Below are 369123 nucleotides of genomic sequence, written 5' to 3'. Positions count from 1 at the left end.
AACTCGGCCTAAAGCATGTCAGGACAAGACCTTATACGCCGAAGACCAACGGCAAGGCCGAGCGCTTCATCCAGACGACACTCAGGGAGTGGGCATACGCTTTCGCCTGTCCAACATCACAACAACGCGCCGCAGAGCTGCCGGTGTGGCTGCATCGCTACAATTAGCACCGCCCCCAGGGCAGCCTAAAGTCCAAAACGCCGATCAGTCGCCTCGCTCTAACCCAGGACAACCTGTTGAGGCTCCACAACTAGATCACGCGTTTTTGAGTTCTACGATAGGTGGTCGATCCGTTCCGAGATGTAGCCGCCTCAGTGGCACCAAAAAGCCCGTCGCCTACGCTCATTAGCTGCGCAGCTTTTCGTTGGAACCAAACTCCGTCCAATCGCGTTGCTGGCTACCGGGGACTTTCGTATGGCCGAAAACGAGCAAAAGCTTAGCGAGCGCGCGCACGCACAGAAGGAATTCAGGGTGCACTTTCTCACGCGAGAAACGGGCATCACCGAAGCCCAAGCCCGCGACCTCATCGACATGATCGGCAATGAGCCTAATTCGCTCATTCGCGAGGCCCGCCTCCTTAAGAGGACCTAGCCGGCGTCCAACTTAAGCAAGTTTTCCGTATGAAGCGAGGGAGGCGCACGGATGCTAGGAAGCGATTATCATGCTTTCGCCCGCACGCGCTTGTGAGTTCAATTCCCTTCAGGGATGTAGCCGTCCCGAAAGCCCGTCGCTTGCGCTCGCACCTGCGGCCATCCCGGTCACGCCTTCCGCGCTTCCTTCGCGCTGCCTGCGGTGGCCGGGTCGCTTGGGGTGGATACGGTGAGGCAGGAGAGACCGTAACTGTTCGTCCAGCTTCGGACATACTCAGCGATCGTATATCCGGCGGCATATTCACAACCGATCTGCACAAGTCCGGCCAGCGGACAACAGCAACGCGGCCGCCAACGTCCCCTGCTCTTGACCCACGACATGGTTGGCCTGAGATTGCGGGCGACAAGATCACTTTCGTGGGACCAAGCTATGCTGAACTTGGAAGACCTCTACCGGATCTTGAGGACCGGGCACGTGCAGGCGCAGGGGATCGTGGATACTGTCCCTGTTCCTCTGCTGGTCCTGGACAGCGCGCTTTGCATCCAGAGCGCCAACCGTGCCTTCTTCCGAACCTTCAAAGTCGAGCGCTATGAAACCATAGGCAAGCACATCTACGATCTGGGAGATGGTCAGTGGGATATTGCCGAACTGCGTCTCCTGCTCACCGACGTGATCCCGAAAACCAGGGCGATTATCGAGTACAAGGTGGAGCACGATTTCCCCGGCGTCGGGCCGCGGACCATGCTGGTCACCGCCCACACCGTGTTCAGCCCCGACGATGTCAGCACCACCATGTTGCTGTCATTCGTCGATGCCACGGAGAGAACGCACAGAGAGGCCGAGTTTGAGGTTCGCTTCGGCGAGCTTCGGCACCGAATGAAGAATTTGCTTGGTCTGGTACGGGCGCTCGCTAACCAGACCAGGACCGAAGGCGTCTCGGGGGAGGAGTATCGCGATGCCTTTCTAGGCAGGTTGACCGCCATTATCGACGCCAATGAGCAGGGGTTCATAGGCGGTGGTGATGGCAACCTTGAGAAGCTGGTAGTGCGCACGCTCGAACCGTTTGCAGCAAGCCCCGACGCCATAACTATCGACCCCGGACCGCCAGTTCCTTTGGACCCCAAGCAACTGATGTCCCTGGGGCTTGCCCTGCATGAGCTGGCGACAAACGCTCTCAAATATGGGGCGCTGTCGAAGGCGAGCGGACAGGTCCACGTGCGCTGGGTCGTCGAGGAAGCGGGTGGCCGGCTGCTGCGGCTCATCTGGTCGGAAAGCGGTGGCCCCGGCGTGAGCCCGCCCGTCTCCACGGGCTACGGAACTCAACTCATCCAATTCGCTGTCGCATACGATCTGGGAGGCAAGGTGGAACCAACCTATGCGACGACGGGTTTCAAGGTGGAGATGGCCATTCCGCTCACGGGGACAACGCAACAAAGATTGAAGGCCGGTGGAAAAGACGGTCCTGATCGTGGAAGATGAATACCTGATCGCGATGGACCTCAAATTCATGCTTGAGCGTCGTGGGTGGCGCGTTATAGGCCCGGTTGCCACGGTCGCAGAAGCATCCAGCCTATTGGAAGTTGAATTGCCGTCCGTTGCACTGCTTGACGTAAATCTGGGCAACGAGCTGGTCACGCCGCTGGCTGAAGAGTTGAGCAGCCTCGATGTCCCGTTCGCGCTGGCGAGCGCCTACGACAGGCCAGAGCTTGTCGGCGGGGCAGTTCTGGGGGATGCGCCTAACGTCGGAAAGCCAACCGCAGAGGCGCGTCTCTTAATCGTGTTGGCGAAATTGCTGGAAGACTGACAGGCGAGGCTCCCCGGGTCCCTAGCCCTTGGCGGGATCTGGAGAGAGTGCATTGACTGCTGCCTAGATCGGTGTGCGCCTGCGCAGCCAATGCAAACCCCGACAGGAGCGAGGCGTTATGCGACAGGGAAAATCACGGTTATTGTCGTGCCCGCGGCGGAGCTCTCTTGCTGGAGGTTACCCCCCATCTGCCGGGCGAGCGCCTGGATCAATTTCTGTCCCGACCCGCCAGGCCGGGGGTTCTGGATGCCACGACCGTTGTCGGCAACGGTCAGGCGTGCCTCGCCGTAGCCTATCCCGGACTCAAGCTTGACATCGATACGCCCGCCCTCCGCCCCGAACGCATGCTTGACTGAGTTCATCGCGGCTTCATTCAAGATAAGACCGAGCGGCACCGCGCGTTCAATCGAGAGCTCGACCTCGTCGGCCGCGATCTCGATCGTGGCAATTTCCACCTGCGCCTGCAGCGAAGCGCAGAGCGCCCTCAGATAACCGGCGACGTCCACCGTTCGGAGGTCCTGTCCCGGTGCCAGTTGGTCGTGAGCAAGCGAAATGGCATTAACCCGGTTAGCCACGTGTTCCAGGGCCCGGTGCACTTCCGGCCTTTCAAGGCGCCGCTTCTGGATGGCTATCGAGGCCAGGATCAGCTGAAAGTTGTTCTTTACGCGGTGCTGCATCTCCCGGAGCAGCACCTCGCGTTGTTGCGCCTGGACCAGAGCCGTGGTGGCTTCCACGTTGCTTCGGTCCAAATCTGGCCGCCGCATCGCTGAAGCAATGAGGGCGGCGGCAGCGGTCATGAATTCGACAGTGTCTTCGCTGAAGTCGCGTGCGACCGAGGAATCCACCTCCAGCACACCCCAGGCGGCGCCCTTGATGAGGATCGGCACATTCGCTAGTGATGAGATGCCGTGCTCTTTCAGCACATCGGAAAAGACATATTCCCCCCCTTGCTGAGCGGCCGTGCCATCGACAATCACCAAAGGCTCGGCTGTCTGATAAGTTCGGCCGGGCGGCGATCGCAGATCCGCCGAAAAAACAGCGTTCCGCACAGTCCCTTCCTTCCACCCGAAGCCGGCCTCCATGAAGAGGTCCGCGGTGCGCGGTCGGTAGCGAAGGATCTTTGTGTGGTCTATTTCAACAGCCCGGGCTACCTGCACACAGGCCTGATCGAGGAAGCGGCCGAGCGGAGTTTCCTCGCCAGCTACGCGGCCAAGGTCGACGAGAATGCGGACATGTCGGCGCAACTTGGCTAGCTCGGTGGCGGGGTCCAATGATGAAGTCCTCTCGAGCAGGGTTGAATACCAACGTGTGAGCCTGCGAATTGCTCCGATCTCGCGCCTTGGCCAGCAAAGTGACGCAGATGAGTTGGGAGCGCTCTGCGTATGCGATCAGAACAACGAGTTGCTGCCTGGCCGAAATTCGCGGGGTTCCTCGGTGAAGTCAGCCTTCGCCTGCCTTTAGGCGAGATCAGAGCTTGTATGACCGACATGCTGAAAGGTTTCGGCTGCCGTCAGCCGCACGAAAGCCTCTCATGCAAGAACCCAGGGCAGCAAGCGATGAGCTATCGCGCTTTGTGTCTCGAGTGTGCCGGCGTCTGTCGCGGACGTCCGCCTGGGGCGCTGGTGGCTGGTCGAGCATGGGGCATCCGGGCCGGATCGAAGAGGTTCTTACTGTGATGCCGACGGGCTTCACGTGCCTGACGACCGGCGCAACGCGATGTGCACAGCGCGCTGATCGCAATGAACGCGGCTGGCAGGTGGTTGGGCCTCTGCCGACGGTCCAGGATGTGCTCGTGCAGCTGAGACCGAAACGACTCAGGTGCAGTCGGGGTGAACTGGTGACCGGGTCGCAGAAGCGTGAAAGGCGTGGCTTCCCTTTCGCGGTGGGTAGTGCCTATGACGTCCCGGAGCGGGTCTGCGGCAAGGTTCTGGCGGCGCACCCAACGCCGGCAGACCGGCGCGAGGCGGTGCCGGGGGAGTTGACGGGAGCCTCATGCGCTGCAGAGGCAATGAGCGCAGGCGCCATTCGGGAAGTGGAATTTCACTAACCGCGCGGCCGTCATTCATCAAGAGTTGGTCGCAGTCGGCCTAAGTGAGCTCAAAACAGAAATCGCAGATCAGGTCCGCAACTTTTACCGCCTCGAAGTCGGTCATGTGCGCCGCTGTCTCAACCGCGATCGCGACCATGTCGTCCTGATCAACGGCCAGCAGGTCCAAGATCCTAGCAAACTTGAGCTTCAGTTCCGGGTCGCCCGCGAACTCGTCGAGCGTCACGTTGAGGATGCTCTCGTTCGCTTCGATCAGCCGCGTCTGAATGCCATCCGATGACGCCGCCAGTGCCCTTACGGCTGCGAAGAAATGCCCTCGCGCGTTTGAATATTTTTCCACCATCGGTCACCGCCGGTCGTGATTGAGGATTGGGTTCGTCGCCGTCCCCGTCGGATGTTCCACTTTGCTCGGCCTGACAGCCTTCTGGCCAGCCGCGTGCCCCCCTGCGGTTAGGCGCCCTGCGGTCAGGCGGCAACGCGCCGCTTTGCCGATGCACGTTTAGCTTTTGGCAAAGCGGCGGGGGCGGCAGCTTCTTTGGCCAGCCGAGCCAGTTTGAGCTGCTGCGTCTTTGACTCGCGATCTGCGGTCTCTTTGTCCATGATCTTTCGTGCGGCTTGTGTGGTCGCGTCGCCCTTGCTCTCCCTAGCTGTCGGCTTCGGCTTGAACACGGCTTCCGCAATTGCATTGCGCATCATAAGTTCCTTAAACGAAAAAAGGCCGGGGCGGGCCCGACCTTTCCAGAACGCCTCGACGGCCAGTGCCAGTACATCCGTGGTCAAGGGCCAGAAGCGGTATCCTTTAGGCGGCCCGAAGATTCTCGGCCGCGCTCTTGCCATTGCGGCGGTCCTGCACCACTTCGAAGCTCAGCTTCTGACCTTCTACGATTGTGCGCATACCGGCACGCTCAACAGCTGAGATATGGACAAACACGTCCGCGCCGCCCGTTTCAGGAGCAATAAAGCCGAAGCCCTTGGTCGAATTGAAGAACTTTACGGTTCCAGTGTTCATAGCGATTTCCTTTCAAATCGGCATAGAAAATTCGCGTCTGGCGACACGCCAAACGTCATATTAGTCGAGATTTGAGAGGAAGATCGTTGGGCGCCGGAGCGCAGAAACAAGTTCAACAGCAAACATCGATTGCAGATACATAGGCTTGAATTACCGCCAACGCAAGCCTCTCATCTCATTCCGGACATTCCCGGGCTTTTGGTTCTCTCGCCGCCAAAGCCGGGGCTGACCTAATCTGCTACGGCCTCCTGATGAACGATCGCATCCAGCATCGCCTGATAGAGGCTGCCGCTCTTCGTCGATCTGGCTGCTGCTGATGCCAAGGGCCTTCGCGACGGAGAATAGCTCCTGGATTGCCATCGCCGATGGACATACATCGCTGCTGATCAGATCCGACTGATGTTGGCCGGCGACCGGTGAGGAACTTGGGGCCGAGCGTGCTAATGACCCCCAATAAGCAGCCAACTAACCAAAGACCAAGGAACGTCCCGGACGCGTGCCGTGCCCCTCTGGCGCGCAAGCCTTAAATAGGGGGTCTTGCCTGCACGGTTTGCGGCGGAGTCCAACAACGCGCGCAAGCGCAAATGGATGACTTTCCTTCCTATCTGATTGACTTGGCATACTTTGAGGCCGGCGAGCCGATTCAGGACCTCTCCTGAGCCTCAATGCCGACGCTTAAGAAATCTCGCCTCCCGCAATAATGACGGCCAATCGGTGCCGATCAGCCGGATGAGTTCACGGGCCTGTTCATCCGTAATACCTGTCTCGACCCCCAATCGACGTACGAGTATCGCGATGTCAGCCATGCGGTGAGGATCTAGATTGTCATCCTGCCGGCTCATACCCGAGATTCCTTTTGGAAGATAACCGCCCTGAAACCTCGATGTTTCGCCCGAGCTGATGCTTGACAGAAAAAGTGCCTGTACGCATATCCTGCACCGGCCGAGATGCGTCATGGGGCATTGGGGCGATGAGATGCGGCACAACGGCTTCGCCACTCCGGAACAACTTGCGATCCTTACGGAGGCACTCAAGGAACTTGGTGGCCATCTGCCGCTGGACAGCCCGGAGCGCGACACCTTGGCAGCAGAGATCATGATGCTGTTTGAAAGCGGTGTCGAAACGCTGGAAGAGCTAAAAGCGGCGCTATCGAGCCATAAAAACAGCCCGCGGGTTTGAGCCAGATACGAATCAGTTGAACTAGGGCCTCGTGCAACGCAGTTTGCTGACGTTCATGGCCCCTGGCGCGTCGACCACCTCGAGCCCCCCGCCCTGGTCGGCGGTCGTCTTGTTCTTCCAGAGTAACACGCCATCCGAGAGCCTTCCGGCGTTCCTTAGTAGACGATTGTCTTCCGCGACGAGAGTGGGAAAGGCATGCATATGACCTGGTTCGCAGCTTCGTCGGCGTCGAAGCTGCGCCCTAACTGCTCGCCGCTGTGCTTGTATGACAGAAAAAAACCCGCCAAACCGACTTGATGCTGCGAGTCAGGCGTCGATCCCGTTCCGGGCATTTAGTGGTTGTATGTGGGACTGGGGTGCGGAACGATCTGGGAGGGAACAGCCTCTTCCGTCGCGTGCGATAAAAGCCCGCACGTCGGGGGACACGCGGGCTAACCGGTCGACTCAACCGCTCTTGCCGAGCTGCTCAGCCGCTTTGGAAACAAATTCGGACTGTTGTCGTTAAGAAGTAGGTTGCTGGGAGACTACCGCATGCCGCGTTACTTTTTCCATGTCGATAACGGTGAGTTCATTCCAGACCAGGCAGGAATCGATTTGCCCGACTTAAACGCAGCGCGGCGAGAGGCCGTTCGAGCGGCCGGGCAAATGATAGACGACTCGCAGCAATCGTTCTGGGAACACATGACCCCTTGGAACATGCACGTGACGGATGACGATAGTCGACTGCTGTTCACGCTTCAGTTTGGTGCTAAGGTTCCATCCGGCGAAGCGAGATACATCCCTCGGCCCGATCAGGATTGACCACTGACCGCTTCCGCTCCAGTTTCGTCCTGAGCTCGCCCAAAAGCCTGCTTGGCTTTGGTCGATCTGAACTCGCGACGGACCCGAGAAGCAAAGGAATTGCTACACAGCGCTCTTGCGCTTTCAAAAGAAATTCAAGCAGACGGCTGGGTGGCGGAAACCCAAAACGCGCTTCGTCATAATCTGACCCCAGAGAACCATGTCTGGGAAACGATGACAGACGACTGTTCGCTTCTGTCAAGCAGTAAAGTCCGCTGTTGGCACGCATTCCAGACTCGTCCAAGCCGCTCGTCTACGTCTGCTTCAGAGCAGCGTGGCTCTTCACGATTTGGCTGACACTAAGCGCAAAGCTACCGCCCGTCAGGTGCTAACGCGGCTGGTTTGGCATTCAAATGGAGAAGGTTGGTTCCGGGTTCATGTCCCTCTACCACCTCACATACTGTACAGCCCGGAGACATAGGTAACGTATTGTACCTAAGACATGGGTGACGATCTCGTGTTTGTCGATGGTCTGCAAGGTCCTCTGTTCCAGATCGATATAGCCGAGATCATAGTGCATGAAGGAGACGCGCCAAATGCCCTTCGTCCACTTCCTTTGATGCCGAGCTTTTGGCCTGCCAGCACATGATGCGCTTGCGATGCATGCAGATGCGACCGCAGTGGGTAACGAGAACATCGCGGTCATGGAATGGTAGTGCACCTCGTTACCCATGTGTCCGGTACGTTCGTCACCTATGTCTCGGGTCGTTCCTCCTCGCGCGTCATCGTTGTCGGCTTAATCGGACGCGGCTTCGCTACTGCCCGGACTTGTGGGAAAGCCGATCCAACGCATCTCGAAGCGCGGTGGTGGCACCGCCACGCTCGTCGGCGGACATCAGCCCCGGTTCAAGTTCCAGCCTGAAGTGCGGCAGCTCGGTTCGAACAACGCGACAAGCGCCCGCTAGATGGGCCTTAATGACGCGGTAGGCGGCAACCGGATAGGCGATCCCCTTGACTTGGACGTGCCCCATCTCCTCACAATCGATCGTGTCCTTCACTTGCGCAAACGTCTCGTAGGAAATGAGGATGGTCCCCGGTGCCGCCTCTTGTTCCAGGCGTGAGGCGAGATTCACGGCGCCGCCAATTATCGTGTAGTCCATCCGGTCCTCGCTGCCGAAGTTACCGACGGTGCAGTAGTCGGTATGGATGCCGATGCGGCAGCGCAGCGGTGTTTCGATCCCCATGTCCCGCCAGACTTCCGCAAGCTCGCTGATCCGCTTTTGCATGGCGAGCGCCATCTGTACGCAAGCCAGCGCATCCTGCTTGACGCCGCGCGTCTCAGGATCGCCGAAAAACATCAGGATCGCGTCGCCGACGTACTTGTCGATCGTGGCACCATGATCCGTCGCGATTTTCGACATTTCCGTCAGGTAGTGATTGAGGAGCTGGGTGAGATCCTCGGATTCCATCTTGTCGGTGGTCTCGGTAAAACCGGCAATATCGGAGAAGCATATGGTCAGCTTCTTACGCTGGCTGGCGATTCTCACGTCTTGGCGGCCGCTGAATATCGAGCTGTACACTTGGGGCGCCAGATATTTGGCCAGCTTGCTGGAAAGCGCTTCCAGGGCAGCGGACTTCTCGGCGAGGTTCTCCTCCCTTTGCTTCAGCTCGGTGATGTCCGAATAGACGGCGACCGTGCCGCCGGCGCTGATCCGCCGCTCGCTTATCATGATCCATCGGCCGTCGCCCCGCCGCTGCACCCATGGTTCGGCAGGGTTACGGTGCCGCCACAGGCGCTCCGCAACCCACTCATCGACCCGACCCTCGGCATCCCTGATGTAGCCACGCTCCGCGGATCGGCGAATGATGTCCTCGAATGCCGTGCCTGGGGTTAGCTCTGCCTCCAGGCCGGCGTAGAGCAGTTCGCGGTAGCGGCTGTTGCTAAGGACAAGCCGATCCTCTTTGTCATAGAGAGCGAAACCTTCGGAAATGCTTTCGATGGCATCGACTAGCCGCTGACGCGCTTCCGCAACGTCGCGCAGGTTCTTTTCCTCGACCTCGACAGCGGTATCCCGAAAGAGGCTCAGCGCCTCGGCCATGCGCCCGATTTCGTCGCTGCCCGCGGCCGGCAGCGGCGCACGAAGATCGCCGCCCGCGATCGCGAGCATGCCCTGACTCACCGCTCCCAGCCGGGCGAGAAGGCTGCGGTCGACATAGAGCCAGACGACCAGAACCGAACTCAACAGGCTGAGAAGGGCAGAGCCGAGGACAACTCCGGTGCCGTAGCGCTGGACGAGCGCGGCTTCGCGACCGGAGGCAGCGATCTCGCGGTCCGCTGCGGCGACAAGACGGTCGACGGCTGCGGTGAGACTGCGCGACAGCCGATTGTTTTCGGCCAGAAGCTTTTCGCCCTGCGCGAGGACCGCAAGCTCCTCCTCCCGTGCCTTCGGGATGCTGCTCTCACCATCGGTCAGTGCCTCCAACTCGCCCACCCGCAGCCGAAAACGGGCTTGCAGCTTTTCGTCGATCTCCGAGGAAGCCGTTTCCAGAGCGGCGAGCGAGCGGTGCAGCGGAAAGAGAATCAACGCCAGGTCGCCCCGCGTCGGCGCGGTCGCGGCCTTCACCAGCGCGTCGTTGACCGCCGAGATATCCAGCAGCGCCTTCTGCTGGGGGATGTAAGCCGCAATCGCGTGGGCCATCTCGGCCATTGCCGCTGCGCGTCGATCAGGCGAAAGCGACGTATCGGCCGCGACCGCCCGCCATTGCGGGAGCCTGGAGTCCATCACCAGGATGCCGGTGGCCAGAAGCCGTTGGCTTCCGGTCGTCGTCGCGGCGAGGCGGTTCAGGAGCTCCTCCTTGCGGGCGACCACATCGAGGCGGGCGACAACAAGAGAGTCGAGCTCCTTCAGGTTGCGCCTCAGGACAACCGCAGCTTCCTCGATCTCAGCTAAAGGCACTGTGCCCAACCTAGCATCCCTGAGATCCGTGCGCAGGGCCTCGAGGCGGGACATCTCGAGCGCGACGGCCGCCGAGACCTCGCTGTGCTGAGCCCTGCTTGTCGCCGCCAGCACCGATGGCGCGGCAGCAGCGACCCGCTCGGCCTGGCGCGACAGCTGAAGGGAGGCCAGTGCGGACGGCACCCGATCCGTGGTGATTCGGTCGACGACGTCGCCGACTTGGAGAAAGGCATAAAGCGCCGCCGCGGTTGCCAGCACCGCAAGGCCACTGATCCCGAAAAAGGCGAGCAACAGCCGACCGCGTATGCCGAGGCGTTCAAGCATCGTGGTGAGTCGGAACAATCCAGCCACACTGGTCTGCATCAGACTAGACGTCTCAGGCGGCACGCCGGCGTTCGGCGAACCTATTCAACCGGCACGTACTCCCCGCCCCGCCAGACGTACCAAACCCAGCTCTGCCTCGTGAGGTCGCCCTTGTCGTCGAAATCGACCCTGCCAATGACGGTGTCGAATTGCTGTTCGCGCAGTGCCGCTATGACCGCCTTTGGCGCCAGCGAACCTGCCTTCGCCACCGCCTGGGCCCAGACCTGGACCGCGCAGTAGCTCAACAGCGTGTAGCCCGCGGGCTCGAAGTTCTCCGCACGGAACTGCTCCACGATCGCGGCCGCACCGGCATTTCGCCGCGGGTCCGCCGGGAAGGTGAACAGGGTCCCCTCCGCCGCTGAGCCTGCGATCAGGGCGAATTCCTCAGTAGCCAAAGCATCTCCAGATATGAGCTGAAGCGTGTAGTCCCGGTCGTCTGCAGCGCGAGCGATCAGCGCAACGTCGGCATGATACCCACCCACATACAAGACCGAAATGCCGGCGGTTTGCAACGCGGCGACCTCGGCTGAATAGTCGTCCTTCCCAGGCGTGTATGCGTCGTAAACGGCTTCAGTCACGCCCCGTTTGTTCAGCTGCTTCCTGGTCTCGTCGGCGAGACCCTTCCCATAGGTCGAATTGTCATGAAAGATTGCAATCTTCTTGTCGCCCCAGTGATCGGCAAGGTAGTTGGCGGCGATGAGACCCTGCGCGTCGTCGCGGCCAATGGTGCGGAAGACATTGCCACGGCCCTGTTCGGTCAGCTGCGGATTGGTCGAGCCTGGGGATATTTGGACGACGGCCGCCTCCTCGTACACTTTTGATGCGGGGATCGAGGCCCCGGAGCAATAATGCCCGACGACGAGCACCACCCCGTCAGCCACCAGCTTCTGGGCGGCCGCGACCGCCTGCTCGGGATCGCAGAAATCGTCGACCGAGATGAGCCTTACCTTCTGGCCGAGCACGCCGCCCGCCGCGTTGAGGTCGGCCACCGCCATTTCCGCGCCGCGCTGCCCCTGCTCGCCGATCCAGGCAAGCCGTCCTGTCATCGCAGCCGAGACCCCGATCAGCACTTCAGCCCTCGCGGAACTGAACACGGCCGCCAGAACTACGATCGCTAGGGCGATGATACGGTGCATGTTTGCACCCCCTGTGGTTAGTAGCTTACGCTAATCCAGTCACACCCGACAGCCCTTCGGTAGCGCGAGTGCCTCGGATGTGACGCGAAGATAGCATCCCGGCGCATCGGCCTAGCGCTGAACCGTCGGGCATGAGCGCTGGGCCATTCAAGCCTATCCTCAAGTCTTATTGCCTGCCTCTAGTTCGCCCCGATCTTGACAGAGCGTGCTGCCATCCGATGCTGTCATCCGCTTTCGACGTCCGAAGCTCGATGATCCAGGACAATGCTCCCGTGAGCGTTGTGGTGCCGATGGCCAATGCCAGGCAAACCATCGGCGCGACGCTTGCCGGCATTCGCCATCGCCGGCTATGTTTTGGGACCTCTTGTTCTACCTTCGAAGCAGGCACGGGTAAGACGGCGTGGTGCATAATCCTCTGGTTTCAATCGTGGTTCCTGCGCACAACGCCGAGGCAACGCTGGCGCGCGCACTCGATTGCCTTCTCGATCAGGAAACAGCGGATTGGGAGGCGATCATCGTCGACGACGCCTCCACGGACCGCACCCCCGCGATCATCGCCGGTTATGTGGAGCACGATGCCCGATTTCGCACATTGAGCTCTTGCGCATATAGCGCCGCCGGCGCGCGCAATAGCGGGATTTCGATAGCGCGCGGCCAATGGCTCATGTTTCTGGATGCGGACGATTGGGTGGATGCCAGCTTCCTGGCGAAGATGCTGGCCGCTCTGAAAACCGCTCCCGATGCGGTGGCCGCCTATTGCGGTTCTCGGCGCGTGATGCCCGACGGCGAACTCGCACCGTCGAGCATCTCAACAGAGGTTGCGAGCCAGCCGTTCGAAACTTTCGCGCGCCGGTGCGCCGTGCGCACTCACGCACTGCTGGTCGACCGGAAGACAATTGTCGAGTTGGGCGGTTTCGATGTGTCGCTGCGCACCTGTGAGGACTGGGATCTGTGGCAGCGCCTTGCACGTATGGGCAAACGTTGGGTGATGGTCGACGAGCCCCTCGCTTTTTATCGAGTCGGCCCCAACTCGCTCTCCGGCAATTCGACCCAGATGCTGGTCGATGCGGAAATCGTGATCGCCCGCGGCTTTTCTCCTGATCCCAGGGTCGAACACCCGGCATCGGCTCACGCCAACGGAGCGATCGACGCGAACGGCCGCACGGCTGCCGAAGCACTCGCGTGGTTCGCGCTGTGGAACGCCGCATCGGATTGCGGCTGCGGCGCCCGCCCGATCAACCCGCGGTTCCTGCGCGCGCTCCCGGCAGCACGCAAACGGGCGCGCGAGATCGCCAAGGTGGTCTTCGACGGTATTATGGCAGGAAGCCTGTCCGTCCCAGCGCAATTGGCGGCCAGGTGGGACAGGTTCGGCGATTCCATCACCGAGTTGATCATCGAACTCGGCAAGGTCTGGAACGATCCCGCAGCGGGTCGCCGCGTCCAGTATCACCTTGAGCAAATGCTTCTCGACTCCGACGATCTCGCCGCGCCGCGCAGACTGGCGCGGACACTGGGAATTCGCGTTGACGCTCGAAATCCGATCTCGATCGAATTGCCGGACGGGATCGATCAAATCTATGCCTATCTGATGATGGATGGCCGGATCGGGGCTCGCGTGCAGTTCGGCGCGCTCGGAAAAGTGACAAGGCTTCATTGGATTGAATTGGCCTCGCAGAGCGGGGTTGCCGACAAGTCAAACCTGTCTGCAGCCGAGGCACCGTTGTCCATGGCGGGGCATCCATCTGATCCGGACAGCCACTTCGGCAAACTCGCGCGATTGGCCGCGGAAGCGCAGGAGCTGGTTCGGTCGAGCGCCGAACCTGCAGAGCCACTTGCAGCATTGCGCCGCAAACCGGCCGCGGACCACGAGACTGATCGCACGTCGTTCTGGAATCGCCGTTTCGCGACCGAGGATCCCTGGAACTATCGTTCGCCCTATGAGCAGGAAAAGTATGAGCGGCAGCTCGAAATTCTGCCTGCCGGTTCCATCGGACGGGCGCTTGAGCTGGCCTGCGCAGAGGGCCACTTCACGCGGCAGCTGGCGCCCCGAGTCGGCCATTTGACCGCCACTGACATCTCCAGCGTAGCCGTCGAGCGGGCGCGCGCGCGATGCAGCGATCAGCCGAATGTTGACTTCGGCGTACTGGATTTCTCCGCGGAAACGCTTCCGGGAGAGATGGATCTGATCGTCTGTTCGGAAGTGCTCTACTACCTGGATGATCTCGCCGAGTTGCGGCGCATCGCCAAGAAATTTGTCGAGGCGTTGGCGCCTGGCGGCAGTCTGATCAGCGCACACGCATTCGTGCTCCGAGACAATGTCGAGAGGACGGGCTTCGACTGGAACACATTCGGTGCGCAAGCGATCTCGCAGACGCTGGCAGCGACCGAAGGCCTCGTGCTCGAGCAATCGATCCAGACCGAGCTCTATCGCATAGACCGCTTCCGCCGCCTGTCATCAGGTGACGTGGCTACGGAACCGGTGATTGATCATGTGCCAATCCGCGCGCCCATCGGTATTGGAGTCGCGCGAAATATCGTCTGGGGCGGGGCACGGGCCTTGCGCCGCGACGTCGCACGCAGCGAGCGGCGGCAGTGTCTCCCTGTCCTCATGTATCACGGCGTCTCCGATGATGGTCCGGCCGCCCTCGCCCGTTTTCGGCTCACGCCCGCCGCATTCGAAGGCCAGATGAAATGGCTGCGCGCCAATGGCTTTCACGCGATCACGTCCGAGCAGCTGGAATGGTTCATCGCCAACCGTCAACTTTTCGCTGGCCGCCCGGTGCTCATCACCTTCGATGACGGCTTCCAGAATTTTGCCAACCATGCCTGGCCGATCCTGCGCGCGAACGACCTGACCGCGGAAGTGTTCCTGGTGACGGACCTAGTGGGTGAAAGCGCACGGTGGGACGCCGACAGTGGTTCGCCGACCCAGCTTCTGGACGCCGGGACGGTGCGACGTCTCGCCGGCGAAGGTGCGTTCTTCGGAAGCCATCTGGCAACGCATCGCGCGATCGATGGTCTGTCGAGTTTTGACTTGGCCGCCGAGCTCCTGCGCTCCCGGATGTTCGTCGAACGGTGGACCGGTCGGCCGACCACGGCGTTCGCGGCACCCTTTTCTGTTACCGACCGACGGCTTGGCCGGCTGGCCAAGGAGTGCGGCTATCGGATCGGCTTCGGCGGCAAACACGGGCCGGCGGACCTCGATTGCGATCCCATCGACCTTCCGCGCATCGAGATTCGCGGCGATCGCTCGCTCGATGACTTTGTTGCCCGTATCGAGGCCGTGCTCGCATGAACGGTGAACAAACCGCTTCTGCTTTTTTGTCGGTGTCCGCCGACTACCTTGGTCGCAAGTCTATTGGGCGACCTGGGACACGGCTGACATCAGCTCCTGCGGGTTCGGCGCCCCAAACATATGTCGCCCACCCTCTGGGACCTCCGTGAAGCTCCAGCGGACGACCCCCTGCCGGTCCAGCAGGAACTGACCGATCAGTTGTCCGTGTCCCGTTGCCATCATCTGCTCGTCGGCCTCGGTCACTTCGTAATGGTCCTTCTTGTCGAGGAATTCGCTGGCCGCAAAAGGATCCATGGGAGCGGGCAACTCGCCTGGTATGTCGACCCGCATATCCTTTGCCGCTGCCATCGAGACCTTGTACGGCCAGTTCGTCTCGTCTTGGGTGAATTCGAGATTGGGCAGTCCAAAGGCACGATGTGAAGCGCGTTCGGGGTCGGAGGCCGCAAGCAGGTTCGGCATCGGGTGGTAGCGGAAATAGAGGCGCGCCCGTTCGATCGGCGTGTTGACCACCGTCAGGCTCCCCACGCCCTTTTCGCGCAGTTCGGGATCAAGCCGCGCCTGGGCGGCGATATGGCGCCGGCAGAACGCACAATGCAGACCTCGAAATAGGCCGACCAGCACCGGTTTTTGCCCACGAAAGTCGTCAAGCGCGATCTTGCCTTCCTGGGTAATGGCGTCGAGCACCACGTTCGGCGCACGGTCGCCCGGTTGAAGCGGTACCAAGTCAATACGCGCGGACATTTTTCAACCTCCCACCCGGCTAGTCGAGAAAAGGCAGCACCACAAGCGCTTCCGGGTCGAGCCCGTGCTGGGCGCATATTCCCTGCGCCAGGGAAAAGTAGCGTTCGGCCTCGGCCAGATTGTCGAGGTCGAGATTGAGCGTTGCGAGACCATCATAGCACGGAAACAGCAGTTGGGGCTCACTCGTTTCGCGCGCTACGTCCAGCGCTTCGTGGAAAAAGCCAACCGCCAGTTCCGGACGACCGTTGCACTGGTGGATCTGCCCAAGCACGATCAACGGCACCGGCAGGTGCTCGCGCTGGTCGAGCGCCCGGTCGATCTCGATGGCCTTCTCGGCAGCAGGCACGCCCTCCGTTGGGCAGCGATCCGTGAAAGTACAACAAGCAACCGCCAAATTGGCGAGGAGGCGTGCCTGAAAACCCAAATCACCAATATGGCGCGCCACTTCAAGACCGCGCCGACAGACCTTGATGGCCTGTGCCGGATCGATGGTCGTGTAGAGCACGCCGAGATTGGTGTAGCCGCGGCAGGCCGCGCCCAGCAGACCGGCGTCCTCGGCCAATTCAATGCTGCGCTCTATCTGGCGCACCGCTTCAAGGTTTCGCCCAAGGCGAGCCAGCGCGACAGCCTTGGTGTTGAGTGCCTCGGCGGTCACAAGAATGGCGTCGCGCCCTTCCTCGGAGACATGCTCCGTTGTCAGAGTGCGTACGCCATCCAGCGCCGCGTCTGCCCATTTTGCTGCGAGAGCGTGTTCTCCGCTACGGAACGCCTGTCGGCCACGTTCTTGCCACAGCTGCGCCTGCTCGATCGGGGCATCCGCTCCATCGAGGAGCGCTGCGGCTTCAGCGTAGCGGGATTCTGCGTTGTCCCGCTTGCCGACGTCCCAGAGCAGCCGACCGATCTTGCGCAAAACTCGCGCCGAAGCGACACGATTGCCTGACTCGCGATATGCCTGCAGCACCGTTTCGTAGTGCTGGTGCGCGATCTCGCGGCGGCCTACCGGGCCGCTCAAATCGGCAATGCGCTCCGCGATTGCCAGTTTGAGCGGTGTTTGCCCGATCGCGCCCAACGCCGTCAGTGCTCGCTCGTAGAAACGAAGGGCGTCGTCGTTGGCGTAGATCATGCGAGCGCGATCGCCTGCCGCCTGCAAGTAGTGCGCGCCCTTCTCCCGCTCGGCGCTTTGTGCGAAATGATGACCGAGCACGGTCAAATCCTCGAGCCGCTCCGGCTTGTCGCCGCACAATTGCTCCAAGGCGGCACCGACCCGCCCATGAATGTCGGTCCGGCGTTGCAACAGCAGATTCTGGTAGATCACGTCCTGCAGCAACGTTTGCGTAAAGCGGTAGCTTTGCGACGAGACGGAGCCTGATCCGGCGACTTCCTCGATGATTTCGGCATCGCAAAGCAGTTCGCAGCCGGCTTCCAGCCGGCCGGGATCGGCTGTCACGGCTTTCAGGAGGGTCGCGTCGAAGCGCGGGCCGATCACCGCGGCCTCTTGGGCCAACCGGCGCACCTCCTGGGGCAGCCGGTCGACCCGGGCAAGCAGCATTGCCTGGATAGTGGCGGGAATGCCGGTTGCGACTTCGCCTGCTGCAGTCCGCCATCGCTGGCCCTCGCGCACCAGCACACCGCGATCGATAAGGCCGCGAACGATCTCCTCTACAAAAAGGGGGTTGCCGCCGGCGCGCTCGAGGATCTGGTCGAGAAGCCCGCCTGCGGACTTTACCCAGCCGTCGCCGAAAAGCGCCGCCAGCAGTTCGCGTCCGTCATCACCGTTCAGCGGCGAAAGCCTGAGCGCTGTGTGACTGACCCGGCTTGAGTCGAGCTGGTCATTGTCCGGAGCCGGACGATGCGTGACCAGCAACATCAACCGCGTGCGTTCCAACCTGTCCATCACGAAACGCAGTGCCTCGAGCGACACAGCGTCGGCCCAGTGCAGATCTTCGACGACAATCAACAGCGGCGACAACGCAAGCCGCCGTTCGATGATCGTGCGGACTGCGTAGAAAATTTGCCGCCGCAACTGCTCGGGCTCGACATGCTGCAAGGTGGCATCGGGGTCGCCAAGGCCAAGCACGTGGTAGAGCAAAGGCATCAGCCGCTTCGCCTCCTCGCCCTGCAGGCCGAGGTCGGTCAGCAAGCCCGCGAGCTTTGCCCGCATCTCGTCCCCGTTGTCGTTTTGCATCATTCCGGCAGCGCTGCGCACGACTGCGCCCAAGGCGCCAAATGATTGTTCGCCCAGCGGTGAGCACGTGGCCTGCCGCACGGCGACGTTGCGAAAACGATCCTCGTCGCCGACGCGGGCGACGAACTCCTTCACCAGCCGCGATTTCCCGATACCGGCTTCTCCGACGAGGCGAACAAGTTGGGCCGAGCCGCCGCACGCCTGGTCAAGGCTGGCGAGCATTCTATGGAGTTCCGCACCACGACCTATGATCGGCGCGCTGAGGCCGAGCGCCTCGAGCCCACGCGCTGCACGCGGCAACGCAAGCGGTGCGTCCAGTCGATGGACGAGCACACTGCCTGCCTTGCCGCGAAGCACCACATCACCCAGCGGCTCGAAAGAGAAGGCATGCCGGGTCAGCCTGTGAGTGAGTTCGCCTACCAGCACCTCACCCGGTGCGGCCAGCGACTGCAAACGTTGCGCCGTATTCACTGTATCGCCGGTCACCGAATAGGATTTGGCGGTGCCGATGCCCAATCCGCCAGTGACGACCGGGCCGGTATTTATGCCGATGTGGAGCAACAGAGGCGAGCCGGAATGGGGAGCGCTTTCGCCGAGCCGCGTCGTCCGGGCCATCATGTCGAGAGCGGCGCGAAGCGCACGTTCCGGATCGTCCTCATGCGCGACCGGCGCACCGAACAAGGCAAGCAGTGCATCGCCGATGAATTTGTCGACGAAACCGCCAAAGTTTCGCACGGCTACCGTCAATTCCTTGAACAGTTGGTTCTGCAGCGCTTGCATCACCTCGGGGTCGAGTTGCTCGCTGAGTGTCGTGAAGCCGCAAAGGTCGGCGAACAGGACCGTTACCGTCCTGCGATCGGCGTCAGAGACGGGATGCAACCCTTCATCTTCGCTTTCGATGTTCGCAAGCAGCGACGGAGTTCGAGAAGGCGGCACAACGGTCCGGCTTGATGTCGGAGCAGGCCGTTCGACGGCTTTTGCCGTCGCACCGACGCTTGCCCCACATTTCGGACAGAACTCGAAATCAGGTGCGCACAGGTAGCCGCAACCGGCGCATGGCACGGGCTGGCGCCTGCCACACTTCGGACAGAAAGCGAAACCGCCCTCAACCTCGAAACCGCAGCCCGAGCAGTCCATCGAGCAAGACCTCACTGGAGCCATGACGGCGTGACCTCGCCACGCACTTCACGGCCGGGGTATTCAGACAAGAATGAACCGATAGCCGTCGGCCAGCAAGCGGCAGCGAAAATCGGGCATCGAGCGATCGGTCTAGGCCCGACGGCAGAGCGCTGCCGGTTTCGGCGGCTGCGTGGCCGTCGTCCACGAAAATTCCCTCTTACCCTCCGTGTTCCTGCTATCATGGAGACGAGGACGCGTGCCCATGAGCGAGAATCGGAAGCTAGCCGCAATCCTGGCTGCAGATGTGGTCGGATACAGCCGACTCGCGAGCGCGGACGAAGACCGTACCTTGGCGAGGTTGCGGGCACTGCGCAGCGATCTTATCGATCCGATCATCGCAGTCCACAACGGGCGGGTGATTAAGCGCACGGGCGATGGAGCGCTGGTCGAGTTCCGCAGCGTGGTGGATGCCGTGCGCTGCGCCGTTGAGGTTCAGAACGGCATGGTCGAGCGCAATGCCGGCGTGCCGCAGGACCGCCGCATCGAGTTCAGGATCGGCATCCATCTGGGCGATGTGGTCGAAGAGAGCGACGGCGACCTCATGGGCGACGGCGTCAACATCGCCTCGCGTTTGGAGGGCGTCGCGGCGCCCGGCGCCATCTGCCTGTCCGAGGATGCCTATCGCCAGGTCAAGGCGAGGCTCGACCTCTCGGTCAGCGATCTCGGCAGCACGCAGCTCAAGAACATCGCCGAGCCGATCCGGGTCTATTCGCTGCAAGTCGGCAGCCCCGGGACCAAGGCGGCCGCGACCCCGGAAACCACTGCGAGCCGGCCCGCGACGGCAGCGCCGCCGAAATTGTCGATCGCCGTCCTGCCGTTCGCCAACATGAGCGGTGACGCCGAACAGGATTACTTCGCCGACGGCATCTCTGAAGACATCATCACGGCGCTGTCCAAACTGTCGCAACTCTTCGTCATCGCGCGCAATTCGGCGTTCACCTTCAAGGGCCAGAACGTCCATGTGCAGGAGGTAGGCTCGAAGCTCGGCGTGCGGCATGTACTTGAGGGCAGCGTACGCAAGTCGGGGAACAGAGTGCGCATCACCGCGCAGCTCATCGATGCAACCTCGGGCGGCCATCTTTGGGCGGAGCGGTTCGATCGCGACCTGACCGACATATTTGCCGTGCAGGACGACGTGACGCAGCAGATCGTCGGGGCGTTGGCGCTCAATCTGACTGAGGGCGACCGTCAGCGGCTGGCGCCCGAGTATGCGCGCAACACGGAGGCGTATGACTATTTCCTGCGGGGCCGGGAGCTGTGGCACCGGCTGACGAAGGAGACGAACGTCGCAGCCCGCGACCTCTTGCAACGTGCCATCGAACTGGACCCGAAGTTTGCCTCTGCCCACGCCTTCCTCGCCCTCACGCACGGGTTGGATTACCTGAACAGGTGGAGTGCGTCGCCGCCGGAATCGATGGCGCAAGCGGAAGAGGCTGCAACACGAGCGGTAACGCTGGATGACAGCGATCCCTGGGCGCACTGGGCGCTGGCTATCGTCAAGCTGTATACACGACGGCACGATGAGGCCATCAACGAGGCCGAGCACGCGATAGCCCTCAATCCGAACTTCGCCGAAGGGCACGTGATCCTCGGCGAGGCGCTGCACTATTCGGGCAGATCCGAGGAGGCGCTCGAGAGCTACGCCCGGGGCAAGAGCCTGAATCCATACTTTCCGGATGTGCTTCTGCATTTCCAGGCTTTGGCATCGTTTCAACTCGGACGGTACGAAGAGGCCGTTGACCTCTTGCTGCAACGGCTGGCTCGCAACGCTGTCACCGACGTCTCGCGCGCGCTTCTGGCCGCCAGCTACGGCCATCTGGGCCGTTTCACCGAGGCCCGCGAGGCATGGCAGGAGGTGCTTCGCGTCAATCCCGACTATTCGCTGGACTACCGACGCAAAGTCTTGCCCTACAAGAACCCTGCCGATTTCGAACTCGTCGTGGACGGGCTCCGCAAGGCCGGTATCGTGCAATGACAGCGAGGTCATGTCGGGGCCTAGCCCTGAACTGCAGCCGATCGCGATGGACCCTCCGCGAATAAAACCTGATGCGAAGCTCAGGTCGCCTTGATCTCTGCCTGGCCGATCTTGCGCCATCGGGCGTCTTCTCGAACCAGTTTTAGGTCGTCGGTCGTCTCGGCAAATGTCCGCAAACGATACTGCCGGAGCAGGTCCGGGAAGAGCGCTCCTTCCAGCAGGCCGGCAAGCTGCTCGCGGACCGAGATCTTTTCATCGATGACCCGCACGCCCCAGGCATTTTCCCGCACCTGCAGCTCCTGAGCCAGATCGCGCTCTTCCGGCGCGTTTTCGTCCAGCGCGGCCAGCAGGATCGAGTGGAAAAGCGCGACATAGCCAATCTGTCTCAGGCCGCCCACAACCCGCACGCGCGGCAATATGGCAAGAACCAGGAACGTCATGAACAAGTTCGGCAGCAGCACGCCTTCCAGCAGCGCCTGCTTGAGATGTACTCGCTCGAACGGGATGGAAAGACCATGCGGCCTGTCGGGCTCGATCAGGTGGCCGTCCTCGAGGACGAGCTTGCGCACGCGCTCGTCGCGGATGCCCCAGAAATAGGCCGTGGCATTGGGCAGGAATCTGCCAAATGGGCTCGATGCGGTCTCTTGCAAGGCACGTTCGAGACGCTGGCGTCTTGCGGGTTCAAGGAGCAGCCTGGAAACAAGGCTTCGGTCATATTGCAGATGCCGAGCCATGGCGGCCGCGGCGAGCCGATCATCGATGAAAACCGGCTGGGCCATGCCGGAACAGTCCCAACTGGCGACCAGATCCTCGTTGAGGGCTGTCACCGCGTCGGCCGCGGTTGCAAACATCTTGTCCCGGCTGGCAAGCAGTGTGCCCAGCCAGCGGCTGGCATCCGTTTCATCGCCCACCGCTTCGAGCGCGCGCTTGTTGAGGAAGACGGGACCGGCCACGCAGGCGCTTTTGCGGCACAGCTTGTGCCGCCCCATGCCAAACAGGTTGACCTTGTCGTCGCCGACATCGAGCCATCCCGGCCCTTCCCGGCCGATTGTCTCCATGGTCATCGTCGTTCCCATGAAGCAGAAGAAGGCCGAGAGCCCGCTTTCGACCGCGCCGAGCCAGGCAAGCAGGAGGGCGTCGAAGGTGATCCGGTCCATCAGAAGCAGACAGTGCAGGCCGGACTGAATCACCGGTCTGTGCTCGAACGCTTCGAGGGCCTTGCCGACCTCTTCAGGCTGCATGATCGCACCAAGACGCTGCTGCAGCACGTCGCGCAGGATCGAGCGGGCAGCGATCGCCGGGCCCGATGCAGGCCTCGCCACCGGCCGCCACAGATGGCGGGCGTAGTCGGAAACCGGTGCATTCCATTTCTGCTCGATGTCACGCACGACTTCCGGGCAGAGCAGCGACAGCACAGCCAGGATTTCTATCGGAGGCGTGGGGGTTGGGTCAGCCACGGCGGTCATTGTCCCGTCTAGCCGCTCAGAACCGCAGCCGGGCCATGCTGAGGAGGTCGTGGTACTGCCCGTCGGTAAAACCGGCCCTCACATGCCGACCTTCGACCTCGAAGCCGTGGCTCGCATAGAGACGGATGGCCGGTTCGTTGTCGGCATAGACGGTCAATTCGACCCGCTTCAGAGCGCGCCAGTTGTCGGCCACGTCGAGCAGCGCGCCGAGTATGGCAGAGCCGATGCCCTTGCCGACAAAGGCATCGTCAAGACCGATATTGATCTCGCCGATATGCGAACGGCGCGGCGAACCCTGCACGACCAGGCTGCCATGGCCGACGACCTTGCCCTCCACCTCCGCAACGATCCAGGTGGTTTCCTGGCCGGACTTGGCGATGCGCCGCTCCACCTGGTCCACCCTTTCGAAGGGCATCCTGAGCGTGCCCCAGCGAAAGCCCGGCATATTGAAGATGGCGCAAAGCGTCTCCGCATCGCTTAGCCGAACGGGTCGGAGCTGCGGCTGGATTTTCTCCGAGGATGGCGAGGTTCTGCTGGTCATAACGTTCCCGGCGAAGGCCAATCGGCACGGTAGGATGCACCCTACGTCACCTGAAAATCCAGCCGTCCCTGCAACCTATGATGCCGAGTGCGAGCTAAAATACCGAGTGGCGGCGGAGAGTTTGAAGACGCCGCTGATGCCGATCCAGCCGAAAAGGGCGAGCCAGCACAATGTCCCGGTCGCCGTCCAGTCGATCCGATGCACGGCAGCGTCGGTGATGACGAGTCCAAGAATGGCAAGCAGGCCGATCAGCAACTGCGCCAAGCCCAGCACCAGCAGTTCCTCGCGCGGCGCGCTTCTCCAGACGACATATATGCCGCCTGCCCCCGCGAGGAAGATGGCGCTGTAGACCTGAGCGTGGAAGCCATCGACCGGCCATGGCCAGAAACTGCCGAACGTCAGAGGGAACAGCAACAGGCCGACGCCATAGAGCCCAAGGACTGCCGATTCCACCGGCATGTAGCCGCGCCATGCGGGCTTTAAGGTCACGCCTTTTGCAGAAGGACGGGCCCTGGCCCGCCATAGGAACAGCCCGGATACCGCGGCCGAACCAAGATAGACCAGAAACCACAGCCAAGGCGCTTTGCGCGCGAAGTTGAAATGGCCGAGATTGATGAACGACGCCACCGACACGATGACGGTGAAGATGAGGGCCATGACGAGCACGAGCCTGCCAGGCGACCAGCGATTCCAGTACAGCAGCGCCGCCATCACGACCATTTCGGCGGTGTAGAAGCCACCAAGGAAGCGGGCATTGAACGGGGTGACGGCCCATGGCCAGCGCGGCTTGACCAGCACGGGCGCGAAAAACAGGCCGGCGCCTACGGCCAGGACGACAATGACCACCAAGGAAAAGAGGCGCAGAGTGGCGGGAAACGGCGGATTGTCGGATGTCGGCATGAGAGAGCCCGCATAGATAATTGCCCATGGATCATCATAATGCCGCTTGCGGCCGGCGAAAATCCGCCAAACGGAATTGAGCTATCGGCCGGCTTGTCTATTCGAATGGCCGTGGGGTTCGTTTCGAAGTAAAATGGCGCAGTCGGACCATGAGCGGTCCGGTCAACACGGTTCGGCGGCGCACTTCTTCCGGAGCCTGCACGATGAACGAAACTCAGGATCTGTTCTCGCTTCTGCGGCAATCGACCGATGTCGATCCGCGGGCAATCGCTGCGATCAAGCGAACCATCGCGGAGGGCAAGGACCGCGAGCTTTGCCGCATCAATGCTCTAGCCTTCGCCAGCAAGCATGGCCTCGACGAGGAACGCGCCATAAGTGCCTTTCTGCATGCGGCGCGGGTGGGCCTCTTCGACATTTCCTGGAATGTTCTATGCCCCGGCTGTGGCGGCGTGCTCGACAGCAACGCCACGCTGAAAACCCTGCAGAAGGACGAATATACCTGCGCGCTGTGCTCGGAGGGCTATTCACCGACCCTCGACGAGATGGTCGAGGTGACATTCACGGTCAGTCCTCGCGTGCGCAAGATTGCCGCCCACAATCCACACGAACTGCCGTTGGTGGAATATTTCCGCCAGATCTACTGGGCGTCCGGCGTCGATCTGCCGGAAGAGGATTTCGCCAAGACGATGGAAGCGTTCTCGCTGGAGGATATCGAGCTTGCGCCCGGTGAAAAGGCTGTTCTGCCCGTACAGCTTCCGTCCGAATTCATCATCGTCTTCGAGCCGGTCACCCATTCAGTGCAGTTCATCGACGTCAAGGGCGAACCGACAAGAGAGCGCCGAAGCCTCTCTTTGGTCTTCGACCGCGAGCATGTCCAGAACCAGACGCTGGAGATGCAACCCGGCCCGTTGCGCATTTCGCTCGAGAACAGGACCGACACCCGCGTGCTGCCGACGGTCTTCATCGCCGGCCAGGAATTGCATGACCTCCTGGGCAAACGCCGGCCCTTCCTAACAGCCAAGCGCCTGCTCACCAACCAGACGTTCCGCGATCTCTATCGCACGGATACGCTCGACATCGACCAGCGCCTGAAGATCACTAGCCTCACCTTCCTGTTCACAGACCTGCGCGGATCGACCGAGCTTTACGAGCGGGTGGGTGATCTTTCAGCCTTCGATCTCGTGCGCGTGCATTTTCAGGTTCTGCACGAGATCGTCGCGTCGGAGGCAGGCGCGGTGGTGAAGACGATCGGCGATGCGGTAATGGCGACCTTCGCGACGCCGGATCGTGCGATTGCCGCGGCCCTCAGGATGCGCGACGCCATGCGTGCGCTCAATGAGAAGAGCGGGCGCGAGGATCTGCTGCTCAAGATCGGAGTCCATGCCGGCCCGTGCATTGCCGTGTCTATGAACGAGCGACAGGACTATTTCGGCCAGACGGTCAACATTGCTTCGCGGGTCCAGAACCTTGCCAACGCACAGGCGATCTTCGCCACGCGCGCGGTGGTCGACGACAATCTCACTGCCGATCTGTTGCACAGGAACGCGCTGACGCCCGTGCCCCACGAGGTCTCGCTGCGCGGCATCGAGCGGGAGATAGCGGTATACACGATCCCCTGAACCTGGGCCGTTTCGGCCTCAGACGCGCCTGCAGACAAAATAGCGATCGACGGGTACCGAAGGCGGCAGTGGAAGGCGTTGCAACTGCGGGTGATCGAGCGGCGTGCCGCTGACCGCAATGCCGCCGACGCGAAGCAAGCGCGCGGTCAGTCCGGGAAGCCAGGTAGAGGTCACTGCATCGCGATCTTCATAGCCGGTGCCGATGTCGGCATGAACAAGCGCGGCGTCGATGCCAATGAACCTGCTCGCCGTCTCGCGTATTTCGCCGAGCACAAGGTTTTCAGCTTCGGGAATCGAGCTGGCGTGTGCGGCAAGTGCGCGGTCGAAAGCCACGATCCGTCGGCCGGGCAGACGCTCGCGCAGATGGTGGAACGTCCGGCCATTGCCGAGCCCGAGTTCAAGGATGGGACCCTCAATCTTTGCCACCTCCGCGCAGACCTGATCGAGAATATCGCGCTGTGCGGTCAGCCTGCGGATGAAACTTTCGAGGCGACTCATATCCGTTTGTGTGTTCCTGAACTCGCTCAAGAGACCGGCAATGCCCGCGACCAGAATGAAACCCGGGAGCAAGTTGTTAGTCCGATCCGGCGTCGCCGCATATAGAGGCGAAGGGTCAACACAGCAACAACCGAACAGGGCCGCCGACGACCGGGCGGAGTCTGCGGCTTGGCGAGCGGCGCTAAATCAAAAACATAGAGCATGATGTCGTCCGAAAACCGCTGCACACTTTTCGGCATCATGCTCTAGCGATGTCACTTGTAGGGGTCTGCAGCGTCCCGCAAGCCGTCGCCGAGGAAGTTGAACGCCAGAATGACGAGAATGACGGGGAGGATCGGCAAAAGTAGCCATGGATAAAATGCGATCACGCTGACGCTGCGCGCCTCGGTGAGCAGGATGCCCCAACTGGTTATCGGCGCCCGCAGGCCGAGCCCGAGGAAGCTCAGCGCCGTCTCGCCCAGGATCATGCCGGGTATGGAGATCGTCGCCGTCGCGATCAGATGCGACATGAAGCCGGGAATGAGGTGCCGCCGGATAATGCGGCCGCTGCTGGCGCCCATCAATTGCGCGGCCAGAACGTAATCCTCCTCGCGCAACGCTAAAAGCTTTGAACGCACGGCCCGCGCCAATCCAGTCCAGTCGAGCAGCCCGAGGATCACGGTGATGCCGAAATAGATCAGGATCGGACTCCAGGTTATCGGCATGATCGCCGCCAGGGAAAGCCACAGCGGAATGCTGGGGATCGATTGCAGAACTTCGATTATCCGTTGAACGATCAGGTCGAAGATGCCGCCGTGATAGCCGGCCAGTCCGCCGATGACTATGCCGAGCAGGAAGCTGAAACTGATGCCGACGAGGCCAATCGTCAGTGAAATGCGTGCACCATAGATGATGCGCGAGAGCACATCGCGCCCCAGCCTGTCAGTGCCGGCCAGAAAGAGCTGGCCGTTTTCGGCAGGGCAGACAAAATGCCTGTCACCTTCGATCAGGCCCCAGAACCGGTAGCTGTCGCCCTTGCAGAAGAAACGGATCCGCTGAACATCGTCCTGTTTGTCGATGTAGTTCCGCTTGAGCGTGTCCATATCCAGCGTCATCTGGCGGCCATAGACGAACGGCCCGACGAACTGGCCGTTGTGGAACAGGTGCACCCGCTGCGGCGGCGCATAGATGTAGTCCATGTTGCGCGTGTGCAGATTGTAGGGCGCCAGGAACTCGCAGATCAGTATCCCGCAATAGAGCACCGCCAGGAATATGCCGGATACAAGAGCAAGCCGGTGCCGTCGGAATTTCCACCACATCAGCCGCAACTGCGACGCCTGAAAGACCTTCGACTGCTCCGGCGTCATCGCCTCGACCGACTGCAGGTCAAAGGGCGCGATGGAAACGTAGTGTTGCAGCGGAGCACCCGGAGCGGGGAGCGGCGATTGCGTGTTCATTTGGTACTGCCGCCCTGCAAACGAATTCGCGGATCAAGCAGTGCCAGCGCCAGATCGGAAATCAGCACGCCGATGACCGTCAGGAAGGCGAGGAACATCAGGAACGACCCGGCCAGGTACATGTCCTGGCTTTGCAGCGCCTTGATCAGCATCGGCCCGGTCGTTTCCAAAGACAGCACGATCGCCGTGATTTCGGCGCCGGATATGATGGCCGGCAGGATAGAGCCGATGTCTGAGATGAAGAAATTGAGTGCCATGCGCAGCGGATATTTGACCAGGGTCTTGAAGGGATGAAGGCCCTTGGCGCGCGCCGTCACGACATATTGCTTGTGAAGCTCATCGAGCAGATTGGCGCGCAGCCGCCGGATCATGCTTGCCGTGCCCCCGGTGCCGATAATCAAGACCGGGATCCAGAGATGGGCGAGGATCGACTTCGCCTTGGCCCAGCTCATCGGCTCGCCGAGATATTGCTGGTCCATGAGATGGCCGACGGACGTGCCGAACCAGATGTTGGCGAAATACATCAGGATCAGCGCCAGCATGAAGTTCGGGATTGCAAGGCCGAGAAGGCCGAAGAAGGTCAGGCCGTAGTCGCCCCAGCTGTATTGATGCGTGGCGGAGTACATGCCGATCGGAAAGGCGATGAGCCAGGTGAAGAGGATCGTGACGAAGGAAACCAGCACGGTCAGCCACATTCGGTCCCCGATCACGTCGCGAACCGGCAGCTCATATTCGAAGGAATAGCCGAAATCGCCGTGCAGCATCCCGCCGACCCAGTAGAAGTAGCGAATGACCGGCGGCTTGTCGAAACCATAGTCCTTCCGCATCATCTCGATGCGATCGGAATCCACCGCTTCGCCCTGAGCCCGAAGCTCGGCAACATAGCTGTCGAAATAGTCGCCTGGGGGAAGTTCGATGATCGTGAACACAAGCGCCGATATGATCAGCAGCGTTGGAACCATTACGGCGAGGCGCCAGACAATATATCGAAGCACGCTCAGGACTCTCCAAGCCAGAATGTATCCGGCATGTAGACACCGAAATAGGCGGTCGGGTCGTAGCCGTAGAGCGCCTTGTCAGGCAGATTGCGCAGCCGCGAGGATGCCAGAACCGGCTGATATGTTCCGTTCACCGTGCCGATCGAAAACACCTGATCGGTGTAGATCGACAGCATTGAATTCCAGATTTCAGCGCGCTCCGTGGCTTCGGTCGATGCGTTCCAGCGCTTGAGTAAGGTCATCAACTCGACCACAGGCGGAAGATCGGGCGCCTCGCCGAGCCTGCCATGAGACAAGTAGTGAGCACCCCAGAGCGGCCATTGCAGTTGGTCGTCAATGGTGGGGGCCAACTGGTACGGGTTCATGTCGGCGGTCGGCACCCCATTGTCGATGCCCGACCACATCGACATCATGATCTGGCCGCCAAGCGCGCGACTGCGGAAGATGTCGCGCTGCGAAGTCCGGATGAACAGGGCGATACCGATTTGGCGCCAGTGATCAGTGATGAGCTCGAGCGCATCGGTTTCCAGCGTGCTTTCGCCGGCCGTTTCCACCACGATTTGCGCCGGGCGTCCATCGGGAAGTATCCGCAGGCCGTCATCGTCACGCGTTTGAAGCCCAACCTCGTCGAGCAGGGCATTGGCCTGATCAGGATCGTGGGTGACCCAGGCTTTCGCGAATTCGGGCCGGTAGAGCGGGCTCTCCGGCAGGACCGTATCGGCACTTTCCTGCGCCAGTCCATAGAACACGGCCATATTGATCTCGCGCCTGTGCACAGCGAGCGAAAGTGCACGACGCACGCGCACGTCGCGAAAAAGGCCACGCCAGACCTGGTCGGCACAATTCAGATTGGGCAGCAGTGCCAGTCGCGAACCCTGTGTGCGTTTCCAGAGATGCATCTTGACGGGGTAGCGTTTCTCCGCGTCCTTCAGGAAGGAGTAATCGCTGAAATCAATTCCCATGCATTGCAGGTCGCTCTCGCCCGCGCCGGTCTTGGCGGAAATGATCGCCGACGAGCTGACATTCATGACAATCCGGTCAACATAGGGCAGTTGCCGGCCATTCTCGTCTATGCGATGAAAGAACGGATTCCGCTCGAAGACGAACTGCTCAGCCGGCGGTTTGGTTCGGTTCCGCCAGGGATCGAGCGTCGGCAGTTCCGGGTTCTCCGGGCGATACTGCCGCGACATGCGGATATGCAGGAGCGTCCATTTCTTGGCCCTGTTCTCCTCCATCAGGCCGGCGAGCCGAAATGGATCCTGGTATTTCTTGTGGAACTGCTTGAGATAGGCGGCAGGCAGAACAAGCGATAGCGGCGAAGCAGCTGCGAGCTTGGGCAGGAAGTCGGGATTTGGCGCATCCCAACTATAACGGACCGTCAACGCATCGACGATCTCGAAGCGTGGCGGCTTGCCGTCGGCCAGCAGGGCCGGGGCGAGCCCGCCTTGCGAAAGTTCATCGTTCAGCCAGACATCTTCCCAGCAATAGCGAAAATCCTCCGGCGTCAGCAGGCTACCGTCAGACCATTTATGTCCTTCCCGTATCTTGAAAGTGAAGACGCGATCGTCTGCTACGTCGAAACTTTCAAGAATGTCGGGTTGCAAGTTAAGCTTTTCGTCATAGCCGACCAGGCGAGCATATCCGTAGATCGTCATCATCCGGATATCTTTCTGACTGCCGATGATCGTGCGCAGCGTGCCGCCATACTGGCCGGGCTGCCGCCCTATCGCAGCGAGATTCAACACGCGCGGGCTCTTGGGCAAGCGCTCGGAGAGCACCGGCAGCGCCAGGGCCTTCAGCAGCGGCTGAAGAAATTCCGGCTCCAGATCGCCTGCGCGCAACGTGCTCGGCACAAACGCCGAAGCCATCAGTCCAAGGACGGTGCGCCGGCTGATCAATGGCGTAGCTCGCTGACATCGGCCGAACGTCGGGCCAGCACGAGGTGGCCGTCACCAAGATCGAGCGGCGACAGTTCATCCGCGTCGCCGTCGTCCCGGAATTGCGGTCCCCATGCCCTGGTGTCGGAAGCGCCGCTGAGCTTCAGCGTCTTGAAATCCATCGGCCTGTCGAGATCGGGGAAAGGTACCGCGGCGACGAGTGAGCGTGTGTAGGGGTGGATCGGTTTCCTCAGCAGAGTCTCGCGCGGCGCAAGCTCGACGATACGTCCGCCGCACATCACCGCGATGCGGTCTGCCATGTAGTCCACCACCGCCAGGTTGTGCGATATGAACAGGTAGGTCAGGCCCAGTTCCTTCTGCAGGTCCTTCAGAAGGTTCAGGATCTGCGCCTGGACGGAGACATCGAGCGCCGAAACCGGCTCGTCGCAGATCAGCAGTTCGGGGCCCAGCGCCAACGCGCGCGCGATGCCGATACGCTGACGCTGCCCGCCGGAGAAACTGTGCGGATAACGCTTGATGAAGCGCGGATCGAGCCCGATCGCCTGCATCAAGCTCTTGACCGTGGCGAGTCGGGACGCGGCATCGCCGCGTTGATGGATCTCCAGCGGCTCGCTCAGGATGTTCTCCACCGTCATGCGAGGTGACAGCGATGAAACTGGATCCTGGAAGACCATCTGGATTTTCGCGCGCAGCATGCGCAGGGCGTCTCCCTCGCCTTGCAAGACGTCGATCGCTCCATCGCGGCCGTTGAACGTCACAGAGCCGCCGCTAGGGGTGATAGCCCGCATAAGGATCTTGCTGACCGTGGTTTTGCCGGAGCCGCTTTCGCCGACCAGCCCCAGGCACTCACCCCGCCTGATATCGAAGCTCACGCCGTCCACGGCACGAACGGTGGTTTGATGATCCCCGCCGAACAACCCGGACTTGCGGATTGTGAAGGTCTTTTTCAGATCCCTGACCGACAGCAGGATATCGTCAGGCCCCTTCGACGGCAGCGCCGTCTGCTTGCCGAGCAGGTTCTCGACGTTCACCGGCACCTCGCGCAGCGCCTTTAGCCTCTCGCCAGGCTTCAGGTCGAAATGCGGAACGGCTGCCATCAGGCCCTTCAGGTAAGGGTGACCTGGTCGGCGGAATATCGCCTCGACAGGTCCCGCTTCCATGATCTCGCCATGGTACATGACCACCACCTCGTCGGCGACATTGGCGACCACGCCGAGGTCGTGGGTGATCAGTAGCATCGCCATGTTCAGCTTGGTCTGAAGCCCGCGCAGCAAATGTAGGATTTGCGCCTGGATGGTGACGTCCAACGCCGTCGTCGGCTCGTCGGCGATCAACAGAGCGGGCCGGCAGATAAGCGCCATGGCGATCATGGCGCGCTGACGCAATCCTCCTGAAAGCTCGAAGGGATACATATCATAGGCGCGCTTGGCATTCGGAAAGCCGACAAGACCGAGCATTTCCTCGGTCCGCGCCTTGCGCTCCGCTCGAGCCATGGGGGTATGAATCTGCAAGGATTCGCTGACCTGGTTGCCGATCGTGTGCAGCGGCGACAGCGATGTCATCGGCTCCTGAAAGATCTTGCCGATGCGGCTGCCCCTCAATGCCCGGATTTCGGGTCCGTCACGCGGCATCTTCAGGATATCCTGCGTCGTGCCGGGCCTTTCAGGATCGGAGAACAGGATACGGCCGCGAACATGGGCCGATGCCGGCAAAATGCCCATCACTGCCTGGCTGAGAACCGATTTTCCGGAGCCGGACTCGCCCACAAGCGCGGTAACCTTGCCGGGCAGGACGCGAAGATTTGCGCGCCTGACGGCATGCAACGGTCCCCCGATGATGGCAAAAGAGATGCCAACATCCTCGATCCGCAGCAGATCAACACCCGAATTCATTCCACACCAGCCCCAATCTGGCAGGTTCGGAAAGCGAGACTAGCGCATTGCCAGCCTAGAGCAACTTGGATTCGGAACGGTCGCCAGCGGCGGAACCGGCGACTGGACTGTCTACCTGACGCCTTCGGATCAGATCATGGCGATTACTGGAGCTTGCTCGGGTCGCCCGCCGACAGCCGCGCGGCATCGCGGTGAAGCAACATGACCTGCTCGGCGTCCGATCTTCGGTCATAAATCGGCTCCAGCGCAGCGTCTTCATCGACTGCCAGAGCACCCGACAGATCGGGTGAAAGCACCGTCAGCTTCTGCTTGATGCCAGCCAGTTCCTCGCTGCCGAGCGTCAGCCAGTTGCTGGCGCCGCAATAGCTGGCGAAGTCCTTGCTGGCGAGAACGCTGTGCGGATATTTCTTGGTCAATATCTGGAGACGCTGGACCTCGTTTACAGCCGAGCCGAAGACAGAGAATGTGAGCCGGTCGGTAAGCCCGACATTGCCGAACATCACATTGCCGACATGTAGACCGATACCAAATTTTATGTCGGCTAACCCCTTTTCCTTCCTGCGCAGATTGAGATCCGTCATGCGCGCTGTGGCGCTGCGCGCTGCCGCCAGGGCAGCCTGGCAGGCGATTTCGGACTGCGAGCGGTGCCTTTCGCAAGGGTAGACGGCGATGAAGCCATCCCCGATGAAACTCATGATCTGCCCACCCTTGCGATTGAAAGGTGCAGCAACGGCGTCGAAAAACTGATTCAGCGTATCGATATAGATTTCACGGCCTGACGTTTCTGCAAGCCGTGACGACCCACGCATGTCGCCCATGACCAGCGCGGCCCGGATTGTATCGCCCTCGCCGCGCTTGATCTGACCGTCAAGCACGCGCCTGCCGGCGTCGCCACCAAGATAAGTGGTCATCATGTTGTCGGCGAGCTTGGTGAGCACCGCCATCTTGGTTGCCATAGCGAGATGGTTCTGGATGCGCAGCAGCGCCGAAATCATGCTGTCGCTGAAGCCTGCGGCACCGTCGGTAGACCAGGATCCCATCATGCCCTGACTGGTGTTGCCGTTGAAGGAATGCACGAAAGCCATATAGTCGGTGACGCCCATAAGCCTGAGATCATCGAAAACAGGAAACTCCGACGGCAGCGACGGGTCGAGCCGGCGTCGAAGATGGTCGAGCTTGTTGCTGAGCAGATGGTAGTAGGGGCTCGTCAGGAATCTGTCAGACGGCGCTCCGGGCTCATTGCGGAAGCTTTCTACTTCTAAGCCCCGGCCGCGAACCCAGGTGAAGCCAAGCGCATCATAAAGCGGATGAAGCATCGAAAAGCTCAAATGCACCCGCTTCAGCGGCAGGCCGGCAGCAGCCAGCCGTTCGCAAAAGCCTTTTACCAGTGTTTCCAGGTCGTTGCCGGCAAGCACCGACTGGTTCAGCCAATCGGCTACCTTATCCATGAGAATGGTGGAAATTTCCGCTTGCGTTGTGCTCATGCTATCTCGAAACCCCTCGAAGACGAGGCATTGTCCTTTGATCCGCCCACAACACAGTCCGCCAACGACCCACAGAAGAAGATCCTCGAAGTCAATGAAGCCGCTCCGGTGGCAAAAGCCGGCGAAGAACTTCTCGACTGGCTGTTCTTGCGGGCGAGCGGCAGGCGTAACTGTCTATCGCCTCGGGCATTATGTGTCGACGCTGCCGGCCGAGTGCAACCACGATCCTGACATCGAGACCGCCGTCAGGCCTTCACCACCGTCTCTCGGGCTAGCCCGAGGCGACCAAAAACGTTGCGCGTGTCGACGATCAGAAGGGCGTGATCGGCGATCGCCTGATAGTCGATCGCGTCGTGGTCGGTTGCAACGACGACCGCATCGAAACTCTTCAATGCTCCCTCGCTCAATTCGACAGACCGACGCCCCTTGATCGCCATATGCTCCCGTGTCGTCGGTATTTCTCTAACGTGCGGATCGTGGAATTCCGCCTTGCCGCCCCATTCCTCGATGAGTTCAATGAGCCGCAATGAAGGGCTCTCGCGGATGTCCGGCACATTCTTCTTATAGGCGAGCCCAATGATGAGAATGCGCGAGCGGCTGAGCGCCTTGCCGCAATGCCGGTCCAGCGCCCTCGCCAGTTCATCGACCACATGACGCGGCATAGCCGTGTTGATCTCTGCCGCCAGTTCGATGAAGCGGGTCGGCAGTTCGTATTCGCGCGCCTTCCACGTCAGGTAGAACGGATCGATCGGGACGCAGTGCCCGCCAAGTCCGGGCCCAGGATAGAAAGGCATGTACCCGAAGGGCTTGCTCTTTGCCGCCTCGATCACCTCCCAGATGTCGATGCCCATCGCCCCGAGCACGACCTTCAACTCGTTGACCAGGGCTATGTTGACCGAGCGGAAGATGTTTTCCGTCAGCTTGACCGCCTCGGCCGTCGCTGTGGTGGAAACCGGAACGACGGTCTTGACCACGCCCTGGTAGAAGGCCTTCACGAGCGCCGCCGCTTCAATGCCGTCGCCTGCCACGACCTTGGGGATCGTCGCGACTTCAAAGCTGCGGTTGCCGGGATCCTCGCGTTCGGGCGAGAAGCCGAGGAAGAAGTCTATCTTCGACTGCAGGCCGGTTTGTTCCAGGATGGGCTTGATCACGTCGTCGGTGGTGCCGGGATAGGTGGTCGACTCCAGCACGACCAGTTGGCCGAGACGCAGATGCTTCGCGATGGTGCCTGCCGTGTTCCTGACAAAGGAGAGGTCCGGCTCGCGGTTTTTCGTCAGCGGCGTCGGAACGCAGATGATGATGACATCGCAGGCGGCCAGTTCGGCAAAATCCGCAGTGGCGCGAAACCGTCCGCTCGCCACCTCGACGGCAAGGGCAGTGGACGTCACCGCCTCAATGTAGGATTGGCCGCTGTTCAGCTTCTCGACCTTCTGGGCTTCGATGTCGAAGCCGAAAACCGGGAAGCCGGCGCGTGCTACCGCGACCGCGAGGGGCAATCCGACATACCCCAGTCCGATCACCCCGACTTGCGCGGTGCGCATCGAAATCCGGTTCAGCAGACGGTCATATGTCGATGGTGAGGCGTCCAAAAATCTGTTTTCCTCAATGTGGACAGACTGCCCGCTTCCACGGCGAGGCTCACGTGGGCCCAACAACCCGAGGCATATTGCGGAAAGTGGATCTCCGCAAGCCGTCGTTAGGCCGACACCTTCGCCTTCAGGCTTGCGGCAGCCATCGCATAGCCGCCGGCGGCGCCGTCGATGAAATGAACGTGATCGCGCTGCAGCGGCGAAGCGACGAGGCACGTCATCAAGGCCGATTGCTGGCGGTGCAGGCCATAGTTGCAAATGCCCGCCTCTTCCGCCTGCTGCAGCCGGTTCTCGATCCGTTGCAACAAATCCGCATCAACGTCGATGGTCATCTTCAAGCCGTCATCGAACTTCCGGAAATCCGAATTGCTGGCCACGTCGCGTTTGTAGATCTTCGGATCGAACCTCCCGATCGTCCAGCCATATCGATCGGTGACAGCCGCAAGCGTCAGCAGGAACACTATCCACAGCTTCGACAACCACCGCCTTCCCGCCGGCGCGACGGCCCGGGCCTCGAGATCGAGGCCGGCTGACGAAAAACCGTAGGCCGGCCCGTTCACCGGCACCGGATGGCCATCGCGCTCCTGTCGGCCGACAAGGGCGATGATGTCGGAAGCCAGCACCTGAAAACCGCGCGTATCGCGCGAGGCCCCCGGAATGGCTATGATCGAGACGATTTCGCCATGCCGGGCTTCGATCGGGCTCCAGCGGCAGGAGAGACCGGTCAGATCCGGCCGCGCGTTGGCCGGCGCAGGATCGATCAGGTAGCGCCCCGCTTTCATCTCGGCTTCCGCCCAACTGCCGCCGCCGCCGGCGAACATGGCATAGAACACCGCTTCGGAGGCCCGGAACCTCGCCACCCGAACGTCGAGGCCTTGCGCTCTTATATCCTCTATCGGCACGATTGCGGCACGCAGGGTCAGAGCCAACTCGTCCGCCACCCATCTCTGGACAGCCGCCAGCGTGTTGCGCGTGATCTCCAGCGCCGAGCTCGGAAACGCCACGAGCGCGCCGTCGCCGCCGAAGACAAAGGGAAGATCTTGCCGACCGAGCGCATTGAGCAGCGCCGAAATGACGCTGGCGCCGGCCATATTGACGGTTTTATAGCGCCCAGCCCCGATCGCCTTGGTCGAGCCGACGATGTCGGCGGTGGCCAGCGCCCAGCCATCCGGGAGTGGCCGATAGTTGTCGATATCGGCAACGCTTTCGAACTTTGCGAACACCGGCAAGGAAGCGACGAACCGGTCGGACGCTGCAGCTGTTTCCATGAGCATGGGATAGCACATTCCGCTGCTTGAAGGTGAAAGTCGATCATGCTTCGAAATTGACTTGCGCAGGCTTTCCAATGATAGGGTCCGGCGATGCGAATTGCCTTCTACGCGCCGCTGAAGTCGCCCAATCATGCCGTTGCCTCTGGCGACCGTCAGATGGCACGGATGTTGATCAAGGCGCTGCAGCATGGAGGGCATCGTGTCGAACTGGCATCCGAATTGCGCTTCTATCTACGCGAACCGGAGGCGAAAAGTTTCGATGCGCTCAAGGTCGAGGCCCGAGAGGAAGTCGCGCGGCTGACAGAGCTTTGGGAGCGTGACGGCAAGCCCGACCTCTGGTTCTCCTATCATCCCTATTACAAGGCGCCCGACCTGATCGGGCCCGAGCTGGCGTCGGCCTTTGCCATCCCCTATGTGACCGCGGAAGCCTCCTATTCGAGGCGACGCAACGTCGGTTTGTGGGCCGATATGCAAGCTTTGGTGGCGCGAGCCGTCGAACAGGCGGCGCTGAACATCTGCTTCACGCAAAGGGATCGCCGGGGACTGACAGACGCTCTTCCAGACGCCGTTTTCGGCATGCTTTCGCCCTTCATCGACACATCGGTATTCCGGGAAGTGCCGGCGCGTGGTTGTCCGACGCGTCTCGTTGCCGTCGCCATGATGCGACCGGGCGACAAGGTCGATAGCTATCGCATGCTGGCGCAAGCCCTCGCTCCGATCGGCCACCTGCCCTGGACCATGTCGGTCGTCGGGGACGGGCCTGCCCGTGACGAGGTCAAAGCGCAATTCGCCGGCCTTCCCGCCGACCGGATCGAATGGCTTGGCGCGATCGAGCCAACCGCCGTGCCAGATGTCCTTTACAGTGGAGGGATTTACGTCTGGCCGGGTTGCGGCGAAGCTTATGGCCTTGCCTATCTTGAAGCACAGGCCGCCGGCCTTCCGGTGGTGGCTCAGGACATCGCCGGCGTGCCGGAGGTCGTGCGGGATGGCCAGACCGGATTTCTCACCCCGCCGGGCGATGTGGCGGCGTTCACGTCTGCCATCGAAAGGCTTCTGGTCCGTGACGACGAAAGAACCGTCATGGCCGGCGAAGCTAGACGTTTCATCCTCGAAGAACGCTCCCTCGGCACTGCAGCGGCGCGTCTTTCCGAACTTCTTGCGAAGATCGCGGTTGCATGACATTCGATCAGATCTGGCAGCCCTTGGTGGAAGAACTGGCGTGCTGGCAACGGGCGGACCGTAAGGCGGAGTTCTGGTTGCGCGACGATGACGCTGTGGATCCGACGCCGGCACTTGATCGGCTGCTCGCCCTCACCCGTGAATTCGCGGTTCCGGTCACTCTGGCCGTCATTCCGGCGCTGACAGATGAGAAACTTGTCATCCGGCTTGACGAGGCGCCGCACGCCACGGTCGCCATCCATGGCTGGGCGCACCGAAATTATGCGCCGGAGGACCAGAAAAGGCAGGAACTCGGCGCGCATCGGCCACGCGAGGCGGTGCTCGATGATATGGCTCGCGGGCTGTCGCGCCTAACCGGGCTGCACGGCGCCCGTGCCGTTCCGATGCTGGTCCCACCCTGGAACAGAATCGACCCCGGCTTGCTATCGGACCTTGGATCGATAGGATTTGCGGCATTGTCAGTCTTTGGGCCGCCGAAGCCGGCCTCAGTGCCGGTCATCAACAGCAATGTCGACATCATGGATTGGCATGGCACGCGCGGCTGTCGCGATCATGGGCGCTTGGTTCAGGCCATGATTGCGCAATTGCAGCATGCATTCGACAGTGGCGAACCGATCGGCCTGCTCACCCACCATCTCGTACATGATGAATCGGCCTGGCTTTTTCTCGAACGGCTGTTCACGGTCGCCGCACAGACCAAAGCCTGCGCATGGCTTCCGATCAGGACATTGATCGGGCGTAGCGGCGGGACTGAAAAATAGCTCAGCGCTTTCTGTGCAATGAGACTGGAAATTTGAGCGTCTGGCCGTCCCGCGCGGCAAAAGCCCCGGCAAACCTGTCTTTGGCCAGTTTCTCGATCTCGTCCAGTTCCTCGTCGGTGCGTGTCGGATCGTGGTGAAACAGCCCAAGCCCCCGGGCACCGGCTGCCTCACAGAGTTTGACGCCCTGCTGCCACGTCGAGTGCCCGTTGCCACGGCGATCTTCCATTTCGTCCTCGGTGTAGGTGCAATCGTAGATGACGAGGTCGGCGTCTTCGATCAGGTCGAGCACCGCCTGATCGAGCTTATCCGGCTCGTGCTCAGTATCTGTGATCACCGCGACGATATGGCCGCCCCACTCGACCCGGTAGCCTATGCAGCCTCCCGGATGGTTGAGACTGCCGGTTCGGACCACCACTCCTTCGCGCGGCCGTAGCACGTCTCCGGATACGAAATCGCGGCAGTCGATGCTTGCCTTGCAGATGTCGAGCTTCGCCGGAAACCACGGCGGCCGCATGAATTCATCGACCATCTGACGGGTCGTCATGCGTCCTGCAAGATGGCCAGACCAAAGCCTAACCTTGACGCTCCGGTCATAGATCGGCTTGAAAGCCGGCAGCCCGATGATGTGATCGTAATGGCAATGGGTGAAAAACAGCTCGAAATCGGTCACGCCCGAGGCCCGAAGCGCCCTGCCGGCAAGCCCTAGGCCAGAGCCGGCGTCGAACAGAAGGATATGCTTGCCGCATCGCATCTCAATGCAGCTCGTGTTGCCCCCATAGCGAGAGAATTCTGGTCCCGATACCGAAATGCTGCCGCGCACGCCCCAAAACCTGACCAGGAAATCCATGCTGCTCCTTCGCCCGTCGTGGCCAAACAACTGCTGCTAGGCGTTTCGTGCGTCGATCAGGTCCGCGGTCGTATGGCTTAGACGATCGGCAAGAACCCGCAATATCTCGATGGTCATTTCCGGGAACTCCTTCATAAGCCTCAGGAAATGATCCTTGCTGATTTTCAAGGCTTCCAGCGGACTTGCCGCTCTGACGGTGGCAGTGCGGGAGCTGTTGCACAAAATGGCGATCTCGCCAACGATCGAATTTGGCAGCAGTTCGGCAACTTTTATCGGCCCGCTGTCGGAATCGACCAGAACATCCGCCCTGCCTGAAAGGATGACATAGGCGGCGTCTCCCTCGTCGCCCTGCCGGAAAAGGATCTGGCCGGCGCTGTAGCTCACACGATCGGATGTGAACGCAAGCAGCTTGAGCTTTGTCGGTTCGATGCCGGAGAACAAGGGAACGCGTTGCAGCATTCCAACTTCATCCTTGAGCAGCATTGTCGCAAACCTTCTCAAAATTCGCGTTTGCCAGGCGCCGTATCCCGTGGCCTTGCAACCAATTCCCACCGACAGAACGATCCCATCTCAATGCCCCTTGGTCTAAGACAGCAGTTCCTTGAAGATACCCTTCCCTGCCAAAAGTGTCTCGAGCGTTCCGTCTTCCACCAATTTACCCGAGTCGAAGACGATAACGCGATCGAACATCATCCCCATTGCCGGATTCGTCACGACCCACACAATTGCCGGCGAATGGCCGTCGCACCTGGCTTCGTCGAGCACGTTTCGCAGCACCTTGTCCTGCACACGCTGGTCCAGCGCCGACAACGGCCGGTTGAGAATGAGAAAATCGGGACGCTTGAGCAAGGCCCGGGCAACATCGAGCTTCTGTCGCTGTCCAGCGGTCAGCCGCCTGCCGCCGGCGCCGACGTTGAAGTCCAGGCCAACATCCAGCAGTTCGGCATAAAGCCCCAGTTCGTCGAGAATGTCATAGACGATGGAGCGGATGCGATCCGGCGCGTCGGGATGGTTGTTGCCCACACGCCCGAACAGGACATTGTCCATGACGCTGGCCGCGGCAATGTATCTGGCAGGATCATACCGTTCGATCGCATTTTGCAGCTCGGAAGGCAGGGTTTCATAGAACCGGTTGCGTGCAGCGACGATCTTGCTCATCAGATCCTCGCTCAGCAGGCCGAAGCGGTGCCGGGGCTCGATATAGGCAAAGCTCAGTGTAACGATCATGGCGCGATCGTTCTCCGAAACTGCCTCGTAGGGACGGTTCTTGAGCCGTTGTAACAAGGTTTCGTAGGCGGGTATCTCTTCGGCGCCCATGAAGGCGAGCTGCTGGAAGAACTGATGATCGGGCGGCAGGTCGGCAAACAGCTCGATCGCCTGTTCGGCGATCTCCATGCCCATTTCGAAAAGCGTGCGGTCGAGGCCGGCTTGCCTCAGCACAGACGCAAAATAGGGATTGGCCGCTAGAGCCTTGTCGGCCAATTCGGGGCCGGCGGCGGCGCCGAAGAGCAGGTTTTGGCCGATCGATGCTTCCTTGTTATAGGCGCCTGGTTCGAAAGGAACCACCAGTCCGCTCAGCCCTTCCTGTTCCAGCCTGGTTCGCAGCGCCGCACGCAGTTCGACGATGCGCCTGGCGAGTTCCGTGTGACGCGTCAGGTCAGCCGAGGAACGCAAGCCAAGATCCAGAATGTCGCGCGACAGAAGAACCGCGTCGAGCACCCGGCGCACCGCCTCGAAGAGGTCGTGCGGGCCGGTGGCGCCGGCGGAAGCATAGTCGATCCAGTCGCTCCGGATATCGAGGTCCGAATTGCCCGACCGCCGCGCCTCGTGAACGTTCCAGCGCTGCTGGTCTGCCGCAGCACCCTCATAAGGCACTGATGTCAGCGGCGCATGCTTCAAACCGTAGAGCAGGTTATCGCGAAGGCTTGCATGGAACAGGAAGACATCCGACGAGGCGTAGGACATGCGCCGGCCGGTCACCGCTTCGGGAAGTTCAAACAGGTCCTCGGCGCCCGAAGCGATCTTTCCGCTGTCCGGCCAGTTCAGCCGCGCGAAGGCTTCTGCAAGCGCCTCCGCTCCACCTGTTGCGGTGCTGACCAGCGCCACCGTCTCGCCCGGCTTGACCTGGAGCGAGATCCGGTCGAGGAGCATTCCACCGCCATCGTCCGCTATGGAGAGATTGATCGCCGACAGGGGGTTGGTCATCGGACCGGGAGCGTCGATCGTCAACGCTCCAATTCTCGGCGCAATGAGACCCTCGACGGTGAATTGTTCAACGACCTGCTGGTATTTAACCTGGACATCCTGGCGAGCCTGATCCCAGTCGATCAGTTCCTTCATCGGTCCGGGCAGATCCTTGTAGGCGCTGATCACGGCCACCAGCTGACCGACGTCCAGCCGTCCCTTGATGACCAGATAACCGCCGATCATGTAGAACAGAAAGGGCGTGAGCTGCGCCAGAAAATTGTTGAGGAACTTCACCATGAACTTCCATTGGTAAAGATCGAAGCGGATCTTGAAGATGAGACCGAGCCGGGCAGCTATGTCGGCGCGCTCGTAGTTTGATGTGTCGTGGACGTGAACCGCGCCGATGCCGTCGACGATTTCGCCTACCCGGCCCGAGAGCGCGCGCGCCGTCAACTGCCGTTCGCGCCCGAGCACGATCAGCCGCCGTCGCATGCGCGGGATGAGCACGATCTGGATCACCACGATCACGACCGCAATCGTTCCGAGCCAGAAGTTCTGCACCATGATGAACAGCATGGCCGTCAGCGCCTGACCGCCAAGCAGCACCGGCTGCAGGAAGGCATCGCCGATGAAGCCACCCAGCGGCTCCACCTCGTCCTTCACCATGGTCGCCACTTCGGCGGATTTCACGCGTTTGAAGTAAATCGGTGGAAACCGCAGCACGCGATCGACCAGATCGAAACGGATACGCCGCAGCATGCGTTCGCCGAGGCGGCCTTTGTATGTGTTGATGTAGAGTTTGAACAGGCCGTTGATGATGACTAGCAAAAGGAAAACAATGCTCAGCGCAAACAGCGTCTCCGTGCGGTCGAGCTGAAAACCGGAGAAGAACTGCACCTCTCCAATGAACGGCAGGTTATAGTGTAGCCTCATGAACGGCTGGGTCGCGCCGGGTTCGCCGAAACCCTTACCTTGGATCGGACCGTTGACGATCAGCTTCGGCAGGTCGAAGGATATGAAATAGGGGATCATCGAAAGCACGACGATCAACAATATCCAGACCTGCTGCCTCTTGGTGTGGGTCCAGATATAGCGGGCTAGACTGGGTTCCATCCGACCGTGGACCGTTCAATTGGAGGGTTGCAGGACATGGAAGCACCTGCTGGCTGATGGCGCATCGGAAATTTCTTCGTCGCCAACGACATGCTCGGAGCCACAGTGCACGGAGATCGTCCTGCCCTCAACGATGAAAGGAAGCTGCGAGGCGGCGCGATCCAGTTCAGGCGCATGGTCGATGGCCGCGACATCGGCATTGCCGATCAGCGAAGAAAGCAGCTGGCCAAACGATTCACGGCTTGCGTGGGGTTTTGGCGAACAGCCGCCAAAGCTGCGCTGCTGATGCTGGCGGAACGCCGGTGGTCCGGACTGATGCGACAGCCCCTCTCCGGCACCGGGCAATGGCGAAGCGGCGTGCAGCATGATCAACGTCCGCGAACCAACCAGCCTTGCGGGAGGCAAGATTGCGTTGTGTCCCCCGAAATCCCAACATACAAGACGAATATGATGGATGTCACGCAACCTCGCAATGCGGGCATGGACGGGCACGAACAGGCCTTGGACCTCACGCGGGGAATTGCCGCCTATGTCAACCACCCTCTCGTTGCAGGGCTGGCGCGCGTCATCGCCAAGCATCCGCAGGCCGATATCGCCAACGCCTTCAACCACAAGCAGGTCGCCTGCAAGATGTGGGCGCTCGACAGGCTGTTCGACAGCTGCGGCGGCCGGTTCGGGCGCATATGGGTTCTGGGTGGATGGTACGGCGTATTGCCGGCAATGCTTTTCAACGACGCTCGCTTCGACATCGGGGCGATTCATAGCATCGACATCGATCCCGAAGTCGCGCCGGTCGCCCGCACCCTCAACCGGGAAGCCGGCGACCGGTTCCGGGCACTGACGGCAGATATGTACGCGATAGACTATGCTGCCGCGCAGCCCGACCTGGTGGTCAATACGAGCTGCGAACACATAGTCGATCTGCGCGCCTGGCTTGCCCTGCTTCCGAGCGGCACGAATGTATTGCTGCAGTCGAACGATTATTTCAGCGAGCCGACGCACATCAACTGCGTGGCTTCACTGGCAGCCTTCGAGGCAATGGCGGCGCTACGGGAAATGCGGTTCTCCGGCGAACTGCCGACAAAGAACTATACGCGCTTTATGCTGATTGGAACTGTTTAGCGCATTTCGCTCGAAAGGAGCGTGGCGGCTCTCGGATAACGACATCGCGCGAATCTCACCGGGGCGACGCGCCTTAGCTAGAGTTCCGTTTTCAGGGACCATGTTCGATATCGCTCGCACAGGATTTGCGCCGAGCGACGCGCGCCTTCCAGATCGAGACGATGCGCGGATGGCCTCGGTCCTGCAAGCGCCTGTTCGATCGCTTGCGCCAAACCTTCAGGCGTTAGGTCCCTTTCCTTCAGGACCGTTGCAAGACCGAGTTCTTCGAGCATCAGGGCGCGAACCGTCTGTTCGGTTTCCGCGCCGGCTGCAAATGGAACAAGCAGCGAGCGACAACCCGCGCGCAGGACATCGCACACCGTGTTGTACCCCGCCTGGGAGACTGACAGGCCGGCGCCGGTCAGCAGGCTGGCGAAATCCTCGCGGAACCGGAAGATGGACAGGCCGGGCGTGGCATCGCGTGCGATCGCGTCGAATTCGCCTTTCGGCAAGTTTGGACCGGTGATCAAACACCATTTCCAAGCGCTGTTGGCATGCCGCGCCGCTGCGATAGTGGCATTGACGAGGCTCTTTCCGGCAGCCCCGCCGCCAACCGACACCAGAACGTCGAAGCGCTCGGAGGCCGCGGGCGGCGGCGGCGCGGCAACGAGCCCAGTGTAGGCAACCTTGGCCCTGATCGCCCCAGCCAGTGGAAATGTCCTGTCGATGGTTGCGAAAGCCGGATCGCCGTGGACCATGACAAGGTCGAAATGCCTGTTGATGAGATCGACCGTCTCCTCGTTTCGGCCCGGCTTGACGCGCTCCTGAAGGATATCGCGGACGGACGTCGCCAGGAGCGGTCTGGGCGATGTCGCCTCGATGGCCTCGATCAGCGGCAGGAGTTCGAAACGCATCTGCCGGCGTCCAAATGGAAACGCCTCGACAATGACGATATCGGGCTCGCAATCCCGATAGGCCTGCAGCAGCATCTCCGAACGGCATTTCTTGAAAGCGTCGTCGATGGGTTTGCCCTGCAGGTCGACAAGTCCGGAAAATCCTTCATCGCCGGAGGTGACAGGTGGCAGGGATACAGATTTTACACTCAGTCCTGGAAACCCAGCGATCGGCGCTCCGCCCGTCACCACGACTACGTCAAACCCGTCATCGACCAGAGCCGACGCAATGCGGCTGGCCCGCGCGAGATGGCCGATACCGAGGAGGTGCTGGACATAGAAGAAGGCGCGCAGTCGCTTCATTCGGCGACCCGCCACTCCCGCTCGAACAGTTCCTTGAGCTGCCCAATGCTTGTCATATGATCGAAATTGGCGCGCACGCGCCACTCTGCGGCGTCACCGAGGCGGGCGCGCAGCACGGGATCACGGATAAGGCGCTCCAGCGCCTGTGCCAGGGCAACTGGGTTTTCTGTCGGGACCAGCAGACCGGTTTCATCCGGAGATAAAAGCTCCGGCACGCCGGAAATATCGGTCGAGACGCAGGCAAGCCGCTGGCTGGCCGCCTCAACCAGAACATTCGGCAGACCGTCCCGGTCGCCATTTGCGGTGATCTTGCAGGCTAGGGCGAAGATGTCGGCGCGGCGGTAGTGCTCAAGCACCTCCTCCTGAGCAAGCGCGCCTTTCCAAGAGACGCGACCATCCAGGCCGAGCTTTTGCGCCAGCGCCTTGAGCCGTTCTAGTTCCTCGCCGCCGCCGATATGCTCGAAACGCCACGCCAAATCACCAGGCAGGAGGGCAAGCGCCTCCAGCAAGGTATCGTAACCTTTCTTTTCAACGGCGCGCCCGACACTCAGAACGATAACCGGTTGGTCCGGCGCCGAGCCGTCATGCTGTTTGCGCGCCTCGCCGAAGCTGCCGAAGCGATCAAGATCGAGCCCATGATAGCTCAGATGTAAAGACGAGTTGCCGTTAGCGAGTTTTTTCAGACGGTCGAAGCCGGTTTTCGTGCAGGTGACAGTCCATCGTGCCGAGGAAAGCTTGCCGGCCAGATCCCAGTCAGCCGAAGTCCAGATGTCCTTGGCATGGGCCGAGCAGCTCCAGGGCAGACCGCGAAGCTGGCTGGCATAGCGTGTCACCGATGCCGGTGTGTGCGCGAAATGCGCATGCAGCCAGCCCGCATCTTCCGGCCATTCGGCCGCCAGCACGAGCGCTTGCCCGAAGCGGCGCAAGCGATTGCGCGTAAAGTCGCGGGGGATATCGGTAGCCAGCGATCCGAGCGCGCGCCAGAAGCCCGGCCGCAGCAGACAAGCCAACAGCGAGCGAGCCACGCGCAGCGGTTCTTCATGCAGATATTCCGGCAGATAATGGACGGGCGCTCTGATCTCGTTATGCACGGGATGGCGTTTTGCGTCGGTCGGCCGCCTTAGCGCGACGAGTACCAGGTCGAACCCCGCTCGCTCCAACCCGAGCAGTTCCTGCGCGATGAAGGTTTCCGACAGCCGCGGATAACCCTTCAGAACCACGACGATCTTGCGATTGCGCAACTCAGTTGATGCCTTCAATGACCGAAAGGTGATGTCCGGCACGCCGCTCGAGCAGTTCCGCAACGATTGCGGAAATATGAGGCAGCCCTTCCAGCGTCAGGTGCGGATTGCTCTGCGATGGGCGGGGCCGATCAGGCAGCACCTTCAGCGTATCGGCAAACCGCTGGGAATCCTCGGCTTCTTCCGGCGAAAGCATCTTGATGAGACCGAGTTCGGCTGCTCGCCGTGCGCGGATCAGTTGCTCCTCGCGCGGCTTGACGCGCGGCACGATCAGCGCCGGCTTGTCGAAAGAGAGTATCTCGCAATAGGTGTTGTAACCGCCCATCGCCACTACCGCCTTGGCGCCGGCAATCAGCTCTTCCATGCGGTTGTCGAATTCGATGATCTTGATATACGGGATCTTGGACCCCTTCTTGAGAAATTTGTTGCGCTTGCGCGCCGGCATGTAGGGCCCAAGCACGATCAGCGCCCTATGCTGCAATTGCGGATCCTGCTCATAGGCATCGATGACGTTGTGGATCAGTTCGGCGCCGTCGCCGCCGCCACCGGTCGTAACCAGGATATAGTCGCCCTCGGGGCGGTGGCCGGGTAACTCGTTCTTCTGCAGGCTCCGTTGCAGGAAACCGACGAACTTCATCTTTGCCCTGATAGCCGGCGGCACATCCAGGCCGGTCAACGGATCGTAAAAATCCGGCGGACCGTAGGCCCAGACCTTGTCGTAGAACAGGCCTATCTTGCGCATCACATCCCTGCGTTCCCACTCTGCTTCCAGCAGATGCGGCGCATCCATCACCTCGCGCAGGCCAAGCACCAGCGTGGTGCCTCGCGTCTTGAGATAGGACAGCGTGTCCTCGATCTCACCGCGCAGCCCGAGCGGTTCCTTGTCGACGATGAAGATATCCGGCCGAAACGTCTCGGCTGTGTGGCGAATGATCGACTGGCGCATTCTTAGCGTCTCATGCAGATCGATATCCTTTTCCAGCGAGGTGTATTCGCCGTTGCGCAACTTGATGACGCTCGGGATCTTCACGAAGTCGACGCGGGCGCGGTAGTCGAAGGCGCCGGCGATCGGCGCACCCGAAATGATAAGCACCTGAAGTCCGTGGAAATCCTCGACCAGCGAATGCGCGATCGTCCGGCAGCGCTGCAAGTGGCCGAGCCCGAACGTGTCGTGGCTGTACATGAGAATTCGAGCATCTGGTACGTGCTGGGTCATTGTCGAACCTCTTTTAGAATTCTCGCCTGAGGACCACGCGGCCCCCGCAGGATTCGAACCCATTTCTCGCGGGTCTATCGACCTGTTTTGAACATGAGGGAGCAATTTTTTCAAATTGTATTACCCAAGAGGGTTCATATGCTGATCAGCGTCTGCTCAGCTGCCATGCACATTAGATGCGATGCCCAGCCTATTTGCCTTGTCGACCTCGTGCGCTGTAGATAGATCACGGCGGATACATGCACTTGTCCCCAGACACATCGCGGGCTGGCCGAAGTGCTTGCTTTCAGAAACGCGGCCAGGGCGATGGCGCTCCTCCCTCGTGGCCGACGCGGCTAAGCCGCCCAAGAACGGGCTGAAGATCTTCGAAGACAGCGCGCCGACACAAACCACAATCGATGCCCCCGGATGCGGGCGCTCTTGCGCCGCCCACGCAGAACATCGCCTTGTCCCTCAGCCAGACGAATTCGGTAACAGCATTGTATTGGCGGTATCCCCACCTCCGACCCGATGCGCGAGCGGTCAACCCGCGCGGCCTACCCGAGCGCAGGACCTAACGTCGACGATTGTGCCTTCGAGCGTCGCCGGAGCGAAAGAGCCATGTCCTACTCAAATTGAGGTATGACTCCGCGGGGACAGCCTTTCAAGCATGTGCTAATAAAAGCGTTTCGGGGAGGATGCCATGCCGTCCTTGAGGTGGGCTGCAATTGTTGCGCTTGCCGCGACTCTCATCAATGCGACACCGACCATAGGCGCCGAAGCAGTGGGCAAGGCAGTCGTGATCAAGACTGCCGTTACCGGCGCAACCGGACCACTGGTGGTCAGCGCACCCGTTCATCGGGACGAACGTATCAGGACATCCAATACCGGGCTTGGCCAATTCGTGTTCCTGGATGGCACCAAGCTGGCGGTGGGGTGGGGTTCTTCCGTCGTCCTCGACAAATACGTCTTCAACGATGATAATTCGGTGAAGAAGCTCACCATCCGCGCTGCCAAGGGTACGTTTCGCTGGATCAGCGGGAGCTCGCCTTCGTCCGCCTACCAGATTGTGACGCCTGCAGGCACAATAGGCGTACGGGGAACAGCATTCGATGTCCACATCGCGCCCAACGGCAAAACCGCCGTCGTGCTCCTGAAGGGGTCGGCCCGATTCTGCAGCGGCGGCGGATGCAGGGAACTGAAGCGGCGCTGCGATTGTGTGGTGGCGACGCCATCAGGCGCGATGACCGACGTTATCAAGGTCAATCGATCTGTGCTCACCACACTCGGCACCTCGCGGGCATTGCCGTTTCTGACCGGCAACCAGCAGCTCTCCGGAGGCTTTGACGCAATCGGCGGAAGTTGCGGGCTTGCGGCTGCCATTCAGCAGGAGCATACGGCGCGGCCGCAGCAGCGCAACTCACCGGCGCCACCCAGTCCGGGCACGCCCAATTCGCCGAGCCCCCCGGAGCCGCCATCGCGGGGCGACAACATAGGTGACGGCAACAACGGCCATGGAAATGATCCGGGTAAGCACGATCCCAGCAATCCCGGAAAATCCAAGGGGCCTGGGGGCAAGGGCGGTGGCAACGGCAACGGCAAGAGCAGCGGATAGCCGCTCCTTTTCCCGGTGCGTCCGGTATCGGACTTCGCCAACCGGTCTGGGCTAACTCGCCTCTACGTCGGGGTGGACGAAATTATTTCCTTGAACAGCGGCGAGTCGAGCGGTCGACCGCCCTGTATGAATGCAGGTCAGGAACCGGAGCCGAATTGTTGCTCCGCGTAGCCGGCATTCACTTCCACCGCCGCTCCCGCCCGTTTGCCAGCAAAATCATCCGTTCTGCGCGCTATCCGGCCATAGAAGTCCTGCAAGCCTGCCGGCAGGCCCGCGGTTTTGGCTTTGGCCGCCGCGATGATCTTTCGGCTGCCTGGCAAGCGCGATTGCAACGCCTCGACGAGCTTGCCGTGGAGAAGCCGCAATTCCGCAAAATCCGGCGACGACGCAACATTTTCATCGCCGACGACGGCATTGATTCTCGTCCTCGAGCTCTTTCCCTTGAGCTCCAGCGATCCCGCGTCGAGCAAGGCCCAGCCTTGCAGCGATCTTACTGTGTCGTCTGACGCGAGGATATCGAAACTCACCGTCTTGCACGCTGTCTCGATACGCGCTGCGATGTTCACCGCGTCGCCAACGGCCGAATAGTTGAAACGCGACTCCGCGCCCATGTTTCCGACACAGGCGACGCCGGTATGGATTCCGATACCGATGCGAACCGTCTGCTCGGCCCCGAATCCGAATGCATCGCTTTCGTTGAGGCGGGCAATCGTCTCGCGCATGGCCAATGCCGCGCGAGCGGCTTTGCGAGGATGATCGGTGACGTCGACCGGGGCATTCCAAAAGGCCATGATCGAATCGCCGATGAACTTGTCGAGCGTGCCTTCATTGGCGGTGACATGGCGGCTGAGAGCATCGAGAAGCGTGTTCAAAAACCGCACGACGGCGGTGGGCGGCAGTCTTTCGCTGATCTCGGTGAAGTTTCGCACATCGACAAACATCACGGTCAGCTCTCGGTCGTCGCCGCCAAGACGAAGCGCGTCGCGCGTGTGCTCGATCCGGTAGAGAAGCGATGGCGACAAATACTGGCCGAAGGCCCGCCGGATCGCGCGCCGCTCCCGATCAGTCACCAGGAAGCGGAAGGAAGTTGTCGCGAAATGCGTGATCGTGCCCATGAGGATCGGCGCAAACGGGTCGAACAGCAGTCCCGCAAGTGAAAAGGCAAGCCATGATGCGACGAGCGCCAGGCCCGTGATCGCCAGGCCGCAGGCGAGCGCAATCGCGGGGCTTACGAAAATCGTGAGAATCACCAGAAGGCTGCCCAGCATCGCGATCGACGCGATTTCCAGCCCGTTTGCCCAATCGGGCCGAGACAGATAGTGGCCGGACAGTACCTGTTCAACGATCTGCGCGTGGATCGAGACGCCCGGCACGTTCTCACCGAGCGCCGTGACCCGAATGTCCTGCAGCCCGGCGGCCGAAGTGCCGACAAACACGATGCTGCCTTCGATCGCGGCCCTCGTTTCGGACGAGACGCTGCCGGGTGCAACCACGTCCTTCGCCGAAACATAGCGTTCGGCCCTGTCGGGACTGACATAGAGCCAGAGTTCGCCGGCCGAGGTCACCGGGATAACGAAGTCGCCGATCTTGACGGAGGTCATTATGCCCTGCCGATCCGGCGCGCCGGCAATGAGGTAGGTGGAGGCGCCCTGCGCTACCCTTATGGCTTCGAGGGCAAGATCCGGATAAAGCTGCTCGCCATCAGTCAGAAAGAGTGGGGCTGCCCTCACCACCGCCGTCGATCTGCCCGGATTGAGGCTGATATGTCCGATGCCGGCTGCATTGGCCTCGAGCTGCGGCCGCAGCGGCGTGGCTGCCCTGATAAGGGGAGGAGCAGCGACCGGGCTCTCGCCCGTAAAGGCAATGCCAGCCTTGATTTGCGGCCGATAGTTCCCTTCGTTGGAGATGCCGTAACCCAGGATAACTGGCTTGCCGGCGATCGATCGGGCGAAGATTTCGTCGTTGTCGGGCAGGCGGTCGAGCAGGGCCGGATCGATGCCCGGCACATCGCGGACGACGCTGCGAGGCGACAGACGATCCGGCTCGGCGAAAAGCATGTCGAATGCTATGGCTGCCGCACCAAGCTCCGTCAGTTTCTCGACCAGAGCCGCCATGCGATCCCTGGGCCACGGCCACTGCCCGAACTGCTGCAATGAGGCCTCGTCGATGTCGACCACGCGGACGGGCATCGACTCGAAACTGCGAGGTGCCAGCCTCTGATATTGGTCGAACGTCGCTTCGCGGGCGAGTCTCAACGGCTGCGGGTCGCTCGCCCGGACGATGGTAAGCGCCGCCACCAGCGACAAACCCAGGATGACGCCGGCCAGCTGGGCGCGTGTCATGACATCCGCACCAGTAACTGTGCCGCGTATCCTGCCTGCATGGCCCCGTTCCGGGAGGCAGCTTTCGAGCCTCGAAGCTAGGCTGCATTGTTCCCGGCAAATGTGCAATCGCCAACCTTACGCCCAACGGAGTAGCGCGGTTCCAGCGCTGGCGATTTGCGTAGCGAGGAAGTACTCAATCGGCTCCAACCCTAGACAGTCGAGGGCCAAGGGCGCTAGCGGAGACCGCCGGCCATTTTCAAGCTCTCCGGCAAGTTTCGCAACCACAGCATGGCGGCCGCCCCGAGAAGCGGGCCCGGCACCAGCAGCAGGAACGCCCAGCGCCAGCCGCCGATGAACTCAGCGAAGCGCGGCGTCAGCCAGATGGCGAGCACCGTCAGCGCAAAGCCGGCGCCAAGCTGCACCGACAGCGCCGTGCCGACGAATCGGCGGTCGCCGAGCTCGGTCACTGCGGCGGAGAATTGCGCCGAATCGCCGATCACCGAAATACCCCAGACGACGGCGACCACCATGAAGAGCCAAAGCGGCCCAGCAAACAGGAAGCCCATTAGCATAGCGCAGCTTCCCGAGACGATCATCATGCCGGCGGTGGTCGCAGTTCTGCCAATGCGGTCCGACAGATAGCCACCCAACAGGCAGCCAAGGATGCCGGAGGCGACGACGAAGAAGGTCGAAAGCGAGGCGGCAGCGGCCGATCCGATCGCCTGCGCCTCGAATGCCGCGCGCGTATAGGCAAGCAGCCATGCCCACATGGCGTAGAGTTCCCACATATGGCCGAGATAGCCGAGATTGGCCAAGAGCAGCGGCCGCTCGCGAAACACCTGCCCGATGCGCGATGGCTCGAACACCGCCTTGCCAAAAGGATAGGGCCCTTCCCTTGCGAACAAGAGAAACAGCAGCGCGCCGATCGTCGTTGCTAGACTGGCGGCCGCGACCACCGGCCGCCAGTCGAGCGCGGTCAGGACAGCGCGAAAGAGATGCGGCAGCGCTGAGCCGATGGTGAGCGCGCCTATGACTGCGCCGAGCGCCAGCCCCCGGTCGCGCGTGAACCAGGTGGCGACCAGCTTCAGCGCCGGCGGATAGACGCCGGCAAGTGCTGCGCCGGTGACAATACGCGCGGCGATCACGCCGCCCGGCCCGGGATTAAGCAGCAGGCTCGCATTGGCGAGCGCAGCGACAAAAGCGGGGGCCGCCATCAGCCGGCTGAGCCGCACCAAATCGGGAAGGTTGACCAGGCTCGCCGCCAGCGCACCGATCACGAAGCCGACCTGAACGCCGTTGGTCAGCCAGGCCTCCCCGCCGGCGCCGAGCGCAAGCTCCTGCTTCAGTTCGGGCAGGATGGCGGTGGCCGAAAACCAGGTCGTCAGCGACAGAACGACCGCCAGGCAAAGCAGTGACAGCACGCGCCAGCGGCCGCCGTCGGCCGCCATGCCAACCGGGCTGCCGCTCACCGCGCTCATGCGCCCTGCAGCGGCACGGTCAACACGGCCGCCGCGCCGGTGAAACAAAGCTCGCCCTGGCCGTTGCGCGGGCTGGTCTCGATCTTGCAGATCGGTTTGTTGGGGCGCAACTCCTTGACCTCCACACGTCCGGTGATCTCCTCGTCAACGCCGACCGCCTTGACGTACTTCCAGGCGACTTCGAGAAATACCGTCCCCGGCCCGGGCAAATTCCTCCGCGATCAGAGCATTGAGAATACCAGAAGTGATGCCGCCGTGGACGAAGAGCTTGCCGAACACCGATTTCTCGGCCAGCGCGCCGGCATCATGCAGCGGATTGCGATCGCCGGTAATGTCGGTGAACGCTTCGATCCCTATGCCAGCCCGAACCGTTCGACGGCCCGCATGATGCCGCGCAGTTCGGCGAGGCCCTTCAGCCTGCCGATCAGCGAATAACCGGGGTTGATCCTGGTCTTGCCGATGTCGTCGGCGAGCAGATGTCCGTGATCAGGCCGCATCGGAATGCGCCAGTCGGCGCGGCCTTCCTGCCGACGGCGCGCTTCCTCCTGCATCAGGGCGAGGATGACATGCGCCATGTCGGTGCCGCCCTCGAGATGCTCGGCCTCATAGAAGGAGCCGTCGTCCTCGATGGTGACGTTGCGCAGATGGACGAAATGGATGCGGCCGGCGAACTCCTTGACCATGGCGACGATGTCGTTGTCGGCGCGCGTGCCGTAGGAGCCTGTGCAGAAGGTCAGCCCGTTTGCCGGGCTGTCCTCGGCATTGAGGATGAACCGCGCATCTTCGGCCGTCGAAACGATGCGCGGCAGGCCGTAGAGCGAGAAGGGCGGATCGTCGGGATGGATGCACATGCGCACCCCTTCCTGTTCGGCGACCGGAATGACCTCGCGCAGGAACCAGGCAAGGTGGTCTCGCAATTCCTTCGGCCCGATCGAATCGTATTCGGCCAAGGCCTCGCGAAAGCTGTCGCGGTTGTAGCTGCGCTCGGTGGCGGGCAGTCCGGCGATGAGGTTGCGCTCGATCCGGTCGATTTTCTCTTCGCCGAGCTCGTTCAATCGCGCTTCCGCTTCGGCGATGCGCGCGGCGCTGTAGCCGGTCTCGGCATTCCGGCGCTTCAGCACGAACAGGTCGTAGGCCGCGAAATCGATGGCGTCGAAACGCAATGCATAACCCGTCGTCGGAAGCCGATAGGCGAGATCCGTGCGGGTCCAGTCGACCACGGGCATGAAATTGTAGCAGATCGTCGCGATGCCGGCCTTGGCCAGCGCGCGGATCGTATCCTTGTAGAAGCCGACATAGCGGAGCCGTTCCGGCGAGCCGATCTTGATCGAGTTGTGGACGGGAATGCTCTCGACGACCGACCAGGTCAGCCCCGCCGCCTCGATGATCCGCTTGCGCTCCACGATGTTTTCCAGCGGCCAGGCGCGGCCGTCATAGATGTCGTGCAGCGCCGAGACGACGCCGGTCGCCCCGGCCTGCTTGACGTGATCGAGCGTCACCGGATCGTCTGGGCCATACCAACGCCAGCACTGTTCCATTTGCTGCCTTCCTTTGAGAGAGAAGCGGCAACTTATTGTTGGACCACGATGAGAGTCAACCGACTATATCGGCTTCTCGGAAGCTATTCGGCCGACAGTTAAGACCGAAAAACTGATCGAGACAGCGCAAACTCGATTGTTTTCCCGAAATCTTACGATATCCTGGTCCAACAATTTAGGAGATCGTCATTGGAAAACTCTCAGGCCGTGCGCGAGAACGCCCGCCGCCGCGCTGGCGGCAGCTCGGCGGTCGACGCCGCGGCCGGGCGGATCCTGGATCTCATCCGCGCGCGGCAGCTGAGTGTCGGCGACGTGCTGCCGACGGAGCGCGAGCTCAGCGAGATCACCGGCGCCAGCCGCAACACCGTTCGCGAGGCTTTGCGCGCCATCCGGACCTACGGGCTGATCGAACCGAAACCCCGCGTCGGGGCGGTGCTCGCCGACGGGCAGAGCATCGCCATCCAGAATTTCTTTGCCGCGCATATGGATGTCTCACGCTCCTCCTTCGCCGACATTCAGGGCTTCAGGCGCATCATCGAAGTCGGCATCGGCGATCACATCGTGCTCAACGCCACCAACGAGCAGCTCGAAGCGCTCGACGCGGTCAACGCGCGGATCGTCGAGAGCCGCACGATCGAGGAGGCCGCCGAGAATGATTTCGACTTCCACATGGCGCTGATCGGGTTGGCGGACAACAGCATGCTGTCGGACATGTATTCCTTCCTTTCCCCGGTGATCCTGCGGATCATGACCATCGGCAAGGAAATACGCCCGGTCCTGGCCGACACCCGCGCCGCGCATGGCGAGATCATCGCCGCCCTGCGCTCGCGCGACAGGGTGGCCTACGCCTACCTGATGAGCCGCCATCTCGATTTCGCCCTGCGATTCCTGCCGGAAGAGCCGGCTTCCGACACGTGACTGAAGGAGTTCCCGCAATGAAGGATTTTGTTGGCAAGGTCGCCCTGGTGACCGGGACGACGGGAATCGGTCTGGCAACCGCCAGGCGCCTGGCCGCAGGCGGTGCTGCGATCATCGCCTGCGGCATCGACCGCTCGGCCAATGCGGCAATGAGAGCCGAGCTGGAAAGCTCCGAAGCCGGCGCGCTGGTCGTCGACACCGACGTCTCCGTGGCCGACCAGGTCCGCGACGCCGTCACTGCCGGGGTCGCACGGTTCGGCGGCCTCGACGTGATCGTCAATTCGGCGGCCGTCCATCCCTACGGAACCGCGACGACGACCGCGTGGGAAACGTGGAATAGGGCGATGACGGTCAATGTCGGCTCGATCTATCTCACGGCGCATTTCGGCATCCCCGAAATGCTCCGCCGCGGTGGCGGCGCGATCGTCAATGTCGCCTCGGTCCAGGGTTTCGCCTGTCAGCAGAACGTCGCCGCCTATGCCACGACCAAGGGCGCCATCCACACGCTGACGCGTTCGCTGGCGCTGGACTACGCGGCGGCCGGCATCCGGGTCAATTCGGTCAGCCCGGGCTCGATCCGCACACCCATCCTGGAGAAGGCCGCGCGCGGCGAAAACGGCAGCGATGCCGATGTCGAGGAAGCCTATAGGCGCTTCGGCGCGGCGCACCCGCTTGGCCGCATCGGCGAACCGGAGGAAGTGGCCGAACTCATCGCCTTTCTGTGCTCCTCCAAGGCGAGCTTCTGCACCGGCGCGGATTACAAAATAGACGGCGGCCTGACCGCCGGCATCGGCGTGAAATAGAGCCATGAAGATCAGGCTTGGCCTTTACCGGAGTAGCTGATGCCGGACAATTTCCGCTTTGCCGGTCAGGCCGGCGTCACGCATGTCGTTGTCACCTCACCAACTATTTTCGTGGCCGCTACCGTCATCCAGGATAGATCAGACGCTCATCGGCATGCCAATGTGGTCGCATCGGTGACGATCGTACCGCATTCGTTTCGAAAAAACGCAGCTTCAAATCACCCAAAAGCGATCTGAAGTCGAGACCAAAAGAATTCAACTAATTTGTATTTCGATTCAAATTTTCCATATTAACTAACTATTAACGTGTCGCTTAACTTTTTGATTTTTTTACGTATGGTGCCATGAAGGAGATAGTTTGAAATCCCGGAGAGTACGGCGACTTCTCCTATGCGAAAAGTTTTAGAAAGTTCAAAAAGAGATTTTGAACAAGACAGCGTTACGACCCGCGGATCGGATCCGCTTCACTCCAGCCAACGTTGACGTCCGCGAACCATGAGACCTCTCGTTTTCCTCGGTTGCAGCAACAGCCTTCGATCGGACGTCCAAGCGTGACCGCCGTGACAGCGCTGGGAGCAGCCCCTTCCCGGCAGGACCTGCCTGCATTGCCGACGGTGCAGCTTGGCGGGCTGCCTGTCACCGTGATCGACCGGCAGGGCGCCGCGCGCCTGATGCTCGCGGCGGCGCGGCAGCACCGCCATGGCAGCCGTCCCTACTACTTCACCTCCGCCAACGGCGAGGTCATCGCCCAGGCTCGCGCGAAGTCCGAGATCGCCGCCCTCTTCCGCGAAGCCGACCAGATCTTTGCCGACGGCCAGCCGCTTGTGCTCGCCTCGCGCCTTTTGTGCCGCACGCGGTTGCCGGAACGGGTGGCCACCACCGACCTGTTCCACGATGTGGCAAAGCTCGCCGAGAACGAGGCCGCGACCTTCTACCTGCTTGGATCGACGGAGGCCGGGAACGCCAAGGCCGTGGCCGCCATCAAAGCCAGCTATCCGCGCCTGCGCATCGTCGGCCACAGCCACGGCTACCTCACCGGCGAAGCGCTCGAGAAAAAACTCGAAGAGATCGACGCGCTTGCACCGGACATATTGTGGCTCGGCCTCGGCGTGCCGCGCGAGCAGATCTTTGTCCGCGATTTTGGCTCGCGGCTCTCGAATGTCGGCGTGATCAAGACTTCCGGAGGGCTGTTCGACCATATTGCCGGCAAGGTCCGGCGCGCCCCGCTCTGGGTCCAGAAGGCGGGATTCGAATGGCTGTGGCGCATGTTGATGGAGCCGCGCCGGCTGTTCTGGCGCTACTTCACCACCAATCCTCGTGCCCTCTACGCCCTATTGAGGTATTCCCAATGACAGCCGAACATTCGCTTCGTCCGCTGCCGGAGGGAACCGAGACTGAGATCGCTGTCGTCGGCGGCGGGCTCTCCGGGACACTTGCCGCGACTCTCCTCGGCCGGTCGGGCTACGGTGTCACGCTGATCGACCGACACCCCGTTTTTCCGCGCGAGTTCCGTGTCGAGAAGATCGCCGGCGACCAGATCGACAAGCTGCGCCGGATCGGCCTCCTCGACAGTCTTTCCACGGCGGCCGCGGCATTCGACGAGATCGTCAACGTGCGCAAGGGGCGAGTGCTCGACCGCACGCGCGCCCGCCACTACGGCATTTTTTACGACGACCTCGTCGCGGCGATGCGGGCAGAACTGCCCAAGACGGTGCGTTTCGTTGCCGGCAGGGTGAGCGCCGTGGAGGCCGGGCCAGAGCGGCAGCGTGTATCGATCATCGGGCAGCCGGATGTGACGGCTCGCCTGCTTGTGCTTGCCACCGGCATGGGCGACATCCTGCGGCGCGACGTCGGCATCGAGCGCCGGTTCGTCCACCAGCGCCAATCGCTGACTTTCGGCTTCAATGTCCGGCCGGCGGGAGCAAGCGCGTTCAAGCATCCGGCACTGACCTACTACGGCGAACGCGTTTCGGACGGCATCGACTACCTGAACTTCTTCCCGGCCGGCGGCGTCACCCGCGCCAACCTCTTTGTTTTCCGCGAGCATACCGACCCGTGGGTCAAGGCGCTGCGCGACCGCCCGCGCGAAACGCTCATCGAAACGCTTCCCGGACTCCTCAAGACCTTCGGCGATTTCGAGGTCATCGACCGCGTCTCGAGCTGGCTCACCGACATCACCGTCGCCGAAAATTGCAAGCGCGACGGCGTCGTCCTGATCGGAGACGCCTATCAGACATCATGTCCGGCCGCCGGAACAGGCGTCAGCCGCCTCCTCACCGATGTGGAGCGCCTGTGCATGGTGCACGTGCCGCAATGGATGGCCTCGCCCGGCATGGCGGCAGCGAAGATCGCCACCTTCTATGATGATCCTATGAAGCAGGCGATGGATGAACGGGGGCTCGAGCTAGCCAATTTCCGCCGCAGCCTGACCATCGACACCGACCTGCGCTGGCGCGCCCGCCGGCAGGTTCATTTCAGCCGTCGCCGCATCCTGCACGAGATCGACAAGTTCAGCCCGAGCTTTGCAGCGCGGCTGCGCGGTCTCAGGCAGCCGAGGGTGGAAGCCGTCACCTGATTGCGGATCAGGCGGCGCATTTCGTTCAAAGTACGATTCGGCATAGGCGTGCGCGACCGCCTGACGCAAGCGTAAGGCGTCGGAACCCGACCGTTTCAATCAGGACGACTCGGCGGCCTCGTCGGCAGCCGGCGGCACGATGACAGCCGAAGGCTTGGCCGTCTTGACATGCGCGGCCTCCAGGATATGCCGCGCCAGCGCCTTTGCCGCCGGCAATTTCTCCACCGTCAGATGCGCCGCATAGCCGAGCGGACTTCCTGCACGGTAGATTTGCCACATCGGTGAAGGCCGGCCGCCGAAGACGCGCTTGTAGGGCTCGTCGCCGATGGTGAAATCGAGGTGGTGATCGCCCCGCTCGATGCAGTCGCGGGCGATCTGCTCGAACATCAGGCTGCCGATGGACTGCTTCCGGTAGCCGGCCTCGTCGAAGCCGCCGAGGATGACCAGGAGCGAGCCGCGGTGCTCGAGCCCGAGCGCGCCGGCGATCGGCTGGCCGTTCATCCAGATTGCATAGGTGCGGGCGAAGCCGCCGCATCCTTCATTGGCCACGGCCAGGTAGAAATCGAAATAGGAAGGCAGCTGTAAAAGGTCGGCGGGACCGTTGCTGCCGTCGAAGCGTTTGCCGCGATAGAGCTTGAGGGCATCGAATGTCGTGCGGACCGCGGCCGGGCCGTCAACGCATTCGAAGCGCGCCTCTCCCATGCGGTTGAGCTGCCGGGATTTCTTGTCCAGCTCCTTGCGATAGGACTGGTCCAGCCGCTGCTCGCGCCAGCTGGCGAATGTCGGCTCCAGCTTGCTGGAATAGGCGCTCATGCCCATGCTGTCGCGCTTGTCGACGCCAAGCAGGCGCTCCATCGCCAAGGAGCGGTCCGCCAGCTTGCCGATGCGCAGGAGATCGTATGGCCGCAGATGCTTGCGGATGGCGGCGACGGTGCGGGCGTCGGCAAGGATGCGGGAGAAGGTCTCCTCGTCGGCGACGGGCGAGACATAGTCCGAAACCCGCATATCCGCGAATTCCACGACCTTCAGCAGCGTGTAGCGGCGCCTCACCAGCGGCAGGACCATCGCGAGCCTTCCGCTCGCACGCACGCGAACGACGATGATCAGTGGCGTGGCGGCGCCTTGGCGCACGAGCCTCTCATAAAGTTGCGCGAGCCAAATCGGATGCTGAAAAGCGGTTGCCGCCGAGCTGGCGAAGAGCTCAGCGTACTCGCTCGAGCGGAAATCGAACGCATCCTCGGCAGTGACTTCAAACATGTGATCCGAACCGGCAGGGACAGCGGTCTATCGACGACGTCTTACGTTCCAGGTCAAGACCGACCGCCGCGATTGTTCGAATCTTGGTATATGCCGAAACCGCTAATGTTGCGTTGCATTGCCGGCCGGGCGGAGACCACAACCGCTTCGGGATCGCAAGTCGAACATCATGCCAAAAAAAGTAGGAATCCGATTTTGCGTGTAACGCCGATGTAAGTATTTTCGGCCAGTCTCTCGTTCCTCATTGTTGGAAATCCGAGCAGGACATAGCCGCGCAAGACATGCTGGCGATCGAGGTCATCGTTCCGCAATCGGCGCCCCGCCATTGGCAGCAGCTCGCCCTAGAGCGTCTGGAGGCGGACGGCCACGATGTCGCGGTGGCGCATCAGCCCGGGCCGGCAACCTGGCCGGCCGCGGCAAAGGCCGCCTTCCAGTTCGAGCAACGTCTTTTCCGCCGGCGCGGCCCCCTTCTCGGCTCCGCGGTGCAAGCAATCCCGGCACGGCCCGGCAGCCGCCCGGCCGTGTTGAGGCTCGATCTTGCCGGCGATGCCGCCTTGTCGAATGTTCCCACCATCGGTCTTCGCTTCGACGGATCCAGCGCCGATCTCTCGGCTGCAATTGCCGTCGCGGCCGGCAGGCTCCCGGTGATCGAGGCCGTGCTCGACGGAAAGACCGTGGTCGGCCGGGCGCGGCCCATGATCGACAAGCGCGAATCGACCGCACTCGGCACCGACGACGTGTTCGCCCGCACCATCACTCTGGTTCAGTCGGTCACCCGCGCGTTCGCGTCGGACCGGCTGCCACGAGAGGCAGTTGCTGAAATCCATGGTCGTGGCGAGCGAGGCCGGTTCACATCCGCCTATCTCGGCGCGGCGCTGCCGCGGCTCGGCCGGGAAGCGCTTCGGCGCGCGCGCTTCCGCCACGCGCATTGGCGTGTCGGCTATCGCTTTACCGATGCGCCGGGTGTCGCCGATACCGGCAAGCTCGGCACCGGCTGGTCGGTGCTGCCGGACCCGGGCGATCATTTCTATGCCGACCCGTTCCCCTTCTGGTGGCAGGGTCAGCCCTTCGTGTTCGCCGAGGACTATCCGCACGCGACCGGGAAGGCGGTCATTTCCGTTGTCCCGTTCGATGCAGACGGCGTGCCCGGTGAGCCTCGGGTCGTGCTGGAGGAGGCCCACCACCTCTCCTACCCGCAAGTATTCGAGCGCGACGGCGCGATCTGGATGCTGCCGGAGGCGAGCGCCAGCGGCAAGCTCACGCTCTACCGCGCCTCGGGCTTCCCGGACAGCTGGCTTGCCGAGACCGTGCTGGTCGAAGGCGAGATTTCCGATGCCACCTTGTTCGAGCATGAAGGCATGCTCTGGCTGTTCGCCACGGATCGTGACGGCCATGGAAGCACTTCCGACACGCTGGTGATTTTCTCCGCCCTCGCGCTTGCCGGTCCATGGCGGCCGCATCCGGCGAACCCGATCCTGATCGACCACCGCATGGCCCGCCCCGGCGGAGCCTTCGTCCGCAACCGCGACGGCCGCATGCTTCTTCCGGTCCAGGACGGGACGCTGGGTTACGGCGGCGGACTGGGCCTTTCGGAGCTGCTGGAGCTCAACCAGCAGACGATGCGGCTGTCGCCGCCGCTGCCGATCGATGCGACCGGCGACTTTCCCTATCCGAAAATCCACACGCTCAACCGGGCGGGGCGCCTGGAAGTGATCGACGGGATCGCCGCCGTGCGCAAGCGGTCAGGCAAGCAGTAGCGCCTCGTAGCCCGCGCACATCCTGGCCGGCGAATACTTGTCCCGCAGCCGCCGTCCCGCCTCCGAAAGCCTGGCCTTGGCTTCCGGCCGCGCAAACAGATCGCCAAGGCCCCTGGCCATGCCGGCGGCATCGGCCTCGACGAACAGCGCGGCCGGAGAGCCATCCTCCGCGGTCAGCACCTCGCGCAAGACGTCGAGGTTGCTTGCAACGACCGGCAGCCCGGAAATGGCTGCTTCGACGCAGGCGAGGCCAAAGGTCTCCGTCATCGAGGCAAACGCGTAGGCGTCACCGGCCGCGAGGAACTCGAAAATGCGCGCCGGCGGAACCTCGCCGACGAGATGCAGGCGGTCAGCAACGCCGCGGCTCTCGGCAAAGGCGACGAGCGCCTCGCGCTCCGGCCCCGCGCCTGCCAGCGCGACATGGACATCGGGCAGTCGATCGAGCGCGCCGACAAGCGCGATCTGGTTCTTCATCCGCGTCAGTCGGCCGGATGATACGGCCAGCCAAACGTCCTGCGGCAGGCCGAAGGCGGCGCGCGCCGCTGCCTTGTCGAATTCCTCGCCCGGCGCGGGTACGCCGTGATCGATGCGACGCATACGCCGCCGGTAGGAGCACGGATAGCGATCGAACTGCGCTTGCGTCCAACCGGAATTGACGACATTCGCCTGGTAAAGGCCGACCGTGCCCATCAGCTTGTCGATCTGGGAGAGCAGCCCCATGACGCCCTTGCTTTGCGGGACGCCGCTTTGGTTTGCGACGATGTGCCTGACGCCGGCCAGCCGGGCGCCGATCGTGCCGAAGATGTTGCCATAGTGTTGGTAAGTGATGACTGCGTCGGGACGGGCCGCGCGCAGATATCGCGCCAGGCCGATAGTCGCCCGGATCTGCCCGGGCAATCCGCGCGGTCGATCCGTCAGGACGAAATCCGCGTTGGGATCGCGGTCGTAGGCTTCGGTCTTGCGATACATGAAGACGGTGCGCACCTCGTGCCCGCGCGCCCGCAATCCCTCGCCCACCATATCGGAGATGCGCTGCGCCCCCGCTGCCTCCGCCTGGGTCTGCACTTGGACGATCTTCACGTGCGCCCCTTCAGGAGGGCATGAGGCACCAGCCCGATCCTGTCCAGGGACAAGCCGAGGATCGACGGGTTGATGCCGATTCTGCGCCGGGCGATCAATACCCCTAAGGCCGTCCATGCGATGACGGTTCCGGCAATGCTGAGTGCCGCGCCTATGGACCCGAGGTAGTAAGTTGCCACGGCCGTCACGCAAAGTCCGACAATGTTGACGACGACCAGCACCTTGAAGAGCGCATGCTGCAGACCCGTCAACTGCAACAGGACTTCGATCGGGCCGCAGGCGGTGCCGAACGTCGCCCCTATGCCGAAGATGACGAGCGTCGCCCTCATGGTCGGCGTCGCATAGGCCGGATTGAAGATCGACAGGATGAAGTCGCCGAATATCCAGAAGGACGCCAGCACGCACAGCGCAATGGCCGAGCCGCCGAGCGCGGCGAGGCTGGTGATGCGTTGAACGTGAGCCCTGTCGCCGCTGTAGAAGGCAGCCGATATCTGCGGCGCCAGCGCCTGGTTGATGCCGTTAAGGGCAAGGGTCACGAAGCGCGTGGTCCGGTCCGCCACGAAGATCGCGCCTGCCGACTCTGGCCCCAGGATCATCGCCACGAGCAGGGTGCTGACCTGGCCAAGCGCGGGCGGCAGCGAGGTGACGCCCCACAGGCCAAGCGTCACCGTCTTGAATTCCTGCTTTTGCCCTTCCGTGAGACCGCCGCGATCTGACCGCGCCGTGTCGCGCACCAGCACGATTGTTTGCGGGACGACCGAGAGGATGAGCAGCAGTGCCGTCAGATATGTCGCCGCGATCGCATCGATCTTCACTTGCATGAAGTGCAGCGCCGCAACGGCGGCGATTGTCGCCGCGCGCCAAATGATGTCTCGCGGCAGCAGGCCGGATATCAGCGCGTTTTTGGCCCTGAAAGCGCCCGAGGTAAACTCCGACCAGCCGAGCGAGAACGACAGCACAGCCGCCGCCACGCATAGCGGCAGCCATTCCGGCGTTCCCCTGCCGATGAAGGGCAGGAATCCCACCACGATGATCAGCAGGCTGGTACCGACAAGCCCGGCCAGTGCCACGAGAATGGCGCGTGCCATCAGCCCGTGAGCCGAGCCGAGATCGCCCAGCCCGGCATATTGAGGCCAGAACCTGAGCACGGTGCTCTGCTGGCCCACCGAAGCGAAGAAAGAAACCAGGCTCGCGCCGGCGTAAGTGGCACTGTAAAGGCCGAACTCGCGTTCGTTCGTCACCATCGCCACGGCCACGAACATCAGGAAGGACAGGCCCGCGCTGGCAAGCTTGATGATGCCGGCCACGGCGCCGCTCTTGGCAAGCGCCGTGACCGACATGCGCATGTCGGTCGCCGGGCTGGCCGCTGCCCCCGAGGCGGCCTCGCGGTTCCCTGTATTGTCCTTCAACCTCGCCTCCTGAGACGATCGGCGATGGGCTACCCCGCACCTACGACGACGCTCAAAACCCGATCCTGCATAAGCAAAATGCCGCAACCGCGCCAGCGCGAACGCTTCGCATGGTTACCGGCATCGCCAGCGCCGAGCCCATCGTCACGCCGCCACCCTTAACGGATGGCTAACGATAATCCTTAATAATGTGGAGACGAGTGAGGTCGTGAAATCGCGGCTCTCGACGAGGAAAATCGATGAAGCCAGCCAGGATCGACGAGCGCACTCTTCCGCCGCTGTTCGACATAGGTGCCGTGTGGGCCATTCTTTGGGCGCGTCGCGTGATGGTGCTTGCCATCGCCGGCGCGGCAGTGCTGCTGGCGCTCTCCTATCTTGCGGTGACCAAACCAAGCTATACCGCAACGGCCTCGATCCTGATCGACCCTCGCGACACGCGCGCGACCAATTTCAACAACGTGCTTCCGGGGATCGGCTCCGACAGCGCCGCCATCGCCAGCCAGGTCTTCGTCATCCAGTCGCCTGACCTCCTCGGCGCCGTCTTCCAAAGCCAGAAGCTCGACAGCGATTCGGAATTCGCCGGCGGCGGCCTGACTTCGCGTCTGCTGTCGCTGTTCGGAGCCGGCGCAAGCGCGCCGCAGGACGCCGCCTTCAAGCGCTTCCAGAGCAAGGTATCTGTAGAGCGCGAAGGGCTGACCTACGTCATCAATGTCAGCTTCACGTCACCGTCGCCGGAAAAGGCCGCGCGCATCGCCAATGCCATCGTCGATCAGTACCGGGCAGGCCTGGTGGGAGAACGCGAGACCGCCAACAGCGACGTGAATACGCTGCTCACGGACAGGATCTCCGGCCTGCAGAAGGACGTCAGCGACGCCGAGCGGGCGGTCGAGGATTTCAAGACGAAATACAATATCGTGAATTCGACGGATGGCGGCACGCTGCAGTCGCAGCTCGATCAGTTGACGACGCAGCTGATCGCCGCCCAGGGCGACGCCGACCAGGCCAAGGACCGGTACAATCAGGCGCTGGCTGCGGGCAGTTCGCCGGCCGGACTCGCCAAGCTTGCGGATATTCTTACCTCCACCTCGGCCATCAAGTTGCGCGACGACTACAACCAGCGCGCCACCGAGCTTGCCAGCCTGCAAACCATGTACGGGCCGCGTCACCCGACCATCGGACGGCTGCAATCCGAGTTGGAGCGGTTGAAGCGGCTGATGGCCGCCGAGGCGGATCGCATAAGGCAGCAGTTGAAGGCCAGCTATGATCTTGCCGTGCAAAATGTCGGCAAGCTGCAGGACAAGCTCGAAGCCCTGCGCCAGCAGTCGACGAACTCGAACATCGCGCAGGTGCAGCTGCGGCAGCTGGAATCCAAGGCCCAGGCGGCGCGCGCCGTGCTCGACGACTATCTCAAGCGTGCGCAGGAAACGTCGCAGATGCAGGGCGTGCAGACTTCCGAAGCGCGCAAAATCGGCGTGGCCTCGCCGCCTGTCCAGCCAACATGGCCGAAGCCCGTCCTGCTTCTCTTGGTGAGCGCCGTTCTGGGACTCCTCGCCGGATGCGGCCTCGCTCTGACGCTTGGTCCGGTCCCGCAGCCGCAAGAGGACCCGCAGGCGCCGAAGGACGCCGTGCCGGAGCCGGCCGTGGACCGTAAGGACGGCGCGCCGGTCAGCCCCCGGCCATTGCCGATGCCAGCCAATTTCGGCGAGTACCGTCTGCCCGGCGTCGCCGGCGGGACCGCCTATTCAAACATCAAGGCGATCAGGAAACAGCTCTTCCAGACCGGAAACGAAACGCTTTCGCTCGCCGTCCTGAAGATCATGCGGCAGATGGTCTTGCACCTGAACGACCACGGCAAACCGTTCGTCATCCTCGTGTCTTCGATCCACAGCAGTTTCGAGGCAAGGATTGCGGGCGCGATGCTGGGCATCGGCATGCAACGGGCCGATCAGAATGTGCTGATGGTGGAAATTGGCGATCATCTGTCCAGCGCGACGACAGACGGCGCCGGATTGTTCATCGATGGCGCGACCGGTCTGCAGACGGTCGTGTGCAGCTCAGTGGCGGAAAAAAGTCCTGGCGTTGCCGATCGCAACTCGTTCCGTGGCATTCTGGCCGAAGCCGGGAGCGCGTTCGATTTCGTGCTGGTGATCGCGCCTTCGCTCAATGAGAACGGCTGGAATCCGGAGCTCTTCGCCAAAGCCGATCTTGCGCTTCTGGCGCTTAGCCCCTCCGAGCAGCCTTCGGAAGCCGCCAGGCTGCTCGCGCAAAAATTCGACGCCGGCCAGATCGGCCGCAGTGCCACTCTTGTCGTCGCGCCGGACGGCGCGCGGCCGGCCGGGGCGATCGACAGTCCGCGAGCGGCCGGCGAGCAGCGCCGCAGCGCCGCTGCCCGGGGCTAGACCGTGGAGGCGGTGCATCGATGACATCGCCGCCCAAGGTATCGAGGCGACAGGCGCTGGCCTTTGCCGCCGGAGCCGTTTTCGCCGCTTCCCCTCTGCCACAATCCGCTGCGCTGGCGACGGCCGGCCACGTTCCATCGCGCGGCTTCAACCTTCCCGGATGGCTCGACCGAAACGATGGGCTTGCTCCCGCCACTGCCACGCTTGAGAAGCTTCGCCAATCAGGCTTCGAAACGATCCGGCTGCCGGTCAACGGCGATCTCGTCTCCAGCGGCGACCCGGCAACGCTTCGCCGCATCCAGAACGGGATCAGGGATCTTGTCGGGCTGGGCTTTTCGGTCCTTCTCGACATGCATCCTTCTGGCGAGCTCGTAGCGGCTTTTCGAAACGATCCCGAGGTGGCTGCGGGACGAGTGCTTCAGGCCTGGATGGCGTTGCGTGTCGTCGTTGCCGACCTGCCTGCGGAGTGGGTCTATCCCGAGCTGCTGAACGAGCCACCCATGGAACGGAGCGCCTGGCTGGCGCTGCGGGAACGGATCGCCGCAGCGCTGCGGGCGAAATGTCCGCGCCACACGCTGGTCTGGGGACCGTCACGGTTTCAGGGGATCTGGGAAATCGCCGGCACGCCGCCGCTCGCCGACGACAACCAGATTGCCGCCGTTCACTATTACGCCCCCATGGCCTTTACCCACCAGTGCGAGAACTGGGATGCCTCGCCGCTCGCCCGCATCGCGGACTTGCCCTTTCCCATAAGCAAGGAAATGGCCCAGGCGAGCCGGCTTATCTCCAGACTGCGGTCGGCCGGCGACGAGGAAGCCGCCAACCTCGTTGAAGAGGAATTGTCGGCGCCTTGGACGGGGGCGCGGATCGCCCAGGATTTTGCCGATCTGGCGCGCTGGTCCACGACCAATGGCTGCCCGGTCATGCTGAACGAATTCGGTGTGCTCAATTTCTGCGTGGATGCCGAAAGCCGCGCCTCCTGGGTACGCGCCGTGCGCAAGGCGGCTGAAGCGCACCATGTGGCATGGACCTATTGGGAGCTCGATCAGGGTTTCGGCTTCATCAGGAGCAGGCAGAGCGTCGAAGGATTCGACGGCTCGATGATTGCCGCGCTCCTTGGAGGTTAAGCCGGAAATGGACGACAGGCGCCATCTACGCTTGCTGGGACAAGCGACGGGCGGAGTGGATCAGCGATGAGCACGACGCAGGTCTCTTCGCCCGTAGGACTGGGATTGCCGGGCGGCAGGGATACGCCCGAAACCTTGCTGCATGTCGGCACGGCCCTGCTTGTCGTTGCGCTCGCCGTCTCCGCATTTGCCGTGTGGACGCCGTTCGGGATTGGCGCGACCTTCGTGCTGACGCTGATCGTTTCGAACGCGATGCCTTCGGGCGTTCCGGTGCTGATCATCTGCGCCTTTCTCTTCCAGAACCTCGTGGTCGCCTGGTTCACCCCCTACATTCCCGACAACGACACGTTCGACGCGCTGCGCGGCACGAATTTCATCATCCTGATGACCGCGTTCGGCATTTTCCTGGCCGCCTCATTTCAGGACCGCGTCCGCGCTTTGACCGAGTTGCGACCGTGGCTGCTGCTGAGCATGGTCCTGTGCGGAACGATTTGTTTCTATTTCGCTCTCGGCGTCGTGCATGGCGGCCCCAAGGACGCGGTCGTCTATTTTCGCAACACGATCACGCCGCTCGCCTGCTTCCACGTCGCGGTCCTGGCTGCCAGCCTTTATCCCGTCGATCTGCGCAAGAGCATGCTCTGGCTCGGCGCCGGCGCGATCATCTATGGCTACGCGGAACTGACCTTCACCATGGATTTCCTCGGTCTCTTCCACGGCGACCAATATGTCGAGCGCAGCATATCGCGGCAGGTCGAGACCGGCGTGTGGGAAAAAGCACTCCAGGAAACCGGTTTCGTCTACCGCGGGATCGAGGACGTGATGACCACGACCTTCTTCAACACGCCGCTGTTCAACGACATCCTGCCAAGCGTCTTCCGCATCGGCGGCCCGAACTTCCATCCGATCAGCTATGCTTACGCCTTGAGCATCATTTCGGCCTGGCTCCTCTTCAAAGGCCGATGGGTGCTGCCTCTCGCGGCTCTGCCGCTGCTGCTCGTCATCGGCTCCAAGGGCGCGACCTTCATGCTTTTCGTCGCAATTGCCGTGCGGCTGATCTACAGCCCCTCCCGCGCCGGTCTGGCGCTCATGGCCGCGATGGCCCTGGCCGTGGTCTGGACGACGGCGGCGATCGGCTATGGCGCCACGCATGGCGACTATCACGTCCTCGGTCTGATTGCCGGCATGCGCGATTTCCTGGCCGATCCGCTAGGCCAGGGCTTGGGCCTCGGCGGCAACCTGTCGAGCACCAGCATCAATCTCAACTGGCAAACCGCCCAGGCCGAAGGCGCCGCCTCCGTACCGGTCGAGAGCGCGGTCGGCGTCATGCTTTACCAGATGGGCGTGGGGAGCCTCGTCTTCTTCGGCTTCCTGGCGGCGCTGGCCGTGGCATTGCGACGGCAGCTTATCCGAACCGGCGATCCGGATTTCCTGTTCGGCTTTGTCGGCATCGTCACCATATCGGCCAATGCCGTATTGCAGGAGGAGGCGTTCTACTCCCCTCTTGCCCTCGCCTTCTGTCTGCTGCTCGTGGGCGTCTCGCTGGGAACACGCTGGCGCGTGGCCGCGTCGGCAAGAGCTGGTTTGCCGGTCTGATTGAGCCTTCTCCGCAATTCCTTCAGGAGCCGAACAGCACCATCTCGGTGAATGTCAGGCTCCCGGAGGCGATCGATTATCAACGAATTACACCGTCACCCGCCGCGACCCTGGCGCTGGAGCGCAGATGCACTCGGCCGCGAGGAACCGCCGAAGCGCTCGCTATGCTTCACGCTGCCGGCGAGCCCGTTCTGCCAACGGGCAAAATTTCTGCCCGACCCGCTTGTGTCGCAATCTCATATGTGAATATAGTATTTATGAAAGAAGATTGGGAGGGTCGATCGCGTCCAGCTCCGGCCTTGCCGGGGCGGGGGGCCTATTCTCCGGCAGTGGAACCAACAGAGCAATGACCAGCTTCCCGCCCACCGTCGGCGTCGCTTCGACCTGCCCTCCCGACATGCCGGCTGATCACGCCTTGCTGCCGGTATGGAACGCCGAAAACTGGTTCTATGAGGATTGGCCGGTCGGCCAGAAAATCCGCTCGCTCCGGCGCACCATGGCCGAAGGCGACAGTCATCTCTTCAACACCCTGGTGCTCGACATCCACCCTTACGTGCAGGACCAGATGTTCGCCGAGCGCGAAGGTATCTTCGGCAAGCGCCTCGTTGCGGGCGCGTTCGTTTTCTCGGCCGGGCTGGGTTTAGTCGCCACCAACTGCGTCAATGCCTTTTCCTACGGCTATGACAAGCTCCGCTTCATCAAGCCGGTCTTCATCGGCGACACCATCTATTCGATCCGCACCAACATGGAAAAGAAGCCCCGCTACAAGGACATGGGGCTGATCCGCGCCAGCTATGAAGTGTTCAAGGGCGAAGGCGATCTGGTGCTCTACTGCGAGCATCTGCAGACGGTAAAATACAAGAACCCGGCCGACTTCGCCGGCAAGACGGAGAAGCAATGATGGCCGCGGACCTGCCGCTGTCCGGCCTTGTCGTCGTCGACATGAGCCAGTTCCTGTCGGGGCCTTACTGCTCGCTGAGGCTCCTCGACCTCGGTGCCCGCGTCATCAAGATCGAGCGGCCCGATGGTGGCGACCTGTCGCGCCGGCTCTATCTCAGCGACACCGAGATCGGCGGTGATTCCACCATCTTCCACGCCATCAACCGGGCCAAGGAAAGCTTTGCCGTCGACCTGAAGAACGAGGACGATTTGAAAGCGCTGCGCGGGCTGCTCGCCAGGGCCGACGTGCTGATCCAGAACTTCCGCCCCGGCGTCATCGAGCGGCTCGGCCTCGATTACGAGCAGGTGCGCGCGCTCAGTCCGCGCCTGGTCTATGCCTCGATCAGCGGCTATGGCGAGGAAGGCCCGTGGGTGAAGCGTCCGGGCCAGGACCTGCTTGCCCAGGCGCGTTCCGGCGTCATGTGGCTGAACGGCGACGAAGATCAGGGTCCGGTGCCGTTCGGCCTGGCGATCGCCGACATGCTGGCGGGCGCGGCCTGCGCGCAAGGCATTCTTGCAGCACTGGTCCGGCGCGGCATCACCGGCGCAGGCGGCCATGTCGAGACCAGTCTGTTCGAGGCGCTGATCGACCTCCAGTTCGAGGTACTGACAACGCATCTCAATGACGGCCGGCGGCTGCCGCGCCGCTCGTCCTTCCATAGCGCCCACGCCTATCTGGCCGCGCCCTATGGCGTCTATCCGGCCAAGGACGGTTTCCTGGCGATCGCCATGACGCCGATCCCGAAGCTTGCCGACCTGCTCGAGATCGAGGCGCTGGCGCCCTATCGCGACCAGCCGGCGACCTGGTTCACGGCGCGCGACGAGATCAAGGCGATCATCGCGCAACGCATCGCGCAGAAGTCGGTCGACGAATGGCTGGCGATCCTCGAGCCCGCCGACATCTGGTGCGCAAAGGTGCTGAACTGGAAAGAGGTGCTGGAAAGCGACGGCTTCAAGGCGCTCGACCTGCTGCAGACCGTGACGCGCGAGGACGGTGTTTCGATCGACACCACGAGGTCACCGCTCAGGATCGACGGCATGCGCGCCAAAGTCGAGCAGGCGGCGCCGCGCGTCGGCGAGCACAGCGCAAAACTCCGCAAGGAGTTCGGCCTATGACGACACTCAAGGGCATGACCTGGAACCATCCGCGCGGCTACGATCCGATGGTCGCCTGCTCCAGGCTGTGGCACGAAAAGACCGGCGTCTCCGTCGAATGGGAAAAGCGCTCGCTGCAGGATTTCGAGTCCTTCTCTGTCGAAGAACTCGCCCGTGCCTACGACCTGATCGTCATCGATCATCCGCATGTCGGCCAGATCACCGCCGAGAAGTGCCTCGCCCCGCTTGACGTGCCCGGTCGCGAGGCGGAGCGCGAAGCGCTGGCGAAGGCAAGCGTCGGCCGATCCTATCCGAGCTACACCTGGCAAGGCCGGCAATGGGCCTTTCCGGTCGATGCCGCAACGCAGGTGCAGGCCTGGCGGCCGGATTTGATAGACGCCGCTCCGAAGATCTGGACCGAAGTGCTGGAACTTGCCCAGCAGGGCCACGTGCTTTTGCCGCTCAGGCCGCCGCACTCGCTGATGTGCTTCTTCACGCTAGCTGCCGATCTCGGCCGGCCATGTGCCGTCGAAGGCCCGGGTGATCTGCTCGATCCCGAGACTGGCGAGACCGTCTTCGAAATGCTGCGTGAGATCGCAGCAGCTGTCGATCCCGAGTGCCTGACGATGGATCCGATCGCGGTGTTCGAAACGATGGCCGAGGCCGGCTCGCGCATCGCCTGTGCGCCGCTGATCTACGGCTACGTGCCTTATGCGACTGCAGGCTTCCGGCCGAACCGGCTCTTCTTTTGCGACATGCCGACTGTGGGCGGCAACGGCCCGGTCGGCTCCGCGCTCGGCGGCACGGGCATCGCCGTATCGGCCTTTTCCGCTGCCGGCAAGGAAGCGATCGACTTCGCCTACTGGATCGCCAGCGGCGACGTGCAGCGCGGTCCCTATGCCGCCGCGGGCGGCCAGCCCGGCCATGCCGCCGCCTGGGAGGACGCAGCCGTCAATGCCGCGACGGGCGACTTCTATCGCGGCACGCGGGCGACGCTGGAAGGCGCCTGGGTGCGCCCGCGCCACGACGGCTACATGGCGTTTCAGCAGGCGGCGTCCGACCGCCTCAACGAGGGCCTTGCCGGCCGGCAGGACGCACGCCGCGTCGTCGCCGACATCAATCGCCTGCTCCGGGAGAGTTTCGCGTCGGCCGTCGCCGGCTAGTGCCTGTCCCCCAAACGCGCAGCGGTGCCCAGCTCACAGCCGCCAGAGTTTCTTCGCGTTGCCGGAGAGCAGTTTGGCGCGCTCGGTTTCGCCCACGCCGGCAAGGAGCGCGTGCGTCGCCGCCACCCAGCCGAGCAGCCCGCCGCCTAGCGTGCAGACCGGCCAGTCGCTACCCCACACCACGCGATCCCAGCCGAAGCTGCCGATCGTGTGCTCGACATAGGGCCGCAGCGTCTCGGCGGTCCAGCTCGCCGGATCGGCATAGGCGACGACGCCGGAGATCTTGCCGACGACATTGGGGCGCCGGGCGATCTCGGCGATCTGCTCGCGCCAGGGATGCTCGGCCTTGCCCTTGATGTCGGGCACACCGCAATGATCGAGGACGAATTGCACGTCTGGCGCCAGATCGACCAGCGCGATCGCCTGGCTCATCTGGCTCGGCAGCACGCAGAGATCGAAGGTCAGTCCGCTGCCGGCGATGCGCCTGATATTCTCGCGGAACAGCGCGCCCTCGGAGACGTCGTCGGGCATGACATGCAGCACGCGGCGGAATCCTTTGACGAATGGATCGGCCTTCATCTTGTCCAGCCAGGCGGCGAAGCCAGGTTCTTCCGGCCGGCACGACACGATCGCGCCCCGCACCAGGCTGCCCCGCTTCTTCGACAGTCCTTCGACGTGGGCTGTTTCGGCCTCGATATCGGCCGGGTCGACATCGACCTCCATATGGAGCGCCAATTCTATACCCGCACGGCGCGCTTCGGTGGCGTATTCATCGTGAGAAAAATCGCGGTCGAGGGCCGGCACGCCGGACAGCCAGGGATAGCGCAGCGCCGCCTTGTCGATGAGATGCAGGTGGGTGTCGACGATCATGGCTTCCTCCCTTGTCGCGCTATGCACGTGGCCCGAATTGCGCAGCGGCTTTCAAACGAGATGCTTCAAACATGGATCGATCATCTCACGGGAGAATTTATCATTCAAATAAGAATTACTGCTTTGACCTTACATCCGATCCGGCGAGTTGCGACAGACGGGCGGCGGCGGACTGGAGCAGCGTGATGGTCCTGGTGATATCGGGCGCTGCCGGCGCATTGACCAGAGTGATATAGGGTATGGTGAGCGCGGCGATGCCGTGCCCGTCGGGACCGAGCACCGGCGCCGACAGATTGTAGACCCCGGCCGTCTGCAGCGAAGCCATCATCTCGTAGCCACGATCGCGCACCTGGTCGAGGCGGGCGAAGAAGTCGGGCGACAACTTCATCTCCTCGTTGCTGCGCAAATGCTCGGCGATCATCATCTCGCGCTCTTCCGGCGAGCGGAAGGCCAGCAGCACATGTCCCGAGCCGGTGTCGAACAGGCTGATATGCGAGCCGACGCGGATCGAGATACCCCAGTATCGCGGGGCTTCCTGCTGGGCGATGACCACGGCGCTGCCGCGGTCGAACACAACGAGCTGGTTTGCCTGCCAAGAGGTCTCGGCCAGCTCGCGCATGATCGAGGTGGCGTAGGACACCAGCCTGCGCACCGGCGCATGCAGCTGGCCAAGCCCGAAGAGCTTTAGCGTCAGCGAATAGCGGTCGCCGTCTGGCCGGGTGACGTAGCCGCGTTTCACCAGACGGTCGAGCATTCGGTAAAACTCGTTCGGGCTGCGGTCGAGCTGCTTGGCGATCTCGGCCTGGGTCAGGCCGCCATCGACGCTGGCGAGCAGTTCCAGAATGTCCAGCCCCTTGTCCAGAGCCGGCGCGCGATAGCGGTCTTCCTCGTCGTCCTGCACCCGATGCCCTCTGGTGAATTGTGATCTTCATATACGCAACCCTCCGTCCACTGGGAAGAAGTTTTGGCTTGACGACTTATGAATAATTTGTTTGCATATGAATGAAGCATGGAGCTTCAGCCACGACGGCCAACGGCCGTTCCAGGGAGGATATTCATGAACAAACTGCTTTCCGGCGTCGCCGCCGGCGCATTGCTCATGGCATCGGGTGCGGTCTTCGCGGCCGACTTGCCGGGCAAGTTCACCGGCGTCACGATCGACGCCAAGCTGATCGGCGGCCAGCAATACGAAAAACTCTACGAGCGCATCGGCGAGTGGGAGAAGGCGACCGGCGCGAAGGTCAACGTCATCTCCAAGAAGAACCACTTCGATCTCGACAAGGAGATCAAGTCGGACATCGCCTCCAACTCGATCACCTGGTGCGTCGGCTCCAACCACACCTCGTTCGCGCCGCAATATCCGGGCATCTACACCGATCTCGCCAAGCTGCTGCCGAAGGAGGAGATCGACGCCTTCGTCCCGGCCAACATCGCCGCCGGCACGCTCGACGGCAAACTGGTCATGCTGCCGCGTGCGCAGTTCGACGTCTCGGCGCTCTACTACCAGAAGAGCCTCTACCAGGACGAGGCCAAGAAGAAGGCCTACAAGGAGAAGTACGGCGAGGATCTCGTGCCACCGGACACATTCGACGAGATGGCCCAGCAGGCGGTATTCTTCGCCAGCCCGCCCGACTTCTACGGCACGCAATATGCCGGCAAGGAAGAGGCGATCAACGGCCGCTTCTACGAGATGCTGATCGCCGACGGCGGCGAATATCTCGACAAGGACGGTAAGCCGGCCTTCAACTCCGAGGCCGGCGTCAAGGCTCTCGACTGGTTCGTCAAGCTCTACAAGGCCAAGGCCGTGCCCGCCGGCACGACCAACTATTTGTGGGACGATCTCGGCCAGGGGTTCGCGTCCGGCACGGTGGCGATCAACCTCGACTGGCCGGGCTGGGCCGGCTTCTTCAACGACCCGAAGTCGTCCAAGGTCGCCGGCAATGTCGGCGTCAAGGTGCAGCCGAAGGGCTCGTCCGGCAAGCGCTCCGGCTGGTCCGGCGCGCATGGCTTCTCGGTGACCGAAAACTGCGCCAACAAGGAGGCTGCCGCCTCGCTCGTCTGGTGGCTGACCAACGAGGACAGCCAGAAGCTGGAAGCCGCGGCCGGCCCGCTGCCCACCCGCACCAAGGTGTGGGAATGGGACCTCGAGCAGGCGAAGTCCGATCCTTACAAAACCGAAGTGCTGCAGGCCTTCCAGGAAGCCGCCAAGAACGCCTTCCCGGTGCCGCAGACGCCGGAATGGATCGAGATCTCCAACGCGGTCTATCCCGAACTTCAGGCCGCCATTCTCGGCGACAAGACCTCCAAGCAGGCGCTCGACGACGCTGCCGCCAAGGCGACGCAGATCCTCGAGGACGCCGGCAAGCTCTAAGGACTATCCTCCCAGCGGCGCCGGTCTTCGCGACCGGCGCCGCTTTGACCGAAGCGGCCGCCCTGCGCTTGGAATCCCCGGCCGTGCAAATTATTCTGGGACACTGCATGACGGCCAAGCGGCTTTCCGCGCCAACGCTTCTTCTGCTGCCGGCCGTGCTCGTTCTGGCGGCGGTGGTGGTCGTGCCGCTCTGCCTGTCATTCTATTCGAGCTTCACGCCGTTCAGGCTGACGCGGCCGGAAACCTTCTTCACCTTCATCGGCCTGCGCAACTATCGCAACATTCTGTCCGACGCGAATTTCTGGTGGGCCTTCGGCCGCACCGTGCTCCTCCTCACCATCGCGCTCAATCTCGAAATGCTGCTCGGGCTCGGCCTCGCGCTGCTGGTCGAGAAGGCGAGCCGCGGCCAGCGGCTGCTGCGCACCATCATGATGTTCCCGATGATGTTCTCGCCGATCCTCGTCGGCTTCCAGTTCAAGTTCATGTTCAACGACAACATCGGCGTGGTGAACAACGCGCTGCAGTCGCTGGGCATCACGCAGGACGCCATTCCCTGGCTGATCGAAGGCCATCTCGCCTTCATCGCCATTTCGATCGCCGAGATCTGGTCGTCGACCTCGATCTTCGCGATCCTGATTCTCGCCGGCCTGCTCGCCATGCCGCAGGAGCCGGTCGAGGCGGCGCGTGTCGACGGCTGCACGCCGTGGCAAACCTTCCGCTATGTGACCTGGCCCTTCATCATGCCCTTCGCCTATATCGCCATGACCATCCGCTCGCTCGACGTTGCGCGCGCCTACGACATCGTCAAGATCATGACCGATGGCGGCCCGGCCGGCCGCACGGAACTGTTGTGGACCCTGGTCGCCCGCACCGCATACAGCGACGCGCGCATGGGCGTGGCCAATGCGATGGCCTATTTTTCGATCCTGCTGTCGATCGTCTTCACCGTCTATTTCTTTAAGAAGCTCGCCGCGGCCCGCACCCAGATCGGCGCGGAGTGGTGAGAATGGACGCCAACGCATCCGCCCGCCTGAAGCGCCGCGTGGGCGTCGCCGCCCACGGCATCGGCCTGTTCCTCGCCATGCTTTTGATCTGCCTGCCCGGCATCTGGATCGTGCTGTCCTCGCTGCGGCCGACGGTCGAGATCCTCGCCAAGCCGCCGGTCTGGATCCCGCAGCAGGTCTCGCTCGATGCCTACGTCGCCATGTTCAGCGGTGTCGGCAAGGGCGGCATTCCCGTCCTCGACTATTTCCGCAATTCGCTGATCATCTCGGTGACCTCGACCGTCATTGCCATCGCCATCGGCATGGCCGGCGGCTATGCCTTCGCGCGCTACCGCTTCCGCGGCAAGTCGGCGATGTTCCTTGGCCTGATGCTGACCCGCACCGTGCCCGGCATCGCGCTGTCGCTGCCGCTGTTTTTCGTCTACGCCCGGCTCGACATCATCGACACGCATTTCGGCCTGATCCTCGCCTATGTCGCGCTCAACGTGCCCTTCACCATCTGGCTGATCGACGGCTTCTTCCGCCAAGTGCCAAAGGATCTCGCCGAGGCCGCGCAGATCGACGGCTGCACGCGCTGGCAGGCCTTCTGGCAGGTCGAGTTCCCGCTCGCCGGACCAGGCATCGCCTCCGCCGGCATCTTTGCCTTCCTCACCTCCTGGAACGAGTTCGCGCTCGCTTCGCAGCTGACACGCTCGATCAATTCCAAGACGCTGCCCGTTGGGCTGCTCGACTACACGGCCGAATTCACCATTGACTGGCGCGGCATGTGCGCGCTGGCCGTGGTGATGATCATTCCGGCGCTTCTGCTTACCTTCATCGTCCAGAAACACCTCGTCGGCGGCCTTACCTCCGGCGCGGTGAAAGGTTGATCCGATGGCGATTGTCTCGCTCAAGAAACTGACCAAGCGTTACGGCAACATGGAGATCGTGCACGCCATCGACCTCGATGTCGCCGACCGCGAGTTCATCGCGCTGGTCGGGCCGTCCGGCTGCGGCAAGTCGACCACGCTGCGCATGATCGCCGGGCTGGAAGACATCTCCGGCGGCACGATCGAGATCGGCGACCGCATCGTCAACGACCTGCCGCCGCGTTCGCGCAACATCTCCATGGTGTTCCAATCCTACGCGCTTTATCCGCATATGACGGTGCGCGAAAATCTCGGCTTCTCGCTGAAGATCGCCGGCGCGCCGAAAGAGGAGATGGACCGTCGCGTCGCCGAGGCCTCGGCCATTCTCGGCCTCGATGCGCTGCTCGAGCGCCGCCCCTCCCAGCTTTCCGGCGGCCAGCGCCAGCGCGTCGCCATGGGCCGCGCCATCGTACGCGATCCGGACGTCTTCCTGTTCGACGAGCCGCTCTCGAATCTTGACGCCAAGCTCCGCACCCAGATGCGCACCGAGATCAAGAAGCTGCACGCCAAGGTGAAATCCACGGTCATCTACGTCACCCACGACCAGGTCGAGGCGATGACGCTCGCCGACCGCATCGTCATCATGCGCGACGGCAACATCGAGCAGGTCGGCACGCCGGACGAGGTCTTCCAACGGCCGGCGACGCGCTTCGTGGCGGGCTTCATCGGCTCGCCGCCGATGAACCTGCAGGAGGCGATCGTGGACGGCGGCAAGATCGTCTTTTCCGGCGGCCAGAGCCTGCCGTTGCCCGGCCGCTTCAAGGCCAAGGTGAACGCCGGCGACAAGGTCGTGTTCGGCCTGCGTCCCGATGACCTCTACCCCGTGGGCCACGGCCTGCATTCGGGCGATGCCGCTGACGTCCACGAGATCGAGCTGCCGGTGACGGTGACCGAGCCGCTCGGCAACGAGACGCTGGTGTTCGCCGAGTTCGACCGCCGCGACTGGGTTTCGCGCATGCTGAACCCCCGGCGCTTGAGGGCGGGCGACCGCGTCGCCATGCACTTCGACCTGTCGCAGGCGCATCTCTTTTCCGCGGAAACCGGCAAATCCTTGAGGCCCTGACGATGGCGAAGATCGAGAAAGTCGAGCTTGCAATGGTCGATCTGGTGCCGAAGGTGAAGCGCACCGACGCCATCCAGAGTTTTGTCAGCCAGGAGACGCCGATCGTCACCATCACCGATGCCGACGGTGCGGTCGGCATGGGCTACAGCTACACGATCGGCACCGGCGGCTCTTCGGTGATGCGGCTTCTGGCCGACCACCTCGCGCCGCGCCTGATCGGTGAGGATGGTGACCGGATCGAGGCGATCTGGCACGACCTCGAATTCGCCACGCACGCCACCACCATCGGCGCCATCACGGCCATCGCGCTCGCCGCCATCGACACTGCGCTCTGGGACCTTCGGGCGAAGAAGCAGAAGCTGCCGCTCTGGAAGCTCGCCGGCGGCGCCAAGGACCGCTGCCGGCTTTACACCACCGAAGGCGGCTGGCTGCACATCGAGACTGAAGCGCTTGTCGGAGATGCGCTGGCCGCCAAGGCGAAAGGCTTCACCGGCTCGAAGGTCAAGATCGGCAAGCCGCACGGCGCCGAGGACTTCGCCCGGTTGTCGGCCGTGCGCAAGGCCGTCGGCGACGGCTATGAGATCATGGCCGACTGCAACCAGGGTTTTACCGTCGACGAAGCCATCCGCCGCGCCGAGCGGCTGCGAGATCTCGATCTCGCCTGGATCGAGGAGCCGCTGCCGGCCGACGACGTAGACGGCCATGTGCGGCTGTCGAATTCGACCGCGACGCCGGTGGCGGTCGGGGAATCACTCTATTCCATCCGCCATTTCCGCGAATATATGCAGAAGGGCGGATGCAACATCGTCCAGGTCGATGTCGGCCGCATCGGCGGCATCACGCCCTGGCTGAAGGTGGCGCATATGGCGGAAGCCTTCGACATGCCGATCTGCCCGCATTTCCTGATGGAACTGCATGTCAGCCTCGCCTGTGCGGTGCCGAACGGCAAATATGTCGAATATATTCCGCAGCTGGATGAATTGACGGGCAAGAAGATGGTGATCGAAAACGGCCACGCGCTGGCGCCGGACGAGCCGGGCCTCGGCATCGACTGGGATTTCGATGCGATCAAGGCCCTGAGCATCGCCGATTTCAGCGTCACCGTCACGCAACGGAGGAACTGAGAATGCAGCGAATGGGCATGGTGCTTGGCCTGAAGCCGGAGAAGGTCGAGGAATATGTGCGCCTGCACGCCGCCGTCTGGCCGGACGTGCTCACGATGATCTCCGCCTGCAACATCAGGAACTACTCGATTTACCTCAAGCGGCCGGAGAACCTGCTGTTCTCCTATTTCGAGTATCACGGCACCGATTATGCCGCCGACATGGCCAAGATGGCCGCCGACCCGAAGACGCAGGAATGGTGGGCCGTCTGCATGCCGTGCCAGGAGCCTTTGCCGACCAGGCAGGAGGGCGAATGGTGGGCGACGATGGATGAAGTCTTCCACCATGACTGATGCCTTCGATCCCGCCTCGCTGGCGCAGTCCTGGCCAAGGCCTGCAAAGCCGCGTCCGATCGTCACCTTTGGCGCCGGCTCGATCGTCGGCGACGCGCACTTTCCGGCCTACCGCAAGGCTGGTTTTCCAGTGGCGGGTCTCTACGATCCGGACCAGGCCAAGGCTCGGAAACTGGCCGAACAATGGGGCGTGACGGCATTCGGCTCGGTGGACGAGGCGGCCGCCGTCAAGGATGCGATCTTCGATCTCGCAACGCCGCCCGGCCGGCACGCCGAGGTGCTCAAGGCTCTGCCCGACGACGCGGTCGCATTGATCCAGAAGCCGATGGGCAACTACCTTGGCGAGGCAACCGAGATCCTTGAAATCTGCCGCGCCAAGAAGCTCAAGGCTGCAGTGAATTTCCAGCTTCGCTTCGCGCCGATGATGCTGGCGCTGAAGGACGCGATCGCCAAGGGCTGGCTTGGCGAGGTCGTCGACTTCGATGCCTTGCTGGCGCTCGCAACGCCGTGGCAGCTCTGGGAATTCCTCCTCACGGCGCCGCGTGTCGAGATCGCCATGCATTCGATCCACTATCTCGACCTGATCCGGCAGCTGCTCGGCGACCCGAAGGGCGTGCATGCCAAGACGCTCGGCCATCCCAGTCACAAGGTCGCGCAGACTCGTACCAGCGCCATCCTCGACTATGGCGACACGGTTCGCTGCGCGCTCTCGATCAACCACGACCATAAGTTCGGACGGCGGCACCAGGCCTGCGAGTTCCGCATCTGCGGCACCGAGGGCGCTGCCTACGTCAAGCTTGGCCTCAATCTCGACTATCCGCGCGGCGAGCCCGACGTGCTGGAGATCTACCCTAAAGGTGGCTCCGATTGGGTCGGGGTGCCGCTCACCGGCGAATGGTTCCCCGACGCCTTTGTCGGGCGCATGGCCAATGTGCAGCGCTTCGCCTCCGGGGAAGATAAAGAGCTGGTCAGTTCAGTCGAAGATGCCTGGAACACCATGGCGCTGGTGGAAGCCGCCTATCGTTCAAGCGCCGCGCCGGCGACGCCGATCACCGCAAAACCGTAAGGAACGGCATGGAACAGGTCACCTATTTCGAGGACTACGAGATCGGCTCGTCGCGGCTGACCAGCGGCCGCACCATCACTGAGACGGACTTCGTCGTCCATGCCGGCCACACCGGCGATTTCTTTCCGCACCACATGGACGCCGAGTTCATGAAGACGACGCCCTTCGGCCAGCGCATCGCGCATGGCACGCTGGTGTTCTCGGTTGGCGTCGGCCTGACCGCGAGCGTCATCAACCCAGTCGCCTTCTCCTACGGTTATGACAGGCTGCGTTTCATCAAGCCCGTCTTCATCGGCGACACGATCCGCACGCGCACGACGATTGCGGCGAAGGAAGGCGATCCGAAGCGGCCGGACTCGGGGCGCGTCATCGAACGCGTCGAGGTTTTGAACCAGCGCGACGAAGTCGTACTCGCTGCCGATCACATCTATATCGTCGAGCGGCGCCCCCGGCTCGGCTGAACGACGGAGACAAAAGCAACATGGCTGATCTCACAGGCAAGGTGGTGGTCGTAACAGCCGCTGCGCAAGGCATCGGACGGGCTAGCGCGATGGCTTTCGCCAAGGCGGGCGCGATCGTCCACGCCACCGACATCAACGAAGCGGCGCTGGCCGAGCTTGGCGGCCAGAAAGGCATCGTGAGCCGCCGGCTCGACGTGCTGAACGACGAGGCCGTGAAGGCCGCCTTCGCCGAAATCGGCCGTGTCGATGTGCTGTTCAACTGCGCCGGCTTCGTCCACTCCGGCTCTATCCTCGAGATGAAGGACGAGGACCTCGACTTCGCCTTCAACCTCAATGTGCGCGCCATGATCCGCACCATCCGCGCTGTGCTGCCCGGCATGCTGGAGCGCGGCGATGGGGCGATCATCAACATGTCCTCGGTCGCCGGCGCGCCGAAAGGCGTGCCGAACCGCTTCGCCTATGGCGTGACCAAGGCGGCCGTGATCGGGCTGACCAAGTCGATCGCCGCCGACTATGTCGGTAAAGGCATCCGCTGCAACGCGATCTGCCCCGGTACGGTCGAGAGCCCCTCGCTCGAAGGCCGCATGCGCGCCCAGGGCGACTATGAAGCCGCCCGCGCGGCGTTCATCGCCCGCCAGCCGATGGGAAGGCTGGGCACGGCGGAGGAGATCGCCGATCTTGCCGTCTATCTCGCCGGCGCCACCTATACCACCGGACAGGCCTATAATATCGACGGCGGCTGGTCGATCTGATGAGGCACCGAGCATGACCCGCATTAGAGATCTTCGCGTCTTCGATTTGCGCTTCCCGACGTCGCAGAGTCTCGACGGCTCGGATGCGATGAATCCGGACCCCGATTATTCGGCCGCCTACGTCATCCTCGACACCGATAGCGACGGGCTTAGCGGCCACGGGCTCACATTCACCATCGGCCGCGGCAACGAGATCTGCTGCGCGGCGATCGAGGCATTGCGCCATCTTGTCGTCGGCCTCGACCTCGACTGGGTCAAGCAGGATCCCGGACGCTTCTGGCATCACGTGACCGGCGACAGCCAATTGCGCTGGATCGGTCCAGACAAGGGCGCCATGCACCTTGCCGTCGGTGCGGTGGTCAATGCAGTCTGGGACCTGTGGGCCAAGGAAGCCGGCAAGCCGGTCTGGCGGCTGGTCGCCGAGATGAGCCCGGAAGAGATCGTGCGCATCGTCGACTTCCGCTATCTCACCGACGCGATCACGCCGGCCGAGGCGCTGGAGATCCTGAGGAAGGCCGAGGCCGGCAAGGCCGAGCGCATCGCCACCCTCGAACGCGAAGGCTATGCCTGCTACACCACATCGGCCGGCTGGCTCGGCTATCCGGACGACAAGCTCCGGCGCCTCTGCCAGGAAGCCGTCGACGAAGGGTTCAATCACATCAAGTTGAAGGTCGGCCGCGACCGCGCCGACGACATCCGCCGCCTCAGGATCGCCCGCGAGGTGATCGGCCCGGATCGCTACCTGATGATCGACGCCAACCAGGTCTGGGAGGTCGACCAGGCGATCGACTGGCTGGGCGATCTTGCCTTCGCCAAGCCCTTCTTCATCGAAGAGCCGACCAGCCCGGACGATGTCGCCGGCCATGCCAAGATCCGCAAGGCGGTGGCGCCGATCAAGGTTGCGACCGGCGAGATGTGCCAGAACCGCATCATGTTCAAGCAGTTCATCGCCGGCGGCGCGATCGATATCGTGCAGATCGATTCCTGCCGCATGGGCGGCCTGAACGAGGTGCTGGCGGTGCTTTTGATCGCCGCCAAGTTCGGCCTGCCGGTCTGGCCGCATGCCGGCGGCGTCGGACTATGCGAATATGTCCAGCATCTGTCGATGATCGACTATATCGCGGTCTCGGCCACCAAGCAGGACCGGGTGATCGAATATGTCGATCACCTGCACGAGCATTTCCTCGAGCCCTGCGTCATCGAGAATGCGGCCTACATGCCGCCGACGGCGCCGGGCTTCTCGATCGAGATGAAGCTGGACTCCATTGCCGCCTACCAATTCCACGATTGAATGCCAGCCGTGACGCAGGCTGCCTTGGCGGCGTTACCGCGTCGCCTCTATCTGGCGCGCTTCAGTCAACCTCGACGGCAAGCACCGCGGCACAATCGCCGGCCTTGACAAGGCCGGGGAAATGACGCGCGGCCAAGAGTCCCGACATCCTGGCCTTGATCTCCTGGGGCGCGGTGCCGGTGCGACCGGTCGAATGGATGCGCGCGACGACCTGGCCTTCCTCCACCTTCTCGCCGAGGTCGATCATGGTCTCGATCATGCCCTCGTCTTCGGCAAACGCAAAGCAGTCGCCCGAGGGCATGTCGAGCCATTGAGTTCGAGTTTTCTCGACCGCACCATCAACGATGCCGGCATGGCGCAGCACATTGAGGATGCCGCGGCGGGCGATGCGCACCGTCTCGGCCCGGGCCGTGCCGCCACCGCCGAGCTCGGTGGTGACGAAGACCTTGCCCATCTGCTCGGCCGCGGTGTCATACATGCCGACGGTGTCGATCTCGGTCATACGCACCGAGAACGGTGCCGAGAAAGCCTCGACCGCGGCGAAGGCCTTCTTTTCCTGCTCCTTGTCCGGCAGCGTATGCGCCGCGCAGAAAGGCACGAAGTCCAGCGTCTTTCCGCCGGAGTGGAAGTCGAACACGATGTCCGCCCGCGGCAGCAATTTGCGCTGGAAATAGTCGGCGACCTTTTCCGTCACGGTACCGTCCGGCCGGCCGGGAAAGCTGCGGTTCATGTTGCCCTTGTCGATCGGCGAGGTGCGGCTGCCGGCGCGGAACGCCGGATAGTTCATCGCCGGCACGATGATCACCGTGCCGGTGACGTCCTTCGGGTCGAGCGTGCGAGCGAGTTCGTAGAGCGCCAGCGGGCCTTCATATTCGTCGCCGTGATTTCCCCCGGTAAGCAGCGCCGTCTGCCCGTTGCCGTTGCGGACGACACAGATCGGAATGGTCACCGAGCCCCAGGCGGAATCGTCGCGGCTGTATGGCAGGCGCAGGAAGCCGTGCTGGACACCGTCGCGCTCGAAGTCGACGGTCGGCGTGATCGGCGATGGAGGCAGAGCTGACATCGGGCTCAATCCTTCACGAACAGCTTGCGCGGCACATTGGCCAGGCACTCGACGCCGGTCGCGGTGATCAGGATCGATTCGGTGATCTCAAGCCCCATCGTCTCGAGCCACAGACCCGTCATGAAATGGAAAGTCATCCCGGGCTTGAGCTCGGTACGATCGCCGGGACGCAGGCTCATGGTGCGCTCGCCCCAGTCCGGCGGATAGGAAAGACCGATCGAGTAGCCGGTGCGGTTGTCCTTGACGATGCCGTACTTCTTCAGCACGGCGAAGAAGGCGTTGGCGATGTCCTCGCAGGCATTGCCCGGTTTGGCGGCCGCAAGGCCCGCCTCCATGCCCTCGAGCGTCGCCTTCTCGGCGTCGAGGAAGGCTTGCGTCGGCTTGCCGAGGAAGACGGTGCGCGACAGCGGGCAGTGGTAGCGGTTGTAGCAGCCGGCGATCTCGAAGAAGGTGCCCTCGCCCGCCTTCATCGGCTGGTCGTCCCAGGTGAGATGCGGCGCCGAGGCGTCGGCACCCGACGGCAAGAGCGGCACGATCGCCGGATAGTCGCCGCCGATACCCTCGACGCCGCGCGTGCCGGCGTCATAGATCTCGGCGACCAGATCGCATTTGCGCATGCCGACCTCGATCTTGTCGACGATGCGCTGATGCATGGCCTCGACGATGCGGGCGGCCTTGCGCATGTAGTCGATCTCGGTCGGGCTCTTCTCGGCGCGCTGCCAGTTGACCAGCGCGGTGGCGTCGACGAAGCGGGCGTTGGGCAGGTGCTTCTGCAGCGAGGCGAAGGCAGCCGCCGAGAACCAATAATTGTCCATCTCGGCGCCGATGGTCAGCTTGTCCCAGCGGCGATCGGCAAGCACGCTGGCGAGATAGTCCATCGGGTGCCGCTCGGTCGACTGCACATAGTGGTCGGCGTAGCCGATGATGTTGTCGTGCGCGAGATAGGCGGTGCGCTTGGCGCCGTTGGCGTCCTGGCCGCGGCCATACCAGACCGGCTCGCCCGAAGGCGGCACGATGACCGCCTGATGCACATAGAAGGACCAGCCGTCATAGCCGGTCAGCCAAGCCATGTTGGAGGGATCGCTGACGATCAGCAGGTCGACGCCCTTGGCCTCCATGGCTTTCCGCGTGTTGGCGAGGCGATCGGCAAATTCGCTTCGCGAGAATTTAAGATTAGGCTGCATTGTTCTTGGTCCTCGTTTGTTGGGCCTCGCGGCCATATTCAGCTCTCGAAAATCGTTCCCGCCTTCGCAGCCCGCGCGCGGTCGCGGGCTAAAGTGGCGATCGCAGTGTCCTGCACGCCGGTACCGGTGAGATCGGCGATGGTGATGTCGCCGGCCGAGCGTCGGCCGTGCTTTTTCCCAGCGATGACATGGCCGAGTTCGGTGACTTCCGCGTCGGCCGCCATCACCCCTGCCTCGATGGCATGGTGAAGCTCGCCCAACCGCCGCGTCTGCTTCGCGCTGTCGGCGACATAGAGATCTGCCAGGCGAAGGATCGCCGGCGCGATCTCGTTCTTGTGCTCGGCATCCGAGCCCATGGCCGTGATGTGCTGGCCGGCCGAGACGAACCCGGCTTTGATCAGCGGCTCGGTCGAAGGCGTGGTGGTGACGATGATGTCGGCGCCGGCTGCCGCCCTCGCCGCATCCGGCTCGGCACGCACCATGATGCCCAGTCTCTCGCGCAAGCGAGCAGCAGTCGCCTCGGCCTTGGCGGCGTCGCGCGCCCAGACGCGCGCCTCCGCGATCGGCCTGACGAGGCGCAGCGCTTCCAATTGCAGACCGGCCTGCAAACCGGCGCCGAAGATCGCGGCTACGGTCGAGTCTTCGCGCGACAGATGCTTGGCCGCGACCGCGCCGGCTGCGGCGGTGCGGAGATCGGTCAGATAGCCATTGTCGAGCAGCAGCGCCTCGACCACACCGGTCTTGGCCGAAAGCAGCACCATCATGCCGCCGCCGCTCGGCAGGCCGAGCTTCGGATTGTCGAAGAAGCCGGAACTTATCTTGACGGCGAAGCCATCTATGCCGGGCACGTAGGCGGACTTCACGTCGACCTCGCCGCGATGCTCGGGAATGTCGAGCCTCAAGATTGGCGGCATCGCCACCGGCATTGTCGCCAAAGCCCGAAAGGCGTTCTCGACGCAGGCGACCGCATCGAGATCGAGCGTCACGATGTTGCGCAGGTCTGTTTCGGTGAGGATGGTCATGCGGCTCATGTGGGGCGCTCCGCAAAGGTGTCAGTTGCGAAGGAAGGCGTTCCGGCACACCCCCCTCTGGCCTGCCGGCCATCTCCCCCGCAAGGGGGGAGATCAGCCTTCACCCCTGCCTTCGCCAATCTTGAGCGCCGCAAGAAAAGCGGCGGCATCGACACAGCCAATCTCCCCCCTTGCGGGGGAGATGTCCGACAGGACAGAGGGGGGTGTGAAGGGTCTCGGCGCAAAGGAATTTTCATGCGGCGCGCTCCGTGCGTAACGGCACCTCGCCACAGACGATCTTTCGGTGCAGCGCCATGTCGATGTTGCGGCCAGACAGGATGGCCACCACCGGTCCTTTCGCAGTGACCTTCCCAGCAAGCAGCGCGCCGATGCCGACGGCGCCTGCGCCTTCGACGATCTCGCGCTCCTGTTCATAGGCATGGCGGATGCCGGCGGCGATCTCGTCCTCGGAGAGCAGGATGACGTCGTCGAGCAGGCCACGGCACATGGCAAAGGTCAGCCGGTTGTCGAGGCCGATGCCGCCGCCGAGCGAGTCCGCAAGCGTCGGCAATTCCTCGACCTGCACGGGGCGACCGGCATCGAGGCTCACCTTCATCGCAGCACCGCGCGCCATCGAGACGCCGATGACCGTGGTGGCCGGGCTCACACCCTTGACCGCCGCGGCAACACCGGCCGCCAATCCGCCGCCGGAGAGCGGCACCATCACGGCCACTGCCTCCGGAACCTGCTCCATGATCTCCAGCCCCAGCGTGCCTTGCCCGGCGATGATGTCGGGATGGTCGAAGGGCGGCAGCATGACGAGCCCCTCCTCCGCGACCAGCCTGTCGACCTCCTGCTGGGCATCGTCCTGGCTGTTGCCGACGATGCGGATCTCTGCCCCGAGCCGGCGGATGGCGTCGAGCTTGTTTTCGGGCACCAACTTGGACATGCAGATGACCGCGCGCATGCCCTCGAGCTTCGCCGCATAGCCGAGCGCGCGGCCGTGATTGCCGGTCGACGCCGCTACGACGCCGCGCGATCTTTCCTCCGGGCTCAGCGCGGCGATCGCGTTGGACGCGCCGCGCAGCTTGAACGCGCCGGTTGTCTGATGGTGCTCCAGCTTGAGGTGAACGGGATGGCCCGTGCGATCCGAGAGGCTTTGCGACAGCATAGCCGGCGTCCGCTCGACCTTGCCGGCAATATTTTCCCGCGCGGTGCGAATTTGCTCAAGCGTGACTGGCATTTCGATCACTGACATTTCGATCACTGAGCCCACGGCTTCGTCATCAGCCGGCCAAACTCCGGCCGCGCCATGGCGTCGCCGCAAAGCCGCAGGCAGTTCCAGGCGCTCGCCTGGTTGCTGGTGATGACCGGGCGGCCGATTGCCTCCTCCATGCCTGGAACGGCCAGCGCCGCACGCAGCGCGGTGCACGAAACGAACAGTGCGTCGGCCTGGGCGTGGGTGACTTTGCGTGCCAGCTCAACGAGAGCGCTCGGCTTGATACGAGCCATCTCGCGGTCGTCCTCGAAGCCGAGGCAGGTGACGCTCTCGATGTCGAAGCCGTGCGCGCCGAAATAATCGGCCATCGGCCGGCTGGTCTCGACGGTGTAAGGCGTGAGAATGCTGATCCGCTTCACGCCAAAAGCGTTGAGGCCGCGTACGCCAGCCATCGGCGGCGTGACCACGGGAACATTCGGCTTGGCCGCCTGGATCGCCTGCTCGATCTCAGCGTCGCCGATCACCACCGAAGCAGACGTGCAGGAATAGCAGACCGCATCGAGCGGCTCGTCCGGCAGGATCAGTGCCGCGCCCGCCGACAGCGAGGGCTGCATCTTGCGCAAATTCTCGGGCGTCGTCGGATTGGCGTAAGGGATGCGCGCGACATACACGCCGATCCGCTCGCTCGCCACCATGCGGCGGAAGTCGACCTCGCTGGTATGATCGGTGGCCAAAGCAATCAGCCCGACGCGCTTTTCGAGCGGACGCGCATCGAGGGCGGGCCGCGTCGATGCCTGCTCGATTTCGGGCAACGGTTTCATGACTTTCATCTCTCGATCCTGCCGTAACGACGCTCCAGCCAGCGCAGGAGCATTACGGAGCAAAGGCTGATGACGAGGAAGAAGGCGCCGACCAGCGTCATCGGCTCGATGTAGCGGTAATAGGTATTGGCGACACTCTTGGCTTGGTTCATCAGCTCCAGCACCGTGATTGCCGAAAGCAGCGGCGTCTCCTTGAACATGGCGATGAAGTAGTTGGCCAAGGCCGGGATCATCGGCGGGATCGCCTGCGGCAGGATGACATGCGTCCAGGTGTGGCGGCCGTTGAGATTGCAGGCCTTGGCGGCCTCCCACTGGCCGCGCGGCACATTGTCGATGCCGGCGCGATAGACCTCGGCCGTGTATGTGCCGTAGTGCAGTCCAAGCCCGATGACGCCCGCCACCAAGGGCGGCAGCAGGATGCCGATATCGGGCAGCACGTAGAAGATGAAATAGAGCTGCACCAGAAGCGGCGTGCCACGGATGAATTCGGCGAACCAGCCGACGCTGCGCGACACGCTGCGGTTCGGCGAGCGCCGCGCCAGCGCGATCGCCAGACCGACGATCCCGGCCAGGACCGAGCCGAGCACGGTCGCCAGGATCGTGATCTTCACCCCCTGGATCAGGGTCGGCATGATCTCCCAGACGAAGTTCCAATCCCATTCCATCACACACGCACTCCGTCGAGGCCGCGCGCCATGCGGCGCTCCAGCGAGCGCACGCCCCAGGAGATGATCAGCGCGAGCACGAAATAGATGACGAGAACGGAGAGGAAGGGCATCAGCGTGCTGCCGGTCTGCGAGCGCACCACCTGCGCCTGGAAGGTGAGATCGGCGAGCGAGATCAGCGATACGACCGAAGTCGCCTTGAGCAGCTCGATCGCGTTGTTGCCAAAGGTCGGCAGCATGATGAGCAGCGCCTGCGGCAGGATGACGTGGCGCATGCCTTGCCAGCGGCCGAGATTGAGGGCCGTGCAGGCCTCATATTGCTCACGGCCGATCGACAGGATGGCACCGCGCACAACTTCCGCCGCATAGGCCCCGACATTGAGCCCCAAGGCCAGCACGCCGGCTTGCAAGGGCGTCAGCGACAGACCGGCGAAGGGCAGCACGAAATAGGCCCAGAACAGCTGCACGAAGATCGAGGTGCCGCGAAAGAACTCGATATAGGTCGTGGCAATCGCGCGAACGATGAAGAAGCGCGACACGCGTCCCATGCCGGCGAGAAAGGCCATGACCAGCGCGAGCACCGACCCCATCAGCGTCAGCTCGATGGTGACAAGCGCTCCCTGCAATATCAGGCCGAGATAGCCGGACCACTGGGTCATGAAATTCGAAATTTCCAATTTGCCGTGAGGCGGCGGTGAGAGCCCCCTTCTCCCGTTGACGGGAGGTTGAGGGGCGGTTCGTGCAGCGGACGAAAAGCCAATTGCTTGGCTTTTCGAGCGACGAAAGCCGGCAGGCAGATGAGGGCAGCGCTAACCTTGAAATGCTGGCGCCCCCGCTCATCCGGCCCTTCGGGCCACCTTCTCCGCTTAAGCGGGGAGAAGGCAACGAGTACTACTTCGCCGCGCAGAGCTTCTCGCGCGTCGTCGACATCGCCGCCTTGGCGGAGAAGCCGTAGGGCTCGATGATCTTGGCGAACTCGCCGGACTTCTTCATCTTGGCGAGCTCGACGTCATAGGCATCGCGCAGCGCCTCGTCGCCCTTCTTGAAGGCGGCGCCGTCGCAATAGACCGGCGCGCCCTGCACCGGCGCGATCACTTCGAGGTTCGGATCGTTGGCCTTTTTGATGAGGTCGTTGATCGACAGAACCGGCAGCGAATAGGCATCGATGCGGCCGTCCTGCACCATCTTCAGACCGCTCTGGCCGTCCGGCACGACGATGACGCGGTCGCGCGGCACGCCGGCATTGAGCGCCAGCTTCTCTTCGGTGCCGCCGCCCGGCGCGCCGATGGTGGCCGACGTATCCTTGGCGACGTCCTCATAGCTCTTGAAGCCCTTCGGGTTGCCCTTCTTCACCAGCATCGCTTCGGCATCGCACAGCACCGGCTCGGAATAGGCGACCGCCGCGCAGCGCTCGGGCTTCATGAACAGGCCGGCGGTGACGACATCGAAGCGGCCGGCCTGCAGGCCGGGGATCATGGCGCCATATTCGGAGATGGAGGCGACGATATCGTTGACGCCGAGGCGCTTGAAGATCTCGCGCGCTACGTCGGGTGCGGCGCCCGAGACCTTGCCGTCCGCGGCCACCGCTGTGTAGGGCGGCTCATTGGCAATGGCGACGCGGGCGAAGCCCTGCTGCTTGAGCTGCTCGAGCTTTGCGTCGTCTGCCGAACGCGCGCCGGAGGCGAGCAGCATGGTGCTCACGGCGAGACCGGCGACGCCAGCCAGGATGCCAAGTTTCTTCATCGTTCCCAACTCCTTGTTTCTCTTCTTGCTTTGCTCGGTTCGGGGTGGCGTCCTTGCCACCCGTTTCTGGCTTTCGGGACGGCTTCGCCGCCCTGGCATGGCGGTCAGACGCGATGTCCGGCCGCGATGATCTTCTTCAGGAAGCCCTGCGTGCGTTCCTGCTTGGGATGGCGGAAAATGTCATCGGGCTTGCCCTCCTCGACAATCCTGCCGCGATCGAAGAACAGCACGCGATCGGCGAAGTCGTGGGCAAAGCCCATCTCATGAGTGACGAGCAGCATCGTCATGTCGGTTTCGGCGGCGAGCTTGCGCATGACGTTGAGCACCTCCTCGACCAGCTCGGGGTCGAGCGCCGAGGTGACCTCGTCGAACAGCATGATCTTGGGCGACAGCGCCAGCGCCCGGGCGATCGCGACGCGCTGCTTTTGGCCGCCGGAAAGCTGTGCCGGCATGCTCTTCGCCTTATCGGCGAGGCCCACCATGTCGAGCAGTTCCATCGCCCGTTTTTCGGCGGCGGCTCGCGCCACGCCCTTGGTCAGGATTGGCGCCAGCGTGACGTTGTCCATGACGCATTTGTGCGGGAACAGATTGAAGAGCTGGAAGACCATGCCGATCTTCTGGCGCATCTTGGCCAAGTGCCGCTCGTCGGCCGGCACCAGCTGACCATTGCGCTCCATGTGATAGAGCTGCTCGCCGTCAATTTGGATATGGCCGCCGTCGATCTTTTCCAGCGTCATCAGGATGCGCAGGATCGTCGTCTTGCCCGATCCGGATGGGCCGATCAGCGCCAGCTTCTCGCCTGGCATGACTTGCATCGACAGGCCGTCCAGCACCTTGAAGGCGCCGAAGCTCTTCGAAATGGCGTCGACCTTGATGATGGGCGCGGGCAATCCGTTTCCCCGTTCTGAAGCGGCTGATGCCCCTAACGATGCGAAACGCGCTAAATCATGTCAATTAGGAAAATAATATCATGACAATTTTTCGAGCACCGCGCAATTTCAGGGCAATTGGCGCTCCGCTTAGTGTCTCAGATAGCGAGCAGAAGATGCTCCGGCTCGCCAAGCAGGAGCTTGGCGACAACGCTCAAGCCCGCGCGCAGTTCCCCTTCGGTAGTCGAGCCGAGCGAGATGCGCACAGCCGGATGCCACGGCGTGTCGGCGATGCGGAACGACGTGCCCGGCGCGATCGCCACGCCGCGCAGGCGCGCCTGCGCAACGAAGCTCTCCTCGGCGCGGTCGCCCGGCAATTCGAGCCACAGATGCAGCCCATCGCGATGGGAGCGATAGTCGACACCCGCCAGCATTTCGGCTGCGATTTCCTGCCGGCGTCTCAGCGCCCCGCGCTGCCAGTTGACCAGCTCAAAAGCCGTGCCGTCGTTCACCCACCGCGTCGCGATTTCCGCCACCATCGGGGTCGCCATCCAGTTCGAGACGAGATGGCGGTTGGCGACGGCGGCGACATAGCGGTCGGGCACGGCGAGATAGCCGATGCGCAGGCCGGGAACCGTGATTTTGGTGAAGGAGGTGACGTAGAGCGTCCGCTCGGGCGCGAAGGCGGCAACCGCCGGAGGCCGGCCTTCCACAAGCGGCCCGAGCACGTCGTTCTCGATGATGGCGATGTCATGCTTGCGCGCGACCGCGGCGATCTGCTCGCGCCGGCTGGCATCCATCAAGGTAGCCGTCGGGTTGATGACCGAAGGCTGGACGAAAACGGCGCGAATGTCGGAGAGACGGCAGGCCTCGTCCAACGCTTCCGGGACCAGGCCGTTGCCGTCGATCGGCAGGCCCTCGAGGTTGAAGCCGAGATAGCGGGCGAGCGGCACCAGCGTGTGGTGGCCGATTGCCTCGGTGGCGACCGTCGAGCCGGGCGGTGCGACGCTCATCAGCGCCACCGTCATGCCGGCGGTGGCGCCGTTGGTGAGGCTGATGTTCTGCGGTGACGCATCGAGGCCGCAGAGCTTCAGCCATTCGACCGCCACCGTGCGGTGACGCGGGAAAACCATGTTCGGCCGGAACGACAGCGCCGAGCTCGACGGCAGGTTCTCGGCCAGCCACCCCAACGCCTGCTTCAGCTTCTCCAGATGCATCGGCTCGCAGACCGGCTTCAGGATCGAGAGGTCGATGACCTCGCCCAGCCGTTCCGGAAGGTAGGGCGGCTCCGGCTCGCGGCGCTGGGTCTGCACGAAGCTGCCACGCCCGACCTCGCCGGCAATCAGACCGCGGCGGATCAGTTCCTCATAGGCGCGGCTGACCGTCTGGACCGAAAGTTTCAGGTCGTCGGCAAGCCGCCGGTGCGTCGGCAGTCGCTCGCCATTGGCGAGCTTTCCGTCATGGATGGCGCGGGCGAACTGGTCGGCCAGCGAGAGGTAGGCCGGGCGGCGGATAAGCGCAGGATCTGGCTGCCATAATGTCATGACTTATTAGAGATCGAAATCAGTGCAATTGACAATCGAAATAATGCACCGTCATGGTGTCCGGGACAAAAAGCGGAGCCGGCATGGCGGCAGCGAAACTCGATCCGATCGACCTCAAGATCCTCGACGCCATCCAGCGCGACGGGCGCATCACCAAGCTTGCGCTGGCCGACAAGGTCGGCCTGTCGCCGACGCCTTGCTGGATGCGGCTGCGCAAGCTGGAGAAGGCCGGCATCGTTTCCGGCTACCATGCGGCGATCGCCATGCGCGCGATCGCGCCGGTGGCGACCGTACTGATGGAGGTGACGTTGGCCAGCCACCGCCAAGCCGATTTCGACCGTTTCGAGCGGGTCATCCGCGACATACCCGAGATCGTCGCCTGCTGGTCGGTCGGCGGCGGCGTCGACTATGTGCTGAAAGTGATGGCGCGCGACATCGACGCCTATCAGCGGCTGGTCGACGCCCTGCTGGAACGCGAGATCGGCATCGACCGCTACTTCACCTACATCGTCACCAAGACGGTGAAGGAGGAGACTGTGGTGCCTGTCGCCGACCTGTTGCCAGGCTGAGGCCGGAGAGATCGTCTGGCCCTGCGGGCGATGGGAGACAATCTCTCTCCTAGCGGCTGCCGAAAAAGCCTCTCTGTCTCGGTCGCGCGGCTAATCTCTCCGCATCGCCTTGGCACCGGGAGACAAACGATGTCCGCGCATTTTGCACGCCCATACCGCCACGAAGCACTGGATCGTCTTGCCGATCGCCGGCTGCTGCGCGATCTCGGCTATGTCGGCGGCCATTGGACGGCCGGCGACTCGGCCGCGAGCTTCGAAGTCACCGATCCGGGCACCGGCGCCACGGTCGCCTTCGTTGCCGCGCTCGGCGCAAGCCAAACGACTGAGGCTGTCGACGCCGCAGCGCGTGCCCTACCGGCCTGGCGCTCGGCGCTGCCGCAGGAGCGCTCCAGAATTTTGCGAGAATGGTTCGAACTGATCATCGCCGCCAAGCACGACCTGGCGCTGCTGATGACGCTCGAACAGGGCAAGCCGCTGAAGGAATCGCTGGGCGAGATCGACTACGCCGCCTCCTTCGTCGAGTGGTATGCCGAGGAAGCAAAGCGACTCAACGCCGAAAGCGTCACCAGCCATCTGCCGGATGCTCAGATGACGCTACGCCGCGAGCCGCTCGGTGTCGTCGGCGTCGTCACCCCGTGGAATTTTCCGTCGGCCATGCTCACCCGCAAGGCCGCGGCGGCGCTTGCCGCCGGCTGCACCGTGGTGGCTCATCCGTCCTCCGAAACGCCGCTCTCGGCGCTGGCCCTGGCCGAGCTCGGCGAGCGCGCCGGCCTGCCGGCCGGCGTCTTCAACGTCGTCACCGGCGATGCGCGGACGATTGTCGGCGCGATGTGCGCCGACGCCAGGGTGCGCGCCATGAGCTTCACCGGCTCGACCGAAGTCGGCCGGCTGATTGCCGCGCAGAGCGCGCCGACGATGAAGCGTCTGGTCATGGAGCTCGGCGGCCATGCGCCGCTGATCGTCTTCGACGATGCCGATGTCGAAAAGGCCGTGACGATCGCGCTCGACGCCAAATTCGCCACCTCCGGCCAGGATTGTCTTGCCGCTAACCGCATCTACGTGCAGCGCCACATCTATGACCGCTTCTGCGCCGCCTTCGGCCGTCGCATCGAGCGGCTGCGCATCGGCAACGGGCTTTCACCCGACGCCGATATCGGCCCGCTTATGCATGAGCGCGCCGTCAAGAAGGTGGAGGAGCAGGTCGCCGACGCGCTGGCTCGCGGCGCGCGCTGCCTCGCCGGCGGCAAGCGCCACACGGCGGGGCCGCTGTTCTACCAGCCGACGCTGCTTGTCGATGTGCCGGAGGAGGCACTCATCATGCATCAGGAAACCTTCGGCCCGGTCGCCGCCGTCACCCCGTTCGACGACGAAGCGGAAGTCATCGCCCGCGCCAATGCTACCGAATATGGCCTCGTCGCCTATGTCGTGACCGAGAACGGGGCGCGGCAGGCGCGAATGGGTCGTGCGCTGGAATACGGTATGGTCGCGATCAACCGGGTGAAGATCACGGGCGCGCCGATCCCGTTCGGCGGCGTGAAGCAGTCCGGCATCGGCCGCGAAGGCTCGCGCCATGGCCTCGAAGCCTTCACCGATCTGAAATACCTTTGTCTGGACGTCGCCTAGCGCACACCGGAAGAATCCCCTGCAAGGAGAAAAAAATGCTCGAACAGTCAAACGAACTTTCGGCCTGGGATCGCGACCACTTTTTCCATCCCTCGACGCATATGGGCACGCATGCGCGGGGCGAGTCCCCGGCTCGCATCATGGCCGGCGGCGAAGGGGTAACGATCTGGGATAACACCGGCAAGAAGAGCATCGATGCCTTTGCCGGCCTCTATTGCGTCAATGTCGGCTATGGCCGCCAGAAGATCGCCGATGCCATTGCCGGTCAGGCCAAGAACCTCGCCTATTACCACGCCTATGTCGGGCACGGCACCGAGGCTTCGATTACGCTCGCCAAGATGATCATCGACCGCGCGCCGAAGGGCATGTCGAGGGTCTATTTCGGCCTCTCGGGTTCCGACGCCAACGAGACCAACATCAAGCTGATCTGGTATTACAACAACGTTCTCGGCCGGCCGGAGAAAAAGAAGATCATCTCGCGCTGGCGCGGCTATCACGGCTCCGGCGTCATGACCGGATCGCTGACCGGGCTCGAGCTGTTCCACAACGCCTTCGACCTGCCGCGCGCGCCGATCATGCACACCGAGGCCCCCTATTATTTCCGCCGCGCCGACCGCTCGATGAGCGAGGAGCAGTTTTCGCAATATTGCGCCGACAAGCTGGAGGAGATGATCCTTGCCGAGGGCCCGGACACGGTCGCGGCCTTCATCGGCGAGCCGATCCTCGGCACCGGCGGCATCGTGCCGCCTCCCGCCGGCTATTGGGAGAAGATCCAGGCCGTGCTCAACAGGTACGATGTGCTGCTTGTCGCCGACGAGGTGGTGACGGGCTTCGGCCGTCTCGGCACCATGTTCGGCTCCGACCATTACGGCATCAAGCCGGACCTGATCACCATCGCCAAGGGCCTGACCTCGGCCTACGCGCCGCTTTCCGGCGTCATTGTCTCCGACAAGGTCTGGCAGGTGCTGGTCAAGGGCTCCGACAAGCTGGGCTCGCTGGGCCACGGCTGGACCTATTCGGCGCATCCCATCTGCGTCGCCGCGGGCGTCGCCAATCTCGAACTGATCGACGAGATGGACCTGGTGCGGAATGCCGGCGAGACCGGCGCTTATTTCCGCGCCGAGCTGGCCAAGGCCGTTGGTGGCCACAGAAATGTCGGCGAGGTGCGTGGCGACGGCATGCTGGCTGCGGTAGAGTTCGTGAAGGATCGCGACGATCGCGTCCTCTTCGATCCGGCGCTCAAAGTGGGCCCGCAGATCGCCACGGCGCTTGCCGCGAGCGGCGTCATTGGCCGCGCAATGCCGCAGGGCGACATCCTCGGCTTCGCGCCGCCGCTTTGCCTGACGCGCGAGGAGGCCGACACCATCGTCGCCAAGACCGCCGACGCCGTGAACAGCGTGCTCGCAGCTCTCTGATTTTTTGTCGTTGGCGCTGCCCCTCATCCGCCTGCCGGCACCTTCTCCCCGTAAAGGACGGGGAGAAGGGACAAGCTCCGGCGTTGGCGGACCCCTCTCCCCGTCTTTCACGGGGAGAGGCTAAGGGTGAGGGGCAGCGCCAACCTGCACAGTTGGAAGTAACATCTATGAAGCCCCATCCCACCGTCCCAGCCACGATGGCCGCCGTGCAGCTCACCGGCCACGGCGGCCTGGAAAAACTCGTCTACCGCACCGACGTGAAGGTGCCATCGCCGGCTGCCGGCGAAGTGCTGGTCAAGGTCAGCGCCTGCGGCATGAACAACACCGATGTCTGGGTGCGCCAGGGCGCCTATGGCACCGAGGAGGATCCAGCCGCCGTGTCGACCTGGCGCCGGCAGGGCAACACGCTGACCTTTCCGCGCATCCAGGGCACCGATACGGTGGGCACCATCGTCGCCGTGGGTGAGGGCGTACCCTCCGAGCGCATCGGCGAACGCGTCATGGTCGACTTCTCCATCTATAACCGTGACGACGATTCGCTTGCCGATATCGACTATATGGGCCATGGCCGCGACGGCGGCTATGCCGAATACCAGGCGCTGCCGGCGGAGAACGCGCATGCTGTCGATACCGATCTGAGCGATGTCGAACTCGCCACCTTCTGCTGCGCCTATCTCACCGGCGAGCAGATGCTGGAGCGTGCGGCGCTGAAGGCCGGTGAACGGGTGCTCGTCACCGGCGCCTCCGGCGGCGTCGGTTCGGGCATCGTTCAACTGGCGCGGGCGCGCGGCGCCATTCCCTATGCCGTGGTCGGCAAGGGCAAGGAACAGGCCGTGCTCGACATCGGCGCCGAGAAGGTGATCACGCGCGGCGTGGCCGACCTGCCGGCCGCCGTCAACGAAGCGACCGGGGGCCAGCCCATCGACGTGGTCGCCGATCTGGTCGGCGGCGCCATCTTCAACGACCTGCTGCGCATCCTGCGGCCCGAGGGACGCTACACCACTGCAGGCGCCATCGCTGGGCCGGTGGTGCAGTTGGACCTGCGCACCATGTATCTGAAGCAGCTTCAGTTGCACGGCTCGAGCCAGGGCACCAGGGGCGATTTCCGCCGCATCGTGCGCTACATCGAGGAGAAGAAAATCCGCCCGCTGGTCGGCGGCGTCTACAAGCTGTCGGACTTCCACCGCGCCCAGACCGACTTCATGGCCAAGGACTTCGTCGGCAAGCTGGTGGTGGTGCCGGACGCGATGGCGGACACGAACAAGTAGCGACTGATGGCGGCGGCCGACGGTTGAGCTTCGCGGTCAGCCCTTGCGTTCCTGCAGGATGTTGCCGCCATCCACGACGAGGACGGTGCCGTTGACATAGCTGCCGCCGTCGGACGCCAGGAACAGGACAGCGGCGGCGACCTCTTGCGGTGTGCCGGCGCGTCCAAGCGGCGTGTTTTGCGCGGCGAGGAGTTCTTCCGGCGTCGAGGCGCCCGTCGCGATCCAGCCCGGCGCCACGGCGTTCACGGTGACGCCGCTCCGGCCGACCTCCAGTGCAAGCGCGTGCGTCAGCCCGACCATGCCTGCCTTGGCGGCGGAATAAGCGGCCTCGCCTTCGTTGGAGACGTAAGGACCGGTGACCGAGGCCATGTTCACCACGCGTCCATGGCCGCGCTCTACCATGCCGGCCAGAAATGCGCGTGTGGCAAGAAATGTGGTCTTCAGGCTGACATCGATGCCGCGGTCCCAGTCGCTCTCGCTCAGATCGAGAAATCGCCGCTGCAGCGCCGGCTGGGCGACCGTTCCCATCCCGGCATTGTTGACGAGGATATCGATCTCGCCGACCTCCGAGCAGAGCCGCTCGACATCCGCTGCACGCGTCAGGTCGGCCACCACCGCGCGGACGTCGAGCCCGTCCGCCCGCAGCTCTTCAGCGCGCTGCTCGACACGCTGCGACGAGGCGGTGATCGCGACCGCAAGCCCGGCATCGCCAAGCGCGCGTGCCACGGCGACGCCGATGCCGTCGGCAGCGCCCGCGCCGGTCACCAGCGCCGTGCGGGATTTGCGAAACATGGTCATGGACCCTCCCAGGCGATGACGCCGATGCCGCGAGTCAGTATCCGGCGCTGATGCCGAAATCGATCGAAAGCGCCGCCCCGGTGATCGGCGCCGAGCCGGGCTGGCAAAGATAGTGGATGAAGGAGGCGATCTCTTCCACGCCGATGAACCGTGCTCTTTCCCCTTGCGGGTAGTGCCCAAGGAGCCGGCGCTTGTAGCCATCCGGGTCATCTCCGCCATAGGTCCTTGCCTGATACTCGATCATCGGCGTCGCCGTGTCGCCGGGGCAGACGGCGTTGACCCTGATGCCGTGCGGCGCAAGCTCCAGGGCGAGAGCCTTGGTCAGCAGCACCAGCCCGCCTTTGGAGGCGCAATAGACGGCCGCGCCGTTGTTGCCGACGATGCCCGCATCGGAGGCGATGTTGATGATAACGCCCTGCGCCGCCGACAGGTGCGGAATGGCGGCCGAGATCAGGAAGAAGGCGCCTTTGAGATTGACGTCCAGCACCAGGTCCCATTGCTCTTCCTGGACCTCGCTTGCCGCTCCCTCGAGCCAGACGCCGGCGGCGTTGACGAGAATGTCTACGCCGCCTCCCCATTCGCGGGCCTTGTCCACAACCTCTCGGCAGGCAGCGACGGAACGGATATCGAGCGGCAGACCGATCGCGTTCGCACCGGTCGCGGCAATTTTTGATACGGCCTCGTCGAGTTTCGCGCCGGGAAGATCGGCCAGCACGATCCGCTCACCGTCGGCCGCAAGGCGCAGTCCCGTCGCAAGACCCATTCCCCCGGCGCCGCCCGCGATCAGGACAGTTCTTCCAGCCATTCGATAACCTCCGCTGTGCGATGATCATTGCGGCGAGACACAGTCCGGCATCCGAACCACGTCGAAGAGACATCTCCCATGCGCCACGCCGGACAATTAATGATCACAGGACCGAAGCCATCCGCTTCGCGATCACCCCAGCTCCAGCGTCGTGATGCCGAAAACCTTGGACGGCGCATTGCCTGGTTTGCCGCCCCGGTACATGCGGGTCGTCGTGAAACCGGGGACCATGCCGACAGCCTGAAGCACGGCGGTGAAGCCGATCTGGGTGGCCGGCACGCCGATATGCAGTCCTTCGCCCGCCGTCCTGACCGCCAGTTCCGCGATCAAAGACAGGGCTGTGTCCATGTCGTCCGCGAACAGCGGACCGACCTTGCAGCCTTCGCGGCATCGGCGCACCAGGCCGTAGCCGGCAAGGCCGGTCGAGCCGGTGGACATCAGTGCGATCCGGGGCGGCCGAAGCCATTCCCGCAGGAAGGCCTCGCGCGGCGACGGGAAGCACTGGCGGTCATAGGCCAGGATCTCGGCTGTGGCGGCGGCCGCAACGGGCCGGATATCGCTGCCGCCGGTCAGTCCGGCCGGACGGCCGCTGAAGCGCACAGTCTCATAGGCTGGCACGAAGCCTTTGCGCTGGTAGTTGGCCCGCTGCTCTGCCACGCCGTCGAGACCAACGATGCGGTCGCCGAGCCGAGCCATGCCGGCATCCCAGACCGCCTTGCCATGGCCCGCGCCGCGCCGGTCGGGTCGGCAGATATAGAGGCCGATGAAGGCGAACTCGGCGCCATAGGCGACGGCCGAGATGCCGGCCACCATCTCGCCGACGAAAGCGCCGATGAACCCTTCCGGATCGGCGGCCCTGAGCGCGGCGGCATCGTCGATGCCCGGATTCCAGCCCTCCCCCGCCGCCCACTCGACGAGCGTTTCCACCTCGCTGGCGGTCAGCGTCCGGATCGTTCTCGGCATGGCTTCACTCGGCGGCGGCCTGAGGCAACGGATTTCAAGCCGCTACGATAGGTCCCCGCCAGCAGGTTGCAAAGACCGGTTTTGGACATTGCCGACCTGGCCACGTCACGAAGCCAAGGCTCGATGCTCCTTCGCCGATTCGGCGAAGAGGTCGCCCGTCGAACGCAAAACCGATCGATCGGGGCGGGTTTTTCGAATCGATGCGAAGGGTTAGCAAGAAACGCACCGAAACATCGCCGCTGTTCCAATGGGCAACTGGACACGACCATCGAAGGCTGGGAAATCTTCATTGGTCGTTGCTTGGAATCGAATGGAGTGCCGCAGGAATGCCGCTGAGCGCCGAAGAAATCGCCAGTCATCCGGCAGCTCTGCGCGGTGTCCAGGAGCAGTCGCGCGCGCTCATCCATATCTACGAAACCAGCCCGCGCCTTGCCGCCGTTTTTGCCACCCAGCAGCGCTGGCTGCTCGGCCATGTCGGGCTTGCGCTGCATTTCAGGCGCAACCCCAATGACCGCCGCACCGAAATGACCCTAGCGCGTTTCATCGAGGTCGTGCGCCGTAATTCAGTCGCCAGCCGCAACACCGCCGAAGCGTTCGTCAAGGAAATGCTCCATTACAACGTCGCCGAATATATTTCGTCGCGTGGCGATGGCCGCGCTCATCCCTTGCGGGTGACCGCGGCCACCATCGAGACCTTCACCGGCTGGATCCACGCCCATTTGCGAACGCTCGACCGCATCGATGGCGGAGCCCGGCTGACCACTTTCCTCGAACACCCCCATATGCTGGCCAAGCTGCAGCCATTAATCTGCGACGGATTGCTCGCGTCCATTCCGGTGCGGGAACCCGAGCAAACCTTCTCGTTGTTCATCTGGCTGAACAATGGCGGCATCGTCATGGATTGGCTGATGTCGGGTATCGATCCGGAGGACGCCAACCTCAAGAAGATTCCGACCAGCGTCATTTCGATCAGCGAATTCGCGCATTGGCTGAAGCTGTCGCGCACGCATCTGGCTCGCAAGCTCCGCGACGCCGAGGCGCTCGGCAGCATCGGTTGGGTCGGCCAGCGCGGACATTCCGTCATGTGGGTCTCGCGGCAGTTCTTCGACGAATACATGGCCGTTCAAGCAGCCAAGCTCGCCGTCGTCGACGCAGCCTTCGAGGCGTGTTTTTCCGGCGCGGGCGAAGGCTGAGCGCCGCGGCGCCTGCTCCGAGCTTGCCGAGACGGCGCGCAAAGAGACGCGCCGTTGAGCCGCTTCGACCATGACGCGTCAGAGCAATTCCAGGAAAGTCGGAACGGTATTCCGTCCGGAAATTGCGTCAAAGCGAAGAGATAGGGCGGTTTGCCGTTTCCGTGACCCGGTGAACCGCCGCATGTCCTCAGTCGATGTCGAACGACACGCCTTGCGCCAAGGGCAGGGCCTTGGAGAAGTTCACCGTGTTGGTGGCGCGCCGCATATAGGCCTTCCAGGCGTCCGAGCCGCTCTCGCGGCCGCCGCCGGTTTCCTTCTCGCCGCCGAACGCGCCGCCGATCTCGGCGCCCGACGTGCCGATATTGACATTGGCGATGCCGCAGTCCGAACCGTCGACGCCGAGAAAGCGCTCCGATTCCTGCAGGTCGCGGGTGAAGATCGAGGACGACAGGCCGGCGCCGACCGCATTGTGCAGGTCCAGCGCCTCGTCGAAATCGGAATATTTCATCACATAGAGGATCGGCGCGAAGGTCTCTTCCGTCACCGGCGACACCTGCTTCGGCATTTCGACCAGCGCCGGATGCACATAGTAGGCATCGGGGTGGCCGTTCTCGAACCGCGTGCCGCCGGTCACCTTGCCGCCATGCGCTTCCGCTTCCTTCAGCGCCTTCTGCATATTGTCGAAGGCGGCCCTGTCGATCAGCGGACCGACCAGCGCCGAGGTCTCCAGCGGATTGCCGACCGAAACGCTCTGATAGGCCTTCTTCAGGCGCGGTAGCAGTGCGTCATAGACGCTCTCATGCACGAACAGGCGCCTGAGCGTCGTGCAGCGCTGGCCGGCGGTGCCCATGGCGCCGAAGGCAATGGCCCGCAGCGCCATGTCGAGATCGGCGGTCGGGCAGACGATGCCGGCATTGTTGCCGCCGAGCTCAAGCACCGCGCGTGCAAAACGCTTGGCCAGCCGCGGACCGACCTCGCGGCCCATGCGGGTCGAGCCCGTGGCCGAGACCAGCGGGACCTTCGGATGGTCGACCAGCACCTCGCCGACGGCGCGGTCGCCGATCAGCACCTGGAGCAGGCCTTCCGGCGCATCTGCGCCGAAGCGCCTGGCGGCGCGCTTGAAGATCGCCTCGCAGGCAAGCGCCGTCAGCGGCGTCTTTTCCGACGGCTTCCACACCACTGCGTCACCGCACACGAGTGCAAGTGCCGCGTTCCACGACCACACCGCGACGGGGAAGTTGAAGGCCGAGATCACGCCGACGACGCCGAGCGGATGCCAGGTTTCCATCATGCGGTGTCCAGGGCGCTCGGTGGCGATGGTCAGGCCGTAGAGCTGGCGGGAAAGACCGACCGCGAAATCGCAGATGTCGATCATCTCCTGCACTTCGCCGAGACCCTCGGACGGGATCTTGCCGACCTCGATCGACACCAGCCGGCCGAGCTCCGCCTTGTGCGCCCGCAACTCCTCGCCGAGCAGGCGCACCAGCTCGCCCCGCTTCGGCCCCGGCACCAGCCGCCAAGCCTGGAAGGCCCTGTGCGCGGCATCGATGGCCTTGCCGGCATCGACGGCCGAGATCGACTTCAGTGCCGCGATCTGCTCGCCCGTCACCGGGCTGCGCACGATGAGGTCGCCGCTGGAAAGCGTATCCTTGGCGACGCCCAGTTTCTCCAGAAGTGAGGCCGTTTCCTTCGCTATCGTCATGTTTGTTCCTTTTCAGATCTCGCCTGGATATGGCGAGCGTCGAGGCCTTGCGCTACGTCTTGTCGGTGCCCTGATGCACGACGGCGCTTTCATGGCGTGGCATTACTCGTTTCAGGGAAAAACCGCCACCCCGGGATGGTCCAACCCCGGCGCGCAAAATTGGGCCAGCAGCGAAAGTAGGATCAGCGCGCCTTCTTGGCCTGCGACTTCTCGGTGCTTTCCTTGATCAGCCGATCGATATGCATGCGGATATGAGCGGCTTCGGCGGCGGTATTGGCAAGCGCGATCGCGCGGTCGAAAGCCACGCGTGCCTCCTCGCCACGTCCGAGCTGCATCAGCAGGCCGCCTTTCAGGCCGAAGAAGTGGAAATAGCCCGCCAGCCGGTCCTCCAGCGGCTCGATCATCGCCAGCGCCGCTTCCGGGCCGCGCACCTTGCTCACCGCGACCGCGCGGTTCAGCGTCACCACCGGCGACGGCTGCATCTGCTCGAGCAGGCCGTAGAGCAGATCGATCTCGGTCCAGTCCGTATCCTCGGGTGTCGCCGCCCGCGCATGGAGCGCCGCGATCGCCGCCTGCACCTGGTATGGGCCGGGCTTGCGATGCCGCAGCGCCTTGTCGACCAGCGCCAGGCCCTCGTCGATCATCTTGCGGCTCCACAGCGACCGGTCCTGATCCTCGAGCAGCACGATCTCGCCATGCGCGTCGAAGCGCGCCGGCGCGCGCGCATGCTGGAGAAGCAGCAGCGCTGTCAGCCCCATGATCTCCGGTTCCTGCTGAAACAGCCTGAGCAGCAGCCTGGCGAGCCGGATCGCCTCCTCGCAGAACGGCGCGCGGGCCGGCGCCTCGCCGCCATTGGTCGAGTAGCCTTCGTTGAAGATCAGATAGATCATGGCCGCGACCGCCGCGAGCCGCTCCGAGCGGTCGACCGCGCCCGGCGTCTCGAACGGCACGCCGGCGTCGGCGATGCGCGCCTTGGCGCGGGTTATGCGCTGCTCCATAGCGCTCTCGCCGACGAGAAACGCGCGCGCGATCTGCTTGACGCTCAAGCCGGAGACGATGCGCAGCGCGACCGCGATCTGCTGCGTCGCCGGCAGGTCGGGGTGGCAGCAGATGAACAGGAGCCGCAGGATGTCGTCGCGATAATGCGCGCCGTCCAGCCGCTCGGCCATATCGCCTTCGGCATCCTCGAGATCGGAGATCTGGTCCTCTTCCGGCATCGGCGCCTGCTTGGCGCGCTTGCGCACCGCGTCGATGCCACTGTTGCGGCCGACGAAGATCAGCCAGGCCGCCGGATCGCGCGGCGGCCCGTTTTTCGGCCAGTTCTTCAGTGCCCTCAGGCACGCATCCTGGAAAGCTTCTTCCGCGGCGTCGAGGTCGCGGAAATAGCGCAGCAGCGCGCCCATCGCCTGCGGACGGGCGGTGCTGATCGCGTTGCTGATCCAGGCAAGTTCGGTCATGCGGGAACCTTTGTCGGATTGAAGACCGAGATCGGCCTGATCTCGTAGGAACCACCGCTCGGATTGACCTCGGAGAGTTCGCGGGCGAACTCGACGGCTTCGTCCAGGTGATTGCATTCCAGTGTGTAGAAGCCGAGGAACTGCTCCTTGGTCTCGGCGAACGGGCCGTCGAGCACCACCGATTCGCCCTTGACCTTGCGAAGCGTCGTCGCGGCTGTGGTCGGCAGCAGGCGCGCCACCGGCCCCAGCCGGCCTGCCCTGGCGTATTTGTCCTGTACGTTGAGGAGCTTTGCCATAACCTCCTCGTCCTGTTCCTTGCTCCAGGAGCAGACGACGTCTTCGGAGGCATAGCAGAGAATGGCATAGAGCATGGTGCGTCCTTTCCGTATCAAAGGACGAAACAGTAGGACCCTTCCCGACACAAGGTCGACAAAAAAATTCGTAGGGCGATCGAGGGTTTACGCTGTCATCCCGGTGGTCAGGCTTCGCACGTCTGCAGCCATCTCAGCACCAGCGTCTCCTCCTCGTCGAGGCCCGGTATAAGGCGCTTTCTTTTGTTGGCTTCGGCCATTTCGCCGAGCAGCTTCCCTTCGGCCCAGGCCTCGAAGACGAGCGGGTGGATATAGCACCGGCGGCAGACGGCTCGCGTGTTGCCGAGTCGTTCGGCGACCTTGTCGACGATACTGTTCATCACCCTCTTTTTCTGGGTCATGCTCTCGGGCAACTCCGCCTGCGCGAACAGGGATGCCGCATGGATGGTACCGCCCCAGGTGCGAAAATGCTTGGAGCTGAACTCCGGGCGAGATGCCTCGCGAATATAGCGGTTGACGTCCTCCGACCGCAGTGGCCGGCGGGTCCCCTCGTCGTCCAGATACTGAAACAGCTTCTGGCCAGGCAGATCCTGCGCGCCGCGCACGATTTTGGCGATGCGTCGGTCGACCAGCTTTAGCTTCCATTCCTTGCCGGACTTGCCCATGAAGGAGAAGCGCAGGCTGGAACCGGTGATTTCGACATGGCGGTCGCGCAGCGTGGTCAGGCCGAAACTCTTGTTGTCGCGGGCATAGGCGGCATTGCCGACACGGATCATGGTGTTGTCGAGCAGCCAGACGACAGACGCGACAACGCGCTCCAGCGGCAGTCCAAGACGGCGCAGGTCGGCATCGACCTGGCGCCTCAAGGCGGGCAGGCTTTCCGCGAAAGCAACGAGGCTGGAGTATTTGACGCCGTCCCGTTCCTCGGTCCACTGCGGATGATAGCGGTACTGCTTGCGTCCGCGCTGATCCCGGCCGGTCGCCTGGATATGGCCGTTCGGGTCGGGCGAGATCCATACATCGGTCCACGCCGGCGGAATGACGATCGCCTTGATGCGGTCAAGCATCGCCGCGCTGACAGCGCTCCCGTTCGGGCCGACATAGGAAAATCCCTTGCCTCTTCTCAGGCGCCGGATCCCCGGATCGGCATCGCTGACATAACTGAGCGCGGCGCGCTCGGCGGAACTCTGCGCGCCGTTCCCTTGTATTTCCACACCACCCGCCAGGCGGCCGAAGGACGATTGTGCTCGTTGCAGCATGATGGCTCCACGGATCTGGTCCGTAGATAAGACGCGCGACAGCGGCTGGTTCCGCCGTTCCCAGGGAGCGTGATTCACCCCTGCCGGTCGGCGGACACCTCAGCCATCCAAAGCCCGCCGTCGTCGACATGGGCGGGAAAGTAGTCTCGCCCGGCCGGTATCGCTTCCAGAACCGCTCCCGACTCATCGGCCAGATAGTCGTAGCCGATCTGCTGCAAACGCTGCTCCGGATCGAGATGTTTGTAGAGGTCGCGACGTGCCGCGCGCCGTTTCGGCTCGATCATCTTCAAATGATAAAGATTAAGGCCGCTGTCCCGAAGCTTGAAGCGTAAATCTTCGGGGAACCAGGCCCCATGCAGCCCTTGCGACGGGCTCAGATCCGGGTGGTAGGCGGGGAAAAGCCTGTGCTGCACCTTCTGGCCCCAGACGCCGTCGACGCGATAGCTAGTCGGCGTATACATCTCCCTCAAGCGAAATCCCCAGGCAGTGCGCCTGGACCCGCTGGTCAATTGGCCGAGCCGGCGGGCGACGGCATCTTCCAGCCTTTCGTCCGGGTCCATTGCCAGAACCCAATCGGCACCCGCCTCATGGGACGCGGCAATAAGCGCGCGCCGCCTCTGCGGTTCATTGCTGAAAACCGCATCCGCCGCCCGATCGTCATAGGCGATCCAGCCATCGACGATTGCATCGAGATTGGCGAGGAGGTCTGGCACCAGATGTGCGTCGTAGCGATAGCTGAAAATGGCGACGATCCTTTGCCGCGACCAAAGCCATCGACCGCGCCGACGGCGCGGCTGCTTCATCTCGATGGTGATCATGGCCGCGTGCCTGTCCTATCGCCATACCTTACGCCGACGGCTGCCCCCAGCGATTTTACGAACAATGCCGCCCATACGATCGGCAGCGATAACATCGCGAAACGTCTATCCTCTTCGGCCAGGCCTTCTTTTGCGAACTTGCCGACATTGCGCCGGTCCCGAAACACCCCTTTGAAAGTGCGCAATGGCTTTCGGTGTCCAGCGGATTTGAGGTAGGCCCCATACCGGTATCCGCGCAGATACTGGTCGGCCATCACTCGGATCAGCCGTGTCTCGTTGCGATGGACGGTAAGCACCGCCGGCTCCCATAGCGGCACAACCGCCTTTGGCAGCCTTTCCAGGAATTCCGTGTCTTCTCCCGACGCCATTTGTTCGTCGAATAGGCCATACCGTTCGAATAATTTTCGGTCGAAAGAAACGCCGTAGCGAAGTGCTTTATGGGCGGGAAGACCTGGCAGACGCCGCATGTAGGTGACGAGATGGGCCGCACACGCGACCAGATTGCGCGGATGACTGTTGACGATGGCGCTTGCCACGGCCGCGACGCCTTCCCGGTGATGGCGCAGCCGGACCTCGGCCCATCGCGGGCAGGCCAGACAATCATCCGCGAGAAAGGCGATGAACGGAGCTTTCGTCCCCACTATGCCGCGATTTCTCGCGGCGCCGACAAAGAGCCTTTCTTCGCATTCGATGACTGGCACTTCGAGGCCGGCATTGGCCAGAAGCGCCTGGGCATTCCCGCCGCCCGAATTCACGACCACCACCTCGAGCGGAATGTTCTGGCCGAGCACCGACCTTACCGCCGCGACCAGATCGGTCGGAGCCCGAAAACCTATCACCACGACTGCAAGTTCCGGCTCGTCGGCCATCAGGCACTTTGCAACTGGACGCGATGAGCCGGGAACCGGCGCCGCGCCGCGATTTTGAGCCGGTAGCGCATGCAGCGCCAGGTGTCGGTGGAAACCTTGGGGGCGGCTTCGGCAACCGCCAGGAATTTTGCCGCCGTTTCGAGATCGCCGCGGGCATAGTGAACGCGGGCGATCTTGAGCGCCACAAGCCCTTCCCTCGCTTTCAAGGACGATTTCGCAATGCCGCAGTCGGCGAGTTCGCGCAGCGCCTGGCGCCATTCGAGGAAGCGCCGCGCAGGCTTAATCGCGAAGCGGTCATCCGAACGGTCCGACGATACGAAGTAGATCATGATCGGTTGTGTCACGACCGCGAGCGATGCCTTGCTCATCACCCGCGCCCAGAACAACGTGTCCTCGTCGTAGGCAAGCCCGGTCGGGAAGCGCGTGTCGCCGACCGTACGCCGCGACACCAGCGCGCTGCCGACGGCAATCGACCGTATCCTGCCTTCCAGATAGGCGGAGGCATTGGCGAGCCCGGCACCCATGTAGCCGGCCGGCGTTTTAAACTGTCGGTCCCGGCCATCGGTCCGCCGGCGGTAGGCGCCCACCACCATGTCGGCGCCTGGCTTGGTCCTTGTCTTGGACAGCAGCGTCCGCAACCCGCCCTCGATATGCAGATCGTCGGCGTCGATCATGTAGATCCAGGGAAAGCGTGCCTCGGTGAGCGCAAGATTGCGGGAGCCGCCCGCGTCCAGACAATCCGACCGGATGACCCGCAACGGCAGGGCGAGCCGCGAGGCTGCGTCCGCGGCCACGGCCGCCGTGTTGTCCGTCGAGGAATCGTCGACCAATATCACTTCGCCGATGATCTCGGCTTCCGAGCGCAAGGTTGCCAACGTGTCGGCAACGGTTGCCGACGCGTTGTGTGCTGGAATGATGATGCTGACCGATGTCAACAATTGAACTCCGCGCAAGTGCCCGGCGGGCCGATCCACGATCCGGCGGCACGATAACGGCGGGATCGCGATTTGAGAAGCAGCCGCACGACCGATCGTACGCCTTCAGGCAGCGACCGGGATAACGTCGACCGCTTGCTCGCCGACCTGCCCGCCGGTGGTTTTCAGGACGCCGACGATCGGCGCCACGTCGGAATAGTCGCGGCCGTACCCGACCGTGATATGGTCGTTGCTCGCCCGCATGCCGTTGGTGGGATCGAATTCCTGCCAGCCGGCATCGCGCCCGCACCAGGCCTTGACCCAGGCATGCATGGCGTCGGCGCCTTCGAGCCTGGGCTTGCCTTTGGGCGGGATCGTGCGCAGGAAGCCGCTGACATAGCCGGCGGGGATGCCAAGCCCACGCAGCCCGGCGATCATGATATGTGAAAAATCCTGGCAGACTCCGCGTTTCAGGGCAAAGGCATCGCTGGCGCGCGTCTCCACGCTGGTTGCCTTGCCGTCATAGGTGAAATCGCGGTGGATGCGATTGCAGAGGTCGACCGTCGTGGCGATCGCCGAACCGGCGAGGCTTTCCCGCGCATAGGCCGTGATCGCCGTTTCGATGCCGGCGTGGTCACTGGCGGCGAGGAAATGATGTGGGGCGTTGGCGGACAGCGAACGTACGGCGTCGAGTTCCGCCCTCAAGCCGGGAATGTCGGGCGAGACGTCGAGGCCGGGTTCCGGCCGCGACACCGACACACGAGCGCTCATCTTGACGTGGAGCTCTTCATGCGCGTCGCGAACCGCGATCGCAGTGACGCTGTTGCCGAAGAAATCGCAAAAATCCGCCCGCTCGGCCGGATTTGGCTGGAAAGACAGCGAGGCGGCGATAACCCGCTGCACGCCGGCAAGCGTCTGCGGCAGCACGCGCAGCTGGTGCCTGCCGCCGCCGGCTGCGGCCGCATAGCCGTAATGAAGATGAAGCCTGATGTCGTAGAGCATCTAACCGAAATAGGCCTTGGCGAGACTGTTGTAGAGGTCGCTGATCTGGTTGGCGAGATCGTCCAGCACCTTCGCGGTCATGTCCTGGGGCTCCATGACGGCGAGCGCCGTGTTGAGCTGCAGGATTTCTTTCGCCGCGGGCGACATGTGTCCCTCGCCGCCGACGGAAGGCAGCATGCCGATCTCGGCCTTGAGCCGCTCGAGCTGGAACAGGATGGAGCGCGGGTTGAGCGGATCGAGCGCCAGGAGGTCGATAACCGTGCGCCGGCCTGCCTGCACCGGATATTGCCGGCGGTGGGTCATGACGCTGTCGCCGATCTCCAGCATCATGTCGAGCGCGCCGTCGGGCGCGCCTGCCGTTGTCAGCCTGGCGAGCGTGCGGGCGATCTGGATGCCGCGTTCCAGCCGGCGGCCGATCTCCAGGAAACGCCAGCCGGTGAAGCGGTACATGTTCTCGTGCAGCAGGCCCGAGAAGCCCGCAAGCTTGCGCAGCATCACGGTCATCGCCCGCGTCGCGTCGTCGCCCGGCGCGACCGTCTCCGCGAATTTGTGGATGGTCTTCGACAGGTCCTTCAGCGCCAGCCAGCCGTCCGGCGAGAAGCGGTCGCGGATCTGGCCGGCGCTGTAGACGGCGCTGTCCAACGTGCCGATCAATCCAAGCGGTATCGCGGTTTCGACCTCTATGCCGAACGGTTCGAGATAGTCCCTGATGTCGGCGAGCAGCGGCATATCGGGGTCGGACGTCTCCGCCAGCCTGACGTGATAAGCGCGCAGCACGCGCACCGTATCTTCCGAGCGCTCGATATAGCGGCCGAGCCAGGTCAGGTTCTCCGCCGCACGGCTCGGCAGACTGCCGGGCATGGTGCGAGTGAAGCCGTCGGTCTCCTGCGGCAGCAGCGTCTCCCGCTCGACAGGCCTGTCGCTGACCACCCACACATCCGCCGCCTGGCCGCCGCGCTGCATGGCGATCGCGGTCGGGTCGAGCGAGAAGCCGATGCGTGCAAACCCGCCAGGCATCACCGTCCAGCCGTCCGGCGTCCGAGCCAGATAGACGCGCAGGCTGGCGGGCCGCGGCTCCAGCCGGCCGCCGACAAAGACCGGGGTGGTCGAGAGCGTGACCGCCTCCTGGCCGACGAAGCCAGCCCCGTCGGCTTCGATCCGCGCGATAAGCTCCGCCCGCTCCCCGGCCGAAAGCGCCGAACCGAGCCTGGTCGCGCCATCGTCCTCGAAGGCAAGCCGTGTCGAAAGCGCCGGGCCGACCACCAAGCGGTCGACATTGGCCAGCACATGGTCGCGTTCGGTCTGCTGCCCGCACCACCAGGTCGCGATGTTCGGCAGCTTGAGCTCTTCGCCGTGCAGTTCCCGCGCGATCCGCGGTAGGAAGGAAAGCAGCGCCCGCGTTTCTGCCAGCCCCGAACCGAGCGCGTTGACGGCCGAGACGGTGCCGCGCCGGATCGCCTCGACCAGTCCCGGCGTGCCGATCTGCGAGTCCGGCTTGAGCTCCAGCGGGTCGGCGAAAGCCGCATCGAGCCGCCGCCACAAAACGCCGATCGGCATCAGCCCCGAAACCGTGCGCACCATCAGCCGACCGCCGGACACCGTCAGGTCTTCGCCCTCGAGCAGCATGATGCCGAGATAGCGGGCGATATAGGCGTGTTCGTAATAGGTCTCGTTGAGCGGGCCGGGCGTCAGGATGGCCACGCGGCCGCCGGAATCCTTCGCCATGCCGTTCAGCGCATCGCGGAAGCGGCGGAAGAAGCCGGCCAGGCGATGCACATGCAGATCGCCATAGATCTCCGAGAAGGCGCGCGTGGTGGCGACGCGGTTCTCCAGCGCGAAGCCGGCGCCCGACGGCGCCTGGGTGCGGTCGCCCAACACCCACCAGCGGCCATCCGGTCCGCGGCCGAGCTCGAAGGCGACCATATGGAGGAAATACCCACTGGCCGGACCGACACCGACCACCGGGCGCAAATATTCCGGGCTCGCCGCAATCAGCCCGGCCGGCAGGATGTCCTTCTCGATCAGCCGGTTCGGCCCGTAAATGTCGGCCAGCATCGCTTCGAACAGGTCGGCGCGCTGGACAAGGCCGGCGCTGATCTCGGCCCATTCCTTGTCGTCGATCAGCAGCGGGACATGCGCCAGCGGCCATTCGCGTTCGTTGGCGCCGGCCTTGTCGTAGACGCGGTAGTAGACGCCGGCATCGCGCAGATATTGGTCGGCGCGGGCAAAGCGCTGTCCGAGTGTCTCGGCCCCCAGCTCGTCCAGCGCTTCGATGAAGGACCGCCAAGCCGGGCGCGGATTGCCTGATGTGTCGACCATCTCGTCGACGACACCGTCGATCGGCCGGTAATGCTCCAGCAGGCTGTGCGACTGCGGCCTGCCGCGTGCCCGTTTCTGATTCCCCTTGGCCATGGCCGATCAGAATCTCGCCGGTCGCCTGAGGTCAAGGGTCATGGGAAACTCTTCAGAGCCTTGTTCTTCACGCAGCACATAGGCACCCGGCGTATGGCCGCGCGGCTCGAAGCGGGCAAGCCGCCGCGCTTCCGCCTCGTTGCCGTTGACCGGGAAGATCTCGTAGTTGCGGCCGCCCGGATGCGCGATATGATAGACGCAGCCGCCCAACGAGCGGCCCGACCAGCGGTCGTAGATGTCGAAGACCAGCGGCGTGTTGACCGGCAGGGCTGGATGCAGGCCGGAGGCCGGCTGCCAGGCCTTGAAGCGCACGCCTGCCACTGCGACCTCTCTGCTGTCGGTCGCCTTCATCGGCACGATGCGGCCGTTGCAGACGACCGCGTGACGTTCCGGATTAAGGCCTTCCGTCCTCACCTGCAGCCGCTCGACCGAGGAATCGACGAAGCGGACCGTGCCGCCGATCGCGCCCTGCTCACCCATCACATGCCAGGGCTCCAGCGCCTGCCTGAGCTCCAGCTTGACGCCACCATGCTGCACCTCGCCGCAGAACGGGAAGCGGAATTCGAGTTGGGCTGCGAACCATTCCGGGCGGAAGTCGAAGTCGTTTTGCTTCAGATCCTCCAGCACGTCGAGGAAATCAGCCCAGACATAATGCGGCAGCATGAAACGGTCATGCAGCGAAGTGCCCCAACGCACGAAGCGGCCGTCGAGCGGGTTCCTCCAGGCGCGGGCGATGATGGCGCGGACCAGCAATTGCTGGGCGAGCGACATGCGCGCATTGGGTGGCATTTCGAAGCCACGGAACTCGACCAAACCGAGCCGTCCTGTCGGACCGTCCGGCGAGAACAGCTTGTCGATGCAGATTTCCGAGCGATGCGTGTTGCCGGTCACATCGGTCAAGAGGTTGCGGAACAGCCGGTCCACCAGCCACGGCAAGGGCGCCTCGCCCTTGTCGGGATGCGGAACCTGCGCCAGCGCGATCTCGAGCTCATAAAGCGAATCATGCCGTGCCTCGTCGATGCGCGGCGCCTGGCTGGTTGGGCCGATGAACAGGCCCGAAAACAAGTAGGAGAGCGATGGATGGCGCTGCCACTGCAGCACAAGGCTCTTCAACAGGTCCGGCCGGCGCAGGAACGGACTGTCGGTAGGCGTCGCGCCGCCGACAACGACATGGTTGCCGCCGCCCGTGCCGGTGTGGCGGCCGTCGATCATGAACTTGTCGGTGCCGAGCCGCGACTGCCGCGCCTCCTCGTAGATAGCCGTGGTCGTCGCGAAGCATTCCTGCCAGTTGGCGGCCGGGTGAATGTTCACCTCGATGACGCCGGGATCGGGCGCCACTCGGATAACGTTGAGGCGCGGGTCGTGCGGCGGCCCATAACCCTCGATATGAACCGGCAGGCCGATCGCCTTGGCCGCGTTTTCGGCCGCCGCCACCAGTTCGAGGTAGTCTTCGAGCGCCTCGACCGGCGGCATGAACACGCAGAGCCGCCCGTCACGCGGCTCGACAGTGAGCGCCGTGCGCACCGCACCGCCGATCTCGGTGATCTCCTGCTCGACGCGGTCCTGCTGGCCGGTCGCAGCTGTGAAGGACACTGCCAGCTGGCGGCGTGCCATTTCGTCGGGACCCTCAAGTTCTGCTGGGGCGGTTTCCGGCAGTATAGCGTCGCGCACCGGCAAGGCGCCGCGCCGCACCGAAGGATCGACCGGCACGATATAAGGGAATTGCGCCGGCGGCACGTAAGGCAGCGCGCCGAGCGGCAGCCGGTAGCCGACGGGCGAGTCGCCCGGCACCAGGAACAGCCGGCCGCGCCGCGTCTTCCATTTCTCCGAACGCCAGCGCTGCCCGGCAGCCTGGCTGTTCCAGCGCTGAACCGGCAGCACATACCCCGACGGCTCGGTCAGGCCGCGCTCGAAGACCCGCGCCATGCGGCTGCGCTCTTCCGGATCCTCCAGCTTGGAATTGGACGGATCGACATTGTCCGGCAGCCTGCCTTCCTTGAGAAGCCATTCGGCCGGATCCTCATAGGCCTCGCTGACCATCGCCTTGTCGATGCCGAGCTCGCCGGCGATCGCCGTGAGCAAGCCGGCGGCGTGCTCAGGCCCGACAGGAACGGTGCTTGTTTCGCGCGCGATCAGCGACGGGTCGCGCCAGACCGGCTCGCCATCGGTGCGCCAGAAAAGCGAGAAGGTCCAGCGCGGCAGGCTCTCGCCCGGATACCACTTGCCTTGCCCGTAGTGCAGAAAACCGCCCGGCGCGAAGCGCTCGCGCAGCCGGCGGATAAGCTGATCCGCCTTGTCGCGCTTGGTCGGACCGACGGCAGCCGTGTTCCATTCTGCGGACTCGAAGTCGTCGATCGACACGAAGGTCGGCTCGCCGCCCATGGTGAGCCGCACATCCTGTTCCCGCAAAACCGCATCGACCTTGTTGCCCAAGGCGTCGAGCGCCTCCCAGCTCTCGTCCGAGAACGGCTTGGTGATGCGCGGATGCTCGGCTATGCGCTGGACCCCCATGTCGAAGCCGAAATCGACATTGGCGAAGCTCGCCATGCCGGAGATCGGCGCGGCATTGCGGAAATGCGGCGTGGCCGCCAGCGGCACATGGCTTTCGCCGGTGAGCAAACCGGAAGTCGGGTCGAAGCCGATCCAGCCGGCGCCCGGGATATAGACCTCGCACCAGGCGTGCAGGTCCGTGAAATCGACCGAGGTTCCGGGCGGTCCGACCAACGAGACGAGGTCCGGCTTCAACTGGATCAGGTAACCGGAGACAAAACGCGCCGCGACGCCGAGGTTGCGCAGGACCTGCACCAGCAGCCAACTCGAATCCCGGCACGAGCCCTTGCCGGCGGCCAGCGTCTCCTCCGGCGAATAGACGCCGGTCTCCATTCGCACGATATAAGCGATTTCGCGCTGCAGCCGCGCATTGAGCCCGACCAGGAAGTTGACCGTGTTGGTCGGACTACGGTCGATGGTCTTCAGGAAGGCCGATAGCAGCGGCCCGGCTGGCTCCGGCGTGCGGTAGATGGCGAGGTCTTCCCGGATTTCCTCCGGGTAGTCGAACGGGAAATTCTCGGCCGATTCCTCGACGAAGAAATCGAACGGATTATAGACCGTCATATCGGCGACGAGATCGACTTCGATCTTCAGTTCCGTCACCGGCTCCGGAAAGACGAAACGGGCGAGGAAGTTGCCGTACGGATCCTGCTGCAGATTGACGAAGTGGTTCTTCGGCTCGACCTTCAGCGAATGGCTGAGCACCTTGGTGCGCGAATGCGGCGCCGGCTGCAGCCTGATCACCTGGGGGCCGAGAACGACGGGACGGTCGTATTTGTAATGGGTCAGGTGGTGGACGGCTGCCAGAATTGCCATGGGGCCCCGGAGTTCGGCGTTCTCGGTCGCCGAACCCTGACACACATGAATGGCATTTTCCAAGCAGAGATGTTGCGCTGCACCTAATTTAAGCAGCGTGCCGGCTTAGAAAAATGCCTGCAGTCCCGTCTGCGCCCTTCCCAGTATCAGCGCATGCACGTCATGCGTGCCCTCATAGGTGTTGACCGTCTCCAGGTTCTGCGCATGACGCATCACGTGGTAGCCGATCTGGATGCCGTTGCCGCCATGCATGTCGCGCGCCTGACGGGCGATATCGAGCGCCTTGCCGCAATTGTTGCGCTTGACGATGGAGATCATCTCCGGCGCCATCTTGCCTTCGTCCATCAGCCGGCCGACGCGCAGCGACCCCTGCAGGCCGAGCGCGATCTCGGTCTGCATGTCCGCGAGCTTCTTCTGGAAGAGTTGCGTTCCGGCGAGCGGCTTGCCGAACTGCTTGCGATCGAGGCCGTATTGCCGCGCGCGGTGCCAGCAATCCTCGGCCGCGCCCATGGCGCCCCACGAGATGCCGTAGCGCGCCCGGTTGAGGCAGCCGAAGGGTCCCTTCAGGCCCGAGACATTGGGCAGCAGCGCCTCTTCGCCCACCTCGACGCCTTCCATCACAACCTCGCCGGTGATTGAGGCTCGCAGCGAAAGCTTGCCGCCGATCTTCGGCGCCGACAGCCCCTTCATGCCCTTTTCCAGCACGAAACCGCGGATCTGGTTGTCATGCGCGGCCGACTTTGCCCAGACGACGAAGACGTCGGCAATCGGCGCGTTGGAGATCCACATCTTGGACCCGGAAAGCCTGTAGCCGTTCGCCGTCTTCTCGGCGCGCGTCTTCATGCCGCCCGGATCGGAGCCGGCATCCGGCTCGGTGAGGCCGAAGCAGCCGATCCATTCGCCGGAGGCGAGCTTCGGCAGGTACCTCTTGCGCTGCTCTTCCGAGCCGTAGGCATGGATCGGATACATGACCAGCGACGACTGCACACTCATCATCGAGCGGTAGCCGGAATCGATGCGCTCGACTTCGCGCGCCACCAGCCCGTAGGTGACGTAGTTGGCGCCGAGCCCGCCATATTCCTCCGGAATGGTGATGCCGAGCAGGCCCGCGTCGCCCATCTCGCGGAAGATCGAGGGATCGGTCTTCTCATCGGCATAGGCTTCCTCGATGCGGGGCGCCAACTTGTCGGCGGCGAAGGCCGCTGCGCCGTCGCGCACCATGCGCTCGTCTTCGGAAAGCTGGTCCTCGATCAGGAAAGGATCGTTCCACACGAAAGCATTCTTCTCGGCGGCCATGACATGGGTCTCCCGGTAACCTTGATGGCCCGGCTTATCCGCCTCCACCTGGAAAAAATCAAACAAAATTGCATCAAGGATCAATGAGCGTTAGTAATAGATCATGAACGTCCAGCGCCGCCTCTTGCCGAACATCAGCGCGCTTGCCGCCTTCGAGGCGGTGGCGCGTCTCGGCTCCTTCACCGCCGCGGCCCGCGAGCTCGATCTCACGCAAGGCGCCGTCAGCCGGCAGATCAATCTGTTGGAAGAGCAGTTCGGGCGCCGGCTCTTCGAACGCGACAGCCGCAATGTCAGGCTGTCCACGGCGGGCGAGATCTATGCCGAAGCGGTGCGCTCGGCGCTCGGGCAGTTGCGCGATGCGGCGCTTGGATTGATGAGCAATCGGCATAGCGGTGTTCTCAACCTTGCCATCCTGCCGACCTTCGGCACGCGCTGGCTGATGCCGCTCATTCCGGATTTCGTCGCCCGCCATCCGGACATCACGATCAATTTCGCCACCCGCATCGGCCGCTTCGACTTCGTGCGCGAGCGCCTCGACGCCGCGATCCATCACGGCATGTCCGACTGGCCGGACGCAGATTGCACGCTTTTGATGCGCGAGACCGTGATGCCCGTCGCCGCGCCCGAATTCCTGGCGCAGCGGAAGGTCGCGACGCCAGCCGATATCGGCCGCCTGCCTCTGCTGCACATGGCAACGCGTCCCGACGCCTGGAGCGAATGGTTCGAGCATCAGGAGCTCGACGCGCCGACCGCCCCCGGCATGCAGTTCGAGCAGTTCGGCACGGTCGCGCAAGCCTGCATGGCGGGGCTCGGCGTGGCGCTGCTCCCGCAGATCCTGATCGCCGGAGAATTGCAGCGTGGCCAGTTGGTGCCGGCGCCGGGCAAGCCGATGCAGAGCCGCAGTGCCTATTATCTCGTCGTGCCGCACGACAAGCGCGGCCATCCGCCGGTTGTCAGTTTTCGCGACTGGCTGCGGGGCCAGGTTGAGAAGGAGCCGGCTGTTCTGGCGTGGTAGCTATTTCCGTTTCATCGCCTCAGCGAGCGCCGCACCGAAAGCACCCTGCGCCGGCCGTTCGGGCTGGCGTTGCGGCGCCGGCGAACGCGGCACGGGCTTGCCGCCGCCGCTGTCACGCTGGCCGCCGCGCGAGGCGCCGCCATCGCCGTCCTTGCGCATAGACAGGCCGATACGGTTGCGCTTGATATCGACGTCGACGACCCGCACTTTCACGACATCGCCGGCCTTCACCACCTCATGCGCGTCCTTGATGAAGCGGTCGGCCAGTTGCGAGACATGCACCAGCCCGTCCTGGTGCACGCCGATGTCCACGAAGGCGCCGAAGGCGGCGACATTGGTGACGGTGCCTTCGAGCAGCATGCCGGGCTTCAGGTCCTTGATGTCGTCGACGCCTTCGGCAAAGGTCGCCGTCTTGAAGCCGGGGCGCGGGTCGCGTCCAGGCTTTTCCAGCTCGGCGAGGATGTCGCGTACCGTCGGCAGGCCGAAGCGCTCGTCGACGAAGACGCGCGGATCGAGCGCCTTGAGCGCGGCACTGTCGCCCATTAGCGAGCGCACGTCGCGCCCGCAGGCGGCGACGATCTTCTTTGCCACGCCATAGGCTTCCGGGTGCACCGCAGAAGCATCGAGTGGCTCGGAACCATTCGGGATGCGCAGGAAGCCGGCGCACTGCTCGAACGCGCGCGGCCCGAGGCGCGCCACCTTCAACAGGTCGCGACGGGTGGCGAAGGGACCGCCGGCGTCACGATGCGCGACGATCGCTTCGGCAAGCGATGGCCCCAGTCCCGAAACGCGCGCCAAGAGCGGCGCGGATGCTGTGTTGAGGTCGACGCCAACGGCATTGACCGCATCCTCCACCACCGCCTCCAACGAGCGGCCGAGCCGGTATTGGTCGACATCATGCTGGTATTGGCCGACGCCGATCGACTTCGGCTCGATCTTGACCAGTTCGGCCAGTGGGTCCTGCAGGCGTCTCGCGATCGACACAGCGCCGCGCAGCGACACGTCGAGGTCGGGAAACTCGGCGGCCGCCGTCGCCGAGGCCGAATAGACCGACGCGCCGGCCTCGCTGACGATCACCTTGATGGGCTTCGGCCCGCCGTCCGACGGCAGGCCGGCGAGCATGTCGGCCACCAGCTTCTCGGTCTCGCGGCTGCCGGTGCCGTTGCCGATCGAGATCAGCTCCACCTTGTGGAAGCGAATGAGCCTGGCAAGTTCCGCCTGCGTGCCGCGCACATCGTTCTTCGGCGGAAACGGATAGACGGTCGTCGTCGCCACCAGCTTGCCGGTGCCGTCGACCACAGCCACCTTGACGCCGGTGCGGATGCCGGGATCGAGACCCATCGTGGGCCGCGAGCCGGCGGGCGCGGCGAGCAGCAGGTCCTTGAGGTTGCGGGCAAAGACATGGATGGCCTCGTCCTCGGCCCGCTCGCGCAGGTCGCGCATCAAATCAAGCGTCAGATGGAGCGATAGTTTTATCCGCCAGGTCCAGCCGGCGACCTCCATCAGCCAACGGTCGCCCGGCATGGTGCTGCCAATCGCATAGGCGTTGGCGATCATCCGCTCGACCGGCTTCACCGGCAGGGCCTCGTCGGCATCGACCTCGATGTCGAGCGACAGCACTTCCTCGTTTCGGCCACGCAGCATGGCCAAGGCGCGATGGCTGGGCACGTTCGCCCAGCGCTCGACATGGTCGAAATAGTCGGAGAATTTCGCGCCCGCCTCCTGCTTGCCGTCGACGACGCGGGCGCGCAGGAAAGCGCGTTCCTTCATATAGGCGCGCAGCCTGCCAACCAGCTCGGCGTTCTCGGCGAACTGCTCGGACAGGATGTCGCGCGCGCCTTCGAGCGCCGCCTTGGCTTCGGGAACCTCGTCGGTGAGATAGGCTAGCGCGAGTTCGGCAGGCACCGCCGAACGGTCGGCGAGGATCGCCTCGGCCAGCGGCCCCAGTCCACGTTCTCTGGCGATCTCGGCCTTGGTGCGGCGCTTCGGCTTGTACGGCAGGTAGATGTCTTCGAGCTCGGCCTTGGTGGTCGCCACCGCGATTTTGGCCTCGAGGTCCTCGGTCAGCTTGCCCTGCTCGCGGATAGAACCGAGGATGGTGTCGCGGCGCGCATCGAGCTCGCGCAGATAGGCAAGCCGCTCGGAAAGGTCGCGCAGCTGCGTGTCGTCGAGGCCGCCGGTGACCTCCTTGCGATAGCGCGCCACGAAAGGCACCGTTGCGCCCTCGTCCAGCAGCCCGATTGCGGCTGCCGCCTGCTCCGGCCGCGAGCCGATCTCGGCCGCGATGATTGCTGCGATGCGCTTGATGTCTGATGCCATGCTGGTTCCCGTCGAAAAGAGCGGCGACCATAGGCCTGGACGACGGCTGCGCCAACCGCCGTGCGTTAACCCCGCCGGGAAGGTCCACAGGAAACAGTGTCGGGACGACCAGCCGAACGGCTCAAACCATCCCGCTCAATGTCTCGAAAAATGCCACGATATCAAGGTCGAGCTGGTCGTCGACCGGCTCCGGCTGCGACGACATCTTGGCGATGACCACCTCGTCGCTCGGGTTGACGTAAATCCACTGGCCGTGGATGCCGATACCGCAGAAGGCGCCGCTTGCCCTGCCCATTTGGTACCATTTGTTGCGGTAGCGGCCCTTCGGGAAGAGGAACAGCATCGCGCCGCGCCGCCAGGCTTCATGGCTGCCGCCCTTGGCAACCGTGTCGCGCACCCAGGCTTCAGGCACGATGCGGCGGCCGTTGGCCGTGCCGCCCTGCCGCATCATCTCGCCGATACGGGCAAGGTCGCGCGGCGTCATCGACATGCCGCCGGCGGTACGCGCCGTGCCTTCCATATCGACGGTCACCGACATCTCGCTCGCGGCGCGCAGCGGCAGCCACAGTTTCTCACTGAGCAAGTCGCTGACGCGTTTGCCGGATGCCCGCTCCACCAGGATGCCCAGCATATCCGAATTGGGTGAGCGATAGCGGTAGGTCTGCCCATGCGGCTCCGAGAGGCGCTGCAGCGTCAAAAGAAAAGCAGCGAGACTTTCCGACCCGCCGCCCGGATTCCACAGTGTCGCGCGGCGATAGCGGGCGAAGGCGCTTTCGGGATCGAGATAGGCCTCCTCGAAATCGAGGCTGACCGTCATGTCGAGCACATTGCGCACGCTCGCATCGCCATAGGCCGAGCCCTTGGCTTCGGGGATGTACTTTGTCACCGGCGCTTCCGGGTCGAACACCCCCTCGCCTTCCAGGATGCCGGCGAGGATCGCCGTCACCGACTTGCTGATCGAAAAGATGATGTGGCGCTGACCGAACGCCATATGCGGCGCCGACCAGTCGCCGACCAGCCTGCCGCCCTTCAGGATCGTCAGCGCGTCAGTGTCGGAGCGCTTGAGAAAGGCTTCGACTGTTTCGGCGCTACCAGCCAAGGTAACTTTCTCATCGAGCAGCGCGCCGAGCGATTTCACCTCTTCCTCGCCGCCGGGCGCGGCGGCAACATGGACGCTCGGCACCAGTTCGCCGACATTCTGGAACGACCATTGGCTGAACGGCCTCAGCCGCCAGTTGTCGAGCCGCACATCCTTGCGGGCAAAGCCGTATCTGGTCTCGAACGCGGTGTTGCCGGTCACGATTGTCTCCCGGGGCGTCTGTCTCTGATTTTCAGCCTAGCGCGGCAGCTATGGCGTGCACGGCCTTCAGCGTCGCCACCGAATAGGCGGCGTTGAGGAAATCCGGATAGGTCGAAAGCTTCACTACGACCATCCTGTGCTCCCAGCTGATATGGATCATCTGGCCGAACACGCCCTTGCACATCAGTGCGCGAGAGCGCGGATCCTCGATCCAGAATTGGTTGCGGTAACTGCCGTCCGGAAGGCTGGGGCTGAAATTCGGCCCGTGCTTGCCGCTGCGCGTCGCCTCGATCCACTCGGCCGGGATCACACCGCCGCCATTGTCGAGGATCAATTGGCCGAAGCGGCCATAGTCGCGCAGCGTAGCGTTGAAGCCGCCATCGGCCAGCGCATAGCCGGCGCTGTCGACGGTGAAGCAGGCGCTCTCGTCGGCGCCGAGCTTCTGCCAAAGCTCTTCCGAGACAAGCTGCGCCAGGCGCTTGCCGCTCACCCGCTCCATGATGAAGGCAAGCACATCGGTCTCGATCGAGCGGTATTCGAAGGCCTCGCCATGCTCCCGCACCTTGTCCTTCAGCCGCAGGATCAGCTCGAACAGATGCGCAGGCCACCGGAAATCAGGATCGCTGCCCGGCGGGATCGGCTTCCAGCCGGTGGCGACATCGACCTGACCGATCTCGGAATAGCGATCGGTGTACTCTTCCGAGAAGCGCACGCCGGCCGTCATGTCGAGCACTTGCTGCACGGTGGCCCCGGCCCAAGCGGTCTCGCCGAGCTCCGGAAGATAATCGGTCACCAGCCTAGCCGGGTCGATCAGGCCGCGCCCGACCAGGATGCCGCATACCGAGCCGGTGACCGACTTTGCCATCGACTGCGACAGATGCAGCGTGCGCTCGTCCATGCCGTTGAAGTAGCGCTCGTAGGCGACCTTGCCGTCCTTCAGCGCCAGGAAGCCGTCCGTAAAGGTCTCGTCGAGCAGTCCGGCGAGCGTTGTCGGTCGGCCCTCGCTATCCGCCACCGCCAGGTCATCGAGATCGACCTCGGCGCGCTCGAGCCGACGGCGATGACCTTGGCCGCGCCACACCTCGACAGTCGGCAAAAACTCACGGATGTGCTGGAAGGCCCAGCGGTTCCATGGTGGCCGATCCCAATCGAGCTTCGGCAGAGCCATGGCCGGCGGCGAGCCCTGCATGATCGGGGGCCGCGGATCGGAGTTGCGGTAAGATGTCATCAGTCCCTCCCTGCACATAAGAAAGGGAGGCCGGAGCCTCCCCTCCTTCATGCATTCTGCCGGAGCTATTTGCGGAGGTTGGTCCAGATCTTGTTGTAGATCTCCACCACATCCGGCGGGCACGGCGGCACGAATTCCGGCGTCGGCGAGCCGGCCGGCGGGCTGATTTCCGGCGAGTTGGCGAACTCCGCCGGCAGGAATTTGTGGCTGCCGGCGATGCCGTTGTCGTAACCGGCAAACTCGGAGATCAGCGCCGCGTTCTCAGGCGCCATGACGAAATCCTGGAAGAGCTTGGCGTTCTCCAGGTTCTTGGCGCCCTTCAGCACCGCGACATTGTCCATCCAGCCTTCGATGCCTTCCTTCGGATAGGCATATTTGATCGCCAGGATCTTCTGACGCGAGCGGTAGGCCGCACCATTCCACTGTTCGGTCACGATCACGTCGCCGGAAGTGATCTTGGTGATGGTGTCGTAGCTGAAGGTCTTCCACGACGGCTTGGCGGCCATCAGTACATCGTTGACCTTTTTCAGGCTGGCCTTGTCTGCGCCGCAGCGCGGCACGCCGGCATAGCGCTCGGCCGCGTGCATGACCGTGTTGACGTCGTCGAGCACGTTGATCTGGCCCTTCAGTTCGTCCGGCGGGTTGAACAGGATGGCCAGCGTGTTGATGTCGCCCTTGAACTTATCCGTATTGACGGAGAACGCCGTCGTGCCGAATTGCCACGGCGCGGTGTAATGGCGTCCGGAGTCCCAGTAGATATCGAGGAAGCGCGGATCGATGTTCTTGCCGTTCGGCATCGCGTTGGGCTCGGTCTTTTCGAGCAGGCCCTCTTCGATCATGATCTTCACCGTGTAGTCGGAAGGCACAACGATGTCGTAGCCGGAATTGCCGGCGCGCACCTTGGACAGCATGGTTTCGTTGGAATCGTAGTCGTCCAGCGTCACCTTGACGTTGTACTGCTTCTCGAACTTCTCGATCAGCTTGGGGTTGGTATAGTCGCCCCAATTGTAGATATGCAGCTCGCCGTCGGCGAGCGCCGGAACGGCCCATAACAATACGACCGCGGAAACGGCCGCCATCAGTTTTCCAGACATTCAATGTTCTCCTTGCCTTCCCATTGTTTTGTGTTGGAGCTCACGGATCATTTGGCGCGTCGGCGCGCGATCAGGAACGAGACCGAGACGAACAGGATCGACACCAAAAGCAGGATGGTGGAGATGGCGTTGATCTCCGGCGTCATCGGCCGCCGGATCTGGTTCCAGATGTACAAAGGCAAAGTCGTCTGGCCGGGGCCGGCGACGAGCTGGGTGATGGTGAAATCGTCGAATGAGACGATGAAGGCGAGTGCCGCGCCCGACATGATGCCGGGAACCAGCAACGGCAGCGTGATGCGCCTGAACGCGTTCCACGGCGTCGCATAGAGGTCGGCGGCGGCATATTCCAGCGTCAGGTCCATATCCTCAAGCCGCGCCCGGATCGGCATATAGGCGAAGGGAATGCAGAACACGGTGTGGGCGAGGATCAGATTGCCGATGCCGAAATTCAGTCCGAACGTGCCGGCGATCAGCGCGAAGAACGAGAGCGTCGCTACCGCCGTGATGATTTCCGGCACCATCAGCGGCAGGTTGATGACCATGAAGGCAGCCGCCAGCCCGCGCCACGGCTTCACCCTTGTCATGCCGATCGCCGCAAGCGTCGCGCACACGGTAGAAATTATCGTGGCGCTGATCGAGATGATCAGCGTGTTGCGGGCAGCGTTATGGAATTCCTCGTTGCGCAGCGCGCTGCCGTACCAGCCGAGCGTGACGCCCTCCCAATGCGTGACCAGCGAGCCGCTGTTCAGCGAGAAGATCATCAGGATCAGCACCGGCACGTAGAGCACCAGCAGGCAGATGATCGCGATCGAGCGGAAGCCCGGCTGCTCCTTGATGTCGATGCTGCGGGGCTCAGCCATGCTGCACCTTCCCCGACGTGTTGCGGACGTAGAAGAACAGCGCCACCAGAACCGCGGCCATCAGGATCAGCGCCTGCGCGCAGCCGAGCGGCCAGTTGCGCCCCGATCCGAACTGCTGGGCGATCAGATCGCCGATCATCAGGTGGACACCGCCGCCCAGGATCAGCGGCGTGACGTACGCGCCGAGCGCCGGGATGAAGACGAGCAGGCAGCCGGCGATGATACCGGGCTTCGACAGCGGGATGATCACCCGCCACAGCACCTGGCGGCGCGTCGCGTAGAGATCGTAGGCCGCCTCGATCAGCCGGAAATCGAGCTTCTCCAGGCTGGAATAGAGCGGCAGCACCATGAACGGCAGAAAGGCATAGAGTAGGCCGAGCTGGATGGCGAAATTGGTGTAGAGCATGGTGATCGGCTTATCGATCACGCCGAGCGCCAGCAGCGCGTTGTTGATCAGCCCTTCGTCGCGGATGATGAACATGATCGCCAGCGTACGGACCAAAAGGTTCGACCAGAACGGGATGGTGATCAGAAGCACCCACCAGTTGCGCTGCGCCGGCGGCCGCGTCGCCATGAAATAGGCGGTCGGAAAGCCGAGCAGCAGGCAGATGATCGTCGTCACCACCGCGAACAGGAACGAGCGCAGATAGATGATCAGGAAGTCCGGCGTGAATTGCAGGGTGTCGTCGAAGATGTCGCGCTGGAACAGGAAGTTCAGATAGGCGTCGGTCGAGAACTGCCACTGCACGCCGCCATAGGGCGCGGCGACCAGGAACGAATAGACGCAGATGATCAAAAGCGGCAGCACGCCGAAGATGCCGATGATGATCAGAGCCGGCAGCGACAGCAGCCGGTTGCGCCGCGCGCCGGCTTTCACCGCCTGGGCCTCGAACAACGCGGCCTTGGATGGCATGGTTGGGGTGAGCGTAGCTGTCGTCATCAGTCTTTCAAGACGCGCGCGGCGTCCTCCTCGAACTGGATGCCGACCTTGGCGCCGGTCTCGTACGTGGCCGGGCTCGAACGGCTGTTCTGATGGCGCACGATGAAGTTTTCACCGCCGTCGAGCCTCACGTGGTAATGCGTATCGGTGCCGAAATAGACGATGTTGGAAAGCGTTCCAGCGATCGTGCCCTTGGCCGGATCCGGCACCAGGTCGGCATGCTCGGGGCGCACCACCAGCGTCACCTCGCCTGTCGGATCGAAGCCTTCCGGATAGCCGGCGGCGATCGTCGCGTTGCTCGCGAATTTCACCGTCGCCATCCCTGGCTTCTTCGACATCACCGTGCCGGCCAAGAAATTCGTCTCGCCGATGAAATCGGCGACGAAGCGCTCGGCGGGGCGATCATAGATGTCGCGCGGCGTGCCGACCTGCAGGATCTTGCCGGCCGACATCACCGCGATGCGGTCGGACATGGTCAGCGCTTCTTCCTGGTCGTGGGTGACGAAGATGAAGGTGATGCCGGTCTCGTGCTGCAGTCGCTTCAGCTCGATCTGCATTTCCTTGCGCAGCTTGTAGTCCAACGCCGAGAGCGGCTCGTCGAGCAGAAGCACCTTCGGCTGCGGCGCGAGCGCCCGGGCGAGCGCCACACGCTGCTGCTGGCCGCCCGATATCTGGCTGGTCCGGCGTGCCTTGAGCGCCTCCATCTTCACCAGCTTCAGCATCTGGGCGACGCGCGCCTCGATTTCGCCCTTGGGCTTGCCGAGCATCTCCAGTCCGAAGCCGATGTTCTGCGCCACCGTCATGTGCGGGAACAGCGCATAGTTCTGGAAGACGGTGTTGACGGGTCGCTTGAACGGCGGCAGCGGCGCGATGTCCTGGCCGTGCAGGAGGATCTCGCCGGCGCTTGGGAAATCGAAGCCGGCAATCAGTCTCAGCAGCGTCGTCTTTCCGCACCCGGACGGGCCGAGCAGCGTGAAAAACTCGTTCTCGCGGATAGACACCGACACCGTGTCGAGAGCGGCTACCTGGTTTTCACCGGTTCCAAATACTTTGCGGACACCGCGAACTTCGATCGCGTTCTTACCCGGTTGTTCCGGCACGATTACCCCATTGAGAGAGCCTGCTCTTGGCGGCAGGTGCGTTCCTGTTCGATTGTCACCATAAGCCGACCGGCTTGGCAACTGCGGAGCTGCTACTCGCTTTTTAAACGCAATACCCATGCCAGCCTCAGGCCTGGTCCATCCTAAGCTTGGTAAGTGATCTTTCCGCCACAGATGGTGGTGACCGGCCGCACCCTGTGCAGCGCCTCCGGCGCCGTCTTCTCGATATCGGCCGACAAAACGACGATGTCGGCGAGGTATCCGGGCTTCAGGCGTCCCTTGCGGTGTTCCATGAACTCGGCATAGGCGCCCTCGACCGTGTAGCCGGCAATCGATTCATGCAGCGAGAAGCTCTGGTCCGGGAGGCCTTCTGCCCAAGGTTTGCGCATCACCGCTGCCTGGATGCCCAGGATCGGGTCAACCGGCGAGACCGGCCAGTCGGACGCGAAGACGACCCGCGCGCCGGCATTCTTCAAGGTGCGCCAGGCGTAGCTCAGCGGCCACTTATCGCGGCCGATGCGCGAGATCGTCGGCTCCAGCGGGAAATTCATCGCGCCCGGCGGATGCGGCGGCTGCATCGAGGCGAGCACGCCGAGCTCGGCGAAACGCGGCACATCGGACGGGGTGATCACTTCGATGTGCTCGATGCGGTGCCGGCTGTCGCGCCTGCCGTTTTTCTTCGATGCCGCCTGGTAACCGTCGAGCACGGCACGCACCGCTCCGTCTCCGATCGAATGAACCGCGATCTGCAGGCCGCGCCTGTCGGCTTCGACCGCAACCTCGGCGAAATGCTCGGGGGAAAAAAGCGGCTTGCCGCGCCAGCCGGGACGGTCGGCATAGTCGTCGACCATCACCGCGGTCCAGGAATCGAGCACCCCGTCATAGAAGACCTTCACCATTCCGGACGACAGCCACTCGGAATTGTAGGTCGCCGCCATGCGCGAGGCTTTTTCCAACATGTCCAGGTTCATGAAATTCTTGAAGTGGAACGGGATCTTGGTGCGGCAGATGAGCCGTCCTTCCTCTTGCAACCCGGCAAGCAGCTCGAGCTGGTAGAGATTGCCATCCATATTCTGGATCGAGGTGATGCCATGCTTTGCGCACCACTCAAGCCCGCGATGCATGAGGTCGCGGTCGGCCGCAAGCTCCGCCGCCGACGGATAAGGAGCCGGCTCCGCACCTTCGAGGCCGAGCCGCGTCCGGTTGGCCCCAAAGTGGTCGAGGATCGGCCCGAACGCCTCGCCTTCGCGCAACTCGCCGGCGGCAAGCCCGTCCGCGCCCATAACGATCTCGTTGCCTGGTCCCACCTGCTTGCCATGCAGCAGGCCGGCCTCTTCCAGCGCCTTGGTGTTCGCCCACATCGTGTGATGGTCGGAGGCCGACATGGCGAAGGGCCGGTCGGGAATGATGCGGTCGAGGTGATGGCGCGTCACCGGTTCGGGCAGGATCGCATAGTCTACGCCCGCGCCGATCAACAGCCTGGCATTCGGACGCTTCGCCGCAAAGCCCTGGATCGCGTCGCGCAGCGCGTCGAAGCCTTGCACGCCTGCCAGATGCAGATTGTCGAGCTCGGCCGCGCCGCCGAACAAATGCATATGCGCCTCGATGAAGCCCGGCAGGACGGAGCCGCCCTGGGCATCGACGACACGAGTGGCAGGACCTTTGCAGTCGCGAACGCTATCGCGATCTGCGATCGCAATTATCTGGCCGCCTTTGATTGCAATCGCCTGGGCCGCGGGGGTATCCGGATCCATCGTCAATATGCTGGCGTTCTCGACGATAAGATCGGCCGTTTGCGGCATCATTTTCTCCCCTTTGTGCCTAGGCTAGCAGAGTATTGGCGTCTGGCAAGCCGTCCCGTGCTGGCCCCGACGACAAATCGAAATGCCCCTTGGCGGCGCCGGAACTCTCTGCCACAAAGCTGTTTGAAGCCCCGTAACCCGAACTCGAACAGCGAGCCAACTCCCAAAATGAAGACAGTTTTCTCGCCGCTTCACGCCGGTCACGCCGGCCAGATGGAACTGGTCACCTCGGCGATCGTGCCTGGTTTCGAGAAGCCGTCGCGGGCCGAATTCATCAAGGCAAGGGTGGAAAGCGAGAAGCTGGGGCCGATCATCGGGCCAGTCGAGCACGACCTTGCCGCCGCCAAGCGCGTGCATGAAGCGCACTACATCGATTTCCTGCCGACGGTTTGGCCGGAATGGGTCGCCGCCGGCTTCAAGGGCTCGGCCATGGGCTTCACCTGGCCGACGCGCGGCCTGCGCGGCGATGTGCCGCCGAAGCGCATCGACGCCCTGCTCGGCTATTATTCCTTCGATGCCGGCGCCACCTTCGTCGAAGGCACATGGAAAGCGATCAAGTCATCCTATGACGTCGCGCTGACGGCGGCCGCCCTGGTCAAGGCCGGCGAGCGGACCGCCTTCGCGCTCTGCCGCCCGCCCGGCCACCACGCCGGCGCTGCCTTCATGGGCGGCTACTGCTTCATCAACAACGCCGCCGTCGTCGCGCAATGGTTCCGCGACCAAGGCGCAAGCCGTGTCTCGATCCTCGATGTCGATTACCACCACGGCAATGGCACGCAGGAGATTTTCTATCGCCGCGGCGACGTTCAGGTGCTCAACCTGCATGGCGATCCGATGGTCGAGTACCCTTTCTTCCTCGGCCATGCCGACGAGCGCGGCGAGGGCGAAGGCGAAGGCTTCAACGTCAACTATCCGATGCCCTTCGGCACCGACTGGGACGGCTGGAGCGCGTCGCTGGAAGACGCCTGTGCCAAGCTTGCCGCTTATGCGCCGGACGTGGTCGTGGTCTCGCTCGGCGTCGACACCTTCGAGAAGGATCCGATCAGCCAGTTCAAGCTGAAGAGCGAAGACTATCCCAAGATCGGCCGCCGCATCGCCAAGCTCGGCCTGCCGACGCTGTTCGTCATGGAGGGCGGGTACGCTGTGGAAGAGATCGGCATCAACGCCGTCGGCGTGCTGACCGGCTTCGAGGACCGCTGAGCCATATCTGATCGAAATGACGCGCCTCCGGCTGCAACGGGGGCGTAATTTTTTCGATCTCACCGGGAAATCATCGGCTCGATTCAGCTCTGAAACCACCGCCAAGCAACGCGATGAGCAGCCGCTGAGTCGCAACACGAGTCCAGCGGATTCGATTTTGTCAAATCGCGTTTGATGTCGGATTCATCTGCGGGTAGATTAGACCCGAATCAGCCGTTCCACGGGGAGCGCGGCGACCACCCAAAGTCTCAAGTTCCGGCGTCCGGCCGGCACCAGACGCGGACGGCTTCGCGTTGCTTGTAAGGATTCGGCTAGGTTGGGCGCTGTGCGCGCCCGTGAGTGTGTCTTCGTAAACGTGACGCGTTTCGGGTCCGAGCGCTGGCCAACGCCAGCACCGGGCGCAGGGATCGATTCCGGTCAGAATATCAAAATGAGCAGTCCCGCCGCGCTTCTTCAATCCGACGCTTCAGGCTCGCGCCTAGCGTCCCGCGGCGATCTCACCAGTTTCTTCATGCAGCTTTCAGCCGATATCGGCGCCGACAGCTATATGCTGGTCGCCATGGTGCACGATCAGGATCGCAACGATGCGCGCATCGTCTCATCAAACTGGATTTTCGACGCCATCGAGTTGATCGGCAAGAGGCTGATTGCCAATCTTGCGCTCGGCCCACTAACGGCCGCCCCGGGGGTGCGCCCCAAGCCGTTGGTCGCGGCTCATGCGCCCGACGCCGGCGCGATACTGAGCGGCGAGGAAGCCCGGTTGCTCGATGTGCTCGGCCATGCCGAGATCTATTCGCTGAGGTTGAATGTCGGCCGCCAGCGCCTTTTCGTGCTGTTTTCCGCCGCCGAGCCCGGCAAGATCGACCTCACGGCCCTGATGAAGGCGCAGCTGAAATGCTGCTATGCGCTGTCCAGCATCCCGCAATTGATCGCCGCGGCATCCATGCAGGATCCGCTGTCGGACCGCGAGCGCGAATGCCTGTTCTGGGTATCGGAGGGCAAGACCACCGACGAGGTGGCCCTCATTCTTGGCGTCTCGTCGAACACCGTCAACAGCTACATCACGCATGCCATCCAGAAATTCGCGGCCTCGAACCGCGCAATGGCGATTGCGACCGCGATCAGGAGCGGCATCATTTGAAGCACGCACAGATCAAAGAGGCCGCCGCGGCCCTTTTCAACGAACAGCGCAATCCGTTCGGCGCCTTCTCGCTCGGATCGGAGACGCATCACGCGGTGACCATTCCGGACGCCGTGCGCCGCTGCCGCTGGATCGGCGTCGACATCAACGCTTCCGGTTTCGGATTGTTCTTCGTCAGCCCCTCGTTGGAGCGAGCGCGCCTCGTCGCCTGCCTCGATTCCGATTATCCATCGACCGGCCTCACGACCAAATTCATCTCGGGTGCCAGCGGCGAGGAAATGGTGCGCCACAGTCGCATCTCGACGATGCCGCGCTGGTGGGCCGACAGCGGCATGGCCGGCTCGCGGCGGAGGTTTGAAAGCCTGGCATGGGCCGAACCGACCGCTCCTCTGGCGCCCGCCACCGACGGCATCGCCTTTCCGGTGCATGCGGAGCGCGGTCAGTGCGGGCTGGTCGTCTTCCTGGGGCCGGACATGACCCTTTCGGACGACACGCTCTATGAAATCCACGCGCGCTGCTTTGCGGTGTTTGCGGCGGTCGCCCGCATTCGTCCAAGCGAAACCGGCAGGACGCGCGCCATCTCCAAACGCGAACTCGAATGCCTGAAACTGACCGCCAACGGCAACACCAGCGAAGAGATCGCGAAGCTCCTTAAACTGTCGGTGCACACCGCCAACCAGTACCTCACCCAGTCGACGCAGAAGCTCAACGCGGTCAATCGCAACCAGGCGGTGGCCAAGGCGCTGCGCCTTGGCCTGATCGAGTAGCTCGCCCAGGCCAGGCGCCGAGAACATCGTCAAGGAAAAGCGAGCGGCTCGGTCCTCCGGATGCGCGCCTCATCGATTGCGTCCTCGAGGAGGGCGGTGTTGTGCTCCGGCGTCTCGCCCGGCTTCTCGAAAGAGACGTAATTGACGATCACGGACGTGCCCTGCCCGGTCAGCGTCAGCTGGAAATAGACGGTGACGCCGCGCGGCCGCAGCTCGAGATCGAGCACGATGCGCGGGCTGCCGTCCCAGTCGACATGCGCTTCGCCGCCATGGCCGAGCCTGAGCGTGCCCGGCTGGAAATAGAGCTCCGCAGCCGAGTCCACCAGGTCCGACAGGCAGGCGAAATGCTCCAGCCGGATAAAAGCGATATAGTCGGCGACCTCGATCAGGCGCAGCTCGCCCACCACGTCGTGGATGGCATTGGCGACGATCTGCTCGCGTGAATTGGCGTGTGGTTGCCGGTTCATGGATAGAAACAGCGTCCGATCATTGGGTTTCTTTTCGCTCGGCCTTCTTCGAGTAGACGATCCGCACCAATTCGGCGACGGCCTGGTAGAATTGCGACGGGATCACGCTATCAACCGAAACTTGCTTGTACATGGAGCGGGCAAGCGCCACGTCCTCGAAGATCGGGATGTTGTGCTCTCTCGCGATCTCGCGGATTTTCAGCGCCACCAGATCCTGGCCCTTGGCGAGCACCAGCGGAGCGGAGTCCTCTTCGCGCACATATTTCAGCGCGATGGAATAGTGGGTCGGATTGGCGATGATGAGCGTCGCGCGCGGCACTGCCGTCATCATGCGCCGCCGCGCCCGGTCACGCGCCAGCGAGCGCAGGCGCGACTTCACGATCGGATCGCCTTCCGACTGCTTCAGCTCGTCTTTCACTTCCTGCTTGGTCATGCGCAGGTCGCGCCGCCAGTTGAAGCGCGACCAGACGATGTCGGCGACCGCGATCAGCCCCATGACGAAGACGATCGCCACCAATATGTCGACGAAGATGCTGCGGATGACCATGCCGAACGACACCGGGTTGGTGATCATGCCGGCGAGCAGCCTGCGGTGATCTTCCGACAATGTGAACGCGAGCACGGCGATGGCGAAGGCAAGCTTTGCCAACGACTTGGCGAATTCGACAAAGCCCTGCACGCCGAACAGGCGGCTCCAGCCCTTGGCGATCGAAATGCGCGACAGTTGCGGCCGGATCCGTTCGCCGACGAATTGCGGGATATTCTGGAACACCGAAGCGCCGACGCCGGCCACCACCAGCAGCACCAGCAGGCTGACGACGGCGCGGCCGATTTCGAACAGCACGGTCTTGTAGAGCTCGATGACGTCGGTCTCGGTGTTCATCGGCCAGGCTTCCGGCTTTTCCAGGAACATGGCGAGGAACATGCCGAGATTGACGATGGCGTCCTTGGCGTAGAAGACGCTGAACACCAGTATGGCAAGGAAGGAAGCGAAGATCGCCGTCTCGCGCGAGTGAGGCAGCTTGCCCTGCTCGATCGTGTCGCGGATCTTCTTTTCTGTGGCTTCCTCGGTTTTGGAATCCTTGTCGACCGCCTCAGCCATGGTGCCCTGTCCGGATCACTATCGTCAGGCGGCTTCGGCGGTGGTCTGCGTGGACGGAAGCTCGAACGCTCCTTGCCGCGAAAGACGAATGGTGGCCACGGCGATGGTCTTCCGCGCCGCCATGATGTCGACCAGCGCGATACCTTCCGATCCCTGTCCGAGCTCGGATTCGATCATGCGGCGCGAGCGTGCGCCGATCGCCGACAGCACGGATTCGGTAAGCTCCGCCGGCGCGCCGCGCAAAGCCAGCGTGACGAGCTCCGTCGACAGTCCGTCGAACAGAAGCACGCGCGCCTTCTGGGTGAGCAGCGGCAAGTCGTCGAAGGCAAACAGCCGCGACCTGACCCCGGCCAGATCCGGCGTGCCGGCTTCCTCCAGGTCCTGCATGAGTTCGTCGAGCTCGGGCTTGGCCATCTCGTTGAGCACGCTGGCGACGCGCTCCTGGCCGACCGAGGTGTCCCTGCTCGCTTTTTGCGAAAGCACGCTGGCGCGCAACTGGTTCTCGACGATCCTGGCCGCCGCCTCCGGAATGTTGGCCATCGTCACCATGCGCTTGATGATCTGGCTGCGTATCGGCTTTTCCATCGTCAGCAGCACATTGGCCGCGGTCTGCGGCGCCAGCTTCGACAGCACCATGGCGGACGTTTGCGGGTGTTCGCCGGCGAGGAAGGTGCCGAGGCGCGTCGGCTCGAGCTTTTCGAGATCCGGCCAAATCGGCGGCGGTCCCTCAGGAGCGGGCTCGAACTTCTTCTCGCCCATGATGGCGCTCATTTCCTCTGGCGACAGCGATTCGTTGAGGATCGTGTCCATCCGGTCGGCCGAATCGAGCAGGCCTGCGCCCTCGGTGAACTCGGCCTCGAATTCCGCGACGATCCGCTCCAGGTCGGTTTGCGGGATGGTGCGCAGCAGCCGCGCGCCCTCGATCAGCGCCTTCAGCTCCTCCTGCTTGAAGAATTTGAGCAGCCGGCTGGCCGAGGGCTTGCCCATCGCCACCAGGATGGCGGCGGCCTTTTGCGGGCGCGTCAGCGTCAACGACGTCATCGGGCCTCGCTCCGCTGCCGGTGAATGCTCTCGCCGTCCATGCTCAGGCGCTCTTGGCAGCAGCGTTGATTTCGGTAAGCCTGATGCCGAAGCGCGACGGATCGTGTTCCAGCACCGTGATCTCGCCGCGCGCGATTCTGCGACCGTTGACCACCACGTCGACCGGCTCGCCTATGCGGCGATTGAGCGCTACCGTCGAGCCCTTCTGCAGCGCCATCAGCTCCGACACCGGCATTTCGGTGCTGCCCAGAATGATCTGCACATCGACCGGGATCGTCATGATGATCGAGGAATTAGCGCCGGCCTGCAGGGCGGCGTCGGGGCGGTTCTCCTCCTCCCGCAGCACGCCGCGCAATTCCTCGATGGCGCGGTCGAGCTGCTCGTCCGGCTGGTCGGCTTCGGGTTCGGCTTCCACCTTGGTCTTTGCCATGCCTCGTCTCCAATAATCCCAAGCCAGGCCTCAGCCCGGCACCAATCCATCGATGAAATCCTGCCCGCCGTCGTGGGGATGCCGAACGCGGACCGTGTAATTCTGTCCGAGCTTGCCGAACTCGCAGACAAAGAGCGTCTTGTCGCGCGCGCTGAGCTTTGCCTGCAGCTGCGCGTCCTCCTCGAACTCGATCACCTGGCCGGGCTGGAAGGCGGCGAGATCGCCAAGCGTCAGCCGGGCAAGCGGCATGGTGGCCTCGAGCCGCACGGCCGAGCGCATCACTTCCTCCGAGAAGCGGGCTCGCCAGTCGAATTCCGTCGTCTGGTCGCCGCCTTGAACGGCGGTGGCGCCACGCGTCGCCAGAAGGATTCGCTGCGGGATCATCACCGTCACCGTCCCGGTGTCGGTCGGCGTCGAGATGCCATAGATGATGCGGACCGCGGCCCCGTCGCGCAGCACGCGCCGTTTTGCCTCGTTGCCGGACATCGCCCTCGGGACAGGCTGGCGCAGCTCGAGAGAACGCCGGCCCGATCCGTTCAGCGCCATCGCGACCTCTTGGAAGACGGTGGTGGCGACGTCGGTCTCGATCTGTGACAGGTCGCGCTCGATCGGCGCCACCGGCTGATCCGGATCGCCGCCGAACAGCGCCTGGACCATGACGGCGATCGCCGGCGCGTCCATGACGAGCGTCATGGCGTCGGCCGAGGTCGGCGAAGGAACGATGGTCATGGCGAAGGTTTCGCCCGCGCGCATACGCGCGTCGGGGACACGTCCCACTTCGACGGCTTGCAGGTCGACCGTGACCGGCGCGCCAAGCTCTCCGGAAAGGGCTTTCTGCAGCAGCGGCAGCGAGCGCTCGGCCATGCCGCGGCCGACGCCGATCACCTGCGCGGCCTCGCCGCTGTCGCCGACGAGACGCTCGATGATGAGAGCCCGGGTTTGCGACGGACTGGCCGGACTGGTCATGACGGCAAGCGGCCCCGGCTGAAGTTCTGCATGCTCAGGCCGCCTTCTTCTCGGCGGTGCCGGTGTTCATCGTGCTCTGCTCGACGGCATCGATCGTCGGACGCTCATAGGACGAGATGGTCTTGCGGCCGAACTCGATCGCGACCTGCGGCAAGGCGCCGTTCATGTAAGCGAGCAGCGTCTGCTTGACGATGATATAGAGGCGGTTCTTCTTCTCGCGCACCGTCTTGATCTTGGTCGCGACCGGGCCGACCACGGCATAGGACAGGAAGATGCCGAGGAAGGTCCCGACCAGCGCAGCACCGATCAGCCCGCCGAGGATTTCCGGCGACTGGTCGAGCGCGCCCATCGCCTTCACCACGCCGAGAACGGCCGCGACGATGCCGAGCGCGGGCAGGCCATCGCCGACCGCGACCATCGCGTGATAGGCCTTCAGCTTGTCGGTGCGGATCGTCTGGATCTCTTCATCCATCAGCGCCTCGATCTCGTGCGAGCGCGCATTGCCGATGATGATGATGCGGCAATAGTCGCAGATAAAATGCGTCAGGTCGTGGTTCTTGAGCACCGTCGGGAACGCCTGGAAGATCGCCGACTCTTCCGGATTGTCGATATGCGCCTCGACCTCGCTGCGCGACTTCGATCGCAACTCGCGCATCAGGCTGTGCAGGACGCCCAGCGTTTCGAGATAGTCGCGCTCCTTCGGCACGGCCTGCTTGAAGGCCTCGAGAATGCCCTTGCCGGTGTCCTTGACCGTCTTCATCGGATTGGCGACGAGGAAAGTGCCGAGCGCGGCGCCGCAGATTACCACGGCTTCCCAAGGCTGGATCAGCACATGCAGATGGCCGCCCATGGCCATGAAGCCACCGAGCACGCAGCCAAGCGTCACCACAAGTCCGATCAGAATACCCACGACAGGTCCTTCCGCGTGTCACGTCGTGGATCAGGGATAGTCCTCGTGCCTTGTGTGAGGCTTGAATCGCGATGCGGAAAACCGATTCAGCCTCGCACAAGGAAGCATCGCTATCGTCACCGGATAGCTTCGGCCGGAGGCGCAGATGTTGAACACCTATACCAGCTATCAGCTCATCGCCAAGGACATCCCAAAGGCAATCGACCAGGTCGAGTCGCAGCCCGTCGTGAAGCGTGAGACCGACTACTATTTGGCCAATATCGGCAACGTCAAAAGCATCGACGATTTCGTCAACAACACTCGGCTGTTCAACTACGCGATGAAGGCGTACGGGCTGCAAGACATGGCCTATGCCAAGGCCTTCATGGTCAAGGCGCTCAAGGAAGGCGTGTCCGACTCCGACAGCTTCGCCAACAAGCTGAGTGACAAGCGTTACGCCGACTTCGTCAAGGCGTTCAACTTTGCGGCTTACGGCTCGACCGCCACGCTCTTTCCCTCCGCCCAGCAAGGCGCCGTCGACAAATACATGCGCCAGACGCTGGAGGAGAATGCCGGCGAGACCAATCAGGGCGTGCGGCTGGCGCTTTATTTCCAGCGTAAGGCGCCTGACATCAACAGCTGGTATGACGTGCTCGCCGACACTGCGCTTTCGAGCGTGGTTCGCACCGCTCTCGGCCTGCCCGACTCCATTGCGTCCGCCGACATCGACAAGCAGGCGCAGATGTTCGAGCAAAAGCTCGATATCGCCGACTTCAAGGATCCCGACAAGTTGAACACGTTCCTTACCCGCTTCACCAGCCTGTGGGAGATCAACAACCCGACCACCAGTGCCGTGACCTCGGTCAGCGTGCTGTTCGCGCAGCCGACCACGGTCGGCATCTCGACCGATCTGATGATGGCCATGCAGAAGCTGAAGTTCTGAGAACACCATGCAGGACAGTCTCTACGTCGCCCTCTCCTCGCAGATTGCGCTCGAACGCCGTCTCGACACCATCGCCGACAATGTCGCCAACGCTTCGACCATCGGTTTTCGCGCCACCGGCGTGAAATTCGAGGACGTGGTCTCCGGCACCGGGCCGAAGTCGGTATCCTTCGCATCCTCCGGCAAGACCTATCTTTCCACCGCGCACGGCTCGCTGACCGAAACCGGCAATCCTTTCGATTTCGCCATACAAGGCGACGCCTGGTTCGCCATCGAGACGCCGGCCGGCACGGTGATGACCCGCGACGGCCGTTTCTCCATGAACGAGAACGGCGAGTTGATGTCGATCGAAGGCTATCCGGTGCTGGACAGCGGCGGCGCGCCGATCCAGCTCGATCCGCGCAACGGTCCGCCCAAGGCCGGCGCCGATGGCTCGCTACGCCAAAACGACCAGCTCGTCGGCGCCATCGGCCTCTACGATTTCGACCCCGGCGACAATTTCGTCCGTTACGGCAATTCGGGCATCGTTCCCGCGCGGACTCCGGAACCGGTCACCGACCGCTCCGATGTCGGCGTAGCTCAAGGGTTTCTGGAGGAATCCAACGTCAATCCGGTGCTGGAGATGACCCGGCTGATCCAGGTGCAGCGCGCCTTCGAGAACACGGCGGCGCTGATCCGGCAGAGCGCTTCCTCCACCGATGACGCGATCAAGACGCTCGGCGACAAGTAACGGCATGGCGAACGGCTCGTCCCTGCTCCGCGCGCCCGAGAGGTTTAGCGAAGCCGGTCCAACGGATCGTCTGGCCACGCTCGAACGCATCTGGCGGCGGTTCGACAACCCGGAAACGCTGCTCAGCCGCGGCGGCCGCGTCGTCGAGATCTCACCCACTCACTACAAGGTGCGCGGGCTTTCGGACATTGCCAGGCTCGGTGACATCGTCGAGCAGCGCGGCAAGACCGGCACGCGCCGCGGCGAGATCGTCAGGATAGGCCGCGACGAGGTGGTGGTCGCGCCGTTCGAGCGCCACGCCGATGCCGGCATCGGCGACGTCGTGTTCCGGCGCGGCCCACTCGCCGTCACGCCGCATGTTTCCTGGCGCGGGCGCGCCATCGACGCTTTGACCCGCGTCATCGACGGTGGCCCGCCGCTGGTCAGGCCGAATGCCGCCGGCAGCGCCGACACATTGACGCCCGGCGCCATGTCGCGCCAGCGGGTCGACACCGGCTTCCTTACCGGAGTGCGGGTGATCGACATCTTCACGCCGCTCTGTCTCGGCCAGCGGCTCGGCATCTTCGCCGGCTCCGGCGTCGGCAAGTCGACGCTGCTTGCCATGCTCGCCGGCGCCGAGGCCTTCGACACGGTGGTCGTGGCGCTGATCGGCGAGCGGGGCCGCGAGGTGCGCGAATTCCTCGAGGACACGATCGGCGCCGACAGCATGGCCAAGACCGTCGCCGTCGTTGCCACCAGCGACGAGAGCGCCATGATGCGCCGGCGCGCGCCCGACACAGCCATGCGTGTGGCCGAGCATTTCCGCGACCAGGGCCATCGCGTGCTCCTGGTGCTGGATTCGATCACCCGCTTTGCCCATGCGTTGCGCGAGGTGGCGACGGGCACCGGCGAGCCGCCGGTCGCGCGCGGCTACCCGGCATCGGTCTTCACCGATCTGCCGAAGCTGCTCGAGCGCGCCGGACCAGGCGCCGAGGGCAAAGGGTCGATCACCGCCATCATCTCGGTGCTGGTCGACGGCGACGACCACAACGATCCGGTGGCCGATTCGGTGCGCGGCATCCTCGATGGCCACGTCGTGCTCGACCGAGCGATCGCAGAGCAGGGACGCTACCCGCCGGTCAATCCGCTGTCGTCGATCTCACGTCTCGCCGACAAGTCCTGGAGCGCCGAGCAGCGCCTGCTGGTGACAAGGCTGAAAGCGATGATCGCGCGCTTCGAGGACACGCGCGACATCCGTCTGCTCGGCGCCTATCAGGGCGGCGCCGACGCCGACCTCGACATCGCCGTGCGCCAAGTGCCGTTGATCTACGAGGCGCTCACGCAGTCGCCGAGGGACCGCGCTTCGGCCGATCCGTTCACCGATTTCGCCCGCCACCTCAAGGGGAAGCAGAATGGCGATCAAGGAGACTGACCTGCAGCAGACCGAGCGCATGCTGCGCGAGATGATTGCCGAGGCCAAGGCCGCCGAGGAGGCCGACGCCAGCCGCGACTCGCTCATCAACGGCCTGTTCCCGAAAAAGGTGGAGTGGCCGCAGCCGCCGCCGGCCCGGTTTCCCCGCCTGGCCAACAGGAAAGCGGACCGGCGCAGCGATTTCGTCGTCGCCGCGCTCGGTATCACGCTCGGCCTGATCTGCGCGCTGTTTCCCTGGTATATCTTTTTCAACCAGGAGCAGTTCGGCGTCCAGGCCATCAAGTTCGGCGGCAGCGGCAGCAATTCCGGACGCGCGGGCGGCGGCGTCGCGGCCGAACGCAGCGGACCGCTGACGGCCAGGGACGTTCCCAACGCCGATATCGACCTGCTTGCTACCGGAACGGTGCAGGACGAACCTGCGCCGGCGCCTGGCGACCAGCCCTTCCCTGCGGCCGCGGCGGAATTCAGGATGGTGCATGTCGCCAATGGCCGCGCGATGATCGAGGACGATACCGGCCTGTGGATCGTCCAGCGCGGCTCCGTTCTGCCGGACTCCAGCCGCGTCGCCGCGATCGAGCAGCGCGGCGGCAAATGGGTGATCGTCACCGACGCCAACAAGGTGATCCAGCTTTCCAGATGATGGCCTCGCAACGGGCCGCGGGCTCGCCCCGCGCAAGGTCCGCGCAAGACTGGCGGCCTAGTCTTGTGCGTACTCGCCCGGAGAGTCCCATGGAACCCGTCAACCTTTTTGACCTCGCCACCCGGCAGTCGCAATGGCTGGCCGTGCGCCAGTCGGCGATCGCATCCAACATCGCCAATGCCAACACGCCGGGCTACACGGCAAACGACGTCGAACCGTTCGAAAAGGTCCTTGATCGGACGGCGGTGACGCTGGCGGCCACCCAGACCGGCCATCTGGGCGCCGAGGGGACCAATGCCGGCTTCAACCTCAAGCCGGAGGATGTCACGGGCTCGATAATGCCGTCAAAGAACACGGTGGTGCTCGAGGACGAGTTGATGAAGGCCGGCGAAGTGCGTCGCTCCTTCGAGCTCAACACGGCGATCGTCAAAGCCTTCCACTCGATGATGACGATGGTGGTGAAGAGCTGACCATGGACGCCCTGACCGCAGCTCTGAAAGTAGCGGCATCCGGCCTTGGCGCCCAGTCGGAGCGTCTGCGCGTGGTGTCGGAGAACCTCGCCAATGCGCAATCGACGGGCAACACGCCGGGCGCCGAACCCTATCGTCGCAAGACGATCAGCTTCCAGTCCGAGCTCGACCGCGCATCCGGTGGTTCGCTGGTCGAGGTGAGCTCGATCGCGCGCGACCCGTCGGACTTCCCGATCGAATTCCAGCCCGGCAACGAGGCCGCTGACGCAAAAGGGTACGTGAAGATGCCCAACGTCAATGTGCTGGTCGAAATGGCCGACATGAGCGAGGCGAACCGCTCCTATGAGGCCAACCTGCAGGTCATCAAGCAGGCTCGCGATCTGATTTCCATGACCATCGACCTGATGAGGAACCAGTAATGATCGGCGGTATCGGGGCACTACAGTTCAAACCGGCAATCGATGGCTTGGAGGCCGCCTCGCCGGGCCTGCTTCAGGGCGGCGTCGGCACCAAGGCAAGCGAAGGCGTCGCAGGCAGCTTCGCGGAGGCTCTCAGCCAGGCTGCGACCAAGACCGTCAACACGCTGCAGAACGCCGAGCAGATGTCGATCCAGGCGCTCAAGGGCGACGCCGACACCCGCCAGGTGGCCGATGCGGTGCTGAGCGCCCAACAGGCCCTGCAGACGACGATCGCCATCCGCGACAAGGTCGTCTCGGCCTATCTCGAAATCAGCCGCATGAGCATCTAGGACCGCGTCATGAAAGCCCTTGCCATCGCCGCGACCGGCATGAACGCCCAGCAGACCAATCTGGAAGTCATTGCCAACAACATCGCCAACATCAACACCACCGGCTACAAGCGGGCGCGCGCCGAATTCTCCGATCTGCTCTACCAGGTCGACCGCACCCAAGGGGTGCCCAACCGCTCCAACACCTCGCTTGTGCCCGAGGGCGTTTCGATCGGCCTCGGCGTCAAGACGACGGCCGTGCGCAACGTCCACACCCAGGGCGAGCTGACCAGCACGGGCAACAGCTTCGACCTGGCGCTGACCGGCCGCGGCTGGTTCCAGATCGAGGGCGCCGACGGCAGCACGCTCTACTCCCGCGCCGGCGCCTTCAACACCAATGCCACCGGGCAGTTGGTCACCGCCGACGGAGCCAACGTCATTCCCGCGATCACCGTGCCGACCGACGCGGTCGAGGTCATCGTCAACAAGACCGGCCAGGTCTTTGCCCGTATCGACGGCCAGACCGACCTTCAGCTTCTCGGCCAGCTTCAGATCGCCAACTTCGCCAACGAGGCGGGCCTGGCGCCGCTCGGCGACAACCTGTTCCAGGAGACGGCGGCCTCCGGCCCGGCCAATGTCGGCGTTCCCGGCGATCCCGGCTTCGCCACCATCGAACAGGGCTATCTGGAGTCTTCCAACGTCGATCCGGTCAAGGAAATTACCGAGCTGATCTCGGCGCAGCGCGCCTATGAAATGAACTCCAAGGTCATCCAGGCCGCCGACGACATGGCCTCGGTGGTCTCCAAGAACATCAGGTAGCCGACGATGGCCATGCCGGCTTCCTGCCCTGCTTTCCGCCGCGCCCTGCTGGCCCTTGCGCTGGTGGCCGTCGGCGTGCCGGCGCTTGCGCAAGAGACGGGCGGAGAGTCGGCCAGCCAGCTCGCCGCCAATCAAGCGGTCGGCGAAGCCGTGCTGATCCCCAACCGGGTCATCTATCCCGGCGAGACCATCGAGCTTGCAGCGCTGAAGCAGGTGACGCTGGTCCCGGGCAAGCACAAGCCGGACGGAATGGCGACGCGCTCCGAGGAACTCCAGGGCAAGGTCGCCAAGCGCACGCTCGTGCCCGGCCGCTACATTCCGGCGGCCGCCATCCGCGATGCCTGGCTGGTCGAGCAGGGTGCCTCGGTGCAGGTCTATTTCACCGCCGGAGCGCTGACCATCTCGGCCGCCGGCGTCACGCTGCAACCGGGCGCTGCCGGCGACCTCATCAAGATCCGCAACGTCGACAGCGGCAAGATCATTTCCGGCACGGTGATGGCCGACGGCACGATTCGGGTCGGCGCATCGTGAGGCGCGCCTTTGCCCTTCTGCTGAGCGCCGCGATCGGTCTTCAGCCCGCATTCGCCGATGGGCTCACGCCCAAGGCCAAGCGCGAACTCGCGCAGAAAAATGGCGGCGTTAACGACGACCCGGAATACGATCCAGCCACCACCACACGCATGTTCCGCGTCTCGACGGGACCGAGCACGCTGCCGCCCGGCCAGGTCGCCGCGCGCATCAAGGACATTGCCCAGTTGCAGAGCGCGCGCGACAACCAGCTCGTCGGCTACGGCCTGGTCATCGGCCTGGCGGGAACCGGCGACAGCCTGCGCAACTCGCCGTTCACCGAACAATCGATCCGCGCCATGCTGGAGAACCTCGGCATCGCCACCGAAGGCGGCAGCGCGCGCGCCAAGAACGTCGCCGCCGTCATCGTCACCGGCAACATGCCGCCCTTCGTCCAGTCGGGCGCGCGCATCGACATCGACGTCTCCTCGATGGGAGATGCCACCTCGCTTGCCGGCGGCACGCTGGTGATGACGCCGCTCAAGGCCGCGGACGGCGAGATCTACGCCGTCGGCCAGGGCTCGGTGATCGTGGGCGGTTTCACCGCCCAGGGCCAGGCCGAGCAGCTGACGCAAGGCGTGCCCACCGCCGGCCGCGTGCCCAATGGCGCCATCGTCGAGCGCTCGGTGCCCGCCGAGTTCGATGATCAGGGCGTGCTGACGCTGCAATTGCGCAATCCCGATTTCTCGACCGCCATCCGCATCGCCGACGCCATCAACGATTATACATCGCAGCGCTTCGGCATGCGCGTTGCGGCCGAGCGCGATGCCCGCACCGTGCAGATCAGACGGCCGAAGAACGTATCGGCGGCGCGCTTCTATGCGGAGATCGAAAACCTGGTCGTCGAGTCGGATGCGCCCGCCCGGGTCGTCATCGACGAGCGCACCGGCACCATCGTCATCGGCAACAACGTCAAGATCTCGCGCGTCGCCATTAGCCACGGCACGCTCACCGTGCGCATCACCGAAGCGCCGAAAGTGGTTCAGCCGGAGCCCTTCTCCAAGGGCCAGACGGCCATCGAACCCTTCACCGCCATCGAGGCCTCGCGACCCGACGCCCGCGTCGCAGTGCTCGACGGCCCCGACCTTGAAACGCTCGTCTCCGGTCTCAACCGTCTCGGCGTCAAGCCTGATGGCATCATCGCCATCCTGCAAGGCATCAAGTCTGCCGGCGCCCTGCAGGCCGACTTGGTTCTCCAATAGGCATGCCGATGATCGAGCTCTTCTCCTCAAACCCGCATCGTCGCCCCAGGCTTCATACGACCATGAACCTGCTAGCCGCCGTCGCGATCGCTGCGCTGGTGGGCGGCACTCCGGGTCGCGCGGAAGAAGTCCGCCAGGTGCTGCCTAGCGGACAGGCCTCGGCTCAGCCGGGCCAGCTTGCGCATGAAAAAGTGCCGGACGAGAGCGAGATCCAGCGCTTCTGCTCCAACATCGCCGATGCGGCTCGCGACCGCCGCTACGCCTTGCAGGCCGAGGAGCTGAAGCAGCTCCAGGCAGGCATCGACGAGCGCATGAAAGCGCTGGAGACAAAACGCGCCGAGTACGAGCAGTGGCTGAAGCGCCGCGAGGTATTCCTGGCGCGCGCCGAAGACAGCGTCGTCAAGATCTATGCCGGCATGAAGCCCGACGCCGCGGCCGAGCGGCTGGCGATGGTCAATGCCGAGCTCGCCGCGGCGATCCTGATGAAGCTCGATTCACGCAAGGCCGGCGTCATCCTCAATGAAATGGACCAGAAGGCGGCGGCGACGCTCACCGGCATCATGGCCAGCGCGGCGCGAAGGGTTGATCCGTCATGAATTTGAAACTGCTCGCCCTGGTCGCGGCGGCGGCACTGTCCGGCTGCGGCACCGATCTCAAGGAAGTCGGCCGGGAGCCCGCGCTCTCGCCGGTCGGTTCCGGTATCAGCGACGGCGGCGCGACGCCTTACAGCTACCCGGAGCCGCCGGCGCGCCCGGTCAAGAAATTCTCGCTGTGGGACGACCGCCAGAGCCGGCTGTTCACCGATCCGCGGGCGCTGCGGCAGGGCGACATCCTGACCGTCAACATCAAGCTCAACGACAAGGCCAATTTCAAGAACCAGAACGACCGCAGCCGCACCGCCGCGCGCAAGCTCGGCTATGACGTGACGCTGGGATGGGACGGCAAGAGCACCAGCGGCAAGGGCGATGCGGGCCTGAGCTCCAGCACCGAGACCAACGCCGACGGCGAGATCAAGCGCTCGGAGGACATCGAGCTCAATGTCGCGGCGGTCGTCACCGATGTGCTGCCCAACGGCAATCTGATGATCAGGGGCTCGCAGGAAGTGCGTGTCAACTATGAGCTTCGCGTGCTCACCATCGCCGGCATGGTGCGTCCCTCCGACATCGGCGCTGAGAACACCATTCCCTACGAGCGCATCGCCGAGGCGCGTATCTCCTATGGCGGCCGCGGGCGTGTGAGCGAGGTTCAGCAGCCGGCCTACGGTCAGCAGATCCTCGACCAGGTTCTTCCTTTCTAGGCCGGGGAGATCGCTGTCGTGGCAAACGTCGAGCAGGCTCAGTCCAAGAAGGGACCGTCCCTTGCGGTCCAGCTCGCCATGCTCTTGGCCATGACCGGCGCGGCCGTCGGCATGGGCTGGTTCTCGGGTGGCTATCTCAAGCAGGGAGAAGCCCCGGCGCCGGTTCCTGCCGCACCCGAGAACGCCGGCAGCCCGGAGAAGTCGGCCGAAGTGGGCAAACAGATCGCCGGACCGACGGTGGTCCAACTGGCGCCGATCACCACCAATCTCGCCTCACCCGGCGAAGTCTGGATAAGGCTGGAGGCATCGGTGCTCTACGACGCGCCGCAGCCGCAGGAAATGACCGAGCAGATCCAACAGGACCTGCTGGCGTTCGTGCGCACGCTGAAGATGCATCAGATCGAAGGCGCCAGCGGCTACCAGCATCTCAAGGCCGATCTCGACGAGCGTGCGGCGCTGCGTAGCGGCGGCCACGTCAAACAGGTTCTCATCAGGACGATGCTGCTCGAATGAGAAAGTTCCTCATCGCCACGGCGCTCATCGTCGTCACCACCTCTGTCGCCGCGGCCCAGCAGCTCGATCTCGGCGGCATCGGCAAGGCCGACGGCACCACGGTCGGCTATCTCATCCAGATGTTCGGGCTGCTCACCGTGCTTTCGGTGGCGCCGGGCCTGCTGATCATGGTGACGAGCTTCACCCGCTTCGTCATCGCCTTCTCGATCCTGCGCGCCGGCATCGGCCTGCAGTCGACGCCGGCCAACCTGATCCTGATCTCGCTGTCGCTGTTCATGACCTTCTATGTCATGGCGCCGACCTTCGACCAGGCCTGGAACACTGGCGTCAAGCCGCTGATGGACAATCAGATCACCCAGGCCGAGGCCTTCGAGAAGATCTCGGATCCGTTCCGCAGCTTCATGCTGCACAATGTGCGCGACAAGGATTTCGATCTTTTTGCCGATCTCGCCCGCGAGCGCGGCCAGACCGTCTCGCGTGACACCGTGGACCTGCGCATCCTGGTGCCGGCCTTCATGATCTCGGAAATCAGGCGCGGCTTCGAGATCGGCTTTCTGATCGTGCTGCCGTTCCTGGTGATCGATCTCATCGTCGCCACCATCACCATGGCGATGGGCATGATGATGCTGCCGCCGACGGTGGTTTCCCTGCCGTTCAAGATCCTGTTTTTCGTCCTGATCGACGGCTGGAACCTTCTGGTCGGCAGCCTGGTGCGATCCTTTACCTGACCGCCCCGCCGGGCGCCGGGACGGCATTCAAAGCGCTTAAGGCTTCGGCTGCTAAAGCCCGCGCGAATTATTTTCGATTAACCGTCCAGTTTAGCCGTTTGGTAGGAAGTTGCCCGCATAGTCCGCTCCAGATGGCGGGTGATCGGGTCTCAGCGATCATTGGCATGATGCCGCACCGTCATACCGGACAAGCCGGTATGTCAAAAAAATCCGTGTAAAAACCAAGGTACGAGTATCATGTCCAGTATCATGACCAATTCCGCCGCGCTGACCGCGCTGCAGAGCTTGAACAACACCAACAAGCAGCTCGAGGTCACCCAGTCCCGCATTTCCACCGGTTACCGTGTCGCCACCGCCAGCGACAACGCCGCTTACTGGTCGATCGCCACCTCGATGAAATCCGACAACAAGGCGCTCTCGGCCGTTCAGGACTCGCTCGGCCTCGGCGCCGGCAAGGTCGACACCGCCTACACCGCCATCAACGACGTCAAGGATCAGGTCGACCTGATCAAGACCAAGCTGGTTACCGCCCGCGGCGCCAGCCAGGAAGACCAGCAGAAGATCGCGACCGAAATCAAGGCTATCCAGGATCAGATCAAGTCGTCGGTCACCAACGCCAACTTCGCCGGCTCGAACCTGCTGCAGAACGACGGCACGGCTGCTTCCGATCTGAACATCGTTGCTTCGTACAACCGCACCGGCTCGACCGTCACCATCGACACCATCAAGGTGGCCTCTGCCGATACGCAGGTCCTCGACACGGCGGGCACCGGCGGCATGGTCGGCGGCCTGCTTGCCACGAGCTTTTTCGACCCGAGCTCCGCCGCTGTCGCCGACACCGCCATCGACACCGCGCTCGGCACCGTTGAAACGGCGCTCGGCAAGCTGTCCACCGGCGCCGCCTCGCTCGGTGCCGCAAAGTCGCGCATCGATACCCAGCAGAGCTTCCTGTCGAACCTGTCGGACTCGATCGACAAGGGTGTCGGCTCTCTGGTCGACGCCGACATGAACAAGGAATCGACCCGCCTGCAGGCCCTCCAGGTGCAGCAGCAGCTCGGCATCCAGGCGCTGTCGATCGCCAACGGCAACTCGCAGCAGATCCTGTCGCTCTTCCGCGGCTGATCGCCCAGCGAACTTCAGGCATCTTTGTCGGGCCGCGCCACCAGCGCGGCCCGATTTTCATTTGTGATGCTGCTGCCGAGGCGTACCTCTTCGCTCGGGAAATATTACCGCACCGCGGTTTGAAAGGCAGGCTTTTAACGCACCGTTAACTGTGACGCGCTAGCTATGGTTAACCAATCGCTATGACGGGCCGACCGACAGTCGACAGGCATGACGCCCCCGCCAGAGAGTTGACCGGCATGCGCGAGGCATGCCTGCTTTGAGAAGGGGTGTATCTTGGCAAGCATCATGACCAACGCCGCCGCGCTGACCGCGCTGCAGAGCCTCAACGCCACCAACAAGGCGCTTGAGACCACGCAGGGCCGCATCTCGACCGGCTATCGCGTCGCCACCGCTTCCGACAACGCCGCTTACTGGTCGATCGCCACCTCGATGCGGTCCGACAACAAGGCGCTCTCGGCCGTCCAGGACGCGCTCGGCCTCGGCGCCGGCAAGGTCGACACAGCCTACACCGCCATCACCGACATCAAGGACCAGGTCGACGCGATCAAGGCCAAGCTGGTCACCGCGCGTGGCGCCAGTCAGGACAACCAGCAGAAGATCGCGACCGAAATCAAGGCCATCCAGGACCAGATCAGGTCGTCGGTCACCAATGCCAGCTATGCCGGTTCGAACCTGCTGCAGAACGACGGCACGGCCGCCTCGGACCTGCATGTCGTGGCTTCGTACAACCGCACCGGCACCACCGTCTCTATCGACACCATCGACGTGGCGGCGACCGACACGCAGGTTCTCGACACCGCCGGCACGGGCGGCATCGTCGGCGGTCTGCTTGCGACGACCTTCTTCGATGCCAGTGCCGCGGCCGTTTCCGACACCGCCGTCGACACCGCGCTCGACAGCGTTGAAACCGCGCTTGCCAAGCTCTCCACCGGCGCTGCCTACCTCGGCGCCGCCAAGTCGCGCATCGACACCCAGCAGAGCTTCCTGTCGAACCTGTCGGACTCGATCGACAAGGGCGTCGGTGCCCTCGTCGATGCCGACATGAACAAGGAATCGACCCGCCTGCAGGCGCTCCAGGTGCAACAGCAGCTCGGCATCCAGGCGCTGTCGATCGCCAACGGCAACTCGCAGTCGATCCTGGCCCTGTTCAAGAGCTGATATTCCGGCTGACGCAACCCTCCATCGCAAGGCCGCGTCCTGGACGCGGCCTTTTGCGCGTCGCTCTGATGCCTCCGGGCCGTTCGGGCCCCGCATAGCCCCTGGCGGAACGCACTATCATCCTCGCACAAGCTTCGCGGTCTAGTCTGCCGGCGGAAAGTCTTGCTGGGAGCGATTGAATCGTGCCGGAACAGATCCAGAGCCTCATCGCGAACCTCCGCGGATTCGGCGTCAGGCGTCTCGCTCTCATGGGCGGCATCGCCGCGCTTGTCATGGCCGTCATCGGCGTCGCCTCGGTCTATCTCAACCGTCCGGCCTACGAGACGCTCTATGTCGGGCTCGACCGCAACGACGTGAACCAGATCGGCCTGGTGCTGGGCGAGGCGGGCATCGGCTTCGATGTCGGCGCCGACGGAACCTCGGTGCTGGTGCCGGCCGGCACCACCGCGCAGGCGCGCATGCTGCTCGCCGAAAAGGGCCTGCCGACCAGCGCCAACGCCGGTTACGAGCTGTTCGACAATGTCGGCTCGCTCGGCCTCACCTCGTTCATGCAGCAGATCACCCGCGTGCGTGCGCTTGAAGGCGAGATCGCGCGCACCATCCAGTCGATCGCCGGTGTCAAGGCGGCGCGCGTGCATATCGTCATGTCCGAGCGCGCCAATTTCCGCCGCGACGAGCAGCAGCCCTCGGCCTCGGTGGTCATCCGCTATGCCGGCGTCGATGCCGAAAAGAGCGCTCAGTCGATCCGCCATCTCGTCGCCGCAGCGGTTCCGGGCCTGTCGGCCGACAAGGTCACCGTGCTCGATTCCAACGGCAATCTGCTCGCCGCCGGCGACGACACTTCCAACACAAGCGCGGCCCGCACGCTCGGCGTCGAGCAGACAGTCGAGGCGCAGATCGGCGACAACATCCGCCGCGCGCTGACGCCTTACCTCGGCCCCGACAATTTCCGTGCCAGCGTCAAGGCCGACGTCAACACCGACACCCGCCAGACCGAAGAAACGATCTTCGATCCCGAATCCCGCGTCGAGCGTTCGGTGCAGTCGGTGCGCACCAACGAGGCCAGCAACCAGAAGCAGGCCTCGAACCCGACCAGCGTCGAGCAGAACCTGCCCGAGACGCAGACGACCACGACTGAAGGGCCGCAGTCCTCCTCGCAGAATGACCGCAAGGAGGAGATCACCAATTACGAGATCAACTCCAAGAAGATCGCCACGGTTTCCAACGGCTATTCGGTGACCAAGATGTCGATCGCCGTCGTCGTCAACCAGGATCGGCTGAAGACCATCCTCGGCAAGGACGCCACCCCCGAGCAGATCGCCAAGCGCGTCGCCGATATTCAGAAGATGGTGGCTTCCGCCACCGGCTTTGAGGAGAAGCGCGGCGACATCATCGACGTCTCGGCGGTCGAGTTCATCGACGGGCTGGACGGTGAGCCGATCGACCAGCCGGGCATCCTCGCTTCGATCGGCACATACACCGGCACGCTGATCAATGCCGGCGCCTTCATAGTCGTCGTGTTCCTGGTCGCCTTCTTCGGCCTGCGGCCGATGGCGGCCGCGCTGACGGCACCGGCCAGGCCCGCTGCCCTCGCCGGCCCGAGCTTCGACGACGTCCAGCGCTCGCTGCCGAGCCCCGACGCGCCGGTGGCCGCAATCGCCGCCGACACGCCGGTCGGCGCGCTGCCGGGCGCCCGCCCCGGCGCCACTCCGCTCGACGACCTGCGCCAGAAGATCAGGCCTGCGCCGCAGGAACGGCTGGCACGCATGGTTGATCTCAACGAGGAACGCACCGCCCAGATCCTGCGCAAATGGGCGGCCGCCCCGGAAGCCGCGGGTTAAGCCATGGCTTCGGCAGCCCTTTTCGATCTCCTGCCGGATTTCGGTTCGCGCGCCCCGCGCGCCGGCCAGGGACCGTCAGCGCCTGGCATCGAGCGCAAGCCGGACGTGTCGCCGCCGCAGGCCGACATCGGCGCGCTGATCGCCGAGGCGGTGGCCGATGCGGAAGCAGCACTCGGGGCCCGACTCGCGGCCGCCCACGAGGCGGCGCTCGAGGCCGAACGCCAGGCCAATGACGATGCGGCAAAGGCGTTCCTCGAATGCTTCGGCGGCGATCTGGGCGCGGCGGTAGCGACACGGATCGATGCCATGGAGACGCGCGTCGCCGAGCTCACCGCCGCCACCGTCGCCCGCATCATCGTCGGCGTGGTCAGCGATGATCTGCAGAAGCGCTCGATCGAAGCTCTTGCCCGTACCGTGAACGCCGCGATTGCCGACAGTGAAGCCGTGCGTATCGGCGTGCGCGGGCCGCTGTCGCTGTTCGAGCCGCTGAAGGCAGCGCTTGGACATCGCGCGGCCAATCTCGATTTCACCGAGGCCGCCGGCTTCGACCTGACCGTCACCATCGATGAAACCGTCTTCGAGACGCGCGTCGCCGAATGGTCGGCTTCCCTGTCGGAGGTCCTGTGATGAGCGCCATCGACCACGGCGAGGCCAGGCACGAGATCATCATCGTCAAGCGCAACCACGACGGTCATGACGACGGCCATCATGGCGGCGTCTGGAAGATCGCCTTTGCCGACTTCATGACCGCCATGATGTGCTTCTTTCTGGTCATGTGGCTGATCAACGCCGCCAACGAGCAGACCAAGGCGGCGGTCGCCAGCTACTTCAACCCGGTCGAGCTGATCGATCGCAATTCCAGCCGCAAGGGCTTGGAAGACCTTGGCGACGGCCCGAGCAAGGTTGGCCTCACCGCCGACAATCCGCAGGATGGCGCGAGCAAGGCCGGCGAGGACGGCAAGGGCGGCGCCGGCTCCTCCGACCGCAGGCAGACGAAGGAGGCCTCGCAGAAATCCGATCTCTCCGACGAGCATCTGTTTGCCGATCCCTACGCAGTGCTGTCGGAGATCGCCACCGATACCGGCGTGATGCAGAATGTCAGCGCCAAGGGTGAAGGCGGCGCTCAGAACGCCGGTCCGGCGACCGGCGCTTCCGGCGGCGAATCCTATCGCGATCCTTTCGCGCCGGACTTCTGGTCGCAGCAGGTTGCGACGCCCGGCGCCGAAGCCAGCGCCGAACGCAGGAGGATCGAAGGCGATCCGGCCAAGCCCGGCGAGAAGGTCGCCGAGACCGAAGTGCCGAGGGTCAAGGCCGCTCCGCCGGCACCGCCGCAGCTGGATGCGCCGCTCGAGCCGTTGGCGACACCGGAAAAACCCGGTGCCAAGGTGACCGCCGGATCGGACACGAAAGTCGGGAAAGCCGAAGGCAAACAGATCAAGGGCGAGAAAGTCCAAGCTGAACAAGCAGAAGCCGCAAAAGCGGAGGCCGCCGCGACCGATGCTGCGATGCCGGGAGCCGCGGGGGCCGAAGCGGCAAAGGCCCAGAAGGTAAAGGCGGAGCCGGAGCAAGCCTCCGACAAGAAAGAGAAGGCCCCGAGCAGCGCCGCTCTTCAGGCCGCCGCCGAAATCAAGCAGGAGCTGGCCAACGCCTTCGCGCCGGGTGAGAAGCTGGCCGAGGGCGTCTCCGTCGAGGCAACCGACAAGGGCGTCGTCATCTCGATCACCGATCAGCTCGACTTCGGCATGTTCGAGATCGGCTCGGCCGTGCCGCGCCGCGAGATGGTGCTGGCGATGGAGAAGATCGGCCGCATCATCAACGAAAAGAAGGGCACCATCACCATCGGCGGCCACACCGATGCGCGGCCGTTCCGCAGCGACGCCTACGACAACTGGCGGCTGTCCACCGCCCGCGCCCACTCCGCCTATTACATGCTGGTGCGCGGCGGCGTCGATGAAAGCCGCATCACCGAGGTCGCGGGCTTCGCCGACCGCCAGCCCAAGATTCCGTCCGATCCGCTGGCCGCCGCGAACCGCCGCATCGAGATCCTGATGGCGACCGGCGGATGAGGAGCACGATCGTCATCGGCCGCGCAGTCGGGTTGCTGCTGCTCGCCGCAGGATCGCCGGCTGCCGCTTTCGCGCAGGATGACGGCCTGAACCCCTATCAGCTGGTGCGTTCGCTGCAGCTGATCCAGGACCGCATCGCCGGCGGCGATCATGCGGCGCTGCCGATGCAGGCCAAGCTGCTGGAAATGACCGATGCCAGGCTTCGCGCCGCCGATGCCGCCGATTTCAAGGACCCGAAGAATTTCCGGGCTCTGCTCGTCTACGGCATGAGCGGCGGCAATCCCGTCACAGTCGAGGCGGCGGCTTCGCGCGCGGCGACCGACCCGCAGAGCCTCGCCATCGCCGAAGGGGTCGTCGCCTATCTCAACGGCAGGCCGGCCGCGGCAATCGAAATCCTGAAGCCGATCGATCCTATGAGCGTACCCGCCGACCTCGGCGCCTTTCTGGCGTTGGTCAAGGGCTCGCTGCTTGCGACCGATGAACCCGCAACGGCGCTGACCTTGCTGGACGAGGCCCGCCTGCTCAGCCCCGGCACACTGGTCGAGGAGGCAGCGCTTCGCCGTTCGGTCGGCCTCGCAGCGGCGCAAGGCGACGCCGCGCGCTTCGCGCTCGCCTCGACGCAATATGTCGCGGGCTATCTCTATTCCCCCTATGCCAGCCAGTTCGCCGATTCCTTCGTCTCCGGCGTGATCGCGCTGCACATGTCGATCAGCCAGGACAAGCTCGCCGACATCACCTCGATGATGGACCCCGAGCGCGAGAAGGTGATATATCTCCGCATCGCGCGCCGCGCCGCGATCGACGGGCTGAGCGATCTCTCCGCCTTCGCCTCGGCGCGGGCCGAGCAAGGCCGCAATGGCAAAGGCAACCAGGACGACCCGCGCGCTGTGCTCTATTCGAGCCTTTCCACGGTGGTATCGGCCACGATCGACGATGTGCGCGCCAGACTCGGCAAGATCGATCGCGGCAAGCTTTCGCAGAGCGACCGCGCTCTGCTCGATGCGGCACAGGCCGTTGCCGGCGAGGTCGTCGCTCCTGTGCCGGCGGCCGCCAAGAATGAGACCGAGGCCGCAGGTTCGGCAAAAAGCGCTGCCGCGAAACCCGCTGAAACCGAGGCTGCGAGCCAGGCCGACGCCGAAGGGTTGCCACCAGTGGAGGGCGCGATGCCCGAGCAGCCGGCCGCCGCGGCCCCGGTCAAGCCGACGGACGCGCCGGCCGCGGCGTCCGCGCCGCCGGCTCCGTCATCGACGGCTCAGGCCGCGGCCGAAGCTCAAGCCCCCGCTCCTGCGCAGCCCGAAACGCCATCCGCGCTGCCTGCATCCGCGCCGGCGACCGCAGCAAGCCTCGATCCGCACGATCCCACCGATGCCGCGATGCTCAAGGCGCGCCGCCAGCTCGACCAGATCGACCAGCTACTCGGAGCCGCTCCCAAATGACCAGCGCCCAAATGAACAGCGTGAGCCAGGCCATGCCGGGACTTGCATCCGCCCACGTCCAATCGCGGCAGGATCCTGCCGACGGCAAGGAAAACGGCTCGAATTTTGGCGAGATGGTGCATGGCGCCAAAAAAAGATTGGCCCGGGCCGAGCAGTCGGCGGAGCCTGCGTCTTCCGATGCGCATTCGCCGCGGCGCGCCCTCGCCGGTCCGTCCAAGGCACGGCCCGATCAGGATGGCCAGAACAAGATTGCCGCTCCGAAGACAGCGGCTGGAAAGGCCGCGAAGAACGGCGCCGACGCCGACCATCCAAAGGCCACGGACGATGCCGATGCGGCGGCGCAATCGTCAGATAGCGCTCCGCCTCAGGACGGTTTGCCCCTGCTGATGGCGCTGGGCGACATCCGCCACTTCGCAACGTCGACAAATGCCGAGCGCAGCGGATCGTCTGTCGAGGGAGAGGCAGGGACCCAGCCCTCCATCGGCCAGGCCGCGTCTTCACAGCTGGCGATCCGTCAAGGCAAACGCATGTTGGCTGACGCTTCCGAAGGCACCGAGCCGTCGCCGCGATCCGGTCGCGCGACGATGGCGATGGAGAAGGCCGGGCCCGATTTCGGACAGAAACCGGCCAGCGCTGGTCCGGGCCCGGACATGTCGATCCGCAGGGACGACATCCTGTCTGGAACGCAAGGAGCCGCAACCGACGCCGCTACGCCGCAAAGCTGGCGTCCGGCGGCCGCCCAGAAGACCGCGCAAACGGCGCAAGCCCTCGCATCGAACAGTCAGGCCAAGCCATCGTCTGCCGCCGGGCGCATGGATGTGGTCAGCCAGCAGAGTTTCCCGGCGCCGGCCCAAAATGCCTTCGGCCAGACGGTATCGGCGCTGGCTGAGGCGATCGCCTCGGACAGCGGCGTTCAGCAGGCCTACTCGAGCGCCTCGATCGGCTCGCAAGCGAGCACTTCTGTTGCCGTTTCGACACATGTCCTGAAGATCGAGCTCCACCCGGCTGAGCTCGGCACGGTCACCGCCAGCCTGCGTCTTTCCGGGGAGCAACTTTCGATCGAGATGAAGCCGGAAACGCACGAGGCGTACCGCCGTCTGACCGCCGACTGCGACGCCATCGTCAAGTCGCTCCGCAGTCTTGGTTTCGACGTCGATCACGTCACCATCATGCAACCTTCGATTGCACTCCATTCGGCCGGTCGCGTCGAAGCCAGCGGCGCGCCGCCGATGTCTACGGGCCGCGACCAGCCTTCGTTCCAACCCGGGAACTCGGGCGGCAACAGCGCCGGCGGCGATCGGCAACCGGGAAGGAACGACGGCAATGGCGCACAGGAATTCAGCCGCGCTGCTTCGCCTCTTCGCGAGCGCGCTGGCGACGATATCTATATCTAGCCTGGCCGCGGCCGGCACCGCCAAAGCCGCCGCCAATCCTTGCGAACCGGAAATCCTGCACGCCGCCGATCGCTACGGCGTGCCGGCCGGTATCCTTTATGCGGTCGGCCTGACCGAAACGGGAAAGAAGGGCAGCCTTCAGCCCAACGCTCTGAACGTAGAAGGAACGGCTGTTTTTCCGCGGAGCCGCGGGGAGGCGCTGGCGACGTTCGAGAATGCCCGCCGCGAGGGCAAGACGCTGATCGATCTCGGCTGCATGCAGATCAATCATCGCTACCATGGCGCGCAGTTCCGCAGCGTCGAGGACATGCTAGATCCGCACCAGAACGTCGACTACGCGGCGCGCTTCCTGGCGAGCCTCCATGCCCGCCATATGACTTGGTCGATGGCCGTCGCCCGCTATCATGCCGGCCCCGACAATGACCCGGCGCAGAAGATCTATGTCTGCCGCGTCATTGCCAACATGGTCGCCACCGGCTTCGGCAAATGGACGCCGAACGCCAGCGCCTTCTGCAATCAATAGTTGTTGTAGCGCCGACGCCTTGGCCTGCGGCCTTTCGAGGTTCGCGACGCCCGTATCGCCATCGATGCGCCGCCCGCCCATACACGTTCACGCCCACTTTATTACGGCTCCCAAAAAAACTCCCAAGAAAATAGCTACAAGAAATGACGGTTTTCCAGGATTCACCGCACCGGGTACCGCTTTCCGCACGGGGCAAATGAGATGATTCGGAGGGCGGGCCGATGATCGTGATCGTTGATGAGCGCGAGCTCGTAACTGAGGGCTACAGCTCACTTTTCGATCGCGAGGGCGTCGCCACCGCGGGCTTCGCGCCAGGCGAGTTCGGCGAGTGGGTGAACTCTGCCGCCGACACCGATTTGAGATCGGTCAGGGCTTTCCTTATCGGCGACTGCCGCGAGGGCGCCATCTCGCCGCGCCAGATTCGCGACCGCACCGGCGCGCCGGTGATCGCGCTCAGCGAACAGCACTCGCTGGAACACACGCTCAGGCTTTTCGAGAGCGGCGTCGACGACGTCGTCCGCAAGCCGGTGCACATCCGCGAGATCCTCGCCCGCATCAGCGCCATCCGCCGCCGCGCCCGCGAAGAGGCCGCCTACACCGAAGTCGGCTCGATGCGCATCTTCATGGACGGGCGCGACCCGGAGATCGACGGAGAGCCGCTGCCACTGCCGCGTCGCGAGCGGCGCATCCTGGAGTACCTCGCCAGCAATCGCGGCCGGCGCGTGACCAAGACGCAGGTGTTCAACGCCATCTACGGCATCTTCGACGAGGAGGTCGAGGAGAACGTGGTGGAGAGCCACATCTCGAAGCTGCGCAAGAAATTGCGCGAGAAGCTCGGCCACGACCCGATCGATTCCAAGAGGTTCCTCGGCTACCGGCTGGTGTTTTGATGGCCGTCGCCGGCACATCCCGCGCCAGCCTCGCGCAAGACACGAGGCTTAGTTTTCCAGCCTCTCAGAAAGGCACCGAGGAGATGTATCGATGAGCCTCTACGGAATGATGCGGACCGGCGTCTCCGGTATGAACGCCCAGGCAAACCGCTTGTCCACGGTGGCCGACAACATCGCAAATTCCGACACCACCGGCTACAAGCGCTCCTCCGCCGAATTCTCGACGCTGATCATGCCGAGCACCGGCGGCGCCTATAATTCAGGGGGCGTGACGACGACGATCCGCTCGGCCGTGAGCTCGCAGGGTGTTCTGCAATACACCACTTCGGTCTCCGACCTCGCCGTCAATGGCGACGGATTCTTCGTCGTGCAGGACCCGAGCGGCACGCCCTATCTCACCCGCGCCGGCGCCTTCGTTCCGGACGCTCAAGGGCGCCTCGTCAACGCCGCCGGCTACCAGTTGATGGCCTACAGCTACGCCAATGGCGATCCGGCCGCGACCGCCAACGGCTTCGAAGGCCTGGTGCCGGTACAGATTTCCGATCAGGAGATGACGGCGACGCCGAGCACGGAGGGTACATTCACCGGCAACCTGCCGGCTGGCGCCACCGCTGTCACGGCCGGCAACCTGCCCACCGACAACAGCGCCTCGTCACAATACACGTCGAAATCGTCGCTGGTCGCCTACGACAATCTCGGCAACAAGGTGTTGCTCGACGTCTACTTCACCAACACCGGCACCGGCACCTGGCAGGTTTCGGTATTCGATCAGTCGAAGGCCACGGCCGGCACGTCGTTCCCCTATGCGGGCGGCGCGCTGGGTTCGGCCAATCTCACCTTCGACACCACGACCGGCAAGCTCACCGGCGCGACCACCGGCGTGTCCTTCACGGTGCCGAACGGGTCGACTCTCAACCTCGACCTCTCCAAGCTGACGCAGCTCGGAACCGGCTTCACGGTCTCCGACGCCAACGTCAACGGCAATGCGCCGAGCACGATCGAAAAGATCCAGATCAGCCAGGACGGCGTCATCTACGCCCAATTCGAGGATGGCTCCACCAAGCCGCTCTACAAGATCCCGCTGGCCGACGTTCAGAGCCCCGACAACCTCACCGCGATGCCGGGCAACGTCTATGTGCAGAGCGCGGACTCAGGCGCTGTTCGCATCGGCTTTGCCAATGAAGGGAAGCTTGGCTCGGTCGTCTCGGGCGCGCTCGAAAATTCCAATGTCGATATCGCCGAGGAACTGACCAACATGATTGCGGCGCAGCGCAGCTACACCGCCAACTCGAAGGTCTTCCAGACCGGTTCCGACCTGATGGACGTCCTGGTCAACCTGAAGAGATAACCCCATCGGGCGCCAGCCCGTGAAAGACCCGCATGTCGCTTTCCACCGCATTAAGCATCGCCCAGTCGGCGCTCCTGGCCACATCCAAGCAAACCAGCGTCGTGTCGCGCAATGTGGCCGACGCGTCCAACCCGGACTATGCCCGTCGCGTCGCCGTCGTCACCAGCACGGCGCCCGGCGCGCGATCGGTGGAGATCCAGCGCGCCGCCAATGATCTTCTGTTCCGGCAGAACCTTTCCGCGCTGTCGGCATGGAGCGGCCAGAGCGCGCTTTACAACGGCATGGATCAGCTCGACCTATCGGTCAACGGGGTCGACAATGCGTCGTCTGCGTCGACCGCGATCGCCAACCTGCAGCAGGCGCTGCAGCTCTACGCCACCACGCCATCGAACCAGAATCTCGGCGCCAGCGTCATCGACGCGGCCAAGCAGGTGGTGAGCTCGCTGAACGACGGCACCACGGCGATCCAGGATTTCCGCACCCAGACCGACGGCCAGATCGCCACCGCGGTCGACGACCTCAACTCGCTGCTCGGCCAGTTCCAGGACGCCAACAAGGCCGTCATCGCCGGCACGCGCTCCGGCACGGATGTGTCGGACGCGCTCGACCAGCGCGACGCGCTGCTGAAGAAGATCGCCGAATATGTCCCGGTCTCGACCTTCACGCGCGGCGACAACGACATGGTCATCACCACCAAGGACGGCACGACGCTGTTCGAGACGGTGCCGCGGTCGGTGACCTTCACGCCCTCGGCCGGCTACACTGCCGGCACGCCTGGCAATGCGATCTATATCGACAATGTGCCGCTTTCTGCAGCCACCGGCGACAACACCAGCGCCGACGGCAAGCTTGCCGGCATGCTGAAGCTGCGCGACGGTGTTGCCGCGACCATGCAGAGCCAGCTCGACGAGATCGCGCGCGGCCTGATCACGGCATTTGCAGAGACCGCGCCGTCTCAGCCCAACGCCGCAGGCCTGTTCACCTGGTCCGGCGCGCCGGCTATTCCCGCTGCCGGCACCCTGGTCAACGGCCTCGCCGGCTTGATCAGCGTCAACGCCGCGTTTGACCCGAGCGCCGGCGGCAGCGCGGCGCTGCTGCGTGACGGCGGCGCCAACGGCGCGGCCTATGTTTCCAACACCGGCAGCGGCGCCTCCTACTCGGACCTGCTGATCGCCTACGGCAACAGGCTCGACCAGCCGATGGCCTTCGACACCTCCGCCGGCATCACGGTCAGCTCCGGCGTCTCGGATTACGCGGCCAACACCATCGGCTGGTTCGAAGGCGTGCGCCAGCAGGCGTCGACCAACGCCGACGCCAAGGAAGCGCTGGCCACGCGCACCGCCGAAGCGCTGTCGAACGATACCGGCGTCAATGTCGACCAGGAAATGTCCCTGCTTCTCGACCTCGAGCACACCTATCAGGCGTCGGCGCGCATGATGAAGACCGTCGACGACATGCTGGACGCCTTGTTGGACGCGGTGGAATAAGCCATGAAAGCGACAGCCGTCTCCTCAGCCGCCATATCCAACGCCCTGCGCTATCAGCAGATGCGCATGCAGGCCGAGCTCGTCAAGGCGACGACGGAATCCCAGACCGGCAAGGTAGCGGATGTCGGCCTGGCCCTTGGCGGGCGCACGACACAGGCCGTCACCTTCCAGCGCGATCTCGACCGGTTAAACGGTATCGTCGATTCGAACTCGCTGGTCGCCGCGCGCCTGACTTCGACGCAGGATTCGCTGGGTCAGCTCTCCGATGTCGCGCAAGATCTGCTGACGGCGCTGACCAGCGCCGTGTCGGGCGACTCCTCGACCAGCATCACCCAGACCGCCGGCGCCACGGCGCTGCAGCAGATGACAGGCATCCTGAACACCAGCGTAAATGGCGAATACCTGTTTGCCGGGACCAACACCGACGTCAAGCCGATCGACGATTTCAGCGCCGCCGGCTCGCCCGCCAAGGCGGCGTTCGACTCCGCCTTCACCAGCTATTTCGGCTTCGCCCAGAACGACCCCGCGGCCGCCAACATCACCGCCGCCCAGATGGACGACTTCATCACCACCACGGTCGAGCCGCAGTTCCTGGGCTCCGGCTGGCAGGCCAACTGGTCGAACGCCACCGACGACCAGATCACCAGCCGCATTTCATTGAGCGAGACCACGCAGACATCGGTCAGCGCCAACGAGCAAGGCATCCGCAAGCTCGCCATGGCGGCCGCCATGGTCGGCACCCTCTTCGCCGGCAACATCAGCGCGGCCGGGCAGAACACGATCGTCAGCCGCGCGCAAAAGCTGGTCGGCGAGGCCATCGGCGGTATCGTCCAGGTGCAGTCCGAAGCCGGCCTCGCCCAGAAGCGCGTGTCCGACGCCAGCGATCGCATGAAGACCCAGGTCGATCTGTTCGAGAAGCATATCATCGACCTCGAAGGCGTCGATCCCTCGGAGGCCGCCACCCGCGTGGCCGACCTGACGCAGCATATAGAAACGTCCTTCGCCTTGACCGCGCGACTGCAGCAGCTGAGCCTGTTGAACTATCTCACCTGAACACTCTCACCGGAACGCCAGAGCTCCGACGATGTATCAATTCTCCTACGCCGACATCCAGACCGACTCCGTCGCCGACGCCAAGGACCGGGAGCGGCAATTGCTCACCCGATCGATCGACATGTTGTCCACGGCTGCTTCCGTCGGGCCCGAGTCGTTGGAGGCGGTCGAGGCGCTGCACTTCACCAACCGCATCTGGACCACCTTCGTCGAGGATCTCGGCTCCAGCGACAATGCGCTGCCCAAGGAACTGCGTGCCAATCTGATCTCGATCGGCCTGTGGCTGCTGCGCGAAACGGAAGACATCCGGCAGGGCCGCACCAACAATTTCGAAGGATTGATCGAGGTCTCCCAGATCATCCGAGACGGCATCCAATGAGCAACACGCTGAAGATCTCGCTGAAGCCGAACGAGAAGATCTACATCAACGGCGCCGTCATCCGGGTCGACCGCAAAGTCACTCTCGAGCTGATGAACGACGTCCAGTTCCTACTCGAAAGCCATGTCATCCAGGCCGAGCAGGCCTCGACGCCGCTCAGGCAGCTCTATTTCATCGTGCAGATCATGCTGATCAACCCGCCGGGCGCCTCCGAGGCCCGCGACATGTTCCGCCGCTCGCTGCCGATGCTGATCGCAAGCTTCGACAACCAGGACATCTGCAGCGCGCTGAAGCAGATCGACCGCATGGTCGGCGAGGATCATATCTACGAGGCGCTGAAAGCGATCCGCGCGCTCTATCCGCTCGAGCGCCACGCGCTCGGCGGCAATGACGACATTCCGGAAGCGTCGCGCGCGCTGGCTGTGGGAGCATAAAGATGGCCGTGGACATGACGACGACGATCCCGGTTGGCGCCACCCAGGCCAGCCAGCAGACCTCGAAGACGGCGGTCGACTACCAGTCGTTCCTAAAGCTTCTGATCGCCGAGATGAAGAACCAGGATCCGACCAAGCCGATGGATTCGACGGAATATGTCGCGCAGCTCGCGACCTTCTCGCAGGTCGAGCAGTCGGTGCAGACCAACAGCAAGCTCGACCAGATCATGCAATCCTCGGCGCTGTCGCAGGCGGACGCGCTGATCGGCCGTTCGATCACCTCCGCCGACGGCAAGACGACAGGGAACGTGGCTTCGGTGAAGCTCGCCAGCAGCGGCCTGATCGCGGTGCTGCAGGATGGCACCGAGGTCCCTGTCGGCGCAGGCGTATCGATCAAGCCGGCCGCCTAGCCGGTTCATAATGGGTCTGCCCATGAACGAGGCCGATGCTCTCGATATCGTGCAGTACGCGGTGTGGACGGTGCTTACCGCCTCCGCGCCGGTGGTGCTCGTGGCCATGGCCGTCGGCATCGGCATCGCGCTCATCCAGGCGCTGACCCAGATTCAGGAAATTACCCTCACTTTCGTGCCTAAGATCGTGGCCATCATGCTGGTGGTGGCGCTGACCGGCCCGTTCATCGGCAGCCAGATCTCGGCCTTCACCAACGTCATCTTCGAACGCATCGAGCACGGCTTCTGATCTGCGGTCGCGGGCATCCCGCCCGCGCGGACCAGCAAAAGTTTGGTCCACACCGGCAAGATGCTTGGCTTAAAGCTTCGCCGACGCATTTTCGCCTTTGCCTTCCTGTTGTTGGACCGGGATCCTTTGGCGAGTCGCCGGCGCGATAATGGCGCCGGGCGAGCGCAAGGCACGAAATGAAGGCGGGACAGCGACCATGATCGACGACGAGCCGGAAAGCGAACGCGTCTCGGCGCTGGCGCCGTTCCGGCACGGCATCTTCCGTGCCGTCTGGTCGGCGAGCCTTGTGTCGAATTTCGGCGGCTTGATCCAGGGCGTGGGCGCCGCCTGGATGATGACGACGATCGCCACCTCTTCCTACCAGGTGGCGCTGGTGCAGGCCTCGACCACCTTGCCGATCATGCTGTTCGCGCTCGTCGCCGGCGCCATTGCCGACAGCTTCAACCGCCGCAAGGTCATGCTGGTGGCGCAGAGCTTCATGCTGGTGGTCTCGGCGCTGCTGACGGTGTTCACCTGGTTCGGCTGGATGACGCCGTGGACGCTGCTTGCCTTCACCTTCCTGATCGACAGCGGCACGGCGCTGAACAGCCCGTCATGGCAGGCGTCGGTCGGCGACATGGTGCCGCGCGCCAAGGTGCCGGCGGCGATCGCGCTCAACTCGATGGGCTTCAACATCACGCGCAGCGTCGGCCCGGCGATCGGCGGCATCATCGTCGCCGCCGCGGGCGCGGCGGCGGCCTTCGCCGCCAACGCCGTCAGTTATATCGGCCTGATCGTCGTGCTGTTTCGCTGGAAGCCGGAAGTGCCCGCGCCGACCTTGCCGCGGGAATCGCTCGGCGCCGCGATGGGCGCCGGCCTGCGCTATGTCGCCATGTCGCCGAACATCGGCAAGGTGCTGGCGAGAGGCTCGGCCTTCGGCTTCAGCGCCGGCGCGGTGCTGGCGCTGCTGCCGCTGGTGGCGCGCGATGTCGTCAAGGGCGATGCGCTGACCTATGGCATCATGCTCGGCGCCTTTGGCATAGGCGCGGTCGGCGGTGCGCTGATCAGCGTGAGGCTGAGGCAGTTGCTCTCCAGCGAAACGATGGTGCGCGCCGCCTTCGCCGGTTTCGCGCTTTGCGCCTTCAACGCCGCCGTCAGCAACAATGCCTGGCAGACCTCCGCCGGCCTGCTCATCGGCGGTGCCTGCTGGGTGATCGCGCTCTCGCATTTCAACGTCACGGTGCAGATGTCTACGCCGCGCTGGGTGGTCGGGCGCGTGCTGTCGATCTACCAGACGGCAACCTTCGGCGGCATTGCGCTGGGCAGTTGGATCTGGGGCGTCGTCGCCGACGCCCATGGCGCGGAATCAGCGTTGATGGTTGCCGCCGTCGCGATGCTGGCGGGCGGCGCCATCGGCTTCATCCTGCCGCTGCCGCAGCACACCGCTCTCAACCTCGATCCGCTCAACCGGTTCAAGGAGCCGATGCTGGCGCTCGATTTGAAGCCGCGCAGCGGCCCGATCGCCATCATGATCGAATACATCATTCGCGAGGAGGATGTGCCGGAATTCCTCGCCACCATGGCCGAGCGTGGCCGCATCCGCCGCCGCGACGGCGCTCGCAACTGGACACTCGCCCGCGATCTCGAAAATCCGGGCATCTGGATCGAGCACTACCACACGCCGACCTGGGTCGAGTATATCCGCCACAACCGGCGTGCCACCCATGCCGACGCCGTTGTCGGCGAGCGCATCCGCGCGCTGCACAGCGGCGAGAATCCGCCGCGTGTGCGCCGCATGATCGAGCGGCCAACGACGGCCGGCACGGCCCTTGTCTCGCCCAAGGGGCCGATCGATCACTAGACCTGCATGGTATTTTGCAGGCAGGCTGGGATCATCAGGAGCAACTTCCAACCTCTTCGGCTTTGTTGCTACTGTTCCAGCGAGCTCCGAGCGATCCCAATTGGACGAACTGAATGGTCTCGATTATCCAATACGGTGAACGTCATTTTGACGGCACCGATGCGCTATGGCGAGAAGCATTCCCCAATGGTGCCCCTTGGAACGCGGCCCGCATTTCAATCGCTGAGAAGCTGCGGTTTCAACCAAACCTGCTTTTAGTGGCGATCGAGGCCGATCAGGTCGTCGGATCGATCATGGCCGGGTATGACGGTCACCGAGGATGGATATCGCGGATTGCAGTCCTGCAGTCCCATCGTCAGAAAGGGATTGGCGAGGCCCTCATCCAGGATGCCGAAAGGCGGCTGGCCAGCCTCGGATGTGTAAAAATCAACCTCCAAGTTGTCGTCTCCAACTCGGCAGTTTTGGGGTTCTATCGAAAGTGCGGATACAAAGTCGAAGAGCGTGTGAGCATGAGCAAGTTGCTGCCGAAGCGTTGAGTGCTTCGTACCGATCTGCTTCCGGCGATGCCTACTTCTTCCGTATCGAGCGCCTGACGACGACCGGCCTTTGTCTCACCCAAAGGCCGATCAGTCGCTGATGCACCTCGCCCAAACTTCATGCGGTTCTTGAGAGAACGACATGCCTCGAAATGAAGAGCAGCGATCAGCCGCCGGTCTGGATTATATAAAGTTTGCGCGTCGTCTCATGAATCAGCCACTCGCCCTTCCAGCCCTTCGGCAGGACGAGCAGATCGCCAGGCCCCAGCTCACGCATCTCGCCGTCGGCGCGGCTCACTTCCACGCGACCGGAGATGATGTGGCAGATCTCGGATGAACCCGAGCGGTCGGCGGTGAAGCGGCCGGGCGTGCATTCCCAGATGCCGATATCGACGGTCCCGTCCGGCGACTGGAAGAACGAGCGCACCGCTTCGACCTGATCGCCTTCGATCGAGGTCGGCTTCGGTGAAAAGGCGCCGATATCGGCCGTGGCGAGGTCGCGGAAGGTCGAAAGGTCGATCAAGACAGGCTCCAGTGTCAGTGGCCGGTTATGCTATCCGCCAGAGCGGCAAGCTTCGAGGTCCGCGCAAGCCCGGCGGCCTCGCGTTGGTCGGCGATGCGGTAGAGCTGGTACATCGAGTGGACGCCGAGCCAGCGCAACGGTTCCGGCTCCCAGGGCCGGACCTTGCGGTTGACCCAGGGCAGCCGCGTAAGCTCCGTATCATTGCCGAGGATCAGATCGGCCAGCGTGCGCCCCGAAAGGTTGGAGCTCGACACGCCGAGCCCGACATAGCCGCCGGCCCAGCCGATGCGCGTCCTGGGGTCGAGGCCGACCGTCGTGCACCAGTCGCGTGGCACGCCGAGCACCCCGCACCAAGCGTGGTCGACGCGGCACCCGGCCGTCTGCGGCAACAGGGTCGTCAGGATCGTGTGCAGTTGGTCGATCGTCGCCTGCTGCGTCCGGCCGTTGACGTCGGTGCGCGAGCCATAGCGGTAGGGCACGCCGCGTCCGCCCATGGCGATACGCCCCTCGCGCGTGCGCTGGGCGTAGCAATAGGCGTGCGCCGCATTGCCGAGCAGCTCATGCCCCTCCCAGCCGATCTCGCGCCAGAGTTCTTGCGGCAGCGGCTCGGTGACGATCTGTGCGCTGTTTAGCGCCAGCCAGGTTCGCTCTTCGCCCGGAATGCCGGCAGTGAATCCCTCCGTCGCGCGGATTATCGTTTCGGCCCGCACCGTGCCACGGTCGGTGGCCACCCTGCCCTTGGCGATCGATGTCACGGTGGTCTTTTCGTAGATCGGCACGCCGAGCCGCTCGACCGCTTCCGCCAGCCCGCGCACCAGCTTGGCCGGCTGCACCCGCGCCTGGCCGCGGATGACGAAGCCGCCCATGACATTCGCGATATTGATGCGGGCGCGTGTCGCCTCTGCGTCGAGCAATTCGATGCGCTCGGGGTCGGCGTCCCAGGAGCGGATCGTCTCGCACGCCTCGCGCACGCGCTCCAGCTGCGCCGGATTGGTCGCCACCGTCAGATTGTCGACGCGGCGGATGTCGGCGTCGATGTCTTCAGCCGTCGCCACCCGGATCACCTCGTCGACGCAGCCGGCCATCGCCTTCTGCATGGCGGTCACGCCTTGCCGGGTCGAGGTTTTGAGATATTTTTCGCGCGACCAGCCGAAGCCGCCCGAAAGCCAGCCGCCATTGCGCCCCGAGGCGCCGAAGCCGGCGAAGTCGCGTTCGAGGAGCACAATGCGAAGCGAAGGCTGCGCCTTCTTGAGATAATACGCGGTCCAGAGCCCGGTGTAGCCGGCGCCGACGATCGCGACGTCGGCGTCGATGTCGCCGGGCAACGGCGGGCGCGGCGCGGGCACCGCGCCCAGATCCGCGTACCAGAACGAGATGTCGCCGTTGCGCTTGACTTGCATGGGATGACTTCCAGGAGGCCGGGGAGAGGGTTCAGGTGAGCGTCGTGTCGGCCGTGCTGTCGTCGGCCAGAAGCTTGGCGTCGGCGCCGTCGAAGCAGAGCTCGACCTTCTCGCCGAGGCCGAAATTCTCGCCCGTCAGCGGCGACCGCACGATTGCGGTCGAGCCGTCGCCGAGCTTCACTTCGTATTTCGATCCCGAGCCAAGATAGATCGCCTCGGCGATCGTCCCCGACAGGCGGTTCTTGCCGTCGGCTTGCCCCGGCCGGCGAATGGCAAGTTTCTCGGGCCGCAGCAGGATCACCGGGCTGGCTTCTCCGGCAAGCCGGCGCGGCGCGGCGACCGTCTCGCCGGCAATATTCAGCGCAGTGCCGGTGCCGTCACTTCTGGTTTCGCCTCGCAGCACGGTGGAGTCGCCGATGAAGCGGCCGACGAACAGCGTCGCCGGCTCGTCATAGAGCTGCCGTCCGGTGCCGACCTGCTCGATACGGCCGCGGTTGAACACGGCGATGCGGTCCGATAGCACCAGCGCCTCCTCCTGGTCGTGCGTGACATAGACGAAGGTGGTGCCGAGTTCGCGATGGATGCGCTTGATCTCGAGCTGCAGCCATTCGCGCAGCTTCTTGTCGAGCGCGCCGAGCGGCTCGTCCATGAGGAGCAGCGGCGGGTCGAAGACGATGGCCCGCGCCAGCGCCACGCGCTGCTGCTGACCGCCTGACAATTCGCTCGGATAGCGATGCGCGAAGTCGCCCATCTTGACCATGTCGAGCGCCTTGGCCACGCGCCTCTTCCGATCGTCCTGCCCAACGCCGCGCAGCGTCAGCGGATAGGCGACGTTGCGCCCGACGGTCATATGCGGGAACAACGCGTAGTGCTGGAAGACGACGCCGATGTTGCGTTTGTGCGCCGGCACGCCGACGACGCTTTGTCCTCCGACCAGCAGCTTGCCGCTCGACACATCCGTGAAACCGGCGATCACGTTGAGCGTCGTCGTCTTGCCGGAGCCGCTCGGCCCAAGCAGCGTCATGAACTCGCCGGGCTCGATCCTGAGCGACACCCCGTCCAGCGCCTTGAACGCGCCATAGGCCTTGGTGACGGATTCGAGGTCGATCGCCGCGCCGCGATTGTCCGGTCTTGGGTTCATAAGCGTCCCTTCCGCTCGCGGCCAAGAAGAAGCATGCCGCCGCCGATCAGGATCGTGGTGGCGCACAAAAGGATAGTGCCGACGGCGGCGACCGTTGGGTCCGCGTCGCGCGTGATCGAGGAGAAGATCTGCACCGGCAGCGTTTTGAGATAGGGGTTGGTGATGAACAGCGAGACAATGATCTCGTCAAATGACGTCGCGAAGGCGAAGAGCAGTCCCGACAGGATGCCGGGCAGGATCAGCGGCAGCGTCACCGTCCGGAACGTGGTGAGCGCGCCGGCGCCGAGGCTCGCCGCAGCTGTCTCCAGGCGCCTGTCGAATACTTCCAGATTGGCCGACACAGCGATCAGCACGAAGGGCAGCGCCAGGATGGTGTGGGCGAGCACGAAGCCGGGCAGCGTGCCGACGAGTTGCGCATCGAGATAGACGGCATAGATGCCGATGGCCAGAACCACGCCCGGCACAACCATCGGCGTCAGCATCAGCATCCGCAGCAAATTGGCAGGCCGCGCCTTCATACGGTCGAGCCCGAAGGCGGCCAACGTGCCGAGCACCGTCGCCAGCACCGCAACGATCGAGGCGACCTTCAGGGAATTGAGGAAGCTGGTCGACCATTCCGGATTGGTGACGAAATTCTCGTACCACTGCCAGGAGAAGCCTTGCGGCGGGAAGGAGAGTGACTTGTTGCCGTTGAAGGACATCGGCACGACGACCAGCGTCGGCGCCACCAGCCATATCGCCACCAGCAGGCAGACGAGGCCGAGAACGATACGGGTGAGCGGCTTCATTTCCATCAGCGCCGCCCCGCTTCCCGGTGCCGCGACCGCATCACCGGCGCTGCAAGCGCAAGCAACAGGAAGGTCGTGACCAGCAGCACCACGCCCATCGCGCCGCCGCGTCCCCATTGCAGCAGGCTGAGCACCTGGGTCTGCACCAGTGTCGACAGCATCGTCGAGCGCGGCCCGCCGAGCAGCGCCGGCGTGATGTAGAAGCCCAGCGCCAGGATGAAGACGATGATCGCGCCGGCGTAGACGCCCGGCAGCGACAGCGGCAGGTAGACTGTGAGGAAGGCGCGTGACGGCCGGGCGCCAAGGCTTCGCGCCGCCTGCACCAACCTCAGGTCGATGCCTTTCATCACCGAATAGAGCGGCAGGATCATGAAGGGCAAAAGCACCTGCGCCATGCCGATCACCACGCCCGTCTGGGTGCGGATCAATCGGATGCCGGCAAAGCCGGCCGAGCGCAGCAAAGAGTTGATGACGCCGGAATCCTGCAGCAGGATCACCCAGGAGAGAGTGCGTACCACGCCGCTCACCCAGAAGGGGATGAGAACGCAAAGCACCAGGATGAGGCGCATGCGCGGTCCGACGGCGGTCATCAGATATGCGTAGGGGTAAGCGCAAACGACGCAGACCAGCGTCACCCATGCAGAGATGCTGAAGGTGCGCTGGAGCACCGCGAGATTGACGGGCGCGCCGAAGAACCAGGCATAGTTCTGCACGCCCCACGCCGGCTCCGACAGGCTGCGCAGCACGATGGTGAGCAGCGGATAGCCGATCACAGCCGCGAGCAGAACCAGTGCCGGCAGCGTGAGCGCGAACGGCCGCCAGGCCCATACTGCCCGCTTTTCGGCAGTCTGGATCGTCGGTTCGAACGCGCTCACGGGCCTTGCCTCCGTCAGCTCAGTTGCCGGCCATCAGCGCGGACCACTTCTCCTGCGCCACCGGGAAGTTCTCGACCCAGAACTTGATGTTCTGCTTGTAGCCTTGCTTCTGGCGCTCGGGCGTGTTGGTCAGGAAAGCTGCGACGGAGTCGTCAACCTTCGGCTTCGCATCGTTGTTGATCGGCGTGTATGAGGTCTGCTGCGCCAGGATCTCCTGCGACTCCTTGCCGAGATAGGCATTCAGCAGCGCATAGGCGGCATCCGTATCCTTGACGCCGACGGGGATCGTCATCTGGTCCATCACCACCAGCCAGTCCTGCCAGGCCGGCGCATACTTTGCACCGTTCTTGACCGCCGTCATGGCGCGGCCGGTCCACATCATCAGCATGTCGGCTTCGCCGGACTCGGCGAGCTGCTGCGATTCAGCGCCCGTCTTCCAGTAGATCGTGTCCGGGCCGAGCTTGCGAATCACGTCGAGGGCCTTGTCGATATCGGCAGCAGTCATCGCCTTCGGATCGCCGCCCGCCACCTTGAAGGCCTGTTCGAGCAGGCCACCGGTCGGATCGCCGGATCCGTCCAGGGCGCGCACACCCGGGAACTTTTCGGCGTCGAAGAAGTCGGCCCAGTTCTTGGGCGGGTTATCCTTGTACTTCTCCTTGTTGTACATCAGCACGACGCCGTAGTTCATCGCCGGAACCGAGCACTCGCCGACCTGTCCTTCGGGTATCTTCGAGACGTCGAGCTTCGAGAGATCGAGCTTCTGGAACAGCTTTCCGCAATGGACATAAGGCGGCAGATCGCCGGTATCGACCACGTCCCAGGTGACGTTGCCGGATTCGACCTGGGCCTGCAGCTTGGCGATCTCGGTCGGGCCGTCATTGAGCAGCTTGACGCCGGACTTGTCGACGAACTCCTTCAGCGCCGCCACCTGGCCGTCCTGATAGATGCCGCCGTAGGAGACGAAGGTGAGGGTCTTGCCCTTGAGCGAGCCTTCCTTCACCTCGCCCGCGACAGGCTTTTCCTGTGCGAAGGCGGTGGTTGTCAGCATTCCGAGCGCCAGCACGGCGCCAAGACCTGCAAGTTTCGACTTCAACATAACTCTAACTCTCCCATTGAGGCCCGCGTTTAATCGGACTACCTGGCCGCGAGCGGTTTCCAGGGCTTGTATTGATCGAGTTCGGCGCGTGCCGAGGTCGGCGGTGCGATGATCCACATCACCTCGGCCCGGCCGCTGCCGATGTTCTCGCTGCGATGTGGTGTCGATGTCGCGTATTCGATGCTGTCGCCCTCGTCGAGGACGTGGCGGGCGTCGCCGAGAGAGACCTCGACGACACCGCGAAGGACGATCAGCATCTCCTGCGCGTCGCCATGCGTGTAAAGCGCGGAGCCGGTCGAGCCGCCGATATCGAACTCGCCGACATAGACCTCCATGTCGCTCAACGGCGGGCGCGAGAGCAGCATCTTACGGCATCCGTCGCTGGGCGGAAGACTTGGCCGTTCGCTGCGCCGGAGCACGCCGTGGCTCTGTGTCGCGCTTTCCGCGAACAGCATCGCGACGCTCACGCCGAGCGCCGAAGCCATCTGGTTGAGCGAGGCAGTACTGGCGCCGGTCAGCCCGCGTTCAAGCTGGCTGATGAAGCTGGCGCTGGTCCCGGTCGCTTCCGCGAGGTCGCGCAATGACAGGCGGCGAGCGAGGCGCAGGGCCTTGAGCCGCATGCCCAGCACCTGCTGCGCATGAGCTGCCGCCGAGCCGGCACCGTTCGCCGCCGGAGCCTTGCCGTCCTCCGAAGCCTCGGGCATCCCGTTTTCCTCCACTTAACACCTTGTACAGTACCACTGTACAGCTGGCAATAGGCTGATGCCATTTCCGCGGTTCCATGACTGGAAACGGAGCCAACCAAAAAATTAAGCATTCAACGGCAGTATCGAATGTCGGCCGGCAAGATGTCGTACAGCAAGGACCATTGTCGGTCTGCTGAGCGGGAAGGGATTGCGATATGTCATCCTTGCTAAGAAAAGGACCGTTGATGCTTGTGCGCAGCCTGCTGATGCTGGCTGTTCTGGGGATCGGCACCCTGACAGCACGGGCGTTGGAACCGGCCAGCTATCCGGAGCCGCCGGACTCCGTAGCTTTCACCGTTCAGAAGGACGGCAAGCAGATCCCGGTCACACTGCGGCAGCTGGAAAAGCTCGGCCTCCACAAGGTCATCACCACAAGTCCTTTCGAGCAAGGGCAACTGACGTTTGAAGGCGTGCTGTTCCGAGACGTGCTCAGGTCCGTGGGATTGGCAGATAGGGATTCCGTCACTCTAAGGGCCGCGGACGATTACGTGCAGGTCATTCCGCACGAAGATTGGACGGAAGGCCCTCTGCTTCTCGCGACGCGCCAGGACGGGGAGTTGCTCACTCGACGAACACAAGGTCCGACCCGCTTGGTCTATCCTCTCAAGGACTACCCCGCCTTCGACACGCCGATCCGCAAACCACGATGGATTTGGCTGATCAAGACGATCGAGTCCGACAACTGATCGGCTGGTAGGCCTCCATGGTGGGATCTCGACTGAGAGGCTGGCGAATTCCGCTTACCTACGGCAGTGCCATAGGGCTGGCGGCGATCGGTTCCGCCATTCTCATCGTCATGCTGTTTGTCAGTATCAGCAGGATCGAGTCTTCGCTGCCCCGGTTCGGGTTCTTCGCCATCCGCGAATTCCATATCGCCATACGCGACGTGACCCACCTGAGGGATATGATCTCGCTCGCCGAGGTCGCGCCCAACTCTCAGGCGAGCCTTGATCATCTGTCCGCTGCAAACGACCTGGTTTACATCCGCTTCAAGCGGATCGACGGCAGCGCAACGATCAGCGCAATTCCCGCTTATGCAGGCATCGTGCCGCGCGTGAACGACGCGGTAGCGCGGCTCGACGCCGTAATCGCGGCGGGGCTCCCGTTCGATCGGGAGCGCTTGAAGGAACTGGGTCTGGAACTCGAGCAGATCGTCGGCCGGATGAACGACGAGTACTACAAATACGGCGAGGACGTTAACGCCGATCTCTATGCGTCGGAAGTTAGCCTGAATCGGTTCAACTATCAGATAGCCTTTGCTCTGACGATCCTGTCGCTGCTGGCAATCGGGACGGCGGTTCTGTTCATCGGGCGCCGGGAAACGATAAAGAAGCTGGAATTTCTCGCCTGGCGCGACGCGACCACCGGACTGAAGAATCGTGCCTGGATGGCAGCCAACAGGGACGCCATGCTGGACCGGGCGAGGGAGACCGGCAAGCAGCTTCAGCTGCTCCTGATCGATCTCGACCATTTCAAGAGCGTGAACGACACCTTCGGCCATCACGTCGGAGATCTGCTGCTGAAGGCGGTTGCGGAGGTCCTTCAGTCGGTGGAGCGGCCCGGCGACGTTGCCGCCGTGCGATTGGGCGGAGACGAATTCGCCATCATGGCTATTGCCGATCGCAACGATCATGACGATTTGGGGCAACGTCTGCGCGAACGGCTGAACAGGTTCGCAGAGTTGGCGGGCCATCAGGTGCGCATTGGCGCCAGCATCGGCATGGCATGTTTCCCTCAGCACGGTTCCGACATTTCCACGTTGCTGCACAATGCCGATAATGCTCTCTATACGGCGAAGGCTGAAGGGCGGTCCGGTTTCGTGACATTTTCGCCCGCGATCCTCAGTCAGATCGACATGCAGCTCGGTGAAGAAGCGGCCATCAAGCGGGCCCTCAATTGCGACGAGTTCTTCCTGGTCTGGCAATCCCAGTTCGAGCTGGCGACCGGCCGCATGATCGGGGCCGAGGCGCTGATCCGCTGGCACGACCCGGTCTCGGGAGCGGTTCGTGCGCCGGCATCGTTCATTCCGATCGCGGAACGAAGTGAGCTGATACTGGAACTCGACAAGATGGTTCTGGGCAAGGCTTGCGAGCAAGCCGCCCGATGGATGCCTATTTCCACCGAGGAGTTCATCTGCTCGGTCAACGTCTCCGGAAGAAGCCTCCAGACCGATGCCTATCTGACGCATCTCACCGAGACGCTGCGGCAAACGGGGTTGCTGCCATCGCGTCTGCAGTTGGAGATCACTGAAGGGATATTCATCCAGAACAGCCGCAATGCCCTGGAGAGTATCGGCAAGATTAGAAGCCTCGGAGTGAGCCTGGCACTCGACGATTTTGGGTCAGGTTATGCGAGCTTCGGATACCTTGCCGATTTCGACCTGAACCAATTGAAAATCGATCGCTCGTTCCTCAGCGATCTGGCTTCCTCCACGAAGAAACAGAACGTGGTCCGAGGCATCATCGCGCTGGCCAATTCGCTAAGTCTGACCGTCGTCGCGGAAGGGGTGGAGAACGAAGCTCAACTCGACTTCCTGATCCACGAACACTGTCACGGCGCACAAGGGTTCTTTATGTCGGAGCCTGTCGAGGCAAGGTTGATGACCAACTATCTCGTCGCAAGGCAGGGTGGCGCCAAAATAGATGGAAAAGTTCGGGCCGAGTCTCTTCGCTTAGGCCCACCCATGCTGCGGAAAGTCGCCAAGCAGGACCGGAAGACCGCCGATTAAATCAGGGCTCAGGCCTCGCCGGAAAGATCCCGCCGCGCCTTGTCCAGCTCCTCGGCGTAACGCCGCATCAGATGGCTTTCAGTGAGCAGGCCAAGCACTATGCGGTCGTCGAAATCCTCAACGACCGCCAGCTCTTCAGCGCCTGCACGCTGAAAGGTCTCGGCGGCCGACTGGACGTTCATCGACGGCACCAGAACCGCATCCTTGAACTGCGCGAGCGTCTGCACCGGAGTCTCGCCGTCCGAGAGGTCGCTGTGCAGTTCGGCCACGAGCAGCACGCCGGCGTAATGCCGGTCCCCTTCGACGGCGATGACGCGCTGCGCCGAGCCGAGCGGGATCGCCTTGCGGAACTCGGCCAAGGTGGTCGAGGCGTCGATGGTGCGGACGTCCTTGCGCATCATCGACCCGACATTGAGGCTGCGCATCCAGCCGACATCGTGGGCGCTGCGGATCGTCTCGCCGCGCAGATGGAAGCGCCAGGTCGAGAAGGAGTAGCCGAAGGTCTCGCGGACCAGGATGGCCGACATGATCGACGCTGCCAGCACCACGCCGGTGAGCGTCAGGTCCCGCGTCGATTCCAGCGCGAGAAAAGTCATGGTCAGTGGACCGCCGACCACACCGACGGCAAGCGAGGTCATGCCGACGACGGCGGCGACCGCCGGATCGAGCGCGGTTGAGGGCGCGGCCATCGCCATGACGCCGGCAAAGACCTTGCCGAGGAGCGCCCCCAGGAACAGCGAGGCGAAGAACAGACCGCCGCGGAAACCGGAGCCGAGCGAGATTGCCGAGGCAGCAAGCTTCAGCACGAAAACGCCGGCCACCACGGGAAGCGCGTAGTTCATGGCGAACTCGCGGTGGAGTGCGCCGTGTCCGCTGGACAGCACCTGCGGCGTGACCAGCCCGAGCAGCCCGACAACGATGCCGCCGATGAAAGGTCTGACGGAAGCGTCGATCGCCAGCCGCACAAAGACGCGCTCGATAAGGCTTACCAGATGCATGATTGCGATGGACGCCGACCCGCCGAGCAGTCCCAGCAGCAGGAACGGCACATACTGGCTGGCGGTCAGCGTCGGCAGGCCGGAAAGTTCCAGCGGAAACGGCACACCGCCGAACATCTCAGCCGTCAGCGAGGCAGCGATCGCCGCCGTCATGACCGGCGCCACATTGGCCACCGAGTAGATGCCGATGACCAATTCGAAGCCGTAGAAGGCACCTGTCAACGGCGCGTCGAAAGCGGCAGCGATCGCGCCGGCGGCGCCGCAGCCGACCAGGATGCGCACGTCATTGCGGCGCAGCCGGAAGGCGCGCGCCAGCCGCGAGGCGATGCCGGAACCAACCTGCGTATAGCCGGCTTCCAGACCGACCGAGGCGCCGAAGCCGGTGGAGATCATGGTCTGGCCGACGATAATGAACGTATCGGTGAGCGACATGCGCCCACCGTAGAGCGCGTTGGCTTCGATCGGGTCGACAGGCGTTCTGAACTTCCGCCTTCTCAGCCAGATCACCGAAAGGCCGAGCAGCAGTCCCCCGATCGCCGGAAACATCGCCTGCGCCGGACTGGCCAGCGAAAACATCGCCGAAAGCCGCCCGCCCGGCTGCACGTCAAAGAGCAGGAAGTGCATGGCCTGCACCAGCGCGCTCATGCCGGTGACCAGGGCGCCCGCGATCATGCCGACCATCCCCGCCATCAGCACGATGACGATGCCGCGCGCCTCGAGCACGGGGATGGAATTGATCAGCACCGCCCGAAGCCGGCGGGCGTAGACTTGCGGTTCGTTTCTGGCAGGCAACGGAGCGGCTCGCCGGTATGCGGAGGATGGATGCTGCCGCGCCTGATACGCGCGACGGCATGGAGTGGCAACCGCAATGGCGACCGCTTGTGGCGCCATTTTGGCGTTGCGTTCGATTAGCGACGGTTGGGCCGGCTACCCTCGCTGCGAGAATGGGAAAATGTCACTGATCGAAGATGGTCAGCCGCCCGCAATCGTTCCTTCGTCTGCCTCACACGGCCAGGCGGAAGTCGGGCCGCCAGCCGAGTTCGCTGCCGGCCTTGTCGGTCGCGACATGGCTGTTAGGCTCGGCGATGTTGAAGGCGCCTGGCGCGCCGCGCTCGAGGGCAAGCAGCGCCGCATAAGCGGCGGCATCGACATGCACGGCCGGATCGGCCGCGATCTCAGCTCCGGTGCCGGGGCCATAGAGATGCCCATAGCGCAGCACGATGCCTGTCATGCTCGAGCCTTCGAGAACCTGCCGTTCGAGCGCGATCACGCCGCCGACGCTGATGCCGCGGCCGCCTTCGGCGCCGCTGTCGAGCGGATCGGTTTCGGCGTGCGGCTCGGGTCCGGGCGCATAGGCCCAGGCGATGCTTTGCGCGATCAGGCGGTAGACGCCGGCCGATTTCGCGGCCTCGACCAAATTGTGGGTCCCCTCGCCGCGGACGAGCGCGTTTCCGATGATCGCCTCGCCCATCTTGTTGGGATCGAGTCCGGCCGGCAGGTCGGTAAGCTGATGGATCACGACCTCTGGTTTCACCGCGGCGACCGCCGCAAGCAGGCGGCCGGCATCGAATACATCGATCACCACCGGGCTGGCGCCGATCGCGCGGAGCTCCTCGGCCTTCTCGGCCCGACGCGTTGTCGCTGCTACCCGATGGCCGGCACCGACCAGTTGCGGGATCAGGCGGCGGCCGATCGCGCCGGAACCACCGGCAAGAAAGATACGATGGCCCATCGTCTTCCATTCCACCTTGCGATAATATCAGAGTTCGAACAACATATAAGAGCTCTTACATCATGCGCAAGCAGAAACCGGAAATTCCGGCCCCCGGCAAAGGCAAGCGCGGCGAGGAAGGCTACCTCGGCTACCTGCTGCGACAGGCCGCCGGCGCTTACAGGCTGCGGGTGGAGCGGGCGCTGGATGAGTTCGGCGTGACGCAGCCGCAATTCGCGACGCTGACCATGCTGTCGGCCTATCCAGGCATCTCCAATGCCGACCTCGCCCGGCTCGCGGTGCTGACGCCGCAGACGGTGAGCGTGATCGTCGGCAATCTGGAAAGGGCCGGTTCCCTGGTCCGCAAGCCGCATGCGGTGCATGGGCGCATCCAGCACCTCGACCTCAGCGACAGCGGCCGCGCCTTGCTGAAGAAATGTCGCCAGCGGGTGCAGCGGCTTGAACGCGAGCTGACCGCCGGACTTTCGGCCAACGAAGAGCGCGCCGTCCGGCGTTGGCTCGTCGCCGTCGCGACGGCGGACGCGGTCGGCTAGGTTGCAATACCCTCGCCCGCTTCATAGAGCGTCAGCTTCCGATCCCCGATGCCGAGCTCCGCCCAGTTCGCGCGCCATTCGGCTATATGCGTTGACTTGAAATGCGCGTCGAGCGCCGCGCGATCCCGCCAGGCTTCCGAAACATGGATCAGGCCGGGATCGAGAACATCCTGCGCATAGGAATATTCGAGGCAGCCGGCTTCGGCGCGACTCGCTGAAATCATGCGTTCCATCGCTGGCTTTGCCTGCTCGAGCTTGTCGGCTGGCAGTCGAATCGTGCCGATGATGAGGATCATGCGCCTTTTCCTTTCGCCAGCCGGCTGAAGTCCCGTAGTCCCTCTCCCACCTTCGCGCAAGCTTGACCGGTTACGGTCAGGGGCCTGCCTTTGCGCTGGGCAAATCTGGATTCGAGGACGATATGGCGATCAGCGAAACAATCCCGTCCGGCTTGGCGGCCAAGAACGGCCGCGACGTTTTCTTCGCGCTCGGCATCGTCGTCATCCTGGCGGTGCTGTTCCTGCCGATCCCGGCCTTTCTCATCGATATCGGCCTTGCGTTCTCGATCGCGCTCTCTGTGCTGATCCTGATGGTGGCGCTATGGATCCAGCGGCCGCTGGATTTCTCCTCCTTCCCGACAGTGCTGCTCATCGCCACGATGCTCAGGCTCTCGCTCAACATCGCCACCACGCGCATGATCCTGTCGCGCGGCAATGAGGGCACGCATGCCGCCGGTTACGTCATCTCGGGCTTCTCGAAGCTGGTGATGTCGAGCGACTTCGTCATCGGCCTCATTGTCTTCATGATCCTGATCGTGGTGAACTTCATCGTCATCACCAAGGGCGCCACCCGCATCGCCGAAGTCGGTGCGCGCTTCACCCTCGACGCCATCCCCGGCAAGCAGATGTCGATCGACGCCGACCTTTCCGCCGGAATGATCGACGAGAAGACCGCGCAGCTTCGCCGCCGCGAGTTAGAAGAGGAATCCTCCTTCTTCGGCTCGATGGACGGCGCCTCGAAATTCGTGCGCGGCGACGCGATCGCCGGCCTCATCATCACCGCCATCAACATCGTCGGCGGCATCGCCATCGGCTATCTGCGCCACGGCATGGGCCTCGGCCAAGCTGCCGACGTCTTCATCAAGCTGTCGGTAGGCGACGGCCTCGTCACCCAGATTCCGGCGCTCATCGTCTCGCTCGCCGCCGGCATGCTCGTCTCCAAGGGCGGCACGCGGGGCTCCGCCAACCAGGCTGTGTTCGGCCAGCTCGGCGCGCATCCCCGCGCGCTCTACGTCGCGGCCTCGCTGCTCGTCATCCTCGGCCTTATGCCCGGTCTGCCGCTATTCCCGTTCTTCTCCCTTGCCGGCGCCATGGCCGGCCTCGGCTACGTCATCCCGCTGCGCCACAACCGCGCGCTGGCCGCGGCCGAAGCGCAGAAGAACAAGGAGAAGGCCGACAAGGCCGAGGAGGAGAAGAATTCGGTCAAGGCCTCGCTTGCCACCGCCGAGATCGAGCTGCTGATCGGCAAGCAGCTCTCGACCAGGCTGCTGGTCGCGCATCAGGAACTGGTGTTCCGCATGTCGAAGATGCGCAAGAAATTCGCCCAGCAATATGGGTTCGTGGTGCCGGAGGTACGCGTCGCCGACGACTTCGCCATCCCGCCGAAGAGCTATCAAATCAAGGTCCACGGCACCGTCGTTGCCGAATACCAGATGCGCGTCGGCGAAATCATGGTGCTGCTCGGCACCCGCGGCGTGCCCGATATCCCCGGTGAGGAGATCCGCGAGCCCGCATTCGGCATGCGCGCCTATTCCGTGCTGGAAACCTTCGCCGAAGATCTCAAGCGCGAGAACTACACCTTTGCCGACAACATGTCGGTGCTGCTCACCCACCTCTCCGAGGTCATCCGCAACAACCTGCCGCAGCTTCTGTCCTACAAGGACATGAAAGCGCTGCTCGAGCGCCTCGATCCCGAGTACCGCAAGCTCGCCGACGAGATCTGCACCTCGCACATCTCCTATCCCGGCCTGCAGGCCGTGCTGAAGCTGCTGCTTGCCGAGCGCGTCTCGATCCGCAACCTGCACCTGATTATCGAGGCCATCGCCGAGATCGCGCCGCATGTGCGCCGCACCGAGCAGATCGTCGAGCATGTCCGCATCCGCATGGCGCAGCAGATCTGCGGCGATCTCTCCGAGGGCGGCATGCTCAAGGTGCTGCGCCTCGGCAACCGCTGGGACCTCGCTTTCCACCAGAGCCTCAAGCGCGACGCCAAGGGCGAGGTGCGCGAGTTCGACATCGATCCGCGCCAGCTCGAGGAATTCGGCCAGGACGCCACCAAGGCGATCCGCAAGCATCTCGAAGCCGGCGAACGCTTCGTGCTGGTCACCGCGCCGGACGCGCGGCCTTATGTGCGCATGATCATCGAGCGGCTCTTCACCACGCTGCCGGTGCTCAGCCACGTCGAGATCGCCAAGGGCGTCGAGATCAAGGTGCTCGGAACGATCTCGTGAACGCGCTCTCGCAAGGCGTCGTCATCGCCGCCTTCCTCGCCTTCTGCCGCATCGGCGCCTGTTTCATGCTGATGCCCGGCCTGTCGAGCGCCCGCGTGCCTCTCCAGGTCCGGCTGTTCGTGTCGATCGCCGCCACCGGCGGCCTGCTCGCCTTCCTCTGGGACCGCATCTATCCCTATGTCGACCCGCGTCCGCAGGTGCTGGCGCCGATGATCGTTTCCGAGCTTCTGGTCGGCGGGCTGATCGGCGCCATGACCAGGCTCTATATGGAAGCGCTGCGTTTCATGGGCTCGGCCATCGCCATGATGATCGGCTATGGCGGCTCAGGCGGCCCGGCGATCGAGGAGCCGGAGCCGCAGGCGGCGCTCGCCGCCATCATCTCGTTCTCGGCGCTGCTCCTGCTTTTCGTCTTCGACTTCGACCACGAGATCGTGCGCGCGCTGGTCGCCTCCTACACGGTTGCTCCGGTCAACGTGTTCTTCAACCCGCAGGCGGCGCTCGTCGACGTCACCGACACGGTGTCGGACGCCTTCTTCCTGGTCATCCGGCTCGGCAGTCCCTTCGTGGCCTACGCCATTCTGGTCAATTTGACGATCGGCTTCGTCAACAAACTGACGCCGCAGATACCGGTCTATTTCATCTCGTTGCCCTTCGTCATCGCCGGCGGGCTGATCATCTTCTACTTTGCCATCGGCACCTTGCTGTCGTTGTTCGTCGACGGCTTTGTCGACCTGACGCTTGCGAGGTAGCCCGATGACCTCGCGCAAGGACAGACTGAAGAAGCTGGTCAAGGTGCAGGAGCAATTGAAGGCGCTGCACGAAACCCGTCACGCCGGCTTCCTCTCCGCGGCCGCGACCGCCGAATCGGAAGCGAAGGACCTCATCGGGCATTTCGATGCCGGCAGCTCGCTGGCCGGCCTGTTCCCGGAGCTTTATCATCGCCGCATCGCGAACGCGCTCGGCCGACAAAAACAGAATCTTGAGAACGCCCGGGAGGAAGCGGCGCTGATCGCCGCCGCGACCGCGCGCACCAACATGGTCGAGCGCGCTTACGAGGACGTTCGCCGCCGCGACGAGCGCGAACGCTCCGACCGCGAGCGGCTGGACATCATTGCCCAAAAGCGGGGACATGACTAGGGCAATGCAGGACAAGCGTGAAACGGTTGGGCTTGGCGACTTTGCCGTAGCCTTCCGTCCGCACTTGCGTCAAACAAGGAGATAGAGCGGTGGATCCGCCGCGCGGCGAAGGCTGTCAGGTGCCGGTCGCCGTCGTGCCGATCGACTTGGCGGCTCCGATCCGCTCCCAGCGCCTGCCATTCCCCTGCGCCTGCCGGGCGAAATAGTTGTAGGGAGTGTTGGACCAATCACGGACCGCGCTGGTGAGGTTGTCGAGCACCAGGTCGCCCTCGTTGGTGCGCACCGTCAGCACAGTGTGTCCCTCGCCGTGATGGCTTGCCACGGTCAACAGCAGCGCCGATGCCGGCCAACCGCGCTTCATCAGTTCAAGTTTCTTCAGGATCGCGATATCCTCGCAATCGCCGGACACGGTCGGCACGCGCCAATCGTCGGCCTTGCCGACGACGGCTCGATCGCTGAGCTCGGCAATGCGTGAATTGACCGAACGGTTGACCTCGTTCAATTGCGCGCTGAGCTGAGGCCGCAGGGCGACGACCTTTGTTCCGCCGGCCGTGCTGCAGAGGCTGGGTTGGCGGCTGCAGAACGAATAGAAGGCAGGCGGTGCGAACGCCTTGCCTTTGGTTTGCATTGCCGTTCCGGCCTGAGCGGCAAATGGGCTGGCAACCGACAGCAGAAATGCGATCAGCGCAACATGGCTCTTCACGATCAACGTCTCCAATGCGTGGTCACGAGCATGAGGGGGCGGGGTTAATCAGTCGTTTTCAAACCCCGAATTGCGCCGGCGGCAGGGCAACGCCGTTAACATATTAATACCTACTAAAATAGGATTTGAGCTTGCGCGAAGCTACGGAACCGATCGCGTACCTCCTGAGGAGGAGCGCGCGGACCGAACCGCCGAGGGCTTGGCTTCAGCTGCGCTCACCCGGCTCCGATCTGCTTTCGATGCAAATACCACGTGCCCGCTGCGGGCTATGGCCAGGGGATCTGGGGCCATTGACGGCAAAGTCGGCCATCAAAGTCGACGACGTGACTCCCAGGCGGCGGGCGCGCCCGCCGCTTGGGAGCGGACTGCACCTTCACCTCACTGTCCCCGCAAGCCTGCCACAAGCTTGTTGCGTCATTGTGCAACGGACAAAACCCGGCAAAAGGCAGTGCTTTCTTGGCGATTTCACCTCCCAGCGACATCGTGATGGACGTCGCCCGCGCGGCGGAGCCGGCCGATGTCGAGGCCGCGCGCGCAGCACTCGCGAGGCGGGCCGGCGCCGCCGGGGGGACCTTCTCGATCGACCAGACTGCCTCGGTCGATGCCGGCTCGGTGCTCTCGCGCGCCGCTGCCGACAAGGCCGAGGCGGCAAATCCAGCTAAAAAGTTCCAACGCTTCGAGGCGATGGTGCTGACCACTTTCATCCAGAACATGATGCCCAAGGACACCGAAGGCGTTTACGGCAAGGGTCTGGCCGGCGACATGTGGAAATCGCAGCTTGCCGAAAAGGTAGCCGATGTCATGGCCGCGCATGGTGGCATCGGCATCGCGAGATCGATGCTTGCGGACCATTATCTGGACGGCAAACACAAGGTGCCGGTCGGGCCCGTTGGGGGCGGACCGGAGAAGGCCGAGATCGACCAGCAGACCAGGCTTTCGACTTCCCTGGTCGACGAGCTCGAACGTAAGGCCGCCCGGTCGATGACCGGTGACGACACAACCATAAAAACGGACATCAAGATCTAGGGACCTACATGGCCGACCGAACGGACATTTCCAACCTGCCTGCACGGACCACCGCCGCGGAAGCACCGATCGCATCTGCACGGCCCGGCAACCTCGCCGCCATCATTGGCCGCATCGAGGAGGCGGTAGATGAGGAGACGGCGGGTATCCGCAGCGGCACCAGCTACGACCTCAAGGCCTCGAATGCCCGCAAAAGCCGCTATCTCTACGAACTGACCCGCGCGCTCAAGGGCGCCAATGAGATCGAGTTCCTTGAGCAGCATCGCGAGGGACTGGCGCGGCTGCGCCAGAAGCTGGCAAAGAACGAGGCGGCTATCCTTGCTCATCTCACTGCCGTCAACGAGGTCGCCACGCTGTTGAAGAACGCCATCCAGCGCGCCGATGCCGACGGCACCTACTCGGCAGGCGAATTCGGATACGCCCGGGCTTGACTGAGATGACTACGGAGCAAGGTAGGATCCGGTGATCAAGTTCCTCGCCGCAGCGCTTTGGATCTGCGCCGTAACGCTCGGCGCGGTGTTTTATTCCTTCCAGGCGGCTGGCGAGCGCGGCGTCGGTGAGCCTCCGAAGCCGATGCTGGGCGGTCTCGACTACGTCAAGACCGACATCATTTCGGTGCCGCTCATCCGCGATGCCAAGATCGACGGCTACTTCCTGACCAAGCTCGTGTACACGGTGGAACCGGATCAGATAAAGAAACTGTCGATCCCGGCGCCGGCGATCATCACCGATCAGGTCTATTCCTACCTCTATTCCAATCCGCAGATCGATTTCACCAAGAAAGAGACGATCGATCTCGATGCTTTCCGCAAGGCGATCCGCGATACCGTCAACGCCCGCGTCGGCGTCGAGCTGGTGCACGACGTGCTGATCGACCAGGTCAACTTCCTGTCCAAGGACGAAATCCGCGACAACGCCATCCGCCGCCGCAAGACTGCCGGCGAGACCGCGCACGCGATGACCAAGCCATTCCAGCCGGAGCATTGATCGGCTCTGGATCGACTTGGCGCGCTACGGGTTCACATGCTCGTCTGGTGATGCGACATGCCGCATGGCCGCCGCGTTGACGTAAACGTCAACCCGAAGCTATATGCGCCGGTGGCTGTCGCCGCGCTGCTGCGCGACACGGCGCCTCGCCCAGCGGCCAAGGCCGGTGCGCGTCAAACGCAACCAAACGAGGAGAACCGCCATGGGCGTTCAGGAGATTGCCGACCAGATCAGGTCGCGCGTGGCAAGCGCCGGCTTCGAGCATTCTGTCAAGTTCGACACCGGCAGCGACGGTGTTATCGTTATCGACGGCGCGACCGTCTCGACCGCCGATGCCCCGACCGACTGCACGATCAAGCTGTCGCTCGACGATCTCGATTCGCTGATCGCCGGCGACCTCAACCCGACCATGGCCTTCATGGCCGGCAAGCTGAAGGTCGAGGGCGACATGACGGTCGCCATGGCGCTCAGCCAGTTGCTCGGCTGATTGGCGTCGAGAGGCAATTACCACGCGATGCGGCGCCGCGCTTCTTTGAAACGCGCGACGCCGCGACTGCGCCCTCTCCGCCGCGTTCAGGCCACGAAGTCCAAGGCCTTGACCTTGCGGCCGGCGGCCTTGATCGTGCCCGCGGCCCCGTCGAGCGAGCCGTCCTTCAGTTCGAGCGCCAGCAGGCGGTGCCGCTCATAGGGCCCAGGCATGGCGAGCGAGCCGGTGCGGTCGGCCGAAAAACCGAACCGCCCGTAATAGGGCGCATCGCCGACCAGCAGGATCGCGCCGTGGCCGAGCCGCGCGGCCTCGCCGATCGCGTGCCACATCAGCGCCGAGCCGATGCCGCCGCTCTTGAGGCCTGGCTCCACTGCCAGCGGTCCGAGCAGGAGCGCTGCCGGACCGCCCTCGCCCAGCGTCACGTCCCACAGCCGAACCGTGCCGACGACCGCGCCCGACGCGCCGAGCGCGACAAAGGCCAGGCCTTCCGACGGCCGGCGGCCACGCCGCAGTTTCTCGGACGACTTCTTCCGGCGTTTCGGCCCCATTGCGCGGTCGAGCAGCGCTTCGCGCGCCTGCATATCGCCGACGCCTTCGGCAACGATGACGAAGGCCGGCGCAATCTCCCCCCTGGAGGGGGAGACCCGGCGCGCGGCGCCCTCAATGATGAAATCTGCAAAGTCCATTTCCGCGATCCTTCACGAGCGGAGATCTGTTCCACAAGCGAGCCCGGGCGGGCGATCTCGCCCACGCCGGTTGATCTGAAGGCTGGCGCCTTCAGATCACGTAGGATCGGAGCGGCTCGAAGCCGTTGAAGGCGACCGACGAATAGGTGGTCGTATAGGCGCCGGTACCTTCGATCAGCACCTCATCGCCGATGGTGAGCGACAGAGGCAGGGGATAAGGCGCCTTCTCGTAGAGCACATCGGCCGAATCGCAGGTCGGGCCGGCGAGGACGCAGGGCGCGGTCTCCGAGCCGTCGCGCGGCGTCACGATCGGATAGCGGATCGCCTCGTCCATGGTCTCGGCGAGACCGCCGAACTTGCCGATGTCGAGGAACACCCAGCGCACATTGTCATTGTCGGCCTTCTTCGAGATCAGCACGACTTCCGACTTGATGACGCCGGCATTGCCGACCATGCCGCGGCCCGGCTCGATGATCGTTTCGGGCAGCGCGTTGCCGAAATGCCTGCGCAGCGCCGAGAAGATCGCCTGGCCATAGGCCTGCGCCGCCGGCACGTCCTTCAGGTAACGGGTCGGGAAACCGCCGCCCATGTTGACCATCTTCAAGACGATGCCTTCCTCGGCGAGCGTGGCGAACACCTTCTTGGCGTCGCCCAGCGCACGGTCCCAGGCCGAGAGATCGGTCTGCTGCGAGCCGACATGGAACGACACGCCATAGGCGTCGAGGCCGAGGCTCTTGGCATGACGCAGCACGTCGACGGCCATCGCCGGCACGCAGCCGAACTTGCGCGACAGCGGCCATTCGGCACCCTCGCCGTCGGTCAGCACGCGGCAGAACACGCGCGAGCCCGGGGCGGCGCGGGCGATCTTCTCGACCTCCTCGACGCAATCCACCGCGTAGAGGCGGATGCCGAGCTGGTAGGCGCGCGCAATGTCGCGCTCCTTCTTGATGGTGTTGCCGAAGGAAATGCGATCCGCCGGCGCGCCGGCATCCATCGCCATCTCGACCTCGGCAACCGATGCGGTGTCGAAGGACGAGCCCATCGCAGCAAGCAGGCGCAGGATCTCCGGCGCCGGGTTTGCTTTCACCGCATAGTAGATCTTGGAATCGGGCAACGCCTTCTCGAAGGCGCGGAAATTGTCGCGCACGACATCGAGGTCGACGACGAGGCAGGGGCCATTCGGACGTCGGGTGGCGAGAAAGTCAAGAATGCGCTGGGTGGCCATCGAGGTCTCTCCATCTGCGCCTTTCGGCGCGCACAAAGGCTGCGGGACGCGGGCGCTCAGCCTCGCGAACTCGCGGTGGACAAAGGCGGGACGGAAAATCCATGGAACCAGCCGGTGGAGACCCCGGAACCACGGAACGCCGTCTCGCGGCGGTGAACCTGGCCTTGCCCGGCCTCGGTTCGCTTTGTCTGCCTTGGCTTGGATGGGAGGACCCGTCCGCACTGCCGGCAATGAAGGTGTGCCTCTTCAGTAACCCCGGTCTTTGGACGACCGGCAGACACCAGAAAGGCCCGCACCGTCGTTGCTTCAAGGTGTCCTCGGTCTTGTGGTTGGCCACTGACCGACTGGAGGGGTTGGCTCCAGTTACCTTACCGATTGCCCTCACCATTCGAGGATCGGCGGACACCCACAGGCACGTGCGACTTTGGGCAAGCGCGATATAAGAGCGAAGGGTTTTACAATCAATAAAAATCGTAAGCGCCGGTTGTAAAAATTCCGGCATCGAACAATGTTTGTGGACCGTATCCGGAAATCGAACAATGCCAGGCACTCACGGCCCTCTCAACGCCTTCCTCGATCTGCGTCAAATGCCCGTGGCCAACGCGGAATTTGGCCCGCTAGCTGGCCTGCACCTGGCGGTTAAGGACATCTATGACGTCGCCGGCTACCGCACCGGCTGCGGCAACCCGCGCAAGTTCGAGCAGGCTCACGCCTCCTCGCGGACGGCCGAGGCCGTGCAGTTGATTCTCGACGCCGGCGCGCGATTCGTCGGCAAGACACAAACCGACGAGCTCGCCTTCTCGTTGTTCGGCCAGAATTCGCATTTCGCGTTTCCGGTGAACGCAGCCGCTCCGGATCGCGTGACCGGCGGCTCCTCGTCAGGTTCGGCGGCGGCGGTCGCCGGCGGCCTTGCCGACATCGCCGTCGGCTCCGATACCGGCGGCTCGATCCGCGCGCCGGCGAGCTTCTGCGGGTTGATCGGGCTGCGCACCAGTCACGGCCGGATATCGCTCGAGGGCGCCATGAAGCTCGCGCCGAGCTTCGACACCTTCGGCTGGTTCGCCGGCGACATAGAAACTTACGAAATGGTCGGCAAGCTTCTGCTCGGGCGCGATCCACACCAGCATCCGCTGAACCGCCCGCTGTCGATCCGCTGGCTCGATGCCTTTGTCTCCGGACCGACGGAAGCCGCCGAATATGCGCGGATGAAGGCACAGGCAGCAGCCGTCGTCGGCGAGCCTACTGAAACCGAACACGCCTTCGCCTCCTCCCCGGATGATCTCTACTGGTGCTTTCGCCGGCTGCAGGCCTTTGAGGCCTGGCAGGTGCATGGCGGCTGGATTTCGGCAGGCGATCACGGGCTTGGTCCGGGTGTCGACGAGCGTTTCGGCTTCGGCCGCACGATCGATACAAAGACAGTCGAGACCGAAACGGCGCGACGGGCAGCCTTCGGCTCCGAGTTCGGCAAGCTGCTCGGCAACGACGGCTTTCTTGTTCTGCCGACCGTGCCGGGCGCAGCGCCACTGAAGACCAGCACGCCGGAGCAGTTCCAGGCCTATCGCGAAAGGGCGCTGCATCTGCTGTGCCTGGCCGGCCTGTCGGGCTTCCCGCAGATCAGCTTGCCGCTCGGCTCCGTCGACGGCGCGCCCTTCGGCCTATCGCTGCTCGGCCCTTCCGGCAGCGACGTCGCCCTGATACGGCTCGGCCGCACGATTCTCGACGCGGCCCGAAAGGTCTGATCATGGATACATTGACCCGCATGCGCGCCTTCATCGACGTGGTCGAGGCCGAAGGCTTCTCGGCCGCCGCGCGCAAGATCGGCCGCTCGAAGGCGCTGCTGTCGAAATATGTGCGCGAGCTGGAGGACGAGCTCGGCGCGCTGTTGTTGAACCGCACCACGCGGCAGTTCTCGCTGACCGAAGCCGGCCACACCTATTATCAGCGCGCCTCCGAAATCGTGCGCGAGGTCGACAGCCTGGCCGATGCCGTGCGCGAATCTTCCGGCGACGTGCGCGGCCGCATCAAGCTCTCGGCAGCGCGCACCTTCGCCGACGCGCCGATCGGCCAGTCGCTGATCGACTTTGCCAAGCAGCATCCCGACATCGTGCTCGACATCCATCTCGACGACCGCTTCGTCGACCTGGTCGAGGAAGGCTTCGATGTCGCCGTGCGCATTTCGCGGCTGGAGAACTCGTCGCTGATCGCGCGGCGCCTGGGACCGTTTTCAATCAAGCTTTGCGCTTCGCCGGACCTGCTCGCAAAGCATGGCACCCCGACGCGCCCGCAGGATCTCTCCAACATGCCCTGCATCGTCGACACCAACGGCCGCTCTTTGGCCAACTGGCGCTTCAAGGGAGACGGCGAGGATTCGGTGAGCGTCACCGTGTCGGGCCCGATCGAGGTCAACAGTCCTATGGCGGCGAGAGCAGCCGCCGTGTCGGGCCTGGGCTTCACCATCCTGCCGGATTTCATCGCTGCGCCGGACGTCGCGTCGGGCAAGCTGGTGACGGTGCTCGACGACCGCATCCTCTCGGGCAGCGGCATCTTCGCGGTCTATCCGCATCGCCGCTATTTGCCCGCCAAGGTCCGTGTCTTCGTCGATTTCCTGGTGCACTGGTTCAGGACGCGCGACGCTGCATGAAGCATGTCCCCCGAAGGTGGGAACCGGTTTCGGCACAAAGGCATGCGCAAGATCAGAACCCAAAAAGCGCGTCGAGCGAATCTGAAGGAGCGCCACGGTCTCCGAGCGCGTCCCAATTTCGCCCCCTTTCTGATAACTCTCGGGGCCCAATCCCAAAGTCGATGGAATCGCGGCCCGGAATGCACTTGAAACGGCAAGCAACCATGCTGGCTTCGGCCTTTGCGGCCACCTTTGCCGCGGTAGAGCCTGCCGAGGTGCACCCGCACGTCTTCGCCGAGGCTCGCCTCGACGTCATCCTCAGCGCGGATCACCAAAGTGTGACGGCGCTGCGCCACCTTTGGCGCTTCGACGATCTGTTTTCGAGTACAGTGATGATGGAGTTCGACAAGAACTCCGATCTGAAACTTGACGACAAAGAGCTCAAGGAAGTGGCCGACACCGTCCATTCCTCGCTGGCCGAGTTCAACTATTTCCAGTTGGTCACGCAGGACGGCAAGGATGTGCCCATGGTCCCTCCGCCGCATCTGATGGCGAACTTCGACAACGACCAGTTGATCATTCTGTTCGAGTCGCAGCCGAAGACGCCGATCAAGCTCGCCGGCAAGATCGACATCGGCGTCTACGATCCGACCTTCTACACGGCGATCGACTTCACCGACGACGCCAACCTCACCGTCGCGGGATTGCCCGCGAATTGCACCAAGAAGGTGATCCGTCCCGATCCGGACGAAGCGATCAAGGAAAACCAGAAGACCCTGACGGAAGCGTTCTTCAACGATCCGACAGGCACGGACATGAGCAAGATCTTCGCCACTAAGCTCGAACTGAACTGTCCGCCGGAAGGATAATTTGGTGATGAAATTGTCGCTGCGCGCAAGCAGGTTCCGCAAAAGTGTCCCACGGTTTTGCGATCGGAACCTGCGACAAGCAAGGGAATCCAGGCGGATATTCGTGGGGCATCCCACGAATATCCGCCTGGCGCTCGGCCTTGCGGCCGCCACCCTGGTCATGACGCATCTGCCCGGCGTCGCCCATGCCCAGAGCTCGCTCGGCATCGGCACCAATGACGGCATGGCTCCCAGCACCTCCGGCCCGTTCGCCAATATCCTGATGTGGATCAATCTGCGGCAGCAGGAATTCTACCATTCGCTGGCAGCCGCGATGAAGGCGATGCGCCAGGACGGCAGCAAGCTCTGGCTGCTGATCGGCCTTTCCTTCGCCTACGGCATCTTCCACGCCGCCGGCCCCGGCCACGGCAAGGCGGTGATCTCCTCCTACATGGTGGCCAACGAGGTGGCGCTGAAGCGCGGCATCATGCTGTCCTTCGTCTCGGCGCTGCTGCAGGGCCTCACCGCGGTCGTCGTCATGATGCTTGCCTATTTCGTGCTGCGCGGGACCACGGTGTCGATGACCGACGCGGCATGGTTCCTCGAAATCTCAAGCTATGTGCTGGTCACTCTGTTTGGTGCGTGGCTTTTGTGGCGCAAGCTCGGTCCGTCAATCCTGCGCATGCTCGGCAGGGCGCCCGCCTACAGCCTTTCGGCAGCCCATACCGGCCATTCCCACGCTCATTCGCATTCAGCGCATTCGCATGCGCTGCATGCGCATCACGACCACGACCATGGGCATTCGCACGCGCATAGCCACGATCATGGCGCGCATGAGCACCACCACCACGATCACGCCGCACACGATCACGCTGGGCATCATCACCACGACCGTGGTTCGGGCGAAGTGTGCGAGACCTGCGGCCACTCGCACGCGCCGGACCCGGCGCTGCTTTCGGGCGACCGCTTCGACTGGCGCACCGCCTGGTCGGCGGTGGCCGCCGTCGGCATCCGTCCCTGCTCCGGCGCGTTGATCGTGCTGAGCTTCGCGCTGCTCAACGGGCTTTGGCTTGGTGGACTGCTCTCGGTGCTAGCGATGTCGATCGGCACCGCGATCACCGTCTCGGCGCTGGCGACGATCGCGGTGACGGCCAAGAACTGGGCTGTCTATTTCGCCGGCGACGGACGCATCGGCAACCGCATCCACTCGATCGTCGAGATCGGCGGCGCGGCCTTCATCTTCCTGGTCGGCCTGCTGCTGTTGTCGGCCAGCCTGACGGGCGGCGCCTGACGCCGGCCAAACCTGTCACGCGATCTTTCCGCCCAGCTCATCCTCGATATGCGCGCGGATGATCTCGTCGAAGCTGCGCTCGGCGACAAAGCCGAGCTCCCGCGCGCGTCTAGCCTCGAAGCGCGTCGGCCAGCCCTTGACGATCGCCCAGATCGTTTCGTCGGACTGCTCGCGGATGCGCCTCGCCACCTCGAAACCGGCGATGCGCTCCAGCGCTTCGATCTGCTCGCCGACCGTGACGGCTACACCGGGCATGGTGAGATTGCGCCGCGGCCCGACCTTATCGCCGTCGATTTCGGCCGCATGGATCAGGAAATTCACCGCCGAACGCGGGCTGGCATGCGTGTGCAGCACCGAGCGCGGCACCGGCAGGATCGCCTCTTGCCCGCTGAGCGGCTCGCGGATGATGCCTGAGAAGAAGCTCGACGCCGCCTTGTTCGGCTTGCCCGGCCGCACGCAGATGGTGGGCAGCCGGATGCCGATGCCGTCGAAGAATCCGCGCCGTGAGTAGTCGGCGAGCAGCGCCTCACAGATCAGCTTCTGCGTGCCGTAGGAGGTGAGCGGCGTCGGGTGGAATTCGTCCGGAATGACATCCGGGAACGGCGCACCGAACACCGCGATCGACGAGGTGAAGACAAGGCGCGGCGCGAAGGCCGCCAGCCGCACCGCGTCGAACAAAGCGCGTGTGCCGTCGAGATTGACGCGGTAGCCGAGGTCGAAGTTGGCCTCCGCCTCGCCGGAGACGATGCCGGCGAGATGGAAAATCACGTCCGGGCGGGAAGCGACGAGATTAGCCGTCGCGCCGGGCGTGGAAAGGTCGCCGGTGTGGATCGAGACATCGACTCCCGCGGGCGTCGGCGCCTGCGGCGGCACGATATCGTGCAGATCGAGCGCGGTTATTTTGCGCCCGCGCAGCACACCGTCCCTGGCCAGCCTTGCGATCAGCTTTCGGCCAACCATGCCTGCCGCGCCGGTGATCAGAATTCTCATTTCAGCGACCTCTCTTGCGCTGGCTGCGTCCGCGCAGCCAGAAGACGACGAACAGCGCCACAATGAATATTGCGCCTACGATTGCGGCAAGCACCGTCGAAACGCTGCCGACGGCCAGCATTATGGTAGGCAGGAAATAGGCGGCGAGCCCGAACAGGAGCAGTATACAGGCCGCGGCGATCGCCGCGTTGCGCGTCTCGCGATCCATCAGGCGCCGTCCCTCGATCCGAAGCTCATCACCGGCTCAGTGATAGTGGCGGCGATCGCGAGGCGCATCATGCGCATGGTCGTGATCATGGTGATGATCGTGCTCGTCATGGCTGTCGGCGCATAGGCCGAACTCGGGCTCCACCGTTGCATGATCGATGCCGTGCTTCGCGGCAAGCCGCTTCTTGATGGCGCTTACCGCCGCATGCGGATCGACGCCGTCATTCAGGCAGGCATGCAGCGTCGCCATGTTGCTGGTGCCGTCGAGCGACCAGACATGCATGTGATGCACCTCGCGCAAGCCCTTGACCGCGGCTTCCAAATCCTTGGCGATCAGGTCGCGGTCAAGGCTTGCCGGCACGCCTTCGAGCAGCACATGGGCGGCCTCGCGCATCAGCGACCACGCCGTCGACAGGATCAACAGCGCCACCAGCACGGATAGGATCGGATCGATCGGCGTCCAGCCGGTGGCGAGGATGATGAGGGCCGCAGCGATTGCCGCGGCCGAGCCAAGCAGATCGCCCAGCACATGCAGGATGGCGCCGCGCATATTGAGGCTTTCGCGGTCGCCGCCATGCAGCACGAAGAAGGAGGCGACGTTGACGAGCAGGCCGGCGACCGCCACCACCAGCATCGGCCCGCCCAGCACCGGCCCCGGGTGCATCAGCCGCCCCCAAGCCTCGTAGACGATCCAGAGCGCGATGACGAAGATGGCGATGCCGTTGGTGTAGGCGACCAGCGTCTTCACGCGGGCGAAGCCGTAGGTGAGACGCCCGGTCGCCGGACGTCCGGTGAGATGGAAGGCATACCAGGCGAGGCCGAGCGCGATCGAATCGGCGAGCATATGGCCAGCATCCGCAAGCAGCGCCAGCGAGCCGGTGAGCAGGCCGCCGAGCGCCTCAGCGACCATGAAGCCGCCGGTCAGGCAGGCCGCGATGAGAACGCGCTTCTTGTCGGTCGACCCATGCATGTGACCCGCGCCGTGGCTGTGCCCATATGAGCCGTGATCATGCGCCATCGCGCAACTCCTGCTAGGCGCCGAATTCGGCGCGAAAATCCTCGAGCCGCCGCTTTTGGCGGCCCTCGCCATCGAAATTCGCCGGATCGAGCCAGGCCTCATAGGCCCTGCATAGCGGCGGCCACTCCTTGTCGATGATCGAATACCACGCCGTATCGCGGTTTTCGCCCTTTACCACAAGATGTTGGCGGAAAATGCCTTCGAACTTGAAGCCGAAACGTTCCGCCGCGCGCTTTGACGGCTCGTTGCGGTTGTTGCATTTCCACTCGTAGCGGCGATAGCCGAGCTCGTCGAAGGCATATTTGGTGAACAGGAACTGCGCTTCGGTCGCCTGCGGCCTGCGCGAGATCAGCGGCCCCCAATAGATGTTGCCGATCTCGATGACGCCGTTGGCGGCATCGATGCGCATCAGCGTCTGCCGCCCGGCGACCTTGCCGCTTGCCTTGTCGATGATGGCGAAGAACAGCGGGTCCTCGCTCGCCTCGACTTTGTCCAGCCATGGCTGGAAGGCGGCGCGGGTCTCGGGCGGATAGTCCGGCAGCCAGGCGAAGCGGCCTCCGGCATCCGGCACCGACGACGCCTCGTAGAGCCCGTCGCCGTGCTTCGCCGCGCTCAGTGGCTCGAGCCGGACGTAGCGGCCTTCCAGCGCCTTGCGTTCGGGCCGCGGGCGTGGCTGCCAATTCTTCAGATTTTCCGACACCGAAAACTCCAATCCGTTTGACTTTTCCTGGCGGACGCTCACAAAAACGCTCGCCTAGAGGAAGAACCACAGGGACGGGAAAAATGCTCCACACCATCGCGGCCTTCGATCGTCTCGGCGAGGAAAATGCCTTTGCGGTGCTCGCGCGGGCAACGGCGCTTGCCCATCAGGGCCGCGACATCATCAACCTCGGCATCGGCCAGCCCGACTTCAAGACGCCGCAGCATATCGTCGAGGCGGCGATCAAGGCTCTGCGCGACGGCCACCACGGCTATACCCCTGCAAATGGGCTGCTGGCCACGCGCGAGGCCGTCGTGCGCCGCACGCTGACCACCACCGGCGTCGAGGTAACGCCCGAGAGCGTGATGATCCTGCCCGGCGGCAAGCCGACCATGTTCGCCGCGATCCTGATGTTCGGCGAACCGGGGGCGGAGATTCTTTATCCCGATCCCGGCTTTCCGATCTATCGCTCGATGATCGAGTTCACGGGTGCTGCTCCAGTCCCGGTGCCGATCCGCGAGGAGAACGGCTTTGCCTTCTCGGCGGAAGAAACGCTGGCGCTGATCACGCCGAAGACCAGGCTGCTGATCCTCAACTCGCCCGCCAATCCGACCGGCGGCGTAACCGCGCGGAACGAGATCGCCAAACTCGTGAAGGGCTTGGAGAAGCACCCTGAGGTCGCGATCCTCTCCGACGAGATCTACGAGGTTATGACCTATGACGGCGAGACCCACTGCTCGCTGCTCAATTTTCCGGAAATCCGCGACAGGCTGATCGTGCTCAACGGCTGGTCCAAGACCTGGGCGATGACCGGTTGGCGCATGGGCTGGTCGATCTGGCCAAACGGCGAAAAGGGCGCTTACCTGTATGACAAGGTGCGCAAGCTGGCGGTCAATTGCTGGTCCTGCGTCAACGCGCCGAGCCAGTATGCCGGAATCGCCGCGATAGACGGCCCGCAGGACGATGTCGAAAAGATGATGCGCGCCTTCGACAACCGCAGGAAGATCGTGGTCGAAGGGCTGAACGCGCTCCCCGGCATTTCCTGCATCACGCCGAAGGGCGCCTTCTATGCCTTCCCTAACGTGTCGAAGACCGGCTGGAAGGCCAAGAAGCTTGCCTCGGCGCTGTTGGAGGATGCCGGCGTCGCGCTGATCGGCGGCCCCGATTTCGGCGTGCTCGGCGAAGGCTATGTCAGGCTCTCCTACGCCAATTCAGAGGAGAACATTTTGCGAGCGCTGGAGCGGATCGAAGTGTTCTTGACGAAATAGAGCTTCAGCCCCTCACCCGCGGCCGACGAACGGCATCTTCGTCGCCATCACGGTCATGAACAGCACGTTGGCGTCGAGCGGCAGGCTCGCCATGTGAAGCACCGCGTCGGCGACGCGCTGGACATCCATCACCGCTTCGGCGGCGATGGAGCCGTTGGCCTGCGGCACGCCGACGGTCATCGCCTGCGCCATCTCGGTCAGCGCGTTGCCGATGTCGATCTGGCCGCAGGCAATGTCATAGGGCCGGCCGTCGAGCGCCAGGGTCTTGGTCAGGCCGGTGATGGCGTGCTTGGTCGCCGTATAGGGCGCTGAGCCCGGCCGCGGCGCATAGGCCGACACAGAACCATTGTTGATGATGCGCCCACCCATCGGCTTTTGCCGGCGCATGACGCCGAAGGCGGCACGGGCGCACAGGAACGAGCCGGTCAGGTTGACGCCGACGACATCGTTCCAGACCTCGACCGGGATCTCGTCGATCAGCGTCGACTTGTAGCCCATCCCGGCATTGTTGAAGAGCAGGTCGACGCGCCCGAACGCCTCCACCACTGTCTCGAACATGTCGTCGACCTCGCCGGCCTTGCTGATGTCGCATGCGACCGCAAGCGCCCTGGCGCTGGTCTTCCCGGCCTCGGCGATCGCCTCCTCGAGCAGCGTCTTGCGGCGGCCGCAGAACACGGTGTTCCAGCCTGCCTTGAGCAGCGTGGTAGCGACGCTCTTGCCGATGCCGGTGCCGGCGCCGGTAACGATGGCTGTTTTCTCTGTCATGGCGGTCATCGTCTTCGCTCCCCGTCACTGCTGGAAGAAGACGTGGCATCGCAAATGATGGAGGGCGTGGCAAGCGGCTATTGTCGGCAAGAAAGAAGAGCCGACAAAAAGGGCGGTCATTGGCGACCGCCCCTCATCTGAACCGCGCTTGGGAGGAGGATAAGCCGGTCCGACTGGTTAGAATGATGCGCTTGCTGGGTTAACGAAAGATTGACGGCCAGCAGCACGTCCCATGCGCGTTTACCAACCGGGATTTGCCGGCGCGGATTGGGCGCGCTTCAAGCCGGCGCCTTCGCCGCCGAGACCGTCGCCTCGACATGGTCGACCAGCGCGTCCGGCAGGCCCAGGCGGCCGGCGAGCAGGTCGAGATAGCCGCGCTCGGTGCGGGTGTCGGGATCGATGGTGAGGCGCGAGGCGGTGTAGAGCTCAACCTTCTGCGCGTCGGTCTTGGCGCCGGCGATCAGGACGTCGAGATCGAGCGGGCGTTCAAGCTCATCCAGCAGGAATTTTTCAGCTTCGGCACCGATGCCGGCGAGCTTCAGCTTGTCGGCGATCTTCTGCCGCTCCTCGTCATCGACATGGCCATCCGCCTTGGCCGCCGAGATCATCGCCCGCACCAGGGTCAGCGTGAATTCGACCTCGCCTTGCGGCGCTTGCGAGGGATGGAAGGCGGTGTCCTTGGGCGGCGGCAGCAACTCCGGCTCGCCGGCCACGGGTTGTTGTGACGGTGTATTGCCGGCCTTGTAGTTCTGGTAGGCCTTGTAGGCGAGGCCGCCAATGGCTGCCAGGCCGCCGAGCTTCATGGCGGCGCCCGTCACCTGCCGACCGGGGCCGGTGCCGAGCAGCACCGCCGCCAGCCCGCCGGCGGCGAGCGGATTGTCCTTCGCCATCTGCACCGCCTGCCCCGCCTTGTCGCGAACGGTCGATCCCGTGCCGGGAATTTGCGAGCCGAACAGGTCGTCGAGCAGCTTCTTGGGGTCGAGCATCAATGCCTCCAGAATTGGCCCGGCCGAACGCGCCCGGGCGGTGTTTCGGATCGGCAAGACGTAGGCCCCGCGCATTGACATTACAATGAACGGGCGGATGTTTTGACGAAACCAGCGCTGCTCAGCTTCCGATGTGGCGCTTGGCGCCCCGCGCATGCGCGAGTTCGACCTGGCGATGACGCTCGGCGTAGCGCGTCCGGTCCTCGTCCGAGCGCGCTTCGAAGCAATGCGGACATGAGACGCCGGCCGTATATTTCGGCGAAAGCCGGTCCTCGACGGTGAGCGGATGCCGGCAGGCGCGGCAGAGTTCGGCTTCGCCCTCGGCCAGTCCGTGCGACACCGATACCCGCTCGTCAAAGACGAAGCATTCGCCCTGCCACAGGCTCTCTTCGGCCGGCACCTCTTCGAGGTATTTCAGGATGCCGCCCTTGAGATGGAAGACTTGCCTGAAGCCCAGCGACTTCACGTAAGCGGTCGCCTTCTCGCAGCGAATGCCGCCGGTGCAGAACATCGCCACCTTGCGGCCTTCGAGCTCCTCGCGGTGCTCTTCGACCCAGGCCGGGAACTCGCGAAAGCTGGCGGTCTCGGGATCGACCGCGCCCTTGAAGGTGCCGATCGACACCTCGTAGGCGTTGCGCGTGTCGACGACCAACGTGTCGGCGTCCGAGATCAGCGCGTTCCAATCGGCCGGCGCGACATAGGTGCCGGCACTGGTCGCCGGATCGAGATCGTCGACGCCCATGGTGACGATCTCGCGCTTCAGCCTGACCTTCATGCGGTGGAACGGCATGTCGGCGGCGGTGCTGTATTTGACTTCCAGGCCGGCAAGCGCCTCGATCGCCTGGAGGTGATCGATAAGCGCGGCGATCGCTTCCTCGCTGCCGGCCACCGTGCCGTTGATGCCCTCATGCGCCAAAAGCAGCGTGCCCTTGATGCCGCGTCCGCAGCAGAAGGCGGCAAGCGGCGCGCGCAGGGCTTGGTAACCGACTAGCCGCGCAAACTTGTAAAGCGCGGCAACGCGGACCGGCTGAATTTCCTTGGCTGTTGTCATGCCCATGCCACTAGACCGTGCTGAAAGCCGTTTCAAGGCAAAGCAGGCGCGCCGCGTGACATCGCGACACGCCCGCCTTCGTGGACTTGGAATACCCCTTCTGCTAATCGGTTGAAATCGATCGCAACGGAGAGACAAGCCAATGACCAGCAAGACCGAAAAGCTCCTGTCGCTCCTCAACGGCCAGCCGGTCATCCCGGTGCTCAAGATCGCCAATGTCGCCGACGCCGTGCCGCTCGCCCGCGCCCTGTCGCGCGGCGGCCTTCGGGCGATCGAGATCACGCTGCGCACCGCCGATGCGCTGGAAGCGATCCGCCGCGTCGCGGCCGAAGTCGAGGATGCGGTTGTTGGTGCCGGCACCATTCTCGATGCCGAGCAGTTCGACGAGGCGGCACGCGCCGGCTCGAAATTCATCGTAAGCCCGGGCATCACGGGCCAGCTTCTCGACGCGGCCAAGGACAGCCCCGTGCCGCTGCTGCCCGGCGCCATCACCCCCGGGGAGATCATGGCCGCGCGTGAAGCCGGCCTGCGCTTCCTGAAATTCTTCCCGGCCGAACAGTCGGGCGGAATTGCATCGCTCAAGGCTTTCGCCTCGCCGCTCGCCGACGTGAAATTCTGCCCGACCGGCGGCATAACGGCCAAGAACGCCGCCGATTATCTCAGCCTCCCCAACGTCATCTGCGTCGGCGGCTCGTGGGTTGCGCCCGACGATCTCATCAAGGCCGGCAAATGGGATGAGATCGAAGCCCTGGCGCGCGAGGCGAGCAAGCTCGCCTAACGCAATTCCAGGAAGAGTGGGCACCGGTTCTTCCATCCGGAATTGCGCCCATTCAGCAATCACCAGGGCAGCGGGCCGTTCTCATCGAAGTAGCCGCCGGTCGGCCCGCCGGCATCGAGCGTTGCCAGGCGCACGACGATTTCCGCCGCCTGCTGCACCGTGCGGTGGCCTTTGTGCGCGTTGAGATCGGTCGCCGTGTAGCCGGGAGCGGCGGCATTGACCATGATGCCGCGCGGCGCAAGTTCCCTGGCGAAGGCCACGGTGATGGCATTGAGCGCCGTCTTCGAGCTGCCATAGCCCATGACGTTCGGTGACTGGCTTTCGCCGGCCGCACGCGCGATCGAGCCGAGATAGCTGCTCAGCATGACGATGCGGGCGGCGCCCGATGCCGACAGCAGCGGCAGGAATGCCTGGGTGACGCGAACCGGACCGAAGACGTTGACCTCATAGGTCGCCTTGATGTCGGCGATGCTCTCCCGGCGCGGCGGCCGTTCATAGCGGCCGTCCGGACCGAGCGCATCGACATATCCGGGGGCGACGCCGGCATTGTTGACCAGCACATCGAGGCTGGGCGCCCGCGCCGCGAGGGTCTTGGCCGCGTCCGTCACGCTCTCCTCACTGGTGACATCGAGCGCGAGCCACTCGACGTCGAACCCTTCGCCGCGCAGCGCCTCGGCCGCAGCCTGACCGCGCTTGGCGTCCCTGGCGCCGAGCCAGACCTTATATCCGATCGCCGCCAGTCGCCGCGCGGTCTCGAAGCCGATGCCCTTGTTGGCGCCGGTCACCAGCGCGTTCTTCCGTGTCGTCATGTCCATGTCTCCTTTTCGATGACCTGGAAATGACGTGAGCCGGTCGGTTTCGCGCGCCGAAAGCTCTCAAGCTCTTGCCTAATCCTCTCAGGTGCGCGCTTGCGCGTCACCAAGTGCGCACCTGCGCGTCACCAAGTGCGCGCCTGCGCGTCGCGGTGCGCGCTTGCACATCGTTGCGCGACCCGCGCGGATCGGCAATGCTGAACCCGATGAACGAAGCGCTTCAGGAATTGATCGCCATCGCCGGCCGCCATGCGCGTGGACGGCGGACGAGGACGGCTGTGCCGCGCGTCACGATCGGCCGCAGCGAGGTTCCGACACCGCCGCTGCCTGAGCTTTGTCAGCCGACGGCCTTGTTCGTGCTGCAGGGCACGAAATCGGTGCTGATCGGCGACCGCACGCTTCGCTACAGCGCCGGCAGCTGCTTCGTCTATGCGGTCGAGACGCCCGCCACCAGCCAGTTGATCGAGGCGAGCGCCGCCCTCCCATACATGGCCATCGCCTTCGCTCTCGACATCGAGGTGGTCGCCACATTGCTGATCGACCACAGGCCGGCCGCCGGCGCCGACGGCTTTGTCACCTATCCCGCCGATGACGCCTTGCTCGATGCATGGCGCCGGATGCTGCGGCTACTCGACAGGCCGGCCGAGATTCCCGTGCTCGCTCCGATGCTCGAGCGGGAGATCGCGTTTCGCCTGCTGCAAGGCCCGCAGGGCGAAAAGCTGCGCCAGCTCGCGCGCGCCGACGGACGCCTGTCGCAGATTCGCCGCGCCACCCAGTGGATACGCGCGCACTACAACGAGCCGATCGACGTCAAGGGGTTAGCCGCGCTCGCCCATATGAGCAACGCCGCGTTCCATCGCCACTTCAAGGCGGCTACGGCCATGAGCCCGATCCAGTATCAGAAGCAGGTCCGTCTGCTGGAAGCCCGCCATCTGCTGATCGCACAGCCGGGCAACGCCGCGCGTGTCGCGTTTGCCGTCGGTTACGAAAGCGCTTCCCAGTTCAGCCGGGAATATGCGCGCCAGTTCGGCTTGCCCCCGGCGCGTGACGCCGCGCGGCTTCTGGCGATGGGCGAAGCGCCCGCGCTAGAGGTCGACTAAACCGCCTTAGGCGACACAAAAACCCGGCCAGCATATGCTGGCCGGGCAAGGGACTTGGAATGCGATCAGTGGCAGACCTTGACCTTCTCGACGACCTTGCGGTGGTGAACCCAATGCGTCACCACCTTGGTCCTGCAGTGATGCTTGCCGGTCTTGACGATAACGGTTTCGGCCTGCGTCGGAGCCACGGCAGCCGATGCCGCCGCAAGAGCGAGAACTGACGCCAATAGAATCTTCTTCATGAATATCCCCAGTTTGGAACGAACGTACTCTAACCCGAAAAAGCGCGCGCCGTTCCGGTCTCACGAGAAGTTTAAGCTTGCGTGATGGCATGCCGGCGCCGGCCGGAAACCGCCGCCGCCAGCTGGTTCCCGCTCATGGATTCGAACCACGATTCATGCCTTCAAAGGGCGCTGTCCTACCATTAGACGAAGCGGGAGATCGGGCAGTGAAGGCAAGCTCAAATAGGAGGCAAAAACCGCGCGGTTGTTCAACGCGGCTGTTGCGGCACTGGCGGGCTCGTTATTTCGTCTGGAAGCGGGCGACCGAAAGGAACTTCACCGCGTTGCCGGTGAACCGGCTGGGGTCCGGCAATTGCCCGTCCGTTTGGAAGCCGGCCGTGTAGACCTCGCTCGGCGGCGAGTGCACGATGTTATAGGCATAGCGCGGTGCCGTCGTCGGATCGGAAACGGTGGCGATGTTGTCGCCGCTGCCCAGCGCCCAGCGCGCTGCCTGCGGCGGCGTTGCCACCACCATCGCCTTCGGGCCGGGCTTCAGGTCGTTGGCGGAGGCCCTGGCCTCCTTGCGCGTCGTCTTTACGCCGGCGCCGATCGCCTGCGCCGGGTCGGTGCCGGCGGGGCGAGCGGCAATGGCTTGACGCGGCGAAGCCGCATCGAGTCCCGACGGATCGTTGAATGCCGAGCGTGGCTCCGGCGCAGTCAGCGAAGCGACCTCGTATTCGGCCCCACTCGAGCCGGCCACGGTGGTTGCGCTGGCCTGCTCGAGCACCGCTTTGATTTCATCCGGTTTGCCCGTGTCGGGCCGCGCGCTCGGCAGCACCGAGAAGGCGTCGGTCGCGCTCTTGTCCTGCGAGGCGGTTTCCGCCAGCGCCAGAAGCACGCTCTTGTCCTTGGGCGCAAGTTCCCTCGGTAGATCGGGCCGCCGGGTCGGCAGCGGAACATTGTTGACCGCTACCTGTGCGGCTGCGGCCTGCGCCGTGCCGGCGGCCATGCCGAACGGTACATTGGCCGGAGCATGCGACGTCGCCACCGCCTGCTCGGCCGTGGCCGAGGCGTCCGCCACCGCGAACGGCACGTTTTGAGCCGTTTCCTGGCCGACATCGGCCTTGGGCCTCGGCGCGAAGGCGGGCAGAGGAACCTCCTTCGGCGGCAGCGCGGCGATGATGGTTTCGGGCGTGTCCTGCTGCGGTTGCGAATCGTCCGAGCTGTCATCGGCGATCTGCGGGATGTTGGCGCGTTTGGCATCCTGCGGCGAGACGATCGCGATGCCCGGCAGGCTGCCGCTGTTGCCGCTCTTGGCAGCCGCCACCTGCTTCACAGCTTTCGGCGGGGGCGCGGGTTGGGCACTGGCGACATCGGCGCTGTCGTCGGCCTCGTCATCGCCGCCGCCGAACCAGGCCGCAAACAGTCCGCCGGACCGCTTTGTCGAGCCGCCGGCGCTGGCCAGCTCGATATTGGGGGTGCCGGCGCCCTTGCGCCCCTTGTAGGCGGCCAGAGCCTGCTCGTAGCCAGGCAGCGGCCGGCCGTCGCTCGGCACGTGCAACGTCTTGCCGTTCGGGAAAAGGCTGACCAGCTCCTGGCGGCTGATGCCGGGCCAGTGACGGACATTGCCGACGTCCATGTGGACGAACGGAGAACCGGAATTCGGATAGTAGCCGACGCCGCCGCCCTGCATCTTGAGGCCGATGTTGCGCAGCTTCTTCAGCGGCACGCCGGGGATGTAGAAGTCCATCGCCTTGCCGAGCATGTGCTGGCTTTTCTCGGCGACACCGCGGCTGCGGCTGCGCAGCATCGAATTGGTAGATGGCGAGCGATAGCCGCAGACGACCTGGATGTAGTCGGTCGCTCCGCTTTGCCGGTAGGCTTCCCACACCAGATCGAGCAGCCGCGGATCCATCTTGGTCGGCTCGTTGCGGCGCCAGTCGCGCAGGATGATGTTGATCTTGCGCAGGCCTTCGGGAACGTAGCGGCCATTGCGCTTGTAGACGATCTCGGCCTTTTCGTGTGTGTGCAGGTGATAGAGCTTCAGCGAACGGACTTCGGCTTTCGCGCCGGAGGCGGCTGCCGAGAGGAACCCGACGGCCAAAATCACAAACGTCAGCCACCTTGGCCAGACGCTCATGTGAAAATGCCGCCCGTTCGTGTGTCGTTCGACTTGGTTCAAATCAAAAGGCCTTGCAGGCTGCCGTTTGTCCCCGGATTTGCCCAAACGGATGCGTGGTTCTCACATCCGAATATCGATCCTAATGGTTAATCATCGCTTATTGAAGCCGAAATGCGGTAACACCGTGGCGATATCCAGTCAAAATAGTGCACCGTGTTTCGTGGTAAATTGCTGGTTTAGATCGAGTATTCGCCCCGGATCGAGACACGATCTGTTACCGCTTGCCTTAAATGCGTGATTGCTGACAGGCAAGCTGCTGAAAAACAGCGCCCTCCCCACCGATAAGCGACGATTTGACTCAAGTCTTAAGCCAGGCCGGGCCGGGGCGTTGGGTCTCAGGAGGCAAGCCGGTCGAGACGACCCGCTTCGGGCTCAATGCCATATTCCTTCAACTTGCGATAGAGCGTCGAGCGTCCGATGCCGAGGCGACGCGCCACCTCGCTCATCTGGCCGTTATAATGGTCGATCGCAAGCTTGATCATCTCGAGCTCGACATCGGCCAGCGCCCGAACATTGCCGCGCTCGTCCAAGGCCCTCAGCGTGCCGAATCGCGGCTGCAGCCGCGCCGGCGCCTCAGCCTCGTGCGAGCCTGCCGCCGCTCCATTGGAGACGGCCTGATCGCCCGGCTGCGGCTCATGCGCAACCGATGCCACGGCGGACTCCGGCTCGGCATCCAGCTTCACCGTGCCTTCGACCTGCGCGCGGATTTGCGGGAATTCCTCTTCGGTCAGCAATTCGCCTTCGGCGAGCACCGACGCCCTGAACACCGCATTTTCCAGCTGGCGGATGTTGCCCGGCCAATCATAGGCCTGCAGCATCGCCAGGGCCTTGGCCGATATGCCGGTGAGACGATGACGCGGATCGGCCGGAGCCACCTTCGCCATGAAGTGCCTGACCAGATGGGGGATATCCTCGCGCCGGTCGCGCAGCGGCGGCACGAAGATCGGATAGACGTTCAGGCGATAAAACAGGTCCTCGCGGAATTTGCCGTCCTTGACCTGCTGCAAAAGGTTGCGGTGCGTCGCCGAGATCAGCCGGATGTCGACCTTGACCGTCGAACGGCCGCCGACCGGGTCGACCTCGCCCTCCTGCACCGCGCGCAGCAGCTTGACCTGGACGTCGAGCGGCAGGTCGCCGATCTCGTCCAGGAACAGCGTGCCCGAATGCGCCTCAACGAATTTGCCGGTGTGCTTGTCCGTGGCGCCGGTGAAGGACCCCTTCTCATGGCCGAACAGGATCGATTCGACCAGATTGTCCGGGATGGCGCCGCAATTGACGGTGACGAAGGGTTTCGAGCGGCGGTCGCCGCTGCCCTGGATGGCGCGCGCCACCAACTCCTTGCCCACGCCCGATTCGCCCTCGATGAGGATCGGGATGTTGGAGGCTGCCGCCTTCTGGCCGAGCCGGATCACCCGGTCCATCGCCGGGCTGCGGGTGATCAAGTCCTTGAAGGTGAGATGGCCGCCGCGACGCCGCGACGAGCGCTTCACCTCGTCCTCGACCGCTTCGACCTTCAAAGCATTGGAAATCGAGGTCTGCAGCCGGTCGGGCGAGGCCGGCTTGACGACGAAATCGAAAGCGCCGTGGCGCATGGCCGAGACAACGGTTTCGATGCCGCCCTGCGCGGTCTGCACGATGACCGGGAGATTGATGGCGCGCTCGCGCATCGCCTTCAGCACGCCGATGCCGTCGAGACCGGGCATGACCAGGTCGAGGATGACGACCGACACATCGCGCGCGTTCGGTCCGTCGAGCACATCGAGGCCCGCCTCGCCGCCCTCGGTGACGATGGCGCTGTGGCCGAATTTCGTCACCGCCGCCTCGAGCAGCCTGCGCTGCACGGGATCGTCATCGACTATGAGTACGGAACCTGTCATGACTGTTTGAATTATCCGCCCGATAAATCCCCATGGATCATCTTGGCACAGGGTTCTAAATAAGGTTTCAAAAAACCCGGTGAACGAAATCCTTAGGATTTGACCGGCTTCTCCTTTCCCGTTGATTCAAAGAAGGTATTGTCGATGCGCATGATGTTTGGTCAGCGGCTTGCGGCGACGGCATCTGGCCAGGCCGCGGCGGAGCTCGGCGAGCTGCCGGAGTGGAATCTCGCCGATCTCTATTCCGGCATGGAAGCGCCGGAACTGAAGCGCGACATCGCCTGGGCGGCAACCGACGCCATTGCCTTCGAGGTCCGCTGGAAGGGCACGTTGGCCGCCGAAGCCGAGCGTGGCGCCGCCGGCCGGCTCGGCGAGGCGCTGAAGGCCTACGAGGCGCTGGAGGAACTGATCGGCCGCATCATCTCCTATGCCGGGCTTGTCTATTCCGGCAACACCGCCGATCCGCAGCGCGCCAAGCTCTATGGCGACGTTCAGGAGAAGATGACGGATGCCAGCGCGCATCTTTTGTTCTTCGCGCTGGAGCTCAACCTGATCGACGACGCGGTGATCGAAGCAGCACTCGCCGCCGACCCGGCCTTCGCTCATTACCGTCCCTGGGTGCTCGACCTCAGGAAGGACAAGCCGTACCAGCTCGAGGATCGGGTCGAGCAGTTGTTCCATGAGAAGTCGGTCACCGGACGGGGCGCCTGGAACCGGCTGTTCGACGAGACGATGACCGACCTGCGTTTCGACGTCGACGGCGAGGAGCTGACGCTGGAGCCGGCGCTCAACCGGCTGCAGGATGCGGATGGCGAAGTGCGCCGCCGCGCCTCCGAGGCGCTCGCCGCGACCTTCCGCAAGAACCTGCGCACCTTCACGCTCATCACCAACACGCTCGCCAAGGACAAGGAGATCTCCGACCGCTGGCGCGGCTTCGAGGACATCGCCGATTCACGCCATCTCGCCAACCGCGTCGAACGCGGCGTGGTCGATGCTTTGGCCGCGGCCGTGCGCGAAGCCTATCCGCGCCTGTCGCACCGCTACTATCAGATGAAGGCGCGCTGGCTCGGCATGGAAGTCATGAACCACTGGGATCGCAACGCGCCGCTGCCCGAGACCCCGCAGTCGGTGATCCGCTGGGACGACGCCAGGGACACGGTGCTGTCAGCCTATCAGCGTTTCTCGCCGGAGATGGCGGAAATCGCGCGGACCTTCTTCGACCGCAAATGGATCGATGCACCGGTAAGGCCGGGCAAATCGCCCGGCGCCTTCGCCCACCCGACTGTGCCTTCGGCGCATCCCTACGTGCTCCTCAACTACATGGGCAAGCCGCGCGACGTGATGACGCTGGCGCATGAGCTGGGGCACGGCGTTCACCAGGTGCTGGCCGCCGGCCAGGGCGCGCTGATGGCGTCCACCCCGCTGACGCTGGCCGAGACTGCCTCCGTCTTCGGAGAGATGCTGACCTTCCGCTCGCTGCTCGACCAGACCTCCGACAAGCGCGAGCGCAAGGCCATGCTCGCCCAGAAGGTCGAGGACATGATCAACACCGTCGTGCGCCAGATCGCCTTCTACGAGTTCGAGCGCAAGGTGCATGCCGAGCGCCGCAACGGCGAGCTGACCTCGGACAGGCTGGGCCAGTTCTGGCTCGAGGTTCAGGCTGAGAGCCTGGGGCCGGCGATCAAGTTGCGCGATGGCTACGAGGTCTTCTGGACCTACATCCCGCACTTCATCCACTCGCCCTTCTACGTCTACGCCTATGCCTTCGGCGACTGCCTGGTCAACTCGCTCTATGCCGTCTACCAGAACGCCGAGCGGGGCTTTCAAGAGAAGTATTTCGAGATGCTGCGCGCCGGCGGCACCAAGCATCATTCGGAACTGCTGGCGCCCTTCGGTCTCGACGCCACGGATCCTGCCTTCTGGCAGATCGGCCTGGGTGTGATCGGCGCGCTGATCGACGAGTTGGAGGCGCTCGACAAATGACGGGTGTTGGCCCGGCGGCATAGACCAGAAACGATTTGGCCGGAACGCATGTTTGTGGCGCTTTTATTTGCGCTAAATGCTCAAGGCGCAGGGCGTCACGACCTACGCCCAGATCGCCGCCTGGACCGATGCCGACGTCAAGCGCATCGAGGAGGTGCTCAATTTCGACGGCCGCATCGCGCGCGAGAAATGGATCGAGCAGGCGAAACTGCTGGCCGCGGGCGACGAGGCCGAATTCGCTCGCCGGTTCCCCGCGGGGACCTCGAACAACAACTGATCTCGCTCTGCCTGCCCAGCGCAGGCGGCGTCCATTGGCGCCGTCTTTGCTCGGACCAGGTGCCTTTGCGCCGCCCGACGCCGTTCTCTCGATTGCGCCTCGCCCCACCCCCATATAGAGCGATCGACTTAGTTGACCGCATCCGAGCCTTATGTCCCTGCCCTCAGCAATATTCCGGAATGACGAGACCAGCCGCCAGCTCGTCTTTGACGGGCCGCATGAGGTCATCACGGCGCGAACCGCGGACGAATTCGCGCCGGCACTGGAAGCGGCTCAGGCCGCCTCCGACGCGGGCAAATGGCTTGCAGGCTATTTCTCCTATGAGGCAGGCTACCTGCTCGAGCCGAAACTGGTGCCGTTGCTGCCAGAGGGCCGCCGCGCGCCGCTGGTCTGTCTTGGCGTCTTCGACGCGCCGCTCGAACAGGCCGTGCCGCAAAGCAACGGGCTGGCGGTCAACGGACCGATCTTCGATGCCCGGGCATCCTGGTCCGCCGAGGACTACGCCATCCGCTTCGCGCGCCTCCACGAGCATATCCGCAAGGGCGACTGCTACCAGGGCAATCTGACCTTCCCGGTCCATGCGCAATGGTCGGGCGATCCGCTTGCCGCCTTCGACGCGCTGACCGGGCGCCAGCCGGTGAAATACGGCGCGCTGATTTCGTTTGGCGATCCGATCGTGCTGTCGCGCTCGCCCGAACTTTTCTTCGAGATCGACGCGGACGGCATGATCGAGACGCACCCGATGAAGGGCACGGCGCCGCGCGGCGCCACCAAGGCCGAGGACGCGCGGCTGAAGGCGTTCCTGCGCAACGACGAGAAGAACCAGGCCGAGAACCGGATGATCGTCGACCTGTTGCGCAACGACATCTCGCTGATCAGCGAGGTCGGCACGCTGGAAGTGCCGGAGCTGTTCCGCATCGAGACCTACCCGACCCTGCACCAGATGGTGAGCCGGGTGCGGGCGAAGCTCCTGCCGGATATCGGTATTCGCCAAGTCTTCGCAGCGCTCTTTCCCTGCGGCTCGATCACCGGCGCGCCAAAAATCCGCGCCATGGAGATCCTGCACGATCTGGAGGGCGTTGCGCGCGACGTCTATTGCGGCGCCATCGGCTGGGTCGCGCCCGGCGGCACGATGCGGTTCTCAGTGGCGATCCGCACCATCTCGCTCTTTGCCGACGGCGAGGCTGTCTACAATGTCGGCGGCGGCGTCGTCTTCGATTCCAACGCCGAGGAGGAGTACCAGGAGTGTCTTCTGAAAGCGCGCTTCGCGACGGGAACCGTGCCGACTTCGAGCTGATCGAGACCATGCGCTGGGAGCCCGGCTCGGGCTTGCTGCGCTTCGAACGCCACCTTGCACGGCTTTATGCCTCGGCGGCGGAGCTCGGCTTTGCCTGCGATCCGCAACGGATCGGCGAGGTGCTGAAGAACGCCATCGGCGCGCAGCGGATCGCTTTGCGGACCCGGCTTGCCCTGCAGCGCAACGGCGAGGCGACAGCCGCCGCGCAGCCATTTGAGCCGCTTCCCGCAGGCAAGGCGTGGCGGCTGCAGCTGGCACGGGTCCGGCTCGATTCCGGCGAGACGCTGCTGCGCCACAAGACCAGCCGCCGCGAGATCTACCAACAGGCGCGCGCCGAATACCTCGCCACCCGTGCCGACGAAGTGCTGCTCGCCAACGAGCGCGGAGAGCTCTGCGAAGGCACGATCACCAATCTGTTCGCCGACTTCGGCGACGGCGTGCTCTCGACGCCGCGGCTTGATTGCGGCCTGCTGCCTGGAGTATTGCGCGGCGAGCTTCTGGACGAAGGCCGCGCCGCGGAAGCGATCTACACCTTCGACGATCTGAAGGCGGCGCGGGCGATCTTCGTCGGCAACTCGCTGCGCGGGCTGATCCCGGCGCAACTCGGCTGATTGAGGCCGGAGACACCAACTGGATAGCACCCAGGCACGCATGGCCATTCGCCAACCGACCCATACGCCCTATGACGGGTCCTCAACGCTCTTCACCATCGGCCTGAAGCCGCTCGAGCTCAGCCGCTGGATCGAGGTCGACCAATTCCTTCTGCTCCATCTCGCCGAGAAGCGGCGGCTTTACGGGGAGATCCCGGAAAAGGTCTTTGTCGAGGAGCACGATACCCGCGACGCACAGCAAGAAGTTTTCGACCTTCTCGCCGCCTATCTTCCGGCAAAATATCCCGAGACCCACCGAGGTGCCGGCTCGGATGTCGAGGTCGTCGGCCTCGAAGAAGCGATCGACGCGCTGCCTCCCGAAGTGAACAGAGCGCCGCTCGCCCGAGCGTCCCTGCTGGTGCAGGAAGACCTGATTATCATGCGCCGCGGCGATGACGGCTGGCGGCTCGCCGCCGGCTCGCTGTGCTTTCCGTCATCCTGGTCGCTCCAGGAGAAATTCGGCAAGCCACTGCAACAGATCCACGCGCCCGTGCCCGGCTTCGGCCCCGGCACGCGGCCTGCCGACCTCATCAACCGCATGTTCGACGGCCTGCAGGGCCAGGCAGTCGAGCGCTTCAACTGGTCGATCCAGGCGGGCGACGCGCTCTATCATCCGCTTTCCAGCGGGGAGCGCATCGACCGTGCTACGAACCGTCCGACACGCTTCCTGGACGGTGACATCAACGCCCACGCCTTCATCCGCGTCGAGCACCAAACGCTGCGCAAGTTGCCGGTGTCGCGCGACGTCCTCTTCACCATCCGCATCCATCTCGACCCGCTGGCAGTGCTTGCCTGCCACCCCGACAAGGTCGCGCTTGCGGCCTCTTTCGCCCACCAGCTCAATGCTCTCGATCAGGCGCAGCTCGACTACAAGGGCTTGACCGCCGACCGCGACCGGCTGGTTTCGTACCTTGCCGGCATGGCCCCGGCGGCTTAACCAAACCGCCAGGCCGGCTTGGCCGTCGGTTGGCGGTTTTCTCTGGTTTGTGACAATGATCTGTGGTGTACGGCTACCGGCGAAAAATGCCGAACTTTCCCGTGTTTGAAGGAGTGTGCGAAAAAATGGCGAATGAGAACTGGCCCGTTTACGGTGAAATCACCGGCCCTGTCGTGATGATTGGCTTCGGCTCGATCGGACGGGGAACGCTGCCGCTGATCGAACGCCATTTCAAGTTCGACAAGTCGCGTATGGTGGTTATCGACCCGCGTGACAGCGACCGCAAGCTGCTCGACGAGCGCGGCATCACCTTCGTTCAGGACGCGGTGACCAGGAAGAACTACAAGAAGCTTCTGACCCCGCTTCTCACCAATGGCGGCGGCCAGGGCATGTGCGTCAACCTGTCGGTCGACACCTCCTCGCTCGAATTGATGAAGCTCTGCCGCAAGTTCGGCGTGCTCTATATCGACACGGTGGTCGAGCCGTGGCTCGGCTTCTATTTCGACGACAAGGCCGACAATGCCTCGCGCACCAATTATGCGCTGCGCGAGAGCGTGCGCCAGGAGAAGGAGAAGGCCCCCGGCGGCACCACGGCGATCTCCTGCTGCGGAGCCAATCCCGGCATGGTCTCCTGGTTCGTCAAGCAGGCGCTGGTCAACCTCGCCACCGATCTCGGGCTCGAGTTTGTGGTACCGGCGGAGCACGACCGCGAGGGCTGGGCAAAGCTGATGAAGAAGGCCGGCGTCAAGGGCATCCACATCGCCGAGCGCGATACCCAGCGCACCAAGAAGCCGAAGCCGATGGATGTGTTCTGGAACACCTGGTCGGTCGAGGGTTTCATCTCGGAAGGCCTGCAGCCGGCCGAACTCGGCTGGGGCACGCATGAGACCTGGATGCCGAAGAACGGCAAGAAGCACAAGCACGGCTCGCAGGCGGCGATCTATCTGGAGCAGCCGGGCGCCAACACGCGCGTGCGCTCCTGGTGCCCGACGCCCGGCCCGCAATACGGCTTCCTGGTGACCCACAACGAGGCGATCTCGATCGCCGATTTCTTCACCGTGCGCGGCAAGAAGGGCAAGGTTCAGTATCGCCCGACCTGCCATTATGCCTATCACCCCTGCAACGATGCGGTGCTGTCGCTGCACGAGATGTTCGGCGCCGCCGGCAAGGCGCAACCAGTGCATCACGTGCTCGACGAGAACGAGCTGGTCGACGGCGTCGACGAGCTCGGCGTGCTGCTCTACGGCCATGCCAAGAACGCCTATTGGTACGGCTCGCAGCTGTCGCTGGCCGAGGCTCGCAAGCTGGCGCCTTACCAGAACGCCACCGGCCTGCAGGTCACCTCGGCGGTGCTCGCAGGCATGGTCTGGGCGTTGGAAAACCCGATGGCCGGCATCGTTGAGGCCGACGAGATGGATTATCGACGCTGCCTGGAGGTGCAGTTTCCGTATCTCGGGCCAGTCAGGGGCTACTACACCGACTGGACGCCGCTCGATAATCGCCCGGGGCTTTTCCCCGAGGATCTGGACAGGGACGATGCGTGGCAGTTCCGCAACATCCTGGCGCGATAGCGGCCAAGCCTACCCGCGTCTCCACCTTGCAATCGCCCGGAAATCGGGCGATTGAAGACGGGCGGCCTAGAGCGAAGTGCGTCCCTTCGGACGCACAAAGTACGCTCTAGCACTTTGAATGCACGCATCGTGCTTTCCGAAAATCGGAAGGCGATTTTCGGGCCGATGCGAGAGGAGAGGATTTCAAATGACCATTGCGCGCAAATTGCTTTCGGCGGGCGCCGCGGCAAGCCTTCTGGCCGCTGCCGCCTGCACCACCACCGGCCCCTCCGAGCCGATCGGAGCGGCGCCCAAGGGCGTCGAGGGCAACTGGATCGACGCCAAAGGCACCGGGCTGTCGACTTTCGCAGCCGGCAGCTTCACCACCGTCGCGACCGATACCGGCCAGAAGCTGTCCGAGGGCAGCTACACCATGACTGGCGCGACCTCGGTCGAGATCCACGGCACCTCGCTGATCCGCCAGACGCCGGTCAGCTTCAACTGCCTGATGGTCTCTACCAGCCAGCTCAACTGTACCAGCGCCAGTGGTCAGAATTTCGTGCTAACGCGCCGGGCCTGAGCGCAGACAAAGATCGATTATGTTGAGGATGGCGGCGCGAGCCGCCGTCCTTTTTTGTGCCGGCAAACCTCCTCCCGATTTCCGCTTGCATCGGCCAAAACGCGATGTGAACATGACCCGAAGCTGCCTGTTATCTTCCAGTCAAGCGAGGGCTTGAAGCACTTCAGGTCAGCTCATCCCGGGAGACGAGAATGAAGAAATTTGCCGCCATTGCCGCCCTGTCCGCATCAGCACTTGGCCTGTCGGCCGGAGCATCTTTTGCCGACTACACGCTGAACATCCTGCATTTCAACGATTGGCATAGCCGCATCGAAGGCAATAACAAATACGAGTCGACATGTTCCGCGGAGGAGGAGACCAAAGGCGAGTGCATTGGCGGCGCCGGCCGGCTGGTCACCGCGATCGCCCAGGAGCGCAAGAAGCTCGAAGGTCAGAACGTGCTGCTGCTCAACGCGGGCGACAGCTTCCAGGGATCGCTGTTCTACATCACCTACAAGGGAGCGGCGGAGGAGGAATTCCTCAACCAGCTCAAGCCCGACGCGGTGACGCTCGGCAATCATGAGTTCGACGACGGCGAAAGCGCGCTGGTGCCTTACCTCGACAAGGCGAAGTTCCCGGTGGTCAGCGCCAACGTCGTGCCCAACGACAAGTCCGGCGCCGCGGGCAAGATCAAGCCGTCGATCGTGGTCGAGGTCGGCGGTCAGAAGATCGGCATCGTCGGCGCCGTTACCAACGACACGCCGGAGCTCGCCTCGCCCGGCCCCAACATCGCCATCCAGGACGACGTCAAGTCGATCACTGCCGAGGTCGAGAAGCTGAAGGGAGAAGGCGTCAACAAGATCATCGCCGTCACCCATATCGGCTACAACCGCGAGCGCGATGTGATCGCCAAGATTCCGGGCATCGACGTGGTGGTCGGCGGCCACAGCCACACGCTCCTGTCCAATACCGATCCGAAGGCGGCGGGCCCCTACCCGACGATGGTCGACAACCCCGACGGCTACAAGGTGCCGGTGGTGCAGGCGGCCTCCTATTCGAAATATCTCGGCGAGTTCAAGGTCGTGTTCGACGACAACGGCGTCGTCAAGGAAGCCAGCGGCGACCCGATCTACCTCGACAAGTCGATCACGCCGGATCCTGCCGTTCTCGCCCGCATCAAGGAGCTCGGCGCACCGATCGAGGCGCTGAAGAACAAGGAAGTGGCCGAGACCACCAAGCCGATCGATGGCAGTCGTGAAAGCTGCCGCACCCGCGAATGCGAGATGGGCAATCTCGTCTCGGACGCCATCCTCGATCGCGTCAAGGGCCAGGGCGTCGAGATCGTCATCTCGAACGGCGGCGGCCTGCGCGCCTCGATCGACCAGGGTGTCGTGACCATGGGCGAGGTGCTGACCGTGCTGCCCTTCCAGAACACGCTGGCGACCTTCAAGATTTCCGGCAAGGATTTGGTGGCCGGCCTGGAAAGCGGCCTCAGCCAGGTCGAGGATGGCGCCGGGCGCTTCCCGCAGGTCGCCGGCTTGAAATACTCCTTCGACAAGTCGGTCGCCCCCAATGCCGGCCGCGTCAAATCGGTCGAGGTGATGGAGGACGGCGCCTGGGTGCCGATCAACCCGGACAAGCAGTATCTCGTTGCCACCAACAACTATGTCCGTCAGGGCGGCGACGGCTACAAGGTCTTCGCCGAAAAGGCCACGGACGCCTATGACTATGGCCCGGGCCTGGAGCAGGTGGTGGCCGACTATCTTGGCGCGCATCGGCCCTACACGCCGAAGCTTGACGGCCGCATCACCGAGATCGGCGCGACGACAGCGGCAGCAGAGCCGGCAAAACCTGCCGAGACGGCCACGACGGCGCCTGCTGCCCAACCCGCGAAGCCGGCCGAGACAGCACCGGCGACCAGCGAGCCTGCCATGCCGGCTTTGCCGTCCAATTCCGGCGACATCGCCGGGACGCCGCCGGCCGTTCCGGCCGAGACGGCACCGGCAACGTCGGAGACAGCAAAACCTGCCGAGACTGCCCCGGCGACCGTCGCCCCTGCGACCGAACCCGCCAAGCCGGCCGAGACAGCGCCTGCCGAGGCTAAGCCGGCCGCAACCGGTCCGGAGACCAGCCCAGAGACCAGCCATGTGGTTGCCGCCGGCGACACCTACTGGGATCTGGCCAAGAAAAACTATGGCGACGGTAGCAAGTGGAAGCTGATCTCCGAGGCCAACAAGGACTACAGGCCGCGCCGTCTGCCGCTCGGCGCAACGCTGACCATTCCGCCGGCCGCAAAGTAACCTTTCGCCGGAAATTCATGGCACCCGTCCGGGGGACCGGGCGGGGTGTTCCGTTTTCCGACGCAAACGCGGTAAGGTGCGTCCAGACGCAGCATTCCAAAATCGACACGGCATCGCTAGTTTTCGCGCCGACAACCGGAGACCGTCGATGACGCTTGCCAATCCTGCCGATGCGAAAGCCGCCAAGACCGCCGGTCCGGCGCCGGCGGGTGCCGCGCCGGTGAAGGCGGGCAAGATCGGCATCATGCTGATCAATCTCGGCACACCCGACGGCACCGATTTCAATCCGATGTGGCGCTATCTCAGAGAATTCCTCTCCGATCCGCGCGTCATCGAGCTCAACAAGGCGATCTGGTATCCGATCCTCTACGGACTGGTTCTCACAACGCGGCCGACAAAGTCCGGCGCCAACTACGCCAGGATCTGGAACCGGGAGAAGAACGAGTCGCCGCTGCGCACCTTCACCCGCTCGCAGGCGGAGAAGCTCGCCGTTGCGCTTGCTGACCTGTCGGACGTCGTGGTCGACTGGGCCATGCGCTACGGCAATCCCTCGACCGGCAGCGTCGTCGGCCGGCTGGTCGAGCAGGGCTGCGAGCGCATCCTCACCTTTCCGCTCTATCCGCAATATTCGGCGACGACGACGGCGACCGCGAACGACCAGCTGTTCCGGGCGCTGATGAAGATCAGGCAAGCGCCGGCGATCCGCAGCGTGCCGCCCTATTATGACGAGCCGGTCTATATCCACGCGCTCGCCCGTTCGATCGAGCAAAACCTGGCGACGCTCGATTTCGCGCCGGAGGTGGTGATCACCTCCTACCACGGCATCCCGAAACCCTATTCGGACAAGGGTGACCCTTACCAGGCGCATTGCCTCGAGACGACGCGGCTGCTCAGGGCAAGGCTCGGCTGGGACGAGACGAAGCTCATCACCACCTTCCAGTCGCGCTTCGGCGCCCAGGAATGGCTGCAGCCCTACACCGACGTCACTGTCGAGAAGCTGGCGAAGGACGGCGTCAGATCGATCGCGGTCGTCAATCCGGGTTTTTCCGTCGACTGCATCGAGACGCTGGACGAGATCGGCCGCGAGGCCGCCGAGACATTCCACCATGCCGGCGGCAAGAACTTCGCCCACATACCTTGCCTCAACGACAGCGCCGAGGGCATGGCGGTGATCGAGGCGCTGGTGCGGCGCGAGTTGGGCGGCTGGGTGTGACGGGCTTCACCGACAGGCCTTGAAACCGGTGCGCAAAAGCCTCCGCTAACCAATATTCATGATCACCTGATTGTAACGTTGCGGAAACACACTTAAGTGATTCCGTGAGGTCGCCGCCTTTGAGGGAGAAACGAAATGGGCTTCAGCGGTTTCGATATCGCCATCATTGTTCTTGTCTTTCTCGTCATCATCCTTCTTTTCAAAGGCATCAAGACGGTGCCGCAAGGTTACAACTACACGGTGGAGCGTTTCGGCCGCTACACCAAGACGCTGACGCCTGGCCTCAACATCATAAACCCGATCTTCGAGCGCATCGGCGCCAAGATGAATATGATGGAACAGGTGCTCGATGTTCCGAGCCAGGAAATCATCACCCGCGACAACGCCATAGTCGGCGTCGACGGGATCGCCTTCTTCCAGATCCTCAACGCGGCGCAGGCCGCCTACCAGGTCTCCGGTCTGCAGAACGCCATCCTCAACCTGACCATGACCAACATCCGCACCGTCATGGGTTCGATGGACCTCGACGAGTTGCTCTCCAACCGCGACGCCATCAACGAGCGCCTGCTGCGCGTCGTCGACGAGGCGGCGCATCCGTGGGGCATCAAGATCACCCGCGTCGAGATCAAGGATATCAACCCGCCGGCCAATCTTGTGGAATCGATGGGGCGCCAGATGATGGCCGAGCGCGACAAGCGCGCCCAGATCCTCGCCGCCGAAGGCTTGAAACAGTCGCAGATCCTCGAGGCCGAGGGCCGCAGGGAAGCCGCCTTCCGCGACGCCGAAGCGCGCGAGCGCTCGGCGGAGGCCGAGGCCAAGGCGACGCAGGTGGTGTCGGAAGCCATCGCCAAGGGCGACGTGCAGGCGATCAACTACTTCATCGCCCAGAAATACACCGAGGCGCTGGCCAAGATCGGCTCGTCCAGCAATAACAAGATCGTGCTGATGCCGCTGGAGGCCTCGTCGCTGATCGGGTCGCTGGGCGGTATCGGCGAGATCGCCAGGGAAGTCTTCAGGAATGACGGGCCTTCCGGCGCGCAGCGTCAGGGCGCGCGCCCGCCGCTCGTGCGGCCGAGCGATAACTGATCCGATGCCGTCTGGGTGGGGAGAAGGTCAATGATCGAGCGCATCGTATCGGAACTCGGCCCGTGGAACTGGATGGTCCTCGGCTTCGTGCTCCTGGTGATGGAAATCGTGGCGCCAGGCGTGTTCATGCTGTGGATCGGCATCGCGGCCCTGATCATTGGCGCGATATCGCTGCTGGTCTGGGACGCTGCCTTCTGGACCTGGCAGGTTCAGGTCCTTGCCTTCCTGGTGCTGTCGTTGGTCTCGGCCTTCGTCGGCAAAAAGGTGGTAGGCGATCGCAGCGTCAACGCTGACCAACCACTGCTCAACCGCCGCGGCGCCCAGATGGTCGGCCGCACGGCGACGCTCTCCGAACCGATCCAGAACGGCCGCGGCCGCATCAGGCTGGGGGACACGCTGTGGCGCGTCTCCGGCCCGGACCTGCCAGCCGGCACACAGGTTCGCGTGACGGGCGCGGCAGATACCGATCTGGAGCTGACGGTAGAGGCCGTCTGAGTTTGCGGATTTCCTATTCTGAAGCCGTTTGGGAATCAGGCCTGCGTATCCTGAGTCTCGCCCATCTCAGGCGGCGCCGATGCGCAGCAGATCGTGCAGATGCACGAGCCCCACGGGGCGATCGGCCTCGACCACCATCAGACTGGTGATGGCCGATGTATTGATCGTCTGCAGCGCCGTCGCCACGAGCGTGTCGGGGGCAGCCGTCTTCGGCTTCTTTGTCATCACCTGATCGACGTTCATCGACAGAAGATCATCGGCAATGTGGCGGCGGATGTCGCCGTCGGTGATGATGCCGATCAGCGCACCGTCGGCGCCGGTGATCGCCACGCAGCCAAAACCCTTGCGCGACAGCTGGACGATCGCTTCACGCATTCCCGTGCCCGACGGCACCAGCGGCAGCCGCTCGCCGACATGCATGATCTCGCGCAGTTGCATCAGGTTGGCGCCGAGCTGGCCACCGGGATGGAAGGTGCGGAAATGGTCCGGCGTGAAGCCGCGCGCCTCGAGCAGCGCGATCGCCAGCGCATCGCCCATGACCAGTTGCAGCAGCGCCGATGTCGTCGGCGCCAGCCCGTGCGGACATGCCTCCGGTGCGGCCGGCAGCAACAGCACGACGTCCGCGGCGCGCGCCAGCGCCGAATTCTCACCCGAGGTGATGGCGATCAGCGGGATCGAAAAGCGCCTGGAATAGGCGACGATGCCCATCAGTTCCTTGCTCTCGCCCGACCATGACATGGCGATGATGGCGTCGTCCCTGGCGATCATGCCGAGATCGCCGTGATTGGCCTCGGCCGGATGGACAAAAAAGGCGGGCGTGCCGGTCGAGGCGAGCGTCGCTGCGATCTTTGAGCCGATATGGCCGCTCTTGCCGACGCCGGTGACGATGACGCGGCCTTCAATGCGCGAGATGGCATCCACTGCGGCTGCGAATGGTTCGGACAAGCCGTTGCCGAGAGCGGCTGCAAGCGCGGCCATGCCGGCCTGCTCCGTCGCCACCGTTCTCAGCGCCGATTCAATCGCTGCCTGCCTGTCCGGCTGCTTTCTTTCTGAGGATCCCGCGTGCATGGCAGATGCCATTAGCGCCATGTCGCCCGCCTGTCCAACGGAATTCCCGTTTCGCGTGCGTCGCGGACAGTGCAATTGGCCTGTTTCAACCCTCCGTTAACCATCCGCATTTACGGTCCGATAAGTATGGCGCGCCTGCGCCGCGCAAGCAGTGGTGATGATGTCCGGGGGCGAGCCAGATACAAAAAGGGGTCGGAAGGGCATTGCCGTTGCAGCGCTTTTGCTGACGGCAAGCGTTCTTGCCTTGCTGCGCACCGTGCCGGCATTTTCGCAGGAAACCGAGCTGCGCGGCGAGGTCTCCGAATCGGCAATCCTGGCCGACCAGCAGCGCAAGGCGAGACAATTGCGCGCGCAAGGATCGCTGGATCAAGCGGCTCCGGCGGCCCAGGCGGCTGAGGACCAGACGCTCGCAAATCCTTATGAGCCGGCAAGCCCAGGCGCGGTGCCCGACGAGGACCAGACCGGGGGCGCGGCGGCGAGCATCTTCGACCAGCCGCAAGCCACCGACGACCCCTTCGCCGACAATCAGACAGCGGCCGCGCCACGCCGGCCTTCGACTGCCAGGCAGCGCGCAGCCGATGCCAAGGCGAAAAGCGACGCCAAAGCGGCCGACAAGAAAAAGGCCAAGAAGAAGCCTGACCAGACGACCGACAGCACGGCCAAGGCCGCCACCGGCGATCAAGCCGATACGGCGGCCACCGAGGATGACGGGGCGAACCGCCGCGCCGTCACCATCGACAGCGTCGACCGGCAGAAGCTCGATCCCGGCGCGGAGCGCACAGGATCGATCGACGGCCAGAAAGTGAAGCTGGAGGACGATCCCTTCGCCGCCCCCGGCATCAAGCTCGGAACCTTTGTCTTTCGTCCCACACTCGAGCAAGGCCTCACCGCGACTTCCAATGCCGATGCCAGCGCCGGCGGCAGGTCGGCTGTGCTGTCCGAAACCGCGCTGCGTTTCTCCGCCACCTGGGACTGGCGCGAGAATTCAGCGCTGATCAACGGCTACGGCCTTTTTCGCAACACGCTTTCGGGCCAGAAGATCAACGATGCGCAGGGCCGGATCGAAGGCCAGCTCAATGTCGACCTCGACAATGAGCTGCGCGCCATCGCCAAGCTCGGCTATGAAGCGGTGCCGGAATCGGCGTCCTCGCCGGATGCGATTGCCGGCGTCACCTCGCAGCCGCTGCGGCAGACCATGGACGGTAGCCTCGGCATCGAGAAGGATGTCGGCAAGATGCGCTACGCGCTGACCGGCGCGGTCACGCATGACTTCTACGGCGACGCCAAGCTTTCGGATGGCACCGTCTTGTCGCTGAAGGATCGCGACTCCACACTCTACTCTGCGACCTTGCGTACCGGCTACCAGGTCTCGCCGGCCATGACGCCATTCGTTGAGGTGGAAGCCGGCCGGCGGGTCTACGATCTGCGCCTCGACGGCAACGGTTTCGAGCGCTCCTCGACGCGGCTCGGCGCGCGCGCCGGCCTGGAGCTCGACATGCGCGACAAGCTCTCCGGCGAGTTCTCCGTCGGATGGCTGCGCGAAGGCATCGATGACGACCGTCTGCCGGCTATTGCCGGGCCCTACGTCAACGCCGACCTCAAATGGTCGCCCGAGCGCGGCACCATCATCGGGCTGACCGGAAGAACCACCATCGAGACCACGACCACCGCTAACGAGAGCGGCGACCTCCTGTATTCCGGGCGGCTCACCGGCGAGCGGCAGGTCCGCGCCAACCTGACGGCGAATTCTGCGCTCGGGCTCGATTGGCGCGACTACACCGGTTCCGATGGCCACGATCTGATCCTGAGCGCCGAGGCCGGCCTGACCTGGTGGCTGAACCGCTACGCCGGCCTCACCACAAGAGTCAGGACGGAGAAGCTCACCAGCAACCTTCCCGGTCGCGACTATGTCGCCAACAGCGTCTATCTCGGCCTGAAGGTGCAGCGCTGACGCTCCGTCATCCTCGCGCCAGCGGGTGACGCGCAGATCCCAAGGATCCGCGCCGCTTGGCCAACACCTAGGAAGCGGCGCCGATCCGCTCCGTCGGCCGCACTTCGTCCAGCAGCGTGCGGATGACCCCGGCCATGCTCGCATTCATGTCGCTGCGCCAGAGCGCGAAGGCGACATTGGCCTCGACGAAGCCTTCCGGCGAGCCGCAGTCGAAGGTGCGACCCTTATAGTGATAGCCATAGAAGGGCTGCTGCTTCTCCAGCTTCAGCATCGCATCCGTCAGCTGGATCTCGTTGCCGGCGCCGCGCTCCTGGCTTTCGAGGATGCCGAAAATCTCCGGCTGCAGGATATAGCGCCCGTTGATGAAGAGATTGGAGGGCGCCGTGCCCGCCTTCGGCTTTTCCACCATGCCGGTGATGCGGAAGCCGTGATGGGTGTTCTCGCCACGGCCGACGATGCCGTATTTATGGGCCTCGGCCGGGTCGCAGTCCTGGACGGCGATGATGTTGTTGCCGGTCTCGGCATAGAGTTCGACCATGTCCTTCATGCAGCTTTTTTCCGACTGCATGATCATGTCGGGCAAAAGCAGCGCGAACGGTTCGTCACCGACCAGTTCACGCGCGCACCAGACGGCATGGCCAAGCCCCATCGGCACCTGCTGGCGGGTGAAGCTGGTCTGGCCCGGCGCTGGCTGCAGCCGCTGCAGGCGGGCGAGCTGGTCGTCCTTGCCGCGCTGGGCGAGCGTGTCGTAGAGCTCGAACTGGAGGTCGAAGTGATCCTCGATGACCGCCTTGTTGCGCCCGGTCACGAAAATGAAATGCTCGATGCCGGCGTCGCGCGCCTCGTCCACCACATACTGAATGACCGGCCGGTCGACGACCGTCAGCATCTCCTTCGGAATGGCCTTGGTGGCCGGAAGAAACCGTGTGCCGAGACCGGCGACCGGGAAAACTGCCTTGCGAACTCGCTTCATGCTCCACCCATCCGTTTGAGCCCATTATCCGCGCGGCGATCCGCTCCGCAATCCCCCCGAACATTTTCGCGCCGGAATGTTGAATTACCCGAGCGGCTGGCCTGAAAATCGAAAGTTAAAGCACCGACCTCTCTTTTCGTTCCTAGTGGCACCTATGGTAAACTAAATACTAACCGGGTTCGGCGTTGAATGATCCTTCCTAATTTGATGAAGGAGGAAAAGGATGTCCGTTCGCAACAGCGCAAGGCGCCTGACGGCACTTGTGACGGCCGTGGGCCTCACGCTTGCCTTTCTGATGCCCGCCGGACCCGCTTTCGCCGATGCGGGTTTCCGCCAGTGGGTCGCGGGCTTCCGTGCCACCGCGGTTTCGGGCGGCGTTTCCGGCGCAGTCTACGACAGGGCAATGAGAGGCATCGAGCCCGACCCGGTCGTGCTGGAAAAGGCCCGCACCCAGCCGGAATTCACCGCCCCCGCCTGGGATTATTTCGACAACCGCGTGCATGACCAGTCGGTGACCAACGGTCAGGCAATGGCGCGCAAATGGAAGCCGTGGCTGGATCGGATCGAGGCGCGGTTCGGCGTCGATCGCAATATCCTTCTCGCCATCTGGTCGATGGAATCGAACTATGGCGAGATCCTCAAGCGCGATGACATCATGCGCAATGTCATCCGTTCGCTGGCGACCCTTGCCTATGGCGACCCGAAGCGGTCGAAATATGCCCGTACCCAGCTGATCGCGGCGCTGAAGATCCTGCAGACCGGCGACATAGACGAAAGCCATCTGATGGGTTCCTGGGCGGGCGCGATGGGTCAGACGCAGTTCATCCCGACCAGCTATCAGCACTACGCGGTGGACATGGACGGCAATGGCCGGCGCGACATCTGGAATTCGATACCCGACGCGCTGGCTACTGCCGCGAACCTGCTCAGGAAGAATGGCTGGCAGGCCGGCAAGACCTGGGGCTATGAAGTGACCTTGCCGCCGGGCAAGCTGCCCGCCGGATCGAAGACGCTGGCGCAGTGGCAGGCGCTCGGGGTTGCGAGGGCCAACGGCAAGCCGTTCAGGAACCTGAGCGACAAGGCGACGCTGAAGGTGCCGGACGGCAGGGGCGGACCGGCCTTCCTGATGATCAGGAATTTCTCGGTCATCAAGGCCTACAACAATGCCGACAAATATGCTTTGGCCGTCGGCCTGCTCGCTGACGAAATCGCGGGTGGCACAGGCCTTATGCAGGACTGGCAGCGGCCTTTCACCAAGCTCAGCTTCGAGCAACGGCAGGAACTGCAGAAGCGGCTTTCCGAGCACGGCTATTATGACGGCAAGTTCGACGGCAAGATCGGCGAGGGGTCGAAGGCCGCCATCATGGCCTACCAGGCGAAGGTCGGCTTGACCCAGGATGGCTATCCGAGCCTGGAAGTGCTGAAATGGCTCCGGAAGCAATAGGGCCGCCCATGGCGTGAAGCATCCTTTCAAAAGCGGAAAGGATGCTGTAGCGCTTCGGCCTGCGCATGACTTGCCGACTTTTTGCGTTGTCATGCGCCAAGGGATGGAGACTTTCATTGGTTACGGTCGCGCGTGTCTGGCTGATCGTTCGCCGCCTGCCGATTCTCGTCCTGGCCATCGCCGTGCTTGCCCTCGCCGGCTCAAGCGTCTTTCATACCCCGGCTTTCGCGCAGGAAGACGGAAGCCGCGGCTGGTCGCTGCGCGATCTTCTTTTCCCGCGCCGCAGCGAGCGCATTGAACCCCCTGCCAATGTCCAGCCGGTGAGGCCGAAGCCGAAGGCCAAAAAACCCAAGCCGCGCCCGCCGGCCGAGCCGGAGGCGCCGGTCGTCGAAAAGTCGCCGGATGCGCGCGTCGTGCTGGTGGTCGGCGATTTCCTGGCGGGCGGGCTCGCCGAGGGTCTGGACGTCGCTTTTGCCGACAATCCGGCCGTCAGGATCGTTTCGCGCAGCAACGGCTCGTCGGGCTTCGTGCGTGACGATTTCTACAACTGGCCGGTCGAGATCAAGTCGCTGCTCGAGACGGAGAAGCCGTCCGTCGTGGTGGTCATGCTTGGCTCCAACGACCGCCAGCAGATGCGCGTCGGCGACGTGCGCGAGCAGCCGCGCTCCGAGAACTGGACCAAGGAATACGAGCGCCGCACCGATGCACTGGGCAAGGCCATTCAAGATGCAAAGGTGCCGTTCCTGTGGGTCGGCATGCCGGCGTTCGGCGCGGCGAAGATGACCTCGGACATGCTCGCCTTCAACGACATCTATCATTCGGCCGCACAGACCCATGGCGGCGAGTTCGTCGACGTCTGGGACGGCTTCGTCGACGAGAACGGCGCCTTCGTCACCTCAGGTCCCGACATCAACGGCCAGCCGGTGCGCCTGCGCTCCGACGACGGCATCAACGTGACCAAGGCCGGCAAGCGCAAGCTTGCGTTCTATACCGAAAAGCCGCTGGCCAAGATCCTCGGGCTGGCGGCACCCGGAAGCGTCACCACGGTTTCCGCGCCGGCGGGCGCTCCGGTCGAGGCGTCGAAGCCTGCCGCGGCTCCTGTCATCGTCGACCGCACCGCGCCGATGCTGCTCAGCGACCCCGCGCTCGACGGTGGCACCGAGCTGCTGGGTGCCGCACCGCCGGCCAAGGCCGATCCGAAGCTGCCCGGCGGAAAGCTGACCGTCGAGGGCAAGGCGCCGGCCGCCTCGCCCGGCCGAGCCGACGATTTTTCCTGGCCGCCGAAGACGCCGACCGCTTCGTCGGAGACCACGACAGCGGTGCGTCGGTAGGGCCGCAACGGAAGAGCCTATCGTGGCTGCAGGTGGACTCAGCGGGGGAGTACGCTAGACCCCATCAGCGCCTCGTCGATCGCGCGCGCCGCCTGGCGGCCTTCGCGGATCGCCCACACCACCAGCGACTGGCCGCGGCGGACGTCGCCCGCGGCATAGAGCCTGTCGATGCTGGTTCTGTAGTCGCGGTCGTTGGCCTCGACGTTTCGCGAGCGGCGGCTGTCGGTGACCACCTTTATCTCGCCGTCCAGCTCCTTCATCACGCCGTCATTCGCCGGACCGGCAAAGCCGATGGCGATGAAGGCGAGATCGGCGCGGATGACGAACTCGGTGCCGGCGATCGGCTTGCGCTTCTCATCGACCTCGCAGCAGCGGACGCCGGTCAGCTGGCCATCCTCGCCGATGAATTCGAGGGTCGCCACCTGGAATTCGCGCTCCACGCCCTCGGCCTGCGAGGAAGACGTGCGCATCTTCGTCGCCCAGTAAGGCCAAACCGCGAGCTTGTCTTCCTTCTCCGGCGGCTGCGGACGGATGTCGAGCTGCGTCACACGCACCGCGCCTTGCCGGAAGGCGGTGCCGATGCAGTCGGACGCGGTGTCGCCGCCGCCGACGACGACGACATGCTGGCCGCCGGCGATGATCGGATGTGACGGCCAGGCCACCGATTGGATCGGCTCGCCGCCGACGCGGCGGTTCTGCTGCACGAGATACGGCATGGCATCATAGACACCGCTGAGATCCTCGCCCGGAATGTTGGCCGGGCGCGGCGTTTCCGAGCCACCGCAATAGAGCACGGCGTCGTGCTCGGCGAGGAGCTCGGCAACCGGCTTGTCGAGGCCGACATTGACGCCGCAATGGAAGCTCACGCCCTCGCCCTGCATCTGCTCGATGCGGCGATCGATGTAATGCTTCTCGATCTTGAAGTCGGGAATGCCGTAGCGCATCAGCCCGCCCGGCCGGCTCTCGCGCTCATAGACATGCACATCGTGGCCGGCGCGGCCGAGCTGCTGGGCGGCGGCCATGCCGGCCGGCCCGGAGCCGATGACGGCGACCCGCTTGCCGGTCTTCCTTTCCGGCGGGTAGGGCCGGATGTGGCCGGTCTCATAGGCCTTGTCTGCGATCGCCTGCTCGACCGTTTTGATGGCGACCGGAATGTCCTCGAGGTTCAGCGTGCAGGCTTCCTCGCAAGGCGCCGGGCAGATGCGGCCGGTGAACTCGGGGAAATTGTTGGTCGAATGCAGGTTGCGGATCGCGCTGTCCCAGTCGCCGTTGTAGACGAGGTCGTTCCAGTCCGGAATCTGGTTGTGGATCGGGCAGCCGGTCGGCCCATGGCAGAACGGGATGCCGCAATCCATGCAGCGCGCGGCCTGTTTCTCGACCTCCTTGTCCGACATCGGCAGCGTGAATTCGCGGAAATGCCGGATGCGATCCGAGGCGGGCTGGTACTTGTGCACCTGCCGGTCGATTTCGAGAAACCCTGTTACCTTGCCCATAGTCCAGTCCCTGCTGTCCGAAGGCACGCTCGAAAGTCTAGCTTGTCGGCGCACCCGTTAACCCCTTAAGGCCGCCGTGGCAACCTTGGTCCGAGGTCAGGATTGTTGGTGAGGATGCCGGCCGGGCGATTATCTCCCCGGCCGTGCCCGAAGCCTATTCCGCCGCCACGCTCATGCGCATGCGTTCCATCTCGATCAGCGCCCGGCGATATTCCACCGGCATGATTTTTCGGAACTTCGGCCGGAAGCTTGCCCAATTGTCGAGGATCTCGCGGCCGCGCACCGAGCCCGTGTAATGGACGTGGTTCGAGATCAGCTGATAGAGCCGCTCCTCGTCGTGGCTGGTCATGTCTCCGGAGACGTCGACGCGGCCCTTATGGTCGAGGTCGCCGCCGTGATGGAGCAGCTTCTCCATCAGGTCGTCCTCTTCCGGAACGGGCTCCAGCTCGACCATCGCCATATTGCAGCGCTCGGCGAAATCGCCTTTCTCGTCGAGCACATAGGCGACGCCGCCCGACATGCCGGCGGCGAAGTTGCGGCCCGTTTTGCCGATGACGACGACGATGCCGCCGGTCATGTATTCGCAGCCATGGTCGCCGACGCCTTCGACGACGGCGGCCACGCCGGAATTGCGCACCGCGAAGCGCTCGCCGGCGACACCGGCGAAATAGGCCTCGCCCTCGGTCGCGCCATAGAGCACCGTATTGCCGACGATGATGGAGTCAGCCGCGACGATCTTGGCCTCTTCCGGCGGCCGGATGACGATGCGGCCGCCCGACAGGCCCTTGCCGACATAATCATTGCCGGCGCCGACCAGCTCGAAGGAAACGCCGCGCGCGAGAAACGCACCGAACGACTGGCCGGCCGTGCCGGTGAGCTTGACCTGGATCGTGTCCTCGCGCAGCCCTTTGTGCTTGAAGCGCTTGGCGACTTCGCCCGACAGCATCGCGCCGGCAGAGCGGTCGACATTGCGGATCGGCAGCTCGATGCTGACCGGCTGCTTGGCTTCGAGCGCCGGCTTTGCCAGCTCGATCAGCTTGCGGTCGAGCACGTCGTCGATCGGATGCTTCTGCCGCTCGGTCCAGTGCAGCGCCTCGTGCGGCGCGTCGGGCTTGAAGAACATCTTCGAGAAGTCGAGCCCGCGCGCCTTCCAGTGCTGGATCACGTCGCGCTTCTCCAGAAGGTCGGTGTCGCCGATGATCTGGTCGAGATGGGTGAAGCCCATTTCGGCGAGCAGCGCGCGCACCTCCTCCGCCACGTAGAAGAAGAAGTTGATGACGTGCTCCGGCGTGCCCTTGAAGCGCTTGCGCAGCACCGGGTCCTGCGTCGCCACGCCTACCGGGCAGGTGTTCAGGTGGCACTTGCGCATCATGATGCAGCCGGCCGCGATCAGCGGCGCTGTCGAGAAGCCGAACTCGTCGGCGCCGAGCAGCGCGCCAATGATGACGTCGCGTCCGGTGCGCAACCCGCCGTCTACCTGCAGCGCCACGCGGGAGCGCAAGCCGTTGAGCACCAGGGTCTGATGCGTCTCGGCGAGGCCCATTTCCCACGGGCTGCCGGCATGCTTGAGCGAGGTCAGCGGCGAAGCGCCGGTGCCGCCGTCATAACCGGAGATCGTGATGTGATCGGCGCGCGCCTTGGCGACGCCCGCCGCAACCGTGCCGACGCCGACCTCCGACACCAGCTTGACCGACACATCGGCCGCCGGATTGACGTTCTTCAGGTCGTATATCAGCTGCGCCAGATCCTCGATCGAATAGATGTCGTGATGCGGCGGCGGCGAGATCAGGCCAACACCGGGGGTCGAGTGCCTGACCTTGGCGATGGTGGCGTCGACCTTGTGTCCGGGCAACTGACCGCCCTCGCCGGGCTTGGCGCCTTGGGCCACCTTGATCTGCATGACATCGGAATTGACCAGATACTCCGCGGTCACGCCGAATCGCCCCGACGCGACCTGCTTGATTGCCGAGCGTTCCGGGTTCTTGCCGCCGCCGGGCAGCGGCAGATAACGGTCGGCCTCTTCGCCGCCCTCGCCGGTGTTCGACTTGCCGCCGATGGCGTTCATCGCGCGCGCCAGCGTGGTGTGCGCTTCCCGGGAGATCGAGCCGAAGGACATCGCCCCGGTCGAGAAGCGCTTGACGATCTCGGCCGCCGGCATGACGTCTTCGAGCCCGACCTTCTTGCGGCCGGTCTCTTCCGCCAGCTTGATCTTGAACAGGCCGCGGATGGTCTGGGCGCGCGCGGTCGCGCTGTCGATCTGCGCCGAATACTCCTTGAACGTGTCCCAGGAGCCCTGGCGCACGGAATGCTGCAGGCTGGCGACCGCATCCGGCGACCACATATGCGCCTCGCCGCGCATGCGGTACATGTATTCGCCGCCGACCTCGAGATTATTGCGCAGCACCGGGTCATTGCCGAAGGCATCGGTATGGCGGCTGAGTGTCTCGGTGGCGATCTCGTCCAGCCCGACGCCCTCGATCAGCGTCGCGGTGCCGGTGAAGTACTTCTCGACGAAGTCCGACTTCAGCCCGATCGCGTCGAAGATCTGCGCGCCGCAATAGGACTGGTAAGTCGAGATGCCCATCTTGGACATCACCTTGAGGATGCCCTTGCCGATCGACTTGATGTAGCGGGAGACGACCTCGTATTCGTCGACCTCCTCCGGCAGCTCGCCGCGCCTGTGCATGTCGAGCAGCGTGTCGAAGGCGAGATAAGGGTTGATCGCCTCGGCGCCGTAGCCGGCCAGGCAGCAGAAATGATGCACCTCGCGGGGCTCGCCGGATTCGACGACCAGCCCTACCGCGGTGCGCAGGCCCTTGCGGATCAGGTGATGGTGCACCGCCGCGGTGGCGAGAAGCACGGGAATGGCGATCCGGTCCGGCCCGACCTGGCGGTCCGACAGGATGATGATGTTATAGCCGCCCGCTACCGCCGCCTCGGCGCGCTCGCAGAGCCGGTCGATGGCGCCCTGCATGCCGGCAGCGCCCTCGTTCGAGCCGTAGGTGATGTCGATCGTCTTGGTGTCAAAACGGTCCTCGGTGTGTCCGATGGAGCGGATCTTCTCGAGATCGCCGTTGGTGAGAATCGGCTGGCGCACTTCAAGCCGCTTGCGGCGCGACGTGCCGACGAGATCGAAAATGTTCGGCCGCGGCCCGATGAAGGACACCAGGCTCATCACCAGTTCCTCGCGGATTGGGTCGATCGGCGGATTGGTGACCTGGGCGAAGTTCTGCTTGAAATAGGTGTAGAGCAGCTTCGACTTGTCCGACATCGCCGAGATCGGCGTATCCGTGCCCATCGAGCCCACCGCTTCCTGGCCGGTGGTGGCCATAGGCGCCATCAGAAGCTTGGTGTCTTCCTGCGTGTAGCCGAAGGCCTGCTGGCGATCGAGCAGGCTGACATCCTTGCGCAGCGCTCGCGGCTCGACCGGCTTCAGCTCTTCAAGGATCAACTGCGTGTTGGCGAGCCAGGTCTTATAAGGGTGCTTGCTCGCGATTTCCGACTTGATCTCCTCGTCCGAGATGATGCGGCCCTTGGCAAGGTCGATCAAAAGCATGCGGCCGGGCTGCAGCCGCCACTTCTGCACGATCTTTTCCTCTGGCACCGGCAGCACGCCGGCTTCCGAGGCCATGATGACGCGGTCGTCGTCGGTAACGATGTAGCGCGCCGGGCGCAGGCCGTTGCGGTCGAGCGTCGCGCCGATCTGGCGCCCGTCGGTAAAGACCACAGCCGCCGGCCCGTCCCACGGCTCCATCAGCGCGGCGTGGTATTCGTAGAACGCCTTGCGGTCTTGGTCCATGAGCTTGTTGCCGGCCCAGGCTTCCGGGATCAGCATCATCATGGCGTGGCTTAAGCTGTAGCCACCCTGGAACAGGAATTCGAGCGCATTGTCGAAGCACGCCGTGTCGGACTGGCCCTCATAGGAGATCGGCCACAGCTTCGAGATGTTGTTGCCGAACAGCTCGGAATCGACCGAGGCCTGACGCGCCGCCATCCAGTTGTTGTTGCCGCGCACCGTGTTGATCTCGCCGTTATGCGCGACCATGCGATAGGGATGCGCCAGCTTCCATGACGGAAAGGTGTTGGTCGAAAAGCGCTGGTGGACGAGGATCAGCGCCGTCTCGAAGCGCGGATCTTTTAGGTCCTTGTAATAGGCGCCGACCTGGTAGGCGAGGAACATGCCCTTGTAGACGATGGTGCGCGCCGACAGCGACACGCAATAAGCGCCGACATCCTTGTTGTCGTTCTCGGCATAGATGCGGCCCGAGATCACCTTGCGCAGCAGGTAGAGTCTCGCCTCGTACTCCTCGTCGTCCGGAATGTCGGCCGTGCGGCCGATGAACACCTGGCGATGGAACGGCTCGGAGGCGACAATCTCCGGCGCCTTCGACAGCGACGAATTGTCGACCGGCACATCGCGGAAGCCGATGAGCGGCAGCCCTTCGGACTGGGCCGACTCGGCGATGATGTCCTCGATATGGGCGCGAAGTGCTGCGTCCTGCGGCATGAACCAGTGGCCGACGCCGTACTGGCCGGCCGGCGGCAGTTCGACGCCCTTTGCCGCCATCTCGTCGCGGAAGAACCGATCCGGAATCTGCACCAGCACGCCTGCGCCGTCGCCGACCAGCGGATCGGCGCCGACAGCGCCGCGATGGGTGAGGTTTTCCAGCATCGCCAGACCGTCCTCGACGATCTGGTGCGACTTTACGCCCTTCATGTTGGCGATGAAGCCAACGCCGCAGGCGTCATGCTCGTTGCGCGGATCGTAGAGGCCTTGCGCGATCAAACCATTGGCGGTGGTACGAGTTTTGACGGCTGCCGCTTTCGTCTGCGCGGCCTGGCCGTTGATCGCAGATGGCGTCAGTTCCGTCATCGTCCTGTCCTCCGTTCCGCACCCTGGCGGTGATTTCCCTCGGGGGCGCTGGTTTGCCTTGGGAAGCACGACGCTTCCCTTCATCCTTGCTGCACGTCTCGCGAAATTCTTGCCGAACCATGCGGCCATACGCCCGGTTCGCATCCGGTATCGTACAGGCCAGAGCGGAGCCGTCTACCCGCCGCTCGCGACAATGGCCGGAATGGCAGCGATGATATGCCAGTCCAGCCTGTTTTGTGCGACAAAATAAGACAGCACTACTGTCCTAAATTTTTTATGACAGAATTCGCGGACCTGCACAAGACCGATTCACAAAAATCTTGGCCGCGCCGCGACACAAAATTTCGTGACAATGTCGAAAAATGTAAGCTTCGGTCGCAGCACAACGGAACGCCGGTGGCTTCACCGCTTTGCCCAGGATTGGCCCTTGCTCTTTCGGCGCCAAAGCAGTCAAGTCGCGCCGCTTTCTGCCAATCACCATACGGACCTCTCGATGTTCTTTGCATCCGACAACTGGGCGGGCGTCCATCCCGACATTTCGGCGAACCTTTCCCGCCACGCAGCCGGCATCGCGACCGCCTATGGCGATGGCGACCTGGACCGCGCCGTCTACAGCCGCTTCAGCGAGATCTTCGAGCGCGATGTTCAGGTCTTCTTCGTCGCCACCGGCACCGCAGCCAACGCGCTTTCGATGGCGGCGTTGAACCGTATCGGCGGCATCGCCCTATGTCATTCCGAAGCGCATATGAATGTCGACGAGTTCGGCGCGATGGGCTTCTACACCGGCGGCGCTCGTACGGCGCCGGTTGCGGGTCCCCTGGGGCGCATCAACCCGCAGGCTCTCGACAGCGCCATCAAGCGCTATTCGCAGGACCTTGCGCCGGCCGGCCAGCCGATGGCCGTGACGATCACCCAGGCGACCGAGGTGGGCACCGTCTACACAGTCGACGACGTCAAGGCGATCGCCGAGGTCAGCCGCAGGCACAAGCTGCCGCTGCATATGGATGGCGCGCGCTTTGCCAATGCGATCGCCGCGACCGACGTCACGCCGGCGGAAATGACATGGAGGAGCGGCGTCGACCTGATCTCCTTCGGCGGCACCAAGAACGGTTGCTGGATGGCCGACGCGGTGGTGGTCTTCAACCCGGACGTCGGCCAGGATCTGCGCCTGCTTCGCCAGCGCGCCGGACAGACCTTTTCCAAGGCGCGTTTCATCTCGGCGCAATTCGAAGCCTATTTCACCGACGACCTTTGGCTGAGGATGGCGCGGCATGCCAATGCGATGGCGGCACATCTCGCCGAGACGATCGAGGACGCGCCGGCGGGCAAGCTCGCTTGGCTGCCGCAGGCCAACGAAGTGTTCGCAATCTTCGAGCGCGCGGTTGCCGAAAAGCTGCAGGCCGCCGGCGCCAAATTCTATGAATGGGGCGTGCCGCAGGGTTTCGATGGCCATCTCGGCGATAAGGAAGCGATCTACCGTTTCGTCGCCAGCTTCGCCACCACCGCGCAAGAGATTGACCGTCTCGGCCAACTGCTCTCAAAATGATCAGGCGACGAAAGGCCGCAGCAACAGTTCGAGGCCGAGCAGGATCAAAAACGCCAGAAACCATCGGCGAAATGTCGCCGCGTTGATTTTCTGGCGCAGGACCTGTCCCAGCCACATGCCGAGCAGGGCCGGCAGCACGGCCAGCAAGGACATCGCCAGGTGCCCGACCTCGAAGGCGCCATGCGAGGCAAGGCCCAGCGCCAGCGCGATCGTGGAGACGGTGAAGGAAAGGCCGAGGGCCTGGATGAGATCGTCCCGGCTCAACCCAAGCGCCTGGATATAGGGCACTGCGGGCACCACGAAGACGCCGGTGCCGCCGGTGACCAGTCCGGTGAGAAAGCCCACGACCGCCGAAGACCAGCGCTCGGCTCTCGCCGGAACCGCAGGCTGCCTTGCGAGCAGGCTGTAGGTGGCATGGACGATCAATGCCGCGCCGAGACCGGCGGTCGTCCACTTGACATTGTCGCTGGCCAGTAGCCGCGAGCCGGCCACGGTGCCGATCACGATGCCGGCCATCATCAGCCACAGCCGTCGCAGGGTCGACGCAAAGCTCGGGCCGGCGAAGAGCTGCCAGACATTGGTGACGAAAGACGGCACGATGAGCAGCGAGGCGGCGGTGACCGGCGGCATCACCGTGCCGAGCAATCCCATCGCCAGCGTCGGCAGGCCCATGCCGGTCACACCCTTGACAATCCCCGCCAGCAGGAAAGTGGCTACGATTGTTGACGTGAGGAACAGGGAGAAAGCGGGCATCGCCCTTCATGAACAGGCAACGCCGGCTTCAAAAGAGCCAGAGCGATTCGATGTTCATGGCACAAAAAAGCGGCGCCCCCTTCGGCGCCGCTTTCGTCTCGGAGGGAGACGTTTCTTAACATGGAACCCGCGGCTTACGCGGCGGCCTTGGCCTCGATCTGCTTGGCCTTGTCCGAAGACGAGGTGATCGCGATCTTGCGCGGCTTCAGCTCTTCCGGAATGTTGCGCTTGAGGTCGACGAAGAGCAGGCCGTTCTTCAGCGTGGCGCCCTCCACCTCAACGTGGTCGGCGAGCTGGAAGCGACGCTCGAAGGCGCGCGAAGCGATGCCGCGATAGAGCAGCTCCGAACCCTCGCCGTTGTTCTCTTCCTTGCGCTCACCCTTGACGGTCAGCACATTGCGGTGCGCCTCGATCGAGATCTCGTCTTCCGAGAAGCCGGCAACCGCCATCGAGATGCGATAGGCGTTCTCGCCGGTACGCTCGATGTTATAAGGCGGGTAGGTCTGCGCGCTTTCGGGCTGGCCGAGCGTGTCGAGCATGGTGAACAGCCGGTCGAAACCGACGGTCGAACGATAAAGCGGGGAAAAATCAACGTGACGCATGATGTGTTCTCCTGTTGAGCAACATGGTTTGCGTTTGACCCGGTACGAAACCCTCGAAAGGCGTCCCGGATAGGCCAGCGGCCCCGACATCGGCGGCCGCAACCTCCATTTGGGAAGCGGAAAAGCCCATTTCAAGAACTTCGCGCATCAACTTGCCCTGCGATTTTTTCGCTCGATGAACGCCAGATGAACCGAGGCTTCGGCATCCGTTCAGCCTGGGCTCGCTAGGCTGTCAACAATACGGACATGCGGCGCCTCGATCGGGTGCGCCGCGACGAGGCCGAACCGGGTGCAACGTCCCTTCCTCCCGGATCGACAGAGGCCGGAAGCGCGCCGCAGGCGCTTCCGGCCTTCCCGTTTCGCGGAAGCGCGCGAATCCCGCAACCCTTTGCTTTTGGCGCATGGCCGTCTATCACCGTGGCGACGCCTGGCCTGCTCGGGCAAGAAAGCAATCAACGAAGCGCCGAATGACGGATCTTTTCTATCTGACTGAGGGCAACCCGCCGCCGCAGAACGCTGCCGGCGGCTTCTTCACCACCCGCGACGGCAGGAAGATCCGCTATGGCGTTTTTGCCGCCGTTGCTCGCCCGCTGCAGGGCACGGTGGTGCTCCTGACCGGCCGCAACGAGTGCATCGAGAAATATTTCGAGACCATCCGCGATCTCGCCGACCGCGGCTTCGGCGTCGCCACTCTCGACTGGCGCGGCCAGGGCGATTCCAGCCGCCTGCTGCGCGACCGGCAGCGCGGCTATGTCCGCAGCTTCCGCGACTACACCCGTGACCTCGAACAGTTCTTCGAGGAGATCGTGCTGCCCGATTGCCGCGGCCCCTATTACATTCTCGCCCATTCGACGGGAGCGGTGATCGCGCTGCTTGCCTCGCCGTCGATGGTCAACCGGGTGCGGCGCATGGTGCTGATCGCGCCTTTCCTGGCCGTGCCCGACTTGCGGGTTTCGATCACCACCATACGTCGCGTCTGCGCGGTGTTTTGCGCGCTGGGCCTCGGCCGCCTCTATGCCGCCTGGGGGCCGCGTCCGAAATTGCCGACGCCCTTCGAAATGAACAAGGTGACGTCCGACCCGGAGCGCTACCGGCGCAATACCGACATTTACAGGGCTTGGCCTCAGCTGGGTCTCGGTGGTCCGACCATCCGCTGGCTCAAGGCCGCAGCCGCAGCCGCCGAGGCGGTCAGCGACCCCGATTTCATGGCAAGGATCCAGGTGCCGATGCTGATCGTCGCCGCCGGCGCCGACCAGGTCGTCTCGACCAAGGCGGTGGAAACTTATGCCCGGCGGCTGCGCGTCGGCTCGCTGTTGATCATCGACGGCGCGCATCATGAGATCCTGCAGGAGAAGGATCTCTTTCGCGAGCAGCTCCTGGCGGCCTTCGATGCCTTTGTTCCGGGCAGCGGCGACGCTACCTGATCACGGATCAGCCGCGCAGCGCCGCCATTGCCGCGGCGTGCAATTCCGGCGTCGCCGCCGCCACTATGTCGCCGCCGTTTTCCGCCGGCCCGCCGTCGAAAGTGGTGACGACGCCGCCTGCCTTTTCGATGATCGGGATCAGCGCCACGATGTCGTAAGGCTTCAACCCCGGATCGGCGACGATATCGACGCTGCCCGCCGCCACCATGGCGAAGGCGTAGCAGTCGGTGCCGTAGCGGGCGAGTTGCACCTGTTTCTCGAACTCGTCGTAGCGATTGCGCGCCGCGCCCTTGAACAGCGCCGGCGTGGTGGTGAACAGGGTCGCTTGCGAAAGCTCCTTCGTCTTGCGAGTCGCGAGCTTGCGCGGGCCGCCCGGGCCTTCGTAATGCGAGCCGGTGGCATTGGCATAGAACAGTTCGCCGGTGAAAGGCTGCGACATCAGGCCGGCGACAGCATCGCCGTCGACCGTCAGTCCGACCAGCGTTCCCCAGACCGGCAGGCCGGAAATGAAGGCGCGTGTGCCGTCGATCGGGTCGATGACCCAGACATGCCGGCTCGAAATGTTCTCGCTGCCATGCTCCTCGCCGAGGATGCCGTGGTCGGGGTATTCCGTTGAAATAAGCGCCCGGATCGCCCGCTCGGCCTCGCGATCGGCCTCCGTCACCGGATCGAAACTCTCCGCCAGCTTGTTGGCGACCGCGGCCTGGCTGCGGAAGCGCGGCAAGGTCTCGGCGGCGGCGGCACGCGCGATGCGCCGCATGAAGTCGATGCTGATATCCAACTCACTCTCCCCGTCGCGGCAACCATCCGGCAGCCGCTGTCTTCTGCCGGACCGGAGCGTGCAACCGGGTCAGGCGCCCTCGCCTGTTGCCTCAAAGTCACACGTCAGGCGCCGAAACCGAATTTGCACATCATATTGAATTAAAAAAGCCTGAAGTCGATTGACATTTGTGCATCGCACAATACTTTTGTTCTCGGACAGCTTATCCTGTCCATGCCCTCCTTGGGCGTTTCCTCCCTAGACTTCGACCGTGTCGTGAAAACGATGCGGTCTTTTTTTGAGCCGCGGAGCGCCGCGCCGTAGTCATTCGGCGGCGAGCGGCAGGTCGAGGAAATGATGGCCGGGCATCGACATCAGTTCCGCCGAAAACCGCGTCAGGTCGTCGGCTAAAGCGTCGAAGCCGGCTGATTTCTGGAATGTCCGCTCGTTCATGTAAAGCCCGCGATTGACCTCGATCTGCAGCGCGTGGAGATGGCGCGCCGGCCGCCCGTAATGCTCGGTTATGAAGCCGCCGGCATAAGGCTTGTTATGCGCGACAGCGTAGCCCATTCCGGTGAGCAAGCCGATCGCCCTCTCGGTCAGAGCCGCGGTGGCGGAAATGCCGAAGCGGTCGCCGATGATGAAATCCGGCCGCGCGCCGTTGTCGCCGACCCGGACGCTGGCCGGCATCGAATGGCAGTCGATCAGCACGGCATAGCCGAAGCGGGCATGAGTTCTGGTCAGCAGCCGCTTCAGCGTCTCGTGATAGGGCTTGTAGACGGCCTCTATACGTCCCACGGCCTCGGAGAGCGGCAGACGCCCGGGATAGATGTCGAGCCCCTCCCCCACCAGCTTCGGCACGGTGCCCAGCCCGCCCGCGACGCGGGCCGACCGGATATTGCAGAAGGACGGCACCGGCTCCGCGAACATGCGCGGATCGAGCTCCCACGGTTCGCGGTTGACGTCGAGATAGGCGCGCGGAAAATTTGCCGCCAGCATCGGCGAGCCGAGCGCGACGGCGCCGCCGAACAGCTCATCGACATAGCAATCCTCCGACCGGCGTATGGCGTTGCGGTCGAGCCGCGACATAGCCAGGAAGCGCTCGGGATAATGGCGGCCGCTATGCGGCGAGTTGAACAAGAAGGGTACGCGTTGCTGGGCGCCCGATCGGATTTCGAAGGGTGGTACGCCCAAAAAATCCTCGGCTGCCGTCTTCAATTTGAACGAACCAGGACGAAGCACTGCGTCATGATGCGAAACTGCCATCTTGCGCCCGGCATGTCCAGCATTTCGGCCCCGCGAAACGCACAGTCGAAGTGGTCGCGACTAGGCCAACGTTCACTTGATGTTTACCGTCTCCTCCTCATATACAGGATGGTTAACGGCCTTGCCCGGCGGCAGGCTTGGGGCGGGTGATTCGGACGGGAAAAGATGGCACGCATTCTGCTGGCGGAAGACGACGACGATATGCGCCGGTTCCTCGTCAAGGCGCTGGAGCGCGCCGGCTACCAGGTGAGCGATTTCGACAATGGCGCCAGCGCCTATGAGCGGCTGCGCGAGGAGCCTTTTTCACTGCTTCTGACCGACATCGTCATGCCGGAGATGGACGGCATCGAGCTTGCCCGCCGCGCCACCGAGATCGATCCTGACCTCAAGGTCATGTTCATCACCGGCTTCGCCGCCGTCGCGCTCAATCCGGATTCCAAGGCGCCCAAGGACGCCAAGGTGCTGTCGAAGCCGTTCCATCTGCGCGACCTCGTCAACGAGGTCGAGAAGATGCTTCAGGCGGCCTGAGGGTTTTTCCGACCGACGCATCTCGCCCAAAACGGCACAGCGGTTTGGGCAGACGACATCCACCAAACAAAGATCTAAGCGCGTCACTCGAATCCGTTTCGACGCGACGCGCTTCAGGCATCGGCGCTTCCCGCCGCTGCGGCAAAACGGAGCTTTCTTTTCTTGTACCTGCTATTGACGCGCCGGACCAAAAATGGTGTATGCGCGGCTTCGGATGGGCGTGTAGCTCAGCGGGAGAGCACTGCATTGACATTGCAGGGGTCACAAGTTCAATCCTTGTCACGCCCACCATCCAGCCAGATCTAGAGAGTAAGGCGGTAGGGCTTTGCCGCTGCTCCGCGACTTCATTCCCCCTACCGCCCCGCTCCCTTATTGCCCCCTACTTTCATTGCGGCGTCGGATCGGGCGAATGACCGGGATTGCCGCCGCCGCCCTTGCCTTCACGGCACGGCGCGTCGCCGATGCCGCAGCATTTGGCGTTGTGCGTAATGTTCGGCTTGATGTTGTCGCAGTCTCTGCTGGTCGTCTTGCAGCCGGCCAGAACAGAAACGGCGATGGCTGCGAAAAAGACGTTTCTTGAAACGATAGACATGTGTTTCTCCTTGTGAACTCGTTTCTACGCGGCGCTTGGTCGCGCTTCGTCACGGCTCGGTTCAAAGGAGCGGAAAAATTTTTGCCGCTCGCCAGCGGCAGGGGAAGCGAGAGGCGTATCCCCTCTCACACGCCCGCGACGGCGCAGAGGGCTTTCATCCTGGCGACGGCGCGCTCAGGATCGGCCAGCAATCCCGCCTGATCGGCGAGACGAAAGACGTCGGCGTAGTGACATATGCCGCGTGCCGACTGCATGCCGCCGATCATGGTGAAATGATCCTGGTGGCCATTCAGCCAGGCCATGAAGACGATGCCTGCCTTGTAATATTCCGTCGGGGCTTCGAAGATCTTGCGCGACAGCGGCACGGTGGGCGCCATCAGCGCGTCATAGCCGGCCCGGTCGCCCTCGGCGAGCCTGGCCAACGCAGCGTTGGCCACCGGGGCGATGGCGTCGAAGATGCCGAGCAGTGCATGCGAGTGCCTCTTGCCGTCGCCCGCGATCAGCTCCGGATAGTTGAAATCGTCACCCGTGAACATCAGCACGCCTTCAGGCAGGCGGTCGCGCAACAGCACCTCCTTGCCGGCGTCGAGCAGCGATATCTTTATGCCCTCGACCTTGTCGGCGTGCCGCTCGATGATGGAGACCACGGTGTCCAAGGCCGTCTCGAAATCATTGCTGCCCCAATAGCCCTTGAGCGCCGGATCGAACATGTCGCCCAGCCAGTGCAGGATCACCTTGCCGGAGGCTTGGCTGAGGATGCGGTCGTAGACGCGGGCATAGTCGTCCGGGCCTTTGGCCACGGCCGCCAGCGCGCGGCTTGCCATCATGATCGCCTTGCTGCCCTCGCCTTCGATGAAGGCGAACTGCTGCTCATAGGCATGGATCACGTCGTCCAGCGACTTTGCCGCGGCCGGCGCCAAATGGTCGGTGCCGGCGCCGGAAGCGAGATCGGCGCCTTTCACCGTGCGCGCCTCGGCGATCGAGCGCCGGATCAGTTCTTTCGCGCTCGCCCAGTCGAAACCCATGCCGCGCTGCGAGGTGTCCATCGCCTCGGCGATGCGGAAGCCGAGTCGCCACAGATGATGACGAAACGCCATCGTCTTGTCCCAGTCGACCGCCGGCCGCGACCAGGGATCGGTCATGGCGATGGGGTTGGCGACGACATGGGCGGCGGCATAGGCGACGCGCGGGAAATCGGCGCCGATGGGCTGCGCCGGTTGGCCGACCGGCCGATAGCTGACGCGATCGCCATTCTCCGCAGGCAGAATGATGTCCATCGAACTCTCCCTTTGCGGCAGCCTATAGATGGAACGTTCCAATAAATCAAGAACCTTTATGATCCTTGCGGCTGAAGCGATCCAACGCAGCGTAGCGGCCTAGAGCCCATGCGTTTTCGGCTTAGCGATCAATTTTTCGAAATCCATGTGAATCCCGGTTGACTCCGGTTTGAGGCAGTGTTTAGAACGTTCCAATAAATTTTAACGCCGAAAGCGGAGGAAAGCACGGATATGGCCAGCCGGGCCAAGGCGACGATCCTGGATATCGCCCGCGAGGCCGGCGTGTCCAAATCGACGGTATCGCTCGTGCTGCAAGGCAGCGGGCTGATCCGGCCTGAGACCGCGGTCAAGGTCCGCAAGGCGATCGAGGATGTCGGCTATGTCTACAACCGCGGCGCCGCCAACCTGCGCAAGGCGCATTCCAACGTCATCGGCATGGTGATCAACGATCTCACCAATCCCTTTTTCGCCGAGCTGGCGGTCGGCATGGAGCGCGTCTTCCAGGCCGCCGGCATCGTGCCCTTCATCGCCAACACCGCGGAAAATCCGGTCCGCCAGGAAGAGGTGCTGAAGTCGCTGTTGGAACAGGGCGTCGCCGGTCTGATCGTCTCGCCGGCGCGCGGCACCACCCCCGGCGCCTTCCGCCGCATCGAGGCTGCCGGCGTGCCGGTCGTCTTCGCCATGCGCCGCCTGCCTGAGAGCCGCATCCCGGCGATCGCGCCCGACAACCATCGCGGCGCCTATCTCGCCACCCAGCATCTGATCGGCAAAGGCCACCGCCGGCTGGCTTTCTTTGGCGGTTCGTCCGACCTCGTGGTCTATCACGACAGGCTTGGCGGCTTCATCGAGGCATGCGAGGCGCTTGGCATCCCGGCCGCCAACCGAACGATTGTCGAAGGCGAGACCAGCCGCAGAGGCGGCATGGCCTGCCTGGAGACCGCGCTTGCGGCCGCCGAGCCGCCGACAGCCGCCCTTTGCTTCAACGACGCCGTCGCTTTCGGCGTCATGCTCGCGCTGCGCAAGCGCGGCCTAGAGGCCGGAGCCGACTTCGCCGTGGTCGGTTTCGACGACGTGGCCGAAGCCGAGCACTACATGCCGGCGCTGACCAGCGTCGCCGTCGACACCCCAGGCCTTGGCGAGCGCGCCGCCCACGTCATGCTGAAGATGATCCAGTCGCGCACGACGCGCGCCGAGGACCATATCGGCGCGGTCAGCCTCGTCGTTAGGGAAAGCTGCGGGCCGAGCCGCAGCGCACGCGGCAGTGGAATGGGAGATGCCGCATGAGCGTGAGATGGGGCCTGATCGGCGCAAGCACGATCGCCAGGCAGTTCATGATCAACGCCATTCGCGCGCAGGCCGACGGTGAGGTTGCCGCGGTGATGAGCTCCAGCGCAGAGCGGGCTCAGGCCTACGCCAAGGAAAACGGCATTCCTCAAGCCGTCTCGACGCTCGATGCGCTGCTTGGCTCGGACATTGACGCCGTCTACATCTCCACCACCAATGAGCTGCATCTCGAACAGGGGCTGGCCGCCATCAAGGCCGGCAAGCATGTGCTCTGCGAAAAGCCGCTGGCGCTGACCAGCGCCGATGCGCGCAAGATGGTTGCGGCGGCCAGGAAAGCCGGCATCGTGTTCGGCACCAACCATCATCTGCGCAATGCCGGCGCGCATCGGGCGATGCGCGAGGCGGTCGCAACCGGCCGTATCGGCAAGCCAATCGCCGCGCGTGTGTTCCATTCCGTCTACCTGCCCGAAAGCCTGCAGGGCTGGCGCATCACCAGGCCCGAGGCCGGCGGCGGCGTGGTGCTCGACATCACGGTGCATGATGCCGACACGCTGCGCTTCGTGCTCGGCGACGATCCGGTCGAGATCTCGGCCTTCACACAGTCGGCCGGCATGGCCGGCGGCGGGCTGGAGGACGGCGCGATGTGCATCTGGCGCTTCAAGTCCGGCGTCGTTGCGCAATCGCATGAAGGCTTCACGACCAAATTCGCCGGCATCGGCTTCGAGGTGCATGGGTCGGAGGGCTCGCTGATCGCCAGAAATGTGATGACGCAGAAGCCGATCGGCTCGGTGCTGCTGCGCACTGCAAACGGCGAGGAGGAACTGAGCTTCGATCGCGAGGACCTCTACACCCGCTCGCTGCGCCAGTTCCATGCTGCGATCCGCGGCGAAGGCCAGCCTTCGGCCACCGGCCAGGACGGGATCTGGTCGCTGGCATCCGCCGAAGCAGCACTGCAATCCTCGAAGACCGGCAAGGCCGTGATCATCGATCCGCAACTCGGGAGCCTCGCGTGAGCAAGCTCGTCACGGCAGCGCATGCCGCCAGCCTGATCAAGGACGGCATGGTTGTCTCTGTGTCGTCCTCGAGCGGCCTCGGCTGCCCCGACGCCGTGCTTGCCGCGATCGGCGAGCGCTTCGATGCGGAAGGGCATCCGAGAGCGATCACCACGCTGCACCCGATCGCCGCCGGCGACATGTACGGCATCAAGGGCATCGACCATCTCGCCAAGCCTGGCCTGCTCAAGCGCACGCTCTGCGGCTCTTATCCGTCCGGCCCCTCCTCCGCCGAGCCGCCGCGGATCTGGCAGATGATCGGCGACAATTCGGTCGCTGCGTACAACGTACCCTCCGGCATCCTGTTCGACATGCATCGCGAGGCGGCCGCCAAGCGTCCCGGCGTGCTGACCAAGGTCGGCCTCGACACCTTCGCCGACCCGCGCCACCAGGGCTGCGCCATGAACGCGGCGGCCAGCGAGCCGATCGTCTCGGTGCAGCAGTTCGACGGCGAGGAATGGCTCTATTTCCGCGCCATCGTCCCCAACGTCTCGATCATCCGCGCCACCTCCGCCGACGAGCGCGGCAATCTCACCTACGAGCATGAAGGCGCCTATCTCGGCGGTCTCGAACAGGCATTGGCTGCCCGCAACAATGGCGGCATCGTCATTGCGCAGGTGAAGCGCATCGTCGAGAACGGCACGCTCAAGCCGCACGATGTGCGTGTGCCCGGCGTCTTGGTCGACCATATCGTGGTCGCGCCCGATCAACTGCAGACCACGCAGACGCCTTACGACCCGGCGATCTCGGGCGAGATCTTCCGGCCGCTCTCCACCTTCCGCACGCCGGAGATGAACATCCAGAAGGTGATCGCGCGCCGCGTCGCCATGGAGTTGCGCGACGGCATGGCCGTCAATATCGGCTTCGGCATCTCCGCCAACGTGCCGCGCATTCTTCTCGAGGAAGGCCAGCACGGCAAGGTCACCTGGGTGATCGAACAGGGCGCCGTCGGTGGCGTGCCGCTGCTCGACTTCAAATTCGGCTGCGCCTCCAACGCCGAGGCGATCATGCCCTCGCCGCACCAGTTCATCTATTTCCAGGCCGGCGGCTTTGACGCCTCGCTTCTGTCCTTCCTGCAGATCGACCGCCACGGCTCGGTCAACGTGTCGAAGCTTTCGGCGCGACCGCATGTGACGGCCGGCGCCGGCGGTTTCGTCGACATCACCGCGCGAGCGAAGAAGATCGTCTTCTCCGGCTTCTTCAATGCCGGCGCCAAGCTCTCGCTGGCGAACAGCGCCATCCGCATCGACCAGGAAGGCAAGGTGAAAAAGATTGTCGAGGAGGTCGAGCATATCTCCTTCTCGGGCAAGCGCGCCGTCGCGCAAGGCCAGGACATCACCTATGTCACCGAACGCTGTGTGATGAAGCTGACCCCGGACGGGTTGATGGTGACCGAGCTGGCGCCCGGCGTCGATCTCGAACGCGATGTCCTGGCGCAGGCCGACATTCCGCTCGCCGTCGCAAACGACCTCAAGATCACGCCCGCGTCGCTCTATCAGGATGGGCCGATCGGCCTGTCGCTCAACGGCGGCGCTTCGCTTGGAGGCGCGCATGGCTGAGCGCCTCGTCACCTTCGAGCAGGACGGCGCGATCGGTATCGTCACGCTGCGGCGGCCGGAAAAGTTCAACGCGCTCGACATTCCGATGCTGCGCGCGCTCGAAGCCGCACTCGACAAGGCCGAGCTGGCCGAGGGTGTCCGCGTCGTGCTCATTCGCGGCGAAGGCAAGGGTTTCTGCGCCGGCGGCGACGTCGAGGCCTGGGCACAGTTGAGCGCCGCCGATTTCCAGGTTCAATGGGTGCGCTACGGCCACCGCGTCTTCGACCGGCTGGCGCGCCTGCGGCAGCCGACCATCGCAGTTCTGTCCGGCCATGCGCTTGGCGGAGGATTGGAATTGGCCGCCGCCTGCGATTTTCGCGTCGCGGAAACCCAGATCAAGCTCGGCTTTCCCGAAACCTCGATCGGCGTCGTGCCCGGCTGGTCCGGAACGCAGCGCGCCGTGCGCCGCTTCGGCGCGCAAACGGTGCGGCGCATGGCAATAGGGGGCGAAGTCCTGGTGGCGGGCGAGGCGCTTGCGCTCGGCGTCGTCGACCGCGTTGTCGACACCGGCAAAGCGTTCGACGAAGCCAGGGCCTGGGCTGAAAGGATCGCCGAGCGTGGTCCGCTCGCAACCGAGGCCGCCAAGCTGATGATCGGTATTGCCGAAGGCGAGGAAGACGCGGCAGCTACGGAAGCGCTCGCCAGCGGCTTCATTGCGCTGACCGGCGACCTGAAGGCCGGCGTCGGTGCTTTCAAGGCCAAGCAGAAGCCCGCCTTTTCGAGATCCTAGAGAAGATACGATGAACGCACCCCTCAACATCTCCATGCCGGCCGAGGCGTCGGCGGCGCCGAAAGCCTACAAGCTTTTGATCGACGGCAAGCACGTCGAAGCCCGCGACGGCCGCACCATCGAGCGCAGCAGCCCTGGCCATGGCTTTGCCGTGTCGCGTTACGCCCAGGCCGGCGCTGCGGAAGTCGACGCTGCGGTGCAGTCCGCGCACAAGGCCTTCGAGGCCGGCGCGTGGCCGCGCATGAAGGCGTCGGAACGCGCAGCGGTGCTGCTCAAGGCGGCCGACCTGATCGAGAGCCGGCTGGAAGAGATTGCCAGGCTCGACGCGCTCGAATCCGGCAAGCCGATCGCGCAGGCGCGCGGCGAGATCGGCGGCGCCGTCGACATCTGGCGCTATGCCGCTTCGCTTGCTCGCACGCTCCATGGCGAGAGCTACGCCAATCTCGGCGATGACATGCTGGGCGTGGTGCTGCGCGAGCCGATCGGCGTCGTCTCGATCATCACGCCCTGGAATTTTCCCTTCCTGATCGTCAGCCAGAAACTGCCCTTCGCGCTCGCCGCCGGCTGCACTGCCGTGGTCAAGCCGAGCGAGATGACCTCGGCCTCGACCTTCGTGCTCGGCGATGTCCTGCTCGAGGCCGGCCTGCCGGCGGGCGTCGTCAACATCCTCGCTGGCTTGGGTAGCGATGTCGGCGCGCCGATGGTCGGCCATCCGCTGGTTGAGATGGTGTCCTTCACTGGCTCGACCCGCGTCGGCAAGATGACTATGGCGGCGGCGTCCAGTTCGCTGAAGAAGGTGTCGATGGAGCTCGGCGGCAAGAACGGCCAGATCGTCTTCCCCGACGCCGATCTCGAAGCGGCGGCGGATGCCGCAGTCTTCGGCGGCTTCTTCAACGCCGGCGAATGCTGCAATGCCGGCAGTCGGCTGATCGTGCATGAGGCGGTCGCGGACGACTTTCTCGGCGCGGTCAAGGCGCTGGCCGAGAGAGTGAAAGTCGGCGATCCGCTTGACGACCGCACCAAGGTCGGCGCGATGATCTCGGCCGACCACATGGCAAAGGTAGCCGGCTATGTGACGGCGGCCAAAAACGGCGGCGGCAGCGTCTTCAGCGGCGGCGGACAGCTCGCCTCCAACGCCGGCCAGTATCTCGATCCGACCATTGTCGGCAACGTCACCGAGGACATGGAAATCGCGCGCGAGGAAGTCTTCGGGCCGGTGCTGTCCGTGCTCACTTTTGAAACGATTGAAAAGGCATTGCACATCGCCAACAACACGCCCTATGGTTTGTCTGCGGGAGTGTGGAGCGCCAGCATCGACACATGCATGTCGGTGGCGCGCGGTGTGCGTTCGGGGACGGTTTGGGTGAATACGTTCATGGAAGGTTATCCCGAACTGCCCTTCGGCGGCTACAAGCAGTCCGGTCTCGGACGCGAACTCGGCAAACGCGCCGTCGAGGACTATACCGAGGAAAAGACAATCCAGTTTCATCGCGGCCAGCGCACCGGATGGTGGGTCGGCTGAGTTGGGAGACCCCGGCGGCCACCCCGCCGGTTATGTGAATGCAACAAGGGAGGTAGTACATGTTGCGCAAACTGCTTATCGGAACGGCTCTTGCGACGAGCTTTGCGTTCTCGGCGCATGCCGCGGACGTCAAGGAAGTGCAGATGCTGCATTGGTGGACGTCGGGCGGCGAAGCGGCTGCTCTGAACGTGCTGAAGCAGGATCTGGCCAAGGAAGGCTATGCCTGGAAGGACGTGCCGGTGGCCGGTGGTGGCGGCGACGCCGCCATGACCGCTCTGAAGGCGATGGTCGCGGCCGGCAACTATCCGACTGCCTCGCAGATGCTGGGCTACACCGTGCTCGACTATGCCGCCGCCGGCGTCATGGGCGACCTCACCGAGACCGCCAAGAAGGAAGGCTGGGACAAGTCGGTTCCGGCCGCCCTGCAGAAATTCTCCGTCTATGACGGCAAGTGGGTCGCGGCCCCGGTCAACGTCCACTCGGTCAACTGGCTGTGGATCAACAAGGCCGTGATGGACAAGATCGGCGGCACCGAGCCGAAAACCTTCGACGACTTCGTGGCGTTGCTCGACAAGGCCAAGGCCGCGGGCGTCATCCCGCTCGCGCTCGGCGGCCAGAACTGGCAGGAAGCCACCATGTTCGACTCCGTCGTCCTGTCGACCGGCGGACCGGAATTCTACAAGAAGGCGATGAACGACCTCGATGAGGAGTCGCTCAAGTCCGACACGATGAAGAAGTCGTTCGACAACCTCGCCAAGCTCGTCACCTATGTCGACCCGAACTTCTCGGGCCGCGACTGGAACCTCGCCACCGCCATGGTCATCAAGGGCGACGCGCTGGTTCAGGTCATGGGCGACTGGGCCAAGGGCGAGTTCCACGCCGCCAACAAGACCCCGGGCACGGACTTCCTCTGCTACCGCTTCCCCGGCACCGACGGCTCGGTGATCTACAACTCCGATATGTTCGGCATGTTCAACGTTCCGGACGACCGCAAGGCCGCGCAGGTCGCTCTGGCCACCGCCACCCTGTCGAAGAGCTTCCAGTCGGCTTTCAATGTCGTGAAGGGCTCGGTCCCCGCCCGTACCGACGTGCCGGACACCGACTTCGATGCTTGCGGCAAGAAGGGCATCGCCGACCTTAAGGCCGCTAACGAAGGCGGCAAGCTGTTCGGCTCGCTGGCCCAGGGCTACGGTGCGCCTCCGGCTGTCGCCAACGCCTACAAGGACGTCATCTCGAAGTTCGTCCATGGTCAGATCAAGACCTCGGACGAAGCCGTGACCGAACTGGTCAAGGCCATCGACGACGCCAAGTAAGGCGTATTGCCGTAACCCCGAGTCTCCCCCGCTTCGGCGGGGGAGGCCTCCTGTCGAGATAATATCCGGAATCGCTGCCTGGCGTGCGCAGCACGCCGGCCGGGTCCCAATAACCGGTACTGGATAAGCCGATGAGCACAGTCGCCGAAACCCAAATCAAGCTGACACCGGAGCACGACGCCCGCCCTGGCGCGACCGTCCGCTCGCGATTGCAGGACCTTTTGCCCAAGATCGTCCTGGCGCCGAGTTTCGCGGCGACGATCATCTTCGTCTATGGCTTCATCCTATGGACGATCTATCTGTCGTTCACCAACTCCAAGACCTTCCCGTCCTACGACATCACCGGCGCCCGCGCCTATCAACGGCTGTGGCGCTGGACCTTCGAGAGCGACCCGCCGTCAAGCTGGTACACCTCGATCACCAACATGGGTATTTTCGGCTTCCTCTACATCCTGATCTGCCTGGCGCTCGGCCTGTTCCTGGCCATCCTGCTCGACCAGAAGATCCGCGGCGAAGGCGTGCTGCGGCCGATCTACCTCTACCCGATGGCGCTCTCCTTCATCGTCACCGGCGTCGCCTGGAAATGGTTCCTCGACCCCGGCCTCGGTCTCGAGCAGACGCTGCATCAATGGGGCTGGACGAGCTTCCATTTCGACTGGATCAAGAACAAGGATTTCGTCATCTACACGGTGGTGATCGCCGGCGTCTGGCAGGCTTCCGGCTTCATCATGGCGATGTTCCTGGCCGGGCTTCGCGGCATCGACGGCGAGATCATGAAGGCCGCGCAGATCGACGGCGCGACCACCTTCCAGCTCTACCGCCGCATCGTCATTCCCCTGCTCAGGCCCGTCTTCCTGTCGGCTTTCATCGTGCTCGCGCATCTGGCCATCAAGTCCTATGACCTTGTCGTGGCGCTGACCAGCGGCGGACCGGGCGGCTCGGCCTGGCTGCCGTCGAACTTCATGTACGAGTTCACCTTCAAGCGCAACGAGATGGCGGTCGGCTCGGCGAGCGCGGTGATCATGCTGATGACGCTGACCGCGATCATCGTGCCTTACCTCTATTCCGAGCTCAGGGAGAAGCCGCGATGAGCGCCGTCACCTCACCGGCCCGCCAGGCTTCGAGCGGCGTCAGCGCCAGGACGATCAACCGCATCGTCATCTACGGGCTGCTCGCGCTGTTCGCGCTGTTTTACCTGATGCCGCTCTTCGTCATGCTGGTCACCTCCTTCAAGACCATGGACGAGATCCAGAACGGCAACATGCTGGCGCTGCCGCAGTCGCCGACGATCGCGCCATGGTTCAAGGCCTGGGGCGAGACCTGCGTCGGCCTGACTTGCGCCGGCATCAAGGGCTACTTCTGGAACTCCATCAAGATGGTGGTGCCGGCGGTGCTGATCTCGACGCTGCTCGGCGCGCTCAACGGCTATGTGCTGACCAAATGGCGCTTCCGCGGCCACACGCTGGTCTTCGCGATGATGCTGTTTGCCTGCTTCATTCCGTTCCAGTCGGTGCTGTTGCCGATGGCGACCATCCTCGGCAGCATCGGCCGCTTCGGCGCCAGCCTGCAGAACGCGACGGGATTCAACTTCGGTCTCGGCAATTCGACGGTCAACCTGGTCTTCGTCCATGTGGTCTACGGCCTCGGCTTCACCACGCTGTTCTTCCGCAATTATTACGAGGCCTTCCCGACCGAGTTGGTGAAGGCGGCGCAGGTCGACGGCGCCTCCTTCTTCCAGATCTTCCGCCGCATCATGCTGCCGAACTCGATGCCGATCTTCGTCGTCACCGTCATCTACCAGTTCACCAACATCTGGAACGACTTCCTGTTCGCTTCCGCTTACGCCGGCACCGGCGACGTGATGCCGATGACGGTGGCGCTCAACAATGTCGTCAACACCTCGACCGGCGTCGTCGAATACAACGTCAACATGGCCGCGGCGATGATTGCCGCGTTGCCCACCCTGATCGTCTATGTCGTCGCCGGCCGCTATTTCGTGCGCGGACTGATGGCCGGCGCGGTCAAGGGCTGACCCTATTTTCTGAAGGAACGACCATGGCTTTTCTGGAAATTGATGGGCTGAAGAAGCGCTTCGGGAATGTCGAGATCCTGAAGGGCATCGATGTCGAGCTCGAAAAGGGCGGCTTCCTGGTGCTGGTCGGCCCGTCCGGCTGCGGCAAGTCCACTCTGCTCAACACCATTGCCGGGCTGGAAACCATCACCGAGGGCCAGATCCGCGTCGACGGCCGTGCGATCAACGATCTGCATCCCTCGAAGCGCGACATCGCCATGGTCTTCCAGAGCTACGCGCTCTATCCGAACATGACGGTTGCCGGAAACATCGCCTTCGGCATGGAGATGCGCGGCGTGCCAGCGGCGGAGCGCCAGGCGGCGATCGACAAAGTGGCAAAGATCCTGCAGATCGGTCACCTGCTCAACCGCAAGCCAAGTCAGCTCTCCGGCGGCCAGCGGCAGCGCGTCGCCATGGGCCGGGCGCTGGTGCGCGACCCAAAACTCTTCCTGTTCGATGAGCCGCTCTCCAATCTTGACGCCAAGCTGCGCGTGGACATGCGCATCGAGATCAAGCGCTTGCACGCCACGACCGGCACGACGATCGTCTATGTCACCCACGATCAGATCGAGGCGATGACGCTGGCGACCAAGATCGCCGTCATGCGCGACGGCGAGGTGCAGCAGTTCGGCACGCCGGCCGAAGTCTACAACAACCCCACCAATGTGTTCGTCGCCGACTTCATGGGCTCGCCGGCGATGAACCTGATCCCGGCCAAGATCGGCGCCAACGGCAGCGGGCTCTCCGTCGTGCTCGATCGTGAGGCGCGTCAGCCGATCACGCTGTCGCTGCCCGGCGCGCCGACCGGCCTTGCGGCCTTCAAGGACAAGCCGGTCATCTTCGGCGTGCGTCCGGAAGCGCTGACCGATCCAGAAGGCGCCGAACGCAACGGCTCCGAAATCGCCACCGCCGACTGCCACATCGAAGTGGTCGAGCCGGCGGGATCGGACACGTTCGCCGTCACCAATCTCGGCGGCAAGGGCGTGGTGGCACGACTGCGCGCCGACGCCAGGATCCAGCCCGGCACCAGCACGCCGCTGGCCTTCAACCTCAGCAAGGCGGTGTTCTTCGATCCGGCGACCGAGAAGCGCATTCTCTGATGCATGTCACCCAAAAGTGGATCCGGTTTGGGGCAGCGACATGCATCAAAGATCCAAAGCGCGTCGTTCCCGTCAGTTCAAACACGACGCGCTTTAGACAATGACAAATCCGGATATCGTCATCATCGGCTCCGGCATCGGCGGCGCCACGACCGCCTCCGGCTTGGCCGGCAGCGGCGCCTCGATCCTGATCCTGGAGCGGGGCGATCATCTGCCTACGACGCCGCATGCTCGCTCGACGCGCTCGATCTTCGTGGATGAGCATTACCGGCCGAAGGAGATGTGGCGCGAGGCCGGCGGCGGCGCGTTCAACCCCGGCAACTACTATTATGTTGGCGGCAACTCGAAATTCTTCGGCGCGGTGCTGATCCGCTACCGCAAGGAGGATTTCTCCGAGCTGGAGCATTTCGGCGGCGTCTCGCCGGCCTGGCCGTTTTCCTATGACGAGTTGGAACCCTGGTATTCGAAGGCCGAGCAGCTTTTCCGCGTGCGCGGCACGCTCGGCGAGGATCCGACCGAGCCATTCCATTCGATCCCTTATGCCTTCAAGCCGGTGCCCGACGAACCTCCGATCGCGCGTGCCCGCGCCGAGCTCAAAGGCCTCGGTCTGCATCCCGCCTCGCTGCCGCTCGGCGTCGACATCGAAGCCTGGCTGAAGGAGGGCAAGACCGGCTGGGATGCTTTCCCGAACACCGGCCAGGGCAAGGTCGACGCCCAGACCGGGCCTTTGGCGGCGGCGCTCGATGACAAGAACATCAGGCTCGAAACCGGCGCCCATGTCGACTGGCTCGAGGCCTCGCGGGACGGCAAATCGATTGCCGCCATTCATTACACGCAGAACGGCGCGCAAAGGACGCTCTCGCCGAAGCTGATCATCCTTTCGGCCGGCGCGATCAACTCCGCCGCCATCCTGCTGCGTTCGCCCTCGGCAAGCGGCAAAGGGCTCGCCAACAGTTCCGACCAGGTCGGCCGCAATTTCATGAACCACAATTCGAGCGCGATGCTGGCGATCAACCCGCGCCGCCCCAACGACGCCGTCTACCAGAAGACGCTGATGCTGAACGACTACTACCTCTCGGACGGCAAGGGCGGCAAGCCGCTGGGCAATGTGCAGCTGCTCGGCAAGATCGACGGCAACATGCTGCGGGCCAATGTGAAGCTGGCGCCGAGATTCGCGCTGGACTTCATGGCCGGCCACGCCATCGACTGGTACCTGATGTGCGAGGACCTGCCCGATCCTGAAAGCCGCATCATGATCGACGGCAGGGAGATCGTCATGCGGTGGCGGCGCTCCAACATGCAGTCGCTGGAAGGCCTGACCAAGGTGATGCGCGAAAACTTCCGCGCCTGCGGTTACCCGATCGTATTGTCGCGCCCCTTCGACAAGCGCACGCCCTCGCACCAGTGCGGCACCGTGCGCATGGGCAACGACCCGGCGATGGCGCCACTCGATACGTTCTGTCGTGCTTACGACCACAAGAACCTGTTCGTCGTGGACGCCGGCTTCCTGCCGACCTCGGCCGCGGTCAATCCGGCGCTGTCGATCGCCGCCCAGGCGCTGCGCGTCGCCGATCACATCCGTAAGACGGAGCTTGCGGCATGACCCGCCCGGCGGCCATTGTCACCGGCGGCGCGCGCGGCATCGGGCTGGCCTGCGCCGAAGCGCTGGCCGATGCCGGCTTCGACATCCTCGTGGCCGATCTTGCCGACGACCCCACCAAACGGCTTATACAGAACATAACGTCGCGTCGTGCAGCATTCGCCTACCATCGCTGCGATATCGCCAACCATTCTGATCACGCAACGCTTATTGGTGCCGGCATGCGCGCGTTCGGCCGGATCGATTGCCTGGTCAACAATGCCGGTGTCGGCGCCATGGTGCGCGGCGATCTCCTGGATCTCAAACCGGAGAATTTCGATCGTGCACTCGCGATCAATCTGCGCGGCACGGTGTTTCTCAGCCAGGCCGTCGCCAAGGCGATGCTGGCGACACCCGCCAGCTTTGCGAGGTCGATCGTCACCATCACCTCGGTCAGCGCGACAATGGCTTCGCCGGAGCGCGCCGACTACTGCATCTCAAAGGCAGGGCTTTCGATGTGGGTGAAGAATCTGGCGCTGCGGCTCGCCCCGGAAAACATCGGCGTGTTCGAGGTGCGGCCGGGCATCATCCGTACCGACATGACGGCGGGCGTATCCGCCAAATATGACGCGCTGATCGAAGGCGGCCTGGTGCCGGCCAAACGCTGGGGCGAGGGCGCCGATATCGGCGCTGTGGTGGCCGCACTTGCCAGCGGAAAATTCGGCTTTGCAACCGGATCGGTCATCGATGTCGACGGCGCGCTCTCCGTGCCTCGTCTGTGAGTGAGTGGAACCATGGCTGACTACATCATCGTTGGCGCCGGACCGGCCGGTTGCGTGCTGGCCAACCGACTGAGCGAGGAGCCGACCAATTCGGTCCTGCTGCTCGAAGCCGGCGGCAAGGATTGGCATCCGCTGATCCACATGCCGGCAGGTTTCGCCAAGATGACCAAGGGCATCGTCTCCTGGGGCTGGTCGACGGTGGCGCAGAAGCACATGAAGGACCGCGTCTTCTGGTACACCCAAGCGAAGGTTGTCGGCGGCGGCTCGTCGATCAACGCCCAGATCTACACGCGCGGCAACGCACGCGACTATGACGCCTGGGAGAAGGAAGAGGGCTTGGCCGGCTGGGGCTATCGCGATGTGCTGCCCTATTTCAAGCGCGCCGAGAACAACCAGCGCTTCGCTAACGACTATCACGGCGACCAGGGGCCGCTCGGCGTTTCCAACCCGATCGCGCCGCTGCCGATCTGCGAGGCCTATTTCCGCGCCGCCCAGGAGATGGGAATCCCCTTCAATCCGGATTTCAACGGCGCCAGCCAGGCAGGCGTCGGCTATTACCAGCTCACCCAGAAGGACGCGCGGCGCTCCTCCGCCTCGGTCGCCTATCTGAAGCCTATCCGCGCCCGCAAGAACCTGACGGTCAGGACCGATGTGCTCGTCACCCGCATCGTCGTCGAGAAGGGCCGCGCCGTCGGCGTCGAGATCGTCGACAAGCCGGGCGGAGAGAAGACGATCCTGCGCGCCGAACGCGAGGTGATCGTCTCCTCCGGCGCCATCGGCTCGCCGAAGCTTTTGATGCAGTCGGGCATCGGCCCGGCCGATCATCTGAAGTCGGTCGGCGTCACGCCGGTCCACGACCTGCCCGGCGTCGGCTCCAACATGCAGGATCATCTCGACCTGTTCGTGATCGCCGAATGCACCGGCGACCACACCTATGACAACTATGCCAAGCTGCACCGCACGATGTGGGCCGGCCTGCAATATCTGCTTTTGAAGAAGGGCCCGGTCGCCTCCAGCCTGTTCGAGACCGGCGGCTTCTGGTACGCCGATCCGACCGCCGCCTCGCCCGACATCCAGTTCCATCTCGGCCTCGGCTCCGGCATCGAGGCGGGCGTCGAGAAGCTGAATAATCCCGGCGTGACGCTCAACTCCGCCTTCCTGCGCCCGCGCTCGCGCGGCACGGTGCGATTGAAGAGCGCCGATCCCGCCGATCATCCGCTGATCGACCCGAACTACTGGTCCGATTCCTACGATCGCGACATGTCGATCAAGGGGCTCAGGCTGGCGCGCGAGATCATGGGGCAGAAGGCGCTGCAGCCTTTTGTGCAGCGCGAGGTGCTGCCCGGCCCTGCCCTGCAAAGCGACGCCGACCTCTTCGACTATGCCTGCCGCTCGTCCAAGACCGATCACCATCCCGTCGGCACCTGCCGCATGGGCCATGACGAGATGGCTGTGGTGACGCCCGATCTCAGGCTGCGCGGCATCGATGGCCTGCGGGTCTGCGACGCGTCGGTGATGCCGCGTGTCCCCTCCTCCAACACCAATGCGCCGACGATCATGGTCGGCGAGAAGGGCGCCGATCTGATCCTCGGACGCGAGCCGCTGCCGCCGGCCGTGTTCAAGGGCAATAAGGCGGCTTGAGGGAAGAACAATGATCCGCCACTGCGTCTTTGTCCGCTTCGGCGACGGCATCTCCGCCGCCGAGCGCGCCGCGATTCACGCTGATCTCGAAGCGCTGCGCTCGGCCATCGACGGCATGGACAAGGTCCATTTCAGCGCCAATGTCAGCCCCGAGCCGTTCGCGCGCGGTTTCAGCCATGGCTTTACTATCGATTTCCGCAATGCCGCAGCCCGCGACGCCTATCTGGCGCACGAGGCGCATCAGCGCGCCGGCGCTCGCCTGGTGGCCGCGCTCGAAGGCGGCACCGAGGGGCTGATGGTCCTCGACTTGGAGTTTACGGAAATGTGACCGCCGGTTGATCGAAAACCGGCAAAAGACCCGTTCTCTTTTGCACCGCATGGAACATATCGTTCCTTTCGCGGATGCAAAGGAGCAGCGATTTGAGTCTCACCTCGGAGCAGAAGAAAACCGTACTTGCATCTTTCCTGGGCTGGACGCTCGACGCTTTTGATTTCTTCCTTCTGACATTCCTGCTCACCGATATCGCCGCTGAATTCCACACCGATGTCCCGGCGGTCTCCAAGGCGCTGTTCCTGACCTTGGCCACGCGATTCATCGGCGCGTTCTTGTTCGGCATGCTTGCCGACAAATATGGGCGCAAACCGCTGCTGATGCTCAACATCGTCAGCTATTCGGTGATCGGGGCACTGGCGGCCTTCTCGCCCAATCTCGGCATATTCCTGGCCCTGCGCGCGCTGTTCGGCATCGCGATGGGCGGTGAATGGGGCCTTGGCAGCTCGCTCGCCATGGAATCCATTCCGCCCCGCGCCCGCGGCATGGTTTCGGGCATACTGCAATGCGGCTATCCGGCGGGATATCTGCTGGCGGCAGTGGTCTATGGGCTGCTCTACGGCCAGAAGATCGGCGACTTCACCTTCGGCTGGCGCGCCATGTTCCTGCTGAGCTTCGTGCCAGCGCTGATCGTGCTTTTCATCCGCTCGCATGTGCCGGAATCGCCCGCCTTCGTCTCAGGCCGGGCGCAGGCGCGGCCAGGCCTCCTCGAAACACTGCAGAAGCACTGGGGCATCGCGGCCTATGCCGTGGTGCTGATGATGTTCTTCAACTTCTTCAGCCATGGCACGCAGGACCTCTACCCGACCTTCCTGAAGAAGCAGCACGGCTTCGATCCGCACACGGTGAGCTGGATCACCATCGTCGCCAATATCGGCGCCATTGTCGGCGGCCTGGCTTTCGGCGCGCTGTCGGAGAAGATCGGGCGCATAAACGCGATCACGCTCGCTTGCGTCATTGCCCTGCCGGCGATTCCGCTCTGGGCCTATACGACGACGCCCTTCATGCTGGCGCTCGGCGCCTTCATCATGCAGGTGGCGGTGCAAGGCGCCTGGGGCGTCATTCCGGTGCATCTCAACGAGCTATCGCCGGGCTCCGTGCGGGCGACCTTGCCTGGCTTCATCTACCAGGCCGGCAATCTGGCGGCCTCCTATGGCGGTCCGTATCAGGCTGGCATCGCCGAAGCGCCGGGAGGCAGCTATGGCTATGCGCTGGCATTGTTTGCCGGCGTGGTCGCCGTCTGCATCATCGTCGTCATCCGCTTCAGCCCCGAGAAGCGTGGCGAGGTCATGACCGTGATCGACCGGGAAGTCAGCCCAGTCTGAGCGCCACCACGCCCGCGACGATGCCCAGCGCCGCGGCGGCGCGCCATGCCGTCATCTTCTCGCCCAGCGCCAGCACCGAGATCAGCATGGCGAACAGGATCGAGGTCTCGCGCAGCGACGCGACCGAGGCGATCGGCGCCTTGGTCATCGCCCACATCACGATCCAGTAGGCAGCACCGCTGAGCACGCCGGTGAAGAGGCCCGCCTTCCAGTCGCGCGCCAGTAGGGGCAGCGACTGCGGCCCGCGAAAGGCGATGCACAGCACCAGCGCCCAGAGCGCATCGCAGACGAACAGCCAGGCCGCATAGCTTTGCGCGGTTGCCGCCAGCCGCGCACCGCTGCCGTCGGAGAGCGTGTAGCTGGCGACGAAGATCGAGGTGCCGAGCGCGAAGCTGACGGCGCGCAGATTGAATCGTTCAAGATGCACGCCGCCGCGAAACGACATGACCAGCGTGCCTGCCGACAGAAGCACGATGCCGAAGATGGAGAGTGGCGCCGGTATCTCTCCGAGCAGAACGATGCCGCCGAGCGCGGAGAGCAGCGGCGCGGTACCGCGCGCCAGCGGATAGGTCTGAGCGAAATCGCCAGCCTTGTAAGCGCCGATCAGAAACGTCCGGTAGCCCATATGGAAGAAAACCGAGGCGAGGATGAATGGCCAGACCTCGGCTTTCGGCACTTCAACGAAAGGCAGGGCCAGCAGCGCCGCTGCCCCCATGCCGAGCGTCATCAAGGTGATCGACAGGAAGCGGTCGAGATGCACCTTGACCAGCGCGTTCCAGATCGCATGCATGGCGGCCGCCGACAGCACCGCGAGGAAGACGAAAGGCGTCATGCCCGCCTCACCCGCCTGCAAGCCCAGAGGCGATGTCTGGCGTCTCCAGATCGATATCGACCCTGAGCGGGAAATGGTCGGAAGCCACTTCGCCGATATCGGCGCTCACCGAACGCACCCGCCCGGCCAGCATGCCGCCGACGAAGCAATGATCGAGCCGGCGTTTCGCCAGCCTGCCCTCGATCATCTTTTCATGTGTATGGAAGTCCGCAACCGGCTCGCTGGCGACGGCTGCGGCATCGACGAACCCATCGATATAGACGGCGCCGCGATGATAGGGCGTGCTGCCGACGATGCGCCGGTATTCCGCACTTCCTGGCTCCATGTTGAAATCGCCGAGCCAGATCGCCGCCAGCGGGTTTTCCGGCTCCGGCTCGCCATTCGCCCAGTTGCGCTGCGGCTCATCGTCGTCGCCGCTCCAGGGACCGCCATCGGACGGCGCGCGGCGATGTTCGGCGAGCAGATAGTCGATCTGCTCCAGCCGCTCTTCGGCCGCGATATGGGCAAGATGCAGCGAGAAAACCCGCACGGATCCCGCCGGCGTGCGGACCGTGCACTCCAGTGCGGCGTTGCGCGTGTTGAGGGGCTTGAGCGTGCGCCGGAGCGGCAGCGCATGCAGCCGCGACCAGACGATTGGCAGCTTCGACAGAAGCATCGTGCCGAACTGCCGCCGGCGGTTCACGACACGGCCGTCCCGCCTTTCGCTGGCATCCATGTCGAAGGCCGGACCGTAGACCCAGTGATAGTCGGGCAGCAGCCTGGACAGGATTTCCGGCTGGTCGTCGCCGTTGCTGCGCTGCCAGTGCCGCTCCACTTCCTGCAGGGCGATGATGTCGGCGCCGTCGACAAGGCGCGCGGCGCGCGCCAGTTCGTAGCGGCCGTCGCTGCCGTAGCCGTACTGGATGTTGTAGCTGACCAGCTTCATCGATTAACCGGCTGAATATCCGGCCACGGCACTAGCGCCTCGGCCATCGCGTTGCAATGGACGCCATCGACGTGCGGAATGGTCCAGTCACGACCGCCGAACCTGGCATCGTCTAGGTCGTGAGCGACTGGAACCGCCCCGCCGGCGATGCTGCCAGCTCGGCCCAGTCGATTTCTTCTTCCAGACGGTGATAGGCTTCGTCGCCGATCGTGCCGTCGCGGCGCAATTCTTCGAGCCTATCGCGCTGCCGCTTGATGGCATAGAGACGCAGCCGGTCGTATTCGGTGGCCGCCTGCGCATCCTCAGGATTCTCGGCGATCTTGCGTTGAGCCTCGTATTGCTCGCGCACGACGTCGGCAGCGGCAGACGTCTTGCGGCTCAGGACGTCGAGCGCGGCTTCCATGATGGCAACGCGTGCCTGCGCCACTTCGCGATCTATCGTCGTATCCTCTTCGAAATTGAGCCAGCGCAGCAGCGGCTTCAAGCTCATGCCTTGCAGCACCAGCGTGCCGAGCACGACCGCGAAGGCGGCAAGCACGATCGGGTCCCGGCCAGGGAAATTGGCCGGCAATGCAATGGCCACCACCAGGCTCACCAGCCCGCGCATGCCGCACCAACCGACAAGCACGGCGCCCCCGAATGTCGGCGCATCCTGCCTTTGCTCTTTGCCGTCGAAGCGGGCGAACCGCCGTATGATCGCGACGTAACCCAACACCCAGACGAGGCGTGCCACGATGACGACGGCCAGCACCGTTGCGGCGAAGACAAATGCATCGCCTTGCCCATCGCCGGAGAGCCTGCCGACAATCGACCGGGCCTGCAGGCCCATCAGCACGAAAGCCAGCACGTTGAGCACGAACACTGCCGACTCCCAGACCGAGTAGGTGCTGACGCGGCGTCTGGCCGACATGCGGCGCGGCGCGGTACGCGCAATGGTGATGGCATAGACGACGATGGTGATGATGGCGGAAAGGCCGACCCTGTCGGCGATGATCCAGACGGCGAAGGTTCCGGCAAACTGGACCACGGTGCTGCTTGCCGCATCCTCGATCCGCGTCAGCGTCAGCAGCGAGACGCGGCCGAACAGATAGCCGGCGGCGACGCTGCCGACCGTCGACAAAAGGATGACCGGCACCGCATCGCTCAGCATCACCGAGCCCATCGCGGCCGAAACGGCGATGCGGTAGATCAGAAGCGCCGTGGCGTCGTTGAGCAGGCTCTCCCCTTGCAGGATGGCGGTAAGGCGGTGCGGCACCTTGAACTGGCCGAGCACGGCGCTTGCCGCCACGGCATCCGGCGGCGCAACGATGGCGCCGAGCGCGATCGCCGCGGCGATCGGCAGACCGGCCATCTTCCAGCCGACGAAGGCGACGACCACGGTGGTGAAGACGACGGCGCCGAGCGCCAAGAGCACCAGCGACAGCCGGTACCGCTTCAGGTCGCGCAGCGACGTATCATAGGCGGCATCGAGAAGCACCGGCGCGATGAACAGGGCAAGCGCCAGTTCCGGATCGATCTCGATGGTCGGCGCACCTGGCAGAAAGGCGATCCCCACCCCGGCCAAGGCCAGCAGGGAGGGATAAGGTATCCCCAGCCATCGCGACAACGCGGTCAGCCCGACAGCGATCAGAAGCAGGATGAGGGTCAGCTCGAAAAGCGCCATGCCTCATCGTAGCGGCGAAGCCCTACGCATGGCAAAAAAAGTGAATGGTGAATGGTGAATGGTGAATGGTGAATGGTGAATGGTGAATGCTACAACCAGATGAATTGTAGCACGTAAAGTGCTCTCTTCGCTCACTGCCATTCACTATTCACTATTCACCATTTCCCTAGTGCAGCACCAGCATGTCGCCCGACGAGAACGAGATGTCCGCCTTCTCGCCGACGACGGGCGGCGGCGTCGCCGAATTGTTGAAGGTGTCGAGCGAGACCGTGTTGCCGCCGATGCCGACGCGCACCCGAATGACCGAGCCGAGGAAATGCACTTCGGCGATCTCGCCCGAAAGGCTGGTGTCGTGGCCGGGCTGGCGTCCGAGCGAAATCGCTTCGGGCCGCAGCGCCAGCGACAGCGTGTCGCCGGACTTCGAACCGTTGAGCTTGCCCTTCAGCGAGACTTCCTGCGTGTTGACCTGCACCTTGCCGGAGGCGGCGTCGGTGACCTTGCCTTCCAGCACGTTGAGCGTGCCGACGAAATTGGCAACGAACTTGGTCGCCGGCCGATTGTAGATCTCGAACGGCGTGCCGACCTGCTCTGCCTTGCCGCCATACATGACCGCGATGCGGTCGGAGATCGACAGCGCCTCTTCCTGGTCGTGCGTGACGAAGATGGTGGTGATGCCGAGCTTCTTCTGGATCGAACGGATTTCCTCGCGCAACGAAATGCGCACTTTGGCGTCCAGCGCAGACAGCGGCTCGTCGAGCAACAGGAGCTTCGGCTTCGGCGCAATGGCGCGCGCCAGCGCGATACGCTGCTGCTGGCCGCCAGAGAGCTGGTAGGGATAGCGGTCGGCCATCTGCGGCAGCCTGATGATGCCGAGCATCTCCGCGACACGGGAATCGATGGCCGCCTTGGGCATGCCCGCCACCTTCAGTCCGAACCCGATATTCTGCGCCACAGTCAGGTTCGGAAACAGCGCATAGGCCTGGAACACCATGCCGACATTGCGCTGGTTGGGCTTCAGCCTGGTGATGTCCTTGCCGCTGACCACGATCTTGCCGGCCGACGGCTCCTCGAAGCCGGCCACCATGCGCAACACCGTCGTCTTGCCGCAGCCGGACGGACCGAGGAACGAGACGAATTCGCCCGGCGCGACATCGAGGTTGAAATCCTCGACCACGGTTGTGGCGCCGAAGGACTTTCGCACATGCTGGATGGAGAGGAACGGCTCGGCCATGGCTTTTTCTTTCGGTCGGTACTTCGCTCAGTTGGGGCGGTTCGCCGATTTCGGCGCGAAACGGGACAAGATCTGGATCAGCGACATGCAGCCCCAGGTTATGACGAACGCGATGATCGACAGCGCCGCCGGCTCATAGGCGCGGTTGGCCACAAGGTTCTGCAAATACGGGCCGAATGCGGGTCGGTTGAGGAGGCTGGCCATAGTGAATTCGCCGATAACGATGGCGAAGGTCAGGAACGCGCCCGACAGCACCGCGATCAGCACATTGGGCAGGATCACGCGGCTTATGATCGTGCCCCAGCCAGCGCCCAGGATCTGCGCCGCTTCCGTCAACGTGCGCACGTCGATGGTGCGAAGCCCGGTGTCGACGGCGCGGTACATGTATGGCAGCGCAAGCGTTGCATAGCCGATGACCAGCAGGGCATTGGCGCCGGTGTTCGTCGCCAGAAACGGCAGCGGCGAATTCGAGCCATACATCCTGATATAGCCGAAGACGATGACGATGGCCGGGATCACCAGCGGCAACAGCGTGATGAACTCGACGATCGGCCTGATCTGCGGCATGCGAAGACGGATCCAGTAGGCCGTAGGCACGACGATCAGCACGCCGAGGAGAATGGTGAAGACGGCGACGATCACCGAAAACATGAAGGTCGCCTGGAACTGGCTGTCGCCGAGCACGACCTTGTAGGCGTCCAGGGAATAGACGCCGCGGCGCATACGCAGCGAGAACTCGATCGTCGCGATCAGCGGGATGAAGAAATACGCCGCGCCGAGGACGAAGACGACCCAGGCCCAGAACCTGCCGGATTTCATTTCAGCCACCTCTCCGAGCGCGTCCGGAACCAGATGTAGAAGATGTTGGCAAGCCCGGTGATGACGATCATGCCGAAGGCGATCGCGTAACCGAGATGGGCATTGTGCAACACGTCGCCGCGGATCTGGGCGTAGAGCAGGATCGGCACGATGTTGAGCGACGATCCGGTCAGCGCATAGGCGGTGGCGATCGCCCCGAAGGCATTGGCGAAGAGCAGGATCACCGTTCCGAGGAAGCTTGGCCACAGCACCGGGATGACCACCATGCGCCAGTATTGCGCCTGGGTGGCGCCGAGCGTGGCGGCGGCTTCGCCCCATTCCCTTTTTAGCCCGTCGATCGCCGGCACGATGATGACCACCATCAGCGGAATCTGGAAATAGACATAGGTGATCGTCAGACCCCAGAACGACAGCAGGTTGAAGCCATGCGCATAGATGTTGAACCCTACCAGCGTGTTGAGCAGCACCGTAACGAGGCCCAGCCGGCCGAGCGTCGCGATGAAGGCGAAAGCCAGCGGCACTCCGGCGAAATTGGACGCGACACCGGAAAACGTCAGCGTCCCCGACCGGATCCAGTTGGGCAGGCCGCCGCGCACGATGGCGATGGCGATGGCAAGACCGGCGAAGGCGCCGATCAGCGATGACGCAAGGCTGACCTTTATCGAAATCCAGTAGGCGGCAACGATGTTGGCCGAAAAAAGCGCGACGATGTTGGCGAAGGTGAACTCGCCCGCCTCGTTCTGGAAGGCGCCCAGCATCAAGTAGAGCGTGGGCAGGATCAGGAACATGACGGCGAAGACGAAGAACGGCGTTACGCCAAGCCATTGCGTCGGCAGCCGCATCGCGCGCGCTTCGCCGGGGGGAGCGGCCTTGCCCGCAATCGCCTGATTGGAAACCGAGAGATCGGTCATGCGCCGGCTACCGTTTCGGGAAGGGAGTCCGGGCGGCCCATCGGGCCGCCCGGACATATTGATGCTTACTTCACATTGGCGCCGACGACGGCGTCCCAGTTCTTGGTGATCGCTTCTTTCGCCTTGCCCTGTTCATCGAGCGTCGGAAACACCGCGGCCGCATAGGACTCGGCCGGAGGCATCTTCGCCAGCATGTCCGCCGGAACCTTGCCGTTCTTGGCGAGATCGTTGAAGCGGATCGGGTGGCAATAGCCCTTCAGCCAGCCGATCTGGCCTTCGTCGGAGTAGAGATACTCCAGCCAAAGCTTGGCCGCATTCGGATGCGGAGCGTAAGCGCTGATCGCCTGCACGTAAACGCCGGCGACGACGCCGGTCTTCGGCACAATGACGTCAACCGGGGGATTGCCCTTCAGCGTGTCGCGACCGGAGAGCGCGTTGTAGTCCCAGGTCACCAGGATCGGCGTCTGGCCCTGGGCGAGCGTCGCGGTTTTGCCGATGACCGGCACGAAGTTGCCGGCGGCATTGAGCTTCTTGAAAAACTCGAGCCCGGCAGTGCCTGCAGCTTCGCCAGCGGCGGCGCCACCGGCAAGGCCGGCGGCGTAGACGGCCTGGATAGCCTGGTTCGAAGCGCGCGGATCGCCGGCAAGGGCAACCGAGTTGGCGAATTCAGGCTTCTGCAGGTCGGCCCAGTCGGCCGGCGATTCCTTGACCAGATCCTTGTTCACCTGGAACGAGAGCACGCCATAATAGTCGCCTGTCCAGTAGCCGTCAGCGTCCTTGGCGCTGTCCGGAATGGAATCCCAGGTCGAGACTTTATAAGGCTGGATCAGGCCGTCCGTCTTGGCGGACGGACCGAAAGACAGGCCGACGTCGATGACATCAGGCGCTTGCGGGCCCTTGTTGTCCTTGTTCGCTTTGATCGCCTCGATCTCATCGCCGGAGCCTGCATCCGGGTTGAGCTCGTTGACGGTGATCTCCGGATACTTCGCCTTGAAGCCGGCGATGACGTCGCCGTAGCCGCACCAATCATGCGGCAGCGCGATGGTGGTGAGCTGGCCCTCGGCTTTCGCCGCCTTGACGAGATCGTCCATCGCATCGGCGGACGAAATCACCGTCGACGCAAACAGCGCCGCGGCCGAAAGGGAAAGCACTTTCCCCGTGAATTTGAACATGTGTTCTCTCCGTTGAACTGACGCCATTGGACGTCTGCGATGCGGTATCGTTTTCGTGTGACAGCCAGATGAAAGCTTTGTGAAACCGGCACCCCGCAGCACGAAAAAGTAAACTCTCTTTAACCGGCTGTAGCAATCGCTGCGCGATTCTTTTTCCGGCTAATTATTCTCCTCCTTGCCCTTCCGCCCGTTGCCCTTTCCTTTCCCTCGTTTCCAGATCAACTTTCCGCTGCAAAATTGTCTTACGCCGACCCTACGATGGCATTTTCGAGCAGAGCAAGCGCCCCTTTCTTGGTGAGCTTGACCGGATTGCCGCCGGCGGTCGGATCGACCACCGCCATATCGGCGATCAGCGCCTTGCGCTTCTTGTCCATGTCGAGGCCTTTGATCAGGCCGGGCAGCGCATGCGGCACCTTGAGTTCCTTGCGCAGTTTGATGACGGCTTTGGCGAAGCCTTCGAAGCCGCCCTTGATGCCGCAATAGGCCGCGAGCCGCGCGATGCGGTCCTCAATTGCGTCGCGGTTGAAGGCGAGGACATAGGGCATGAACACCGCATTGGTCATGCCGTGATGGGTGTCGTAGAGCGCGCCGATCGGATGCGACAGAGAGTGGATTGCGCCCAGCCCTTTCTGGAAGGCCGCCGCGCCCATCGCGGCTGCGCTCATCATATTCGCGCGGGCGACCAGATCCTTGCCGTTGGTGAAGGCCTTGGGCAGGTTCTCGAACACCAGCCGGATGCCTTCCACGGCAATGCCGTCGGCCATCGGATGATAGCCCGGTGCGCAATAGGCTTCGAGGCAGTGGGCTAAAGCGTCCATGCCGGTGCCGGCCGTGATGAAGGGCGGCATGCCGACCGAGAGCTCCGGATCGGCAATCACGATCGCCGGCAGAAGCTTCGGATGGAAAATGACTTTCTTGGTGTGGGTCTCTTCATTGGTGATGACGCCGGCGCGGCCGACCTCGGAACCGGTGCCGGCCGTGGTCGGCACCGCGATGATCGGCGCGATCGCATCCGAGTTGGCGCGCGTCCACCAGTCGCCGATGTCCTCGAAATCCCATACCGGACGCGTCTGCCCGGCCTGGAAGGCGATCAGCTTGCCGAGGTCGAGCGCCGAGCCGCCGCCGAAAGCGATGACCCCGTCATGCTTGCCTTTCTTGAACACGGCGATGCCGGCGGTCAGGTTGGACTCGACCGGGTTCGGCTTCACCTCGGAAAAGACGCCATAAGGCACCTTGGCATCGTCGAGGATCTTCAGCGTCGAAGCAACGACCGGCAGCTTCGCTAGGCCCGGGTCGGTGACGAAGAGCGGCCGCTTGATGCTCGCCGCGGCCATCGCGTCCGGCAGCTCCTTGATGCGGCCTGCGCCGAAGCGAACGGTGGTGGGATAGTTCCATTTGGAGATGAGCTTGGACATGCTTGTCTTTCGAAAAATCAGATGGCTTCACGCAGGTGGTAGGATTTCGGCCGCGTCAGGTTGTCGTAGCCGATGGCGGACAGCGCCGCGCCCTTGCCGGTGTCCTTGACGCCGGTCCAGACCAGCGCCGGATCGAGATAGTCGCAGCGGTTCATGAACACGGTGCCCGTCTCGACACGGTCGCCGATCGCCACGGCGCGCTCGCTGTCGCGCGTCCAGATCGAGGCCGTCAGCCCATAGGGGCTGTCGTTCATCAGCGCGATGGCCTCCTCGTCGTCGCGCACCTTCAGGATGCCGACGATCGGGCCGAAACTTTCCTCGCGCATGACGCTCATCTGGTGGTCGACACCGGTCAGCACTTCCGGCGCCAGATAAGGCGAGCCCGGCCTGTCGTTCTCCACCTTCATGTTGATATGCGCCCGGGCGCCCTTGCGCAGCGCCTCTGCCTTCTGCTCGCGGATCAGGTCGGCGAAGCGTGCCTGCGCCATCGGACCCATGGTCGTCGCCTGCTCCAGCGGATTGCCGACGACATAGTTCCTGGTCTCGGCGACAAAACCTTCGACGAACTCGTCATAGACCTTTTCGTGCACATAAATGCGCTCGATGCCGCAGCAGCATTGGCCGGAATTGTAGAAGGCGCCGTCGACCAGATTGGCGACCGCATGGTCCATCTTGGCGTCGGGAAGCACGTAGGCCGGGTCCTTGCCGCCGAGCTCGAGGCCGAGCGTCATGAAGGTGCCGGCCGCGGCCTTCTCGATGGCGCGGCCGCCGGCGACCGAGCCGGTGAAGTTGACATGGTCGATCTTGCCCGAGCCGAGCAGCCTTTCGGCCTGGTCGTGGTTCATGACCAGGTTCTGGAACAGACCTTTCGGCAGGCCCACCTTGCCGAACGCCTGCTGGAAGCGCTCGCCGACCAGCAGCGTCTGCGCGGCATGCTTGAGGATGACCGCACTTCCGGCCATCAGCGCCGGCACGATTGTGTTGACCGCGGTGAGATAGGGATAGTTCCACGGCGCGATCACCAGCACGACGCCGAGCGGCACCTTCTTGACATAGCGGCGAAAGCCGTCCTTCGGATTGGAGGCCATGATCGGCTTCAGCGCGGCTTCAGCGATCTCGACCATGTAGCTGGTGCGTTCCTTGACGCCGCCGAACTCGCCGCCATAGCGCACCGGCCGCCCCATCTGCCAGGCGATCTCGGGCACGATCTCGTCGCTCATGCCGACCAGCGTTTCCAGCATCGCCAGCATGTACTTGCCGCGCTTGGCGACCGGTGTCTCGGCCCATTTCTCCTGCGCCGTCCTGGCGCGCTCGACCGCCGCGCTGATCGCCTGATCCGTCGCGACCGGCCGCTCGGCATAGATCGAGCCGTCGATGGGTGATTTGAGTTTGACCGTTTCGGTCATTTCTTCCTCGCAGTTCTACAACAATCGAAATCATCTGGAGCTTGACCTTCGCCCGCCTGCACTTCTCCCGCCGAATGGCAGGGAGAAGCAAGAAAGTGCGGTCCAGGCGCCCCGTTCCAGAAGAGGGTAAAGGCAAGCGCGGACACCCTTGGCTGGCTAGCTAGTACCGTTCAAACCCCCGGTGCAGTTCCCAATCCGTGATGCGGCGGTCATATTCGAACTGCTCCCAGCGGGCGGTGTGGACATAGTGCTCGATCACCTCCTCGCCGAAGGCTTGCTTCAGCATCGTGGAGCCTTCCAGGGTCTCCGTGGCATCGCGCAGCGTCTTCGGGATTTCCGGCAGTTGCGACGCCTGATAGGCGTCGCCGACAAACGGCTTCTGCAGCTCCAGCTTCTCGTCGATGCCGGCAAGCCCGGCCGCGATCAGCGCGGCGAAGGCGAGATAGGGGTTGAGGTCGGCGCCGCCGATGCGGCATTCCATGCGGATGCCCTTGGTGCCCTCGCCGCACAGCCGGAAGCCCGCCGTGCGATTGTCCTCGCTCCACATGATCTTGGTCGGCGCGAAGGTGCCGGCCTGGAAGCGCTTGTAGGAGTTGATGTAGGGCGCCAAGAACCAGGTGAACTCCTTGGCGTATTTGAGCTGGCCGGCCGCCCATTGCTGGCCGAGGCTCGACAGCGTCCATTCGGCGTTTTTGTCGAAGAATAGCGGCGTCCCGCCGTCGGCGCTCCACAGCGAATTGTGGATGTGGCTGGAATTGCCGGCGAGCCCGTAATTGTACTTGGCCATGAATGAGATCGCCTTGCCTTCGGAATCGGCGATCTCTTTGGCGCCGTTCTTCAGGATGACGTGGCGATCCGCCATCTCGAGCGCCTCGGCATAGCGCACATTGATCTCTTCCTGGCCCGGACCCCACTCGCCCTTGGAATTTTCGATCGGGATGCCGGCTGCCTCCATCTCGTTGCGGAGCCGGCGCATGACGCCTTCCTCCTTGGTGGTGATGCCGATCTGGTAGTCGCCGATATAGGGCGAAGCGCTGTCGAGCCCTTGCCACTGCTTCTTGCGGGCCGATTCGTAGGTTTCGCTGAACAGGTAGAATTCGAGCTCGGAGGCGAAATAGCCGATATAGCCGCGCTCGCTCAGCCGCTTGACCTGCTTCTTCAGGATCGCGCGCGGCGAATGCGCGAGGTCCTCATGGTCGTGATGATCGAGCACGTCGCAGATGACCAGCGCCGTCTTCTCCAGCCATGGGACGCGCCGCAGCGTCGACAGGTCGGGCTTCATGACGAAGTCGCCATACCCCTTCGACCAGCTCGCCGCCTTGTAGCCCGGCACCGGCTCCATATCGATGTCGCAGGCCAGCAGATAGTTGCAGCCATGCGTCTCGCCATGCGCGGAATCGACGAAATACTGGGCCAGGAAGCGCTTCCCCGCGAGCCGGCCCTGCATGTCGACGATGCAGGCCAGAACCGTGTCGACCTCGCCGCTCGAGACCGCTTTCTTCAACTGATCGAACGAGAAATTCCCGGCCATTCCTTTGGCACTCCAACACTTGTCGATTGAAAGGGAGAAACGAAGCCCTGGCCAGCGTGACGCCGGCCAGGGCCATGATGTTCGATGTCAGTGACCGGTCTCGCCGACCGCCTGCTCTGCCGCCTTGATCGCCGCCTGGCGCGCCGCGATGATGTCGCCGAGAGGCGGCCCCTGGAAGCGGTTGCGCTCGAAGGCGAACCAGACGATCGCCGTCAGGATGAAGAAGCCGACGGTGATGTAGAGCGCCCAGTCGTTCGGCGGCTGGATGCCGATGACGAAGATCAGGATCATCGAAACGATCGAGAGAAGACCGAACAGCATGAAGATGCCGCGGCCCAGGTTCCACGGGCCCATCTTGTCCCACTTCGGCGTCCCCCAGGCCATCATGCCAAGCACGATCGGCACGGTGAAGGAGAGGAACAGGAAGATAACGGTGCAGGATACTACGATCGTGTAGGCCGAGGTGCCGGCAACCGAGACCACCGACGAGCCCCACACGAACAGCACCGACAGGATCGAGGCAGTCCAGATCGCCGCCACGGGCGTGCGATAGGTCGGGCTGACCTTGGAAAGCGCTGCCGAGCCGGGCAGGCCGCCGTCACGCGAGAAGGCGAAGATCATGCGCGAGGCCGAAGTGACGGTGGCAAGGCCGCACAGCAACTGTGCCAGGAACACGACGAGATAGACGAACTCCTTCAGTCCGGTTCCGACGCGCTGGTCGAAGGCCCAGAAGAACACGTTCCAGCCCTGCTTGGCGGCCTCATCCATGTTCGGGATCATCAGCACGAAGGCAGCCAGGAACAGGTAGCCGAACAACGCCGACCAGATGACCGACATGACCATCGCGCGCGGCACCGAAGAAGCCGCCTTGATGGTTTCCTCCGATGTATGCGCCGAGGCGTCATAGCCGGTGATCGTATAGATCGGCAGCAGGAGGCCAAGCGCGAAGATCCAGGCGTTCGAGACCTGCGGCCACACGCCGCCTCCGGCATCGCCTGAGTAGTTGTGGAAGGTGAAGAGGCGGCTGAAGTCCCAGGTCTCGGCGGAGAGCAGGCAGACCACCGCGATCAGGATCGAGCCGAAGAAGATCAGATAGCCCGAAAAATCGGTGAGCTTTGCCGTCAGCTTGATGCCGAGATGGTTGATCAGCGCCTGCGCGCCGGTGATGATGGCCAGGAAGATCGTCTGGTTGGTCAGGTTGTTTTCAATCCCCAGCGCCGGCCCGAAAGCGCCGATGAAGAACGTCCACGTTCCGACATTGATGGCACCGAGCACGGTGATCAGGCCAAGCAGGTTGAGCCAGGCGGTAACCCAGCCGGTGCCGCGATTGCCGAGGATGGAGCCCCAGTGATAGAGGCCGCCGGCCGTCGGATAGGCCGAGCTGATCTGCGACATGGCGACCGCGAAGGTGAGCGACACGAAACAGCCCACCAGCCAGCCGATGCCGATGCCGATGCCGCCGGCGCCGGAGGTCGCCTGCGCCAGCGAGTTGATGCCGCCGGACAGGATGCAGATGATGGAGAAGGAAACCGCGAAATTCGAGAAGCGGCTGAGGCGCCGCTCCAGTTCCTGGGCATAGCCCATGCTGTGGAGGACTTGTACGTCCTCAGCCTTGTCGACTTCGGTGTAGTCATTTGCTGCCATGTTGGAAGTCCCCTGTGGTTTCTTAGCTGGCCGACTGTACTGACTTTCCCATTGCGCGTTGTCGGGAGCCCCTGGCCTCCTCGGGCTCCAGATTCGAGAATATGCCTGTGAGCAGATCCGCCCATTTCCGCTGCCCGGTCGCGCCGGAGATCTCGTCGTTGCGGATTTCGATCATCGCGCAGGCAAGGCCGCGCGAGCGCGCGTGCCGTTCCAGCGTGAAATAGACGCGGTCGGCCGGCGAATAGGGTTCGTTGACGCCAACGGTGACGCCGGAGAGCCGCTTGAGCGCCGATATCAGCGGCGCCGCCAGCCGGCGGTCGTCGTCATGGATGATGCCGATATGCCAGGGCCGGCTCCTGCCCTTGTAAACCGGCGTGAAGGAGTGCACCGACACCAGCCGCGTTTCCTGCCCAAGCGCCAGCCGCTGCTCGATGATCTCGGCGATCGTGTCATGGAACGGACGCCACGCCAGATCAATCCGCTCCGCGCGCTGCCTGTCAGAGAGACTCGAATTGCCCGGAATGGCTGTCGTCTCGCTGACCGGCGGCACGAGGTCAGGCGCGTCGAGCGGGCGGTTGCAGTCGATCACTAGGCGCGAGATGCGGGTTTCGACCAGCGTGGCGTCGAGCGCGTCGGCCATCCGGCTGGCGACCGGCAGTGCGCCCGGATCCCAGGCGATATGCCGGGAGAGATCCTCGGCAGGCAGCCCGAGCGTTCCGAATTCGGGGGGCACCAAGTTCGAGGCATGGTCGCAGGTGAGGACGAAGGGGCTCGATCCGCCGGGGTTGGTCACCCTTACGGTCTCCGACGGTGCAAGGCTGACGCGCCGTGCTTTCTCCATACTGCCGTCCCCTCGGGAGCGCTGTATCTTATGTTACGTAATTTGCCTCATTGCGCCCCTATGAATGATTTCATACAGTTTACGCGGCTTTGTCAAACGCGGAATTCCGAAAACGGCGGCGACCGGGTCAAAGGGTGGGGAAAACGATGATCTCCAGTATTGCCGAACTGATTTCGGACCGCATCGGCACCATGCCGGCAGGCGAGCGCCGCGCCGCGCAGACGCTGATTGCCAACTATCCGCTGACCGGGCTGAAGACGGTGGCCGAGTTCTCGACCGCGGCGGGGGTCTCCTCACCGACGATTCTGCGTTTCGTCGCGAGGTTGGGTTTCCAGAATTATCCCGAATTCCAGTCGGCGCTGCAGGATGAACTGGCCGCGCAATTGCAGTCGCCGGCGTCTCGCACGCTCAACTCGGCGTCGCCCGCCAATGGCGGCGCCGTTTCGCCGATGCTGGAGGCGACGCTCGACAACATGCGCGAAACGTTCCGGCACCTTACCGACAAGCAGTTGGCCGACATTGCCGCAAGGCTTGCCGAGCGCCGCGGCAAGACCTTTCTGATCGGCGGCCGCTTCACCGATCCGCTGGCGCGCTACATGGCAGCCCATCTCGCCATCATCCAGCCAGACGTCTACCACCTCGCCGGCCAGGAGAGCATCTGGCGCGACCGGCTGATTGACATGGGCAAGCGCGACGTCCTGGTTGTCTTCGACATCAGGCGCTACCAGGAAAGTCTGCTCCGGTTTGCCGAGAAGGCGCACCAGCGCGGCGTCCAGATCGTGCTGTTCACCGATCAGTGGCTCTCGCCGATCGCCCGCTTCGCCCGACATGTGATCGCCGGGCGCACCGCCGTGCCTTCGGCCTGGGACTCGTCCGCCGCCCTCTTTGTCGTCGCCGAAACGCTGATCGGGGCGGTCACAAGGCAGCTCGAAGCCGCCGGCGCCAAGCGCATCCGCGACCTTGAGAGCCTGCGATAGGCACTTCCACGTAGGGTGCAACGGCTTCGGTTTGGATTTGTTTCGACAAACTGCATGGCGGCCGGCCGCCCCGAAATGCGGCGAAAGATGGGACCGAAGCGATGCTCCCGCTTCACGTTACCGAGATTTAATGTGCACGTTTGCGTGATAATTGCCATAAACCCCTGATATTATGATGTGGCGTGGCCGGTTTCGCCCCACGCCGTATCGTCGCTCAGCCTGCTTCCACTTGGAACCGGCGGACGATTTCTGCCGCTGGGAGTGTCAATGTCGAGCTGGAAACAGATTGTTGTTGCGCTTGGGATCGTGGTTGCGGCCGCGGCCGCCTGGGCGCGCTTCTATCCCGGCGCGCCTGAGGTACTGGCACGCTGGGGTATGGACTGGGCGATTGCGGCGACGCCTCCCGCCACGGGAAGCATCGAGACCGGTTCTGCCCGGTCCGGTCGCAACCGCGCCGGCCAGATCGTGACCATTGTCGCCTCCCCTGCCGGCACCGCCACCATCAACGACAGGCTTCAGGCGATCGGGACCGGCCGCGCCAATGCGACGGTCACCGTCAATCCATATTCTTCCGGCCGCCTTACCGAACTGCCGCTGCAGTCCGGCACCCATGTCGAAAAAGGCGATGTCATCGCCAGGCTCGATTCCGAGACGGAAGTGATTTCGCGCGACCGTGCCAAGGTCGCGCTCGACGATGCCCAGGCGAAGCTCGACCGGGTCAAGTCGCTGCGAGCCTCCAATGCCGCCACGCAAGTGGCCGTCGCCGATGCCGAGGTGGCGCTTGCCAACGCCAAGCTCGCGTTGCGTGATGCCGAGCTCGCGCTCGAGCGTCGCTCGGTCGTCGCGCCGATCGAAGGCACTGTCGGTATCTTGCCGATCGCCGCCGGCAACTATGTCACCAGCCAGTCCGCGATCGCAACTCTTGACGACCGCTCGAGCATATTGGTCGATTTCTGGGTGCCGGAGCGTTTTGCCGCCGCTGTAAAAGTCGGGCAGCGATTGTCGGCCACGCCACTGGCCAACCCCAACCAGGTCTATACGGGCACGGTTTCGGCCATCGACAACCATATCGACGAGAACAGCCGCACGCTGCTCGTCAAGGCGACGATCGCCAATCCGGCCGATTCGCTGCGCGCCGGCATGTCCTTCCAGATCGCCATGAAATTCCCCGGCGACACCTACCCGGCAGTCAGCCCATTGGCCATCCAGTGGGGCACCGACGGCGCCTATATCTGGACCGTTGAAAACGGCAAGGCAAAGCGCGTGCCGGTGCGCATCATCCAGCGCAACACCGAGACGGTGCTGATCGATGCTCCCGTCGAGAGCGGCGATATGGTGGTGACCGAAGGCACGCAGAGCGTCAGCGAAGGCGGCGACGTCCGCATCGCCGGCGAGGACCGCGCCGCCGCGGCCGAAGGCTCATGAGCGCCGCCGGCGACCTGGCCACGGGATCGGGCCTGACCGCGCTCTTCATCCGCAGGCCGGTCATGGCCTTCGTGCTCAACACCTTGATCGCGGTCGCCGGGCTTGCCGCCTTCTGGGGCGTCGAAGTGCGCGAACTGCCGGATGTCGACCGCCCGGTCATCACCGTCAACACCACCTTCGAGGGCGCGGCCGCCGAAACCGTCGACCGCGAGCTGACCGACGCGATCGAGGGCGCCGTCGCGCGCGTCTCGGGCGTCAAGTCGATCTCGTCGACTTCATCTTTCGGCCAGAGCCGCGTCACCATCGAGTTCAACGACGGCGTCGATCTCAATGTCGCCGCCTCCGATGTTCGCGATTCCGTCAGCCGGATCACCAACCAGCTGCCCGAGACCGCAGACGCGCCACGCATCGTCAAGGCCGACGCCAATTCCGACCCGGTGATGCGGCTGGCGGTCACGTCCGACACCATGTCGGTGCAGGACATGACGGTGCTGGTCCAGGACCGCATCGAGGACGAGCTCGCCGCCGTTCCAGGGGTCGCCGACGTCCAGGTATCCGGCGACCGCGACAAGATCTTCCGCATCGATGTCGACCAAAACAAGCTGGCAAGCCATGGCTTCACCGTGGCGGATTTGCGCAAGGCGCTCGCCTCCGTCGCCTTCGATTCCCCGGCTGGCTCGATCACCACCACAAACCAGGACCTCGTCGTGCGCACGACGGCTGACGTGACCACGCCGGAGGAATTCGAGAGCATTGTCATCGGCGGCGCGACGCGCATCCGCGACGTCGCCACCGTGACGCTCGGCCCCGACATCGGCCAGACCTCGCTGCGCTCCGACGGCAAAACCGGCATCGGCCTCGGCATCATCCGCCAGGCGGAATCGAACACGCTCGATATATCGACCGGCGTCAGGGCCGCCGTGGAGAAGCTGCAGGCGAACCTTCCGCAAGGCATGTCGATCAAGGTCACCAGTGACGATGCCGTCTTCATCAACGGCGCGGTGCACGAGGTCGAGATCGCTCTGGCGCTTTCCGTCTCGATCGTGCTCATCGTCATCTACGCCTTCCTGCTCGACTGGCGCGCGACGCTGATCCCCGGTCTGTCGATGCCGGTCGCCATGATCGGCACCATCTCGGCGATCTATCTCGCCGGCTTTTCCATCAACATCCTGACGCTGCTGGCGCTGGTGCTGGCGACAGGCCTCGTCGTCGACGACGCCATCGTCGTGCTCGAAAACATCGTGCGCCGCCGCAACGAGGGCATGGGGCCGCGCGCGGCCGCCGTGCTCGGCACCCAGGAAGTCTTCTTCGCCGTCGTCGCCACGACGCTGACACTGGTCGCCGTCTTCGTGCCGATCTCGTTCCTGCCGGGACAGACCGGCGGGCTCTTTCGCGAGTTCGGCTTCGTGCTAGCGATGTCGGTGCTGCTCTCCTGCGTCGTGGCGCTGACGCTCTGCCCGATGCTCGCCTCGCGCATGCTGACCAGCGCCTCTCTTCACCACGAAGGCGGCAGCGGCGTGGGCGCTCGCATCGGCGGCGCATTGCATCGGCTCTACAAGCGCTGCCTGCATGCCTGCCTCGGCGCGCCCTGGATCGTGGTGCTCGTCGCCTTGCTCTTCGCTGGCACCGCCTTCGCTTTGTTCGGCACGATACGCCAGGAGCTGACGCCGACCGAAGACCGCGCCGTCGTGCTTTTGCGTATCAATGCGCCTCAGGGAGTGAGCCTCGACTACACGACCGAGCAGATGCGCAAGATCGAGCGGCTGATCCAGCCTTTGCGCGATTCCGGCGAGATCCGCAGCACCTTCGCGAATGCCGGCAACAACGGCGCCTACAATAGCGGCTTCATGGTGATGACGCTGGCGCCGTGGGCCGAGCGGACGCGCAGCCAGCAGGAGATCATGGCCGAGATCAGCCGCCTGACCAACCAGGTGCCAAGCGTCCGCGTTTTCCCGGTTCAGCCCAACAGCCTTCGCATCCGTGGTGCCGGCAGCGGCCTGCAATTCGCGCTGGTCGGCAACGACCGCAAGGCACTAAGCGCGGCGGCGGTGCAGATCGTCGAGGAGATGAGGCAGGATCCGCGCTTCCAAGCACCGCGACTTTCCGTCGACCTTACGCAGCCGCAGCTTGCCGTTGCCATCGACCGCGAGCTCGCCTCCGACCTCGGCATCGACATCACCGGGCTCGCCGATACGCTTCAGGCCATGCTCGACGGCAACGATGTCGTCGACGTTTACATCGCCGACCGCAGCTATGGCGTAAAGCTGGTCTCGACCACCAATCCGATCAACGATCCGACCGATCTCGAAAATATCTTCCTGAAAACCTCGGACGGCCGCTTCGTGCCGATGTCGACCATCGCCACCCTGACCGAGCGCGCCGTGCCGCCGTCCCTGACTCGCGAGCAGCAGCAGCCGTCGGTGGCGATCACCGCCAATCTCGGCGGCAGCTTCGCGCTCGGCGATGCGCTGACCCGTGCCGAGGAGATCGCAACACCGCTGCTGCCGTCGGACGCGCGGATCGTGCCGCTGGCCGAGGCGGCGACGCTCGGCGAGAGCAACAGCGCCATGATCGCCGTCTTCAGCTTTGCGCTGGTCATCATCCTTCTGGTGCTGGCTGCCCAGTTCGAGAGCTTCGTCAGCGCCGTCATCATCATGGCGACGGTGCCGCTCGGGCTCGCCTGCGCTATTTTCGCCTTGCTGCTTTCGGGCACAAGCCTCAACGCCTACAGCCAGATCGGCCTAGTCCTGCTGGTCGGTGTCATGGCCAAGAACGGCATCCTGATCGTCGAGTTCGCCAACCAGCTGCGCGACCGCGGGCTTGGCGTGCGCGAGGCGATCGAAGAGGCCGCCACCATTCGCCTTCGCCCGGTGATGATGACGATGATCTGCACCGTGCTCGGCGGCGTGCCGCTGGTGCTGGCTTCGGGCGCAGGCGCCGAAGCGCGCGTGGCGCTCGGTTGGGTGATCGTCGGCGGCCTGGGCCTGGCGACCGTCTCCACCCTCTTCCTGACCCCTGTCGCCTATCTCTTGCTTGGCCGCTTCGTCACGCCCAAAGCGCATGAGGAAGCCCGCGTGAAGCGCGAGTTGGAGGAAGCCGCCTACGCGAATGTCGAGCCGGCGGAGTAGCGGGCAGGCACGAGCGGGGCAGCTCAGCTACTTGCCGGTGAACTCGGGCAGTCGAATGTACGGATTGCGCTGATCGTAGGAATATCGTGGCTCGCCTTTGCCAGATGAAACGGCACCCGCTATGAGCACTCCTTTCGGCCCAAATTGATAATCGATGCCGGCACAAAGATGCGCGAGCGTTTCATAGTCGAAGTCGCAATTCGCTGCCGGCCGCGAATGCCGACGTTTTCATCGCATCCGACGAAAGCGAGCCGAGCGTGCTATCGCGATAGGCTTTGACCTTGGCCTTGCTGAGCCGCGATGACTGGCATTCCGAGGCGACGACGCGCGCCAGCATGATATTTCTAATTGCGGTCGATGCTGGATCGTTCATAGGGGCCGAATATTTGTTGAGAAAATAGTTCGTACCCGGATCGTTGGTCATCGACTTGCGCCAAATGGGCGGAAACTTGTCAGCGGCCTCGGCACAAAATGTACCTGCCATGGACACTAGGACGACTCCGACAAACCACCGAGATTGCGACCTCGAGTTATTTTGATCAGGGCTTAACAAACACCTTCCCGTTCGGCTTGGCCAGCTCGGCCGGCAGCCGCGCCATCGCCTCGTCCAGCGGCACCACTGCCGTCACGTCCGTCGACCAGCGCCCGTCGGAAAACCTCTTCTGCGCCTCCAGCACCGCCGGGCCGAGCCGGTCGCGAAACGCCCGCATCCATTCGGCCAGCCAGAAGCCTTCGATGCGCTTGTGCTGGAAGATCAGCTGGCCTGGCTCGCGGATGACAGTCGGCTCGGCGTCGAGCCTTCCATAGACGATCCAGCGCGAGCGCTTCGGCATGGCGTTGAAGATGACCGAGGCAAGCGGTCCTGTGACTGCGTCCAGGAAGATGCGGGGCTGCTCCGCCTTCATCACCTCGCGCAGCGAAGCCTCGAAATCCGCCGCCTTCTCGTTGAGCACATGGGCGGCGCCCAGCCCTTTCAGCAGCGGGATCTGCTCGTCGCGGCGCATGGTGACGATCGGCCGAAAAGCCTCCTCTTTCGCCAGCCCGATGATCAGCTTGCAGAGCTGGCTGGCGCCCGCAGTCATGATGAAGGCCTTGTCGCCCTCCTGCTTGACGATGTCGAACATGGCTAAAGCGGTCAGCGGATTGACGATCATCGCCGCGCCGTCCTCGTCGCGCACCGTGTTAAGCAAAGGTATGCAGGACGCAGCCTCGGCAACCGCGTATTCTGCCCAGGCGCCCCAGTTCGACACGCCGGTGGCGAAGGCGACGCGCTTGCCCGCAAGGCCTTTTGCGTATGGATCGTCGCCAGTGGAGGCCACGATGCCGACGCCCTCAAATCCTGCCGGCCGGCCCTGCACACGGGGCTGGCCGTATTGCCCTGTGATGAAGGCGATATCGGATGGGTTGATCGAGGCGAGACTGACCTTGATCAGCGCTTGTGTCGGACCAGGCGCCGGCACGGCGACGCTGCCGGGCTTCAAATAAGGTTCCATCGCCTCCAGCACGCCGGCCGAAGGCGTTTTGCTGTAGCCGTCGCCGACAAGCAGCAGGCCTCGCATTTCCGATGTTAGCGTCATGGCGGTCAGATCTTCTCCTGGGTGTATTTCCTGAGCTCGGCGCGCGCCACCTGGCGCCGGTGCACGGCGTCCGGCCCGTCGGCCAATCGCAGAGTTCTCAGATGCGTCCACGAGCGGGCGAGCGGCGTATCCTGACTGATGCCTTGCGCGCCGAACATCTGCACCGCCTCGTCGGTGACCTTGAGCGCGACGCGCGGCGCGACGACCTTGATCTGGCTGATCCAGGGCGCGGCCGCCTTCGCATCGCCCTGGTCGATCATCCAGGCCGCCTTGAGGCAGAGCAGCCTGGCCATCTCGATCTCCATCCGGCACTCGGCGATGATGTCGAAATTGGCGCCGAGCTTTGCCAGCGATTGGCCGAAGGCCTCGCGCCGCACGGAGCGCCGGCACAGCATTTCCAGCGCCATCTCGGCCTGGCCGATCGCCCGCATGCAGTGATGGATGCGGCCCGGGCCCAGCCGCCCTTGCGCGATCTCGAAGCCCCTGCCCTCGCCGAGGATCAGGTTCGTCGCCGGCACCCGAACATCCTCGAACCTTAGATGCATATGGCCATGCGGCGCGTCGTCGTCACCATAGACCTGCATTGGCCGGAGCTTGGTGATGCCCTCGCTGTGCGCCGGCACCAGGATCATCGAATGCCGGCGATGCTGCGGCTCCTCGTCCGAGCCGGTCCTGACCAAGACGATGTAGATGGCGCAGCGCGGGTCGCCGGCGCCGGACGCCCACCATTTCTCGCCGTTGAGCACATAATCGTCGCCGCGACGCTCGCAGCGCATCGCAATGTTGGTGGCGTCTGAGGAAGCGACATCCGGCTCGGTCATCAGATAGGCCGAGCGGATCTTCCCTTCGAGCAGCGGCTCCAGCCATTGCCGCTTGTGCTCTTCCGAGCCGTAGCGCTCCAGCACTTCCATATTGCCGGTATCGGGCGCCGAGCAGTTGAAGGTCTCGGCCCCGAGATGCGCCTTGCCCATCTCCTCCGCCAAGTAGGCATATTCGACCGTCGACAGGCCGTAGCCGCGCTTTGAATCGGTCAGCCAGAAGTTCCACAACCCGCGCTCCCGTGCCGTCTTCTTCAGCCCTTCGAGGATTTCGGTCTGCCTGGCCGTGTAAATCCAGCGGTCACCGGTTCTGCCGACCTCGGCGAGAAATTCCTCACCGAGCGGCGCGATCTCGTCGCGCACCATTGCGGCCACGCGCTGGTGGATCGGCTTCAGCCGCTCGGTCATGCCGAGGTTCATGTCCGCCATCGGTTCCGGCCCTTTCGCTTCTTTATCCGTGGCAAGGATGACCGTACTTCGGCTAGCCTTGTCAACGCGAGTCCTTCGGTTCGGGGCGGGACGAGGCGCGCGGGAGGAATTAGGATGAGCTATCTCGACAAGCTGTTCTCGGTCGCCGGCAAGACCGCGCTTGTGACCGGCGCCGCAACCGGCATCGGCCGCATGGTGGCGACCGGGCTGGTGCGGGCCGGCGCCTGCGTGATGATTGCCTCGCGCAAGGGCGAGGATTGTGTGCGGGTCGCCGACGAACTCAACGCGCAGGGCGGCTCCGGCCGGGCCGAGGGTTTTGCCGGCGATGTGTCCAGCGAAGCGGGCATCGCCGCGCTGGTTGCCGAGGTGAAGGTACGAACGGACCGGCTGCACATCCTGGTCAACAATGCCGGCATTTCCTGGGGCGCGCCGCTCGCGGAGTTTCCCTACCACGCCTGGGCCAAGGTGTTCGGCGTCAACGTCACCGCCGTCTTCCATCTGACGCGCGAGCTTTTGCCGCTGCTCGATGCTGCAGCAAGCGACGATGACCCGGCCCGCGTGATCAATCTGGGCTCGGTGATGGGCACGCAGCCGCTGGCCGACGACGCCTATTCCTACACCGCCTCCAAGGCTGCGGTGCATCACCTGACGCGCACGCTGGCGGTCGAATTCGCCGCCCGCCGCATCACCGTCAACGCCTTTGCGCCCGGTCCCTTCCAGAGCCGGATGACGGCCTTTGCCACCGCCACGGAGGAGCAGGCGAAACGTGTCGGCAGCCATGTTCCGCTCGGCCGCATCGGCGTGGCGGATGACATTGCCGGCGCAACGCTCTATTTGTGCAGCCGTGCCGGAAGCTACGTCACCGGCGCCATCCTGCCGATCGACGGCGGCCAGTCGGTGCAGCACGGGATGACATTGTTCAAGGAATAGGACGCCCGGTTCCAGCAATCGCGATCCGGGCGGGGTGCGGAGGACATCAGCGTGGAACCGATCAGTCTCGATACGCTTCTGGCCAGCGTCGGCAAGGAAGTCGGCGTTTCGCCATGGCGCACGGTGACACAGCGCATGATCGATCAGTTCGCCGACGCCACCGACGATCACCAGTTCATCCATTGCAATCCGGAACGCGCCGCGCGCGAGACGCCGTTCGGCGGCACCATCGCGCATGGCTTCCTGTCGCTGTCGCTGCTGTCGGCCATGACCTTCGAGACCATGCCGCCGATCGAAAACACCAAGATGGGCGTCAACCACGGCTTCGACACGCTGCGCTTCCTGGCGCCGGTGAAGACCGGCTCGCGCATCCGCACCCATTTCGTGCTGGCCGACGTCAAGGTGCGGCCTTCCGGATGGGTGCAGACGGCGCATGACGTGACCATCGAAATCGAAGGATCGAAGAAGCCGGCGCTCACCGCGCGCTGGCTGACCCTGACGCTGATCGAGCGCCAGCCCGAGACCGCATGAGCGGCGACGCCAACGCGCTCGACCAAGCAGCGCTTGCGCCTTATCTCGAAGCGCATGTGCCTGGTTTTTCGAAGCTTTGCGCGGCCGAAAAGTTCAAGTCCGGACAGTCGAACCCGACCTATCTGCTGACCGCCGCCAGCGGCCGCTACGTGCTGCGCGCCAAGCCGCCGGGGCAGTTGCTGAAATCGGCGCATCAGGTCGACCGCGAATTCCGCGTCATGCAGGCGCTTAGCACGACCTCCGTGCCGGCGCCGCGCATGCTCCATCTTTCAGGCGAGGTAACGCCGATCGGCCGCATGTTCTACGTCATGGAGTTCCTCGACGGGCGCATCTTCTGGGATCCGTCGCTGCCGGATACATCCGGCAACGACGAGCGTGCCGCGATCTACGACGCCATGAATGCGACCCTCGCCGCCCTGCACCAAGTCGATGTCGAGGCTGTGGGCTTAAGCGATTTCGGCAAGCCCGGCAGCTATTTCGAGCGCCAGTTCGTGCGCTGGACAAGTCAGTACCGCGCCTCCGAAACCGAAAGCATAGCCGGCATGGATCGGCTGATTGCCTGGCTGGAGACGCATATGCCGGCCGATGGCGGCCAGGTCTCGCTGGTGCATGGCGACTACCGGCTGGACAATATGATTTTCGCCAAGGACGAGCCGAAGGTCATCGCCGTGCTCGACTGGGAACTGTCGACGCTTGGCCATCCCTTTGCCGACCTCGCCTATCAATGCATGCAATGGCGGCTGCCGCATGCGTCGGGCTTTCGCGGCCTGCACGGCGTCGACCGCGCCTCGATCGGTCTGCCGTCCGAGGAGGCCTATGTCACCGCCTATTGCCGCCGGCGCGGCATCGACGGCATCAGCAACTGGACCTTCTTCCTCGCCTTCTCCTTCTTCCGCCTCGCGGCGATCTGCCAGGGTGTCTACCGCCGCGCGCTGGACGGCAATGCCTCCAATCCGGAAAAGGCCCAGACCTATGCTGAGGCGGTGAAGCTGCTTGCCGCGCTCGCGCTAGAGCTGATTGACAAGAAAGGTTGAGGGAGCCAGGCCATGGGCCGTTTCAATGGAGCTGCGGTGCTGATAACCGGTGCTACAGGCGGCCTCGGCAGCGGCGCGGCCAAAGCCTTCGCCACCGAGGGCGCGCGGCTGGTTCTTTCCGATCTCTGAAGCCGAAGCACTTGCCGAGCTCACCCGCGGCGTGCCGACGAAGCGGGTCGGAGAGGTCGACGAGATCGTGACCGACATCCTTTATCTCGCCGATCCTGCCAATTCGTTCATGACAGGCCACGCGCTGGCGCTGGACGGCGGCATCGGCGCGATTTAGTTCAGAAAAACTGGGTAGCGGCTTTCCTGTCCGGAACTAAGCAGGAACAAAGCGTTAGGGCGTACCTTGGGGAACCAGGCCGCTCCCTTGTCCGTTTCCGTACAGCGTATATAACTTTGTCAGGCAACCAACCATAGAGGCAGGCGGAAATTGCCGCTGAGCGTTCAGAGACGCCGCGAGAAACAGAAAGCCGAGCTTCGGTCCGAACTGGTCGACGCAGCTCACAAGCTCGTCCAGGAAGAGGGCTACGAAGGGCTTACCATCCGCAAACTTGCCAAGCGGGTCGGCTACGCGCCGATGTCGGTCTATTCGTATTTTGCCGATAAGCAGGACATCCTGTTCGCGCTCGCCGAGGACGCGTTCGAAACGCTTGCCCGCCGTATCGAGGAGCATCCTTCCGACGATCCCGTAGAGGCGCTGCGAGCGGTCATGACCGAGTATGCTGCCTTCGGGCTCGGCAATCCCAATGAATACCGAACCGTCTTCATGACCGAGAAGACCCGGCTGCCGGAAGGCCGCAGTTACGAGGACATGGAAGAGGGCAACCCGGCGATGAAGGTGCTGATCAGAAGGGTCGAGGCCTGCGTCGCAGCCGGCAAGCTCAAAGGCGATCCGCGCGCCATAGCCACCATGCTGTGGACCGTCGGCCACGGCACGATCTCGCTGCTGATCACCTTTCCCTTCTATCCGTTCGGCGACCCCCAGGCCTATGTGAAGCGGATGTGCGACTTCATGCTGGCCTCGTTGTCGGCGCAGGACATACCCTCGCTCACCGAAACACCGCTCCACTGCTGACCGGCTGCGCAGGGCTGTTTCGAGTGACGCCCATCGCTTTTTCGGGGGCGGCGCATTAGTGCGTTCCAGAAAGCCTGCCGTACGTGTACAATTTTCTTGAATTCAGCTTCCGTTAGCCGTATATGTACGCCGTTTCGTACACGTACAGAAGAAATGTTGGAGACGGAAGATGAAAAAGACGATCCTCGCTCTCGCCACGGTGTTGGCCTTCTCGAGCGCCGCTTTCGCTGGCGCAACCCAGCCGGCCAAGCACGCCCCTGCTGCCTGCGCCCAGACCAACACCAACGCGACGCTCGACTGTACCGCGACCGGTTCGGTCGAAAAGGCCGACGTCAGCAAGACCCCGAGCACCAAGGACCCGCGCCTCGGCATGGACGTCAATCCGTGGTTCGTGCCCGGGCTCTGAGAATTCGAAAATCCAGAACGAAAACGAGCGGCATCTGGCCGCCCGTTTTGGCTTTGCTTGCCCCCACTGGAAGCGATCCACGCGCCTATTTCGGACGCAGCTTCCTTCCCGGCACCTCTTTAGCTTTCCCGGGCGTGGCGGGAGCGCCGGGAATGGCGGTGCCGGTGATCGAAACCGGATCACTCGCCGGAAACGTGTCCTCGAGGCCTTCCTCGAGTTCTTCTTCCTCGATCTCGTGATGCCGTTGGTGCTCGAGCGAGCGGACCGCCGATGTTTTCTTGGACGGCTTCGGCGCGGATTTGGATGACATCGGCTTCTCCCTCGCAAATCGCAAGAACGGGACGGATCGGCGATAGTTCCTTCTACGCCGGCCCCTTCGGGCAGCGCGATCTGACGATCAGTTCGCCGCGTCGCTTGCCGCTTCCGATAGCAAGGTGAAGATATAGTCCGAGAACGAACGCCAGCATTCCACCCGGAATGCATCCGCGGCGGTGCGCAGCAGCACGATCTCGGATTTGCCCAGGATCGTGCGCGAAGCCGCCCCGACCGGGAAGGCCTCGAGCGACAGGTCCTGCGGGCAGCCCGAATTGACCGTCACAGCGGCCGCCGGCCCGGCGACCGAGATCGCCACATTGCGATGCGAGATGCCGACCGCGGAGTGAAGCGCCGAGATCTTGGCGCAGTCGGCCAGCGGATCGTTGCCGGTTTCGTCGATGATGAGCCATTCCTCCGGCCCGAGCCACAAGGCGGTGCGTCCGCCCTTCGCCGCCGAGCTCTTCGGCGTCGCCGGCAGCGTCACGCCGAGCGCCTTGGAGAGCGCGGGGACGGAAGCTTCGGGCGCGCGCAGCGAGATGCGTTCGGCCGGCGGCAGGATCTCGACTTTGACGCCCGGCGCCGACACCGCGCGGCCGGCAAGTGCCGGACGCCGCTCGACGGAAGCTGAAGCGCCGGCGGCTTTTGTCTTTGCGGCAGCCTTAGCCATTGAGGCGCTCCCCCTTCTCGTCGACGAACACCATGCCGGTGACCTCCACCTCGATCGTGCCGTTCGGCATCGGCACGTAGAGCGTCTGGCCCATGCGATCGCGGCCGCCGGCGACAAGCGCCAGCGCGATCGAGCGCCCGCAATTCTCCGACCAGTAGCTGGAGGTGACGTGGCCGATCATCTTCATCGGGATCGACTGTTTCGGATCCTCGACGATCTGCGCACCCTCTTCCAGCACGACCTTCGGATCCTTGGTCTTTAGGCCGACCAGTTGCTTGCGGCTCTTGGCGACGAGATCCGCACGCATCATGCCGCGGATGCCGACGAAGTCGGTCTTCTTCTTGCCGACCGCCCAGTCGAGCCCGGCATCGTTCGGCGTCACCGTGCCGTCCGTATCCTGGCCGACGATGATGTAGCCTTTTTCGGCGCGCAGCACGTGCATTGTTTCGGTGCCGTAAGCGGTCGCGCCATGCTTCTGGCCTTCGGCCCACAGCGCTTCCCACACCGCTTCGCCATAGTCGGCCGGCACGTTCACCTCGAAGCCCCGCTCGCCGGTGAAGGACATGCGGAACAGCCGCGTCGGCACGCCGCAGATCTTGCCCTCGCGCACCGACATATGCGGCAGCGCCTCGTCCGACATGTCGATGCCTTCGACCAAAGGTTCGATGATTTTCCGCGCGCTCGGCCCCTGCACCGCGATCACCGCCCACTGCTCGGTGATCGAGGTCAGCCAGACATTGAGATGCGGGAACTCGGTCTGGAGATAGTCCTCCATATGATGCATGACTCGCGGCGCGCCGCCGGTGGTCGTCGTCACGTGGAAGCGGTCCGGCGCCAGCCTGCCGACGACGCCGTCGTCATAGATGAAGCCGTCCTCGCGCAGCATGATGCCGTAGCGGCAGCGGCCGGGCTCCAGCTTCTCCCATGGGTTGGTGTAAAGCAGCTCCATGAACTTCGCCGCATCCGGCCCGACCACCTCGATCTTGCCGAGCGTCGAGGCGTCGAACAGGCCGGCCGCTTTGCGCACCGTCACGCATTCGCGGTTGACGGCGGCGTGCATGTCCTCGCCGGCCTTGGGAAAATACCAGGCGCGCTTCCACTGGCCGACATCCTCGAACACGGCACCTTGGGCGGCCGCCCAGCCATGCGTCGCCGTGCGGCGCGTCGGGTCGAACAGTGCGCCACGCGCATGGCCGACGATCGAGCCGAAGGTAACCGGCGTATAGGGCGCGCGGAACGTGGTGAGACCGACCTGCGGGATCGGCTTGCCGAGCGTCTCGGCGGCGATCGCCAGCCCGTGCATGTTCGACGTCTTACCTTGGTCGGTCGCCATGCCGTTGGTGGTGAAGCGCTTGACGTGCTCGATCGAGTGCATGCCCTCATGCACCGCCTGGCGGATGTCCTTGGCGGTGACGTCGTTCTGAAAATCGACGAAGGCCTTGACCGTGGTGCCCGGCCCGGCGCCGGGCGCAGCGCCCAGCATGCCGCGCGACCAGCTCTCACTGCCATCGACCTTCGGCCTGGCGCCCTGGCCCATCTTGCCGCTGGAATCTTTGCCGCCGGCGTCCCTTGCTGCCTGGGCACCTGCCGCATAGGCCTCGTCGATGGTCGCGTCCAGCCCGTCAGTGCCGTTGCAGGCGCCGACCGACATGCAGTCCTGCGCATAGGCTCCCGGCACGAAGCGCCGCGTCTCCTCGTTGAAGGCGACCTTGCCGCGCGACTGCGAGAAGAGATGCACCGACGGCGTCCAGCCGGCCGACATTAGGATCGCGTCGACCGCGATCGTGCGCTCGCCGCCGCCGTTCTTCGGCTGCACGGTCATCGAGGACACGCGCAGCTTGCCGCCGGCGCTAACCACGGCGCGGCCGAAATTGATCTCGATGCCGAGGCCTCTCGCCTCGTCGATCACCGGTCCGGACGGGTTGTCGCGCAGGTCGACGATCGCGGCGATGTTGACGCCGGCCTTCCTCAGGTCGATCGCCGCCGCATAGGCCGAGTCGTTTGCCGTATAGATGCCGACATTCCTGCCGACCGCCACGCCATAGTGGTTGAGGTAGGCGCGCGCCGCCGACGCCAGCATGATGCCAGGCCGGTCGTTGTTGGCGAACACCATGTGGCGCTCGATGGCGCCGGTCGCGAGCACGACGCGCTTGGCGCGAACCTGCCACAGGCGCTCGCGCGCCAGCTCCCGGCCGGGGCTCTTGAGATGGTCGCTGACCCGCTCGACCAGGCCGACGAAGTTCTGCGCGTAGTACCCGAAAGCTGTCGTGCGCGACAGCACTCGGACATTATCCAGCGCCTTGAGCTTCGCGATCGCGGCTTGCGCCCAGTCAAAGCCGTTCTCGCCTTCAATTTTCGCGCCGCTCTCGAAGCGCAGGCTGCCGCCGAATTCGGCCTGCTCGTCGGCGAGGATCACCCGCACGCCGGTTTCGGCTGCGGCTAGCGCTGCGGCAATGCCGGCCGCACCGCCGCCCAGCACCAGCACGTCGCAATGCGCATAACGTGCGGCATAGTGGTCGGGGTCCGGCCGGTCCGGCGACACGCCAAGGCCTGCCGCCGAGCGGATCTTCGGCTCATAGAAGTTCAACCAGGCCGACTTCGGCCACATGAAGGTCTTGTAGTAGAATCCGGCAGAGAACATCGGCGAGGCGATGTCGTTGACCGCGCCGACATCGAAGGCGAGCGACGGCCAGCGATTCTGCGAATTGGCGGTGAGCCCGTCATAAAGCTCCTGCACGGTCGCGCGCACGTTCGGCGTTTTGCGCGCATCGTCGCGCACGATCTGCACCAGCGCGTTGGGCTCTTCCGCGCCGGCCGACAGGAAGCCGCGCGGCCGGTGGTATTTGAAGGATCGGCCGACCAGATGGACGCCGTTGGCGAGCAAGGCCGAGGCCAGCGTGTCGCCCTCGGTGCCGAGATAGGACTTGCCGTCGAAGCTGAACGAGGCGGTCTTGGCCTGGTTGAGGCGCCCGGCGCCGGAGATGCGGAACGACGCGTTCATTTCGAGGCTCCAGGCAGCTTCGCGGGCTTCGGCTCGCCGGCCTTGTAGGTCATGACGAACTTGTCGGTGACGGTGTCGCGCACGGCGTTGAAGAAGCGGGCGCAGCCATGGATATGCCGCCAGCGCTCATAGATGACGCCTTTCGGGTTCGAGCGGATGAAGAAGAATTTCTCGAAATCGTCGTCGCTTTCGGCGGCAATGTTGGTCGGACGCGCGATATGCGCCTCGCCGGCATTGCGGAACTCGAGTTCCGGGCGCTCTTCCTCGCAATACGGACAGCGGATGAGAAGCATCAATCGACTTTCTTGGATTTGGTCGGCCCACCATGCACAAAGCCGTTATGCCTGCCATGATTGGTCACAACATTCTCTTCGGAGGGGCGGTCTTCAACGAGCAATCCTACTGACCGTAAATTCGCTTTGGCTCGATCGACATCCGCTTGCGTTCGCGGCCCAGAGAAGCGTCTTGGGGAACCGGCATTCAGGAACGTATTTTCGAGTATCTTCGGTATGGCAAACGCCCATACGAAGAAAAAGGTAGGTACCCCGACAGTTACAAACATGGCCAACATAATCGGATCGACCCCGTTGGCCTCGTACCCGACTACTCGAACCAAAATCTCCCTAACCATCAACAGCGCGAACAGCAGCGTGACGCCCACGAGGCCCAGTCCGAAGAGCATGGTGTGGGTCTTGCGTGTCATTGCCGTGGTCAATGCGCTACCGCCGCCGCCGCCGCTTCGTCGATGAGACGGCCGGTGCGGAAGCGCTCGAGCGTGAAGGGCGCGTTGATCGGGTGCGGGTCATCCCTGGCGATGGTGTGGGCAAAGACATTGCCCGAACCTGGCGTCGCCTTGAAGCCGCCCGTGCCCCAGCCGCAATTGACATAGAGGCCCTTGACCGGCGTCTTCGCCAGGATCGGCGAGCGGTCCGGCGTCACATCGACGATGCCGCCCCATGAGCGCAGCATCTTCATGCGCGTGAAGATCGGGAACATCTCGCAGATGGCGTCGAGCGTGTGCTGCAGGATGTGCAGGCCGCCGGTTTGCGAATAGGAGATATACTGGTCGGTGCCGGCGCCGATGACCAGCTCGCCCTTGTCGGACTGCGAGATATAGGCGTGCACCGTGTTCGACATGATGACGCATGGCACCACCGGCTTGACCGGCTCCGAGACCAGCGCCTGCAGCGGATAACTCTCCAACGGCATGCGCACGCCGGCCATGTCCATGATGACCGACGAATGGCCGGCAGCGACGACGCCGACCTTCTTGGCGCCGATGAAGCCGCGCGTCGTCTCGACGCCGGAGACCGCGCCGTTGGCCGCGCGCTTGATACCGGTGACCTCGCAGTTCTGGATGATGTGCACGCCGCGCGCCGAGGCGCCGCGCGCATAACCCCAGGCGACCGCATCGTGGCGCGCCGTGCCGCCGCGGCGCTGCAGCGCGGCACCCATGACCGGATAGCGCGCCTCCTTGGAAATGTTGAGCGGCGGACAAAACTCCTTCGCCTGTTCCGGCGTCAGCCACTCATTGTCGATGCCGTTGAGGCGGTTGGCATGAATGTGGCGCTTGAACACCTGGACGTCATGCACATTGTGCGCGAGCATCATAACGCCGCGCGCCGAATACATGACGTTGTAGTTGAGCTCCTGGCTCAGTCCGTCCCACAGCTTCAGCGCATGGTCGTAGATGCCGGCGCTTTCGTCATAGAGATAGTTGGAGCGGATGATGGTGGTGTTGCGGCCGGTGTTGCCGCCGCCGAGCCAGCCCTTTTCCAGCACCGCGACGTTGGTGATGCCGTGCTCGCTCGCCAGATAATAGGCGGTGGCCAGGCCGTGGCCGCCGGCGCCGACGATGATGACGTCATATTCCTTCTTCGGCTCGGGTGAGGTCCACTGCTCTTCCCAGCCCTTGTGGCCGCGCATCGCCTCGCGGGCAATGGCGAATACCGAGTATTTCTTCACGTTCAGCCTCGCGCCAAAAATCGCGGATCTCGGCCGGGCATCCCCCGGCGCGCGTGGTGTATCACTAGCGAAACGCCGCTGCCACCCTTGCGCTGTTTGCGACGGCGCTTGCCGTTTTGCGCCGCGGCGGCGCGGCGCCTGCCCGACAACTCGCATTCCGATCGTTCAAGACGCAGGAGTCGCGGACATTTGTCGAAAACCTGCATGCCTTGAAGCGTGTGGCCCAGCCGGAAGAGATCGCCCGTTCGGCACTCTACCTTGCCTCCGACGCCTCCAGCTTCACCACCGGCGCGGCGCTGTTTGCCGATGGCGGGGTCTCGATCAATCGGACGTGAATCATCTGACCGTCGGCAGCCATGCTCATCCGCTGGAATAGCTCGATGGGGCCTTGCATTCCGGTCCGTTTTGACGATTTGGTTTCCCCGTCGAAAACGGACCGGAACGATGCTGCTGATCAGAACCTATGTCGCCCAGAGCGCCATCGAAGGCGTCGGCGTTTTCGCCGCCGAGCCGGTCAGGAAAGGCGCCTCCATCTGGCGGCTCGATCCCGATTTCGACCGGCTGATCCCGATGGAGAAATACGAGAAGGCGCCGCTGCATCTCAAGGAGTTGCTCGACCGCTACGCCTATCCGAGCCCGGACAAGCCGGATTTCATGGTCTATGAGGTCGACAACGGCCGCTTCATGAACCATTCCGAGCGGCCGAACACGGATTTCTCGCAATATGGTGGCGCCACAGCGACCCGGGATATCGCGGCCGGCGAGGAAATCACCTGCGACTATGGCGAATTCTTTGAGGATTTCGCCCGCCTGCATCTGGCGACCGCCTAAGGCTCAGACTGGCTAGGCAAGGCGCTCGGACTTCCGATCGCGGTTTCCTGCAATCAACGGTGGACAGCGCGGCCTGATTCTGCTATCAGCCGGCACAATTCGCGGTGCAGGTCACTGCGGAGGCATGGCGGCTATGGGCTGCTTGCCTGAGATTTCAAACCCGAAGACAGGATTGCACGTGCAGGTACTCGTCCGCGACAACAACGTTGATCAGGCGCTTCGCGCGCTGAAGAAGAAGATGCAGCGCGAAGGTATTTTCCGCGAAATGAAGATGCGCGGTCACTACGAAAAGCCGTCCGAGAAGCGTGCCCGCGAGAAGGCGGAAGCCGTCCGCCGCGCCCGCAAGCTGGCCCGCAAGCGCGCCCAGCGCGAAGGCCTGCTGCCGATGACCCCGCGCCCGGCTCCGGCTGGTGCTGCCGGCGCATCGCGTTCGCCGCGCTGATACCGCCAATTTTTCGTCCTTTTCGAAGGATACCGAGGGTGGCGCGATGCGGAATCGCCGCCACCTTTTTGTTTATGCATTCGAGCCGGTTCGGAGAGGGGACGGACCTGACGGCGCGGCGCCAGTGAGGACTGAGATGAACGCAATTACCGTGGAGCGCAGAACCGCTTTTCGCGGCTTCGCCCTGACGGCGGCCCTGCTTTCGGGCCTGACCCTTGCAGCATGCCAGACGGCCCCGACGGGGGAGTTCAACAATATCGACAAGGCGCAAGGCTCGACCGAGAACATCTCCTCGCTGTCGGCTGTCATCCAGCGCAATCCTCAGGATCCCGAGGGCTATAATGTGCGCGGCTCCGCCTATGGCCGCGGCGGCCAGTACCAGGCGGCGCTCAAGGATTTCGACACCGCCATCCAGCTCAATCCGAACTTCTATCAGGCCTATTCGAACCGGGCGCTCATCCAGCGCTTCCTCGGCAACCAGCAGGCAGCGCTTGCCGACTATAACCGCTCGATCCAGATCAACGCCAATTACGACGCCGCCTATATCGGCCGCGGCAATCTCTATCGGAAGGCCGGCCGCGTCAACGACGCCTTCAACGATTTCCAAAAGGCCATCCAGCTCGACACGACCGACGCCCGCGCCTACCACAATCGCGGCCTGATCTATCAGAGCCAGGGCCAACACAAGTTCGCCATCGAGGATTTCTCGACCGCCATCTCGCTGGCGCCGGACGCAGCCGAGCCCTACAACGGCCGCGGCCTCTCCTATCTTGCCATGAACGACGAGGACAACGCCTTCGCCGATTTCAACATGGCCATCAAGCTCGACGGCAAGAACGCCGAGGCCTGGGCCAACCAGGCGCTGATCTACGAGCGGCGCGGCGACAAGGTAAGGGCGGCCAAGTCCTACCGCGAGGCGGTCCACCTCGACCCGAACTACCAGCCCGCCAAGGATGGCCTGTCGCGCACCTCGGCCGGCGCCAGCTGATCGGAAGCTGAGGCCGCCTAGGGGCCGTCGCCCGCGATCGGTCTATTGCGGCGCTGACACGCCGATGGCGGCCCGTTAGCCGCCAACGGCAATGCGTTGGCGCTCGCCATGCTCGCGCCAAGTTTTGGGCGGAACGCTCCTCGCACCTCGACCGTTAAACCGGGGCCGTTTGTTGCGAAAGGACATTTCCGATGATCAAGACACTTGCCTGTGCCGCCGCCGCGCTTGCCGCCACGGTCCTCGCTTCTCCGGTCAGCGCCGGCACGCTCCGGCTCGGCACGCTCGATTGCACCATCGACGGCGGCACCGGTTACGTCATCACCTCCAACAAGGGCGTGTCCTGCGTCTTCCGCCCCTATCATCACGGTCCGGCCGAGCTCTACACGGGCATGATCTCCAAGCTTGGCGTCGATATCGGCCGGACGCATCAAGGTCAGCTTGTCTGGGCGGTTCTCGCCGCCACCCGCCACCATGATGCGGGCGATCTCGCCGGCAGCTATTACGGCGTCAACGCGGAGGCGAGCGTCGTGACCGGCGGCGGCGCCAATCTTCTGGTCGGCGGCCTCGACGGCGCCTTCATGCTTGAGCCGCTGAGCGTCCAGGCGCAGACCGGCGTCAACCTCGCTGTTGCCGTGGCTTCGCTGGACCTCGTCCACTCCTATAAGTGAAACTTTCAAATCAATCAGCATCGATATGGCCCGGGACCCTCGTTCCGGGCCGAATTTTTTAGCGCGCTGCTCGCCGATATCGCCGAAAAAGCCTCTTGAGCTCAACTGCGCTTGAGGTTCTACAAGCCCTGCCGAACTGGATCTGGAGCATGATCCCGAAAAGTGGAACCCGGTTTTCGGAACAGATCATGCTCAAACAATAGAGCCTCGTTCGCAATGCGGATGAGTTGCGGAAAAGCAAGCGGGAGATCGACGTGACGGCAGCAGGCGGCGGCAAGGTGGCCAGCAACAAGGTGGACTGGCGGGCGCTGTGGGCAAGCGGCGACCTGGCGCGCTTCTGCTTCGTCAGTCTCGGCATCCTGCTGCATGCCACCAACGAGACGATGTTGGCGACGGTGATGCCGGCCATGGTCGGCGAGCTGGCCGGCGTGCAGCTCGTTGGCTGGTCGCTGGCGATCTATGAGCTCGGCGCCATCGTCGCTGGTGCCGCGGCCGGGCGGCTGGTGAGCTATGTCGCGCTGCGCTCCAACATGATGGTCGCCGCCCTGCTCTACGCGGCAGGCGCGCTGATTTGCGCCACGGCACCCTCCATGCCGTTCTTTCTCGCCGGGCGGCTGGTCGAGGGACTTGGCGGCGGCGCGCTCGTGTCGCTCGCCTTCGTTTCGGTCGAGCGTCTCTTTCCGCGCAACATCTGGCCGCAGCTCTTCGGCATCATGTCGGCGATCTGGGGCGTCGCCGCCTTCAGCGGACCGATGCTCGGTGCTGTCATGACCGAGTTTCTGTCGTGGCGCTGGGCCTTTGGCGTCTTCACGTTCGGCGGCGCGGCGATGGCGCTGGCGAGCTTCATCGTGCTGGACACGCCGGAGGCGACGAGGCCGCAGGCGGGCAGCGGCACGGCGCCACCCTTTCCCTATCCGGCGCTTGCCTGTCTCGCCATCGCCGTCGTGCTGATCGCCGCCGCCGGCATCGACATCGCCCTGCTGCGCTCGTCGCTGCTGCTGGCGTTCGGGCTGATCGGCCTGGCGCTGTTCATCCGCATCGATGCCCTCAGGCCGCGCTCGCGCCTGTTCCCGTCACCCTTGTTCTCATGGCGCACGCCGCTTGGTTCAGGCATGACGATGGTTGCGGCCTTCTCCGTGGCCACCTGCACCTTCACCATTTACGGGCCGCTGCTTTTGACCACGCTGCACGGCATTCCGATCCTGACCACCGGCTATATCATCGCCGCCGAATCCATCGCCTGGTCGATCCTGTCGATCCTCATCGCCAATGCGCCGCTGGAGCGCGAAAGGCTGATCATCGTCGTCGGCGCGCTGATGATCGCCTCCGGACTCGCCGGCTTCGCCTACTCCATCCCGGCGGGCTCGATCCCGCTGATCCTGCTCTGCGCCCTGCTGCAGGGCGGCGGCTTCGGCGTCTGCTGGCCGTTCCTGACGCGCGTCATCGTCGCTTCGGCCCGCGACGGTGAACAGACGATCGCCTCGGCCGCCGTGCCGACCATGCAGCGCATCGGCTACGCGGTGGGCGCGGCGCTTGCCGGCATCGTGGCCAACGCCAGCGGCTTCTCGGAAGGCCTCAATCGCGACGCGGCCGCAGGCGTCGCCGGCTGGCTGTTCCTGGCTTTCGTGCCGCTTGGGATCCTGGGCTGCATCGCCGCGCTGCGGATCGCGCTGCCGCCAATGCGACCGCAGGCAGCCGCCAGCTAAACCACTGTGGCTTTCAGCCGCTCGGCAATCAATGCGGCAAGCCGTGTCGCCACCTCGTCCTTGCCCATCTCAGGCCACTCCTCGACGCCGGTGCGAGAGACGATGCGCACCTTGTTGCGGTCGCCGCCCATCACGCCGGAAGGGCCGACGCCGCTCCCATGCGAGACGTCGTTGGCGACGATGAGATCGGCGCCCTTCTTCCTGAGCTTGGCCTCGGCGTTGCCGAGGAGGTCCTGCGTCTCGGCGGCAAAGCCGACGACAAGACCGGGTCTGTGCGCATGATGGCCGACGCCGGCCAGGATGTCGGGATTCTCGATCATCTGCAGCGCCGGCGGCCCCTTCCCTGCCACCTTCTTGATCTTTTCACCGGCGGCATTCGCAGTGCGCCAGTCGGCGACGGCGGCGACGAAAACCGCCGCGTCCGCCGGCAAAAGGCTGTCGACCGCGTCCTTCATCTCGGCCGCGGTTTCGATATGCGTGGTCTTTACCCCGGCTGGATCGGCGATGTTCACCGGACCGGACACGAGCCGGACATCGGCGCCGAGCTTCGCCAGCGCGGCCGCGATCGCATGGCCCTGCTTGCCGGACGAGCGGTTGGCGATGTAGCGCACCGGGTCGATCGGCTCATGCGTCGGCCCCGAGGTGACGATGATCCTGCGGCCCGCAAGCGGCTTCGGCTTCTCGTCAAGCATCGCCTCGATCGCGGCCACGATTTCCAGCGGCTCGGCCATGCGGCCTTCGCCCGCCTCGTTGCTTTCCGCCATCTCGCCCTTGGCCGGTCCGACGAAGGCAATGCCGTCCTTCTGCAGGGTCGCCCGGTTGCGCCGCGTCGCCGGATGCGACCACATCTTCGGATTCATCGCCGGCGCCATCAGCACCTTCTTGTCGGTCGCAAGCAGCACCGTGGAGGCAAGATCATTGGCATGGCCGTTGGCGAGCTTCGCCATCAGGTCGGCGGTGGCCGGCGCCACGACCAGCAGATCGGCTTCGCGCGACAGTCTTATGTGGCCGACATCGTGCTCGTCGTTGCGGTCGAACAGCTCGGTGAAGACATGGTCGGCCGAAAGCGCGCCGGCCGACAGCGTGGTGACGAATTCCTGCGCGGCCGACGTCATCACCACCCGGACGGAAGCGCCGCGCTCGCGCAGGCGCCGGATCAGGTCGAGCGATTTGTAGGCGGCGATGCCGCCGGCGATGACGAGCAGGATGCGTTTGCCCGAAAGCGTTCCCCGGATTGATCGCTGGCTTGACCCGGCAGAGGCGGGCGATGCTGGCTGGCCGGGGCCGGTCAGCGCACGCAGCGTCTTCTCGATCTGGTCGATGCGGTCGGCCTGCCCTGCCCGGCCCTCAACCGCCGCCCGGATCATCACCCGTGCCTGCTCCTCCATGGAGCAGCCGTTTTCGGCGGCCAGCTGGCGCAGCAGGTCCTTGATCCCGTCGTCGAGGTTGCGGATCGTGATGCTGGCCATCTGATTGCACCCGCTTCAAATTAGCGCAAGCAATGATAGCAACGCAATCAAACCGCAGCAAGGCGGCGGACGGTCAGACAATCTGCCACGCCATGTAAATCAGCGTCAGCGCTATTACCCACAGCGCTACGCGGCCGGAGCGGGTGTGGCGCGCCTCGGCCTTGCCGATTGCGCGAGCGGTCGCCTCGTCGAAGCGCAGGCCATGCTCGGCCATCAGGTCGATTTCACGCGACAGCCGCTCGGTCCGAACCGCAATGTCCGGCGCCTGCCTCGCTAGCGACATCAACGCCTTGCTGGCGTCCCGCGCGTCGGAGAGCACGCCGCGCGGGCCGAGATTGCCCGCGATCCAGTCGCTGACCACCGGCTCCGAAGTCTTCCACATGTTGAAGGCCGGATCGAGCGTGCGGGCGACGCCTTCGACCACCACCATGGTCTTTTGCAAAAGCACCAGCTCGGTCCGCGTCGCCATGTCGAAGAGGTCGGTGACCTCGAACAGCAGTGTCAGAAGCTTGGCCATCGAGATTGTGTCGGCGGACTGGCCGTGGATCGGCTCGCCGATGGCGCGGATCGCTTGCGCAAAGGCCGAGACATTGTGCTGGCGCGGCACATAGCCGGCCTCGAAATGCACCTCGGCGACGCGCCGGTAGTCGCGCACGATGAAGCCGTAGAGGATCTCGGCCAGAAAACGCCGCTCCTTCTTGCCGAGCCTGCCGGCAATGCCGAGATCGACGGCAACGATGGTGCCGTCCGGCTCGACGAACAGGTTGCCCGGGTGCATGTCGGCATGGAAGAAGCCGTCGCGCAGCGTGTGCCTGAGGAACGACTGGACGAGGTTGGCGGCGATCGTCTTGAGGTCGTGACCGGCGGCGGCAAGGCCGGTCAGATCGTTCATCTTGACGCCGTCGATCCACTCCATGGTGATCACGTCGCGGCCGGTCCGTTCCCAATCGACCGCCGGCACGCGGAAGCCCGGATCGTCCTTGGTGTTTTCGGCGAGTTCGGAAAACGCGGCCGCCTCGAGCCGCATGTCCATCTCGACCTTGGTGGTCTGCGCCAGCGTCTGGGTCACCTCGATCGGCCGCAGGCGGCGCGAGGAGGGGATGTACTTCTCCTGCAGGCGGGCGGCGAGGAAGTAGCTCTCGAGATCCTGGAAGAAGCGATGGCGCACGCCGGGGCGGATGACCTTCACCGCGACCCGTGAAGCCTTTCCGTCGCGAACGACTTCGGCGCCGTGCACCTGGGCGATCGAGGCCGCCGCCACCGGCTCGCCGAAGGTTGCGTAGAGATCCTCGATCCTGCGCCCGAGCGAGGCTTCGATCGCCGCGACCGCTTCCGCCTTCGGGAAGGTGTGCATCTTGTCCTGCAGCAGCGCAAGGTCGACCGCCATGTCGTTGCCGACAACGTCGGGCCGCGTGGCGAGGAACTGGCCGAGCTTCACATAGGATGGCCCCAGCCGCACCACCGCCTGCGCCAGCCGGTCGCCGCGCAGATGGCTTCGGGCGCGGCGGCGGGTGAGCACGCGCGCCAGCCGCCAGCCGAGCTTCGGCATACCGGAAAGCTCTTCGCCGGGCAGCGCCGCGACGACGCCCTCGCGGACCAGCACCCAGCCGGCCCTGGCGAGCCGAAAGCCGGCGCCAACGCTGGTCATCGGACGCCCTGCCTCAAAGCTTCCAGCCCGAATGGAGCGCCGCGATGCCGCCCGAATAGTTGCGGAAAGTGACCCGATCGAAGCCGGCCCGACCAATCATCGCCGCGAAGTTCTGCTGGTTCGGGAACTTGCGGATCGATTCGACCAGGTAGGAGTAAGGCTCGCCGTCGCCGGTCACCGCCCTGCCGATCTTGGGGATGGCGTTGAACGACCAGGCCTCGTAGGCCTTGTCGAGCAGCGGCATGTCGACCTCGGAAAACTCCAGGCATAGGAAGCGTCCGCCGCGCTTCAGCACACGAAAAGCCTCGCTCAGCGCCACATCGATGCGCGGCACGTTGCGGATGCCGAACGCGATCGTATACGCGTCGAAGGTGCCGTCCTCGAACGGCAGCGCTTCGGCATTGGCCTCGACGAAATCGGTGTTTTCCGAAACGCCTTTCTTCTCGGCCCTGTCGCGGCCGACTTCGAGCATCGAGCCGTTAATGTCGAGCACCGTGGCATGCGCCTGGCGATGGCTGGCCTCGATGATGCGGAAGGCGATGTCGCCGGTGCCGCCGGCGACGTCGAGCACCTTCCAGCCCGGCCGCTTCGGGGGGTTGAGCCAGGCGACCATTGCGTCCTTCCACAGCCGGTGCAACCCGCCCGACATCAGATCGTTCATCAGGTCGTATCGATTGGCCACCTTGTGGAAGACGTCGTTGACGAGCGACTGCTTGTCGCCCGCGCCCACCTTCCTGAAACCATAGGAGGTTTCCATGCCGCCCGCGGCCGTGGTTCTCTCAACTGACATTATTTTGATCCGCCATAAAACCGGCGGGACCATAGCCGATCGATGGGGCGGGCGCTATTGTCCAAGGCGCGGTTTTCGGCCGCGCTTTCAAAACGGGTTGGGGAAGAGTCTGCGATGATTTTCCACCCGGAATCGGCGCCACGACAAAAGAATACCGGACGGGATGGCCGCATGATCTTGAAAGCCGAATTGCACTGCCACATCGAAGGGGCAGCGGCGCCCGACCTCGTCGTCAGCCAGGCCCGCAAATACGGCAAGGATGCTTCGCCCTACATCCAGAACGGCTCCTTCGTCTGGCACGATTTCACGTCTTTCCTCGCCGCCTATGATTTTGCTTCCGATCTGTTCCGCACCGAGGAGGATTACGCCCGCCTGACCGATCATTATCTCACCAGCCTCGCCCGCGACGGCGCCATCTATTCCGAGGTCTTCACCTCGCCGGATCACGCGAAAAAGGCCGGCCTTTCGCCCAAGGCCTATACTGACGCGTTGGGCGAAGGCATCGCCCGCGCCAAGGCGAGGACCGGCATCGAGGGGCGCATGATCGTCACCGGCGTCCGCCACGTCGGCGTCGAGGCGATCGAGCAGGCGGCGCGCTTTGCGGCACGCTGCGGCCATCCGCTGGTCACCGGCTTCGGCGTCGCCGGAGACGAGCGCATCGGCGATTTCGAGGACTATGTGCGGGCGTTCGAGATCGCGCGCGAGGCCGGTCTTGGCATCACCATCCACGCCGGAGAATTGATGGGCTGGGAAAGTGTGGCGGCGGCGCTCGACCATATCCGTCCGTCGCGGATCGGCCATGGCGTGCGCGCCATCGAGAACCCCGACCTCGTTCGCCGCATCGCCGCCGAGGGCGTGGTGCTGGAATGCTGCCCAGCCTCCAACATCGCGCTCAAGGTGTTCGATAGTTTCGCCGCGCATCCTTTTCCGGCGCTGCGCGCGGCCGGCTGCAAGGTGACGCTCAATTCCGACGACCCGCCCTATTTCTGGACCTCGCTGAAGCGCGAGTACGACATCGCCGCCGAGTATTTCGCGATGGACGACAAGGCGCTCAGCGCCGTCACCAGGACGGCCATCGAGGCGGCTTTCGTCGACAAGAAGACCAAGGCGATGCTGATCAGCCGGCTCGACTCCAAAGGCCGATGAATGATGAATGGTGAATGGTGAATGGTGAATGGTGAATGGTGAATGGTGAATGGTGAATGGTGAATGGTGAATGGTTCGCCGGCGCTCCGTCCCTGTCAACCGCCAACATGGGCGCATCAGGACTCGCAAACCCCTTCACTATTCACTATTCACCATTCACCATTCACGTTCACTGGAGAAGACCATGCAGGGCGTCACCGTCGTCGACCACCCCCTTGTCCAGCACAAGCTGACCATCATGCGCAAGAAGGAGACCTCGACGGCAGGCTTCCGCCGGCTGCTGCGCGAGATCTCCCTGCTTCTCGGCTACGAGGTGACCCGCAACCTCGAACTGACGACCACCGTGATCGAGACCCCGATCGAGGAGATGGAAGCGCCGACGCTGGAGGGCAAGAAGCTGGTCTTCGCCTCCGTGCTGCGTGCCGGCAATGGCCTGCTCGAAGGCCTGCTCGATCTGGTGCCGGCGGCGCGCGTCGCCCATATCGGTCTTTACCGCGACCATGAGACGCTCGAGGCGATCGAATATTTCTTCAAGGCGCCGAGCGACCTTGCCGACCGTCTGGTGATCGTCGTCGATCCGATGCTTGCGACCGCCAATTCCGCGATCGCGGCGATCGACAAGCTGAAAGGGCGCGGCGCCACCAACATCCGCTTCCTTTGCCTGCTGGCCGCGCCCGAAGGCATCGAGCGCTTCAACAAGGCGCATCCGGATGTCCCGATATTCACCGCCTCGATCGACCGCCAGTTGAACGACAAGGGCTACATCATGCCGGGCCTCGGCGACGCCGGCGACCGCATGTACGGGACCAAGTGAGCGCTTTTTTAACCGCTTGTTTAGGAAAGACTGCGGTTCCGGCGCGCGTTAAAGCTGAAAACACCATGTCGGCCTTAAGATCGACCTTCACGAAGGTCGATCCATGCTGCGCAAGCTTCTTCTCCTTGGCGTGTTTGTCGGAAGCTCGGCATCGATTCCGATCGTCTATCAGTCGAACCCGCAGATGGTGGAGGCCCTGCTGAGATCGGCGGTTGCCTCGCAGGCGGCGTCCCCTGAGGCTCAGCCGGACGTCAATCTCGCTTCGGTTCCAGCCAGGCCGGCGACGCCGATGCCGCTCGGCCGCCAGGTGCTGGTCAATGCCGACGCGCGCGGCCATTTCACTTCCGCCTTCAAGCTCAACGGCCGTCAGATTGACGGGATGATCGACACCGGCGCGACGCTGGTCGCGATCAACATATCGACGGCGCGTCGGATCGGCATCTCGCTCAACCAGTCGGATTTCAATCAACAGGTGAACACGGCGAACGGCGCCATCAAGGCCGCGGTGGTCACCGTCGACCGTCTCCAGATCGGCAAGATTTCTCTCGACAACGTCCAGGCGGTGGTGCTCGACGATCGAGCCCTGCAAACCAATCTGATCGGCATGAGCTTCCTGCAGCGGCTGCAGAAATACGAAGTCCAGGACGGGACGCTGCTGCTGGTGCAGTAGGCGCGCTCTTATAGCGGCAGTATGCGCCTGAGCACCGTCTTTTCTGCGGGCGGTTTCGAGGCGCCGACCGTATAGGCGGCGCGCACCGCGGCGGCGGCAGCTTCGGCGTCGGCCTCGGTCCGCGCTTGGACCAGCGCCAGCGCCTCACCGGCATGCACCTCCGCGCCGACCGGCAGCAGCCGAGTGATGCCGACGGTATGATCGATCTTGTCGTCCGGACGGATGCGCCCGCCACCCAGCGCAACGACGGCAAGCCCGATGTCGCGCGTCGCGATCCCGGTGACGAAGCCGTCCTCGGCCGCTGTGACCGCCAATTCCACTGCCGCTTTCGGCAGATATTTCTCCGGATTCTCGACGAAGTCGGCGGGGCCGCCGAGCGCCGTCACCATGCGTGCGAACACCGCCGCGGCGCGGCCTCCGGCAAGCGTCTCGGCGGCGCGCCTGATCCCGTCCTGGTTGGACGAGACAATTCCCGCCGATTGCAGCATCTCGGCGGCGAGCGCCAGCGTAACGTCCTCCAGCCGGCGGTCGCGGAAACGGCCGGTGAGAAAGTCGACCGCGTTCTTCACCTCGACCGCATTGCCTGCTGCCGAGGCCAGCGGCTCGTTCATGCCTGTCACCAGTGCCGAAGCCTTCAGGCCGGCGCCATTGGCGACCTCGACCAGGCTGTTCGCAAGTGCGGCGGCGTCGCGCGACTTCTCCATGAAGGCGCCGTTGCCGACCTTGACGTCGAGCACAAGCGAGCCGAGCCCGGCGGCAAGCTTCTTCGACAGGATCGAAGCCGTTATCAGCGGCACCGATTCCACTGTGCCCGTCACGTCGCGGATCGCGTAGAGCCGGCGATCGGCGGGCGCCAAATCGGCGGTCTGGCCGATGATGGCGCAGCCTGTCTCGAGCACCGTCTTGCGGAACCGCGCCAAATCCGGCTGGCTGGCGTAGCCGGGAATGGCATCCATCTTGTCCAGCGTGCCGCCGGTATGGCCAAGCCCGCGGCCGGAGATCATCGGCACATAGGCGCCGCAGGCCGCGACGATCGGCGCCAGCATCAGCGAGACATTGTCGCCGACGCCGCCGGTAGAATGCTTGTCGGTGACCGGTCCCGGCAAATCGGACCAGTCGAGCACGTCGCCGGAATCGCGCATCGCGAGCGTCAGCGCCACTGCTTCCTCGCGGCTCATGCCTTTGAGGAACACCGCCATCGCGAAGGCGCCGATTTGGCCTTCCGAGAGCGTGCCGGCCGTGATCCCCCCGATGAAAGCCGCAATCTCGGGCGTCGAGAGCTTGTGGCCGTCACGCTTGCGGCGAATGATTTCCTGAGGGAGCATCAGCTTTCCGGCAGACCTTCCTCGAAGACGCGCCGCAGGATCGCCGCCAGCCGCGCGCCGCCGACCGGCGCCATGTCCTTGGTTTCCTGGTGCGAGAGTTCCGCCCCGGTCATGCCTGCCGCCAGGTTGGTGATGACAGAGCAGGCGGCGACCTTGAGGCCGAGGAAGCGGGCGAGGATCACTTCCGGCACGGTCGACATGCCGACCGCGTTGGCGCCCATGACGCGCGCCATGCGGATTTCGGCCGGCGTCTCGAAACATGGTCCGGAAAACCACATGTAGAGGCCCTGGTGGAGCGCGGTGCCGGTCTCCTTCGCAGCCTGCTCGATCGCCTTGCGCAAGCCGGCATCATAGGCCTCGGTGAGACCGACGAAGCGGCGGTCGCTTGGCTCTCCGATAAGCGGATTGGAGCCGGAGAAGTTGATGTGATCGGTGATCAACATCACCGAGCCCGGGCCCATCTCGGGATCGACCGAGCCGGCGGCGTTGGTGAGGATGAGATGCGAGATGCCGATGCCGGCAAGCACCTCGAGCGCCGGGCGCATCGCGGCGGCGTTGCCGTGCTCGTAATAGTGCGCGCGCCCGGAAAGCATCAGCACCGGCGTGCCGGCGAAATGCCCTGCCACCACCTCGCCGGCGTGGCCGGAGACGCCGCTGCGGGGGAAGCCCGGCAGTTCGGCATAGGGGATGTGCCTTGCGTCCTCGACCTGGTCGACCAGCCCACCAAGGCCGGAGCCCAGCACAAGCGCCGCGGTCGGGGCCAGCCCGTCCAGTTTCTCGACCAGATGATCCAGCGCTTCCTTCATTTCAAGATATCGCCGCTGAAGCCGTAAGGCAGCATGTCGCCCATGGTGACCGTCTCGACCACGCCGGTGTTGTCGCAGAGATAGAGCTTCGTCTCCGGCCGGCAGAATTCCGCCAGCCGCTGCCGGCAGCCGCCGCAGGGCGAGCATTTGGCCATGCGCTCGGCGATCACCGCGATCTCGGTGATCTTGCCGCCGCCGCCCATGATGTAGTGGCCGAGCGCGGTGGTCTCGGCACACCAGCCTTCCGGATAGGACGCCACCTCGATATTGGCGCCGGTGAAGACGCGACCGTCCTCGGTGCGCAGCGCGGCGCCTACGGGAAACTTGGAATAGGGCGCATAGGCCTTGGCCATCGCGGTCTTCGCCGCTTCGAACAGATCATGCGACATTTCCTTCTTCTCTCCCACGATCATGTTCAAATTGCCGGTTGCCGAGACTGCCCGGGCCTCACCGTTCCTTGACATAGGGCACGCCGCCGGCGCGCGGCGGGATCGCCTTGCCGATGAAGCCGGCGAGCAGGATGACGGTGAGCACATAGGGCAACGCCTGCATGAACTGCACCGGCACTTTGCCGATGATCGGCAGCGGCGAGCCCTGCAAGCGGATCGATGCCGCGTCGAGGAAGCCGAACAGCAGGCAGGCGAACATGGCGTTGACCGGCTTCCATTTGGCGAAGATCAGCGCGGCAAGCGCGATATACCCCTTGCCTGCGGTCATGTCCTTCACGAAGCCGCCATTCTGGACCATGGAGAGATACGCGCCGGCGACGCCGGTAAGCACGCCGGTGCAGATCAGCGCGCGGTAGCGCAGCCAGGCGACTGAGATGCCGGCGGTGTCGACGGCGGCCGGATTTTCCCCCACGGCGCGCATCCTGAGACCGAAGCGGGTGCGGAACAGCACCCACCAGGTGAACGGCACCATCGCGAAGGCGAAATAGACTAGGATCGAATGGCCGGAGATCAGCTCGGCGTAGACCGGCCCGAGGATCGGCACGTTGCGGATGGCTTCGGCGCCGGGCCAGACGATCGCCTCGAAGCGCTCGCCCGGCTGCAGCGCCGGCGTGCGGCCGCCCTGCTCGAACCAGGCCTGGCCGAGGATGATGGTCGAGCCGGCGGCGACGAAGTTGATGGCGACGCCGGAGACGATCTGGTTGCCGCGATGCGTGATCGAGGCGAAACCGTGCACCATGGCGAAGGCGACCGAGATCAGGACGGCGGTGCCGAGACCGACAAAGGCCGAATGGAAGACCGAGGCCGCTGCAGCGCCGGCGAAGGCGCCGACCAGCATCTTGCCTTCGAGACCGATATCGAAGATGCCGGCCCGCTCTGAATAAAGGCCGGCAAGACAGGCAAGCAGCAGCGGCACCGACAGGCGGATGGTGGAATCCAGAACCTGGACGATCGCGTTGAAACTGTCCATCTCAGGCCCCCTTCCCCTTGACCGCCTGCATGCCGACCGATTTGGGGCTGACCGATGCGAACAGCGCCTGGATATAGGGCCTGAACATATGCTCCAGCGCGCCAGCGAAGAGGATGACCAACCCTTGAATGATGACGATCATGTCGCGGCTGATCGCCGGCATCTCGAAGGCGAGCTCGGCTCCGCCCTGATAGAGCATGCCGAACAGGATCGCCGCCAGCACGATGCCGACCGGATGCAGCCTGCCCATCAGCGCAACCGCAATGCCGACATAGCCGGCGCCCGAGACGAAATCGATCGCCACATTGTGCTGGTCGCCCATCACCGGATTGAGCGCCATCATGCCGGCCAGCGCGCCCGAGATCATCATCGCGGTGAGGATGATGCGGGTTTCCGAAATGCCGGCATAGCGCGCCGCTTTCGGACTATGGCCGTAGGTGCGCATCTCGTAGCCGAGCTTGGTGCGCCAGATCAGCAGCCAGACCAGGAACGCCATCGCCAGCGCTAGCAGGAAGCAGATGTTGAGCGGCGCCGAACGGATCTTGGCGCCGAACAATTCGATCATCCAGTTGAGCTTCGGCAATTCCGCTCCGGCCAGGAAATTGCGTGTCTGCGGCGCCTGCGATCCGACCGGCTTCAGCGGACCGACCAGCAGATAGACCATCACCGAGGCGGCGATGAAGTTGAACATGATGGTGGTGATGACGATGTGCGAGCCGCGCTTTGCCTGCAGATAGGCCGGGATGAAACCCCAGAGCGCGCCGAACATCGCCGCGGCGACGATCGCCATCGGAAAGATCACCCACCAGGGCAGGACGCTGTCGAAGCTCAGGCAGACGAGCGCGATGCCGAGGCCGCCGATATAGGCCTGGCCTTCGGTGCCGATGTTGAACAGGCTGCAATGCGCCGCCACCGCGACCGACAGCCCGGTGAAGATGAAGGTCGTGGCATAGAACAAGGTGAAGGCGATGCCTGTGCCCTTGCCGAAAGCGCCTTCGACCAGGATGACGGCGGCGCGGAACGGATTTTCGCCGACCAGCATGACGACGAAGCCCGCGACGATGAAAGCAACCGACAGGTTGATCAACGGAATCAACCCATAATCGGCCCAGGCCGGGAGCTTGGCGTAAGGCGTGCTCATTCGGCGGCCTCCTGATGCTCGACACCGGCCATCAAGAGGCCAAGCTCGCCTTCCGTCGCTTCCGGTCCGCGTTCGCCGACGATGCGGCCGGCGAACATCACCAGGATGCGGTCGGACAGCGAGCGAATCTCGTCGAGTTCGACCGACACGACCAGCACCGCCTTGCCCTGATCGCGCATGGCGATCAGCCGCTTGTGGATGAATTCGATGGCACCGACGTCGACGCCGCGCGTCGGCTGGCCGACGATCAGCACGCCGGGATCCTGCTCCATCTCCCTGGCCAGCACGATCTTCTGCTGGTTGCCGCCGGAGAAATTGGCGGTCTTCAGCCGCGGATTGCCGGGACGGATGTCGTATTTCTCGATCTTGTCCTTCGCGTCGGCCATGATGGCATCGACGTTGAGGAACGGTCCCTTCAGATAGCGCTCGTCGTCGTGATAGCCGAGGATCGAGTTCTCGTTCTCCTCGAAGGCGAGCACCAGCCCGACATGGTGGCGGTCTTCCGGCACATGGGCGAGACCGCGGTCGCGCAGTTCGCCGGGATCGGCCTTGCCGGTCAGGTCGATTGGCTTGCCTTCGAGCATGACCTCGCCCGAGACGGCATGCCGGATGCCGGAGATCGCCTCGAGCAGCTCCGACTGGCCGTTGCCGGCCACGCCGGCGATGCCGACGATCTCGCCGCCGTGGACGTCGAAGGAGACGTCGTCGACCATGGTGACGCCGCGTGAATCCTTGACCGTCAGGTTCCTGACCGAGAGCTTTATCGCACCGGCTTCCGACTGGCCCTTCTCCACCCGCAAGAGCACGCGCCGGCCGACCATCAGTTCGGCCAATTCACCGACCGTGGTTTCCTTGGTCACCCTGGTGGCCACCATGGTGCCCTGGCGCATGACCGAGACAGTGTCGGTGATGGCCATGATCTCGCGCAGCTTGTGGGTGATAAGCACCACCGTTTTTCCCTGCTCCTTCAACTGCTTGAGGATGCGGAACAGATGGTCGGCCTCGGCTGGCGTCAGAACCCCGGTCGGCTCGTCGAGGATCAGGATCTCGGCGCCGCGATAGAGCGCCTTGAGGATCTCGACACGCTGCTGCAGGCCGACCGGCAGTTCCTCAATGATGGCGTCGGGATCGACCTCGAGGCCGTATTCGCGCTCCAGCCGCTCGAGCTCGGAGCGCGCCTTGGCGATGCTGCTCTTCAACAGCGCATCAGTCTCGGCCCCGAGGATGACGTTCTCCAGCACCGTGAAATTGTCGACCAGCATGAAATGTTGGTGCACCATGCCGATGCCGAGCGCTATCGCGTCGTTTGGGGTGTTGATCGACACCGGCTTGCCGCCGACGCGAATTTCGCCGCTGTCGGCCTGGTAGAAGCCATAGAGGATCGACATCAGTGTCGATTTGCCTGCGCCGTTCTCGCCGACAATGCCGTGGATGGTGCCGCGCGTGACTTCCAGGTTGATGTCGCGGTTGGCGCGCACGGCGCCGAAACTCTTGTTGATGCCTATGAGCTCGATTGCGGCTTGCGCCATGCAGCCTGTCCCACTCGTTATTTTTTATCGCTTGGTCAAAATGCCTAGCATGATGCCCCGCCCGTGCCAATTGGCCGGAACGCCATTCACTCTCGACAAATCCCCGCGCGCTTGTCAATTTCGAAGGTGGCCGGGAGCTTCACATTCACAGAGACCGGGATGGATGACCATGCCTGACGATCGGCTGACGACGCTGGAAATCCGCGCCGCCGAGCAGGAAAAGACAATCGAGGAACTGTCCGGCCAGATCGCCGAGCAGTGGAAGGTGATCGAGCGCATGGAGCGCAAGCTTGCCGCCCTTACAGACCGGTTCCTGGCCCTGGAGGAGCAGACCGCTCCCGATGTGCCGGTGACCAAGCCGCCTCACTACTGAGCCTGCGGGGTCAGCGGGGCGAGTTGGAGGAGGACGTCATGGCCGGTGAAGGAGACCGCATCGCAAGGGCCGGCGACTATGTCTTCGGCCTGATGAACGAACGGGAGCGCGCTCGCGCCGAGCGCGACATTGAGATCGATCCCGCTTTTCGCGACGCGGTGCTGCGGCTTGCCGAGCGCATGCGCGCCCTGGATCCGGCGGGACTGTCGGACGCGGCATCGGACGAGCGTTGGCAGCTAGTCCAGCGGCGGCTTGGCGAATTGCCGCAGATGCGGTTTGCCGGGCTGGATAAGGGCGATACGAAGCAGCAGCCGATCGTGATCAACAAGATCGAGCGCAAGCCTTATGGCGTCGGCCCGCATTCCCTTGGCGGCCGGCTCGGCCTGGTCATCGCGCTCGCCCTGACGGCTGCCTTCGCGCTGGGCTATCTCGCCGGCACGCTATAGTGCGCGCGACATCAAAAGCATCGGCTCGCCCTCCTGCTCGAAAGCCTCCGCCGCAGTCCAGCCAAGCGCTTCGTAGAACGGGCGCGCCTGCCACGTGTAGAGATAGAGCCGGTCAACGCCGGCCGAAGCGGCATGGGCTTCGATGGCCCTGACCAGCGCCGTGCCAACGCCTCGCCTTCGATACCCCTCGTCAACAACAAGCCCGGCGAGCCACGGCGTCAGTTCATGCGCCGGGTCGATTTCGTTGCGGACGAAGAGGCAGCTTCCGATCGGCGAGCCGCCGAGGCTGGCGACCACGGCCGCCTCGAACCCGTCGCGTGCTATCAGCCCGCGAAGTCCCACAATATCCTCTGCGAGCGTCCGGCCGGTACCCTCAAAGAAGGCGGCCAGGCGCAGCTTGGCGACCGCCTCGACATCGCGCTCCGTCATGGCTTCGATAGTCGGTTGCATGATGCTTGTCCAAAACCAAACCGCCGGGCGAGGGCCCGGCGGTCGAAGAAGCCTCGTTCAGTTGTCGATCAATACGGGCAATTGTTGTCGGTGGTGTAGTCGTGCACCTGGACCTTGCCGGCGATAATGTCGGCCTTGGCCTTTTCTACCGCGGCCTTCATCTCGTCGGTGACCAGAGCCTTGTTGTTGTCGTCCATGGCGTAGTCGACGCCGCCTTCCTTGAGGCCGAGATTTTCGACGCCGCCCTTGAAGGTGCCGTTCTTGCCGTCCATGAAGGCATTGTACACGGCAACGTCGACGCGCTTCAGCATCGAGGTCAGCACCTTGCCCGGCTGCAGCCCGTTCTGGTTGGAATCGACGCCGATGCCGAGCTTGCCAGCATCCGCCGCAGCCTGCAACACGCCAACGCCGGTGCCGCCAGCGGCGGCATAGACCACGTCGGAACCCTGGTCGATCTGCGTCTTGGCGATCTCGCCGCCCTTGGCCGGATCGTTCCAGGCGGCCGGCGTGTCGCCGGTCATGTTCTGGATGACTTCGGTGGCGCCGGCCGACTTGGCCCCGCCGACATAGCCGCATTCGAACTTGCGGATCAGCGGGATGTCCATACCGCCGACGAAGCTGACCTTCTTCGACTTCGACGCCATCGCCGCCATGATGCCGACCAGGTAGGAGCCTTCGTTCTCCTTGAACACCAGCGAGCGGACATTGGGCAGGTCGACGGCATCGTCGATGATGGCGAAGTTGAGGTCGGTATATTCGGCGGCGACCTTCTTCAGCGCATCCTCCCAGGCAAAGCCCGCCATCACGATCGGGTTGCGGCCGTCCTCGGCGAAGCGGCGCAGCGCCTGCTCGCGCTGCGAAGCGTTGGAGACTTCGAATTCGACATAAGCGACGCCGGTTTCCTTCTTGAATTTCTCGGCGCCGTTATAGGCAGCCTCGTTGAAGGATTTGTCGAACTTGCCGCCGAGATCGTAGAGGATGGCCGGCTGGACATCCGCGGCGAAGGACGGAAGAACCATTGCGGTTGCGGCCAGGAGGCCGAGAACGATACGTTTCATGTGATCCACACCCTGTCGGTTATTTTCCGTTGCACCGCATACCCTGCCCGGTTCTCCGGCAGGCATGCGACGTCAGGCAGGAAGTGTATGCCCCTCCCGCTCGCGGCCAATCTGGCACGGCCCGAAACAAAATTCACGTGGAATTTTGACCTGTTGGAAAAAGCGTGAAGGCCGACCGTTTCGGGCGGAACGAAACGTCCGCGTCAGTTGGTCGGGGCGAATTCGTGGCGCCGGCGCCGGTAGCCGAGGGCGTAGAGCAGGAACGCCAATACCGCAAACACGGCAAATCCCGGTTGGCCGAGCACCCAGGCGATGATCCCGTCCCAGACCAGCGGGCTGGCCTTGGCGCGCACATAGCTCTCGAAGGCCGCGCGCGTGTCGGGCGATACCGCCAGCCAGCTCGCGTTGAGCGGCGTCATGACCAGCGCCGACGCCGCGACCGAGCGCGTGGTGTCGATCACCGCCATGATGACCGAAATCGACAACGCAACCATAGCCGCCAGCCGAAAGATGAAACGCAACATCCAACGCACTCCCCGGGAAAGCTCCCGTCTGCCCCGCCAACCGACATAGAGACTGCGCAACCGCCACGCAATCGCGACACGCGATTTTGAGTCAGGCGCTCCGCGCCGGTTTGCGCCGGTTGACGCGCCAGACGGCGAAGATCCCGCCGCCAATGGCGCCGATGATCAGGCCGCCCAGGCCGATGAAGACAGCAAAGAACCCGCAGGCGCCCTCGAAGCAGCTCATACGGGTGGCGTCGGCGATCAGCGACCCGGCGAAGAATCCGGTGCAGGCGCCGATGGCGCCGCCAAGTATGATGCCGAGCAGCGCGGCGACGAGCGAGAACAGGAGCGGCGGGCGTTCGGTCTCGGGATTGGCATACACCGTGTCGGCGCCGCCGCCCCGCCGCAGGAGGTAGATGCAGAGCAGGCCGATCGCGATCTCGGCGACCGTGAAGCCCAGCGCTTCGGCCGAGAAGACGAAGTCGGGCACCAGAAGCGTGTAGGCCTGGCGCGCGACGAGCCATAGGATGATGGCGACCTGCCAGATCGTATAGTGACGCGGGAAACGCGCCGACCGGTTGAAGGCGAGGCCGAGCAGGTAAAGCCCCCACAGAATGGTCACGACGCCGCCGGTCAGCCCGCCGTAGATCAGGAAGAGCACGCTTCCTGGCAGGTTGAAGTCGCCGATCAGCCGCCAGCTCGAGATCAGGCCATAGGCCGAAAGCGCCATGACGATGATCAGCCACGCCACCGGGATCAAGGAAAGCCCGCTGTCGGGCCGGCCCTCGGGCTGCTGGTCGATCGATGCCATGTCAGGACAATGCCCCTCGCAAAGCCCAAGCAGCTCCGGGAACTGCGTCGTGGTTTTCCGTCCGGAATTGCACAAAAACAAACGCCTCAGACAGTCGACAGGCGGCCAGGGCCGAAGTCAAGCGCGGGAAACCGCGGCAGCCGGCCTGTGCACAGCATTCGGCTGCATAGGAAGCCCAGGCCGCTTCCGCGTCATCCACGGCAAAAGGCAGGGAATGACTTGGCATTCGCTTTAGGATCGACTAGATGAGCCCCGCGCCTGTTCGCCTAGACGGCTAGAGGTGCCGGGAAAAGGTTGCCTGCCGGTTGAAGGCACCCAAATTTAGGCCGACAGGCCTTCCCGAGGGAGACGCATCTCCCCAACCCGCGCGGCGAAACCGGCCGACGCGACATGCAAGACGGAGAGGTGGCCGAGTGGTTGAAGGCGCACGCCTGGAAAGTGTGTTTACGGGAAACCGTAACGCGGGTTCGAATCCCGCTCTCTCCGCCAGCACTCTAATAAATCAATTGGCTGCGGCATAAAAAGCCAAGTTGCCATAACTTCTGGCGATTTCGCTAAAAAGTTGAAGGGCTGCTGAACTTCTCCTAGCGGAAGAAAGATCGGCCGATGCCAGGTAGTGGGACTGTCACAGGCTCCCTGCCAGACGGCTATGCGGCAGTTACGGCTGCGCACGACGGCGGCGGTTCAGGTATATTGTCCCGCACAAAGAATAACCCGGCCGCATGAGCAACGGGCCTCGCGCTCTACATCGCCGCACTCGGCCTTGCGATGTCGCCAGCCCTATGTAGCACTCCCGGCAGCGCGATATGGTCCGGATGGCGGCAAGCCTCATTGTGAGGGGCTCAGATTGCGCGCCGCTCCGAGGTGGATCGGCCTATGGTTCGTCCTTGTTGATCCCAATGCTCTCGCCCTCGCCATGCACCTGGTTCCGGTCCCAATCGTTCGTCTTGTCGGGCGTTTTCGCGGCAGCTTTTTGGTTTTCCCGTTCCTTGTCCTTGCGGGGCTTAGGACCGGGCAGATCGCGCGATGATTTGGGTTCCATTTAGGTGTGTCCCTGTCAGTCGAACAGAACCCAACGTGGGCTGAGCTCGAATGTTCCGGCCCTTTGCCAGCGACATGCATTGCGGGGACATCCCGGCGTCCTGCGGAAGGAACCGGGCAGCCCTAGATACGTTCTGGCGCTCATGGATGAGCTTGTTGAACGTTTCGGGCAGCCAACCTGGCTGCCATTTTCCGTAATTTCAGCCAGGCTTTTGCTGGCTGCGGTTCTTGGCTCACTCGTCGGTATGGAGCGCGAATGGCGTAACCGGCCGGCGGGGCTGAGGACGCACATCCTAATCTGTCTAGCGACCGCCTTGATCGCGATCCTGGCGGTCGAGATCACCCATCTCCACGTCTTCGATGGCCAGGAGATAGCTATTGACCCCATCCGCCTGATTGAAGCCACAACTGCCGGCGTCGCATTTCTGGCCGCAGGGCTGATATTCTTCTCCAAAGGGGAAGTTCAGGGGCTAACGACCGGCGCCGGAATGTGGCTGGCCGGTGCCATTGGACTGGCAGTGGGTCTCGGGTTCTGGCAGATCGCAATTCTTGGCACGGTGTTGGCGCTCATCGTGCTAGGGCTTTTGCAGCTAGTGCAGGTTGTCCCAAAGGACAAGCAATAATCGGAGCATTTGGGGGCAGGGCGTTCAGTCCTGCGCTTGCTCACTCTAAAGCCTCGCGGTCGTTTCCGTGCTTGGCGATCAGTTCCGGACCTGAGGGATCGAGAGTTCGAACTTGTTGGCGACGTAGCCGACCTCATATCCCTGACCCCCAGAGAGGCGGTCACGGTCGCGCCATGCGTCGTTCCTCCCCTCTCCTGGCTAAGAAATGACCGACAAGGCAGGAGTCTTCCTAACCATTTTCGGCTCTGCGCAGCAGCCGCGACAAGTGCTGCCGATGCATCGCCTCCATGTCTTCAAGCAGGTGGAGGAATCGCAGGGCGTCATCGGTCGGCAATCCCTGATCGCTGAGGTCGGCAACCAGTTCGTGCTGACGGCGAAGATGCCGCTCGCCTTCGTGAACATGCCGCCTGGCCATTTCGATATCATCGTCGATTGCCATTGACCGGAACGTCGCTGGTGGCGTGACGTTCCTCGGACGAGGTGTCCAAAATTGGAACTGATCACGCGGCCATGACTTGCTATGGGAGCGGTCGTTTCCCGTTCGGACGTAGCCGTCTCGGCAGCACAAAGCCCGTCGCTTACGCTCATTGGCTGCGACGGGCTTTTCAAGCCTTAGAAAATGTTAATGTCGGTCGCCGAGAACGCGGCGCATAATGGAACTCTGCCCCGCTACGCGGGGTAAGGCCCGGCCTGTATGTCAAGCCCCCCAACCCCGCCCGGCAGGCCGGGCTACCTTGATCCACCAAAGCGAACTTGTGCACCGTCCGGTCCGCGCCGTTGAGAGAACGGTGGCCTGCGGGATGAGAACGCAGCTGAACGGGGCGTCGCTCCACGCTGATCCTGCTCGTGGAGAAGTATAGCCGACAGTGAAGCACGCATGTCGTTCCTTGGTCAGGGTCTGGCGAGACAATCGGATCGGCGCGCAACGCGAATGCTCGCCGGAACCAATAGGCAAGGGCGCGGTTGGGACAGATGGTCGCCTACAACGAAACAACAAATCCCGCGCTTACCGGTGCGCGCGATCGACGCCAAATTTGCCCACCTTTTTGCCAATTCGGAAGGAAAGGCGGCCATCCTCACGAGCGGCATCTGTGTCGGCCTCATTCTTGTGAGAACCGGGAAGCAGTCGCGGACGCCCTTGATCTTAGTCACCTACAAACAGGTTCGTTTGCCGGTCCGCTCTCAATAGCTCTGCATGACCTCCCGGGAGTTCTTTGGTGATCAAAGACGATAGCGTCTGTCAGGGGGAACGAATTGGTGGCGGCCCGGCCGGCTTGGCAGCAGCGACGTATCTCGGGCGCTTTCGCCGCCGGGTCGTCGTTGTCGATTCCGGTCAAAGCCGCGCGAAGCTCATTCCGATTACCCGCAACTGTCCCGGCTTTCCCGACGGCATAGCCGGCGCCGACTTGCTCAATCGCTTGCGGCAGCAGGCTCTGCAGAGCGGAGCCGATCTTAGGGACGATACAATCCAGGAGATTGGCCGCGACGGAACGGATTTTATTGCGATCGGTTCGACAGCCATTCGTTCCCGCGTTGCGCTCCTGGCTACTGGCATTGTCGATACACTTCCAGAAATGCCGTCGGCAGACGACATGATCAGGGCCGGCACCTTGCGCCTGTGCCCAATCTGTGACGGCTATGAGGTGATCGACAAACGCGTCGCCGTGATGGGCCCAGCGGAAGAGGCCGTGAAGAAGGCGTTGTTCATGCGGACCTACACCGCCGACGTCACGGTACTGACCACCGATGCTTCGAGTGAAATTGATGCAGATGCCGGCCGACTGATCCACGAAGCTGGAATCCAGCTCGAGCCCTGCATCCCTCATTCACTCCGACCCTCGGGAGAGCAGGCCACCATTCAACTCTCCAACGGAACAGCATGCTCATTCGATACCGTTTATCCAGCGATGGGATGCACGATAAGGTCGCAACTTGGCATAGATCTCGGGGCGACATGCGACGAGCTTGGAAATCTTGTCGTGGATGCGCATCAGCGCACGGTCGTGCCAGGCTTGTATGCCGCTGGCGATGTGGTCAACGAGATCAATCAGATTGCGGTCGCATTCGGCCACGCCTCGATCGCGGCGACCGACATGCATAACTATCTTGACGATACCAAGTGCTAGAATAGTTTTCACCGGTGGATTGCAATGTATCTTGTTCAGATCCTGCTTCCCTGCTCGGACAACAGAGGCCAGCCTTTCGCCCAAGAAGATTTCGACCGCGTGAAGGAAGAACTGGCGAGTCGCTTCGAAGGCGTTACTGCTTACCTTCAGGCGCCTGCCGACGGCTTGTGGAAAAAGGGTGCCGAGTCGAACGCCGATAAGATTGTGATCTTCGAAGTCATGGCTAACGAGGTCGATCTATCGGACTGGCGTGGACGCCGGATCGCACTCGAGCGGTGGTTTCGGCAGGAGAAGGTGGTTATCCGCTACATGCCGATCACGCTGGTGTAGCTTGCTCGGAGGTCGTTCTTGTCCATACACCGGAAATCAAAAGCCAGCGCCTCTCCTCCCCGCGTAGCTCGATGAGTTCGCTCGGCCCGTCGGCATCAGCCGGTCCCGAACCATTCGATGGCCGGGCGGGCGATCATCAGCCATAAGATGGCGGCGACCGCGCCGAAGGCCGGGAAGCCGAAGATGAACCAGAGCTGGAAAAGCCGGTGATAGCGCGGCGGAAGCGGCTGGCCGGCTTTCGCCGCCGCCAACGCAAGATCGCGCATCTCCATCTGCATCCAGACCACGGGAAGCCAAAAAAGACCGGTCACGACGTAGAGAAGGATCGACAGCGCGATCCAGCCTTCCCAGAGCGAATAGCCGACGAGCCAGGCAAGCGAGACGCCGGTGATCGGTTGCGCCACAACTGCCGTTGCCGTGAACAGGAAATCGGCAATCACGACAATGCGCGCGACAGCGGCCACGGTAGCCGGGTTGCCGGTCCGGTGTGCAATCAGCATGAAGAAGGCGATGCCGGCGCCCGTCCCCAGCAGAACCGCCGCGCCGACGATATGGAGATATTTGAGACCGAAGTAGAGCATCAGCGCTCCTCCAGGATCGCCAATGCGACGAAGTGCAGAAGAACGATCGGCAGGATCTTCATCAGCGGGCCGAGCGGCTCGTTCCACAGATCGGGCCGCAGCAGCGTGCCGGCCAATGCATAAAAAACGCATACGCCGATCGCTCCCCAGAGGCCAAGACGCGCGGTTTTGCGTAGCGCGATGAGAATGCCGATGACCAGATCGGCCAGCGCGCCGGCGACGACCAAAGGCGCCGCCAGCGCGCTCACCGCGGTACCGATCAGGAGTTGGACGCCGCTCTGCCATCCGGTTGTCAAGGATATGATTCCGGTCATGATCCAGAAGAACGGCAGTACCGTGAAGATCGCGGGTTTGATGAAGTAAAGGCCGGCAAACCACCTGTCCTGCACCGTGGCTGGGTTTGCGGCGAGTGCTGTCGGGAGACCCCGCGGCTCGATCCCGGTGGTCGCCTTCCAGGGTCCGGGATCGCCGGTTGCTCCCCGGCTGATCTCAAGGGCGGCGTTCGTGCGCATGGGAGGGCGCCATCCCAGCACACTGACGGCGTCACCCGCGCGATAGAGTAGACGCGCCGCCCATCTCGGGAGGGCCAGGACGCGAGCCTCTTCCCATCCAAGCCACCTGCGGTAATGCGCGACTACCTCCTCCATGGCGAAGATGTCCGGACCAGCAAGGTCGAGAGCGATCCGCGATGGGCTGTCAGCGCTGAGGAAAAACGCTACCGTTTCGACCACGTCCTCAAGTTGGACCACCTGCAGACGGCCGGTGCCGGGCATGGAGGGTAGCACAGGAAGCGCCGCAAGGCCGCGAAACAGCGCACTCGCTCCAAAAACGGGGCGGCCCAGAACGACGGAGGGTCTCAGCACGACCCAATCCAAGTCGAGCTTCATCAAGGCCTCCTCGCCGGCATATTTGCTGGCGGAGAAGGCGGAGGGTTGCTCACGATCGACGCCGATAGCGGAAAAGTGGATGACCCGGCGCACCCCGGCTTGCTGGCAGGCACGAAACAACACCGCTGCGCCCAATGCATGAACCCCTGTCGTATGTTCGCTGGCGCTGTCCTGCAGAACACCGGCACAATTCACCACCGCGTCAACGCCTTGAAGAGCACTGCCCCAGTCCTCGGGGGCGAGCGCCTTCGCCATATCGATGGCGATCGTTCCCGCCTCACCCGGGCGGCTTGATCGGCGTCGTGAGGCCCGGACGACGTCGTGCCCTGACGTGACCAAGCGCGCGCACAGGGCTGTGCCGATGAGACCGTTCGATCCCGTCACGAGAACCTTCATTGCTGATGTCTCGCCGGACAGGAAAGCGCGGCGGGCCTCATCATCTCACTGGAAAACTGGCGCCTCAGTAGCTGCGCAACCTGCTCAGTATTACGTCTTCTATGTCCAACCATTTTCGTGACCGCAATCGGCTCGGTCACCAAACAGGAAAGACTTGCAGTTTGTTCCTGGACAGCTGAGCTCTTCTGTCAGGTCCAATATGCCAAGTGCTCGGCGTCCTGCTCGGAGGTTGGCTCCGTGTTTTCTTCTGGCCGCGCGCTCGGGCAACGGCCGATATTCGGGCGCAAAGCCATGGCCGATCGCAATCCTGATCTGGTGCCAACATCGAGGGGCGAAGTTGCTCCGCGGAGAAATCTAGCCTCGATCGGCCAACCTACTGCAATCGTGCTGCGCGGGGGAACATTCCTGGTGATGGACGGTTCGGAGGACCCCCAACCCTGGAGAAACCTCATGTTCATGCACAATAAGCGACTGCAATACACCGTCCGTGTGTCGGAGCCGAATCCGAAACTGGCATGCATGATAATGGAGCAATTCGGCGGAGCCGATGGCGAGCTGGCCGCCGCTATGCGCTATTTCACCCAAGGGCTGGGTGAGGACGATGTCGGCCGGAAAGACATGCTGCTCGACATCGCGACCGAAGAACTAAGCCACCTCGAGGTGGTCGGGTCAATTGTCACAATGCTGAACAAGGGCCTCAAGGCACAGCTTGCAGAGGGACAGATGAAGGAAGCCGAGCTGTATTTGATGGTTGGCGCCAGCGGCACGACCGCCAAAGAGTCGATCCTGTTTGGCGGCGGACCCGCATTGTGCGACTCGGCCGGAGTGCCTTGGACCGCCGCCTACATCGATTCGCGCGGCGAACCAACGGTGGATATGCGCTCCAACATCGCGGCCGAAGCTCGTGCCAAGATCGTGTACGAGCGACTGATCAACATCACCGATGATCCCGGCGTCAAGGATGCCCTCGGTTTTTTGATGACGCGCGAAGTCGCCCACCAGAAGTCCTTCGAGAAAGCGCTGTACGCGATAGAGAACAACTTCCCGACGGGCAAACTCCCGGGCATCGAGAAATATGCCAGCATGTACGTCAACACCTCGCAAGGCGAAGGAGACTCCACGGGACCCTGGAATTCGGGAGGCGAATGGGACCGCATCGACAATCTCGAAGAGGTCATGCCTGCCGACGGCGGCGACGGGATGGCGACTGTCAAGCTAAATGCCAAGGACAAGAAAGTCGCGGCCAACATGGCGGAGCGGACACTCTCGGACCCGGCTTCCGATCCGATGACCGGCGCCGATATTGGAGCAGGACCGGGGGCCGGCCGCACCAAGAATGGTGACATGGGCGGCGCCGCCAACATCCAGGAGGCGCCGACGCGGGCAGCCGCAGCCGCTCGCAAAAGCAGGTAGTCTTATTGGCCGCGAAGCAAGCTTTCGAAGGCTTCCTCGAACAGCTTGGCCATCTCGGCATAGCCGTCGTCGGACGGATGCAGGCCGTCGCCGCAATCGAAGGCGGCCAGCAGCCTCGACGGGTTGGCGGGATCGGCCAGCGCGCGCTCGAAATCGACGACGGCATCGGCTTCGGCCGATGTCTTGATCCAGGCGTTCACCGCCTGGCGGTCGCGCTCCTTGGTCGGAGAGTAGAAGGTTCTGAGCGGCTGGCCTTCGAAGGCGCCGCCGAACGGCGGCAGCGTGCCAAGCAGCACCTTGATGCCGTTGAGGCGGGCGCGTGCGATCAATTGCCGGTAAGCCGCGATCAGGCTTTCGACGGCGACGGCTTCCGGTCGCCCGGCAAGCATGGTTTCCGGCCAGCCGATGTCGTTGATGCCTTCCAGCACCGAGACCCACCGGACGTTGGGAAAGCCCAGCACGTCGCGGTCGAAGCGGGCGAGCGCGTTGGCGCCACGGGCGCGGCTGGCAAGCAAGCGGTTGCCGCCGATCCCCTGGTTAAGGACACCGATGCCTGACAGCCGGCCGCTTTTCGCAAACCGCTCCGCCAGCCGGTCCGGCCAGCGCGCATTGCCGTCGACGGTCGAGCCGAAGCCGTCGGTGATGGAATCCCCCAGACAAACCAGAGAGCCACTGTCCGGCGCGCGCTCGACCAGAACGGCGCTGAGGAAATAGCGGCTGGTCGAGGTCTGCTGCACAGGCAGTTCGGCTGCGCCGGCGAAATCGCCGAACTCGGAGATGTAGGCCGTCTGCTGCGCCTCGTAGTGATAGGTCTCGATCGGCGCGAAATCGGGGAAATAGAGGCTGATCGCGATCTGCCCGAGATCGGGAACCGCCAGGTCCACAACATCGCTGAGCAGTGGCGCGCCCGGCGCCAGATCGCCCTGCGTCTCGCCGCCGAAGGCCACGTGCCGGATGCTGGCGGCGTCGAGCGCACCGTCTTTCGCGGCAAGGGCGACGGTCGCGGCGCCGATCCGAATCGGCGAGGCGCCATATTCGTTGGACAGCTTCAATCGCAACCTCTCACCGCCGGTGCTGACGCGCACCACCTGGCGTACCGTCTGGCGGTGGAAGCCATAGAGCACGGCGTCTCCCGGCCAGACGTTCATCGGGCTTGCGCTCCAGGTTCCGATCCAGTGCTCCATTCTCTCCATCCCTTCGATTTCGGCGCGCGGCCCCCTCGCCAACACAGATACCCGCGGCTTGCGACGCGAGCTACCGGTTTGCGCTTTCGGCGACACATACATTCTTGACTCCGAATGCAATGCGCCGGAGGTCAGCACTTTGCAACGCAGGCGACGGCGTATTCGCGGCCTCGGCTTTTACTGGCGGAATCAAAAAAGTACTAACACCCGCCCCGGAACGTGGTGGCTGCCCGGATAGCGGGCGCCTAGCCTGATCAGATCGCCCGGGGAGGAGACGTTCCGGGAGATGTCTGGGGCTGAGTGCCCCGCCGGACGGGCTTGGTGGAAAAGCTCCACCGGCAAGGATTCCAACCATTTCAGGGAGCGAGACATGGTTTGCGAGACCAAGACCTTAACATTGAACCGCCGCACGCTTTTGCAGGGCGCGGCCGCCACTGCCGGCGGCCTGTTGCTGGCGGGCGGCGAGCGCGCCGCGGCGCAAGGCGCGGCCTCCAAGGTTGTGGCCTGGGAGACCGGCTATCTCGGCTTCTTCTTCTTCGTCGTGCTGCAGGAGGCGCTGAAGCGCAAGGTCGAAGGCCTCGGCCTGGAATTCGTCGGCAAGGACGCCAATGGCGATGCCAACGCGCAGGTCAACGACTGGAACAGTCTGCTCTTGCAGAAGCCGCGCTACCTCATTTCCGACGCACTGGATTCGGAGCTTCTTATCCCGCTGAGCAAGAAGGCGAAGTCGCTCGGCGTGCCGCTCGGCATGGTCGACACCGTGCTCACCGGCGGAGAAGTAGCCGCTTCGGTGACCTTCGACAACAAGCAGTCGGGCGTCATGGCGGCGGAGAAGACCGCCGAGTTGCTCACCAAGAAACATGGCTCGCCGAAGGGCAGCGTGCTCAACAATTACGGCTCGCTGACCGCCGTGGCGCTGCGCGACCGCAAAGACGGTTTCGAGGACACGCTTAAGAGCAAATATCCCGACATCGAGATCATCTCGCGGCCGCAGAACAACCAGCATGAGCAGGCGCTCGCCGTGGTCTCGGCGACGCTGCGCGAGCGGCCGGACCTCGACGCCATCCACATGCCGACCGACATCTTCGTCGTTGATGCCCGCAAGGCGCTCGAAACGCAAGAGCGGCTGTTCCCGGTCGGCCATGAGAAGCACATCATCCTGACCAGCATCGATGCCTCGCCGAATGCGCTGGAATGGGTGAAGGCGGGTGAGATCGACGCCGACATCGCGCAGGACCCGATCGCCTATGTCGAGATCGTCGTCGACCTGCTGGAAGAGTACACGCTGAAGGGCAAGCCGGTTCCGACCGGACCTTACGAAAACAAGAAGTATTTTTGGGAGAAGGGCACGATCGCCGACAGCCCGTGCGGCCCGCTGCTCACCATCCCGCCCTACTTCCTCACCAAGGAAAATGCCGACGACCCGCGCCACTGGGCCAATGTCGTGACCCAGGTGTGGAAGATGCAGCAGAACGCCGGCTGAGATCGCAGCCGAGGAAACGGTTGAGAACGCGCCATCGCGTTCTCACCTCATTTCGAGATTGCCGGTTATTCCAATGGTCATCGCCGACGGCACGATCGTGCCCGATAGTCTTGCGCAGAACGGCGCCAACGCTGTTCTAACCGTCGACAACATCTTCAAGCGCTTCGGCCCGCTTGCGGTGCTGGACGGCGTCTCGCTGAGCGTGTCGCGCGGCGCGATCCATGGCCTGCTTGGGAAGAACGGCGCCGGCAAATCGACGCTGTCCAACATCATCGCCGGCCTGTTGCGCCTTGACACCGGCTCGATCCTGCTCAACGGCGAAGACGTGTCGGCCTTGCCGCTGACGGCGCGCAAGAAGCGCGGGCTCCACCTTCTGTCGCAGCACTCGGAGATCTTCGAAGACCTTTCAATCGGCGAGAACCTTCTGCTGCCCGATCTGCCGAGACGCTACGGCCTGACAAACTGGGCAGCACTTCATCGCCTCGCGGCGCGCCAGCTCGAAAGCCACGGCATGCCGGTCGATCCGAGGCGGCGCGCCGGCGACCTTGGCGCGAGCGACAGGCGAAGGCTCGCCATCATCAAGGCGGTCGCGGCCGAAGCCGCGCTGATCATCCTCGACGAGCCGACCGCAGGCCTCGCGGCGGCCGAGCGGCTGCATCTGCTGGAATGGGTCGAGAGCCTCACCAAACGCGGCACGTCCTTCATCTACATCTCGCACCACAACGACGAGGTGCGCCAGCTCTGTTCGGAATACACAGTGCTGCGCGACGGCAAGGTGACCGCCAGCGGCAAGGCGGCGGAGCTTTCGGCCGACGCCATGGCGCGCGTCATCACCGGCGCCGATGTCGCCGAATTCCACCGCGCCCGCGAGGATCATTCCGCGGCCATCGAGATCAGCGGCCTTTCTTTTCCCGGCGGCGGGCCGGTCGATCTTGCGATCGGCCGCGGCGAGATCGTCGGGCTCGTCGGCCTGCTCGGCGAAGGGCCGCAGGAATTGATGCGGGCGCTGGGCGGACTGCTGCCCATCAAGGCCGGTGCCGTCCTGATCGATGGCCGGGAAGTGCGCCTCGGCTCGCCGGGGCAGAGCCTCGACTCGGGCATCGCCTATCTCACCCACGACCGCATCGGCGAAGGCCTGGTCGGCTCGATGTCGGTGACCGAGAACCTTAACCTTGGTAATTGGCCGCTATCGCTCGGCTGGCTGGTGAGCGGCGCCGGCATGAACCGCCGCATGCGCGAGGCGCGCGGCGCCATGGAGATCGTCATGGGCAACGGCGGCCAGGAGATCGGTGAATTGTCTGGCGGCAACCAGCAGAAGGTGCTGCTCGGCCGGCTTCTGGAACGCAAGCCGCGATTGCTTCTGCTCGACGAACCGACCGTCGGCGTCGACGTCGCCGCCAAGGAACAGATCCACCGCCTGATCGACGATGCGACGACGAACGGCGTCAGCGTGCTTCTGCTCGCGCAGGACCCGGAAGAGATGCAGCGCCTCGTCGACCGCGTGGTGATCTTCTCCAAGGGTCGGATCGCGCGGATGCTGCACGGCGCCGAGATCACCATCGATGCGATCGCCGAAGCGAGAACGGCGCGATGACAAAGGCAGTATCGGGCATGGCCAGCAAGAAATTGCTTCTCGACAATGTGGTCTGGATCCTGATCATCGTGTTCAGCATCCTGGCCGGCTTCCTCAATCCCTTCTTCCTTTCGGAAGGCAATCTGCAGAACGTGCTGGTGCAGGCGACCACGCTGGGCGTGCTGGTGCTGGCGGTCTCCTTCACGCTTCTGATCGGGGAGATCGATCTCTCCGTGGTCGGCAATCTGGTCTTCTCGAGCATGGTCGGCGCCTACGCCATGCAGCAGTTCGGCGTCCACTGGTCGCTGGCCGTGCTCATCACCATCGCTGCCGGGGTGCTCGTCGGCCTGCTCAACGGCTACTTCGTCGCCTATTTGCGCATGAATTCGCTGATCGCGACGCTGGCCATGGGGCTTTTTCTGCAAGGCGCGGTGCTCGGCGCCACCCAGGCCCGCACCATGGTGGTGACCGATGAAGGCTACAGCTACATAGGCAGCGCCACCATCGGCAGCTGGCCCGTAATGCCGATCGCCCTCTTCGTCGCCTATCTCCTGGCGCATGTCGTGCTTGCTTATTCGGCCTGGGGCCGCAACCTCTATGCCACCGGCGGCAACCGCCGGGCAGCGAATGCCGCGGGCATCAACGTCAAGCGCGCGAGGCTTGGCGCCTTCACCGCTTCCGGCTTCCTCGCTGGAATGGCCGGCTTCCTCTACACCTCCTATCTCGGCGGCGTCAGCGTGACCGTCGGCAGCACGACGCTGCTCTATGCCGTGGCAGCACCCGTCATCGGCGGCGTTTCGCTGTTCGGCGGCCGCGGCCGCGTCATCGGCATGCTCGGCGGCACGCTGCTCATCACCGTCATCCAGACCGGCCTGCAGCTCATCAACGTCTCGGCCTATTACATTCAGATGATCGGCGGCGCGATGATCCTGCTTGCGATCGCCGTCGATGCCTTCCGCATAAGGAGCGAGGAACGCGGCGTCGTTTGAGGCGCCGCTCAGGCCGTGGAGGCTCAGAATAGTCAAAAAAGTACCAATGGAGTGACGCGAACATGGTGGCGAAGATTTTGCCGGCTCGCTAGCTTGGCTGACAATGAGGCCGAAACCGGACGGCGCGTCGTAGAGGGGACGCGCCTTGGCTTCAATACGGGAGGAGCAGCGATGAAACCCGATCTTGAAGTTGTGCAGATCAGGCCGGGCGAGTCTTTCACTGCCTGGTCGCACGGTTACCCGTTCCGCACGGTGCGCTGGCATTTCCATCCGGAATACGAACTGCATCTCATCGTCGCCACCCGCGGCCGCTATTTCGTCGGCGACTTCATCGGCGAATTCGAGCCGGGCAATCTGGTGCTGACCGGCCCCAATCTGCCGCACAACTGGGTCAGCGATGTGCCGAAGGACGCGACGGTGCCGCTGCGCTGCCGCATCATCCAGTTCAATGAGGGTTTTATCGACGGCGCCATCAACACCTTCCCCGAGCTCGCGGCGCTGACGCCGGTGCTCGAAGCCTCGCGCCGCGGCGTGCTGTTCAGCCGCCAGACCAGCAAGCAGCTTGGCCCGCTGATGGAAGAGATCATGAATTCGCAAGGCGTGCGCCGCATCGAGCTGTTCATGATGATTATGGGTCTGCTCAGCCGCGCCGAGGGCGCGCGCATGCTGGCCAGCGCGAGCTACCTGCCCGATCCGTCGGGCTATATGTCGGCCGGCATCAACAAGGCGCTTGCCTATCTGCGCGAGAACCTGACCCAGCCCTTCAGCGAGACGGACTTGGCCGCCATCGCCGGCCAGTCGCCCAGCGTCTTTTCCCGCTCCTTCCGCCAGCACACCGGTATGACGCTGGTTCAGTATGTGAAGCGGCTGCGCATCAACCTGGCCTGCCAGATGCTGATGAGCGACGAGCAGGCTTCGATCACCAGCATCTGCTTCGAGGTCGGCTACAACACCCTTTCCAACTTCAACCGGCAGTTTCTCGCCGAAAAGGGCATGACGCCCTCGCATTTCCGGCGGTTGACACTGCACAACATCAACCTGGCGAAAGCGGCCTAGCCAGCCGGCACGACAAGCAGCGGCATCGAGTTGGCATGGGCAAGCGTGCCCGGCAATGTAAAGCTTTGCCTGCCTCGCTGGCCGGAACGGCAACACCGATAGGGAAACGAAGGTGTCATCACCATCTGCGACCTTGTCATCCTGTCGCAAAGCAATGACCTATAGGAACCGAACGGATCGGGCGAAGGATAGTCATGAGCAGTCATTTCATCGGCATCGACATCGGCACCGGCAGTGCACGCGCGGGCGTCTTCGACGAAGCGGGCGCCATGCTTGCGTCCGCTAAGGCCGACATCGCCGTCTGGCATGCCGAAGGCCATATCGTCGAGCAATCGAGCAACGACATCTGGCGCGCCGTTGCGGCGACCGTCCGCGAGGCCGTGTCGCTCGCCCGCATCTCGGCGCAGTCGGTCCATGGCATCGGCTTCGACGCCACCTGCTCGCTTGTCGTTCTGGGGCCGGGTGGCGAGCCGCTGACGGTCAGCCCGTCAGGGGATCCCGAGCGCAACATCATCGTCTGGATGGACCACCGCGCCACCGAGCAGGCGCGCAGGATCAACAGCACCGGCGAGGACGTGCTGCGCTATGTCGGCGGCACAATCTCGCCCGAGATGGAAACTCCGAAGCTTTTATGGCTCGCCGAGAACATGCCACGGACCTTCGCCACGACATGGCAGTTCATGGATCTCGCCGATTTCCTCACATGGCGGGCAACCGGCAGCTTGGCGCGCTCGACCTGCACGGTGACTTGCAAATGGACCTATCTCGCGCATGAGGCGCGCTGGGATGATGCCTATTTTCGCAAGGTCGGGCTCGGCGCGCTCGCGGATGAGAAATTTGCCCGGATCGGCACCGAGGTCGTGGCGCCGGGGACCGCGCTCTCCAACGGCTTGACGAGCGAGGCGGCGGCCGAGCTTGGCCTTTTGCCCGGAACGCCGGTCGCCTCCGGCATGATCGATGCCCATGCCGGAGGCATCGGCTCGGTCGGCGCGCGCGGCGGCGCCGGCGATGTGACCACGCGCATGGCCTATGTCTTCGGCACCTCGGCCTGCACCATGACGACGACCGAGCAGGCGGCTTTCGTGCCGGGCGTGTGGGGGCCCTATTTCTCCGCCATGGTGCCCGGGCTGTGGCTGAACGAAGGCGGCCAGTCGGCCGCGGGCGCCGCCATCGATCGCCTGGTCGGCATGCACCCCGCCGCCGTCGAGTTGGCACGGATCGCGGCGCGAGGCGGCCAGAACCTCGCCCAGTGGCTGGCGCAGGAGGCGGAGCGGCATGGCGGTGCGGCGAAGGCGGACAGACTGGTCGGCGGCCTGCATGTCGTTCCCGAATTTCTAGGCAATCGTGCCCCCTTGGCCAATCCCGACGCGCGCGGACTGATCGCCGGCTTGGACATGGCGACCGGGGCCGACAGTCTCGTCGCGCTCTATGTCGCCGGCCTCTGCGGCCTCGGCTACGGCGCCCGCCAGATCCTGGCGGCCATGCATGGCCGCGGCATCAAGATCGACACGATCGCCATCAGCGGCGGCGCAGGGCAGAGCCCGCTCGTGCGGCAGCTCATCGCCGACTCCACCGGCAAGGTGGTCTACGCGCCGACCTCTCCGGAGCCGGTGCTGCTCGGCTCGGCGATGCTCGGCGCCGTGGCCGCGGGCCGTCACCCCGACCTGCCCGCCGCCATGGCGGCGATGTCGGAAGTCGGCGAGGTCTATTCTCCCAATCTCTCGCTTGCAGCCTGGCATGACAGGCGCTTTGCCGCGTTCGAACGCCTGCAGGCTGCTGCGCTGTCAGTGTTGGCTGTGTGAGGTATCCAGCCGTCTCCCGCCGACGTTCACCGTCATTGCCCTATTGGCCGGAACCATCGCCGGGCGGAGGGGTTGTGTCGTCAGACTTCGAGACATGGAAGGAAAGACGATGCGGACGTTGACGATGATGCTCGCTCTTTCGACCTTTGCCTTGGCGCAGCCGGTCTCGGCTCAACGCGCCGATCCGCAACCGCCCCAGGCTCTGCCGCCGGCTGAACAGCCTCAGCTCGACCAGGTGCAACGCGATCCGGGAAATTCCGGCCAGAGCGTTACCAATGTCGTGGTGGTGGCGATGGAGGACCTGCCCGCGGAGATCAAGGCCCAGGCCGAAGCCGTGGTCACCAGGACGACCGCCAAGGACCTGGCCAAGCTGCAGAAATCGATAGATGCCTCGCCCGAGGCGGTATCGGTGCTGCATGCGAACGGGCTGAATTCCTCGCAGGTCGTCGCCGCCAACATCGATGGCGACGGCACGCTGACGCTGATCATCCAGACCACGACATGATCTGCGCCGCCGCGCGCCGTTGACCCGACTGCACCGGCCAAACAAAACCAGAGGCCGCGAAGAGGCCGCCATGGCCGAAACCGCAATTCGCAACTTCACGCTCAACTTCGGACCGCAGCACCCCTCGGCGCATGGCGTGCTCAGGCTGGTGCTGGAACTCGACGGCGAGATCGTCGACCGCGCCGATCCGCATATCGGCCTGCTCCACCGCGGCACCGAGAAGCTGATCGAACACAAGAACTATCTGCAGGCGCTGCCCTATTTCGACCGGCTCGACTATGTGGCGCCGATGAACCAGGAGCATGCCTTCTGCCTCGCCGCCGAGAAGCTGCTCGAAATATCGGTTCCCCGGCGCGGGCAGCTCATCCGCGTCCTGTTTTGTGAAATCGGCAGGCTGTTGTCGCACCTGCTCAACGTCACCACGCAGGCAATGGATATCGGCGCGCTGACGCCGCCGCTCTGGGGCTTCGCCGAGCGCGAGAAGCTGATGGTCTTTTATGAGCGCGCGTCGGGCGCGCGCATGCATGCGAACTATTTCAGGGTCGGCGGCGTGCATCAGGATCTGCCGGGAGAGTTGCTCGACGACATCTGGAATTTCTGTGATCCGTTCATGAGAACATTGAGCAATCTCGATGAACTCTTGACCGAAAACCGTATCTTCAAGCAGCGCAATGTCGACATCGGCGTGATCGGACATGACGATGCTTGGGCGTGGGGCTTCTCCGGCCCGATGGTGCGCGGCTCGGGCGCCGCCTGGGATCTGCGCAAGGCGCAACCTTATGAATGCTATCCCGAAATGGATTTCGACATTCCGGTCGGCAAGCACGGCGACTGCTACGACCGCTACCTCGTGCGCATGGAGGAGATGCGGCAGTCGGTTAGGATCATGAGGCAATGTCTGGAGAAGCTGCGCTCGCCCGATGGGCACGGCCCGGTCGCCGTACCGAACCAGAAGATCACGCCGCCGCCGCGCGCCACCATGAAGCGTTCCATGGAGGCGACGATCCACCATTTCAAGCTCTACACCGAAGGCCATCATGTGCCGCAGGGTGAGGTCTACGCGGCGGTGGAAGCGCCCAAAGGCGAATTCGGCGTCTATCTCGTCTCAGACGGCAGCAATGTTCCGTACCGCTGCAAGATACGTGCGCCGTCTTTCGCACACCTCCAGGCGATGGACTTCCTGTCGCGCGGGCACATGATCGCCGACGTCGCGGCTATCATAGGATCGCTGGACATCGTGTTCGGAGAGATCGATCGCTAAGCGGTGGTGCGGCGCGGGCAGCCGTTAGAGCTCAAACTTCGCCCGGAATTGCATCAACAGCCGAATGAGCGAAAACAAAAAGATAGAGCGGTTCGACGTTCTCGCAAAACGGTGAATCGCTCTGCTACCGGCGGGTGGGGACAACAAACAACTCCCCTCCGTCTCCGATAAGGATTGAACCTGCCGCGGTTCTTCGAACCGCGGCAGTCGTCTCAGTGCATGAACACCGATCTCAGCCAGGCAAGAATGCCCGAGCCCGGAGAGATGGCCGCGCGAACGCGGGACGCCGCCCAGCGTGCCGGCAGATTGGCGCCGACATGGCAATGGCAGACGACCTCGTGCAGTTGCCAGTCGCTGAGTTCGAAGAAGCGCTTTGCTTCGCCGTACGTGTCGTCCTTCAGGCCCTGAGCACGGAAGATCGGGTCTTCGAAGGCGACAGTAATCGGCGATCCGGTGGAACGCATCTTTTCGCGCACGTCGGGTGTAGCGTATTCGGTGCCCGCAAGCGCCATAAGGCGCCGGCCGGGATCCTGCTCGAGAAGTTGCGCCCAGCGTTCGAGGCGTTGGCCACGACTGGCGATGAGAACCGCTGCTTCAGCATGAACGTCGGCAACGGCATTGAGTTGGTCTACGGTTTGGTGCTTCAAGGCCGCCTCCTATGTCGGCAGATGATCACCCGCCCCGCAACGGAACTAAGGCGCTGCATGGCGTCGGCAAGGGCGAAATGGGCGACGGGAAATCATTTGATCGCCATTCGTGTCCGACGCCGTCGAAACGCGGCGGGATCGCCGTGGAACCATCCCCGGTCGTGGCCGTTCTGCCATGCGTCAGCCGCCGGTGATCAGGTGTCGATGAAACGTCGGATGCGGCGGCCCTACCCATCATGTTCTGGTCGGGCAGATGTCCGGTTGCCCAAACCGCATCTCGCGGACTGCTCCACCAGCGCAACGAGGGACCACCTTATGGCCATTCTCCCCAATCCCGACCCGACGCCAACGCCGGTCCCCACGCCGCCGCCGTTTCCCGACCCGAAGCCGATGCGCGAACCGGATCCGGAGAGGCTGCCGGATGAGGAACCCGTTCCCAATCCGGACGAGAACGACGTGCCGCCCAAGCACTCGGTTAAGCTCGGCGATGCCAACCCCTCACGCCCGATAGGCGGGGCCCCCTACCCTCGAAGACATCCCGCGCGACGTCGTCGTGCAATTCATAGTCAGGGGCTTCCTGACGGCGCTGAACTGGTGGTTCGAGCGAAAGCCTGGACTGCAGGCCGCTGAGGTCGACATCCTGTTCCGGACCCTGGTGCTCGACGGGCTTTCACCACTGATTGGCGACACGTCGATCGGTCGTCGCGCCGCCGCGCATCGTAAAGCGGATTGAACGATCTAAAGGACCAAGCCGGCGTCTATTCAAACCGCGCCGGCGTCCAGGCTCCTCCTGCCGCGTTCGACTCCACTGCCGCCGCCACGAACTTCACACCACGAGCGCCGTCGACGACGTCCGGCACCTGCGCCGCGCGCGCAACATCAAAGCCAGTGCCCGCTCGATGCGCGCGGATGATGTCGGCGGCATCGCGGTAGAAATTGGCGAAGGCCTCGATATAGCCCTCGGGATGCGCCGCCGGCATGCGCGAGACGCGCCGGGCTTCCGCCGTCGAGCCGTGGCCGCCGCGCACCAGCGTGCGGGTCTCCTCGCCATAGGGCGAGAAGCGAAGTTCCTCCGGCCGCGTGCCCGACCACTCGAGCCCGGCCCGGTCGCCATAGATGCGGACCGAGAGATCGTTGTAGTGGCCGGGCGAAGTCTGGCTGGCGAGGATGGTGCCGCGCGCTCCGCCGGTCCAGCGCACCAGGACATGCGCGTTGTCGTCCAGGCGACGACCTGGCACGGCGGTGAAAAGGTCCGCCGATAAGGCGTCAGCCTCGAAGCCGGAGATGAAGCTCGCCAGGTTGAAGGCGTGCACGCCGATGTCGGCGAGCACCGCCGATTGCCCGGCGCGCGCCGGGTCGGTGCGCCATTCGGCCTGCTTCTGGCCTTGCGCGTCGATCGGCTGCGTCAGCCAGTCCTGGATGTAGGCGCCGTGCACGGACACGATGCGGCCGAGTTCGCCCGCTGCCACCATTTCGCGCGCCTGCCGCGCCATGGCGTAACCGGTGTTGTTCAACGTGACGAGGAAGCGGCGCTTCGTCGCTTTCGTCAGCCCCACCAACGCCTCAGCCTCGGCAAGCGTCGTCGACAGCGGCTTGTCGCAGATGACGTCGATGCCGGCCTCCAGGAAAGCAGTGGCGATCGGCGCATGCAGATGGTTGGGCGTGACGATGACCACCGCCTCGATCCCGTCCGACCGCGCCGCTTCCGCCTTTGCCATGGCATGGTAGTCGGCATAGCTGCGCTCCGGCGCGATGCCGATCTCGGCGGCGGATGCCGCGGCGTTTTCGGCATCCGAGGACAGCGCACCCGCCACCAGCGCGATCTGGTCGTCGAGCCGCATGGCCAACCGATGAACGGCGCCGATGAAGGCGTTGCGGCCGCCTCCGACCATGCCGACCGTCAGGCGTTTGCGCGAGGTGCCGTCAGCGGTTGCATAGACCATGATTGCGATTATCCTCCTGAAGTGCGGTTCTTGTCGGTGCCGGCTGCTGCAATTTTTCGAATGATATTTCTATTTTTCATTATGTAAAACTCTTGTGCCGCGATAGCGTTTCCCCTGGCCCGGCCGATGGGCCGCATCCGGAGGAGGGTTCTGGTGTTTCAAGCCGTCTTTGGGTATCTCGCATGAGCGCCCGCCGCAAAGCGGCCGGCGAGCCGTCTCCGCAGATCCTTGAGACGGCGGTGAGGAAACGGAGCCGTTCGCTGGCAGCACTTGGCTACACCAAACCGCGAACCTACGAGGAACTACGCGCGGTGCTGTCGTCCGGCACTGTGCATTTCCCGAAACGGCTGCGCCAGGTCGCCATCTTCCTATGGCAGCATCCGAGCGACGTGGCGCTTGGCACCATCGCCCAGGTGGCCGCGCAGGCAGGCGTGCAGCCCTCGACGCTGGTACGCTTCGCGCAGATCTTCGGCTATGCCGGCTTTTCCGACTTCCAGGGCCTGTTCAAGGACCACATGAAAGGCTCCTGGCCGGAAGGACGCACGCGCGACAACAAGGAACCGGCAGCAGCCGAACTCCACGCCGACTTGCATTTCCTCAATGGCATGGTCGGCGCCTCGCAGGCTTCGCTCAACCGCATCGGCAATGGCTTCGATACCGACAGCTTCGAGAAGATGGCCGACCTGCTGGCGGGAGCCGAGCTGATCTATGTGATCGGCAGCAAGCGCGCTTTCCCGGTCACCACCTATCTTTCGCTGACGCTGACGCAACAGGGCGTGCGCAACGTGTTGGTCGACAATGTCGGCTCGACCGCGCTCGATCAGGTCGGCTGCATAAGCCAGCGCGACGCGGTGCTCGCCGTTTCCTTCAGCCCTTACAACTCGATCACGCCAGACCTGGTCGCCCTCGCGCATGAGCGCGGAGCACGCATCGTTGCCATCACCGACAGCACCTTCTCACCGCTGGTGAAACTCTCCGACACCTGGCTGGAAGTGGTGGAACAGGACTTCGCAGGCTTCCGCTCGCTCGCCGCTTCGCTCGCCGTCGGCATGGCTTTGGTCCACGGCGTCGTCGCGCGGCGGACAGGCTGATCGGCGCATTTGACTGAAAGGAACTGCCGTTCCATATTCGAAAAAATAGAAACCTTATTCCGGGAGGAGGAATGGAGGTTCGGCTCGACGGCAAGGTGGTGTTGATCACCGGTTCGACGCAAGGCATCGGCCGCGCGATCGCCGAGACGGCCGCGCGTTCCGGCGCCGAAGGTCTGCTGATCACCGGCCGCAACCGGCAGCGCGGCGACGCAGTCGCGGCCGGCCTGTCGGCGATGGGCGCGCCGGCCGCTTTCGTGGCCGCCGACCTCGGTGACCCGGAGACTCCGACCCTGCTCGCCGCCGAATGCACCGAGCGCTTCGGCCGCATTGACGGGCTGGTCAATGCAGGGGCTCTGACCGACCGCGCCTCATTCGTCGATGCCAGCCTCGACGATTGGGCATCGCTGTTTGCCGTCAATGCCCGCGCGCCCTTCTTCCTCATGCAGGCGGCGATTGCCGACATGAAAAAGCGCGGACAAGGCGGCGCCATCGTCAACATCCTGTCGATCAATGCGCATTGCGGCGCGCCGGACCTTGCTGTCTATTCGGCCACCAAGGGCGCGTTGGCGACGCTGACCAAGAACGCCGCCAACGCGCACCGCTTCGATCGCATCCGCGTCAACGGCATCAATGTCGGCTGGACCGACACGCCCGCCGAACGCGTCATGCAGGCCGAAACGCTCGGCCATGGTTCGGGCTGGCTGGACGCGGCCAATGCCGCGCAGCCCTTCGGCCGGCTACTCTCCGTTACCGATGTAGCGAACCTCGCCGTCTTCCTGCTTTCCGATGCGGCCGGGCCGATGACCGGCGCGCTGATCGACCAGGAGCAATGGGTGATCGGAGCGAACCGGTGAGTCCAGCGCACGCCGAAAGTCTCAGTCCCGCCCTGCTTGGCCGCCTGGCCGCGGTGGTCCACCGGCCGGCCTACGACCGCGCAGCACTGAAGCCGGGCATTGCCCATATCGGCGTCGGCGCTTTCCACCGCTGCCACCAGGCCGAATACACCGATGACCTCCTGGCGCATGATTTCGACCACTGGGGACTGGTCGGCATCAACATCCGGCCTCCCTTGCTTGCCGAGACGCTCGGCCGGCAGGACGGCCTCTATACGCGGCTCATCCGTCAGAACGACGAGGTCGAGGCCCGCGTCATCGGCAGCATCGTCCGTGTGGTCGACAGCCAGCACAGCGCCGCGCCCGCGCTCGAGGTTCTCGCCTCGCCCGATATCGAGACGGTCACGATGACGGTGACCGAAAAGGGCTATTGCCACATCCCGTCGAGCGGCGCGCTCGACCTAGACCATCCCGACATTGTCCACGACCTCGCCAACCCAGGGGCGCCGCGCAGCGTGCCCGGTATCCTGGCACGAGCGCTTCAGCTGCGCATGGGCTCGCATGGCCGGCCGGTGACGCTGCTTTCCTGCGACAACATCCCGGCCAACGGCACCATCCTCGGCAATGTCGTGCGGACATTCGCCGGGCGGCGCGACAACGGCTTGGCGGACTGGATCGCCGCCAATGTCGCCTTCCCCTCGGCCATGGTCGATCGCATCGCTCCGGCAACGACAGAGGACGATATCGAGACGGTCGAGCAGCGTTTCGGCTATCGCGACAGCGCCGTCGTCGTCGGCGAGCGCTTTCGGCAATGGGTGATCGAGAACCGCTTCGCCGGCCGGGTGCCGCGCTGGGACCGCGTCGGCGCCGCTTTCGTAAACGACGTCACGCCGTTCGAGCATCTCAAGATGCGGGTGCTGAACGGCGCCCAGACGACGCTCAGCTATCTTGGCGTTTTGGCTGGCTTCGAGCACACATCGGACGCCATTGCCGACCCGTTGCTTGCCATCTTCGTCCGCCGCATGCTGACGGAAGAGACGCTGCCGACGCTGATGCCCGTTCCCGGCATTTCGCCGGCCGCCTATGTCGAGCAGAGCCTTGCGCGCCTCGCCAACACGGCGATCCGCCACCGCAATCACCAGATCGCTACAGACGGCTCGCAGAAGATCGTCCAGCGCCTGCTCAACCCGGTCAGTGATCGCCTGGCGAAGGGCCAAAGCATCGCGCTGCTGTCGGTTCCGGTCGCCGGATGGATGGCCTATCTGATCAAGGCATCATCGCGCTTCGGCCGCGCCTGGCAGGTCTCCGATCCTTTCGCCGAAAACATTGCGGCCATCGCCGACCGCGTTGGTTCGGACAGCAAGGCTCTTGCCAATGCAATCCTTGCTATCGAAGCCATCTTCCATCCGTCACTTGCTCCCAGCGACCTGTTCCGTGCAAATGTCGCCGCCAGCCTCGATGGTCTGCTGTCAGATGATCCGATGGCCTTTGTCAGACATGTCTGCGCTGACCCAACAGATGCGCGGTTGAAGCGACCAGCACGATCTGCATAGTACGAAGCGGGAGGCATCATGAAGCTTGGACTGCTCACGGCACCATTTCCGGATACTGCCCTCGGCGATGTCGCCGACTGGGCGAACTCGGCCGGCTTCGAAGCGCTCGAGATCGCCTGCTGGCCGAAGACTTCGGGCGCCAGCCGCCGCTATGCCGGCACCAGCCATATCGACGCCGCCGGCACCTCTCCCGCGCAAGCCAAGGACATTGCCGCCGAGCTCGCCGGCAAGGGCCTGACGATCTCCGGCCTCGGTTTCTATCCCAATCCGTTGCATCCCGATCAGGCGCATCGCGAGGCGGTGATCGATCACCTGAAGAAGGTGATCGTGCTCGCAAGCCGCATGGGTGTCTCGCTCGTCAACACGTTCTGCGGCGGCGATGCTTCAAGGACTGTCGACGCCAACTGGGAGGCAGCGCAGAAAATCTGGCCTGCAATCATCGCCCATGCGCGCGAGCATGGCGTCAAGCTTGCCTTCGAGAACTGCCCGATGATCTTCAGCTATGACGAATGGCCGGGCGGGCACAACATCGCCTATTCGCCCTATGTCTGGCGCCGGATTCTCGAGGCCTGGGGCGGCGACGTCGGCATGAACTTCGACCCCTCGCATCTCGTCTGGCAAATGATCGACAAGGAACGCTTCATCCGCGAGTTCGGCCCGCACATGCTGCATGTGCATGCCAAGGACCTGATGATTGATCATGATGGCTTGTATGAGCGCGGGATCCTTTCCGCTGGCATAGGCTGGCAGGTGCCGCGCATGCCGGGGCTTGGCGACATCAACTGGAGCAGCATCCTTTCGGGCCTTTACCGGGCTGGATATGACGGGCCGCTGATCATCGAGCATGAGGACCGCCGGTTCGAGGGAAGCGACGAAAAGGTCAAGCGCGGTTTTCTGCTGGCCCGCGACGTGCTGCGCCCCTTCGTCAAATGACGCGGCAAACGGCTTGGGGATCGCTTCGGAGCTCAGGAACTGAAATCAATGTGGAGGAGTACTGAAATGAAGAAATACCTGACCATGGCCCCGCTGCTTGCTGGCGCTGCCTTGCTGGCCTCGGTGGGCGTGTCGTCCGCCAAAGGCAAATACACGATCGGCATTTCGAACACCGTGCAGGGCAATGGCTGGCGCGAGGAAATGATCTGCGCCATGAAGGCGCAGGCGCTCGCCTCTGGCGAAGTGGCGAAGCTCAACATCGCCCACCGCAACACCGATGCCGCCGGCCAGCTCGAGGACATCCGCAACCTGATCAGCGCCAAGGTAAACGCCATCGTCGTCAACCCGGCCGATCCGGCCGGCATCAAGGCCGGTCTGGAGGAAGCCACCAAGGCCGGTATCGTCGTCGTCGCCGTCGACCAGGCGGTGACCGAGCCGTCCGCCTACATCATCTCGAACAACCAGGAACAATATGCCTATCTCGGCGCCAAGTGGCTGTTCCAGCAGATGGGCGGCAAGGGCGAGGTGCTCTACATGCGCGGCGCCGCCGGCGCTTCCGCCGACAGCGACCGCGACAAGGGCTTCAAGAAGGCGCTGGCCGAATTCCCCGACGTGAAGGTCGCGCAGGAAGTCTTCACCGGCTGGCAGCAGGATCAGGCCAAGCAGCAGATCCTGTCCTTCCTCGCCACCGGAACGCCGATCAACGGCATTTGGACCTCCGGCATCGACAACGTCATCGTCGACGCCCTGGTCGAGCAGCAGGCGCCGATGGTGCCGGTTGTCGGCGCCGACAATGCCGGCTTCGTCGGCCAGTTGAACACGGTCAAGGGTCTGGTCGGCGCTGCCGTCACCAACCCCGGCTCGATCGGCGGCGCCGGCGTCACGCTCGCGCTGCAGATCCTCGACGGCAAGAAGCCGGCGCAGCAGACCGTCCTGGTCGAGCCGCAGCTCTGGGAAAATGTTACGGAGGAAGGCAAGGCCAAGCTGAAGGCGGCCGCCGATCCGTCGCTCAGCCCCGAATGGCCGGTCTCGATCTCGATCCCGGACTGGACCACCTATACCAAAGAGCAGATCGTCGCCTGCAAGGGTCCGGGCGAATAGTCGCCTGACCGAATTCAACTCCGCAGATTTCGCAAAAGGATCCTACGGTTTTGCGATAAGAACCTGCGGCAGATAAGGTCGCCGGGGCGGCAGGTGCGAACCTGCCGTCCTTGGCGCTTGATGCGAGAACGCTGGTTTTGACGACGAACGAATTGCCGAACAATACATTGCTGGACGCCACGGGCGTGGCGAAGAGTTACGGCGCGGTGTCGGCACTGCGTAACGCATCATTGTCGGTGCTGCCGGGCGAAGTCCATGCGCTGATGGGCGCCAACGGCGCCGGCAAGTCGACGCTTGTTAAGATCCTGACCGGTGCGATCCGGGCGGATGCCGGCCGCATCCTGATCCGCGGCGAGGCGCGCGATGTCCGCTCTCCTGCCGCCGCGCGTCGCGCCGGCCTGCTGCCGGTCTACCAGGAACCGGCGCTGATCCCCGACCTCGATGTGCTTTCCAATCTCAGGCTCACCGGCACGCCGGTCGAGCCGTTCCGCGCCTGGGTGCGCGAGCTCGGCATCCCGAACCTCGACATACGCGAGACCGCGCGCGACATTCCGCTGGCCGTCCTGCGCGTGCTCGACCTGGCGCGCGCGCTCGCCGTCGAGCCCGACGTGCTGCTGCTCGACGAGATGACGGCCGCGCTGCCCGCCAACCTTGCCGAAAAAGTGCTGGAAGTCGTTCGCCGCCAGGGCGACGGCGGCCGCTCGGTCATCTTCATCTCGCACCGTTTCGTCGAGATCTCCGCGTTATGCGACCGCGCCACAGTGCTGCGCGACGGCGCAACCGTCGGCGTCGTCGACATCGAGCCCGGCGTCGAGGAAAAGATCGTCGAGATGATGCTTGGCGCCCGTATCGAGAAGACCAGCGTCGCCGCGGCGCGCACGGCAAGCGAGGCGCCGATGGTGAAGGACAGCCAACCTCGGCTCTCCGTTCGCAACCTGCAACTCGGCGCCAAGCTGCATGACGTCTCCTTCGATCTCGCTAATGGCGAGGTGGCCGGCGTTGTCGCGCTCGAGGGCCAGGGCCAAGACGAACTCTTCGCCGCCCTTGCCGGCTCGATCCGCCCGGCCGGCGGCACAATCGCCGTCGACGGCGCGCCGGTAAAATTCTTCCATCCAAGCGATGCCATCCAGGCCGGCCTCGCCTATGTGCCGGGTGACCGCACCGAGGCTTTAGCCATGCAGCGTTCGGTGCGCGAGAACATCGCGCTGCCATTCAGCGCGGCGCTGCGCAAATGGGGACCGATCAAGGTGCGCCGGGAGCATATGGTGGTTTCAAGCGCCATCGCCCGGCTGCAGATCGACACCCGCGCGCAGGGCGAGGTCCAGCGCCTTTCCGGCGGCAACCAGCAGAAGGTGACGATCGCCCGCTGGATCGCGGCGGATGCCCGCACGATCCTCTGCTTCGACCCGACGCGTGGCATCGATGTCGGCACCAAGCAGGAGATCTACAAATTGCTGCGCGAGCTCGCCGGCCTCGGCAAATCGGTCCTCTTCTACACATCCGAGCTGGAGGAAGTGCAGCGTGTCTGCGACCGCGTCATCGTCATCTTCGGCGGCCGTGTCGTCGACACCTTCCCGGTCGAGCTCGCCGACGAGCCGGCTCTGATGCGGGCCGCCTACGGCCTGCCGCGCGGCGCCAGGGCGGATGTCGGCATCCTTGCCGATGTCAGGCCGGCGTCCGACGCGGAGACCACGCCATGATGCGCTTCCTGCGCCGCCAGGGCTGGGTCGCCGGCCTGCTCGCCCTGCTCGTATTCCTGTTCGTCCTCACCAAGCTGATCCAGCCGGGCTACGGCAGCGGCGACTTCGGCTCGCTGGCGCGGGCGGTTCTGCCCTACGCCTTCGCCGTCGCGGCGCAGACTGTGGTGGTCATCGCCGGCGGCATCGACCTGTCAGTGGCCGCCATGATGGCGCTGACCAGCGTCACCGCCGCCTCGATGATGAACGGCGCCAGCGAGGAGTATGCGTATTTCGTCGTGCCCTTCGTGCTGGCCATGGGCCTTGTGCTTGGCGCGCTAAACGGCCTCCTGATCGTCGTGACCCGAGTGCCGGATATCGTGGTTACTTTAGCCACGCTGTTCGTCCTGCAAGGCGCGGCGCTTTTGGTGCTTGACGCGCCCGGCGGTGCCGCCGCCGAGTGGCTGAAGGCCACCGTCGTCGGCACCATGCCGATCCCCGGCCTGCCGGATTGGGCCGATGCCTGGGTTCCGAAGGCGCTGGTGCTGCTGCTTGTCTGCCTCTTCGTGATCTGGATCCCGCTCCGGCGCTCGCGGCTTGGCCTCTCCATCTACGCCATAGGCAGCAACGAGCTCGCCGCTTTCCGCAGCGGCGTGCCGGTGGCCCGCACCAGGATCGTCGCCTACGCGCTCTCCGGCCTGTTCGCGGCGCTTGGCGGCCTCTCGCTCACCATCAGCACCGGCATCGGCGCGCCGATCCCCGGTCCCTATCTGCTGGCCAGCGTCGCGGCGGTGGTTCTCGGCGGCGTCGCGCTCGGCGGCGGCAAGGGCGGGTTGCTCGGGCCGATCATCGCCGTCTTCGTGCTCAGGCTGGTGCGCACCGATCTGACGCTTCTGGCCATCGATCCCAACGTCACCGCCATCATCGAGGGCGCGATCATGGTCGCCGTGGTGATGTTCGGCGCCTTCATCACCATCCGAGGCCGCCCGGCAGGAGCAACACCATGACGAACAGCGCGACCATGCCCCAGCCGGTCTCGCTCGGCCGCCGCCTGAAGCGCTTCATGGCGGACCGGCCGCTCATTCCGCTGATCATCCTGCTCGTCATCCTGGTGCTGATCCTGCAGGTTCTTCGCCCCGGCATCGTCAACGAGCGCTGGATCGCCAACACGGCCAAGTTCGCCATCCCGCTGGCGATCCTCGCCGGCTGCCAGACCATGACGATGCTCACCGGCGGCATCGACCTCTCGGTCGGCACGGTGGCGACGATGAGCGCCTTCATCATGGCGACGCAAATCGTCAACCAGGATCCGACGGTGGCTTTCATCCTCGCCATGCTGCCGGCGGTGCTGATCGGCCTCGTCAACGGCGTCGGCGTCGGCGTGTTCCGCGTCCATCCGCTGATCATGACGCTCGGCACCAGCCTGATCGGCACCGGCTTCCTGCAGGTCTACCAGCGCACCGTGATCGCCTCCGGCGCCAAGATCCCGGATTTCCTCAACTGGCTGGGCACCGGTCTCACCTACGGCTTCCCCAACGCGCTCTTCCTGTTCGTGCCGGTGGCGGTGCTGATCGTCTTTACCTTGAATCGTACAGGCTTCGGCCGCCTGCTCTACGCCGTCGGCGACAATGAACGCGCCGCACGGCTTTCCGGCGTCCGCTACTGGCAGGTGATCACGGCGCTCTACGTTATCTCCAGCCTGCTCGCCGGCATCACCGGCCTGCTCTATATCGGCCTGATCAAGGCGCCCTCGCTGTCGCTCGCCGAGCCGCTGGTGCTGCCTTCGGTGGCTGCCGCCGTCATCGGCGGCACCTCGATCTTCGGCGGCCGCGGCGGCTACATGGGAACCATTGTCGGCGCGCTGATTCTGACCGTGCTGACGACGCTGCTCACCATCCTGCATATGCCCGAAGGCGGCCGCCGCATCCTCTTCGGCTTCATGGTGCTGTTCGTGACCGCGGCTTATTTGAGGATCATCGAGGACAAGTAACAGGGGAGCTATGCCGAAGCGTTGACTTGTTTGCCACGGGCTGCGGCCTGTATGGCCACAACAAGATCCTTTTCGTCGAACGGCTTGCCGACAAGCGCGACATCAGAGGGGCGCTCCACGATTTTCTCGGCATCCGCATAGCCGGTGATGATGACGGCCGGCCAGCCGGCACGCAGATTGCGGGCAAACCGGATCACGTCTATGCCCGAGATAAGGGGCATGGCAAAGTCGGTGACGATCACGTCGAATCGATCCGGCTCTCTCTCGATGGCGGCGAGCGCTTCGGCTCCGCCGGAGGCCCCTACGACCTCGAAGCCGGACTGCCTGAGCGACATGGCCGTCATTTCTCTCAAGGAGTGGCTGTCATCGATGAGCAGAACAGTCAGCGATCGTTCGCCAGCCGCCGCAGCGCGCTCCGCGTCGGCAGCCTCGACAGGCTCTGCGCCGGCACCAGCGATAGCCCCGGTGACGTCCTGCGGCTGATTGGATCGGGGCAGCCACAGTTCTATGATGGTGCCACGGTCCAACTCGCTCTCTATTCTGAGGGTGCCACCCGACTGCTTGGCGAAACCATAGACGGTGCTGAGCCCCAGCCCCGTGCCCTTCCCGATCGGCTTGGTTGTAAAGAACGGCTCGACCACCTTGCTTATGATGTCGCCGGCAATTCCGGTCCCGGTGTCCTCGACAGCGACCACCACATAGTCGCCGGCCGTCAGTTCCTCGCCCGTGTGATCGACGCTGCGGTTGCTCGTCCGGACGAGAACCGTGCCTCCCGAAGGCATTGCGTCTCGCGCATTGAAGATGAGGTTCATCAAGGCGAGCTCGAGCTGCGCCGCATCCACATACACGGGCCATGTGTCGTCACTCACCAGCCACTTGAAGCGCACGAGGCCTCCGAGGACCGGGGCAACCAACCCATTCATCGTATCCCCAAGGCTCGACAAGGGTACTGCCACGGGCTTCAGGTCCTGGCGTCGCGAAAAAGCGAGCATGCGCTGGACGAGATCCCTGCCTTGCCCGGCGGAGCGGCGTGTCATGTCGAGGATCTTGGTAGCTTTGCCGTCGAGCGTCAGTTGTCGCTCGAGCAGGCTTAGGCCGGAAAGGATCGCCGCGAGGAGATTGTTGAAGTCGTGGGCGAGTCCGCCGGTCAGCTTGCCGATTGCATCGAGCCGCTGCGACCGCAGCAACTGGCTCTCCAGGCGGCGTTGCTCTGTTATGTCCTGCATGGTGCCAAGCAACTCGAGCCGAGCGTCATCTTTGGAAACCACGCCTCGATCGAAGAAGATGCGATATTCATCATTGGCACACCGCCAGCGAAATTCGCAGCCATAGGACCCCGTCTCGCTTGCCGCCGACAGTGACCTGCTTACCTCCTCGCGATCCTCGGGGTGAACCCGGCTGAGCCCGAAATCCGGATGCGACAGGAAACGGCTCGGCGGGAACCCCGTCAGCCGCTCGACGCCTTTCGAGACGTAGCTTGCGGCGAAAGGCGCCTCAGCCGAGCGGGCATGAAAACAAATCGGAAGCGAGGCAAGAATAGCCTCCTGCCTTGCTTCCGAATGGCGCAGCGCCCGCTCGGCATCGAGTTTGTCCGACTTGGCCTTCAGCGCCTGTTCGAGCAGCCGCTGCTCCCGCGCCGCGTTTCGCTCGATCTCGCGCGTCTTCTGATGAAGATCGACAAAGACCATGACCTTGGAGCGAAGCATCACCGGGTCGAACGGCTTGAACAGGTAGTCGACAGCGCCGACGTCGTAGCCGCGCAGCATATGCGCCTCTTCCTTGCTGATCGCGGTAAGGAAGATGATCGGCGTGTTTTTCGATCGTTCACGCCGGCGGATCAGCGTGGCCGTCTCATAGCCGTCGAGGTTCGGCATGAGCACGTCGAGCAGGATGACGGCGAAATCTTCCTTGAGCAGGAAGCGCAGTGCCTCCTCACCGGACTGGGCGCAGACGACCTCGCCGACTTCGCCAAGCACCTCCGCGATGGCAAGCAGATTGCGTTCGTCGTCATCGACCGCGAGAACGCGCGCCCGCAATCCTTCGACCGGTTCGCTACTTTCTGCCTCGATCGCAGCCATTCTTTTTACCTGCCGGAGCGCATTCAGATGGCGGTCATCAATGCCGGTGCAAAGGGCTCAGCCCGCGCTCGCGCGCGACCGATCCAAACCCGCAGCAACGCAAGCAGCAGATCGAGGTCGACCGGCTTGGCGATGTAGTCGGATGCGCCGGCGTCCAGGCATTTCTGACGGTCGCCTTTCATCGCCTTGGCTGTAACCGCGATCAATGGAATATGGGCTATCGCGGGCATGGCGCGAATCCGACGCATGGTTTCGTAGCCGTCCATTTCCGGCATCATGATGTCGATCAGGGCCACGTCGACGTCGGGTGTTTCTTCGAGTAAAGCGACGCCGTCCCGGCCCCGTTCGGCATGCTGCACATCAATGTCGTAGGTTTCCAGCACGCTGGTCAACGAGTAGATATTGCGAATGTCGTCGTCGACGATCAGAACCTTGGCGCCGGCGAGATCGGCATTGTCGACCTGCTCGGTGGCCAAAATCTGCTCGCTATGCGTGTCGCTTGGCAGTGCCGCCGAGATCAGGAGCCCGAGCTGGCCGAAATTGTCGGCACGTGGGACATCGCCGAGTGCCGGATGCAGTGCGACCTGCTGCAGAAAGGCATCGGGATGCGGCGTGAAAAACAGCAGGCGCGGTAGGGCGTCGTTGAACTGAGACATAATTTCGTCGAGCATCTGGGCGTTGTCCTTGGCCGAACGCCCAAACCCGAAAACAATCGCATCGTACGCGGCGGCGCCCGCCTCGTCCGCGTTGGCGGCGACACGGCCGACCGCGATGACCGAGGTGATGCCATCGCGAATGGCTTCCACCAGGGCCAGGCGGCGCTCGGGGTCGGGATCGGCGATCAGCACGTTGCGCTGCACCCTCAGGTTCCGTGAATGGATTTCCTCGAAAACGCGGGCGAGCTCACCGGCCGAAACCGGCTTGCTCGAAACGCTGGCAGCGCCCCTGCGCGTCAGCAGGTCGAGATCCTCGGCGCCGGAGATGACATGGATCGGAATGTTCCTGGTCTTCTGGTCATGCCGCAGAAGGTCGAAAAGCACCCAGCCGTCGATGTCTGAAAGGCCGAGATCGAGCGTGATCGCATCGGGCATGAGCTTGCGGGTGAGTGCCAGCGTGCCGGAGCCGGCCGTTGAAAGCACCCCCTTCAGTCCGGCGGATCGAGCAAGACCGAGCAGCAGCCCTCCGAAAGTCGGGTCGTCCTCGACGATAAGCACCACCCTGTCCGACGGATTGATCGAGTCACGATCGTCGGTAAGTTCTGGGGTACCCGAGGTGTCTGCTGGCTGGACGCCCGCCGCGATGACGTCGGCAGGCGAAAGTTCGATCGGTGCCGCCAGGCTGCTGCTGCGCGGGCCGTCGAACGGGATGACCAATGTGAAGGTCGATCCCTTGCCTGGCTCGCTTTCGACGCGCAGCTCGCCGCCGAGCAGTCGGGCGATTTCCCGGCTGATGGAAAGGCCGAGGCCAGTGCCGCCATATTTGCGGCTGGTCGTGCCGTCGGCCTGCTGAAACGCCTCGAAGATGAGCTTTTGCTTGTCTTCCGGAATGCCGATCCCGGTATCGGTAACGGCGATCGCCAACGCCCGGGGCGGCGTCGCACCGTTTTTGCGGCCGGTTGTCTCGCCATGGATGTTCAGGATCACCTCGCCGTTGGAAGTGAATTTGAAGGCATTTGACAGCAGATTGAGCACGATCTGCTGCAGCCGCTTTTCGTCCGTGCGGATCGTGTCAGGCAGCGCCTGCTCGATCTTGATGGTGAAGCCGAGCCCTTTGTCCGCCGCAAGCTGTCTGAAAGTCCGCTCCATATGCTGGCGCAGGTGTGCGAGCGGCATGTCGTTGATTTCGATCGATACCGTGCCGGACTCGATCTTGGAAAGATCCAGTATGTCGTTGATGAGGCTGAGCAGGTCGGTACCTGCCGAGTTGATCGTGCGCGCGAACTCGATCTGCTTGTCGTTCAGATTCCCCTGCTGATTGGTCGCAAGCAGATTGGACAGGATCAACAGCGAATTCAGCGGCGTCCTCAGCTCGTGACTCATGTTCGCCAGGAATTCGGATTTGTATTTGGAGGTCAGCGCCAGTTGCTCGGCCTTCTCCTCCAGCGCCCTCCTGGCCATCTCGATCTCGAGATTCTTGTTTTCCACCTGCTTCTTTTCATTCTCGAGCAGTTGCGCCTTTTCCTGCAGTTCCTCATTGGTAGCGTGAAGCTCTTCCTGCTTCTTGGTGAGCTCGGTCTGGCGCGATTGCAGTTCGGACGTCAGGAGCTGCGATTGCTTGAGAAGGCCTTCCGTGCGCATGGTCGCGGCGATCGTGTTGAGCACGATACCGACCGATTCCATGAGCTGCTCCAGGAAAAGGCGGTGCGTATCGCTGAACCGGCTGAACGAAGCGAGTTCGATAACCGCCTTGACCTCGTCCTCGAACAATGCCGGCAGGACGATGGCGCTCGCCGGTGGGGCCTCACCCAGGCCGGAGGTGATGCGCAGGAAGCTCGATGGGACGTCATCGAGCATGATTGGCCGTTTGTCGGCGGCGCACTGCCCGATCAGGCCTTCCCGGAAGTCGACTCGTTGGCGGACGGTGGCCCTGCCTTCGGCGGCGTAGGACGCGGCCAGTTCCAGATAGGATTCTTCCACGTCGCGATTGGTGACGTAGAACAGGCCGTATTGCGCGTTCACCAGCGGCGCGAGCTCGGAAATGATCATCCGCGACACCGTGGCAAGGTCCCGCTCGCCCTGCAGCATGCGCGAGAAACGAGCGAGATTGGTCTTCAGCCAATCCTGCTCGGCATTCTTCAAGGTCTGGTCCTTGAGGTTGCGGATCATCTCGTTGATGTTGTCCTTCAACGCAGCGACCTCACCGGAAGCTTGCACGCTGATCGAGCGGGTGAGGTCGCCCTTGGTGACCGCGGTCGACACTTCGGCGATGGCCCGGACCTGGGTCGTCAGGTTCGCCGCCAGCTGATTGACGTTGTCGGTCAGGTCGCGCCATAGGCCGGCGGCGCCCGGCACCCTGGCCTGGCCGCCGAGCTTGCCCTCGATGCCGACCTCGCGAGCCACGTTGGTCACCTGATCCGCGAAGGTCGCCAGCGTCTCGATCATGCCGTTGATCGTGTCCGCCAGCGAAGCGATCTCGCCCTTGGCATCGACCGCAAGCTTGCGCTTCAGATTGCCCTGGGCAACGGCGGTGACGACGTCGGCAATGCCGCGCACCTGGTTGGTCAGATTGGTCGCCATCAGATTGACGTTGTCGGTCAAGTCCTTCCAGGTACCGGCCACACCTTCCACCCGAGCCTGACCGCCGAGCTTGCCTTCGGTGCCGACCTCGCGCGCCACGCGCGTCACCTCGCCGGCGAACGAGTTGAGCTGGTCGACCATGGTGTTGATGGTCGACTTCAGCTCCAGGATTTCACCTTTGACATCGACGGTGATCTTCTTGGACAGGTCGCCTCGCGCCACCGCTGTGGTAACTTCGGCGATGTTGCGAACCTGACCGGTGAGGTTCTCGGCCATCGAGTTGACGTTGTCGGTCAGGTCCTTCCAGGTGCCGGCGACGCCGCGCACCTGGGCCTGACCGCCGAGCTTGCCTTCGGTGCCGACCTCGCGCGCCACGCGCGTCACTTCCGAGGCAAACGAGTTCAATTGGTCCACCATCGTGTTGATGGTGTCCTTGAGCTCCAGGATTTCACCGCGCACATCGACCGTGATCTTTTTCGACAGATCGCCGAGTGCGACGGCCGTGGTCACCTCCGCAATGTTGCGCACTTGGCCCGTGAGATTGGCGGCCATGGCGTTGACGTTGTCGGTGAGGTCCTTCCAGGTGCCGGCAACGCCGCGTACCTGCGCCTGGCCGCCAAGCTTGCCGTCGGAACCCACTTCGCGGGCGACGCGCGTCACCTCCGAGGCGAAGGAGTTCAACTGGTCCACCATCGTGTTGATGACGTCCTTGATCTGCAGGATTTCGCCCAGGGCGTCGACGGTGATCTTCTGGGTCAGGTCGCCGGTGGCGATGGCGGTCGCGACCTTGGAGACGTCGCGCAATTGCACGGTCAAATTGCCGGCCATCGCGTTGACGTTATCGGTCAGATCCTTCCAGGTGCCGCCGACGCCCTCGACGTGGGCCTGACCTCCCAGCTTGCCTTCCGAGCCCACTTCGCGCGCCACGCGGGTGACCTCCGACGCGAAGGAATTGAGCTGGTCCACCATGGTGTTGACGGTGTTCTTCAGTTCGAGGATTTCGCCCTTCACATCGACAGTGATCTTTTTCGAAAGGTCGCCCCTTGCAACGGCCGTGGTCACATCGGCGATATTGCGCACCTGCCCGGTCAGATTGGCGGCCATCAGGTTGACGTTGTCCGTCAGGTCCTTCCACGTGCCGCCGACTCCACGGACTTCGGCTTGGCCCCCCAGCTTGCCCTCGGTGCCGACTTCGCGCGCCACGCGTGTAACTTCCGAGGCGAAGGAGTTCAGCTGGTCCACCATCGTGTTGATGGTGTTCTTGAGTTCCAGGATCTCGCCCTTCACATCGACTGTGATCTTCTTCGAGAGGTCACCCAGGGCCACCGCGGTCGTCACTTCGGCGATGTTGCGCACCTGACCGGTAAGATTCGCAGCCATGGAATTGACGTTGTCGGTCAGGTCCTTCCAGGTGCCGGCGACACCGCGCACCTGTGCTTGGCCGCCGAGCTTGCCTTCCGTGCCGACCTCGCGCGCCACGCGCGTCACCTCGCCGGCAAATGAGTTGAGCTGATCGACCATGGTGTTGATGGTCGATTTCAGTTCCAGGATTTCGCCTTTCACGTCGACTGTAATCTTCTTGGAGAGGTCGCCCAAAGCCACCGCCGTCGTCACATCGGCGATGTTGCGAACCTGGCCGGTCAGGTTGGCGGCCATCAGGTTGACGCTGTCGGTGAGGTCCTTCCAAGTACCGCCGACGCCCTCGACACGGGCCTGGCCTCCGAGTTTGCCCTCGGTGCCGACCTCACGCGCGACGCGGGTCACCTCCGAAGCGAAGGAGTTGAGCTGGTCCACCATCGTGTTGATGGTGTTCTTCAGTTCGAGGATCTCGCCCTTCACGTCGACGGTGATCTTCTTCGACAAGTCGCCAGACGCGACAGCCGTGGTCACCTCCGCAATGTTGCGCACCTGGCTGGTCAGGTTGGTCGCCATCGCGTTGACATTGTCGGTCAGGTCCTTCCACGTGCCCGCCGCCCCCCTGACGCGTGCCTGACCGCCCAGCTTGCCTTCGGTGCCGACCTCGCGCGCCACACGCGTCACCTCCGACGTGAAGGAGGCGAGCTGCTCAACCATGGTGTTGACGATTTTGCCGATGCGCAGGAATTCGCCACGAAGCGGCCTGCCGTCGATTTCCACCATCATGGATTGGGATAGGTCGCCCTTGGCGACCGCGCCGATGACGCGGGCAACTTCCGCCGTGGGCTGCACCATGTCCTCGATCAGGTCGTTGACCGAGCGGACACTCGATTCCCAGCTGCCTTTGGCGTTCCTCACATGGCCGCGTTCGCCGATGCGGCCGTCCTTGCCGACGACCCTGCTTAGCCGCGCAAATTCCCGCGCCACCTGGTCGTTCAACTCGACGATCTGATTGAATGTGTCAGCGATTTCGCCGTTCAACCCTTCATAGACATTCTCGATGCGGACGGAGAAGTCACCGTTTCGAAAGGCTTTGAGGGCGTTGAGAATCTGACGAGAATCGAATTGTTCCTTTGACGAACGAGAAACGCCCACACTCCCCTCCGCGCATGCCCCGACAGCTATATTAAGCCGAGGGCCAAAACGCGTCGCGGCCTGTTTGGTTCCGTGCCTGTTTGAACAGTGGTTAATCAGATGTGGCGAGACTTGCCGTAGAGACGCCCGGCCGGATTTCCTTATGCAGCCGAACTGCCCGGCTCTTCTTCTCCGGCATTCGGATCGCCCGGGGCCGTTGCCCAGGCGAGCTCGACCAGCGTCACCGTGCGGCGGCCAACACCGTCGATCTGGCAGACGATGAGCCCCTGCTCCTCGATGTAATCGAGCAGCCGCCGGGCGCGACGCAGCGAATGCGAGCCATACGCGCGGGCGATCGCCGCGTCGCTAGGGCAAGGCCAGCCTTCCTTCGCCGCCCTCGCGATCATCATGAACACGCCCTGCATGTCCTCCGGCAGAAGCGATGCGCGCACCGAGACGTCCCGCCACGCGTCGTCCTCGGCCATGTCGGAGCCAACGCCGGCGCGGGCGCGTGTCAGCATGCGTCGGAATTCCGAAAGGTCGGGCACCACCGAAGCGAGTCCTTCGATCCGGCAGCGGACCACGAACTCCTGGTAGAGCACGCCTATGACGCGGAATCCGGCATCGGGCTCGGCCAGGATGGCGCGCAGGATACGGTCCATCCGCTCGCGCCGCTCGGCAAGGTCCTCGGCGCTCGGCTGCGGCTCGGTCGGCTCGGGGCGGATGTCGAGCGGCGCGGCCTTGGCCGCCATCAACTGATCGAGCAGGTCGGGCGACGGCCGGCGCTGCGGGCGGACCGTCTCCGGCGGCGGTGCCGCGAGGATGATGGCGCGCGCATCTTCGAGCGTCGCTTCGGGCAGCGGCATCAGCCGCGGCGTGCCGTTGCGCGGGCTCGTCTCGGTCGATCCGATGCGCATGCTGAGCGGGCGGCGCGACAGCGCCGGACCGAGCGCCATGAAATGCCCGCGCTCGAGTTCGCGGAAGGCTTCCGCCTGCCGCCGCTCCATGCCGAGCAGGTCGGCGGCGCGCGCCATGTCGATGTCCAGAAAAGTGCGGCCCATCAGGAAGTTGGAGGCCTCTGCCGCGACGTTCTTGGCGAGCTTCGCCAGCCGTTGCGTGGCGATGATGCCGGCGAGTCCGCGCTTGCGGCCGCGGCACATCAGATTGGTCATGGCGCCGAGCGAAAGTTTTCGCGCCTCATCCGACACCTCGCCGGCAGCAGCCGGCGCGAAGAGCTGCGCCTCGTCGACCACCACCAGCATCGGATACCAATGGTCGCGCGCGACCTCGAACAGCCCGCCAAGGAAGGCTGCGGCGCGCCGCATTTGGTTCTCGGCGTCGAGCCCTTCCAGGTTTAGCACCGTCGACACGCGGTGGATGCGCGCTCGCTCGCCGGCCGCCTGCAGGCCGCGCTCGGTATGATCCTCGGCGTCGATCACCAGATGGCCGTAGCGCTCACCGAGCGAGACGAAGTCGCCTTCGGGATCGATGATGGTCTGCTGCACCCAGGGCGCGCTCTGCTCCAGCAGCCGGCGCAGCAGATGCGACTTGCCCGAGCCCGAATTGCCCTGCACCAGCAGGCGGGTCGCCAGCAGCTCCTCAAGGTCGAGGGCCGCCGGCGCGCCTGCCGACGTCTGGCCCATCTCGATCGCAACCGTCATATTCTCGACTCGGATAGTGCTCCCTGTGCGGGAGGGGCTTAGCAACCGGCGCGCGGTGCGTCGAGCATGGGCCAGGGCCATCGGCGCGGTGTTCCACATTTAACGGCAGGCCATTGCCAGCTGAACTGGTCGGACCACCATTTCACTGGCGCAATCCCCTGATCGGCGTATCATCCCTTTAGTGAGGGGTTCATGCCAGGAGGAGGCTTATGAACGTCGCTGCGGAGGTGCCCGTCATAGACCTGACGGTACAAGACATTGTTTCGTCTGCTCTTTCGAAATTTCGCGCCGGCGACACCATTTCGACCCGGGCAATGCTCCACGCCATCCGCCAATCGGATCCCACCTGCGAGGACAGCGACGACCATCTGGTCGAACTGATCGTCATGGCCGCCGTTGGTAAGACCATGGGCGTCGTCTTCGATCATCGCTCGGCCGATGAGCGGTTGCCGCGCCTGTCCTAAACCGCGTTGCGCTGAAACGGCGCGGCGATGCAAATCCTTGTTTTGATGCATATCGTTGTCCCAGAACCGCGCACGCATGTGGGCGACATGCATTAGCTTCCGAGCGGATGCGGCATGTAGCCGACGAAACCAGCAATTTTCCAGCGCCCGCCGACCTTGCGGCAGAAGTAGAGCGTCTGCCATTTGAGGCGGTCGAAGCTGCCGTCGGCCTTGGCGATCGAGCCGTCGAACTTCTTGTGCAGCACCGCACGGTCGCCATCGACGTCGATATCGCGCAGGTTGGTGACGCGGAAAATTGCCTCGCGCAGCGGCTCGGCGAATTTCGTCGCCGCGGTCTCCTTGGCCTGCCGTAGCCACTCGTCGCGATAGACTTCCAGCCGGGGAAACTGCAGCCGCCAGGAGTCGGCATTGGCAAGGAAATGCGCATGCATGCCGAAGAAGCTTTCGGCGATGAAGTCGTCCTCGACCAACGACCAGTCCTGGCCGAGGAAGGCGTCGATGTCGCGCCGCACGAGCATTTCCCACAGCGCATGGCGATCGGCATCGCCTTCCGGAAACGGATTCCTGTCAAAGGTCATGCTGGTTCTTCCCCTTGCGTTCGATCAGCAACCCACCGGTCCCGGTTTCGGGGGTGCAGGATGCTCAGGATTTGTAATAAAGCAACATGAATTTCGAAAAAATGTTGCTTTCCGACATCGCCTCTAGGAGGATCGCCTCTACAAGCGTAGACGGCTGCAAGGACGGTCCTCACGCTCGACGACAGGAGTTTCATTTGCCCAAGCAGTGTTTTGGAAAATCGCATGTCCCGCTCTCGCCCGCCGTCCGCGCCGGCGATTTCGTCTATGTCTCCGGCCAGGTGCCGGTGGGCAGCGACGGCCTGGTGGTCAAGGGCGGCATAACTGACCAGGCCGAGCAGGTCCTGCAGAACGTCAAGGCTGCGCTGGCGCTAGCCGGCTGCACCATGGACGACGTGGTGAAGACCACCGTCTGGCTCGAGGACGCCCGCGATTTCGGTGCCTTCAACACGGTCTATGCCAGGCACTTCCCGAACGACCCGCCGGCGCGCACCACCGTCGAGTCCCGGCTGATGATCGACATCAAGATCGAGATCGAGGCCGTCGCCTACCGGCCGGTCTGATCGCGGCCAGACAACAACGGAGGCGCGGAATGCAGTTCGATCTGTTGCTCAAGGGCGGCCGTGTGATCGACCCGGCTTCCGGGTTGGATGCGCCGCGCGACATCGCCGTCGCCGATGGCCGAATCGCCGCGATCGAAGTGGCCATCGATTCCCAGGCCGCCGGTGAGGTCGTCGACGCCAGGGACTGCATCGTCACGCCCGGGCTTGTCGACCTGCACAGCCACGTCTATTGGGGCGGCACCTCGCTCGGCGTCGACGCCGACCGTCTCGCCGCCAAGAGCGGCACCACCACCTTCATCGATGCCGGCAGCGCCGGCGCCGGCAATTTTCTCGGTTTCCGCCGCCATGTCATCGAGCGTTCGAAGGTCCGCATCCTCGCTTACGTCAACATCTCGTTTGCCGGCATATTCGGCTTCGCCGAGACCGTATCCGTCGGCGAATGCAGCGATCTCAGGCTCTGCGAGCCGCGCGAGACGGTGGCCGCGGTGCGCGAGCACGCCGCTGTCGTCGTCGGCGTGAAAGTGCGTTCCGGCAAGCATGCCGGCGGCACCAGCGGCATCGCGCCGGTCGACCTCGCGCTCGAAGCCGCGGACCAAGCCGGCCTGCCGCTGATGGCTCATATCGACGAGCCGCCGCCCGGCCGCTCGGAAGTGCTGCCCAGGCTCCGCCGCGGCGACATCCTCACGCACTGCTTTCGGCCGTTCCCCAACGCGCCGGTCTTCGCTTCGGGCGCAGTGCGGCCGGATATGCGGCTGGCGCGCGAGCGCGGCGTCATCTTCGACATCGGCCACGGCATGGGCTCCTTCGACTTCGAGGTGGCGAAGGCGATGCTGGCGGAGGGACTGGCGCCGGACGTCATCTCGAGCGATGTGCATCTCTACTGCGTCGACGGCCCGGCATTCGACATCTTGGTCTGCATGTCGAAGCTGATGGCGCTCGGCATGCCGCTGGTCGAGGTCGTGCGCGCGGCAACGCAGCGCCCCGCCGAAGCCATCGCCAGGCCCGAGTTCGGCGCGCTTAAAGTCGGCGGCATCGGCGATGTCGCGGTGCTGAGGCTGCAGCCCGGCCGCTTCACCTTCGTCGACGCCGTCGGCGCCTCACTGATCGCGGACCAGCGGCTGGTTTCCAATGGCATCGTCATCGGCGGCAAATGGTGGCCGAACGAGGCGCCCGACCACAGTGAGACCGAGCGCTTCGAGGCCCATGCGCACCATACGCATGTCGAGGTTGCGGCCAGGCACTTCGGGCGGGGATGATCTCCCCCCTTGAGGGGCAGGGGAATCGCATATGGCTATTTTCTCGGTTTTCCAGATACTTGGCTGGGCACCAAGAAAATCGTCGACGCGAGCAGTTCGCGGTTTGATTCTGGTCCGTTCTGGATCCGATTCCGCCGGAATAGCGCGATCGAACGCCTACAAAAGTCGCCCGTAACGACTAAGCCGTTGCAAAGACTCGGCAGTTCCATATGCGATTGCCCTGCCTTGAGGGGGGAGATCGAACGTCACCGCTGTGCGTTGCTCGGCTCGCCATAGACAGGCGTGGCAATCCCCTCCATCCGCGCCTTGAGCTGCAGCGCCACCAATTTCGAATAGAAGCGCGACAGCGCGAGGTTGCCGCCGTGGAACCACAGCGCTTCCTGCGCCGTCGGCTTCCACATGTTGCGCAGTTCGCCCTGCCACGGGCCGGGGTCGCCCTTGACGCCGGAGCCGAGGCCCCAGCACGGCCCGACCTTGTCGGCGACCTCGCGCGAAACGATCGCTGCCACCGTCTCGTTCATCGACTGGTAGCCGGTGCAGGAGACGATCGCGTCGACCGCAAGCTCGCTGCCGTCCTCGAACAGGATGCCGGTCGGCGTCAGCGATCTGATGCCGACGCCGCTCTTCACTGCGATCTCGCCGTTCAGGATCAGCTCGCAGGCGCCGACATCGATGTAGTAGCCGGAGCCGGTGCGATAGGCTTTCATGAGCAGTCCGGTCTCGTCCTCGCCGAAGTCGATGGCAAAGCCGCTGTCGCTGAGGCGCTGGTAGAAATCCGCGTCGCGCTCGCGGATGACGTCATAGAGCGCCCGCTGGCCCTTTGGGACCAGCGCAAAGGGCGTCGAAGCGACGATCATGTCGGCCTTGTCGGTGGTGATACCCCGCGCCAGCGCCTTCTCTGAAAAGATCTCGAAGCCGACCTCCATCAGCGTGTCGGACTTCACCACGGTCGTCGGCGAGCGCTGCACCATGGTGACCTTGGCGCCGGCTTCCCAGAGATCGACGCTGACATCATGGCCCGAGCTCGCCGCGCCGATCACCGCGACGCGCTTGCCGCGGAATTTCTCGCCGGCCGAGTACTGGCTGGAATGCAAAAGCTCGCCCTTGAAGCTGTCCGCGCCAGGCAGATCGATCTGCCGCGGCGGCCCGTAGGCGCCGGTGGCGAAGACGATGTGCTTCGGCTTCAGCGTGATGCGCTGGCCGACGCGGTCGACCACCACCGTCCAGACCTTTTCGGCCTCGTCATAGGCCGCGCTGATGCATTTGGTGGCGACCCAGTAGTTCAGCTCCATGACGCGGGCATACATTTCCAGCCAGTCGCCCATCTTGTCCTTGGGCGTGAACACCGGCCAGTTTTCCGGGAACGGAATGTAGGGCAGATGGTCGTACCAGACCGGGTCGTGCAGCACGAGCGAGCGGTAGCGGTTGCGCCAGGAGTCGCCGGCCCGCGCGTTCTTCTCGACGATGAGGGTGGGAACGCCGAGCTGCCGCAGCCGGGCGCCGAGCATGATGCCGCCCTGGCCGCCCCCGATCACCAGGCAATAGGGCTGCTCGTGCACGCCGAGCTCACGCGCCTCGCGCGCTCTTGCTTCCGCCCAGGTTTCGCGTTCGGGATCGGCCTTGTGGCGGATGCCGAGCGGCCGGGCCGGCCCTTTCTGCTCCTCGAAACCCTTGAGCGCGCTCATCGCCGTGAACAGCGTCCGGCAGCGGCCATCCTTGAGCCGCAGGATGCCCTCGCCTCGCGCCACGGCCGTCTCGAAGCTGAACCAGGCCTCGATGACACCGTCGTCGACGCTTGGCTCCCCGGACACTCGCCAGTGCGACGGTTGCGTCGAGGAAAGCGTCGCCTTGAGCATCTCGCGGACCGCCGCTTGGCCCTCCATGGTTTTGATGTTCCATGTGAAGGTCAGCAGATCGCGCCAGTAGCAATCGTCCACGAAAAGGTTCGTCGCCGCCGCGATGTCACCCGCTTCGAGCGCGCGGCCGAATGTGCCGAGCCAGGTTGCCGCCTGTTGCGATGGTGCGATGTCGAGCATTGTTCTTCATTCCCCTGAATTACGCAGATTATAGCCGCGTTGCGGCTATTTCTCAGTCGCCGAGCGGCTCCATCTCCTTCCCCGTCCGATGGATCTGGGCGTTGTACTTGATGCGGCGCACCGTCTCGCGCGCCGGGCCGTCCAGCTTGTAGGCGGACGCGACCGCGAGCAGGTCGATGGCCGCAAGAAAGGCGTACCGCGAAGCGGTCGGCTTCAGCGTGTCGGGATATTCGGGAACCGCCATCGTCAGCCGGACATCGCAGACCCGCGTCAGCTCCGTGTCCGGCGCCGTCACGCAGATTGCGTCGGCGCGATAATGCTTGGCAAGTTCCACCGCCTCGATCACCTCGCGGGTACGGCCGGTCGCCGAGATCGCGATCACCACGTCGCCCGGCTTCAGCGTCGAAGCCGTCATACGCATCAGATACGGATCGCATTGCGCGCTGATCGTGATGCCATAGCGAAACAGGCGATACTGCGTCTCTTGCGCCAGCGCCGACGAGCTGCCGCCGAGGCCGAACACCGTCACCTGCCTTGCCTTGGCGATCAGCTCCGCCGCTTTCTGCAACTGCCCTGGATCGATCTGCCGTTCGGCCTCCTGCAGCGCGCGGCGCGCTTCGCCGAACACTGCGTTCCAGAACGGCATGCCGCTGTCGCCGTTCGTGGATTGCGGCTTGGTGCTGAGATAAAGCGCGCCGACGACAAGGCTCTGCGCCAGCTTCAGCTTGAAGTCGCGCACGCCGTCGCAGCCGATGGCGCGGCAGAAACGGGTGACCGTCGGCTCGCTGACCTGGGCGCGCTGCGCCAGCGCGGCATTCGATGCATCGACCGCATATTTGACGTCGTCGAGCACGACGTCGGCGACGCGGCGCTCCGCCGGCCGCAAGTCCGTGTAGCTGTCCTTCACCTGCGAAATGATGTCCGGGAAGCGCCTGACATGATCGTGCCGGCCGTCATCCTCGTCGGAAATCCGCAGCGCCTGGCTGTCAGCTTCGGTCATTGGCCAGTCCTTCTCTGCCGTTTCTGGACCCACCATTGTTGCGATTATCAGCCCGCTGGCCATAGGCAATGAGCTGAAGGAAGTATGTAGGAAAGTAACACACACTGCAAGCGGATCTAAAGCTGGGAAAAATCAGACGCTTAGATAAGCTTTGACCGAATCTGAGAGCGCCAGATCTTTGCCGCCGCTTGACAGTAAAGTAGGATAGTTACAGACTGATTTTGCGGACAGCGGGGGCTCCGGCAACCCAATCACGCAGTCTCCGAGGGGAGCATGAATACCGGCAGCGCAAGAACGCCGAAGCTCGGCGTGCAGGCAGCGAGCAAGGTTTATACCACGGCCTCCGGCGATCTTCTCGCCCTGGACCGCTGCAGCCTCGACGTGCACGCCAACGAGATCGTCTCCATCGTCGGCCCTTCCGGCTGCGGCAAGACCACGCTCTTGTGGTCGATGTCGGGCCTGCATCGTCTGACCAGCGGCGCGATACTGCTCGACGGCAAAGAGGTCACCGGCCCGCGTCCCGAGATCGGCATCGTCTTCCAGGAAGCGAACCTTCTGCCCTGGCGCAATCTCGACGCCAACATCAACTTCCCTTTCGAGATCAAGGGCGAGAAGCCCGATCGCGCCTGGATCGCGCATCTGCTTCATCGCGTGGGACTCGACGGCTTCGGCGGCAAGTTCCCGCGCGAGCTTTCCGGCGGCATGCAGCAACGCGCGGCGATCGTCCGCGCGCTGGCGCTGAAGCCTTCCGTGCTCTTGATGGATGAGCCCTTCGGTGCGCTCGACAGCTTCACCCGCGAGGAGATGAACCGCCTCGTCGAGGAGATCTGGCTCGATACCAAGACGACCATCGTTTTCATCACCCACAGCATCGAGGAAGCGATCTTCCTCTCCGACCGGGTCGTGGTGCTGACCGCGCGGCCGGGCCGCGTCGCCAAGGTCTACGACGTGCCGTTCCCGCGCCCGCGCTCGCTGGAGATCATGGCGACCAAGGAGGTCTTCGACCTCACCAACCGCATCAAGATGGACATTGTCGGCGAGCGCCGGCCGAAGGCGCAGGAGCAGCTGGAACACAAGAGCGCTGAAATCGTGAGGATCAGACCGTGAGCGGGGGCGACGCCATTCCGGAATTCTCCAAGGCCAAGTCCGGCGACGGCCAGGATGTCAGCCTCACCAACCTCTCCGCCTTCGCCGGCGGCCCGGGCGTCAAGTCCGGCGCCGAGGTGGCGGCGATTCTCGTCGTCGCGGTGGTGATCATCGGCGGCATCGAACTGGCGCTGCGCATCTTCCACGTGCCGCAATACATCATGCCGCCGCCGAGTGCGATCGTTTACGCTTTATTCGACGAATTCCCGCTGATCGCGCCGCATCTCGGCTATACGCTTGTCGAGCTCTTCTCCGGCTTTGCCATCGGCGCCGTCGTCGGGCTGCTGATGGCGGCGGTGATCACGCAGTTTCCCTTCGCCGAGAAGATCGTCGCGCCTTACATCCTCATCCTCGTCACCACGCCGATGCTGGCACTGGTGCCGCTGCTCATCCTGCGCTTCGGCTTCGGCTATACGCCGCGCATTATCGCGGTAGCGCTCGCCGCCGGACCGATGGTGATGATCAATGCCGCGACCGGCTTTCGCCGTGTCGACAGCGCCAAGATCGCGCTCGCTCGCTCCTATGGGGCCAGCACCCTGCAGATCTTCTGGAAGATCCGCGCGCCGATGGCGCTGCCGATGATCCTGGTCGGGCTGATGATCGGCGCGATCTTCGGGCTGCTCACTGCGGTAGGTGCCGAGATGGTCGGCGGCGGCTTCGGCCTCGGCAACCGGCTTACCTCCTACTCGTCGATGATCCAGATGCCGCAATTCTTCGCGGTGGTGCTGATCCTGTCGACGCTCGGCATCCTGATCTACGTGCTGTTCTTCCTGATCGGCAAGAAATGGGCGAGCTGGGAGGCTTGAGCGCGGACGGATGAGGTCGCCCGGGAGGCGGGCAAAGGCAAGCGATCGATAAAGGGCAATCAACAAAAGGGGAATGCCATGACCAACGAAAGCTTATTCAGCGCAGCGACAAGAGCGGGCATCAGCCGCCGCTACTTCCTGCAGGTGACGGCCGCAGGCGTGGTGACAGCCACCGCGCTCGGCGCATCGGGCCTCAAAGCCAGGGCGGCGGCTTATGAAAAATTCACCTGGATCTCGCCGCGCGGCACGCTCGAGGTGCTGGACGACTATCCCTACTGGTCTGCCAAGAAGGCCGGCTATTTCGGCGACCTCGCGACCGACATGCAGCCGGGTCCGTCGGACGGCACCGCGACGGTCAAGTTCGTCGATGTCGGCCAGGCCGACATGGGCTTCCCCTCGCCCGGTGTCTTCTCCTTCGCCATCCAGAACGGCATGAAGCTGAAGTCGGTGTTCCACATGGGCGCGCGCGACACCTTCAGCATCGCCTTCCGCAAGGGCCAGGGCACCAAAAACCTGAAAGACCTTGAGGGCAAGACCATCCTGCTCGGCTCCGCCGCCTGGCAGGCGATCGTCGATCCGCTGCTTGCCGCGCAGGGCGTCGACATCAAGAAGGTAAAATATGTCGAGGCTGGCTGGCCGACCTGGGGCACCGCGCTCGCCGGCGGCCAGGGCGACGCAGCGCTCTCCTGGGAAGGCCTGCGCGCCGAATGGATCGCCAAGGGACTCGACTTCGAATATTGGCTCGGCGTGCAGAATTCCAAGCTGCCGGCCAACACCTTCGTCGTGCGCGCCGCCGACCTCGAGGATCCCGACAAGAAGGCCTTCCTGGAAAAATACCTGCGCGGCTGGGCGATGGGCCTCGAATTCGGCTACCAGAACCCGCGCGCGGCCGTCGAAGCCGTGTTCGAGCAATTTCCGACCCTGGCCAAGAACCTCGGCCCCGAGCTCGGCACCACCTCTATCCTGCAGCAGATCAACGTCTTCCGCGGTGACATGGACAAGCGCAATGGCTGGGGCTCGCACGACATGGCGAGCTGGCAGGGCTTTTTCGACGAGATCCTCAAGATCGGCCAGATCACCGCGCCGGTGAAGGCCGAAGACGTCTGCACCAACGACCTGATCCCGACCGCCAACGATTTCGACAAGGCGAAGGTCAAGGCCGATGCCGACGGCGTGAAACTGTCGGAAGGCTTTGCCGCGCTCGACGTCGAGGAGATCAAGGCGCACCTCTTCGACTCCGCCGTCAAGTAAGCCGGGCGCATTGACCATCGGGCGGCGCCTGATGCCGCCCGAGCTACTGTTCAAAAAGCATTGGGGAGGCTGACATGGCCGACAAAGTGAAAATCCTGGTGGTTGGTCTGGGCAATATGGGCGCCTCGCACGCCAGCGCCTATCACCGCTCCGACGGCTTCGAGATCGTCGGCATCATGAGCCGCTCCATCAAGAGCAACAAAAAGATCCCGAAGGAGCTCGCCGGCTATCCGCGCTATGAGGATTTCGACTTGGCGCTGAAGGAGACCAAGCCGGACGCGGTCTCGATCAACAGTTGGCCCAATACGCATGCCGAATACGCGCTGAAGGCCATCGCCGCCAACTGCCACGTGTTCATGGAAAAGCCTCTCGCCACCAACATCCAGGACGCCGAGAAAGTGGTGGCCGCAGCGCGGGCGAAGAACCGGAAGCTGGTGCTCGGCTACATCCTGCGCGTCCACCCGTCCTGGATCAAGTTCATCGAGGTCGGCAAGACGCTCGGCAAGCCGCTGGTGATGCGCCTCAACCTCAACCAGCAGAGCAGCGGCAGCGCCTGGCACTGGCACAAGAACCTGATCGACTCGCTGATCCCGATCGTCGATTGCGGCGTGCACTATGTCGACGTCATGTGCCAGCTGACCGGCGCCAAGCCGGTGCGCGTGCACGGCATCGGCGCCAAGCTCTGGGCCGAAGCCGACAAGCAGAACTATGGCCATCTCCACGTCACTTTTGACGATGGCTCGGTCGGCTGGTATGAAGCCGGCTGGGGCCCGATGATGAGCGAGACCGCTTATTTCGTGAAGGATGTGGTCGGCCCGAAGGGCGCTGTTTCGATCGTCGCCGGTCAGTCGGCAAGCAGCGCCAAGGAAGCCGAGGAGGTCTCGGATTCCGCCGACATCGACCGCCATACCAAGACCGACGCGCTGAAGATCCATTATGCGCAGGTCGATGGCGACAAGAACTTTTCCAAGCCCGACGAGATCGTCAGCATGGAGGACGAGCCCGGCCATCAGGAGCTTTGCGACCGCGAGCAGGCCTTCTTCCTGCGCGCCGTCCGTGAGGACCTCGATCTGACCGAGCAGATGGATGCCGCCGTCAACAGCCTGCGCATCGTGCTAGCCGCCGAACAGAGCATCGCGGAGAAGCGGACCGTCGAGCTGACCTGACGGGGCTCGGTTAGGCCACTCGCCACCGTTGGCTCTGCCCCCCTTACCCTTTCCCCGTGAAGAACGGGGAGAGGGGGCGCCGGCGCTGGACGACGCCAAACGGGGCGACGCGGTCTTCAACTTTCCCTTCAACATCTCCGGCCTGCCGGCGATCTCGCTGCCGCTTGGGCAGTCCGCCGGCGGCGTGCCGATCGGCATGCAGCTCGTCGGCCGCTATGGCGACGAGGCGACTGTGCTAGCGCTCTCCACGCAGTTGGAAGAGCAGATGCCATGGAAGGACCGGCGGCCGGCCATTTAGCTTCCGGGGTCTTTGGACTGGCACGTCGCCGCCGCCACCATCCGCGTGGCGCCAATTTCCTATAAAATTCCTATGTCTTTGCTCCCCGCCTCGTCTCGAACCTTTATGGCGATCGGGTCCATATTCCCCTCGAAAAGCACTGTAATCGCCATCGCCGCCAAGGTGACGGGCGGTTGTGTGAAATTTTGCACTCGCCCGTGCGGGGTGCAAACACAAGTGGAAGCAAGGAATGCCTGCAATGGACCTCGTTGTTCTCGGGATCGGGATTTTGTTCTTCGCGCTGTCCTTAGCCTACGTCAAAGCCTGCGACAGAATCTGAGCGAAGGGGGTCATAAAATGCTTTTCGACTACATCATCGGCGGCGCGGTGACCTTGTTCCTGCTTGGCTACCTCACCTACGCCCTCATCCGCCCAGAGCGCTTCTGATAGGCATACGGAAAGTCACTTCATGACACTCAACGGCTGGATACAGATCCTCGTCTATTGCGGCATCCTGCTTTTGCTCGTGAAGCCGCTCGGCGGCTACATGTACCGCGTCTTCAAAGGCGATCGTACGTTGCTGTCGCCTGTGCTCGTCCCGATCGAGCGCGGCCTCTATCGCCTCGCCGGGACAAGCGAGAAGGAAGAACAGCACTGGGCCGTCTACGCCACCGGCATGCTGCTCTTCAACCTCGCCGGCTTCCTGGTGCTTTACGCCCTGCAGCGGCTGCAGGGCGCGCTGCCCTACAATCCCGCCGGGATGGCGGCGGTCGAGCCGGGGCTCGCCTTCAACACTGCGGCGAGCTTCGTCACCAACACCAATTGGCAGAACTACGGCGGCGAAAGCACGATGTCCTATCTCGTGCAGATGGCCGGCCTCACGGTCCAGAACTTTGTTTCGGCCGCCACCGGCATTGCCATCGCGATCGCGCTGATCCGCGGCTTTGCACGCGCCTCGGGCAAATCGATCGGCAATTTCTGGGTCGACCTGACCCGCTGCACGCTTTACGTGCTCCTCCCGGCCTGCATCGTGCTGACGCTCGTCTATGTGTGGCTCGGCATCCCGCAGACGCTAGGACCCTATGTCGACGCCACCACGCTGGAAGGCGCCAAGCAGACGATCGCGCTCGGCCCGGTCGCCTCGCAGGTCGCCATCAAGATGCTTGGCACCAATGGCGGCGGCTTCTTCAACGCCAATGCCGCGCATCCTTTCGAAAACCCGGACGCGATCTCGAACCTGATCCAGATGCTGTCGATCTTCGCGCTCGGCGCCGGCCTCACCAACGTCTTCGGCCGCACGGTCGGCAGTGAGCGCCAGGGCTGGGCGATCCTTGCCTCGATGGGCGTGCTGTTCCTCGTCGGCGTCGTTGTCTGCTACTGGGCCGAGGCCGCCGGCAATCCGCTGGTCCATGCGCTCGGCATCGACGGCGGCAACATGGAAGGCAAGGAGACACGCTTCGGAATTGCGTTGTCGGCCCTGTTCGCGGTCATCACCACGGCCGCTTCGTGCGGCGCCGTGAATGCCATGCATGATAGTTTTACCGCGCTGGGCGGCATGATCCCGCTGATCAACATGCAGCTCGGCGAGGTCATCGTCGGCGGCGTCGGCGCCGGCTTCTACGGCATCCTGATGTTCGTCGTCGTCGCCGTCTTCGTCGCCGGTCTGATGGTCGGCCGCACGCCGGAATATCTCGGCAAAAAGATCGAGGCCAAGGAGATCAAGATGGCGATGCTGGCCATCCTCTGCCTGCCGCTGGCGATGCTGATCTTCACGGCTATTGCCGTGGTCCTGCCGAGTGCCGTGGCCTCGATGGCCAATGGCGGCCCGCACGGCTTCTCCGAGGTGCTCTATGCCTATACGTCGGCGGCTGCGAACAACGGCTCGGCCTTCGGCGGCCTCACAGGCAACACGCCCTGGTACAACATCACCATCGCCATCGGCATGCTGATGGGCCGCTTCCTGGTCATCATCCCGGCTTTGGCCATAGCCGGCTCGCTGGCCGTGAAGAAGACCGTGCCCGCCTCCGCCGGCACCTTCCCGACCGACGGCATGTTGTTCGTCGGCCTCTTGGTCGGCGTGATCGTCATCGTCGGCGGCCTCACCTTCTTCCCCTCGCTCGCGGTCGGTCCGATCGTCGAGCATCTGGCGATGATCCACGGACAGGCTTTCTGAGATGACCATGCCCTGGTTCAGCAACATACGTCGGCACGATCGTCACCAACCGGGTGACGGAACGCCCGATGACGGAGGGGACGAGAAGCCTCGTCCTTTCCCGACGCTCTCCACCTTCCTCGGCATGGCAGCCGTGCTGTTCGTCCTGTGGCTGCTGGCCTCCGGCCTTCCGCATCTGCTGCCGAAGACCGAACACCCGGCGCCGTCCAACATCACCGATACTGGAGCCTTGAAATGAGCCAGTCCAAATCCGCGAGCATTCTGGATGCCAGCATCCTGATGCCCGCCATCGGCGGCGCCTTCCGCAAGCTTGATCCGCGCACGCTGATCAAGAACCCGGTAATGTTCGTCGTCGCCATCGTTTCGGCGCTCACCACCGTTCTGTTCGTCAAGGATATTATCACCGGTGGCGGCGATCTCGCCTTCACCCTGCAGATTATCATCTGGCTGTGGTTCACCGTGCTGTTCGCCAACTTCGCCGAGGCCGTGGCCGAAGGCCGCGGCAAGGCGCAGGCCGACTCGCTGCGCAAGGCGCGCACCGAGACCCAGGCCAAGCTGCTCATCAACGGCGGGGATCGCGGCAAGTTCAAGCTGGTGCCCGGCACCAGCCTGAAGGTCGGCGACATCGTGCTGGTCGAGGCCGGCGACATCATCCCTTCCGACGGCGAGGTGATCGAAGGCGTGGCTTCGGTCAACGAGGCCGCGATCACCGGCGAATCCGCGCCTGTCATCCGCGAATCCGGCGGCGATCGCTCGGCCGTCACTGGCGGCACGCAGGTGCTGTCCGACTGGATCCGCGTGCGCATTTCCGCCGCCTCCGGCCAGACCTTCCTCGACCGCATGATCTCGCTGGTCGAAGGTGCGGAGCGCCAGAAGACGCCGAACGAGATCGCGCTCAACATCCTGCTCGTCGGCATGACGCTGATCTTTGTGCTGGCCACCGCGACCATCCCGAGCTTCGCTTCCTATTCCGGCGGCTATATTTCGGTGACGATCCTCGTTGCTTTGTTCGTGACGCTGATCCCGACCACGATCGGCGCGCTGCTTTCGGCCATCGGCATTGCCGGCATGGATCGCCTGGTGCGTTTCAACGTGCTTGCCATGTCCGGCCGCGCCGTCGAGGCTGCCGGCGACGTCGACACGTTGCTCTTGGACAAGACCGGCACCATCACACTCGGCAACCGCCAGGCGACCGAGTTTCGACCAGTTAAGGGGATCACCGAACAGGAATTGGCCGATGCCGCGCAGCTCGCTTCGCTCGCCGACGAGACGCCGGAAGGTCGCTCAATCGTCGTGCTCGCCAAGGAGAAATACGGCATCCGCGCCCGTGACATGGCGACCTTGCACGCGACCTTCGTGCCCTTCACCGCGCAGACCCGCATGAGCGGCGTCGACATCGACGGCTCGTCGGTGCGCAAGGGCGCGGTCGATGCCGTGCTCGCCCATGTCAATCAGACAACGGTCGCAAGCCATGGCGCGCGTCCGACAAGCGACACCATCCGCGACCTGCAGGCCATTGCCGACGAGATCGCCAAAGCCGGCGGCACGCCGCTGGCGGTCGAGCGCGACGGGCGCCTGTTCGGCGTCGTCCACCTCAAGGACATCGTCAAGGGCGGCATTCGCGAGCGTTTCGCCGAGCTGCGCAAGATGGGCATCCGCACGGTGATGATCACCGGCGACAATCCGTTGACCGCAGCGGCCATCGCGGCCGAAGCCGGCGTCGACGACTTCCTCGCCCAGGCGACGCCTGAAAACAAGCTGTCGCTGATCCGCGAGGAACAGGCCAAGGGCAAGCTTGTCGCGATGTGCGGCGACGGCACCAACGATGCGCCGGCGCTCGCCCAGGCCGATGTCGGCGTCGCCATGAACACCGGCACGGTCGCCGCGCGCGAGGCCGGCAACATGGTCGACCTTGACAGCGACCCGACCAAGCTGATCGAGATCGTCGAGATCGGCAAGGCGCTGCTGATGACGCGCGGTTCGCTGACCACCTTCTCGATCGCCAACGACGTCGCCAAATACTTCGCTATCATCCCGGCGATGTTCGCCGTGTTCTACGTCGCGCCCGGCCAATCCGCCGGGCCGCTGCAGGCGCTCAACATCATGCATTTGGCGACGCCGCAGAGCGCCATCCTGTCGGCGATCATCTTCAACGCGCTGATCATCATCGCGCTGATCCCGCTGTCGCTGAAGGGCGTGAAGTACCGCGCCATCGGCGCCGGCGCGCTGCTCACCCGCAATCTTGTCGTCTACGGCCTCGGCGGCATCATCGTGCCGTTCGCCGGCATCAAGGCGATCGACCTGGTCGTCACGGCTCTTGGCCTCGCATAGGGACCCATTCCGATGTTCAAGCAACTCAGACCCGCGATCGTCATGATCGTGTTCTTCACGGTGCTGACCGGCCTCATCTATCCGATCGGCATGACCGGCATCGCGCAGGCGCTGTTTCCCAGGCAGGCCAATGGCAGCCTGATCGAAAAGGATGGCAAGATTATCGGCTCCGAACTGATCGGCCAGGCCTTCGCCAGCGAGCGCTATTTCCATGGCCGGCCGTCGGCAGCCGGCGACGGTTACAACGCCGCCTCCTCCGGCGGCTCGAATCTCGGGCCGACCAACGCGAAGCTGATCGACCGCATCAAGGCCGACGCCGACAAGCTGAAGGCCGAAAACCCGAACGCGCCGGTTCCGATGGACCTCGTCACCACGTCTGGCAGCGGCCTCGATGCCGACATCAGCCCGGAGGCGGCCTCCTTCCAGGTGCCGCGCATTGCCAAGGCCAGGGGCATCGATGAAGCCAAGGTGAAATCGCTTGTCGACAGCCGTGTCGAGGATCGCGAGCTGGGCTTCATGGGCGAGCCGGTGGTCAATGTGCTGGCCCTCAATCGCGCGCTGGACGACCTGAAATAGTCAGCACCCGCGCCGGGGATCGACACGATCCCCGGCGCAATTCATGATTGGACTTGATGCCGGACGACAGGAACAACCACGACACAAGACCTTCTCCCGACGCGCTGCTGGAGCACGCGGAGCGGGAGGGCCGCGGCCGTCTGCGCATCTTCCTTGGCGCTGCGCCCGGCGTCGGCAAGACCTACGAGATGCTGTTGGCGGGCCGCGCCCGCCGCGCCGACGGCATTGACGTCGTCATCGGCGTCGTTGAAACGCATGGCCGCAAGGAAACCCAGGCGCTCGTCGAAGGCTATGAGGTGATCCCGCGCCGCGAGGTCGAATACAGGGGCCGCACCCTCGACGAGATGGATATCGACGCCATCCTGAAACGGCGGCCGGCGCTGGTTCTCGTCGACGAGCTCGCCCACACCAACGCGCCCGGCAGCCGTCATCCCAAGCGCTATCTCGATGTCCAGGAAATCCTGTCGCAGGGCATCGACGTCTACAGCACGCTCAACATCCAGCATGTCGAAAGCCTGAACGATGTCGTGGCCCAGATCACTCGCGTCAGGGTGCGCGAAACCGTTCCGGATTCCATCATCGACGAGGCCGACGACATCGAGGTCATCGACCTTACACCGGACGACCTGATCAAGCGGCTGCATGAAGGCAAGGTCTATTTCCCTCAAACCGCACAGCGCGCCATCGAGAACTATTTCTCGCCTGGCAATCTGACGGCGCTTCGCGAGCTGGCGTTGAGACGCACCGCGCAGCGCGTCGATGAACAGCTCCTCAGCCATATGCAGTCGCACGCCATTCCGGGACCGTGGGCCGCCGGCGAGCGGGTCCTTGTCTGCGTCGACTCGCGTCCGGACGGGGCCGCCCGTATCCGCTACGCGCGCCGGCTCGCCGATCGCCTGCGGGCGCCGTGGACGGCCCTGCATGTCGACACGCCTCGCCTGGCCGGCATGTCCGAAGAGGACAAGCACCGGCTGGCGACAAACCTGCGCCTTGCCGAACAGCTCGGCGCCGAAGTGGCGACCATCCCGGGCCAGAACGTCGCCCAGGACATCGTGCGCCATGCGACGGCGAACAACTTCACGCATATCGTCATCGGCAGGCCGACCCGCTCGCGCTGGCGCGAACTGATCGAGGGCTCGCTCACCTATGACCTGATCCGCAATGCCGGCGACATCAGCGTCCATGTCATTTCGGGCAAGGAGCGCGATGCCGACATGCCGTCGGCACGGGTGAAGGCCGCGCCCGAGCAGAAGCCCTTCCAGATCTGGCCCTATCTGTTCTCGACGGCCTATGTCGCCGGCGCGGTGGCCGTCAGCTCGATTCTCGATCAGTTCCTCGATGTCCGCAATCTTGCCAGCGTCCTGCTGCTGGCGGTGCTGACATCGGCGGTGACGTTCGGACTCTGGCCGGCGCTCTATGCTTGTTTCCTGGGCGCGCTTGCCTTCAACTATTTCTTCCTCGAGCCGCGCTATACGTTCACGATCAGGGATCCGGAGAGCATCGTTGCCTTCGCGGTCTTTGTCGTTGTCGCTGTCATCGCCAGCAATCTGACGGCGCGCGTGCAGCGCCAGGCGGTCGCCGCCCGCTCGCGCGCGCGCGCCACGCAGGACATCTATTCGTTCTCGAAGAAGCTCGCCGGCGCCGGCACGCTTGACGACGTGCTGTGGGCCACCGCCTTCCAGATCGCCTCGATGCTGAAACTACGCGTGGTGCTGCTTCTGCCGGAAAACGGCACGATCACCGTCAAGGCCGGCTATCCGCCGGATGATACGCTGGCCGAGGCCGACATCGCCGCGGCCCGCTGGGCCTGGGAGCACGACCGGCCGGCCGGCCGCGGCGCCGATACGCTGCCCGGCGCGAAGCGGCTCTATCTGCCCTTGCGAACAGGCCGGACAGCGGTCGGCGTCGTCGGCCTCGACAATGACAGGCAGGGCCCGTTGCTGACCCCCGAGCAGCAGCGTCTTCTCGACGCGCTTGCCGATCAGGCGGCGGTGGCCATCGAGCGTATCCAGCTTGTCGCCGATGTCGACCGCGCCAGGCTGGCGGCGGAAGCGGACCGCCTGCGCACGGCGCTGCTTACCTCGATCTCGCATGATCTGAAGACGCCGCTGGCCGCCATCATGGGTGCCGCCGGCACGCTGCGGGAATACGCGGCCGCCCTTCCCGAAGAGGACCGCGCGGAACTCCTATCGACCGTGGTCGACGAATCGGAGCGGCTGAACCGCTTCATCGCCAATTTGCTCGACATGACCAAGATCGAGTCCGGCGCGATGGAGCCGAACTATGCCTTTCATTATGTCGGCGACGTCGTCGGCTCGGCGCTCGATCGAGCCCGCAAGATCACCGGCGAGCACCGCATCGACACCGACATTCCGCCGGACCTGCCGATGCTGCGCCTCGATCCTGTGTTGTTCGAGCAGGCGCTGTTCAACCTCCTCGACAATGCCGCCAAATATTCCCCGCCCGGCTCGACCATCCGCCTGCAAGGCTGGGTCGACAACGGCTCCGTCATCCTGCAGATCATGGACGAGGGACCTGGCATCCCGCCCAACGACCTCGAACGGATCTTCGACACCTTCTACCGGGTGCGCAAGCGCGACCTGGTCCGCGCCGGCACGGGTCTCGGCCTGTCGATCAGCCGCGGTTTCGTCGAGGCCATGGGCGGCACGATCTCGGCGGCAAACCGCACCGACCGGCCAGGCGCGATCTTCACCATCCGCACGCCGGTGCCGCAGGAAATTCCGGACCTTGCCGTCGCCAAAACGGACGACGCCGCATGACCAGTCAGAACGTCAGCATCCTGGTTGTCGACGACGAGCCGCCGATCCGCAAGCTGCTTCGGGTCGGCCTCGGCAGCCAGGGCTATGCCGTATCGGAGGCACCGAACGCCAAGGCAGCGATCGAGCTCACGCAGGCGCAGCGGCCTGATCTGATCCTGCTCGACCTCGGCCTCCCGGGCATGACCGGCCTCGAACTGCTCGGCAAATGGCGCAACGACGGCCTCGACATTCCGGTCGTCATCCTGTCGAGCCGCACCGATGAGGCCGGCATCGTCCAGGCGCTCGAGCTCGGCGCCGACGACTATGTGACGAAACCCTTCGGCATGAACGAGCTCGTCGCCCGCATCCGCGTGGCGTTGCGCCACAAATTCCAGCAGCAGGGCGAGAAGCCGGTGTTCCAAACCGGCGATCTTTCGGTCGACCTGGTGAAGCGCGTCGTCAAGGTCGAGGACAAGGAAGTAAAGCTGTCGCCCAAGGAATACGATATCTTGCGCATGCTCGTGCAGTATGCCGGCAAGGTGCTGACCCATCGGTTCCTGATGAAGCAGATCTGGAACGACTCGACCGACGTGCAATATCTCAGGGTCTATGTCCGGCAATTGAGGCAGAAGATCGAGAAGACACCGGACCAGCCGCGCTACATCATCACCGAGACCGGCGTTGGCTACCGTTTGCGCGAGGTCGATTGAAGGGACCGAGCGGCCGGCGTCCGGCAATCGCTCGAGGATTGCCTCGAGATCGGTCGCTTGAACCATGGTACATCCGGACAAACACCCTATATTACGGCAAGGTTTCTGTTTTTCGTGCGGGAAGGAAGCGATGTCGCATCCTCGGCTATCGGCGGCTTTGATTTCCGCGGCTTTGTCGACTGCCGCCCTTTTGGGCGCGGCTTCCTATGCCTCCGCGCAGGTCGTCATCCCCACAGACCGCAACGCCCTGATCCAGCATAACGAGCTGCAGGCGCTCCGGAACCAGCTGCAGCGGCAACAGTTCCAGCAACAGCAGCAGCTTTACCGCGAGCTGGACCGGCAGATCGTTCCGAAGGCTCGCCCCGAAGTGCCGATCGTCAAGCAGAATTGCCAGACTCAGGTGATCGGGACCACGATTTCGCGCGTCTGCCGCTGACATTTTTCATTTTTCGGTCTACTTAGCCGACTTACTGTCGGCAGCGCCGGGTTGCATGGGCGGCGGTTTTGGGATTTGCAGGAGCGGGGTTTTTTGCCGTGCGGATAGCGTTGCGGATAGCGTAGGGCAGGAAAGCCGCTTTCATCGGATTTTGGGATGGCAACAGCCAAGAAGAAAGCAGTACGCAGGGCAAAGAAGGGAGAGCGGATCCGCCAGGTGGCGGCCATCCCCTTTCGCCTGCGCGGCGACGGCCAGCTTGAAGTGTTGTTGGTCACCTCGCGCACGACCAAGCGCTTCATTGTGCCCAAGGGCTGGCCGATGAAGGGCAAGAGCGGACGCAAGGCGGCCGCGATCGAGGCCCAGGAAGAGGCGGGCGTGCTGGGCAAGGCGCTGAAGCAGCCTGCCGGCGGCTACTCCTACTGGAAGCGAATGGCCAGCCGTTTCGTGCGTGTCGATGTGATCGTCTACCTGCTCGAGGTCAGCGAGGAGATGGCCGACTGGCGGGAGGCCGCGAACCGTCAGCGGGCCTGGTTGCCGGCAGCAGACGCGGCCCTGCTGATCGACGAGCCTGAGCTTTCCACGCTGCTGAGGGATTTGACGGCCTTGGCGACCAATCCGGCGTAAGGACCACCGTCTAGAGCTGGATGATTTTAGGTTGAACAGTATCCGGCGTTTTCGAAGTAGTTGGTGCATTCGGTTGCGGTGAGGCCATCGAGGAT

At 63.8% G+C, this 369123-nt stretch carries 332 protein-coding genes, 3 tRNA genes and 3 pseudogenes; 184 read left to right on the top strand and 154 right to left on the bottom strand.

Annotated elements, in window-relative coordinates; all coding sequences use genetic code 11:
• The 4 genes and pseudogenes from CK220_RS10580 to CK220_RS10570 form a co-directional block, all read left to right on the top strand.
• Window positions 1-254, top strand: a pseudogene (locus CK220_RS10580) (integrase core domain-containing protein); the annotation flags it as partial.
• Window positions 255-414: 160 nt separating this feature from the next.
• The gene (locus CK220_RS31855) at window positions 415-591 is read left to right on the top strand and encodes a hypothetical protein (RefSeq protein WP_176479030.1); all 177 of its coding nucleotides are present in this window, start codon (window positions 415-417) and stop codon (window positions 589-591) included.
• Between the two features lie 429 nt (window positions 592-1020).
• Window positions 1021-2070 carry an HWE histidine kinase domain-containing protein gene (locus tag CK220_RS10575; protein WP_348629656.1) on the top strand — a complete coding sequence of 350 codons (1050 nt, stop codon included), beginning with the start codon at window positions 1021-1023 and terminating at the stop codon, window positions 2068-2070.
• Window positions 2039-2395, top strand: a complete 357-nt coding sequence (locus tag CK220_RS10570) for a response regulator (protein ID WP_095811462.1) — start codon at window positions 2039-2041, stop codon at window positions 2393-2395. Before CK220_RS10575 ends, CK220_RS10570 begins: the two co-directional genes overlap by 32 nt.
• Window positions 2396-2511: 116 nt before the next feature.
• Here the strand turns inward: CK220_RS10570 and CK220_RS10565 are convergent, their stop codons facing one another.
• From CK220_RS10565 to CK220_RS10545, 4 genes are all read right to left on the bottom strand, one after another.
• Complete coding sequence (locus CK220_RS10565) at window positions 2512-3639, bottom strand: histidine kinase dimerization/phosphoacceptor domain -containing protein (RefSeq protein WP_245429092.1); 1128 nt, start codon at window positions 3637-3639, stop codon at window positions 2512-2514.
• Window positions 3640-4482: 843 nt separating this feature from the next.
• The gene (locus tag CK220_RS10555) at window positions 4483-4785 is read right to left on the bottom strand and encodes a hypothetical protein (RefSeq protein WP_095811459.1); all 303 of its coding nucleotides are present in this window, start codon (window positions 4783-4785) and stop codon (window positions 4483-4485) included.
• 122 nt (window positions 4786-4907) lie between these two features.
• Window positions 4908-5222 carry a hypothetical protein gene (locus CK220_RS10550; protein ID WP_245429083.1) on the bottom strand — a complete coding sequence of 105 codons (315 nt, stop codon included), beginning with the start codon at window positions 5220-5222 and terminating at the stop codon, window positions 4908-4910.
• A gap of 19 nt (window positions 5223-5241) precedes the next feature.
• Window positions 5242-5451, bottom strand: coding sequence for a cold-shock protein (locus CK220_RS10545; RefSeq protein ID WP_095811458.1), 210 nt, complete (start codon window positions 5449-5451; stop codon window positions 5242-5244).
• Window positions 5452-6405: 954 nt separating this feature from the next.
• On the opposite strand from CK220_RS10545, the gene CK220_RS10535 reads away from it, so the two are divergent.
• Both CK220_RS10535 and CK220_RS10525 read left to right on the top strand, forming a co-directional pair.
• Window positions 6406-6630, top strand: coding sequence for a hypothetical protein (locus tag CK220_RS10535; protein WP_095811457.1), 225 nt, complete (start codon window positions 6406-6408; stop codon window positions 6628-6630).
• Between the two features lie 531 nt (window positions 6631-7161).
• Window positions 7162-7431, top strand: a complete 270-nt coding sequence (locus tag CK220_RS10525; RefSeq protein WP_141245109.1) for a hypothetical protein — start codon at window positions 7162-7164, stop codon at window positions 7429-7431.
• Window positions 7432-8225: 794 nt separating this feature from the next.
• Here CK220_RS10525 and CK220_RS10515 read toward each other — a convergent pair.
• Together CK220_RS10515 and CK220_RS10510 are read right to left on the bottom strand one after the other, a co-directional pair.
• Complete coding sequence (locus CK220_RS10515) at window positions 8226-10691, bottom strand: adenylate/guanylate cyclase domain-containing protein (protein ID WP_095811454.1); 2466 nt, start codon at window positions 10689-10691, stop codon at window positions 8226-8228.
• A gap of 80 nt (window positions 10692-10771) precedes the next feature.
• Window positions 10772-11866, bottom strand: coding sequence for a branched-chain amino acid ABC transporter substrate-binding protein (locus tag CK220_RS10510; protein WP_095811453.1), 1095 nt, complete (start codon window positions 11864-11866; stop codon window positions 10772-10774).
• Between the two features lie 403 nt (window positions 11867-12269).
• Here CK220_RS10510 and CK220_RS10505 point away from each other — a divergent pair, with 403 nt between their 5' ends.
• Window positions 12270-15161: a trifunctional glycosyltransferase/class I SAM-dependent methyltransferase/polysaccharide deacetylase gene (locus CK220_RS10505; protein WP_245429080.1), complete on the top strand. Its 2892-nt coding sequence runs from the start codon at window positions 12270-12272 to the stop codon at window positions 15159-15161.
• 60 nt (window positions 15162-15221) lie between these two features.
• On the opposite strand, the gene CK220_RS10500 is transcribed toward CK220_RS10505, so the two are convergent.
• Together CK220_RS10500 and CK220_RS10495 are read right to left on the bottom strand one after the other, a co-directional pair.
• Entirely contained in the window at window positions 15222-15902 is a 681-nt protein-coding gene (locus CK220_RS10500; protein WP_095811451.1) for a redoxin family protein, read from the bottom strand.
• A 19-nt stretch (window positions 15903-15921) separates the two neighbouring features.
• A complete protein-coding gene (locus CK220_RS10495; protein WP_176479046.1) occupies window positions 15922-19224 on the bottom strand; it encodes an adenylate/guanylate cyclase domain-containing protein in 3303 nt (1100 codons plus the stop codon).
• Between the two features lie 244 nt (window positions 19225-19468).
• On the opposite strand from CK220_RS10495, the gene CK220_RS10490 reads away from it, so the two are divergent.
• On the top strand, window positions 19469-21241 hold the full coding sequence (locus tag CK220_RS10490; protein WP_095811449.1) for an adenylate/guanylate cyclase domain-containing protein: 1773 nt from the start codon (window positions 19469-19471) through the stop codon (window positions 21239-21241).
• An 80-nt stretch (window positions 21242-21321) separates the two neighbouring features.
• On the opposite strand, the gene CK220_RS10485 is transcribed toward CK220_RS10490, so the two are convergent.
• The 3 genes from CK220_RS10485 to CK220_RS10475 all read right to left on the bottom strand — a co-directional run bounded on the left by CK220_RS10485 (window position 21322) and on the right by CK220_RS10475 (window position 24148).
• The gene (locus CK220_RS10485; protein ID WP_095811448.1) at window positions 21322-22707 is read right to left on the bottom strand and encodes a hypothetical protein; all 1386 of its coding nucleotides are present in this window, start codon (window positions 22705-22707) and stop codon (window positions 21322-21324) included.
• Between the two features lie 16 nt (window positions 22708-22723).
• On the bottom strand, window positions 22724-23248 hold the full coding sequence (locus CK220_RS10480) for a GNAT family N-acetyltransferase (protein WP_095811447.1): 525 nt from the start codon (window positions 23246-23248) through the stop codon (window positions 22724-22726).
• A gap of 75 nt (window positions 23249-23323) precedes the next feature.
• Window positions 23324-24148, bottom strand: a complete 825-nt coding sequence (locus CK220_RS10475; protein ID WP_095811446.1) for a hypothetical protein — start codon at window positions 24146-24148, stop codon at window positions 23324-23326.
• 203 nt (window positions 24149-24351) lie between these two features.
• On the opposite strand from CK220_RS10475, the gene CK220_RS10470 reads away from it, so the two are divergent.
• Window positions 24352-25767 carry an adenylate/guanylate cyclase domain-containing protein gene (locus CK220_RS10470; protein WP_095811445.1) on the top strand — a complete coding sequence of 472 codons (1416 nt, stop codon included), beginning with the start codon at window positions 24352-24354 and terminating at the stop codon, window positions 25765-25767.
• Window positions 25768-25785: 18 nt separating this feature from the next.
• Here CK220_RS10470 and CK220_RS10465 read toward each other — a convergent pair whose 3' ends face one another.
• The 8 genes from CK220_RS10465 to CK220_RS10430 all read right to left on the bottom strand — a co-directional run bounded on the left by CK220_RS10465 (window position 25786) and on the right by CK220_RS10430 (window position 36848).
• Complete coding sequence (locus CK220_RS10465; RefSeq protein WP_095811444.1) at window positions 25786-26265, bottom strand: class I SAM-dependent methyltransferase; 480 nt, start codon at window positions 26263-26265, stop codon at window positions 25786-25788.
• A 254-nt stretch (window positions 26266-26519) separates the two neighbouring features.
• Window positions 26520-27701 (bottom strand): ABC transporter permease, encoded by a 1182-nt coding sequence (locus CK220_RS10460; RefSeq protein WP_095811443.1) that lies wholly within the window; start codon window positions 27699-27701, stop codon window positions 26520-26522.
• Window positions 27698-28696, bottom strand: coding sequence for an ABC transporter permease (locus CK220_RS10455; RefSeq protein WP_095811442.1), 999 nt, complete (start codon window positions 28694-28696; stop codon window positions 27698-27700). The genes CK220_RS10460 and CK220_RS10455 overlap by 4 nt, the downstream gene beginning before the upstream one ends.
• 2 nt (window positions 28697-28698) lie before the next feature.
• Window positions 28699-30597 (bottom strand): ABC transporter substrate-binding protein, encoded by a 1899-nt coding sequence (locus CK220_RS10450; protein ID WP_095811441.1) that lies wholly within the window; start codon window positions 30595-30597, stop codon window positions 28699-28701.
• Entirely contained in the window at window positions 30594-32489 is a 1896-nt protein-coding gene (locus CK220_RS10445; protein ID WP_095811440.1) for an ABC transporter ATP-binding protein, read from the bottom strand. Before CK220_RS10445 ends, CK220_RS10450 begins: the two co-directional genes overlap by 4 nt.
• A gap of 143 nt (window positions 32490-32632) precedes the next feature.
• Window positions 32633-33973 (bottom strand): adenylate/guanylate cyclase domain-containing protein, encoded by a 1341-nt coding sequence (locus CK220_RS10440; RefSeq protein WP_095811439.1) that lies wholly within the window; start codon window positions 33971-33973, stop codon window positions 32633-32635.
• A 245-nt stretch (window positions 33974-34218) separates the two neighbouring features.
• Window positions 34219-35514 carry a nucleotide sugar dehydrogenase gene (locus CK220_RS10435; protein ID WP_176479045.1) on the bottom strand — a complete coding sequence of 432 codons (1296 nt, stop codon included), beginning with the start codon at window positions 35512-35514 and terminating at the stop codon, window positions 34219-34221.
• 155 nt (window positions 35515-35669) lie between these two features.
• Entirely contained in the window at window positions 35670-36848 is a 1179-nt protein-coding gene (locus tag CK220_RS10430; protein WP_095811437.1) for a DUF3095 domain-containing protein, read from the bottom strand.
• Window positions 36849-36923: 75 nt separating this feature from the next.
• Here CK220_RS10430 and CK220_RS10425 point away from each other — a divergent pair, with 75 nt between their 5' ends.
• Together CK220_RS10425 and CK220_RS10420 are read left to right on the top strand one after the other, a co-directional pair.
• The gene (locus tag CK220_RS10425; RefSeq protein WP_095811436.1) at window positions 36924-38012 is read left to right on the top strand and encodes a glycosyltransferase family 4 protein; all 1089 of its coding nucleotides are present in this window, start codon (window positions 36924-36926) and stop codon (window positions 38010-38012) included.
• Entirely contained in the window at window positions 38009-38773 is a 765-nt protein-coding gene (locus CK220_RS10420) for a polysaccharide deacetylase family protein (protein WP_095811435.1), read from the top strand. The genes CK220_RS10425 and CK220_RS10420 overlap by 4 nt, the downstream gene beginning before the upstream one ends.
• Window position 38774: 1 nt before the next feature.
• On the opposite strand, the gene CK220_RS10415 is transcribed toward CK220_RS10420, so the two are convergent.
• The 4 genes from CK220_RS10415 to CK220_RS10400 form a co-directional block, all read right to left on the bottom strand.
• Entirely contained in the window at window positions 38775-39620 is an 846-nt protein-coding gene (locus CK220_RS10415) for an MBL fold metallo-hydrolase (RefSeq protein ID WP_095811434.1), read from the bottom strand.
• Between the two features lie 36 nt (window positions 39621-39656).
• Entirely contained in the window at window positions 39657-40103 is a 447-nt protein-coding gene (locus tag CK220_RS10410; RefSeq protein ID WP_095777238.1) for a cyclic nucleotide-binding domain-containing protein, read from the bottom strand.
• A 102-nt stretch (window positions 40104-40205) separates the two neighbouring features.
• Window positions 40206-42920, bottom strand: coding sequence for an ABC transporter ATP-binding protein (locus CK220_RS10405; RefSeq protein WP_095811433.1), 2715 nt, complete (start codon window positions 42918-42920; stop codon window positions 40206-40208).
• Window positions 42921-42935: 15 nt separating this feature from the next.
• Window positions 42936-43286 carry a hypothetical protein gene (locus tag CK220_RS10400; protein ID WP_141245107.1) on the bottom strand — a complete coding sequence of 117 codons (351 nt, stop codon included), beginning with the start codon at window positions 43284-43286 and terminating at the stop codon, window positions 42936-42938.
• Between the two features lie 84 nt (window positions 43287-43370).
• Between CK220_RS10400 and CK220_RS10395 the strand changes: the two genes are divergently transcribed.
• Window positions 43371-44042 (top strand): class I SAM-dependent methyltransferase, encoded by a 672-nt coding sequence (locus tag CK220_RS10395; RefSeq protein WP_095811497.1) that lies wholly within the window; start codon window positions 43371-43373, stop codon window positions 44040-44042.
• Window positions 44043-44119: 77 nt separating this feature from the next.
• Here the strand turns inward: CK220_RS10395 and CK220_RS10390 are convergent, their stop codons facing one another.
• The 3 genes from CK220_RS10390 to CK220_RS10380 are packed head-to-tail and all read right to left on the bottom strand — an operon-like array spanning window position 44120 to window position 47734.
• Entirely contained in the window at window positions 44120-45277 is a 1158-nt protein-coding gene (locus CK220_RS10390; RefSeq protein ID WP_095811431.1) for a glycosyltransferase family protein, read from the bottom strand.
• On the bottom strand, window positions 45274-46518 hold the full coding sequence (locus CK220_RS10385) for a glycosyltransferase family 4 protein (RefSeq protein WP_095811430.1): 1245 nt from the start codon (window positions 46516-46518) through the stop codon (window positions 45274-45276). Before CK220_RS10385 ends, CK220_RS10390 begins: the two co-directional genes overlap by 4 nt.
• Window position 46519: 1 nt before the next feature.
• Entirely contained in the window at window positions 46520-47734 is a 1215-nt protein-coding gene (locus tag CK220_RS10380) for a glycosyltransferase family protein (RefSeq protein ID WP_095811429.1), read from the bottom strand.
• A gap of 682 nt (window positions 47735-48416) precedes the next feature.
• On the opposite strand from CK220_RS10380, the gene CK220_RS10375 reads away from it, so the two are divergent.
• On the top strand, window positions 48417-49328 hold the full coding sequence (locus tag CK220_RS10375) for a FecR domain-containing protein (RefSeq protein ID WP_095811428.1): 912 nt from the start codon (window positions 48417-48419) through the stop codon (window positions 49326-49328).
• Window positions 49329-49465: 137 nt separating this feature from the next.
• On the opposite strand, the gene CK220_RS10370 is transcribed toward CK220_RS10375, so the two are convergent.
• From CK220_RS10370 to uxuA, 4 genes are all read right to left on the bottom strand, one after another.
• On the bottom strand, window positions 49466-51670 hold the full coding sequence (locus CK220_RS10370; RefSeq protein ID WP_095811427.1) for an adenylate/guanylate cyclase domain-containing protein: 2205 nt from the start codon (window positions 51668-51670) through the stop codon (window positions 49466-49468).
• 215 nt (window positions 51671-51885) lie between these two features.
• On the bottom strand, window positions 51886-53130 hold the full coding sequence (locus CK220_RS10365; RefSeq protein WP_095811426.1) for an MFS transporter: 1245 nt from the start codon (window positions 53128-53130) through the stop codon (window positions 51886-51888).
• Window positions 53127-53339, bottom strand: a complete 213-nt coding sequence (locus CK220_RS32245; protein WP_210201416.1) for a hypothetical protein — start codon at window positions 53337-53339, stop codon at window positions 53127-53129. The genes CK220_RS10365 and CK220_RS32245 overlap by 4 nt, the downstream gene beginning before the upstream one ends.
• 144 nt (window positions 53340-53483) lie before the next feature.
• Window positions 53484-54668, bottom strand: a complete 1185-nt coding sequence (gene uxuA / locus CK220_RS10355) for a mannonate dehydratase (RefSeq protein ID WP_095811425.1) — start codon at window positions 54666-54668, stop codon at window positions 53484-53486.
• A gap of 189 nt (window positions 54669-54857) precedes the next feature.
• Here uxuA and CK220_RS10350 point away from each other — a divergent pair, with 189 nt between their 5' ends.
• From CK220_RS10350 to CK220_RS10335, 5 genes are all read left to right on the top strand, one after another.
• The gene (locus CK220_RS10350; protein ID WP_245429078.1) at window positions 54858-55586 is read left to right on the top strand and encodes an FCD domain-containing protein; all 729 of its coding nucleotides are present in this window, start codon (window positions 54858-54860) and stop codon (window positions 55584-55586) included.
• A gap of 17 nt (window positions 55587-55603) precedes the next feature.
• On the top strand, window positions 55604-56389 hold the full coding sequence (locus CK220_RS10345; protein WP_095811424.1) for an SDR family oxidoreductase: 786 nt from the start codon (window positions 55604-55606) through the stop codon (window positions 56387-56389).
• Window positions 56390-56428: 39 nt separating this feature from the next.
• On the top strand, window positions 56429-56626 hold the full coding sequence (locus CK220_RS31340) for a hypothetical protein (protein ID WP_141245106.1): 198 nt from the start codon (window positions 56429-56431) through the stop codon (window positions 56624-56626).
• Between the two features lie 434 nt (window positions 56627-57060).
• Complete coding sequence (locus tag CK220_RS10340; RefSeq protein WP_245429090.1) at window positions 57061-57741, top strand: WecB/TagA/CpsF family glycosyltransferase; 681 nt, start codon at window positions 57061-57063, stop codon at window positions 57739-57741.
• The gene (locus tag CK220_RS10335; RefSeq protein ID WP_095811423.1) at window positions 57738-58964 is read left to right on the top strand and encodes an NAD(P)/FAD-dependent oxidoreductase; all 1227 of its coding nucleotides are present in this window, start codon (window positions 57738-57740) and stop codon (window positions 58962-58964) included. The genes CK220_RS10340 and CK220_RS10335 overlap by 4 nt, the downstream gene beginning before the upstream one ends.
• A gap of 99 nt (window positions 58965-59063) precedes the next feature.
• Here CK220_RS10335 and CK220_RS10330 read toward each other — a convergent pair whose 3' ends face one another.
• A complete protein-coding gene (locus CK220_RS10330; RefSeq protein ID WP_095811422.1) occupies window positions 59064-60221 on the bottom strand; it encodes a GNAT family N-acetyltransferase in 1158 nt (385 codons plus the stop codon).
• A gap of 281 nt (window positions 60222-60502) precedes the next feature.
• Here CK220_RS10330 and CK220_RS10325 point away from each other — a divergent pair, with 281 nt between their 5' ends.
• Entirely contained in the window at window positions 60503-61978 is a 1476-nt protein-coding gene (locus CK220_RS10325) for a hypothetical protein (protein ID WP_095811421.1), read from the top strand.
• Here CK220_RS10325 and CK220_RS10320 read toward each other — a convergent pair.
• Together CK220_RS10320 and CK220_RS10315 are read right to left on the bottom strand one after the other, a co-directional pair.
• Window positions 61964-63058 (bottom strand): glycosyltransferase family 4 protein, encoded by a 1095-nt coding sequence (locus CK220_RS10320; protein WP_095811420.1) that lies wholly within the window; start codon window positions 63056-63058, stop codon window positions 61964-61966. The two genes, CK220_RS10325 and CK220_RS10320, sit on opposite strands and share 15 nt — an antisense overlap.
• On the bottom strand, window positions 63055-64467 hold the full coding sequence (locus tag CK220_RS10315) for a lipopolysaccharide biosynthesis protein (protein ID WP_095811419.1): 1413 nt from the start codon (window positions 64465-64467) through the stop codon (window positions 63055-63057). The genes CK220_RS10320 and CK220_RS10315 overlap by 4 nt, the downstream gene beginning before the upstream one ends.
• Window positions 64468-64706: 239 nt before the next feature.
• Between CK220_RS10315 and CK220_RS10310 the strand changes: the two genes are divergently transcribed.
• The 6 genes from CK220_RS10310 (at window position 64707) to CK220_RS10285 (ending at window position 72783) form a co-directional block, all read left to right on the top strand.
• Entirely contained in the window at window positions 64707-66866 is a 2160-nt protein-coding gene (locus CK220_RS10310) for a GumC family protein (RefSeq protein ID WP_095811418.1), read from the top strand.
• A gap of 20 nt (window positions 66867-66886) precedes the next feature.
• Window positions 66887-67993, top strand: a complete 1107-nt coding sequence (locus CK220_RS10305; RefSeq protein WP_095811417.1) for a cellulase family glycosylhydrolase — start codon at window positions 66887-66889, stop codon at window positions 67991-67993.
• Window positions 67994-68059: 66 nt separating this feature from the next.
• Window positions 68060-69586: a hypothetical protein gene (locus CK220_RS10300; RefSeq protein WP_245429075.1), complete on the top strand. Its 1527-nt coding sequence runs from the start codon at window positions 68060-68062 to the stop codon at window positions 69584-69586.
• Between the two features lie 346 nt (window positions 69587-69932).
• Complete coding sequence (locus CK220_RS10295; RefSeq protein ID WP_095811416.1) at window positions 69933-70487, top strand: MaoC family dehydratase; 555 nt, start codon at window positions 69933-69935, stop codon at window positions 70485-70487.
• Window positions 70484-71641, top strand: coding sequence for a CaiB/BaiF CoA-transferase family protein (locus CK220_RS10290; RefSeq protein WP_095811415.1), 1158 nt, complete (start codon window positions 70484-70486; stop codon window positions 71639-71641). The genes CK220_RS10295 and CK220_RS10290 overlap by 4 nt, the downstream gene beginning before the upstream one ends.
• Window positions 71638-72783 (top strand): extracellular solute-binding protein, encoded by a 1146-nt coding sequence (locus CK220_RS10285; RefSeq protein ID WP_095811414.1) that lies wholly within the window; start codon window positions 71638-71640, stop codon window positions 72781-72783. Before CK220_RS10290 ends, CK220_RS10285 begins: the two co-directional genes overlap by 4 nt.
• Window positions 72784-72816: 33 nt before the next feature.
• Here CK220_RS10285 and CK220_RS10280 read toward each other — a convergent pair whose 3' ends face one another.
• A complete protein-coding gene (locus tag CK220_RS10280; protein WP_095811413.1) occupies window positions 72817-73653 on the bottom strand; it encodes an amidohydrolase in 837 nt (278 codons plus the stop codon).
• 115 nt (window positions 73654-73768) lie between these two features.
• On the bottom strand, window positions 73769-74554 hold the full coding sequence (locus tag CK220_RS10275) for an IclR family transcriptional regulator (protein WP_095811412.1): 786 nt from the start codon (window positions 74552-74554) through the stop codon (window positions 73769-73771).
• Window positions 74555-74710: 156 nt separating this feature from the next.
• Between CK220_RS10275 and CK220_RS10270 the strand changes: the two genes are divergently transcribed.
• The 10 genes from CK220_RS10270 (at window position 74711) to CK220_RS10225 (ending at window position 84025) form a co-directional block, all read left to right on the top strand.
• The gene (locus CK220_RS10270) at window positions 74711-76024 is read left to right on the top strand and encodes an extracellular solute-binding protein (RefSeq protein WP_095811411.1); all 1314 of its coding nucleotides are present in this window, start codon (window positions 74711-74713) and stop codon (window positions 76022-76024) included.
• A 107-nt stretch (window positions 76025-76131) separates the two neighbouring features.
• Entirely contained in the window at window positions 76132-77028 is an 897-nt protein-coding gene (locus CK220_RS10265) for a sugar ABC transporter permease (RefSeq protein ID WP_095811410.1), read from the top strand.
• 2 nt (window positions 77029-77030) lie between these two features.
• The gene (locus tag CK220_RS10260) at window positions 77031-77897 is read left to right on the top strand and encodes a carbohydrate ABC transporter permease (RefSeq protein ID WP_095811409.1); all 867 of its coding nucleotides are present in this window, start codon (window positions 77031-77033) and stop codon (window positions 77895-77897) included.
• 4 nt (window positions 77898-77901) lie between these two features.
• Entirely contained in the window at window positions 77902-78999 is a 1098-nt protein-coding gene (gene ugpC / locus CK220_RS10255) for a sn-glycerol-3-phosphate ABC transporter ATP-binding protein UgpC (RefSeq protein WP_095811408.1), read from the top strand.
• Window positions 79000-79001: 2 nt separating this feature from the next.
• On the top strand, window positions 79002-80123 hold the full coding sequence (locus CK220_RS10250; RefSeq protein ID WP_095811407.1) for a mandelate racemase/muconate lactonizing enzyme family protein: 1122 nt from the start codon (window positions 79002-79004) through the stop codon (window positions 80121-80123).
• 2 nt (window positions 80124-80125) lie between these two features.
• Window positions 80126-80455 (top strand): L-rhamnose mutarotase, encoded by a 330-nt coding sequence (locus tag CK220_RS10245; protein WP_095811406.1) that lies wholly within the window; start codon window positions 80126-80128, stop codon window positions 80453-80455.
• Complete coding sequence (locus tag CK220_RS10240; protein WP_095811405.1) at window positions 80448-81521, top strand: Gfo/Idh/MocA family oxidoreductase; 1074 nt, start codon at window positions 80448-80450, stop codon at window positions 81519-81521. Before CK220_RS10245 ends, CK220_RS10240 begins: the two co-directional genes overlap by 8 nt.
• An 8-nt stretch (window positions 81522-81529) precedes the next feature.
• Complete coding sequence (locus CK220_RS10235) at window positions 81530-81982, top strand: MaoC/PaaZ C-terminal domain-containing protein (RefSeq protein ID WP_095811404.1); 453 nt, start codon at window positions 81530-81532, stop codon at window positions 81980-81982.
• 20 nt (window positions 81983-82002) lie between these two features.
• Entirely contained in the window at window positions 82003-82734 is a 732-nt protein-coding gene (locus tag CK220_RS10230; RefSeq protein ID WP_095811403.1) for an SDR family oxidoreductase, read from the top strand.
• Between the two features lie 13 nt (window positions 82735-82747).
• Entirely contained in the window at window positions 82748-84025 is a 1278-nt protein-coding gene (locus CK220_RS10225; RefSeq protein WP_095811402.1) for an L-fuconate dehydratase, read from the top strand.
• A gap of 61 nt (window positions 84026-84086) precedes the next feature.
• Here CK220_RS10225 and doeB read toward each other — a convergent pair whose 3' ends face one another.
• The 10 genes from doeB to CK220_RS10170 form a co-directional block, all read right to left on the bottom strand.
• On the bottom strand, window positions 84087-85088 hold the full coding sequence (doeB, locus tag CK220_RS10220; protein ID WP_095811401.1) for a N(2)-acetyl-L-2,4-diaminobutanoate deacetylase DoeB: 1002 nt from the start codon (window positions 85086-85088) through the stop codon (window positions 84087-84089).
• A 5-nt stretch (window positions 85089-85093) separates the two neighbouring features.
• Window positions 85094-86272 carry an ectoine hydrolase DoeA gene (doeA, locus tag CK220_RS10215; RefSeq protein ID WP_095811400.1) on the bottom strand — a complete coding sequence of 393 codons (1179 nt, stop codon included), beginning with the start codon at window positions 86270-86272 and terminating at the stop codon, window positions 85094-85096.
• 38 nt (window positions 86273-86310) lie between these two features.
• Window positions 86311-87303 (bottom strand): cyclodeaminase, encoded by a 993-nt coding sequence (locus CK220_RS10210; protein WP_095811399.1) that lies wholly within the window; start codon window positions 87301-87303, stop codon window positions 86311-86313.
• Window positions 87304-87535: 232 nt separating this feature from the next.
• Entirely contained in the window at window positions 87536-88525 is a 990-nt protein-coding gene (gene eutB, locus CK220_RS10200; protein WP_245429088.1) for a hydroxyectoine utilization dehydratase EutB, read from the bottom strand.
• 20 nt (window positions 88526-88545) lie between these two features.
• Window positions 88546-89322: an ectoine utilization protein EutA gene (gene eutA, locus CK220_RS10195; protein ID WP_095811492.1), complete on the bottom strand. Its 777-nt coding sequence runs from the start codon at window positions 89320-89322 to the stop codon at window positions 88546-88548.
• 5 nt (window positions 89323-89327) lie between these two features.
• Window positions 89328-89987 carry an ectoine/hydroxyectoine ABC transporter permease subunit EhuD gene (gene ehuD / locus CK220_RS10190; protein WP_095811397.1) on the bottom strand — a complete coding sequence of 220 codons (660 nt, stop codon included), beginning with the start codon at window positions 89985-89987 and terminating at the stop codon, window positions 89328-89330.
• The gene (gene ehuC / locus CK220_RS10185; protein ID WP_095811396.1) at window positions 89987-90646 is read right to left on the bottom strand and encodes an ectoine/hydroxyectoine ABC transporter permease subunit EhuC; all 660 of its coding nucleotides are present in this window, start codon (window positions 90644-90646) and stop codon (window positions 89987-89989) included. The genes ehuD and ehuC overlap by 1 nt, the downstream gene beginning before the upstream one ends.
• Window positions 90647-90878: 232 nt before the next feature.
• On the bottom strand, window positions 90879-91730 hold the full coding sequence (ehuB, locus tag CK220_RS10180; protein WP_067326181.1) for an ectoine/hydroxyectoine ABC transporter substrate-binding protein EhuB: 852 nt from the start codon (window positions 91728-91730) through the stop codon (window positions 90879-90881).
• 104 nt (window positions 91731-91834) lie between these two features.
• Window positions 91835-92620 (bottom strand): ectoine/hydroxyectoine ABC transporter ATP-binding protein EhuA, encoded by a 786-nt coding sequence (gene ehuA / locus CK220_RS10175; RefSeq protein WP_095811395.1) that lies wholly within the window; start codon window positions 92618-92620, stop codon window positions 91835-91837.
• Between the two features lie 137 nt (window positions 92621-92757).
• Window positions 92758-94143, bottom strand: a complete 1386-nt coding sequence (locus tag CK220_RS10170) for a PLP-dependent aminotransferase family protein (protein WP_095811394.1) — start codon at window positions 94141-94143, stop codon at window positions 92758-92760.
• Window positions 94144-94226: 83 nt separating this feature from the next.
• On the opposite strand from CK220_RS10170, the gene CK220_RS10165 reads away from it, so the two are divergent.
• The 4 genes from CK220_RS10165 to CK220_RS10150 all read left to right on the top strand — a co-directional run bounded on the left by CK220_RS10165 (window position 94227) and on the right by CK220_RS10150 (window position 99018).
• The gene (locus CK220_RS10165) at window positions 94227-94712 is read left to right on the top strand and encodes an Lrp/AsnC family transcriptional regulator (RefSeq protein WP_095811491.1); all 486 of its coding nucleotides are present in this window, start codon (window positions 94227-94229) and stop codon (window positions 94710-94712) included.
• 129 nt (window positions 94713-94841) lie between these two features.
• Window positions 94842-96335 (top strand): NAD-dependent succinate-semialdehyde dehydrogenase, encoded by a 1494-nt coding sequence (locus CK220_RS10160; protein ID WP_095811393.1) that lies wholly within the window; start codon window positions 94842-94844, stop codon window positions 96333-96335.
• A 35-nt stretch (window positions 96336-96370) separates the two neighbouring features.
• Window positions 96371-97750: an aspartate aminotransferase family protein gene (locus CK220_RS10155; RefSeq protein ID WP_095811392.1), complete on the top strand. Its 1380-nt coding sequence runs from the start codon at window positions 96371-96373 to the stop codon at window positions 97748-97750.
• 167 nt (window positions 97751-97917) lie between these two features.
• Complete coding sequence (locus tag CK220_RS10150) at window positions 97918-99018, top strand: alcohol dehydrogenase family protein (protein WP_095811391.1); 1101 nt, start codon at window positions 97918-97920, stop codon at window positions 99016-99018.
• A gap of 36 nt (window positions 99019-99054) precedes the next feature.
• On the opposite strand, the gene CK220_RS10145 is transcribed toward CK220_RS10150, so the two are convergent.
• The 3 genes from CK220_RS10145 to CK220_RS10135 all read right to left on the bottom strand — a co-directional run bounded on the left by CK220_RS10145 (window position 99055) and on the right by CK220_RS10135 (window position 101584).
• Window positions 99055-99816, bottom strand: coding sequence for an SDR family NAD(P)-dependent oxidoreductase (locus CK220_RS10145; RefSeq protein WP_095811390.1), 762 nt, complete (start codon window positions 99814-99816; stop codon window positions 99055-99057).
• 34 nt (window positions 99817-99850) lie between these two features.
• Window positions 99851-100621, bottom strand: coding sequence for an SDR family oxidoreductase (locus tag CK220_RS10140; protein WP_095811389.1), 771 nt, complete (start codon window positions 100619-100621; stop codon window positions 99851-99853).
• A gap of 132 nt (window positions 100622-100753) precedes the next feature.
• Window positions 100754-101584, bottom strand: coding sequence for a GNAT family N-acetyltransferase (locus CK220_RS10135; RefSeq protein WP_095811388.1), 831 nt, complete (start codon window positions 101582-101584; stop codon window positions 100754-100756).
• A gap of 326 nt (window positions 101585-101910) precedes the next feature.
• Here CK220_RS10135 and CK220_RS10130 point away from each other — a divergent pair, with 326 nt between their 5' ends.
• Complete coding sequence (locus tag CK220_RS10130) at window positions 101911-102777, top strand: hypothetical protein (protein WP_095811387.1); 867 nt, start codon at window positions 101911-101913, stop codon at window positions 102775-102777.
• 187 nt (window positions 102778-102964) lie between these two features.
• On the opposite strand, the gene CK220_RS10125 is transcribed toward CK220_RS10130, so the two are convergent.
• The 11 genes from CK220_RS10125 to CK220_RS10075 form a co-directional block, all read right to left on the bottom strand.
• Complete coding sequence (locus CK220_RS10125; RefSeq protein WP_095811386.1) at window positions 102965-104479, bottom strand: aldehyde dehydrogenase family protein; 1515 nt, start codon at window positions 104477-104479, stop codon at window positions 102965-102967.
• Window positions 104480-104661: 182 nt separating this feature from the next.
• Window positions 104662-105936, bottom strand: coding sequence for an RNA polymerase sigma factor (locus CK220_RS10120; protein WP_095811385.1), 1275 nt, complete (start codon window positions 105934-105936; stop codon window positions 104662-104664).
• Window positions 105933-106307 carry a YciI family protein gene (locus CK220_RS10115; protein ID WP_067002334.1) on the bottom strand — a complete coding sequence of 125 codons (375 nt, stop codon included), beginning with the start codon at window positions 106305-106307 and terminating at the stop codon, window positions 105933-105935. Before CK220_RS10115 ends, CK220_RS10120 begins: the two co-directional genes overlap by 4 nt.
• Window positions 106308-106414: 107 nt before the next feature.
• Window positions 106415-107506: a DNA topoisomerase IB gene (locus CK220_RS10110; RefSeq protein ID WP_095811384.1), complete on the bottom strand. Its 1092-nt coding sequence runs from the start codon at window positions 107504-107506 to the stop codon at window positions 106415-106417.
• 74 nt (window positions 107507-107580) lie between these two features.
• On the bottom strand, window positions 107581-108324 hold the full coding sequence (locus CK220_RS10105) for a hypothetical protein (protein WP_095811383.1): 744 nt from the start codon (window positions 108322-108324) through the stop codon (window positions 107581-107583).
• A complete protein-coding gene (locus CK220_RS10100) occupies window positions 108321-109193 on the bottom strand; it encodes a glycosyltransferase (protein ID WP_095811382.1) in 873 nt (290 codons plus the stop codon). The genes CK220_RS10105 and CK220_RS10100 overlap by 4 nt, the downstream gene beginning before the upstream one ends.
• Entirely contained in the window at window positions 109193-110128 is a 936-nt protein-coding gene (locus CK220_RS10095; RefSeq protein WP_095811490.1) for a glycosyltransferase family 2 protein, read from the bottom strand. Before CK220_RS10095 ends, CK220_RS10100 begins: the two co-directional genes overlap by 1 nt.
• 105 nt (window positions 110129-110233) lie before the next feature.
• Complete coding sequence (locus tag CK220_RS10090; protein ID WP_095811381.1) at window positions 110234-111109, bottom strand: transglutaminase family protein; 876 nt, start codon at window positions 111107-111109, stop codon at window positions 110234-110236.
• Complete coding sequence (locus tag CK220_RS10085) at window positions 111110-113521, bottom strand: circularly permuted type 2 ATP-grasp protein (RefSeq protein ID WP_095811380.1); 2412 nt, start codon at window positions 113519-113521, stop codon at window positions 111110-111112.
• A gap of 6 nt (window positions 113522-113527) precedes the next feature.
• Window positions 113528-116887 carry a transglutaminase family protein gene (locus CK220_RS10080; RefSeq protein ID WP_095811379.1) on the bottom strand — a complete coding sequence of 1120 codons (3360 nt, stop codon included), beginning with the start codon at window positions 116885-116887 and terminating at the stop codon, window positions 113528-113530.
• Window positions 116888-116992: 105 nt separating this feature from the next.
• Window positions 116993-118183, bottom strand: a complete 1191-nt coding sequence (locus tag CK220_RS10075) for an acyl-CoA dehydrogenase (RefSeq protein WP_095811489.1) — start codon at window positions 118181-118183, stop codon at window positions 116993-116995.
• Between the two features lie 103 nt (window positions 118184-118286).
• Here CK220_RS10075 and CK220_RS10070 point away from each other — a divergent pair, with 103 nt between their 5' ends.
• On the top strand, window positions 118287-119198 hold the full coding sequence (locus tag CK220_RS10070) for a LysR family transcriptional regulator (RefSeq protein WP_095811378.1): 912 nt from the start codon (window positions 118287-118289) through the stop codon (window positions 119196-119198).
• Here CK220_RS10070 and CK220_RS10065 read toward each other — a convergent pair whose 3' ends face one another.
• The 8 genes from CK220_RS10065 to CK220_RS10030 all read right to left on the bottom strand — a co-directional run bounded on the left by CK220_RS10065 (window position 119199) and on the right by CK220_RS10030 (window position 129841).
• On the bottom strand, window positions 119199-121517 hold the full coding sequence (locus CK220_RS10065; RefSeq protein ID WP_095811377.1) for a Tex family protein: 2319 nt from the start codon (window positions 121515-121517) through the stop codon (window positions 119199-119201).
• A gap of 121 nt (window positions 121518-121638) precedes the next feature.
• Window positions 121639-122817, bottom strand: a complete 1179-nt coding sequence (locus CK220_RS10060; protein WP_095811376.1) for a serine hydrolase — start codon at window positions 122815-122817, stop codon at window positions 121639-121641.
• A 31-nt stretch (window positions 122818-122848) separates the two neighbouring features.
• On the bottom strand, window positions 122849-124045 hold the full coding sequence (locus CK220_RS10055; protein WP_095811375.1) for a serine hydrolase: 1197 nt from the start codon (window positions 124043-124045) through the stop codon (window positions 122849-122851).
• Between the two features lie 65 nt (window positions 124046-124110).
• On the bottom strand, window positions 124111-125139 hold the full coding sequence (locus CK220_RS10050) for an extracellular solute-binding protein (protein WP_176479043.1): 1029 nt from the start codon (window positions 125137-125139) through the stop codon (window positions 124111-124113).
• Between the two features lie 47 nt (window positions 125140-125186).
• On the bottom strand, window positions 125187-125999 hold the full coding sequence (locus CK220_RS10045) for an ABC transporter permease (protein WP_095811373.1): 813 nt from the start codon (window positions 125997-125999) through the stop codon (window positions 125187-125189).
• Entirely contained in the window at window positions 125992-126939 is a 948-nt protein-coding gene (locus tag CK220_RS10040; RefSeq protein ID WP_095811372.1) for an ABC transporter permease, read from the bottom strand. Before CK220_RS10040 ends, CK220_RS10045 begins: the two co-directional genes overlap by 8 nt.
• Entirely contained in the window at window positions 126939-128039 is a 1101-nt protein-coding gene (locus tag CK220_RS10035) for an ABC transporter ATP-binding protein (RefSeq protein ID WP_095811371.1), read from the bottom strand. Before CK220_RS10035 ends, CK220_RS10040 begins: the two co-directional genes overlap by 1 nt.
• 143 nt (window positions 128040-128182) lie before the next feature.
• Entirely contained in the window at window positions 128183-129841 is a 1659-nt protein-coding gene (locus tag CK220_RS10030; protein WP_095811488.1) for an amidohydrolase, read from the bottom strand.
• Window positions 129842-130009: 168 nt separating this feature from the next.
• Between CK220_RS10030 and CK220_RS10025 the strand changes: the two genes are divergently transcribed.
• The 3 genes from CK220_RS10025 to CK220_RS10015 all read left to right on the top strand — a co-directional run bounded on the left by CK220_RS10025 (window position 130010) and on the right by CK220_RS10015 (window position 132949).
• Window positions 130010-131041, top strand: coding sequence for a histone deacetylase family protein (locus CK220_RS10025; RefSeq protein WP_095811370.1), 1032 nt, complete (start codon window positions 130010-130012; stop codon window positions 131039-131041).
• A 430-nt stretch (window positions 131042-131471) separates the two neighbouring features.
• Window positions 131472-132182 (top strand): helix-turn-helix transcriptional regulator, encoded by a 711-nt coding sequence (locus CK220_RS10020; RefSeq protein ID WP_095811369.1) that lies wholly within the window; start codon window positions 131472-131474, stop codon window positions 132180-132182.
• Window positions 132179-132949: a helix-turn-helix transcriptional regulator gene (locus CK220_RS10015; RefSeq protein ID WP_095811368.1), complete on the top strand. Its 771-nt coding sequence runs from the start codon at window positions 132179-132181 to the stop codon at window positions 132947-132949. The genes CK220_RS10020 and CK220_RS10015 overlap by 4 nt, the downstream gene beginning before the upstream one ends.
• Before the next feature lie 29 nt (window positions 132950-132978).
• Here CK220_RS10015 and CK220_RS10010 read toward each other — a convergent pair whose 3' ends face one another.
• The 6 genes from CK220_RS10010 to motA are packed head-to-tail and all read right to left on the bottom strand — an operon-like array spanning window position 132979 to window position 137865.
• Window positions 132979-133416 carry a hypothetical protein gene (locus tag CK220_RS10010; RefSeq protein ID WP_095811367.1) on the bottom strand — a complete coding sequence of 146 codons (438 nt, stop codon included), beginning with the start codon at window positions 133414-133416 and terminating at the stop codon, window positions 132979-132981.
• 19 nt (window positions 133417-133435) lie between these two features.
• Window positions 133436-134518 carry a flagellar biosynthesis protein FlhB gene (flhB, locus tag CK220_RS10005; RefSeq protein ID WP_095811366.1) on the bottom strand — a complete coding sequence of 361 codons (1083 nt, stop codon included), beginning with the start codon at window positions 134516-134518 and terminating at the stop codon, window positions 133436-133438.
• A gap of 24 nt (window positions 134519-134542) precedes the next feature.
• Window positions 134543-135559: a flagellar motor switch protein FliG gene (locus tag CK220_RS10000; protein ID WP_095811365.1), complete on the bottom strand. Its 1017-nt coding sequence runs from the start codon at window positions 135557-135559 to the stop codon at window positions 134543-134545.
• 43 nt (window positions 135560-135602) lie between these two features.
• Window positions 135603-135989 carry a flagellar motor switch protein FliN gene (fliN, locus tag CK220_RS09995; protein ID WP_095811364.1) on the bottom strand — a complete coding sequence of 129 codons (387 nt, stop codon included), beginning with the start codon at window positions 135987-135989 and terminating at the stop codon, window positions 135603-135605.
• A 30-nt stretch (window positions 135990-136019) separates the two neighbouring features.
• Window positions 136020-136955, bottom strand: a complete 936-nt coding sequence (locus CK220_RS09990) for a FliM/FliN family flagellar motor switch protein (protein WP_095811363.1) — start codon at window positions 136953-136955, stop codon at window positions 136020-136022.
• A gap of 34 nt (window positions 136956-136989) precedes the next feature.
• On the bottom strand, window positions 136990-137865 hold the full coding sequence (gene motA / locus CK220_RS09985; protein WP_067002381.1) for a flagellar motor stator protein MotA: 876 nt from the start codon (window positions 137863-137865) through the stop codon (window positions 136990-136992).
• Between the two features lie 145 nt (window positions 137866-138010).
• Here motA and CK220_RS09980 point away from each other — a divergent pair, with 145 nt between their 5' ends.
• The 32 genes from CK220_RS09980 (at window position 138011) to CK220_RS09825 (ending at window position 166100) form a co-directional block, all read left to right on the top strand.
• Window positions 138011-138787: a DUF1217 domain-containing protein gene (locus CK220_RS09980; protein ID WP_095811362.1), complete on the top strand. Its 777-nt coding sequence runs from the start codon at window positions 138011-138013 to the stop codon at window positions 138785-138787.
• Window positions 138788-138794: 7 nt separating this feature from the next.
• Window positions 138795-139517 carry a flagellar basal-body rod protein FlgF gene (flgF, locus tag CK220_RS09975; protein ID WP_095811361.1) on the top strand — a complete coding sequence of 241 codons (723 nt, stop codon included), beginning with the start codon at window positions 138795-138797 and terminating at the stop codon, window positions 139515-139517.
• A 4-nt stretch (window positions 139518-139521) separates the two neighbouring features.
• A complete protein-coding gene (gene fliI, locus CK220_RS09970; protein ID WP_095811360.1) occupies window positions 139522-140928 on the top strand; it encodes a flagellar protein export ATPase FliI in 1407 nt (468 codons plus the stop codon).
• Complete coding sequence (locus CK220_RS09965; protein WP_095811359.1) at window positions 140909-141568, top strand: hypothetical protein; 660 nt, start codon at window positions 140909-140911, stop codon at window positions 141566-141568. The genes fliI and CK220_RS09965 overlap by 20 nt, the downstream gene beginning before the upstream one ends.
• An 89-nt stretch (window positions 141569-141657) precedes the next feature.
• Window positions 141658-142038, top strand: coding sequence for a flagellar basal body rod protein FlgB (gene flgB, locus CK220_RS09960; RefSeq protein ID WP_095800437.1), 381 nt, complete (start codon window positions 141658-141660; stop codon window positions 142036-142038).
• Between the two features lie 2 nt (window positions 142039-142040).
• Window positions 142041-142457: a flagellar basal body rod protein FlgC gene (flgC, locus tag CK220_RS09955; protein WP_095811358.1), complete on the top strand. Its 417-nt coding sequence runs from the start codon at window positions 142041-142043 to the stop codon at window positions 142455-142457.
• Window positions 142457-142786, top strand: coding sequence for a flagellar hook-basal body complex protein FliE (locus CK220_RS09950; RefSeq protein WP_095811357.1), 330 nt, complete (start codon window positions 142457-142459; stop codon window positions 142784-142786). The genes flgC and CK220_RS09950 overlap by 1 nt, the downstream gene beginning before the upstream one ends.
• A 9-nt stretch (window positions 142787-142795) precedes the next feature.
• A complete protein-coding gene (flgG, locus tag CK220_RS09945; RefSeq protein WP_095811356.1) occupies window positions 142796-143584 on the top strand; it encodes a flagellar basal-body rod protein FlgG in 789 nt (262 codons plus the stop codon).
• 6 nt (window positions 143585-143590) lie between these two features.
• Window positions 143591-144115, top strand: a complete 525-nt coding sequence (gene flgA / locus CK220_RS09940; protein ID WP_095811355.1) for a flagellar basal body P-ring formation chaperone FlgA — start codon at window positions 143591-143593, stop codon at window positions 144113-144115.
• Complete coding sequence (locus CK220_RS09935; RefSeq protein WP_095811354.1) at window positions 144112-145353, top strand: flagellar basal body P-ring protein FlgI; 1242 nt, start codon at window positions 144112-144114, stop codon at window positions 145351-145353. Before flgA ends, CK220_RS09935 begins: the two co-directional genes overlap by 4 nt.
• A 62-nt stretch (window positions 145354-145415) precedes the next feature.
• A complete protein-coding gene (locus tag CK220_RS09930; protein WP_095811487.1) occupies window positions 145416-145949 on the top strand; it encodes a MotE family protein in 534 nt (177 codons plus the stop codon).
• On the top strand, window positions 145946-146650 hold the full coding sequence (flgH, locus tag CK220_RS09925) for a flagellar basal body L-ring protein FlgH (RefSeq protein WP_095811353.1): 705 nt from the start codon (window positions 145946-145948) through the stop codon (window positions 146648-146650). The genes CK220_RS09930 and flgH overlap by 4 nt, the downstream gene beginning before the upstream one ends.
• 18 nt (window positions 146651-146668) lie before the next feature.
• Window positions 146669-147163: a flagellar basal body-associated FliL family protein gene (locus CK220_RS09920; protein ID WP_095811352.1), complete on the top strand. Its 495-nt coding sequence runs from the start codon at window positions 146669-146671 to the stop codon at window positions 147161-147163.
• Entirely contained in the window at window positions 147160-147891 is a 732-nt protein-coding gene (fliP, locus tag CK220_RS09915; RefSeq protein WP_095811351.1) for a flagellar type III secretion system pore protein FliP, read from the top strand. Before CK220_RS09920 ends, fliP begins: the two co-directional genes overlap by 4 nt.
• Window positions 147892-148128: 237 nt before the next feature.
• Window positions 148129-149013, top strand: a complete 885-nt coding sequence (locus CK220_RS09910) for a flagellin (protein ID WP_095811350.1) — start codon at window positions 148129-148131, stop codon at window positions 149011-149013.
• Between the two features lie 276 nt (window positions 149014-149289).
• Window positions 149290-150174, top strand: a complete 885-nt coding sequence (locus CK220_RS09905; protein ID WP_095811349.1) for a flagellin — start codon at window positions 149290-149292, stop codon at window positions 150172-150174.
• A gap of 182 nt (window positions 150175-150356) precedes the next feature.
• Window positions 150357-152015: a flagellar basal-body MS-ring/collar protein FliF gene (gene fliF, locus CK220_RS09900; protein ID WP_095811348.1), complete on the top strand. Its 1659-nt coding sequence runs from the start codon at window positions 150357-150359 to the stop codon at window positions 152013-152015.
• 3 nt (window positions 152016-152018) lie between these two features.
• A complete protein-coding gene (locus CK220_RS09895) occupies window positions 152019-152642 on the top strand; it encodes a hypothetical protein (protein WP_095811347.1) in 624 nt (207 codons plus the stop codon).
• A complete protein-coding gene (locus CK220_RS09890) occupies window positions 152642-154081 on the top strand; it encodes a MotB family protein (RefSeq protein ID WP_095811346.1) in 1440 nt (479 codons plus the stop codon). The genes CK220_RS09895 and CK220_RS09890 overlap by 1 nt, the downstream gene beginning before the upstream one ends.
• Complete coding sequence (locus CK220_RS09885; protein WP_095811345.1) at window positions 154078-155517, top strand: chemotaxis protein MotC; 1440 nt, start codon at window positions 154078-154080, stop codon at window positions 155515-155517. Before CK220_RS09890 ends, CK220_RS09885 begins: the two co-directional genes overlap by 4 nt.
• Before the next feature lie 386 nt (window positions 155518-155903).
• Window positions 155904-156911: a flagellar hook-length control protein FliK gene (locus tag CK220_RS09880; protein ID WP_176479041.1), complete on the top strand. Its 1008-nt coding sequence runs from the start codon at window positions 155904-155906 to the stop codon at window positions 156909-156911.
• Window positions 156841-157434, top strand: a complete 594-nt coding sequence (locus CK220_RS09875; protein WP_245429072.1) for a transglycosylase SLT domain-containing protein — start codon at window positions 156841-156843, stop codon at window positions 157432-157434. Before CK220_RS09880 ends, CK220_RS09875 begins: the two co-directional genes overlap by 71 nt.
• A gap of 221 nt (window positions 157435-157655) precedes the next feature.
• Window positions 157656-158324: a response regulator transcription factor gene (locus tag CK220_RS09870; protein ID WP_095811343.1), complete on the top strand. Its 669-nt coding sequence runs from the start codon at window positions 157656-157658 to the stop codon at window positions 158322-158324.
• A 91-nt stretch (window positions 158325-158415) separates the two neighbouring features.
• The gene (locus CK220_RS09865; protein WP_095811342.1) at window positions 158416-159672 is read left to right on the top strand and encodes a flagellar hook protein FlgE; all 1257 of its coding nucleotides are present in this window, start codon (window positions 158416-158418) and stop codon (window positions 159670-159672) included.
• 32 nt (window positions 159673-159704) lie between these two features.
• Window positions 159705-161159: a flagellar hook-associated protein FlgK gene (gene flgK, locus CK220_RS09860; RefSeq protein WP_095811341.1), complete on the top strand. Its 1455-nt coding sequence runs from the start codon at window positions 159705-159707 to the stop codon at window positions 161157-161159.
• Window positions 161160-161162: 3 nt separating this feature from the next.
• Window positions 161163-162212 (top strand): flagellar hook-associated family protein, encoded by a 1050-nt coding sequence (locus tag CK220_RS09855; RefSeq protein WP_095811340.1) that lies wholly within the window; start codon window positions 161163-161165, stop codon window positions 162210-162212.
• 31 nt (window positions 162213-162243) lie between these two features.
• Window positions 162244-162591, top strand: a complete 348-nt coding sequence (gene flaF, locus CK220_RS09850) for a flagellar biosynthesis regulator FlaF (RefSeq protein ID WP_095811339.1) — start codon at window positions 162244-162246, stop codon at window positions 162589-162591.
• A complete protein-coding gene (flbT, locus tag CK220_RS09845) occupies window positions 162588-163025 on the top strand; it encodes a flagellar biosynthesis repressor FlbT (protein WP_095811338.1) in 438 nt (145 codons plus the stop codon). The genes flaF and flbT overlap by 4 nt, the downstream gene beginning before the upstream one ends.
• Before the next feature lie 2 nt (window positions 163026-163027).
• Window positions 163028-163435: a flagellar hook assembly protein FlgD gene (gene flgD, locus CK220_RS09840; RefSeq protein WP_095811337.1), complete on the top strand. Its 408-nt coding sequence runs from the start codon at window positions 163028-163030 to the stop codon at window positions 163433-163435.
• A 22-nt stretch (window positions 163436-163457) separates the two neighbouring features.
• Window positions 163458-163724: a flagellar biosynthesis protein FliQ gene (gene fliQ / locus CK220_RS09835; RefSeq protein ID WP_027165133.1), complete on the top strand. Its 267-nt coding sequence runs from the start codon at window positions 163458-163460 to the stop codon at window positions 163722-163724.
• Window positions 163725-163920: 196 nt separating this feature from the next.
• Window positions 163921-165564 (top strand): MFS transporter, encoded by a 1644-nt coding sequence (locus CK220_RS09830; protein ID WP_095811485.1) that lies wholly within the window; start codon window positions 163921-163923, stop codon window positions 165562-165564.
• Window positions 165565-165677: 113 nt separating this feature from the next.
• Window positions 165678-166100, top strand: a complete 423-nt coding sequence (locus CK220_RS09825) for a GNAT family acetyltransferase (RefSeq protein WP_095811336.1) — start codon at window positions 165678-165680, stop codon at window positions 166098-166100.
• A gap of 166 nt (window positions 166101-166266) precedes the next feature.
• Here CK220_RS09825 and CK220_RS09820 read toward each other — a convergent pair whose 3' ends face one another.
• From CK220_RS09820 to CK220_RS09790, 7 genes are read right to left on the bottom strand one after another with little or no spacing between them, the layout of a single operon-like run.
• On the bottom strand, window positions 166267-166623 hold the full coding sequence (locus CK220_RS09820) for a cupin domain-containing protein (RefSeq protein ID WP_176479040.1): 357 nt from the start codon (window positions 166621-166623) through the stop codon (window positions 166267-166269).
• Between the two features lie 14 nt (window positions 166624-166637).
• Window positions 166638-168023, bottom strand: coding sequence for an FAD-binding oxidoreductase (locus CK220_RS09815; protein WP_095811334.1), 1386 nt, complete (start codon window positions 168021-168023; stop codon window positions 166638-166640).
• Window positions 168024-168054: 31 nt separating this feature from the next.
• The gene (locus CK220_RS09810) at window positions 168055-169164 is read right to left on the bottom strand and encodes an ABC transporter ATP-binding protein (protein WP_095811333.1); all 1110 of its coding nucleotides are present in this window, start codon (window positions 169162-169164) and stop codon (window positions 168055-168057) included.
• Window positions 169161-169958, bottom strand: coding sequence for an ABC transporter permease (locus CK220_RS09805; protein WP_095811332.1), 798 nt, complete (start codon window positions 169956-169958; stop codon window positions 169161-169163). The genes CK220_RS09810 and CK220_RS09805 overlap by 4 nt, the downstream gene beginning before the upstream one ends.
• Complete coding sequence (locus CK220_RS09800; protein WP_095811331.1) at window positions 169958-170827, bottom strand: ABC transporter permease; 870 nt, start codon at window positions 170825-170827, stop codon at window positions 169958-169960. The genes CK220_RS09805 and CK220_RS09800 overlap by 1 nt, the downstream gene beginning before the upstream one ends.
• A gap of 19 nt (window positions 170828-170846) precedes the next feature.
• Complete coding sequence (locus CK220_RS09795; protein WP_095811330.1) at window positions 170847-171923, bottom strand: extracellular solute-binding protein; 1077 nt, start codon at window positions 171921-171923, stop codon at window positions 170847-170849.
• A 38-nt stretch (window positions 171924-171961) separates the two neighbouring features.
• Complete coding sequence (locus tag CK220_RS09790; RefSeq protein WP_095811484.1) at window positions 171962-172627, bottom strand: XRE family transcriptional regulator; 666 nt, start codon at window positions 172625-172627, stop codon at window positions 171962-171964.
• Window positions 172628-172854: 227 nt separating this feature from the next.
• On the opposite strand from CK220_RS09790, the gene CK220_RS09785 reads away from it, so the two are divergent.
• Together CK220_RS09785 and CK220_RS09780 are read left to right on the top strand one after the other, a co-directional pair.
• Complete coding sequence (locus tag CK220_RS09785) at window positions 172855-173355, top strand: molybdopterin-dependent oxidoreductase (protein WP_176479039.1); 501 nt, start codon at window positions 172855-172857, stop codon at window positions 173353-173355.
• A gap of 17 nt (window positions 173356-173372) precedes the next feature.
• Entirely contained in the window at window positions 173373-175397 is a 2025-nt protein-coding gene (locus CK220_RS09780) for a bifunctional diguanylate cyclase/phosphodiesterase (RefSeq protein WP_095811328.1), read from the top strand.
• A gap of 8 nt (window positions 175398-175405) precedes the next feature.
• Here the strand turns inward: CK220_RS09780 and CK220_RS09775 are convergent, their stop codons facing one another.
• Both CK220_RS09775 and CK220_RS09770 read right to left on the bottom strand, forming a co-directional pair.
• A complete protein-coding gene (locus CK220_RS09775) occupies window positions 175406-177187 on the bottom strand; it encodes a chloride channel protein (RefSeq protein ID WP_095811327.1) in 1782 nt (593 codons plus the stop codon).
• A gap of 211 nt (window positions 177188-177398) precedes the next feature.
• Window positions 177399-178127 carry an NAD(P)-dependent oxidoreductase gene (locus CK220_RS09770; protein WP_095811326.1) on the bottom strand — a complete coding sequence of 243 codons (729 nt, stop codon included), beginning with the start codon at window positions 178125-178127 and terminating at the stop codon, window positions 177399-177401.
• Window positions 178128-178189: 62 nt separating this feature from the next.
• On the opposite strand from CK220_RS09770, the gene CK220_RS09765 reads away from it, so the two are divergent.
• A complete protein-coding gene (locus CK220_RS09765) occupies window positions 178190-178660 on the top strand; it encodes a MarR family transcriptional regulator (RefSeq protein ID WP_095811325.1) in 471 nt (156 codons plus the stop codon).
• On the opposite strand, the gene CK220_RS09760 is transcribed toward CK220_RS09765, so the two are convergent.
• A complete protein-coding gene (locus CK220_RS09760) occupies window positions 178657-178956 on the bottom strand; it encodes a putative quinol monooxygenase (protein WP_095811324.1) in 300 nt (99 codons plus the stop codon). The two genes, CK220_RS09765 and CK220_RS09760, sit on opposite strands and share 4 nt — an antisense overlap.
• 122 nt (window positions 178957-179078) lie before the next feature.
• Here CK220_RS09760 and flhA point away from each other — a divergent pair, with 122 nt between their 5' ends.
• The 3 genes from flhA to CK220_RS09745 are packed head-to-tail and all read left to right on the top strand — an operon-like array spanning window position 179079 to window position 182303.
• A complete protein-coding gene (gene flhA, locus CK220_RS09755; protein ID WP_095811323.1) occupies window positions 179079-181166 on the top strand; it encodes a flagellar biosynthesis protein FlhA in 2088 nt (695 codons plus the stop codon).
• A complete protein-coding gene (gene fliR, locus CK220_RS09750) occupies window positions 181163-181915 on the top strand; it encodes a flagellar biosynthetic protein FliR (protein WP_095811322.1) in 753 nt (250 codons plus the stop codon). The genes flhA and fliR overlap by 4 nt, the downstream gene beginning before the upstream one ends.
• 4 nt (window positions 181916-181919) lie before the next feature.
• Complete coding sequence (locus CK220_RS09745) at window positions 181920-182303, top strand: hypothetical protein (protein ID WP_095811321.1); 384 nt, start codon at window positions 181920-181922, stop codon at window positions 182301-182303.
• A gap of 115 nt (window positions 182304-182418) precedes the next feature.
• On the opposite strand, the gene CK220_RS09740 is transcribed toward CK220_RS09745, so the two are convergent.
• Window positions 182419-183006 (bottom strand): transglutaminase-like cysteine peptidase, encoded by a 588-nt coding sequence (locus CK220_RS09740; protein ID WP_095811483.1) that lies wholly within the window; start codon window positions 183004-183006, stop codon window positions 182419-182421.
• A 456-nt stretch (window positions 183007-183462) separates the two neighbouring features.
• Between CK220_RS09740 and CK220_RS09735 the strand changes: the two genes are divergently transcribed.
• The 4 genes from CK220_RS09735 (at window position 183463) to CK220_RS09720 (ending at window position 185506) form a co-directional block, all read left to right on the top strand.
• Window positions 183463-184032 (top strand): rod-binding protein, encoded by a 570-nt coding sequence (locus tag CK220_RS09735; RefSeq protein WP_245429069.1) that lies wholly within the window; start codon window positions 183463-183465, stop codon window positions 184030-184032.
• An 8-nt stretch (window positions 184033-184040) separates the two neighbouring features.
• Complete coding sequence (locus CK220_RS09730; RefSeq protein WP_095811319.1) at window positions 184041-184463, top strand: hypothetical protein; 423 nt, start codon at window positions 184041-184043, stop codon at window positions 184461-184463.
• A gap of 31 nt (window positions 184464-184494) precedes the next feature.
• On the top strand, window positions 184495-185019 hold the full coding sequence (locus CK220_RS09725; protein ID WP_095811318.1) for a hypothetical protein: 525 nt from the start codon (window positions 184495-184497) through the stop codon (window positions 185017-185019).
• Between the two features lie 202 nt (window positions 185020-185221).
• Window positions 185222-185506 carry an SCP2 sterol-binding domain-containing protein gene (locus tag CK220_RS09720; RefSeq protein WP_095811482.1) on the top strand — a complete coding sequence of 95 codons (285 nt, stop codon included), beginning with the start codon at window positions 185222-185224 and terminating at the stop codon, window positions 185504-185506.
• Between the two features lie 86 nt (window positions 185507-185592).
• Here the strand turns inward: CK220_RS09720 and CK220_RS09715 are convergent, their stop codons facing one another.
• Both CK220_RS09715 and odc2 read right to left on the bottom strand, forming a co-directional pair.
• Complete coding sequence (locus tag CK220_RS09715; RefSeq protein ID WP_245429085.1) at window positions 185593-186087, bottom strand: N-acetyltransferase; 495 nt, start codon at window positions 186085-186087, stop codon at window positions 185593-185595.
• 196 nt (window positions 186088-186283) lie between these two features.
• Entirely contained in the window at window positions 186284-187417 is a 1134-nt protein-coding gene (gene odc2 / locus CK220_RS09710) for an ornithine/lysine decarboxylase (RefSeq protein WP_095811316.1), read from the bottom strand.
• Window positions 187418-187956: 539 nt separating this feature from the next.
• On the opposite strand from odc2, the gene CK220_RS09705 reads away from it, so the two are divergent.
• From CK220_RS09705 to CK220_RS09690, 4 genes are all read left to right on the top strand, one after another.
• Window positions 187957-189156 carry an amidase gene (locus tag CK220_RS09705; protein WP_095811315.1) on the top strand — a complete coding sequence of 400 codons (1200 nt, stop codon included), beginning with the start codon at window positions 187957-187959 and terminating at the stop codon, window positions 189154-189156.
• A 2-nt stretch (window positions 189157-189158) separates the two neighbouring features.
• A complete protein-coding gene (locus CK220_RS09700; RefSeq protein WP_095811314.1) occupies window positions 189159-190058 on the top strand; it encodes a LysR family transcriptional regulator in 900 nt (299 codons plus the stop codon).
• A gap of 179 nt (window positions 190059-190237) precedes the next feature.
• Window positions 190238-190906, top strand: coding sequence for a DUF1007 family protein (locus tag CK220_RS09695; protein WP_095811481.1), 669 nt, complete (start codon window positions 190238-190240; stop codon window positions 190904-190906).
• A 160-nt stretch (window positions 190907-191066) separates the two neighbouring features.
• Entirely contained in the window at window positions 191067-192176 is a 1110-nt protein-coding gene (locus tag CK220_RS09690; protein WP_176479048.1) for a nickel/cobalt transporter, read from the top strand.
• Between the two features lie 15 nt (window positions 192177-192191).
• Here the strand turns inward: CK220_RS09690 and denD are convergent, their stop codons facing one another.
• Genes denD through CK220_RS09670 form a run of 4 tightly spaced genes read right to left on the bottom strand, consistent with a single transcriptional unit; the run spans window position 192192 to window position 195091 of the window.
• Window positions 192192-193166, bottom strand: coding sequence for a D-erythronate dehydrogenase (gene denD / locus CK220_RS09685; RefSeq protein WP_095811312.1), 975 nt, complete (start codon window positions 193164-193166; stop codon window positions 192192-192194).
• A 1-nt stretch (window position 193167) separates the two neighbouring features.
• Complete coding sequence (locus CK220_RS09680; RefSeq protein ID WP_095811311.1) at window positions 193168-193374, bottom strand: hypothetical protein; 207 nt, start codon at window positions 193372-193374, stop codon at window positions 193168-193170.
• 36 nt (window positions 193375-193410) lie between these two features.
• A complete protein-coding gene (locus CK220_RS09675) occupies window positions 193411-194391 on the bottom strand; it encodes a cation diffusion facilitator family transporter (protein WP_095811310.1) in 981 nt (326 codons plus the stop codon).
• A 13-nt stretch (window positions 194392-194404) separates the two neighbouring features.
• Window positions 194405-195091, bottom strand: coding sequence for a GNAT family protein (locus CK220_RS09670; RefSeq protein ID WP_095811480.1), 687 nt, complete (start codon window positions 195089-195091; stop codon window positions 194405-194407).
• Between the two features lie 83 nt (window positions 195092-195174).
• On the opposite strand from CK220_RS09670, the gene CK220_RS09665 reads away from it, so the two are divergent.
• On the top strand, window positions 195175-196359 hold the full coding sequence (locus tag CK220_RS09665; protein WP_095811309.1) for a pyridoxal phosphate-dependent aminotransferase: 1185 nt from the start codon (window positions 195175-195177) through the stop codon (window positions 196357-196359).
• Window positions 196360-196371: 12 nt separating this feature from the next.
• Here CK220_RS09665 and CK220_RS09660 read toward each other — a convergent pair whose 3' ends face one another.
• The 3 genes from CK220_RS09660 to CK220_RS09650 all read right to left on the bottom strand — a co-directional run bounded on the left by CK220_RS09660 (window position 196372) and on the right by CK220_RS09650 (window position 199161).
• Complete coding sequence (locus CK220_RS09660; RefSeq protein WP_082953977.1) at window positions 196372-197124, bottom strand: SDR family oxidoreductase; 753 nt, start codon at window positions 197122-197124, stop codon at window positions 196372-196374.
• Between the two features lie 278 nt (window positions 197125-197402).
• Window positions 197403-198110, bottom strand: coding sequence for a tellurite resistance TerB family protein (locus CK220_RS09655; RefSeq protein ID WP_095811479.1), 708 nt, complete (start codon window positions 198108-198110; stop codon window positions 197403-197405).
• Between the two features lie 121 nt (window positions 198111-198231).
• Window positions 198232-199161, bottom strand: a complete 930-nt coding sequence (locus tag CK220_RS09650; protein WP_095811478.1) for a rhodanese-related sulfurtransferase — start codon at window positions 199159-199161, stop codon at window positions 198232-198234.
• Window positions 199162-199303: 142 nt separating this feature from the next.
• On the opposite strand from CK220_RS09650, the gene CK220_RS09645 reads away from it, so the two are divergent.
• Entirely contained in the window at window positions 199304-199939 is a 636-nt protein-coding gene (locus CK220_RS09645; protein WP_095811308.1) for a 2-dehydro-3-deoxy-phosphogluconate aldolase, read from the top strand.
• Window positions 199940-199998: 59 nt separating this feature from the next.
• Here CK220_RS09645 and CK220_RS09640 read toward each other — a convergent pair whose 3' ends face one another.
• Window positions 199999-200748 (bottom strand): SDR family oxidoreductase, encoded by a 750-nt coding sequence (locus CK220_RS09640; RefSeq protein WP_095811477.1) that lies wholly within the window; start codon window positions 200746-200748, stop codon window positions 199999-200001.
• A 209-nt stretch (window positions 200749-200957) separates the two neighbouring features.
• On the opposite strand from CK220_RS09640, the gene CK220_RS09635 reads away from it, so the two are divergent.
• Window positions 200958-201851, top strand: coding sequence for an AraC family transcriptional regulator (locus tag CK220_RS09635; protein ID WP_095811476.1), 894 nt, complete (start codon window positions 200958-200960; stop codon window positions 201849-201851).
• 65 nt (window positions 201852-201916) lie between these two features.
• On the opposite strand, the gene CK220_RS31850 is transcribed toward CK220_RS09635, so the two are convergent.
• From CK220_RS31850 to CK220_RS09615, 4 genes are all read right to left on the bottom strand, one after another.
• A complete protein-coding gene (locus CK220_RS31850) occupies window positions 201917-202093 on the bottom strand; it encodes a hypothetical protein (RefSeq protein ID WP_082980697.1) in 177 nt (58 codons plus the stop codon).
• A 123-nt stretch (window positions 202094-202216) separates the two neighbouring features.
• Window positions 202217-202290, bottom strand: a tRNA-Gln gene (locus tag CK220_RS09625).
• Between the two features lie 83 nt (window positions 202291-202373).
• Window positions 202374-204212: a DUF882 domain-containing protein gene (locus tag CK220_RS09620; RefSeq protein WP_095811307.1), complete on the bottom strand. Its 1839-nt coding sequence runs from the start codon at window positions 204210-204212 to the stop codon at window positions 202374-202376.
• Between the two features lie 377 nt (window positions 204213-204589).
• Window positions 204590-206131: a sigma-54 dependent transcriptional regulator gene (locus CK220_RS09615; protein ID WP_095811306.1), complete on the bottom strand. Its 1542-nt coding sequence runs from the start codon at window positions 206129-206131 to the stop codon at window positions 204590-204592.
• Window positions 206132-206275: 144 nt separating this feature from the next.
• Here CK220_RS09615 and CK220_RS09610 point away from each other — a divergent pair, with 144 nt between their 5' ends.
• The 11 genes and pseudogenes from CK220_RS09610 (at window position 206276) to CK220_RS09560 (ending at window position 218478) form a co-directional block, all read left to right on the top strand.
• Window positions 206276-208114 (top strand): M3 family oligoendopeptidase, encoded by a 1839-nt coding sequence (locus CK220_RS09610; RefSeq protein WP_176479038.1) that lies wholly within the window; start codon window positions 206276-206278, stop codon window positions 208112-208114.
• A pseudogene (locus tag CK220_RS09605) lies at window positions 208105-208391 on the top strand (hypothetical protein); the annotation flags it as partial. The gene CK220_RS09610 and the pseudogene CK220_RS09605, both read left to right, overlap by 10 nt.
• Window positions 208392-208542: 151 nt before the next feature.
• Complete coding sequence (locus CK220_RS09600) at window positions 208543-209688, top strand: aminodeoxychorismate synthase component I (protein ID WP_095811305.1); 1146 nt, start codon at window positions 208543-208545, stop codon at window positions 209686-209688.
• The gene (locus CK220_RS09595; RefSeq protein WP_095811304.1) at window positions 209637-210299 is read left to right on the top strand and encodes an aminotransferase class IV family protein; all 663 of its coding nucleotides are present in this window, start codon (window positions 209637-209639) and stop codon (window positions 210297-210299) included. Before CK220_RS09600 ends, CK220_RS09595 begins: the two co-directional genes overlap by 52 nt.
• Before the next feature lie 40 nt (window positions 210300-210339).
• A complete protein-coding gene (locus CK220_RS09590; protein WP_095811303.1) occupies window positions 210340-211275 on the top strand; it encodes a DUF3445 domain-containing protein in 936 nt (311 codons plus the stop codon).
• Window positions 211276-211400: 125 nt separating this feature from the next.
• The gene (locus CK220_RS09585) at window positions 211401-212846 is read left to right on the top strand and encodes a homospermidine synthase (RefSeq protein WP_095811302.1); all 1446 of its coding nucleotides are present in this window, start codon (window positions 211401-211403) and stop codon (window positions 212844-212846) included.
• A 187-nt stretch (window positions 212847-213033) separates the two neighbouring features.
• Window positions 213034-213405, top strand: coding sequence for a hypothetical protein (locus CK220_RS09580; protein WP_095811301.1), 372 nt, complete (start codon window positions 213034-213036; stop codon window positions 213403-213405).
• A gap of 191 nt (window positions 213406-213596) precedes the next feature.
• Window positions 213597-215684, top strand: coding sequence for a 5'-nucleotidase C-terminal domain-containing protein (locus tag CK220_RS09575; RefSeq protein WP_095811300.1), 2088 nt, complete (start codon window positions 213597-213599; stop codon window positions 215682-215684).
• Window positions 215685-215832: 148 nt separating this feature from the next.
• Window positions 215833-216897: a ferrochelatase gene (gene hemH / locus CK220_RS09570; protein WP_095811299.1), complete on the top strand. Its 1065-nt coding sequence runs from the start codon at window positions 215833-215835 to the stop codon at window positions 216895-216897.
• 135 nt (window positions 216898-217032) lie between these two features.
• Window positions 217033-217983 carry an SPFH domain-containing protein gene (locus CK220_RS09565; RefSeq protein WP_095811298.1) on the top strand — a complete coding sequence of 317 codons (951 nt, stop codon included), beginning with the start codon at window positions 217033-217035 and terminating at the stop codon, window positions 217981-217983.
• Window positions 217984-218013: 30 nt separating this feature from the next.
• Window positions 218014-218478, top strand: a complete 465-nt coding sequence (locus tag CK220_RS09560) for an NfeD family protein (protein WP_095811297.1) — start codon at window positions 218014-218016, stop codon at window positions 218476-218478.
• Window positions 218479-218544: 66 nt separating this feature from the next.
• Here the strand turns inward: CK220_RS09560 and CK220_RS09555 are convergent, their stop codons facing one another.
• On the bottom strand, window positions 218545-219546 hold the full coding sequence (locus tag CK220_RS09555; RefSeq protein WP_095811474.1) for a KpsF/GutQ family sugar-phosphate isomerase: 1002 nt from the start codon (window positions 219544-219546) through the stop codon (window positions 218545-218547).
• 160 nt (window positions 219547-219706) lie between these two features.
• Between CK220_RS09555 and CK220_RS09550 the strand changes: the two genes are divergently transcribed.
• Entirely contained in the window at window positions 219707-221497 is a 1791-nt protein-coding gene (locus CK220_RS09550; protein WP_095811473.1) for an outer membrane beta-barrel protein, read from the top strand.
• A gap of 67 nt (window positions 221498-221564) precedes the next feature.
• On the opposite strand, the gene galU is transcribed toward CK220_RS09550, so the two are convergent.
• Window positions 221565-222470 (bottom strand): UTP--glucose-1-phosphate uridylyltransferase GalU, encoded by a 906-nt coding sequence (gene galU, locus CK220_RS09545; protein ID WP_095811296.1) that lies wholly within the window; start codon window positions 222468-222470, stop codon window positions 221565-221567.
• Between the two features lie 223 nt (window positions 222471-222693).
• Here galU and CK220_RS09540 point away from each other — a divergent pair, with 223 nt between their 5' ends.
• Together CK220_RS09540 and CK220_RS09535 are read left to right on the top strand one after the other, a co-directional pair.
• Window positions 222694-223914 carry a lytic murein transglycosylase gene (locus CK220_RS09540; protein WP_095811295.1) on the top strand — a complete coding sequence of 407 codons (1221 nt, stop codon included), beginning with the start codon at window positions 222694-222696 and terminating at the stop codon, window positions 223912-223914.
• 116 nt (window positions 223915-224030) lie between these two features.
• Window positions 224031-225245 carry a DUF459 domain-containing protein gene (locus CK220_RS09535; RefSeq protein WP_095811294.1) on the top strand — a complete coding sequence of 405 codons (1215 nt, stop codon included), beginning with the start codon at window positions 224031-224033 and terminating at the stop codon, window positions 225243-225245.
• Window positions 225246-225283: 38 nt separating this feature from the next.
• On the opposite strand, the gene CK220_RS09530 is transcribed toward CK220_RS09535, so the two are convergent.
• Both CK220_RS09530 and gltB read right to left on the bottom strand, forming a co-directional pair.
• Window positions 225284-226738 (bottom strand): glutamate synthase subunit beta, encoded by a 1455-nt coding sequence (locus CK220_RS09530; RefSeq protein ID WP_095811293.1) that lies wholly within the window; start codon window positions 226736-226738, stop codon window positions 225284-225286.
• A gap of 154 nt (window positions 226739-226892) precedes the next feature.
• The gene (gene gltB, locus CK220_RS09525) at window positions 226893-231611 is read right to left on the bottom strand and encodes a glutamate synthase large subunit (protein WP_095811292.1); all 4719 of its coding nucleotides are present in this window, start codon (window positions 231609-231611) and stop codon (window positions 226893-226895) included.
• Between the two features lie 493 nt (window positions 231612-232104).
• Here gltB and CK220_RS09520 point away from each other — a divergent pair, with 493 nt between their 5' ends.
• Entirely contained in the window at window positions 232105-233157 is a 1053-nt protein-coding gene (locus CK220_RS09520; protein WP_095811291.1) for a low specificity L-threonine aldolase, read from the top strand.
• On the opposite strand, the gene CK220_RS09515 is transcribed toward CK220_RS09520, so the two are convergent.
• Together CK220_RS09515 and CK220_RS09510 are read right to left on the bottom strand one after the other, a co-directional pair.
• Complete coding sequence (locus tag CK220_RS09515) at window positions 233158-233910, bottom strand: sulfite exporter TauE/SafE family protein (protein ID WP_095811290.1); 753 nt, start codon at window positions 233908-233910, stop codon at window positions 233158-233160.
• A gap of 134 nt (window positions 233911-234044) precedes the next feature.
• On the bottom strand, window positions 234045-234512 hold the full coding sequence (locus CK220_RS09510) for an Hsp20 family protein (protein ID WP_067002526.1): 468 nt from the start codon (window positions 234510-234512) through the stop codon (window positions 234045-234047).
• Between the two features lie 467 nt (window positions 234513-234979).
• On the opposite strand from CK220_RS09510, the gene CK220_RS09505 reads away from it, so the two are divergent.
• Complete coding sequence (locus tag CK220_RS09505; RefSeq protein ID WP_095811289.1) at window positions 234980-235936, top strand: alpha/beta hydrolase; 957 nt, start codon at window positions 234980-234982, stop codon at window positions 235934-235936.
• 7 nt (window positions 235937-235943) lie between these two features.
• Here CK220_RS09505 and hisN read toward each other — a convergent pair whose 3' ends face one another.
• Window positions 235944-236717, bottom strand: coding sequence for a histidinol-phosphatase (gene hisN, locus CK220_RS09500; protein WP_095811288.1), 774 nt, complete (start codon window positions 236715-236717; stop codon window positions 235944-235946).
• Window positions 236718-237020: 303 nt separating this feature from the next.
• Window positions 237021-237962: an N-formylglutamate amidohydrolase gene (locus CK220_RS09495; RefSeq protein ID WP_095811287.1), complete on the bottom strand. Its 942-nt coding sequence runs from the start codon at window positions 237960-237962 to the stop codon at window positions 237021-237023.
• Window positions 237963-238127: 165 nt separating this feature from the next.
• Between CK220_RS09495 and CK220_RS09490 the strand changes: the two genes are divergently transcribed.
• A complete protein-coding gene (locus CK220_RS09490; protein WP_006199474.1) occupies window positions 238128-238490 on the top strand; it encodes a response regulator in 363 nt (120 codons plus the stop codon).
• A gap of 216 nt (window positions 238491-238706) precedes the next feature.
• Window positions 238707-238781: transfer RNA gene (locus tag CK220_RS09485), tRNA-Val, on the top strand.
• Between the two features lie 94 nt (window positions 238782-238875).
• On the opposite strand, the gene CK220_RS09480 is transcribed toward CK220_RS09485, so the two are convergent.
• Window positions 238876-239082, bottom strand: coding sequence for a hypothetical protein (locus CK220_RS09480; protein WP_095811286.1), 207 nt, complete (start codon window positions 239080-239082; stop codon window positions 238876-238878).
• Between the two features lie 125 nt (window positions 239083-239207).
• A complete protein-coding gene (locus CK220_RS09475; RefSeq protein WP_095811285.1) occupies window positions 239208-240359 on the bottom strand; it encodes a dihydrodipicolinate synthase family protein in 1152 nt (383 codons plus the stop codon).
• A 231-nt stretch (window positions 240360-240590) separates the two neighbouring features.
• Here CK220_RS09475 and CK220_RS09470 point away from each other — a divergent pair, with 231 nt between their 5' ends.
• The 14 genes from CK220_RS09470 (at window position 240591) to CK220_RS09405 (ending at window position 256687) form a co-directional block, all read left to right on the top strand.
• Window positions 240591-241643 carry a LacI family DNA-binding transcriptional regulator gene (locus CK220_RS09470; protein ID WP_095811284.1) on the top strand — a complete coding sequence of 351 codons (1053 nt, stop codon included), beginning with the start codon at window positions 240591-240593 and terminating at the stop codon, window positions 241641-241643.
• A complete protein-coding gene (locus tag CK220_RS09465) occupies window positions 241640-242656 on the top strand; it encodes a Gfo/Idh/MocA family oxidoreductase (RefSeq protein ID WP_095811283.1) in 1017 nt (338 codons plus the stop codon). The genes CK220_RS09470 and CK220_RS09465 overlap by 4 nt, the downstream gene beginning before the upstream one ends.
• Window positions 242653-244254: an acyl CoA:acetate/3-ketoacid CoA transferase gene (locus CK220_RS09460; RefSeq protein WP_095811282.1), complete on the top strand. Its 1602-nt coding sequence runs from the start codon at window positions 242653-242655 to the stop codon at window positions 244252-244254. Before CK220_RS09465 ends, CK220_RS09460 begins: the two co-directional genes overlap by 4 nt.
• Window positions 244247-245023: an enoyl-CoA hydratase/isomerase family protein gene (locus tag CK220_RS09455; protein WP_095811472.1), complete on the top strand. Its 777-nt coding sequence runs from the start codon at window positions 244247-244249 to the stop codon at window positions 245021-245023. The genes CK220_RS09460 and CK220_RS09455 overlap by 8 nt, the downstream gene beginning before the upstream one ends.
• Before the next feature lie 10 nt (window positions 245024-245033).
• Window positions 245034-246545, top strand: coding sequence for an aldehyde dehydrogenase family protein (locus CK220_RS09450; RefSeq protein ID WP_095811281.1), 1512 nt, complete (start codon window positions 245034-245036; stop codon window positions 246543-246545).
• Window positions 246546-246604: 59 nt separating this feature from the next.
• Window positions 246605-247858, top strand: coding sequence for an ABC transporter substrate-binding protein (locus CK220_RS09445; protein WP_095811280.1), 1254 nt, complete (start codon window positions 246605-246607; stop codon window positions 247856-247858).
• Between the two features lie 131 nt (window positions 247859-247989).
• Complete coding sequence (locus CK220_RS09440; RefSeq protein ID WP_095811279.1) at window positions 247990-248949, top strand: sugar ABC transporter permease; 960 nt, start codon at window positions 247990-247992, stop codon at window positions 248947-248949.
• The gene (locus CK220_RS09435) at window positions 248946-249890 is read left to right on the top strand and encodes a carbohydrate ABC transporter permease (RefSeq protein ID WP_095811278.1); all 945 of its coding nucleotides are present in this window, start codon (window positions 248946-248948) and stop codon (window positions 249888-249890) included. The genes CK220_RS09440 and CK220_RS09435 overlap by 4 nt, the downstream gene beginning before the upstream one ends.
• A 23-nt stretch (window positions 249891-249913) precedes the next feature.
• A complete protein-coding gene (locus tag CK220_RS09430) occupies window positions 249914-251029 on the top strand; it encodes an ABC transporter ATP-binding protein (RefSeq protein ID WP_067002551.1) in 1116 nt (371 codons plus the stop codon).
• Between the two features lie 100 nt (window positions 251030-251129).
• Window positions 251130-252632 carry a GMC family oxidoreductase gene (locus CK220_RS09425; protein WP_095811277.1) on the top strand — a complete coding sequence of 501 codons (1503 nt, stop codon included), beginning with the start codon at window positions 251130-251132 and terminating at the stop codon, window positions 252630-252632.
• Window positions 252629-253390 carry a 3-ketoacyl-ACP reductase gene (locus CK220_RS09420; protein WP_095811276.1) on the top strand — a complete coding sequence of 254 codons (762 nt, stop codon included), beginning with the start codon at window positions 252629-252631 and terminating at the stop codon, window positions 253388-253390. Before CK220_RS09425 ends, CK220_RS09420 begins: the two co-directional genes overlap by 4 nt.
• A gap of 12 nt (window positions 253391-253402) precedes the next feature.
• Window positions 253403-255031, top strand: a complete 1629-nt coding sequence (locus tag CK220_RS09415) for a GMC family oxidoreductase N-terminal domain-containing protein (protein ID WP_095811275.1) — start codon at window positions 253403-253405, stop codon at window positions 255029-255031.
• 10 nt (window positions 255032-255041) lie between these two features.
• The gene (locus CK220_RS09410) at window positions 255042-255359 is read left to right on the top strand and encodes a Dabb family protein (RefSeq protein WP_095811274.1); all 318 of its coding nucleotides are present in this window, start codon (window positions 255042-255044) and stop codon (window positions 255357-255359) included.
• Window positions 255360-255451: 92 nt separating this feature from the next.
• Complete coding sequence (locus tag CK220_RS09405; protein WP_210201415.1) at window positions 255452-256687, top strand: MFS transporter; 1236 nt, start codon at window positions 255452-255454, stop codon at window positions 256685-256687.
• Here the strand turns inward: CK220_RS09405 and CK220_RS09400 are convergent.
• From CK220_RS09400 to CK220_RS09345, 12 genes are all read right to left on the bottom strand, one after another.
• Window positions 256674-257519, bottom strand: a complete 846-nt coding sequence (locus tag CK220_RS09400; protein WP_095811272.1) for an EamA family transporter — start codon at window positions 257517-257519, stop codon at window positions 256674-256676. The genes CK220_RS09405 and CK220_RS09400 overlap by 14 nt on opposite strands.
• 7 nt (window positions 257520-257526) lie before the next feature.
• The gene (locus CK220_RS09395) at window positions 257527-258444 is read right to left on the bottom strand and encodes an endonuclease/exonuclease/phosphatase family protein (protein ID WP_095811271.1); all 918 of its coding nucleotides are present in this window, start codon (window positions 258442-258444) and stop codon (window positions 257527-257529) included.
• Between the two features lie 112 nt (window positions 258445-258556).
• Complete coding sequence (locus CK220_RS09390; RefSeq protein WP_095811270.1) at window positions 258557-260107, bottom strand: sodium:proton antiporter; 1551 nt, start codon at window positions 260105-260107, stop codon at window positions 258557-258559.
• Between the two features lie 166 nt (window positions 260108-260273).
• Window positions 260274-261338: an ABC transporter ATP-binding protein gene (locus CK220_RS09385; protein WP_095811269.1), complete on the bottom strand. Its 1065-nt coding sequence runs from the start codon at window positions 261336-261338 to the stop codon at window positions 260274-260276.
• Between the two features lie 27 nt (window positions 261339-261365).
• Window positions 261366-262157, bottom strand: coding sequence for an ABC transporter permease (locus CK220_RS09380; protein WP_095811268.1), 792 nt, complete (start codon window positions 262155-262157; stop codon window positions 261366-261368).
• Entirely contained in the window at window positions 262154-262999 is an 846-nt protein-coding gene (locus tag CK220_RS09375) for an ABC transporter permease subunit (protein WP_176479047.1), read from the bottom strand. The genes CK220_RS09380 and CK220_RS09375 overlap by 4 nt, the downstream gene beginning before the upstream one ends.
• A gap of 134 nt (window positions 263000-263133) precedes the next feature.
• Window positions 263134-264240, bottom strand: a complete 1107-nt coding sequence (locus CK220_RS09370) for an ABC transporter substrate-binding protein (RefSeq protein WP_095811266.1) — start codon at window positions 264238-264240, stop codon at window positions 263134-263136.
• Window positions 264241-264482: 242 nt separating this feature from the next.
• Window positions 264483-265655 carry an iron-containing alcohol dehydrogenase gene (locus tag CK220_RS09365; protein WP_095811265.1) on the bottom strand — a complete coding sequence of 391 codons (1173 nt, stop codon included), beginning with the start codon at window positions 265653-265655 and terminating at the stop codon, window positions 264483-264485.
• Window positions 265656-265672: 17 nt separating this feature from the next.
• Window positions 265673-267061: an aldehyde dehydrogenase family protein gene (locus CK220_RS09360; protein WP_095811264.1), complete on the bottom strand. Its 1389-nt coding sequence runs from the start codon at window positions 267059-267061 to the stop codon at window positions 265673-265675.
• 160 nt (window positions 267062-267221) lie between these two features.
• Window positions 267222-268592, bottom strand: a complete 1371-nt coding sequence (locus CK220_RS09355; RefSeq protein WP_095811263.1) for a glutamine synthetase family protein — start codon at window positions 268590-268592, stop codon at window positions 267222-267224.
• Window positions 268593-268679: 87 nt separating this feature from the next.
• On the bottom strand, window positions 268680-270236 hold the full coding sequence (locus tag CK220_RS09350; protein WP_095811262.1) for an amino acid permease: 1557 nt from the start codon (window positions 270234-270236) through the stop codon (window positions 268680-268682).
• A 22-nt stretch (window positions 270237-270258) separates the two neighbouring features.
• Window positions 270259-271077 (bottom strand): N-formylglutamate amidohydrolase, encoded by an 819-nt coding sequence (locus tag CK220_RS09345; RefSeq protein WP_095811261.1) that lies wholly within the window; start codon window positions 271075-271077, stop codon window positions 270259-270261.
• Window positions 271078-271223: 146 nt separating this feature from the next.
• Here CK220_RS09345 and CK220_RS09340 point away from each other — a divergent pair, with 146 nt between their 5' ends.
• From CK220_RS09340 to CK220_RS09330, 3 genes are all read left to right on the top strand, one after another.
• Window positions 271224-272054: a MurR/RpiR family transcriptional regulator gene (locus tag CK220_RS09340; RefSeq protein WP_095811471.1), complete on the top strand. Its 831-nt coding sequence runs from the start codon at window positions 271224-271226 to the stop codon at window positions 272052-272054.
• A 267-nt stretch (window positions 272055-272321) separates the two neighbouring features.
• Window positions 272322-273479, top strand: a complete 1158-nt coding sequence (locus CK220_RS09335; RefSeq protein WP_095811260.1) for an efflux RND transporter periplasmic adaptor subunit — start codon at window positions 272322-272324, stop codon at window positions 273477-273479.
• Window positions 273476-276607: an efflux RND transporter permease subunit gene (locus tag CK220_RS09330; protein ID WP_095811259.1), complete on the top strand. Its 3132-nt coding sequence runs from the start codon at window positions 273476-273478 to the stop codon at window positions 276605-276607. The genes CK220_RS09335 and CK220_RS09330 overlap by 4 nt, the downstream gene beginning before the upstream one ends.
• 181 nt (window positions 276608-276788) lie before the next feature.
• Here CK220_RS09330 and CK220_RS31845 read toward each other — a convergent pair whose 3' ends face one another.
• From CK220_RS31845 to CK220_RS09315, 3 genes are read right to left on the bottom strand one after another with little or no spacing between them, the layout of a single operon-like run.
• Complete coding sequence (locus CK220_RS31845) at window positions 276789-277091, bottom strand: hypothetical protein (protein WP_176479037.1); 303 nt, start codon at window positions 277089-277091, stop codon at window positions 276789-276791.
• Window positions 277092-277146: 55 nt separating this feature from the next.
• On the bottom strand, window positions 277147-278184 hold the full coding sequence (locus tag CK220_RS09320) for a zinc-binding dehydrogenase (protein ID WP_095811258.1): 1038 nt from the start codon (window positions 278182-278184) through the stop codon (window positions 277147-277149).
• Between the two features lie 5 nt (window positions 278185-278189).
• Complete coding sequence (locus CK220_RS09315) at window positions 278190-279431, bottom strand: acyl-CoA dehydrogenase family protein (RefSeq protein ID WP_095811257.1); 1242 nt, start codon at window positions 279429-279431, stop codon at window positions 278190-278192.
• Window positions 279432-279545: 114 nt separating this feature from the next.
• Here CK220_RS09315 and CK220_RS09310 point away from each other — a divergent pair, with 114 nt between their 5' ends.
• The 6 genes from CK220_RS09310 to CK220_RS09285 all read left to right on the top strand — a co-directional run bounded on the left by CK220_RS09310 (window position 279546) and on the right by CK220_RS09285 (window position 283413).
• A complete protein-coding gene (locus CK220_RS09310; protein WP_095811256.1) occupies window positions 279546-280361 on the top strand; it encodes an SDR family oxidoreductase in 816 nt (271 codons plus the stop codon).
• A 45-nt stretch (window positions 280362-280406) separates the two neighbouring features.
• Window positions 280407-280892, top strand: a complete 486-nt coding sequence (locus tag CK220_RS09305; protein ID WP_280952719.1) for a MaoC family dehydratase — start codon at window positions 280407-280409, stop codon at window positions 280890-280892.
• Window positions 280889-281926: a phosphotransferase family protein gene (locus CK220_RS09300; protein ID WP_095811254.1), complete on the top strand. Its 1038-nt coding sequence runs from the start codon at window positions 280889-280891 to the stop codon at window positions 281924-281926. The genes CK220_RS09305 and CK220_RS09300 overlap by 4 nt, the downstream gene beginning before the upstream one ends.
• Before the next feature lie 121 nt (window positions 281927-282047).
• Window positions 282048-282212 (top strand): SDR family oxidoreductase, encoded by a 165-nt coding sequence (locus tag CK220_RS09295; RefSeq protein WP_280952718.1) that lies wholly within the window; start codon window positions 282048-282050, stop codon window positions 282210-282212.
• A gap of 150 nt (window positions 282213-282362) precedes the next feature.
• A complete protein-coding gene (locus tag CK220_RS09290) occupies window positions 282363-283007 on the top strand; it encodes a TetR/AcrR family transcriptional regulator (RefSeq protein ID WP_095811253.1) in 645 nt (214 codons plus the stop codon).
• Window positions 283008-283176: 169 nt separating this feature from the next.
• The gene (locus CK220_RS09285) at window positions 283177-283413 is read left to right on the top strand and encodes a DUF680 domain-containing protein (RefSeq protein ID WP_095811252.1); all 237 of its coding nucleotides are present in this window, start codon (window positions 283177-283179) and stop codon (window positions 283411-283413) included.
• Window positions 283414-283498: 85 nt separating this feature from the next.
• Here the strand turns inward: CK220_RS09285 and CK220_RS09280 are convergent, their stop codons facing one another.
• The 6 genes from CK220_RS09280 to CK220_RS09255 form a co-directional block, all read right to left on the bottom strand.
• Window positions 283499-283723, bottom strand: a complete 225-nt coding sequence (locus CK220_RS09280) for a hypothetical protein (RefSeq protein ID WP_095811251.1) — start codon at window positions 283721-283723, stop codon at window positions 283499-283501.
• Window positions 283724-283810: 87 nt separating this feature from the next.
• Window positions 283811-284395: a sarcosine oxidase subunit gamma gene (locus tag CK220_RS09275; RefSeq protein WP_095811250.1), complete on the bottom strand. Its 585-nt coding sequence runs from the start codon at window positions 284393-284395 to the stop codon at window positions 283811-283813.
• The gene (locus CK220_RS09270) at window positions 284388-287396 is read right to left on the bottom strand and encodes a sarcosine oxidase subunit alpha (protein WP_095811249.1); all 3009 of its coding nucleotides are present in this window, start codon (window positions 287394-287396) and stop codon (window positions 284388-284390) included. The genes CK220_RS09275 and CK220_RS09270 overlap by 8 nt, the downstream gene beginning before the upstream one ends.
• Window positions 287393-287689 (bottom strand): sarcosine oxidase subunit delta, encoded by a 297-nt coding sequence (locus tag CK220_RS09265; RefSeq protein WP_067325793.1) that lies wholly within the window; start codon window positions 287687-287689, stop codon window positions 287393-287395. The genes CK220_RS09270 and CK220_RS09265 overlap by 4 nt, the downstream gene beginning before the upstream one ends.
• Complete coding sequence (locus CK220_RS09260; protein WP_095811248.1) at window positions 287689-288099, bottom strand: hypothetical protein; 411 nt, start codon at window positions 288097-288099, stop codon at window positions 287689-287691. The genes CK220_RS09265 and CK220_RS09260 overlap by 1 nt, the downstream gene beginning before the upstream one ends.
• A gap of 8 nt (window positions 288100-288107) precedes the next feature.
• Window positions 288108-289361 carry a sarcosine oxidase subunit beta gene (locus tag CK220_RS09255; RefSeq protein ID WP_095811247.1) on the bottom strand — a complete coding sequence of 418 codons (1254 nt, stop codon included), beginning with the start codon at window positions 289359-289361 and terminating at the stop codon, window positions 288108-288110.
• A 146-nt stretch (window positions 289362-289507) separates the two neighbouring features.
• Here CK220_RS09255 and CK220_RS09250 point away from each other — a divergent pair.
• The 6 genes and pseudogenes from CK220_RS09250 to CK220_RS09225 form a co-directional block, all read left to right on the top strand.
• Window positions 289508-289696 (top strand): annotated as a pseudogene (locus CK220_RS09250) (SDR family oxidoreductase); the annotation flags it as partial.
• Between the two features lie 109 nt (window positions 289697-289805).
• On the top strand, window positions 289806-290192 hold the full coding sequence (locus CK220_RS09245) for an SET domain-containing protein-lysine N-methyltransferase (RefSeq protein ID WP_095811246.1): 387 nt from the start codon (window positions 289806-289808) through the stop codon (window positions 290190-290192).
• A 178-nt stretch (window positions 290193-290370) separates the two neighbouring features.
• A complete protein-coding gene (rpsU, locus tag CK220_RS09240) occupies window positions 290371-290634 on the top strand; it encodes a 30S ribosomal protein S21 (protein ID WP_040969057.1) in 264 nt (87 codons plus the stop codon).
• A 136-nt stretch (window positions 290635-290770) separates the two neighbouring features.
• The gene (locus CK220_RS09235; RefSeq protein WP_095811245.1) at window positions 290771-291622 is read left to right on the top strand and encodes a tetratricopeptide repeat protein; all 852 of its coding nucleotides are present in this window, start codon (window positions 290771-290773) and stop codon (window positions 291620-291622) included.
• Between the two features lie 191 nt (window positions 291623-291813).
• Window positions 291814-292290: a DUF992 domain-containing protein gene (locus tag CK220_RS09230; RefSeq protein ID WP_067002615.1), complete on the top strand. Its 477-nt coding sequence runs from the start codon at window positions 291814-291816 to the stop codon at window positions 292288-292290.
• A gap of 254 nt (window positions 292291-292544) precedes the next feature.
• Window positions 292545-293996 carry an MFS transporter gene (locus CK220_RS09225; RefSeq protein WP_176479036.1) on the top strand — a complete coding sequence of 484 codons (1452 nt, stop codon included), beginning with the start codon at window positions 292545-292547 and terminating at the stop codon, window positions 293994-293996.
• Here the strand turns inward: CK220_RS09225 and coaBC are convergent.
• The 3 genes from coaBC to ubiE form a co-directional block, all read right to left on the bottom strand.
• Window positions 293993-295465, bottom strand: coding sequence for a bifunctional phosphopantothenoylcysteine decarboxylase/phosphopantothenate--cysteine ligase CoaBC (gene coaBC, locus CK220_RS09220; RefSeq protein ID WP_210201414.1), 1473 nt, complete (start codon window positions 295463-295465; stop codon window positions 293993-293995). The genes CK220_RS09225 and coaBC overlap by 4 nt on opposite strands.
• A 73-nt stretch (window positions 295466-295538) precedes the next feature.
• Window positions 295539-297113 carry a 2-polyprenylphenol 6-hydroxylase gene (ubiB, locus tag CK220_RS09215; RefSeq protein ID WP_095811244.1) on the bottom strand — a complete coding sequence of 525 codons (1575 nt, stop codon included), beginning with the start codon at window positions 297111-297113 and terminating at the stop codon, window positions 295539-295541.
• 13 nt (window positions 297114-297126) lie between these two features.
• Window positions 297127-297903 carry a bifunctional demethylmenaquinone methyltransferase/2-methoxy-6-polyprenyl-1,4-benzoquinol methylase UbiE gene (ubiE, locus tag CK220_RS09210; protein WP_095811243.1) on the bottom strand — a complete coding sequence of 259 codons (777 nt, stop codon included), beginning with the start codon at window positions 297901-297903 and terminating at the stop codon, window positions 297127-297129.
• 171 nt (window positions 297904-298074) lie between these two features.
• Here ubiE and CK220_RS09205 point away from each other — a divergent pair, with 171 nt between their 5' ends.
• From CK220_RS09205 to CK220_RS09195, 3 genes are all read left to right on the top strand, one after another.
• Window positions 298075-299049 carry an adenosine deaminase gene (locus tag CK220_RS09205; RefSeq protein ID WP_095811468.1) on the top strand — a complete coding sequence of 325 codons (975 nt, stop codon included), beginning with the start codon at window positions 298075-298077 and terminating at the stop codon, window positions 299047-299049.
• Between the two features lie 184 nt (window positions 299050-299233).
• Window positions 299234-299863: a uracil phosphoribosyltransferase gene (gene upp / locus CK220_RS09200; protein WP_095811242.1), complete on the top strand. Its 630-nt coding sequence runs from the start codon at window positions 299234-299236 to the stop codon at window positions 299861-299863.
• A gap of 103 nt (window positions 299864-299966) precedes the next feature.
• Window positions 299967-300533 (top strand): TIGR02281 family clan AA aspartic protease, encoded by a 567-nt coding sequence (locus CK220_RS09195; protein ID WP_095811241.1) that lies wholly within the window; start codon window positions 299967-299969, stop codon window positions 300531-300533.
• An 8-nt stretch (window positions 300534-300541) separates the two neighbouring features.
• Here CK220_RS09195 and deoA read toward each other — a convergent pair whose 3' ends face one another.
• From deoA to CK220_RS09165, 6 genes are read right to left on the bottom strand one after another with little or no spacing between them, the layout of a single operon-like run.
• Entirely contained in the window at window positions 300542-301858 is a 1317-nt protein-coding gene (gene deoA, locus CK220_RS09190) for a thymidine phosphorylase (RefSeq protein ID WP_095811240.1), read from the bottom strand.
• The gene (locus tag CK220_RS09185; protein WP_095811239.1) at window positions 301858-302664 is read right to left on the bottom strand and encodes a purine-nucleoside phosphorylase; all 807 of its coding nucleotides are present in this window, start codon (window positions 302662-302664) and stop codon (window positions 301858-301860) included. Before CK220_RS09185 ends, deoA begins: the two co-directional genes overlap by 1 nt.
• Window positions 302661-303053 (bottom strand): cytidine deaminase, encoded by a 393-nt coding sequence (gene cdd / locus CK220_RS09180; protein WP_176479035.1) that lies wholly within the window; start codon window positions 303051-303053, stop codon window positions 302661-302663. Before cdd ends, CK220_RS09185 begins: the two co-directional genes overlap by 4 nt.
• A 58-nt stretch (window positions 303054-303111) precedes the next feature.
• The gene (locus CK220_RS09175; RefSeq protein WP_095811237.1) at window positions 303112-304083 is read right to left on the bottom strand and encodes an ABC transporter permease; all 972 of its coding nucleotides are present in this window, start codon (window positions 304081-304083) and stop codon (window positions 303112-303114) included.
• Between the two features lies 1 nt (window position 304084).
• Complete coding sequence (locus CK220_RS09170) at window positions 304085-305224, bottom strand: ABC transporter permease (RefSeq protein WP_095811236.1); 1140 nt, start codon at window positions 305222-305224, stop codon at window positions 304085-304087.
• A complete protein-coding gene (locus CK220_RS09165; RefSeq protein WP_095811235.1) occupies window positions 305221-306753 on the bottom strand; it encodes an ABC transporter ATP-binding protein in 1533 nt (510 codons plus the stop codon). The genes CK220_RS09170 and CK220_RS09165 overlap by 4 nt, the downstream gene beginning before the upstream one ends.
• Before the next feature lie 163 nt (window positions 306754-306916).
• Here CK220_RS09165 and CK220_RS09160 point away from each other — a divergent pair, with 163 nt between their 5' ends.
• Together CK220_RS09160 and CK220_RS09155 are read left to right on the top strand one after the other, a co-directional pair.
• Entirely contained in the window at window positions 306917-307126 is a 210-nt protein-coding gene (locus CK220_RS09160; RefSeq protein ID WP_095811234.1) for a SlyX family protein, read from the top strand.
• Window positions 307127-307164: 38 nt separating this feature from the next.
• Window positions 307165-307572, top strand: coding sequence for a hypothetical protein (locus CK220_RS09155; RefSeq protein WP_095811233.1), 408 nt, complete (start codon window positions 307165-307167; stop codon window positions 307570-307572).
• Here CK220_RS09155 and CK220_RS09150 read toward each other — a convergent pair.
• The 4 genes from CK220_RS09150 to CK220_RS09135 all read right to left on the bottom strand — a co-directional run bounded on the left by CK220_RS09150 (window position 307567) and on the right by CK220_RS09135 (window position 310397).
• On the bottom strand, window positions 307567-308022 hold the full coding sequence (locus tag CK220_RS09150) for a GNAT family N-acetyltransferase (RefSeq protein ID WP_095811232.1): 456 nt from the start codon (window positions 308020-308022) through the stop codon (window positions 307567-307569). The two genes, CK220_RS09155 and CK220_RS09150, sit on opposite strands and share 6 nt — an antisense overlap.
• Window positions 308023-308090: 68 nt before the next feature.
• Window positions 308091-309080, bottom strand: coding sequence for a BMP family ABC transporter substrate-binding protein (locus CK220_RS09145; RefSeq protein ID WP_095811231.1), 990 nt, complete (start codon window positions 309078-309080; stop codon window positions 308091-308093).
• A 203-nt stretch (window positions 309081-309283) separates the two neighbouring features.
• Window positions 309284-309604: a hypothetical protein gene (locus CK220_RS09140; protein ID WP_095811230.1), complete on the bottom strand. Its 321-nt coding sequence runs from the start codon at window positions 309602-309604 to the stop codon at window positions 309284-309286.
• Window positions 309605-309695: 91 nt separating this feature from the next.
• Window positions 309696-310397, bottom strand: a complete 702-nt coding sequence (locus CK220_RS09135) for a hypothetical protein (RefSeq protein ID WP_095811229.1) — start codon at window positions 310395-310397, stop codon at window positions 309696-309698.
• A gap of 399 nt (window positions 310398-310796) precedes the next feature.
• Between CK220_RS09135 and CK220_RS09130 the strand changes: the two genes are divergently transcribed.
• Window positions 310797-310886 (top strand) — tRNA-Ser (locus tag CK220_RS09130).
• Window positions 310887-311271: 385 nt separating this feature from the next.
• Here CK220_RS09130 and CK220_RS31840 read toward each other — a convergent pair.
• A complete protein-coding gene (locus CK220_RS31840) occupies window positions 311272-311439 on the bottom strand; it encodes a hypothetical protein (protein WP_176479034.1) in 168 nt (55 codons plus the stop codon).
• Window positions 311440-311581: 142 nt separating this feature from the next.
• Here CK220_RS31840 and CK220_RS09125 point away from each other — a divergent pair, with 142 nt between their 5' ends.
• The 4 genes from CK220_RS09125 to CK220_RS09105 all read left to right on the top strand — a co-directional run bounded on the left by CK220_RS09125 (window position 311582) and on the right by CK220_RS09105 (window position 314517).
• Window positions 311582-312061 (top strand): MgtC/SapB family protein, encoded by a 480-nt coding sequence (locus CK220_RS09125; protein WP_095811228.1) that lies wholly within the window; start codon window positions 311582-311584, stop codon window positions 312059-312061.
• A 205-nt stretch (window positions 312062-312266) separates the two neighbouring features.
• Window positions 312267-312503 carry a hypothetical protein gene (locus CK220_RS09115; RefSeq protein ID WP_095811227.1) on the top strand — a complete coding sequence of 79 codons (237 nt, stop codon included), beginning with the start codon at window positions 312267-312269 and terminating at the stop codon, window positions 312501-312503.
• A 775-nt stretch (window positions 312504-313278) separates the two neighbouring features.
• On the top strand, window positions 313279-314187 hold the full coding sequence (locus CK220_RS09110; protein ID WP_245429064.1) for an NAD(P)/FAD-dependent oxidoreductase: 909 nt from the start codon (window positions 313279-313281) through the stop codon (window positions 314185-314187).
• A gap of 24 nt (window positions 314188-314211) precedes the next feature.
• On the top strand, window positions 314212-314517 hold the full coding sequence (locus CK220_RS09105; protein ID WP_095811225.1) for a hypothetical protein: 306 nt from the start codon (window positions 314212-314214) through the stop codon (window positions 314515-314517).
• 95 nt (window positions 314518-314612) lie between these two features.
• On the opposite strand, the gene CK220_RS09100 is transcribed toward CK220_RS09105, so the two are convergent.
• Window positions 314613-315098 (bottom strand): DUF2269 family protein, encoded by a 486-nt coding sequence (locus tag CK220_RS09100; RefSeq protein WP_095811224.1) that lies wholly within the window; start codon window positions 315096-315098, stop codon window positions 314613-314615.
• On the bottom strand, window positions 315098-316381 hold the full coding sequence (locus tag CK220_RS09095; protein ID WP_095811223.1) for an SDR family oxidoreductase: 1284 nt from the start codon (window positions 316379-316381) through the stop codon (window positions 315098-315100). The genes CK220_RS09100 and CK220_RS09095 overlap by 1 nt, the downstream gene beginning before the upstream one ends.
• Before the next feature lie 450 nt (window positions 316382-316831).
• On the opposite strand from CK220_RS09095, the gene CK220_RS09090 reads away from it, so the two are divergent.
• Window positions 316832-317794, top strand: coding sequence for a manganese catalase family protein (locus CK220_RS09090; protein ID WP_095811222.1), 963 nt, complete (start codon window positions 316832-316834; stop codon window positions 317792-317794).
• A 2-nt stretch (window positions 317795-317796) separates the two neighbouring features.
• On the opposite strand, the gene CK220_RS09085 is transcribed toward CK220_RS09090, so the two are convergent.
• On the bottom strand, window positions 317797-318978 hold the full coding sequence (locus CK220_RS09085) for an SGNH/GDSL hydrolase family protein (protein WP_176479033.1): 1182 nt from the start codon (window positions 318976-318978) through the stop codon (window positions 317797-317799).
• A 370-nt stretch (window positions 318979-319348) separates the two neighbouring features.
• On the opposite strand from CK220_RS09085, the gene CK220_RS09080 reads away from it, so the two are divergent.
• From CK220_RS09080 to CK220_RS09050, 7 genes are all read left to right on the top strand, one after another.
• Complete coding sequence (locus tag CK220_RS09080; RefSeq protein ID WP_176479032.1) at window positions 319349-320461, top strand: sugar ABC transporter substrate-binding protein; 1113 nt, start codon at window positions 319349-319351, stop codon at window positions 320459-320461.
• Between the two features lie 73 nt (window positions 320462-320534).
• Window positions 320535-322055, top strand: coding sequence for a sugar ABC transporter ATP-binding protein (locus CK220_RS09075; RefSeq protein WP_095811219.1), 1521 nt, complete (start codon window positions 320535-320537; stop codon window positions 322053-322055).
• Window positions 322052-323023 (top strand): ABC transporter permease, encoded by a 972-nt coding sequence (locus tag CK220_RS09070; protein WP_095811218.1) that lies wholly within the window; start codon window positions 322052-322054, stop codon window positions 323021-323023. The genes CK220_RS09075 and CK220_RS09070 overlap by 4 nt, the downstream gene beginning before the upstream one ends.
• A gap of 171 nt (window positions 323024-323194) precedes the next feature.
• On the top strand, window positions 323195-324079 hold the full coding sequence (locus CK220_RS09065) for an AraC family transcriptional regulator (protein ID WP_067003926.1): 885 nt from the start codon (window positions 323195-323197) through the stop codon (window positions 324077-324079).
• 194 nt (window positions 324080-324273) lie between these two features.
• The gene (locus CK220_RS09060) at window positions 324274-325881 is read left to right on the top strand and encodes an FGGY-family carbohydrate kinase (protein ID WP_095811217.1); all 1608 of its coding nucleotides are present in this window, start codon (window positions 324274-324276) and stop codon (window positions 325879-325881) included.
• Between the two features lie 109 nt (window positions 325882-325990).
• Entirely contained in the window at window positions 325991-326386 is a 396-nt protein-coding gene (locus tag CK220_RS09055) for a hypothetical protein (protein WP_095811467.1), read from the top strand.
• 70 nt (window positions 326387-326456) lie between these two features.
• On the top strand, window positions 326457-327647 hold the full coding sequence (locus CK220_RS09050) for an NADH-quinone oxidoreductase subunit D (protein ID WP_095811466.1): 1191 nt from the start codon (window positions 326457-326459) through the stop codon (window positions 327645-327647).
• 212 nt (window positions 327648-327859) lie between these two features.
• Here CK220_RS09050 and CK220_RS09045 read toward each other — a convergent pair whose 3' ends face one another.
• The gene (locus CK220_RS09045; RefSeq protein WP_067003930.1) at window positions 327860-328294 is read right to left on the bottom strand and encodes a hypothetical protein; all 435 of its coding nucleotides are present in this window, start codon (window positions 328292-328294) and stop codon (window positions 327860-327862) included.
• Between the two features lie 553 nt (window positions 328295-328847).
• On the opposite strand from CK220_RS09045, the gene CK220_RS31835 reads away from it, so the two are divergent.
• Complete coding sequence (locus CK220_RS31835; protein WP_176479031.1) at window positions 328848-329027, top strand: hypothetical protein; 180 nt, start codon at window positions 328848-328850, stop codon at window positions 329025-329027.
• Window positions 329028-329052: 25 nt separating this feature from the next.
• Here the strand turns inward: CK220_RS31835 and CK220_RS09035 are convergent, their stop codons facing one another.
• Entirely contained in the window at window positions 329053-330237 is a 1185-nt protein-coding gene (locus CK220_RS09035) for a Gfo/Idh/MocA family oxidoreductase (protein WP_095811216.1), read from the bottom strand.
• Between the two features lie 182 nt (window positions 330238-330419).
• On the opposite strand from CK220_RS09035, the gene CK220_RS09030 reads away from it, so the two are divergent.
• From CK220_RS09030 to CK220_RS08995, 8 genes are all read left to right on the top strand, one after another.
• Window positions 330420-331328, top strand: coding sequence for a MurR/RpiR family transcriptional regulator (locus tag CK220_RS09030; protein WP_095811215.1), 909 nt, complete (start codon window positions 330420-330422; stop codon window positions 331326-331328).
• 71 nt (window positions 331329-331399) lie between these two features.
• Entirely contained in the window at window positions 331400-332182 is a 783-nt protein-coding gene (locus CK220_RS09025) for an SDR family oxidoreductase (RefSeq protein ID WP_095811214.1), read from the top strand.
• A complete protein-coding gene (locus tag CK220_RS09020; protein ID WP_245429060.1) occupies window positions 332179-333714 on the top strand; it encodes a mannitol dehydrogenase family protein in 1536 nt (511 codons plus the stop codon). The genes CK220_RS09025 and CK220_RS09020 overlap by 4 nt, the downstream gene beginning before the upstream one ends.
• An 18-nt stretch (window positions 333715-333732) precedes the next feature.
• Complete coding sequence (locus CK220_RS09015) at window positions 333733-334647, top strand: sugar phosphate isomerase/epimerase (RefSeq protein WP_095811212.1); 915 nt, start codon at window positions 333733-333735, stop codon at window positions 334645-334647.
• 66 nt (window positions 334648-334713) lie between these two features.
• Complete coding sequence (locus CK220_RS09010; protein ID WP_095811211.1) at window positions 334714-335748, top strand: ABC transporter substrate-binding protein; 1035 nt, start codon at window positions 334714-334716, stop codon at window positions 335746-335748.
• Between the two features lie 152 nt (window positions 335749-335900).
• Window positions 335901-337448, top strand: coding sequence for a sugar ABC transporter ATP-binding protein (locus tag CK220_RS09005; protein WP_095811465.1), 1548 nt, complete (start codon window positions 335901-335903; stop codon window positions 337446-337448).
• Window positions 337445-338431 carry an ABC transporter permease gene (locus CK220_RS09000; RefSeq protein WP_095811210.1) on the top strand — a complete coding sequence of 329 codons (987 nt, stop codon included), beginning with the start codon at window positions 337445-337447 and terminating at the stop codon, window positions 338429-338431. Before CK220_RS09005 ends, CK220_RS09000 begins: the two co-directional genes overlap by 4 nt.
• The gene (locus CK220_RS08995) at window positions 338428-339414 is read left to right on the top strand and encodes an ABC transporter permease (protein WP_095811209.1); all 987 of its coding nucleotides are present in this window, start codon (window positions 338428-338430) and stop codon (window positions 339412-339414) included. The genes CK220_RS09000 and CK220_RS08995 overlap by 4 nt, the downstream gene beginning before the upstream one ends.
• An 8-nt stretch (window positions 339415-339422) precedes the next feature.
• Here CK220_RS08995 and CK220_RS08990 read toward each other — a convergent pair whose 3' ends face one another.
• The 3 genes from CK220_RS08990 to CK220_RS08980 all read right to left on the bottom strand — a co-directional run bounded on the left by CK220_RS08990 (window position 339423) and on the right by CK220_RS08980 (window position 348879).
• On the bottom strand, window positions 339423-341492 hold the full coding sequence (locus CK220_RS08990; protein WP_095811208.1) for a response regulator: 2070 nt from the start codon (window positions 341490-341492) through the stop codon (window positions 339423-339425).
• Window positions 341493-341515: 23 nt separating this feature from the next.
• A complete protein-coding gene (locus tag CK220_RS08985) occupies window positions 341516-347239 on the bottom strand; it encodes a HAMP domain-containing protein (protein ID WP_095811207.1) in 5724 nt (1907 codons plus the stop codon).
• A 140-nt stretch (window positions 347240-347379) separates the two neighbouring features.
• Window positions 347380-348879, bottom strand: a complete 1500-nt coding sequence (locus CK220_RS08980) for an ATP-binding protein (protein WP_095811206.1) — start codon at window positions 348877-348879, stop codon at window positions 347380-347382.
• Window positions 348880-349088: 209 nt separating this feature from the next.
• Between CK220_RS08980 and CK220_RS08975 the strand changes: the two genes are divergently transcribed.
• Window positions 349089-349343 carry a hypothetical protein gene (locus CK220_RS08975; protein ID WP_095811205.1) on the top strand — a complete coding sequence of 85 codons (255 nt, stop codon included), beginning with the start codon at window positions 349089-349091 and terminating at the stop codon, window positions 349341-349343.
• 92 nt (window positions 349344-349435) lie between these two features.
• On the opposite strand, the gene CK220_RS08970 is transcribed toward CK220_RS08975, so the two are convergent.
• Window positions 349436-349921, bottom strand: coding sequence for a hypothetical protein (locus CK220_RS08970; protein WP_095811204.1), 486 nt, complete (start codon window positions 349919-349921; stop codon window positions 349436-349438).
• Window positions 349922-350115: 194 nt separating this feature from the next.
• Between CK220_RS08970 and CK220_RS08965 the strand changes: the two genes are divergently transcribed.
• Both CK220_RS08965 and CK220_RS08960 read left to right on the top strand, forming a co-directional pair.
• Window positions 350116-350481: a RidA family protein gene (locus CK220_RS08965; RefSeq protein WP_067318812.1), complete on the top strand. Its 366-nt coding sequence runs from the start codon at window positions 350116-350118 to the stop codon at window positions 350479-350481.
• Window positions 350482-350510: 29 nt separating this feature from the next.
• Window positions 350511-351737, top strand: coding sequence for an amidohydrolase/deacetylase family metallohydrolase (locus tag CK220_RS08960; protein WP_095811203.1), 1227 nt, complete (start codon window positions 350511-350513; stop codon window positions 351735-351737).
• A gap of 245 nt (window positions 351738-351982) precedes the next feature.
• Here CK220_RS08960 and CK220_RS08955 read toward each other — a convergent pair whose 3' ends face one another.
• Both CK220_RS08955 and CK220_RS08950 read right to left on the bottom strand, forming a co-directional pair.
• Window positions 351983-353773 carry an NAD(P)/FAD-dependent oxidoreductase gene (locus CK220_RS08955; protein ID WP_095811202.1) on the bottom strand — a complete coding sequence of 597 codons (1791 nt, stop codon included), beginning with the start codon at window positions 353771-353773 and terminating at the stop codon, window positions 351983-351985.
• Window positions 353774-353825: 52 nt separating this feature from the next.
• Window positions 353826-354773: a MurR/RpiR family transcriptional regulator gene (locus CK220_RS08950; RefSeq protein WP_095811464.1), complete on the bottom strand. Its 948-nt coding sequence runs from the start codon at window positions 354771-354773 to the stop codon at window positions 353826-353828.
• Window positions 354774-355046: 273 nt separating this feature from the next.
• On the opposite strand from CK220_RS08950, the gene CK220_RS08945 reads away from it, so the two are divergent.
• The 14 genes from CK220_RS08945 to CK220_RS08880 all read left to right on the top strand — a co-directional run bounded on the left by CK220_RS08945 (window position 355047) and on the right by CK220_RS08880 (window position 369028).
• Window positions 355047-355880 carry an ABC transporter ATP-binding protein gene (locus CK220_RS08945; RefSeq protein WP_067003964.1) on the top strand — a complete coding sequence of 278 codons (834 nt, stop codon included), beginning with the start codon at window positions 355047-355049 and terminating at the stop codon, window positions 355878-355880.
• Window positions 355877-356725 carry an ABC transporter permease gene (locus CK220_RS08940; RefSeq protein WP_095811201.1) on the top strand — a complete coding sequence of 283 codons (849 nt, stop codon included), beginning with the start codon at window positions 355877-355879 and terminating at the stop codon, window positions 356723-356725. Before CK220_RS08945 ends, CK220_RS08940 begins: the two co-directional genes overlap by 4 nt.
• Window positions 356726-356803: 78 nt before the next feature.
• Entirely contained in the window at window positions 356804-357976 is a 1173-nt protein-coding gene (locus tag CK220_RS08935) for an ABC transporter substrate-binding protein (RefSeq protein WP_095811200.1), read from the top strand.
• Between the two features lie 74 nt (window positions 357977-358050).
• Window positions 358051-359142, top strand: a complete 1092-nt coding sequence (locus tag CK220_RS08930; protein ID WP_095811199.1) for a Gfo/Idh/MocA family oxidoreductase — start codon at window positions 358051-358053, stop codon at window positions 359140-359142.
• A 28-nt stretch (window positions 359143-359170) separates the two neighbouring features.
• A complete protein-coding gene (locus tag CK220_RS08925; RefSeq protein WP_141245104.1) occupies window positions 359171-359440 on the top strand; it encodes an amidase family protein in 270 nt (89 codons plus the stop codon).
• Between the two features lie 336 nt (window positions 359441-359776).
• A complete protein-coding gene (gene kdpF / locus CK220_RS08920) occupies window positions 359777-359866 on the top strand; it encodes a K(+)-transporting ATPase subunit F (RefSeq protein ID WP_095811198.1) in 90 nt (29 codons plus the stop codon).
• A 22-nt stretch (window positions 359867-359888) separates the two neighbouring features.
• A complete protein-coding gene (kdpA, locus tag CK220_RS08915; protein WP_095811197.1) occupies window positions 359889-361592 on the top strand; it encodes a potassium-transporting ATPase subunit KdpA in 1704 nt (567 codons plus the stop codon).
• Between the two features lies 1 nt (window position 361593).
• A complete protein-coding gene (locus CK220_RS08910) occupies window positions 361594-361830 on the top strand; it encodes a hypothetical protein (protein WP_245429057.1) in 237 nt (78 codons plus the stop codon).
• A complete protein-coding gene (gene kdpB / locus CK220_RS08905) occupies window positions 361827-363923 on the top strand; it encodes a potassium-transporting ATPase subunit KdpB (RefSeq protein ID WP_095811196.1) in 2097 nt (698 codons plus the stop codon). Before CK220_RS08910 ends, kdpB begins: the two co-directional genes overlap by 4 nt.
• 12 nt (window positions 363924-363935) lie before the next feature.
• Entirely contained in the window at window positions 363936-364499 is a 564-nt protein-coding gene (gene kdpC / locus CK220_RS08900; protein WP_095811195.1) for a potassium-transporting ATPase subunit KdpC, read from the top strand.
• A gap of 56 nt (window positions 364500-364555) precedes the next feature.
• The gene (locus CK220_RS08895) at window positions 364556-367279 is read left to right on the top strand and encodes a sensor histidine kinase KdpD (protein WP_095811194.1); all 2724 of its coding nucleotides are present in this window, start codon (window positions 364556-364558) and stop codon (window positions 367277-367279) included.
• Window positions 367276-367968: a response regulator transcription factor gene (locus CK220_RS08890; protein ID WP_095811193.1), complete on the top strand. Its 693-nt coding sequence runs from the start codon at window positions 367276-367278 to the stop codon at window positions 367966-367968. Before CK220_RS08895 ends, CK220_RS08890 begins: the two co-directional genes overlap by 4 nt.
• Window positions 367969-368140: 172 nt before the next feature.
• The gene (locus tag CK220_RS08885) at window positions 368141-368404 is read left to right on the top strand and encodes a hypothetical protein (protein WP_245429054.1); all 264 of its coding nucleotides are present in this window, start codon (window positions 368141-368143) and stop codon (window positions 368402-368404) included.
• Between the two features lie 156 nt (window positions 368405-368560).
• Window positions 368561-369028 (top strand): NUDIX hydrolase, encoded by a 468-nt coding sequence (locus CK220_RS08880; RefSeq protein WP_095811191.1) that lies wholly within the window; start codon window positions 368561-368563, stop codon window positions 369026-369028.
• Window positions 369029-369123: the final 95 nt, after the last annotated feature.

Source organism: Mesorhizobium sp. WSM3860 (genome assembly GCF_002294995.1).
GTDB lineage: Bacteria > Pseudomonadota > Alphaproteobacteria > Rhizobiales > Rhizobiaceae > Mesorhizobium.
The sequence above is the reverse complement of the archived record's forward strand: the minus strand, read 5'-3'. Positions and strand labels throughout refer to the sequence as shown.

Bases quoted from the DNA above. Each gene is read 5' to 3' on its own strand.
- CK220_RS31855 (WP_176479030.1), top strand. From the start codon at position 415: ATGGCCGAAAACGAGCAAAAGCTTAGCGAGCGCGCGCACGCACAGAAG.
- CK220_RS10575 (WP_348629656.1), top strand. From the start codon at position 1,021: ATGCTGAACTTGGAAGACCTCTACCGGATCTTGAGGACCGGGCACGTG.
- CK220_RS10555 (WP_095811459.1), bottom strand. From the start codon at position 4,785: ATGGTGGAAAAATATTCAAACGCGCGAGGGCATTTCTTCGCAGCCGTA.
- CK220_RS10545 (WP_095811458.1), bottom strand. From the start codon at position 5,451: ATGAACACTGGAACCGTAAAGTTCTTCAATTCGACCAAGGGCTTCGGC.
- CK220_RS10535 (WP_095811457.1), top strand. From the start codon at position 6,406: ATGGGGCATTGGGGCGATGAGATGCGGCACAACGGCTTCGCCACTCCG.
- CK220_RS10525 (WP_141245109.1), top strand. From the start codon at position 7,162: ATGCCGCGTTACTTTTTCCATGTCGATAACGGTGAGTTCATTCCAGAC.
- CK220_RS10515 (WP_095811454.1), bottom strand. From the start codon at position 10,691: ATGCTTGAACGCCTCGGCATACGCGGTCGGCTGTTGCTCGCCTTTTTC.
- CK220_RS10510 (WP_095811453.1), bottom strand. From the start codon at position 11,866: ATGCACCGTATCATCGCCCTAGCGATCGTAGTTCTGGCGGCCGTGTTC.
- CK220_RS10500 (WP_095811451.1), bottom strand. From the start codon at position 15,902: ATGTCCGCGCGTATTGACTTGGTACCGCTTCAACCGGGCGACCGTGCG.
- CK220_RS10495 (WP_176479046.1), bottom strand. From the start codon at position 19,224: ATGGACTGCTCGGGCTGCGGTTTCGAGGTTGAGGGCGGTTTCGCTTTC.
- CK220_RS10490 (WP_095811449.1), top strand. From the start codon at position 19,469: ATGAGCGAGAATCGGAAGCTAGCCGCAATCCTGGCTGCAGATGTGGTC.
- CK220_RS10485 (WP_095811448.1), bottom strand. From the start codon at position 22,707: ATGACCGCCGTGGCTGACCCAACCCCCACGCCTCCGATAGAAATCCTG.
- CK220_RS10480 (WP_095811447.1), bottom strand. From the start codon at position 23,248: ATGACCAGCAGAACCTCGCCATCCTCGGAGAAAATCCAGCCGCAGCTC.
- CK220_RS10475 (WP_095811446.1), bottom strand. From the start codon at position 24,148: ATGCCGACATCCGACAATCCGCCGTTTCCCGCCACTCTGCGCCTCTTT.
- CK220_RS10470 (WP_095811445.1), top strand. From the start codon at position 24,352: ATGAACGAAACTCAGGATCTGTTCTCGCTTCTGCGGCAATCGACCGAT.
- CK220_RS10465 (WP_095811444.1), bottom strand. From the start codon at position 26,265: ATGAGTCGCCTCGAAAGTTTCATCCGCAGGCTGACCGCACAGCGCGAT.
- CK220_RS10460 (WP_095811443.1), bottom strand. From the start codon at position 27,701: ATGAACACGCAATCGCCGCTCCCCGCTCCGGGTGCTCCGCTGCAACAC.
- CK220_RS10445 (WP_095811440.1), bottom strand. From the start codon at position 32,489: ATGAATTCGGGTGTTGATCTGCTGCGGATCGAGGATGTTGGCATCTCT.
- CK220_RS10440 (WP_095811439.1), bottom strand. From the start codon at position 33,973: ATGAGCACAACGCAAGCGGAAATTTCCACCATTCTCATGGATAAGGTA.
- CK220_RS10435 (WP_176479045.1), bottom strand. From the start codon at position 35,514: ATGCGCACCGCGCAAGTCGGGGTGATCGGACTGGGGTATGTCGGATTG.
- CK220_RS10430 (WP_095811437.1), bottom strand. From the start codon at position 36,848: ATGTGCTATCCCATGCTCATGGAAACAGCTGCAGCGTCCGACCGGTTC.
- CK220_RS10425 (WP_095811436.1), top strand. From the start codon at position 36,924: ATGCGAATTGCCTTCTACGCGCCGCTGAAGTCGCCCAATCATGCCGTT.
- CK220_RS10420 (WP_095811435.1), top strand. From the start codon at position 38,009: ATGACATTCGATCAGATCTGGCAGCCCTTGGTGGAAGAACTGGCGTGC.
- CK220_RS10415 (WP_095811434.1), bottom strand. From the start codon at position 39,620: ATGGATTTCCTGGTCAGGTTTTGGGGCGTGCGCGGCAGCATTTCGGTA.
- CK220_RS10410 (WP_095777238.1), bottom strand. From the start codon at position 40,103: ATGCTGCTCAAGGATGAAGTTGGAATGCTGCAACGCGTTCCCTTGTTC.
- CK220_RS10405 (WP_095811433.1), bottom strand. From the start codon at position 42,920: ATGGAACCCAGTCTAGCCCGCTATATCTGGACCCACACCAAGAGGCAG.
- CK220_RS10400 (WP_141245107.1), bottom strand. From the start codon at position 43,286: ATGCTGCACGCCGCTTCGCCATTGCCCGGTGCCGGAGAGGGGCTGTCG.
- CK220_RS10395 (WP_095811497.1), top strand. From the start codon at position 43,371: ATGGATGTCACGCAACCTCGCAATGCGGGCATGGACGGGCACGAACAG.
- CK220_RS10390 (WP_095811431.1), bottom strand. From the start codon at position 45,277: ATGAAGCGACTGCGCGCCTTCTTCTATGTCCAGCACCTCCTCGGTATC.
- CK220_RS10380 (WP_095811429.1), bottom strand. From the start codon at position 47,734: ATGACCCAGCACGTACCAGATGCTCGAATTCTCATGTACAGCCACGAC.
- CK220_RS10375 (WP_095811428.1), top strand. From the start codon at position 48,417: ATGCCGTCCTTGAGGTGGGCTGCAATTGTTGCGCTTGCCGCGACTCTC.
- CK220_RS10370 (WP_095811427.1), bottom strand. From the start codon at position 51,670: ATGACACGCGCCCAGCTGGCCGGCGTCATCCTGGGTTTGTCGCTGGTG.
- CK220_RS10365 (WP_095811426.1), bottom strand. From the start codon at position 53,130: ATGAGCGCGGTGAGCGGCAGCCCGGTTGGCATGGCGGCCGACGGCGGC.
- uxuA (WP_095811425.1), bottom strand. From the start codon at position 54,668: ATGGAACAGTGCTGGCGTTGGTATGGCCCAGACGATCCGGTGACGCTC.
- CK220_RS10345 (WP_095811424.1), top strand. From the start codon at position 55,604: ATGAAGGATTTTGTTGGCAAGGTCGCCCTGGTGACCGGGACGACGGGA.
- CK220_RS31340 (WP_141245106.1), top strand. From the start codon at position 56,429: ATGCCGGACAATTTCCGCTTTGCCGGTCAGGCCGGCGTCACGCATGTC.
- CK220_RS10340 (WP_245429090.1), top strand. From the start codon at position 57,061: ATGCTCGCGGCGGCGCGGCAGCACCGCCATGGCAGCCGTCCCTACTAC.
- CK220_RS10335 (WP_095811423.1), top strand. From the start codon at position 57,738: ATGACAGCCGAACATTCGCTTCGTCCGCTGCCGGAGGGAACCGAGACT.
- CK220_RS10330 (WP_095811422.1), bottom strand. From the start codon at position 60,221: ATGTTTGAAGTCACTGCCGAGGATGCGTTCGATTTCCGCTCGAGCGAG.
- CK220_RS10325 (WP_095811421.1), top strand. From the start codon at position 60,503: ATGCTGGCGATCGAGGTCATCGTTCCGCAATCGGCGCCCCGCCATTGG.
- CK220_RS10310 (WP_095811418.1), top strand. From the start codon at position 64,707: ATGAAGCCAGCCAGGATCGACGAGCGCACTCTTCCGCCGCTGTTCGAC.
- CK220_RS10305 (WP_095811417.1), top strand. From the start codon at position 66,887: ATGACATCGCCGCCCAAGGTATCGAGGCGACAGGCGCTGGCCTTTGCC.
- CK220_RS10300 (WP_245429075.1), top strand. From the start codon at position 68,060: ATGAGCACGACGCAGGTCTCTTCGCCCGTAGGACTGGGATTGCCGGGC.
- CK220_RS10295 (WP_095811416.1), top strand. From the start codon at position 69,933: ATGACCAGCTTCCCGCCCACCGTCGGCGTCGCTTCGACCTGCCCTCCC.
- CK220_RS10290 (WP_095811415.1), top strand. From the start codon at position 70,484: ATGATGGCCGCGGACCTGCCGCTGTCCGGCCTTGTCGTCGTCGACATG.
- CK220_RS10285 (WP_095811414.1), top strand. From the start codon at position 71,638: ATGACGACACTCAAGGGCATGACCTGGAACCATCCGCGCGGCTACGAT.
- CK220_RS10280 (WP_095811413.1), bottom strand. From the start codon at position 73,653: ATGATCGTCGACACCCACCTGCATCTCATCGACAAGGCGGCGCTGCGC.
- CK220_RS10270 (WP_095811411.1), top strand. From the start codon at position 74,711: ATGAACAAACTGCTTTCCGGCGTCGCCGCCGGCGCATTGCTCATGGCA.
- CK220_RS10265 (WP_095811410.1), top strand. From the start codon at position 76,132: ATGACGGCCAAGCGGCTTTCCGCGCCAACGCTTCTTCTGCTGCCGGCC.
- CK220_RS10260 (WP_095811409.1), top strand. From the start codon at position 77,031: ATGGACGCCAACGCATCCGCCCGCCTGAAGCGCCGCGTGGGCGTCGCC.
- ugpC (WP_095811408.1), top strand. From the start codon at position 77,902: ATGGCGATTGTCTCGCTCAAGAAACTGACCAAGCGTTACGGCAACATG.
- CK220_RS10250 (WP_095811407.1), top strand. From the start codon at position 79,002: ATGGCGAAGATCGAGAAAGTCGAGCTTGCAATGGTCGATCTGGTGCCG.
- CK220_RS10245 (WP_095811406.1), top strand. From the start codon at position 80,126: ATGCAGCGAATGGGCATGGTGCTTGGCCTGAAGCCGGAGAAGGTCGAG.
- CK220_RS10240 (WP_095811405.1), top strand. From the start codon at position 80,448: ATGACTGATGCCTTCGATCCCGCCTCGCTGGCGCAGTCCTGGCCAAGG.
- CK220_RS10235 (WP_095811404.1), top strand. From the start codon at position 81,530: ATGGAACAGGTCACCTATTTCGAGGACTACGAGATCGGCTCGTCGCGG.
- CK220_RS10230 (WP_095811403.1), top strand. From the start codon at position 82,003: ATGGCTGATCTCACAGGCAAGGTGGTGGTCGTAACAGCCGCTGCGCAA.
- CK220_RS10225 (WP_095811402.1), top strand. From the start codon at position 82,748: ATGACCCGCATTAGAGATCTTCGCGTCTTCGATTTGCGCTTCCCGACG.
- doeB (WP_095811401.1), bottom strand. From the start codon at position 85,088: ATGTCAGCTCTGCCTCCATCGCCGATCACGCCGACCGTCGACTTCGAG.
- doeA (WP_095811400.1), bottom strand. From the start codon at position 86,272: ATGCAGCCTAATCTTAAATTCTCGCGAAGCGAATTTGCCGATCGCCTC.
- CK220_RS10210 (WP_095811399.1), bottom strand. From the start codon at position 87,303: ATGAGCCGCATGACCATCCTCACCGAAACAGACCTGCGCAACATCGTG.
- eutB (WP_245429088.1), bottom strand. From the start codon at position 88,525: ATGCCAGTCACGCTTGAGCAAATTCGCACCGCGCGGGAAAATATTGCC.
- eutA (WP_095811492.1), bottom strand. From the start codon at position 89,322: ATGAAACCGTTGCCCGAAATCGAGCAGGCATCGACGCGGCCCGCCCTC.
- ehuD (WP_095811397.1), bottom strand. From the start codon at position 89,987: ATGGAATGGGATTGGAACTTCGTCTGGGAGATCATGCCGACCCTGATC.
- ehuC (WP_095811396.1), bottom strand. From the start codon at position 90,646: ATGACCCAGTGGTCCGGCTATCTCGGCCTGATATTGCAGGGAGCGCTT.
- ehuB (WP_067326181.1), bottom strand. From the start codon at position 91,730: ATGAAGAAACTTGGCATCCTGGCTGGCGTCGCCGGTCTCGCCGTGAGC.
- CK220_RS10170 (WP_095811394.1), bottom strand. From the start codon at position 94,143: ATGACATTATGGCAGCCAGATCCTGCGCTTATCCGCCGCCCGGCCTAC.
- CK220_RS10165 (WP_095811491.1), top strand. From the start codon at position 94,227: ATGGCGGCAGCGAAACTCGATCCGATCGACCTCAAGATCCTCGACGCC.
- CK220_RS10160 (WP_095811393.1), top strand. From the start codon at position 94,842: ATGTCCGCGCATTTTGCACGCCCATACCGCCACGAAGCACTGGATCGT.
- CK220_RS10155 (WP_095811392.1), top strand. From the start codon at position 96,371: ATGCTCGAACAGTCAAACGAACTTTCGGCCTGGGATCGCGACCACTTT.
- CK220_RS10150 (WP_095811391.1), top strand. From the start codon at position 97,918: ATGAAGCCCCATCCCACCGTCCCAGCCACGATGGCCGCCGTGCAGCTC.
- CK220_RS10145 (WP_095811390.1), bottom strand. From the start codon at position 99,816: ATGACCATGTTTCGCAAATCCCGCACGGCGCTGGTGACCGGCGCGGGC.
- CK220_RS10140 (WP_095811389.1), bottom strand. From the start codon at position 100,621: ATGGCTGGAAGAACTGTCCTGATCGCGGGCGGCGCCGGGGGAATGGGT.
- CK220_RS10135 (WP_095811388.1), bottom strand. From the start codon at position 101,584: ATGCCGAGAACGATCCGGACGCTGACCGCCAGCGAGGTGGAAACGCTC.
- CK220_RS10130 (WP_095811387.1), top strand. From the start codon at position 101,911: ATGCCGCTGAGCGCCGAAGAAATCGCCAGTCATCCGGCAGCTCTGCGC.
- CK220_RS10125 (WP_095811386.1), bottom strand. From the start codon at position 104,479: ATGACGATAGCGAAGGAAACGGCCTCACTTCTGGAGAAACTGGGCGTC.
- CK220_RS10120 (WP_095811385.1), bottom strand. From the start codon at position 105,936: ATGACCGAACTTGCCTGGATCAGCAACGCGATCAGCACCGCCCGTCCG.
- CK220_RS10115 (WP_067002334.1), bottom strand. From the start codon at position 106,307: ATGCTCTATGCCATTCTCTGCTATGCCTCCGAAGACGTCGTCTGCTCC.
- CK220_RS10110 (WP_095811384.1), bottom strand. From the start codon at position 107,506: ATGCTGCAACGAGCACAATCGTCCTTCGGCCGCCTGGCGGGTGGTGTG.
- CK220_RS10105 (WP_095811383.1), bottom strand. From the start codon at position 108,324: ATGATCACCATCGAGATGAAGCAGCCGCGCCGTCGGCGCGGTCGATGG.
- CK220_RS10100 (WP_095811382.1), bottom strand. From the start codon at position 109,193: ATGGCCGACGAGCCGGAACTTGCAGTCGTGGTGATAGGTTTTCGGGCT.
- CK220_RS10090 (WP_095811381.1), bottom strand. From the start codon at position 111,109: ATGCTCTACGACATCAGGCTTCATCTTCATTACGGCTATGCGGCCGCA.
- CK220_RS10085 (WP_095811380.1), bottom strand. From the start codon at position 113,521: ATGGCCAAGGGGAATCAGAAACGGGCACGCGGCAGGCCGCAGTCGCAC.
- CK220_RS10080 (WP_095811379.1), bottom strand. From the start codon at position 116,887: ATGGCAATTCTGGCAGCCGTCCACCACCTGACCCATTACAAATACGAC.
- CK220_RS10075 (WP_095811489.1), bottom strand. From the start codon at position 118,183: ATGGCCGCCGAGAAGAATGCTTTCGTGTGGAACGATCCTTTCCTGATC.
- CK220_RS10070 (WP_095811378.1), top strand. From the start codon at position 118,287: ATGAACGTCCAGCGCCGCCTCTTGCCGAACATCAGCGCGCTTGCCGCC.
- CK220_RS10065 (WP_095811377.1), bottom strand. From the start codon at position 121,517: ATGGCATCAGACATCAAGCGCATCGCAGCAATCATCGCGGCCGAGATC.
- CK220_RS10055 (WP_095811375.1), bottom strand. From the start codon at position 124,045: ATGACATCTTACCGCAACTCCGATCCGCGGCCCCCGATCATGCAGGGC.
- CK220_RS10050 (WP_176479043.1), bottom strand. From the start codon at position 125,139: ATGTCTGGAAAACTGATGGCGGCCGTTTCCGCGGTCGTATTGTTATGG.
- CK220_RS10045 (WP_095811373.1), bottom strand. From the start codon at position 125,999: ATGGCTGAGCCCCGCAGCATCGACATCAAGGAGCAGCCGGGCTTCCGC.
- CK220_RS10040 (WP_095811372.1), bottom strand. From the start codon at position 126,939: ATGACGACAGCTACGCTCACCCCAACCATGCCATCCAAGGCCGCGTTG.
- CK220_RS10030 (WP_095811488.1), bottom strand. From the start codon at position 129,841: ATGCCGCAAACGGCCGATCTTATCGTCGAGAACGCCAGCATATTGACG.
- CK220_RS10025 (WP_095811370.1), top strand. From the start codon at position 130,010: ATGAAGACAGTTTTCTCGCCGCTTCACGCCGGTCACGCCGGCCAGATG.
- CK220_RS10020 (WP_095811369.1), top strand. From the start codon at position 131,472: ATGAGCAGTCCCGCCGCGCTTCTTCAATCCGACGCTTCAGGCTCGCGC.
- CK220_RS10010 (WP_095811367.1), bottom strand. From the start codon at position 133,416: ATGAACCGGCAACCACACGCCAATTCACGCGAGCAGATCGTCGCCAAT.
- flhB (WP_095811366.1), bottom strand. From the start codon at position 134,518: ATGGCTGAGGCGGTCGACAAGGATTCCAAAACCGAGGAAGCCACAGAA.
- CK220_RS10000 (WP_095811365.1), bottom strand. From the start codon at position 135,559: ATGACGTCGTTGACGCTGACGCGCCCGCAAAAGGCCGCCGCCATCCTG.
- fliN (WP_095811364.1), bottom strand. From the start codon at position 135,989: ATGGCAAAGACCAAGGTGGAAGCCGAACCCGAAGCCGACCAGCCGGAC.
- CK220_RS09990 (WP_095811363.1), bottom strand. From the start codon at position 136,955: ATGACCAGTCCGGCCAGTCCGTCGCAAACCCGGGCTCTCATCATCGAG.
- CK220_RS09980 (WP_095811362.1), top strand. From the start codon at position 138,011: ATGTTGAACACCTATACCAGCTATCAGCTCATCGCCAAGGACATCCCA.
- flgF (WP_095811361.1), top strand. From the start codon at position 138,795: ATGCAGGACAGTCTCTACGTCGCCCTCTCCTCGCAGATTGCGCTCGAA.
- fliI (WP_095811360.1), top strand. From the start codon at position 139,522: ATGGCGAACGGCTCGTCCCTGCTCCGCGCGCCCGAGAGGTTTAGCGAA.
- CK220_RS09965 (WP_095811359.1), top strand. From the start codon at position 140,909: ATGGCGATCAAGGAGACTGACCTGCAGCAGACCGAGCGCATGCTGCGC.
- flgB (WP_095800437.1), top strand. From the start codon at position 141,658: ATGGAACCCGTCAACCTTTTTGACCTCGCCACCCGGCAGTCGCAATGG.
- flgC (WP_095811358.1), top strand. From the start codon at position 142,041: ATGGACGCCCTGACCGCAGCTCTGAAAGTAGCGGCATCCGGCCTTGGC.
- CK220_RS09950 (WP_095811357.1), top strand. From the start codon at position 142,457: ATGATCGGCGGTATCGGGGCACTACAGTTCAAACCGGCAATCGATGGC.
- flgG (WP_095811356.1), top strand. From the start codon at position 142,796: ATGAAAGCCCTTGCCATCGCCGCGACCGGCATGAACGCCCAGCAGACC.
- flgA (WP_095811355.1), top strand. From the start codon at position 143,591: ATGGCCATGCCGGCTTCCTGCCCTGCTTTCCGCCGCGCCCTGCTGGCC.
- CK220_RS09930 (WP_095811487.1), top strand. From the start codon at position 145,416: ATGAACCTGCTAGCCGCCGTCGCGATCGCTGCGCTGGTGGGCGGCACT.
- flgH (WP_095811353.1), top strand. From the start codon at position 145,946: ATGAATTTGAAACTGCTCGCCCTGGTCGCGGCGGCGGCACTGTCCGGC.
- fliP (WP_095811351.1), top strand. From the start codon at position 147,160: ATGAGAAAGTTCCTCATCGCCACGGCGCTCATCGTCGTCACCACCTCT.
- CK220_RS09910 (WP_095811350.1), top strand. From the start codon at position 148,129: ATGTCCAGTATCATGACCAATTCCGCCGCGCTGACCGCGCTGCAGAGC.
- CK220_RS09895 (WP_095811347.1), top strand. From the start codon at position 152,019: ATGGCTTCGGCAGCCCTTTTCGATCTCCTGCCGGATTTCGGTTCGCGC.
- CK220_RS09890 (WP_095811346.1), top strand. From the start codon at position 152,642: ATGAGCGCCATCGACCACGGCGAGGCCAGGCACGAGATCATCATCGTC.
- CK220_RS09885 (WP_095811345.1), top strand. From the start codon at position 154,078: ATGAGGAGCACGATCGTCATCGGCCGCGCAGTCGGGTTGCTGCTGCTC.
- CK220_RS09880 (WP_176479041.1), top strand. From the start codon at position 155,904: ATGGCGCTGGGCGACATCCGCCACTTCGCAACGTCGACAAATGCCGAG.
- CK220_RS09875 (WP_245429072.1), top strand. From the start codon at position 156,841: ATGGCGCACAGGAATTCAGCCGCGCTGCTTCGCCTCTTCGCGAGCGCG.
- CK220_RS09870 (WP_095811343.1), top strand. From the start codon at position 157,656: ATGATCGTGATCGTTGATGAGCGCGAGCTCGTAACTGAGGGCTACAGC.
- CK220_RS09865 (WP_095811342.1), top strand. From the start codon at position 158,416: ATGAGCCTCTACGGAATGATGCGGACCGGCGTCTCCGGTATGAACGCC.
- flgK (WP_095811341.1), top strand. From the start codon at position 159,705: ATGTCGCTTTCCACCGCATTAAGCATCGCCCAGTCGGCGCTCCTGGCC.
- CK220_RS09855 (WP_095811340.1), top strand. From the start codon at position 161,163: ATGAAAGCGACAGCCGTCTCCTCAGCCGCCATATCCAACGCCCTGCGC.
- flaF (WP_095811339.1), top strand. From the start codon at position 162,244: ATGTATCAATTCTCCTACGCCGACATCCAGACCGACTCCGTCGCCGAC.
- flbT (WP_095811338.1), top strand. From the start codon at position 162,588: ATGAGCAACACGCTGAAGATCTCGCTGAAGCCGAACGAGAAGATCTAC.
- flgD (WP_095811337.1), top strand. From the start codon at position 163,028: ATGGCCGTGGACATGACGACGACGATCCCGGTTGGCGCCACCCAGGCC.
- fliQ (WP_027165133.1), top strand. From the start codon at position 163,458: ATGAACGAGGCCGATGCTCTCGATATCGTGCAGTACGCGGTGTGGACG.
- CK220_RS09830 (WP_095811485.1), top strand. From the start codon at position 163,921: ATGATCGACGACGAGCCGGAAAGCGAACGCGTCTCGGCGCTGGCGCCG.
- CK220_RS09825 (WP_095811336.1), top strand. From the start codon at position 165,678: ATGGTCTCGATTATCCAATACGGTGAACGTCATTTTGACGGCACCGAT.
- CK220_RS09815 (WP_095811334.1), bottom strand. From the start codon at position 168,023: ATGCAAGTCAAGCGCAACGGCGACATCTCGTTCTGGTACGCGGATCTG.
- CK220_RS09810 (WP_095811333.1), bottom strand. From the start codon at position 169,164: ATGAACCCAAGACCGGACAATCGCGGCGCGGCGATCGACCTCGAATCC.
- CK220_RS09805 (WP_095811332.1), bottom strand. From the start codon at position 169,958: ATGGAAATGAAGCCGCTCACCCGTATCGTTCTCGGCCTCGTCTGCCTG.
- CK220_RS09795 (WP_095811330.1), bottom strand. From the start codon at position 171,923: ATGTTGAAGTCGAAACTTGCAGGTCTTGGCGCCGTGCTGGCGCTCGGA.
- CK220_RS09790 (WP_095811484.1), bottom strand. From the start codon at position 172,627: ATGCCCGAGGCTTCGGAGGACGGCAAGGCTCCGGCGGCGAACGGTGCC.
- CK220_RS09785 (WP_176479039.1), top strand. From the start codon at position 172,855: ATGCTTGTGCGCAGCCTGCTGATGCTGGCTGTTCTGGGGATCGGCACC.
- CK220_RS09780 (WP_095811328.1), top strand. From the start codon at position 173,373: ATGGTGGGATCTCGACTGAGAGGCTGGCGAATTCCGCTTACCTACGGC.
- CK220_RS09770 (WP_095811326.1), bottom strand. From the start codon at position 178,127: ATGGGCCATCGTATCTTTCTTGCCGGTGGTTCCGGCGCGATCGGCCGC.
- CK220_RS09765 (WP_095811325.1), top strand. From the start codon at position 178,190: ATGCGCAAGCAGAAACCGGAAATTCCGGCCCCCGGCAAAGGCAAGCGC.
- CK220_RS09760 (WP_095811324.1), bottom strand. From the start codon at position 178,956: ATGATCCTCATCATCGGCACGATTCGACTGCCAGCCGACAAGCTCGAG.
- flhA (WP_095811323.1), top strand. From the start codon at position 179,079: ATGGCGATCAGCGAAACAATCCCGTCCGGCTTGGCGGCCAAGAACGGC.
- CK220_RS09745 (WP_095811321.1), top strand. From the start codon at position 181,920: ATGACCTCGCGCAAGGACAGACTGAAGAAGCTGGTCAAGGTGCAGGAG.
- CK220_RS09730 (WP_095811319.1), top strand. From the start codon at position 184,041: ATGGCCGACCGAACGGACATTTCCAACCTGCCTGCACGGACCACCGCC.
- CK220_RS09720 (WP_095811482.1), top strand. From the start codon at position 185,222: ATGGGCGTTCAGGAGATTGCCGACCAGATCAGGTCGCGCGTGGCAAGC.
- CK220_RS09715 (WP_245429085.1), bottom strand. From the start codon at position 186,087: ATGCAGGCGCGCGAAGCGCTGCTCGACCGCGCAATGGGGCCGAAACGC.
- odc2 (WP_095811316.1), bottom strand. From the start codon at position 187,417: ATGGCCACCCAGCGCATTCTTGACTTTCTCGCCACCCGACGTCCGAAT.
- CK220_RS09705 (WP_095811315.1), top strand. From the start codon at position 187,957: ATGCCAGGCACTCACGGCCCTCTCAACGCCTTCCTCGATCTGCGTCAA.
- CK220_RS09700 (WP_095811314.1), top strand. From the start codon at position 189,159: ATGGATACATTGACCCGCATGCGCGCCTTCATCGACGTGGTCGAGGCC.
- CK220_RS09695 (WP_095811481.1), top strand. From the start codon at position 190,238: ATGCACTTGAAACGGCAAGCAACCATGCTGGCTTCGGCCTTTGCGGCC.
- CK220_RS09690 (WP_176479048.1), top strand. From the start codon at position 191,067: ATGACGCATCTGCCCGGCGTCGCCCATGCCCAGAGCTCGCTCGGCATC.
- denD (WP_095811312.1), bottom strand. From the start codon at position 193,166: ATGAGAATTCTGATCACCGGCGCGGCAGGCATGGTTGGCCGAAAGCTG.
- CK220_RS09680 (WP_095811311.1), bottom strand. From the start codon at position 193,374: ATGGATCGCGAGACGCGCAACGCGGCGATCGCCGCGGCCTGTATACTG.
- CK220_RS09675 (WP_095811310.1), bottom strand. From the start codon at position 194,391: ATGGCGCATGATCACGGCTCATATGGGCACAGCCACGGCGCGGGTCAC.
- CK220_RS09665 (WP_095811309.1), top strand. From the start codon at position 195,175: ATGCTCCACACCATCGCGGCCTTCGATCGTCTCGGCGAGGAAAATGCC.
- CK220_RS09660 (WP_082953977.1), bottom strand. From the start codon at position 197,124: ATGACAGAGAAAACAGCCATCGTTACCGGCGCCGGCACCGGCATCGGC.
- CK220_RS09655 (WP_095811479.1), bottom strand. From the start codon at position 198,110: ATGCTCGACCCCAAGAAGCTGCTCGACGACCTGTTCGGCTCGCAAATT.
- CK220_RS09650 (WP_095811478.1), bottom strand. From the start codon at position 199,161: ATGACAACAGCCAAGGAAATTCAGCCGGTCCGCGTTGCCGCGCTTTAC.
- CK220_RS09645 (WP_095811308.1), top strand. From the start codon at position 199,304: ATGACCAGCAAGACCGAAAAGCTCCTGTCGCTCCTCAACGGCCAGCCG.
- CK220_RS09640 (WP_095811477.1), bottom strand. From the start codon at position 200,748: ATGACGACACGGAAGAACGCGCTGGTGACCGGCGCCAACAAGGGCATC.
- CK220_RS09635 (WP_095811476.1), top strand. From the start codon at position 200,958: ATGAACGAAGCGCTTCAGGAATTGATCGCCATCGCCGGCCGCCATGCG.
- CK220_RS31850 (WP_082980697.1), bottom strand. From the start codon at position 202,093: ATGAAGAAGATTCTATTGGCGTCAGTTCTCGCTCTTGCGGCGGCATCG.
- CK220_RS09620 (WP_095811307.1), bottom strand. From the start codon at position 204,212: ATGAGCGTCTGGCCAAGGTGGCTGACGTTTGTGATTTTGGCCGTCGGG.
- CK220_RS09615 (WP_095811306.1), bottom strand. From the start codon at position 206,131: ATGACAGGTTCCGTACTCATAGTCGATGACGATCCCGTGCAGCGCAGG.
- CK220_RS09610 (WP_176479038.1), top strand. From the start codon at position 206,276: ATGCGCATGATGTTTGGTCAGCGGCTTGCGGCGACGGCATCTGGCCAG.
- CK220_RS09600 (WP_095811305.1), top strand. From the start codon at position 208,543: ATGTCCCTGCCCTCAGCAATATTCCGGAATGACGAGACCAGCCGCCAG.
- CK220_RS09590 (WP_095811303.1), top strand. From the start codon at position 210,340: ATGGCCATTCGCCAACCGACCCATACGCCCTATGACGGGTCCTCAACG.
- CK220_RS09585 (WP_095811302.1), top strand. From the start codon at position 211,401: ATGGCGAATGAGAACTGGCCCGTTTACGGTGAAATCACCGGCCCTGTC.
- CK220_RS09580 (WP_095811301.1), top strand. From the start codon at position 213,034: ATGACCATTGCGCGCAAATTGCTTTCGGCGGGCGCCGCGGCAAGCCTT.
- CK220_RS09575 (WP_095811300.1), top strand. From the start codon at position 213,597: ATGAAGAAATTTGCCGCCATTGCCGCCCTGTCCGCATCAGCACTTGGC.
- hemH (WP_095811299.1), top strand. From the start codon at position 215,833: ATGACGCTTGCCAATCCTGCCGATGCGAAAGCCGCCAAGACCGCCGGT.
- CK220_RS09565 (WP_095811298.1), top strand. From the start codon at position 217,033: ATGGGCTTCAGCGGTTTCGATATCGCCATCATTGTTCTTGTCTTTCTC.
- CK220_RS09560 (WP_095811297.1), top strand. From the start codon at position 218,014: ATGATCGAGCGCATCGTATCGGAACTCGGCCCGTGGAACTGGATGGTC.
- CK220_RS09555 (WP_095811474.1), bottom strand. From the start codon at position 219,546: ATGCACGCGGGATCCTCAGAAAGAAAGCAGCCGGACAGGCAGGCAGCG.
- CK220_RS09550 (WP_095811473.1), top strand. From the start codon at position 219,707: ATGTCCGGGGGCGAGCCAGATACAAAAAGGGGTCGGAAGGGCATTGCC.
- galU (WP_095811296.1), bottom strand. From the start codon at position 222,470: ATGAAGCGAGTTCGCAAGGCAGTTTTCCCGGTCGCCGGTCTCGGCACA.
- CK220_RS09540 (WP_095811295.1), top strand. From the start codon at position 222,694: ATGTCCGTTCGCAACAGCGCAAGGCGCCTGACGGCACTTGTGACGGCC.
- CK220_RS09530 (WP_095811293.1), bottom strand. From the start codon at position 226,738: ATGGGCAAGGTAACAGGGTTTCTCGAAATCGACCGGCAGGTGCACAAG.
- gltB (WP_095811292.1), bottom strand. From the start codon at position 231,611: ATGACGGAACTGACGCCATCTGCGATCAACGGCCAGGCCGCGCAGACG.
- CK220_RS09520 (WP_095811291.1), top strand. From the start codon at position 232,105: ATGTTCTTTGCATCCGACAACTGGGCGGGCGTCCATCCCGACATTTCG.
- CK220_RS09515 (WP_095811290.1), bottom strand. From the start codon at position 233,910: ATGCCCGCTTTCTCCCTGTTCCTCACGTCAACAATCGTAGCCACTTTC.
- CK220_RS09510 (WP_067002526.1), bottom strand. From the start codon at position 234,512: ATGCGTCACGTTGATTTTTCCCCGCTTTATCGTTCGACCGTCGGTTTC.
- CK220_RS09505 (WP_095811289.1), top strand. From the start codon at position 234,980: ATGACGGATCTTTTCTATCTGACTGAGGGCAACCCGCCGCCGCAGAAC.
- CK220_RS09495 (WP_095811287.1), bottom strand. From the start codon at position 237,962: ATGGCAGTTTCGCATCATGACGCAGTGCTTCGTCCTGGTTCGTTCAAA.
- CK220_RS09490 (WP_006199474.1), top strand. From the start codon at position 238,128: ATGGCACGCATTCTGCTGGCGGAAGACGACGACGATATGCGCCGGTTC.
- CK220_RS09480 (WP_095811286.1), bottom strand. From the start codon at position 239,082: ATGTCTATCGTTTCAAGAAACGTCTTTTTCGCAGCCATCGCCGTTTCT.
- CK220_RS09475 (WP_095811285.1), bottom strand. From the start codon at position 240,359: ATGGACATCATTCTGCCTGCGGAGAATGGCGATCGCGTCAGCTATCGG.
- CK220_RS09470 (WP_095811284.1), top strand. From the start codon at position 240,591: ATGGCCAGCCGGGCCAAGGCGACGATCCTGGATATCGCCCGCGAGGCC.
- CK220_RS09465 (WP_095811283.1), top strand. From the start codon at position 241,640: ATGAGCGTGAGATGGGGCCTGATCGGCGCAAGCACGATCGCCAGGCAG.
- CK220_RS09455 (WP_095811472.1), top strand. From the start codon at position 244,247: ATGGCTGAGCGCCTCGTCACCTTCGAGCAGGACGGCGCGATCGGTATC.
- CK220_RS09450 (WP_095811281.1), top strand. From the start codon at position 245,034: ATGAACGCACCCCTCAACATCTCCATGCCGGCCGAGGCGTCGGCGGCG.
- CK220_RS09445 (WP_095811280.1), top strand. From the start codon at position 246,605: ATGTTGCGCAAACTGCTTATCGGAACGGCTCTTGCGACGAGCTTTGCG.
- CK220_RS09440 (WP_095811279.1), top strand. From the start codon at position 247,990: ATGAGCACAGTCGCCGAAACCCAAATCAAGCTGACACCGGAGCACGAC.
- CK220_RS09435 (WP_095811278.1), top strand. From the start codon at position 248,946: ATGAGCGCCGTCACCTCACCGGCCCGCCAGGCTTCGAGCGGCGTCAGC.
- CK220_RS09430 (WP_067002551.1), top strand. From the start codon at position 249,914: ATGGCTTTTCTGGAAATTGATGGGCTGAAGAAGCGCTTCGGGAATGTC.
- CK220_RS09425 (WP_095811277.1), top strand. From the start codon at position 251,130: ATGACAAATCCGGATATCGTCATCATCGGCTCCGGCATCGGCGGCGCC.
- CK220_RS09420 (WP_095811276.1), top strand. From the start codon at position 252,629: ATGACCCGCCCGGCGGCCATTGTCACCGGCGGCGCGCGCGGCATCGGG.
- CK220_RS09415 (WP_095811275.1), top strand. From the start codon at position 253,403: ATGGCTGACTACATCATCGTTGGCGCCGGACCGGCCGGTTGCGTGCTG.
- CK220_RS09410 (WP_095811274.1), top strand. From the start codon at position 255,042: ATGATCCGCCACTGCGTCTTTGTCCGCTTCGGCGACGGCATCTCCGCC.
- CK220_RS09400 (WP_095811272.1), bottom strand. From the start codon at position 257,519: ATGACGCCTTTCGTCTTCCTCGCGGTGCTGTCGGCGGCCGCCATGCAT.
- CK220_RS09395 (WP_095811271.1), bottom strand. From the start codon at position 258,444: ATGAAGCTGGTCAGCTACAACATCCAGTACGGCTACGGCAGCGACGGC.
- CK220_RS09390 (WP_095811270.1), bottom strand. From the start codon at position 260,107: ATGGCGCTTTTCGAGCTGACCCTCATCCTGCTTCTGATCGCTGTCGGG.
- CK220_RS09385 (WP_095811269.1), bottom strand. From the start codon at position 261,338: ATGGCCGAGCCGTTCCTCTCCATCCAGCATGTGCGAAAGTCCTTCGGC.
- CK220_RS09380 (WP_095811268.1), bottom strand. From the start codon at position 262,157: ATGAAATCCGGCAGGTTCTGGGCCTGGGTCGTCTTCGTCCTCGGCGCG.
- CK220_RS09375 (WP_176479047.1), bottom strand. From the start codon at position 262,999: ATGCGGCTGCCGACGCAATGGCTTGGCGTAACGCCGTTCTTCGTCTTC.
- CK220_RS09370 (WP_095811266.1), bottom strand. From the start codon at position 264,240: ATGTTCAAATTCACGGGGAAAGTGCTTTCCCTTTCGGCCGCGGCGCTG.
- CK220_RS09365 (WP_095811265.1), bottom strand. From the start codon at position 265,655: ATGTCCAAGCTCATCTCCAAATGGAACTATCCCACCACCGTTCGCTTC.
- CK220_RS09360 (WP_095811264.1), bottom strand. From the start codon at position 267,061: ATGACCGAAACGGTCAAACTCAAATCACCCATCGACGGCTCGATCTAT.
- CK220_RS09355 (WP_095811263.1), bottom strand. From the start codon at position 268,592: ATGGCCGGGAATTTCTCGTTCGATCAGTTGAAGAAAGCGGTCTCGAGC.
- CK220_RS09350 (WP_095811262.1), bottom strand. From the start codon at position 270,236: ATGGCAGCAAATGACTACACCGAAGTCGACAAGGCTGAGGACGTACAA.
- CK220_RS09345 (WP_095811261.1), bottom strand. From the start codon at position 271,077: ATGGAGAAAGCACGGCGCGTCAGCCTTGCACCGTCGGAGACCGTAAGG.
- CK220_RS09340 (WP_095811471.1), top strand. From the start codon at position 271,224: ATGATCTCCAGTATTGCCGAACTGATTTCGGACCGCATCGGCACCATG.
- CK220_RS09335 (WP_095811260.1), top strand. From the start codon at position 272,322: ATGTCGAGCTGGAAACAGATTGTTGTTGCGCTTGGGATCGTGGTTGCG.
- CK220_RS09330 (WP_095811259.1), top strand. From the start codon at position 273,476: ATGAGCGCCGCCGGCGACCTGGCCACGGGATCGGGCCTGACCGCGCTC.
- CK220_RS31845 (WP_176479037.1), bottom strand. From the start codon at position 277,091: ATGGCAGGTACATTTTGTGCCGAGGCCGCTGACAAGTTTCCGCCCATT.
- CK220_RS09320 (WP_095811258.1), bottom strand. From the start codon at position 278,184: ATGACGCTAACATCGGAAATGCGAGGCCTGCTGCTTGTCGGCGACGGC.
- CK220_RS09315 (WP_095811257.1), bottom strand. From the start codon at position 279,431: ATGGCGGACATGAACCTCGGCATGACCGAGCGGCTGAAGCCGATCCAC.
- CK220_RS09310 (WP_095811256.1), top strand. From the start codon at position 279,546: ATGAGCTATCTCGACAAGCTGTTCTCGGTCGCCGGCAAGACCGCGCTT.
- CK220_RS09300 (WP_095811254.1), top strand. From the start codon at position 280,889: ATGAGCGGCGACGCCAACGCGCTCGACCAAGCAGCGCTTGCGCCTTAT.
- CK220_RS09285 (WP_095811252.1), top strand. From the start codon at position 283,177: ATGAAAAAGACGATCCTCGCTCTCGCCACGGTGTTGGCCTTCTCGAGC.
- CK220_RS09280 (WP_095811251.1), bottom strand. From the start codon at position 283,723: ATGTCATCCAAATCCGCGCCGAAGCCGTCCAAGAAAACATCGGCGGTC.
- CK220_RS09275 (WP_095811250.1), bottom strand. From the start codon at position 284,395: ATGGCTAAGGCTGCCGCAAAGACAAAAGCCGCCGGCGCTTCAGCTTCC.
- CK220_RS09270 (WP_095811249.1), bottom strand. From the start codon at position 287,396: ATGAACGCGTCGTTCCGCATCTCCGGCGCCGGGCGCCTCAACCAGGCC.
- CK220_RS09265 (WP_067325793.1), bottom strand. From the start codon at position 287,689: ATGCTTCTCATCCGCTGTCCGTATTGCGAGGAAGAGCGCCCGGAACTC.
- CK220_RS09260 (WP_095811248.1), bottom strand. From the start codon at position 288,099: ATGACACGCAAGACCCACACCATGCTCTTCGGACTGGGCCTCGTGGGC.
- CK220_RS09245 (WP_095811246.1), top strand. From the start codon at position 289,806: ATGCTGCTGATCAGAACCTATGTCGCCCAGAGCGCCATCGAAGGCGTC.
- CK220_RS09235 (WP_095811245.1), top strand. From the start codon at position 290,771: ATGAACGCAATTACCGTGGAGCGCAGAACCGCTTTTCGCGGCTTCGCC.
- CK220_RS09230 (WP_067002615.1), top strand. From the start codon at position 291,814: ATGATCAAGACACTTGCCTGTGCCGCCGCCGCGCTTGCCGCCACGGTC.
- coaBC (WP_210201414.1), bottom strand. From the start codon at position 295,465: ATGGCCAGCATCACGATCCGCAACCTCGACGACGGGATCAAGGACCTG.
- ubiB (WP_095811244.1), bottom strand. From the start codon at position 297,113: ATGACCAGCGTTGGCGCCGGCTTTCGGCTCGCCAGGGCCGGCTGGGTG.
- ubiE (WP_095811243.1), bottom strand. From the start codon at position 297,903: ATGTCAGTTGAGAGAACCACGGCCGCGGGCGGCATGGAAACCTCCTAT.
- CK220_RS09205 (WP_095811468.1), top strand. From the start codon at position 298,075: ATGATCTTGAAAGCCGAATTGCACTGCCACATCGAAGGGGCAGCGGCG.
- upp (WP_095811242.1), top strand. From the start codon at position 299,234: ATGCAGGGCGTCACCGTCGTCGACCACCCCCTTGTCCAGCACAAGCTG.
- CK220_RS09195 (WP_095811241.1), top strand. From the start codon at position 299,967: ATGCTGCGCAAGCTTCTTCTCCTTGGCGTGTTTGTCGGAAGCTCGGCA.
- deoA (WP_095811240.1), bottom strand. From the start codon at position 301,858: ATGCTCCCTCAGGAAATCATTCGCCGCAAGCGTGACGGCCACAAGCTC.
- CK220_RS09185 (WP_095811239.1), bottom strand. From the start codon at position 302,664: ATGAAGGAAGCGCTGGATCATCTGGTCGAGAAACTGGACGGGCTGGCC.
- cdd (WP_176479035.1), bottom strand. From the start codon at position 303,053: ATGTCGCATGATCTGTTCGAAGCGGCGAAGACCGCGATGGCCAAGGCC.
- CK220_RS09175 (WP_095811237.1), bottom strand. From the start codon at position 304,083: ATGGACAGTTTCAACGCGATCGTCCAGGTTCTGGATTCCACCATCCGC.
- CK220_RS09170 (WP_095811236.1), bottom strand. From the start codon at position 305,224: ATGAGCACGCCTTACGCCAAGCTCCCGGCCTGGGCCGATTATGGGTTG.
- CK220_RS09165 (WP_095811235.1), bottom strand. From the start codon at position 306,753: ATGGCGCAAGCCGCAATCGAGCTCATAGGCATCAACAAGAGTTTCGGC.
- CK220_RS09160 (WP_095811234.1), top strand. From the start codon at position 306,917: ATGACCATGCCTGACGATCGGCTGACGACGCTGGAAATCCGCGCCGCC.
- CK220_RS09155 (WP_095811233.1), top strand. From the start codon at position 307,165: ATGGCCGGTGAAGGAGACCGCATCGCAAGGGCCGGCGACTATGTCTTC.
- CK220_RS09150 (WP_095811232.1), bottom strand. From the start codon at position 308,022: ATGCAACCGACTATCGAAGCCATGACGGAGCGCGATGTCGAGGCGGTC.
- CK220_RS09145 (WP_095811231.1), bottom strand. From the start codon at position 309,080: ATGAAACGTATCGTTCTCGGCCTCCTGGCCGCAACCGCAATGGTTCTT.
- CK220_RS09140 (WP_095811230.1), bottom strand. From the start codon at position 309,604: ATGTTGCGTTTCATCTTTCGGCTGGCGGCTATGGTTGCGTTGTCGATT.
- CK220_RS09135 (WP_095811229.1), bottom strand. From the start codon at position 310,397: ATGGCATCGATCGACCAGCAGCCCGAGGGCCGGCCCGACAGCGGGCTT.
- CK220_RS31840 (WP_176479034.1), bottom strand. From the start codon at position 311,439: ATGGAACCCAAATCATCGCGCGATCTGCCCGGTCCTAAGCCCCGCAAG.
- CK220_RS09125 (WP_095811228.1), top strand. From the start codon at position 311,582: ATGGATGAGCTTGTTGAACGTTTCGGGCAGCCAACCTGGCTGCCATTT.
- CK220_RS09115 (WP_095811227.1), top strand. From the start codon at position 312,267: ATGACCGACAAGGCAGGAGTCTTCCTAACCATTTTCGGCTCTGCGCAG.
- CK220_RS09105 (WP_095811225.1), top strand. From the start codon at position 314,212: ATGTATCTTGTTCAGATCCTGCTTCCCTGCTCGGACAACAGAGGCCAG.
- CK220_RS09100 (WP_095811224.1), bottom strand. From the start codon at position 315,098: ATGCTCTACTTCGGTCTCAAATATCTCCATATCGTCGGCGCGGCGGTT.
- CK220_RS09095 (WP_095811223.1), bottom strand. From the start codon at position 316,381: ATGAAGGTTCTCGTGACGGGATCGAACGGTCTCATCGGCACAGCCCTG.
- CK220_RS09090 (WP_095811222.1), top strand. From the start codon at position 316,832: ATGTTCATGCACAATAAGCGACTGCAATACACCGTCCGTGTGTCGGAG.
- CK220_RS09085 (WP_176479033.1), bottom strand. From the start codon at position 318,978: ATGGAGCACTGGATCGGAACCTGGAGCGCAAGCCCGATGAACGTCTGG.
- CK220_RS09080 (WP_176479032.1), top strand. From the start codon at position 319,349: ATGGTTTGCGAGACCAAGACCTTAACATTGAACCGCCGCACGCTTTTG.
- CK220_RS09075 (WP_095811219.1), top strand. From the start codon at position 320,535: ATGGTCATCGCCGACGGCACGATCGTGCCCGATAGTCTTGCGCAGAAC.
- CK220_RS09070 (WP_095811218.1), top strand. From the start codon at position 322,052: ATGACAAAGGCAGTATCGGGCATGGCCAGCAAGAAATTGCTTCTCGAC.
- CK220_RS09065 (WP_067003926.1), top strand. From the start codon at position 323,195: ATGAAACCCGATCTTGAAGTTGTGCAGATCAGGCCGGGCGAGTCTTTC.
- CK220_RS09060 (WP_095811217.1), top strand. From the start codon at position 324,274: ATGAGCAGTCATTTCATCGGCATCGACATCGGCACCGGCAGTGCACGC.
- CK220_RS09055 (WP_095811467.1), top strand. From the start codon at position 325,991: ATGCGGACGTTGACGATGATGCTCGCTCTTTCGACCTTTGCCTTGGCG.
- CK220_RS09050 (WP_095811466.1), top strand. From the start codon at position 326,457: ATGGCCGAAACCGCAATTCGCAACTTCACGCTCAACTTCGGACCGCAG.
- CK220_RS09035 (WP_095811216.1), bottom strand. From the start codon at position 330,237: ATGGTCTATGCAACCGCTGACGGCACCTCGCGCAAACGCCTGACGGTC.
- CK220_RS09030 (WP_095811215.1), top strand. From the start codon at position 330,420: ATGAGCGCCCGCCGCAAAGCGGCCGGCGAGCCGTCTCCGCAGATCCTT.
- CK220_RS09025 (WP_095811214.1), top strand. From the start codon at position 331,400: ATGGAGGTTCGGCTCGACGGCAAGGTGGTGTTGATCACCGGTTCGACG.
- CK220_RS09015 (WP_095811212.1), top strand. From the start codon at position 333,733: ATGAAGCTTGGACTGCTCACGGCACCATTTCCGGATACTGCCCTCGGC.
- CK220_RS09010 (WP_095811211.1), top strand. From the start codon at position 334,714: ATGAAGAAATACCTGACCATGGCCCCGCTGCTTGCTGGCGCTGCCTTG.
- CK220_RS09000 (WP_095811210.1), top strand. From the start codon at position 337,445: ATGATGCGCTTCCTGCGCCGCCAGGGCTGGGTCGCCGGCCTGCTCGCC.
- CK220_RS08995 (WP_095811209.1), top strand. From the start codon at position 338,428: ATGACGAACAGCGCGACCATGCCCCAGCCGGTCTCGCTCGGCCGCCGC.
- CK220_RS08990 (WP_095811208.1), bottom strand. From the start codon at position 341,492: ATGGCTGCGATCGAGGCAGAAAGTAGCGAACCGGTCGAAGGATTGCGG.
- CK220_RS08980 (WP_095811206.1), bottom strand. From the start codon at position 348,879: ATGACGGTTGCGATCGAGATGGGCCAGACGTCGGCAGGCGCGCCGGCG.
- CK220_RS08975 (WP_095811205.1), top strand. From the start codon at position 349,089: ATGAACGTCGCTGCGGAGGTGCCCGTCATAGACCTGACGGTACAAGAC.
- CK220_RS08970 (WP_095811204.1), bottom strand. From the start codon at position 349,921: ATGACCTTTGACAGGAATCCGTTTCCGGAAGGCGATGCCGATCGCCAT.
- CK220_RS08960 (WP_095811203.1), top strand. From the start codon at position 350,511: ATGCAGTTCGATCTGTTGCTCAAGGGCGGCCGTGTGATCGACCCGGCT.
- CK220_RS08955 (WP_095811202.1), bottom strand. From the start codon at position 353,773: ATGCTCGACATCGCACCATCGCAACAGGCGGCAACCTGGCTCGGCACA.
- CK220_RS08950 (WP_095811464.1), bottom strand. From the start codon at position 354,773: ATGACCGAAGCTGACAGCCAGGCGCTGCGGATTTCCGACGAGGATGAC.
- CK220_RS08945 (WP_067003964.1), top strand. From the start codon at position 355,047: ATGAATACCGGCAGCGCAAGAACGCCGAAGCTCGGCGTGCAGGCAGCG.
- CK220_RS08935 (WP_095811200.1), top strand. From the start codon at position 356,804: ATGACCAACGAAAGCTTATTCAGCGCAGCGACAAGAGCGGGCATCAGC.
- CK220_RS08930 (WP_095811199.1), top strand. From the start codon at position 358,051: ATGGCCGACAAAGTGAAAATCCTGGTGGTTGGTCTGGGCAATATGGGC.
- kdpF (WP_095811198.1), top strand. From the start codon at position 359,777: ATGCTTTTCGACTACATCATCGGCGGCGCGGTGACCTTGTTCCTGCTT.
- kdpA (WP_095811197.1), top strand. From the start codon at position 359,889: ATGACACTCAACGGCTGGATACAGATCCTCGTCTATTGCGGCATCCTG.
- CK220_RS08910 (WP_245429057.1), top strand. From the start codon at position 361,594: ATGACCATGCCCTGGTTCAGCAACATACGTCGGCACGATCGTCACCAA.
- kdpB (WP_095811196.1), top strand. From the start codon at position 361,827: ATGAGCCAGTCCAAATCCGCGAGCATTCTGGATGCCAGCATCCTGATG.
- kdpC (WP_095811195.1), top strand. From the start codon at position 363,936: ATGTTCAAGCAACTCAGACCCGCGATCGTCATGATCGTGTTCTTCACG.
- CK220_RS08895 (WP_095811194.1), top strand. From the start codon at position 364,556: ATGCCGGACGACAGGAACAACCACGACACAAGACCTTCTCCCGACGCG.
- CK220_RS08890 (WP_095811193.1), top strand. From the start codon at position 367,276: ATGACCAGTCAGAACGTCAGCATCCTGGTTGTCGACGACGAGCCGCCG.
- CK220_RS08880 (WP_095811191.1), top strand. From the start codon at position 368,561: ATGGCAACAGCCAAGAAGAAAGCAGTACGCAGGGCAAAGAAGGGAGAG.